At 56.3% G+C, this 454,709-nt stretch carries 437 protein-coding genes, 2 tRNA genes, 6 pseudogenes, 1 riboswitch and 1 other annotated feature (2 of these 447 running past the window's edge); of the genes and pseudogenes, 191 read left to right on the top strand and 254 right to left on the bottom strand.

What is annotated here, in order from left to right; genetic code table 11:
- The 6 genes from uca to ACZ3HG_RS02885 all read right to left on the bottom strand — a co-directional run.
- Window positions 1–2,908 carry the 5' portion of an urea carboxylase gene (gene uca / locus ACZ3HG_RS02910; RefSeq protein WP_465331764.1) on the bottom strand. The gene continues 689 nt to the left of window position 1, outside the view, so only the first 2,908 of its 3,597 coding nucleotides appear in the window; it begins with the start codon at window positions 2,906–2,908; its stop codon lies beyond the left edge, outside the window.
- Window positions 2,909–2,997: 89 nt separating this feature from the next.
- Entirely contained in the window at window positions 2,998–3,633 is a 636-nt protein-coding gene (locus ACZ3HG_RS02905) for an urea amidolyase associated protein UAAP2 (protein ID WP_191932339.1), read from the bottom strand.
- Between the two features lie 10 nt (window positions 3,634–3,643).
- Window positions 3,644–4,348: an urea amidolyase associated protein UAAP1 gene (locus ACZ3HG_RS02900; RefSeq protein WP_191932338.1), complete on the bottom strand. Its 705-nt coding sequence runs from the start codon at window positions 4,346–4,348 to the stop codon at window positions 3,644–3,646.
- Window positions 4,332–5,150 carry an ABC transporter ATP-binding protein gene (locus ACZ3HG_RS02895; protein WP_465331761.1) on the bottom strand — a complete coding sequence of 273 codons (819 nt, stop codon included), beginning with the start codon at window positions 5,148–5,150 and terminating at the stop codon, window positions 4,332–4,334. Before ACZ3HG_RS02895 ends, ACZ3HG_RS02900 begins: the two co-directional genes overlap by 17 nt.
- Window positions 5,147–5,962, bottom strand: a complete 816-nt coding sequence (locus ACZ3HG_RS02890; protein WP_191932336.1) for an ABC transporter permease — start codon at window positions 5,960–5,962, stop codon at window positions 5,147–5,149. The genes ACZ3HG_RS02895 and ACZ3HG_RS02890 overlap by 4 nt, the downstream gene beginning before the upstream one ends.
- A gap of 23 nt (window positions 5,963–5,985) precedes the next feature.
- Window positions 5,986–7,044: a putative urea ABC transporter substrate-binding protein gene (locus ACZ3HG_RS02885; RefSeq protein ID WP_191935905.1), complete on the bottom strand. Its 1,059-nt coding sequence runs from the start codon at window positions 7,042–7,044 to the stop codon at window positions 5,986–5,988.
- Between the two features lie 55 nt (window positions 7,045–7,099).
- A riboswitch (guanidine-I (ykkC/yxkD leader) is annotated at window positions 7,100–7,198 on the bottom strand.
- 203 nt (window positions 7,199–7,401) lie between these two features.
- Here ACZ3HG_RS02885 and ACZ3HG_RS02880 point away from each other — a divergent pair.
- Window positions 7,402–8,676 carry an MFS transporter gene (locus tag ACZ3HG_RS02880; protein ID WP_465331758.1) on the top strand — a complete coding sequence of 425 codons (1,275 nt, stop codon included), beginning with the start codon at window positions 7,402–7,404 and terminating at the stop codon, window positions 8,674–8,676.
- A gap of 44 nt (window positions 8,677–8,720) precedes the next feature.
- On the opposite strand, the gene ACZ3HG_RS02875 is transcribed toward ACZ3HG_RS02880, so the two are convergent.
- The 4 genes from ACZ3HG_RS02875 to ACZ3HG_RS02860 all read right to left on the bottom strand — a co-directional run bounded on the left by ACZ3HG_RS02875 (window position 8,721) and on the right by ACZ3HG_RS02860 (window position 11,866).
- Window positions 8,721–9,068, bottom strand: coding sequence for a hypothetical protein (locus ACZ3HG_RS02875; protein WP_191932333.1), 348 nt, complete (start codon window positions 9,066–9,068; stop codon window positions 8,721–8,723).
- A gap of 100 nt (window positions 9,069–9,168) precedes the next feature.
- Complete coding sequence (locus ACZ3HG_RS02870; protein WP_465331756.1) at window positions 9,169–9,798, bottom strand: Rossmann-fold NAD(P)-binding domain-containing protein; 630 nt, start codon at window positions 9,796–9,798, stop codon at window positions 9,169–9,171.
- A 1-nt stretch (window position 9,799) separates the two neighbouring features.
- Entirely contained in the window at window positions 9,800–10,462 is a 663-nt protein-coding gene (locus tag ACZ3HG_RS02865) for an SDR family oxidoreductase (protein ID WP_191932331.1), read from the bottom strand.
- 216 nt (window positions 10,463–10,678) lie between these two features.
- On the bottom strand, window positions 10,679–11,866 hold the full coding sequence (locus ACZ3HG_RS02860; RefSeq protein WP_465331754.1) for an aminotransferase-like domain-containing protein: 1,188 nt from the start codon (window positions 11,864–11,866) through the stop codon (window positions 10,679–10,681).
- A gap of 380 nt (window positions 11,867–12,246) precedes the next feature.
- Between ACZ3HG_RS02860 and ACZ3HG_RS02855 the strand changes: the two genes are divergently transcribed.
- Window positions 12,247–12,456 (top strand): YdgH/BhsA/McbA-like domain containing protein, encoded by a 210-nt coding sequence (locus ACZ3HG_RS02855; protein WP_062743301.1) that lies wholly within the window; start codon window positions 12,247–12,249, stop codon window positions 12,454–12,456.
- Between the two features lie 579 nt (window positions 12,457–13,035).
- Here the strand turns inward: ACZ3HG_RS02855 and ACZ3HG_RS02850 are convergent.
- The 5 genes from ACZ3HG_RS02850 to ACZ3HG_RS02830 are packed head-to-tail and all read right to left on the bottom strand — an operon-like array spanning window position 13,036 to window position 18,850.
- Window positions 13,036–13,824, bottom strand: coding sequence for an ABC transporter ATP-binding protein (locus ACZ3HG_RS02850; protein WP_191932329.1), 789 nt, complete (start codon window positions 13,822–13,824; stop codon window positions 13,036–13,038).
- 12 nt (window positions 13,825–13,836) lie between these two features.
- Window positions 13,837–14,868, bottom strand: coding sequence for a FecCD family ABC transporter permease (locus ACZ3HG_RS02845; protein WP_191932328.1), 1,032 nt, complete (start codon window positions 14,866–14,868; stop codon window positions 13,837–13,839).
- Window positions 14,861–15,850: a FecCD family ABC transporter permease gene (locus tag ACZ3HG_RS02840; protein WP_465331751.1), complete on the bottom strand. Its 990-nt coding sequence runs from the start codon at window positions 15,848–15,850 to the stop codon at window positions 14,861–14,863. Before ACZ3HG_RS02840 ends, ACZ3HG_RS02845 begins: the two co-directional genes overlap by 8 nt.
- Window positions 15,847–16,764: an ABC transporter substrate-binding protein gene (locus ACZ3HG_RS02835; protein ID WP_191935911.1), complete on the bottom strand. Its 918-nt coding sequence runs from the start codon at window positions 16,762–16,764 to the stop codon at window positions 15,847–15,849. Before ACZ3HG_RS02835 ends, ACZ3HG_RS02840 begins: the two co-directional genes overlap by 4 nt.
- Complete coding sequence (locus ACZ3HG_RS02830; protein WP_191935912.1) at window positions 16,754–18,850, bottom strand: TonB-dependent receptor; 2,097 nt, start codon at window positions 18,848–18,850, stop codon at window positions 16,754–16,756. The genes ACZ3HG_RS02835 and ACZ3HG_RS02830 overlap by 11 nt, the downstream gene beginning before the upstream one ends.
- A gap of 452 nt (window positions 18,851–19,302) precedes the next feature.
- Here ACZ3HG_RS02830 and ACZ3HG_RS02825 point away from each other — a divergent pair, with 452 nt between their 5' ends.
- Together ACZ3HG_RS02825 and ACZ3HG_RS02820 are read left to right on the top strand one after the other, a co-directional pair.
- Entirely contained in the window at window positions 19,303–19,698 is a 396-nt protein-coding gene (locus tag ACZ3HG_RS02825; RefSeq protein WP_465332560.1) for a (R)-mandelonitrile lyase, read from the top strand.
- A 131-nt stretch (window positions 19,699–19,829) separates the two neighbouring features.
- Complete coding sequence (locus ACZ3HG_RS02820; RefSeq protein WP_465331748.1) at window positions 19,830–20,729, top strand: LysR family transcriptional regulator; 900 nt, start codon at window positions 19,830–19,832, stop codon at window positions 20,727–20,729.
- Window positions 20,730–20,748: 19 nt separating this feature from the next.
- Here the strand turns inward: ACZ3HG_RS02820 and yghX are convergent, their stop codons facing one another.
- The 3 genes from yghX to ACZ3HG_RS02805 all read right to left on the bottom strand — a co-directional run bounded on the left by yghX (window position 20,749) and on the right by ACZ3HG_RS02805 (window position 22,779).
- Window positions 20,749–21,636, bottom strand: a complete 888-nt coding sequence (yghX, locus tag ACZ3HG_RS02815; RefSeq protein ID WP_191935914.1) for a YghX family hydrolase — start codon at window positions 21,634–21,636, stop codon at window positions 20,749–20,751.
- Window positions 21,637–21,727: 91 nt separating this feature from the next.
- Entirely contained in the window at window positions 21,728–22,603 is an 876-nt protein-coding gene (locus ACZ3HG_RS02810) for an ABC transporter substrate-binding protein (protein ID WP_465331746.1), read from the bottom strand.
- Entirely contained in the window at window positions 22,600–22,779 is a 180-nt protein-coding gene (locus tag ACZ3HG_RS02805) for a hypothetical protein (protein WP_187509186.1), read from the bottom strand. The genes ACZ3HG_RS02810 and ACZ3HG_RS02805 overlap by 4 nt, the downstream gene beginning before the upstream one ends.
- 145 nt (window positions 22,780–22,924) lie before the next feature.
- Between ACZ3HG_RS02805 and ACZ3HG_RS02800 the strand changes: the two genes are divergently transcribed.
- Window positions 22,925–23,221, top strand: a complete 297-nt coding sequence (locus tag ACZ3HG_RS02800) for an Rdx family protein (protein WP_062743311.1) — start codon at window positions 22,925–22,927, stop codon at window positions 23,219–23,221.
- A gap of 60 nt (window positions 23,222–23,281) precedes the next feature.
- Here ACZ3HG_RS02800 and ACZ3HG_RS02795 read toward each other — a convergent pair whose 3' ends face one another.
- From ACZ3HG_RS02795 to ACZ3HG_RS02785, 3 genes are all read right to left on the bottom strand, one after another.
- Window positions 23,282–25,672 carry a TonB-dependent receptor domain-containing protein gene (locus ACZ3HG_RS02795; protein ID WP_465331743.1) on the bottom strand — a complete coding sequence of 797 codons (2,391 nt, stop codon included), beginning with the start codon at window positions 25,670–25,672 and terminating at the stop codon, window positions 23,282–23,284.
- A gap of 253 nt (window positions 25,673–25,925) precedes the next feature.
- Entirely contained in the window at window positions 25,926–26,405 is a 480-nt protein-coding gene (locus ACZ3HG_RS02790; RefSeq protein WP_191932319.1) for a GNAT family N-acetyltransferase, read from the bottom strand.
- A 74-nt stretch (window positions 26,406–26,479) separates the two neighbouring features.
- Window positions 26,480–27,820 (bottom strand): LLM class flavin-dependent oxidoreductase, encoded by a 1,341-nt coding sequence (locus ACZ3HG_RS02785; protein ID WP_465331741.1) that lies wholly within the window; start codon window positions 27,818–27,820, stop codon window positions 26,480–26,482.
- 234 nt (window positions 27,821–28,054) lie between these two features.
- On the opposite strand from ACZ3HG_RS02785, the gene ACZ3HG_RS02780 reads away from it, so the two are divergent.
- Window positions 28,055–28,972 carry a bestrophin family protein gene (locus tag ACZ3HG_RS02780; protein ID WP_191932317.1) on the top strand — a complete coding sequence of 306 codons (918 nt, stop codon included), beginning with the start codon at window positions 28,055–28,057 and terminating at the stop codon, window positions 28,970–28,972.
- A gap of 139 nt (window positions 28,973–29,111) precedes the next feature.
- Window positions 29,112–30,143, top strand: a complete 1,032-nt coding sequence (locus ACZ3HG_RS02775) for a Gfo/Idh/MocA family protein (RefSeq protein WP_191932316.1) — start codon at window positions 29,112–29,114, stop codon at window positions 30,141–30,143.
- An 80-nt stretch (window positions 30,144–30,223) separates the two neighbouring features.
- Here ACZ3HG_RS02775 and ACZ3HG_RS02770 read toward each other — a convergent pair whose 3' ends face one another.
- The gene (locus tag ACZ3HG_RS02770) at window positions 30,224–31,228 is read right to left on the bottom strand and encodes a Gfo/Idh/MocA family oxidoreductase (RefSeq protein WP_465331738.1); all 1,005 of its coding nucleotides are present in this window, start codon (window positions 31,226–31,228) and stop codon (window positions 30,224–30,226) included.
- Between the two features lie 111 nt (window positions 31,229–31,339).
- Between ACZ3HG_RS02770 and ACZ3HG_RS02765 the strand changes: the two genes are divergently transcribed.
- Complete coding sequence (locus ACZ3HG_RS02765) at window positions 31,340–32,371, top strand: LacI family DNA-binding transcriptional regulator (protein WP_465331736.1); 1,032 nt, start codon at window positions 31,340–31,342, stop codon at window positions 32,369–32,371.
- Window positions 32,372–32,388: 17 nt separating this feature from the next.
- Here ACZ3HG_RS02765 and ACZ3HG_RS02760 read toward each other — a convergent pair whose 3' ends face one another.
- The gene (locus tag ACZ3HG_RS02760; RefSeq protein WP_191935920.1) at window positions 32,389–32,763 is read right to left on the bottom strand and encodes a hypothetical protein; all 375 of its coding nucleotides are present in this window, start codon (window positions 32,761–32,763) and stop codon (window positions 32,389–32,391) included.
- Window positions 32,764–33,047: 284 nt separating this feature from the next.
- Between ACZ3HG_RS02760 and ACZ3HG_RS02755 the strand changes: the two genes are divergently transcribed.
- Window positions 33,048–34,202, top strand: coding sequence for an MFS transporter (locus ACZ3HG_RS02755; RefSeq protein ID WP_465331733.1), 1,155 nt, complete (start codon window positions 33,048–33,050; stop codon window positions 34,200–34,202).
- On the opposite strand, the gene ACZ3HG_RS02750 is transcribed toward ACZ3HG_RS02755, so the two are convergent.
- Entirely contained in the window at window positions 34,199–35,113 is a 915-nt protein-coding gene (locus ACZ3HG_RS02750; protein ID WP_191932311.1) for a LysR family transcriptional regulator, read from the bottom strand. The two genes, ACZ3HG_RS02755 and ACZ3HG_RS02750, sit on opposite strands and share 4 nt — an antisense overlap.
- Before the next feature lie 101 nt (window positions 35,114–35,214).
- On the opposite strand from ACZ3HG_RS02750, the gene ACZ3HG_RS02745 reads away from it, so the two are divergent.
- A complete protein-coding gene (locus tag ACZ3HG_RS02745; protein ID WP_191932310.1) occupies window positions 35,215–35,721 on the top strand; it encodes a phenolic acid decarboxylase in 507 nt (168 codons plus the stop codon).
- 58 nt (window positions 35,722–35,779) lie between these two features.
- On the opposite strand, the gene ACZ3HG_RS02740 is transcribed toward ACZ3HG_RS02745, so the two are convergent.
- The 4 genes from ACZ3HG_RS02740 to ACZ3HG_RS02725 all read right to left on the bottom strand — a co-directional run bounded on the left by ACZ3HG_RS02740 (window position 35,780) and on the right by ACZ3HG_RS02725 (window position 39,568).
- Window positions 35,780–36,337, bottom strand: coding sequence for a hypothetical protein (locus ACZ3HG_RS02740; protein WP_191932309.1), 558 nt, complete (start codon window positions 36,335–36,337; stop codon window positions 35,780–35,782).
- A gap of 87 nt (window positions 36,338–36,424) precedes the next feature.
- Entirely contained in the window at window positions 36,425–36,769 is a 345-nt protein-coding gene (locus ACZ3HG_RS02735) for a hypothetical protein (protein WP_191932308.1), read from the bottom strand.
- Window positions 36,770–36,887: 118 nt separating this feature from the next.
- Window positions 36,888–38,087: an enoyl-ACP reductase FabV gene (gene fabV / locus ACZ3HG_RS02730; RefSeq protein WP_191932307.1), complete on the bottom strand. Its 1,200-nt coding sequence runs from the start codon at window positions 38,085–38,087 to the stop codon at window positions 36,888–36,890.
- Window positions 38,088–38,239: 152 nt separating this feature from the next.
- Window positions 38,240–39,568, bottom strand: coding sequence for a D-serine ammonia-lyase (locus tag ACZ3HG_RS02725; protein WP_191933086.1), 1,329 nt, complete (start codon window positions 39,566–39,568; stop codon window positions 38,240–38,242).
- A 405-nt stretch (window positions 39,569–39,973) separates the two neighbouring features.
- Here ACZ3HG_RS02725 and ACZ3HG_RS02720 point away from each other — a divergent pair, with 405 nt between their 5' ends.
- Window positions 39,974–41,248, top strand: coding sequence for a Glu/Leu/Phe/Val family dehydrogenase (locus tag ACZ3HG_RS02720; RefSeq protein WP_191932306.1), 1,275 nt, complete (start codon window positions 39,974–39,976; stop codon window positions 41,246–41,248).
- 444 nt (window positions 41,249–41,692) lie between these two features.
- Here the strand turns inward: ACZ3HG_RS02720 and ACZ3HG_RS02715 are convergent, their stop codons facing one another.
- From ACZ3HG_RS02715 to ACZ3HG_RS02705, 3 genes are all read right to left on the bottom strand, one after another.
- A complete protein-coding gene (locus tag ACZ3HG_RS02715; protein ID WP_465331729.1) occupies window positions 41,693–42,118 on the bottom strand; it encodes a hypothetical protein in 426 nt (141 codons plus the stop codon).
- 47 nt (window positions 42,119–42,165) lie between these two features.
- Complete coding sequence (locus tag ACZ3HG_RS02710; RefSeq protein WP_062743327.1) at window positions 42,166–42,612, bottom strand: DUF441 domain-containing protein; 447 nt, start codon at window positions 42,610–42,612, stop codon at window positions 42,166–42,168.
- Between the two features lie 125 nt (window positions 42,613–42,737).
- Window positions 42,738–43,370, bottom strand: a complete 633-nt coding sequence (locus ACZ3HG_RS02705) for a hypothetical protein (protein ID WP_191932304.1) — start codon at window positions 43,368–43,370, stop codon at window positions 42,738–42,740.
- A gap of 254 nt (window positions 43,371–43,624) precedes the next feature.
- Here ACZ3HG_RS02705 and hpxO point away from each other — a divergent pair, with 254 nt between their 5' ends.
- Window positions 43,625–44,782, top strand: a complete 1,158-nt coding sequence (gene hpxO / locus ACZ3HG_RS02700; protein WP_191932303.1) for an FAD-dependent urate hydroxylase HpxO — start codon at window positions 43,625–43,627, stop codon at window positions 44,780–44,782.
- Window positions 44,783–44,807: 25 nt separating this feature from the next.
- Here the strand turns inward: hpxO and ACZ3HG_RS02695 are convergent, their stop codons facing one another.
- From ACZ3HG_RS02695 to ssuD, 9 genes are all read right to left on the bottom strand, one after another.
- Complete coding sequence (locus ACZ3HG_RS02695; RefSeq protein ID WP_465331726.1) at window positions 44,808–46,013, bottom strand: acyl-CoA dehydrogenase family protein; 1,206 nt, start codon at window positions 46,011–46,013, stop codon at window positions 44,808–44,810.
- Window positions 46,006–47,469 (bottom strand): MFS transporter, encoded by a 1,464-nt coding sequence (locus ACZ3HG_RS02690; protein ID WP_465331724.1) that lies wholly within the window; start codon window positions 47,467–47,469, stop codon window positions 46,006–46,008. The genes ACZ3HG_RS02695 and ACZ3HG_RS02690 overlap by 8 nt, the downstream gene beginning before the upstream one ends.
- A gap of 278 nt (window positions 47,470–47,747) precedes the next feature.
- Complete coding sequence (locus ACZ3HG_RS02685; RefSeq protein WP_465331722.1) at window positions 47,748–48,623, bottom strand: MetQ/NlpA family ABC transporter substrate-binding protein; 876 nt, start codon at window positions 48,621–48,623, stop codon at window positions 47,748–47,750.
- On the bottom strand, window positions 48,620–49,324 hold the full coding sequence (locus ACZ3HG_RS02680; RefSeq protein ID WP_191932299.1) for a methionine ABC transporter permease: 705 nt from the start codon (window positions 49,322–49,324) through the stop codon (window positions 48,620–48,622). The genes ACZ3HG_RS02685 and ACZ3HG_RS02680 overlap by 4 nt, the downstream gene beginning before the upstream one ends.
- Window positions 49,321–50,334: a methionine ABC transporter ATP-binding protein gene (locus ACZ3HG_RS02675; RefSeq protein WP_465331720.1), complete on the bottom strand. Its 1,014-nt coding sequence runs from the start codon at window positions 50,332–50,334 to the stop codon at window positions 49,321–49,323. Before ACZ3HG_RS02675 ends, ACZ3HG_RS02680 begins: the two co-directional genes overlap by 4 nt.
- Entirely contained in the window at window positions 50,331–51,737 is a 1,407-nt protein-coding gene (locus tag ACZ3HG_RS02670) for an LLM class flavin-dependent oxidoreductase (RefSeq protein WP_191932297.1), read from the bottom strand. Before ACZ3HG_RS02670 ends, ACZ3HG_RS02675 begins: the two co-directional genes overlap by 4 nt.
- Window positions 51,738–51,822: 85 nt before the next feature.
- Window positions 51,823–53,214: an FAD/NAD(P)-binding protein gene (locus ACZ3HG_RS02665; RefSeq protein ID WP_465331718.1), complete on the bottom strand. Its 1,392-nt coding sequence runs from the start codon at window positions 53,212–53,214 to the stop codon at window positions 51,823–51,825.
- A complete protein-coding gene (sfnG, locus tag ACZ3HG_RS02660) occupies window positions 53,207–54,298 on the bottom strand; it encodes a dimethylsulfone monooxygenase SfnG (protein WP_465331716.1) in 1,092 nt (363 codons plus the stop codon). The genes ACZ3HG_RS02665 and sfnG overlap by 8 nt, the downstream gene beginning before the upstream one ends.
- A gap of 10 nt (window positions 54,299–54,308) precedes the next feature.
- Window positions 54,309–55,481: an FMNH2-dependent alkanesulfonate monooxygenase gene (gene ssuD, locus ACZ3HG_RS02655; protein WP_465331714.1), complete on the bottom strand. Its 1,173-nt coding sequence runs from the start codon at window positions 55,479–55,481 to the stop codon at window positions 54,309–54,311.
- A 278-nt stretch (window positions 55,482–55,759) separates the two neighbouring features.
- Here ssuD and ACZ3HG_RS02650 point away from each other — a divergent pair, with 278 nt between their 5' ends.
- Both ACZ3HG_RS02650 and ACZ3HG_RS02645 read left to right on the top strand, forming a co-directional pair.
- Complete coding sequence (locus tag ACZ3HG_RS02650; protein WP_465331712.1) at window positions 55,760–57,661, top strand: aliphatic sulfonate ABC transporter substrate-binding protein; 1,902 nt, start codon at window positions 55,760–55,762, stop codon at window positions 57,659–57,661.
- A gap of 457 nt (window positions 57,662–58,118) precedes the next feature.
- On the top strand, window positions 58,119–59,159 hold the full coding sequence (locus ACZ3HG_RS02645) for an acyltransferase family protein (RefSeq protein WP_465331710.1): 1,041 nt from the start codon (window positions 58,119–58,121) through the stop codon (window positions 59,157–59,159).
- A 43-nt stretch (window positions 59,160–59,202) separates the two neighbouring features.
- Here the strand turns inward: ACZ3HG_RS02645 and ACZ3HG_RS02640 are convergent, their stop codons facing one another.
- Both ACZ3HG_RS02640 and ACZ3HG_RS02635 read right to left on the bottom strand, forming a co-directional pair.
- Window positions 59,203–60,474, bottom strand: a complete 1,272-nt coding sequence (locus ACZ3HG_RS02640) for an MFS transporter (protein WP_465331709.1) — start codon at window positions 60,472–60,474, stop codon at window positions 59,203–59,205.
- On the bottom strand, window positions 60,471–61,895 hold the full coding sequence (locus ACZ3HG_RS02635; RefSeq protein WP_465331707.1) for a M20 family metallopeptidase: 1,425 nt from the start codon (window positions 61,893–61,895) through the stop codon (window positions 60,471–60,473). The genes ACZ3HG_RS02640 and ACZ3HG_RS02635 overlap by 4 nt, the downstream gene beginning before the upstream one ends.
- Window positions 61,896–62,056: 161 nt before the next feature.
- Between ACZ3HG_RS02635 and ACZ3HG_RS02630 the strand changes: the two genes are divergently transcribed.
- On the top strand, window positions 62,057–62,980 hold the full coding sequence (locus ACZ3HG_RS02630) for a LysR family transcriptional regulator (RefSeq protein WP_465331705.1): 924 nt from the start codon (window positions 62,057–62,059) through the stop codon (window positions 62,978–62,980).
- Window positions 62,981–63,035: 55 nt separating this feature from the next.
- Here the strand turns inward: ACZ3HG_RS02630 and ACZ3HG_RS02625 are convergent, their stop codons facing one another.
- On the bottom strand, window positions 63,036–64,628 hold the full coding sequence (locus ACZ3HG_RS02625) for an ABC transporter substrate-binding protein (protein WP_191935934.1): 1,593 nt from the start codon (window positions 64,626–64,628) through the stop codon (window positions 63,036–63,038).
- A 127-nt stretch (window positions 64,629–64,755) separates the two neighbouring features.
- On the opposite strand from ACZ3HG_RS02625, the gene pepT (ACZ3HG_RS02620) reads away from it, so the two are divergent.
- Window positions 64,756–65,988 (top strand): peptidase T, encoded by a 1,233-nt coding sequence (gene pepT / locus ACZ3HG_RS02620; protein WP_465331704.1) that lies wholly within the window; start codon window positions 64,756–64,758, stop codon window positions 65,986–65,988.
- 389 nt (window positions 65,989–66,377) lie between these two features.
- Here the strand turns inward: pepT (ACZ3HG_RS02620) and ACZ3HG_RS02615 are convergent, their stop codons facing one another.
- The 4 genes from ACZ3HG_RS02615 to ACZ3HG_RS02600 all read right to left on the bottom strand — a co-directional run bounded on the left by ACZ3HG_RS02615 (window position 66,378) and on the right by ACZ3HG_RS02600 (window position 69,551).
- Window positions 66,378–66,746: a VOC family protein gene (locus ACZ3HG_RS02615; RefSeq protein WP_191932286.1), complete on the bottom strand. Its 369-nt coding sequence runs from the start codon at window positions 66,744–66,746 to the stop codon at window positions 66,378–66,380.
- Between the two features lie 62 nt (window positions 66,747–66,808).
- Window positions 66,809–67,510 carry a helix-turn-helix transcriptional regulator gene (locus tag ACZ3HG_RS02610; protein WP_191932285.1) on the bottom strand — a complete coding sequence of 234 codons (702 nt, stop codon included), beginning with the start codon at window positions 67,508–67,510 and terminating at the stop codon, window positions 66,809–66,811.
- Window positions 67,511–67,580: 70 nt separating this feature from the next.
- On the bottom strand, window positions 67,581–68,357 hold the full coding sequence (locus ACZ3HG_RS02605) for a transporter substrate-binding domain-containing protein (protein ID WP_191932284.1): 777 nt from the start codon (window positions 68,355–68,357) through the stop codon (window positions 67,581–67,583).
- A 24-nt stretch (window positions 68,358–68,381) separates the two neighbouring features.
- A complete protein-coding gene (locus tag ACZ3HG_RS02600) occupies window positions 68,382–69,551 on the bottom strand; it encodes a pyridoxal phosphate-dependent aminotransferase (RefSeq protein WP_191932283.1) in 1,170 nt (389 codons plus the stop codon).
- A 114-nt stretch (window positions 69,552–69,665) separates the two neighbouring features.
- On the opposite strand from ACZ3HG_RS02600, the gene ACZ3HG_RS02595 reads away from it, so the two are divergent.
- Window positions 69,666–70,514, top strand: a complete 849-nt coding sequence (locus ACZ3HG_RS02595; protein WP_191935937.1) for a LysR family transcriptional regulator — start codon at window positions 69,666–69,668, stop codon at window positions 70,512–70,514.
- Here ACZ3HG_RS02595 and ACZ3HG_RS02590 read toward each other — a convergent pair.
- Together ACZ3HG_RS02590 and ACZ3HG_RS02585 are read right to left on the bottom strand one after the other, a co-directional pair.
- Window positions 70,511–72,157: a methyl-accepting chemotaxis protein gene (locus ACZ3HG_RS02590; RefSeq protein ID WP_191932281.1), complete on the bottom strand. Its 1,647-nt coding sequence runs from the start codon at window positions 72,155–72,157 to the stop codon at window positions 70,511–70,513. The two genes, ACZ3HG_RS02595 and ACZ3HG_RS02590, sit on opposite strands and share 4 nt — an antisense overlap.
- A 237-nt stretch (window positions 72,158–72,394) precedes the next feature.
- Entirely contained in the window at window positions 72,395–73,924 is a 1,530-nt protein-coding gene (locus ACZ3HG_RS02585; protein WP_465331701.1) for a carboxylesterase/lipase family protein, read from the bottom strand.
- A gap of 165 nt (window positions 73,925–74,089) precedes the next feature.
- Here ACZ3HG_RS02585 and ACZ3HG_RS02580 point away from each other — a divergent pair, with 165 nt between their 5' ends.
- Window positions 74,090–74,524, top strand: a complete 435-nt coding sequence (locus tag ACZ3HG_RS02580) for a DoxX family protein (RefSeq protein ID WP_191932279.1) — start codon at window positions 74,090–74,092, stop codon at window positions 74,522–74,524.
- Window positions 74,525–74,621: 97 nt separating this feature from the next.
- On the opposite strand, the gene ACZ3HG_RS02575 is transcribed toward ACZ3HG_RS02580, so the two are convergent.
- A complete protein-coding gene (locus ACZ3HG_RS02575) occupies window positions 74,622–75,947 on the bottom strand; it encodes an MFS transporter (protein WP_191932278.1) in 1,326 nt (441 codons plus the stop codon).
- A gap of 347 nt (window positions 75,948–76,294) precedes the next feature.
- On the opposite strand from ACZ3HG_RS02575, the gene ACZ3HG_RS02570 reads away from it, so the two are divergent.
- Window positions 76,295–77,218 carry a LysR substrate-binding domain-containing protein gene (locus tag ACZ3HG_RS02570; RefSeq protein ID WP_191932277.1) on the top strand — a complete coding sequence of 308 codons (924 nt, stop codon included), beginning with the start codon at window positions 76,295–76,297 and terminating at the stop codon, window positions 77,216–77,218.
- A gap of 3 nt (window positions 77,219–77,221) precedes the next feature.
- On the opposite strand, the gene smrA is transcribed toward ACZ3HG_RS02570, so the two are convergent.
- Complete coding sequence (gene smrA, locus ACZ3HG_RS02565; protein ID WP_191933085.1) at window positions 77,222–77,782, bottom strand: DNA endonuclease SmrA; 561 nt, start codon at window positions 77,780–77,782, stop codon at window positions 77,222–77,224.
- A gap of 346 nt (window positions 77,783–78,128) precedes the next feature.
- Here smrA and ACZ3HG_RS02560 point away from each other — a divergent pair, with 346 nt between their 5' ends.
- The gene (locus ACZ3HG_RS02560; protein WP_062743357.1) at window positions 78,129–78,884 is read left to right on the top strand and encodes an FNR family transcription factor; all 756 of its coding nucleotides are present in this window, start codon (window positions 78,129–78,131) and stop codon (window positions 78,882–78,884) included.
- A 116-nt stretch (window positions 78,885–79,000) separates the two neighbouring features.
- Window positions 79,001–79,951, top strand: coding sequence for a universal stress protein UspE (uspE, locus tag ACZ3HG_RS02555; protein WP_465331698.1), 951 nt, complete (start codon window positions 79,001–79,003; stop codon window positions 79,949–79,951).
- 58 nt (window positions 79,952–80,009) lie between these two features.
- Here the strand turns inward: uspE and ACZ3HG_RS02550 are convergent, their stop codons facing one another.
- A complete protein-coding gene (locus tag ACZ3HG_RS02550; RefSeq protein ID WP_465331696.1) occupies window positions 80,010–81,413 on the bottom strand; it encodes a PTS fructose transporter subunit IIC in 1,404 nt (467 codons plus the stop codon).
- Between the two features lie 200 nt (window positions 81,414–81,613).
- On the opposite strand from ACZ3HG_RS02550, the gene ACZ3HG_RS02545 reads away from it, so the two are divergent.
- Window positions 81,614–82,180, top strand: a complete 567-nt coding sequence (locus ACZ3HG_RS02545) for a DUF2946 domain-containing protein (protein ID WP_465331694.1) — start codon at window positions 81,614–81,616, stop codon at window positions 82,178–82,180.
- Window positions 82,181–82,432: 252 nt separating this feature from the next.
- Window positions 82,433–82,702 carry a DUF2534 family protein gene (locus ACZ3HG_RS02540; protein ID WP_191932274.1) on the top strand — a complete coding sequence of 90 codons (270 nt, stop codon included), beginning with the start codon at window positions 82,433–82,435 and terminating at the stop codon, window positions 82,700–82,702.
- 77 nt (window positions 82,703–82,779) lie between these two features.
- On the opposite strand, the gene pntB is transcribed toward ACZ3HG_RS02540, so the two are convergent.
- On the bottom strand, window positions 82,780–84,168 hold the full coding sequence (gene pntB / locus ACZ3HG_RS02535) for a Re/Si-specific NAD(P)(+) transhydrogenase subunit beta (protein ID WP_062743362.1): 1,389 nt from the start codon (window positions 84,166–84,168) through the stop codon (window positions 82,780–82,782).
- Between the two features lie 10 nt (window positions 84,169–84,178).
- Window positions 84,179–85,708, bottom strand: coding sequence for a Re/Si-specific NAD(P)(+) transhydrogenase subunit alpha (pntA, locus tag ACZ3HG_RS02530; RefSeq protein WP_191932273.1), 1,530 nt, complete (start codon window positions 85,706–85,708; stop codon window positions 84,179–84,181).
- A gap of 516 nt (window positions 85,709–86,224) precedes the next feature.
- On the opposite strand from pntA, the gene ydgH reads away from it, so the two are divergent.
- Together ydgH and ACZ3HG_RS02520 are read left to right on the top strand one after the other, a co-directional pair.
- Entirely contained in the window at window positions 86,225–87,175 is a 951-nt protein-coding gene (gene ydgH, locus ACZ3HG_RS02525; RefSeq protein ID WP_191932272.1) for a DUF1471 family protein YdgH, read from the top strand.
- A 209-nt stretch (window positions 87,176–87,384) separates the two neighbouring features.
- Window positions 87,385–88,776, top strand: coding sequence for an amino acid permease (locus ACZ3HG_RS02520; protein ID WP_191932271.1), 1,392 nt, complete (start codon window positions 87,385–87,387; stop codon window positions 88,774–88,776).
- A 3-nt stretch (window positions 88,777–88,779) separates the two neighbouring features.
- Here the strand turns inward: ACZ3HG_RS02520 and ACZ3HG_RS02515 are convergent, their stop codons facing one another.
- Window positions 88,780–89,211 carry a hypothetical protein gene (locus ACZ3HG_RS02515; protein WP_191932270.1) on the bottom strand — a complete coding sequence of 144 codons (432 nt, stop codon included), beginning with the start codon at window positions 89,209–89,211 and terminating at the stop codon, window positions 88,780–88,782.
- Between the two features lie 177 nt (window positions 89,212–89,388).
- Here ACZ3HG_RS02515 and rstA point away from each other — a divergent pair, with 177 nt between their 5' ends.
- From rstA to ACZ3HG_RS02485, 6 genes are all read left to right on the top strand, one after another.
- The gene (rstA, locus tag ACZ3HG_RS02510) at window positions 89,389–90,117 is read left to right on the top strand and encodes a two-component system response regulator RstA (RefSeq protein WP_187509203.1); all 729 of its coding nucleotides are present in this window, start codon (window positions 89,389–89,391) and stop codon (window positions 90,115–90,117) included.
- Window positions 90,114–91,403, top strand: coding sequence for a two-component system sensor histidine kinase RstB (rstB, locus tag ACZ3HG_RS02505; RefSeq protein WP_465331690.1), 1,290 nt, complete (start codon window positions 90,114–90,116; stop codon window positions 91,401–91,403). The genes rstA and rstB overlap by 4 nt, the downstream gene beginning before the upstream one ends.
- 19 nt (window positions 91,404–91,422) lie before the next feature.
- Window positions 91,423–92,907 (top strand): carboxypeptidase M32, encoded by a 1,485-nt coding sequence (locus ACZ3HG_RS02500; RefSeq protein WP_465331688.1) that lies wholly within the window; start codon window positions 91,423–91,425, stop codon window positions 92,905–92,907.
- Window positions 92,908–93,092: 185 nt separating this feature from the next.
- On the top strand, window positions 93,093–93,617 hold the full coding sequence (gene asr / locus ACZ3HG_RS02495) for an acid resistance repetitive basic protein Asr (protein WP_191932267.1): 525 nt from the start codon (window positions 93,093–93,095) through the stop codon (window positions 93,615–93,617).
- Between the two features lie 87 nt (window positions 93,618–93,704).
- Complete coding sequence (ydgU, locus tag ACZ3HG_RS02490) at window positions 93,705–93,788, top strand: small membrane protein YdgU (protein WP_465332557.1); 84 nt, start codon at window positions 93,705–93,707, stop codon at window positions 93,786–93,788.
- 119 nt (window positions 93,789–93,907) lie between these two features.
- Entirely contained in the window at window positions 93,908–94,714 is an 807-nt protein-coding gene (locus ACZ3HG_RS02485) for a trypsin-like serine peptidase (protein ID WP_191932266.1), read from the top strand.
- Between the two features lie 139 nt (window positions 94,715–94,853).
- On the opposite strand, the gene hrpA is transcribed toward ACZ3HG_RS02485, so the two are convergent.
- Window positions 94,854–98,753 (bottom strand): ATP-dependent RNA helicase HrpA, encoded by a 3,900-nt coding sequence (hrpA, locus tag ACZ3HG_RS02480; RefSeq protein WP_191932265.1) that lies wholly within the window; start codon window positions 98,751–98,753, stop codon window positions 94,854–94,856.
- A gap of 236 nt (window positions 98,754–98,989) precedes the next feature.
- On the opposite strand from hrpA, the gene ACZ3HG_RS02475 reads away from it, so the two are divergent.
- On the top strand, window positions 98,990–99,595 hold the full coding sequence (locus ACZ3HG_RS02475; protein ID WP_062743373.1) for an FMN-dependent NADH-azoreductase: 606 nt from the start codon (window positions 98,990–98,992) through the stop codon (window positions 99,593–99,595).
- Window positions 99,596–99,660: 65 nt separating this feature from the next.
- Here ACZ3HG_RS02475 and ACZ3HG_RS02470 read toward each other — a convergent pair whose 3' ends face one another.
- The 3 genes from ACZ3HG_RS02470 to ACZ3HG_RS02460 are packed head-to-tail and all read right to left on the bottom strand — an operon-like array spanning window position 99,661 to window position 102,803.
- Window positions 99,661–99,984 (bottom strand): YdbL family probable chaperone protein, encoded by a 324-nt coding sequence (locus ACZ3HG_RS02470; RefSeq protein ID WP_191932264.1) that lies wholly within the window; start codon window positions 99,982–99,984, stop codon window positions 99,661–99,663.
- A gap of 13 nt (window positions 99,985–99,997) precedes the next feature.
- Window positions 99,998–100,189 carry a YnbE family lipoprotein gene (locus ACZ3HG_RS02465; protein WP_191932263.1) on the bottom strand — a complete coding sequence of 64 codons (192 nt, stop codon included), beginning with the start codon at window positions 100,187–100,189 and terminating at the stop codon, window positions 99,998–100,000.
- Window positions 100,173–102,803 carry a YdbH family protein gene (locus tag ACZ3HG_RS02460; RefSeq protein ID WP_465332555.1) on the bottom strand — a complete coding sequence of 877 codons (2,631 nt, stop codon included), beginning with the start codon at window positions 102,801–102,803 and terminating at the stop codon, window positions 100,173–100,175. Before ACZ3HG_RS02460 ends, ACZ3HG_RS02465 begins: the two co-directional genes overlap by 17 nt.
- Window positions 102,804–102,994: 191 nt before the next feature.
- Between ACZ3HG_RS02460 and ACZ3HG_RS02455 the strand changes: the two genes are divergently transcribed.
- Complete coding sequence (locus tag ACZ3HG_RS02455) at window positions 102,995–103,990, top strand: 2-hydroxyacid dehydrogenase (RefSeq protein ID WP_191932262.1); 996 nt, start codon at window positions 102,995–102,997, stop codon at window positions 103,988–103,990.
- Between the two features lie 114 nt (window positions 103,991–104,104).
- Here the strand turns inward: ACZ3HG_RS02455 and ACZ3HG_RS02450 are convergent, their stop codons facing one another.
- Complete coding sequence (locus tag ACZ3HG_RS02450) at window positions 104,105–104,377, bottom strand: putative hemolysin (RefSeq protein WP_191932261.1); 273 nt, start codon at window positions 104,375–104,377, stop codon at window positions 104,105–104,107.
- A 181-nt stretch (window positions 104,378–104,558) separates the two neighbouring features.
- On the opposite strand from ACZ3HG_RS02450, the gene ACZ3HG_RS02445 reads away from it, so the two are divergent.
- Window positions 104,559–105,215 carry an MgtC/SapB family protein gene (locus tag ACZ3HG_RS02445; RefSeq protein ID WP_191932260.1) on the top strand — a complete coding sequence of 219 codons (657 nt, stop codon included), beginning with the start codon at window positions 104,559–104,561 and terminating at the stop codon, window positions 105,213–105,215.
- 117 nt (window positions 105,216–105,332) lie between these two features.
- A complete protein-coding gene (locus ACZ3HG_RS02440) occupies window positions 105,333–105,620 on the top strand; it encodes a putative quinol monooxygenase (protein WP_191932259.1) in 288 nt (95 codons plus the stop codon).
- A 67-nt stretch (window positions 105,621–105,687) separates the two neighbouring features.
- Here the strand turns inward: ACZ3HG_RS02440 and dbpA are convergent, their stop codons facing one another.
- From dbpA to zntB, 5 genes are all read right to left on the bottom strand, one after another.
- Window positions 105,688–107,067, bottom strand: a complete 1,380-nt coding sequence (gene dbpA / locus ACZ3HG_RS02435; RefSeq protein ID WP_191932258.1) for an ATP-dependent RNA helicase DbpA — start codon at window positions 107,065–107,067, stop codon at window positions 105,688–105,690.
- 559 nt (window positions 107,068–107,626) lie between these two features.
- Window positions 107,627–107,764 (bottom strand): hypothetical protein, encoded by a 138-nt coding sequence (locus ACZ3HG_RS02430; RefSeq protein WP_191932257.1) that lies wholly within the window; start codon window positions 107,762–107,764, stop codon window positions 107,627–107,629.
- A gap of 89 nt (window positions 107,765–107,853) precedes the next feature.
- On the bottom strand, window positions 107,854–108,747 hold the full coding sequence (ttcA, locus tag ACZ3HG_RS02425) for a tRNA 2-thiocytidine(32) synthetase TtcA (RefSeq protein WP_191932256.1): 894 nt from the start codon (window positions 108,745–108,747) through the stop codon (window positions 107,854–107,856).
- A gap of 181 nt (window positions 108,748–108,928) precedes the next feature.
- Complete coding sequence (ynaL, locus tag ACZ3HG_RS02420; protein WP_191933142.1) at window positions 108,929–109,078, bottom strand: proline-rich small protein YnaL; 150 nt, start codon at window positions 109,076–109,078, stop codon at window positions 108,929–108,931.
- A 282-nt stretch (window positions 109,079–109,360) separates the two neighbouring features.
- Complete coding sequence (gene zntB, locus ACZ3HG_RS02415) at window positions 109,361–110,344, bottom strand: zinc transporter ZntB (RefSeq protein WP_191932255.1); 984 nt, start codon at window positions 110,342–110,344, stop codon at window positions 109,361–109,363.
- 341 nt (window positions 110,345–110,685) lie between these two features.
- Between zntB and bglF the strand changes: the two genes are divergently transcribed.
- Entirely contained in the window at window positions 110,686–112,569 is a 1,884-nt protein-coding gene (gene bglF / locus ACZ3HG_RS02410; RefSeq protein WP_465331681.1) for a PTS beta-glucoside transporter subunit IIABC, read from the top strand.
- 20 nt (window positions 112,570–112,589) lie between these two features.
- Window positions 112,590–113,984, top strand: a complete 1,395-nt coding sequence (locus tag ACZ3HG_RS02405) for a glycoside hydrolase family 1 protein (RefSeq protein ID WP_191932253.1) — start codon at window positions 112,590–112,592, stop codon at window positions 113,982–113,984.
- Window positions 113,985–114,034: 50 nt separating this feature from the next.
- Here the strand turns inward: ACZ3HG_RS02405 and bioD are convergent, their stop codons facing one another.
- The 3 genes from bioD to ACZ3HG_RS02390 form a co-directional block, all read right to left on the bottom strand.
- A complete protein-coding gene (bioD, locus tag ACZ3HG_RS02400) occupies window positions 114,035–114,700 on the bottom strand; it encodes a dethiobiotin synthase (RefSeq protein ID WP_191932252.1) in 666 nt (221 codons plus the stop codon).
- A gap of 122 nt (window positions 114,701–114,822) precedes the next feature.
- A complete protein-coding gene (mlc, locus tag ACZ3HG_RS02395) occupies window positions 114,823–116,040 on the bottom strand; it encodes a sugar metabolism global transcriptional regulator Mlc (RefSeq protein WP_465331679.1) in 1,218 nt (405 codons plus the stop codon).
- A gap of 223 nt (window positions 116,041–116,263) precedes the next feature.
- Entirely contained in the window at window positions 116,264–117,163 is a 900-nt protein-coding gene (locus ACZ3HG_RS02390) for a LysR family transcriptional regulator (RefSeq protein WP_191932250.1), read from the bottom strand.
- 103 nt (window positions 117,164–117,266) lie between these two features.
- On the opposite strand from ACZ3HG_RS02390, the gene ACZ3HG_RS02385 reads away from it, so the two are divergent.
- Window positions 117,267–118,535: an MFS transporter gene (locus tag ACZ3HG_RS02385; protein ID WP_191932249.1), complete on the top strand. Its 1,269-nt coding sequence runs from the start codon at window positions 117,267–117,269 to the stop codon at window positions 118,533–118,535.
- A gap of 6 nt (window positions 118,536–118,541) precedes the next feature.
- Here ACZ3HG_RS02385 and ACZ3HG_RS02380 read toward each other — a convergent pair whose 3' ends face one another.
- Window positions 118,542–119,408 (bottom strand): LysR family transcriptional regulator, encoded by an 867-nt coding sequence (locus ACZ3HG_RS02380; RefSeq protein ID WP_465331676.1) that lies wholly within the window; start codon window positions 119,406–119,408, stop codon window positions 118,542–118,544.
- 109 nt (window positions 119,409–119,517) lie between these two features.
- Here ACZ3HG_RS02380 and ACZ3HG_RS02375 point away from each other — a divergent pair, with 109 nt between their 5' ends.
- Together ACZ3HG_RS02375 and tus are read left to right on the top strand one after the other, a co-directional pair.
- Window positions 119,518–120,492 (top strand): quinone oxidoreductase family protein, encoded by a 975-nt coding sequence (locus tag ACZ3HG_RS02375; RefSeq protein WP_191932247.1) that lies wholly within the window; start codon window positions 119,518–119,520, stop codon window positions 120,490–120,492.
- A gap of 172 nt (window positions 120,493–120,664) precedes the next feature.
- A complete protein-coding gene (gene tus, locus ACZ3HG_RS02370) occupies window positions 120,665–121,594 on the top strand; it encodes a DNA replication terminus site-binding protein (protein WP_191932246.1) in 930 nt (309 codons plus the stop codon).
- 64 nt (window positions 121,595–121,658) lie between these two features.
- Here tus and fumC read toward each other — a convergent pair whose 3' ends face one another.
- Window positions 121,659–123,056, bottom strand: coding sequence for a class II fumarate hydratase (gene fumC, locus ACZ3HG_RS02365; RefSeq protein WP_465331673.1), 1,398 nt, complete (start codon window positions 123,054–123,056; stop codon window positions 121,659–121,661).
- 195 nt (window positions 123,057–123,251) lie between these two features.
- Between fumC and manA the strand changes: the two genes are divergently transcribed.
- Both manA and ACZ3HG_RS02355 read left to right on the top strand, forming a co-directional pair.
- On the top strand, window positions 123,252–124,436 hold the full coding sequence (gene manA / locus ACZ3HG_RS02360; RefSeq protein ID WP_191932244.1) for a mannose-6-phosphate isomerase: 1,185 nt from the start codon (window positions 123,252–123,254) through the stop codon (window positions 124,434–124,436).
- 136 nt (window positions 124,437–124,572) lie between these two features.
- Window positions 124,573–126,081: a YdgA family protein gene (locus ACZ3HG_RS02355; protein WP_465331671.1), complete on the top strand. Its 1,509-nt coding sequence runs from the start codon at window positions 124,573–124,575 to the stop codon at window positions 126,079–126,081.
- A gap of 40 nt (window positions 126,082–126,121) precedes the next feature.
- Here ACZ3HG_RS02355 and ACZ3HG_RS02350 read toward each other — a convergent pair whose 3' ends face one another.
- Both ACZ3HG_RS02350 and malI read right to left on the bottom strand, forming a co-directional pair.
- Window positions 126,122–127,468, bottom strand: coding sequence for a hypothetical protein (locus ACZ3HG_RS02350; protein WP_465331669.1), 1,347 nt, complete (start codon window positions 127,466–127,468; stop codon window positions 126,122–126,124).
- 129 nt (window positions 127,469–127,597) lie between these two features.
- Window positions 127,598–128,617, bottom strand: coding sequence for a Mal regulon transcriptional regulator MalI (gene malI, locus ACZ3HG_RS02345; RefSeq protein ID WP_274604271.1), 1,020 nt, complete (start codon window positions 128,615–128,617; stop codon window positions 127,598–127,600).
- Window positions 128,618–128,809: 192 nt separating this feature from the next.
- Between malI and malX the strand changes: the two genes are divergently transcribed.
- The 3 genes from malX to add all read left to right on the top strand — a co-directional run bounded on the left by malX (window position 128,810) and on the right by add (window position 132,725).
- On the top strand, window positions 128,810–130,396 hold the full coding sequence (malX, locus tag ACZ3HG_RS02340) for a maltose/glucose-specific PTS transporter subunit IIBC (RefSeq protein ID WP_191932240.1): 1,587 nt from the start codon (window positions 128,810–128,812) through the stop codon (window positions 130,394–130,396).
- Window positions 130,397–130,435: 39 nt separating this feature from the next.
- Complete coding sequence (locus ACZ3HG_RS02335) at window positions 130,436–131,617, top strand: MalY/PatB family protein (RefSeq protein WP_465331666.1); 1,182 nt, start codon at window positions 130,436–130,438, stop codon at window positions 131,615–131,617.
- 109 nt (window positions 131,618–131,726) lie between these two features.
- Window positions 131,727–132,725 (top strand): adenosine deaminase, encoded by a 999-nt coding sequence (add, locus tag ACZ3HG_RS02330; RefSeq protein ID WP_118664198.1) that lies wholly within the window; start codon window positions 131,727–131,729, stop codon window positions 132,723–132,725.
- Between the two features lie 155 nt (window positions 132,726–132,880).
- On the opposite strand, the gene ACZ3HG_RS02325 is transcribed toward add, so the two are convergent.
- The 5 genes from ACZ3HG_RS02325 to ACZ3HG_RS02305 all read right to left on the bottom strand — a co-directional run bounded on the left by ACZ3HG_RS02325 (window position 132,881) and on the right by ACZ3HG_RS02305 (window position 138,550).
- Window positions 132,881–133,921, bottom strand: a complete 1,041-nt coding sequence (locus ACZ3HG_RS02325; RefSeq protein ID WP_191932238.1) for an oxidoreductase — start codon at window positions 133,919–133,921, stop codon at window positions 132,881–132,883.
- A gap of 75 nt (window positions 133,922–133,996) precedes the next feature.
- A complete protein-coding gene (gene araC / locus ACZ3HG_RS02320; RefSeq protein WP_062743401.1) occupies window positions 133,997–134,914 on the bottom strand; it encodes an arabinose operon transcriptional regulator AraC in 918 nt (305 codons plus the stop codon).
- A gap of 11 nt (window positions 134,915–134,925) precedes the next feature.
- Window positions 134,926–135,906: an L-arabinose ABC transporter permease AraH gene (gene araH, locus ACZ3HG_RS02315; protein WP_062743402.1), complete on the bottom strand. Its 981-nt coding sequence runs from the start codon at window positions 135,904–135,906 to the stop codon at window positions 134,926–134,928.
- A gap of 17 nt (window positions 135,907–135,923) precedes the next feature.
- Window positions 135,924–137,447, bottom strand: coding sequence for an L-arabinose ABC transporter ATP-binding protein AraG (gene araG / locus ACZ3HG_RS02310; RefSeq protein ID WP_062743403.1), 1,524 nt, complete (start codon window positions 137,445–137,447; stop codon window positions 135,924–135,926).
- A gap of 119 nt (window positions 137,448–137,566) precedes the next feature.
- Window positions 137,567–138,550, bottom strand: a complete 984-nt coding sequence (locus tag ACZ3HG_RS02305; protein WP_062743404.1) for an arabinose ABC transporter substrate-binding protein — start codon at window positions 138,548–138,550, stop codon at window positions 137,567–137,569.
- Window positions 138,551–138,922: 372 nt separating this feature from the next.
- Between ACZ3HG_RS02305 and ACZ3HG_RS02300 the strand changes: the two genes are divergently transcribed.
- Together ACZ3HG_RS02300 and araA are read left to right on the top strand one after the other, a co-directional pair.
- A complete protein-coding gene (locus ACZ3HG_RS02300) occupies window positions 138,923–140,608 on the top strand; it encodes a ribulokinase (protein ID WP_465331662.1) in 1,686 nt (561 codons plus the stop codon).
- A gap of 11 nt (window positions 140,609–140,619) precedes the next feature.
- Window positions 140,620–142,125 carry an L-arabinose isomerase gene (gene araA / locus ACZ3HG_RS02295; RefSeq protein WP_191935953.1) on the top strand — a complete coding sequence of 502 codons (1,506 nt, stop codon included), beginning with the start codon at window positions 140,620–140,622 and terminating at the stop codon, window positions 142,123–142,125.
- A 35-nt stretch (window positions 142,126–142,160) separates the two neighbouring features.
- On the opposite strand, the gene ACZ3HG_RS02290 is transcribed toward araA, so the two are convergent.
- The 6 genes from ACZ3HG_RS02290 to ytfQ all read right to left on the bottom strand — a co-directional run bounded on the left by ACZ3HG_RS02290 (window position 142,161) and on the right by ytfQ (window position 149,607).
- A complete protein-coding gene (locus tag ACZ3HG_RS02290; protein WP_191935954.1) occupies window positions 142,161–144,533 on the bottom strand; it encodes a phosphoketolase in 2,373 nt (790 codons plus the stop codon).
- Between the two features lie 80 nt (window positions 144,534–144,613).
- Window positions 144,614–144,952 (bottom strand): hypothetical protein, encoded by a 339-nt coding sequence (locus ACZ3HG_RS02285; RefSeq protein WP_191932234.1) that lies wholly within the window; start codon window positions 144,950–144,952, stop codon window positions 144,614–144,616.
- A 135-nt stretch (window positions 144,953–145,087) separates the two neighbouring features.
- Complete coding sequence (yjfF, locus tag ACZ3HG_RS02280) at window positions 145,088–146,071, bottom strand: galactofuranose ABC transporter, permease protein YjfF (protein ID WP_191932233.1); 984 nt, start codon at window positions 146,069–146,071, stop codon at window positions 145,088–145,090.
- The gene (gene ytfT, locus ACZ3HG_RS02275; RefSeq protein ID WP_191932232.1) at window positions 146,064–147,083 is read right to left on the bottom strand and encodes a galactofuranose ABC transporter, ATP-binding protein YtfT; all 1,020 of its coding nucleotides are present in this window, start codon (window positions 147,081–147,083) and stop codon (window positions 146,064–146,066) included. The genes yjfF and ytfT overlap by 8 nt, the downstream gene beginning before the upstream one ends.
- The gene (gene ytfR, locus ACZ3HG_RS02270) at window positions 147,076–148,599 is read right to left on the bottom strand and encodes a galactofuranose ABC transporter, ATP-binding protein YtfR (RefSeq protein ID WP_465331658.1); all 1,524 of its coding nucleotides are present in this window, start codon (window positions 148,597–148,599) and stop codon (window positions 147,076–147,078) included. The genes ytfT and ytfR overlap by 8 nt, the downstream gene beginning before the upstream one ends.
- Window positions 148,600–148,650: 51 nt before the next feature.
- Window positions 148,651–149,607 carry a galactofuranose ABC transporter, galactofuranose-binding protein YtfQ gene (gene ytfQ / locus ACZ3HG_RS02265; protein WP_062743412.1) on the bottom strand — a complete coding sequence of 319 codons (957 nt, stop codon included), beginning with the start codon at window positions 149,605–149,607 and terminating at the stop codon, window positions 148,651–148,653.
- Window positions 149,608–150,183: 576 nt separating this feature from the next.
- Between ytfQ and ydgT the strand changes: the two genes are divergently transcribed.
- The 10 genes from ydgT to ACZ3HG_RS02215 all read left to right on the top strand — a co-directional run bounded on the left by ydgT (window position 150,184) and on the right by ACZ3HG_RS02215 (window position 158,173).
- Window positions 150,184–150,399: a transcription modulator YdgT gene (ydgT, locus tag ACZ3HG_RS02260; RefSeq protein WP_191933081.1), complete on the top strand. Its 216-nt coding sequence runs from the start codon at window positions 150,184–150,186 to the stop codon at window positions 150,397–150,399.
- Window positions 150,400–150,517: 118 nt separating this feature from the next.
- Window positions 150,518–150,958: a DUF2569 family protein gene (locus tag ACZ3HG_RS02255; protein ID WP_191932230.1), complete on the top strand. Its 441-nt coding sequence runs from the start codon at window positions 150,518–150,520 to the stop codon at window positions 150,956–150,958.
- A gap of 125 nt (window positions 150,959–151,083) precedes the next feature.
- On the top strand, window positions 151,084–151,665 hold the full coding sequence (gene rsxA, locus ACZ3HG_RS02250; protein WP_062743415.1) for an electron transport complex subunit RsxA: 582 nt from the start codon (window positions 151,084–151,086) through the stop codon (window positions 151,663–151,665).
- A complete protein-coding gene (gene rsxB / locus ACZ3HG_RS02245) occupies window positions 151,665–152,240 on the top strand; it encodes an electron transport complex subunit RsxB (RefSeq protein ID WP_191932229.1) in 576 nt (191 codons plus the stop codon). Before rsxA ends, rsxB begins: the two co-directional genes overlap by 1 nt.
- The gene (gene rsxC, locus ACZ3HG_RS02240) at window positions 152,233–154,422 is read left to right on the top strand and encodes an electron transport complex subunit RsxC (protein WP_465331655.1); all 2,190 of its coding nucleotides are present in this window, start codon (window positions 152,233–152,235) and stop codon (window positions 154,420–154,422) included. The genes rsxB and rsxC overlap by 8 nt, the downstream gene beginning before the upstream one ends.
- The gene (rsxD, locus tag ACZ3HG_RS02235; RefSeq protein ID WP_191932227.1) at window positions 154,423–155,484 is read left to right on the top strand and encodes an electron transport complex subunit RsxD; all 1,062 of its coding nucleotides are present in this window, start codon (window positions 154,423–154,425) and stop codon (window positions 155,482–155,484) included.
- Window positions 155,484–156,116 carry an electron transport complex subunit RsxG gene (gene rsxG, locus ACZ3HG_RS02230; RefSeq protein WP_465331652.1) on the top strand — a complete coding sequence of 211 codons (633 nt, stop codon included), beginning with the start codon at window positions 155,484–155,486 and terminating at the stop codon, window positions 156,114–156,116. Before rsxD ends, rsxG begins: the two co-directional genes overlap by 1 nt.
- Window positions 156,109–156,810, top strand: coding sequence for an electron transport complex subunit E (locus ACZ3HG_RS02225; RefSeq protein WP_191932225.1), 702 nt, complete (start codon window positions 156,109–156,111; stop codon window positions 156,808–156,810). Before rsxG ends, ACZ3HG_RS02225 begins: the two co-directional genes overlap by 8 nt.
- Window positions 156,807–157,442, top strand: coding sequence for an endonuclease III (gene nth / locus ACZ3HG_RS02220; protein ID WP_191932224.1), 636 nt, complete (start codon window positions 156,807–156,809; stop codon window positions 157,440–157,442). Before ACZ3HG_RS02225 ends, nth begins: the two co-directional genes overlap by 4 nt.
- Before the next feature lie 95 nt (window positions 157,443–157,537).
- A complete protein-coding gene (locus ACZ3HG_RS02215; RefSeq protein WP_191932223.1) occupies window positions 157,538–158,173 on the top strand; it encodes a carbonic anhydrase in 636 nt (211 codons plus the stop codon).
- A 94-nt stretch (window positions 158,174–158,267) separates the two neighbouring features.
- Here the strand turns inward: ACZ3HG_RS02215 and betA are convergent, their stop codons facing one another.
- The 3 genes from betA to betI are packed head-to-tail and all read right to left on the bottom strand — an operon-like array spanning window position 158,268 to window position 162,038.
- Complete coding sequence (gene betA, locus ACZ3HG_RS02210; RefSeq protein ID WP_191932222.1) at window positions 158,268–159,914, bottom strand: choline dehydrogenase; 1,647 nt, start codon at window positions 159,912–159,914, stop codon at window positions 158,268–158,270.
- Window positions 159,915–159,960: 46 nt separating this feature from the next.
- On the bottom strand, window positions 159,961–161,418 hold the full coding sequence (gene betB, locus ACZ3HG_RS02205; RefSeq protein ID WP_191933080.1) for a betaine-aldehyde dehydrogenase: 1,458 nt from the start codon (window positions 161,416–161,418) through the stop codon (window positions 159,961–159,963).
- Complete coding sequence (gene betI / locus ACZ3HG_RS02200) at window positions 161,415–162,038, bottom strand: transcriptional regulator BetI (RefSeq protein ID WP_191932221.1); 624 nt, start codon at window positions 162,036–162,038, stop codon at window positions 161,415–161,417. Before betI ends, betB begins: the two co-directional genes overlap by 4 nt.
- A 556-nt stretch (window positions 162,039–162,594) precedes the next feature.
- On the opposite strand from betI, the gene dtpA reads away from it, so the two are divergent.
- A complete protein-coding gene (dtpA, locus tag ACZ3HG_RS02195; RefSeq protein ID WP_191932220.1) occupies window positions 162,595–164,088 on the top strand; it encodes a dipeptide/tripeptide permease DtpA in 1,494 nt (497 codons plus the stop codon).
- A 52-nt stretch (window positions 164,089–164,140) separates the two neighbouring features.
- Here the strand turns inward: dtpA and ACZ3HG_RS02190 are convergent, their stop codons facing one another.
- Together ACZ3HG_RS02190 and ACZ3HG_RS02185 are read right to left on the bottom strand one after the other, a co-directional pair.
- The gene (locus ACZ3HG_RS02190) at window positions 164,141–165,028 is read right to left on the bottom strand and encodes a pyridoxamine 5'-phosphate oxidase family protein (protein WP_191935959.1); all 888 of its coding nucleotides are present in this window, start codon (window positions 165,026–165,028) and stop codon (window positions 164,141–164,143) included.
- 1 nt (window position 165,029) lies between these two features.
- On the bottom strand, window positions 165,030–165,647 hold the full coding sequence (locus ACZ3HG_RS02185; protein ID WP_191932218.1) for a glutathione S-transferase: 618 nt from the start codon (window positions 165,645–165,647) through the stop codon (window positions 165,030–165,032).
- 93 nt (window positions 165,648–165,740) lie between these two features.
- Between ACZ3HG_RS02185 and ACZ3HG_RS02180 the strand changes: the two genes are divergently transcribed.
- Together ACZ3HG_RS02180 and gstA are read left to right on the top strand one after the other, a co-directional pair.
- On the top strand, window positions 165,741–166,658 hold the full coding sequence (locus ACZ3HG_RS02180) for a LysR family transcriptional regulator (protein WP_465331647.1): 918 nt from the start codon (window positions 165,741–165,743) through the stop codon (window positions 166,656–166,658).
- A 97-nt stretch (window positions 166,659–166,755) separates the two neighbouring features.
- Window positions 166,756–167,361, top strand: a complete 606-nt coding sequence (gstA, locus tag ACZ3HG_RS02175; protein ID WP_191932216.1) for a glutathione transferase GstA — start codon at window positions 166,756–166,758, stop codon at window positions 167,359–167,361.
- Between the two features lie 41 nt (window positions 167,362–167,402).
- On the opposite strand, the gene pdxY is transcribed toward gstA, so the two are convergent.
- From pdxY to anmK, 5 genes are all read right to left on the bottom strand, one after another.
- Complete coding sequence (pdxY, locus tag ACZ3HG_RS02170) at window positions 167,403–168,266, bottom strand: pyridoxal kinase PdxY (protein WP_191932215.1); 864 nt, start codon at window positions 168,264–168,266, stop codon at window positions 167,403–167,405.
- Window positions 168,267–168,345: 79 nt separating this feature from the next.
- Window positions 168,346–169,620 carry a tyrosine--tRNA ligase gene (tyrS, locus tag ACZ3HG_RS02165; RefSeq protein ID WP_465331644.1) on the bottom strand — a complete coding sequence of 425 codons (1,275 nt, stop codon included), beginning with the start codon at window positions 169,618–169,620 and terminating at the stop codon, window positions 168,346–168,348.
- A 133-nt stretch (window positions 169,621–169,753) separates the two neighbouring features.
- Window positions 169,754–170,410 (bottom strand): pyridoxamine 5'-phosphate oxidase, encoded by a 657-nt coding sequence (gene pdxH / locus ACZ3HG_RS02160; protein ID WP_191932213.1) that lies wholly within the window; start codon window positions 170,408–170,410, stop codon window positions 169,754–169,756.
- 64 nt (window positions 170,411–170,474) lie between these two features.
- Window positions 170,475–170,795 (bottom strand): MliC family protein, encoded by a 321-nt coding sequence (locus tag ACZ3HG_RS02155; protein ID WP_191932212.1) that lies wholly within the window; start codon window positions 170,793–170,795, stop codon window positions 170,475–170,477.
- Between the two features lie 63 nt (window positions 170,796–170,858).
- Window positions 170,859–171,977 (bottom strand): anhydro-N-acetylmuramic acid kinase, encoded by a 1,119-nt coding sequence (gene anmK, locus ACZ3HG_RS02150; protein WP_191932211.1) that lies wholly within the window; start codon window positions 171,975–171,977, stop codon window positions 170,859–170,861.
- A gap of 275 nt (window positions 171,978–172,252) precedes the next feature.
- On the opposite strand from anmK, the gene slyB reads away from it, so the two are divergent.
- Window positions 172,253–172,720, top strand: a complete 468-nt coding sequence (gene slyB, locus ACZ3HG_RS02145) for an outer membrane lipoprotein SlyB (protein ID WP_191933079.1) — start codon at window positions 172,253–172,255, stop codon at window positions 172,718–172,720.
- A gap of 46 nt (window positions 172,721–172,766) precedes the next feature.
- On the opposite strand, the gene slyA is transcribed toward slyB, so the two are convergent.
- Window positions 172,767–173,204 carry a transcriptional regulator SlyA gene (slyA, locus tag ACZ3HG_RS02140; protein WP_465331641.1) on the bottom strand — a complete coding sequence of 146 codons (438 nt, stop codon included), beginning with the start codon at window positions 173,202–173,204 and terminating at the stop codon, window positions 172,767–172,769.
- A 149-nt stretch (window positions 173,205–173,353) separates the two neighbouring features.
- Here slyA and ACZ3HG_RS02135 point away from each other — a divergent pair, with 149 nt between their 5' ends.
- From ACZ3HG_RS02135 to ACZ3HG_RS02125, 3 genes are read left to right on the top strand one after another with little or no spacing between them, the layout of a single operon-like run.
- Window positions 173,354–173,590, top strand: a complete 237-nt coding sequence (locus tag ACZ3HG_RS02135) for a DUF1656 domain-containing protein (protein ID WP_191932210.1) — start codon at window positions 173,354–173,356, stop codon at window positions 173,588–173,590.
- 4 nt (window positions 173,591–173,594) lie between these two features.
- A complete protein-coding gene (locus ACZ3HG_RS02130; RefSeq protein WP_465331639.1) occupies window positions 173,595–174,452 on the top strand; it encodes an efflux RND transporter periplasmic adaptor subunit in 858 nt (285 codons plus the stop codon).
- Window positions 174,453–174,459: 7 nt separating this feature from the next.
- Window positions 174,460–176,457 carry an FUSC family protein gene (locus ACZ3HG_RS02125; protein WP_465331637.1) on the top strand — a complete coding sequence of 666 codons (1,998 nt, stop codon included), beginning with the start codon at window positions 174,460–174,462 and terminating at the stop codon, window positions 176,455–176,457.
- 67 nt (window positions 176,458–176,524) lie between these two features.
- On the opposite strand, the gene ACZ3HG_RS02120 is transcribed toward ACZ3HG_RS02125, so the two are convergent.
- From ACZ3HG_RS02120 to ACZ3HG_RS02110, 3 genes are all read right to left on the bottom strand, one after another.
- The gene (locus ACZ3HG_RS02120) at window positions 176,525–177,421 is read right to left on the bottom strand and encodes an aldo/keto reductase (protein WP_191932207.1); all 897 of its coding nucleotides are present in this window, start codon (window positions 177,419–177,421) and stop codon (window positions 176,525–176,527) included.
- Between the two features lie 83 nt (window positions 177,422–177,504).
- Window positions 177,505–177,747 carry a DUF1289 domain-containing protein gene (locus ACZ3HG_RS02115; RefSeq protein ID WP_191932206.1) on the bottom strand — a complete coding sequence of 81 codons (243 nt, stop codon included), beginning with the start codon at window positions 177,745–177,747 and terminating at the stop codon, window positions 177,505–177,507.
- Window positions 177,748–177,786: 39 nt separating this feature from the next.
- Window positions 177,787–178,701 carry a LysR substrate-binding domain-containing protein gene (locus tag ACZ3HG_RS02110; RefSeq protein WP_465331634.1) on the bottom strand — a complete coding sequence of 305 codons (915 nt, stop codon included), beginning with the start codon at window positions 178,699–178,701 and terminating at the stop codon, window positions 177,787–177,789.
- A gap of 102 nt (window positions 178,702–178,803) precedes the next feature.
- Here ACZ3HG_RS02110 and ACZ3HG_RS02105 point away from each other — a divergent pair, with 102 nt between their 5' ends.
- The 6 genes from ACZ3HG_RS02105 (at window position 178,804) to rnt (ending at window position 184,226) form a co-directional block, all read left to right on the top strand.
- Window positions 178,804–179,448 carry an NAD(P)-dependent oxidoreductase gene (locus ACZ3HG_RS02105; protein WP_191935961.1) on the top strand — a complete coding sequence of 215 codons (645 nt, stop codon included), beginning with the start codon at window positions 178,804–178,806 and terminating at the stop codon, window positions 179,446–179,448.
- A 108-nt stretch (window positions 179,449–179,556) separates the two neighbouring features.
- A complete protein-coding gene (gene eptA, locus ACZ3HG_RS02100; protein WP_465331631.1) occupies window positions 179,557–181,194 on the top strand; it encodes a phosphoethanolamine transferase EptA in 1,638 nt (545 codons plus the stop codon).
- A gap of 38 nt (window positions 181,195–181,232) precedes the next feature.
- A complete protein-coding gene (locus ACZ3HG_RS02095) occupies window positions 181,233–181,823 on the top strand; it encodes a TetR/AcrR family transcriptional regulator (RefSeq protein WP_191932202.1) in 591 nt (196 codons plus the stop codon).
- Between the two features lie 44 nt (window positions 181,824–181,867).
- Window positions 181,868–182,968: an N-ethylmaleimide reductase gene (gene nemA, locus ACZ3HG_RS02090; protein WP_465331629.1), complete on the top strand. Its 1,101-nt coding sequence runs from the start codon at window positions 181,868–181,870 to the stop codon at window positions 182,966–182,968.
- A gap of 86 nt (window positions 182,969–183,054) precedes the next feature.
- A complete protein-coding gene (gloA, locus tag ACZ3HG_RS02085; RefSeq protein WP_191935963.1) occupies window positions 183,055–183,462 on the top strand; it encodes a lactoylglutathione lyase in 408 nt (135 codons plus the stop codon).
- A 101-nt stretch (window positions 183,463–183,563) separates the two neighbouring features.
- Window positions 183,564–184,226, top strand: a complete 663-nt coding sequence (gene rnt, locus ACZ3HG_RS02080; protein WP_191935964.1) for a ribonuclease T — start codon at window positions 183,564–183,566, stop codon at window positions 184,224–184,226.
- 69 nt (window positions 184,227–184,295) lie between these two features.
- Here rnt and ACZ3HG_RS02075 read toward each other — a convergent pair whose 3' ends face one another.
- Window positions 184,296–184,634 (bottom strand): Grx4 family monothiol glutaredoxin, encoded by a 339-nt coding sequence (locus tag ACZ3HG_RS02075; RefSeq protein ID WP_191932199.1) that lies wholly within the window; start codon window positions 184,632–184,634, stop codon window positions 184,296–184,298.
- 385 nt (window positions 184,635–185,019) lie between these two features.
- Here ACZ3HG_RS02075 and ACZ3HG_RS02070 point away from each other — a divergent pair, with 385 nt between their 5' ends.
- Window positions 185,020–185,892: a C40 family peptidase gene (locus ACZ3HG_RS02070; RefSeq protein ID WP_191932198.1), complete on the top strand. Its 873-nt coding sequence runs from the start codon at window positions 185,020–185,022 to the stop codon at window positions 185,890–185,892.
- A 55-nt stretch (window positions 185,893–185,947) separates the two neighbouring features.
- Here the strand turns inward: ACZ3HG_RS02070 and cydH are convergent, their stop codons facing one another.
- Window positions 185,948–186,037, bottom strand: coding sequence for a cytochrome bd-I oxidase subunit CydH (cydH, locus tag ACZ3HG_RS02065; protein ID WP_118664219.1), 90 nt, complete (start codon window positions 186,035–186,037; stop codon window positions 185,948–185,950).
- Between the two features lie 294 nt (window positions 186,038–186,331).
- On the opposite strand from cydH, the gene purR reads away from it, so the two are divergent.
- Window positions 186,332–187,357, top strand: a complete 1,026-nt coding sequence (gene purR / locus ACZ3HG_RS02060) for an HTH-type transcriptional repressor PurR (RefSeq protein WP_191932197.1) — start codon at window positions 186,332–186,334, stop codon at window positions 187,355–187,357.
- Window positions 187,358–187,367: 10 nt separating this feature from the next.
- On the opposite strand, the gene punR is transcribed toward purR, so the two are convergent.
- Window positions 187,368–188,285 (bottom strand): DNA-binding transcriptional activator PunR, encoded by a 918-nt coding sequence (gene punR / locus ACZ3HG_RS02055; RefSeq protein WP_191932196.1) that lies wholly within the window; start codon window positions 188,283–188,285, stop codon window positions 187,368–187,370.
- A 113-nt stretch (window positions 188,286–188,398) separates the two neighbouring features.
- On the opposite strand from punR, the gene punC reads away from it, so the two are divergent.
- Both punC and cfa read left to right on the top strand, forming a co-directional pair.
- Complete coding sequence (gene punC, locus ACZ3HG_RS02050; protein WP_465331624.1) at window positions 188,399–189,592, top strand: purine nucleoside transporter PunC; 1,194 nt, start codon at window positions 188,399–188,401, stop codon at window positions 189,590–189,592.
- Between the two features lie 329 nt (window positions 189,593–189,921).
- On the top strand, window positions 189,922–191,070 hold the full coding sequence (cfa, locus tag ACZ3HG_RS02045) for a cyclopropane fatty acyl phospholipid synthase (RefSeq protein ID WP_465331622.1): 1,149 nt from the start codon (window positions 189,922–189,924) through the stop codon (window positions 191,068–191,070).
- Window positions 191,071–191,116: 46 nt separating this feature from the next.
- Here cfa and ACZ3HG_RS02040 read toward each other — a convergent pair whose 3' ends face one another.
- Window positions 191,117–191,782, bottom strand: coding sequence for a riboflavin synthase subunit alpha (locus tag ACZ3HG_RS02040; RefSeq protein ID WP_465331620.1), 666 nt, complete (start codon window positions 191,780–191,782; stop codon window positions 191,117–191,119).
- A 282-nt stretch (window positions 191,783–192,064) separates the two neighbouring features.
- Between ACZ3HG_RS02040 and ACZ3HG_RS02035 the strand changes: the two genes are divergently transcribed.
- From ACZ3HG_RS02035 to ACZ3HG_RS02015, 5 genes are all read left to right on the top strand, one after another.
- Entirely contained in the window at window positions 192,065–193,438 is a 1,374-nt protein-coding gene (locus ACZ3HG_RS02035) for an MATE family efflux transporter (protein WP_191932193.1), read from the top strand.
- Between the two features lie 147 nt (window positions 193,439–193,585).
- Window positions 193,586–193,662, top strand: a tRNA-Val gene (locus ACZ3HG_RS02030).
- Window positions 193,663–193,712: 50 nt separating this feature from the next.
- Window positions 193,713–193,789 (top strand) — tRNA-Val (locus tag ACZ3HG_RS02025).
- Window positions 193,790–194,180: 391 nt separating this feature from the next.
- Window positions 194,181–195,593 carry a pyruvate kinase PykF gene (gene pykF / locus ACZ3HG_RS02020; RefSeq protein ID WP_191932192.1) on the top strand — a complete coding sequence of 471 codons (1,413 nt, stop codon included), beginning with the start codon at window positions 194,181–194,183 and terminating at the stop codon, window positions 195,591–195,593.
- Between the two features lie 305 nt (window positions 195,594–195,898).
- Entirely contained in the window at window positions 195,899–196,135 is a 237-nt protein-coding gene (locus tag ACZ3HG_RS02015) for a major outer membrane lipoprotein (protein WP_034895178.1), read from the top strand.
- 126 nt (window positions 196,136–196,261) lie between these two features.
- Here ACZ3HG_RS02015 and ACZ3HG_RS02010 read toward each other — a convergent pair whose 3' ends face one another.
- The 7 genes from ACZ3HG_RS02010 to sufA form a co-directional block, all read right to left on the bottom strand.
- Window positions 196,262–197,266, bottom strand: a complete 1,005-nt coding sequence (locus ACZ3HG_RS02010) for a L,D-transpeptidase family protein (protein ID WP_465331617.1) — start codon at window positions 197,264–197,266, stop codon at window positions 196,262–196,264.
- 72 nt (window positions 197,267–197,338) lie between these two features.
- Window positions 197,339–197,761 (bottom strand): cysteine desulfuration protein SufE, encoded by a 423-nt coding sequence (gene sufE, locus ACZ3HG_RS02005; protein WP_191932190.1) that lies wholly within the window; start codon window positions 197,759–197,761, stop codon window positions 197,339–197,341.
- Between the two features lie 104 nt (window positions 197,762–197,865).
- Window positions 197,866–199,086 carry a cysteine desulfurase SufS gene (sufS, locus tag ACZ3HG_RS02000; RefSeq protein WP_191935967.1) on the bottom strand — a complete coding sequence of 407 codons (1,221 nt, stop codon included), beginning with the start codon at window positions 199,084–199,086 and terminating at the stop codon, window positions 197,866–197,868.
- A complete protein-coding gene (sufD, locus tag ACZ3HG_RS01995) occupies window positions 199,083–200,363 on the bottom strand; it encodes a Fe-S cluster assembly protein SufD (RefSeq protein WP_465331614.1) in 1,281 nt (426 codons plus the stop codon). Before sufD ends, sufS begins: the two co-directional genes overlap by 4 nt.
- Complete coding sequence (sufC, locus tag ACZ3HG_RS01990) at window positions 200,338–201,084, bottom strand: Fe-S cluster assembly ATPase SufC (RefSeq protein ID WP_465331612.1); 747 nt, start codon at window positions 201,082–201,084, stop codon at window positions 200,338–200,340. The genes sufD and sufC overlap by 26 nt, the downstream gene beginning before the upstream one ends.
- Before the next feature lie 50 nt (window positions 201,085–201,134).
- Window positions 201,135–202,628, bottom strand: a complete 1,494-nt coding sequence (gene sufB / locus ACZ3HG_RS01985) for a Fe-S cluster assembly protein SufB (RefSeq protein WP_062743478.1) — start codon at window positions 202,626–202,628, stop codon at window positions 201,135–201,137.
- Between the two features lie 5 nt (window positions 202,629–202,633).
- The gene (sufA, locus tag ACZ3HG_RS01980; RefSeq protein ID WP_062743479.1) at window positions 202,634–203,008 is read right to left on the bottom strand and encodes a Fe-S cluster assembly scaffold SufA; all 375 of its coding nucleotides are present in this window, start codon (window positions 203,006–203,008) and stop codon (window positions 202,634–202,636) included.
- A 390-nt stretch (window positions 203,009–203,398) separates the two neighbouring features.
- Between sufA and ACZ3HG_RS01975 the strand changes: the two genes are divergently transcribed.
- Window positions 203,399–203,803 carry a hypothetical protein gene (locus tag ACZ3HG_RS01975; protein WP_191932186.1) on the top strand — a complete coding sequence of 135 codons (405 nt, stop codon included), beginning with the start codon at window positions 203,399–203,401 and terminating at the stop codon, window positions 203,801–203,803.
- A gap of 63 nt (window positions 203,804–203,866) precedes the next feature.
- On the opposite strand, the gene ACZ3HG_RS01970 is transcribed toward ACZ3HG_RS01975, so the two are convergent.
- Both ACZ3HG_RS01970 and ydiJ read right to left on the bottom strand, forming a co-directional pair.
- Window positions 203,867–204,280: a hotdog fold thioesterase gene (locus ACZ3HG_RS01970; protein ID WP_191932185.1), complete on the bottom strand. Its 414-nt coding sequence runs from the start codon at window positions 204,278–204,280 to the stop codon at window positions 203,867–203,869.
- On the bottom strand, window positions 204,280–207,336 hold the full coding sequence (gene ydiJ / locus ACZ3HG_RS01965; RefSeq protein WP_191935969.1) for a D-2-hydroxyglutarate dehydrogenase YdiJ: 3,057 nt from the start codon (window positions 207,334–207,336) through the stop codon (window positions 204,280–204,282). The genes ACZ3HG_RS01970 and ydiJ overlap by 1 nt, the downstream gene beginning before the upstream one ends.
- A gap of 242 nt (window positions 207,337–207,578) precedes the next feature.
- On the opposite strand from ydiJ, the gene ydiK reads away from it, so the two are divergent.
- Window positions 207,579–208,703 carry an AI-2E family transporter YdiK gene (ydiK, locus tag ACZ3HG_RS01960; protein ID WP_191932183.1) on the top strand — a complete coding sequence of 375 codons (1,125 nt, stop codon included), beginning with the start codon at window positions 207,579–207,581 and terminating at the stop codon, window positions 208,701–208,703.
- 442 nt (window positions 208,704–209,145) lie between these two features.
- On the opposite strand, the gene ppsA is transcribed toward ydiK, so the two are convergent.
- Window positions 209,146–211,524: a phosphoenolpyruvate synthase gene (gene ppsA, locus ACZ3HG_RS01955; RefSeq protein ID WP_191935970.1), complete on the bottom strand. Its 2,379-nt coding sequence runs from the start codon at window positions 211,522–211,524 to the stop codon at window positions 209,146–209,148.
- Between the two features lie 477 nt (window positions 211,525–212,001).
- Between ppsA and ppsR the strand changes: the two genes are divergently transcribed.
- The 6 genes from ppsR to ACZ3HG_RS01925 all read left to right on the top strand — a co-directional run bounded on the left by ppsR (window position 212,002) and on the right by ACZ3HG_RS01925 (window position 217,816).
- Window positions 212,002–212,835, top strand: a complete 834-nt coding sequence (gene ppsR / locus ACZ3HG_RS01950) for a posphoenolpyruvate synthetase regulatory kinase/phosphorylase PpsR (protein ID WP_191932181.1) — start codon at window positions 212,002–212,004, stop codon at window positions 212,833–212,835.
- Window positions 212,836–212,982: 147 nt separating this feature from the next.
- Complete coding sequence (locus ACZ3HG_RS01945; protein WP_191932180.1) at window positions 212,983–214,029, top strand: 3-deoxy-7-phosphoheptulonate synthase; 1,047 nt, start codon at window positions 212,983–212,985, stop codon at window positions 214,027–214,029.
- Window positions 214,030–214,199: 170 nt separating this feature from the next.
- Complete coding sequence (locus ACZ3HG_RS01940) at window positions 214,200–215,231, top strand: hemin-degrading factor (RefSeq protein ID WP_465331606.1); 1,032 nt, start codon at window positions 214,200–214,202, stop codon at window positions 215,229–215,231.
- A complete protein-coding gene (locus ACZ3HG_RS01935) occupies window positions 215,228–216,049 on the top strand; it encodes a heme/hemin ABC transporter substrate-binding protein (RefSeq protein WP_191935972.1) in 822 nt (273 codons plus the stop codon). The genes ACZ3HG_RS01940 and ACZ3HG_RS01935 overlap by 4 nt, the downstream gene beginning before the upstream one ends.
- The gene (locus ACZ3HG_RS01930) at window positions 216,049–217,050 is read left to right on the top strand and encodes a FecCD family ABC transporter permease (RefSeq protein ID WP_465332552.1); all 1,002 of its coding nucleotides are present in this window, start codon (window positions 216,049–216,051) and stop codon (window positions 217,048–217,050) included. Before ACZ3HG_RS01935 ends, ACZ3HG_RS01930 begins: the two co-directional genes overlap by 1 nt.
- Window positions 217,040–217,816: a heme ABC transporter ATP-binding protein gene (locus tag ACZ3HG_RS01925; RefSeq protein WP_191932177.1), complete on the top strand. Its 777-nt coding sequence runs from the start codon at window positions 217,040–217,042 to the stop codon at window positions 217,814–217,816. The genes ACZ3HG_RS01930 and ACZ3HG_RS01925 overlap by 11 nt, the downstream gene beginning before the upstream one ends.
- Here the strand turns inward: ACZ3HG_RS01925 and ACZ3HG_RS01920 are convergent.
- From ACZ3HG_RS01920 to ACZ3HG_RS01850, 15 genes are all read right to left on the bottom strand, one after another.
- Window positions 217,813–219,252, bottom strand: coding sequence for a protein adenylyltransferase SelO (locus ACZ3HG_RS01920; protein WP_191932176.1), 1,440 nt, complete (start codon window positions 219,250–219,252; stop codon window positions 217,813–217,815). The genes ACZ3HG_RS01925 and ACZ3HG_RS01920 overlap by 4 nt on opposite strands.
- A gap of 90 nt (window positions 219,253–219,342) precedes the next feature.
- On the bottom strand, window positions 219,343–220,086 hold the full coding sequence (locus tag ACZ3HG_RS01915; protein WP_465331603.1) for an EAL domain-containing protein: 744 nt from the start codon (window positions 220,084–220,086) through the stop codon (window positions 219,343–219,345).
- A gap of 356 nt (window positions 220,087–220,442) precedes the next feature.
- Window positions 220,443–220,901 (bottom strand): NlpC/P60 family protein, encoded by a 459-nt coding sequence (locus ACZ3HG_RS01910; protein ID WP_191932174.1) that lies wholly within the window; start codon window positions 220,899–220,901, stop codon window positions 220,443–220,445.
- A gap of 72 nt (window positions 220,902–220,973) precedes the next feature.
- Window positions 220,974–221,705 (bottom strand): vitamin B12 ABC transporter ATP-binding protein BtuD, encoded by a 732-nt coding sequence (gene btuD, locus ACZ3HG_RS01905; RefSeq protein WP_191932173.1) that lies wholly within the window; start codon window positions 221,703–221,705, stop codon window positions 220,974–220,976.
- Window positions 221,706–221,708: 3 nt separating this feature from the next.
- Complete coding sequence (locus tag ACZ3HG_RS01900) at window positions 221,709–222,251, bottom strand: glutathione peroxidase (protein ID WP_191935974.1); 543 nt, start codon at window positions 222,249–222,251, stop codon at window positions 221,709–221,711.
- A 45-nt stretch (window positions 222,252–222,296) separates the two neighbouring features.
- Entirely contained in the window at window positions 222,297–223,280 is a 984-nt protein-coding gene (btuC, locus tag ACZ3HG_RS01895) for a vitamin B12 ABC transporter permease BtuC (protein WP_342354638.1), read from the bottom strand.
- A 133-nt stretch (window positions 223,281–223,413) separates the two neighbouring features.
- Window positions 223,414–223,713: an integration host factor subunit alpha gene (gene ihfA / locus ACZ3HG_RS01890; protein ID WP_017802142.1), complete on the bottom strand. Its 300-nt coding sequence runs from the start codon at window positions 223,711–223,713 to the stop codon at window positions 223,414–223,416.
- A 4-nt stretch (window positions 223,714–223,717) separates the two neighbouring features.
- The gene (pheT, locus tag ACZ3HG_RS01885) at window positions 223,718–226,105 is read right to left on the bottom strand and encodes a phenylalanine--tRNA ligase subunit beta (RefSeq protein ID WP_465331599.1); all 2,388 of its coding nucleotides are present in this window, start codon (window positions 226,103–226,105) and stop codon (window positions 223,718–223,720) included.
- 15 nt (window positions 226,106–226,120) lie between these two features.
- Window positions 226,121–227,104, bottom strand: coding sequence for a phenylalanine--tRNA ligase subunit alpha (gene pheS, locus ACZ3HG_RS01880; protein ID WP_191932169.1), 984 nt, complete (start codon window positions 227,102–227,104; stop codon window positions 226,121–226,123).
- 84 nt (window positions 227,105–227,188) lie between these two features.
- Window positions 227,189–227,312: a sequence feature (Phe leader region), on the bottom strand.
- Window positions 227,264–227,308: a pheST operon leader peptide PheM gene (gene pheM, locus ACZ3HG_RS01875; RefSeq protein WP_133845469.1), complete on the bottom strand. Its 45-nt coding sequence runs from the start codon at window positions 227,306–227,308 to the stop codon at window positions 227,264–227,266. (Overlaps the previous feature by 45 nt.)
- Window positions 227,313–227,422: 110 nt before the next feature.
- On the bottom strand, window positions 227,423–227,779 hold the full coding sequence (gene rplT, locus ACZ3HG_RS01870; RefSeq protein WP_062743499.1) for a 50S ribosomal protein L20: 357 nt from the start codon (window positions 227,777–227,779) through the stop codon (window positions 227,423–227,425).
- A gap of 41 nt (window positions 227,780–227,820) precedes the next feature.
- On the bottom strand, window positions 227,821–228,018 hold the full coding sequence (gene rpmI / locus ACZ3HG_RS01865) for a 50S ribosomal protein L35 (protein ID WP_005968897.1): 198 nt from the start codon (window positions 228,016–228,018) through the stop codon (window positions 227,821–227,823).
- A 92-nt stretch (window positions 228,019–228,110) separates the two neighbouring features.
- Window positions 228,111–228,662, bottom strand: coding sequence for a translation initiation factor IF-3 (infC, locus tag ACZ3HG_RS01860; protein WP_072277407.1), 552 nt, complete (start codon window positions 228,660–228,662; stop codon window positions 228,111–228,113).
- Window positions 228,663–228,665: 3 nt separating this feature from the next.
- Window positions 228,666–230,594, bottom strand: a complete 1,929-nt coding sequence (thrS, locus tag ACZ3HG_RS01855; RefSeq protein ID WP_191932168.1) for a threonine--tRNA ligase — start codon at window positions 230,592–230,594, stop codon at window positions 228,666–228,668.
- Between the two features lie 721 nt (window positions 230,595–231,315).
- Window positions 231,316–232,071 carry a DUF481 domain-containing protein gene (locus ACZ3HG_RS01850; RefSeq protein ID WP_191932166.1) on the bottom strand — a complete coding sequence of 252 codons (756 nt, stop codon included), beginning with the start codon at window positions 232,069–232,071 and terminating at the stop codon, window positions 231,316–231,318.
- Between the two features lie 442 nt (window positions 232,072–232,513).
- Between ACZ3HG_RS01850 and ghoS the strand changes: the two genes are divergently transcribed.
- Both ghoS and ACZ3HG_RS01840 read left to right on the top strand, forming a co-directional pair.
- The gene (gene ghoS / locus ACZ3HG_RS01845; RefSeq protein WP_191932165.1) at window positions 232,514–232,804 is read left to right on the top strand and encodes a type V toxin-antitoxin system endoribonuclease antitoxin GhoS; all 291 of its coding nucleotides are present in this window, start codon (window positions 232,514–232,516) and stop codon (window positions 232,802–232,804) included.
- Window positions 232,805–232,902: 98 nt separating this feature from the next.
- The gene (locus tag ACZ3HG_RS01840; RefSeq protein ID WP_465331591.1) at window positions 232,903–233,796 is read left to right on the top strand and encodes a fructosamine kinase family protein; all 894 of its coding nucleotides are present in this window, start codon (window positions 232,903–232,905) and stop codon (window positions 233,794–233,796) included.
- A 35-nt stretch (window positions 233,797–233,831) separates the two neighbouring features.
- Here the strand turns inward: ACZ3HG_RS01840 and ACZ3HG_RS01835 are convergent, their stop codons facing one another.
- The gene (locus ACZ3HG_RS01835; RefSeq protein WP_191932163.1) at window positions 233,832–234,371 is read right to left on the bottom strand and encodes a YniB family protein; all 540 of its coding nucleotides are present in this window, start codon (window positions 234,369–234,371) and stop codon (window positions 233,832–233,834) included.
- 170 nt (window positions 234,372–234,541) lie between these two features.
- On the opposite strand from ACZ3HG_RS01835, the gene hxpB reads away from it, so the two are divergent.
- Window positions 234,542–235,213, top strand: coding sequence for a hexitol phosphatase HxpB (hxpB, locus tag ACZ3HG_RS01830; RefSeq protein ID WP_191932162.1), 672 nt, complete (start codon window positions 234,542–234,544; stop codon window positions 235,211–235,213).
- Window positions 235,214–235,249: 36 nt separating this feature from the next.
- On the opposite strand, the gene ACZ3HG_RS01825 is transcribed toward hxpB, so the two are convergent.
- Window positions 235,250–236,143, bottom strand: a complete 894-nt coding sequence (locus ACZ3HG_RS01825; RefSeq protein ID WP_191932161.1) for a LysR family transcriptional regulator — start codon at window positions 236,141–236,143, stop codon at window positions 235,250–235,252.
- A 114-nt stretch (window positions 236,144–236,257) separates the two neighbouring features.
- Here ACZ3HG_RS01825 and ACZ3HG_RS01820 point away from each other — a divergent pair, with 114 nt between their 5' ends.
- The 5 genes and pseudogenes from ACZ3HG_RS01820 to katE all read left to right on the top strand — a co-directional run.
- Window positions 236,258–237,472, top strand: a complete 1,215-nt coding sequence (locus tag ACZ3HG_RS01820; protein ID WP_199771257.1) for an MFS transporter — start codon at window positions 236,258–236,260, stop codon at window positions 237,470–237,472.
- 209 nt (window positions 237,473–237,681) lie between these two features.
- Complete coding sequence (gene kduD / locus ACZ3HG_RS01815) at window positions 237,682–238,443, top strand: 2-dehydro-3-deoxy-D-gluconate 5-dehydrogenase KduD (protein ID WP_465331587.1); 762 nt, start codon at window positions 237,682–237,684, stop codon at window positions 238,441–238,443.
- A 151-nt stretch (window positions 238,444–238,594) separates the two neighbouring features.
- Window positions 238,595–239,176, top strand: coding sequence for a metal-dependent hydrolase (locus ACZ3HG_RS01810; RefSeq protein ID WP_191932159.1), 582 nt, complete (start codon window positions 238,595–238,597; stop codon window positions 239,174–239,176).
- Between the two features lie 173 nt (window positions 239,177–239,349).
- Window positions 239,350–240,747: an L-cystine transporter gene (locus ACZ3HG_RS01805; protein WP_062743511.1), complete on the top strand. Its 1,398-nt coding sequence runs from the start codon at window positions 239,350–239,352 to the stop codon at window positions 240,745–240,747.
- A 197-nt stretch (window positions 240,748–240,944) separates the two neighbouring features.
- Window positions 240,945–243,020 (top strand): annotated as a pseudogene (katE, locus tag ACZ3HG_RS01800) (catalase HPII); the annotation flags it as partial.
- Window positions 243,021–243,138: 118 nt separating this feature from the next.
- On the opposite strand, the gene osmE reads toward katE, so the two are convergent.
- Complete coding sequence (osmE, locus tag ACZ3HG_RS01795) at window positions 243,139–243,474, bottom strand: osmotically-inducible lipoprotein OsmE (protein WP_191932157.1); 336 nt, start codon at window positions 243,472–243,474, stop codon at window positions 243,139–243,141.
- Window positions 243,475–243,670: 196 nt separating this feature from the next.
- Between osmE and ACZ3HG_RS01790 the strand changes: the two genes are divergently transcribed.
- The 4 genes from ACZ3HG_RS01790 to cho all read left to right on the top strand — a co-directional run bounded on the left by ACZ3HG_RS01790 (window position 243,671) and on the right by cho (window position 247,353).
- The gene (locus tag ACZ3HG_RS01790; protein ID WP_191932156.1) at window positions 243,671–244,255 is read left to right on the top strand and encodes a TetR/AcrR family transcriptional regulator; all 585 of its coding nucleotides are present in this window, start codon (window positions 243,671–243,673) and stop codon (window positions 244,253–244,255) included.
- Window positions 244,252–245,442 carry a multidrug effflux MFS transporter gene (locus ACZ3HG_RS01785; RefSeq protein WP_191932155.1) on the top strand — a complete coding sequence of 397 codons (1,191 nt, stop codon included), beginning with the start codon at window positions 244,252–244,254 and terminating at the stop codon, window positions 245,440–245,442. The genes ACZ3HG_RS01790 and ACZ3HG_RS01785 overlap by 4 nt, the downstream gene beginning before the upstream one ends.
- Before the next feature lie 123 nt (window positions 245,443–245,565).
- Window positions 245,566–246,393: an ammonia-dependent NAD(+) synthetase gene (nadE, locus tag ACZ3HG_RS01780; RefSeq protein WP_191932154.1), complete on the top strand. Its 828-nt coding sequence runs from the start codon at window positions 245,566–245,568 to the stop codon at window positions 246,391–246,393.
- 84 nt (window positions 246,394–246,477) lie between these two features.
- Window positions 246,478–247,353: an excinuclease Cho gene (gene cho, locus ACZ3HG_RS01775; RefSeq protein ID WP_191935979.1), complete on the top strand. Its 876-nt coding sequence runs from the start codon at window positions 246,478–246,480 to the stop codon at window positions 247,351–247,353.
- Between the two features lie 76 nt (window positions 247,354–247,429).
- On the opposite strand, the gene spy is transcribed toward cho, so the two are convergent.
- The 18 genes from spy to ACZ3HG_RS01685 all read right to left on the bottom strand — a co-directional run bounded on the left by spy (window position 247,430) and on the right by ACZ3HG_RS01685 (window position 267,690).
- Window positions 247,430–247,918: an ATP-independent periplasmic protein-refolding chaperone Spy gene (gene spy / locus ACZ3HG_RS01770; protein ID WP_465331582.1), complete on the bottom strand. Its 489-nt coding sequence runs from the start codon at window positions 247,916–247,918 to the stop codon at window positions 247,430–247,432.
- Window positions 247,919–248,241: 323 nt separating this feature from the next.
- Window positions 248,242–249,243, bottom strand: coding sequence for a succinylglutamate desuccinylase (astE, locus tag ACZ3HG_RS01765; protein ID WP_191932151.1), 1,002 nt, complete (start codon window positions 249,241–249,243; stop codon window positions 248,242–248,244).
- A 72-nt stretch (window positions 249,244–249,315) separates the two neighbouring features.
- The gene (gene astB / locus ACZ3HG_RS01760; RefSeq protein WP_191935981.1) at window positions 249,316–250,644 is read right to left on the bottom strand and encodes an N-succinylarginine dihydrolase; all 1,329 of its coding nucleotides are present in this window, start codon (window positions 250,642–250,644) and stop codon (window positions 249,316–249,318) included.
- Window positions 250,641–252,110: a succinylglutamate-semialdehyde dehydrogenase gene (gene astD, locus ACZ3HG_RS01755; RefSeq protein ID WP_191932149.1), complete on the bottom strand. Its 1,470-nt coding sequence runs from the start codon at window positions 252,108–252,110 to the stop codon at window positions 250,641–250,643. Before astD ends, astB begins: the two co-directional genes overlap by 4 nt.
- Window positions 252,107–253,141 (bottom strand): arginine N-succinyltransferase, encoded by a 1,035-nt coding sequence (astA, locus tag ACZ3HG_RS01750; RefSeq protein WP_191932148.1) that lies wholly within the window; start codon window positions 253,139–253,141, stop codon window positions 252,107–252,109. The genes astD and astA overlap by 4 nt, the downstream gene beginning before the upstream one ends.
- Window positions 253,138–254,358, bottom strand: coding sequence for an aspartate aminotransferase family protein (locus ACZ3HG_RS01745; RefSeq protein WP_191932147.1), 1,221 nt, complete (start codon window positions 254,356–254,358; stop codon window positions 253,138–253,140). Before ACZ3HG_RS01745 ends, astA begins: the two co-directional genes overlap by 4 nt.
- Window positions 254,359–254,785: 427 nt before the next feature.
- Window positions 254,786–255,691, bottom strand: a complete 906-nt coding sequence (locus ACZ3HG_RS01740; RefSeq protein WP_191932146.1) for a bestrophin family protein — start codon at window positions 255,689–255,691, stop codon at window positions 254,786–254,788.
- Window positions 255,692–255,837: 146 nt separating this feature from the next.
- Window positions 255,838–257,280: a YchO/YchP family invasin gene (locus ACZ3HG_RS01735; RefSeq protein ID WP_191935983.1), complete on the bottom strand. Its 1,443-nt coding sequence runs from the start codon at window positions 257,278–257,280 to the stop codon at window positions 255,838–255,840.
- A gap of 131 nt (window positions 257,281–257,411) precedes the next feature.
- Complete coding sequence (gene lpxO / locus ACZ3HG_RS01730; protein ID WP_465331579.1) at window positions 257,412–258,314, bottom strand: lipid A hydroxylase LpxO; 903 nt, start codon at window positions 258,312–258,314, stop codon at window positions 257,412–257,414.
- Between the two features lie 183 nt (window positions 258,315–258,497).
- Window positions 258,498–259,295, bottom strand: a complete 798-nt coding sequence (locus ACZ3HG_RS01725; RefSeq protein WP_191932143.1) for an SDR family oxidoreductase — start codon at window positions 259,293–259,295, stop codon at window positions 258,498–258,500.
- Window positions 259,285–260,823 (bottom strand): FGGY family carbohydrate kinase, encoded by a 1,539-nt coding sequence (locus tag ACZ3HG_RS01720; RefSeq protein ID WP_465331576.1) that lies wholly within the window; start codon window positions 260,821–260,823, stop codon window positions 259,285–259,287. Before ACZ3HG_RS01720 ends, ACZ3HG_RS01725 begins: the two co-directional genes overlap by 11 nt.
- Window positions 260,816–261,883: an ABC transporter permease gene (locus tag ACZ3HG_RS01715; RefSeq protein WP_191935985.1), complete on the bottom strand. Its 1,068-nt coding sequence runs from the start codon at window positions 261,881–261,883 to the stop codon at window positions 260,816–260,818. The genes ACZ3HG_RS01720 and ACZ3HG_RS01715 overlap by 8 nt, the downstream gene beginning before the upstream one ends.
- 20 nt (window positions 261,884–261,903) lie before the next feature.
- Complete coding sequence (locus tag ACZ3HG_RS01710) at window positions 261,904–263,454, bottom strand: sugar ABC transporter ATP-binding protein (protein WP_191932140.1); 1,551 nt, start codon at window positions 263,452–263,454, stop codon at window positions 261,904–261,906.
- Between the two features lie 10 nt (window positions 263,455–263,464).
- Window positions 263,465–264,076, bottom strand: a complete 612-nt coding sequence (locus ACZ3HG_RS01705; RefSeq protein ID WP_191932139.1) for a DUF2291 family protein — start codon at window positions 264,074–264,076, stop codon at window positions 263,465–263,467.
- Window positions 264,077–264,132: 56 nt separating this feature from the next.
- On the bottom strand, window positions 264,133–265,068 hold the full coding sequence (locus tag ACZ3HG_RS01700) for a D-ribose ABC transporter substrate-binding protein (RefSeq protein ID WP_191932138.1): 936 nt from the start codon (window positions 265,066–265,068) through the stop codon (window positions 264,133–264,135).
- A 90-nt stretch (window positions 265,069–265,158) separates the two neighbouring features.
- Entirely contained in the window at window positions 265,159–265,956 is a 798-nt protein-coding gene (locus tag ACZ3HG_RS01695) for a GolD/DthD family dehydrogenase (RefSeq protein ID WP_465331573.1), read from the bottom strand.
- Between the two features lie 13 nt (window positions 265,957–265,969).
- On the bottom strand, window positions 265,970–266,884 hold the full coding sequence (locus ACZ3HG_RS01690; RefSeq protein WP_191932136.1) for a transketolase family protein: 915 nt from the start codon (window positions 266,882–266,884) through the stop codon (window positions 265,970–265,972).
- A 2-nt stretch (window positions 266,885–266,886) separates the two neighbouring features.
- Window positions 266,887–267,690, bottom strand: a complete 804-nt coding sequence (locus ACZ3HG_RS01685) for a transketolase (protein WP_191933075.1) — start codon at window positions 267,688–267,690, stop codon at window positions 266,887–266,889.
- 378 nt (window positions 267,691–268,068) lie between these two features.
- Here ACZ3HG_RS01685 and ACZ3HG_RS01680 point away from each other — a divergent pair, with 378 nt between their 5' ends.
- On the top strand, window positions 268,069–268,860 hold the full coding sequence (locus ACZ3HG_RS01680; RefSeq protein ID WP_191932135.1) for a DeoR/GlpR family DNA-binding transcription regulator: 792 nt from the start codon (window positions 268,069–268,071) through the stop codon (window positions 268,858–268,860).
- Here the strand turns inward: ACZ3HG_RS01680 and cobA are convergent.
- The 3 genes and pseudogenes from cobA to ACZ3HG_RS01665 all read right to left on the bottom strand — a co-directional run bounded on the left by cobA (window position 268,803) and on the right by ACZ3HG_RS01665 (window position 274,087).
- Window positions 268,803–269,645 carry a uroporphyrinogen-III C-methyltransferase gene (gene cobA, locus ACZ3HG_RS01675; RefSeq protein ID WP_465331570.1) on the bottom strand — a complete coding sequence of 281 codons (843 nt, stop codon included), beginning with the start codon at window positions 269,643–269,645 and terminating at the stop codon, window positions 268,803–268,805. The genes ACZ3HG_RS01680 and cobA overlap by 58 nt on opposite strands.
- Window positions 269,646–269,654: 9 nt before the next feature.
- Window positions 269,655–272,459, bottom strand: a pseudogene (nirB, locus tag ACZ3HG_RS01670) (nitrite reductase large subunit NirB); the annotation flags it as partial.
- A 335-nt stretch (window positions 272,460–272,794) separates the two neighbouring features.
- Window positions 272,795–274,087, bottom strand: coding sequence for a nitrate regulatory protein (locus ACZ3HG_RS01665; RefSeq protein ID WP_191932132.1), 1,293 nt, complete (start codon window positions 274,085–274,087; stop codon window positions 272,795–272,797).
- A 472-nt stretch (window positions 274,088–274,559) separates the two neighbouring features.
- On the opposite strand from ACZ3HG_RS01665, the gene ACZ3HG_RS01660 reads away from it, so the two are divergent.
- From ACZ3HG_RS01660 to ACZ3HG_RS01625, 8 genes are all read left to right on the top strand, one after another.
- Window positions 274,560–275,072 carry an SH3 domain-containing protein gene (locus ACZ3HG_RS01660; RefSeq protein ID WP_191933074.1) on the top strand — a complete coding sequence of 171 codons (513 nt, stop codon included), beginning with the start codon at window positions 274,560–274,562 and terminating at the stop codon, window positions 275,070–275,072.
- Between the two features lie 112 nt (window positions 275,073–275,184).
- The gene (gene icmH / locus ACZ3HG_RS01655; protein ID WP_191932131.1) at window positions 275,185–276,405 is read left to right on the top strand and encodes a type IVB secretion system protein IcmH/DotU; all 1,221 of its coding nucleotides are present in this window, start codon (window positions 275,185–275,187) and stop codon (window positions 276,403–276,405) included.
- On the top strand, window positions 276,405–278,513 hold the full coding sequence (gene tssM, locus ACZ3HG_RS01650; RefSeq protein ID WP_191933073.1) for a type VI secretion system membrane subunit TssM: 2,109 nt from the start codon (window positions 276,405–276,407) through the stop codon (window positions 278,511–278,513). Before icmH ends, tssM begins: the two co-directional genes overlap by 1 nt.
- A gap of 13 nt (window positions 278,514–278,526) precedes the next feature.
- A complete protein-coding gene (gene tagF / locus ACZ3HG_RS01645; RefSeq protein WP_465331566.1) occupies window positions 278,527–279,225 on the top strand; it encodes a type VI secretion system-associated protein TagF in 699 nt (232 codons plus the stop codon).
- A gap of 38 nt (window positions 279,226–279,263) precedes the next feature.
- Window positions 279,264–280,433 carry a type VI secretion system-associated FHA domain protein TagH gene (tagH, locus tag ACZ3HG_RS01640; protein WP_191932129.1) on the top strand — a complete coding sequence of 390 codons (1,170 nt, stop codon included), beginning with the start codon at window positions 279,264–279,266 and terminating at the stop codon, window positions 280,431–280,433.
- The gene (locus ACZ3HG_RS01635) at window positions 280,430–281,206 is read left to right on the top strand and encodes a PP2C family protein-serine/threonine phosphatase (RefSeq protein WP_191932128.1); all 777 of its coding nucleotides are present in this window, start codon (window positions 280,430–280,432) and stop codon (window positions 281,204–281,206) included. Before tagH ends, ACZ3HG_RS01635 begins: the two co-directional genes overlap by 4 nt.
- Before the next feature lie 14 nt (window positions 281,207–281,220).
- Entirely contained in the window at window positions 281,221–282,171 is a 951-nt protein-coding gene (locus ACZ3HG_RS01630) for a hypothetical protein (RefSeq protein ID WP_191932127.1), read from the top strand.
- Between the two features lie 34 nt (window positions 282,172–282,205).
- A complete protein-coding gene (locus tag ACZ3HG_RS01625) occupies window positions 282,206–283,627 on the top strand; it encodes a serine/threonine protein kinase (protein ID WP_191932126.1) in 1,422 nt (473 codons plus the stop codon).
- A 54-nt stretch (window positions 283,628–283,681) separates the two neighbouring features.
- Here ACZ3HG_RS01625 and ACZ3HG_RS01620 read toward each other — a convergent pair whose 3' ends face one another.
- A complete protein-coding gene (locus tag ACZ3HG_RS01620; protein WP_191932125.1) occupies window positions 283,682–284,359 on the bottom strand; it encodes a gamma-glutamylcyclotransferase in 678 nt (225 codons plus the stop codon).
- 291 nt (window positions 284,360–284,650) lie between these two features.
- Here ACZ3HG_RS01620 and ACZ3HG_RS01615 point away from each other — a divergent pair, with 291 nt between their 5' ends.
- From ACZ3HG_RS01615 to ACZ3HG_RS01595, 5 genes are all read left to right on the top strand, one after another.
- Window positions 284,651–285,571: an aminoimidazole riboside kinase gene (locus ACZ3HG_RS01615; protein ID WP_191932124.1), complete on the top strand. Its 921-nt coding sequence runs from the start codon at window positions 284,651–284,653 to the stop codon at window positions 285,569–285,571.
- Between the two features lie 144 nt (window positions 285,572–285,715).
- Window positions 285,716–287,260, top strand: a complete 1,545-nt coding sequence (locus ACZ3HG_RS01610) for a carbohydrate porin (protein ID WP_465331562.1) — start codon at window positions 285,716–285,718, stop codon at window positions 287,258–287,260.
- A 32-nt stretch (window positions 287,261–287,292) separates the two neighbouring features.
- Window positions 287,293–288,666: a sucrose-specific PTS transporter subunit IIBC gene (locus tag ACZ3HG_RS01605; protein ID WP_191933072.1), complete on the top strand. Its 1,374-nt coding sequence runs from the start codon at window positions 287,293–287,295 to the stop codon at window positions 288,664–288,666.
- On the top strand, window positions 288,663–290,072 hold the full coding sequence (locus ACZ3HG_RS01600; protein ID WP_191935991.1) for a sucrose-6-phosphate hydrolase: 1,410 nt from the start codon (window positions 288,663–288,665) through the stop codon (window positions 290,070–290,072). The genes ACZ3HG_RS01605 and ACZ3HG_RS01600 overlap by 4 nt, the downstream gene beginning before the upstream one ends.
- 28 nt (window positions 290,073–290,100) lie before the next feature.
- On the top strand, window positions 290,101–291,120 hold the full coding sequence (locus ACZ3HG_RS01595) for a LacI family DNA-binding transcriptional regulator (RefSeq protein WP_191935992.1): 1,020 nt from the start codon (window positions 290,101–290,103) through the stop codon (window positions 291,118–291,120).
- Window positions 291,121–291,154: 34 nt separating this feature from the next.
- Here the strand turns inward: ACZ3HG_RS01595 and chaB are convergent, their stop codons facing one another.
- Entirely contained in the window at window positions 291,155–291,382 is a 228-nt protein-coding gene (gene chaB / locus ACZ3HG_RS01590; RefSeq protein WP_465331560.1) for a putative cation transport regulator ChaB, read from the bottom strand.
- Window positions 291,383–291,775: 393 nt separating this feature from the next.
- On the opposite strand from chaB, the gene chaA reads away from it, so the two are divergent.
- Window positions 291,776–292,867: a sodium-potassium/proton antiporter ChaA gene (chaA, locus tag ACZ3HG_RS01585; protein WP_465331558.1), complete on the top strand. Its 1,092-nt coding sequence runs from the start codon at window positions 291,776–291,778 to the stop codon at window positions 292,865–292,867.
- Between the two features lie 66 nt (window positions 292,868–292,933).
- On the opposite strand, the gene ACZ3HG_RS01580 is transcribed toward chaA, so the two are convergent.
- The 7 genes from ACZ3HG_RS01580 to hemA all read right to left on the bottom strand — a co-directional run bounded on the left by ACZ3HG_RS01580 (window position 292,934) and on the right by hemA (window position 298,779).
- The gene (locus tag ACZ3HG_RS01580; RefSeq protein ID WP_191932118.1) at window positions 292,934–293,353 is read right to left on the bottom strand and encodes an META domain-containing protein; all 420 of its coding nucleotides are present in this window, start codon (window positions 293,351–293,353) and stop codon (window positions 292,934–292,936) included.
- Between the two features lie 116 nt (window positions 293,354–293,469).
- Window positions 293,470–294,324 (bottom strand): 3-deoxy-8-phosphooctulonate synthase, encoded by an 855-nt coding sequence (gene kdsA / locus ACZ3HG_RS01575; RefSeq protein ID WP_191932117.1) that lies wholly within the window; start codon window positions 294,322–294,324, stop codon window positions 293,470–293,472.
- Window positions 294,325–294,352: 28 nt separating this feature from the next.
- Window positions 294,353–295,162 (bottom strand): invasion regulator SirB1, encoded by an 810-nt coding sequence (sirB1, locus tag ACZ3HG_RS01570; RefSeq protein ID WP_191932116.1) that lies wholly within the window; start codon window positions 295,160–295,162, stop codon window positions 294,353–294,355.
- Window positions 295,159–295,557: a SirB2 family protein gene (locus ACZ3HG_RS01565; protein WP_191935993.1), complete on the bottom strand. Its 399-nt coding sequence runs from the start codon at window positions 295,555–295,557 to the stop codon at window positions 295,159–295,161. Before ACZ3HG_RS01565 ends, sirB1 begins: the two co-directional genes overlap by 4 nt.
- An 8-nt stretch (window positions 295,558–295,565) precedes the next feature.
- Window positions 295,566–296,402 carry a peptide chain release factor N(5)-glutamine methyltransferase gene (gene prmC, locus ACZ3HG_RS01560; RefSeq protein WP_465331554.1) on the bottom strand — a complete coding sequence of 279 codons (837 nt, stop codon included), beginning with the start codon at window positions 296,400–296,402 and terminating at the stop codon, window positions 295,566–295,568.
- Complete coding sequence (gene prfA, locus ACZ3HG_RS01555) at window positions 296,402–297,484, bottom strand: peptide chain release factor 1 (RefSeq protein WP_191932113.1); 1,083 nt, start codon at window positions 297,482–297,484, stop codon at window positions 296,402–296,404. Before prfA ends, prmC begins: the two co-directional genes overlap by 1 nt.
- A 38-nt stretch (window positions 297,485–297,522) precedes the next feature.
- The gene (gene hemA, locus ACZ3HG_RS01550) at window positions 297,523–298,779 is read right to left on the bottom strand and encodes a glutamyl-tRNA reductase (RefSeq protein ID WP_465331552.1); all 1,257 of its coding nucleotides are present in this window, start codon (window positions 298,777–298,779) and stop codon (window positions 297,523–297,525) included.
- A 225-nt stretch (window positions 298,780–299,004) separates the two neighbouring features.
- Here hemA and lolB point away from each other — a divergent pair, with 225 nt between their 5' ends.
- The 3 genes from lolB to prs all read left to right on the top strand — a co-directional run bounded on the left by lolB (window position 299,005) and on the right by prs (window position 301,577).
- On the top strand, window positions 299,005–299,631 hold the full coding sequence (gene lolB / locus ACZ3HG_RS01545; RefSeq protein ID WP_191933071.1) for a lipoprotein insertase outer membrane protein LolB: 627 nt from the start codon (window positions 299,005–299,007) through the stop codon (window positions 299,629–299,631).
- Window positions 299,628–300,491 (top strand): 4-(cytidine 5'-diphospho)-2-C-methyl-D-erythritol kinase, encoded by an 864-nt coding sequence (gene ispE, locus ACZ3HG_RS01540; RefSeq protein ID WP_465331551.1) that lies wholly within the window; start codon window positions 299,628–299,630, stop codon window positions 300,489–300,491. Before lolB ends, ispE begins: the two co-directional genes overlap by 4 nt.
- A gap of 138 nt (window positions 300,492–300,629) precedes the next feature.
- A complete protein-coding gene (prs, locus tag ACZ3HG_RS01535) occupies window positions 300,630–301,577 on the top strand; it encodes a ribose-phosphate diphosphokinase (RefSeq protein ID WP_085939527.1) in 948 nt (315 codons plus the stop codon).
- Between the two features lie 78 nt (window positions 301,578–301,655).
- On the opposite strand, the gene ACZ3HG_RS01530 is transcribed toward prs, so the two are convergent.
- Window positions 301,656–302,546 carry a LysR substrate-binding domain-containing protein gene (locus ACZ3HG_RS01530; RefSeq protein WP_191933070.1) on the bottom strand — a complete coding sequence of 297 codons (891 nt, stop codon included), beginning with the start codon at window positions 302,544–302,546 and terminating at the stop codon, window positions 301,656–301,658.
- A gap of 110 nt (window positions 302,547–302,656) precedes the next feature.
- Between ACZ3HG_RS01530 and ACZ3HG_RS01525 the strand changes: the two genes are divergently transcribed.
- Window positions 302,657–304,123, top strand: a complete 1,467-nt coding sequence (locus ACZ3HG_RS01525; protein ID WP_465331548.1) for an MFS transporter — start codon at window positions 302,657–302,659, stop codon at window positions 304,121–304,123.
- An 89-nt stretch (window positions 304,124–304,212) separates the two neighbouring features.
- On the top strand, window positions 304,213–305,385 hold the full coding sequence (locus ACZ3HG_RS01520) for a GGDEF domain-containing protein (RefSeq protein ID WP_465331546.1): 1,173 nt from the start codon (window positions 304,213–304,215) through the stop codon (window positions 305,383–305,385).
- A gap of 44 nt (window positions 305,386–305,429) precedes the next feature.
- Here ACZ3HG_RS01520 and ychH read toward each other — a convergent pair whose 3' ends face one another.
- Window positions 305,430–305,714 (bottom strand): stress-induced protein YchH, encoded by a 285-nt coding sequence (gene ychH / locus ACZ3HG_RS01515; RefSeq protein WP_191932108.1) that lies wholly within the window; start codon window positions 305,712–305,714, stop codon window positions 305,430–305,432.
- Between the two features lie 272 nt (window positions 305,715–305,986).
- On the opposite strand from ychH, the gene pth reads away from it, so the two are divergent.
- Window positions 305,987–306,580: an aminoacyl-tRNA hydrolase gene (gene pth / locus ACZ3HG_RS01510; RefSeq protein ID WP_191935996.1), complete on the top strand. Its 594-nt coding sequence runs from the start codon at window positions 305,987–305,989 to the stop codon at window positions 306,578–306,580.
- A gap of 38 nt (window positions 306,581–306,618) precedes the next feature.
- Here the strand turns inward: pth and ACZ3HG_RS01505 are convergent, their stop codons facing one another.
- Both ACZ3HG_RS01505 and ACZ3HG_RS01500 read right to left on the bottom strand, forming a co-directional pair.
- Window positions 306,619–307,290 carry an EAL domain-containing protein gene (locus tag ACZ3HG_RS01505; protein ID WP_191932106.1) on the bottom strand — a complete coding sequence of 224 codons (672 nt, stop codon included), beginning with the start codon at window positions 307,288–307,290 and terminating at the stop codon, window positions 306,619–306,621.
- Between the two features lie 137 nt (window positions 307,291–307,427).
- Window positions 307,428–308,909, bottom strand: coding sequence for a SulP family inorganic anion transporter (locus ACZ3HG_RS01500; RefSeq protein WP_191932105.1), 1,482 nt, complete (start codon window positions 308,907–308,909; stop codon window positions 307,428–307,430).
- Window positions 308,910–309,263: 354 nt separating this feature from the next.
- Between ACZ3HG_RS01500 and ychF the strand changes: the two genes are divergently transcribed.
- The 3 genes from ychF to ACZ3HG_RS01485 all read left to right on the top strand — a co-directional run bounded on the left by ychF (window position 309,264) and on the right by ACZ3HG_RS01485 (window position 313,385).
- Window positions 309,264–310,355, top strand: a complete 1,092-nt coding sequence (gene ychF, locus ACZ3HG_RS01495) for a redox-regulated ATPase YchF (RefSeq protein ID WP_062743563.1) — start codon at window positions 309,264–309,266, stop codon at window positions 310,353–310,355.
- A 1,864-nt stretch (window positions 310,356–312,219) separates the two neighbouring features.
- Window positions 312,220–312,531, top strand: a complete 312-nt coding sequence (locus ACZ3HG_RS01490) for a hypothetical protein (protein WP_465331542.1) — start codon at window positions 312,220–312,222, stop codon at window positions 312,529–312,531.
- A 227-nt stretch (window positions 312,532–312,758) separates the two neighbouring features.
- Window positions 312,759–313,385, top strand: coding sequence for a hypothetical protein (locus tag ACZ3HG_RS01485; RefSeq protein ID WP_465331540.1), 627 nt, complete (start codon window positions 312,759–312,761; stop codon window positions 313,383–313,385).
- A gap of 49 nt (window positions 313,386–313,434) precedes the next feature.
- Here the strand turns inward: ACZ3HG_RS01485 and ACZ3HG_RS01480 are convergent, their stop codons facing one another.
- Together ACZ3HG_RS01480 and ACZ3HG_RS01475 are read right to left on the bottom strand one after the other, a co-directional pair.
- Window positions 313,435–315,744 carry an FdhF/YdeP family oxidoreductase gene (locus ACZ3HG_RS01480; RefSeq protein WP_465331538.1) on the bottom strand — a complete coding sequence of 770 codons (2,310 nt, stop codon included), beginning with the start codon at window positions 315,742–315,744 and terminating at the stop codon, window positions 313,435–313,437.
- Window positions 315,745–316,057: 313 nt separating this feature from the next.
- The gene (locus ACZ3HG_RS01475) at window positions 316,058–316,678 is read right to left on the bottom strand and encodes a TetR/AcrR family transcriptional regulator (RefSeq protein WP_465331536.1); all 621 of its coding nucleotides are present in this window, start codon (window positions 316,676–316,678) and stop codon (window positions 316,058–316,060) included.
- Window positions 316,679–316,929: 251 nt separating this feature from the next.
- Here ACZ3HG_RS01475 and ACZ3HG_RS01470 point away from each other — a divergent pair, with 251 nt between their 5' ends.
- Complete coding sequence (locus ACZ3HG_RS01470; protein WP_465332549.1) at window positions 316,930–318,057, top strand: MFS transporter; 1,128 nt, start codon at window positions 316,930–316,932, stop codon at window positions 318,055–318,057.
- A 222-nt stretch (window positions 318,058–318,279) separates the two neighbouring features.
- Here ACZ3HG_RS01470 and ACZ3HG_RS01465 read toward each other — a convergent pair whose 3' ends face one another.
- The 4 genes and pseudogenes from ACZ3HG_RS01465 to ACZ3HG_RS01450 form a co-directional block, all read right to left on the bottom strand.
- Window positions 318,280–319,626, bottom strand: a complete 1,347-nt coding sequence (locus ACZ3HG_RS01465) for a VasL domain-containing protein (RefSeq protein ID WP_465331534.1) — start codon at window positions 319,624–319,626, stop codon at window positions 318,280–318,282.
- Between the two features lie 39 nt (window positions 319,627–319,665).
- Window positions 319,666–320,121 carry a type VI secretion system baseplate subunit TssE gene (tssE, locus tag ACZ3HG_RS01460; protein WP_191934849.1) on the bottom strand — a complete coding sequence of 152 codons (456 nt, stop codon included), beginning with the start codon at window positions 320,119–320,121 and terminating at the stop codon, window positions 319,666–319,668.
- Between the two features lie 100 nt (window positions 320,122–320,221).
- Window positions 320,222–320,389, bottom strand: a pseudogene (locus ACZ3HG_RS01455) (type VI secretion system baseplate subunit TssF); the annotation flags it as partial.
- Window positions 320,390–320,587: 198 nt separating this feature from the next.
- Window positions 320,588–321,286, bottom strand: a complete 699-nt coding sequence (locus ACZ3HG_RS01450) for a DUF3592 domain-containing protein (RefSeq protein WP_465331532.1) — start codon at window positions 321,284–321,286, stop codon at window positions 320,588–320,590.
- A gap of 1,026 nt (window positions 321,287–322,312) precedes the next feature.
- On the opposite strand from ACZ3HG_RS01450, the gene ACZ3HG_RS01445 reads away from it, so the two are divergent.
- The gene (locus tag ACZ3HG_RS01445) at window positions 322,313–323,377 is read left to right on the top strand and encodes a mechanosensitive ion channel family protein (protein WP_191934851.1); all 1,065 of its coding nucleotides are present in this window, start codon (window positions 322,313–322,315) and stop codon (window positions 323,375–323,377) included.
- Between the two features lie 287 nt (window positions 323,378–323,664).
- Here ACZ3HG_RS01445 and ACZ3HG_RS01440 read toward each other — a convergent pair whose 3' ends face one another.
- From ACZ3HG_RS01440 to ACZ3HG_RS01425, 4 genes are all read right to left on the bottom strand, one after another.
- On the bottom strand, window positions 323,665–323,871 hold the full coding sequence (locus ACZ3HG_RS01440; RefSeq protein ID WP_465331530.1) for a hypothetical protein: 207 nt from the start codon (window positions 323,869–323,871) through the stop codon (window positions 323,665–323,667).
- Window positions 323,872–323,979: 108 nt separating this feature from the next.
- Window positions 323,980–324,474: a MarR family winged helix-turn-helix transcriptional regulator gene (locus ACZ3HG_RS01435; RefSeq protein ID WP_191934947.1), complete on the bottom strand. Its 495-nt coding sequence runs from the start codon at window positions 324,472–324,474 to the stop codon at window positions 323,980–323,982.
- A 259-nt stretch (window positions 324,475–324,733) separates the two neighbouring features.
- Window positions 324,734–324,961, bottom strand: a complete 228-nt coding sequence (locus tag ACZ3HG_RS01430) for a hypothetical protein (protein ID WP_244633728.1) — start codon at window positions 324,959–324,961, stop codon at window positions 324,734–324,736.
- Between the two features lie 83 nt (window positions 324,962–325,044).
- Window positions 325,045–326,589, bottom strand: coding sequence for a methyl-accepting chemotaxis protein (locus tag ACZ3HG_RS01425; RefSeq protein ID WP_465331528.1), 1,545 nt, complete (start codon window positions 326,587–326,589; stop codon window positions 325,045–325,047).
- Window positions 326,590–326,973: 384 nt separating this feature from the next.
- On the opposite strand from ACZ3HG_RS01425, the gene ACZ3HG_RS01420 reads away from it, so the two are divergent.
- Window positions 326,974–327,522, top strand: coding sequence for a GNAT family N-acetyltransferase (locus ACZ3HG_RS01420; protein WP_465331526.1), 549 nt, complete (start codon window positions 326,974–326,976; stop codon window positions 327,520–327,522).
- Window positions 327,523–327,540: 18 nt separating this feature from the next.
- On the opposite strand, the gene ACZ3HG_RS01415 is transcribed toward ACZ3HG_RS01420, so the two are convergent.
- Window positions 327,541–328,665 carry an N-acetyltransferase gene (locus ACZ3HG_RS01415; protein WP_191934855.1) on the bottom strand — a complete coding sequence of 375 codons (1,125 nt, stop codon included), beginning with the start codon at window positions 328,663–328,665 and terminating at the stop codon, window positions 327,541–327,543.
- A gap of 637 nt (window positions 328,666–329,302) precedes the next feature.
- On the opposite strand from ACZ3HG_RS01415, the gene ACZ3HG_RS01410 reads away from it, so the two are divergent.
- Genes ACZ3HG_RS01410 through spt form a run of 4 tightly spaced genes read left to right on the top strand, consistent with a single transcriptional unit; the run spans window position 329,303 to window position 333,409 of the window.
- Complete coding sequence (locus tag ACZ3HG_RS01410) at window positions 329,303–331,051, top strand: fatty acyl-AMP ligase (RefSeq protein WP_465332547.1); 1,749 nt, start codon at window positions 329,303–329,305, stop codon at window positions 331,049–331,051.
- The gene (locus ACZ3HG_RS01405) at window positions 331,048–331,959 is read left to right on the top strand and encodes an NAD-dependent epimerase/dehydratase family protein (protein ID WP_191934857.1); all 912 of its coding nucleotides are present in this window, start codon (window positions 331,048–331,050) and stop codon (window positions 331,957–331,959) included. Before ACZ3HG_RS01410 ends, ACZ3HG_RS01405 begins: the two co-directional genes overlap by 4 nt.
- Before the next feature lie 30 nt (window positions 331,960–331,989).
- A complete protein-coding gene (locus ACZ3HG_RS01400) occupies window positions 331,990–332,250 on the top strand; it encodes an acyl carrier protein (protein WP_191937249.1) in 261 nt (86 codons plus the stop codon).
- Complete coding sequence (gene spt / locus ACZ3HG_RS01395; protein ID WP_191934859.1) at window positions 332,237–333,409, top strand: serine palmitoyltransferase; 1,173 nt, start codon at window positions 332,237–332,239, stop codon at window positions 333,407–333,409. The genes ACZ3HG_RS01400 and spt overlap by 14 nt, the downstream gene beginning before the upstream one ends.
- A 61-nt stretch (window positions 333,410–333,470) precedes the next feature.
- On the opposite strand, the gene lptG is transcribed toward spt, so the two are convergent.
- The 7 genes from lptG to ACZ3HG_RS01360 form a co-directional block, all read right to left on the bottom strand.
- Window positions 333,471–334,550: an LPS export ABC transporter permease LptG gene (gene lptG / locus ACZ3HG_RS01390; RefSeq protein WP_465331523.1), complete on the bottom strand. Its 1,080-nt coding sequence runs from the start codon at window positions 334,548–334,550 to the stop codon at window positions 333,471–333,473.
- The gene (lptF, locus tag ACZ3HG_RS01385) at window positions 334,547–335,617 is read right to left on the bottom strand and encodes an LPS export ABC transporter permease LptF (RefSeq protein ID WP_465331521.1); all 1,071 of its coding nucleotides are present in this window, start codon (window positions 335,615–335,617) and stop codon (window positions 334,547–334,549) included. The genes lptG and lptF overlap by 4 nt, the downstream gene beginning before the upstream one ends.
- A gap of 20 nt (window positions 335,618–335,637) precedes the next feature.
- Window positions 335,638–336,201 carry a YtfJ family protein gene (locus tag ACZ3HG_RS01380; protein WP_191934948.1) on the bottom strand — a complete coding sequence of 188 codons (564 nt, stop codon included), beginning with the start codon at window positions 336,199–336,201 and terminating at the stop codon, window positions 335,638–335,640.
- A gap of 22 nt (window positions 336,202–336,223) precedes the next feature.
- Window positions 336,224–337,072, bottom strand: a complete 849-nt coding sequence (locus ACZ3HG_RS01375) for a hypothetical protein (protein ID WP_465331519.1) — start codon at window positions 337,070–337,072, stop codon at window positions 336,224–336,226.
- Window positions 337,047–338,405 (bottom strand): lipopolysaccharide biosynthesis protein, encoded by a 1,359-nt coding sequence (locus ACZ3HG_RS01370; protein WP_465331517.1) that lies wholly within the window; start codon window positions 338,403–338,405, stop codon window positions 337,047–337,049. Before ACZ3HG_RS01370 ends, ACZ3HG_RS01375 begins: the two co-directional genes overlap by 26 nt.
- Before the next feature lie 187 nt (window positions 338,406–338,592).
- Window positions 338,593–339,339 (bottom strand): nucleoside/nucleotide kinase family protein, encoded by a 747-nt coding sequence (locus tag ACZ3HG_RS01365; protein ID WP_191937246.1) that lies wholly within the window; start codon window positions 339,337–339,339, stop codon window positions 338,593–338,595.
- Window positions 339,339–340,064: a nucleoside/nucleotide kinase family protein gene (locus tag ACZ3HG_RS01360; RefSeq protein WP_465332545.1), complete on the bottom strand. Its 726-nt coding sequence runs from the start codon at window positions 340,062–340,064 to the stop codon at window positions 339,339–339,341. Before ACZ3HG_RS01360 ends, ACZ3HG_RS01365 begins: the two co-directional genes overlap by 1 nt.
- A gap of 200 nt (window positions 340,065–340,264) precedes the next feature.
- Here ACZ3HG_RS01360 and ACZ3HG_RS01355 point away from each other — a divergent pair, with 200 nt between their 5' ends.
- From ACZ3HG_RS01355 to ACZ3HG_RS01335, 5 genes are all read left to right on the top strand, one after another.
- On the top strand, window positions 340,265–340,990 hold the full coding sequence (locus ACZ3HG_RS01355; RefSeq protein WP_191934865.1) for a dTMP kinase: 726 nt from the start codon (window positions 340,265–340,267) through the stop codon (window positions 340,988–340,990).
- 294 nt (window positions 340,991–341,284) lie between these two features.
- Window positions 341,285–341,605, top strand: a complete 321-nt coding sequence (locus ACZ3HG_RS01350; protein WP_191934866.1) for a hypothetical protein — start codon at window positions 341,285–341,287, stop codon at window positions 341,603–341,605.
- Between the two features lie 299 nt (window positions 341,606–341,904).
- Window positions 341,905–342,150: a regulatory protein YcgZ gene (gene ycgZ / locus ACZ3HG_RS01345; RefSeq protein WP_191934867.1), complete on the top strand. Its 246-nt coding sequence runs from the start codon at window positions 341,905–341,907 to the stop codon at window positions 342,148–342,150.
- Window positions 342,151–342,320: 170 nt separating this feature from the next.
- Complete coding sequence (locus tag ACZ3HG_RS01340) at window positions 342,321–342,620, top strand: hypothetical protein (RefSeq protein ID WP_191934868.1); 300 nt, start codon at window positions 342,321–342,323, stop codon at window positions 342,618–342,620.
- A gap of 233 nt (window positions 342,621–342,853) precedes the next feature.
- Window positions 342,854–343,102, top strand: coding sequence for a biofilm/acid-resistance regulator YmgB/AriR (locus ACZ3HG_RS01335; RefSeq protein ID WP_191934869.1), 249 nt, complete (start codon window positions 342,854–342,856; stop codon window positions 343,100–343,102).
- 195 nt (window positions 343,103–343,297) lie between these two features.
- On the opposite strand, the gene ACZ3HG_RS01330 is transcribed toward ACZ3HG_RS01335, so the two are convergent.
- Window positions 343,298–343,501, bottom strand: coding sequence for a hypothetical protein (locus tag ACZ3HG_RS01330; RefSeq protein ID WP_191934870.1), 204 nt, complete (start codon window positions 343,499–343,501; stop codon window positions 343,298–343,300).
- 385 nt (window positions 343,502–343,886) lie between these two features.
- Between ACZ3HG_RS01330 and ACZ3HG_RS01325 the strand changes: the two genes are divergently transcribed.
- The 4 genes from ACZ3HG_RS01325 to dcuR all read left to right on the top strand — a co-directional run bounded on the left by ACZ3HG_RS01325 (window position 343,887) and on the right by dcuR (window position 346,892).
- Window positions 343,887–344,120 carry a YgdI/YgdR family lipoprotein gene (locus ACZ3HG_RS01325; protein ID WP_191934871.1) on the top strand — a complete coding sequence of 78 codons (234 nt, stop codon included), beginning with the start codon at window positions 343,887–343,889 and terminating at the stop codon, window positions 344,118–344,120.
- Window positions 344,121–344,135: 15 nt separating this feature from the next.
- Window positions 344,136–344,366: a YgdI/YgdR family lipoprotein gene (locus tag ACZ3HG_RS01320; RefSeq protein WP_191934872.1), complete on the top strand. Its 231-nt coding sequence runs from the start codon at window positions 344,136–344,138 to the stop codon at window positions 344,364–344,366.
- 169 nt (window positions 344,367–344,535) lie between these two features.
- Window positions 344,536–346,176, top strand: a complete 1,641-nt coding sequence (locus ACZ3HG_RS01315; RefSeq protein ID WP_465331512.1) for a sensor histidine kinase — start codon at window positions 344,536–344,538, stop codon at window positions 346,174–346,176.
- Window positions 346,173–346,892: a two-component system response regulator DcuR gene (dcuR, locus tag ACZ3HG_RS01310; protein WP_191934874.1), complete on the top strand. Its 720-nt coding sequence runs from the start codon at window positions 346,173–346,175 to the stop codon at window positions 346,890–346,892. The genes ACZ3HG_RS01315 and dcuR overlap by 4 nt, the downstream gene beginning before the upstream one ends.
- Here the strand turns inward: dcuR and ACZ3HG_RS01305 are convergent.
- Both ACZ3HG_RS01305 and ACZ3HG_RS01300 read right to left on the bottom strand, forming a co-directional pair.
- A complete protein-coding gene (locus ACZ3HG_RS01305; RefSeq protein ID WP_191934950.1) occupies window positions 346,873–347,841 on the bottom strand; it encodes an FAD:protein FMN transferase in 969 nt (322 codons plus the stop codon). The genes dcuR and ACZ3HG_RS01305 overlap by 20 nt on opposite strands.
- 117 nt (window positions 347,842–347,958) lie before the next feature.
- Window positions 347,959–350,736, bottom strand: coding sequence for a flavocytochrome c (locus tag ACZ3HG_RS01300; RefSeq protein WP_465331510.1), 2,778 nt, complete (start codon window positions 350,734–350,736; stop codon window positions 347,959–347,961).
- A 593-nt stretch (window positions 350,737–351,329) separates the two neighbouring features.
- Here ACZ3HG_RS01300 and ACZ3HG_RS01295 point away from each other — a divergent pair.
- The 3 genes from ACZ3HG_RS01295 to ACZ3HG_RS01285 all read left to right on the top strand — a co-directional run bounded on the left by ACZ3HG_RS01295 (window position 351,330) and on the right by ACZ3HG_RS01285 (window position 356,455).
- A complete protein-coding gene (locus tag ACZ3HG_RS01295; RefSeq protein WP_191934876.1) occupies window positions 351,330–352,841 on the top strand; it encodes a DASS family sodium-coupled anion symporter in 1,512 nt (503 codons plus the stop codon).
- Window positions 352,842–353,023: 182 nt separating this feature from the next.
- Complete coding sequence (gene fumA, locus ACZ3HG_RS01290) at window positions 353,024–354,670, top strand: class I fumarate hydratase FumA (protein WP_191934877.1); 1,647 nt, start codon at window positions 353,024–353,026, stop codon at window positions 354,668–354,670.
- A 207-nt stretch (window positions 354,671–354,877) separates the two neighbouring features.
- A complete protein-coding gene (locus tag ACZ3HG_RS01285) occupies window positions 354,878–356,455 on the top strand; it encodes a methyl-accepting chemotaxis protein (protein ID WP_191937243.1) in 1,578 nt (525 codons plus the stop codon).
- Window positions 356,456–356,509: 54 nt separating this feature from the next.
- Here ACZ3HG_RS01285 and ACZ3HG_RS01280 read toward each other — a convergent pair whose 3' ends face one another.
- On the bottom strand, window positions 356,510–356,974 hold the full coding sequence (locus ACZ3HG_RS01280; protein WP_465331507.1) for a DUF805 domain-containing protein: 465 nt from the start codon (window positions 356,972–356,974) through the stop codon (window positions 356,510–356,512).
- A 166-nt stretch (window positions 356,975–357,140) separates the two neighbouring features.
- Between ACZ3HG_RS01280 and ACZ3HG_RS01275 the strand changes: the two genes are divergently transcribed.
- The 4 genes from ACZ3HG_RS01275 to treA all read left to right on the top strand — a co-directional run bounded on the left by ACZ3HG_RS01275 (window position 357,141) and on the right by treA (window position 362,907).
- A complete protein-coding gene (locus ACZ3HG_RS01275; protein WP_465331505.1) occupies window positions 357,141–359,294 on the top strand; it encodes a PA5441 family protein in 2,154 nt (717 codons plus the stop codon).
- Window positions 359,264–359,989 carry a DUF3142 domain-containing protein gene (locus tag ACZ3HG_RS01270; RefSeq protein ID WP_191934880.1) on the top strand — a complete coding sequence of 242 codons (726 nt, stop codon included), beginning with the start codon at window positions 359,264–359,266 and terminating at the stop codon, window positions 359,987–359,989. The genes ACZ3HG_RS01275 and ACZ3HG_RS01270 overlap by 31 nt, the downstream gene beginning before the upstream one ends.
- Before the next feature lie 110 nt (window positions 359,990–360,099).
- On the top strand, window positions 360,100–361,029 hold the full coding sequence (gene argC, locus ACZ3HG_RS01265) for an N-acetyl-gamma-glutamyl-phosphate reductase (protein ID WP_465331503.1): 930 nt from the start codon (window positions 360,100–360,102) through the stop codon (window positions 361,027–361,029).
- A gap of 195 nt (window positions 361,030–361,224) precedes the next feature.
- Window positions 361,225–362,907 (top strand): alpha,alpha-trehalase TreA, encoded by a 1,683-nt coding sequence (gene treA / locus ACZ3HG_RS01260; protein WP_465331501.1) that lies wholly within the window; start codon window positions 361,225–361,227, stop codon window positions 362,905–362,907.
- 58 nt (window positions 362,908–362,965) lie between these two features.
- On the opposite strand, the gene ACZ3HG_RS01255 is transcribed toward treA, so the two are convergent.
- Window positions 362,966–363,214 (bottom strand): GlsB/YeaQ/YmgE family stress response membrane protein, encoded by a 249-nt coding sequence (locus ACZ3HG_RS01255; protein WP_049851133.1) that lies wholly within the window; start codon window positions 363,212–363,214, stop codon window positions 362,966–362,968.
- Window positions 363,215–363,414: 200 nt separating this feature from the next.
- Between ACZ3HG_RS01255 and ACZ3HG_RS01250 the strand changes: the two genes are divergently transcribed.
- Window positions 363,415–364,152 (top strand): flagellar regulator YcgR PilZN domain-containing protein, encoded by a 738-nt coding sequence (locus tag ACZ3HG_RS01250; RefSeq protein WP_191934883.1) that lies wholly within the window; start codon window positions 363,415–363,417, stop codon window positions 364,150–364,152.
- A 3-nt stretch (window positions 364,153–364,155) separates the two neighbouring features.
- Here ACZ3HG_RS01250 and emtA read toward each other — a convergent pair whose 3' ends face one another.
- Window positions 364,156–364,791: a membrane-bound lytic murein transglycosylase EmtA gene (gene emtA, locus ACZ3HG_RS01245; protein WP_191934884.1), complete on the bottom strand. Its 636-nt coding sequence runs from the start codon at window positions 364,789–364,791 to the stop codon at window positions 364,156–364,158.
- A gap of 196 nt (window positions 364,792–364,987) precedes the next feature.
- Here emtA and ldcA point away from each other — a divergent pair, with 196 nt between their 5' ends.
- Both ldcA and ACZ3HG_RS01235 read left to right on the top strand, forming a co-directional pair.
- Window positions 364,988–365,911, top strand: coding sequence for a muramoyltetrapeptide carboxypeptidase (gene ldcA / locus ACZ3HG_RS01240; protein WP_191934885.1), 924 nt, complete (start codon window positions 364,988–364,990; stop codon window positions 365,909–365,911).
- Between the two features lie 20 nt (window positions 365,912–365,931).
- Window positions 365,932–366,606 carry an MBL fold metallo-hydrolase gene (locus ACZ3HG_RS01235; protein ID WP_465331498.1) on the top strand — a complete coding sequence of 225 codons (675 nt, stop codon included), beginning with the start codon at window positions 365,932–365,934 and terminating at the stop codon, window positions 366,604–366,606.
- Here the strand turns inward: ACZ3HG_RS01235 and ACZ3HG_RS01230 are convergent, their stop codons facing one another.
- Together ACZ3HG_RS01230 and ACZ3HG_RS01225 are read right to left on the bottom strand one after the other, a co-directional pair.
- A complete protein-coding gene (locus tag ACZ3HG_RS01230; protein ID WP_191937240.1) occupies window positions 366,607–367,344 on the bottom strand; it encodes a class I SAM-dependent methyltransferase in 738 nt (245 codons plus the stop codon).
- Window positions 367,345–367,445: 101 nt separating this feature from the next.
- Entirely contained in the window at window positions 367,446–367,670 is a 225-nt protein-coding gene (locus ACZ3HG_RS01225) for a YgdI/YgdR family lipoprotein (protein ID WP_244633729.1), read from the bottom strand.
- Between the two features lie 154 nt (window positions 367,671–367,824).
- Between ACZ3HG_RS01225 and ACZ3HG_RS01220 the strand changes: the two genes are divergently transcribed.
- Entirely contained in the window at window positions 367,825–368,070 is a 246-nt protein-coding gene (locus ACZ3HG_RS01220; protein WP_191934888.1) for a DinI-like family protein, read from the top strand.
- 265 nt (window positions 368,071–368,335) lie between these two features.
- Entirely contained in the window at window positions 368,336–368,572 is a 237-nt protein-coding gene (locus ACZ3HG_RS01215; protein ID WP_191934889.1) for a hypothetical protein, read from the top strand.
- A gap of 24 nt (window positions 368,573–368,596) precedes the next feature.
- On the opposite strand, the gene ACZ3HG_RS01210 is transcribed toward ACZ3HG_RS01215, so the two are convergent.
- A complete protein-coding gene (locus ACZ3HG_RS01210; RefSeq protein WP_465331494.1) occupies window positions 368,597–368,797 on the bottom strand; it encodes a hypothetical protein in 201 nt (66 codons plus the stop codon).
- 450 nt (window positions 368,798–369,247) lie between these two features.
- On the opposite strand from ACZ3HG_RS01210, the gene ACZ3HG_RS01205 reads away from it, so the two are divergent.
- The gene (locus tag ACZ3HG_RS01205) at window positions 369,248–369,937 is read left to right on the top strand and encodes an XRE family transcriptional regulator (protein WP_465331492.1); all 690 of its coding nucleotides are present in this window, start codon (window positions 369,248–369,250) and stop codon (window positions 369,935–369,937) included.
- Window positions 369,938–369,977: 40 nt separating this feature from the next.
- On the opposite strand, the gene ACZ3HG_RS01200 is transcribed toward ACZ3HG_RS01205, so the two are convergent.
- Together ACZ3HG_RS01200 and ACZ3HG_RS01195 are read right to left on the bottom strand one after the other, a co-directional pair.
- A complete protein-coding gene (locus ACZ3HG_RS01200) occupies window positions 369,978–370,265 on the bottom strand; it encodes a phage holin family protein (protein ID WP_191934892.1) in 288 nt (95 codons plus the stop codon).
- Window positions 370,252–370,632: a putative holin gene (locus tag ACZ3HG_RS01195; RefSeq protein WP_191937238.1), complete on the bottom strand. Its 381-nt coding sequence runs from the start codon at window positions 370,630–370,632 to the stop codon at window positions 370,252–370,254. The genes ACZ3HG_RS01200 and ACZ3HG_RS01195 overlap by 14 nt, the downstream gene beginning before the upstream one ends.
- A gap of 242 nt (window positions 370,633–370,874) precedes the next feature.
- Between ACZ3HG_RS01195 and ACZ3HG_RS01190 the strand changes: the two genes are divergently transcribed.
- A complete protein-coding gene (locus tag ACZ3HG_RS01190) occupies window positions 370,875–371,012 on the top strand; it encodes a hypothetical protein (RefSeq protein ID WP_191934894.1) in 138 nt (45 codons plus the stop codon).
- Between the two features lie 22 nt (window positions 371,013–371,034).
- On the opposite strand, the gene ACZ3HG_RS01185 is transcribed toward ACZ3HG_RS01190, so the two are convergent.
- Window positions 371,035–371,940 carry a LysR family transcriptional regulator gene (locus ACZ3HG_RS01185; RefSeq protein ID WP_465331489.1) on the bottom strand — a complete coding sequence of 302 codons (906 nt, stop codon included), beginning with the start codon at window positions 371,938–371,940 and terminating at the stop codon, window positions 371,035–371,037.
- A gap of 241 nt (window positions 371,941–372,181) precedes the next feature.
- On the opposite strand from ACZ3HG_RS01185, the gene ACZ3HG_RS01180 reads away from it, so the two are divergent.
- Window positions 372,182–373,195, top strand: coding sequence for a zinc-dependent alcohol dehydrogenase family protein (locus ACZ3HG_RS01180; RefSeq protein ID WP_191934896.1), 1,014 nt, complete (start codon window positions 372,182–372,184; stop codon window positions 373,193–373,195).
- Between the two features lie 16 nt (window positions 373,196–373,211).
- Here the strand turns inward: ACZ3HG_RS01180 and umuC are convergent, their stop codons facing one another.
- The 4 genes from umuC to ACZ3HG_RS01160 form a co-directional block, all read right to left on the bottom strand.
- On the bottom strand, window positions 373,212–374,474 hold the full coding sequence (umuC, locus tag ACZ3HG_RS01175) for a translesion error-prone DNA polymerase V subunit UmuC (protein WP_191934897.1): 1,263 nt from the start codon (window positions 374,472–374,474) through the stop codon (window positions 373,212–373,214).
- Window positions 374,474–374,896, bottom strand: coding sequence for a translesion error-prone DNA polymerase V autoproteolytic subunit (umuD, locus tag ACZ3HG_RS01170; protein ID WP_191934898.1), 423 nt, complete (start codon window positions 374,894–374,896; stop codon window positions 374,474–374,476). The genes umuC and umuD overlap by 1 nt, the downstream gene beginning before the upstream one ends.
- Before the next feature lie 269 nt (window positions 374,897–375,165).
- On the bottom strand, window positions 375,166–375,564 hold the full coding sequence (gene fos, locus ACZ3HG_RS01165; protein WP_191934899.1) for a fosfomycin resistance glutathione transferase: 399 nt from the start codon (window positions 375,562–375,564) through the stop codon (window positions 375,166–375,168).
- A 282-nt stretch (window positions 375,565–375,846) separates the two neighbouring features.
- Window positions 375,847–376,230 carry a nuclear transport factor 2 family protein gene (locus ACZ3HG_RS01160; protein WP_465332543.1) on the bottom strand — a complete coding sequence of 128 codons (384 nt, stop codon included), beginning with the start codon at window positions 376,228–376,230 and terminating at the stop codon, window positions 375,847–375,849.
- 272 nt (window positions 376,231–376,502) lie between these two features.
- Here ACZ3HG_RS01160 and ACZ3HG_RS01155 point away from each other — a divergent pair, with 272 nt between their 5' ends.
- The 4 genes from ACZ3HG_RS01155 to ACZ3HG_RS01140 all read left to right on the top strand — a co-directional run bounded on the left by ACZ3HG_RS01155 (window position 376,503) and on the right by ACZ3HG_RS01140 (window position 379,309).
- Window positions 376,503–377,162, top strand: coding sequence for a TetR/AcrR family transcriptional regulator (locus tag ACZ3HG_RS01155; protein WP_465331486.1), 660 nt, complete (start codon window positions 376,503–376,505; stop codon window positions 377,160–377,162).
- A gap of 32 nt (window positions 377,163–377,194) precedes the next feature.
- Complete coding sequence (locus ACZ3HG_RS01150; RefSeq protein WP_244633730.1) at window positions 377,195–377,779, top strand: TetR/AcrR family transcriptional regulator; 585 nt, start codon at window positions 377,195–377,197, stop codon at window positions 377,777–377,779.
- A 53-nt stretch (window positions 377,780–377,832) separates the two neighbouring features.
- The gene (locus ACZ3HG_RS01145) at window positions 377,833–378,936 is read left to right on the top strand and encodes an alkene reductase (RefSeq protein ID WP_465331484.1); all 1,104 of its coding nucleotides are present in this window, start codon (window positions 377,833–377,835) and stop codon (window positions 378,934–378,936) included.
- 127 nt (window positions 378,937–379,063) lie between these two features.
- On the top strand, window positions 379,064–379,309 hold the full coding sequence (locus ACZ3HG_RS01140; protein ID WP_191934902.1) for a hypothetical protein: 246 nt from the start codon (window positions 379,064–379,066) through the stop codon (window positions 379,307–379,309).
- Here the strand turns inward: ACZ3HG_RS01140 and ACZ3HG_RS01135 are convergent.
- Entirely contained in the window at window positions 379,282–380,115 is an 834-nt protein-coding gene (locus ACZ3HG_RS01135; RefSeq protein WP_465331482.1) for a hypothetical protein, read from the bottom strand. The genes ACZ3HG_RS01140 and ACZ3HG_RS01135 overlap by 28 nt on opposite strands.
- Before the next feature lie 109 nt (window positions 380,116–380,224).
- Window positions 380,225–380,635, bottom strand: a complete 411-nt coding sequence (locus tag ACZ3HG_RS01130; protein ID WP_191934955.1) for an ASCH domain-containing protein — start codon at window positions 380,633–380,635, stop codon at window positions 380,225–380,227.
- 226 nt (window positions 380,636–380,861) lie between these two features.
- On the opposite strand from ACZ3HG_RS01130, the gene ACZ3HG_RS01125 reads away from it, so the two are divergent.
- The 5 genes and pseudogenes from ACZ3HG_RS01125 to ACZ3HG_RS01105 all read left to right on the top strand — a co-directional run bounded on the left by ACZ3HG_RS01125 (window position 380,862) and on the right by ACZ3HG_RS01105 (window position 383,508).
- Window positions 380,862–381,380: a GNAT family N-acetyltransferase gene (locus ACZ3HG_RS01125; protein WP_191934904.1), complete on the top strand. Its 519-nt coding sequence runs from the start codon at window positions 380,862–380,864 to the stop codon at window positions 381,378–381,380.
- Window positions 381,381–381,509: 129 nt separating this feature from the next.
- Window positions 381,510–382,046, top strand: a complete 537-nt coding sequence (locus ACZ3HG_RS01120; RefSeq protein ID WP_191934905.1) for a GNAT family N-acetyltransferase — start codon at window positions 381,510–381,512, stop codon at window positions 382,044–382,046.
- Between the two features lie 135 nt (window positions 382,047–382,181).
- Window positions 382,182–382,388: pseudogene (locus ACZ3HG_RS01115) on the top strand (site-specific integrase); the annotation flags it as partial.
- Between the two features lie 124 nt (window positions 382,389–382,512).
- A complete protein-coding gene (locus ACZ3HG_RS01110; protein ID WP_191934906.1) occupies window positions 382,513–382,890 on the top strand; it encodes a RidA family protein in 378 nt (125 codons plus the stop codon).
- Between the two features lie 234 nt (window positions 382,891–383,124).
- Complete coding sequence (locus ACZ3HG_RS01105) at window positions 383,125–383,508, top strand: SecDF P1 head subdomain-containing protein (RefSeq protein WP_465331479.1); 384 nt, start codon at window positions 383,125–383,127, stop codon at window positions 383,506–383,508.
- 131 nt (window positions 383,509–383,639) lie between these two features.
- Here the strand turns inward: ACZ3HG_RS01105 and ACZ3HG_RS01100 are convergent.
- Window positions 383,640–383,888 (bottom strand): annotated as a pseudogene (locus ACZ3HG_RS01100) (TetR/AcrR family transcriptional regulator); the annotation flags it as partial.
- Between ACZ3HG_RS01100 and ACZ3HG_RS01095 the strand changes: the two are divergent.
- Both ACZ3HG_RS01095 and ACZ3HG_RS01090 read left to right on the top strand, forming a co-directional pair.
- Window positions 383,881–385,020 (top strand): annotated as a pseudogene (locus tag ACZ3HG_RS01095) (MFS transporter); the annotation flags it as partial. The pseudogenes ACZ3HG_RS01100 and ACZ3HG_RS01095 sit on opposite strands and share 8 nt — an antisense overlap.
- Window positions 385,021–385,207: 187 nt before the next feature.
- Window positions 385,208–385,759, top strand: coding sequence for a chorismate mutase (locus tag ACZ3HG_RS01090; RefSeq protein WP_191934909.1), 552 nt, complete (start codon window positions 385,208–385,210; stop codon window positions 385,757–385,759).
- A gap of 58 nt (window positions 385,760–385,817) precedes the next feature.
- Here the strand turns inward: ACZ3HG_RS01090 and ACZ3HG_RS01085 are convergent, their stop codons facing one another.
- Window positions 385,818–386,342 carry a carboxymuconolactone decarboxylase family protein gene (locus ACZ3HG_RS01085; protein WP_191934957.1) on the bottom strand — a complete coding sequence of 175 codons (525 nt, stop codon included), beginning with the start codon at window positions 386,340–386,342 and terminating at the stop codon, window positions 385,818–385,820.
- A 16-nt stretch (window positions 386,343–386,358) separates the two neighbouring features.
- The gene (locus ACZ3HG_RS01080; RefSeq protein WP_465331476.1) at window positions 386,359–387,129 is read right to left on the bottom strand and encodes a cyclase family protein; all 771 of its coding nucleotides are present in this window, start codon (window positions 387,127–387,129) and stop codon (window positions 386,359–386,361) included.
- Window positions 387,130–387,372: 243 nt separating this feature from the next.
- Between ACZ3HG_RS01080 and ACZ3HG_RS01075 the strand changes: the two genes are divergently transcribed.
- Window positions 387,373–388,032, top strand: coding sequence for an AraC family transcriptional regulator (locus ACZ3HG_RS01075; RefSeq protein ID WP_244636320.1), 660 nt, complete (start codon window positions 387,373–387,375; stop codon window positions 388,030–388,032).
- Window positions 388,033–388,052: 20 nt separating this feature from the next.
- Here the strand turns inward: ACZ3HG_RS01075 and ACZ3HG_RS01070 are convergent, their stop codons facing one another.
- Window positions 388,053–389,255: a diguanylate phosphodiesterase gene (locus ACZ3HG_RS01070; RefSeq protein ID WP_465331473.1), complete on the bottom strand. Its 1,203-nt coding sequence runs from the start codon at window positions 389,253–389,255 to the stop codon at window positions 388,053–388,055.
- A gap of 266 nt (window positions 389,256–389,521) precedes the next feature.
- Between ACZ3HG_RS01070 and ACZ3HG_RS01065 the strand changes: the two genes are divergently transcribed.
- The 5 genes from ACZ3HG_RS01065 (at window position 389,522) to ACZ3HG_RS01045 (ending at window position 392,681) form a co-directional block, all read left to right on the top strand.
- Window positions 389,522–389,950, top strand: a complete 429-nt coding sequence (locus ACZ3HG_RS01065; RefSeq protein ID WP_465331471.1) for a type II toxin-antitoxin system HicB family antitoxin — start codon at window positions 389,522–389,524, stop codon at window positions 389,948–389,950.
- 369 nt (window positions 389,951–390,319) lie between these two features.
- Window positions 390,320–391,057: an MtnX-like HAD-IB family phosphatase gene (locus tag ACZ3HG_RS01060; RefSeq protein ID WP_191934912.1), complete on the top strand. Its 738-nt coding sequence runs from the start codon at window positions 390,320–390,322 to the stop codon at window positions 391,055–391,057.
- Window positions 391,050–391,922: an alpha/beta hydrolase gene (locus ACZ3HG_RS01055; RefSeq protein ID WP_465331469.1), complete on the top strand. Its 873-nt coding sequence runs from the start codon at window positions 391,050–391,052 to the stop codon at window positions 391,920–391,922. Before ACZ3HG_RS01060 ends, ACZ3HG_RS01055 begins: the two co-directional genes overlap by 8 nt.
- A gap of 13 nt (window positions 391,923–391,935) precedes the next feature.
- Window positions 391,936–392,292 carry a DMT family transporter gene (locus ACZ3HG_RS01050; protein WP_465331467.1) on the top strand — a complete coding sequence of 119 codons (357 nt, stop codon included), beginning with the start codon at window positions 391,936–391,938 and terminating at the stop codon, window positions 392,290–392,292.
- Complete coding sequence (locus ACZ3HG_RS01045) at window positions 392,289–392,681, top strand: DMT family transporter (protein ID WP_199771349.1); 393 nt, start codon at window positions 392,289–392,291, stop codon at window positions 392,679–392,681. Before ACZ3HG_RS01050 ends, ACZ3HG_RS01045 begins: the two co-directional genes overlap by 4 nt.
- 63 nt (window positions 392,682–392,744) lie before the next feature.
- Here ACZ3HG_RS01045 and ACZ3HG_RS01040 read toward each other — a convergent pair whose 3' ends face one another.
- Both ACZ3HG_RS01040 and ACZ3HG_RS01035 read right to left on the bottom strand, forming a co-directional pair.
- On the bottom strand, window positions 392,745–394,124 hold the full coding sequence (locus tag ACZ3HG_RS01040; RefSeq protein WP_465331465.1) for an aspartate aminotransferase family protein: 1,380 nt from the start codon (window positions 394,122–394,124) through the stop codon (window positions 392,745–392,747).
- A 136-nt stretch (window positions 394,125–394,260) separates the two neighbouring features.
- On the bottom strand, window positions 394,261–394,485 hold the full coding sequence (locus tag ACZ3HG_RS01035) for a hypothetical protein (RefSeq protein ID WP_191934916.1): 225 nt from the start codon (window positions 394,483–394,485) through the stop codon (window positions 394,261–394,263).
- A 365-nt stretch (window positions 394,486–394,850) separates the two neighbouring features.
- On the opposite strand from ACZ3HG_RS01035, the gene ACZ3HG_RS01030 reads away from it, so the two are divergent.
- Window positions 394,851–395,306 carry a DUF5680 domain-containing protein gene (locus tag ACZ3HG_RS01030; protein WP_244633733.1) on the top strand — a complete coding sequence of 152 codons (456 nt, stop codon included), beginning with the start codon at window positions 394,851–394,853 and terminating at the stop codon, window positions 395,304–395,306.
- A 140-nt stretch (window positions 395,307–395,446) separates the two neighbouring features.
- Entirely contained in the window at window positions 395,447–396,454 is a 1,008-nt protein-coding gene (locus ACZ3HG_RS01025) for a YiiG family protein (RefSeq protein ID WP_465331463.1), read from the top strand.
- 67 nt (window positions 396,455–396,521) lie between these two features.
- Here the strand turns inward: ACZ3HG_RS01025 and ACZ3HG_RS01020 are convergent, their stop codons facing one another.
- Window positions 396,522–396,758: a YgdI/YgdR family lipoprotein gene (locus ACZ3HG_RS01020; RefSeq protein ID WP_191934917.1), complete on the bottom strand. Its 237-nt coding sequence runs from the start codon at window positions 396,756–396,758 to the stop codon at window positions 396,522–396,524.
- Window positions 396,759–397,370: 612 nt separating this feature from the next.
- Between ACZ3HG_RS01020 and ACZ3HG_RS01015 the strand changes: the two genes are divergently transcribed.
- Window positions 397,371–397,754 carry a YgiW/YdeI family stress tolerance OB fold protein gene (locus ACZ3HG_RS01015; protein ID WP_465331461.1) on the top strand — a complete coding sequence of 128 codons (384 nt, stop codon included), beginning with the start codon at window positions 397,371–397,373 and terminating at the stop codon, window positions 397,752–397,754.
- Between the two features lie 390 nt (window positions 397,755–398,144).
- Here ACZ3HG_RS01015 and icd read toward each other — a convergent pair whose 3' ends face one another.
- Window positions 398,145–399,395, bottom strand: coding sequence for an NADP-dependent isocitrate dehydrogenase (icd, locus tag ACZ3HG_RS01010; RefSeq protein WP_118664296.1), 1,251 nt, complete (start codon window positions 399,393–399,395; stop codon window positions 398,145–398,147).
- A 103-nt stretch (window positions 399,396–399,498) separates the two neighbouring features.
- Here icd and rluE point away from each other — a divergent pair, with 103 nt between their 5' ends.
- The 8 genes from rluE (at window position 399,499) to ACZ3HG_RS00970 (ending at window position 407,456) form a co-directional block, all read left to right on the top strand.
- Window positions 399,499–400,155 carry a 23S rRNA pseudouridine(2457) synthase RluE gene (rluE, locus tag ACZ3HG_RS01005; RefSeq protein WP_191934919.1) on the top strand — a complete coding sequence of 219 codons (657 nt, stop codon included), beginning with the start codon at window positions 399,499–399,501 and terminating at the stop codon, window positions 400,153–400,155.
- A 47-nt stretch (window positions 400,156–400,202) separates the two neighbouring features.
- Complete coding sequence (locus ACZ3HG_RS01000; protein WP_191934920.1) at window positions 400,203–400,676, top strand: NUDIX domain-containing protein; 474 nt, start codon at window positions 400,203–400,205, stop codon at window positions 400,674–400,676.
- Between the two features lie 60 nt (window positions 400,677–400,736).
- A complete protein-coding gene (mnmA, locus tag ACZ3HG_RS00995; protein ID WP_191934921.1) occupies window positions 400,737–401,855 on the top strand; it encodes a tRNA 2-thiouridine(34) synthase MnmA in 1,119 nt (372 codons plus the stop codon).
- Between the two features lie 24 nt (window positions 401,856–401,879).
- Window positions 401,880–402,524, top strand: a complete 645-nt coding sequence (gene hflD / locus ACZ3HG_RS00990) for a high frequency lysogenization protein HflD (RefSeq protein ID WP_191934922.1) — start codon at window positions 401,880–401,882, stop codon at window positions 402,522–402,524.
- A 29-nt stretch (window positions 402,525–402,553) separates the two neighbouring features.
- On the top strand, window positions 402,554–403,924 hold the full coding sequence (gene purB / locus ACZ3HG_RS00985) for an adenylosuccinate lyase (RefSeq protein WP_191934923.1): 1,371 nt from the start codon (window positions 402,554–402,556) through the stop codon (window positions 403,922–403,924).
- A 182-nt stretch (window positions 403,925–404,106) separates the two neighbouring features.
- Window positions 404,107–404,775, top strand: coding sequence for a two-component system response regulator PhoP (phoP, locus tag ACZ3HG_RS00980; protein ID WP_062743672.1), 669 nt, complete (start codon window positions 404,107–404,109; stop codon window positions 404,773–404,775).
- A gap of 2 nt (window positions 404,776–404,777) precedes the next feature.
- Window positions 404,778–406,238: a two-component system sensor histidine kinase PhoQ gene (gene phoQ / locus ACZ3HG_RS00975; protein WP_191934924.1), complete on the top strand. Its 1,461-nt coding sequence runs from the start codon at window positions 404,778–404,780 to the stop codon at window positions 406,236–406,238.
- Between the two features lie 90 nt (window positions 406,239–406,328).
- Window positions 406,329–407,456 carry a ribosomal protein uL16 3-hydroxylase gene (locus ACZ3HG_RS00970; RefSeq protein ID WP_191934925.1) on the top strand — a complete coding sequence of 376 codons (1,128 nt, stop codon included), beginning with the start codon at window positions 406,329–406,331 and terminating at the stop codon, window positions 407,454–407,456.
- Between the two features lie 73 nt (window positions 407,457–407,529).
- Here the strand turns inward: ACZ3HG_RS00970 and pepT (ACZ3HG_RS00965) are convergent, their stop codons facing one another.
- Window positions 407,530–408,762 (bottom strand): peptidase T, encoded by a 1,233-nt coding sequence (gene pepT / locus ACZ3HG_RS00965; RefSeq protein WP_465331457.1) that lies wholly within the window; start codon window positions 408,760–408,762, stop codon window positions 407,530–407,532.
- 89 nt (window positions 408,763–408,851) lie between these two features.
- Complete coding sequence (locus ACZ3HG_RS00960; protein ID WP_465331455.1) at window positions 408,852–409,406, bottom strand: helix-turn-helix domain-containing protein; 555 nt, start codon at window positions 409,404–409,406, stop codon at window positions 408,852–408,854.
- Between the two features lie 105 nt (window positions 409,407–409,511).
- Between ACZ3HG_RS00960 and ACZ3HG_RS00955 the strand changes: the two genes are divergently transcribed.
- Entirely contained in the window at window positions 409,512–410,684 is a 1,173-nt protein-coding gene (locus ACZ3HG_RS00955; protein ID WP_191934928.1) for a benzoate/H(+) symporter BenE family transporter, read from the top strand.
- Here the strand turns inward: ACZ3HG_RS00955 and cobB are convergent.
- From cobB to lolC, 4 genes are all read right to left on the bottom strand, one after another.
- The gene (cobB, locus tag ACZ3HG_RS00950) at window positions 410,634–411,542 is read right to left on the bottom strand and encodes a Sir2 family NAD+-dependent deacetylase (RefSeq protein ID WP_191934963.1); all 909 of its coding nucleotides are present in this window, start codon (window positions 411,540–411,542) and stop codon (window positions 410,634–410,636) included. The two genes, ACZ3HG_RS00955 and cobB, sit on opposite strands and share 51 nt — an antisense overlap.
- A gap of 171 nt (window positions 411,543–411,713) precedes the next feature.
- A complete protein-coding gene (gene lolE / locus ACZ3HG_RS00945) occupies window positions 411,714–412,958 on the bottom strand; it encodes a lipoprotein-releasing ABC transporter permease subunit LolE (RefSeq protein WP_465331453.1) in 1,245 nt (414 codons plus the stop codon).
- Window positions 412,958–413,662, bottom strand: coding sequence for a lipoprotein-releasing ABC transporter ATP-binding protein LolD (gene lolD, locus ACZ3HG_RS00940; protein ID WP_191934930.1), 705 nt, complete (start codon window positions 413,660–413,662; stop codon window positions 412,958–412,960). The genes lolE and lolD overlap by 1 nt, the downstream gene beginning before the upstream one ends.
- On the bottom strand, window positions 413,655–414,854 hold the full coding sequence (lolC, locus tag ACZ3HG_RS00935; protein ID WP_191934931.1) for a lipoprotein-releasing ABC transporter permease subunit LolC: 1,200 nt from the start codon (window positions 414,852–414,854) through the stop codon (window positions 413,655–413,657). The genes lolD and lolC overlap by 8 nt, the downstream gene beginning before the upstream one ends.
- A 626-nt stretch (window positions 414,855–415,480) precedes the next feature.
- Here lolC and ACZ3HG_RS00930 point away from each other — a divergent pair.
- A complete protein-coding gene (locus tag ACZ3HG_RS00930) occupies window positions 415,481–416,875 on the top strand; it encodes a GGDEF domain-containing protein (protein ID WP_191934932.1) in 1,395 nt (464 codons plus the stop codon).
- A gap of 61 nt (window positions 416,876–416,936) precedes the next feature.
- Here the strand turns inward: ACZ3HG_RS00930 and ACZ3HG_RS00925 are convergent, their stop codons facing one another.
- The 6 genes from ACZ3HG_RS00925 to ACZ3HG_RS00900 form a co-directional block, all read right to left on the bottom strand.
- The gene (locus tag ACZ3HG_RS00925) at window positions 416,937–417,200 is read right to left on the bottom strand and encodes a hypothetical protein (RefSeq protein WP_191934933.1); all 264 of its coding nucleotides are present in this window, start codon (window positions 417,198–417,200) and stop codon (window positions 416,937–416,939) included.
- Window positions 417,201–417,333: 133 nt separating this feature from the next.
- Window positions 417,334–419,082, bottom strand: a complete 1,749-nt coding sequence (locus ACZ3HG_RS00920) for an amylovoran biosynthesis protein AmsF (protein WP_191937226.1) — start codon at window positions 419,080–419,082, stop codon at window positions 417,334–417,336.
- A gap of 270 nt (window positions 419,083–419,352) precedes the next feature.
- The gene (locus ACZ3HG_RS00915; RefSeq protein WP_191937225.1) at window positions 419,353–419,649 is read right to left on the bottom strand and encodes a hypothetical protein; all 297 of its coding nucleotides are present in this window, start codon (window positions 419,647–419,649) and stop codon (window positions 419,353–419,355) included.
- Window positions 419,646–419,969, bottom strand: coding sequence for a DUF7940 domain-containing protein (locus ACZ3HG_RS00910; protein ID WP_244633741.1), 324 nt, complete (start codon window positions 419,967–419,969; stop codon window positions 419,646–419,648). The genes ACZ3HG_RS00915 and ACZ3HG_RS00910 overlap by 4 nt, the downstream gene beginning before the upstream one ends.
- Window positions 419,970–419,989: 20 nt before the next feature.
- Window positions 419,990–420,457 (bottom strand): glycoside hydrolase family protein, encoded by a 468-nt coding sequence (locus ACZ3HG_RS00905; protein ID WP_191934936.1) that lies wholly within the window; start codon window positions 420,455–420,457, stop codon window positions 419,990–419,992.
- 210 nt (window positions 420,458–420,667) lie between these two features.
- Complete coding sequence (locus ACZ3HG_RS00900) at window positions 420,668–421,039, bottom strand: antiterminator Q family protein (RefSeq protein ID WP_191934937.1); 372 nt, start codon at window positions 421,037–421,039, stop codon at window positions 420,668–420,670.
- A gap of 483 nt (window positions 421,040–421,522) precedes the next feature.
- Between ACZ3HG_RS00900 and ACZ3HG_RS00895 the strand changes: the two genes are divergently transcribed.
- Both ACZ3HG_RS00895 and ACZ3HG_RS00890 read left to right on the top strand, forming a co-directional pair.
- Window positions 421,523–422,125: a helix-turn-helix domain-containing protein gene (locus tag ACZ3HG_RS00895; RefSeq protein ID WP_244633735.1), complete on the top strand. Its 603-nt coding sequence runs from the start codon at window positions 421,523–421,525 to the stop codon at window positions 422,123–422,125.
- Window positions 422,126–422,515: 390 nt separating this feature from the next.
- A complete protein-coding gene (locus tag ACZ3HG_RS00890) occupies window positions 422,516–422,797 on the top strand; it encodes a hypothetical protein (RefSeq protein WP_191934938.1) in 282 nt (93 codons plus the stop codon).
- A 37-nt stretch (window positions 422,798–422,834) separates the two neighbouring features.
- Here ACZ3HG_RS00890 and ACZ3HG_RS00885 read toward each other — a convergent pair whose 3' ends face one another.
- The 15 genes from ACZ3HG_RS00885 to ACZ3HG_RS00815 all read right to left on the bottom strand — a co-directional run bounded on the left by ACZ3HG_RS00885 (window position 422,835) and on the right by ACZ3HG_RS00815 (window position 438,417).
- On the bottom strand, window positions 422,835–423,014 hold the full coding sequence (locus ACZ3HG_RS00885; protein ID WP_191934939.1) for a hypothetical protein: 180 nt from the start codon (window positions 423,012–423,014) through the stop codon (window positions 422,835–422,837).
- Between the two features lie 250 nt (window positions 423,015–423,264).
- Window positions 423,265–424,221 carry a chemotaxis protein gene (locus tag ACZ3HG_RS00880; RefSeq protein ID WP_191934940.1) on the bottom strand — a complete coding sequence of 319 codons (957 nt, stop codon included), beginning with the start codon at window positions 424,219–424,221 and terminating at the stop codon, window positions 423,265–423,267.
- 475 nt (window positions 424,222–424,696) lie between these two features.
- On the bottom strand, window positions 424,697–425,020 hold the full coding sequence (locus ACZ3HG_RS00875) for a hypothetical protein (protein WP_465331447.1): 324 nt from the start codon (window positions 425,018–425,020) through the stop codon (window positions 424,697–424,699).
- 1 nt (window position 425,021) lies between these two features.
- Window positions 425,022–425,261, bottom strand: coding sequence for a DNA polymerase V (locus tag ACZ3HG_RS00870; protein ID WP_465331445.1), 240 nt, complete (start codon window positions 425,259–425,261; stop codon window positions 425,022–425,024).
- A gap of 164 nt (window positions 425,262–425,425) precedes the next feature.
- Window positions 425,426–426,517 carry an acyltransferase family protein gene (locus ACZ3HG_RS00865; RefSeq protein WP_465331443.1) on the bottom strand — a complete coding sequence of 364 codons (1,092 nt, stop codon included), beginning with the start codon at window positions 426,515–426,517 and terminating at the stop codon, window positions 425,426–425,428.
- A gap of 62 nt (window positions 426,518–426,579) precedes the next feature.
- On the bottom strand, window positions 426,580–428,784 hold the full coding sequence (locus ACZ3HG_RS00860) for a tail fiber/spike domain-containing protein (RefSeq protein WP_465331441.1): 2,205 nt from the start codon (window positions 428,782–428,784) through the stop codon (window positions 426,580–426,582).
- Window positions 428,785–428,840: 56 nt separating this feature from the next.
- Window positions 428,841–431,303, bottom strand: a complete 2,463-nt coding sequence (locus ACZ3HG_RS00855; RefSeq protein ID WP_465331439.1) for a host specificity factor TipJ family phage tail protein — start codon at window positions 431,301–431,303, stop codon at window positions 428,841–428,843.
- Complete coding sequence (locus ACZ3HG_RS00850; RefSeq protein ID WP_465332540.1) at window positions 431,290–431,655, bottom strand: NlpC/P60 family protein; 366 nt, start codon at window positions 431,653–431,655, stop codon at window positions 431,290–431,292. The genes ACZ3HG_RS00855 and ACZ3HG_RS00850 overlap by 14 nt, the downstream gene beginning before the upstream one ends.
- A 13-nt stretch (window positions 431,656–431,668) precedes the next feature.
- Window positions 431,669–432,139, bottom strand: coding sequence for a hypothetical protein (locus ACZ3HG_RS00845; protein ID WP_465331437.1), 471 nt, complete (start codon window positions 432,137–432,139; stop codon window positions 431,669–431,671).
- A complete protein-coding gene (locus ACZ3HG_RS00840) occupies window positions 432,139–432,636 on the bottom strand; it encodes a hypothetical protein (RefSeq protein WP_465331435.1) in 498 nt (165 codons plus the stop codon). The genes ACZ3HG_RS00845 and ACZ3HG_RS00840 overlap by 1 nt, the downstream gene beginning before the upstream one ends.
- The gene (locus ACZ3HG_RS00835; RefSeq protein ID WP_465331433.1) at window positions 432,636–435,797 is read right to left on the bottom strand and encodes a tape measure protein; all 3,162 of its coding nucleotides are present in this window, start codon (window positions 435,795–435,797) and stop codon (window positions 432,636–432,638) included. Before ACZ3HG_RS00835 ends, ACZ3HG_RS00840 begins: the two co-directional genes overlap by 1 nt.
- A 59-nt stretch (window positions 435,798–435,856) precedes the next feature.
- Window positions 435,857–436,312, bottom strand: coding sequence for a hypothetical protein (locus ACZ3HG_RS00830; RefSeq protein ID WP_465331431.1), 456 nt, complete (start codon window positions 436,310–436,312; stop codon window positions 435,857–435,859).
- A gap of 385 nt (window positions 436,313–436,697) precedes the next feature.
- Entirely contained in the window at window positions 436,698–437,435 is a 738-nt protein-coding gene (locus ACZ3HG_RS00825) for a Rha family transcriptional regulator (RefSeq protein ID WP_465331429.1), read from the bottom strand.
- Window positions 437,436–437,528: 93 nt separating this feature from the next.
- Window positions 437,529–438,251 (bottom strand): BRO family protein, encoded by a 723-nt coding sequence (locus tag ACZ3HG_RS00820; RefSeq protein WP_465331427.1) that lies wholly within the window; start codon window positions 438,249–438,251, stop codon window positions 437,529–437,531.
- Entirely contained in the window at window positions 438,244–438,417 is a 174-nt protein-coding gene (locus ACZ3HG_RS00815; protein WP_465331425.1) for an Arc family DNA-binding protein, read from the bottom strand. The genes ACZ3HG_RS00820 and ACZ3HG_RS00815 overlap by 8 nt, the downstream gene beginning before the upstream one ends.
- A gap of 89 nt (window positions 438,418–438,506) precedes the next feature.
- Here ACZ3HG_RS00815 and ACZ3HG_RS00810 point away from each other — a divergent pair, with 89 nt between their 5' ends.
- On the top strand, window positions 438,507–439,250 hold the full coding sequence (locus ACZ3HG_RS00810; RefSeq protein ID WP_465331423.1) for a helix-turn-helix domain-containing protein: 744 nt from the start codon (window positions 438,507–438,509) through the stop codon (window positions 439,248–439,250).
- Between the two features lie 215 nt (window positions 439,251–439,465).
- Here the strand turns inward: ACZ3HG_RS00810 and ACZ3HG_RS00805 are convergent, their stop codons facing one another.
- The gene (locus tag ACZ3HG_RS00805; protein WP_465331421.1) at window positions 439,466–439,678 is read right to left on the bottom strand and encodes a hypothetical protein; all 213 of its coding nucleotides are present in this window, start codon (window positions 439,676–439,678) and stop codon (window positions 439,466–439,468) included.
- Between the two features lie 262 nt (window positions 439,679–439,940).
- On the opposite strand from ACZ3HG_RS00805, the gene ACZ3HG_RS00800 reads away from it, so the two are divergent.
- Window positions 439,941–440,483: a hypothetical protein gene (locus ACZ3HG_RS00800; RefSeq protein ID WP_465331419.1), complete on the top strand. Its 543-nt coding sequence runs from the start codon at window positions 439,941–439,943 to the stop codon at window positions 440,481–440,483.
- Window positions 440,484–440,824: 341 nt separating this feature from the next.
- Here ACZ3HG_RS00800 and ACZ3HG_RS00795 read toward each other — a convergent pair whose 3' ends face one another.
- From ACZ3HG_RS00795 to ACZ3HG_RS00750, 10 genes are all read right to left on the bottom strand, one after another.
- Window positions 440,825–441,496 (bottom strand): DUF6246 family protein, encoded by a 672-nt coding sequence (locus ACZ3HG_RS00795; RefSeq protein WP_465331417.1) that lies wholly within the window; start codon window positions 441,494–441,496, stop codon window positions 440,825–440,827.
- A 59-nt stretch (window positions 441,497–441,555) separates the two neighbouring features.
- A complete protein-coding gene (locus tag ACZ3HG_RS00790) occupies window positions 441,556–442,299 on the bottom strand; it encodes an Ig-like domain-containing protein (protein ID WP_465331415.1) in 744 nt (247 codons plus the stop codon).
- Between the two features lie 18 nt (window positions 442,300–442,317).
- The gene (locus tag ACZ3HG_RS00785) at window positions 442,318–442,710 is read right to left on the bottom strand and encodes a phage tail termination protein (protein ID WP_465331413.1); all 393 of its coding nucleotides are present in this window, start codon (window positions 442,708–442,710) and stop codon (window positions 442,318–442,320) included.
- Complete coding sequence (locus ACZ3HG_RS00780; protein ID WP_465331411.1) at window positions 442,707–443,075, bottom strand: HK97 gp10 family phage protein; 369 nt, start codon at window positions 443,073–443,075, stop codon at window positions 442,707–442,709. Before ACZ3HG_RS00780 ends, ACZ3HG_RS00785 begins: the two co-directional genes overlap by 4 nt.
- A 1-nt stretch (window position 443,076) precedes the next feature.
- The gene (locus tag ACZ3HG_RS00775) at window positions 443,077–443,424 is read right to left on the bottom strand and encodes a hypothetical protein (RefSeq protein ID WP_465331409.1); all 348 of its coding nucleotides are present in this window, start codon (window positions 443,422–443,424) and stop codon (window positions 443,077–443,079) included.
- A gap of 168 nt (window positions 443,425–443,592) precedes the next feature.
- Window positions 443,593–443,970 (bottom strand): DUF7370 family protein, encoded by a 378-nt coding sequence (locus tag ACZ3HG_RS00770; protein WP_465331407.1) that lies wholly within the window; start codon window positions 443,968–443,970, stop codon window positions 443,593–443,595.
- Window positions 443,971–443,972: 2 nt separating this feature from the next.
- Window positions 443,973–444,374: a hypothetical protein gene (locus tag ACZ3HG_RS00765; protein WP_465331405.1), complete on the bottom strand. Its 402-nt coding sequence runs from the start codon at window positions 444,372–444,374 to the stop codon at window positions 443,973–443,975.
- A gap of 9 nt (window positions 444,375–444,383) precedes the next feature.
- Window positions 444,384–445,460, bottom strand: a complete 1,077-nt coding sequence (locus ACZ3HG_RS00760) for a major capsid protein (RefSeq protein WP_465331403.1) — start codon at window positions 445,458–445,460, stop codon at window positions 444,384–444,386.
- A gap of 11 nt (window positions 445,461–445,471) precedes the next feature.
- Window positions 445,472–445,912 carry a hypothetical protein gene (locus tag ACZ3HG_RS00755; protein WP_465331401.1) on the bottom strand — a complete coding sequence of 147 codons (441 nt, stop codon included), beginning with the start codon at window positions 445,910–445,912 and terminating at the stop codon, window positions 445,472–445,474.
- Between the two features lie 3 nt (window positions 445,913–445,915).
- Window positions 445,916–447,112, bottom strand: coding sequence for a DUF2213 domain-containing protein (locus ACZ3HG_RS00750; protein WP_465331399.1), 1,197 nt, complete (start codon window positions 447,110–447,112; stop codon window positions 445,916–445,918).
- Between the two features lie 73 nt (window positions 447,113–447,185).
- Here ACZ3HG_RS00750 and ACZ3HG_RS00745 point away from each other — a divergent pair, with 73 nt between their 5' ends.
- Window positions 447,186–447,386, top strand: a complete 201-nt coding sequence (locus tag ACZ3HG_RS00745) for a hypothetical protein (RefSeq protein ID WP_118663640.1) — start codon at window positions 447,186–447,188, stop codon at window positions 447,384–447,386.
- Window position 447,387: 1 nt separating this feature from the next.
- Here ACZ3HG_RS00745 and ACZ3HG_RS00740 read toward each other — a convergent pair whose 3' ends face one another.
- The 4 genes from ACZ3HG_RS00740 to ACZ3HG_RS00725 are packed head-to-tail and all read right to left on the bottom strand — an operon-like array spanning window position 447,388 to window position 451,875.
- Window positions 447,388–448,365, bottom strand: a complete 978-nt coding sequence (locus ACZ3HG_RS00740; RefSeq protein WP_465331397.1) for a phage minor head protein — start codon at window positions 448,363–448,365, stop codon at window positions 447,388–447,390.
- Window positions 448,313–449,764, bottom strand: a complete 1,452-nt coding sequence (locus ACZ3HG_RS00735; protein ID WP_465331395.1) for a DUF1073 domain-containing protein — start codon at window positions 449,762–449,764, stop codon at window positions 448,313–448,315. Before ACZ3HG_RS00735 ends, ACZ3HG_RS00740 begins: the two co-directional genes overlap by 53 nt.
- A 9-nt stretch (window positions 449,765–449,773) precedes the next feature.
- Entirely contained in the window at window positions 449,774–451,321 is a 1,548-nt protein-coding gene (locus ACZ3HG_RS00730) for a terminase (protein WP_465331393.1), read from the bottom strand.
- Window positions 451,318–451,875 carry a terminase small subunit gene (locus ACZ3HG_RS00725; RefSeq protein ID WP_465331391.1) on the bottom strand — a complete coding sequence of 186 codons (558 nt, stop codon included), beginning with the start codon at window positions 451,873–451,875 and terminating at the stop codon, window positions 451,318–451,320. The genes ACZ3HG_RS00730 and ACZ3HG_RS00725 overlap by 4 nt, the downstream gene beginning before the upstream one ends.
- 26 nt (window positions 451,876–451,901) lie before the next feature.
- Between ACZ3HG_RS00725 and ACZ3HG_RS00720 the strand changes: the two genes are divergently transcribed.
- Together ACZ3HG_RS00720 and ACZ3HG_RS00715 are read left to right on the top strand one after the other, a co-directional pair.
- On the top strand, window positions 451,902–452,117 hold the full coding sequence (locus ACZ3HG_RS00720; RefSeq protein ID WP_465331389.1) for a YodC family protein: 216 nt from the start codon (window positions 451,902–451,904) through the stop codon (window positions 452,115–452,117).
- Window positions 452,118–452,134: 17 nt separating this feature from the next.
- Complete coding sequence (locus ACZ3HG_RS00715; protein WP_465332538.1) at window positions 452,135–452,401, top strand: DUF6953 family protein; 267 nt, start codon at window positions 452,135–452,137, stop codon at window positions 452,399–452,401.
- A gap of 39 nt (window positions 452,402–452,440) precedes the next feature.
- Here the strand turns inward: ACZ3HG_RS00715 and ACZ3HG_RS00710 are convergent, their stop codons facing one another.
- The 5 genes from ACZ3HG_RS00710 to ACZ3HG_RS00690 form a co-directional block, all read right to left on the bottom strand.
- Complete coding sequence (locus ACZ3HG_RS00710) at window positions 452,441–452,908, bottom strand: hypothetical protein (protein ID WP_465331387.1); 468 nt, start codon at window positions 452,906–452,908, stop codon at window positions 452,441–452,443.
- Between the two features lie 204 nt (window positions 452,909–453,112).
- Window positions 453,113–453,484 (bottom strand): hypothetical protein, encoded by a 372-nt coding sequence (locus ACZ3HG_RS00705; protein ID WP_465331385.1) that lies wholly within the window; start codon window positions 453,482–453,484, stop codon window positions 453,113–453,115.
- Window positions 453,481–453,960: a lysozyme gene (locus ACZ3HG_RS00700; RefSeq protein ID WP_465332536.1), complete on the bottom strand. Its 480-nt coding sequence runs from the start codon at window positions 453,958–453,960 to the stop codon at window positions 453,481–453,483. Before ACZ3HG_RS00700 ends, ACZ3HG_RS00705 begins: the two co-directional genes overlap by 4 nt.
- Before the next feature lie 8 nt (window positions 453,961–453,968).
- Complete coding sequence (locus tag ACZ3HG_RS00695) at window positions 453,969–454,205, bottom strand: phage holin (protein ID WP_118663633.1); 237 nt, start codon at window positions 454,203–454,205, stop codon at window positions 453,969–453,971.
- 324 nt (window positions 454,206–454,529) lie between these two features.
- Window positions 454,530–454,709: the 3' end of an antiterminator Q family protein gene (locus ACZ3HG_RS00690; protein WP_465331383.1), read on the bottom strand. The gene runs 336 nt beyond the window's last position; the window shows 180 of its 516 coding nt (coding positions 337–516); its start codon lies beyond the right edge, outside the window; its stop codon occupies window positions 454,530–454,532.

Raw genomic sequence — 454,709 nt, 5'->3', positions numbered from 1 at the left:
CCAGCCGGTGGCGCGGGTCAAGGGGAGTTGCCACCGGCGCGCCAAGATAGACATCCCCCAGCCCCATCACCAGATAGCTGGCGGCAAATACCGTGTCGAAGACCGCGTCGATATCCGGCAGATCGTTAATGCGGCGGATAAACTCCAGGTTACTCGGGCACCATGGTGCATCCCGGCGCACCGTGGTCATATATTTATCAATTGCCTGCTGGCAGGCGGGATCGTCCCACGACAGCGGCAGCCAGACGACCCGCGACGGTACGCGCAGATCCTGCAGTCCGGTTACCTTCTGCCACAGCCCGTCGATAATGCCGAGCAGTTCCTCCTGCAGCAGACGATCGGGTTGATAGTGGATTTGCAGTGACCGGATACCCGGCGTCAGGTCAATGACAGCCGGATGATTCAGGGCTTCCAGCGCCTGCATCAGCGCGTGGCCGCGAAAGCGCAGCACCAGATCCAGCTCCGGCGCGCCGATTTCCAGCAGCAGGTGGGTATCGCCGGACAGGCGTGCCACCAGGCGAGCGTCCTTTTCCCCCCGATCCAGCACCACCGGCGAGGTCAGCGCCGCCGGCTGCCACGCGGGCTCTGACGGAATAAGATCGGCCAGCTCCGCCTGACGCCCTGCGTAAAGCTGCCGGGCAGTGGCGATATCGACCGGTACAAAGCGCAGCCGGTCGCCAGCCTTAAGCTGGCCAATCTGCCACAAGTCGGCTTCGATCACCGTCACCGGGCAGACAAACCCGCCGAGGCTCGGGCCGTCCGGGCCGAGGATCACCGGCATGTCGCCGGTAAAGTCCACCGCGCCCACCGCATAGGGGTTGTCATGAATATTGGACGGATGCAGCCCGGCCTCGCCGCCGCTGTCGCGCACCCACTCCGGTTTCGGGCCGATCAGGCGCACCCCGGTGCGGCTCGAGTTAAAGTGAACCTCCCAGTCGGTCGCAAAAAAGGTATTAATATAATCTGCGGTGAAATACTCCGGTGACGCATGGGGGCCATAGATCACCCGCAGTAGCCGGCATGCCGGCAAATGTGGCACCAGCGCCGGTGGCAGGGTAACACCAGCACCAGGGTCAGTCAGGGTAGAGAGGTGCAGTACGTCCCCGGTGCGCAGTGCCCGCCCCGCATGGCCGCCAAACTGGCCCAGGGTAAAGGTGCTTTTACTGCCGAGGTAGTCCGGTACCACAATTCCACCGCGCAGGCAGAGATAGCTGCGCACCCCGGCGTCTTCCATACTGCCCAGCGTTAAGGTCGCGCCCGCCGGAATGGCGAACGTGCAGTTCATCGGCAGGGTTTCCCCCTCAAGCATCAGCGTCACCGGCGCGCCGCAAACCACCGCCACGCTGGCAGTATTGAAGCGCAGCGTCGGGCCTGTCAGCGTGATCTCCAGCGCGGCGGCGTCGGGAGGGTTATTCAGCAGGCGGTTGCCAAAGCGCAGCGCCCGGTCATCCATCGGGCCGGACGGCGGCACGCCCACGGCCCAGTAGCCGAGACGACCGGGATAATCCTGTACCGTTGTCTGCGTCCCGGCACTCAGCACCTCGACCGTGGTGGCCTGGTAGCTTAGCCCGTCAAGGAAACGCGTCCAGGGTTCGCCGCGGACAAAAGGCGCTGAGTGGAGGATCTGCCGCAGATACTGACGATTGACCTCCACCCCGTACAGCCGCGTTTCACTGAGTGCGTCATCCAGCGCGGCCATCGCCAGCTCACGGGTAGCGCAGCAGGTGATGATTTTCGCCAGCAGGGGGTCGAAGAACGGCGGGATTTCGCAGCCGGACTCCACCCAGGTATCGATGCGCAGCCGTCTGCCGTCGGCGGGCGGAAAACTGACGTCGGTCAGCAGCCCCGGTGAAGGCTGGAACTGGCGACCGGGATCTTCGGCATAGACCCGGGCCTGAATGGCATGACCTTTAGGTGACAACGTCACTTTCAGCGCCGCCAGCGGCGGCAGTTCCCCGGCGGCCAGAGCAATCATCCAGCGTACCAGATCCACCCCCCACACCTGTTCCGTGACGCCGTGCTCCACCTGCAGGCGGGTATTTACTTCCAGGAACCAGAACTGCTCTGCGGCCGCGTCGTAAACGAACTCTACCGTTCCCGCGCTGCGGTAGCGGACGGCTTTGCCCAGCGTGATGGCGGCGGCACAGAGGGCCTCCGCCATGCCGTCGGGCAGGTTCGGGGCGGGGGTTTCTTCCATCACCTTCTGATTGCGCCGCTGCACCGAGCAGTCGCGTACGCCCAGGGCAATCACCTCGCCCTGCCCGTCGCCAAAAATCTGCACTTCCAGATGGCGGGCGCGCGCGATATATTTTTCAATAAATACCCCGGCATCGCTGAAGTTGTTCTGGCCCAGACGTTTTACCGCGTCAAAGGCCTGCAGCAGGCTGTCATCATCATGGCAGACGCGCATGCCGATGCCGCCGCCGCCGGCGGTACTTTTCAGCATCACCGGATAGCCCACCACGCGGGCCGCTGCCAGCGCAGCATCCACATCATCCAACAGGCCCGTCCCTTCCAGCAGCGGCACCTGCTGCTGTTTCGCCAGCGCCCGGGCGGTGTGCTTCAGGCCAAACAGGCGCAGCTGTTCGGCCGTCGGGCCGATAAAGGCAATGCCCGCCGCTTCACAGGCGTCGGCAAACGCGGCGTTTTCCGAAAGAAAACCGTACCCCGGATGGATGGCCTCTGCGCCACTCTCCCGCGCGGCAGTGATAATCTTCTCCACGTCCAGATAGGTCTGCGCCGCAGGGCCTTCTCCCAGACTGATGGCGCTGGCGGCCTCGCGGATGTGCAGGCTGCTGGCATCCGATTCGGAAAATACGGCAATCCCCGTCACGTCCATCTCTCGCAGGGTACGTAAAATACGGCACGCAATCGCGCCACGGTTAGCAATCAGCAGTTTTTTGAACATCAGGAAGACTCACACCAGGGCGGGCCGTCCCGCCAGAATCATGGCCGCCTGAGGTCGTCCTCAGGGGATAAAAGCGTTTGATCAGCCGATCAGTTCCACACCAGCACTTCGGCAGCAGTCGGGTTCCAGCCGTTGCAGGGGTTATTGAGCTGAGGACAGTTGGAGATCAGCACAATGACATCGCATTCGGCGCGCAGCTCGACATACTTACCGGCGGCGGAAATGCCATCTTCGAAAGTCAGCCCCCCCTCCGGCGTTACCGGTACGTTCATAAAGAAGTTGATATTGGCGGTAATATCCCGCTTATTCAGCCGCCCGTCGTGCAGGCAGGCGCAGAGAAAATTGTCGCGGCAGCTGTGCATATGCCGGGTTCCGGCGTGGTAACGCACGGTGTTGCTCTCCTGAGAACAGGCACCGCCAAGCGTGTCGTGACGGCCACAGGTATCGGCAACAAGGGTCAGCAGCGGGTTGCCCAGATTGGAATAGAGCACGCTGCCGGTGGTCAGGTAGGCATTGTTCTGGCGGCGCAGGGTACGCTGGGCGTCATAGCGCTCCCGCGGGCTGGCCGCGCGGTAGAACAGCGTATCCACCGCCTGGTTGCCCTCCAGATCGTGCAGCCGGACGGTCTGGCCTTTTTTCACCTCAAACAGAAAGGGTTCCCCGGCCGGGATGGTGTGGCGATATACCGCCTCAGCGGGCTGTTTTTCACTGGCAGTTAATGTCATCGGGGGCTCCTTAAAGGGCAAAGCGCGTCATGTTGTCGAAGGCGCGCTGGTTTTCCGGGCGGGACGTTTTGCACCCTGCGGTCACCGCATCGCTGGCATCGTGCAGGCTTATCTGCACCGGACGCGGGCGGTATGCCGGGTTCGGATCCATCGGGTGCGGCAGCGCGGTCAGCACCACCAGCACGTCCATCGGGGCATACAGTTCTACCGTGCTGCCCGGCGCGGAGTGACGGTCGTGGAAGGTGAATGCGCCCTGCGCATCAACGGTGACCTTGCTGAACAGATTAAGCACCATGTGCAGATCCTCCAGACCGAGGTTCCATTTGCCCATTTCAACCAGCAGGTTATCCAGCCCGTTGCGGTGGAAATCGTTGCGCCGCTCCTGATAGCGACCCTGACCGTATTTTTCTGCCGTTTCACTGGCGTTCAGCACGCCGCCGAAGCTGTCATGCCAGCCGCAGGTGTCGGTGACGATCGCCGTCAGCACGCGGCCCATATCAGAATAGAGACAGTGCCCGGCCGTCAGTCTGGCGGTGTGCTGCCCTTTCAGCGTGTCCGGCAGATTCAGCCGTTCGCTTTTCTCATGGGCGTTAAACAGCATCAGGCTGACGTTGGCCCCACCTTCGGTGTCAGTCAGGCGCAGAAGCTGGCCTTTTTTTATCACCAGCGAGGTGTGACCGCCGCCGGGTAACGTTTCTTCACAGGGATGGGTCATGGGATATCTCCTGATTCAGGGAAAGTGTCGCCAGTGCCGGGTGCGGGATCACCGTACCGGGCGACTGACGCTGCCGCAGTCGGGTTTCGTTCAGCGGCAGATCGTAAGTAATGCGGGCCCCCCAGGCGTTCGGCTCGTGCGGGTCAATACGCACTTTGTCGAACACCAGCAGCCGGGTACCGAGGTTGAACCCCTCTGACAGGTCGTGGGTCACCATAAACACCGTCAGCTGAGTTTCCTGCCACAGCGACAGCAGCAGACTGTGCATATCTTTGCGGATGCCGGGGTCGAGTGCGCCGAAGGGTTCGTCCAGCAGCAGGATGCGCGGGCGCATAATAAATGCCTGCGCAATCGCCAGCCGCTGCTGCATCCCGCCGGACAGCTGGGCAGGATATTTCTCCAGAGCATGACCTAACCCCACGCGCACCAGCATCTCCGCCGCCTGCTCGCGCGCCGCTTTTTTGCGCCGGCCAAAAAGACGTCCGATCAGCGGTGCCTGCGACAGTTCCAGACCGATGGCGACGTTATCCAGCACGTTCAGATGCGGAAACACCGAGTAGCGCTGGAAGACCACGCCCCGGCTGGGGTCCGGTTCGGCCTTCAGCGGCTGCCCCTCCAGCAGGAGGCGGCCACGGCTGGGTTTTTCCTGCCCCAGCAGCAGGCGCAGAAAGGTGGATTTACCGCAGCCGGAGGCACCGACGAGGGTGCAGAACTCCCCTTCACTGATGCTCAGGTTGAGGTTTTCCAGCACCACGTGGTTGCCGTACTCCTGCCACAGCTGTCTGACTTCGATAAAACTCATGATTTTTCTCCCTGAGCCCAGGGGAAGCACAGCCGGTTAAGGCGACGCAGCCCGAGATCCATCAGCCAGGCCAGCAGCGTGATCCAGATGACGTACGGCAGGATCACGTCCATCGCCATATAGCGGCGCACCAGAAAGATGCGGTACCCCAGTCCGGCGGTGGCGGAGATCGCTTCGGCGGAGATCAGAAACAGCCAGGCGGAGCCCAGCAGCAGGCGCAGCGAGGTCAGCAGCCGGGTAAGTAACTGCGGTAACACCACCCGCAGTACCACCGTCCAGCTGCTGGCACCGAGGGTCTGAGCCTTGATCAGGATCTCTGGCGGGATCTCCCGCGCCCGCTGCTCCAGGTCACGTGCCAGCATCGGCGTGATGCCAATGACGATCAGCATGATTTTCGACAGCTCATCCAGCCCGAAGACGATAAACAGCACCGGGAGAATGGCCAGCGGCGGCACCATGGAAACCACCGTCATAAACGACGACAGCGGCGATCGCCACAGCGGAAAAACCCCGGAGGCAATGCCGAAGGCCAGCCCCAGAACGGAAGCGATCCCCAGCCCGATCAGCAGACGCCCCAGGCTGACGGCGGTATCCATCCACAGCAGATAGTCGCCGCTGCGTTTATCCGGCGTGAACGCCATACGCTGTACCGCATCAATCATCTGCCCCAGCCCGGGCAGCAGCTTGTCGTGTGGATTGGCGTCCAGCCGCACTGCCGAGCCGATAAAATAAGCCGCGATGACCAGCACGAACGGCAGCAGGACCAGCATCACGTGCATGCCCCGGTCAGGGTGTCGGTTAATTTGCCGCATGGTGCAGGCTCCTCAGGGGTGAATTACAGGGTGCCGGCCGCCGCCATTTTCAGGTAGCTGTCGTCAAAGCGCAGTTTGATGTTGCCGCTGTCACCCTGCGTGACGTTGCCGGGGAAGCTCATGCCGATAAAGTCAGCGCTCTGTGCGCCGTCACCGAGCAGGCCCTTTTCAAAAGAGAAGTCCGCCACGCGCTGCATGGTTTTCGCCAGCGCCGTGCCACTGACAAACGCAAGATTATCGGCCGGGGTGTAAAACAGGTGGGTGGTTTTTAACTGCGCCTGGTAGCCGCTGAGGTCAGTGCCGGAGGCAGAAGCCATGGCACTGAGCGCGGCGTGATCGCCCGCTTTCATCTGCGCCATCATTTCATACCACGCGCCGGTCAGGGCTTTACCGAGGGCCGGGTTATCTTTCAGCACCGCGCTGTTGACCACCATCATGTCGATCAGCTCGCCGGGCACCTGGGAAGACTCAAAGACCTCGGTGGTATCGGGGGTGTTTTTGATCACCGACAGCTGCGGATTCCAGGCCACGGCGGCCTGCACGCTGTTGGTGGCAAAGGCAGAGACAATATCGGCGTCCGAGGTGTTTACCACGGTGACATCTTTTTCCTGCAACCCGGCTTTTTCCAGCCCGCGCACCAGCAGATAGTGGGACACCGACAGCGCCGGCAGGTAGACTTTCATCCCTTTCAGATCCTTCAGGGTTTTACCTTTGCCCTTCAGTACCACGCCGTCGTTGCCTTCGGAATAGCTGCCGAGGATCAGCGCGGTAGAGTCCACGCCCCCGGCCGCCGGAATGGTCAGCGCATCCATATTGGTCATGGTACAGCCGTCAAACTGGCCAGCGGTGTACTGGTTAATGGATTCGATATAGTCGTTGAGCTGGGTGACGTGAATTTTAATGCCGTATCTGGCCGCCCATTTGTCGATGATACCGGCGCTGGCAATCTGGCCCCAGGGCATCCATCCGGCATAAATGGTCCAGCAGACGTTAAATTCTTTTTTTGCGGCGGCCTGGGAAGGCACGCTGACCAGCGCTGTCACGCTGAGAAGGCAAATGCTGAGGATGCGGGCAAGTTTCATTGTAACCTCGGTGTTGGCGGAAAAAACGGGGCAGCGCGACACCAGAGGTGTTGCTGTCTCCCGGGCTTTTATCCCGCCGTGTAACCCCAACCGAGGTCGCCAGCTCTCGGACCAGTCATCCACCGTGTGGACCGGAACCCTAGCCTGCTATTGTGATCAGTTATCGGTGTAACGCTGCTGCTGTTAGTAACAGAGCAAAAGTTGTGCCAGAACGCTTTTAGCAGTAAAACAGTGAGTTATCGTTAACGCTTTGCGTAAAACGATCGCCGATGGGGCATCATTTTCTGGCAGAGTGCATCAGAAGTGTGCAGTGTGGAAATAAACGCCCGTCTCATCTTACCTGCAGGCCGGAGAACCATGACACAGTCTCACTCGTTACGAAAAAAAGCGCTGATTGCCGGTGCCGTCGGCAACTTTATTGAGTGGTATGAATTCGCGGTTTACGGTTTTCTTGCCACGATCATTGCCCGCAACTTTTTTACCCTGCAGGGTGAATCAGCACTGACGGGCATTATCCTGACCTGGGCCGCCTTCGCCATTGCCTTTTTCTTCCGCCCGCTCGGCGCAATGGTGTTTGGCCGCATCGGTGACAGAATAGGCCGCAAGCCCACGCTGGTGGCGGTGCTGATCCTGATGACGCTGACCACCGCTGCGATTGGTCTGGTGCCGGTTTATGCCTCTATCGGTCTGGCCGCCCCGCTGATCCTCACCCTGCTGCGCATTCTTCAGGGGCTGTTTGCCGGCGGGGAGTACGGCGGTGCAGTTTCCCTGATGACCGAGTTCGCCCCGAAAGGCAAACGCGGCCTGTATGGCGCCTGGCAGTCGCTGACCGTGGCCTTTGGCCTGCTGGCCGGGGCGGCAATGGTCGCGGTGCTGACGGCGACCCTGAGCGACGAGGCGCTGCACAGCTGGGGCTGGCGGATACCTTTTCTGACGGCGCTGCCGCTGGGTCTGGTTGCCCTGTGGCTGCGTATGCAGCTGGAAGAAACCCCGACCTTTAATCAGGCAAAAACACAGCCTGATGCGCCGCGCGGCGGGCTGGTGTTCCGGGTGATCCTGCTGGGCATTGGCCGGGTGATGGTCTGGTCGGCGGCGGGGTATACCTATCTGGTGGTGATGCCGACCTACTTACAGTCGGTGCTGCACACCGGGCTGAACCAGGCGCTGGTGATTGCCGTGCTTTCGAATGTGGGTTTTGCCCTCACCATCCTGCCTGCGGGGATGCTCAGCGACCGCCTCGGCCGCCGTAACGTGATGGTGTTTGCCAGCGTGATGCTGCTGATCTTTGCCTGGCCGCTGCTGAAAGTGCTGCAGATGCCCGACATCAGTTTGCTGGTGAAGTGCCTGGTGGTGATGTTTGCAGGGGGACTGGTGGGCCTGCTGGCTGGACCGGGGCCCGCCATGCTGTCTGAGATGTTCCCCACCCACGTTCGCTATACCGGGCTGGGGCTGGCCTATTCCCTTTCTAACGCCCTGTTCTCTGGCTGCGCAGGGTTAATTATCAGCGGACTGATCAAACAGACCGGTAATAATGATATTCCGGCGTTTTACGTGATGGCGACCGCCGTTGTCAGCATCGCCGCCTTGATGACGCTGCGGGCTGACGACCACCGCCGGGCGCTGGATGAGTGATGGCATCCGTTCGTTCAGGCAGGCTCTGGCGAACGGCAACATCATCATACCTTTAACCGCCACCGGAGTGCCGTTAATAACAAAGCGCTGCCAAGGGTGCAGGCGGCCATGCCGAGCACCCGCAGCGGATGATAGGGAAACCACAAGAAAAAGAGGGCACTGAGAACAGATACACCGACCACACAGCCCCAGCGCCAGGGCACAAAAGCCATGATCAATAATGCCGGGCAGGCAAGGTAATAAAAATAAAAAGAGACAAACATTAATCCCACGCTGCGGTGGGAAACGATCTGATAATGGCTCGCATACCACGTATGTAATGTCTGATAGCCCGCCACCATTAGCACCGCACAGGCAATAAACAGCCCCACCCTGACCGCATGACGTTTCATGACGTAATCCATTTTTCATTCACTGCCGTCAACGCCAGCCGCCGACAGACACCGTGCCGGATTATGCCGGACTTTACCCGGCAAGATCACGCCTGTTTTTTTAACTCAGCGCCGCCGCCGGGACAATATGCTGCCCCGGCGGAGCGTTCAGCGCAGAGGCCAGCAGCGCCCGGGCAATATTTTCCGCCGGGTTAAGCCGCAGGCTTTTGGGCAGGACAGGTCCCGCCACGCTCAGTATCCGCATCATCAGCGATTCCACCGGACGTGGGGCCTGACGCTCACCGCCAATCAGGCCCGGCCGGACCAGCGTCAGCGAGTCAAACCCCAACCGGGCCAGATCGCGCTCCAGTTCCCCCTTAACCCGGTTGTATAAAAAGCGCGAGTCCACATTCGCGCCAGCCGCTGAGTTCAGCACGCAGGTCGCGGTGCCCTGCGCTCTGACCCGCCGGGCGAAGGCCAGCGGATAGTGGTAGTCGACGCGTGTAAACGCTTCACGGCTTTTAGCCTGCTTCATGGTGGTGCCGAGCGTACAAATCATCGCATCAACCTGCCACCAGTCCGCCGCCTCGGGTAAATGGTCGAAATCCACGGTCGGGGCCAGCAGCCTGGGGTGCGCCGGCAGCGTACGCCGCACCGGGGCCACCACCGAGGTGACCCGGGCATCCGCCAGCGCCAGCCGCAACAGGTGCCCGCCCACCAGTCCACTGGCCCCAACCAGCAGCAGTTTCATCTCAGGCTCTCCCGGCGAACTGGTCAATCGCCTGCGCCACCGGGGTGCTGCCATCGGTCAGTTCGATGATTTTGTGCGTCACCTGCGGCTGTCCGACCAGGGTTGCCAGGGCGGCAGCAACGTTATCACGGGAAATGTTGCCATAGGGGATGGCCAGTCCGGCGGTGACGTTGCCGTTTCCGGCATCGTCCACCAGCGTGCCGGGACGCAGGATCACCCAGTCCAGATCGCTGGCAGCCAGATGCACATCGGCCTGCTTCTTCACCGCCATATAGTTTTCAAAGGTGTCCGACCCGGCTTTACCCCGCCCGGCTTCCGGGAAGGCAGACACCAGCAGAAAACGTGCAACACCTGCCTGGGTGGCCGCGGCGACCGCCAGTTCCAGCCCTTTGCCATCGATGGCATTCGTGGTTTCCATACCGCCTTTGCCGCCTGCGCCGGCGGTGAAGACCACACAGTCACAGCCGCGCATCAGCCCGGCAAAGTCAGGCACGCTCAGGGCCGTCAGGTCTCCCTGAACGGTATCCGCGCCCAGACTTTTCAGTTGCTCACCCTGTTCGCTATGACGATGAAGCCCCACCGGCTGATGGCCCTGCTCTGCCAGCTGACTCACCAGACGGCGGCCAATCTGGCCCGCTGCACCAATAATAAATACCTTACTCATCACGATCTCCGGAAAATGAACCTGTCTTACATCTTAGCTTATTCACTGTGACCCGCCTCGCAGTTGGGTGAACGCGCGTACCGTTCAGCTTTCCCCAACGGGGATCGACTGAAAGGGATACACCCTGCGAAAATGGCACGGTAAGAAGGAACTTCTGGAGCAGATCACAAATAATGCAGCGCCGGAACCCGTCCGGCGCTGCTCAGGCAGGTCAGATCAGAGGTGTTTCTTCAGCAGATCGGCCAGCGCCGTCATGCCCTTGATGATTTTTTCATCACTGTGGGTGGAGTAGCTGAAGCGGGCAAAATTATCGCGCTGCACCGTCGGGAAGAAGGTGGCACCCGGCACCCAGACCACTTTCGCCTCTGGCACCGCATGCTCCAGCATAAATTTCGCCGTATCAAAGCCTTCCGGGAACTCCATCCAGGTAAACAGGCCACCGTCAGGATCGGTCCAGCTGATCCCCTGCGGGAATTCGCTTCTGACCACCGACAGCATGGTTTCTTTCTTACGCAGATACTGCGCCTTGATGGTCTGGATATGATCGTCAATATTGTGCCTTTCCAGATACATCGAGACTGCGGCCATGTTCAGGGTGCTGCACTGTGTATCTGCCGCCAGCTTCAGCAGGCCCAGCTTCTCGGTGATCTCAGCAGAGGCCACAGACCAGCCGAGACGCAGGCCCGGGGCGAGGATTTTGGAGAAGCTACCGAAGTAAATCACTCGTCCTTGCGTATCCATGCTTTTCAGCGTGGGGACTTTATCCCCCTGATAGCGGACTTCGCGGTATGGCGAGTCTTCCAGAATAATAAAGTCATACTGGTTGGCCAGCTGGATCAGATGCTGTCGACGCGCCAGCGACAGCGTTATTCCGGTCGGGTTATGGAAGTCCGGGACGGTATACAGCAGCTTAATGCGCTGCCCCTCTTTCAGCTTCTGCTCCAGTACGTCGGTCATCAGCCCCTGCTCGTCCATCGGGATCGCCAGATAGCCCGGCTGGCAGGTATTAAAGGCGATCAACGCGCCGAGAAAGGTCGGGGCTTCAGTAGCGATCAGGTCACCGGGGTTAATCAGCAGCCTGGCTGCCAGGTCCAGCCCCTGCTGGCTGCCCTGCAGGATCAGCACCTGATCTTCTTCACAGATGATCCCATCAGCGGCCATACGTTGTGCTATCTGCTGGCGCAGCTTTGGCATCCCGGTGGAGTGGGTATATTGCAGCGAGACTTCGCCAGGACCTGAAAGCAGCTCGCCAAAAATAGCCTGAAGTTCCCGCGCCGGAAACAGGCTGGAGTCCGGATAACCGCCGCCGAAGGAAATAATCGTGGGATCTGCACCGAACTGCAGCAATTGCCTGATGGCAGAAGGCTTTACACCCTCCATTCTGTCCGCGTAACGCGTGGTCATGTTCCGTATTCTCTTTAAGGGTATTGGGCTGGAATAACGTTATGAGAAACGGGTATAAGCTGTCAATTAATTAACTTTTTATTTCAGTTTGATGGCGTTTTTTAACGTCGTTTCTCTTAGAAATAACCGCAGGTTCTCCCTCTTCTGCCTCGACCTCCATGGGGCCACCAGTCGCAGGAAGCGATTTATTTCGCCTGACGAGGCCAGAGAAGTCGCGGACATCAAGGCAATTTTTGTGATGCTCGTCACACCTCTCTTGTTCAGATATTTTGAATATTACTGGCAATTTATTCCGCTATCAGTTGATTATTAGCAGGCGTAGTATTTATCACATCAAGGCAAAACGCCTTATCTTATAAAAATACCCTGAGGAATACATTATGAAAACCATCAAAACTTTCGTCGCTGTTGCCGCCCTGTCTCTGATCTCCTTCGGCAGCTTTGCCCAGAGCGTTACCGCCACCGCCTCTACCCTGTCCGCAGCAGAAGCGCAGATTGCCGCGCAGGCCCAGCAGGCGGGCAGCAGCTACAAAATCACCGAAGCCAACTTTAATAACGGCGTGCACATGACCGCTGAACTGATTAAATAAGTGGCCTTCTGATTTAATAAAAAGCCCCGAAAGGGGCTTTTTTATTGACGTTAAAAAGACAGTGTCACTACGCCGACGCCACCCTTTTTTGCACTACCTTCCGCACCACCGCCTCCTGCATCGCATTGCAAGGCGGGTGGTTGAAAGCGCCCGGTAACTCCCTCCCGGCCCGTGCGGGTGGCGGTGGCAAAGTCGGTCTCTTTCAGCAGCTGCAAACGGTCGCCAGACACCAGATCGCAGAAAAACTGCAGCCGGTCAGTTCGATCCCGTTCTTCCCGTGTCGATATCAATCCGCTCAGAAGAGGCGCAGCATGAGGCCATACTTTAGCATGGTCGCCAGACGGGCCTTTCTGCACCAGAATAAACAGGAACGATTGAAATGACGGCGGAGAATGATGATGCGAATACCGATCCTTTTACTGCTTACCTCCCTTTTACCCCAGACACACGCGGCGGCGGACAGCGGCTGCCCGCAACGGTGTTACGTTGAAAACAGCCGCTGCGACCGGGACAGCGGCAGCGGCTGCAGCAGCACCCTGCAGCGCTGCCTGCAGACGTGCGGCCGCTAGCGACAGCTACTCAGACGTGATCCCGGCTTAACGGGATCACCAGCGGCGTGCCGTAGAACGGATCGTCAATAATACGACAGTTGAGGTCAAAAACGGTTTTTACCAGCGCCTCGCTGAGGATCGCCTGCGGTGCGCCTTCGGCCACCACGCCCCGCTGGTGGACGGCGATCAGATGGTCGGCGTAGCGGCAAGCAAGGTTCAGATCGTGCAGCACCATAACGATGGTTTTATTCTGCTGCCGGTTAAGGTCACGCAGAAGATCCAGCACCTCAATCTGATGGGCCAGATCGAGAAAGGTCGTGGGCTCATCCAGCAGCAGAATGCCGGTGTTCTGCGCCAGCGTCATGGCAATCCAGACCCGCTGCCGCTGCCCGCCAGAAAGCGCTTCAACCGGGCGATCCGCCAGTTCGATGGTGCCCGTACGCTGCAGGGCGGCGTCCACTTCCGCCTCATCCTGTGCTGACCACTGCTGCAGCCAGTTCTGCCACGGGTAACGCCCCAGGCTCACCAGCTGGCGCACGTTAATCCCTTCCGGGGCCACCGGACTCTGCGGCAGGATCGCCAGTTCCTGTGCCACGTTGACTGTGGATTTCTGCTGGATGTCTCCCCCGTTGACCCATACCGAGCCGCTGTGAGGTTTAAGCAGGCGGGCAAACGCGCGCAGCAGCGTGCTTTTGCCGCTGCCGTTACTGCCGATCAGAACCGTCACTTTGCCCTTTGGCAGCGAAATGTCCAGATCGTCAATAATGGTCTGATTCTGGTAACTCAGGGTCAGACTGCGGGCGGCGATGGCCGTCATAACTCAGCTTCCTTAGTGACGCTGTGCGATCAGCAGATATAAAAAGAACGGCGTACCAAGCACGGCGACAAAAATGCCCGCGGGCAGATCGGCCGGCAGAAAAAGTACCCGGCCGATCAGGTCAGCCAGCATCAGCACCATGGCACCCACCAGGGCACTCATCAGCGCCTGTCCGGTAAAACCGGGGGAAACCAGCCGTTTGCCAATGTGTGGGGCAATCAGCCCGACAAACGCCATCGCCCCGCCCCAGGCAATGGCTACGCCAGCCAGTGCCACGCTTACCAGCAGCAGCCCGCCGCGCTGCCACTCTACGCGTACGCCAATCCCCCCCGCCAGGCCCGGATCCAGCTGCTGCACGATCGCCTGTCGCGCCAGCCAGACCAGCAGCGGCAGGATCGCCAGCAGCCACTGTGCCAGCGCTGTTGCCTGCGACCAGGTGGCACCGTAGACGCTGCCCGTCAGCCAGAGATACGCCGACAGCGTGGTGGTCAGCGGGCTGAAGACCAGCACCAGCGTAGTCACCGCCCCCAGCAGCGCCGAAATGCCCACGCCGATCAGCACCAGCCGCAGCGGTGAAGCACCCTGCTTCCAGGCCAGCAGCCAGACGCAGCCGGTTGCCAGCCCGGCCCCGGCCATGACCGCCAGCGGCAGCAGACCGTCGCCCCATGTCAGGCTGAAAAAAGCCAGATAGAGCACGGCGGCCGTTCCGGCACCGCTGGTGATGCCCAGCAGGTCGGGCGAGGCCAGCGGATTACGGATGATACTTTGCAGGATCAGTCCCGACACTGCCAGCGCGCCGCCCACCAGTCCCGCCAGCACGATGCGCGGCAGGCGCAGCTGCTGAATAATAAACGTCATACCGCCCGGATCGTCGCTGACCAGCAGTCGCAGGACGGTTAACGGTGACATTGTCACTTTACCCTGGGTCAGCGACAGCAGCATGACCAGCAGCAGTGCGACCGTCGCCAGCAGCACCCGCCCTGCGGTACTCAGGTTGATCTGCCGGGAGAAGCCGCCGCGCCGGAAGGTGATCATCTTATCCATAACGTCCTCCGCACCGTGCCAGCCAGATAAAGAACGGCGCGCCGAACAGCGCGGTCATCACCCCGACCGGCACCTCCTGCGGCAGGATCACCACCCGCGCCAGCATGTCGGCCAGCAGCAGCAGCAGCGCCCCGCCCACCGCACAGCCCGGCAGCAGCCAGCGGTGGTCGATGGAAAGGGTTCTGCGCACCATATGTGGTACCACCAGACCAATAAAGCCAATGCTACCGGCCAGCGCCACGGCGCAACCGGCCAGCACCACAATCAACCCTGCCAGCAGCAGCCGGATGCGTCCGGCGTGCTGTCCCAGCGCGGTGGCGATGTCGTCTCCCGCGTTCATCACATTCAGCTGTCCGGCAAACAGCAGTGCCATACCCAGCCCCAGCGCACTGAGCGTCAGAACGGGCCAGACTGCCGACAGTTCGCGTTCGGTCAGCGATCCGGCCAGCCAGAACAGCACCGTATCCAGGCCCTGCTGATCGATAACCAGCAGGGCCTGGCTGAAGGCAGTAAACAGTGCGGTGATCGACGCCCCCGCCAGCACAATGCGCAGCGGATTTAAGCTGCCGCGCCCCGCCGTGCCGATGGTCCACACCAGCGTGCCTGCCAGCGCCGCGCCGGCAAAGGCGCACCACAGTAAGCCGTTCAGGGAGGCAACGGAGAACAGCGAGCTGCAGAGAATAATCAAAAAAGTCGCGCCGGCATTGATGCCAAACAGGCCGGGCGAGGCAAGAGGATTACGCGTCAGCGCCTGCATCAGCGCCCCGGCTACCGCCAGGCTGGCCCCCACGGACAGCGCCATCAGGGTACGCGGCAGGCGGGAGGTGGTAACGAGGATATGCTGCAGGTTCATGGCATCATGGCGGACCAGCGCACCCCAGACCTGCGGCAGAGAGATCCAGCTGGCCCCGGTCATCAGACTGAGCACCACCGCGCAGGCCAGAAGCAGCGTCAGCAGGCCGAGCTTCAGCGCGGGGCTCATGCTGCCGTCTCCGTCAGTAACAGACGTTCAATGTCGTCCAGTACCGCACTGGCGGCGATAATTCCGCCCGACAGTACCCAGGTCACACTGTCCACCTGCCACACCCGGTGATGCTGCGGTGCCTGCATTTGCCGCCACAGCGGATGCCTGACCAGACTTTGGTAGTTTTCCCGCACCACGGCTTTTTCCGCGTGCAGCATCACGAAGAACAGGTCTGCGTTGACCACCGGCAGGCTCTCGCGTCCGCTCAGTTTGATCGACACGCCTGTTCCCTGCCGGGCGGCCTCATTCCAGGTGAAACCCAGCTCGCTGAGGATCGTACCGGGAAAACTCTGCGGCAGATAGCTGCGCAGGTGGTCAGCACGGATATCGAGCACCGAAACGGTCAGCGGCCAGCGAGCAGCAAAATGCTGTGCCAGCAGGCCGCGCAGCCGGGTGACACGCTGCGTGAAGCGGGTCAGCAGATCCCGTGCCCCCTGCTGACGATTGACCGCCGCGCCCACGGCGCGGACGGTCTCTCTGAATTCAAAGACGTTATCCAGCATGACCAGCGGCGCGATCTGTTTCAGCAGCGGTGCCAGCGCCTGATGGCGAAATCGGGAGGCGATAATGACGTCCGGCCGCAGCAGGACGATGTCTTCCAGGCTGGGCTGGGTTTCAAGCCCGACGTGCGGCACGTTCTGAAGCGCCGCACGCAGATAGCGGTAAGTGGGTTTTTCACTCCATGAATCCACGACCGCACAGGGGATCACCCCAAGGGCCACCGCAGCGTCTGTGGCCCCCTGGAACAGCGTGATCACCCTGAGCGGTGCTGGGGTGGCGCGGGCCGGAGCCAGAAAACAGGCGGCCACAACCCCCGCCCCCAGCCGCAGCAGATAGCGTCGTTCAGGACAGGGTAAGACCTCAGAAATCAACGTTGTAACCCAGCGTCACCGTGCGTCCACGACCGGAGAAGTAGCGGTCAGGCTCCACCAGCGCGCTCTGCGAATAATAGGTCACATACTGTTTATCAAACAGGTTGGAGACCGCCAGGTTAATCCGTCCGCGCGGCAGCTTGTAGCCCACGGCAGCATCAATCAGCGCGTAGCCGGTAAAGTCTTTATCTTCCTCATCAAACTCGCGGCTCAGCGCCCAGTTGGCCTGAATAAACGAGGTCCACTGGGGTGACCAGTTGGCAGACCAGCTGGCGATAATGCGGTCGGGAGAGACGTTAAGGCCGTCGAGTTTCGCATCCAGGCTGCCGTTATCATCGCTGTCATAGCGGCCGCGCATGTGGGAATAGCTCAGTTTCAGACGGTGATCGTCGTTCACTGCATAGCCCAGCGTGCCTTCAAACCCGTCTATTTTCGTTTTCTCACGGCGCGTGACATACATATCCCCGACGCGGTCAACGCGGCTGCCAAGTTTCGACTTTGACTCGTAGTAGCTGAGTTCAAAGTCAAACGGCTGCTGATCCACGCGGAAGCCGTATTCGGTATTCTCCGTCACAATCGGCTGCAGATTCAGGAAGGTGCCGGCGCTCATGCCCGGCTGATTGATACCGCGCAGCACGCGGCCCACGTCCGGCATGGCAAAGCCCTGCGAATAGTTGGCAAACAGGCTCAGCGGCGCTACCGGCGTCCAGACGGCACCGACGTTGTACAGCGTTTTATCAAAGTCCGGCTTGCCCCCTTCCACCGTGACGCTGTTAGCGCTGGCAATGGTCTGGTAACTGTCGATATCCAGGCGGGCATACTCATAGCGCACGCCGCCCGACAGTTTGAGCGATTCGACAGGCGTCACTTCCAGCTGTAAGAACGGTGACAGGTCGGTGTACTTGATTTCCGGGACATAGGTACGCCCGGTTCCCCACAGATCCTGCTTTGACTGGTCAAACAGCGTATCGAAGCCCAGCGTTACCTTCAGATAGTCGTCCCAGATATCCGCTTTGGTCAACGCCATCTTGGTACCGTACTTGGTGGTGACCGCACGCGACTGATCGTACAGCGTACCGACAGGCGCAATGCTGGGATCCTGGAATGAACCGGACAGCGCAGAACCGAACAGGGCTTCATAATGCTGATAATACGCCAGCGCCGTCAGCTGCATGCCGGCCAGGTTGTAGTTGTCATAGGTCACTGCGGTGTTCCACACGCTGTTATGCGGCGCATCGCCTTCCGGGGTACCCTTGATCGAGGTGGTGGGAATGCCGCGATCGCGATCCCCGGTGACGCTCAGGTAGTCATTCTTGCCCTTAAGCTGGTAATAGCTGGCACTGAGCTGGATACGCTGATCGTCGTCCAGCCAGTAGCCCACCTTCCCCAGCAGGTCATAGGCGCGTGAATCCATCAGGTCACCCTGGGTGTTATCTACACCGACCGGACGGTTGTTGCCGTCAAGGTACAGGCCCTGATCCTCATAGCTCGCCGAGAACAGGTAGTCGAGATACTCTTCGCGGCCATTCACGCTGTAGGTGGACTTATAGCTCATGGTATCGCCCTTCAGCTGCGAGGTGGGCGATGAGGTTTCGATGCCAAAATGCTGATTCAGCGCCCCCGGCTCCGGTCGTTTGGTGATCAGGTTGATCACCCCGCCCGCCGCGCCAATGCCGTTGCTGGCGTTTGCGCCGTGGATCACCTCAATGCGTTCAATCATTGAGGCATCAATGGTGTGCATTTCCCGCCCGGTGGGACGCAGCGGGTTCGACTGCGGAATGCCGTCAATCATCACCAGCGGCGTGCGGCCGCGCAGGGTTTCACCGCTGCCGCTCATTTTCTGCCGGCTGGGCGAGAAAGAAGGCAACAGGTTGCTGAGGATCTGCGAGGTGTCAGAAGTGATCTGTCTCTGCTGCTCAATCTGCTGCTTTGTAATGATGGTGACGACCTGCGGTGAATCTTTCTTTTCGCTGGCGGTACGGCTGGCGCTGACCACCATATCCGCACCGTCGCCCGCCGTCTCTTCTGCATACAAAGGCCCTGCCAGCAGCAGTGGCATCAGCGAATAAAGCGCCCTGACTTTCATCTCACGATCCTTTTACCTGGGGAAAACCCGCCCTTCGGGCAGGCTAAATGCGCCTGACGGCACCAGTGAAAATGCGAATGGGATTATTATCATTATCATTTACGGTAACAACCGGAATAATTAGACATTTTTCCTTACGCCTTGCTTACACTGTGAAAGAGAACCGATTCCACTCTACATAACCCACTGAATTAAAATAACAAAAATAGATTAAGCACGCATTTCTCACTGTCCGGTTCTTGCCGTTCTTTTGCTTTAAAATGTGATCATCATCACACGTTACCGTCTCAAAATTAGCGTAACTGAGCCTAAACGCGCCGGTAATACAGGCTTAATCCTGACAAAAGCGGCGATTAATGAGTTCAGCTCATGACGTCTATATGCCCGGCGTACTCAATTCGCCTGCGGGAATGGCCTAAGATGAAAGCTCACAACACGAGGAAAAAGTCATGATTGAGATTATTAAAAGCGGCAGTCAGCCTGCTGTCGCAGGCCCGGCCGACTATTTCACCGGCACGGTCAGCATCGATACCCCGTTTAACGCCAGCGCACCGGCCCGTACAGGCGGTGCAACCGTGACCTTTTCAGCCGGTGCGCGTACCGCCTGGCACACCCACCCGCTTGGGCAGACGCTGATTGTCACAGCAGGTCAGGGCTGGGTGCAGGAATGGGGCAAAGAAGCCCAGGCGATTGCCTGCGGAGATATTGTCTGGATCCGTCCCGACGTTAAGCACTGGCACGGTGCCGGGGCGGATGCCGCGATGACCCATATTGCCATTGCCGAAGCGCAGGAGGGCAACGTGGTGGACTGGCTGGAACACGTCAGCGAGGCGCAATATCCGGGTTAATGCGGCTTTTGCCGCAAAGACGGAGCCCCTGCCGCCGGAATGTTTAGCGTCATGACTTATGAATTTTTCGCATCAGTCAAGGGGAAGGATTACACTGCCGGTACCAAGCGAACGGCGTGCCGGAGTAAAACGTGTTAAAAGAAAACGTTAACGATCTCATCTCTCTGATGGTGGTCGCTCAGGAGCGCAGCTTTACCAAAGCTGCAGCCCGACTGGGCGTATCGCAGTCGGCCCTCCGCCATTCGATCCGCGCGCTGGAGGAGCGTCTGCAGCTTCGTTTACTGACGCGTACCACGCGCAGCGTGGCTCCGACCGAAGCGGGTGAAAAGTTAATTAATGCTATCGCTCCCCGCATGAATGAGATTGAATCCGAACTGATTGCCTTGACGGAAATGCGCTCCGTCCCGGCCGGCAACCTTCGCCTCACGGCCGGTGAACACGCGGTCACCACCACGCTGTGGCCCGCCCTTCAGCCCTTTTTAGCGCACTATCCCGAGGTGAATGTCGAGATCGCCGTGGACAATACGCTGACTGATATTGTCAGCGGCCGCTTCGATGCCGGGGTCCGCCTGGGTGAACAGGTGGCGAAAGACATGATTGCGGTGCGCATCGGTCCCGCCTGGCGTATGGCGATCGTCGGGTCACCGGCGTATTTTTCCCGCCACGGCCGCCCGCAAACGCCACAGGAACTGCAACATCATCGCTGTATTAACCGGCGTCTGCCGACCATGGGCGACCTGTATGCCTGGGAGTTTAAGCAGGGTCAGCGGCAGATCCGCGTGCGGGTAGAAGGCCAGCTGGTCGTTGACAGCCTTGAACCCCGCATTGCTGCGGCAATCGCCGGCCTGGGCCTGGCCTGCGTACCGGAGGACAGCGTAGAGACAGCATTGGCCAGCGGCAGCCTGGAGCAGGTACTGGTCGACTGGATCGAGCCGTTTACCGGGTATTATTTATATTATCCCAGCCGTAAGCAGCATACGGCGGCTTTTTCCCGCCTGATCGAGGCTCTGCGTTATCCACGTCAGGAATAAGCCCTTCCCGCTGCTGACCTCAGACAAGATAGCGGTTAAACCAGGCAATCGTCCTCTCCCACGCCAGGTCAGCAGCGGCTTTGTCGTATCGCGGCGTCGAATCATTGTGGAAGCCGTGATCCACCCCTTTATACACGTAGCCTTCATACACGTTATGATTCGCCTTCAGCGCGGCCTCATACGCAGGCCACCCTTCATTAATGCGCGTATCCCGCTCTGCATAGTGCAGCAGCAGCGGAGCCTTAATTTTCGGCACATCTTCGACTTTCGGCTGACGACCATAGAACGGCACGGCGGCCGCTAATTCAGGCCAGGCCACCGCTGCCGCATTCGCCACCCCGCCGCCATAGCAGAAGCCGGTGATACCCACTTTGCCGCTGGCCGCCGGGAACTGCATCATAAATTCGATCGCCGCAAAAAAGTCATTCATCAGCTTTTCCGGGTCAATCTGCTGCTGCAGCTCGCGCCCTTTTTCATCGTTGCCCGGGTAGCCGCCGACAGAGCTTAATCCGTCAGGGGCCAGGGCGATAAACCCGGCTTTTGCCACCCGCCGGGCCACGTCTTCGATATAGGGATTCAGGCCGCGATTTTCATGCACCACCACCACCGCCGGCACCCGCCCGCTGACCTTCGCCGGGCGCACCAGGTACCCTTTTACGCTGCCGTGGCCCTGGGGTGACGGATAGTGAATATACTCCGCACGGATATCAGGATCGGTAAATTCAACCTGCTGCGCCAGGGCATAATTCGGCGTCAGCAGGGTCCCCAGCGCTGCCGCCGACAGGCCACCGACGACAAATTTTGCGGCGAGATCGAGAAACTCACGCTTGCTGATTTTTCCATGGACGTAGTAATCAAAATAGTTGAGCAGTTCAGGCGGGAAGTCTTTTGCCGTCATACGTGTCATGCGTCAGGCTCCGTTCGGGGCGGGTCAGAGGGTGCCGTCCTGTGCAGGTACGGCGCGGATCCAGGGTCGACCTGTCACAGTCGTACCCTGTTTAAAGGTAGGCCCGGCACGGCTCGGCCGCAATGCTAATCGTCAGCGGCTGCGGAATAAACCGGGCGGCGAGCAGGTCGTCCGCCTGCCGCTGCTGCTCGGACAGCAGCGCTGGCGTCACGCGGTGGATGCCCCAGGCCTGGTTGCGGATGGCCGCCAGCCAGCGGTCCACGCCCGGTGAACCCGGTAAATGGTGATGAATAATCCCGGCAGCCTGCTGGCGATTCCCGGCTATCCAGCGGTCATTGTCCGCCAGCACCGTCAGCAGCACCTCCGCCTGCGGCCGCGACTGACGCAGCCAGCGCTCACGACACCAGACCAGCGCCCGGCTTCGTACCGCCTCACCTGACTGCGCAAGACAGCGTATTTTTTTTGCCTCCTGCGCGGCGGTAAGCCAGGGATCGATCGCGGCCCACAGATCGACGCGCCCTTCGCGCAGCGCGCGGGCGGCATCGCTGCCGTTAAGATCGACCAGGGTGATATCGTCCAGCGTCAGCCCGTGCTGTAACAGCAGCCCGGCCAGAAACGGTTCAGTCACGGTTCCGCGCATCCCGGCAATACGCGCCCCCTGTAGCGCCCGCGTATTCCGGTGTGCGCTGTCTTTCATGGCCAGCAGCGCGCAGGGTGCCGCCCGGTCAGGCGATGCTGCCAGATAAGCGACATCCAGGCCGCCGCTGCGGGCCAGAACGGGCAGCGTTGAGCCGGTGCCGATCACATCCAGTGCCTGCTCTGCCAGCAGGACAGCGCCGTCACCGGCGTGATCATAATCTGTCCATACCACGCCGCCGTGCGCGGCCAGCGCGGTTTCCAGCACCCCGCGATGGCGCAAAATAAACAGGGAGAGAAGATGGGGGTGACTGCCAATACGTAAGGTCATCCGCGCTTGCCCTCCTCACGCTGCGCCTGCGTGAGGTCAGCACCGCCGTGCCTGCGGTAAAACCCGTCGATATCCATTAAGCCTTCCTTCTTTTGCCAGAGGTCAATGACAGCAATAACAAAGCTGCCCTGACAGAACAAAGAAGAAATCGGAGAATGTTCAGCGTGAAATCGCATTTAGCGCTCTGGCAATGCCCCCGCCCACCCGTCGCGGGGGTTTATTTTTTACGCGGGCGCTGAGTGTAGCGGTCCCATTAAGGTACACTTGGGCCTGTTTTTCGCTGCGGAAAGTAACGTTTATTGCCTGAGGAGGTGACCTGCTGTGAGTCAATTACCTGTTGTAACCATACACTACTGTTCCCAGTGCAACTGGATGCTGCGCGCCAGTTGGATGGCGCAGGAACTGCTGCATACGTTCAGTACCGACCTCGGCGCGGTCACGCTGATCCCGGGTACCGGTGGGGTATACGAAATCACCGTGAACCAGCAGGTGATCTGGAACCGTAAAACCGATAACGGCTTCCCGGATGCTGCTGAAATCAAGCGCCGCCTGCGCGCCGTCTGTTTCCCGGAGCGTGACCTCGGGCACATTGACCAGCACGCGAAGCCCGCGGAATAAAGGATGAAACGGGATGACCGCAGTCGGTCATCCCGTGCCGGAGGCTGGCGGCTATCCCCCTCAGAAGTCGACGTTCACCCCCAGCTGGAAGTTACGCCCCGGCATCACCGCCAGCGCCCGATCGTTAGCATCGCGGGCGGTGACGTCCGTCAGATCGCGGCTGCTGAGGTAATCCCGGTACTGGCGATCGGTCAGGTTATACACGCCGCCACTCAGCTTAACGTTTTTCGCCACCCTGACCCACGCCGTCATATCCAGCATGCCGTAACCCGGCACGCGGGTATATTCTGTGGTGCTGTCGGCCAGCGCAGTGCCGCTGTTCTGATAGCTGTTGCGGCTGGTGCTCTGTGCCTGCTTGCCTTTCACAAAGGTGGCGGTCAGTGCCGTACCGAAGCGCTGTGCCGGATCATCCCACGCGACGCCCACGACGGCTTTCATTGGGGCTACGCTGTCGAGGTCAACATATCTGTCACCGTCATAGCGGGACTTTGCCTGACCTTTGCTGTAGCCCAGTGCAAAGGTGGTGCTCAGGCCGTTTACCTCTTCAAACCAGGTACCATAGTTAATTTTGGTGCTGACTTCCCCACCCCAGATATAGGCTTTATCGCGGTTTTCCGCCTGATAGATGGTGGCAATATTCGCCGGGACATTGACGAACTTGTCCGGTGCGCCCGCGCGGGTGTAGCGGGTGGAGGCAATAAAGTTTTTATAGGTGTTGTAGAACATGGCCCCGTGCAGCGTGACGCCTTCGGTGGCCTGGCCTTTTATGCCCCACTCAACGTTATTGCTGGTTTCAGTATCCAGATCGGTATTGCCTAACAGGGCATACTGACGGTTACCTAAATAGCTGGAACCCAGGTTCCACGAGCCGTAGAGCTGGCTGGCGTTCGGGAACTGCGCACCGCGCCTGTACTGCACGTACGTCATCAGCTGCGGGGTAAGGTCGTAGTTGAAACTGATGGACGGTAACAGCTGAGTGTCGCTGTTGGTTTTCCCGTACAGCTTCTCTGCGTCTTCCGGCGTCAGTACGTCAGTACCGGCGGCCATATTCCCCAGGTTCTGCGGTTTGGTTTCCTGATGCGCAACGCGCACGCCCGGCACCACTGAGAACGCATGACCGTCGAGGTCAAACAGAATACTGTCCTGGACAAAGGCACCCAGCACCAGGGTGCGGCTGTCGCCCTCGGGCTTTGTGGTCATGCCCGTACCGCTCTGTGCCGGTGACTGGCTGAACGGACGTTCCGTTTCCGAGAGGCGTCCGTTGATCCCGGCCAGCAGATCGTGACGGCCCAGATTTTTTGTCAGCTGCGCCTCATAGCCCCAGGTGTTGACGTTGTAGTCAGAGTAAACGCGCTGCATCGCGCCGCCGGTCGCTAACGGCATCAGCGTGTTGTCGTGCGCTTCCGTATGCTGGTAGTAGATCTTATTGCTCAGACTGTCGATCCACGCGTTGGCAGGCGTCCACTCATCTTTCAGACTTAAGCCCCAGCGCCGGGTATTGCTCTGCTGGCTGGCAGTGCCGTCAATAGCCGTGCCGCTATTGTTCCAGCTGTCGTAATGGGTGTGATTCACCTTGCTGTAGAAGTCGACCGTACCGGTGAGTTTATGCTCGTCGTTCGGCTGCCAGATGCCCGAGGTTAACAGCGCATCGGAGTGCCAGTTGGCCGGGTAAGCGTCAAACTCATCGCTGTTATTACGCGTCTGCTGGCCATCACGGCGGCTGTACACCACCAGGCCACGCAGCGTGTCATCTCCGGCAGCGGCGGTGATGCCGTTATGCCAGCTGCGGCTGGAGGAGTCGTAATCGCTCTGGAAGCCGAATGCCGTGTGCTTATTCGGGGTGAGATAATCATCGGCAGATTTGGGCAGGAAGGAGACGGTGCCGCCCAGCGCGGTATTGGCGCGCTGTGTGGCCGTGGCACCGGATTCGATCTCAACGCGGCCGTACAGGTACGGGTCAATGTAGTCACGCCCGATACCGAAGGTGTTGACCCCGGCACGGCTGGCATAGCTGCGTCCGGTGGCCTCAGGCTGAGGGATCCCGTCGACGTCGAGGGCGACGCGGTTGCCTTCCAGCCCGCGGATGTTATAGCCGGTGTAACCGCCGCGATCGAAGCCGCTTTTCCCGGTGGAAGAACCGCCACTGCTGCCTACCGCGCCGATCAGCGGCTGGTAGCGCATGATGGAGCCAAAATCATTGCCTCCACGCTGCTGTATCTCTGCGGCACTGAGGGTCACCGAACTGCCGGCCACATTTTTTACCACGGGCGACAGCACGGTCATCACCGCGTCGTCGTCAGGCGTTGTGGCTGCATTCTGCTGCCGGGCTTTAGCGGTCACCGCGTTACGGTCGCTATCGGCAGCTGCACTGCCGGAGAGGGTCACGCTGAGCAGGGTCCCTGCCACAAGTGAGGTGTGCAGTAATCCCTGAGGGGATGAAAACTTAATCATGCGAAATACCTGCGATGTTTTTATTGGTATTCGCTCAACAACGGCTTCAGAAATATCAACGAACAAGGCCCTGCAGGCAGGGCAAAAAGCGTTATAATTTGCGACATCATATACAAATGATAATCATTATCAATCATAATGTGACAGAAATAGTCAATTCATTGCAACATGATACTCAGCGGTCTCTGATGCTGAAATAAAACAGGCACCCCATCCGGGGTGCCTGTTGGTGAAGCGCTCATGCTGTGAGGGGTCAGGACGCGGCGAAGTCCGTCAGTACCTGGCCTTCCATGCGGTAGCGTACCCACTCATCCTGGGGCGCAGCACCGATGCTTTTGTAAAAGTCGATGGCCGGCTGGTTCCAGTCCAGCACGCTCCACTCCAGACGGCCGCAGCCGCGCGCCACCGCCTGCTGCGCAATATGGCGCAGCAGGGTTTTTCCGGCTTGCTGGCCGCGAAAACGCGGACTGACGTACAGGTCTTCCAGGTAAATACCGTTTTTTCCCAGCCAGGTCGAGTAGCTGGTAAAAAACACGGCATATCCGGCCGGTTCGCCGTCCACTTCACACATCAGCGCCTCGGTGGGTGATCCGGGCGCGAAGAGTGAATTTTCAATATCCTGCTGGCTGGCCACCACTTCGTGCAGCGCTTTTTCATAGTCGGCCAGCTCGGCGATCATCGCGAGGATCAGTTTTGCGTCCTGACGCTCTGCGCGACGGATAACAGTAGTCATGCTTATTCCCTGAGTGTGACGGTTGATGACCGTCAGCATAACCGCTTCATCCTGCTGACTAAAGTGAAAATGCCCTAGCCTGCCTGGCGCAAATGTTCACGTGCCAGACTGTAACGGTTAGGCCGCGCCGGGATAGCCAGCCGATCGCGCAGGGTGATGTGGGTATCATCGTTGTGCCAGTAGCCGCGGGCTTCAAGGACAGGCAGCACGTGGCGCACCACATCGTCCAGCGCTTCATTCAGTACCGGCCCGCAGAGAATAAACCCGCTGGCACCGCCCTGCTCCACCCAGCGAATAAAGGTCTCTGCCACCTGTGCCGGCGTGCCAAAGAACTCCCCCTTCGGCAGCGTGGTGCGGAAGGCCACTTCGCGCAGCGTCAGCTGCTCTTCTGCCGCCAGGCGCTTAATCTGATCGGTGGTGGAACGGAAACTGTTTTCTCCCAGCGTACCCAGTTCCGGGAACGGGCCGTCCGGATCGTACTGGCTGAAGTCATGATGGTCAAAGAAGCGGCCGAGATAGTTCAGCGCCTGCTCCAGCGACAGCAGTGACAGAAGATAGCGGTATTTTTCTTCCGCTTCTGCCGCCGTTGCGCCAACGATCGGATTGATCCCGGGGAAGATCCCTACCGGGGTGCGGCCCTGCTGCTGCACCTGCCGGTTAAGCTCAGTGGCATAGGTCCGGGCCTCTTCCAGCGTGCGCGCATTGGTGAATACCGCATCCGCCGAGGCGGCGGCCAGCCGGATACCCGACGCCGAGGCACCGGCCTGGAAGATAACCGGCTGGCCCTGCGCAGACCGCTGGATATTCAGCGGCCCTTCCACTGAAAAATGCGTGCCCTGGTGATTCAGCTTGTGCAGCTTGCTGGCATCGAAGAACTCGCCGCTCTGCCGATCGCGAATGAAGGCCCCCTCTTCCCAGGAGTCCCACAGACCCTGTACGACCTCAATATATTCGCGGGCGATCTCATAGCGCTCACCGTGCTCCGGGTGATCTTTACCAAAGTTACGCGCCGAACCGGCCAGCGGCGAGGTCACCACATTCCAGCCCGCCCGGCCGTTGCTTAACAGATCGAGCGACGCCAGCTGGCGCGCCACAGTGAACGGATCGCTGTAGGAGGTCGAAATGGTCCCCGCCAGGCCAATACGTCGGGTCACTGCCGCCAGCGACGACAGCAGAGCGACAGGTTCGAAGCGGTTGAGGAAGTGCGGCAGAGATTTTTCATTGATATGCAGGCCGTCGGCGACAAAGAGAAAGTCCAGCCCCGCCTCTTCTGCCTGATGGGCTAACTGGTGATACCAGCTGACGTTAACGCTGGCATCGGCAGGCACGCTGCGGTGACGCCAGGCGTTCATAAAGCCACCTGCGCCCTGTAGCATCAGGCCGAGCTTGATCCGCTGTGGGGTTTTCTGGCTCATGGTTCTCTCCCTGTGATGGTGAATATGCCCCCAGATTTCCATAAAACCGCTGCGGAATTAAATACCAATATCCGCTTTGCAATGCCGCATTTAGACTATCCAGCGCGCGTTTCCGCCGGCCGGAGAGAGTATGGCAGCAGGTTTACGTTTTCCTCGCCCGTGCGGCCCGGTATGATGTGGCGCTTTGGTTAACCCGATGTTATTTGCCCGCTACTACTCTGGAAGTCCTGCGTTATGATCGTACGTCCCCATCAGCACTGGTTCCCGCGCCTGTTCTCCTGGCACGGGGCGGTATTATCGAAAATTCTGTTCCGCCTCAGCCTTAACCTGCTGATGGCCGTCTTCGCCGTGATCTGTTATCAGTGGTATGAAACTCTCGGCGTTCGCCTGACCACCGCCCCATTCAGCCTGCTGGGGGTGGCGATTGCCATCTTCCTCGGCTTTCGTAACAGCGCCAGCTATGCCCGTTTTGTTGAAGCGCGCACGCTGTGGGGCGGTCTGCTGATCGCCCAGCGTTCCCTGCTGCGCCAGGCCCGTGGCGCACTGCGCCGTGACCCCGCCGCCGTGCGTGAGCTTGGCGGCCTGCTGATGGCGTTTAGCTGGAGCCTGAAGCACCAGCTGCGCGGCACCGACGCCCGCGAGGATATCTGCCGTCTGGCCCCGAAAAGCGTACAGGAAGAGGTACTGGCCAGTCCGTTTCGCGCCAACCGTTTGCTGCTGTGTATGGGGAGCTGGCTGGCAGACCGCCGTGACGAAGGTGCAATTCCTGACCTGCTGTATAACGGCATGGACGGCAATCTTAACGATCTGGCGCATATTCTGGGGGGCTGCGAGCGTATCAGCACCACGCCGATCCCCTTTGCCTACAGTCTGATTGTTCACCGCACGGTTTATCTGTTCTGCACCCTGCTGCCGTTCGCTCTGGTGGCCGATCTGCACTACATGACGCCGCTGGTGTCGGTGTTTATCTCTTACACCTTCCTGTCGCTGGAGTCGCTGGCGGAAGAGCTGGAAGATCCGTTTGGCATCGCCCCGAACGATCTGCCGCTGGACGCCATCTGTAACACCATTGAACGCATTCTCAGCGAGATGAACGACCTGACCCCACTGCCGCCGGCACACCAGCCTGACGCGAAATTTAATCTGACCTGATGGCTGACGGGCGAACCGCCACCGCAGGCTCGCCCGTCTGCCTGCCGATTGATGGGAACCCATCATCAAAGCCGTTCCGCCTGTTCCTGCTGCTGACTATAGTGAAATCATCACCCTACCCCTTATGTCAGGAGCGTTCATGTTTCCTTCGCAGTTACCCCAACCCCGTACCCTTGATGCCAAAACCGTGCCTGTCCTGCGCTGGGGGATTATCGGCCCGGGATGGATCGCCGAACGGTTTGCCAGAGCCCTGAAAACAGGCACCGCACAGCAGCTGGTGGCGGTCGCCTCTCGCTCACAGGAACGTGCCGACGCTTTCGCTCGTGAGATGGCGATCCCGCAGGCTTTTGGCAGTGCCGCAGAGCTGCTGGCCCAGCCGGATATTGATGCGGTATATATCGCCACGCCACACAACCATCACTACCCGGACGGACTGCAGGCGTTGAACGCGGGTAAACACGTACTGATTGAAAAACCGCTGGCGCTCAACGCCGCTGAAGGCCGGGCGCTGGCGGCACTGGCACAGCAGAAAGGCCTGCTGTGTATGGAAGCGATGTGGTGTGACTTCCTGCCAAAATATGACGTCATCAGTCAGCTGCTGGAAGACGGTGCGCTCGGCGATCTGCATACCCTGCTGGCCGACCACGGGGAATATTTCACCCCCGATCACCGTATTTTTAACGCCGATCTCGCCGGTGGCCCGATGCTCGATCTGGGCAGCTATCTGATTGGCTTCAGCGTCAAGGTGGCCGGTGCGCCTGCCAGCATTTATGCCACCGGGCAGCCGGTGCCTGGCGGGGTGAACGGACAGGCCTCGATGCTGCTGACGCACCACAACGGAATGCACTCGGTGCTGAATACCACGCTGTTCAGCAATACGCCGGGCGGTGCGGTGATTGCCGGGCGCGATGCCTCGCTGAATATTGCCGGGTCGTTCTATGCCCCCGGCCCGTTTACGCTGACCGCCAGCCAGGGAGGGAAAGTGCTGCACTTCGACGAGCCGCGTAACCGTTACGATCAACTGTTCCATGAGGCGGTGCATTTTGCCTGGTGCGTCGGTCAGGGGAAAACTGAATCGCCGGTGCGTCCGCTGTCGGCGTCGCTGGCCACGTTAAGCGCGATGGATGAAGTACGTCGTCAGATTGGTCAGGTGTTTAACGAGGAAAAATAACCTTTCCCCCCGGCCCGACGGCTGTACCACGACAAACGGCAGTACACTTTCAGGGGGCCTGTACGGGCCCCCTGCTGATGTTATATCGTCTGCACCTGACAGAAACTGCCTGTTTCCAGCGACCTCACCGCGGCTTCAGCTATCGCCTGCGCCTGCAGCCCGTCCTGCAGGCCGGGAACCGATACCGCCTCGCCGTTCAGTGAGCGCACAAAGGCATCCAGATGCAGATAATAGGTCTCTTTCACCCGGCTAAACCAGTCAGCGTACAGGGCCGGACGGGTGATCCCTTCGGTGGTATAGAGCGTGGCTCCCTGCGGGCTTTGTGCGCCGGATTCCGCCATGCCTTTTGACCCCAGCAGGGTGATACGCTCCTCATAGCCATACCCGGTACGGCGGGTGTTATCCAGCTGTGCCAGCGCCCCGCTGGTCATCTTCATCATCAGCACTGACGTGTCCACATCGCCAAATGCGCTGATCTCAGGCATCGCCAGCGCCGAACCCAGTGCGCCGATGATGTCGACCTCGTCCCCGGTCAGCCAGCGCAGCAGATCGAAGAAATGGATGGCCTGGTCACGCATCTGCCCCCCGGAGGTTTGCAGGTAACTCAGCGGCGGCAGCGCAGAGGCGCGACAGACCATCTGGATCAGCTCGGCTTTACCCAGCAGGCCCTGCTGCAGATGCTGCTTTAATTGATTGTGGCTGGGGTCAAATCGCCGGTTAAACCCGACGGTGACCGGCACCGGATAGCGGGAGACGTCATCCACCACCCGCCGCGCTTTATCCAGCGACAGGTCAATCGGTTTTTCACAGTATACCGCCTTGCCTGCGGCGGCAGCGGCGGTCAGGAACGCCGCATGGGAGGGCGTAGAGGTGGCAATCAGCACGCTGTCGATGGCATCACTATTGATGGCATCCAGCACGGTACTCACCCGTGCGCCGTAACGCGCGGCAACCTCACCGGCGCGGGCGCTGTCCTGGTCAGCCACCATCACCAGCTCAACATCCGGGTGGTCGGCCAGATTTTTTGCATGAACCTGACCGATAAATCCTGTGCCCAGCAGGGCAAACTTACGTTTCTGTGCCATGGTTGCGACGCCTGTTTTGGTTAAATGTTAACGTTTCGTTGCCAGGATAACGTTAACGAATATACTTGCTGAAACGACATTTTGATGGGAAGCCATCATACGGAGTGAAGGGTGAAGAAGATCACGCTGGAAGCGGTGGCAAAGCAGGCAGGCGTGGGCATTGCCACGGTTGATCGGGTTATTAATGAACGGGGTGGCGTGTCACCGGCCACCACGCGGCGGGTGCTGCAGGCAGCAAAAGAGGCGGGGCTGAAGCGAGAACTGCCCGACGCGCATCGTCAGCCCTGGCAGATTGAACTGCTGCTCAGTAGCAGCGACGCCTTTTTCTTCAGCCAGCTTTCTCAGGATTTCAGCCAGCTTGCCGGCCAGCTGGGCTATGGTCATGTCACCCTGCACCGCACGCTGATCGCAGAAGCCGAGCCGGAAAAGCTGGCAGCACATATCGTGCGGGCAGCAGCCAGCCGCGACGGGATTATCGTTTTTGCCCATGAACACCCGGCGATCTTTGCCGCGCTGGAACACTGCCGGGAACAGCAGGTACCGGTGATCACCCTGGTGACCGATCTCCCCGGCGCGGCGCGGTTGTGCCATGTCGGGATCAACCAGCTTCAGGCGGGGCGAACGGCGGGGTTACTGATGGGCAACATGCTAAACGCCCCCGGGGACATCATCATTATCAGCGGACGCTTCGACTACCTGGCGCATCGACAGCGGGTGGAGGGATTCAGTGCGGTGATTGCCGACAGGTTTCCCCATCTGCGGGTGCATAAAGTGCTGGCTGCCCGGGACGACCGCCAGCAGGTCAGCCGCCTGTTGGAAGAACAGCTTTATCATCGCCAGGAGATTCAGGGTATTTACAACACCGGACTGGGAAATCGTGAAATTGCAGAGGTGCTCGCCCGGCACCGGCTGTTGAACCGGTCCCGCTTTATTACGCACGAGCTTTACCCCACCACGCGCACACTGCTGGCGGATCATGCCGTGGTGCTGACGCTGGATCAGAATACGCGTGAACACGCCCGCCGGACGATGGCGCTGATGTTAAACCGGCTGGAGCGGGAGATCGTCCCCACGGAATATCAGGACGGGAAAGTCGGGCTAATGCTCTATACGCGGGAAAATATGTCCCCGGGGCCGGAATAACCGGCCCGGAGATCGCATCAGACTTCTTTAATGATCAGCTGCATCAGCGTACTGCGGATATCTTCACAGACCCGGCGCACGTTGTATTCATATTTCGGGGTGGCGACATCAGCAATATCGCTGCCGATTTTGTCACGTATTTCCAGGTATTTTGCCAGCTGGCCAGTGACCCGGTCGAAGCGCTGATTATACTGCTGATAAACACTGACGTTATACGCCTGCATCACCTGCAATTCATTACGACACTGAGCGACCCGGGAGTCGAAGCTGGATAACGTCTGCGGCTGAGAGACAGGCGGTGGCGGTGGATTACCCGCCGGAGCCGATCGATGAGGCAGGGTACAACCCGTCGCCAGCAGTGCGACTAACAAAACCGGAGCAAATTTATTCATCTTCTCACCAGGTCAGTATCCTGCTGTTGCAGGATTATTTACGATTTTTCCTAATGATAGCAAAAAATGTCGCCAGCTATCCACAGTACTTGCCGGGCAGGGTTAAATTTTATTATTTCCTCCTACGCGACACATTTACAGCATGCCTGAGATAACTGAGGTCAACCCCCGCCCAATATTTTTATGAATGCCACAAAGTTACCCTTTCCGCTGCTGACATTGCCCTATTATCCGCTTTTCATCCCGCCATTGAACAATAAATCGGCTATTTCAGGAGCAAAACTATGCCAGCGAAATCAGTGTCCGCCCCCCTTTCACCGCCTGCCGTTCACTTCCCGCCCGGCTTATTTGCTGCGGTGGTCATACTGGCCGCCGTTTCGCCCGGTGTATTAATGATGGCACCGGCAGTCGCCACGCAGTTACACAGCCAGTGGCAGCTTTCGACACTACAGATCGGCCACCTGTTTTCCTGCGAACTCGGCGGAATGAGTGCAGCTACGCTGCCGGCCTGGTGGTGGAGCGGGAAAGTAAACTGGCGGAAAATAGCGGCGCTGGCCGGTGCGGTGTTTATTCTGGGTAATCTGTTCTCGGCGCTGACCCACCGCGTCGACCTGCTGATGGTCTGCCGGTTTATTGCCTCGCTGGCTGGTGGCACGCTGATGATCCTGAGCATCACCTGCGCCGCCGCCGCGGCCAACACCGGGCGCATCTATGCTTACTGGGTGCTGGGCCAGTTGCTGCTGGGCACCGTCGGCCTGCTTGCCCTGCCGCCGCTGTTCGCTCATTTCGGCCTTGCCGTGGTCTATCTGCTGCTGGCATTCCTGATGTTGTGCAGCCTGCCGCTGCTGCGCTACCTGCCTGCGGGGTTTCAGCCTGCGGCGGCCAGCGCCAGTGCGCAGAGACCGGCCCCGAAGCGGCGCAAACTGTGCGCGATCCTTGCCGTCCTGCTGTTTTACGTCAGCCTGAGTGCCGTCTGGACGTTTATCGGTGAGATTGCTGTACGCGCCAGCCTGTCCGCGCAGCAGAGCGGTGACATTCTGGCCGTGGCGACAGTGGCGGGTATTATTGGCGCAGTGGGCGCGGCAGTGACGGCCGCACGTTTCCGCCCCGGCACGTTGCTGTGGACAGGCTATGTCCTGCTGGTGCTGGCGATTATGCTACTGGTCCATCATCCGCTGGCGATCCGCTTTGTGCTGGCTGCCATCATCTTTAAATTTACCTGGACCTTTTTGGCCCCCTTCACCATGGCGCACGTCGCCGCGCTGGACAACGACGGAAAGCTGATGAATAACATCAATCTGGTGATTGGCGGAGGCATGGCGCTGGGGCCGTCGCTGGGGGCCACCCTGCTGACCTCTTACGGTGGGATGAACGGCCTGCTGGCAGGGGCGCTGGCGAGCGCCGTGGTCTCCGGACTGCTGCTGTTTGACTTCAGCTAAGAAGAAACTCCGCCCTCCTCTGCCGCAGTTTGCGCCGGGCGCAGGGCACGAAACAGGGTCTGCAGCGTGACGATCTCGCCTTCCTCAGCCTGAACGCGTGGGTCAACCAACATACACAGCGAGCTGGTGCGCCGCTGGCCGCTGCTCAGGGGCAGCCGCTGCAGCTCCCCGCTTTCCAGCCATGGGGCAATCTGTGACGCCGGTAGCCAGGCGTATCCCACCTGGTGCAGAACCGCCTCAACGGCGGCTTCGATACTGGTAAACGTCCAGTTCTCTGAGGCAGCCGGCTGGCCATCCTGCTGACGCTGACGGTCGCGAATTTCCACCCGAGGAAAGCTGGCCAGCGTGCTGTGGCTCAGGGGGGACGCCAGCGCCAGCAGCGGGTGGTCGCGCTGGGCTACAGCGATAAAATCAATATCCAGCAAGCTTTCGGCCGGGCACTGCCCGCAGCTTTCACGCGTCAGGATCAGAATATCCGCCTGCCGCTGCTGCAACTGCTGTGCGCTTTCCCCGCGCAACACCTCCGTCAGGTGTACCTGGGTGGCCGGGTGGCGCTGCTGAAACTGACGCAGCACGCCAAACAACAGTCCCCGGGGAAAGATGCTGTCGACCACCAGATCAATTCGCGCCCGGCTCCCCGCTTTCAGCGAAGCAGCGCGGTTCTCCAGCTGGTGAAACGCATCCAGTAATGGCCGGGCCTGTGCCAGCAGGATCTGACCTTCCGGGGTCAGCACGGCCCGCCGCCCCTGCGGCGTCAGCAGCGCAATGCCCAGCCGCTCCTGCATCAGTCCCAGCTGATAGCTGATCGCCGACTGGCTGCGATTGACCCGTTCGGCGGCGCGCGCAAAGCTGCCGCAGGCGATCACTTCCTGTAATAGCTCCCACTGTTCAATGCTGGTTTTGCTTAACATGGACTTCTCATCGAAAATTTAGATCATTTTGTCACAAAATTAGCGTTATTCATCGAAAAAATCCAGAGTTACAGTAGGGGCTGACATTATTAAGGAGAAACATGATGACCCGTTTTAATCAGCATGACCTGAGTCAGTTCGTGGGCAAACATCTGGTGTATACCTACGACAATGGCTGGGATTACGAGATCTATGTGAAAAATGCCAACACGGTAGACTACCGTATCCACAGCGGGATGGTAGGAAATCGCTGGGTGAAAGATCAGCAGGCCTTTATCGTCCGCATTGCTGCCGAAGTCTATAAAATTTCATGGCATGAACCCACCGGGACCAGCGTGAGCCTGGTGGTGAATCTGAGCGATAACATTTTCCACGGCACCATCTTCTTCCCGCGCTGGGTGATGAATAATCCGCAGCAGACCGTCTGCTTCCAGAATGATCATATTGCACAGATGGAGGCCTATCGCGATGCAGGTCCAGTCTGGCCGGTTGAAGTGATTGATGAGTTTGCGACGCTGACGCTAATCCGCGACTGCGGAGAGAACAATGAAGAGGTGATTAACTGTGCAGCCAGTGAATTACCAGCAGATTTCCCGGCGGGATTATAGCAGAAGGGGCGGCCCCGTCAGGGCCGCCCCTTGTCACCGTTATTGACAGTATCGGGGCTTATTTAGCGAGGATATTGTTCACGGCGGCAGCGTGGCCGGTTTTGTCTTTGGCGTTCGAGATCACCTGAATCACGGTGAACTTGTTATCTGCCGCAGAAAGCAGCGTGGCCTGCTGCACGTTATTGCCATCCATCTTATCGGTGGCTTCGATGTGATAGACTTCCAGACCTTTGACATTTTCTGTCTTTTCGCTGAGAACTTTATAGTCCGGCGAAGCCTGTTTCTGTTTGTCTTTGATGGATTTCATGCCATTAATGAAATCGGCATCCGTTGCACCGCGACCGGCGACCGGGATGTCATCTTCACCGATCAGCATGACGCGTTTTTCCGCCTTGTTGACGTACATTTTGCCCGGGCCACCGCCGGGAACAGGCTGTACTTCATACCCTTGCAGGTTGAAAGCAAGATGGTCGCCCAGCAGCGAGACTTTTTGCGATGCTGCCGCGCCTGCTGTCGTCGTTTTCGCTTCTGCCGCTACGGCAATATTTGCAGCACTGCTTAATGCAACAGCCATACACAGGGAACCAGCCAGAGTCATTGATTTAGTGAATTTCATTTATTCGACCTTCCATCTTCAAATTAAGTTTTATTGTATTAATATTACCGGCGTGAGAACTATCAGATTACTCTCGAAAGAGTCAGTCTATTTACCATACATTTCCCACATGCACAGCCCGACTCCCGTTAAGAATAAAATTAACGGCCAGTAACGCACAGGAACAAAAAAGAATTGATGCGTTATCTCTGCCTGATACATCGGACGGCTGTCCGTCATCCGGGCAATCAGCAGTATAAATGCTTCTTTTCTCAGGGCTAAAACCAGAGCCAGCGACAGGGTAGCGGACAGGATCAGGGTTACCCCCACCGTCCATAAGTGCGCCGAATAATAACCGACCGGCCAGAAAACATCGAATAGCCATTGACAGATGACGTAGGCGATGGAAATAAACACGGCAATAAAAAAACCAACGCCGCTCCAAATCATCATAAATTTGCCTTAAATGCCGAACTATCCTGAAGGTGAAAAATAAGTTTATTCTATTTTCTCTGGATTGCCATAAAAAAAAGGGCAGCCTGAGGCTGCCCTTTTATTCTCTGTGACAGAATTACATCTGTACCAGGTTTTTAATTTTCACATCGGGATTCACATCCGCGGCATAATCCACGCCGTCCAGACCAAAGCCGAACAGATGCATAAACTCGGCCTTGTAACCGGCAAAGTCAGACACATCGTTCAGCGTTTCGTCGGTTACGGTCTGCCACAGGCGGGCGACTTCGTCCTGCACTTCTGGCTGCAGCTCTTTGTAATCAGCGCGCAGACGTCCGGTGTCATCCAGAATCGGCGAGGCGTTATAAAGACTGTCTTTAAACAGGCCGTAGACCTGCTCAATACAGCCCTCATGGGTGCCTTTCTCTTTCATCACCTTGAACAGCAGTGACAGGTACAGCGGCATCACCGGGATAGCAGAGCTGGCCTGAGTCACTACTGCTTTCAGCACGGAAACGCGCGCGTCGCCGTTGCCGTGAGCGGCCAGGGTATCGCGGATGGTCAGAACACGCTTATCCAAATCCTTCTTCGCTTCACCGATAGAGCCGTTCCAGTAGATATCATGGGTGATTTTTTCGCCCAGATAGGTGAAGGCGGTTGTTTTAGCACCTTCAGCCAGCACGCCAGCTTCCAGCAGCGCATCAATCCACATCTGCCAGTCTTCGCCGCCCATCACCGCCACGGTGCCGTCGATCTCTTCCTGGCTCGCGGGCTCAAGCGCAACGTCAGTCAGGGTTTCTTTGTCGGTGTTCAGACCGCGGGTCGTCAGCGGCTTACCGATGGGCTTCAGGGTGGAGTTAAAGACTTCACCGGTTTTTGGATGCGTACGGCGCGGGGCCGCCAGGCTGTAAACGACCAGGTCAATCTGACCCAGATCTTCTTTAATCAGTTCAATGGTTTTCTGCTTTACGGCATCAGAATAGGCGTCACCATTGATGCTTTTCGCATACAGGCCTTTTTCTGTAGCGAATTCTTCAAAGGCCGCAGAGTTGTACCAGCCTGCGGTCGCTGGCTTGGTTTCTTCACCCGGACGCTCGAAGAACACGCCCAGCGTGTCAGCGCCACAGCCAAACGCAGCAGAGATGCGTGCCGCCAGGCCGTAACCTGTAGAGGCACCAATCACCAGCACTTTCTTCGGGCCGGAGGCGATCGCGCCCTGAGCGGTGACATACTCGATCTGTTTTGCTACGTTCGCTTTACAGCCCTCGGGATGGGCAGTAACACAGATGAAGCCACGGATACGTGGTTTAATAATCATATTGACCTCAGTATATGAAACGCTAATGACCCGTCTTGCTGCGAGTCGTCATTTTTCATGAAATAAGGGCGCTAGAATACCGTTTCTCTCGGTTCAGGCAAAGCCCGGAAACGCGCTTATCACACCACAGCGGCGTTATCGCGGGCATTTGCTCAGAGATTAAGCGCCTTTTCAGCCTGCATCAGATACTCTGCCCTCTCCTTTTCCGGCACCATACCGCCGCCCGTGGCCCACACCAGATGGGTTGCCCCGGCGAAGGCATCTATCCCCTGCTCCGCCAGCTGCTGTGGATGGGCGCTGAGACGCCAGGGTCCGCTCATCCCGGCCAGGGCAGAAGGTTCCAGCGCCAGCGACTCATGCTGCTGCATCAGCCCCAGCAGCGCATACATCTCCTGGTCACTGACCGTATAAAAGGCGCTGATCAATCGCTCCATCGCACGGCCAACAAAACCCGAAGCACGCCCTACCGCCAGTCCATCAGCAGCGGTCAGATTATCAATGCCCAGGTCCTGCACGGCGATGCGGTCATGCAGTCCGGTGTGAACCCCCAGCAGCATGCAGGGAGAGTGCGTCGGTTCGGCAAAAATGCAGTGTACGTGATCACCAAACGCCAGCTTGAGGCCGAAAGCCACCCCGCCGGGGCCGCCGCCCACGCCGCAGGGCAGATAGACAAACAGCGGACGATCGGCGTCCACCGCGATCTTCTGCGCGTCGAACTGCTGCTTCAGACGTTCCCCGGCCACCGCATAGCCCAAAAACAGGTTGTGCGAATTCTCATCATCTATAAAGAAACAGTGTGGGTCGGCGGCGGCCTGGCGACGTCCTTCCGCCACCGCGACACCGTAATCCTGCTGATACTCCACCACCCTGACGCCACGCTCGCGCAGCATCTGTTTTTTCCACGCTCTGGCGTCGGCCGACATGTGTACCGTGACGTCAAACCCCAGGCTGGCGCTGATAATGCCGATAGAGAGCCCAAGATTACCGGTGGAGCCGACGGCGATGCGCTGCTGGCTGAAAAGCTGGCGACACGCCGGTCCGGACAGGCGCAGGTAATCGTCAGCGGTGGTCAACAACCCGGCGTCGATGGCCAGTTTTTCGGCATGAGCCAGCACCTCATAGATGCCTCCCCGGGCTTTGATTGATCCCGAAACGGGCAGATGACTGTCTTTTTTCAGCCACAGCCTGCCCCCCAGCGTCTGCCCGTAGCGCGCATCCAGGACGGGTTGCAGCTGCGGTAACGCACAGAGTTCAGACTCAATAATGCCCTGCCACGGCCGGGTTTCGGGAAAGGTTTCCATCAGCCAGGGGGCAAAACGCTGCAGGCGCGCACTGGCTTCTGCCACCTGCTCACGGGTCAATCCTACGTAAGGGTAGGCTTCGTTGAGTGTCGTGGACTTGGGATTAAACCAGGTAACCGGTTGTAAGGAACAAAGCTCATTAAGTAGAGGAAAATCCTGCCTGAGGCGTTCAACATCCATTAACATGGTGACTTCTCCTGTCACGGTACAGTGAGCGGACTGATGTTGGCTGCGAGTGGATAAATACCCGCTAAAAGCCAAAGTTTGATCTCATTCAAATTTTTGAAAAATATAAGAAAATTTCTGATATGCATTTTATCTGCATAATTACCGTCTGCCAACTGTTGCCATAGCAGGTCGCTGCAGGGGCAGCTGCTAACTATGCAATCAGGCAGTGAGAATCCCTGCCCACACCGTCATTTCACAATATTTTAAAAACTTTGAAACCTTTTTTTGATGTTAAATTATCCGCGACTCAGTGAGATGTACTGAGTCATCCACGGTATTACAGTATTTATAACTAAGCGCCACCCGCCCGCGATGTCATACGCCACACGGACAGGCGCTAAACAAAAAAGGTTTGTTATGGAAAAGCTCTCTTACGTTTCTGAAGGCAGCAAAACGGCCTGGTCAACTTACTTACAACAGATCGATCGTGTCGCACCCTATCTGGGTGACCTGTCGCGCTGGGTGGATACCCTGCGTCATCCTAAACGTGCCCTGATTGTCGACATCCCCCTGCAGATGGACGATGGCAGCATTCGCCACTTTGAAGGTTTCCGCGTTCAGCACAACCTGTCACGTGGACCAGGCAAAGGCGGCGTGCGTTACCATCCTAACGTCGATCTTAATGAAGTGATGGCCCTGTCTGCCTGGATGACCATCAAATGTGCGGCTGTCAACCTGCCCTACGGGGGAGCGAAAGGCGGTATCCGTGTCGATCCATTCAGCCTGTCAGAAGGGGAGCTTGAGCGTCTGACGCGTCGCTACACCAGTGAAATCGGCCTGATTATCGGCCCGCAAAAAGATATTCCCGCACCGGACGTCGGTACCAATTCTAAAGTGATGGCGTGGATGATGGACACCTACTCCATGAACCAGGGCACCACGATCACCGGTGTGGTCACTGGTAAACCGATCCATCTGGGCGGATCGCTGGGCCGTGAAAAAGCCACCGGACGCGGCGTGTTTATTACCGGTCGCGAAGTGGCTCGCCGCAGCGGCATCGAGATTGAAGGTGCCAAAGTCGCCGTTCAGGGCTTCGGTAACGTCGGCAGTGAAGCTGCCCGCCTGTTTAACGATGCCGGCGCGCGCGTGGTGGTGATCCAGGACCATACCGCCACCCTGTATAATCCGGCCGGTATCGACCTGGTCGCGCTGAGTGAATGGCAACTGGCCAACAAAAAGATTGCCGGCTTCAGCGGTGCAGAAGTGATCGACGATGAGGCTTTCTGGGACGTGGAGATGGATATTCTGATCCCGGCGGCGCTGGAAGGTCAGATCACCCGCCAGCGTGCGGAAAAACTGCACTGTCGCCTGGTGCTGGAAGGGGCGAACGGCCCAACCTTCCCGGAAGCCGACGATGTGCTGGCCTCACGCGGCATCACCGTGGTGCCGGACGTGGTCTGTAACGCCGGCGGCGTTACCGTCAGTTACTTTGAGTGGGTTCAGGATATGGCCAGCTTCTTCTGGAGCGAGAGCGAAATCAACGAGCGCATGGATAAGATCATGACGGAAGCGATGGTACACGTATGGGAAAAATCGCGGGAGAAATCCTGCAGCCTGCGTACCGCCGCCTACATTGTGGCTTGTGAACGCATTCTGATGGCGCGTAAAGATCGCGGTATCTATCCTGGCTGATGCGTGAGCGGGGTGGAGATGTCTGCCCCGCTACCTGCGGTTATCCTCCACCCTTTCAGCGCCTGATAGCATCTATCAAAACTATCACCTCCATCCTTCCCTCCGGCATAAGTTTGATCCGCTTCAAAGAATTTATGTTTCATTAACTTTATAAATGGAATTTAAATTCCCTTTCCCTTACTGTCGTCCGCACTGTTAGCGACAAAAGCGCCTTTCTGTGCGAATCAGCCGAACATAAAAGATAATTTATTATCATTCTTTATGATAGAAAATGAGTGAATCTCATTAAAACGATATGTGCTCCGCTCAGACATCACAGTGCCAACTGACGAACTGACCGGAGAGGTAAAAGGTAGCCCACGCTTGCGTCGCAACGCAGGCGGGATACATTGAAGTAGGGTTGGCAGGATGACTGGCAGGCAACGAACGTTGCCTGCCCTTTTTTCAGGCTTTGGTGATGCCCGCTTCGGCTTCGGCCTGCTGGTAACGCTGCTTAAAGGCGTCGTTCTCCTCCACCAGGCGCAGCGCAGCTTCGATCAGCTCATTCTGCACCAGGGTGGTGGCACCCTCGCTGGTTTTCCAGTGAATGTACATCACGCACAGCGCGGCAACCTGCAGTTTATCCCCTTCGTCATTGCTGCCATCAAAGCCATATTCCGCCAGCGACCAGTGGTAAACCGGCACGACAAACGGCATATCGCCGCTTTCATCCAGCTCCGGCAACGTGGTGAACAGTGCCACCATCTCCGGTGTCGCCTCGTAGTTCTGGCGACCGATGGCATCCATCTGCCGGCCGTGGGCGCGGGTTTTATTCGCCTGCTTCTGCTTAATTTTGGCGCGTTTGTTACGTTTATCCTGTTTAGTGCTCACATGTTTTCCGGTCTGTAAGAATGATGGCGGCAGGATAGCATATCCGGTCAGGATTTCCCGATCATCAGCGACACCAGGCCGGCGGCAATGAGGGGCCCGACGGGCACCCCGCGGAATAATGAAACGCCAATAATCGTCCCAATCAGCAGGCCGCCGACCACGGTGGGTTGACTGCTCATCAGCGTCACGCCGCGCCCGCCAACCCAGGAAACGAAAATGCCTACCGCAATGGCCAGCAGCGACTTCCAGTTTAGAAAGGAGTGCATCAGGGTGGTGGCGGGTAGCGTGCCGCTGGCGATGGGGGCCATCACCCCGATGGTCAGGATAATGATCCCCACCGTCACTCCCTGTTTTTCAATCCAGGGAAAGGTCTGTTGCAGCGGCGTCATGCGGATGGCGACCAGCACCAGCAGCGCGATGGTGACCGTCATGTTATGGCTGAAGTAGCTCAGAGCAGCGAGGAACAGCAGTATGGCGAGGGACAGATCGAACATTTTCATCTTCCTGATAAACAGTGACATAGCATCTTGTGCTAACAGCATAAGCATTTTCCGTAACGACTCTACTATTTTTTCCCTCTTTCTGCGCAATCCCGCCCGCCCGCGGTTCAACGGCGAAATTACTGCACCGCCTCCAGGGCGGCCTGCAGGCTGACCTGCGGACCGCTCAGTACCGCCAGCGTGCTGTTGACACGTTTTTCCGCCCCGCTCATCGACGCCTGCGCCAGCACGATGCAGCCAAGGGCACACTCTGGCCGCTGCTGAATATAGTCGGCGATCTGCTGATGATAGCCGTCAATATCCCCCTGGTTAAACCAGGCCCAGGCGCGGGGTACCAGCTCGACGTAAAGCCGGTTGCCGGGAATAAAGGCGCTGAACAGCTCGGTGGTGGAGGCCAGCGTCGACTGGGCCGTACACAGCACCAGAATGGTACCGTGATAGCGCGAGGCCACTTTCGCCAGCGTCGCATCCACCCGCAGCACCGGCTTGCTGAATTCCGCGTCCCACACCGCCACACCCAGCGTGGTGCAGGTGACGATCACCACATCGGCCTGCTGACACAGCTCTGCAATCGCCTGGCGCGTGGCAGCGATAACCTCCGGCGTGACGCCCTGCTCACCCTGCGTGCGGGCAAACAGATCGGCCTCAACGCGGTGTAACAGCTGTACGTCATCATAATCCAGCGCGTTCAGCGCCTGTTCGAACACCTCAATATTACTCCGCGCCGCGTGCAGGCAGGCAATCGTGGTCATATCCATATCTCTTAAGGGGGCAGAAGGTTACTTTGGCAAAAATCACAGAAATTACCAGCGCAACCTTCAAAGACTGAACAAAAGTTGCAACGGTTACGCACGATACCGGTGCAGTGCATCATTACGACGCGGCATCCTGCTGCAACCTTCGTTTCAGACTGCCCGCAGCCCCCGCCTGCAACGCCGTGGGCGTCGATATCACCGCCTGGTATGGAAATTGCTTCATGATCGCTAAAGAGGCCAAGGAGAATCAGATGAAAGCAATCATTATTGGTGCCGGTATCGGTGGAATGTGCGCCGCTATCGCACTGAAGCGCTGTGGGATCGACAGCGAGGTGTATGAAGCGGTCAAAGAGATCAAACCGGTCGGTGCAGCGATATCCATCTGGCCTAATGGCGTCAAATGCCTGAATTATCTGGGAATGAAAGAGGCACTGCGCGCGATTGGCGGGCCGATGCACGCGATGGCCTATAAGGATGCCTTTAGCGCAGAGACCCTGACGCAGTTCAGTCTGGATCCGCTGGTGCTGGCTGCGGGTGAGCGCCCTTACCCGGTGGCCCGCGCTGAACTGCAGGGCATGCTGCTGGATACATGGGGACGTGAGCAGGTGCAGTTTGGTAAACGCGTGAGCCACGTTGAGCAATATGCTGATGGCGTGACGGCTTTTTTTGACGACGGCAGTCAGGCTGAGGGCGATTTGCTAATCGCCTGTGACGGCACCCATTCGGTGATCCGCCAGTCGGTACTGGGCTACGCCGCTGAACGGCGCTATGCCGGTTATGTTAACTGGAACGGGCTGGTGGAGATCGATGAGTCCCTGGCACCCGGCAATCAGTGGACGACCTTTGTCGGAGAAGGCAAGCGCGTGTCGCTGATGCCCATTGCCGGCAACCGGTTTTACTTCTTCTTTGACGTACCGCTGCCGAAAGGCTTGCCGGAGGATCGTCGTACCCTGCGCGACGACCTGACCCGTTACTTTTCCGGCTGGGCCGCGCCGGTGCAGCAGCTGATCGCCCGGCTTAACCCGGACACCACCAACCGCGTCGAGATCCACGATATCGACCCTTTCTCCCGGCTGGTGAAGGGCCGCATCGCGCTGCTGGGCGATGCGGCCCACAGTACCACCCCGGATATCGGCCAGGGCGGCTGTGCGGCGATGGAAGATGCGGTGGTGCTGGCAATGACCTTACAGAGCCACTCGCTGGGCATTGAAGACGCCCTGCTGCGCTACCAGCACAGACGCGCTGACCGGGTCAAAGACCTGGTGCTGAAAGCGCGTAAACGCTGCGATATCACCCATGCCAAAGATCCTGCCGTGACTGCCGAATGGTATGCCGGGCTGAAGCAGGAGTCCGGGGAGCGGATCCTGAGCGGGATGAGTGAAACCATCCAGGGTGGCCCGCTGGCGTAGCTGCGGTGGCGCACGGCCGGGGGCCTTACTCCCCGTTGCCAATCTGCCAGATAAACGTCGGATCCGTGCCGTTAACCTCCCAGTCTCCGACGTTGCGCGTTTTATAAATCACCGGGTTATGGGATGCCACGGTGCGCGCGTTGCGCCAGTGCCGATCCAGCGCCTTACTGGTACGGGTGTCCGACGCGCCCAGTGCGTTAAACAGCTCACTGGCCGCCCGTGGGATCAGCTCGCTGGCAATCACCTGCGCCTGCGCTGACGCCAGTTCAGCCCGCACGTTGGCCTGGCGGATCAGCGCCTCATCAGCACTGTCATGCACCTCGTAAGCATACTGCAGCGCGTGGGTGGCCTGCTGTACGCTGGCTTCCACCGCATACGCCCAGCTGGAGATCTGCCCGACCACCTGCAAGACCTGTACGTCGTTTTTCACCTGGGTGGCATTGCCGTGGCTGTAGATCCGCCTGCGGCTGGCGACGCCTGCGGCCGCATCACGCTTCACCGCCCGGCCAATCCCGGCCAGGGTGGCCAGTAAAACATGCTGATAAAACGCAGTCTGATAACGAAAACGTTCGCTGAAGTCATACACGTGGGCCTGCTCCACCTGCGCCTGGCGGAAACGGGTTGTTCCGCTGCCGGTCAGCCGCTGGCCGAAGCCGTCCCAGTCATCCTCTCGTTCCACTTCCTGCTGATGGGTGCTGACCAGCGCGATCACGTCACGGCCATTGTCTTCCCGCTGCGCGTAAACGTCGATCCAGTCCGCATACAGGGTGCCGGTGCTGTAAAACTTCTCACCGGACAGCTGCCAGCCGCTGTCCGTCGGTGAGACGCGCGTCACCACCTTGCCCAGCCTGAGGTTGCCGATCTCCGTCCAGCCACTGCCCACCAGCTCTCCGTCGGCAAAGCGGCGAAACCAGCGTTGCCGCCCTTCGCTGTCCGGCTGATTCAGCCGGTCTTCGACAAAGGCGAAATGGGCCCGCAGCGCCTGCGGCAGATTAGAATCGGCTTCGGCCAGTTCCGTCAGCAGCTGGAAAAGCTGCGGCAGCGTGACGCCAAAGCCCCCCTGCGACTGGGGGATGCGCAGCGTGCCAAACCCGGCCTCCTTCAGCCAGCGGACAGGCTCCAGCGGCAGAGTACGGTTCACTTCACGCGCCACCGCCCCGGCGGCAATGCGGTCAAATACCGGGCGGAAACGGGCAGCAAGGATTGGGTAATCAGGGGGCAGTTCAGACATGGGCATCTCCATTTTCAGCGGGGTCATCGATGTCCTGCCGGGTCGGCTCGAAGCGGACCGCCAGCAGGAAAATAATCGGAATAATCGCGGCCAGCGAGACAATCCAGAACATATTGGTACCAAAGGTGGCCTGCAAAATCGGCAGAATAAACAAAGCCAGCGCACTGCCAACGCCGGACAGCGAGCGGCCAAAGCCGACGCCGGTAGCACGAATATGGGTCGGGTAAGAGAGAGCCGGATAGATCATCATCTGTGCCCCCGGGCCAAAGCCCTCGGCAAACAGCCACAGGCCGAGCATCAGGATGGCGAACACCACCCCGGCGGCGGCCGTCGGGTGCCCCACCAGCGCCAGCGAAATCAGGGCAATAAACTGCAGGCCAAAACCGGCAATGGCCACGTGACGCGACGGATACTTCCACGCCAGCCGCATCCCCAGCAGGCCACCGGTAAAGGCAAACAGCGCATTCAGCCCCAGCGACGCCGACAGGGTTTCAAATACGCCGGCACCGAGGAACCGGGCGAGGATCGACGGCAGGAAAAAAGCAATCGCGGTGTATTCAAACGAGATACAGATATTCATTACGGCAGTGACCAGCGTGCGTTCGCGGTACGGTTTCTGGAACAGCACGCGAAAACTGACTTTGGGGGCCGCAGGTTTTACCGGTGCCTGCGCGTCCGGTTCTGCAGCGTGGGCGGTGATGCCGTAGGCGTCGCGCAGAATGCGGGCGGCCCCCTTCAGGTCTCCCTGATTTGCGGCCCACAGCGGGGATTCATTCATAAATTTGCTGCGTACCGCAATGATCAGCAGTGCAGGGACCGCGCCAAACAGCAGCGAGGCGCGCCACAGCCAGTCAGCGTGTTCTGCAGGCAGCAGAAAATAGAGCGCAAAAATAATAAAGAAACAGGCGGATGACGCGGCGTACCACATCGGACACCAGGCCGCCAGTCGCGCGGCTTTGTTGCCCTTACCGCTGAATTTTGAGAATTCAGCCAGGTAGGCCATAGCGACCGGCAGATCGATGCCGACGCCAATCCCCATCAGAAACCGTGCCCCGATCAATACCCAGACATTGGGTGCCAGCCCGGCGGCGATAGCGGAGACCACGAAGAACAGCATATCGGCCATAAATACCGAGTAGCGACCGTATTTATCGGTCAGCCAGCCGCCCAGCAGGTTGCCGGCGATAGTGCCGATCATGATCGATGAAGTGACCAGCCCGGTAATGGCTGGCGTCAGACCGAACTCTTTCACCACATCGTCAATACCGTATGACAGCGTGGTCAGATCGTAGGCGTCGAGAAATACGCCGCCCAGCGCCAGAAAAACAATCCAACGCGCATAACTGTTTTTACGCGTGCTGGAATTAATCAACCTGGCGACATCACTGACGGATCGAACCGGTGTTGAATCGGATGGCGGTAATGCCATGCCATCGTCAATATTTAATGTACTCATATTATCCCCATCTCATATTATTTTAATGACTGACAACACAACGGTTATAAAGAGAATGGTGTATCATAACAAACAAGGAAAAATGATTTGATTGTGCAATAACGTCATAAGCCTTTAGCGATGAATATAACCACCCTCATAATAAAATAACGCAAATACCCCCTGCCACCGACAGAGGGGAGGAATATGAACAGCTCGACACTGAAATAAATAAGCCGGCTAAAACCTGCATCACCAGGTGAACGCAACCTATTGAATTATAATAAATTAAAGTATTTTCATTTTAATGACACGGGAACCAGCACCCCCTGTACTAGCGGATCGCGCGTTTCTTTCAACCACTGCTGAACACGTGGGTCGGCAAATGCCTTTTTTAATTTGATAATATTTTCATCATTTAAATAAGGTGTGCCAATCACCAACTGCGAGGCAAACGTCTTCGGCGCAGGCGGGAATAATATGCCTTTACTGCGGGAAACTTTCCCGGCATCAAACTGAGCCACATAACCAATAGCGGCATCCACCGAATTTAAGGCGCGCGGCATGGTTAACAGATCGAGTTCTTTAAAAGCGAAGTGATGCGGATTCTCTTTTATATCTTTCAGTTTTGCCGTTCGCGGCTCGACCGCCGGATTAAGACCAATCAGTCCGATGCGCTGCAACAGCCACAGCGCCTGGGCCTGGTTAGCGCCGTCGTTCGGCACGACAATGACCGCCCCGTCGGGTAAATCGGCAACTGACGCGTAGCGATCCGAGTAAATGCCAAATGCCCACTGGAACAGCGGCAGGGTTGGGGTCAGAGCGAATTTATTGGCCTCCACCACCTGCTTCAGCCACCACTGATGCTGATAAACCGTGGCGGCGTACTGTCCTTCAGCCACTGCCCGGTCGGCCTGCACCGGATCCTGTAGTCCGACCGCTTCCAGCCTGATGCCATAATCCGGGGCGATATGCTGGCCCACATAGTCAATCAGGCGCTGTTCTCCCGCCATCGCCGGTTCATAGTGAACTTTTAGCGTGGTGCCAAAAGTTACGCTGTGTCGCTGCTGGAAGGTGAAATACCCGACTCCCGCGCCGATCAGCACAATAGCCAGTATCCCTGCCGGCCAGCGCCAGGCTTTCTTCTTTTTCAGTTCAAAATTCGGCTGCGTCATGATGCGTCTTTCCCCTGCCCGTGTTGAAGTGCGGCAACCACGCGGTCGCCAGTAAACTGAATGAGCTGAATAGTGCCGATCAGCACCAGGATGGTGGCGATCATGATGTGGTTGTCGAAACGCTGGTAGCCATAGACCACCGCCAGATAGCCGATACCACCCGCGCCAATCGTGCCGGCAATCGCGGAATATTCGATCATCGAGATCACATTGAGGGTAATGGCGGCGACAATCGCGGGCAGCGCTTCACTCAGCTGCGCGCCCGCGATCACCTGCCAGCGTGAGCCGCCGGAAACCAGTCCGACCGCTGTGACGTCAGCGGGCAGCTCGCGCAGCGCATTTTCCACCAGCCGGGCAAAGAAGGGCGTACCGGCAACAATCATCGGGATCACGGCCGCCGGAATACCGATAGTGGTACCGGTTAGCCAGAAGGTGAACGGAATGATCGCGGCCATCAGTACCAGGAATGGCAGAGAACGGCCGATATTCACCAGCCAGCTCAGGCTGCGGTTCAGCCCCGGCTGCGGGAACAGCCCGCCACGAGAGGTATTGAACAACACCACGCCCAGCGTTCCGCCCAGGCTGATGACAAACAGCATCACGATGCCGACCATCAGCCAGGTTTCGCCGTAGGCAGGCAGCATCAGCAGATGGATCTCGTTCCAGGGAGTGTCCTGGCTGATGACATCAACGGCTTTCATCCGGCCTCCTGTAAGCGGGGACGCTCTGCAATAATCTGTGCCCGGATGCCCATGACGGCCAGCGCGTCGATCAGCATCTGCGGGTTCAGCGGGCGCTGGTTAAAGCGCACCGCGATCTGCATCCGGCCCGCCAGCTGCCCTGACACCTCTTCCAGGTGTGCCGCCAGCAGATCCACCTGCACGTCATAGTGAACGCTCAGCTGACTGATCCAGTCGGTGGCCAGCGGGGGCGCACAGGTCAGACCCAGCAGCAGGTCGCCGCGCCCCTGAAGCGGGCGCAGTGGGAACAGCTGGGCAGAAAGCGAAGAGTCTGGGGTACTGAGCAACTGGTGCAGCGCCCCGTGCTGCACCAGCCGGCCGTCGCGGATTTCCGCCACGGCATCGGCGGCGCTGCGCACCACATCCATTTCATGGGTGATCAACACGATCGCCAGGCCAAACTGCTGCCGTAACTGTTTCAGCAGTTGCAGGATCGCCCCGGTCGCCTGAGGATCCAGCCCTGACGTCGCTTCATCGGCCAGCAGCACGGCAGGCTTCAGCGCCAGGGCGCGCGCAATGCCAACGCGCTGACGCTGGCCACCCGAGAGCTGTGCCGGGTAATGATGTGCTTTATCCGACAGCCCGACGCTGTCCAGCAGCTCGCCGACATGCCGCTGGATCTGCCCCGGCACCACGCCCAGCCACTCCAGCGGCAGGGCCACGTTCTGCCAGGCGGTTTTACGCTGCAGCAGCGCGGATGACTGAAATACCGTCCCGATAGCGCGCCTTTCCCGCCGCAGTGCAGCACCAGAGAGGCGCGACAGATCCTCACCGTTGACGCGGATGCTGCCGGCATCCGGTCGCTCCAGCAGGCTGATACATCTGGCCAGCGTCGACTTCCCGGCACCGCTCGGCCCCACCACCGCCGTGATGGATGCGGCGGGCACCGTCAGCGAAATCCCCTTCAGCACCTCCGTTCTGCGGCCGTCGGCTCCCTGATAGTGTTTATGCAGCCCGTCAATCTCTATCATGGCGTCACCCCGTCTTTCGCGGTCGTGAGTGATTCGGTACGACGATAAGTCGCTCCGGGGTGCGGCACTTCCAGCCGCGGGCCACGGCCGAACAGCTTTTCGCGCAGGGTTCCCGGCTGGTACTCTTTTTTGTACACGCCGCGCTTTTGCAACTCCGGGATCAGATGCGTCACCACGTCGCTGAAGGTTTCATGCGTCACCGCGTAGGCCAGGTTAAAACCGTCAACGTCGGTCTCATCAACCCAGCTTTGCAGCTCATCGGCCACGGTCTGCGCGCTGCCCACCAGCAGCGGACCAAACCCACCGATCCCCACCCAGTCAGCCAGCGCCTGTACCGTCCACTGGCGGTCGGGGTCGGCCGTGGAGAAAGTCTCAACCGCCGACTGAATGGCGTTGGTGTGCAGATGCTTCAGAACCTGATCGGGCTGGTACTGACCAAAGTCAATGCCGGTCCAGCCGGAGATCAGCGCCAGCGCGCCCTCATAGCTGACGTAACTTTTGTACTCCTGCCATTTGGCCTGCGCCGCTTTATCCGTCTCATCAACAATCACCGTCTGCAGGTTAAAGATCAGGATGCTGCGCGGGTCACGCCCGGCCGCTGCAGCACGCTGGCGAATATCCGCCACGGTTTTTTTCAGCAGTACCTTTGACGGCGCGGCGACAAATACGCATTCAGCATGTCCGGCGGCAAACTGTTTACCCCGGCTGGAGGCCCCGGCCTGATACAGCACCGGCGTACGCTGCGGCGAGGGTTCGCACAGGTGAATGCCCGGCACCTGGAAAAACGTGCCCTGATGGTTCACCGGGTGGATCTTCGTCGGGTCGCTGAAGATGCGGCGCTCGCGGTCGCGCAGGATCGCCCCGTCCTCCCAGCTGCCCTCCAGCAGTTTGTACACCACCTGCAGGTATTCGTCGGCGTAGTCGTAGCGGGCGTCGTGATCGGTCTGCGACTGATGGCCGATATTGCGTGCGCCGCTTTCCAGATAGGAGGTGACAATATTCCAGCCAATGCGCCCGCGAGTCAGATGATCGAGCGTCGACAGGCGGCGGGCAAAGGGATAGGGGTGCTCAAACGACAGTGAGGCGGTCAGACCGAATCCGAGGTGCTCGGTGACCATCGCCATCGGCGTGATCAACGCCAGGGGGTCATTCACCGGGACCTGGGTGGCATTGCGGATCGCGGCGGCGTTATCGCCATTCAGCACGTCATAGACGCCCAGCACGTCGGCAATAAACAGGCCGTCGAACCTGCCGCGCTCCAGCAGCCGGGCCAGATCGGTCCAGTAGCTGAGGTCTTTATACTCCCAGGAGCGATCGCGCGGATGCGCCCACAGGCCCGGCGACTGGTGGCCGACGCAGTTCATATCAAAAGCATTGAGGCGAATTTCTCGTTGTGAAGACATAGTACGCTCCGAATTTTACACGGCCGGATCCAGCCCGCCCGCTGCAGGAAATGTTTTATCAGGGGATTAACGTGGCGTTATGGCATCAGGCGGGACATCGCTCCGCCTCTGCCCCCAGCAGCTGCCGGGCGACGTTTTCGGCATGCTCGGCCACCTGCGGCAGCCCCATCAGTTCGCCAAAATAAGCGCGGGCGGCAGGGCCGGCGACATACAGATGAGGATTGGCCTGGCCATCGGCCCGCAATGTTTGCGACCGGGCATTAATCTGAATGCCCAGCCCCAGCGGATCGGCCCGCACCACGCCTGCGGAGGCCAGCTGATGCAGCAGCGCATCGCTGTGCAGCAGCCCGCCGTGTGCCGGGCCAGTAGTGATGATCAGGCGGTCAACCGTCAGGCGTTGTGCCTCCCCCGCGCGCGGCTGCAGGCGCAGTACGATTTCACCCCCGGCCGCCGCGACGGACGTCAGGCGTGCGGCCAGCACGCGCAGCTGACCGCACTGCTGCTGCTGGGCCAGCACGGCGCTGACCTGCGGCGCGATGCGGTAACGATGGACGTCCCACCACGGGCGCAGGTGGCGCAGAAAACGCTGCTGTTCCTTCAGCGGCAGCGCCTGCCAGATGCGCTGAGCGTTCAGACGGATATCATCCAGCACCCGCTGCCACGGCAGGCCCTGGCCTGCGGCATCCGCGACCTCGCGGCGAATGCGGCGCAGCCACGCCAGCACAGTGACCGGGTCGTTGTGAGTATATTCCAGTGGCCGGGGGTCAAAGGGGCCACTAAGATTGGGGCGTGGCAGCAGACCACGGCGGGAGAACGCCACCACCGGCCCCCGGTGCCCGTGACGGTGTAACGTTGCCACCACGTCTGACATACTCAGCCCGCTGCCCATGATCGCCACCCGTTCACCGGGGCCGATCCCGGCAAGGGCATCCTGCCGCCACGGGTCAGCAATCAGGCCCGCATGGCCTTCCAGCGCCAGGGCCACTGCCCGTGGCACGGCCGGGGGCGGATGACTGATCGCCAGTACCACCGCGTCCGCATGCAGTCGTTTCCCCAGGGCCGTGTGCACCACCCCGTGCTCCAGTGCCACGGCACGGTCGCAGAGATGGTGCAGCCGCACCGGCGAGTGCAGCTGCTCACGGGCGAAGCGTTCTGCGACATACGCACCGAACTGCCCGCGCTGGGGATAGACGCTGCCATCGTGCCAGCGCGCTTCCGGGTCAGACTGACAGGCCGGAGAAGCACGGAACCAGCGGTCAAAATCACCCTTTTCTGCCGCCGACAGCTGCATACGGTCAGCAGGCACGTTGATGCGGTGCGACGGGTCCCGGGTACCGTAAGCCACGCCGCGCGCCAGCTGAGAACGCGGTTCTATCACCGTCACCGTCAGCCCGGCGTGACCGAGCCTGGCCAGATGGATGGCCACTGCGGTGCCGGTAAAGCCGCCGCCGACGATAACGATATGACGTTCAGCCATGGCTCTGCTCCCGCTGCTGCTGCTGCTCCAGCTCGCGCACCAGGGGGATCACCTCGCGGCCAAAGAATTCAACCTCTTCCTGAAAATGCAGAAAGCCCAGCAGCATCAGGCTGACGCCAGACGCTTTCAGCGCGACAATGCGCCGGGCAATCTGTAACGGCGTACCGATAAGATTGGTTTTAAACCCGTCGTTATACTGCACCAGATCCTCCAGCGTCGATTTCGCCCAGTTACCTTCCCCTTCCGGCGAGGCACTGCCAGCATTTTTGACTTCGTCCCGGAACCCTTTTACCGCATCCGGGTTGGCCTGGTCGAGGATCTGTTGCAGTACCTGCTGCGCTTCCTGCTCGCTGTCGCGGGCAATCACAAAGCCGTTAACGCCCACTTTCACCTGATGCCGGTTCTCTGCCGCTTTCTGCCGGATGTCTTCCACCTGCAGGCGAATGCCCTCCGGCGTATTGCCGTTGGTGAAGTACCAGTCGGACACGCGCGCCGCCATATCCCGCGCCGCGCGGGAGCTGCCGCCCTGGAAGATTTCGGGCTGTGGATCCAGCGGCTTGGGTTTCAGGGAATAGTCGCGGTAGCGATAGAAATCCCCGGCGAAGTTAAACACGTCCTCCTGCCAGATGCCGCGCAGGCAGCGGATAAACTCTTCTGAGCGCCGGTAGCGCTCATCATGATCCAGCCACGGTTCGCCAATCGCTTTGAACTCGCCGCGAAACCAGCCGCTGACAATATTGACGGCGATGCGCGCCCCGGACAGGTGGCTGATGGTGGCAATCTGTTTGGCGGCCAGCGTCGGATTCCACGGCCCCGGCAGCAGCGCCGCAATCACCTTCAGTTTTTCCGTTGCCCCCAGCAGCGCCTGTGAAAAACTGACCGACTCATGCTGGTTATCCGCCCCGTAGCCTGCGGTAAAGCGGATCTGCGTCAGGGCATAGTCGAACCCGGCTTTTTCAGCTATCTGCGCCAGCTTACGATTGTATTCAACGTCCCAGCTGGTGCGCTGAGGGATATGGCTGATCACCAGGCCGCCAGAAACGTTCGGCACCCAGTAGGCAAATTGTATCGGATGTTGGCTCATCGTCTCTTCCTCAGCGGTTACTTGCAGGGTTAACCGGACGGCGATCGCCGCCGATGGTTTCACCAAACGGCCCGGTATTGATCGTGCGCTGACGTGGGTCGCGGTTCGACGCCAGCGGCAGCAGCGGCATCACCAGCTCGGCAAAGCGGTGTGCCTCTTCCAGATGCGGATAACCCGACAAAATAAAGTTATCAATCCCCAGCGCCTGGTATTCACGGATGCGGTCCGCGACCTGCTGCGGGCTGCCCACCAGCGCCGTACCGGCTCCGCCACGCACCAGGCCTACCCCGGCCCACAGGTTGGGCCCAATGCGCAGACTGTCGCGGGAACCGCTGTGCAGCGCGCTCATTCGCGCCTGCCCGGTTGAGTCCATACGGGCAAAAATGGTCTGTGCCGCCGCAATCGTCTCCTCATCGAGGTGGGCAATCAGACGGTCGGCCGCCGCCCACGCCTCCTCTTCTGTTTCGCGCACGATCACATGTAGCCGGATGCCGTAACTGAGCTGACGGCCGCGTTGTTCGGCACGCTGGCGCACCACCGCCAGTTTTTCCGCTACCTGTTCCACCGGCTCCCCCCAGGTGAGGTAGGTATCAATCTGATCTGCTGCCACATCGATGGCCTCATCGGATGAACCGCCAAAATAGAGCGGCGGCCCGTCTGGCTGCACCGGAGGGAAGAGGATCTCGGCCCCCTCGACGCGGATATGCTCACCGTGGAAGTCGACTTTTTCCCCTTTCAGCAGCCGGGTATAGACCTCCAGAAACTCCCGGGTTACCTGATAGCGGTCGGCATGACTGAGGAAAATGCCATCCCCTTTATTTTCCACCGGGTCCCCCCCTGTCACCACGTTGATCAGCAGCCGCCCTTCGGAAAGGCGATCGAGAGTGGCAGCCATGCGGGCGGCCAGGCTGGGCGGCTGCAGGCCAGGACGAACGGCAACCAGATAGCGCAGCCGTTTGGTGATCGGTGCCAGCGCGGCGGCGACCAGCCAGGCATCTTCACAGCTTTTACCGGTGGGGATCAGCACGCCGTAATAGCCGAGGTTGTCGGCGGCCAGCGCCACCTGCTGCAGATAGGGTAGATCGACCGGGCGACCGCCTTCAGTGGTGCCGAGATAGCGTCCGTCCCCGTGGGTCGGAAGAAACCAGAATACGTTGATATTGTCCTGTGCTGACTCGCTCATTATCCGCTTCCTATATAACTATATCTGAATTTAGTCGTTAGAAACTTTCGCTTTGGTTATAAAGACACTAGCAGGAAGCGTGCCAATCATTTTTCTGATTAAAATCACTACAAATCAATAGCTTGAATTTACTCCCCGCCGACCGTCGCTGCTGCATAAGCAGCAGGTACTGACCGGATACTGTTGGATTTGCAGCAAACAGGGCGTTCACCCCCTCGCCACGGGTGCGTTGCCAGGATACGCTTTTCGTCCCTTATACTCCGTGCAGGAAGGACATCATGACGCATCCCGGCCCGTTACTGATTGACCCGGCTTCTCTGGCTTTTCAGAGCGTACTGGATCGGCTGGCACCGACCGATGCCACCGTGCTGATCGTCGGTGAAACCGGCACGGGTAAGGAAGTTGTCGCCCGTTATCTGCATCACCACAGCCTGCGTCGCGGGCAGCCGTTCGTTGCCGTCAACTGCGGCGCGCTGACCGAAAGCCTGGCGGAGTCGGAACTGTTCGGACATGAAAAAGGGGCATTTACCGGCGCGGCCGAGCGCCATCAGGGCTGGTTTGAGGCCGCAGAAGGCGGCACCCTGCTGCTTGATGAGATCGGCGAGCTCAGTCTGCCGTTACAGGTAAAGCTGCTGCGCGTTTTACAGGAACGTGAAGTCACCCGCGTGGGTTCCCGCCGCCCGGTGAAGGTCAATGTACGGGTCATTGCCGCCACGCACGTTGACCTGGCCCATGCGATCCATGAACGCCGCTTTCGCGAAGATCTCTTCTACCGCCTTAACGTGGCCGCCGTCACCCTGCCGCCGCTGCGCCAGCGGCGTGAAGACATTCCCGTGCTGGCTGACCACTTCCTGACGCTCTATGCCCGCCGCCTGGGCCGGCCGCAGCTGCGGCTCAGTGAAGAAAGCCTTGCCACGCTGATGGAGTATGCCTGGCCGGGCAACATCCGCGAGCTGGAAAACACGCTGCATAATGCCGTCCTGCTGAGCAGGGAGTCGCTGATCTCGCCGCATCAGCTCAGGCTCAACCCCGCTATTGCTGAACGGCAGCCTGCGGGAGAGCGGGCGCTGGATACGTTTATCCTGCAGCAGTTGCAGAGCGACGAGGGGCCGTTGTATCAGCGGATGGTCGACGCGCTGGTGCGTAACGCCTTCGCGCTGTGCGGTGATAATCAGCTGCAGACGGCGGCCCTGCTGGGGATCAGCAGGAACACACTGCGCACGCATCTTGGCCATCTGGGGCTGATCAAAGCCCGGCGCAGCCTGGCCACACCGGGGCGGCGCGAACCCACCCGCGATGCCGTGCAGGATCGTGAACTGCGCATCGGCTACCAGAAGTTTGGCAACCTGGGCGTTCTGAAAGCGCGGCAGAGCCTTGAAACCCTCTTCGCCCATCGCGGCGTCAGCGTACTGTGGAGTGAGTTTCCGGCCGGGCCGCAGCTGCTCCATGCGCTGGATAATGGTGAAATCGACTTCGGTACGACCGGCGAAGTGCCGCCGGTATTCGCCCAGGCGGGAAACAGTGCGCTGCGGTATGTGGCCTGGGAGCCTGCTGCCCCGCAGAGCGTAGCCCTGCTGGTGGCGCAGGACAGCCCGGTACAGACGCTGGCTGACTTACGCGGAAAGCGTATCGCTGTAAACAAAGGATCAAACGTCCACTATCTGCTGGTGCAGATGCTGGACGAGGCCGGGATGACGCTGAATGACGTGCGTGTGCTGTATGCTCCGCCCAAATATCCCCTGACGCCCAGCGATTACCATGCGGTCGATGCCTGGATGATGTGGGATCCGCTGCTCAGCGATGCCGAGCAGGATGGTCAGCTGCGGGTCATTGCTGACGGCCGGGGACGGGTCAGTAACCATCAGTTTTATCTCGCGCACCGCGACTTTGCCGCTAACTCTGCCGATCTGCTGCATCCCCTACTGGCCGCACTGGCCGATACCGGAAATTATATTGATGCAAACCGCGCGGAAGCCGCCGCGCTGCTGGCTGCCGAACTGGGGCTGTCGCCGCAGGCGCTCTCACATGCGCTTCTCCGCCGCAGTCATCAGACCCGGCGCATGGATCTGACCGTGATCCGCGCCCAGCAGACCATTGCTGACCGTTTCTTCGCGCTGGGCTTGCTGCCCAGAGCCATCAACGTCAGGGAGGCCGTCTGGCATGAACCCGGCGTGACATAACCGGGGAGCATTTTAGGCTGATCTGCTGAGACAAAATGACCACTTCTGCGTGTGCCCGGCGGGAACAGGGCCATCCGACCGCAGCGAGTTGTTAAAAATCAGAAAGATAACGTAAAGGCGGGATCACTCTTAACATCAAATAAACTGATGAATCCGCAGCAGCAAGAGAACACGATTATCCATAACACAGCGGTTAATTCCTAAATAACTGTTGCGCCTCTGTTTACATTTGGAATTACCTTTACGCTGGAGTAAAGTTCATTCGTCGTTACATCCCGGGCAGTCTTGCACCGTGATATGTTCGCGCATTAAAACACCATGGGATCTTTCCCTATAGCAGACTTATAAATTGGCTGTGAACGGCCTCTCTTTGCTTTTATTTTATTCTGGCTATTTTAATTTTACATCCTTGCTATTAATTGATTCCTGGACACATAAAAATCCACGGAGGTTGGCGGTGAAAAACTCTATCCTGTCGATTACCTATCTGCGGGCAGTTGCCTGTATGCTGGTTGTCGTCTGTCATGCGGAAAGTTTTGCAGGAAAATTAAGTACGGGCTTTTTTTCCGGCTTATTTGGCTATGGGGGGGCTATTGGAAAACTGGGCGTCTATCTGTTCTTTATGATCAGTGGCTACCTGATGGCCTGCGTACACTGGGAGGACTTCGGCCAGGGTAAGATGGGGCTGTTTGTCAAAAAACGGCTGGTACGGATCTTACCGATGTATTACTTATTTACGCTGGCCACTATTATGGCCTGGGTCGTTAATCCGGGTTGGTTCCCGGCAACGGTATTAACCCCGCTGGATGATATTCTGTCGCTGTTATTTATACCGTCAGTATATATAAAAGAGCTGGGCACGCTGACCCCGGTATTATCCGTAGGCTGGACATTGTGTTATGAAATGCTGTTCTACCTGATCTTTGCTATTGGCATGATGTTCCGCCGCCGCAGTGGGATGACCTTTATTTTCCTCACTATTTTCGTCTTAATAGCGCTGGGCGCATCCGGTCATTCGCAACAGCCTTATTTCCAGTTTTATACCGACAATATCATGCTCTACTTCCTCAGCGGCATTGCCTGCTTTATGCTGCAAAAACGTCTGCGTCAGCGCTATGCCCACAGCGCCCTGTCGCTGACGCTGATTGTCGCGCTGCTGGCGGTTTCCACGCTGTGGTTACAGGGCTTCCTGCAGTTACTGGTTCTGACGCTCGCTTTCTTTATGCTGACCGGCCTGGAGTTTGCCTCACAGCGACAGACAAGCCTGACGCGGCTGATGACCGGCATTGGCCTGGCATCGTATTCCATCTATCTCTGCCACCGCCTGTTTATGGGGGCGCTGGAGAAGGTGTTGCACGTCCTGCTGCCTTCGGCCAGTACCGCCACGCAGTATCTGGCGATGCTGGTGTTAACGGCAGCGTCGGCGGTGGTCGGCTATCTGATTTACTGGCTGATTGAAAAACGCGCCACCCTGGCCTTGCGCTTTAAGGCCAGCTAGCACGGAAACCCCTGTGGCCGGATAATCCGGCCACAGGGGTTGCTTATCGCCCTACCCGTCGCTGACTGTTAAACAACGCCACCGCACTGAACACCGCCAGCAGCATCAGATAGTAGCTGGGGGCCAGGCTGGAGCCGGTCATGCTGATCAGCAGCGTACAGATCAGCGGCGCGAAACCGCCAAAAATCGTCACCGCCACGTTATAGCTGATCGCCATGCCGCTGGCCCGCGTACTCATCGGGAACAGATCGGCCATCATCGACGGCACGGTTGAGAAGTAAACCGACTTCAACAGCGCCATCCAGCCCACCAGCAGGATCAGCGTGGTCGGTGTGGTGTTATTGGCCACCATTCTGAAGGCCGGATAGATGGTCAGCGCCAGCAGGATAAGCGATCCCCACATCAGCGGCACACGCCCCACTTTTTCCGCCCACAGCCCCATCAGCGGCGTGACCACCGTCAAAATGATCCCGGCCACCAGCGTCGCGGTAAAGGCGGCTGAACCCGGGAGATGCAGGGTTTTCGTCGCATAGGTGGGCACATAGTTCAGCATGTAGTTCACGCCCGTCGAGATCACCATCAACCCCATCGCCAGCAGCAGCAGCGTTTTCTGCCGACCCATCAAATCCTTCAGCGGCGCGTGGGATTTCGGCTGGGCGACGAAGCTGGCAGGCTCATGGACATGGCGGCGAATATATAAGCCAACCGGGCCAATCAGCAGGCCAAAGGCAAAGGGAATGCGCCATCCCCAGTCCTGGATCTGCGCTTCCGTCAGCCACGCGGTCAGGCCGAGGCCAAACGCCGAGGCCATCAGCGTGCTGGCCCCCTGGGTAGCAAACTGCCAGCTGGCGATAAATGCCCGGCGCTGCGGAAAATGTTCCACCAGGAAGGCCGTCGAGCTGCCGAACTCTCCCCCGGCTGAGAACCCCTGGATCAGGCGTGCCAGCAGGATTAATACCGGTGCCAGCAGGCCGATGCTGGCGTAGGACGGCATCACGGTAATCATCAGTCCACCCAGCATCATCAGGGTGATCGACATCAGCAGCGCTTTTTTGCGCCCCACCCGGTCCGCATAGGCTCCGAGCACCACGGCACCCAGCGGACGGATCAGGAAGGAGACGCCAAAACTGCCGAAGGTCAGCAGCAGCGACACCGACGTGTCCTGCGTTGGGAAAAACGCATGGGCAATATAGCTGGCGAAAAAGCCGTAAACGGCAATATCAAACCACTCCAGCGCATTACCAATGCAGGTAGCAAACAGGGTTTTATACAGGTTCGGGGTTACCGCCTGCTGTGGCTGAATAATCTGGCTCACTGGCCTTCCCCCTGTGCGCGGTGCGCACGGTGACGGGCGAGCAGCGTAGTACCCTGCTCGCCTAAATCCCAAAACAGTCGGGTCATGATCTGTAATCCTTCCCGGGCGATGGACTTGAGCATATGTTCGTCAACCGCGTGCTGCCCGCAGGCCGGATAGGAGTGCGGGATCCACAGCGTTGGCAGGCCGAGGGTGTGAGCAAAAACATCATTCGGCAGCGAGCCGCCCAGGTTCGGCAGCAGCGCCGGTTTTTTCCCGCTGGTACTGGCGATGACCGCCAGCGCCCAGTCAACCAGCGGATCGCGCGGGTCCAGCCGCGTGGCTGGCGAACCGCGCAGTACCTCGACTGCGACCTGCGGGAAACCGTGAGCATCGAGGTGTTTACGCAGGTGCGTGGCAATATTTTCCCAGTCGGTCCCCACCACAAACCGCAGCTGGCATACCGCCGTGGCACTGCCGGGAATGGCGTTCATCGGTCGGGCTGGATTGCCGGTCAGCATGGAGAGCACCTCCAGCGTGTTCCAGCCGTAAAGGCGCTCGGTCGGCGTCAGCCCTGCTTCGCCCCAGTCAGGATCAATCTGCGGGCCATTTTCATCACCCACTTCGATATCGCTCAGGATGGATTTCACTGCCGCACTGATGGCGGGCGGCTTCAGCGCGTCCACCTGCAACTGCCCCTGCTGGCTGACCAGGCAGGCCAGCGCATTCGCCAGCTGAGTACCGGGGTTGGTCAGCAGTCCCCCCCAGTTGCCGGAGTGATAATCCCGGTCGCGGGCGTGGATGCTGAGGCGGAAGTTGACCGCCCCGCGTGAGCCGAGGAACAGCGTCGGGCGCACCGCGTTGAGGCGGGGGCCGTCAGAGGCAATAAAAATATCGGCCTTTAACCGCTCGCCGTGGTGCTGACACAGTTCCGCCAGGCCGGGCGAGCTGATCTCTTCGCCCATTTCAAACAGGAACTTGCAGTTAAAGCCCAGACGTCCGCCGCGTGCGGCCACCACCTGCTCCAGCGCAGCGATATTGACCGAATGCTGGCCTTTGTTGTCCGCGCTGCCCCGGGCGTACCAGCGGTCGCCCTCTTCGACCAGGGTCCACGGGGTCAGACCGCTGCGCCAGTTTTCATCGTCGCCAAACACCACGTCACCGTGGCCGTAGCACAGTACCGTCGGCAGCGCGGGGTCTTCAATACGGGTGGCCAGCAGAAACGGACGGCGCGGGGCCTGGACATTCTCAATCTGTTCGGTGGAAAAGCCCAGCGCCTGCATCGCCGGAACCATCTCCTCATCCAGATAGGCCTGGATCACCTGATCGCGATCCTCCCGCTGGCTCTCACTGCGCATCGCCACCCGGCGTGCCAGCACCCGTTTGAATTCGCCACTGTCGAAGTACGCCGTGGCCTGCGCTACCGCCTGTTCACCTGTCATTGTGTCTGTCCATTTTTATGATGTGTGTTTTTTGTCTTTGCCACTCCGTTTTAAGCTAGAATCCTGCCTTGCCACAATTATCAAATAATCAAACTGGCCTTGCCGTAAAAGCAACGCTCCGCTGCACGATAAGTGAACATGCACCCCCAGGAGGCAGACCGATGCACAGCAGTGAGATCCGCTATTTTCTTGCCGTCGCCAACAGCGGCTCGCTCAGTGCCGCCAGCCAGCAGCTGTTTGTGGCGGTTTCCGCCATCAGCCGGCAGATCCAGCGGCTGGAAGCGCGGGTCGGCGCGCCGCTGTTTGAGCGGCACGCGCGCGGGATGGTGCTGAATGATGCCGGGCAGATTTTCGAAAACCACGTGCGCAAGAGCATGATGGATATGGAGCATGCCATTGCGGAGATCAAAGGACTGAAGGCCATCCGGCGCACCGCACTGCGCGTCGCCTGTACCGACGGCATGGCATTCAGCCTGCTGCCGGTGCTGTTCACGCAGTTTCGTCTGCTGCACCCGGGCGTCAGCTTTCATCTGACGGTCGCCAGCGCGCTGGAGGTGGCGGAGATCATGCGCCGGGGCGAATGTGATGTGGCCTTTCAGTTCAGCCTGTACCCGGAGCGCGGGGTGGAAGTGGTCGCCGCCTGGCCCGCGCCGGTACTGCTGGTGATGCAGCAGGACCATCCGCTGGCAGAGCAGCAGGTGCAGCTCAGTGACCTGAACGCTTATCCGCTGGCGCTGCCGGATGCCGGGACCACGGTACGGCAGCTGTTCGACCTCTCCTGCCGCATGACCGGCACCTTTGTTGAACCGGCGCTGACCTGCAATAACTTCAGCACGCTGTATACCTTCCTGCTGCAGACCCCGGCGGCGATCACCATTTGCAGCCAGTTTACGGTGATGTACCAGGCGGTGGAGCATGGCCTGGTACTGAAGTCAGTGGGTGCCGACCAGCTCAGTCAGCGCTCGTTACAGGTACAGACCGCTATTGGCCGCAAGCCGGGCCCGGCGCTGTCGCTTTTTCTGGAATTTGTCCGGCAGGAATTAAAGCAAAAGGATGACAGCATCAGGGCGGTCTTCGCGTTTTGACAGGGCACGCGGCGGGCGGGAAAAGGTCGCCCCCGACGGGGGCAACCTGGGTTTTTTATTTCATCTCCACCTGATAGAAGATGTGTTTGCCAAACGGATCCACTTCGTATCCGGTTACCTCTTTACGCACCGGTTCGAAAATGGTCGAGTGCGCTATCATCACCGCCGGGGCCTGGTCATGCATGATCTGCTGCGCTTCGCGATACATCACGACGCGCTTGTCATGATCCTGCTCGGCGCGGGCGGCGGTGATCAGCTTATCAAACGGCGCATAGCACCACTTAGACGAGTTAGAACCGCCGTTAGCAGAGGTGCAGCTAAACAGCGGGCCGAAGAAGTTATCCGGGTCCCCTGTCGCCGTTGTCCAGCCCATCAGCGCGGCCTGGTGCTCGCCGTTTTTCACCCTTGAGAGATATTCGCCCCATTCGAAGCTGACGATGTTGGCTTTAATGCCCACCTTCGCCCAGTCCGCCTGGATCATCTCTGCCATACGACGCGCGTTCGGATTATAAGGACGCTGTACCGGCATCGCCCACAGATCGATGGTGGTACCCGGGGCGATGCCCGCCTCTTTCAGCAGTGCTTTGGCCTGTTCCGGGGCGTAATCATAGTCTTTCAGATCCTGATCCGCGCTCCACACGCCCGGCGGTAGCAGGTTTTTGGCCGCCGTACCGGTGCCCTGGAATACCGCTTCAATAATCGCGGGCTTGTTAATGGCCATGCTCAGCGCCTGGCGCACTTTGACGTTGTTAAGCGGGGCTTTCTGGGTGTTAAACGCCAGGAAACCGGTATTCAGCCCGGCCTTATGCATCATGGTGATATTGGGGTTGGCCTCAAGGCGCTTGAGATCGGCAGGATTCGGGAACGGCATCACCTGACATTCGTTCTTTTCCAGCTTGGCCGCACGCACCGAGGCATCCGGCGTGATGGTGAAGATCAGACGGTCGAGCTTCGCTTTCCCCTGCCAGTATCCCGGGAAGGCGCGGAACAGAATGCGGGAATCTTTTTGATACTGGGCCAGTTCAAACGGCCCGGTGCCAATCGGTTCCCGGTCGACTTTTTCCGGCGTGCCGGCTTTCAGCATGGCATCGGCATATTCTGCCGAGAGGATCGAGGCAAAATACCAGCCCAGGTCGGCAAGGAACGGCGCTTCAGCATGAGCCAGGGTAAAGCGCACGGTGTGATCGTCGATTTTATCGATGCCTTTCAGCAGGGTACCAAACTCCAGGCTTTCAAAGTTGGTGTAGCTGCCGTTCGAGACCTTGTGATATGGGTTGGCCGGATCTTTCTGGCGCATAAACGAGAAGATCACATCGTCAGCGTTAAAATCTCGCGTCGGCGTGTAGTTTTTATTACTGTGGAACTTCACGCCCTTGCGCAGGTGGAAGGTGTAGACGGTGCCATCGGGGCTGATCTCCCAGCTTTCCGCCAGTGACGGGATCAGTGTGGTGGTACCGGGCGTAAAGTCGACCAGGCGGTTATAAACCGGTACCGCGCTGGCGTCGACGCTGGTGCCGGAGGTGTACAGCTGCGGGTTAAAGTTTTCTGGCGATCCCTCAGAGCAGAACACCAGCGTCTTCGCTGAAACCGCTGACGCGACGGTCAGCGCCAGAGCCGCCAGTACCGTGCGTAATACCGCTTTCTTCATCTCCATCCTCGCTTTTTATTTGACATTATCAGGGGGTGGTGCGTAAACCTGTAAATAACCCATTCATGAATAACATGATTTCGCACATTACCGAAATCATGCCGTCCGAGACAAATAAGGAAAGCTTATGACAGATTCACTGGCACGCCAGCTTACTCAACGTTTTTATCGCTATCTGGCCGTTACCAGCCAGAGTGATGCGGCGGCCACCGTCCTGCCCAGCACCCCGGAACAGCATGAGATGGCCAGGCTGCTGGCTGACGAACTGCGCCAGCTCGGCCTGCAGAAAGTGGTTATCGATGAGTTTGCTACGGTAACGGCGGTGAAACCCGGCAATCGCCCCGGTGCCCCATGTATCGGTTTTATCACCCATATTGATACCGTGGATGTCGGCCTCTCGCCGCATATTCACCCGCAGACCCTGCGCTTCGAGGGCGAAGATCTGTGCCTGAATGCAGAACAGGACATCTGGCTGCGCCAGGCGCAACACCCGGAGATCGCCGCTTATCATGGGCAGGACATTATTTTCAGCGATGGTACCAGCGTGCTGGGTGCCGACAATAAAGCCGCCGTGACGGTGGTGATGACGCTGATGGAAAATCTGAGCGATGCGCAGCCGCACGGCGATATTGTGGTGGCGTTTGTGCCGGATGAAGAGATCGGCCTGCGCGGCGCGAAAGCACTGGATCTGAAGACGCGCTTTGATGTGGACTTTGCTTATACCATCGACTGCTGCGAACTGGGCGAAGTGGTGTATGAGAACTTCAATGCCGCCGCCGCTGAGATCATCCTGACGGGCGTTACCGCCCACCCGATGTCAGGCAAAGGCGTGCTGGTGAACCCGCTGCTGATGGCCTGGGACTTTATCGGCCACTTTGATCGCCAGCAGACGCCGGAACATACTGCCGGACGTGAAGGTTACACCTGGTTTAATGATATGCAGGCCAACGCCAGCGAAACGCGCCTGAAGGCCTCGATTCGTGATTTCGATCTCGCAAGCTTTGAGCAACGTAAACAGCAGATGCATCAGGTGGCGGAAATCATTCGCCAGGCGTATCCAACAGGCAAGGTGGAGGTCAGTATTTCGGATACCTACAGCAATATCAGCAACGCGATTGGCGCCGATAAACGCCCGATTGACCTGATTTTTGCCGCGATGAAACAGCTGGATATTGAACCGAAGGTGATCCCGATGCGCGGCGGCACGGATGGTGCAGCGCTGTCTGCAAAAGGGTTATTAACGCCGAACTTCTTTACTGGCGCGCATAATTTCCACTCAAAGTTTGAGTTCCTGCCGATCCCGTCCTTTGTGAAGTCTTACCAGCTGGCTGAGAAAATCTGCCTGCTGGCAGCGGAGTAATTTCTAGTGGGCTTACCGGGAAATACGACCTTCCGTGGGGCTGAAGGATCCCCTTTTTTTGTGGCTGACAGTTTGGCTTCAGGTCTGAGGCCAGTTTGAGCACGCCGGATCGGCAAAGTCCGCATCCCTGCGGGCCTCGGCACGCGACGTCCTGTCGCGTGACGTCCGGCTTACCTCAAACTGGCCCCATCCCCGCAGCACGGTTGCACGCTGTCGGTTTTAAAACCGGCAACCCGATGTGCCGTCAACAACCGGTGCGTCGGTGAACGAAGCTGACGAAGGGATTCGCTGCAAGTGTGCGATGTGCCTGACGCAAGCCCTCGACCGCTCAGCCCACTTCGGGTGAAAGCGAAACACCCTTGACGTTGACCTGCACCCGCGAGTACGCCTCACTCCTCATAAACATACACACGCAGACGATGCCCGTCCGGGTCGCAGGCGGTAAAGGTATATCCGAAATCCAGCGTTGCTGGTGGGTCGAGGATCTCAACGCCCCACGCCTGCCATTGGCTGAAGAGACTATCCACCTCTTGACGACTTTCGGCAGTAAACACAATCTCCGACTGGCTGGCGCCGGCACTGATCGGTGGCGTCACTCCTGATGTAACCCACAACCCGAGACGACCGCCGGAAGGCAGGATAAACATGGCAAAGGTGGGTGAAAATTCGACGGCATCGACGTTCAGTATCCGCTGGTAAAAAGCGGCGCTGTTAGCCGGGCTGGCAACATACAGAATGGTGAAATCAAGTGCTTTCATTTGGGGTTTCCCGTTTAGTGGCTGGACGGGAACAGACTATGCGATGCGACTGACAGTTTTTGTCAGTAGCCAAATCCCTGAGCAGAAATATTATGGCGTTCCCGCCACTCTTTCAGCAGCTGTGTGCGGGCGCGTGGATACCGCTGCGCGGTGACCTGTAGGTGGGTGAAACGATCAAGGCGAAAATGGCGGTAATCATCGCGTGTTTCGCACCAGGCTACGAGCACCTGAACAGAGTCAAAAAAACCAATCGCAATGGGCCAGACTCTGCGCCGGGAGCTAACGTCTTTCAGATCAAGGTAGTCGATTTCTATGATGTTCTGCCGGCTGATAGCCTGACGTAATGCGCCAACGTCGATACTGATAGCCAACTCCGCCTTCGCCGGGCCAACCATCAGCGGGGATAGTTCCAACTGCGAACGCAGTTCGGGTGGCAAAACGGCGGCAATCTTGCTTAATGCGGAGTGCGCCGCCGCCGCGAGTTCATTATCGGTCCGGCGCGCAACCCAACGGGAACCGAGTACCAGCGCCGCAATTTCCGCGGTGTTAAACATTAACGGCGGCAGGGTAAACCCGGGTCTTAAAACATAGCCCAATCCAGGTTCACCCACGATATCCGCCCCTTGTTGCTGCAAAGTGGCAATATCACGGTAAAGCGTTCGCGTACTGACACGCAATTCGCTGGCAAGTTGTTCAGCCGTAATGGGGAAACGGTGGTTACGCAAAAGTTGCAGCAGATCGAGCAGACGTTGAGCACGTGACATAGTGGTTATCGGCGATTCGGGGAAGATGTCAGGGACGGCCAGCAGGGCTGGCCGCCGGAGTGGCGAAACGTTATTTCACCGCCACATCAATACCAGGGAAGAACTTCGCGGCCAGTTTGGTGACGGTACCATCGTTTTGTATCTTAACGATAGCGGCATCCAGCGCTGCTTTCAATTTGGCATCGTCTTTACGCAGACCAAAACCAATGCCGACACCCAGTACCACCGGATCTTCCACGGCCTTACCGGCAAAGCTAAATGCTTTACCCTGCGGTTTTTCCAGGAAGCCAGACTGACCAGCAGCCGACATCACCAGGGTTCCGTCCAGGCGTCCCGCGACCATGTCGTTGTAAACCTGATTCTGATCCTGATACGGCGTCACCGTCACACCCTGCGGCTCCCAGTGTTTTTTCGCATAGGTCTCCTGCACGGAACCCTGCAAGACCCCGATGCTCTTGCCCTTCAGGCTCTCCACGGTAGGCAGCAGCCCCGACCCTTTTTTGGCAATCAGCATGTTGGGGATACGGTAAATAGGATTGGTGAAACCGATGCTTTTCATGCGGGCATCAGTGATGTTCATCGCCGAGTTGATGGCATCGAATTTCTTCGCGGCCAGCGCCGGGATCAGGGCATCAAAACTGCTTTCCACCCAGCTGCATTTGAAATTGCCCACCTGGCAAATCGCTTTGCCCAGTTCGATATCAAACCCTTCCAGCTCGCCTGAGGCGTTGCGGCTTTCAAAGGGCGGATACTGTGACTCCAGACCGTAGCGCAGCGTATCCTGCGCCAGCGCTGACACCGATGTCAGTAACCCGACTGCCACAAACAACGCATTCAGTTTTTTCATTCATTTACCCTCAAGGTGATGCTGTTAGCGAGGCTTGACCTGACAGAGTGCGCGTGCGCCTGCCTGCAAGGTGGCTTCGTCTTTTGCGAAAGAGAGACGGATCAATTTATTGTCTGTCCCATCGGTATAGAACGCTGACAGCGGAATAGTCGCCACGCCGTGATCAACGATCAGCCGTTTTACCATTTCACTGTCAGCCTCGTCACTGAAATCTGCGTAGCTGGCCAGCATAAAGAACGATCCCGCCGACGGCAGCAGCGTAAACGGTGAGTCTTGCAGCAGTCGGGCCATCTGGTCACGCTTACGCTGATAAAACTCGCCCAGCCCCAGGTAGTTAGCCGGTTGCTGCAGATAGTCGGCAAAGGCCACCTGCATAGGTGTATCGGCAGAGAACATCATAAACTGATGCACCTTCACCACCTCTTCCATCAGCTCTGACGGGGCCAGCAGGTAACCCACGCGCCAGCCGGTGACGTGAAAAGTTTTCCCAAAGGACGAGACAATGACACTGCGCTGCGCCAGCTCCGGATGGGTGGCCATGCCGTGATGCTGACGGCCGTCAAACAGGATATGTTCGTACACCTCATCCGACAATACGACGATATCGGTATGGCGCGTCAGCGCCGCCAGGCGGTTCAAATCCTCCGCCCCCAGCACCTGGGCGCTGGGGTTATGCGGCGTATTGATGATGATCATGCGGGTCTTCGGCGTAATAGCGGCCGCCACCTCATCCCAGTTAATGGCAAATTCCGGTACCTGCAATTTCAGGCCGACCGGGGTTGCGCCCTGCAAGCGCACGATCGGCGCGTAGCTGTCGAACGCGGGTTCAAAGAAGATCACTTCATCACCCGGGTGCACCAGCCCGGCGATAGCCGAATAGAGCCCTTCGCTGGCGCTGGCGGTGATCAGTACTTCGCTGGCGGCATCATATTTTTGCCCGTAAAGCGTGTCCACTTTGCTCGCCAGAATCTCTCTCAGCGCAGCCAGCCCGGTCATCGGAGCATACTGGTTATGACCCTGCTGCATGGCGCGGGTCACCCCGTCCACCAGCAGCGGATCGCATGGAAAGTTCGGTGCGCCCTGTGAGAGGTTAATGGCGTTGTGCCGCGCGGAAAGCTGGCCTATCACCGAAAAAATCGTGGTGCCAACATCCGGTAATTTAGAGCGCTGCTGTACCGCAGAAGGGATGGTCATAGAGACTCCGGTCGGGGGAGAGTAATGCTGCCAGTTCTACGTGGCGGCACTTGAGGCGACAAGCGAATTGTTGTCATAATAGCCATGACTTTTCCTCATTGCTCAGAGAACCCGATGCCCCAGCGCACGCTGCCGTTAAATGCTATCCATGCTTTTATCGTGACCGCCCGTCACCTTAATCTGACGCACGCCGCCGGCGAGCTGTGCATCACCCAGGGAGCGGTAAGCCGTAAAATCGCCGCGCTGGAGGCCTGGCTGGGGTTCTCGCTGTTTGACCGCCACGCGCGCGGCCTGCACCTGACGCCGCAGGGGGCAAGCCTGCTGCCCGCGCTGCAGAATGGGTACCAGCAGATGCACGATGCCGCACAGCAGGCCAGCAGGCAGCACACGACGATCCGACTGAAAGCACCCACCTGTGCCATGCGCTGGCTGGTACCCAAACTGGTGGCGCTGGAAAAAGCGCGCCCTGAGCTGCACGTGTCGCTGACCACCACGGTGGATCACCACAGTCAGTTAGCGCATTTTGATGCGGCCATCCTCTACGGCAGCAGCCCGCGCAACAGCATACTGCTGTTCGAAGAAGCGCTGACCCCGGTGATGGCACTGTCGCTGCAGCCCGAGAAGCCGACGATCGACACGCTGGCAGAGATGACGTTTTTGCATCCCACCGCCGACGGCCGCGACTGGCAGCTGTGGTTACAGGCGCAGCAGCGCACGCTGGTGATGAAGCGTAATCAGCATTTTTCCACGATGGATCTGGCAATTAGCGCGGCCATTCAGGGGTTTGGGGTGACGGTGGCCGATGTGACACTGATAGCCGAGGATATCGCCATGCGGCGCCTGGTCGCGCCCTTTGCGGGCAGTGTAAAAACGGGCGCGGTCTATAGCCTGATCCGTCGCCCGCCTTCAGTATCGCCACCGCTGCTGGATGAGCTGGTGGCGTGGTTAAGTCAGCAGCCTTAGAAAGAGACCCACTCGTCGGCCGCGCCGGCCTTCTTCCCACCCGGTGTTTTCAGCGGGCTTTTCAGCGCCGCCGGACGGGCAGCCGTATGTCCTGCAGGCGCACTGATGGCGGAAAGGCGGAATTTGGCCACCGACAGCGTCAGCTCTTCCGTCTGGCGTTCCAGCGCACTGGCCGCCGCCGAAACCTGTTCAACCAGCGAGGCGTTCTGCTGGGTGACGCTGTCCATTTCGGAAATCGCCGTTCCGACCTGGGAAATCCCCTTGCTCTGCTCTTCCGAGGCGGAGGCAATCTGCTTCATGATTTCCGTGACTTCAGCCACCGACTTTAAAATATCGTCCATGGTGCTGCCCGCTTCACCGACCAGCTTCGACCCCGTATCCACGCGGGAAACGGAGTCGGCAATCAGCGTTTCAATCTCTTTTGCCGCCCCGGCGCTGCGCTGCGCCAGGTTACGGACCTCGCTGGCGACCACGGCAAACCCCCGCCCCTGCTCCCCCGCACGCGCGGCTTCTACCGCCGCATTCAGCGCCAGAATATTGGTCTGGAAAGCGATGCTGTTAATCACCGTGGTGATTTCTGCAATTTTCTTCGAGCTTCCGGCAATGCCCTGCATGGTGCTGACCACTTCCCCGACCAGCTTGCCACCCTTACTGGCGGTCAGGGAGGCATTATCCGCCAGTGAACTGGCCTGACGGGCGTTATCCGCGTTGAATTTCACCGTGGCGGTCAGCTGCTCCATGCTGGCTGCCGTCTGCTCGAGGGCCGATGCCTGCTCTTCCGTACGCGAGGAGAGATCGTTATTCCCCGAAGAAATTTCTGCGGCACCGCGATGGATATTTTCAGTCCCGCTGCGGATCGAACTGACCGCATCGCGCAGGCTGTCCTGCATCGCCTGCAGCAGTGGTACCAGCTTCCCGACGCAGTTGCGGCCAAACTCGTTGACCGGCTGGGTCAGGTCACCATCGGCAATCACGCGGAAGTGTTCCCGTATGGTAGCCAGCGGACGCACCAGCATCACCACCAGGTAGCGGTCGGTAAACAGCAGGATCAGCAGTCCGGCAATCACCGCCATCACCAGTACGGCTTTGGTGGTGTGGGTCAGATGATCGACCGTAATGCGCGTGGCATCGAGTTTATCGGCGGCAGCGGTATTAAATTTCTCCACGCTGGCGCCAAAATCGCGGCTGAGCGCTGGCGTCACGCTGGCTGCGTGGCGACGATAGTCCTCCGGCGAACCCTGCTGTGCCAGACGGACCTGGGGTGTAACCCCCTCATCCAGCAGTTTCTGCCAGCTGGCAATCGCACTGGCGGCATACTGCGCATCCAGCGGGCCCGGTGACTGTTGTTTGAAATCGGCCAGCAGCGTGGTCATGTTATCCAGCGCTTTCTGTACCGAAGCCATGTCCTCCGGTTTTTTGGAATCTATGGCGCGGGAAAGGCGGGTGATAACGCGAAAATACTGGTCGTTACCTTTACTCAAGGTGCTCATCTGACCGACCAGATGGCGATCGACGGCATTGCCCTCACTCAACTGGTTCAGTGAATAAACGCTGTACAAACCCACAGCGCCCCAAAGCAGGCAGAAAATGCCCAAAATCCACAATAATACTGCGCGGATCGTATAATTTTTTAAGAATTTCATAGTGACTCCGTGACCTGGTGATACCGATTAAAATGTTGTTATCTGAGGGCAATCACCCTTAGTTATCGGCACCACGGCAGAGGAAACTCAAAAAAATAACACGACTTTTATTACAGCGTTTTTGTCCTTAGTATTGCTGGGGCGAATCATAACGTATTGCTATGACGTATATTTATAGCAGTTTAGGACAGCCTGAATACAGCAGAAAATATTAAGTATCAGGCTGGTAATGTGGCTCTATTCATGGCGCAGATGGACAAATGCCTTCATCAGCAGACGAAACACCTGCATTCTGCGTCGCATAAAGCGTTTTTCAATCGTGATCCCGGCCTGGCCGTTCTGACCGAAACGCAGGGTCATATCCTGCCGGGGACGCCAGGCAGGCCAGTCCGTTTCGCCGCTAATCTGTGGTGAAAACACCGTCGCTTCCCGGGCAAAGCGCAGCCAGTATTCGCTGACACGCCGGGAAAACGCCTGGTCTGCCGCAGTGAACGGGCGCTCGCCGTCGGTGGGTTCCATCTGCGCCAGGGTATTGAGGACATAAGGTATTTCATTGCCATGCCAGGTGCCATGCTGGTACAGGTCGCGGGCATGCTCTGAAACATAATCAAAGTAGTAGCGCCAGGCTGGGGTCCCCGTCCGGTGGTGGGCCAGCGCCGCAACATAGCCCAGGGTGGTAAAGGTCATGTCGCGGGCCACCTGTCGTCCGAGCTCCGCATCATCCCACACGTCGCGGTACAGCAGCTTGATCAGCCGCAGCGCCAGCGGGCGCTTCGCTCGCATATCGGCGATGACTTTTGCGGCATCCACGCCAAAAAAGGCCAGCACGCTCGCTTCATCGCTGTTGCTGCCGATCATCAGCGGTAGCCGCTGCTGCACGCCGGAAGCGAAGACGCTGAGCATAGGCTGCGGCAGAACGCAGTCACCGTGGATGGCCACCGGCCCCAGTGTCAGCGAGCGTGCCAGCGGCCAGAAAGCATCCGCAGGCAGGGCGCGAAGCTGCTCCGCGCTGGCATCCTGCAGATCGAAATGACGGGCCAGCGCCTCGCCTTTTTGCAGGGCTTCTGCCCGGGAGACGTCCGGGACGCTGTAGGCGCTCTGTGCGATGCCCTTGTGGAACAGCCCTTTTGCCATCGGCGAAGCAAACAGGGACAGTACGCTGCGTGCGCCGCTGGATTCGCCCATCAGTGTGACATTTTTTGGATTACCGCCAAAGGCCCGAATATTGCGCTGTATCCACTGCAGGGCGGCGATCTGATCCAACAGCGCAAAGTTATTCACCACCTCGCCATCCGCGTACTCGCGATCCAGTGCAGGGTGCGCAAAGAACCCCAGATGCCCCAGACGGTAGTTAAGCGTTACGACCACTGCGCCGCGCGCCGCCAGCGGTGCCCCCAGGTAGGGTGTTAACCCGCCGGACCCGACGGTATAGCCTCCGCCGTGGATCCATACCATGACCGGCAGCGGCGTAGCCGGTTCAGCGTCCGGCGTCCAGACGTTCAGATACAGGCAATCCTCGCTGAAGCCGCCGGGGTCTCCCCCGCCTACCGCCAGACAATATTCCAGGCTCTGCCAGCTGGCGGGCCCCCACGTCATGGCCTCTTTTTCTCCCTCCCAGGGGGTGACCGGTTTTGGGGCTTTCCAGCGCTGTTCGCCCAACGGTGGAGCGGCATAAGGGATCCCCTTAAAGACGAAGACGTTCTCCTCCCTCTTCCCGCGCAGGCAGCCTTCTGCCGTCATAATCCGTAATGTTTGTTCGTTTTTCATGGGGGCTTCCGTGTGATATCCGCGGTAATTATTTGCAGACTAAGAGAGAAAGTCCATCATGGCGTGTGATTTGCAGATTATGCTGATACAAGCACCGCCTGCACGGGTGCGATGATCGCCAGCCGCTGGCGGCAGCCTTCCGCTTTGAACTGCAAGGATCACATTATGTTTACCGCAATAAATAATGGTTTTTCCCGCCTCTGCGATCGCCCGGACCTGGGCCGGCTGCTACTGCGCGTGTCTCTCGGTGTCCTGCTGCTGTTTCATGGCGTGTTCAAGGTTGAGCATGGCGTTGGCTGGATCGCCCGCCTGCTGCATGCCCACGGTGTGCCCGGCTTTGTAGCCTATGGCGCTTACATTGGGGAAGTGCTGGCCCCTGCGATGATCATCATCGGGCTGATGACCCGCCCGGCGGCGTTTATCATTGCGGTGAACCTGGTGGTGGCGACGCTGCTGGTGAAAACCGGCGCGGTGTGGGATCGCACCGGGGTCGGTGCCTGGGCACTGGAAGGGGAAGCACTCTACTTCTTTGGCGCGCTGGCCGTGATGTTCCTCGGCGCTGGCCGCTTTACGCTGGTCAGTAACAGTAGTCTGCAATAGGACGGGTTGACCGGAAAAAAGGTCAGCCACTGACTCTGAAGGGGGCGACTTTTTTCGGTCGCCCCTGACGGACAGGATGATCTGCGCTGATGACTCTTCAGCTTACCCGCTGGTAGCCGTAACGGTATTTAGCTACCAGCATCAGCGTGGTCAGCACGGCCGGGATGGCCAGGAAGGAGAAAACATCGGTGATATTCCAGCCAAGCGACAGCATTTGCGCCCCGGCAAATGCGCTGAGGATTGCACCAATGCGGCCCACGCCGTGCATCCAGCTGGAGCCGGTAGCCCGCGCATGGGTCGGATAGTAGCTGGCCGACAGCGCATTCATCCCGGTATTCGCCCCGTTAAGACAAAAACCACTGCAGAACGCCACGCCACCCAGCACCCAGACCTCCGCAGGGGCATAGCCGATACAGACCGTGGCTATCGCGCCGGTGAAATAGATCGCCGCCAGCGCCAGGTTGGCATTAAAACGGTCCATCATCCAGCCCGCAAACAGCGAACCCACCGTGCCGCCCGCCTGATACATAGCGGTGACCAGCGCGGCCTGCGTCACCGTCATGCCCACGTCTTTAACCAGCGACGGCAGCCACGAGCCAATCAGGTAAACCAGGAACAGCCCCATAAAATAGCTTCCCCACAGCATCAGGCTGCCAAACAGGTAACGCGGCGACACCACAATCCTGACGGCCCCTTCACTGCTCACGGCCTCACTACGGGTGAATACGCTGGTTTCATCCACCCGTCCCGGGTGCATTTTTTCCACGATCTGGCGGATTCGGGCAGCCGGGGCGTTACGGGCAATCATAAAGCGCACGGACTCGGGTAAACCGCGCAGCAGCAGCGGTACCAGCATCAGCGGCAACACGCCGCCCATGATCAGCACCGCGTGCCAGCCATAGTTCGGGATCAGCCATGAGGCGGCAAAGCCGCCGGTAGCCGCACCAAAGGTAAAGCCGCAGAACACGACGGTGATCAGAAATGCACGACGGCGTTCAGGGGAGTATTCCGCCACCAGCGTGCCAACGTTCGGCATCGCCGCCCCCAGGCCCAGCCCGGTGAGAAAGCGGAAAAGCATCATCTGGTCAATATTCTGCGAGAACGCTGTGGCCAGCGTCCACAAGCCAAAGAAAAAGACGCTGTTAATAATAATCACCCGGCGGCCAAAGCGGTCGGCCAGCGGCCCGGCGACCATGGCACCGAGCGCCAGGCCAATCAGTGCTGCGCTGATCACCGCACCGAGCTGATGATTGCTTACCCCCCAGGCGCTTTTCAGCGCTGGGGCAATAAAGCCCATCAGGGCGATATCCATACCATCCATGGCGACAACGGCAAAACTCAGGGCGATGATGCGTTTCTGATAACGGCTCAATGTGCCCTGATTAATCAACGTACGGATATCGATCGCTGCGGTACTGTCCACTTCGCGCTCCATCACAGGCAATAGCAACCCCTGGCGGATAACGATTAGCGCAAAGGTTGGTAGAAAAAGTGTCGGCTATCATAGCGGATTGTTATGGAATACTCCTGGGAAAATATGTCCGTATTGTGCAAAGAGGCCAGCCCCGCCAGCGTCACCTCACTAACCGGTTGTCACTCCCTGTTGGCAGAAGATCAATAACGGCCGCGCATAGTGTTCCACCGTTATCCGCACCAGAGGTAATAGATACGGCGTCAAAAGGGTGAAATGTTAATCAAATTTTGCAATAAGGTTAACAAATTGACGACTGAGAACTTGCCAGCCTGTCCGGGCCATTATTATTCTGCGGTATGGACAAAAAATATCAGTTTAATCAGCGTATTCGCCTGCGCCATCTCCATACCTTCGTTGCCGTTGCGCAACAGGGGACGCTGGGTCGCGCCGCCGAAACCCTGTCACTCAGCCAGCCCGCGCTGTCCAAAACCCTCAACGAGCTGGAAGAGCTGGCCGGCGTACGGCTGTTCGAACGCGGTCGTCTGGGCGCACAGCTCACCACGATGGGGGAGCAGTTCCTCACCCATGCAGTGCGGATTCTGGATGCGTTAAACCATGCCGGACAGTCGTTTACGCTGCCGCAGGAAAAATCGCCGGAAGTGATGCGGCTTGGGGTTCTCACCACCGTGGCGCTGGGCATGCTGCCGTCCATCCTCGACCGTTTTCATCAGCAGCAGCCGCAGGCCATTGTTCAGGTTGCGACCTTACATAACAATGTGCTGATTGCAGCGATTAAAGCCGGTGAGTTTGACGTCGGCATAGGCCGGATGGCCGATCCCGAACTGATGGCCGGCCTGACCTATGAACTGCTGTTTCTGGAGTCACTGCGTCTGGTAGTGCGGCCGGATCATCCGCTTTTAAGTGACAATGTCACGCTATCAAAAGCCCTCTCCTGGCCAGTAGTGATTTCCCCCGAAGGCACTGCGCCGCGCCGCATCGCCGAGGCGATGCTGAAAGAACAGGGCTGTACGCTGCCGGGCACGCTGGTGGAAACCTCTTCCACTTCCCTCGCCCGTCAGCTGGCGCTGCGTTACAACTATGTCTGGTTTGTGCCGTCAGGAGCAATCAAAGAGGACTTACTGCATCATTCGCTTGCCGCACTGCCGATCGCCTCGCACGGGCCGGGCGAAGCCATAGGCATTATGACCCGCTCTGGCGACCCACTGACCCTGAGTGCGGAGATACTGCTGGCCACCATCCGCAAATCACACGCCGGATAACCCTTAGCGGCTGCGTTTGGCATGGCGCTCACGATTTTCCTGGCGGGCCTGCTCGTTTTTACGCAGGCCCACATAACACGCCCCGCTACCGCCGTCCTTCGGCGTGGCGCAGCAAAAAGCCTGCACCTCCTCAAACTGCGGCAGCCAGCGCATCAGATAGCTGCGTATCACGTTGGCATGTGCGCGGTCGTCACGCCCTTTGCCATGAACGATCAGCAGATTCCTCAGCCCGTCCCGGGTTGCCTGCTGCATAAAAAGGTACAACGCCTGGCGGCACTGTTCGACAGAGTGGCGAAGTAGATTCAGGGTCGCCTCCGGGGGGTATTTCCCCTGAGAAAGCTTGTCCAGCACCCCCTGCTGGATCCCCTCTGCCCTGAATTCCAGCGGCACCGTCAACGGCACGATATCCAGCAGGCCGCTGGTCAGTGGGTTATCCCACTGCACATCAGCCGACACCGGCGTCTTCGACGTTGCGGGTTTCAGCCATAGCGTACTGGCACAGTCTTTCAGCGGCCTGACGTCTTCCATCGCTTGTTGAAACAGCGCCTGCTCATCAAGTTTGATAGCCATCATTTACCTCCTGATTACCGCGCCCCCGGGCGCAAAACGGGTTAGGTCGCAGGAATGAGTTTAGCAAAAAAGTCTCACCGATCACCCGATTACATCCCGTGACGCTATCAATAAGCCGGATTTATCGGTTTGAATAACTCAAAAGTGAAAACCGGCGTATTTCAGCCTAAATTCCTACGAATCATCCGATTGCGTGGTTAATTTTCACACAACCTTTACACCAATTTAATTAATTAATAACGTCCACATATTTATTGTGCCTAAAACTGCTCAGATGAGTTCCCTTGTGTGCGCGAAAAATGGTAAATTGATGTCAGTCAATTATCATCGAGCGTACATTATGATTCCGGAAAAGCGAATTATCACTAGACGCATACAATCAGGTGGCTGCGCCATTCACTGCCAGGATTGCAGCATCAGCCAGCTTTGTATTCCCTTCACGCTTAACGAGCATGAGCTGGACCAGCTTGATAACATCATCGAGCGTAAAAAGCCGATTCAAAAAGGGCAGACTCTGTTTAAAGCAGGTGACGAATTGCGATCTCTTTATGCGATTCGCTCCGGGACCATTAAAAGCTACACCATCACCGAACAGGGTGACGAGCAGATCACCGGCTTCCATCTGGCGGGCGACCTGGTGGGCTTTGATGCTATCAGCGGCAGTCAGCACCCCAGCTTTGCTCAGGCGCTGGAAACCGCCATGGTCTGCGAAATCCCGTTCGAAACGCTGGATGACCTGTCAGGCAAGATGCCCAGCCTGCGCCAGCAGATGATGCGTCTGATGAGCGGCGAGATCAAAGGCGACCAGGAAATGATCCTGCTGCTGTCGAAGAAAAATGCGGAAGAACGTCTGGCTGCCTTTATCTACGGCCTGTCACGTCGTTTTGGCCAGCGCGGCTTCTCTCAGCGAGAGTTTCGTCTGACCATGACCCGCGGAGACATCGGTAATTACCTGGGATTAACCGTTGAAACCATCAGCCGCCTGCTGGGCCGCTTCCAGAAAAGTGGCATGCTGGCAGTGAAAGGCAAATACATCACCATCGAAAATCATGAAATCCTCTCAGAGCTTGCGGGCCAGAGCCACACCGCCGCCTGATGTCTGCCGGGTCAATATTTCTTATTTTATTGATCCGGCAACGACTTTTTCCTTTCTTCCTGTAGAGCGATTGGGCTATCTTTAAACTGACACGCTCAGTGTAAGGAGAAACCGTTATGGCTCAGTATCAAAACATTCTGGTAGCAATCGATCCGCAACAGGACGACCAGCCCGCTCTTCGCCGCGCGGTCTATCTCAATCAACGTCTTGGCGGCAAGATCACCTGTTTCCTACCCATTTACGACTTCTCCTACGAGATGACCACGCTGTTATCGCCCGATGAGCGAGTGACCATGCGTAAAGGCGTCATCAGTCAACGTACCGAGTGGATCCGCGAACAGGCGCAGGCCTATCTCGCCGCCGGTGTGCAGATTGATGTTAAAGTGATCTGGCACAATCGCCCTTTCGAGGCGATCATCCAGGAGGTGCTGACCAACCAACATGATCTGGTGATTAAGATGGCACACCAGCACGACCGTCTGCAGGCGGTGGTGTTTACCCCGACCGACTGGCACCTGCTGCGTAAGTGTCCGTGTCCGGTATGGATGGTTAAAGATCAGGCCTGGCCGGAAGGCGGCAAGGCCGTGGTGGCGGTTAACCTCGCCAGCGAAGAGCCGCATCACGACCCGTTAAACAGCAAGCTGGTGAAAGAGACCCTGGCGCTGGCCGAGCGGGTCAATCATACGGAAGTCCATCTGGTCGGCGCGTACCCCGTGACGCCGATCAACATTGCTATTGAGCTGCCTGACTTTGATCCCAGCGTGTATAACGACGCTATACGTGGGCAGCATCTGGTCGCCATGAAAGCGCTGCGTCAGTCGTTCTCCATCGACGAAAAATTTACCCACGTTGAAAAAGGGCTGCCTGAAGAGGTCATCCCTGAACTGGCCGGCCATCTTGACGCCGGGGTGGTGGTGCTGGGTACCATTGGCCGTACAGGACTGTCGGCAGCATTTTTGGGCAATACGGCCGAACAGGTTATCGACCACCTGCGCTGCGACCTGCTGGCCATCAAGCCTGACGGGTTTGTCTCACCCGTTGAGCTTGACGACGACGAAGAGTATTAATTCCTCATACTGATGGGGCAAACCTGGCACACCGGTTTGCCCCCGCCCCCCTTCCCCTTTAAGCAGCAGCCGCTTCTGTTACCTCCTTTTTCAGGAACCACAGGATCAGGGCGGTCAGCAGTGACCCCGCCGTAATCGCCAGCAGATAGGCCGCCAGGTGAGTAACCACATTCGGAATAAACATCACAAAAATCCCGCCATGCGGCGCGCGTGAGGCGCAGCCCAGTGCCATCGACAGCGCGCCGGCCAGTCCAGAACCCGCGACGATGGCCGGGATCACCCGCAGCGGATCCGACACGGCGTAGGGAATGGCCCCTTCGGTGATAAATGACAGCCCAAGGATCCACGTCACCTTACCGGTTTCACGCTCGCTGCGGCTGAATTTTCCCCGGAAAAGGACGGTGGCGAGTGCAATCCCCAGCGGGGGGACCATCCCGGCCGCCATGCAGGCAGCTATCGGGCCGTAGATGCCGCTGGACATCAGCCCGATGGCAAACATGCAGACGGTTTTATTCAGCGGGCCCCCCATATCAAAGGCGACCATCATGCCAAACAGCAGGCCGAGCACGGCGGAGTTGGTCTGCCCCAGAGCATTGAGGAAGGCGGTCAGCCAGCCGAGCAGCAGCTTGATCGGCTCACCGATCAGCCAGACCATCAGCACCCCGGTGATCAGGACGCTAAACAACGGCACAATCAGGATAGGTTTCAGACCGGCGACAGCCTGCGGCAGGCGAATATGGCGAACGATTAACAGCGTCACATAGCCCGCCAGAAACCCGGCCAGCAGCGCGCCGAGAAAACCCGAACCGGTATGGATGGCCATCATTCCGCCCACCGCCCCGGAGACCATGCCCATTTTGCCGCTGATCGACTGGCTGATCCCAAGAGATAAAACCGGCAGCATCAGCGCAAAGGCCGATCCCCCGCCGATATCAGATAACATTTTTGCGACAGGGCTGAAATGCGCATCCCCCGGGGTGGCGGCAGTAATGCCGAAGGAGAAGCTGAGGGCGATCAGGATCCCCCCTGCGACGACAAACGGGATCATCAGATTGACCCCGGTGATCAGATGCACATAGAGCGTGGCGTACCAGCGAGTGCCACGCGCTATTGGTTCCTCCTCCCCGGCCGGTAAGGGAGCTTCCTGCCGGTGTGGGGCCAGCTCGCCGGCGGCAATGGCGGTCAGCAGGCCTTCGGCGTCTCTTGCCGCACGGGCAACCGGGACTTCAACTATGTTCTTGTGCTGAAAACGCGTCATATCGACTTTTTTATCAGCGGCGATGAGAACAATATCTGCGGCAGCAATATCATCCGGGCTGAGAATGTATTTGCTCTCAATGGCACCCTGCGTTTCAACCCGCAGGGACAGACCCAGTTTTCTGGCGGCTTTTTTCAAATTACTTTCGGCCAGATAAGTATGGGCCACCCCGGTAGGACAGGCGGTGATGGCAATAATATTCATGGGTATTCTCCGGTAACAATAAAATAACTCACGGTTCCGGCCGGAGTCTTATCTAACCAGAGGCGACGTGGGAAAACACTACCAAACCCTGTCCCGCAATCGGGACAAACCCTGTACTGCGACGCGGCAGCGGCTGATTATTCTCTGCGTGAACGTAAGGCAAAAAAACGTGGCGAAAACAGGCGCTGAACGGACCATTAGTGACATTGATCGTTAACATTCGCGGTAAAAATCGCTACACTCTGGCCACCTTTTTGATTCTGCTATGGGTTGCCTGTTTGGTCTCGTTGTATCGCCTGTCGCAGCGCCGGATACCTGCCCTGATCGCTATGATAGCGGTCCTGTTGCTGTTTATAGCCCCGGATGTCTCTAAAACGCTGGAACATCAGCGGATGTCTGCGCCTGTAGGGTCCGTGAGCCCTCCGCTGATGGCGATACATGATATGCCCATGGGCGTCATGTCCCATGACGGGATGACCACCCTGCACGCTCACCCGTCCTCTGCGAAAGAGGGTCTGCCTGACGGGATCCACTCGTCTTCCACAATGCCTGTGGACGGGGGAATGATGGATGACTTCGCCTGCGGCTACTGCCAGCTGCTGGTGCATTTACCCTTACTGCTGTACCTGTTTATTCCGTTAATCTGGCTGCTGTTTCGCCTGGCATCGCAAACGCCAGCGACGCGATACACGCCCTGGTTTGCTTCCGCTTTTTTCCCCGGCCTTTCACAGCCGCGAGCCCCCCCTGACTGCCGGTCGGCGTTATAACGGCATTAAGGTTCTGTCTGTTTATCTCTTCCTGCAGTCGGGAATAAGCCGATAATAACGCCGCGTTTAACATCCTCAGCAGTACCCGCCGCCGTTGCGCACTGGGGGATCATTTCCCCTCTTCAGCCAGCCAGCGGGCAGCGCTACACTACCCACCTGCAGACGGCCGGACGCCGGGTTACCCCTTACGGCGGGTGCGGATGGGCAAAGAGAGAACGTTATTTTTCAGGAAATCGTACAGGAGTACACATCATGTCATTATTCCCTCCAGGCAAGAAACGCCGGAATTTCTTTATCGCCCAGGCCTGTCTGTGGATCTGCGTGGCGATTGTGATGACCAAAGCCATCATTGGTGGGGCCATCGAAGAGTACAACATGCCCTTCTCGACCTGGCCGGTCGAACTGTATGTCTCTGAATTCTTCATGATCATGATCTACAGCTCTGTCTTCACCCTGCTACTGTCCATTCCCCTGTGGTACTGGTTTATTGGTGAGCAGGATCCTGAAAACAAGAAAGGCTGATCACCTTCGGTGATCAGCCTCGTCGTGGGCGACCTTCTCATCGGGTCGCCCTCTACCCTGCAACCCGATCAGCGCATTTACAACGCCTTCAGAATCGCTTCCACCGTCGCCTTCGCATCACCGAACAGCATCTGCGTATTCTCTTTAAAGAACAGCGGATTCTGTACGCCAGCGTAACCGGTGTTCATTGAACGCTTAAACACCACCACATTCTGCGCTTTCCACACTTCCAGCACCGGCATACCGGCGATAGGACTGCGGGGATCTTCCTGCGCCGCCGGGTTAACGGTGTCATTCGCGCCGATGACCAGCACCGTATCGGTATCGCTGAAATCATCGTTGATCTCATCCATTTCCAGCACGATGTCATACGGCACTTTGGCTTCCGCCAGCAGCACGTTCATATGCCCGGGCAGACGCCCGGCCACCGGGTGAATACCGAAACGCACCTTAATGCCGCGCTCACGCAGTCTGGCGGTAATTTCAGCCACCGGATACTGCGCCTGCGCCACCGCCATACCATAGCCCGGCGTGATAATTACCGAGGTGGAGTTCTTCAGCAGTTCTGCGGTGCCTGCGGCGTCGATTTCGCGATAGTCGCCCATCTCTTCACTTTCGCCGGTTGAGCTGCTGTCCGTTCCGAAACCACCGGCAATGACGCTGAAGAACGAACGGTTCATCGCTTTACACATGATGTAGGAGAGAATGGCACCACTGGAGCCGACCAGTGCCCCGGTGACAATCAGCAGGTCATTACTGAGCATAAAGCCCGCTGCCGCTGCCGCCCAGCCGGAGTAAGAGTTCAGCATCGACACCACCACCGGCATATCTGCCCCCCCGATGGACGCCACCAGATGCCAGCCAAAGGCCAGCGCGATCAGCGTCATCACGATAAGGGCAAACGTCTGCGTCCCCACACTGTCAGTGCGCACAAAGATAATCAGCAAGGCGAAGGAGACCACCAGGGCCAGCAGGTTCAACCTGTGGCGGTGCGGCAGCGCCAGCGGTTTTGATGAAATCTTGCCGCACAGCTTGCCAAACGCCACGATAGAACCGGTAAAAGTCACCGCCCCGATAAAGATACCGATAAAGATTTCGGTCAGGTGAATATTTTCCATCACCGGCAACAGGCCCGGACCGTGGTCAAGATAGCTGTTAAAGCCGACCAGCACCGCCGCCAGCCCGACAAAGCTGTGCAGCATTGCCACCAGCTCCGGCATTTCGGTCATTTCTACCTTCTTCGCCAGGCGAATGCCGATAGCACCGCCAATCACCATTGCCAGCAGGATCCAGGCGACGTTGCCGGTCTCCGGGCCGAAGATGGTGACGACCAGCGCCAGCGCCATTCCGCTGATACCGAAAATATTCCCCTGCTTCGAGGTTTCATGTTTAGACAACCCGGCAAGGCTGCAAATAAACAGGATCGCAGCAATGATATAGGCTGCAGTCACTAATCCGCCAGACATGGACTACCTCTCAGTTTTTACGGAACATTTTCAGCATACGCTGGGTGACGGTAAAGCCGCCGAAGATATTGATGCTGGCAATCAGCACCGCCACAAAGGACAGGAAGCTGACCCAGCCGCCATGGCCAATCTGCAACACCGCGCCGACCACAATAATGCCGGAGATGGCATTAGTGACCGACATCAGCGGCGTATGCAGCGCATGACTGACGTTCCACACTACGTAGTAACCGACCACGCAGGAGAGCGCAAACACGGTAAAGTGCGACAGGAACTCAGGGGGAGCGACATTGGCCAGCCAGCCAAACAGCACAATGGCCAGCACGATCAGACCATATTTACGCAGCGGCGAAGCAGGTTTCTCCGCCGGTTTTTCCAGCGGCGCGGCCGCTTTGGCCGCTTTTGGCGCAGCCGATACCTGAATAGGCGGCGCAGGCCAGGTGATTTCGCCATCGCGGATCACCGTCACGCCACGAATCACCACATCATCAAAGTCGATGGTGATCTCCCCGTTTTTTTCTTTACACAGCAGCTTCATCAGGTTGACCAGATTGGTGCCATAAAGCTGTGAAGACTGGGTTGGCAGACGGCTGGGCAGATCGGTATAACCAATGATTTTAACGCCGTTCGGGCTGGTCGTAATGGTGTCGGCAACGGTCAGCTCACAGTTACCCCCGTTTTGTGCCGCCAGATCGACGATCACACTGCCCGGTTTCATGGATGCCACCATCTCCGCCGTGATCAGCGTGGGGGCGGGTTTACCCGGGATCAGCGCGGTGGTCACAATAATATCGACCTCCTCTGCCTGGGCGGCAAACAGTGCCATCTCAGCCTTGATAAAGGCCTCTGACATCACTTTGGCATAACCGTCACCGCTGCCTGCTTCTTCCTCAAAGTCCAGCTCAAGGAATTCAGCGCCCATACTTTGTACCTGCTCTTTAACCTCAGGGCGGGTGTCGAAGGCGCGCACGATAGCCCCCAGGCTGCGTCCGGCACCGATGGCGGCCAGACCGGCCACGCCCGCACCGATCACCATCACTTTCGCCGGAGGCACTTTACCGGCGGCGGTGATCTGCCCGGTAAAGAAACGGCCAAACTCATGCGCCGCTTCAACAATGGCACGATACCCGGCGATGTTCGCCATAGAACTCAGCGCATCCAAAGACTGGGCACGCGAGATACGCGGCACCGCGTCCATTGACATGACGGTGACGTTACGCGCCGCCAGCTTCGTCAGCAGTTCCGGGTTCTGTGCTGGCCAGATAAAGCTGACCAGCGTGCTGCCGGCACGCGTCAGCGCAATTTCTTCCTCGGTCGGCGCGTTGACCTTCAGGACGATGTCGGACTGCCAGACCGTCACCGGGTCGGTGATGGTGGCTCCGGCAGCCTCAAATGCTGCATCTTCAAAACTGGCCAGCTTACCTGCGCCGCTTTCAACAGCCACGCTGAAGCCCAGGGCAATGAGCTGCTCCACCGTTTTCGGTGTGGCAGCCGCACGGGCTTCGTTAGGTAACCGCTCTTTGGTGATACCAATAAGCATAATCTTCCCTTTCTTCAGAGAGTACGAGGGGTGTTCTCCTGTTTCCGGCCTTTATGGCCGAAACACAGCCTGTTTCAAACTGCCTATAACCTACTGAATATACGTGATTCGATCCAGCCGCAGAGGGGGTGTTCGATGACTAACCTATAAAAATTCAGTTCTTACCCCTGCAAGCGATATATTGAGCCTGAATCACGGGGTTTCGAGCGCATAACGTGCTGCGATAAAATTTAACAATCAGAGATTTTTCTTAGTAAAAAACATTGATTAACAAAGCGTTAACGTTATAAGTACTAGCATTTACCACCTTAAGTGGTAAATAAAAGAAAAACGACACGATTCAGCCAGCTTTCTTCTTTATTCTGAAAACAGGAATGGTGCTGGCGCGCATTCCACACAAAATGGCTGAGACAGCGAACATTATTACATGTAATAATCATCCGCTAATCTGTTACACATCAAGAGTCCAGCACGTTTTCGTACTCATTTTTTGCGTAAGGCGAAGGATTAATTTTTATGAAGCTGAAGAACACCATTCTGGCATCAGCCCTGTTATCACTCACGGCATTATCCGCCCATGCGGCACAGGAACTGACGCCGGAGAAAGCCGCTGCGCTGAAACCGTTTGATCGGATCACCATTAACGGACGTTTTAACGCTCTCTACGAGGCCAGCGACGCCGTATCGAAACGTGCTGACGCATTGGGAGCCGCCTCCTACTATATTCAGGGTATCAATGATACTAACGGCAACGGCGGCAACTGGAATGTGACCGCTGACCTGTATCACGCCGATGCGCCTGCCGCGCCAAAAAATAAAGATCGCATCATTAACGGCGTGCGTGAGCTGACCAAAGCCGAAGCCTTCAGCCTTGAGCCTTACGATACCGTCAGCACCAGCGGCTTCTTCCGCAGCCAGCCTGATGTTAATGACGCCATCACCCGGGCAGCGAAAGAGAAAGGGGCGGCATCCTTCTTTATCGTTCGTCAGATTGATACCAACAGCGGTGGCAATCAGATGATCACCGCTTATATCTATAAGTCTGATGCACCGAAACGTCAGGTTCAGTCTCCTAACCTGATCCCGGCCGACTCTGAAGCCGGTAAAGCAGCGCTGGCAGCAGGCGGTGCGGCCGCGAAGAACGTCGAAATTCCAGGCGTCGCGTCCAGCGAGTCACCGAGCAAAAACGTAGGGCGCTTCTATGAAACGCAGAGTTCCACCGGGAAACGTTACACGGTAACGACGCGTGAAGGAAAAAGCGTACAGGAAGTCAATGCCATTACGGCCGCTCAGATGCAGCCGTATGACAGCGTGACCTTCACCGGCCACTTCAGCACGCCGACCGAGGTCTCTGAAGAAGTGGGCCGCCGGGCGATCGCCAAAGGTGCCAAGTACTACCATGTGACCCGCCAGTGGTCCAGCCAGAACGGCGGTAACCTGACCGTTACGGCCGATCTCTTCAAGTAAGTTCTTTCTGCAGGGCAGCCAGCGGCTGCCCTGTCATGCTGAATAATTCCCGCCTGTATTTGCATAGTAAGTCATTGCATCCTGCCGCCGCTGTCCGTAAAATCTCCCGCCACTTTCAGGCGTTTCGTTGCCTTTTCTGGTCTGGCATCCTGAGTTAAATCCAACATGGTCGTTACAACTGGTTTTTTATTCTGTAACCGGAGTTTTTTTTGGACAAAAAGTTAGGTCTTACCGCGCTGACAGCGCTGGTACTCAGCTCAATGCTTGGCGCGGGCGTATTCAGCCTGCCGCAAAATATGGCGGCGGTCGCCAGCCCGGCCGCCCTGCTGATTGGCTGGGCGATCACCGGTGTCGGGATTGTGCTGCTGGCGCTGGCCATGCTGCTACTCAGCCGCTTAAAGCCCGAACTGGATGGCGGAATTTTTACCTATGCCCGGGCCGGTTTCGGTGAACTGACTGGCTTCTGCTCAGCCTGGGGTTACTGGCTGTGTGCGGTGATCGCCAACGTCTCCTATCTGGTCATTGTCTTTTCCGCGATGAGTTTTTTCACCGATTCGCCGGGCCATGTAATTTTTGGCGACGGAAATACCTGGCAGGCCATTCTTGCGGCCTCGGTGCTGCTGTGGCTGGTTCACGGACTGGTTCTGCGCGGCGTTCAGACGGCGGCCAGTATTAATCTGATCGCAACGCTGGGCAAACTCCTGCCGCTGGGGCTGTTTATCCTGCTGGCGATTGCTGCTTTCCACTACGACCGCTTCTCCTTTGACTTCACCGGTCTGGCGCTGGGGAAACCCGTCTGGCAGCAGGTCAAAGACACCATGCTGATCACCCTGTGGGTGTTTATCGGGATTGAGGGGGCCGTCGTGGTCTCATCGCGAGCCAGAAACCGCCATGACGTTGGCCGCGCCACGCTGCTGGCGGTCAGCGCAGCGCTGGTGATTTACCTGCTGGTCACCCTGCTGTCACTCGGTATTGTTCCGCGAGCCGAACTCGCCGGAATGCGCAACCCCTCGATGGCCGGCCTGATGACGTCGCTGATCGGCCCCTGGGGCAATCTGGTGATCGTCGGCGGGCTGATCCTCTCTGTCTGCGGTGCCTATCTCAGCTGGACGATTATGGCCGCTGAAGTGCCGCTGGTGGCCGCCCTGCATGGTGCCTTCCCCCGCACCCTCAGCCGCCAGAATACCCGCGGAGCGCCTGCTGCCTCGCTGTGGCTGACCAACGGCTGCGTGCAGGTGTGTCTGATCCTGATCTGGCTGACGGGGGCTGATTACAATACCCTGCTGACGATCGCCTCTGAGATGATCCTGGTGCCGTACCTGCTGGTGGGGGCCTATCTGTTTAAAGTGGCGCGTCATTTACACAAGCCTGGCGCAATGATGATTGCGGTGGGGGCCAGCATTTACGGACTGTGGCTGCTGTATGCCTCCGGGCCCCTGCATCTGCTGCTGTCGGTCGTGCTTTATGCGCCGGGAATGGTACTGTTCCTGTTTGCCCGTCGCGGAGGACGCGGCGAAACGGCACTGCTTAAAGGGGAGAAAATGATGATGGTCATGCTGGTGGTGGCCACCCTGCCCGCCGTGTGGATGCTGACCCGCTGAGGGTCAGTATGCCGTCAGGGGGATCATCACGCTCAGTCGTTCGTCCTGCTGCTCAAGATCCACTGGCCGGGCGTACTCCTGACGAATCGCAGTCAGCTGGTTTTCTGACAGCGGATAAGGCAGCTGGATATCAAACGCATCAATCTGCTGCTGGTGCGCCAGCGTAATCAGCCGGGCGATATTAATCTCATCGCTGACCTGCGTTGAGATGATTTGCAGCGCCAGGTCTTTCAACGGGGCTTCCGAGGTCTGGGGTTCGCTGGCAGGCTTGCGGGTGATCATGCCAAAAAACGGGATCACGCCATAAATCGCGTCGACGAAGCTCCAGCGTTTCTTACAGGAAGCGGACAGGAATTCGGTATAGTTGAGGCAGATGCGATCACTGTACTGAGCTGAAGCCAGCTTCTCTTCTGACACTCTCTTCTCCTTATCCATTTCGACTCAAGAACTGCCCTGACAGGGGTCTGCAGGGTACGCCATCGCAGGCGGGGAATATAATGACATATTCGGCCAGGATTGTACTACATTCCCCCTACTATTTAACGCGGATTAATGGTCGTTGCGCTCAGGAAAGGATAAGCTGTCGTTCTCTTTAGCCAGAAAATCGGCCCTATGAACAAAATTGTATTTGTCGAAGACGATCAGGATGTCGGTGAACTGATTGCGGCCTATCTTGGGCGGCATGACATTGATGTTATTGTTGAAAACCGGGGCGATCGCGCAGAAGAAACCATCGCTGCAGCCAACCCTGACCTGGTGATGCTGGACATCATGTTGCCGGGGAAAGACGGGATGACGCTGTGCCGGGATTTACGCACGCGTCACAGCTGGACGGGGCCCATTGTCCTGCTTACCTCACTCGATAGCGACATGAACCACATTCTGTCGCTGGAGATGGGGGCAAACGACTATATTCTGAAGACCACCCCGCCGGCGGTGCTGCTGGCCCGTCTGCGTTTACACCTGCGCCAGGCGGGGGTCAGCGGCCAGAATGAAGAGATCGCACCGGGGATTGCGGGGCAGAAAGCTCTGCGCTTCGGCACCCTGAGTATCGATCCGATTAACCGTCAGGTGACGCTGTCAGAAGAGATCGTTGCCCTGTCGACGGCAGATTTCGACCTGCTGTGGGAGCTGGCCACCCACGCCGGCTCGATCCTTAACCGCGACGCACTGCTGAAAACCCTGCGCGGCGTTACCTACGACGGGATGGACCGCAGCATTGACGTGGCCATCTCCCGTCTGCGTAAAAAGCTGCTCGACAGCGCCACGGAGCCTTACCGAATCAAAACCATTCGTAATAAAGGCTATCTGTTTGCACCACACGCCTGGGATGCGCAATGAAGAAACTGTTTATTCAGTTTTACCTGCTGCTGTTCGTCTGTTTTCTGGTGATGGCGATGCTGGTCGGGCTGGTTTATAAGTTCACTGCCGAACGTGCCGGCAGGCAGTCGATGGACGATCTCATGAAAAGCTCACTGTATCTGATGCGCAGTGAGCTGCGAGAGATCCCGCCGCGTGACTGGAATAAAACTATCGATAATCTCGACCTCAACCTCTCTTTCAAACTGCATATAGAGCCGATGAGTAAATATCAGCTCGACCAGCGTACGCTGCATCGCCTGCGCTCGGGCGAGATCGTGGCGCTGGATGATGAATATACCTTCCTGCAGCATATTCCGCGCAGCCACTATGTTCTGGCAGTGGGACCGATCCCCTATCTGTTCTATCTGCATGAAATGCGCATTCTCGACATTGCCCTGCTGGCGTTTATTGGTATTTCGCTGGCCCTGCCGGTGTTTATCTGGATGCGTCCGCACTGGCAGGACATGCTAAAGCTGGAAAACGCCGCACAGCGTTTCGGTCAGGGGCATCTGGATGAGCGCATTCATTTTGACAGTGCCTCCAGCCTGTTACGCCTGGGCGTGGCGTTTAATCAGATGGCCGATAATATCAACACCCTGGTCGCCAGTAAGAAACAGCTTATCGACGGGATAGCCCATGAGCTGCGCACTCCGCTGGTACGCCTGCGCTATCGCCTGGAGATGAGTGATAATCTTACCGGAGCAGAGTCTGCTGCGCTGAACCGGGATATCGGGCAGCTGGAATCACTGATTGAAGAACTGCTGACCTACGCCCGTCTTGACCGGCCGCAGGTCAATCTGAACTTACAAACGCTGGATCTCGCCCGCTGGTTAGACGAACGGCTGGAGGACATCCGCTCCGTTCACCCGGAGTTTGATATTGCCCTGGAGACACCGCAGCGCGAAAATATTGGCGTGGCCGACACCCGCCTGATGGAGCGCGTGCTGGATAATCTGGTCAACAACGCCCTGCGCTATGCCAGCCAGCGCCTGCGGGCCAGCCTGTGGTTTGATGGCGAGATGGCATATCTGCAGGTGGAAGATGACGGCCCGGGTATTCCTCAGGATGAACGTCAGCGGGTGTTTGAGCCGTTTGTTCGCCTTGACCCCAGCCGCGATCGTGCCACTGGCGGCTGCGGGCTGGGCCTGGCGATAGTCCACTCCATAGCCCAGGCTTTTGGCGGCTATGTCACCATTGACAGCAGCCCGCTTGGGGGGGCCAGCGTGCGTTTCTGCTGGCCGGTTACCCCGGATCACCACTCTTAATCTGTTAATAAGGAATTCTATGTCTTCTGCCTATGCCCATCTGACACGTACCTTCCAGCGCCTCTCCCGCTTTGGCCATCTTTCTGCTATTGCCGGATGGGACATGATGACCATGATGCCCGCCGGGGGGAGTCAGGCGCGCGGTGAAGCGCTGGCCGAACTGAGCGTATTGCGCCATGAGATCCTGACGGCAAAAGACGTTGGTCTCTGGTTGCAGCAGGCACAGCAGGAGGATCTGGACGATGTGGCACAGGCAAACCTGTTTGAGATGCAGCGTGCCTGGCAGCAGGCCTCTTTGCTGCCCGCCTCGCTGGTTGAAGCTAAATCCATTGCCGGGTCTCGCTGTGAACATGCCTGGCGCACACAGCGTCCGGCCAATGACTGGACGGGGTTTGCCGCCAACCTGAAAGACGTGGTCAAACTCAGCCGGGAAGAGGCGGAGATCCGCGCCCAGGCCAGTGGCCAATCCCGCTATGATGCCCTGCTTGACGTCTTCGAACCCGGTATGACCAGTGAAAAACTGGATAAAACCTTTGGCGATCTGAAGCAGTGGCTGCCTGACCTGCTGCAAAGGATCGTGGACCAGCAGGCGGGCGAAAAAGTTGACCGCCCCGTCGGTCCCTTCCCACAGGCTTCGCAGCAGGCGCTGGGGCTGGCGATTATGCAGCAGCTGGGCTTTGACTTTACTGCCGGTCGTCTGGATATCAGCGCCCATCCCTTCTGCGGTGGCGTGCCGCAGGATGTGCGTATTACTACCCGCTACAATGAAGACGAGTTCATCAGTGCCATGATGGGGGTGATCCATGAAACCGGGCATGCCCGCTATGAGCAGAACTTACCGAAGCAGTGGGCTGACCAGCCCGTGTCGCTGGCACGCTCAACGGCCATCCATGAGTCACAAAGCCTGTTCTTTGAAAAGCAGCTGGGCCGCAGCCCGGCGTTCCTCAGTCTGATCCGTCCGCAGGTACAGCAGTTGCTTGGCGACAGCCCGGCGCTGAAGGAAGCGAACTTTATTGCTCTGAATCAGCGGGTTAAACCCGGGCTAATCCGCGTTGATGCCGATGAGGTCAGCTATCCGGCGCATATCATTCTGCGCTATGAAATCGAAAGCGCCCTGATCGCCGGTGAGATTGAGGTGGATGACATTCCCGCGCTATGGGATGAGAAAATGCTGGCCCTGCTGGGTCTGGACACCCGGGGCAATTACCGCGACGGCTGCATGCAGGACATTCACTGGACTGACGGTGCGTTCGGCTACTTCCCGACGTATACGCTGGGGGCAATGTATGCGGCACAGCTGTTCCAGGCGCTGAAGCGGGCTCTTCCTCAGGTGGACGAGCAGATCCGCCAGGGGGATTTGCAGCCAGTATTCCACTGGTTACAGCAGAATATCTGGCAGCATGGTAGCCGTTTCAGCACCCGCCAGCTGATCGAAAACGCCACGGGCGAAGATCTGAATCCGCACTATTTCCGCCAGCATCTGGAAAGCCGCTACCTGAAATAACCGCGTCATTAACCCGCCCCCTGTGCGTCCCGCGCAGGGGGAAATCCCCACGATCTCCCCGCTTGTACAATCGGTTACACGCCGATACCAATCACTCACGGAAAGCCCGCATTGATTCCCTTATAGTCTTTTCACCGGCCCCAGAGTGGGCTGACACCTGAACTAAACACCTTGAGGGTTTTGCAATGAAAAAATTATTTGCTCTGGTTGTCGCTGCTACAATGGGTCTGTCTTCTGTTGCCTTCGCTGCTGAAACTACAGCTGCACCTGCAACCAGCGCTGCACCTTCTGTCGCCACCACCACGACAGCGGCTCCGGCACCAGCGAAAGCGTCTGTTAAACACGTTAAGCATGTGAAAAAACACAAGAAAGCGGTAGCCCAGAAAGCGCAGGCTGCTAAAAAACACCATAAAGCAAAAAAAGCAGCGGATCAGAAAGCTCAGGCCGCGAAAAAGCATCACAAAGCCGCTAAAAAACCTGTCGCTCAGAAAGCCCAGGCCGCGAAAAAGCACCACAAAGCAGCAACCAAGCCGGTAGCACAGAAAGCTCAGGCCGCTAAAAAACACCACAAAGCAGCAACCAAACCTGTTGCTCAGAAAGCCCAGGCTGCCAAAAAACACCACAAAGCCGCTAAAAAACCTGTTGCCCAGAAAGCCCAGGCTGCTAAAAAACACCACAAAGCAGTAAAGAAAACCGCGCCTAAAGCGTAAGACTGACGGACGGGGTGCCCGCCACCCCACGCACATGAATTAACTTAAACACCCGGTCTTACCGGGTGTTTCTTTAAGGAGTTTCGGATGATGGTGCGTCGCTATTTATTCGAAATCATTCTGACTGTTATGATCATCTGTGGCCTGATTGCCGCCAGCTTTTACTTATAATGATGGTTACTGTAGTGTGCTGATATTTCATATTAATCTCCCTTTTCCAGCACTATCCGTCTATAGTTACTTCTCTAAGATAAATACTTATATCCACGCTTTTTCAGCCTGAGAAAAATATGCGTCTGACCGCTGTGTTATTGATGGGTTGCCTGGCTTTTTCGTTTTACACACACGCTGATGAAGAGGAACGGAGCGCCGCCGACACGAAAACGCTGTTCTTCGGTCAGGACGATCGCCAGCCGGTCCGTGATACCGGCTCTGCCCCCTGGGAAGCGATTGGTCAACTGGAAACGGCAAGCGGTAACCTGTGCAGCGCTACGCTGATCGCCCCTCACCTGGCCCTGACGGCAGGACACTGCCTGCTGGCCCCGCCGGGTAAACCGGACAAGGCCGTGGCGCTGCGGTTTATCTCCAGTGAAAACAATGGCTGGCGCTACGAAATCCACGATATCGAAGCGCGCGTTGACCCGGCGTTGGGGAAAAAACTCAAAGCTGACGGTGACGGCTGGATCGTACCGGCCCAGGCCGCCCCTTATGATTTTGGTCTTATTGTCCTGCGTAATCCGCCATCGGGTATTACCCCTATTCCGCTGTTTGCCGGGTCACGCAAAGATCTGACCGCGGCGTTAAAAACCGCCGGACGACGCGTAACCCAGGCAGGTTACCCGGAAGATCATCTTGATACGCTTTACTCTCATAGCGACTGCCTGATCACCGGCTGGGCGCAGAAAACCGTCCTGTCACATCAGTGCGACACCTTGCCCGGCGACAGTGGTTCTCCGCTGTTATTAAAGGTTGATGGCGAGTGGCAGTTGATTGCAGTACAAAGCTCGGCTCCGGCGGCAAAAGACCGCTATCTGGCTGACAACCGCGCCATCGCGGTGACCGCTTTCCGCGACAGTCTGGAAGCGCTGGCACAGTAAAAGAAGACGCAGGCGATTGCGGCCTCACTGGTGGCAAAATATCGCCCGGACAATCCCCTGCTGCTGACCAGGCCAGATAATGATGACACGATATACATCAGGTTAAGGTTGCCTCCCCGTTTGTCCGGGCAGGCAAAATTTACTGTGTCACCTGTTCCATCGCCTGCAGGATACGTTTTTCTGAGATTGGATAAGGCGTCCCCAGCTGCTGTGCGAAGAAGCTGACGCGCAGCTCTTCAATCATCCAGCGAATGTCCTGCACCTCTTCATCGTCCTTACGCTCTGGCGGCAGCTTGTTAAACCACTGCGTCCAGGCCTGCTGCACGGACTCCACCTTCAGCATCCGCGCCCGGTCGCTGTGCGGATCGACCGCCAGCTTCTCCATCCGGCGTTCAATTGCCTGCAGATAACGCAGCGTGTCACCCAGCCGTTTCCAGCCATTACCAGTGACAAAGCCCCGATAGACCAGGCCGCTCATCTGCGCTTTGATATCCGACAGCGCCAGCGCCATGGTCATATCCACGCGCCCTTTCAGACGCTTGTTAATCGCAAACACCGACGTCAGGATCTGCTCGACCTTTTTGGCAATCTCCACCACCGTATCGTTAAGTTCCGCACGGACCTTATCGTGCAACTGCGTGTAACCCTGCTCCTGCCAGGAAGGACCACCGGCTTCAGCGATCAGTTTATCGACACCGCAGGCAATACAGTCGTCAATCAAATCCAGCACTTTGCCGTAGGGGTTAAAATAGAGCCCCAGCTTGGCTTTGTTGGGTAACTTTTCGTGCAGGTATTTAATCGGCGAAGGGATGTTCAGCAGCAGCAGGCGTCGCTGCCCGCGCCACATCGCTTTTTGCTGTTCATGCTGGGTGTCGAACAGGCGAATGGCCACGCTGTCCTTCTCATCCACCAGGGCGGGCCAGGCTTTCACGCTGTAATGACCGCGCTTCTGCTCAAAGTGATCCGGCAGGTCGCCAAAACTCCAGATGTGCAGCCCACTCTGCTCCAGCCCGTCGTCTGCCACCTTTGACAGCGTTTCCTGCACCTTGCCTTTAAGCTGCAGTTTTAACGCGGAGAGATCTTTGCCCTCCGCCAGCCTGCGGTTATTTTCATCCACAATACGGAAGGTCATTTTAAGATGATCGGGCACCTGTTCCCACTGCCAGGCTTCGCGATCCAGCGTCACGCCTGACATGCGACGGAACTCACGCTCCAGGGCGTCCAGCAGCGGCAGGGCCAGCGGCGTGACGCGGCCGAGAAACGCATCCGCATAGTTGGGTGCCGGCACGAAGTTACGGCGTAACGGCTTCGGCAACGATTTGATCAGTGCAATCACCAGGTCACGGCGTACACCCGGGATCTGCCATTCAAAACCTTTTTCTTCCACCTGGTTGAGCAGCGGCAGTGGCACATATACCGTGACCCCGTCGGCGTCCGCCCCCGGTTCAAACTGGTAGCTAAGACGCAGCTTCAGGTTCCCCTGATGCCAGAAATTAGGATAATCAAGTTTGCTAACGTTCTCCGCGCCCTGCTTTATCAGCATCTCACGGGCAAAATTCAGGCGCTCAGGCTCTTCACGACTGACGGTTTTCCACCAGTTATCAAAATGCCGGGCCGAGATCACCTCCGCGCCGATGCGTCGGTCGTAAAAGGCAAACAGCGTCTCATCATCGACCAGAATATCGCGACGGCGGGACTTGTGTTCCAGCTCCTCGACCTCTTCCCGCAGCTTCAGGTTGGCTTTAAAGAAAGCGTGACGCGTCTGCCAGTCGCCCTCAACCAGCGCATGGCGAATAAACAGCTCACGCGACAGCATCGGATCGATCGGACCGTAGTTCACCTTACGCGCCGCCACAATGGGCAGGCCGTAAAGCGTCACTTTTTCACTGGCCATCACCGCGCCCTGCGCTTTTTCCCAGTGGGGTTCACTGTAGCTGCGCTTGAGTAAGTGCTGCGCGACCGGTTCGATCCATTCCGGTTCAATTCGGGCGGCAATGCGTCCCCACAGGCGGCTGGTTTCCACCAGTTCAGCGACCATCGTCCACTTCGGGGGCTTTTTGAACAGGCCCGACCCCGGGAAAATGGCAAAGCGGGCGTTACGTGCGCCAGTAAACTCCTGCTTGTCGGCATCTTTCTGTCCGATATGCGACAGTAAGCCGGTCAGCAGCGCCGTGTGGATCTCCCGTATTTCAGCCGGTTCGCTGTTCACCGGCAGGCCCAGCTCCCGCACCACCTGGCGCAGCTGGGTGTAAATATCCTGCCATTCGCGCACCCGCAGGTAGTTCAGGTAGTCTGTTTTGCATAAGCGGCGGAAGTGGCTGGATGACAGGGCTTTTTGCTGCTCCTGCACATAATTCCACAGGTTCACAAAGGCAATAAAATCCGAGTCTTTATCCGCAAAGCGCTGATGCTTCTCGTCGGAGGCCTGTTTTTTCTCTGCGGGACGTTCGCGCGGATCCTGAATGGAAAGCGCGGCGGTAATAATCATCACCTCGCGCACACAGCCATATTTCTGCGCTTCCAGCACCATTTTCGCCAGGCGGGGGTCAACCGGCAGTTGCGCCAGCGACCGTCCTGATGGCGTCAGCTCATAGTGCTGATTTTCACGCAGGGTGATGGCCCCGAGCTCTTCCAGCAGGCGTACGCCATCCTGAATATTACGCGGGTCGGGGGCTTCCACAAACGGGAAGGCGGCAATATCACCCAGCCCCAGGGCGGTCATCTGTAAGATCACCGATGCCAGGTTAGTTCGCAGAATTTCCGGGTCGGTAAACGCCGGCCGGTTGAGGAAGTCATTCTCGTCATACAGACGAATACAGATGCCCTCTGACACACGGCCGCAGCGGCCTTTACGCTGGTTAGCGGAAGCCTGAGAAATTGGCTCAATCGGCAGCCGCTGTACCTTCGTCCGGAAGCTGTAGCGACTGATACGTGCGGTACCCGGGTCAATCACGTATTTAATGCCCGGCACGGTGAGCGAGGTTTCCGCCACGTTGGTTGCCAGCACGATGCGCCGCCCGACGTGAGACTGAAACACGCGGTTCTGCTCGGCGTTGGACAGGCGGGCGTACAGCGGCAGCACTTCCGTATGCGGCAGATCGCGCTTCATCAGCGCATCGGCCGTATCGCGGATTTCGCGCTCCCCGCTCATAAAGATCAGAATATCGCCACGGCTTTCCTGGCCCAGTTCGTCCACCGCATCGAAAATAGCCTGCAGCTGATCGCGATCGGTATCTTCCACGTCTTCGACCACTGGCCGGTAGCGCACTTCGACCGGATAAGTCCGCCCGGACACTTCAATGACCGGAGCATCATGGAAATGGCGTGAAAAACGCTGCGGATCGATGGTCGCGGAGGTGATGATCACCTTCAGGTCGGGGCGCTTTGGCAGCAGCTCACGCAGGTATCCCAGCAGAAAGTCGATGTTCAGGCTACGCTCATGCGCTTCGTCGATAATGATGGTGTCATACTGCATCAGCAGGCGATCCTGCTGGATTTCCGCCAGCAGGATACCGTCCGTCATCAGTTTAACCTGGGTGGTATCCCCCACCTGATCGTTAAAGCGCACCTTATAGCCGACGCAGCCGCCTAAGGAAGTTTCCAGTTCGGCCGCAATTCGGTCGGCGACGGTGCGCGCCGCCAGGCGTCGGGGCTGCGTATGGCCAATCAACCCACGGATACCCCGCCCCAGCTCCATGCAGATCTTAGGCAGCTGTGTGGTTTTACCTGACCCGGTTTCCCCGGCCACAATCACCACCTGGTGATCGCGTATCGCCTCTGCGATGTCCTGCTTCTTCTGGCTGACAGGCAGATTTTCCGGATAACGGATAGTCGGCGTGGCGGCCCGGCGGGCACTGATGCGCTGCTCTGCCGCCGCGATATCGCCTTCCAGCGTTTCGATCAGCGCCTGGAGGGATGCGGGATTTTTTATTTTTTTCGCCCCGTGCAGGCGACGCTGCAGACGCTGGCGGTCGCGCAGCATCAGCGTGTCCAGCCGGGTAAAGAGCGGCGTCAGGGCAGAATGTGGCATGTCAGACATGGTAGTAAAACTCGCTTTGTCGCCGTTAATACGGGCAACATGGATTAAACAGGGGGTCAGAATTTTGCGTAGTGTAGCACAGACAGCGACTTAGCGTTTTATCCGCCCCCTTCGTCTTATTCAATATTTTCGAACATTGATATCGAAAACTCGCACTTACACTGTCCGGCATTTATCCGTAGAGTGTCAGGCATTGAGCGGAACGTTATCCGCATGACACAACAGGAAAAAACGCCATGAGCAAAGTATTAGTACTGAAATCAAGTATTCTTGCCGGTTATTCACAGTCTGGTCAGCTGGCCGACCACCTGGTTTCCGAATGGAAAGCCGCTCATCCGGGCGATGATGTCACCGAACGCGACCTGGCCGCCAATCCGATCCCGGTTCTGGACGGCGAGCTGGTCGGCGCACTGCGTCCTTCCGATGCGGCCCTGACTCCCCGTCAGCAGGAAGCGCTGGACCTGTCCAACGAACTGATTGCCGAACTGCAGGCGCACGATACCATCGTGATCACCGCCCCGATGTACAACTTCAACATCCCAACGCAGCTGAAGAACTACTTTGACCTCGTTGCCCGTGCTGGCGTGACTTTCCGCTACACCGAGCAGGGCCCGGAAGGCCTGATTAAAGGGAAAAAAGTGGTGGTTCTGTCAAGCCGTGGCGGCATTCACAAAGATACACCAAGCGATCTGCTGACCCCTTACCTGACGCTTTTCCTCGGCTTCCTGGGGATGAGTGATGTTCAGTTTGTGTTTGCTGAAGGGATTGGTTATGGCCCGGAAGTGGCTGCCAAAGCGGCCAGCGATGCGAAAGAAGTGATTTCTCAGATTGTCACTGCCTGATAGCGTTCGACCAGGTTGAGCTTACCCTCCTCAACCTGCGCGGTGGCACTGTGTCAGTGCCACCGCTACTTCTGTAACCACTGACCGTTAATTCCGCGAACATACTCCCCACTTTTCGCCCGCTCTATCAGCTTTTTACCCGCAATACCGGCCACTTCACGCGTGGTGAGATTATTCTGCTGCGCCAGACGTTGATACTGATGCTCTCGCCCTTGGTTAATTTGCTTCACCAGCGTCAGGGTTTCCGCATCCTGTTGTACGGCGGCAATATAGCCATTTAGCGTTTCCCCTACCCGCCCCTGCTCACGCGCCTGATCGAGCGTCAGGGCCATCGCCGCTGGCGACATCAGCAGACAACTCAGCAGTACGCCGCAGTAAAATCGTTTCATGTTGGCACTCTCCTCAGAACAGCCCGCTCTGGTTTTTTAACAAGGCTTCCACGTCCTTATCCACCTTGATATGAATTTCATGCTCAATTTTGACATTCATATTGATGGTGATCGGTTCTTTCGGCGCGGCCAACTCAATGCGGGGGATGCACCCGCAGAGCAGGATCGTACCGCTGGCGATCCACAGGTTAGTCAGGGCTTTCATCACTGGTTTCCTTTTGCGACGGCAGGGTGGCGTTCTGTTCCACCCAGGATTGCAGGTTATCGCCAAAGCGCAGGCTCCGCCAGAGCTGGAACAGGTTTTCCTGCTGCGTATAATTGAGCGATACCCGCTGATTTCTGTTACTGAAACGGCTGGTGCCATCCACTTTAGCGGCCATGTTCATCACGCCAAGGTTATCAAGATCCAGGGTCGCCCAGCTGCGCGATATTTCCATGTAACGCAGCCAGTCAATCGCCATCCCGGCGGCCATGTTATTGCTGCTGATCGTATCAGCCATGTCTTTATCCATGCGTACGGTCAGCGGCCCGCTATTGGCCACCCAACCGTCCTTAATCAGCCAGTGGGCGTTGTTCAGCCACAGCGGCAGCGCACCGTTAATATGTCCGGACATCGCCACCTGTTTGATTTTCATGGCGGTGACAAGCTCCGATAAGCTGAGGTGGCTGACCTTTATCGTCGCGGCCTGCGTCTGCGGCATCTGCAGGCTGGCAAGGCTGAGTTTTCCCCCTAACAGATCGAGACTGACGTCGCTCAAGGTAAGCGGATAACGCGCACTCCAGGGATACCAGCCCTGCAGGTCTGCCGCGATATTCTGCATGGCAAACTGGTTTTTGATCTCCCGGATACGCAGCGATACCGGGCCACGGGCACCAAAATACCAGCGGTGATCTTCAAGACGGAAAGGTAATGAGAAATCGACACCGTCAAATTCATTGTCAGGCAACAGTGCGCTACCGTCACTGACCAGCCAGTGACCGCCCGCCTGCAGGCCCTGATCGCTGGCCGCAGAGAAAGCCACCTGCGCTTTCAGCGTCCCTCCCTGAATAGCCAGCTTGAGGTCAGGGCTGATCAGCGGCTGAAATACCGTCAACGGCTGCTCCGGCCACCACATCTGGCCGCGCAAGCGGTCGCCATCCCAGCGGCCGCCTACCTGAACCGGGCCGATTCTTTGTGCCTGCAGGCTCCCGCGGAACAGGAACCACGCGGGATCGCGCCCCTTCACCACCAGCTTCAGCGTCGAGGGAGGCAGGTAACCTCCACCGCCAAAGCGGGTATCTTTCGCTTTCAGGTTAAGCTGCCCGTTAAAGGAGGGCGCACCCGGATCTCGCTGCCAGCGGATCGGCGTGTCCAGCGACAGCCTGGGGGCAGACATGGTGACGCTACCGTAAGCCAGCCGATCGAAGCCGGTGGACAGTGACGAGAGTTCGATTAACCGGTCCTGCCAGCGCCCGTGGCCTTTGACATCCCACCTGGCCGCCAGTGGCATCAGATAGCCATCACCCCAGTAACGCCACAACCACTGGCCTTTGTCCGGCCAGAACGCCGTGGCACGTCCGTCCAGATGCAGGCGAAAACGTCCCGTTTCTGCATCATGAGCGCTGAGAATAGCCTGCAGGCGGCCCTCGATCCCGGCCGAGGAGATCGAGACGCCCGCCAGTGGCCAGCGTGCCTCATCCACCTCCAGCGTGGACAGCAGCCGCCCTTTCATACGCAGTAGCGCACCCGGCCGCATCAGCACCTGCGGGTCGAGCAGCGGCCCATGAAGATCCCCGGGCAGCCCGGCAAAAAATTGCAGTCGGTCCAGCTTGCTCTCCCCAGTCAGGCGAAACGGCAGCTGGCTGTTGACCCAGTCCAGACGACCGGGGCCAAGGGTAAGCACCACGTTGCCTTTACCGCCACGTCCCTGAGTCAGCATGTTGACGCGCCCCGCCACTTTTGTTGCCGCCAGCCCCTGCGTCCAGCCATCGGCAGTGAAGGCGAAACCGCCGGAGAGCGGCTGTCCGGCCCAGGGCCAGTTCCATCGCCCCTCGCGGACCGAAATGCTTTCCTGGTTAATAAACCAGGGCAGGGTCAGCAGCGGCTCAGGCTGTTTGCTGGCCGTCACCACCAGCGATCCCTGCTGCTGCTGCCAGCTTAACGTCAGATGCAACGGGTCCGGCACGGCGGCCAGCGCCAGATCGCCCTCCAGCGACCCGTTTTCCGGCACGCCATCGGGGATCGCGGGCAGGGTCAGCGTTCCGCTCAGTCTGACGGGCTCAGGGACACCCGGAGCCTGCAGGGTCAGGGTGTTCAGCGCCAGCTGCTGGCCGTTAAGTTCGGCATCCAGCGACAGATTTTTGCCCTGATAATGCAGGTGCTGCCGGCGGGGATCCAGTTCCAGCTGGAGCTGACCGGCCCAGGTCTGCCACGGGTCAATGCTTAACTGCCCGACGGTAACACTGGCGGCAGGTAACAACTGCTGCCACTGCGCCAGCGTACGCGGTGCGCTGTCATCGTCTGCGGCCGCCAGCGCGCTGGCACAGACCGAGCGGATGGTCGCCGTATCAACGGCAAGCTGCCAGCGACCCTGGTGATAACCGAGCGCCACACCCTGCACATCGGCCAGTTCACAGTCGCCGGCGTAGTAATGGATACCCGGCAGGTGCAGCGCACCCTGGTGCCAGCGGGGATTACCGTCAAGGGAGATGGTGGTATTGACAGGCAGCCAGATGCCCGCCAGGCGGGGAAGCCACTGGCTGACGGTCAGATAAGTACCGGTCAGCAGCAGGGCTGCGACGATCAGTACCGCAAGCGTAATTTTCCAGCCCCGGTTCATGGCTGCCATATCCTTTTCACTCCGTGATTATCCTGTGAATGATGGCATGGAAAGCCAGCAGGGTGAAGTTTTTCGCCATTAATCAAGTGATTCGCTGTTTTTTACATCAGCTAACTGCACCGGCCCCTGCCGTAATGCCGATAACTTGTTACACTGCTGTATTACTTACGCACGGCTAAAGGAAAACGGCGATGAAACTTGCGGTATATAGCACTAAGCAGTATGACCGGAAATACCTCACACAGGTCAATGAAGACTACGGGTTTGAACTGGCGTTTTTCGACTTCCTGCTGAGCGAACATACGGCGAAAAACGCCGTGGGCTGCGATGGCGTCTGTATTTTCGTTAACGATGACGGCAGCCGTGCCGTGCTGGAAGAGCTGGCTGAGCTGGGCATCAAGTTTATCGCCCTGCGCTGCGCCGGGTTCAATAACGTCGATCTTGATGCCGCGCGTGAACTGGGTATCCAGGTGGTCAGGGTACCGGCATACTCACCTGAGGCGGTGGCTGAACATACGGTGGGGATGATGATGACCCTGAACCGGCGTATTCACCGTGCCTATCAGCGCACCCGCGATGCGAACTTTTCCCTCGAAGGCCTGATTGGTTTCAATATGCACGGCCGCACCGCCGGGGTCATCGGCACCGGGAAAATCGGCATTGCTACAATGCGTATTCTGAAAGGTTTTGGCATGAAGCTGCTGGCCTTTGATCCCTACCCCAGCCCACAGGCGCTGGAGCTGGGCGCAGAGTACGTTGATATCAAAACCCTGTTCAGCCAGTCCGATGTTATCACCCTGCACTGTCCGCTGACCGACGAGAACCATCACCTGCTGAACAGCGCGGCGTTTGCCCAGATGAAAGATGGCGTAATGGTGATCAACACCAGCCGGGGTGCCCTGATTGATTCCCAGGCGGCAATAGACGCGCTGAAGCAGCAGAAAATTGGCTCCCTGGGGATGGACGTCTACGAAAATGAGCGTGATTTATTCTTTGAGGATAAGTCTAACGATGTGATCCAGGATGATATTTTCCGCCGCCTGTCTGCCTGCCATAACGTGCTGTTTACCGGGCATCAGGCCTTTCTGACGGCAGAAGCCCTGACCAGTATTTCGCAGACTACCCTGGAAAACCTGCGTCTGCTGGAAAAAGGCGAACCCTGCGATAACGTGCTGAATGCCGGTTAATCTCCGGTGCCTGTAAATAAAGACGGAACACTCAGCTGAGCATCGCGTGCCGACCGGTAAAAACGGTCGGCTCCCGCAGCGGTACCTGGGCCCTGACTGACTACGTTAACTCACTCAGCGCGCGCAGCTGCCGTTCATCAGCGCAGTTTCACCGCAACGACGTCCGTTCGCCATCTGACACATTCCCACTGAACTGCCGTCCAGCTGGCGGGACAGCGCCAGCGTACCGCCAGCGTTTGAGCAGGCGCTCTCTGCCAGGTCAGCCATCACCACCCGGGACGGCACGTGGGCCGCTGTCGCCTGCTGAGGCGGTTCATTATCACTGTCGCTGCTACAGGCTGAGAGTAATAAAGCGGCTGCCGCCAGCAAAAATGTCGCTGCTTTCATCTGGTAAACTCCGGGTAACGTGCGCTGAAATGCGAAGGCCAGCATATGCTACGTTCCCTGTCAGGTCGATAGTTGTCACGTATTTTTACAAAATGATCTTCAACTAAATATCAATAGCCTGCCGTCTTATTTTATAACTAGCTGTTTGAGTTAAGTGAATGGCGCGGTGAGGGGCCGTTTTATGATTGTCGATTTGTTATTACGCATTGCGCTGGCGGGGGCGCTGGGTGGCCTGATCGGGCTTGAGCGCCAGCTGCGGGCTAAAGAGGCCGGGCTGCGAACCCACATTCTGGTCGGCATTGGCAGCGCGATGTTTATGATTGTCTCAAAGTATGGCTTCGACGACATTCTGGCCCGCGATCACGTGGGTCTGGATCCCAGCCGAATCGCGGCTCAGGTGGTCAGCGGTATGGGGTTTCTCGGGGCCGGGACGATTATCATTCAGAAACAGGTAGTTAAAGGACTGACGACCGCTGCCGGGCTGTGGGTCACCGCCGCCATCGGCCTGGTCATTGGCAGCGGCATGTATGAGATTGGCATTTACGGCACGCTGCTGGCGCTGCTGGTGCTGGAAACGTTTCGTCGCATCAGCTACTGGCTGATTGGCCGCCACCATACGCTGATTTTTCACCTGAAGGCGAAGAGCGTGCCGCTGGTCCTGATGGCATTACAGCACCAGCAGGTGCGGACAGGCCAGGTTTCGGTGGTCAACCGGGATGCCGAAAGTGGATTGTGTGAAATGATGGTAGATGTGACACTGTCACGAAAGCGTGAACCGCATCAGCTCTATGATGTGCTGCTGGAAATCAAAGGCGTGCAGTCAGTAGAAATGCACTGAAGCCTGAAAAGATCATGTCAGTCAGGCAGAATCGTGCCAGGCTGGAGGCACTACGTTTTGGTACGGACTGACGTCACGTCATCTGCACCGTTTTTAACTTTGTTACAGGAGAGAAAAATGTCTGATAAACCGATTATGGTGGTGGCCACCTTTGCTGCGGCAACCGGTAAAGGCAATGAGCTGTATGACGTGCTGAACCGCTGCGTGGCCCCGAGCCGCCTTGATGAAGGCAACGTGCATTATGATTTATACCGCAGCGTGGAAAACAGTGACCTGTTCCTGTTCCACGAAACCTGGAAAAGCGCTGCTGCCATTGAGCTGCACGAATCGCAGCCTCATTTTCAGGCCCTGCTGGCAGGTGTAAAAGATCTGCTGGCCGCACCGCCCGTGATCACGAAAATGTAAACAGTCATGATGTGGGTCGATCGTGACAAACGATCGACCCTTTACCGCCCTCTTTCCCTTCAGCGGTTTATTTCAGTAAACGCGCCCGGCACGATTTCCCTTTGATCTTCACATCTTTCAGCTGCCCCATCACCTGGCGCGCCTGTGACTGACGGATGGCAACATATGCCTGCGTCGGACCAATATCAATCTTGCCGACCTGATCGCCGGTCAGCCCACCGTCGCCGGTCAGGGCACCGAGAATGTCTCCCGGTCGGATTTTCGCTTTACGGCCGCCGTCCAGGCTCACCGTGACCATCTCTGCCGGCAGCGCTTTCGCCGCCACAGACTTCAGCTCTGATACGTTGCGCCAGGCCAGCTTCTGTTGCAGATAATCTTCCAGCGCATGGGCGCGCACCATCTCATCCTGGGCGACAAAACTAACCGCGCATCCTTCCTGACCGGCGCGGGCAGTACGGCCAATACGGTGGACGTGCACTTCCGGGTCAAAAGAGAGCTGATAGTTAACCACCATCGCCAGTGACTTGATATCCAGCCCGCGTGCGGCCACATCGGTAGCGACCAGTACGCGGCAGCTGCCGTTAGCAAAGCGGATCAGAACCTGATCGCGATCGCGCTGCTCAAGGTCGCCGTGCAGCGCCAGCGCACTGATGTTCGCAGACTCCAGCGCATACGCGATGTCATCACATTCCCGTTTGGTGTTGCAGAACACGACGCAGGAGGTGGGCTGACGGTCACTCAGCAGGCCAATCAGCGCGGTCAGTTTTTCCCGCGGGCCGGCCTCGTAGAAGGTTTGTTCAATAGACGGTAAATCGGAGACATCGCCCGTTTCCACAGTCAGCGGATCGCGCTGAATACTCTGGCTGATCTGGGCAATACCCTGCGGCCAGGTAGCGGAAAACAGCAGCGTCTGGCGGGCCTGCGGACAGTGGCGGATAATGCTGTCGATATCGTCGCGGAAGCCCATTTCCAGCATGCGGTCGGCTTCATCCAGCACCAGCATATTGATGCCATCCAGCTTCAGGGTTTCACGCTTCAGATGGTCAAGAATACGCCCGGGTGTGCCGACAACAATCTGCGGAGCATGCACCAGCGAATCACGCTGTGCGCCGACTGGCTGGCCACCGCACAGTGTGAGAATTTTAATGTTCGCGGTAAAACGCGCCAGACGGCGCAGCTCTTTAGCCACCTGGTCGGCCAGTTCGCGGGTCGGGCACAGCACCAGCGCCTGAGTGACGTACTGGCTGGCATCTACGCGATGCATCACGCCCAGACCAAAGGCGGCAGTTTTACCGCTGCCGGTTTTCGCCTGTGCGCGCACATCCCGCCCCGCAAGAATAGCAGGCAGCGATTCAGCCTGTACCGGCGTCATGTCGAGGTAGCCCAGTTCAGTAAGATTTTCGATCTGGCTGGCGGGAAGTTGGGTCAGGGTAGAAAAAGCAGTCACGGAAGAACTCTCTGATAAAACGGACAGGATTAATGGCGCTGATTGTAGCAGATAAGCGCAAGGGACGGGGAGAAAAGCGCTGGCGATAACGTCGCGCAGCGCTGTGTATTATGTAGTCCGACTAAGATAAAACCAACGCGATTAACAGCCAGAAAATCAGACAGGCTGCCACCATCGCAATCCAGGTATTTCTCCGGTTCCATTTCATGTGTATTCCTTCTCCTTCGTTTCGTTCTTAGCCGTTATATCAATCTGCTCACGGCGTAAGACGAAAGTCTCGGCGGCAATTATAGTAAAGCCTGGCCCTGAATGTCGCCTGTTTATTCGCATTCCGGGCGTAAGTTAAGGCTCAGGGAGTTTTCCTGACGGGCAGGCGCTCTGAGAAGAAAAAATTAGCACTGACGCTTACGGTGTTAACGGCATCCGGGCAGAAAACTTGAGGGGTTTAATATATTTCGTCATTGGATTGTGCTGGGGCGGGAAAAAATAAGAGGAATGAAGCGTCAACAGCGGGACCCCGCCCTGTCAGCAACGGTGACAGGACGGGCCACTGACGGGATCAGCGATCGTTGAACGGATCTTTTTTATCGTCGTCGCTGTCATCCCGCGTGCGCGGAATTTCACCATGCTCGTTGGGATTATCCCTGGCCGGGTGCGGATCTTTTTCCGGTTTGGTCTTTGATTTATCCTGTGACATTACGCCCTCCTCTCGTTGAGATGATTAAGCGTAGTTGATGGCGCGCCGCCCTTCAATTAACGCAGGTCAATGAATGCCTGCGCCAGCCATTACAGGTTAGCAACATCTATATAGAGCGATTTATCTATATTGGTCGACGAGACGGTGGCTTCAGTAAAGGCATACTCTGCTCTGTCACCACTGCGATCCAGCGGCAGGGCCTCGAAATCGAACAGTTCCCTGTCGGCTAACTGGCTTGGGCTGATGTTCTGGATCGACTTAAAGACGCTGTCGACCCGACCCGGCGTTTTTTTATCCCACTCGGTCAGCATGGCTTTGATCGCCTGCCGCTGAAGGTTCTCCTGCGAGCCGCACAGATTGCAGGGAATGATCGGGAAGTCTTTATGTTCCGACCAGGCAATCAAATCTTTTTCCCGGCAGTAGCTCAGCGGACGGATCACGACGTTTCGTCCATCGTCAGAACGCAGCTTCGGGGGCATCGCCTTCATTTTTGCACCGTGGAACATATTGAGGAACAGCGTCTCAACGATGTCATCCATATGGTGGCCAAGGGCGATTTTGGTGGCACCAATTTTCTCGGCAAAGGAGTACAGCGTGCCGCGACGCAGGCGTGAACATAAACCACAGGTGGTTTTTCCTTCCGGTATCTTTTCCTTCACCACGGAATAGGTGTCTTTATCCACAATATAATAAGGGATATCAAGACTGTCGAGATAGGCGGGTAAAATATGTTCCGGGAAGCCAGGTTGTTTCTGATCCAGATTAACCGCAATGACTTCGAATTTGATGGGGGCTACTTTTTGCAGCGCCAGCAAAATATCCAGCATAGCAAACGAGTCTTTGCCGCCGCTCATGCAGGCCATCACAACGTCATTCTCTTCAATCATGTTGTAATCAGTGATGGCAAGGCCAACATTTCTTCTGAGGCGCTTCTGGAGTTTATTCATCTCCAGGGTTTCTTTTCGTACATCGACTTGATTCATAAATACTTCTCTGGATCCTGATGGCTTTAGAACGACGTGATTCTGATTACAGTCTGGAGGGCCATTATACGGAAGTTTCCCAGCCCGGGAAACATCAGAAATACAGAGGGTTCTCGCTGTCCGGCGCAGGCGGGTGGATGTCTCTGCCCGCCCTTAAGCCAGCCCGGGCCGGGTCACGACGTTACTGGTAAGGTGGTGGGTCAATAATCGGATGGGGATCGGCCGGTGGCGGATCGGGTAAGGGCTGAGGTATCGGCGTCGGGCCCGGCACGGGAACGGGGTCGCTTAGTGGTTCTGACAGGCGAATCGACGTTATCTGGTTAGTTAACATGTCTTCCTCCTCATACAGTGTAGGAATAGTAAGCGTAGGACATCTGACGGCGCTGGCAAACGCGCAAAAAAAAGCCGGCGGTTAGGCCGGCCTTGTACGAATCAAATGTGCTATGCATTAATTCAAAAAAAGGAAGTAAGACAATATGGAGCGCAACGCCCATCGCTTGACGTTGCATTCACCTGCGAGAAAGAGTTTGCCCTGATCGACACCAGAATTTATTGACGTCGATCAGCTTTCGTCACGTTATTGCCCCATCCCTGCCTCACATATTCTTATTTATCACAACCATTTACGTTTCCGTAACCACCAGGCAACGCCAATAACCAGCAGCATCAGCAGCATGCAGAACGTGGGGAAACCGTAGCGCCACTCACCGCCGGGGATCCCCCCCAGATTGACGCCAAACAGCCCGGTAAGAAAAGTCGTCGGCAGGAAAACCATCGCCAGCAGTGACATGGTATAGGTTCTGCGGTTCATGGCCTCGGCCATCACCGTGGTGATTTCATCGGCCAGTACGCCGGTGCGCGCCACGCTGGCATCCAGATCGTCCAGCCCTCGCCCTAAACGGTCAGCAATATCCTGCATCCGGCGGCGATCGTCGTCGCTCATCCACGGCAGGCGTTCGCTGGCAATACGGGAAAACACGTCACGCTGTGGGGCCATATAACGACGCATAATAATCAGCTGCTTGCGGATCATCGCCAGCTCACCGCGCGGCGGCACCTGCTGATCCACCACCGCGTCTTCCAGCTCGATAATTTTATCGTGCAGTTCCTCGATAAACTCACTGGTGTGGTCGGTCAGCGCATCACAGACGTCCACCAGCCAGCTGCCACCGTCTACCGGGCCGATGCCGTTCTTCAGGTCGGTCAGCACTTCATCAATGGCAAACACTTTGCGCTGCCGGGTGGAAACGATCAGCTTTTCATTAATAAATACGCGGATCACCACCAGCTGCTCCGGCCGCGATTCGCTATTAAGATTAATGCTGCGCAACGTAATCATTGTGCCGTCGCTCAGGCGGTTAACGCGCGGGCGCATGCTGTCTCCGCCCAGCGCGTCGCGCACCGTGTCCGGCAGCAGCGGGGTAGATGCCAGCCAGTCCGCACTTTCACGATGGGTATAATTCAGGTGCAGCCAGCACGGCCTGTCACAGGTCAGCACATCGCTGTCGTCAATCGGGATTAACCCGCCCTTTCCATCCAGCTGACACGAAATGATCGCATCTGAGACCTGTAATGATTTACCCGCAATGACTTCCACGTTTGTATCACCCTTAACCTAATCAATGCGATACAGTCTAGCCTGAAGGACGCCAGTTGCAAAATGTGCTATCGCCGTCTGCCGCAGGATTGCCGCCGGCAGCCCGGCCGTTAAAAGTCGATCCCCGTCACGAAAAACAGTTATTCCTGCCCGCCCCCCTTGCTAACCCACGGCGACTAAGGAAATATCGCTGCAACATACACAGGATTGCTACTGATTTTCAGGCAAAACCTAAACTGCTTTGATGCGCCATGCCGGCGACGTTGAAGCAGTTTAGGTTTTTTTTTGGCCTGAATTCACTAACGGGCCACAGACAACGATGTCGGAACCAGGAGCATACGATGAAGTACCAGCTTTTATCAGAAGAGATCCTGCAGGGAGTGGGCGGTAAAGAGAACGTCAGTTCGGTGGTGCATTGCGCCACCCGCCTGCGCTTTAAACTGAAAGACAGCCGAAAAGCCAATACGGCTGCGCTCAAGGCCAATGCCGGTGTGATTATGGTGGTAGAAAGCGGCGGTCAGTATCAGGTGGTGATTGGCAACCATGTCAGCGAGGTGTATCAGGCGCTGCTGTCGACGGCGGGCCTGAGCGAGGGCGATGACGACCAGCAAGACACGCAGGACAAGGGGTCGCTGTTTGCCCGCTTTATTGACATCGTTTCCGCAATTTTCACCCCGTTTGTCGGCGTGATGGCCGCGTCCGGTATTCTTAAGGGCCTGCTGGCGCTGGCGCTGGCCTGTGGCTTAACGTCAGAAACCACCGGGACCTATATCACTCTCTCTGCGGCCGGGGATGCGGTGTTCTACTTCCTGCCTGTTCTGCTCGGCTATACCGCCGGGAAGAAATTTGGCGGCAATGCGTTCACCACCATGATTATCGGTGCCGCGCTGGTACACCCGATGATGATGTCCGCGTTTACCGCCTCTCAGGCGGGCAGTCCTCCGCTGCACTTTTTCGGTATCCCGATGATCCTGATTAACTACAGCTCTTCCGTGATCCCGATTATCTTCGCTGCCTGGTTCTCCTGCCTGATCGAGCGCGTGGTACACAGCCGCCTGCCGGGGTCGGTGCGTAACTTCACCACACCGCTGATCTGTCTGGCCATTGTCGTTCCGGTCACTTTTATGCTGATAGGCCCGGTCGCCACCTGGGTAAGCCAGATGCTCGCAGCGGGTTATCTGCATGCCTACAGCTTCAGCCCGACCTTCGCCGGGGCCTTTATGGGGGCTTTCTGGCAGGTCTGTGTGATCTTCGGCCTGCACTGGGGGCTGGTGCCGATCATGCTCAATAACCTTGCTATTCACGGCGCAGACACCCTCCTCCCGCTGCTGATGCCCGCAGTTCTGGGCCAGGCCGGGGCGACACTTGGCGTGCTGCTGCGTACCCGGGATGTGAAGCTGAAAGGGATTGCGGCTTCGGCCTTTAGCGCCAGCCTGTTCGGTATTACCGAACCTGCCGTGTACGGCGTCACCCTGCCGAACCGTCGTCCGTTTATCTTTGGCTGCATCGGTGGTGCCATGGGGGCTGCTGTACTCGGCTTCTTCCACACCACCAGCTATTCATTTGGCCTGCCCTCGGTGTTTACCTTCAGCCAGGTGGTGCCAAAAACTGGTTTTGATGCCAGCGTTGTCGCCGCCATCGTCGGCGCGCTGATCGCCTTTATTTTCGCGGCCCTCGCCACCGCGCTGTTTGGGCTGCCGGCGGTGAAAGAGGCAGAGGCTGTGACGACGGACCTTCCGGCTGCCGCTGTCAGTCCCGATCTGCTGCATAAGCAGACGCTATCCAGTCCGATGAGCGGTGCTGTCGTGGCGCTGGAGCAGGTGCCGGATGAAACGTTTGCCAGCGGCCTGTTGGGAAAAGGCATGGGGATCCAGCCGACGGAAGGCCGTGTGCTTTCCCCGGTAAACGGTACTGTGGCGTCCCTGTTCCGCACCCGCCATGCCATTGGACTGGAAGCGGACAACGGCGCTGAAGTCCTGATCCATGTCGGCATCGACACCGTCAAACTCGATGGCCTGCACTTTACGGCTCACGTCAGCCAGGGCGACACCGTGCGCGTCGGTGATCTGCTGCTGGAATTCGATATCCCGGCGATCCGGGCGGCGGGGTATGACCTCACCACACCGGTACTGATCAGTAACAGTGAAGACTACATTGATGTGCTGGCCGCCAGCCCACGGCAGGAAGTGGCCGCCGGTGAGCCGCTGCTGACGCTGATTAAATAATCATTTATAAGGAGAGCACAATGACACAACGTTTCCCACAACATTTTCTCTGGGGTGGCGCCGTTGCCGCAAACCAGGTCGAAGGCGCATGGCAGACCGATGGCAAAGGGATTTCCACCTCTGATTTACAGCCTCAGGGTATCTTTGGTCAGCGCGTGGTGCGTCAGGAGGGAGATTTTGGCATTAAGGACGTGGCGATTGACTTTTATCACCGCTACCCGGAGGACATCAGGCTGTTCGCAGAAATGGGCTTTACCGTGCTGCGGACTTCCATTGCCTGGACGCGGATCTTCCCGGAAGGGGATGAAAGCCAGCCAAATGAGGCCGGGCTGGCCTTCTATGACCGCCTGTTTGACGAGATGGCGAAATACAATATCGCGCCGCTGGTCACCCTTTCCCATTATGAAATGCCGTACGGACTGATTAAGAAGTACGGCGGCTGGGGAGATCGTAAAACTATCGACTGCTTTGTCCACTATGCCGAAACGGTGTTCGCCCGCTACAAAGAGAAAGTGAAGCACTGGCTGACCTTCAATGAAATCAACATGTCGCTCCACGCGCCGTTTACCGGCGTAGGTCTGCCGGAAGACAGCGATAAACAGGCCGTCTATCAGGCTATCCATCATCAGCTGGTGGGCAGTGCGCGCGCGGTAAAGGCCTGTCACCGGATCATACCGGATGCAAAAATCGGCAATATGCTGCTGGGGGCGATGCTCTATCCGCTCAGTCCACTTCCGGCCGATCTGCTGGAGACGCAAAAGCAGAACCGTGACTGGCTGTTCTTTGGCGATGTCCAGACGCGTGGCTACTACCCAGCCTATATGACGCGCTACTTTAAAGAAAACGGCATCCGGCTGGCGATCACGGAGCAGGATAAACAGGATTTGCGCGAGCCGATCGACTTTATCTCGTTCAGCTACTATATGACCGGCTGCGTGACCACCAATGAAGAGCAGAACCACAAAGCACGCGCCAATATTCTGAATATGGTGCCGAATCCGCATCTGGAAAGCTCCGAGTGGGGCTGGCAGATCGACCCGGAAGGGTTGCGTTTTCTGATGAACGAGCTGTATGACCGCTACCAGAAACCACTGTTTATCGTGGAGAATGGCCTGGGGGCGCGCGACACCGTTGAAGCTGACGGCAGCATCAATGATGATTACCGCATTGCCTACCTGAACGATCATCTGGTGCAGGTCCGGGAAGCCATTGAAGACGGTGTTGAGGTGCTGGGTTACACCTGCTGGGGCCCGATTGACCTGGTGAGCGCTTCAAAAGCCGAGTTCTCCAAGCGCTACGGTTTTATCTATGTTGACCGGGATGACCAGGGGAACGGCACCCTCGCCCGCAGCCGTAAGAAGAGTTTCTTCTGGTATCAGAACGTGATCAAAACGCACGGGGGATCACTGAAGTAATCCCACCGGGGCCCACCCCAGCCGTTTGGCAGGGGCGGGCTCCGTCGACGTTATAAATCCAGCGCGGTCAGATCAAGATAGTGGGCCAGATCACGCGTTTCTGCCCGGGGCAGATAGGGCAACTCCCCCAGCAGAGGAGCCGGAATTTTATCCCGCAGCACATCAATAATTTCTGCATAGTGCGCCAGGCCGGGGTTAATCCGGTTAGCCACCCAGCCTAAAAGCGGCAGACCGTCGTTGATTACCGCCTGCGCCGTGAGCAGCGCATGGCTGATGCAGCCCAGTTTAATGCCGACCACCAGCACCACGGGCAGCTGTTCCTGAACCGCCCAGTCAGACAGCGGACGCAGATCGTTCATCAGACTGCGCCAGCCGCCGGTCCCCTCCACCACAATATAGTCAGCCTGATCGTTCAGGGCATGCAGCCCGTGGCTTAAGGTTGCGTAACTGATCGGGGTTGCGCTGGTACTGATCTCATCGTCGAGCAGGGTGATGGGATTAATCGCCTGATACGGCAACTGTACGGATGAAGAACCCTGAAGAACCAGGGCATCCTTATTGCGTGGTCCTTCTTCCGTTTGCTGGCTGCTTTTAGCAACCGGTTTGTAGCCTACGGCGCGTTTATTGTTTGTCGCCAGCTTTTGTAACAACGCGCGCGATACCACCGTTTTTCCTACTTCAGTATCGGTTCCAGTGACAAATAAACGTTTCAACATGGGATGACTCCGACAGGCACAGCCTGGCCTCATTAATAATTTTCATACTCGGTAAATGAGCGAAAATTGTAGGGGAGTGCCGCCGGTCGGAGATTGCGTTAGCGCAATGTTTAGTGAATTTATCAGCCTTGTAGCAGTTTGATTAACAATGACCCGTTATAGAGCGCATCTTTGACCAGCGCTGCCCCCGGCATCGTGCCCAGATTAATAAAGGCGGTGGGTTCCACGCTGACAGCTTTACTGTAGCTGGGTAAGGCCTGTTGACGAATACAGGTCACTATTGCCGGGTAAAGGATGCTCTGCGCCCGGTTAAGCGGCGATCCGATGAGAATTTTCTGCGGATGGAACAGGTTGACCATCACCGCCACAATGCGCCCCACGCTGTTACCCACGCCGGAAATGATGTCACAGGCAAGCTGATCCCCGGCCAGCGCGGCATCACAGAGGGCATCAATGGTTAACGACTGATTATGCAGCGTGGAACTCATGGAGGCCTGCATCCGCTGCGCGGCCAGCTCCAGCATGCTGTCCGTGCTGGCTACTGTTTCCAGGCAACCGTGATTGCCGCAGTAGCAGCGTTTGCCCCACGGATCGACCTGGGTATGGCCGATCTCCACCAGCGTGCTGCTGCCGCCGTGCAGCAAGCGCCCCCCGGTGATCACCCCCGCGCCCACATTATGGTCAATCACCACCTGGAGGACATCGCGGGCATCCCGCGAGGCCCCAAACAGCGACTCGGCCATCGTCCAGGCGCAGATATCATGCTGAATATAGACCGGCAGACCGGTGTGGCTGGCCAGCGACGGGCCAAGCGGCATATCGTCCACGTCATAATAGGGCATCCGGTGCACAATCCCGGTCTGGCTGTTCATAATGCCCGGCAACGTGATAGCAATGGCGGTCAGGCGTTCCAGCTTGTGCTGGTGATGGATAAAGAACTGGTCGATCTGCTGGATGATGCGGGCCAGCAGCGGCAGTGCGTCTTGCGCCGGCAGAGCAAACTGCTGCTCCACCACCATTTTACTGCTGAGGTCACGCAGGGCGAGTGTGATATCGCCAGCGCCGATGCGCACGGAAAGGAAATGCCAGGCCTGGGTGTCCAGCAGCAGTCCGACGGCCGGGCGGCCACGGCTTCCGGGCTCCTGAAACTCTGTCTCCTGCACCAGGTGGGCTTCCAGCATCTCCCGCACGATTTTGGTGATACTGGCCGGAGCCAGCTGCGCTTTTTTTGACAGCTCAATACGCGAGATAGGGCCAAACCGATCAATCAGTCTGTACACCGCTCCGGCATTAGTCTGTTTAATCTGGTCAATATGGCCAGGCTGACTGTCCGCAATCACACCCTACTCCCGCTTATTACCGTCAAAACAGCGTTTGTCGCTTTTCTGAACCAACCGACAGTCGTCAGAAACTGACGATGATGGCCGACCGATCGGCTCTTATTTTCGCGCTTCAAAATAAAGCATCCGGCTCATGGTGAAACACTTATCAGATGGCGTCAAATATTTGATTCGATATGTGATTTGCCGCACATAAACCACCTTCACCTGCTCATGTTTTCCGCTATTTATGCTGCGGTAACGGCAGCAGGAGTTTCATCATGGAGGCGACCACCGCTGGCATCTCCCGCTGCCGGGACCACACCAGCCACACTTCCGATTGCGCATCTTGCTCGGTCAGGGGTATCCACACCACGTCACTCAGCCGCACGCGGCGAAACGAAGCGGGAAGAATAGAGACGCCGAGTCCGGTAGACACCAGGCCAATAATGGTCATCGCTTCGCCCACTTCCTGAGCAATGTCGGGCTGGATTTGGTAACGCCCCAGCAGGTCGAGAATTTCGCCATACAGCGCGGTCCCCACCTGCGGGTCAAAAAAGACAAACGGTTCCTGCGCCAGCTCGCTCAGTGCAATACGCGGCCTGCCGGCCAGACGGTGGGCGCGGTGAACCAGCGCGAACATCGGCTCGCGCAGCAGCAGCTGATGATCGAGGCTTTCCGGCAGCAGCGTGTTGCGCATAACGCCCAGGTCAAGGCGTCCTTCGCTGAGCGGGGCCAACTGCTGGCGGGTGTTGATCTCCTGCATCTGGATATGCACCGCAGGGAAGCGCTGGCGAAAGGTGAATAACGCATCGGAGACCACGGTAATAAAGGGGGCCGAGGAGGTGAAACCAATACGCAGCTCCCCTTCATCTCCGCGATGCAGCCGGGAGGCTTTATCGGCGGCCTGTTCGACCTGCTGCAGGATCTGACGGGCATCCTGCAGAAACTGCTTCCCGGCGGCCGTCAGCTGCACGCTGCGGTTGGTTCGGGCCAGCAGGCGAGCGCCAGTTTCCTTTTCCAGAATCTGGATTTGCTGACTGAGCGGAGGCTGCGAAATATTCAGCCGCTGGGCAGCCCGGCCGAAATGCAGTTCTTCCGCCACGGCGACAAAATAGCGCAGATGGCGCAGCTCTATATTCATAGGTTTAACATATCATTCGAGATTATTAATATATTAGACATCATAATCTCAGTTTCTTACCCTTTACAACGTCATCCCCCCATGAACTTGCTAAGGAACCGTTGTGAACCGCTCATCGCCTGCCGTCAGACCGCCCGCTTCTGCTGACCGGGCCACTCCCGCCCTCTCCGGCCAGCCAGCCGCGGATAAGAATATTTTGATAAAACGCGGAACCCCTCAGTTTATGCGCGTCACGCTGGCGCTGTTCTCCGCCGGTCTGGCGACCTTCGCCCTGCTTTACTGTGTACAGCCGATCCTTCCCGTGCTGTCGCAGGAGTTTGGCGTCTCCCCGGCGGCCAGCAGTATTTCCCTGTCGGTTTCTACGGGGATGCTGGCACTGGGCCTGCTGATCACCGGCCCGTTATCCGATGCGGTCGGACGTAAGTCGGTGATGGTCACCGCCCTGATGCTGGCGGCGATTTTCACCCTGCTTTCTGCCACCATGACCAGCTGGCACGGCATACTGATGATACGCGCGCTGATCGGACTCTCCCTAAGCGGCGTGGCCGCTGTGGGCATGACCTATCTGAGCGAAGAAATCCACCCAAGCGTGGTGGCGTTTTCCATGGGCCTGTACATCAGCGGGAACTCCATTGGCGGCATGAGCGGTCGATTACTCAGCGGGGTGATCACCGATTTTACCAGCTGGCGGGTGGCTGTGATGGCGATCGGCTGCTGCGCGCTGGCCTCCGCACTGATGTTCTGGAAAATCCTGCCGCCCTCCCGCCATTTTCGCGCGGCCTCGCTCAGGCCCCGCAGCCTGCTGATCAACTTTCGCCTGCACTGGCGTGACAGCGGATTACCGCTGCTGTTTGCCGAAGGTTTCCTGCTGATGGGAGCTTTTGTCACGCTGTTTAACTATATTGGCTACCGGCTGCTTTCACCGCCCTATTCAATGAACCAGGCGGTCGTCGGGCTGCTGTCGGTGGTCTACCTGACCGGGTCATGGAGCTCACCCAAGGCCGGCGCAATGACGGCAAAATATGGCCGCGCTGCGGTCCTGCTGTTTTCAACCGCGCTGATGCTCACCGGACTGCTGGTGACGCTGGCGACGAGTCTCTGGCTGATCCTGCCGGGCATGATGCTGTTTACCGCTGGATTTTTCGCGGCGCATGCCGTGGCCAGCGGCTGGATCGGCGCGCGCGCACGGCGCGCCAAAGGACAGGCCTCTTCATTGTATCTGTTCAGCTATTATCTGGGTTCCAGCGTGGCAGGAACGCTTGGCGGCGTATTCTGGCATCACTTTGGCTGGCACGGCATTACCGCCTTTATCTCCGCCCTGCTGATACTGGCGCTGCTGGCGGGCGCCCGCCTGCGGGGTAAAAAACTCTGATACGGTTCACCGTCGCCGGTCGGGAGGACAGGCGCTCCCGACAATCTCCGCTAAAAAATCCGTCACCCGGATCGCCGCCGGTAAGCGCTTCAGTTCCGGGTAAGCCGCCAGCCAGATATCCCTGACCGGAGGCGGGGTTGCGACCGGCAGGGAAACCAGCGCAGTATCCGCCTCGCCCATAAAGCAGGGCAGCACTACGGCTCCCAGCCCGGTGCGGGCAGCCTGCTGCTGCGCCATCAGATCGCTGGCACGGAACACCACGGCGCGTCCCGCCAGCAGAGTGTTCAGCCATTGTTGCTGAGTGACATAATCGAGCCGATCTTCATAGGCGATAAACGTCCAGCGGTCCGGTGAGAGGGCGCTGAACGCGGGCGACGCATACAGTCCAAAGCGCATCGTGCCGATGCGCCTGATGAGCAGGTCAGGGTCGTCCGGGCGGGTCAGACGCACGGCAATGTCGGCTTCGCCCTTATCCAGCAGTGCGTGCCCGGACATGCCGGACAGCGAGAGCGTTACTCCCGGATGCTGATGCGAAAAGCGGCCCATTGCCGGGGCGATCAGCCGTGCGGCGACGGCGGGTGACGCGCTGACCCTGACCACCGTGTTTGTCGTAGCCGCCAGAGACTGGGCCTGCAGCTTAATGCGGTCGGCAATCCTGCCCATGTCTCCGGCAACCGCCGCGATCATCTCGCCGTGTGTGGTCAGGGTGGTACGCCGCGGCAGCCTTTCCGTCAGCCGCAGGCCGAGGGCGCTTTCCAGTGAAGCAATGCGCCGGCTCACTGTGGCGTGATCGACCTTCAGCGCTTTGGCCGCTGCCGCCATCGAGCCATGACGCACCAGGGCGAGAAAATACGCCAAATCCTGCCAGTCCATCCCCTACCTCATATGCAAAAATTCACGTATATGGGAATTTTATACGCGTATTTTCCCGTTGCAGACAGTTATAAACTTCCCCTACTACTTAAACCCTGAGGAGAAGAAGATGCCCATCGCGATCAGCATCAGTCAGCCGGGAGGCCCGGAGGTGTTAAAACCGATTGAGGTGTATCCGGGAGAACCGGGCCCGGATGAAGTCCAGATCCGCCACGCCGTTATTGGCGTTAATTTTGTCGATATTTATTACCGCTCCGGCCTTTATCCCCTGCCGTCCTCTCCTGCGATACCCGGTTTTGAGGGGGCTGGCGTGGTCGTTGCCCGCGGGTGTCACGTTGAGGGGTTTTCCCCCGGCGATCGCGTTGCCTATACCGGTAACCCTTTGGGTGCATACTGCGAGTGCAGAAACATTCCTGCCGCGCGGCTGATAAAGATCCCCGAGGGAATAGATATGCGTACCGCCGGAAGTTCAATGCTGCGTGGCCTGACGGCGCATATGTTGCTGCATAAAGTCTGGCACGTACAGCCGGGCGAGTGGCTTCTGGTTCATGCCGCTGCCGGGGGGCTGGGTCAGTTGGTCACACGCTGGGCAACCCTTAAAGGCGCACGGGTCATCGGTACCACCAGTACGCCTGCCAGAGCCGCGCACGTATCAGCCGCCGGGGCGGTCAGTGTGCTGCTGCATACGGACCCCGACTGGGTCAGTCAGGTGGCTGAAATCACCGGGGGCTCCGGCGTACACTTTGCTGTAGACGGTATCGGCGGGAGTATGCTCTCCGCGACGCTCGGCGTCGTGCGCCCGTTCGGTATGGTGGCCAGTATGGGCCAGCCGGCGGGCCCCATCCCTCCGGTACCGGTTGAGGATTTAGGCTTCAGCCGCTCCATCGCCCTGATGCGCCCGAGCTCGATAGCCTACGCTGACGATGCCGTGCTGTACCAACGGGGAGCGGCAGACCTGATGGCCGCCCTGCAAAACGGACTGATCAACCCTGTCGGCGCTGAGTTTCCCCTGATGGAAGCAGGACGGGCCCATGCCAGTCTTGAAGCCGGCCACACGACGGGCAGCGTGATCCTGACGGTCTGACAGCCGCACAGTCTTAGCAGGTAGTGTCCGGGGGACGCCCTGCTGTTTCCCGGCAACCTGACGAGTGCAGTACCGCCCTTTTTCGCTGCGGACGCAAAAAACGCGTTTGCTGATGTTCATCTCCGGTTTCTCCTGCTATAGTCATTAGTATGTTGTAACTAATGGAGGTCTGATGACACGTTACGATGCCGTTGATCAACTTCATCACTGTGTCAGTCAGCTGGAGCAGGAACTGGCGGTGCTGCAGCAGCAGATCCTAGCCCTGCGTCTGCTGGCCGCCCGGGTGTTTGAACTGCCGGGGGTGGAGAAAGGAAAAGAGCACGATCCGCTGACCCAGGTGGCCGTGACACAGCTGACCGGTACAAAGGCGCTTGAACGCACCCTGACCCATTACGGCCGTCTTTTTATGCAACATCAGTCGGAGAAACTGAGTACTAAAGCCGCTGTACGCCTGCCTGGTGCCGTCTGCCTTGAGGCCGATGGCGCGCAGGCTGCCCTGCTGCACCAGCAGGTGGCGACGATTAATCAGCTAAAACAGCGGCTGGAACAGATCATCACGGTAGAGTCTGGCCTGCCCGCCGAGGAGCGTTTTGAGTTTGTCCACCGCCATCTGCGCGGGCTGATCACGCTGAATGCCTACCGCTCACTGACTCTGCTGGATGCGCCGGACTCCGTGCGCTTTGGCTGGGCCAACAAACATATCATCAAGAATGTCAGCCGCGACGAGATGCTGGCAACGCTGCAAAAAAGCCTGAAGGCCGGCCGGGCCGTTGCCCCGTGGACGCGCGAACAGTGGGCAGAACGCATCGCTGATGAAATAGACGCGGTGAAATCGCTGCCCGCCGGGGCGGCGCTGAAGATCAAACGTCCGGTGAAGGTTCAGCCGATTGCGCGGGTGTGGAACAGCCAGGACAGGAAACAGACCCAGCTGGCCTGCCCTTCTCCCCTGCTGGTGCTGTGCCCGGACGCCAATAGCGTGCCGGCGCTGGGGGAACTGTTAAATTACGATGCCGCCAGGGTGACGCACCGCTACAAACCCGATGCCCAGCCGTTATTTTTGCTGATCCCGCGCCTGCATCTGTATACCGATCGGCTGGTTTAACATAAAAAAAAGCGGGACGACCGATAAGCCGGTCGTCCCGCCTGGCCAGAGAGGGTATCCGGCGTTACACCTTCATGCTGCCGACCATCACTTCCGGACGCACCCAGGCATCAAACTCTTCTTCCGTCAGATAACCGAGCTTCAGCGCCGATGCTTTCAGCGTCAGCCCTTCTTTATGCGCTTTCTTGGCTATTTCTGCCGCTTTATCGTAGCCGATATGGGTGTTCAGCGCCGTTACCAGCATCAGGGACTCGTTCAGCAGCTGGCTGATGCGGTCACGATTTGGCTCAATGCCGATGGCACAGTGGTGGTTAAAGCTGTCCATCCCGTCGGCCAGCAGACGCACCGACTGCAGGAAGTTATGGATCACCATCGGGCGGTAGACGTTGAGCTCGAAGTTACCGGATGCCCCACCGATGTTCACCGCCACATCGTTACCCATCACCTGGCAGCAAAGCATGGTCATGGCTTCACACTGGGTCGGGTTGACTTTACCCGGCATGATCGAGCTGCCCGGCTCGTTTTCCGGAATGGCGATCTCGCCGATGCCGCAGCGCGGGCCGGAAGACAGCCAGCGTACGTCGTTGGCGATTTTCATCAACGAGGCTGCCAGGCCTTTCAGCGCCCCGTGGGCGTGTACCAGCGCATCGCAGGTCGCCAGGGCTTCAAATTTGTTTGGCGCGGTGACAAACGGCTGTTTCGTCAGTTCAGCCAGCTCTTTTGCCACGCGGACGGCATATTCCGGGTGCGTATTCAGTCCGGTACCCACAGCGGTGCCGCCCAGCGCCAGTTCAGCGACGTGGGGAATGCTCTGCTCGATGTGCTTAAGATTGTGGTTAAGCATCGCTACCCAGCCGGAGATCTCCTGGCCCAGGGTTAGCGGCGTGGCATCCTGCAGGTGGGTACGGCCAATTTTCACGATGTCTTTAAACGCCTCTGCCTTTTCATTCAGCGTTTGATGCAGTTTTTTCAGTTCGGGGATCAGGTGTTCCTGTACCGCAACCACTGCCGCCACATGCATGGCCGTCGGGAAGACGTCATTCGAACTCTGGCTTTTATTGACGTCATCGTTAGGATGCACCAGGCGCGACATACCGCGTTCGCCACCGAGGATCTCGCTGGCGCGGTTGGCCAGCACCTCGTTCATGTTCATATTGGTTTGCGTACCGGAACCGGTCTGCCAGATGGCCAGCGGAAACTCGCCAGGATGCCTGTCGGCCAGCACTTCATCGGCGGCCTGAATAATGGCTCCACTGCGATCGTCAGGTAGCAGCCCGAGGTCGTTGTTCACTTTGGCCGCTGCACGCTTGGTCAGCGCCAGGGCATACACCAGCTCAACCGGCATTTTTTCTGTGGAGATACGGAAGTGTTCCAGCGAACGCTGCGTTTGCGCCCCCCAGAGTTTGTCGGCAGGGACATCAATCGGTCCCATTGAATCTTTTTCAACGCGGTTGGCAGCCATTCCTGTCTCCTTTGGCACAACGTATAATAGGGTCGCGCTTTAGCCCGACACGGCGGTCAAAAGCGCGGCAATAGTCTGACACAGAGAGGGATACGATTATGCGACTCATTCGCGTTTATTGCATCCCGATTGTTCTTCCAGTGTAGTTTTCTGTTTTAATACTGCCAGTAACCGCTGAATGGCCAGGGAGAAAGAATGCAAAAGTTAATCAATTCGGTGCAACAGTACGCCTGGGGCAGTAAAACAGCCCTGACGTCGCTGTACGGCATCGCGAATCCGACCCAGCAGCCGATGGCTGAATTATGGATGGGAGCGCATCCGAAGAGCTCGTCGCAGGTGATGGTGGATGGCCAGCCGCGTGCGCTGCGCGATCTGATTGATGCTGACAAAGCCGGTCTGTTAGGCGAAAGCGTGGCCCGTCGCTTTGGCGAGCTGCCCTTTTTATTCAAAGTCCTGTGCGCCGATCAGCCGCTGTCGATCCAGGTACATCCCAGTAAAGCCGCCGCTGAAGCAGGCTATGCGCGTGAAAATGCTGCCGGCATTCCGCTGGATGCCGCGACGCGAAACTATAAAGATGCCAATCATAAACCCGAACTGGTCTATGCCCTGACGCCGTTTAAAGCGATTAATGGTTTTCGCCCTCTGTCAGACATTGTCTCACTGCTGCAGCCGTTAGCCGGTGCGCATCCGGCGATTGCCCATTTTCTGAATCATCCCGACACCGCCTCTCTTTCCGCGCTGTTTGCTGCCCTGCTCTCGCTGAAGGGGGAAGAGAAGTCGCTGGCGCTGGATATTTTGCAGGCCACCGTCGCCAGCCAGCACGGCGAGCCCTGGCAGACGATTGCCGACATCGCCGGGGTCTATCCCGATGACTGCGGTCTGTTTGCGCCCCTGCTGCTGAATGTCATCACTCTGCAGCCTGCCGAGGCGATGTTTCTGTTCGCCGAAACCCCACACGCGTACCTGCATGGTGTGGCGCTCGAGGTGATGGCGAACTCCGATAATGTACTGCGCGCCGGGTTGACGCCGAAATACATTGACGTGCCGGAGCTGCTGGCCAACCTGCGATTTGACTCCCGCGCCGCCGGTACGCTACTGACCACGCCGCAGCAGGAGGGTGCCACGCAGCACTTCCCCATCCCGGTGGAGGATTTTTCTTTTTCCATTCACGCGCTCGACACCCCGCCGCTCACCGTCAGCCAGCAGAGCGCCGCGATTATCTTCTGTATCGATGGGCAGGCGACATTGAACTGCGGCGGGCAGTCGCTGTCACTACAAGCGGGTGAGTCAGCCTTTATTAGCGCCCGTGAGTCGCCGCTCACGCTGAGCGGAAACGGTCGCGTGGCCCGGGTATTTAACGAACTACCGAATTGCGGCTGACGCCGCTGGCCATAATTGCTAATATTATCCACGAATTATTAAAAACGCCGTCAGGCGTTTTTTATCGCCAAAAGGCAACCTGCAGGACCTGAACAGGTTTCCGGTGTTTGTGAACAGTAAAAGGATGCTATTACAGATGAAAAAAACAAAGATTGCTGTGGGTGTGGTTATTGCTCTTGGCGTAGTCTGGACTGCCAGTGCCTGGATGACGGGCAAGCAGTTAGAAAAAAACATGGATCAGGTCGTTCAACAGGCTAATGCACAGATTCAGAAAAGCGCACCGGAAAGCCGTCTGAAATTAAGTTATCAGGACTTCGAGCGTGGCATCTTCAGCAGCCATGCGCGTTTTGTCCTGCAGTCAAGCTCACAAACTGAAGATAACTCCCTGCTGAAACCGGGACAGAGCATCATCTTCAGTGAAAATATTGACCACGGCCCTTTCCCCCTGGCTCAGTTGAAAAAATTCAATCTGACCCCGAGCATGGCCTCTGTTCACACCGAGCTGGAAAACACCGAGGCGGTGAAGAAGCTGTTTGAGATCGCCAAAGGGAAATCCATTATTCAGGCTGAAACCCGCATTGGTTACGGCGGCAGCACTGATTCCGCTATCACCCTGCTGCCAGCGGATTACAGCAAACCCGAATCCGGTGAGCGTTTTGCCTTCGATGGTGGCACCCTGAACATCAGCGCGGATGGGGAAGGCAATAAAGTCGACTTCAGCAGTGACATCAACAGCCTGGTGATGTCCTCCCGCAATGAGCTGGATATGCCGGTTCTGGTCACGCTTAACGGCCTGAAGGTCGATGCCAACACCCACCTGAGCCCGGAAGGTGTGCGCATTGGCGATCAGACGATTAATCTGACAAAGCTGACTGCAGCGGTTGACGGTAAAGAAGCGATGGTGGCCGAAGGGCTGAAAGGGAAATCAAACTTTGATTCCACTAACAACCGCGTTTCTGGTCTGATTGACTACACCCTTGACGGACTTAAGCTGCAGGGACAGAGCTTTGGTCAGGGCAAGCTGGCGATTAAGCTGGACGGGTTTGATGGTAAGGCACTGAAAACTTTCTCTGAAACCTATAACCGTCAGGTGCAGGCACTGACCAGCGACCCGGCGCTGCAGGAAAACCCAGAGCTGTATCAGCAGCGCGTCTCCGAACTGCTGACGCAAAACGTGGCACTGCTGCTGAAGGGATCGCCTTCCGTCAGCATCGCGCCGTTTAGCTGGAAAAATGACAAAGGTGAAAGTAGCTTCAACCTGAATGCCCAGTTCAAAGATCCGGCCGCCACCACGGCTCCTGCGCAAAATTTGGGTCAGCAGGTGGACAGCGTGCTGAAATCGCTGGATACCACGCTGGCCATCTCCATGCCGATGGCCACTGAAATGATGACTCACGTCGCCATGTCAGAAGGTTACAAGCAGGAAGATGCTGCGAAGCTGGCCGATCAGCAGGTGAAAGGTCTGGCTGCAATGGGACAGATGTTTAAACTGACCACGCAGAAGGATAACAACATCACTACCAGCCTGCAGTACAGCACCGGACAGGTCACCATGAACGGTGAAAAAATGCCGCTGGAACAGTTCCTCTCCCGCTATATGCTGGGTGGCGGTATTGGTATTTCACCGGAAGGTATGCCGCAGTAAACCGCGTTAATGAACGGGCCGCCTCTGCGGCCCGTTTCTTTTACAGTGCCTGGGGGTCAGATTCTAACAGCACCTCGGTACCAAAATCTGGCAGCGAATGCTGGCGCAGATAATCCGCAAAGGATACCCGCGAGTTCTCTTTTTCCCATGCTGCCTGTAGCTTACCGAGCAAATCGGTTGATTTCGCCGTCTGTTGCGGCGTGGTCGTATCCGACGCCAGCCAGCCTTTCACATACTTTTGCTCACGGGTTGAGGTTGTTGCTGACTGATCCAGCATGGCCGACACCAGAGCGCCCTGACGATACTGCACATCAGTGGTGCTTTCCGCGTTGTCATCAACCTGGGTAAAGAGGTAATTCTGCGCGTTTCTGTCCGTCGTCAGATTGAGCGACAATCCGGCCGTTAACGGTTTATGGTAGCTGGCCGTGAGATGCGACTGTTGTTTCTGCGTGAAATGACGATTCTGATCGCTGGTCCCCGTAATCGTCGTGGCCTGAGACACGCTGTAAGAGAACGTATCAACTTCGTTCAGACGCATCGGGTTAGGGGTGGCCGGCGCTTGCGTCACGGAAGCCTTAAAGTCTGCCAGGCCGGTCAGCATGTTTTTATCTGAACGCGTCAGTGAGATAAAGAGGGTCTGCTGACTGTTTTTTGAGGGAGAGGCACTGTCGCTGTAATGCGTATTCAGCGCAGTAAACGCATCCCTGAACATCGTCATCAACGTACTGTTACCCGCTCCCCGGCTTTCCGCACGGTCAAACTGCGTCAGATACTGACTGAGCGCGCGTTGCTGCTGGCTCTCGCTGCCGTGAAGGGCTCTTTTGCTCATGTCCACGCTGATATCAACAGTGCCCAGGCTGCCGGTCGATTTTACCGAACGGGTCTGGCTGTCTGCGTGGAAATCCAGCGTCAGCTTATTCTCACCCGCGACGGTTGCATGCAGGTCCACTGATGTCAGTACCGAAGTATTAAATTTCGTCAGCGCACTGAGATCCAGCCGTGGCGGCTGAGCCGTCAGTCCATCCAGCGCTTTCTGGAAACTGTCAGACAGTTTTTCCAGCGCCGCCCGTTCAGCTTCGTTGAGAGTTCCCTCCTTCACGGCGATCTGCATGCCGGTGCCATTGCTACCGGGCGTCAGTTCGACCCGCGCACCGCTGGCCGTTTTGACACTCAGGGTACCCTGACTTTCACTGGAAGCGGGGGCAACAAACAGGCGTGGTGGTGAATAGACCGGTGAGGCGTTCCTGGTCTGCCCCAGCGTGACCTCAGTAGACGATGAAGCGATCGCCTGCGCGGGTTCTGCCTCAGATACGGACCTGGTGAGCGTCGTCGCATTGAGCAACGAAGTGCTTAGAGACAGGTTTCCAACCGATGAAATAACAGTCATTGTGCAATCCCTTGGTTTACGCCAGCGCGTCACAGTTGATGTGGTAGTTCTGTGACTATTTTCGGTAAAACATCAGAAAACTTTAATGATTAATGCTTCAGACAGGGAAGGAACAGGAGGTGACAAACGCTACGCCATTAACTGCGGAGATAAAATGATGTGCTGGGGCGCATCATCCGGGTGCGCTATTTTTTGCAAAAGTCGCGCCGCCGCACTTCGGCCAATATCCCGCGCGGTACTGCTAACGAAGGTCAGAGCCGGGTCATCCAGCGCGGCATCGGCGACATCGCTGAACCCCACCAGTGCCATCTGCCGGTCATAATAGCTCCCCACGGCGTCTTTGCTGATAGTGCGCCCGCTGCGCTGTACGCCTAAATAGCAGCCGAGTGTCACGGCGGCGTTATGGCACAGGATGGCGGTTATGCCCGGATACTGCAGCAGTAACTGCTCCGCCTGCGCCGGGATCTCCCGGGGATGTGCGCATCCTTCAATGATCCACTCACTGCGAAAAGGCAGCCCGAACTGCAACAGCGTGGCGCAGTATCCGCCAATGCGTTCTGCGCGGGTTAATGACGCGCCAGATCCGCCCAGCAGCGCAATGCAGCGATGGCCGCGGGCGATCAGGTATTCCGTCGCCATTTTTGCCGCAGCATGATTATCCGGCCGCACCGAATCAGTCTGTTCCAGACTGCTGGCGCGCGATGCGCAGAGGACGGCGATATTCTTCTCCTGCGCTTTGCGGATCAGAGGGCCGGTGTCGCCGCCACCGCCACCCAGAACGATGCCTTCCACGCCCTGTTCCACCAGCGAATCAAAACAGCGCTCAAGATGCTGGCCCTGTGCACCGCTTTGCGTCAGAAACAGCACTTTTCCCTGCTGCTCCAGCGTCTCACTCAGCCCGGCGGTCATTTCAGCGTAAAACGGGTGACAGATATCGCGCACGATCAGGCCCACGACGCCGCTTCCACCGCCGCGCAGCATGCTGGCAGAACGATTACGCACAAACCCCAGCGCTTCAGCCGCGCGGTTAACGCGCGCGGTCGTAACGGCAGAGATCCGCCCCTTACCGGACAGCGCCAGCGAAACCGTCGTCACCGACACACCGGCTTCGGCGGCTACATCATGGATGGTGATTTTCTTCTGAGACATCATTTTCTCATGGAATGGTTCAGCCGTGTGCGAACAGCAGGAACGCTAAAGGTAAAACGTGACAGGCCGATTGTCGCAGAGAAAAGGTCCCCTCGCCAGAACCCTGTGATCTGTCACTCGTTTTTAAAAGGTAAAACGTTTTATCTTATTTTACCTCAGCAACCGCTGAGCACGAATTCGCCAGGAGAGCGTATGTCAGCCACACGTCAGAAAATTACGGTTTGGGAATTTTTTCAGAGCCTGGGGAAAACCTTTATGCTCCCCGTTGCCCTGCTGTCCTTTTGCGGCATCATGCTGGGTATCGGGAGTTCATTAAGCAGCCAGGATGTTATCACGCTGATCCCGTTCCTTGGCGAGCCGGTACTGCAGCTGGTGTTCACCTGGATGAGTAAAATCGGCTCATTCGCCTTCAGCTATCTGCCCGTGATGTTTGCTGTTGCTATCCCCCTGGGCATGGCGCGTAACAACAAAGGGGTGGCGGCGTTCTCCGGCTTTGTCGGTTTCGCCGTGATGAACCTGGCGGTTAACTTCTGGCTGACGGCCAAAGGCATTCTGCCCACCACCGATGCGGCTGTCCTCAAGGCCAATAACATTCAGAATATTATTGGCATCCAGTCCATCGATACGGGCATTCTCGGCGCGGTGATCGCCGGGATCGTGGTGTTTTATCTGCACGAACGCTTCCACGATATTCGTCTGCCGGATGCCCTCGCCTTCTTTGGCGGCACGCGATTTGTGCCGATTATCACCACGCTGGTGATGGGCCTCGCCGGACTGGCGATCCCGCTTATCTGGCCGTGGTTTGCCAAAGCCATTGCCGGCCTCGGCTGGGTGATCAATAGCGCGGGGGATTTTGGCCCGATGATCTTCGGCACCGGTGAACGCCTGCTGCTGCCCTTCGGCTTGCAGCATATTCTGGTCGCGATCATCCGCTTTACCGATGCGGGCGGCACGCTGGACGTTTGCGGTCACAGCGTCAGTGGTGCCCTCACCATCTTCCAGGCGCAGCTTTCCTGCCCAACCCCGGGCGGCTTTGCTGAGAGCGCCACGCGCTTCCTGTCACAGGGGAAAATGCCGGCCTTTCTCGGAGGGTTACCCGGGGCCGCGCTGGCCATGTATCACTGTGCCCGCCCGGAAAATCGGCACAAAATTAAGGGGCTGCTGATTTCCGGCGTGGTCGCCTGCGTGGTCGGCGGAACCACCGAACCGATTGAATTTCTGTTCCTGTTTGTGGCACCGGTCCTCTATCTGATCCACGCCCTGTTAACCGGTCTGGGCTTTACGCTGATGGCGGTATTAGGCGTCACAATAGGCAATACTGATGGCAATATTATCGACTTCGTGGTGTTTGGTGTTCTGCACGGGCTGCAAACCAAATGGTACTGGGTTCCCGTGGTCGCGGCTGTCTGGTTTGCCGGCTATTACCTGATCTTCCGCCTGGCCATTACCCGCTTCAATATCAAAACGCCGGGACGTGAAATTGACACCGTTAACGACAGCAGCCCGGCACGTGAGGTCAGTGGTAAGTCGGGGTATAACACCCCTGCCATTCTGGCGGCACTCGGCGGGATCGACAACATTACGTCACTGGATAACTGCCTGACGCGCCTGCGGTTATCGGTGAAGGATATGAGCCTGGTTGACGATGCTGCGCTGAAGGCCCATCGGGTGATCGGTGTCGTCCACCTCAGCCAGCACAACCTGCAGGTGGTGATTGGGCCACAGGTTCAGTCGGTGAAAGATGAAATCGCCACGCTGATGCCCGCCGCTTCCGCGTAAACCGGGAACTGTGCTGCGGCACAGATTGAGGAGCACACAATGTTTGATTTTGATCGGGTCATCGATCGCCATGGCAGCTGGTCCACCCAGTGGGATTTCGTTGCTGACCGCTTTGGCCATGACGATCTGCTGCCCTTCACCATTTCTGATATGGATATTCCCACCGCCCCGGCAGTGATAGCGGCGCTGCAGCAGTGCGTCGCACACGGGATTTTCGGCTACAGCCGCTGGCAGCACAGTGATTTTCTTGATGCCGTCAGCGGCTGGTATCAGCAGCGTTTTGCAGAAAAGGTCGATCCCCGGCAGATCGTTTACGGTCCGTCGGTGATCTATATGGTGGCACAGATGATCCGCCACTGGTCACAGCCCGGTGACGGGGTGGTGATCCAAACCCCGGCCTATGATGCCTTTTATAAGGTGATTGAGGGTAATCAGCGCCGGGTGATGGCGCTGCCGCTCAGCCTCTCACAGGGCCTGTGGCAGTGTGATATGGCCGCACTGGAAGCCTTACTCGCCGATCCGCAGTGCAAGATCCTGCTGCTGTGCAGCCCGCACAATCCGACCGGTAAAGTCTGGCTCCACAGCGAGCTGGAACAGATGGCGCAACTCTGCGCACGCCACCAGGTGCGGGTGATCAGCGATGAGATCCACATGGATATGGTGATGGACGGGGCGCGCCATATTCCGTGGAGCCGCGTGGGCCAGGGACGCTGGGCGCTGTTTACCTCGGCATCAAAAAGTTTCAACATTCCGGGCCTGACCGGGGCCTATGGCTTTATTAGCGATGAGGCGGATCGGGCCGCGTGGTTTCAGGCACTGAAAAACGCCGATGGTCTCTCCTCCCCGGCGCTGCTGGCCGTGGCGGCGCATATTGCCGCCTACCGGCATGGCGCAGAATGGCTGGACGCGCTGCGTACCTATCTGCGGGATAATCTCCACCATGTAGCCCGTCGTCTGAATGCGGCCTTCCCCACGCTGAACTGGCAGCCGCCGCAGGCCACTTACCTGGCGTGGATCGATCTGAACCCGCTGCATATTGATGAGCAGCGACTGCAGGAGGTGCTGACGGAGCAGCAGAAGGTCGCCATAATGCCGGGATCGACCTACGGGCCACAGAGCCGGGGCTGGCTTCGCTTTAACGTCGGCTGTCCCCGCAGCAAGGTCGATGAGGGCCTGAACCGGCTGATTGCGGCACTGCAGTGCTGTTCAGCGTGCGATTAAGCAGCAGTTAACATCGGCAAACAGCGCTTGTTGCGCAATTTAGTGGCATTGTTGCGCAATAAGTTTTTATAATGCTCCGCACTTTATTAAAAAAACAGAGAGTGCCGACATGATCGATTCCCAGCTTCCCCTCACCGACATTCATCGCCATCTTGACGGCAATATCCGTGCGCAGACCATCCTTGATTTAGGCCGTGAGTTTAACCTCGCGCTGCCCGCCACTACGCTGGATACGCTGCGCCCGCACGTGCAGGTGATTGACGCCGAGCCGGACCTGGTCAGCTTCCTCAATAAGCTGGACTGGGGGGTCAAAGTGTTGGGTTCCCTTGATGCCTGCCGCCGCGTTGCGCAGGAAAACGTTGAAGACGCCGCCCGCGCCGGAATTCACTATACCGAGCTGCGCTTTTCGCCGGGCTATATGGCCATGACCCACAACCTGCCGATTGCGGGCGTAGTGGAAGCGGTGATTGACGGCATTAAAGCCGGCTGTAGCAATCACAATATCGACGTGCGTCTGATCGGTATCATGAGCCGCACCTTCGGCGAAGAGGCCTGTCTGGACGAGCTGAACGGCCTGCTGGCGCACCGCGACAGCATCACGGCTCTGGACCTGGCGGGTGATGAACTCGGCTTCCCAGGCAGCCAGTTCCTCAGCCACTTTACCCGCGCCCGCGATGCCGGACTGCGCATTACGGTTCACGCCGGGGAGGCCGCTGGCGCTGAGAGCATCTGGCAGGCCATCCGCGAACTGGGTGCGGAGCGTATCGGCCACGGGGTGAAAGCGGTGGAAGATCCGGCGCTGATGGACTTTATGGCGAAGCACGGCATTGGCGTCGAGTCCTGTCTGACCTCGAATATTCAGACCAGCACCGTGGCCTCACTGGCACGTCACCCGCTGAAAACCTTCCTGGATCACGGTATTCTTGCCACCATCAACACGGACGATCCGGCGGTTCAGGGGATTGAGATTGGTCATGAATACGCCGTTGCCGCCCCAGCTGCCGGGCTGAGCCTGGCGCAGATGCGGGTGGCGCAGGAGAACGGCCTGAAGATAGCCTTCCTCAGTGATGCTGAGCGCGCCGCCGTTCGGGCACGCGTCGCCGCCTGATATCCACCAGGGCGGGTGATGTCCCGCCTCAGGTGGTAAGAACATCGGTCAAACCCGGCCGAGCGGAAAAAGGCCGCCCCGCGTTGACAGGAGTCCACGGACGACGCAGAGGCTGACCTCTATTTGTGGTCAGCCCGTTAGCGACCGTGAACGGCTTATTTCAGCGACATCGTCTGGCGTTTTTCAGCCGACTGCAGACCCAACTCGATCAACTCCATCACCTGAATCGCCTCTTCTGCTTTCACCGGGTTTTCCCCGACGCCGTTCACCGCATCGCGGATCGCCGCGTAGTAAGCCGGATAGTTGCCAGGAATGGTCAGCAGCGTTTTTTCCACCAACCCCTCCCCGTCGGCCAGCGTCAGGACGCCGTCGCGCATATCATAGCCCCAGTCCTCCTGCGGCGGCCGCGCCCCGGACTTCAGGCGGTCTTCCTGCGGATCCAGACCGTATTTCACAAAGCTGCCGCGCGTGCCGTGTATCTGATAGCGCGCCGACTCTGCGGCCACCAGCATACTGCCGTGCAGCACCACGCGCCGCTGCGGGTAGATCAGGGTGGCGTGGAAATAGTCGGTGGTCACAGCACCGGGACGCAAATCGGCCGTATCCAGGGTGATCGCCACAGGGGAGCCAAACAGCTGCAAGGCCTGGTCAATGACGTGCGGCCCCAGATCGTACCAGATGCCGCTGCCCGGCCCCTGCTGCTCACGCCAGCGCTGCTGGACCTGCGGACGGAAACGGTCGAAGTGCGATTCAAAATAACGCACCTCACCCAGCGTCCCTTCCGCCAGCAATGCTTTCACCGTGAGGAAGTCGCTGTCCCAGCGGCGATTGTGGAACACCGACAGCAGCAGACCTTTGGCTTTCGCCAGCGCATCCAGTTCGCGCGCCTGTGACAGTGTCACGGTAAACGGCTTGTCTACCACCACGTGCTTACCGGCCATCAGGGCAGCCCGGGCTAACGGAAAGTGGGTGTCATTAGGGGTTGGGATAACAATCAGCTGAAGCGTGGGGTCGTCAAATAACGCCTGGGGATCGGACACGACCTGCACCGACGGCCAGTCTGCATGGACCTTGCCCGCATCGCTGCTGGAAATGGCCGACAGCGCCATTTCAGATGTCCCGGCAATTAATGGCGCATGGAAGGTTTTGCTGGCAAAGCCGTAGCCGACCAGGCCAACACGAATTTTATCACTCATTTTAATCCCTCTCGTGGTTACCCGTTGATTTAAGACGATCAACGGGGCAACCACAAGGAGGATTTGCCCGAAAAGCTATTCGTTGGCGCGGCGCGGCAGGTGCCAGGTCTCCTGCGCCACCAGCGCGTCGTGCGCGTCAAGGCTGCGGCGGCGGAAGTCGCTGGGGCTGACCCCGGCACGCTTGCGGAAAACCCGGGAGAAGTAAAGCTGATCGTCATAGCCCACTTCGCGGCCGATGCTGGCAATCGGCTCCTGGGTGGTCTGCAGCAGCAGCTTGGCGCGGATCACGCGCTGATCTTCCCGCCAGCGCAGCAGGTTGACGCCCATCTGTTCGCGAAAGAGATGCGCCAGCCGCGACGGCGACAGGCAGACGTGTCTGGCCACCTCTTCAATTTTCACCTCTGCCGCCAGGTTGTTGGTGACGTACTGGCAGGCCTCAACCACGCGGGCGTCGCGCACCTGCTGCTGGCTGCGCGGATCTTCCTGCACCGCCCGCAGCAGCAGACGCTCCAGCAGATTCATCGCCAGTTCCTCGGCAAACGGACGTCCGGAGTTGTGCGTGTGTTCGATATTGGCAAACAAGCGGTCAAACTCCCCACGCAGCGACTCCGGCAGGCGCAGACGCCCCACGCCCTGAGCCTCATCCTGCCACTCCAGCCAGTCGCTCCAGTAGGCGCGGGGGCGGAAATAGACCCAGCGGTGATACCAGCAGTCACTGTCCGGCAAACGGCCATAGTAATGCGGCGTTTTCGGCTGAAACAGCAGCAGATCGCCAGGCTCACAGTCAAACGCCGCCTCACCGTCAAACACCCGCCCGCGGCCTTTAATGGTCAGGTTAAGAATGTAGCCTTTCATACCGTGCGGGCGGTCGATAAAGAAATCGAGCGGCCCTGCTGCATTAATCGGCGTCAGCCCGGCCACCAGCCAGGCGCTGAATGGATACCCGGGAAGTAACGGATTGGACTGCGCCACCGGCGCCAGACGATGATACATAACGCCTCCTGTCAGACCGCTTTCGCTTTTTGTTTGTAACGGTCAAAAATAACCGCTGCTAACAATATCAGACCGCGTACTACGTACTGTGAGAAAGGCGATATATTCAATAAATTCATCGCATTTTCCACGGTGCCAAGGATCAGTACCCCGGCGATAACATACGAAATTTTACCAATGCCGCCCTTCAGGGAAACGCCCCCCAGCACGCAGGCTGAGATCACGATCAGCTCGTAGCCCAGGGAGGTCATCGGCTGCCCGCTGGTCATGCGTGAGGCCAGAATAATCCCCGCCGCGGCGGAAACCAGCCCGGAGAGAATAAAGATAATAATGCGCGTACGCACCACCGGCACCCCGGCCAGACGTGCCGCCTCTTCATTACCGCCAATCGCCAGCGTGTTGCGGCCAAAGGTGGTTTTATTCAGCAGGAAGGCAAACAGCGCCAGGGTGATGATTGTCAGCCACACGGGAGCCGGCACGCCCAGCCAGCTGGCATAGCCGAGCGCAAAGAAACGCTCATCTTCAATCCCCACCGCTTTACCGTCAGAGAAAATATAGGCCAGACCGCGCACGATCTGCATGGTCGCCAGCGTGGTGATCAGCGCATTGATCTTCAGTTTTGCGATGACAAAACCGTTGACGAAGCCGCAGGCAACCCCCAGCACCAGGCCAGCGGCGATACCAATCCACAGGCTCTCCGTCATATTGATCACCACGGCACACACCACCCCGGCGCAGGCAATGACCGAGGCCACCGACAGGTCAAAGTCCCCGGAGGCCAGGCAGAACAACATGCCGCAGGCCACCATGCCGGACATCGACATCGCCAGTCCCAGGCCTTTCATATTGATCAGAGAGCCGAAGTTCGGCACGAACACCGTACAGGCAATAAACAGGGCGGCAAACACCACCAGCATCCCGAAGTTGTCCCAGATACGGCCCAGACTGAAGCGGGACGGTGCCGCGGGTGTAACGGATGAGGTCGTTGACATAGGTTTCTCCTGCATATTCAGGCCACGTGTGTGGCGGGTTTGGCGGTTTTCGGCATCGCCAGACTCAGCGTCAGGGCTTCCGTGGCGTCGTTGTGATCCAGCTCTCCGGCTATTTCACCCTCGCGCATCACCAGAATGCGGTCGGCCAGCCCCATGACTTCGGGCAGGTCGCTGGAGGCAAACAGCACCGCAATCCCCTGCTCTGCCAGGGCGTAGATCAGCTGATAAATTTCGTTTTTCGCCCCGACGTCAATACCGCGCGTCGGTTCGTCCAGCAGGATCACCTTCATCTCTTCTGACAGCCAGCGTCCGAGGATCGCTTTCTGCTGGTTACCACCGGAGAGGTTCATGATCAGCTGGTCCGCTGAGGGGGTTTTAATGTTCAGGGAGCGGATATGCACGCCGGCGTTGCTGGCTTCCCAGCCGTTGTTAATCAGGCAGCCCGCTTTCAGATTATTTCGCCTGGCGCTGATGTTGATGTTGTCACGTACGGAGTGTACCGGAATGATGCCGTCTGCCTTACGATCTTCAGGGCAGAGCATGATGCCGGCGCGAATGGCTTCTATCGGCTCTTTAATACTGATTTTTTTTCCGTCCAGCCACAGCTCACCGCCGATCAGGCGCGTGGCACCAAACAGCCCTTTCATCAGCTCACTGCGTCCGGCACCGACCAGGCCAAACAGCCCGACGATTTCTCCGGCACGCACGCTGAATGACACCGGGCTGCGGACACCTTTGGCGTGTACGTTGTTGAGCTGCAGCCGGATCTCACCCTGTTCGCGCGGGCGGTAACCGTAGATATCACCGATTTCACGCCCGACCATGGCCTGAACCAGCTCGTCGTTGCCGGTGGTCGCCATATCGGTAAAGGTGCGCACGTAGCGACCATCTTTAAATACGGTAATCGCATCGCTGAGGGCAAAGATCTCTTCCATGCGGTGGGAGACATACAGCACCACGCGCCCCTCAGCGCGCAGCTGGCGAATGACGCGGAACAGCTGGTCAATTTCACGCGCCGACAGTGAACTGGTCGGTTCATCAAAGGCGATTACCTGAGCATTACGGGTCAGCGCCTTAGCGATCTCCACCATTTGCCACTGGCCGAGGGAAAGGTATTTCAGGGGCATGTCCGGGTCAATATCCATCCCCAGCGCTTTCAGCTGGCGGCTGGCCTCCGCGCGCAGGCGGGAACGATTGACCAGTCCCGCGCGCTGCGGCAGCTGACCTAAAAAGATATTTTCTGCCACCGACATTTCCGGCACCAGATGCAGTTCCTGATAAATAATCGCCACCCCGGCGTTAAGCGCATCGGTGGTGTGCTGGAAGTTAACCGGCTGGCCCTGCAGGCGAATTTCGCCGCCGCTGGCCTGATAGCTTCCGCTAAGAATTTTTAACAGCGTCGATTTACCCGCGCCATTTTCCCCCATCAGGGCATGAACCTGGCCGGCATAGCAGTCGAAGCTGATGTCCTGAAGTGCCTTCACGCCAGGAAAGGTTTTGCTGATGCCGTGAAAGCTCAGATACGGCGTTTGTGAGGTCATGGTGTCTCCTGCGACATAGGCAACCACTGCGGGCGGACCGGAAAAAGGTCCGCCCCGATAAATGTCCTGGCATCGCCTTTCGGGCGGACCGGAAAAAAGGCCCGCCCCTGCGCCAGGCCTTACATCAGGCCTTTTTTCGCCAGTTCGGCTTTGAAGTTGTCGCGGGTGATCAGCACCACATCGGTCACTTCGGTGAATTTGGCGGGCTCAACATCTTTCGTCACCCAGTCATGCAGCATCTGAATGCTACGGTAGCCGTGGACATCCGGGCTGGGCAGCAGAGAACCGTAGAAGCCGGTTGCCTGGCCCTTCGACAGTTCGCTGACCGCATCGACGCCGTTGATACCGATGCCGATTACGTTCGGTGCTTTAAAGCCCTGACCTTCGGTGGCCCGCACGCCGCCCAGCACGGTGTTATCGTTCATGCCCACAATCAGCCAGTTTTTCACTTCCGGGTGCTGCACTAACAGTGAGTTACCGGCATCGAAGGCACCGGGGATATCGTTTGATTTGGTAGGAACCTGATAGATCTGTTTTTCAGGGAATCCGGCCGCTTTCAGTGCGTCAATTGAACCACCGGTACGACGGCGGGCGGTGTCCAGCTCATTGGCGGTGATCGCCATCACGGCGGTGGTTTTCACATCCCAGCCGCGTTTCTGCATCTCTTTGTACAGCTCCTGGCCCTGACGCTCGCCGATTTTGGTCGCCGCCATCATCACCAGCGGCACAGTGTCCATCGGTTTGCCTTTCGCAGTGACGAACTGGTCATCGACCGCGATCACTTTCAGGCCATAGCTGCGGGCTTTCGCCACAATCGCCGAGCCGAGTTTGGGGTCTGGCGTACAGATAACAAACCCTTTCGCCCCGCTGGCGGCCAGGCTGTCGATAGCGTTCAGGGTTTTTTCACCATCCGGCACCGCGATTTTGATCACTTCAAAGCCAAGATCTTTACCGGCCTTGTCGGCAAACTTCCATTCCGTCTGGAACCAGGGTTCTTCCGGCTGTTTCACGAGGAAACCGAGTTTCATGGTTTCCGCCATAGCGGATTGTGACATAACGGCAGCAAGGCCAATCGCGGCCAGCGCTTTAGTGAATTTGTGCATGAGGCTCTCCGGCTCAGTGCCCGCCTGTGGCGGGATTGTGTAAACGGTAACAATCGGTTGTTGAAAAAATTAAAAGCATTTAAACAAGACCTTACCTGAGCACTGACGTCATAACAGTGGCGGTAGTGCGCTAGTTTTACCTGCAAGCGCGTGAAAATTTGTAGAGCGCTATCACACCCTGAAATTACAGTTGTTTTGTCCATCTTTTCAGCCGATTTAACCGATACGCAACATTTGAACCCCATCACACTCCTGCCCCTGATGGCAGAAAAGTGCATATATGCAGCCAGCCGCACCTAACTACTCTGCCGCCATGTTTCCAGGATAGAGGAACATTACTTAAGCCTGTTCTGAACATAACGGAGAGCAACTATGCACAAGGGTGCGATTACCCTCGGTCTGGATTTCGGCAGCGATTCGGTGCGTGCGCTGGCCGTAGAGTGCGCCAGCGGCCGCGAACTGTATAAGCAGGTGGTGGCCTATCCGCGCTGGAAAGCCGGGCACTTCTGCGATGCAGCACATAACCAGTTTCGCCACCATCCTCAGGACTATATTGACGCGCTGGAGCAGGCAATACGTGACGTTGTCACTCAACTTACCCCTGAACAGCGGCTGAATGTGGTGGGCATCGGCGTGGATTCGACAGGATCCACCCCTGCCCCTGTCGACCGTGAAGGGCGGGTACTTGCCCTGCGCCCGGAATTTGCCGAAAACCCCAACGCGATGTTCGTGCTGTGGAAGGATCACACTGCCATTGAGGAGGCTGAAGCTATTACCCGCCTGTGTCACAGCGGCGATTTTCAGGACTATTCACGCTTTATCGGCGGTATTTACTCCTCTGAATGGTTCTGGGCCAAAATTCTGCATATCAGCCGCCAGGATGCGGCGGTACGCGAGGCAGCGGTCTCCTGGGTGGAACTGTGTGACTGGGTGCCGGCGCTGTTAAGCGGCACCACGGCCCCTGCCGACATGAAGCGCGGCCGCTGTGCGGCCGGCCATAAGTCGCTCTGGCATCCGGTCTGGCAGGGGTTACCTGAAGCCCGGTTCCTCAATGCTCTCGACCCGCTACTGACCGCCGATCTCGATTACCCGATGTTTACCGATACCTGGACGGCCGACGTGCCGGTCGGCAAGCTCAGCGCCGAATGGGCAGCGCGTCTTGGTCTTCCGGGCAGCGTGACGCTTTCCGGCGGCGCATTTGACTGCCATATGGGGGCGGTGGGTGCCGGAGCGCAGCCCTATACGCTGGTGAAAGTGATCGGGACGTCGACCTGCGACATTCTGATTGCTGATGCCGATCGCGTAGCCGATCGTGCGATTAAAGGGATCTGTGGTCAGGTGGACGGTAGCGTGGTGCCTGGGATGATTGGCCTGGAGGCCGGGCAGTCGGCGTTTGGCGACATGTATGCCTGGTTTGGCCGTCTGTTGAGCTGGCCGCTGGTGCAGGCGGCACAGCAGCAGCCAGCGCTGAAAGCCGAACTTGAGGCCATACAACAGGGCATGCTGGAACAGTTAACCGCCGCCTGGGCCGCCGATCCGCAGCTCGACCATCTGCCGGTGGTCCTTGACTGGTTTAACGGCCGCCGTACGCCCTTTGCCAACCAGCGGCTGAAAGGGGTGATCACCGACCTCAATCTTGGCACCGATGCCCCGACGCTGTTCGGTGGCTTTATTGCCGCTACCGCGTTTGGCGCACGCGCCATTATGGAGTGCTTTGAACAGCAGGATATCCCGGTACAGCAGATCCTCGCCCTCGGCGGGATTGCCCGCAAGTCGCCGACCATTATGCAGGTGTGCTGCGACGTGATGAACCGTCCGCTGGACATTGTTGCCTCCGACGAATGCTGTGCGCTGGGGGCCGCCATCTTTGCCGCTGTGGCCGCAGGCGTCTATGCCGATATCCCGTCGGCACAGGCGCAGATGGCCAGCCCGCTGGATCAGACCCTGCAGCCGGACCCGGTTCGCGTCGCCCGCTTCCAGCAGCTTTATCAGCGTTATCTTCAATGGTGTGAGCTGGCGGAACCGCAGTTTGCCCCACAACCTTCATCAGTCAGTTAAGGAATCGCTTTATGACACAGTTAAACGCCCGCAGCGTATGGTTTGTGATTGGTACCCAGCACCTGTACGGTGCGGAAACGCTGCGCCAGGTCGAGCAGCATGGACAGCAGGTGGTGGAAGGCCTGAACCGGGCGGGTAAACTGCCCTTCTCTTTACAGCTTAAACCGCTGGTTAAAACACCGGATGAGGCACTGTCGCTGTGCCGCGAGGCGAATCACGATCAGAGCTGCCTGGGCATTATCACCTGGCTGCACACCTTCTCCCCGGCAAAAATGTGGATTGGCGGCCTGTCGATTCTGAATAAGCCGCTGCTGCAGTTCCATACCCAGTTCAATGCGGAGATCCCGTGGGACAGCATGGATATGGACTTTATGAACCTGAACCAGACTGCACACGGCGGCCGTGAGTTTGGCTTTATTGGCGCGCGGATGCGTCTGCCGCACCAGGTGGTGACCGGCCACTGGCAGGATGAACGCTCACAGCAGCGCATCGGACAGTGGATGCGCGGTGCCGCCGCCCTGCAGGCCAGCCAGCAGCTGAAAGTGGCCCGTTTCGGTGACAACATGCGCGAAGTGGCAGTGACGGAAGGCGATAAAGTCGCGGCACAGATCCAGTTTGGTTACGCCGTGAACGGCTGGGGCGTGGGCGATCTGGTAGAGGTGATCAACCAGGTCAGCGACGGCGATGTCAGCGCACTGATTGATGAATACGAAAGCAGCTATGAATTTAGCGCGGCAGCGGCCGTGAACGGTGACAAACGGCAGAACGTGCTGGATGCTGCCCGGATTGAACTGGGGATCAAGCAGTTCCTGGAAAGCGAAGGCTGCCGGGCATTCACCACCAATTTCCAGACGCTGCACGGTATGACGCAGCTGCCGGGGCTGGCGGTACAGCGCCTGATGCAGCAAGGGTACGGTTTTGCCGGTGAGGGTGACTGGAAAACGGCGGCACTGCTGCACATCTTTAAACAGATGGCGGGAGATGTCCCGGGAGGCACCTCGTTTATGGAGGATTACACCTACCACTTCGCACCGGGGAACGACCTGGTGCTGGGCTCACATATGCTGGAGGTCTGCCCGACCATCGCGCGTGAAGCCAAACCGCTGCTCGACGTGCAGGCGCTGGGCATCGGCGGCAAGGCCGATCCGGCTCGTCTGATCTTCTCCGCCCCGGCCGGACGTGCGGTTAATGCCAGCGTGATTGATATGGGTGACCGTTTCCGCCTGCTGGTTAACGTGGTGGACGCGATCGAACAGCCGCAGGCACTGCCGAAACTGCCGGTGGCCCGCGCCCTGTGGCGGGCGCAGCCGTCGCTGGCGACAGCGTCTGAAGCGTGGATTCTGGGCGGCGGTGCGCATCACACCGTCTTCAGCCAGGCGCTGACCGTCGACGATATGCGGCTTTACGCCGAGCTGACCGGGATTGAAGCGCTGGTGATCGATGAAGAAACCACGCTGCACGGTTTCCGCGATGCGCTGCGCTGGAATGAAGCATACTACCGTCTGAATCAACGCTAACCGCTAACGCCCCCTGACGGGGGCGTTTTCTCATCTTACTCTGCGTTACCCTGCCCCCAACGCCACTGGCTGACTTCCGGCATGTCTTCTCCGTGTTCACGCACATAATCATGGTGATACGCCAGACGCGCCTGCAATGTTTCAACAACGTGACCCTGAGTGGCGGCCAGATGCGGAACATGTGTGATAGCCGCTTGCGCCAGATGGTAGCGGTCCAGCTTATTGAGCACGGTCATATCAAACGGTGTGGTGGTGGTGCCCTCCTCACTGAACCCCTGTACGTGAAAATTCTGATGATTCCGGCGCTGATACGTCAGCCGGTGGATCAGGCTAGGGTAACCGTGAAAGGCAAAGATGACCGGCTTATCCGCCGTGAACAACGCTTCAAACGCCTGTTCCGTTTTACCGTGCGGGTGCTGCTCCTGCGTTTGCAGCGCCATCAAATCCACCACGTTGACGACGCGGACCTTCAGCTCAGGGACCCGTTCACGCAACAGTTGTACGGCTGCCAGCGTTTCAATGGTGGGAACATCTCCGGCGCAGGCCATCACCACATCAGGGCTGACATCGTTGTCAGTATTGCCCGCCCAGGACCATATCCCCATACCGGCTTCGCAATGCTTCGCCGCGCTGTCGCGGTCCAGCCACTGCGGCGAGGGCTGCTTGCCCGCGACAATAACGTTGATGCGATCCCAGGTTTTCAGACAGTGATCGCCCACCCACAGCAGGGTATTGGCATCCGGTGGTAAGTAGACGCGGACGATGTCGGCTTTCTTATTCACCACGTGATCGATAAAGCCCGGGTCCTGATGACTGTAGCCATTATGATCCTGACGCCATACGTGTGATGAGAGCAGATAATTCAGCGAGGCGATCGGTGCCCGCCAGGGGAGCTTGCGTGACACCTTCAGCCATTTTGCATGCTGGTTAAACATCGAATCGATAATGTGAATAAAGGCTTCGTAACAGTTGAACAGTCCGTGCCGGCCGCTCAGCAGATATCCTTCCAGCCACCCCTGGCAAAGATGCTCACTGAGCACTTCCAGTACCCGACCATCCGGGGCCAGCTGCTCGTCATACGGTTCGCGTTCCCCCATCCAGCGGCGTGCGGTGACATCAAAAACCGGACTCAGCCGGTTAGAGGCCGTTTCATCCGGCCCAAAAATCAGGAAATTATTGGGGTTTTTCTGCACAACCTCACGCAGATAATGACCCAACTGCGCCGTCGCCTGCCCCTGTACGGCACCGGGCGTCGTTACGTCCAGTGAGAATGCACCAATATCAGGCGTGATTAAGGGCTGCCTGAGCCTGCCGCCGTTAGCCCAGGGGCTGGCCCCCATGCGCCAGTCACCCTGCGGTGCCAGCGCCTGCAGTTCCGGGCGTAAACGTCCGCTGGCATCAAACAGTTTTTCCGGCTGATAACTTTTCAGCCACTGTTCAAGGATACGACGATGTTCATCATTCTCACGACAGCCTGAGACCGGCACCTGGTGGGCCCGCCAGAAGTCTTCCACTTTCTTACCGTCGACACTTTTGGGCCCGGTCCATCCCTTCGGACTGCGTAACAAAATCATTGGCCAGCGTGGCACACCGGCCGGCGGTTTTTCCTGACGGTACTGCCGCTGGATCGCCGCAATCTCGTCAAAGACTTCATCCAGTACCATCGCCATTTGCGCGTGCATCAGCGCCGGATCATTGCCTGTCACCACGCGCGGTGCATAGCCCAGCGCCCGGTAGAGTTGTACCAGTTCTTCATCACTGGTGCGGCCGGACAGGGTGGGATTGGCGATCTTATAGCCGTTCACGTGCAGTATCGGCAGTACCGCCCCGTCACGCTGTGGATTAAGGAACTTCAGGCTTTGCCAGCTGGCAGAGAGCGGCCCGGTTTCCGCCTCTCCATCACCAATAATGCACGGAACAATCAGCTCGGGATGGTCGAATGCGGCACCGAAGGCGTGTGCCAGCGAGTAGCCCAGCTCTCCGCCTTCGTTAATCGAACCCGGGGTTTCGGCCGCCGCATGGCTGGGTATCCCTCCCGGGAAGGAAAACTGCTTAAACAGCCGTTTCATGCCGGCGATGTCCTGGCTCACGTCAGGATAAATTTCGCTGTAGCTGCCTTCCAGCCAGGTATTGGCCACCATGCCCGGCCCACCGTGTCCCGGCCCGCAGACATAGAGTAAGTTAAGCCTGCGCTGGCGAATGATGCGGTTGAGATGGACATAGATAAAATTCAGGCCGGGTGTCGTCCCCCAGTGGCCCAGCAGTCTTGGCTTGATATGCTCCGGCTTCAGCGGTTCGCGCAGAAGTGGGTTATCCATTAAATAGATCTGACCTACAGAAAGGTAATTGGCTGCCCGCCAGTAGCGATCGATTAATATACATTCGCTGTCAGTGAGAGAGTCTGCCACGCGATAGTCTCCTCTTGATTCGCTTATTCCTGTGTCGTTATTCCTGAGTTATCTGTCATGGGGCGGGTTCGCCGGGGAGATTACTCCCCCTTTTTCAACTGCTCACCTAATGCTTTTTCGCAGCCCGCCTGCGTGTTAGCCTGGCGACGCTGTTCCGGCGAGAGCGCCAGCCAGCCGTCAACAACCTTCCCGGCCACCTCGCGGTCAAAATCAGTTTTATTCAGCGAGGAAGAAGAGTGACTGCGCATGTGCATATCGTTGAGCTGCTGCAGGTAGGCGTCACGGGAAGCGTCCGGTTGGGCAGACGCGGTGGTACACAGCAGGCTGACATAGCGGGCCTCCTCAGAGGGGGTACCTGTCTCAGCCGCGAAGGCTGTGCCCGCTAGCAGCAATGTGGATAAAAGCAGAATGTTTTTCATAACGGCTCCTTACCTAAAAGAGTAAGGATAGAAGAGATAAACCGCTTTTGCAGGCCGCCCGACCCGGGCAACGGCTGCGCGGCCGCCGGGGGAACGGAGCGAGCCGGCCCCAGGGCCGGCTCGCTCCGTCTGACGTCAGACCAGCCGCTTCACCGGCGCATTTTGCTGGCGATCCCACATCAGCGTTAGCAGGCGCTGCAGGGCAATAAACGCAAACAGCAGCACGCCAATGGCAATTTTGGTCCACCAGGAACTCAGGGTGCCGTCAAAGTTAATCCACGTCTGGATCAGCCCCTGGATCAGCACGCCGAACAGCGTCCCCAGTACGGTGCCGACCCCGCCAGACAGCAGCGTCCCGCCGATCACCACCGAGGCGATGGCATCCAGCTCCACGCCCATTCCCGCCAGCGCATAGCCTGCAGAGGTATAGATGGAGAACACGATGCCGGCCAGCGTGGCCAGTCCGGAAGAAAGCATATAGATCCGCACCGTGGTGCTGCGGGTGGAGATGCCCATCAGCCGGGCGGACGTCGCATTCCCGCCGATGGCGTACACCTGATTACCAAAGCGGCTGCGGTGCGCCAGTAAGATGCCCAGCGCCACGACCACCAGCATAATCACGGCCAGCAGGCTCAGCCGCCCGCCACCGGGAATTTTCCACGCCATCGATGACAGCGTGGCATACAGCGGGTGGTCTATGGGTAACGAGCTTTCCGCCACCAGATAGCTGCAGCCGCGCAGGAAGAACATACCGGCCAGGGTAATAATAAACGCCGGGATCTTCAGCGCATCGATCAGCCAGCCCATAAAGGCTCCGAACGCCGTGCCCAGGGACAGCACCAGGGCAAATGCCAGCCAGGGGTCAACGTGGAAATCACCAATCAGACGGGCAAGAAAGACCCCGGTAAAGGCAATGACCGCCCCCACCGACAGATCGATACCGCCGGAGAGGATCACAAAGGTCATTCCGACGGCGATAATGCCCAGAAAGGCGTTATCGGTGAGAATATTGGCAATCACCCGCGTGGAAGCAAAACCGGGATACTGGCTCAGGCAGAAGAGATAACCCGCGACAAATACCAGCAGGGTGATCATTAACGGCAGATGGCGTTTAATCACGGCGATGCCCTCGTTTAAACAGTTGAATAAAGCGCGGAGACTGCAGCAGCAGCACCAGCATCACCACCACCGCCTTCACCACCTGATTCAGTTCGGGTGGGAAGCCGGAGAGTAAAATCCCGGTATTCATCGCCTGGATGATCAGCGCGCCGATCAGCGACAGCATCAGGCTAAAACGCCCACCCATCAGCGATGCCCCGCCAATCACCACCGCCAGGATGGCATCCAGCTCCAGCCACAACCCGGCATTGTTGGCATCGGCACCGCGTATATCCGCAGCGACAATCAGCCCGGCCACCGCCGCGCACAGTCCACTCAACACGTACGTACTCATCACCACCAGCCAGCCGTTGACGCCCGCGTTGCGCGCCGCCCGCAGGTTAATCCCCACCGCTTCAATAAACATGCCCAGTGCGGTTTTACGCGTTAACAGCCAGACCAGCAGTGCCAGCCCGAGGGTGATCCATACCGGTACCGGAAGCAGAAGCAGCGTCCCGCTGCCCAGGCGTGCCAGCGCGTCGCTGTCGAAGGTAACAATCTGTCCCTGGGTGATCAGCTGCGCAATACCGCGCCCCGCCACCATCAGGATCAGCGTGGCCACAAACGGCTGGATCTTCAGCAACGCGACCAGCACGCCATTCCACAGTCCGCAGAGAATGCCGCTGCCCAGCGTCACCAGGATGATCACCGGCAGGCTGTGTCCGGCAACGGTCAGGGTGGCGGCAGTGGCCCCGGCAATAGCCATGACGGCCCCGACCGAAAGATCGATGCCCCCGGTGGCGATCACCAGCGTCATGCCAATCGCCAGAATTGCCACCGGAGCCGCGCGGTTAAGAATATCAATCGGGCTGCCGAACAGACGTCCGTCCTGCAGGTGGATAGCAAAGAAGTTGTTCGCTACCAGACTGTCAATCAGCAGCACCAGCAGCAGTGCGCCAATCTGCGGCAGCCCGGGCGGCAGTTTTCGTTTTAACATCGGTGATTTCCCCGCCATCAGATGCGATTCAGGCATGTTGTTCCCCTCCCGCCGCTATCGCATTCACGATCGCCGCAACGGAGAGCTGCTCCAGTGGAATTTCGGCAACCTGCTGACGGTCGCGCAGGATCACCACGCGGTCCGCATAGCCGACCAGCTCCTCCAGCTCGGAGGAGATCACCAGCAGCGCCAGGCCATCGGCGCACAGGGTTTCAATCAGGCGGATAATCTCCGCGTGGGCGCCGACGTCGATACCGCGCGTCGGCTCATCCAGGATCAAAAACTGGGGTTTGGTCACCAGCCAGCGCGACAACAGCACCTTTTGCTGGTTACCACCGGACAGCAGTTCCACCGGCTGTTCCGCATCCGGGGTACGGATGCCGAGGCTCTTGATAAAGCGCTCCGCCACCTGCTGCTGCTCTCGCTTTGGGATCGGTCGCAGCCAGCCGCGCTGGGCCTGCAGCGCCAGAATGATATTTTCCCGTACGGAAGCCGCCCCGATAATACCGTCCGTTTTGCGATCTTCCGGACAGAAGCCCATGCCCAGCCGCGAGGCCTGGGCGGGTGAGCGAATGGTCTGAGGTTTTCCCCTGATGAAGGCGCGACCGCTGTCGGCTCGTTTGATGCCGAACAGCAGCTCTGCGGTCTCCGTGCGCCCGGAACCCAGCAGGCCCGCCAGCCCGACGGCCTCGCCAGGACGCACGCTGAGGCTAAAGGGTTCAATCGTCCCTTTCTTACCGTAATCTTTGAATTCCACCGCAGGCTGATCGCTTTTCAGCGTGCTGCCCGCGCGTTGCAGTGCAGTTTCCAGCAGTTCACGCCCCAGCATCAGCTTGATCAGTTCGATTTGTGGCAGGCTGTGGGTGTCGCGCGTGGCGATAAACTGGCCGTTGCGCAGTACGGTAATGCGGTCCGTCACGCGGTAAACCTGGTCAAGGAAGTGGGTGACAAACACCAGCCCCATCCCTTTTGCCTTCAGCTGTTCCATCAGCGTGAACAACATGGTCACCTCGCTGGCATCCAGGCTGGCGGTCGGTTCATCAAGGATCAGGACTTTTGCCGACAGGTCCACCGCCCGGCAGATGGCAATAATTTGCTGCATCGCTACCGAGTACTGCCCCAGCGGTCGGGTGACGTCCAGTTCAAAGCCGTAATCGGCCATCAGCTTTACTGCCCGCCTGTTCAGGGTTTTACGATCGATCAGGCCAAAGCGCTTAGGCTCACGGCCAATAAACAGATTATCGGCAACGGACATATTCGGCAGCAGGTTCACCTCCTGATACACCGTGCCAATACCCAGCTGCTGCGCCTCGGCGGTATTACGGGGATTAATGCTCTGCCCGCCAAGCATTAGGGTACCGCCATCGCGCTGATAAACGCCGGTCAGCACCTTGATCAGCGTGGATTTCCCCGCCCCGTTCTCCCCCAGTAAGGCCATTATTTCGCCGGTACGCAGGTCAAACGAGACATTGTCCAGCGCCCGGACGCCGGGAAAAGATTTGCTGACGTTGCTGATGGCCAGCAACGCAGGCGTAGAGGTTTCGATGGTCATACGCGTGCCTCAGACAAATAGGTAACCGCCCCGGGCGGGGCGGCGAGGGGATCAGTAGCCCATTCCTTTTTTGGTGTCTAACTGCGCCTGCGCATCGGCTGGCAGGAACAGTCGGGTTTCCGTTTTGATAATTTTTGGCGGCATGGTGCCGTCTTTTTTCAGTTTTTCCAGCGCATCAAACGCCGGGCCAGCCATATTCGGCGTCAGCTCAACGTTGGCATTGGCTTCGCCGGCCAGCATCGCTTTATAAATATCCGGTACGCCATCAATGGATCCGGTTAAAATATCTTTACCCGGTTTAAGTCCGGCTTCTTTTATCGCCTGAATAGCCCCGATCGCCATATCATCGTTATGTGCGTAAACCATACAAATATTCTTGCCGTTGTTTTCCGCCTTAATAAAACTTTCCATCACTTCTTTACCCTTGCTGCGGGTAAAGTCACCAGACTGCGAACGAATAACTTTAATATTTGGCGTATTGGCAATGGCTTCAGCAAAGCCTTTTTTACGGTCGATGGCCACGCTGGCCCCTACGGTTCCCTGCAGTTCCACCACGTTACAGGGCTTACCGGCCTGATGTTTCACCAGCCAGTCACCGATCAACTTGCCTTCATAGACGTTATCCGCCGTTACCACGGCCTGATAGAGGGATTTATCTTTGACCACGATGGCGCGGTCCAGCAGGAAGACCGGGATTTTGGCGTCTTTGGCTTCAGAGAGCACCGGTTCCCAACCTGTCTGCACGACAGGCGCGATAAATATCGCGTCTACCCCCTGCGCGATAAAGGAGCGCACTGCCTTGATTTGATTCTCTTGTTTTTGCTGGCCGTCCGCGATCTTCAGCGTAATGCCCCGTTTTTGAGCTTCACTTTTTGCCACGCTGGTTTCTGCTGCGCGCCAGCCTGATTCCGAGCCAACCTGTGAGAATCCGACGGTCATTGATTCGGCCAGCGCAGGTGCAGACAGGCTGGCTCCGATAAGGGTGGATAAGAGTAAACGCTTCCACATGATCATTTTTCCTCTGATGGGATTTTATCGTATAGGGTTAAGAGCCACATAAGCCTGGCCTATTCGCAGGAAAACATTTACGACAATGCTCACAAAATTCAATAATTCAAAGAGGTTACGCCACCATCAGGCGCGGTGAGTACGATTGGTGATATGGAAAAAACGCGTATTTGCAGTAAAAATCAGGTTAAATAAGTGTAATAAACATAAGCGTTTGCGGCAGAAGCATTTGGAAGCGATTACAACACTGCGTGAAGTTCTGTCGCCCGGGCGCTATCGGCGGCGCACCTGAGCAAACTGCAAAATTGTGATCTCTTCCACAGTTTTATTCTCTGTCGTTTCAGCATGGCGTTGGCTTATTCTCTTTATCAGATTCATCCTGGGAGGGTGAAAGGGCGAAAGCCATCTAAATCCCCCACTGGCCCTGCTGCCGACCGCAGGGGACGATAACGGATCGTCTGATGCACTAAGCTATGCTGAATTTTCTGATTTTTATATTGCCCGATGAAAACAAAGTGGAATCTTTTGCCCTGCATCATATACTGCCAGCTCTTGATTCCTACCTGGATGGCTGCAATGACCGTTCAAGATTACTTATTGAAATTTCGCAAAGTTAATTCTCTGGAAAGCCTGGAAAAACTTTTTGACCATCTGAATTATTCTCTCACCGATGACGCAGACATTATTCAGATGTACCGCGCGGCCGATCATCGTCGTGCCGAACTCGCCTCGGGCGGCCGCCTGTTTGATTTGGGTCGTGTGCCCAAAACCGTCTGGCATTTTGTGGTCTGATATGCCGCGTTCATCGCCCTGATGACCTGAACCACGATAATCCGTATAATCCTCCCCCTCATGCGTGTGGCCCTGTGCGATGCGCCTTTGCCCTTTCCGGCTGATAAAAGGATAATTTGTGCCTGTTGATTCTAAACCGCGTATCGGCGGCTGGCTGCTGGTCCCGCTGGCCTGGCTGATTATCGCCTTAATGGCCTCAGCACTGGTGATGACGATGTATATCGGCGCACTGACCGGGCCAGCAATACGAAATGTATCCTGGCACTCTCCGCAGCCCGCACTGCTGCAGTGGGCGGCGTCGCTGCTTACGTCCGCTGTCATGCTGGTGTATACGGCGTGGATCACCTGGCTTTTCTGCCAGCGGTCACGGCGGGTGCCGCGCCACTATCTGATCTGGCTGTTGCTGAATGTCGTCCTGGCGCTGAAGGCTTTTGTCTTCTCTCCGGTGGCTGATAACCTGGCAATGCGTAATTTACTGTTCGCCCTGCTGGCCGCCAGCGTTCTGGTACCCTATTTCAAGCGTTCTCAGCGGGTTAAAAACACCTTTGTCGCGCCCTGATGTTGAAAAAAACGTCAAAAATTTAATCGTGAGTGCGCTATTAAAAAACCGCTAAGACTGTGCGGTTGTGGTCAGGGCTGCAATGCCGGATAATAGACCGCTTTCACTATTTTTCAGGCGTATCAATGACCGAATACCTGCTTCTTTTTATTGGCACCGTGCTGGTGAATAACTTCGTGTTAGTGAAGTTTCTCGGCCTGTGTCCCTTTATGGGCGTTTCCAAAAAACTGGAAACGGCAATTGGCATGGGACTCGCCACGACGTTTGTCATTACGCTCGCCTCGATCTGTGCGTGGCTGGTTAACCATCTGATCCTGCTGCCGCTGGATCTGGTTTACCTGCGCACCATGGCCTATATTCTGGTGATTGCCGTCGTCGTGCAGTTCACCGAGATGGTCGTGCGTAAAACCAGTCCCGACCTCTATCGCCTGCTGGGCATCTTTTTGCCGCTGATCACCACTAACTGTGCGGTGCTTGGCGTGCCGCTGTTAAGCGTCAACCTTAACCATACGTTCCTGCAGGCCGCGCTTTACGGCTTCAGTGCTTCACTCGGCTTCTCGCTGGTGATGGTGCTGTTTGCCGGTATTCGTGAACGTCTGGTGCTGGCCGATGTTCCCGCGCCGTTTAAAGGGTCGTCGATTGCGCTGGTGACCGCCGGCCTGATGGCGCTGGCCTTTATGGGCTTTACCGGACTGGTCAAGTTCTGATGAGTGCTATCTGGATTGCCGTTGCCGTTTTAAGTGTGCTCAGCCTGATTTTTGGTGGGCTGTTGGGCTATGCCTCCCGCCGGTTTAAGGTAGAAGAAGATCCGATCGTTGAGCAGATTGACGCTATCCTGCCGCAGAGCCAGTGTGGGCAGTGCGGCTATCCCGGCTGCCGCCCGTATGCGGATGCCGTCGGCAATAACGGCGAGATGATCAATAAATGTGCCCCCGGTGGCGAACAGACCATGCTCAAGCTGGCGGCGCTACTTAACGTTGATCCGCAGCCGCTGGGCGACGAACTGCCGGGTGAACCCGAGCGTAAGGTCGCCTGGATTGACGAAGCCAACTGTATTGGCTGCACCAAATGTATTCAGGCCTGCCCGGTGGATGCTATCGTCGGCGCCACGCGTGCGATGCACACGGTACTCAGCGATGTCTGTACCGGCTGCGATCTGTGCGTTGCCCCCTGCCCGACCGACTGCATTGAGATGCGCCCGGTTGCCCCCACTACTGCCAACTGGAAATGGGACCTGAACACCATTCCGGTCCGGGTCATTCCTGTAGATAGCCATGTTTAACCTGCTTAATTTCTTAAAAAAAGACCGCCTCTGGGATTTTAAAGGGGGGATCCACCCGCCTGAAATGAAAACCCAGTCAAACGGTACGCCGCTGCGTGAACTGCCGCTGCCAGCCCAGTTTATTCTGCCCCTGAAGCAGCATATCGGCCCGGAAGGCGAACTGGCCGTGCGTCCGGGAGATCGCGTTCTCCGTGGTCAGCCGCTGACCTTTGGCAGTGGCCGGATGCTGCCGATCCACGCGCCCAGCTCCGGCACGGTGACAAAAATTGCGCCACATATGACAGCCCATCCCTCGGCCCTGGCCGAGATGTGCCTGTTTATTACGCCGGACGGTGACGATCGCTGGGTTGAGAAGCACCCCCTGCAGGATTATCGCCGCGTTGAGCGAAGTGAACTGGTGGAGAAAGTCCATCAGGCTGGCGTCGCAGGCCTGGGCGGGGCCGGTTTCCCCACCGCCAGCAAGCTGAAAGGTGGCCTGCACGGCGTGAATACGCTGATTATTAACGCAGCAGAGTGCGAACCTTACATCACAGCCGATGACCGCTTAATGCAGGACTGCGCACGGGAAGTGCTGGAGGGCAGCCGCATTCTGGCGTTTATCCTGCAGGCAGACCAGGTACTCATCGGCATTGAGGACAATAAGCCGCAGGCGATTGCCGCGCTGAAACAGGCGCTGGGCAGCGATACTGACCTGCAGATCCGCGTGATCCCCACCAAATACCCGTCGGGCGGGGCCAAACAGCTGACCAAAATTCTCACCGGTAAGGAAGTGCCGCACGGCGGTCGTTCAACCGATATCGGCGTGCTGATGCAGAACGTCGGCACGGCATTTGCCGTTAAGCGTGCCGTAATTGATGGCGAAGCGCTGACCGAACGCGTTGTCACCCTCACCGGGGGGGCCGTGGCCCGGCCCGGAAACGTCTGGGCGCGCCTGGGCACGCCGATCAGCCATCTGCTGCAGCAGGCTGAATTTACCCCCGGTGCGGAACAAATGGTGGTGATGGGCGGCCCGCTGATGGGCTTTACCCTGCCGACGCTGGATGTGCCGGTGGTGAAAATCACCAACTGCATTCTGGCCCCCGCCGCCAGTGAGATGGGACAGGACGAGCCGGAACAGAGCTGCATCCGCTGCAGTGCCTGTGCGGATGTCTGTCCGGCCGCCCTGCTTCCCCAGCAGCTTTACTGGTACAGCCGGGGCGGCGATCACGACAAGGCGCGTGAACACAATATTGCCGACTGCATTGAGTGCGGTGCCTGCGCCTATGTCTGCCCGAGTAATATTCCCCTGGTGCAGTACTACCGTCGTGAGAAAGCCGAAATCCAGGCTATCGATCTTGAAGCGGAACGCACCGCACTGGCTAAAGCGCGCTTTGAAGCGCGCCAGCTGCGCCTTGAGCGCGAGAAAGCAGCACGCGAAGCGAAACATCAACAGGCAAAACGCAGCGTCGCGTCAAGCGACGCTGATGCGATTGCTGCGGCACGTGAAAGAGTAAAAGCGAAGCAGGTGGATCCGTCAGCCGCAGAAACCACCGATCGCGCCCTCAGACAGGCGGAGCGTGAAGCCCGCCAGGCAGAAGCGCGCGTGCATCAGGCCGAGCAGCAGGCGGTGAATGAACCTGTTACCCGACAGACCACCGACCCGCGTCAGGCGGCGGTGGAAGCTGCCATCGCCCGCGCCAAAGCGAAGAAAGCCGCGCAGGCCAGCGCCAGCGCACCGGACGAAACCAACGCGACGCCTGCCGAACCGCCGGTCGACGCCCGCAAGGCGGCGGTGGAGGCTGCCATCGCCCGCGCTAAAGCGAAGAAAGCCGCGCAGGCCAGCGCCAGCGCACCGGACGAAACCAACGTGACGCCTGCCGAACCGCCGGTCGACGCCCGCAAGGCGGCGGTGGAGGCTGCCATTGCCCGCGCCAAAGCGAAGAAAGCCGCTCAGGCCAGCGCCAGCGCACCGGACGAAACCAACGTGACGCCTGCTGAACCGCCGGTCGACGCCCGCAAGGCGGCGGTGGAGGCTGCCATCGCCCGCGCCAAAGCGAAAAAGGCCGCGCAGCGGCAGGAAACCGACGATCATAACGACGAAGCGCCAGCCGCTTCCGACGACGCACGTAAAGCAGCGGTGGCCGCGGCCATTGCGCGCGTTAAAGCGCGTAAATCGCAGCAGCCTTCAGCTCAAGAGGATTAAATGGCTTTTCGCATTGCAAGTTCACCTTACACGCACAACCGCCGCAGCACCGGCACCATTATGCTGCTGGTGCTGATTGCCGCCGTGCCCGGCATGGCAGCGCAGTGGTACTATTTTGGCTGGGGTAATCTGATCCAGGTGCTGATTGCCGCCGTGGCGGCCGTGGGCGCGGAGGCTGCTATTCTGCGGCTGCGTAAGCTACCGCTGGCGGAGACACTTAAGGACAACTCCGCGCTGCTCACCGCCCTGCTGCTCGGCATCAGCATCCCCTCACTTGCCCCGTGGTGGTTAGTGGTGATCGGGACGCTGTTTGCGGTGATTATTTCAAAACACCTCTACGGTGGCCTGGGGCAAAACCCGTTCAACCCGGCGATGGTGGGGTATGTTGTCCTGCTGATCTCCTTCCCGGTGCAGATGACCAGCTGGCTGCCGCCAGACAGTTTGCAGGGCATCACGCCCGGCTTCGGCGATACCCTGAGCATGATTTTCCATTTCCATACGCTGGATGGCCACACCATGCAGCAGCTGCAGGTAGGCATTGACGGCATCAGCCAGGCAACGCCGCTGGATAACTTCAAAACCGGCCTGCGTGCCGGGCACAGCGCGGAGCAGCTGCTGGCACAGCCGATCTACGGCGGCGTGCTGGCCGGGCTGGGCTGGCAGTGGGTGAACGTGGGTTTTCTGCTGGGTGGAGCCTTCCTGCTAATAACCCGCAGTATTCGCTGGCATATCCCGGTCAGCATGCTTGTTTCCCTGGCATTCTGCGCCACGCTGGGCTGGCTTTTCTCGCCGCAGAGTTTAGTGTCGCCGGTGATCCATTTACTCTCCGGGGCAACTATGTTGGGTGCATTCTTCATCGCCACCGATCCGGTAACCGCCTCCACGACCAATAAAGGACGCCTGCTTTACGGTGGACTGATTGGCCTGCTGGTCTGGCTGATCCGCAGCTTTGGCGGCTACCCGGATGGCGTGGCGTTTGCCGTGCTGCTGGCTAACATCTGCGTACCCCTGATTGACTACTACACGCAGCCGCGCGTCTACGGCCACCGGAAGGAAAAATAATGCTGGATGCCATTCGTAAAAACGGCGTCACACTGGCCGTTTTCGCCGCCATCACCACCGGTCTGACGGCAGTGGTTAATACCGTGACCAAACCGACCATTGCTCACCAGACCGCGCTTCAGCAAAAAGTCCTGCTGGACCAGGTGGTGCCGCCGGAGCTGTACGATAACGCCATTCAGCAGGAGTGCTACCTGGTCAGCAACCCCGCGCTGGGTAACGGCAGTCCTCATCGCCTCTACCTGGCACGTAAAGGGGATAAGCCGGTGGCCGTGGCGATGGAAACGACGGCCCCTGACGGCTATTCGGGGAATATTCAGATGATCGTGGGGGCCAGCTTTACCGGTACGGTATACGGCACCCGCGTGGTGGAACATCACGAAACCCCCGGCCTGGGCGATAAAATTGATCTGCGCGTTTCTGACTGGATCAACAGCTTCAACGGTAAGCGGGTCGCCGGCCCTGACGACAGACAGTTTGCGGTGAAGAAAGACGGCGGCGAATTTGATCAGTTTACCGGGGCCACCATTACCCCGCGTGCGGTGGTGAATGCGGTGAAGCGCACAACGCTGTATATTGAAACCTTACCGGGGCAGCTGTCCTCGCTGCCAACCTGTGGAGATGACAATGAGTGAAGCAAAAACCCTGCTGGTCGGCGGGCTGTGGAAGAATAACTCCGCGCTGGTGCAGCTGTTGGGGCTCTGCCCGCTGCTGGCGGTGACATCAACCGCCACTAATGCCCTGGGCCTGGGGCTGGCCACCACGCTGGTACTGACCTGTACTAACAGCGCTATCTCACTGTCGCGCCGCTGGGTGCCGTCTGAAATCCGCATTCCTATTTATGTGATGATCATTGCCGCAGTGGTGAGCTGCGTGCAGATGCTGATCAATGCCTATGCCTACGGCCTGTACCAGTCACTCGGCATTTTTATTCCGCTCATTGTGACCAACTGTATCGTGGTCGGCCGTGCTGAAGCGGTGGCATCGAAAAACAGCTTACCGCTTTCGGCGCTGGACGGCATGGCCATCGGTCTGGGTGCCACCAGCGTGATGGTGGTACTGGGGGCGATTCGCGAAATTATTGGTAACGGCACGGTGTTTAACGGTGCCGATCTGCTGCTGGGTCCCTGGGCCAAAGCCATGCGTATTGAGGTGGTTCACTTTGACTCGCCGATGCTGCTGGCGATGCTGCCGCCCGGTGCCTTTATCGGGCTTGGGATGCTGCTGGCGGCCAAGTATCTGATTGATAATAAAATGAAACAACGTGCCGCGCTCAAAGCAGAAAGAGAGGCGCAGGCGCTACCGGACGGGAAAACAGGTGTATTGTGAATAAGGATAAACGTCAGGAGATTTTGATCCGCCTGCGGGACAATAACCCGCACCCCACGACGGAGCTGATGTTCACCTCGCCGTTCGAGCTGTTAATTTCCGTGCTGCTCTCCGCGCAGGCCACAGACGTCAGCGTCAATAAGGCGACGGCAAAGCTCTATCCCGTGGCCAATACGCCAGCGGCGCTGCTGGCGCTGGGTGTTGATGGGGTGAAAGCGTATATCAAGACAATCGGTCTGTTTAACAGCAAGGCGGAGAACGTGATTAAGACCTGCCGGATTCTGCTGGAACAGCACGGTGGTGAAGTGCCGGAAAGCCGTGAGGCGCTGGAAGCCCTGCCCGGCGTGGGGCGGAAAACCGCTAACGTGGTGCTGAACACCGCCTTTGGCTGGCCGACTATTGCCGTGGACACGCATATTTTTCGCGTCTGCAACCGTACCCGTTTTGCCCCAGGTAAGAACGTGGAACAGGTAGAGGAAAAACTGCTTAAAGTGGTGCCAAAAGAGTTTAAAGTTGACTGCCACCACTGGTTTATTCTGCACGGCCGCTACACCTGTATTGCACGTAAACCGCGCTGTGGCTCCTGCCTGATTGAAGATTTATGCGAATATGATGCTAAAGTAGATGAGTAGGCGCTAAGACACACCTGCACAAGCCCCTAAAAAAAATACTTTTATCCTCTTTATGACGGCACGTCGCGGTCATTATTCAGAATAGAGAGTTTGCTATGCAACATATCATTGAAGGTTTTCTTAACTTCCAGAAAGACATTTTCCCACACCAGAAAGAGTTATTCCGCAGCCTTGCGTCAAGTCAGAATCCTAAAGCGTTGTTTATCTCCTGCTCCGACAGCCGTCTGGTGCCAGAGCTGGTAACCCAGCAGGATCCGGGACAGCTCTTCGTGATCCGTAATGCCGGTAACATTGTTCCCTCCTTTGGCCCTGAGCCTGGCGGCGTTTCCGCCACCATCGAATACGCCGTAGTGGCACTGGGTGTGACGGATATTGTGATCTGTGGTCACTCTAACTGTGGCGCAATGAAGGCGATTGCCACCTGTCAGTGTCTTGACCCGATGCCCGCCGTCGCTCACTGGCTGCACTATGCGGACGCAGCAAAAGCCGTGGTCGATAAAAAGACTTACAGCAGCGAAGAGGAAAAAGTGAATGCGATGGTGCAGGAGAATGTCATTGCGCAGTTGAACAACATCAAAACCCACCCTTCCGTTGCGGTAGGCCTGCGCAACAATGCGCTGCGGCTGCATGGCTGGGTGTACGACATTGAAAGCGGGGCTATCCGGGCGCTGGATAAAGACACTAAAGAGTTTGTGCTGCTGTCAGAAAATCCAAACGTCTGCTTCGAATAGTTCTGCGATTACGGGGCGACCGAATAGGGTGGTCGCCACGACGTAACAGGAAATGGCAAAGGCTGACCTGACGTTCCGGTCAGCCCGCATGTCATTAACGACTTAACTGATAATACTCTGCTTCTGACAGCGGCAGCGGGGCTTTGCCACGGATCGCGTCAGAAATTTTCTCGGCAATCATCACCGTCGGGGCATTCAGGTTACCGGTGGTGATCTGCGGCATAATGGAGGCATCCACCACGCGCAGATTGTGCATTCCGTGGACGCGCCCTTCTGCATCGACAACGGCCATCTCATCCGTCCCCATGGCACAGCTGCCGCACGGGTGATAGGCGGTTTCCGCATGTTCGCGGATAAACGCATCAATCTCTTCATCGCTCTGCACGTTAATACCCGGCTGTAGCTCCTCACCGCAGTACTCTGCCAGCGCAGGCTGACGCATGATTTCACGCGTCAGACGCACCGCATTACGGAACTCGACCCAGTCACGCTCTTCAGACATATAGTTGAAGAAGATCGACGGTGCGGCGTACGGGTGTTTAGAGGTCAGCTTGATGCGCCCCCGGCTCATGGAGCGCATCGGCCCCACGTGTGCCTGGAAACCGTGCTGTTTAACCGGGCTGCTGCCGTTGTAGTTGATCGCCACCGGCAGGAAGTGATACTGCAAATCCGGCCAGTCGGGCTGGTCATCGCTGCGGATAAATCCACCGGCTTCGAACTGGTTGCTGGCACCGACGCCGGTTCCGTTGAACAGCCACTCGGCACCAATAGCCGGCTGGTTCCACCACTGCAGGGCTGGATACAGGCTGACCGGCTTCTTACAGCCGTACTGCATATACACTTCCAGGTGATCCTGCAGGTTACGGCCTACGCCCGGCAGCGCGTGAACAACATCAATATCCAGCTCGCGCAGCCACTCTTCCGGGCCTACGCCGGAACGCTGCAGGATCTGCGGCGAGTTAATGGCTCCGGCACACAGTAGCACTTCGCGACGTGCCTGAGCTTCTTCCTGCCGCCCATTGCACAGCCAGGTGACCCCGGTCGCTGTTTTACCCTCAAACAGAATACGGTCGGTCTGCGCGTGGGTGACAATAGTCAGGTTCTGACGCTGCTTTGCCACATCCAGATAGCCGCGTGCGGTGCTGGAGCGCCGGCCTTTCGCCGTCACCGTGCGATCCATCGGGCCAAAACCGTCCTGACGGTAGCCATTCAGGTCGTCGGTTTCGTGGTGTCCGGCCTGTTTCGCCGCATCAATAAAGGCACGATACAGCGGGTTATTGCCCGCTTTCGGCGTGGTCACGCTGAGATAACCTTCCCCGCCGTGCCAGTCGTTTTCGCCAATGTCCCGTTTTTCCGCGCGACGGAAATACGGCAGGCAGTTCAGGTAGGACCAGTTTTCCAGACCCGGCTTGCTCGCCCAGTTATCATAATCCATCGCATTGCCGCGAATGTAGCACATGCCGTTGATCAGCGAAGAACCGCCCAGCCCTTTCCCCCGACCGCACTCCATGCGACGGTTGTCCATATGCGGCTCTGGATCGGTTTCAAATGCCCAGTTGTAACGTTTACCCTGGAGTGGATACGCCAAAGCGGCTGGCATTTGGGTACGGAAGTCCCAGCGGTGGTCTTTACCGCCTGCTTCCAGTAACAGTACCGATACGTCAGCATCCTCAGTCAGTCGGGTTGCCAGCACGTTGCCTGCGGAGCCCGCCCCAATAATAATATAGTCAAATGTCTGCATTAAACCTCCGGAAAAACTGCCGCGACGCGGACGCCGCGGCGAAAAATCAGAATGCGGATGGATAGTCGCCCATCTCGATCAGAACAGATTTCGTTCTGGTGTAGTGATGCAGTGTTTCCAGGCCGTTTTCACGCCCGACGCCGGACTGCTTATACCCGCCCACCGGCATCGGTGCCGGCGATTCGCCCCAGCTGTTGACCCAGCAGATACCGGCTTCGAGCTGATGGATCACCCGATGTGCGCGGTTCAGTGACGTCGTGAACACGCCAGCGGCCAGGCCATACTCGGTGTCGTTGGCGCGGCGGATCACTTCGTCTTCATCGTCAAAGACCAGGATGCTCATCACCGGACCAAAAATCTCTTCCTGCACGATACGCATGTCGTCAGTGCAGTCAGTGAATACCGTTGGCTCAACGTAGCAGCCTTTGGCCAGTGGGCCTTCGGTGATGCGTGAACCGCCTGCCAGCAGGCGCGCGCCTTCCTGTTTACCGATCTCCAGGTAAGAGACAACTTTCTGGCAGTGCTCTTCGCTGACCAGTGGGCCAAAGTTCACAGCCGGGTCGGTCGGGTCGCCACAGTGAATGCCGGCCATTTTTTCCTGCAGGCGCTGTTCAAAGGCGGCCAGCAGCGAACGCTGAACAAAGACGCGCGTACCGTTGGTACAGACCTGGCCGCTGCTGTAGAAGTTCGCCATCATCGCACCATCGACTGCCCGTTCCAGATCGGCATCGTCAAACACCACCAGCGGGGACTTTCCGCCCAGCTCCATGGTCACAGACTTCAGGTTCGCCAGGGCCGCATCGGCCATCACGCGCTTACCCGTATTCACTTCGCCAGTAAAGGAGACTTTAGCAATGCCGCCATGCTGGCTCAGGCCCTGACCGACAGCACCCGCACCCTGAACCACGTTAAACACGCCGTCCGGCAGGCCGGCCTCCGTAAAGATTTTAGCCAGCTCCAGCACGCTCAGCGGCGTCACCTCGCTCGGCTTAAAGATCATCGCGTTACCCGTCGCCAGCGCCGGAGCGCTTTTCCACATCGCAATTTGGATCGGATAGTTCCAGGCACCGATGCCCGCGCAGACGCCCAGTGGTTCGCGGCGGGTATAGACCAGTGCGGTATCACGCAGTGGAATCGACTCCCCTTCTACGGCGACGGCCAGACCGGCGTAATACTCCAGAACATCGGCCCCGGTGACGATATCAACCGCAGAGGTTTCACTGATCGGTTTACCCGTGTCCGCCGTTTCCAGCTCTGCCAGCGCCTGATTGCGCTCACGCAGCAGGGCAACCGCTTTCAGCAGTACGCGGCTGCGCTCAACCGGCGTATAGCTGCGCCAGATGCGCTGTCCGGCCTGGGCAGAGGCGACGGCATCATCAATATCCTGCTGGCTGGCAGCGGTGATTTCAGCCAGCACCTCGCCATTGGCAGGATTGATGGTGGTGAACAGTTCGCCATTACCCGGCACTTCGCGTCCGTTGATGTATAAACCGTGGCGTTTCATATCGGCCATGTCTCCTCCTTACAGGGGGTGGGTGCGCTGTTCAGCCACAGCGCAAGATTTTGATAACAAAGCGTGCGGGCCTGATCCAGGCCCTGCTCCATCGGCTGCGGGGCCAGCGTCATACGCAGCCACACGCCGTCGATCACTGCCGCAAGGCTTGCGCCGGCGGCCCGGGCCTGATGCTCAGGCAGAACACGACGGAAATGTACCGTCAGATTGGAATAAAGGCGGCGGTCATTCATCCGCTGCAGGCGGTGCAGATTAGGCTGATGCAGGCTGTTAGCCCAGAATACCAGCCAGGTCTTCAGCACCGGTGCGGCTATCTGCGTGACATCAAAATTCGCATCGATGATAGCCCGGATCTGTGCGGCCGGGTCAGGCGTCGCTTTATGCCGGTGATGCTCTAATGCTACATAGAGATCGGACATAATCTGTCGCATACAGGCGTCAAGCAGGCCGTGTTTGTCACCAAAATAGTGACTGACAATTCCGGTAGAAACGCCGGCCTCTTTCGCTATCACTGCCAGACTGGCCTCTGCCAGACCAACCCGGTCAATCACGGTCAGCGTTGCGTTAATCAGCTGCGCCTGACGAATCGCCTTCATTCCTATTTTTGGCATCGCTTCATTGGTTTTAGCTATTGAATGAGACCTATTGTAGTGTTTTTATATTGAACGTTCAATCAATAAAAAATAAAGACGCTAAAACCGTTTGTTTACAACGAGAATTATCAACCTTTATGTGATTTTAATCACATAAAGCGCTTTTATCTGCATTCACTGCGCCTGAAGCCCGGTAAAAACCTGATAAATCACTACATTTCCTAGAATAGGCAGCTCATACAACTAACAAATTAACAAAAACCAGAATTTACAGTCGCATTGCAACAGGTCAGGATGATCATCCTCATTCCGTGCAATTTCGCCACAATGTTAAATATATTTATCTTCATAATGATGAATAAATAGCATCCATCACTACAACTTCAGCAAAACCCTGCTGTTAAGGCTGTTATTGCCGCTGACAGCGATATTGAAAAAATGCTTGCCTCAGCGCCGACAATCAGCGAAATTATTCGGCGTTTTTCCCTTTCTTATAACTATAAGGTGAGCGCACGTCCCGCGTTACGCCGACTTATTTCCTGTCTCGAAACAGGTCCTGAATTCAGAGGTACTAGTGTCAACTGCAAACAAAAAACCAGAGGCCGCAAGCCTCAACGCGTTTAAGCAACCCCGGTCGTTTTATCTGATCTTCTCCATTGAGTTATGGGAGCGTTTCGGTTATTACGGTCTGCAGGGGATCATGGCCGTCTACCTGGTGAAAATGCTGGGAATGTCAGAAGCGCAGTCGATCACGCTGTTCGCCTCTTTCAGCGCACTGGTCTATGGCCTGGTGGCCGTTGGTGGCTGGCTCGGTGATAAGGTGCTGGGTACTAAGCGCGTGATCGTGCTGGGTACTCTGGTGCTGGCGCTGGGTTATGCCCTGGTGGCCTGGTCAGGTCATGATGTCAGTCTGGTCTACATCGGTATGGCTACCATTGCGGTGGGTAACGGCCTGTTCAAGGCAAACCCTTCCTCGCTGCTGTCGACCTGTTACGATAAAGATGACCCGCGCCTCGACGGTGCGTTCACCATGTATTACATGGCGATCAACATCGGTTCCTTCTTCTCAATGCTGGCCACCCCGTGGCTGGCGGCAGAATTTGGCTGGAGCACCGCTTTTGCCCTGTCATTCGTCGGGATGCTGATCACCCTGGTGAACTTTATGTTCTTCCGCAAATGGGTCAAAAACCACGGTTCTAAAGCAGACTTTGCCCCGCTGAATATTGGCAAACTGCTGGCAACGCTGGCCGGGATTGTGGTGATGATTACCCTGGCCACCTGGCTGCTGCACAATCAGGATATTGCGCGTCTGGTGCTGGCGGTGATCGCCATCGGTATCGTGCTGGTATTCGCCAAAGAGACCTTTGCCCTGCAGGGCCACGCGCGCCGCAAGATGATTGTGGCCTTTGTGCTGATGGTGCAGGCGATTGTGTTCTTCGTGCTTTATATGCAGATGCCCACCTCCCTGAACTTCTTCGCTATCCGTAACGTTGAACACAGTATTCTGGGCATTACCTTCCAGCCCGAGCAGTTCCAGGCGCTGAACCCGTTCTGGATCATGATTTTCAGCCCGCTGCTGGCCGCGCTGTACAACAAGATGGGCGACCGCCTGCCGATGCCACATAAGTTTGCGCTGGGCATGCTGCTGTGTTCTGGCGCGTTCCTCGTGCTGCCGCTGGGCGCGTCACTGGCGAATCAGCTGGGTATCGTGTCGGTCAGCTGGCTGATCCTCAGCTACGCGCTGCAGAGCGTCGGTGAGCTGATGATTTCCGGTCTGGGCCTGGCCATGGTGGCCCAGCTGGTTCCCCAGCGCCTGATGGGCTTTATTATGGGCTCATGGTTCCTCACCACGGCAGGTGCTGCGATGGTGGCCGGTAAGGTGGCGAATCTGATGGCCGTCCCGGAAAATATTACCGATCCGCTGCAGTCCCTGCACGTTTATGGTGATGTGTTCCTGAAAATTGGTATTGTCACCGGCGTGATCGCCGTCCTGATGATGCTGACGGCACCGCTGCTGAACCGGATGACGCAGGGCGAAACCGCTGCGCCGGAGAAAGCCAGCGTCTGACCGCTGAAGGCAGGATGAAGAAAAGGGCGACAGTGATGTCGCCCTTTTTTTATTATGCGGAGACAGAACGCGCGCTGTCGGCATATTCTACGGCGCTCCCGGCGGCGGGAAGCAGCTGCCGCAGCCGCAGGATGCGCTGTGGTTCCACGGTCCAGTAACGCTCGGCCCGCCCTTTTCCGGCGGGCTGCCAGACGATTTCAGCCTGCCCCTGGATATGCAGTGCTGCCCCCTGATGAAAGTCCATAATCAGCAGCGCACAGCGAGGCTCAAGCAGCAGATTTCCCAGGGTATTCATGTAGCGATTTCCCGCATAATCCGGGATATACAGCTTTCCGTCCCTGAGTGCAATAAAGCCCGGCATTCCTCCCCGGTGGGAGAGATCTGCCCCACCCGCCTCCTGCTGGCGGGGCGCATAGCTGGCCACAAAGAAGGTGTCGGCAGCAGCGATCAGGTAGCGGGCATCCGCATCCAGAACCGTGAGCGGCTCCACCTGCACCTCACGGCGGCGCGCCTCTGACGGCAGTAAACGCCGCTGAATATACTGCGGGCAGTTGCCAAAGCTCTCCTGCACACGCAGCACCACCCGATCGTCAGTGATGGCATCCACCACTCCGTTGATCCGGTTACGGCGGCGGCTGGCCAGGTCGATGCCCAACCCGCCTACCGCCATGCCCGGCCGGAGTGCTGGCAGCCAGGGTAGCGCATCTGTAGCCTCACGCCGCAGGCAGAGGTCATGTGCATTCGGGGTGACTAACAGCCCTGGCCCGCCGTGGATCAGGCCGGCTACCGGATAGCCACTGTCATCCAGCACGCCAAGATAAAACGTCTCCAGCCCCTGGAAAAACAGGCGGTGCTGCACCGGCATCTGTGGATAAACCGCGGCGTTTACCCCCGTATAGCCCGCCTGCTGCTGCGCCAGCCTTTCCCCCGGATGAAACATGTTATCCCTCCGCAGGCAGCGGCAGCGGCGGCAGCGCGACAAACCCCGGCAGGGCTTCAACCTGCCGCAGCCAGGCACGGACTGCCGGCCAGGCCTGCAGGCTTATGCCTCCCTCCGGCGCACAGGCAACGTAAGCGTAGCAGGCCACGTCGGCAAGCGTTGCCCGCTGCCCCACCAGCCACTGACGATCGCTGAGGTGTGATGCCAGCTGGGGTAAAAATTTCATCGCCACATCGTGAGCGCTGGCATAGTTTTCTGCCGCGTTGAACTGCCTGATCAGGCGCGCAGACGCCACGCCATAGCGGATTTCCCCTGCCGCTTTAGCCAGCCACTGATGAACCTGAACCTCTTCCGTCAGATCCTGCGGCAGCCAGCCGCTGTCCGGCGCATAGCGCTTCACCAGCCAGATCAGAATGGCATTGCTGTCGCCAATCACCGTGCCGTTATCCACCAGTACCGGCACCTGACCGAGCGGATTCAGCGCCAGAAAATCAGGACTTTTTCTCAGGGTGGCATCGGCCTCGACCCAGTCGGCATCCAGCCCCAGCAGGCTGAGTAGCAGCCGCACCCGGTGGACGTGCCCGGACAGCCCGGTACCATACAACGTTAATGAAGACATTTTTACCTCCTGTTTTTTAGCCAGCTTACTCTTGCTGAAAACGAGGTAAACTGGCAAAAATAGCAATTCATAATTTCAATTACTGGAATAATCATGGACAGGCTGGATGAGATGGCGGTTTTTGTGGCGATTGTGCAACAGGGGAGCCTCGCCGCCGCCGCACGAGCGCTGCGGCGTTCTCCCCCCGCCATTACCCGCGCGCTGACGGCGCTGGAAAGTCGCCTCGGAGTGGTGCTGGTCGAACGCACTACCCGTCGGCTTTCGCCTACTCCCGCCGGACTGGCACTGTTTGAGCGTGCAAAGAGCCTGCTGGAGGATTACCAGCAGGCCATGCTGACGACCACGCGCAATACGCTCAGCGGTAAAGTGCGCCTGACCGCGCCGGTGCAGTTTGGCCGCTTGCATATCGCCCCGCTGGTGTTGACGTTTCTCGAGCGGTTCCCGGATATTGAGATTGAGCTGCTCCTCAGCGATAGCTATCAGGATCTGATTGAGCAGGGGCTGGATATGGCGGTGCGCATCGGCCTGCTGCGTGATTCATCGCTGGTGGCCTCTGAGGTCGGCCAGGTTTACCGCACGCTGGTCGCCAGCCCGGCCTACCTCAAGCGGCACGGTTACCCGCAGAGCCCCGCCATGCTCACACAGCATCATCTTATTGCCGGCAGTACCCCCAGCGTACAGAGAGAGTGGCGCTTTGGTTCAGATGTGCAGCAGGAAAGGGTGCGCTTTACGCCAAGACTGAGCGTGAACGAAGTGGAAACACAGCTGATTGCCGCCCGCGCCGGTCAGGGCATCACGCGACTGCTCTCCTATCAGGTCTGTGATGACCTGCAGCGGGGAACACTGTGCGAAGTGCTGACAGATTATCGCCCACCTCCGGTCCCGATCCAGCTGGTCGCGCAGAACGTGAAATATATGCCGGCAAAAGTACGGGCATTCTGGGATCTCGCCCGCGCCACCCTGCCTCAGCTGGACGGCCTGCGGGGGCAGAGTTTGCGCCCGGTTAAATAACCGGCAAAAAACCTGTTCCGACTGGCGCAGTCGCGCTGACTTTTCCAGCCCGGGGCAGTAAGCTAAAGACACTGTCAGTCCATGTAAGGAGCGAGCAATGAAGCTGTTCTGTAAACCGGGTGCCTGTTCACTGTCACCCCATATTGTCCTGCGCGAATGCGGTTTTGATTTCACCCTGGTGACCGTTGATACCCAATCGAAGAAGACAGAACAGGGTGAAGACTACCTGCTGATTAACCCTAAGGGACAGGTGCCTGCACTGCTGCTGGATGATGGCTCGGTGCTGACCGAAGGGGTGGCGATTGTGCAGTACCTCGCCGATCTGAAGCCAGACCGCCAGCTTCTGGCCCCTTCCGGTAGCCTGACCCGTTACCATACCCTGGAGTGGCTCAACTTTATCGCGACGGAGTTGCACAAAGGGTTCAGCCCGCTGTTTCGTCCCACGACCCCGGAGGAATACAAGACGCTGGCCAGGGCACAGCTTGAGCAGAAGTTCCACTACGTGAATACCGAATTAAAAGAGAAGCAGTGGCTGATGGGGCTGCGCTTTACCGTCGCGGATGCCTATCTCTTTACGGTGACGCGCTGGGCACACAGCCTGAAGCTGAACCTGAGTGAATTCGAAGCGTTACATGCCTGGTTTGAACGGGTCGCTGCGCGTCCGGCGGTGACGGCAGCGCTGAGTGCGGAAGGACTCAACTGAGGGGCACGGGCAGGCCTGAAGCACACCTGCCCGTGATGATGTTAACTGACCACTTCTGCGGTGAAATGCTGTTGCGGTTCAGCAATGGCCTGCTGTGCCGCCACCAGCTGCAATTCATATTCACCCATCTGATGGGTTTTAAGCATCACTTCATACACAGCGGCAGTGACGTGTTCCAGCGCCTGCTGCAGCGACAGCCCGTGCAACAGATCGACCAGCAGCAGACCGCTGGTCAGGTCGCCCACGCCCACCGGCTGGCGCACGCCAAAGTCGATCAGCGGGCGCGCAATATGCCAGGCCTCGTCCGCCGTCACCAACAGCATCTCAAAGCGATCGCTGCGATAGCCCGCACGGGCAAGGTGTTTGATCAGCACCACTTTCGGCCCTTTGGCAATCAGTTCGCGCGCGGCGGCCACCGCCTGCGCCACGTCGCCCACCTGCCGACCGCTAAGCATTTCCAGCTCCAGCAGGTTTGGCGCAATGATGTCACTGGCCGGTAAGGATGCGTGGGTATGAAACTCTGCCACGCCGGGCGCCACGATACAGCCCTTTTCAGGGTGACCCATTACCGGGTCGCAGAAATACCAGGCATCCGGGTTAGCGGCTTTAACCATCCGCACGATCTCAAGGATCGCCTCCCCCTGCTCGGCCGACCCCAGATATCCGCTTAAAACCGCATCACAGGTTTTCAGGCGGTCAATATCCCCAATGCCCCGGGCGATCTCTGTCAGGTGGCTGGCCGGCATCACCGCACCGGCCCACTGACCGTACTGCGTATGGTTAGAAAACTGAACGGTATTCAGCGGCCAGACGTTTGCGCCCAGACGGCGCATTGGGAACTCTGCCGCACTGTTTCCGGCATGGCCAAACACCGTATGGGACTGGATGGAGAGAATGTTTTTCATCGTGCTGAGCGACCTTCCTTGCCATGAAAAAAGCCGGCGTTAACCGGCTCCGTGACGGGGCTTACCTCGCCCGATTTTTTTATTTCCAGCTGATTAAGCTGTAGTTCTTTTTACCACGGCGCAGCAGCGTATATTTGCCATACAGGCGATCGCCGTCGCTGAACGCATATTCTGCATCAGTTTGCAGGCTACCGTTAATGCTGACCGATTTGGCGTCGATCAGCTTACGTGCCTGGCCGCGGGAAGGTGCCAGCTCAGAATCGACCAGCGCCTGCTGCAGATCCTGACCGCTTTCCAGCTCAACGCCCGGCATCCCGTCCTGCGCCAGCTGGGCCAGATCCTGTTCGGTCAGTTCGCTCAGCGCCCCCGAGAACAGGCTCTGAGTGATGCGCTGTGCCGCCACCAGACCGTCGTCGCCGTGAACCAGTCGCGTGACCATTTCGGCCAGGACATACTGCGCGCGCGGCGCTTTTCCACTGTTTTTGTCTTCCTCTTCCAGCGCATTGATCTCGTCCAGGCTCAGGAAGGTGAAAAACTTGAGGAAGCGGTAAACATCCGCATCAGCGGTATTGATCCAGAACTGATAGAACTTGTAAGGGCTGGTTTTTTTCGCGTCCAGCCAGACTGCGCCGCCTTCGGTTTTACCAAACTTAGTGCCGTCAGATTTGGTGATCAGCGGAACGGTCAGGCCAAATACCTGGTTCTGATGCATACGGCGCGTCAGGTCAATACCGGAGGTAATGTTACCCCACTGGTCGGAACCGCCAATCTGCAGAACGACGTCGTGACGCTCATTCAGGCAGGCGAAGTCATACCCCTGCAGCAGATTGTAAGAAAACTCAGTAAAGGAGATCCCCTGATCGTCACGATTCAGGCGCTGCTTGACCGCTTCCTTATTAATCATCTGGTTAACCGAGAAATGCTTGCCAATATCACGCAGGAAGGTCAGGACGTTCATGCTGCCAAACCAGTCGTAGTTATTGGCCGCTATGGCACTGTTGCTGCCACAGTCGAAATCGAGGAATGGGGCCACCTGGTGACGAATTTTTTCAACCCATTCATTCACGGTATCGCTGGTGTTCAGCTTGCGTTCGGCCGCTTTAAAGCTCGGGTCACCGATGAGTCCCGTCGCGCCACCGACTAAAGCCACTGGCTTGTGTCCGGCATCCTGAAAACGTTTCAGGCAGAGTAACGGCACCAGATGCCCCAAGTGCAAGCTGTCGGCAGTCGGATCGAAGCCACAATAGAGAGCGATTGGGCCCTGCGCCAGCCGTTCTGCTAACGCCTCTTCATCCGTTACCTGGGCGACAAGGCCCCGCTCTTGCAATTGTTTGATCAGGTTACTGCTGGCCATCTAAGACTCCATGTGAAAAGTCTGCACCTATGCTGGTACACAGCTTTCCGCTGAAACGCGGAGAAAAAATAAGGGGTATAGAATAAAGGGCCGGACCGCTCCGATCCAGCCATTCACGGCATTATTTCCTGAATCAGGGTGCCAGACGATCAATTTCCCATGCGTCACCTTCACGCTGGTAGAAAAAACGATCGTGCAGGCGGTGCGCGCCACCCTGCCAGAACTCCATGGCGTCCACTTTCACCCGGAATCCCCCCCAGAAACTCGGCAGCGGAATTTCACCCTGCTGGAACTTCTGCTTAAGCTCAAGGAATTTGCCTTCAAGAATGCCGCGTGCCGAGATGCGGCTGGACTGTTTCGATACCCAGGCCCCCAGCTGACTGTCACGCGGACGGCTGTGGAAGTATTTCAGTACCTCCAGCGTAGAGAGGCGCTCAACGCTGCCCAGCACCATGACCTGGCGCTCCAGCATATGCCACGGGAACAACAGGCTGATACGGGGATTGGCCTCCAGCTGCCGGGCTTTACGGCTGCCAAGATTGGTGTAAAACACCAGGCCCTGCGAGTCGAAATGCTTCAACAGCACAATACGTTGATAGGGCTGCCCCTGTTCATCCACCGTTGCCACGCTCATAGCGGTCGGGTCAGGTAACTGTGCCTCAACCGCCTGGTTGAGCCAGTGTTCAAATAATGTCAGGGGGTCAGCGGGAAGATCCTTACGGCGCAGGCCGCCCCGGGTATATTCACGCCGCAGGTGGGCAATTTGTTGCAGGTGGTCGCTGTCTGTCATCGCTCTGGCTTCTGATGGGTGGGGATAAGGCATTGTGCGCCGTACCCCACAATTGTTCAATGGGTTAACTCGCTGGCTGCCGGAGCTGACAGTCGTTGATGATGACCTTGTCATTGCGTTCAATAAAGGCGCTGTCACCTTTCGACCAGAATACATAATGGCCATCCCCATAACGCGCGCCGGACGCCGCTGGAAGCTGCTTCAGCACCAGCGGCTGCCCGTCGAGGATCAGGTTCACTTCACTTTTACTGTTATCCAACTTAACCGTTAATGGCAGCGTGCCACAGGTGTAGTGCAGTGTACTGACCTGCTCTTCGGGTGCCGTCTGAAAATGGCTGCATCCTGTCAATGCCACCATCATTCCTGCGATATACCACTTTTTCATTGTTCATTCCTTGTGAGTTACCTGAAGTCTGACAAGGGTAAAACGTCATTTCAGGGGATGCAATCAGCGCACCGGACGATTTGCCGGGAATATTGCCCCGATCACGCTGGCCTCACGCGCACCCGTCACCGAGGGGAGATTGCCCGGTAAACCACTCAACGTGCACCAGGCGAGCCAGGCAAACGCCAGCGCTTCCATATCGTCTCCGCTGATACCGGCCTTGTCGGTGCTCATCACTTCTGTTCCGGCCAGCAGTGCGGCCAGACGAGCCATCAGTTGAGGATTATGCGCACCTCCGCCGCACACCATGAGGCGATCGCAGCCGCCGCTGAGGTGTACCTGTTGCGCAATGGTGGTGGCCGTCAACTCTACCAGCGTGGCCTGAACATCCTGCGCCGGCAGGCCAGGCCAGGCGGACAGCTGTTGTTCCAGCCAGCTGAGATTGAAATATTCACGTCCGGTGCTTTTGGGCGCACTCAGTGCAAAGTAGGGATCGCTCAGCATCTGCTGAAGCAGTGGCATGATCACACTCCCCCCCGCACCCCATGCGCCGTCCTTATCATAGGGTTTGCCCTGCTGACGCCAGACCCAGGCATCCAGCAACATATTGCCTGGCCCGGTGTCAAAACCCCGCAGGGTCTGTCCGGGTAACAGCAGCGACAGGTTAGCAATTCCGCCAATATTGAGGACCATGCGGCGTTCTGTCGGATGCATCAGGACCGCGTGATGGAAAGCAGGCACCAGCGGTGCGCCCTGGCCCCCCAGCGCCATATCACGCCGACGAAAATCGCCCACCACGGTGATACCTGTGGCCGCCGCAATCTGATTATTATCCCCGATTTGCAGCGTATTCGGCGCATCCCCCTGCGGTTCATGCCAGACGGTCTGACCGTGGCAGCCAATTGCGATGATATCTTCCCCTGTCAGGCCCTGCTGTTTCAGCAGCGCCTGCACCGCGTCAGCAAACAGCCGCCCGAGTCGCGTGTCGAGCTGCCCCAGCGCTGACAGCGTCAGTGACTGCCCCTGGCAGATCGCCAGAATCTGCTGGCGAAGCGCCTGAGGAATGGGGTGACTGTAGCTGGCCTGCTGCGCCACCATCTGCTGATCGATCACGGCCAGCACCACATCAATGCCGTCGAGACTGGTGCCGGACATTACGCCAATAAATCGCCCTGATTTCATGCCTGTGCCTTATCCCCGCGGAGGGGTATCAATGTCATTGCGCCAGCCTGGCAAAATTACTCAGGCAATTCTATGATTTAGTAATCTTTTATTCACCCGTTAAACGAACCGGCACTTTTTGTTTGTGATTGAATCGACGTTTAAGTGGCATGCGCTATCTTTCTGCGGTGCTTTTTCAAACTAATAGTGAGTAACGCAGGGCTTGTGCCTTATAATAGCGTTATCGACCGCTGCCCAATGAGCAGCAGCACCTGCTACACATAGGAGTTTTAATGATGATTAAGCGTTTATTAGTCGTGGCACTTGCCGGGATAACGCTGGCTGGTTGTGTGAATGACAATACGCTGTCCGGTGATGTTTACAGCGCGTCCGAAGCCAAGCAGATCCAGACTGTGACCTACGGTACGCTGGTGTCTGTTCGTCCTGTGCAGATTCAGGGCGGCGATGACAGCAACGTCATCGGGGCGATTGGCGGTGCGGTGCTGGGGGGCTTCCTGGGTAACACCGTCGGCGGCGGCGCCGGACGCAGTCTGGCCACGGCAGCGGGTGCCGTTGCTGGTGGCGTAGCCGGTCAGGGTGTTCAGGGCTCTCTGAATAAGAGCCAGGGCGTGGAGCTGGAAATTCGTAAGGACGATGGTAATACCATCATGGTGGTACAGAAACAGGCTTCCAGCCGTTACGCTGTTGGCCAGCGCGTTGCCATGGCATCAAACGGCAGCCAGATCACCGTTTCCCCGCGTTAAGACGTCAAACCTCATGTAAAAAAACCGGCCTCTGTTGCCGGTTTTTTTATTCATCTCTGCCATGCAGCTCCAGAATATTTTTTTCCAAGCGGGCGATAAGGGTCACCATCTTGTCGATCTCAGGCTGCGAAATGCCAGCGAGGATATCGTCACGCGTCGCATCAATTACATGCTCGACCTGATTAATAATTGGCTCTGCCTGGGCGGTAAGGCCAATGCGCTTCGCGCGGCGGTCGTTAGCACAGGTGCTGCGGGTAATCAGTCCCTTCTCTTCCAGCTGATCGAGCGTACGCACCAGGGAAGGTTGTTCAATGCCAATCGCCTTGGCCAGCTGGATTTGTGACTGCTCCGGGGGTAGCTGGTGAATGTTATGCAGCGTCACCCAGTGGGTCTGCGTCAGTTCCAGCGGTTTTAATCTCTGATCAATTAATGCGCGCCAGATCCGCACAAGCCTTGCCAGGTCCGTTCCCAAAGGCGTATCCAATTTCCACTCCTTATAATTAGCTTGCTAGCTATCAAGCATGATTTTAGACTATTCTGCGAGTTTACAGGACAAAATACAAATCCATCCTCTGCGATGGCCGTATTCAGCTTGCCCTCGCCTGCCAGGCGTTGACCATAAGGATTGAGTGTGTGATAACGTCGATATTGCCTGCTACCAGCCCCATCACCGAACTGGTTTTTGGGGATTCCCTTTTTTTTCCACCGCTGTTCAAATCCGTTCTGCTTGGTTTTTTTTTCTGGCTGTTAATCCACCCGCTGCTGCGTGACTGGATGTACTCAGGTGAGATCTGGCACCCCACTCTATTAGACCTCTCCGTGTTCATTCTTTGTATCGCCGCCTCGCTGGGGCTGCTCACCATCGGGTAACGTCATGAAACTGAGCTCATTAAAGTACTTTTCTACGCTGATTTTTTTCACTGCCGCTCTCCTCGCAGGCTGGTGGCTGTGGAATTTCTATATGCAGTCCCCATGGACGCGGGACGGTAAAGTCCGCGCCGAGCTGGTTAATATCACGCCCCAGGTCTCCGGCCGTATCACCCGGTTGCTGGTGGAAGACAACCAGTTCGTGACCAAAGGCACCCATCTCTTCACCCTGGACGGTGAGCCGTACCGCATAGCTATCCTCAATGCAGAAGCTCAGCTGGCGAAGGCGCATTCAGACCTGATCAAGGCGCAGCATGAAGCACAACGCCGCCAGAATCTGCCGCGTAATGTCATTTCAGCCGAGGATCTGGATGTTGCCCTGCTGACGGTGAAGACGATGGAAGCCACGGAGAAAGCGGCGAAGGCCGCGCTGGATCGCGCACGCTGGGATCTCTCGCAGACCGATGTCTACGCCCCGACCGACGGCTGGATAAACAATCTGGAAACCCGCACAGGTAACTACGCCACGACCGGATCGCCCCTGTTTGCACTGGTCGACAGCCACTCCTTTTACGTCATGGGCTATTTTGAAGAGACGAAGTTGCGCCACATCCAGACGGGTGCGCGTGCCGATATCAAACTCTACAGCACTGACCAGCAGCTGTCCGGCACGGTACAGAGCATCGGCCGTGCCATTTACGATCAGAGCGTGGAGTCCGACAGCGGTCTGGTGCCGGATATCAAACCTAACGTTCCCTGGGTAAGGCTGGCACAGCGTGTGCCGGTGCGTATTCGTCTGGACCAGATTCCGGCAAATCTGACCCTGGTGGCCGGAACAACCTGCACGATTTCGGTTCGCCAGTGAGGGTCCGATGAATCTGAGCTGGCTGGAATGGCAGAACCTGCCGTGGATAAAAGCCACCGGCGCACAGTGGCGCTATGCCCTGCGGAATGCTATCGCCATGTGCCTGGCGCTGAGTATTGCCTACGGCCTGCAGCTGGATGAACCCTACTGGGCGATGACCTCTGCGGCTGTAGTCAGTTTTCCCACGGTCGGGGGGGTGATCAGTAAAAGTCTGGGACGCATCGTCGGCAGTATGCTCGGGGCCACTGCCGCCCTGATTATCGCCGGGCATACGCTGGACGAACCCTGGTTGTTTGTGGTCTCCATTGCCGCCTGGCTGGCCATGTGCACCTGGGTATCAAATCACTATCAGAACAACGTGGCTTATGCCTTCTCGCTGGCTGGCTATACCGCGGCGATTATTGCCTTCACCAGCGTCAACCAGGTGGAGATTGACAGTATCTGGACCATTGCGCAGGCGCGTGTCTGTGAAGTGATATCCGGCATCCTCTGTGGTGCTCTGATGATGATGATCCTGCCAAGCACCTCCGATGGCGATACGTTAATTCATTCCCTGAAGGAGATGAATACCAAACTCCTTCATCACGCTATGTTGCTGGTCAACCGCGAGGATACCGCGACCATTCGACACGCGCACGAAAATGTCATTGGTGAGATCCTCACCATGAACCTGCTGCGTATTCAGGCCTTCTGGAGCCATTATCGCTTTCGCCGTCAGAACAACGTGCTGAACTATATTCTACATCAGCAGCTGCGCCTGACCAGCGTGATCTCCAGCCTGCGCCGTATGTTACTCAACTGGGATAATCCGCCCGACCGCCTGTTCAGCATGACGCAGGAGCTGCTTGCGGCCATCGAACGCGGCGAGACGGATAAGTATTATCTGGCACGCATCCTTTATCGGGCAGCACCTGATGACAGGGCCGACTACCGGCATCGTGCCTTTTGGGAGCGTCTGCGCTATTTTTGCTGGCTTTATCTGAATATTGCCCGCTGGATACGGCAGTTTGAACGGGCAGATAATCAAACCTTTCTGGTGCCGCCCCCTGTTCCGGCGCTGGCGCGTCAGTCAGACGGTGCTGAATCTGGCTGGAACGCCCTGAGAACCTTTAGCGTGATCTTTGTCGGTTCTGCCTTCTGGGTCAGCACCCAGTGGGACGCCGGTGACTCGGCACTGACGCTGGCGGCGATCAGCTGCGTGCTCTACTCCTCCTCCCCCTCACCGGTCAGCAGCATCTCACTGCTGCTCAAGACGCTGGGGCTGCTGTCCCTGTTCAGCTTTGTGATGAAGTTTGCTTTTATGGTCCAGGTCACAGTGCTGTGGCAATTTCTTATTGTGCTCTTCCCCCTGATCATCACCCTGCAGCTCTTTAAATTACAGCAAAAGAAGCGTGCCGCCCTGTGGGGCCAGCTGATTGTCTTTATGGGGTCATTTTTGTCCGTCACCAATCCACCCACCTACGATTATCAGGGCTTTATCAATGATAATCTTGCCAAGGTCTGTGGGGTAATGTTTGTGTGGCTGGCCTTTATTATTTTACGTCCCAGCTCGGATAAACGTCGCAGCCGACGCCACATTATTGCCCTGCGCCGCGAGTTTATCGATCAGTTAGGCAGGCACCCACGCCACAGTCAGAATGCGTTTGAATCGATGGTTTATCATCGTATTAACCAGCTAAAAAACAGCCGTGACGAAAAGGCCCAGCTGTGGTTGATGCGCTGGGGTGTGGTGTTGCTTAACTGTTCACATATTGCCTGGACACTGCGTAACTGGAAAACGCCCTCGCCAGCGCTTGCCGACATGCGCGATGCGGTATTGCGCGATCTGCAAAGCATCATTAGCGATCGCGGCATTCATCATGTTTCCCTGAACGATACGCTGAAAACCCTGCAACAGCGTATTGACGTACTCAGTGAGGGAGGAAAGGAACAGGAAACCGAACTGGCCGGCATTATCTGGCGGCTGTTCTGTTCCCTGTCGCAGTTAAAAGTCGCCTCGGCTTAACGCCGCAATTACCCTCGCCACGGGCATTTCTGGCCGCCTGGCGAGGACATTTCAGCGGATTGACCTGCTATGGCACATCAAAACCGAGGGCGGCTTTGCGAATACGGAACCACTGCTGACGCGTAAGCGAGAGAGTCACCGCCCTGGCTGCCGCCCTGACCCGCTCGATTTTACCACTGCCAATAATGGGCAGCGGCTTAGAGGGCAGCTGCATTATCCAGGCATAGATCAGCTGTTCAATATTCTCAGCGCCGGTCTCCTGCTGGATCAACATCAGTTCATCACGCAAAGGCTGATATTCCGGGGCCGTCATCATTACGCCCCCCGCCAGACATGACCACGCCATCGGTCTTACTCGCATCTGCTGACACTGATCCAGCGTTCCGTCCAGTAACAATGGCTGATGTACAGGGGAAATCTCCACCTGATTAGTGACCAGCGTGAAAGGAAGACGCGACTGCAGTAGCGAAAACTGGGCGGGCGTAAAGTTAGACACGCCAAAATGTTTCACTTTGCCGCTCTGATGAAGCTGCAGAAAAGCGCTGGCGACTTCATCGGCATCCATTAAGGGATCGGGCCGGTGGATCAGAAGCAGGTCAAGATAGTCGGTGTGGAAATGGCGCAGAGAATTTTCAGCACTGTTGATGATGTGCGCGGCCTCGGTGATGTAATGGCCCAGCGCGTGGCGGGGATCGGCGGTGGTGGCAATACCGCACTTTGTCACCAGCTCAAGGCGCTGGCGCAGAGAGGGTTGCAGACGCAGGGCGTGACCAAACGCTTCTTCACACTGGTAGCCACCGTAAATATCCGCATGATCCACCGTACTGATGCCACACGCCAGGTGCTGCTCAATAAACTCAACCAGCTGCTGCGGGGTCATTCCCCACTCCATCAGCCGCCAGTACCCCATAACCAGCGGCGAGAAAAAAGGTCCCTGAGGGGCAATCTGTTCGCGTTGTAGCATCGTATAACTCCCGTTGGCAAAATCGCTGACGGCATAATACGCTATCTGCCCCCGGCAATAACAGGACAGGGAGACACTGCGGTTTAAAACAGTGTCGGCTGCAAGGGATCGTCAGAGGCATCAGCATTTTGCCCACGCTGCTGGCGCTGTATGCGCTGACGGCACAAACGCAGCACCTCACGCTTCTGTGCATCGCTATAGCTCATCCAGTTGAAACGTTCCTCACGGCTACGCAAACAGCCCCGGCAGTAGCCGCGCTCGTTAACCTGACAGATCCCCCGACAGGGACTGGGTACCGGGAAAAACTCTAATTGTTCAGCCACCACGACTCCAGGTTTATTCGCCCTGTGTTTATTGAAGACCCCTCACTCCATGTCTGCAAGCCTGACCTGGTGATTTTGACGAAAATAGTCACGTAAAGCCCGCAGCGCCTGCTGGCTTTTCTCAGGCAGCACGCGTTCCAGAGTAAGTGCCGTCAGTTTAAGCGGGCTGGCGCGCCACTCGGGCAATAAGACCATCAGCTGCCCGCTGCGCAGCTCTTCACCGATCTCCTGTAAGGGCTGCAGGGAGAGCCCCATACCGGCGACGGTAAACGCACGCATAACGTTCATGCTGTCGCTGACCACTTGTCCTTCTGCCAGACGCAGGGTCAGGTCCCCTTCACGCGGATGATGAAAATCAATATGCCGGTGGGTACTGTGCCCGTGTATCCAGCGGTGGGCAGAGAGCGCCTGCGGCGTTTCCGGCACGCCGTAGCGACTCAGATAAGCAGGTGCGGCACAGATCACCATCGGCCACTCTGCCAGTGGATGCGCAATCATGGCGGTGTCGCTTAACTGACGGCTGAAGCGCAGCGCAATATCAATCCGGTGTTCAATCATGTTCAGGACATTATCGGTGGCGATAATCCGCAGCTTCAGCCCCGGGTTCTGCTGTAACAGCGGGGATAATGCGCTGCACAGCGGTTGCCCACCAATACCGACTGTCGCACTGATCCGCAGCTCCCCGCTGAGGGTGTCGCGCATTTCAGCCAGACGCCGCTCCGCCTCCAGCGCGTGGCTGAGCATCGCTTCACAGCCTGGATAAAATGCCGCCCCGGCTTCGGACAGCGTCAGCTTACGGGTGGAACGATGGATTAACGGGACGCCAACCGCCTGTTCAAGCGCCCGCAGATGCTGGCTAACCGCCGAAGGCGACATTCCCAGTCGTCGGGCTGCGGCGGCCATAGAGCCTTCACTGACCACGGTCGCGAACACGGCCATGCGATTGAGTTTGTCCATTATTCGTAAGCCTTACTTCATTATAAAAGCGAAAATATGCCACTTATCAACGTAACTGTTAAGCAGTAAAGTTCAATCCACACCTTACAGAGGAATGAACGCATGAAAATCACTATCATTGGTGCAACCGGTTTTGTCGGTCCTGACGTAGTAAAAGAAGCGCTGGCACGCGGCCACGAGGTGACGGCCATTTCCCGTTCGGGTAAAAATCTGCCCGCCGACGCCCGACTGAGCGTGGCAAAAGGCGACGTACATGACAGTGCCTGGCTGGCAGGTATACTCAAAGGCCAGGATGCGGTGATCAGCGCCTATAATCCGGGCTGGGAAGAGAGCGATTTGTTCGAAAAATTCACCCGCGGCAGTCAGAAAATCCTTGAAGCGGTTAAAAACAGCGGAGTTAAGCGACTGTTAGTGGTGGGCGGCGCAGGCAGTCTGGAAGTGGCACCCGGCGTAGAACTGGTTGATACCGAAGCTTTCCCTGCCAATATCAAACCGGGGGCGCTGGGCGCTCGTGCGCTGCGTAATCAGCTTCAGGCGGAAGAGCAGGCGCTGGACTGGACCTATCTTTCTCCGGCGGCGCTGCTGCAGCCCGGCCCCCGCACCGCACAGTTCCGTCTGGGCACCACCTCGCTGCTGATGGACGGTGATAAGCCGGGCTCGATTAGCGTCGCTGACCTGGCGGTCGCCATCCTGGATGAAATTGAACAGCCTCAGCATATCCGACAGCAGTTTACTGCGGCCTACTAAGTCCTCTGGCCCGTCGCTGGCGGGCCTTTCCCCTGTTGACGGGCAGTTAAGGTTTATTTAAGGTTTCCCGGCTACTCTTAAATAAGATTATTCTGACGCCGGACACCCATGAAAGCCCTGAAAAAGTTACGTTGTAACGAAATAACCTTTAATATTTATGCTGCTCTCTTTTTTACGCTAATCCTTAACGGCCTTTTTATTGCACGGGCATGGCAAATCATCCCCTATCAGGGTCTGCACGATTATCTGTATGCTGCCACCCTTCCTGTCGTGCTGTTCTGCGCCTTTTTACTGATTTTTAATGTCATTGCGCTTCCCTGGATACGCAAGCCTTTACTGCTGATCCTGATCGTCGCCAGCGCCGCCGCTAACTACTTTATGTACAGCTTCGGCACGGTGATCGATACCAATATGATTCAGAACGTGTTTGAAACCGACCTGCAGGAAGCGACCGCCCTGTTCAGCATGAAATATCTGCTGTGGATGCTGTTGCTGGGCGTACTGCCTGCGGCACTTATTGTCCTGACGCGGATTGAAAATAATCGCCCCTGGTGGATGTCGATCGTCTGGCGACTGGTGACGTCACTGGCAGCCATCTTCATTGTGCTGCTGATCGCTGCGCTGTTCTACAAGGACTATGCTTCGATGATCCGCAACAATAAGGGGCTGGTTAAGATGGTCACCCCACCTAACGTGGTCAGCAGTATCGGACACTACGCGGACAATCGCTGGTTTGCCGGTAGTCAGGCGCTGGTAAAAATTGGCCTGGATGCGCACAAAGGTCCGGTGTTAGCCGGCGAGAAAAAGAAAACGCTGGTGATTTTTGTCCTGGGTGAGACGGCCCGGGCAGAAAACTTTTCGCTGGGGGGCTACGCCCGCGAGACAAATCCGAAGCTGAAGCGCGACAATGTCATTTATTACCGTAACGCCACCTCCTGCGGCACAGAAACAGCGATCTCTGTTCCCTGCATGTTTTCCAATATGACGCGTCAACAATATAACGCTAATCTGGCACACCATCAGGAAGGGCTACTGGATGTGATGGCCCACGCGGGCGTCAATGTGCTGTGGCGGGAAAATGACGGGGGTTGTAAAGGGGCCTGCGACCGCGTGCCTCATACGGACATGACCCAATGGCGGGTAAGTGAATTATGCAAAACCGATTACTGCCTTGATGATGTCCTGCTGCACCGCCTGAACAATTATATTGGCAGCGTAAAAGATGACACGGTCATTGTTCTGCATCAGATGGGCAGCCATGGCCCGGCCTATTACCTGCGTTATCCGGCGGAAAGTCGACAGTTTACTCCGACCTGTGACAACAATCAGATTCAGGACTGCGATCCTCAGGCGCTGGTTAATACCTACGACAACTCCATTCTCTATACGGATTCCATGCTGGATAGCACGATAACTCTGCTGAAATCCTGGAGTGATAAATACAATGTCGCGATGATTTATCTGTCTGACCACGGTGAATCACTGGGTGAGCACGGTATGTATCTTCATGGTACCCCTTACCTCTTCGCCCCGAGTCAGCAGACACATATTCCGTTATTACTTTGGATGTCAGCGGATTACGCGACGGCGTTTGACATCGATCAGCAGTGCCTGCAGAAACAGGCGCAGACGGATGATGTCTCTCAGGACAATATTTTTCATACCCTGTTGGGGATGATGAATGTGCAAACCCGGGAGTATCAACCCGCGCTGGATATGATCCGATCGTGTCGTCAAAACCATTAAGGGTTGAAACCGACCGTTCGGTCTAGTACTCTGCTGCGATGAATAAAACGACCCGCTTTGACACACGTGAACATCTGCTTGATACCGGTGAACGGCTCTGCCTTCAGTCCGGGTTTAACGGCATGGGCCTGATCGCCCTGCTGAAAGAAGCTGAGGTGCCAAAGGGGTCGTTCTACCACTATTTCCCGTCCAAAGAAGTGTTTGGCGTGGCGATGCTGGAACGCTACTTCGCACGCTATCACCTGCGCCTGCAGGCGTATCTTGACGACCATCAGGATAACGCCCGCCAGCGCGTGCTGGACTATTATTCCCAGTCGCTTTCTCACTGCCAGGAGAGCCACTTTGCTGGCTGTCTTTCGGTCAAGTTATCGGCTGAAGTCTGCGACCTGTCTGAAGCCATGCGCAGTGCATTACATGCCGGTTCTGCCGCGCTGATTGCCACACTGACAGGTGCTCTCGATAAGGCACAGCAGCAGGGTACCCTGTCACGCCATATCGAATGCGCTGCCTGTGCGCAGACGCTCTATATGTTGTGGCTGGGTGCCAGTCTGCAAAGTAAAATTTGCCGTGACCATGCGCCGTTGCGCCATGCCTGGCAGGAAATGACACGAATTCTTCGTGAAGATTAAAAAAAAACACCTTAACTAGTCGACCGGTCTACCAGGAGTAAGTTATGAAACTGAACACGCTGTTTACCCCGCTGAAAACCGGTGCCATCACCGTGCCTAACCGCATCTTTATGGCACCACTGACGCGTTTGCGCAGCATTGAACCCGGCGATATCCCCACTCCGCTGATGGGCGAATATTACCGCCAGCGCGCGACTGCCGGGCTGATTATCACTGAAGCCACCCAGATCAGCTTCCAGGCGAAAGGGTATGCCGGAGCACCCGGTCTTCACTCTGCCGAACAGATCGGTGCCTGGAAAGCCATCAACGAGGGCATCCATCAGGAAGGCGGACACAGTGCTGTACAGCTGTGGCACACCGGCCGTATTTCCCACAACAGCGTCCAGCCTGACGGCAAAGCCCCGGTTTCCGCGTCGGCAATCAACGCGGAAACCCGCACCTCCCTGCGCGATGCAGAAGGCAAAGCAATTCGTGAAGCCACCTCAACGCCACGCGCGCTGAGCACAGAAGAAGTGACGGGTATCGTTAATGACTTCCGCCAGGCCGTTATCAACGCCCGCGAAGCCGATTTTGACCTGGTAGAGCTTCATTCGGCTCACGGCTACCTGATCCATCAGTTCCTTTCTCCGGCATCTAACCAGCGTGATGACCAGTACGGTGGCAGCATCGAAAACCGCACCCGCTTTGCGCTGGAAGTCGTTGATGCTGCCATTGCCGGCTGGAGCGCGGATCGTATTGGTATCCGTATCTCTCCGCTGGGGCCGTTTAACGGTCTGGATAATGGTGAAGATCAGGAAGAAGCGGCACTGTACTTTATTGCTGAACTGGCAAAACGTCAGCTGGCTTATCTGCACATTTCAGAACCAGACTGGGCCGGTGGAAAACCTTACACCCACGAATTCCGTCAGGCGATCCGCGCTGTGTACCCGAGCGTGATTGTCGGTGCAGGGGGCTACACGGCTGAAAAAGCGGAAGATCTGATTGAGCAGGGGCTGATTGATGCGGTGGCATTTGGTCGTAGCTATATTGCTAACCCGGATTTAGTCGCCCGGCTGAAAACTGACGCGCCGCTGAACGAACCGAAGCCGGAAAGCTTTTACGGCGGCAGTGCGGAAGGCTATACCGACTATCCGTTCCTCGGTTAATCACGCCAAAAGTTCGCAGCGGCAGGCATTGCCGCTATACTGCATTTTTCCGTCATCGTCTGATGACGCCGATAGAAGAGGATGTTATGCGTTTACTTCACACCATGCTGCGCGTTGGCGATCTGCAACGTTCCGTTGATTTTTATACCAAAGTGCTGGGCATGCGCCTGCTTCGCACCAGTGAAAATACCGAGTATAAATACACCCTCGCCTTTGTCGGCTACACCGACGAGAGCGAAGGGGCGGTGATTGAGCTGACCTATAACTGGGGCGTGGACAGCTACGACCTGGGCGATGCGTACGGACATATCGCGCTGGGCGTGGATGATGTCGCCGCCACCTGCGATCGTATCCGCAACGACGGCGGTAACGTCACGCGTGAAGCCGGCCCGGTCAAAGGCGGCACCACAGTGATTGCGTTTGTTGAAGATCCCGATGGCTACAAAATTGAGCTTATCGAAAACAAACACGCCGGTAACGGTATCGGACAGTAATTATTTCGGGTGCCTTTTGGGCACCCGACCTCCCTCCCTGCTGCATCCCCCGACAAAATTTGCCATAATGCGCGCTGCCTTTTTTCCCCTGTGAGAAGCTGATGTCTGAATCGAATGAACTGAATACCCTTAGCAGCCGTTTTCGCGGTTTTTATCCAGTCGTTATTGATGTTGAAACCGCCGGTTTCGATGCCAGAACTAACGCCTTACTGGAAATCGCAGCGGTCACGCTAAAGATGGATGACAACGGCTGGCTGGAAAAGGATGAGACCCTCCATTTCCACGTCGAGCCTTTTGTCGGTTCAGTTCTGCAACCTGAGGCGCTGGCATTTAACGGTATTGACCCCGAAAACCCGCTTCGTGGCGCGGTCAGTGAATACGACGCGCTGCACGCCATTTTCAAACTGGTGCGTAAAGGCATTAAAGAGAGCGGCTGTAGCCGGGCGATCATGGTGGCGCATAACGCCACCTTCGACTTGAACTTTGTCAATGCCGCCGCCGAACGCGCCAGCATGAAGCGTAACCCCTTCCATCCCTTCGTCACTTTTGACACGGCGGCCCTGAGCGGGCTGGTACTGGGGCAAACGGTTCTGGCAAAAGCGTGCACCGCAGCGGGAATGCCGTTTGATAATGCCCAGGCGCACTCTGCCCTGTACGACACCCTGCAGACCGCTGACCTGTTCTGTGAGCTGGTGAACCGCTGGAAACGGCTTGGCGGCTGGCCGCTGCCAGCCGATCCGGCACATAACGACAGCGAAGCGTAACGCCATCACGTCGTAAAAAAAACCGGGCCTGAAAAGGCCCGGTTTTTTTATGCCGGCACGCTGCCTGGCTTACTCAGCAGCATCAGACGGATATTTTTGCGCCGTCTCTTTAATAAGCTGCTGCAGTTCGCCGCGCTGGTACATTTCAATAATAATGTCGCAGCCACCGACCAGCTCACCGTCCACCCACAGCTGTGGGAAGGTTGGCCAGTTAGCATATTTTGGCATCTCTGCGCGAATGTCAGGGTTCTGCAGAATATCAACGTACGCGAAACGCTCACCGCAGGCAGACAGTGCCTGAACGGCCTGAGCAGAGAAACCGCAGCTTGGCAGTTTCGGAGAACCTTTCATGTATAACAGAATAGGGTTTTCAGCGATCTGGCGTTGAATTTTTTCAACAGTACTCATAAATGTCTTCCTCAATACAATACTTCATGTGTAGGCTAGGCGCAGCCTGCTTATTGTAGCGACTCTGTCCGGGTGATGAAAATGACATTTTTACATGGCGAAAGGGTAAAAATGTGACCTGAGAACAAAACAGGGAAACAAAATAACATTTTCTTATCATCGCTGCTGCACAAGTTAGCGCCCGTTTTGCGTTTACTGCTGAGATAAACAACTGATACCGTTCAATTTTGCGCCATTTACTTGATCTGTATTATTGAAACAAAAAAGACCTTACCCTTTGTTAAGAAGTTAGATTAGAATTGCCCTAACCTTCTGCCTTCGCGCAGAAATGCCTTTTCTGACTCCGTTGCGACCTTTTGCAGCGCACAAACTGTTAATGGGAACGATGCGTTTACTCATCACGCTCTGCATACTGGCTTTCACCCAGTTGTTCTTCAATATGGCGCACGCATCGCCACATACCCCTATTAATGCGAATCAGCAAAAAGCCGATCGCACTACCGCACGTGAAGATGAGCGTCGCAAACGCCGCCCGGTCAAGACCGCCTCCACGAAAAAAGTGAAAGAACCGGTCAGTAAAAAAGCAAAAGAACCCGCCAGGAAGACCGCCGCTAAAACAGCACGTCTGGTGCCGGCAAAAAAACTCAAAGAAAAAGCCAGGAGTAAAGTGGCGGCAAAACCGTTGCGCACGGCTAAAGTAACGAAAAAGTCCTTAAGCAAAAAAATCGCCGCCAACAAAAAAGCCGACAAGAAGCACTATGGTCGCGATCGCGCCGGGCGCAAAGTTGCGCAACGCGATGACGCGCAGCTTTCAGGCCCGCTGAAACTGAGTAAAGCCCACCGCGCCCGCTATCAAAAAGCGCGCGAGACAGCGATGACAAAATTGATGGGGCAACTCGGCAAACCCTATCAGTGGGGCGGTACCTCACCTAAAACCGGCTTCGACTGCAGCGGTCTGGTGTGGTACGCCTACAAAGATCTGGTGAAGTTCAAAATCCCCCGTACGGCAAATGAAATGTATCACCTGCGCGATGCCGCCTCGGTCAAACGCGATCAGCTGGAAAAAGGGGACCTGGTCTTCTTCCGCATTAACGGTCGCGGCACGGCCGACCACGTAGGGGTTTATCTGGGTGGGGGCAAATTTATTCAGTCTCCGCGCACCGGTAAAGATATCCAGGTCAGTGCACTGAGTGAAGATTACTGGCAGGAGCATTACATCGGCGCACGCCGGGTGATGACACCGAAGACAATTCGTTAACTGTGCCGTCAGCGTGATGGGTATACGGGAGGGGTCACCTCCTCCCGGGCCGGACTTAGTGCATGACTGCGGTAAAACTAAACGCAATAATCATCAGCAGTGAACCCACCACCGCCAGCGCTGTCATTTTCATATCGGTGTTCATATTTTCTCCTTAATAACCCTGCAATGTGTAAGCCAACAGATTTTCCCATACTTACCCGTAAAAATCTCGTTTTCTGCGCCCAGCCTTGTTAGAATTATTCCTTTCCGTTGCGCAACACGCCCGGAAACGTTTTAAGTCAGCGCTGCATGTCACTCTACGGATGATTTTACCCCTCCCCGAATCTTTGAGACAGCACCCCAGATCGTTCTCGTCGGGCAGCAATAGCGGCGCGCAGGCAAACGTTTAACCAAATTGTTATCAGTACGTTACGATAACACCAGGAGTAGGATTTTAATGGCAACAATTAAGGATGTGGCAAAGCGTGCCGGTGTGTCCACCACCACCGTGTCCCATGTCATCAACAAAACGCGCTTTGTAGCCGAAGAGACGCGCGAAGCGGTATGGGCGGCAATTAAAGCTTTGCATTACTCCCCCAGCGCCGTTGCCCGCAGTCTTAAGGTGAACCACACCAAAACCATCGGGCTGCTGGCCACATCCAGTGAAGCCCCCTACTTTGCCGAAATCATTGAAGCGATTGAAAACCGCTGCTTTGCTAAAGGCTATACGCTGATCCTCGGCAATGCGCATAACGATCTGCAAAAGCAGCAGGCGTATCTGTCGATGATGGCGCAGAAGCGTGTCGATGGCCTGCTGGTCATGTGTTCAGAATATCCTGACCCCCTGATAGCCATGCTGGAAGAGAACCGTAATATTCCAATGGTGGTGATGGACTGGGGCGAGTCACGCGGAGACTTTACCGATACCGTGCTCGATAACGCTTTTGAAGGCGGCTATCTGGCGGGGCGTTATCTGATCGAGCGCGGCCATCGTGATATCGGGGCGATCCCGGGACAGCTGGAACGCAATACCGGCGGCGGTCGCCATGCGGGCTTCCTGAAAGCACTGGCTGAAGCCGGGATTACCCTGCGCGATGAATGGCTGGTACAGGGCGACTTTGAACCGGAATCTGGCTACCGCGCCATGCAGCAAATACTGTCACAGAAGCAGCGTCCGACGGCGATCTTCTGTGGGGGAGATATTATGGCGATGGGTGCGATTTGCGCAGCGGACGAGATGGGGTTGCGCGTACCGCAGGATATTTCGGTGATCGGTTATGATAACGTGCGCAACGCCCGTTACTTCACCCCGGCGCTGACCACCGTACACCAGCCAAAAGAGCGTCTGGGGGAAACAGCCTTTGATATGCTGCTTGACCGCATCACCAGCAAACGTGAAGAGCAGCAGACGATTGAAGTGCATCCTTCACTGATCGAACGCCGCTCCGTTGCCGACGGCCCCTTCCGCGACTATCGCCGTTAATATCCGCGCATCAGATCCCGGGCTGTTCACTCAGCCATTCTGCATTCAGCGTTTCGGTATTGCCCAGATAGGCCAGCAACCAGTTCAGCGCCGGTGAGGCGCTGTGCTCAGACCAGCTGAGGTAGCAGGGACTGTCAGGAAACGGCGAGGCCAGCGTCAGCTCACCCAGCACCTGCTGTTGCAGCCAGGGCTGGGCAAAGTGCCCCGGTACCATCCCGACGCACAGCCCGGCACGCAGGCAGTCGAATGCGCTTTCCCAGTCCGGTACCACCAGCCGCCGCTGATTGTCCAGCGTCCAGGTTGTGCGCTTCGGCAGCGCCCGCGACGTATCCTCCAGCACCAGCGAGGGCCATTCGCGGATCAGCGCTTCACTCAGCGCGCCTTCGTAACGGTGCAGCGGATGTTGGGACTGGACTACGCAGCGCCAGTTCAGACTGCCCATGTCGCGAAAGGCAAAACGCCCCCTCACAGGAATGGCCTGGGTTGCGCCTATTGCCACGTCCACGCGACCGTCAGCCAGCGCATCCCAGACGCCGTTAAACACCTCCGGCATGATGTGCAGCTCCATGTCCGGGAAATGACGATAAAAATCCACCACCAGCTGACGCGTGCGCGCCGGCCGTACAATCCTGTCCACCGCAATGTTAATCTGCCCGCGCCAGCCGTTTGCCACCTGCTGGCAGCGGGTTCGCGTGGCAAGCATTTTTTTGATAACAGCCCGCCCCTCTTCACTGAATACGCGACCCGCCTCGGTCAACACCACGTCGCGATGGCGGCGTTCAAACAGGCTCACAGCCAGCCACTCCTCAAGCTGGCGAACGGTGTAGCTGACCGCAGATGGTACGCGATGAAGCTCTGCCGCTGCGGCGGTAAAGCTGCCCGTTCTGGCGACAGCGTCAACCACTTCGAGAGAATATTCAGACCACATAACTTGCCTTCAAATTATTTCACTGCAATAGACGAATAATAGCGTTTCACAGCGCACTCGGCACGGGATTACACTGCGCACGTGAAAAAATTGTCTGATAAGAGTTAAAAACCATGCGTTCCAAAGGATTTATGTTTTACCTGGCCATACTGAGTATGCTGGGTTTTCTTGCCACCGATATGTACCTCCCCGCTTTTGGCGTAATGCAGCAGGATCTGGGCACCCAAGCCGGTGCCATCAGCGCCAGCCTGAGTATTTTCCTTGCCGGTTTTGCCTGTGCGCAACTGGTCTGGGGCCCGCTCTCTGACCGCATCGGCCGTAAGCCCGTGCTGGTGATGGGTCTCAGCCTGTTCGCCATTGGCTGCGCCGCCATGCTGTGGGTGGAGTCGGCACCCTGGCTGCTGGCGATGCGCTTTGTGCAGGCCGTCGGCGTATGTGCAGCGGCCGTCAGCTGGCAGGCGCTGGTCGTTGATCGCTACAGCGGTGCGCAGGCCAATCGCATATTTGCCACGATTATGCCGCTGGTGGCGCTGTCTCCCGCGCTGGCACCCTTGCTGGGAGCCTGGCTGTTACAGCACTTTTCCTGGCGCGCTATCTTCGTCGCACTGCTGGTGATAAGCGTGATGCTGCTGATCCCAACGCTGCGCCTGCCATCGCCTTCCCGCGTTGTCAAAGACACGGTGAAAACGCCCGCGCCTGGCTTCTTTACCTTGCTGAAATCGCCCCTCTACAGTGGCAATGTGGCAATTTATGCCGCCTGCTCCGCTAGCTTCTTTGCCTGGCTCACCGGATCGCCGTTTATTCTGGGCAAGTTAGGCCTCTCGCCCGGTGATATCGGCCTGAGCTATGTCCCCCAGACGGTGGCGTTTTTGATTGGGGGGTTCAGCTGCCGCGCCCTGCTTAATCGCTTTGCCGGACGTCAGCTACTGCCCTGGCTGCTGGCATTTTACAGCCTGAGCATTGCGGCTATTTATCTGGTGGCGTTGCAGCCTGAACCGTCGCTGTTTGCCCTGCTGCTGCCTTTCTGCGGCATGGCGATGGCGAATGGTGCTATTTATCCTATCGTGGTGTCCAGTGCCCTGCTGCCTTTTCCTCATGCGACAGGCAAAGCGGCGGCACTGCAAAACATGCTCCAGCTTGGCCTCTGCTTCCTGGCCAGCATGGTCGTGTCGACGTGGATCGAGTCCGCACTGTATACCACCACGCTGGTGATGGCAGGCACGATCTTCCTCGCCATTGCCGGTTACCTTGCGCAGCGCAGCGCAGAGCAAAAACAGGCCTGGCAGACAGCGGAAGAATCCCGCTAAATGCTCAGATAATACTTAGTTAGCACCCTAACAATAATGCGTTGAATATTCTCAGGCCTCAGCCTATAATTTATCGCGCATTATAAAATAACAAATACACAACACTTTTGAAGTTGGCGATGACCTCCGGTCATCGCTGCTGTTGCATACTGACAGGGTTGTCGAAGTGTTCTTCCGCGTGACATTTTTGCGACCTCTGCTAATTTCATATCAAGCCTCTTTTAACGTCGGATATCAGACTGTGGCATGCGCCACAAGTGCTCTCACAAACCTGCAGGAAAGACGATTCTTTTTCTCAGGTTTCAATCACACAGGGTGATGGGGAAGCTATGAGTTCATCGTGCATAGAAGAAGTGAACCTGGAAGATAATCAGTGGTATCGCATCGTCCAGGAGATGTTGAGCAAAGCAGATATTGAAATTAACGGAACCCGTAGCTGGGATATCCGCATCGCTACCCCCGACTTTTTTAAGCGTGTGCTGCAGGAAGGTTCGCTGGGGTTAGGTGAAAGCTATATGGATTGCTGGTGGGAGTGTGACCGGCTGGATATTTTCTTCCAGCGCGTGCTGTCCGCGAAGCTCGATCAACAACTCCCCCACCATTTTCGCGACACGCTTCGCGTCGCTGCTGCCCGCCTGACAAATCTGCAATCCCGCAGGCGCGCGTGGATTGTCGGTAAAGAGCATTACGATTTGGGTAACGACCTGTTTACCCGGATGCTCGACCCCTATATGCAATACTCCTGCGGTTACTGGAAGCAGGCCAGCACGCTGGAAGAAGCCCAGGAAGCGAAGCTGCAGATGATCTGCGAAAAGCTTCAGCTGGCCCCGGGCATGTCGCTGCTGGATATCGGCTGCGGCTGGGGGGGGCTGGCCGAATATGCTGCGCGTCACTTTAACGTCAGCGTGGTCGGCGTGACCATTTCAGCCGAACAGCAGAAGCTGGCTCAGGCGCGCTGCGAAGGTCTGGACGTCACCATCCAACTGCAGGACTATCGCGATCTTAACCAACAGTTTGATCGTATTGTCTCCGTCGGGATGTTTGAGCACGTCGGCCCCAAGAATTATGCTACCTATTTCGACGTCGTAAACCGTAATTTGAAACCTGAGGGTATTTTCCTGCTGCACACCATTGGTGCCAATAAGACCGACAATAATGTTGACCCGTGGATTGATAAATATATTTTCCCCAATGGCTGTCTGCCATCAGTTCGTCATATTGCGGATGCGAGTGAGCCGTTTTTTGTTATGGAAGACTGGCACAATATTGGCGCGGATTATGATCTGACCCTGATGCAGTGGTATCAGCGTTTTCTTGACGCATGGCCAGCGCTGTCGGATAAATATGGCGACCGCTTTAAACGGATGTTTACTTACTATCTGAATGCCTGTGCCGGTGCCTTTCGCGCCAGGGATATTCAGCTCTGGCAGGTGGTCTTTACCCACGGTATACAGGGTGGGTTACGGGTCGCACGCTAGACCGGCGTGTGCAAACAGGGCGACGATATGTCGCCCTGATACTTTGCTAATCCTGGTGAATTTCATCCCGCAGTTCGCTGGCTGCGGCCGCCAGTAACGAGGCCTCACGCTGTGCCAGCACCCGCTCAACGGTTTCGACTATCGCCTGGGTGTGCGGATCAATTTCAATATTGACGCGATGACCCAACCGCTTGCTGCCTAACGTGGTGCGCATCAGTGTTTCCGGGATCAGATGCACACAGAATTTTGTCCGCGTCACTTCCCCCACCGTCAGGCTGATGCCATCAATACCGACAAAACCCTTGTGCAGAATATATTTCATCTGGCTGGCATCCAGCGGCTTAAACCAGATCTCCCGGTTATTTTCTGAGGTCAGTATTTTACTGATTTCAGCGGTCGTCATCACATGCCCGGACATCAGATGCCCTCCGATTTCATCGCTGAATTTCGCTGCACGCTCAACGTTCACCGTATCGCCGACCTGCAAATCGCCCAGATTGGTAATGCGCAGCGTTTCTTTTACCAGATCGAAACTGACGCGGTCGCCCTCTACCTCGGTCACCGTCAGGCAGCAGCCGTTGTGCGAAACAGACGCGCCCAGTTCCAGCCCGGGCAATAATGCTTCTGGCATTTTAATTACATGGGTACGAAAATTAGGTTTCTCGTCAATTGCCAGCACCTCTGCGGTGCCCTGCACAATACCGGTAAACATAGCTGTTGCCTCAATCAATGTGTTTTTCTGCCCTTAGTTTGCCCTGGCAACGTGGCAAAGCCAAATAAAGCACCGCATAATTGCGTGACACAAAGAGCTATTCTTTTGTCAGAACATTGGCTATTTCCTCTGCTATCACTAAACTGGGGCGCCTGCTCTGCTGATATCATCGCTGAAAGCCGTTTTTCTTAAGCAGTGTCATGAATAAAACCATTACCGTCCTGCCGTTACGCTGTCACTCGCCTGCGTGAACAGGGACGGAGAAAATTAAAAGGTGTATGTGTGCAGAAGTACCTCTCAGAGGCGCGTCAGTTATTAGCCCTGGCTATTCCGGTGATCCTTGCGCAGGTTGCGCAAACTTCCATGGGCTTTGTCGATACAGTAATGGCCGGTGCCGTTAGCGCCACGGATATGGCCGCCGTTGCCGTGGGTACCTCCATCTGGTTACCCTCGATTCTCTTTGGTCACGGTTTGATCCTCGCCCTGACACCGGTAGTCGCCCAGCTCAACGGATCAGGCCGTCGGGAACGTATTGCCCACCAGGTCCGCCAGGCCTACTGGCTGGCGGCGATGGTTTCCGTACTGATTATGGTGGTGCTGTATAACGCAGGCTACCTGATTGGTGCCATGCATAATGTTGACCCGGTGTTGTCTGAAAAAGCTATCGGCTATCTTCACGCTCTGCTGTGGGGCGCGCCGGGGTACCTGTTTTTCCAGGTGGCTCGTAACCAGTGTGAAGGCTTGTCCAAAACCAAGCCCGGGATGGTCATGGGATTCCTTGGCCTGCTGGTCAACATTCCGGTCAACTACATCTTTATTTACGGTCATTTCGGCATGCCCGCACTCGGTGGCGTCGGCTGCGGCGTGGCGACAGCGTCGGTCTACTGGGTCATGTTCATTGCCATGAAGGCATGGGTTAACCGTGCCAAATCGATGCGCGATATCCACCTGCCGACCCGTTACAGTCCACCGGACTGGAAAGCCCTGCGTCGCCTTGCCGGACTGGGTCTGCCGGTTGCGCTGGCGCTTTTCTTTGAAGTAACGCTGTTTGCCGTAGTCGCCCTGCTGGTGTCCCCGATGGGGATTGTCAAAGTGGCCGGTCATCAGATCGCCCTGAACTTCAGTTCCCTGATGTTTGTCCTGCCGCTGTCTCTCGGCGTGGCCACGACCATCCGCGTCGGTTTCCGTCTGGGTCAGGGGTCGGTTGAAGGTGCCAGGGTGGCAGCATGGACCGCGCAGGCAGTGGGTATTGGCATGGCCTGCCTGACCGCCCTGTTCACCATCACCTTCCGCAAGGAGATCGCGCTGCTGTATACGGATAATCCGGAGGTCATCACTCTGGCCGCTCAGCTGATGTTCCTGGCGGCGATTTATCAGTTCTCGGACTCGATTCAGGTGATCGGCAGCGGTATCTTGCGCGGTTACAAGGACACGCGCGCGATCTTCTTTATCACCTTCGTCGCCTACTGGGTGCTTGGCTTGCCCAGTGGCTATGTGCTGGCGATGACCGACTGGGTGGTTCCGGCCATGGGGCCAGCCGGATTCTGGACCGGTTTCATTATCGGCCTGACGTCTTCAGCGGTGATGATGATCTGGCGGATGCGCCGTCTGCAACGGCAGCCCGCTGAGGTGATTATGGCCCGCGCAGCACGTTAATTTTTCGGCACATTTCGCTTTCAGGTGATTAAAATTGCTGCGCTTCGCACAGATGCGCAGCAATCAGACGGAAAAATCATTTTTCCCCTTGCCAGTCGCCTACTGTGCCGTTAATATTCGTCCCCGCTGTCACCCAGACAGCACAGTGCGTCTGTAGCTCAGTTGGTTAGAGCACCACCTTGACATGGTGGGGGTCGATGGTTCGAGTCCATTCAGACGCACCACACTTTCGCTGACGCAGCCAACAGGCTGATGGCAGAAAAGATGAAGAAATGCGTTCTTAGCTCAGTTGGTTAGAGCACCACCTTGACATGGTGGGGGTCGGAGGTTCGAGTCCTCTAGAACGCACCACTCTCTCTCCCTGATTTACCTTCCCCCGACAACCTTTAAGATTAACCTTACGTCCGGTCAGTTTGCGCAACGAACTTGATGCGTATCACTCCTGCGTGCTATTTCACGCTTTTTAATTGGTTTTCGAACACTTAGCGACTATAATACGGGACGTTGTTTCACTTGAATGGTTTCAGCGTATGGTTGCCCCTCAATTTAAAACGAGTACCTGTTGCGCAACACATTATTGCGCCTGCGCCGAAACCGCGTCTTCACTTACCCTGCACGCTTTCATTCTGTCACCTATCCTTACCCTGTATCGCCATTCTCATAACACAAATTTTCTCCTCCGGTGGATCCACCGCCGGGATACATCTTTAATCATCCATCACAACTTAATAGATAAATCGTCATGAAAAAGACTAAAATCGTTTGTACTATCGGTCCAAAAACCGAATCTGAAGAGATGCTGACCAACCTGCTTGATGCCGGCATGAATGTGATGCGTCTGAACTTTTCCCACGGGAATTATGAAGAACACGGCCAGCGCATTACCAATCTGCGCTCAGTGATGAGCAAAAGCGGCCACCAGGCGGCGATCCTGCTTGATACTAAAGGCCCTGAAATCCGCACCATGAAACTGGAAGGCGGCAACGATGCCTCCCTGAAAGCGGGCCAGACCTTTACCTTCACCACTGACCAGACCATCATCGGCAATGCTGATACGGTGGCGGTGACCTATGCAGGCTTTGCTGCTGACCTGAAAATCGGTAATACCGTTCTGGTTGACGATGGTCTGATCGGCATGGAAGTGATCGAAGTGACCGAAAGCACCGTGGTATGTAAGGTGCTGAACAACGGCGACCTGGGTGAGAACAAAGGCGTTAACCTGCCGGGAGTATCCATCCAGCTGCCTGCCCTGGCTGAGAAGGACAAACTGGATCTGATCTTCGGCTGTGAACAGGGTGTCGATTTTGTCGCTGCTTCGTTCATCCGTAAGCGTTCAGACGTGCTTGAAATTCGTGAGCACCTGAAAGCGCACGGCGGCGAGCATATCCAGATCATCTCTAAAATCGAAAACCAGGAAGGTCTGAACAACTTCGACGAAATCCTTGATGCCTCAGACGGTATCATGGTCGCTCGTGGTGACCTCGGCGTTGAAATCCCGGTTGAAGAAGTGATCTTCGCGCAGAAGATGATGATCAAAAAATGTAACCGTGCACGCAAAGTGGTTATCACCGCTACCCAGATGCTCGACTCCATGATCAAAAACCCGCGCCCTACCCGTGCAGAAGCTGGTGACGTTGCTAACGCCATCCTCGACGGAACCGATGCAGTGATGCTCTCGGGTGAAAGTGCCAAAGGGAAATATCCTCTGGAGTCCGTCACCATCATGGCGACCATCTGTGAGCGTACTGACCGCGTGATGAAAAGCCGTATCGACTCCCAGCATGACAACCGTAAAATGCGCATCACTGAAGCCGTCTGTCGTGGTGCGGTAGAAACGGCTGAAAAACTGGAATCGCCGCTGATCGTTGTCGCCACCGAAGGGGGCAAATCAGCCAAGTCTATTCGTAAGTATTTCCCGAATGCGACCATTCTTGCGCTGACCACCAACGAACAGACGGCTCGTCAGTTACTGCTCAGTAAAGGTATCATTACCTCTGTGGTAAGTGAGATCGCATCCACTGACGATTTCTATCGTCTGGGTAAAGAAGCAGCGGAAGCGAGCGGATTCGCGATGAAGGGCGATGTGGTGGTCATGGTTTCTGGTGCGCTGGTACCAAGCGGCACCACTAATACGGCGTCAGTCCACGTTCTGTAATGAAAGATTACGCCTTGTAGTGAAAAAGCGTCCTGAGTGGCGCTTTTTTTACAACTTGCGCAAAGGGGTTTCACAAAGCGTCCAATCGAAATTAACGATTTAATCACCCTAAAAGTGACTGACCTGCTGATTAAAATCGCCTGTTTTCGCTTCGTTTTTTGTAAAATAGTGGAAATGAGATGCTTCTTTGAGCGAACGATCAAATTTAAGCACGTTCTCATCAAAAAATTATTCTCATTAGAAAATACTTTGTGTAATACTTGTAACGCTACATGGAGATTAACTTAATCTAGAGGGTATTAATAATGAATCGTACTAAACTGGTACTGGGCGCGGTAATCCTGGCTTCAACTATGCTGGCTGGTTGCTCAAGCAACGCTAAAATCGATCAGCTGTCTACCGACGTGCAGACTCTGAACGCTAAAGTTGACCAGCTGAGCAACGACGTGAACGCAATCCGTTCTGACGTTCAGGCTGCTAAAGATGACGCAGCACGCGCTAACCAGCGTCTGGACAACCAGGCTCACTCTTACCGTAAGTAAGAGTTCTGGTTTTAAAAATGGCGCACATTGTGCGCCATTTTTTTTGCCTGTTACAGCTCTTGGGGGCGAACCCCCTTCCTGAACGCTCCATAACCCCCTATCAGCGATGCCGAAGCCATTAGCAGGTTACGACGCAGGTTTCTCTTTCACCGCCTCTGAAGGCTGCTGAAGCACGCTGGCGGGCACTTCCCCACCCTGCCCCACCTTTTCTCCTTCGTTAACCAGAACCGGCATCCCCGAGCGCCGTTTAATGGCGGCTTTGATCACCGCACGGTCGCTGTCATCACTGTTGATAAACTTTTTCGCCGCAGCGGTCAGGGCAATCGGCAGGGTCTGTGGATCATCCTTCTCGCTGTGGGATAGCGGCTGGTGCACTTCCAGATAGCGTTTGCCGTCCGGTTCGACCGCATACTTGATCGGCTGATTAATGATTTGCACGCGGGTTCCTTTGGGCACGCTGTTGAACAACGCTTCAATATCATCCGGACGCAGGCGGATACAGCCTGAACTGACGCGCATGCCGATACCGAAATCGGCGTTGGTGCCGTGGATCAGATAATGCTGCTGACCATAGGCCAGACGCAGCGCATACAGTCCCATCGGGTTATCTGGCCCCGCAGGCACCGTACCCGGCAGAGATTTACCTTCTGCTGCGTAACGCTTGCGGATATTCGGCGTGGGCGTCCAGGTCGGATTGGGAATTTTCTGACTGATGCTGGTGACCATCGCCGGGGTGTTCGCGCCGAGCTGGCCGATGCCGATAGGATAAACGATCACCTTGTTCTCGCCTTTCGGATAGTAATAGAGCCGCAGCTCTGCCACGTTAACCACAATCCCTTCGCGCTTAGTATCAGGTAGCAGCATCTGGGTCGGAATGGTCAGCTGCGTGCCCGCTTTGGGCAGCCAGGGGTCAGTACCGGGGTTAGCTTCGAGCAGACCCAGCAGGCCCACCTGATACTTTACCGCTACGGCCTCCAGCGGATTGCCATCATTAGGGACGACCCAGGTGGTGTTTTCACCAATCAGGCGGCTGTTATCGGGGGGAAGTGGATACTCGGTTGCACTGGCAGCCTGCATTCCGGCAAGAAAAGTAAGAACAGAAATCCCGGCTATGCGGTAAAAAAGTTTCATGCACATTTCTCGGTTTAAGTGAATAACACCCCACCTTAGCGCAGCGGGGTACTTACCGGGAAGTGTAGCAACTCACGCCTGGATGAGAATCAGCGCTTTCTTACGTATAGCACGGATCATCGCTTCCAGACCCTGCGAACGCGAGGGGGTCAGCTGTTGCGTCAGAGAGAGATCGGCAAACCAGGGACGCACGTCGAAATCAACAATCTCCTGCGGCGTCATGTTTTGGTACAGCGCAAAGACGATGGCAATCAATCCTTTCACCAGCGCGGCATCGCTGTCGCCCTGCAGGGTGATCCGGCCCTTATCGTCCGTGCCGACAACAATCCATACCTGGCTTTGACAGCCTGGAATGATGTTTTCCGGCTGCTGTAACGCGCCGGCGGCATCGTCCAGGCGCGCGCCCAGTTCAATAATGTACAGATACTTCTCTTCCTGATTAGCGCAACGATTAAAGTTACGCACCAGTTTGTCTTTATCTGGCAGAGTTGCCATTGCTTCCTCACTATCAATCTGTTTCTGAGACGACATTGCCTGAAATGTGACAAGGGCGAGGCAAGCCTCGCCCTCAGGGCTGTATGACAGCAACGCGGTCAACGTCAGCCCAGCAAACGGTGAATACGGGTCAGACCGGCCGCCAGGCGATCGACCTCTTCTTCGCTATTATACAGAACAAACGAGGCGCGACACATGGCCGGAACCTGGTAACGCTGCATCAGCGGCATCGCGCAGTGGTGACCGGTACGAATGGCGATGCCATACTGGTCAAGGAAGCTGCCCACATCAAACGCATGGTGCTTACCCAGGTTAAATGCAATCACGCCTGCGCGCTGCTGCGGCCCGTAAATGATCATATCCGGTACGGCGGCCAGCTTGTCCAGTGCATAGCGCATCAGCTGCTGCTCACGCTCTGCGATAACCTCCAGACCGAGATCGCTGACCCACTTAATGGCTGCGCCCAGGCCGACAATGGCTCCGGTGTTGGGTGAACCAGCCTCAAAGCGCCACGGTGCCGCCGCATAGGTCGTCCCCCGGGTCAGGCTGACGGTAGAGATCATCGCACCGCCGCCTTCCCACGGAGGCATGTTATCCAGTAACGCCTTGCGGCCGTACAGGATGCCAATACCGGTGGGCCCGTAAAGTTTGTGCCCGGAGAAAACATAGAAATCGCAGTCCAGATCCTGCACATCGACGGCGTGGTGCATCACCGCCTGAGCGCCATCAATCAGCGTGACAACCCCAGCGGCTTTCGCCTGAGCCACCAGCGCCTTAACCGGGTTTTCCGTACCCAGCACGTTGGAAACGTGGGTGACGGCTAGCAGGCGGGTCCGGCTATCGATCAGCGCAGGCAACTGGGTAAGATCCAGCTCACCGTCGTCGGTCAGCGGAATAAAACGCACCTCTGCCCCGGTACGCTCTGCCACCATCTGCCAGGGGACGATATTGGCGTGATGCTCCATCTCCGTAATGATGATGTTGTCACCCGGCTGCAGCTGACTGCCACCCCAGCTGTTGGCGACCAGGTTAATCGCCTCAGTGGTGCCTTTGACGAAGACAATCTCTTCAGCGGAAGCGGCATTAAGGAAATGGGCAGCCTGAACGCGCACATTTTCCATTTCCGTGGTGGCTTCCGCACTCAGCGTGTGGATACCCCGGTGGACGGCCGCGTAGCCTTGCTCATAGAAACGACTTTCTGCGTCAATGACCGCCTGTGGCTTCTGCGCGCTGGCCGCACTGTCGAGGTAAGCCAGCGGTTGCCCGTTGACCTCACGCGCCAGCAGCGGAAATTCCGCCCGAACGCGGGCCAGGTCAAATGTCATTGCAGGCCTCCTGGAAAACGCTGTGCGATACGCTGCATCACGGCTTCTTTCAACGTTTCATCGGTAATGGCTTCGGTTAACTCTGCAGCAAACGCATAAATAATCATTCGCTGCGCGGCCGCTTCGTCAATACCGCGTGAGCGCAGATAGAACATCTGCTCTTCGTCGATACGACCGATAGTGGCACCGTGACCGCACTTCACGTCATCCGCATAGATTTCCAGCTGCGGTTTCGTATCCACTTCCGCCAGACGTCCCAGCAACAGGTTGTTGTTGCTCATCTGACCGTCGGTCTTCAGGGCGTACTTCGCCACTTTAATATGACCGTTGAATACCGCACGGGCCCGATCGCGGACAATGGTTTTATGCCGTTGACGGCTCTGGCAGTAGCCTTTGTTGTGCTCAAGATAAGTCCGGCTGTCGCAGACCTCTTTATCCAGCGGAAGCATCAGGCTGTTGATGACCAGATCGCTGCCCTCGCCTTCCAGTACGCTGCTGGTGTTATGGCGGGTCAGACCCGCACCCAGCAGGAAGCTGTGGCTCTGCACACGCACATCACGGCCCAGCGTCAGGTCATTATGGGAGAAGTGGTAGCTGCTCTGATCTTCAAAACAGAGATTGTAATGCGTCAGCGCGGCGTTATTACCCACGTCCGCCGTGAAGCGCGCACCGGTAAAGTGCGTGGCGCCATTCAGGGTGAGGTAGTGCTCAATCACCGTGGCTTCCGACGCTTCATCCAGCTGTAAATGATGGCGATAGTGAGAGGTGTTCATCTCGCCGGTCGCACTGCCGCTGCTGATATGCAGCAGGTACAGCGGACGTGCGGCGGCTTTGCCACGCGGAAGCTGAATAGTGGTCACTTCCTCAGCCAGACTTTCTGTCAGGTGCAGGAATACCTCGGGCTGGATAGGCGCACTCAGTTCGCGACGTTCGGCAGCCTGCGTAACCTGGATGCTGAACAGATCGTGATCGGTATCGCTCAGTGACGGCGCAAAACGGCCGTCAACAAAGACCAGGCGCACAGCGTCGATGGCCAGCGCCAGACTGTCTACGGCAGCCCTGTCGAGCACCGCAGGCTGCGGCAGGACAAACTGCTGTCCCAGCAGGGTATCCAGCGGGGTGTACTTCCAGTTTTCCTGCTTGCGCGTCGGCAGACCTAAGCGCAGCAGCTGCTGCCAGTGCTGTTGGGCCTGCAGGGAGCGACTGTCACCCCGTGTTTCAAACAGGTGATGCCACTGCTGCAGCGCATTATCACTCTTGTTCGGTAAGCCAGCCATAGCCTTGCTCCTCTAACTGTTTAACCAGTGAGAAATCACCTGATTTCACAATTTTGCCCTGATACAGCACGTGGACGAAGTCCGGCTTAATGTAGTCAAGAATACGCTGGTAGTGCGTGACGATGATGAATGAACGTTTACCGTCGCGCAGGTTGTTCACGCCGTTGGCCACAATTTTCAGGGCATCAATGTCCAGACCTGAGTCGGTCTCATCAAGGATGCACAGATCCGGCTCCAGGGCGGCCATCTGCAGAATATCATTACGCTTTTTCTCGCCGCCGGAGAAGCCGACGTTGACGGATCGGGTCAGCAGATCTTCAGGCATTTTCAGCATCTGGATTTTATCTTCGATAAAATCCTGGAAATCAAAGCGGTCCAGCGCTTCCTGCTCACGGTATTTACGTACCGCATTCACAGAGGTTTGCAGGAAGAACTGATTACTGACGCCGGGGATTTCAACCGGATACTGGAAAGCCATAAAGATGCCTTCGCCGGCGCGATCTTCCGGGGACAACTCAAGCAGGTCTTTACCTTTAAACTCAACGGTACCGCCGGTCACTTCATAATCTTCACGCCCTGCCAGAGTGGCAGAAAGGGTACTTTTCCCTGAACCGTTAGGTCCCATGATGGCGTGTACTTCTCCGGGTTTAATCTCCAGATTCAATCCACGCAGGATAGCTTTGTCTTCAACGCTTACCTGTAAATCTTTGATGCTTAACATAATGTTTCCTTCGCAGTGCATTCCGGCACCATGTCAATTCTTTGCGCGGGTTAGCCCACGCTGTGTTCAAGGCTGATGGCCAGCAGTTTCTGCGCTTCCACTGCGAATTCCAGCGGCAGTTCTGAGAAGACATCCTTGCAGAAACCATTAACAATCATCGAAATGGCATCGTCTTCACTGATCCCGCGTTGCAGGCAGTAGAACAGCTGATCTTCACCAATGCGCGACGTGGTCGCTTCATGCTCCAGCTGCGCGGTATTGTTACGCACTTCCACATACGGGAAGGTATGCGCCCCACATTCAGCGCCAATCAGCATGGAGTCACACTGGGTAAAGTTACGCGCGTTGGTCGCGGTTGGCATGATTTTGACCAGGCCACGATAGGTGTTCTGGCTGGTGCCGGCAGAAATCCCTTTCGAGATGATGGTCGATTTGGTGTTTTTACCAATGTGGATCATCTTGGTGCCGGTATCGGCCTGCTGGCGACCGCTGGTCAGCGCCACGGAAAAGAACTCGCCGATAGAGTTGTCACCGCGCAGGATCACGCTGGGGTATTTCCAGGTGATCGCTGAACCCGTTTCAGACTGGGTCCAGGACATCTTGCTGTTCTCGCCTTCGCACAAGGCACGTTTGGTGACGAAGTTGAGGATACCGCCTTCTGAATCACCGCCGGAGAACCAGTTCTGCACCGTAGAGTATTTCACTTCGGCGTCTTTATGGATGATCACTTCCACCACTGCCGCATGCAGCTGGTAGGTGTCACGCACGGGCGCGGAACAGCCTTCGATGTAGCTGACGTAGCTTCCTTCATCGGCAATCAGAATGGTGCGCTCGAACTGACCGGTCTTCGCCGCATTGATGCGGAAGTAGGTCGACAGTTCCATCGGGCAGCGTACGCCTTTCGGGATGTAAACGAAGGTACCATCCGACGCGACGGCGGAGTTCAGCGCGGCAAAGAAGTTGTCATTTGCCGGGACAACCGTGCCCAGATACTGTTGCACCAGTTCAGGATGTTCGTGAATAGCCTCGCCGAAGGAGCAGAAGATAATGCCCTCTTTCGCCAGCTTATCGCGGTAAGTGGTAGACACCGACACCGAGTCAAAAATGGCATCAACGGCCACTTCCTGGCCTTCACGTACCGGCACACCCAGCTGTTTAAACGCGTCTTCCACTTCCTGGGTCAGATAGTTGGGGGCGTCGGTGCCGGAAGCCTGAGTAGCTCCCGGTTCAGAGGCACAGCTGTCATCACAATTGCCGCAGGATGGGGCGGAATAGTAGCTGTAATCCTGATAATCGAGCTTTTTATAGTTCGCCTTCAGCCAGTGTGGTTCTTCCATTTCAAGCCACGCTGCGAACGCTTTCAGACGGAAATCGAGCATCCACTGAGGTTCGTTACGTTTGGCCGAAATGGCACGCACCACATCTTCATTGATGCCGTGCTCGAATTCTTCAGTTTGCAGTTGGGTAAAGAAGCCCTCTTTATAATTCTGAGGGCTGCCTTCCCAAACCTGTACATCATCAGATGTGTCAGTATTACTAGGCATAAGGTTCACTCAACGCCAAAGCTCTCACCACAGCCGCAGGCGTGTTGAGCTTTAGGGTTATTAAATTTGAAAATCTGATTCAGGCCTTCGCGCACGAAATCAACTTCCGTGCCGTCGATGTAGGGCATCGCCTGGAGGGGCACGATTAATACCGCGCCGTTATGGCTGAACACCAAATCATCCGCCGCTGATTCTTTCGCCATATCCATGGTGTAACCAAAGCCGGCACAGCCGGAGGTCTTCACGCCAAGCTTCAGGCCCTTAATCTCAGGGTCACCTGCGGCCAGGCTGATGATTTGTTTTGCTGCGCTGTCAGTGAGCGTCAGCCCTTTCCAGATAAAGTCTTCTGGAGAAAAAGTGGCAGGATTTGCTGATTGCATAATTTACCTCACGATACGATAGCCCTTCGGGCTAGTGTCCCTATGTTAGTGATAACCTGAACCACTTCAACCTCTTGTTTTGCAGGGATAAAGGCTTCAGGTCCAATTTAGAGACGCTTTTCTAAGTTTAGACCCTGTAAAACAGATTGCGCGTTGGCGAAAAGCAGCCTGGCGTGGAAAGATAAGCGTTTGAAAACAAGATGTTTATATTTTGTTATCTTCAACAAACTCTTCATCTGTTTAATTCTAGCTGTTCCTCACACCGCATTTATCGGTATCACCAATTTTTCTGAGAGGTGGCATATATCGATAAAAATTCCCTCTCAGTGATTGAATATTAACGCAGTTATAATATGATAATGATTATCATTAGCACGAGTGGAACCCGTCATGAATCTGTCGATGAGTGCGTGGCTGCAACATAAAATTGATGAATATAAGTTTTCCGTCCGTGACATCACCGTCGATTTCTACATGGCGCAGGCCAAATTAAACCGGCCTGAATGTTCAATTGAACAGCTGCGTCAGTTCAATGACACCTGCCTGGATATGGCCGAACTCTGCCAGCTAAACGGCGACGATCAGAGTTATCTGCACGCTCTGGGTAAACTTCATCAACGTCTGATTGTTGAGTTAAGCAACACCTCCCGCGAACGGCTGTACCGGATGCAGGCCTGGCAACTGGCGCGCCACTCCCTCAGCCGCCTGTGTCATCAGCTGGCAATGAACGGCGAATGGGATAAAGCGACCGTGTTGCAAAGTGAATTCGTGAAGCACGCGTCGTGGATTATGTGATCCTGAGGGGATTATACCGCGTGCCAGGGATACGAAAAACCCCGTAAAAAACGGGGTTATAGCTCAAATGACCGCAGTAGTGAGACGGGACGTACAGCACAGGCGGTTTTTATCGTCGAAAATTTCGATTTGCCACACCTGGTGCCGTCGGCCGACATGCACCGCCCGACAGACCCCACGCACCTCCCCTTCTCGCGTGGCACGCAGATGGTTGGCATTAATTTCCAGCCCGACCACCTGCTGTTCACCTTCGGTACAGAGATAGCCCGCCATCGAGCCCAGCGTTTCGGCCAGTACCACCGATGCGCCGCCGTGCAGCAGGCCAAACGGCTGCCTGGTGCGCGTATCTACCGGCATCACCGCCTCGATCCGGTCATCCGCCAGGACGGTAAAACGAATGCCAATATGCTCGACCAGGGTCTCTTTACTCCCCTGATTAAGTTGTTCAAGCGTTGCAGGACGTTGCCAGATAGACATCAGACGATCTCCAGTAGTGCCTGCAGAGGGTGGCGTATTCCGTTACCTTCAACGCGTTTCACCTGACTGCGGCAGGAATAGCCCGTCGACAGACAGCGCTGACGGGGCAGATTTTTCATGGCCTGCTGCCAGGACAGGGCGTAAATTCCCAGCGAATTCTCCAGGTTTTTGGCTTCATGGCCGTAGGTCCCTGCCATACCGCAGCACCCCACGCTGACGTTTTCAAGCGTTGCACCAAAGCAGGCAAAGATGGTTTCCCACTGTTTGACCGACCCGGGCAGCGCGGTGACTTCCGTGCAGTGGCCAAACAGATACCAGGCCTGCCCCTCCGACTGTGGCGGCGCACTACGCCCGGCAAGGGCATGTTGCAGCCATTCATGTACCAGCTGGACGTGGAAGTCGCCTCGTTGATCGCCCAGCACCTGCTGGTATTCATCGCGATAGCAGAGCACCAGTGCCGGATCGACGCCAACCAGCGGTATATTCAGTCTGGCCACGCGGTTGAGGAATTCTGACGTCTTTTGCGCTGTGCGCGTAAACTGCTGCAGAAAGCCCTTAATATGCTGGGCTTTTCCGTTCGGAGAGAACGGCAGTACCACCGCCGTGTAGCCCAGCTTTTCAATCAGCCGGACAAAGTCTGCTATCAGGCGGGCTTCGTAGTAGCTGGTAAACGGATCCTGGACCACCAGCACATACTGCGCACGCTGTTCTTCGCTCATCTGTTCAAGATCCTCCAGCGTAGTGCCCAGCGCACGGTGACCGGCCAGCTGCTGTTTCAGCGTCGGTGACGACAGCAATGGCAGATCGACCATACCGATATGACGCTGGCTGAGCGACTTCACCCACGGCTGCCGCAGGAAGAAGTTAACGGTTTTCGGCGCTTTCGCCATCAGCGGGGCATAACTTTCTACTGTCGCCACCAGATAGTCACTGGCAGGACGCAGATAACGAGTGTGGTACAACTGCAGGAAGCGTGAGCGGAAGCCAGGAACGTCGATTTTAATCGGGCACTGCGTCGAACAGGCCTTGCAGGCCAGACAGCCCGACATCGCCTCTTTAACCTCATGGGAAAAATCATACTGACCGCGCTTCGCCTGCCAGCTGTTGCGGGTCCGCTGGATCAGGCCGCGCAGGCTGATCCCTTTCGCCGGTAGCTGCTGCTCCAGCACCTGCGGATCGACGCCCTGCTCTGCCAGCAGGCGCAGCCATTCGCGCGTGAGCGTGGCCCGACCTTTTGGCGAATGCATCCGGTTACTGGTGATTTTCATTGACGGACACATCGGGCTTTTCGCATCAAAGTTGAAGCACAAACCGTTGCCGTTGCACTCCATCGCCCCCCGCCAGTCGGTGCGTACGTTTATCGGGATCTGCCGATCCCAGGTTCCACGCTTCACCGCATCGACTTTCAGCATCGGGTCGTCCACCCCCAGCGGAGCGCAGATCTTGCCGGGATTAAGCCGGTTAGCCGGGTCAAAGGCGGCCTTGATGCGGCGCAGCTCGTCGTAAAGCGTTTCACCAAAGAACGACGGGCTGTATTCTGCACGAAAGCCCTTACCGTGCTCCCCCCACAGCAGACCGCCGTAGCGCGCCGTCAGCGCCACCACCTCGTCGGAGATCTGCTTCATCAGCCTCTCCTGCTGCGGGTCGCACATATCCAGCGCCGGGCGTACGTGCAGCACCCCTGCGTCGACGTGGCCGAACATGCCGTAACTCAGGTTATGCCCGTCGAGCAGCGCACGGAATTCCACAATATAGTCAGCGAGGTTCTGCGGCGGTACGCAGGTGTCTTCAACAAACGGGATCGGCTTGGCACGCCCTTTCGCATTCCCCAGCAGGCCTACCGCCTTTTTGCGCATCCCATAGATACGTTCAATTCCGGCGACGTCGTTACACAGCTGGTAGCCGATGATTCCCCCCTCCTGCTGCGCCATCAGTGCGTCGAGACGCTGGCACAGTGCATCCACCTGACTGTCGATCAGCGGCTTATCATTACCGGCAAATTCAACCATGTTCAGGCCGAGCATCTCTTTATACGGGACGTCGGTGATCAGTTCGTTCACGGAGTGCCAGACGATATCTTCACGCGCCAGGTTAAGCACCTTTGAGTCGACGGTCTCGACCGACAGGGCGTTGGCTGCCACCATAAAGGGAGCATTGCGCAGCGCAGAGTCAAAGGAGTCATACTTGATATTCACCAGCCGCCGCACTTTTGGGATCGGGGTGATATCCAGCGTGGCCTCAGCGATAAACGCCAGCGTCCCTTCGGCCCCGCACAAAATGCGCGTCAGATCGACCTGTTGCAGGTCATCACTCAGGACATGGCGCAGATCGTAGCCGGTGAGGAAGCGGTTAAGTTTGGGGAACTTTTCGATAATCAGGTCGCGCTGCAGTCGGCAGCGGTCGAGCACCACGCGATAGATCTGGCCCTCAGCACCTGGCTGACCGGCGCGTCTTTCGGCTTCACTGACCGGTATCGCGCAGGTGTCCAGCACCTCGCCGCCCAGCAGAACCGCTTTCAGCCCCAGCACATGGTCAGAGGTCTTACCGTAAACCAGCGAGCCCTGACCGGAAGCATCAGTGCTGATCATGCCCCCCAGGGTGGCACGGTTGCTGGTGGACAGTTCCGGTGAGAAAAAATAGCCGAATGGCTTGAGGTAAGCATTCAGCTGGTCTTTGATGACGCCCGCTTCAACCCGTACCCAGCCCTCTTCAACATTTATCTCCAGAATACGCTTCATATGGCGCGACAGATCCACGACAATGCCCTGATTCAGAGACTGGCCGTTGGTGCCAGTGCCGCCGCCGCGCGGTGCAAACACCAGCGAGCTGAAGCGGGTTTCTGCGGCCAGGCGCGCAATCAGCGCCACGTCGGTGGTGGACCGGGGAAAAATGACCGCATCCGGCAGCAGCTGATAGATGCTGTTGTCGGTGGACATCATCAGGCGGTCAGCATAGCTTGTCGCCGTATCGCCGGTAAAACCGTTCTGTTTTAAGGCATCCAAAAAACTGAGCACCAGCGGAACGAGACCCGGCGCCTGGGAAATCTGTGGGATCATTATCGGGTGACCAAAAAGTTAGGTGAATCGTTTGCGTTGCTTACACTGCGCAGTTATCCGTTTTATCACATTTTTTTATGACCTGCCGTTATTTCAAAAAACGAAGCAAAAGAATAACCTGTTGTCTCTGTCGTCAAATCGTTTCATCCATCATGATTAAAACGCCAGGGTCAGCATAACCGATGCGCCTGCGCTGATTTTAAGCGTTAAATCGTATTTTTACCTGAGGTCATTGTTAACCGATGAAGAACCCGCAAACTGGTTGGGATCTACCGCAAATCGTGTTTTTACTGCTGTTTATCAGCCTGACGATCGTGGCATGTTTCTGGGTCGTCCAGCCCTTTATTCTGGGATTTGCCTGGGCCAGCATGGTGGTGATCGCCACATGGCCGCTGATGATTAAAATTCAGGGCTGGCTCTGGGGCCGTCGTGGGCTGGCGGTGCTGGTCATGACGCTGCTGCTGATTCTGGTGTTTATTATTCCTGTCGCCCTACTGGTCAACAGCCTGATAGAGAACAGTGCCCCACTTTTTGCCTGGCTCAGTTCCGGCCACGTGCAGATGCCGGAGTTACACTGGCTGAGAAGCACTCCACTGGTGGGCAGAAAACTCTATTCGGCTTACCACAACCTGGTGGCCGGAGGGGGCTCGGCGCTGATTGCACAGATACAGCCTTATATAGGCCGCACGACCGGATTCTTCTTTGCCCAGGCCGGTCATTTTGGCCGTTTTATGATGCATATTGGCCTGATGTTGCTGTTCAGCGTACTGCTGTACTGGCGCGGTGAGCAGGTCGGCCACGGCATTCGCCACTTCGCTTTTCGCCTGGCCTCGCGCCGGGGAGATGCCGCCGTACTGCTGGCAGGGCAGGCCATTCGCGCCGTGGCGCTGGGCGTGGTAGTTACGGCGTTAGTTCAGGGGGTTCTGGGCGGTATTGGACTCGCAATCTCCGGTATTCCTTATGCAGCCATCCTGACGGTACTGATGATTCTTTCCTGTCTGGTACAGCTAGGCCCCTTGCTTGTGCTGGTACCGGCCATCATCTGGCTGTACTGGAGCGGCGATACCACCTGGGGTACCGTGCTGCTGGTATGGAGCTGCGTGGTCGGCACGCTGGATAATGTGCTACGCCCGATGCTGATTCGCATGGGTGCAGACCTGCCGCTGATCCTGATCCTCTCTGGCGTTATCGGGGGGCTGATTGCGTTTGGTATGATCGGCCTGTTTATCGGTCCGGTGGTGCTGGCGGTCTCTTACCGTCTGGTTTCTGTCTGGGTACATGAAGCCCCGCCACCGGATGAAGACGCCCTGGCGGTGGTGGAAGAACTGGCGGAAATCGAGGCCGAGTCGCACCAGCCAAAAGCATAGTTTCGTCTTGTTTGCAGCCAGAATGCTGGCTGCAAACATTAATATCTGGAATATTTTCTACCGCTAAATTCTGCTTTTCATTAACGGAATTTATCACTAAACCCCGCTTTTTATCCTTTTCAGGCCAGACTCAACACCGTTGCTGATATTTTATTCACCTTATTGCGTTAAAAATCGCCGGTCAGGCAGCAAAGTATTATGACTTTTAAACTAATGAGATGATTCTTAAAGACGTCAGAAACGCGGTTGCATAGTATGGATACCAAGTTTGAAACCGCCTCAACGGTTTCTGAACAAAGCATTTCCCCTGAGTAAAGAATTGCTGTGTGTAGTCTTTGCCCATCCCCTGTGATGGGCTTTTTTTTGTCTGAAATTTGACATAAAAAAAGACGCCCTGCGAGGGCGTCTGTGAAAAAAGGGTCAATTTACTGACAGAAACGGGTTATTGCTTCAGTTCAGCCAGACTCAGCCAGGTTTGTACAACGGTATCCGGGTTCAGTGACAGACTGTCTATCCCCTCTTCCATCAGCCATGCGGCAAAATCCTCGTGATCGGACGGACCCTGCCCGCAAATCCCCACATATTTTCCCTGCTTCTTCGCGGCGCGGATGGCCATCGACAGCAGCGCTTTAACCGCATCATTACGCTCGTCAAACAGCTCAGACACCACACCGGAGTCGCGGTCAAGGCCAAGGGTCAGCTGGGTCATGTCATTGGAGCCGATAGAGAAGCCATCAAAATACTGCAGGAAGTCCTCTGCCAGCAGAGCATTGGAGGGAATTTCACACATCATGATGATTTTCAGCCCGTTTTCCCCGCGCTTCAGCCCCTGACGCTCCAGTTCCTCAACAACGGCCTTCGCCTGGGCCACGGTGCGCACAAACGGCACCATGATCTCCACGTTGGTCAGCCCCATCTCATTACGTACCCGCTTCACTGCCGCGCACTCCAGGGCGAAACAGTCGCGGAAGCTGTCGGCCACGTAGCGCCCGGCACCGCGGAAGCCCAGCATCGGGTTTTCCTCCTCAGGTTCGTAGCGTTCGCCGCCCACCAGATTGGCATATTCGTTTGTTTTGAAGTCGGACAGGCGCACTATCACGCGCTTGGGTGCAAAAGCCGCCCCCAGGGTGGCGATCCCTTCCGTCAGACGACCGATGTAAAACTCCACCGGGTCATCAAAGCCTTTCATCAGCGCACGGATCTGCTGCTGCAGTTCCGGCGTCTGCTGATCGAACTCCAGTAACGCTTTCGGGTGCACCCCAATCATGCGGTTAATAATGAATTCAAGGCGCGCCAGCCCCACACCTTCATTAGGCAGGCAGGCGAAATCAAACGCACGGTCGGGATTACCGACATTCATCATGATCTTCAGCGGCAGCGACGGCATTTCATCCACCTGCGAGCTTTTGACCTCAAAGTCGAGCAACGTGTCGTAAACGTAGCCGGTGTCGCCCTCGGCGCAGGAGACCGTCACCTGATGTCCATCTTTCAGAAGATCGGTGGCGTTACCGCAGCCCACCACCGCCGGGATCCCCAATTCGCGCGCGATAATCGCAGCGTGGCAGGTGCGTCCACCACGGTTGGTGACAATCGCCGAGGCCTTCTTCATGATCGGTTCCCAGTCCGGATCGGTCATGTCGGTCACCAGCACGTCACCTTTTTCGATGCGGTTCATTTCACTGATGTCGTGGATCACCTTTACCTCGCCGGCACCGATGCGGTGGCCAATGGCGCGGCCTTCCACCACGACCTGACCTTTGCCCTGTAGCGTGTAACGCTCCATGACTGAACCGTTCGAGCGAACCGTTTCCGGGCGCGCCTGGACGATAAACAGTTTTCCGGTGTGGCCGTCTTTGGCCCACTCGATGTCCATCGGGCGCTGATAATGTTTTTCAATCTGCACGGCCTGGGCTGCCAGCGCTTCTACTTCGCTGTCAGTCAGGGAGAATCTGTCGCGGTCGGCTTCAGGCACATCTTCAATTCTGACCTGTTCGCCATGCTCCCGCGAGTCGGCATACACCATACGGATCTTTTTCGATCCCATATTGCGCCGCACGATGGCCGGACGGCCTGCAGCCAGCGTTGGCTTATGCACGTAAAATTCATCGGGATTCACCGCCCCCTGCACCACCATTTCGCCTAATCCCAGCGCAGAAGTGATAAAGACCACCTGGTCAAACCCGGACTCGGTATCAATGGTGAACATCACGCCGGAGGACGCGAGGTCAGAACGCACCATCCGCTGTACGCCAGCGGAGAGCGCCACGCCACGATGGTCATAACCCTGATGTACGCGATAAGAGATGGCACGGTCATTAAACAGCGACGCATACACATGCTTCACCGCCACCAGCACGGCATCATAGCCCTGTACGTTCAGGAAAGTTTCCTGTTGCCCGGCGAAGGAGGCATCCGGCATATCTTCAGCCGTGGCAGAGGAACGCACGGCGAACGAGGCCTCAGCATCATCAGCAGAGAGCTGGTTGTAGGCCTCATGAATGGCTTTTTCCAGCGCGGGAGTAAAGGGCGTTTCAACGATCCACTGACGGATCTGCTTACCTGCCTTCGCCAGCTCATCAACATCATCAATATTGGTCTTATCCAGCAGATCGTAGATACGCTGATTGACGCCGCTTTGATCGAGAAACAGGTTAAACGCTTCTGAGGTTGTCGCAAAACCGTTAGGCACGGAGACGCCCAGAGACGACAAGTTAGTAATCATTTCACCCAGAGAGGCATTTTTCCCTCCCACCCGATCCACATCGTTCATGCCAAGCTGGTCATACCAGAGCACAAGCGGCAATTCGCCTTTATTGGACATTGAAGCAATCCTTGTAAGATTTAATTTAAGAATATTAGGGACACAGCATTGCTTTCTGAGACTGGCACAAATGGACAGGATTGATAAAGTGTTGAATCGTTCAAGCAGACGATAATTTTATTTTTTAAGAATACTCCGCGTTAAAATCCGCGTTGCGCAACAGGGTGAATAATAAATTAATGCTAATATTCAACGACATATAACCAATGGAATAGCAGAAGGAAAATAGCACTTGCGCAACGAAAAAAGGATTCCCTGAACGCATATTTTTAACGCTAAGGGCGGTAAAAATGAATAGTAAAAAGAAACATCATTTCAATTTATACTCTCTTCTACGATTCGTCTTATTTTATAAAAATAAAAAGTTCATATCACTATATAATGAATTTTTTATTTTGTTTTGCAGGTGGAATCACCATTTGCTTTATCGATGCAAATTAATTTAGTCTGCCATTACCCCCCGTATGCGGAGACAAAATGGACGTGAACGCCGAACGCAGTGTTTTTTATATTTCAGACGGTACGGCCATTACGGCCGAGGTACTGGGCCATGCCGTCCTGTCCCAGTTCCCTGTTGCCACCCAGAGTGTCACCCTGCCGTTTGTGGAAACGGTGCAGCGGGCTCAGGCGGTCAAAGCGCAGATCAATGCGCTGTATCAGCAGAGTGGCGTTCGCCCGCTGGTATTTATTTCGATTGTTACGCCAGAAATCCGCGACATTATTTTACAGAGCGATGGTTTCTGTCAGGATATTGTCCAGTCCCTGGTGGCCCCGCTCCAGCAGGAGTTGGGGGTCGAACCGGACCCGATAGCCAATCGCACCCACGGCCTGACGGCCGGTAACCTGGGCAAATACGATGCCCGCATCGCGGCCATTGACTACACCCTGGCGCATGACGACGGGATCTCATTGCGCGGGCTGGAAGCGGCTCAGGTGATCCTGTTGGGGGTATCACGCTGTGGCAAAACGCCCACCAGCCTCTACCTGGCGATGCAGTTCGGCATCCGCGCCGCCAACTATCCGTTTATCGCTGACGATATGGATAACCTGAAGCTGCCTCCGGCGCTGAAGCCCTTCCAGAATAAGCTGTTCGGCCTGACGATTGACCCGGAGCGGCTTGCCGCTATCCGTCAGGAGCGCGCGGAAAACACCCGCTATGCCTCAATGCGCCAGTGCCGTCTGGAGGTGGGTGAAGTGGAAGCCCTGTTCCGCACCCATCAGATCCGCTACCTCAACAGCACCAATTATTCCGTAGAAGAGATCGCCACCAAAATCCTCGATATCATGGGTCTTACCCGACGGATGTACTGATTTTTCCGGCTCCTCCCGGGATCTCAGGAGCCGGAAATGCTATTCCCCTGCTGTTTTGCGGTTGAAATCATCGCGGTTTGGTTTATGGTGAACGCCATTACTTCCCGGTATTCCTGCCGCTGTGAAGACAACATTTTAGAGACGCCCATGAACAAAACAGATGAACTGCGGACCGCGCGCATCGACAGCCTGGTGACGCCTGCTGAACTGCAGGACCGCCTGCCGATCACTCCGTCCATCGTCCAGAATGTCACCACCTCACGTCAAAAAATTGCCCGCATCCTTAACGGTGAAGATCCGCGCCTGCTGGTGGTCGTCGGCCCCTGCTCGCTGCACGATCCTGCCGCCGCGCTGGAGTATGCGGAGCGGCTGAATACCCTGCGGGATAAATATAGTCAGCGCCTGGAAATCGTCATGCGCACCTATTTCGAAAAACCACGCACGGTAGTGGGCTGGAAAGGGCTGATTTCCGATCCTGACCTGGACGGCAGCTTCAGGCTCAACCACGGGCTGGCCGTGGCGAGGAAGCTGCTGCTGGATATCAATGCGCTGGGGATGCCGACCGCCACTGAATTTCTGGATATGGTGATCGGGCAATTTATTGCCGACCTGATCAGCTGGGGGGCCATTGGTGCCCGCACTACGGAGAGCCAGATCCATCGCGAAATGGCGTCTGCCCTCTCCTGTCCGGTAGGTTTCAAAAACGGTACTGACGGCAATACGCGTATAGCGGTGGATGCTATCCGGGCCGCACGCGTCAGCCACATGTTTCTGTCGCCCGATAAACGCGGACAGATGACCATCTATCAGACCAGCGGCAATCCTTCCGGGCATATCATTATGCGCGGCGGCAAAACACCGAATTACCATGCTGAGGATATTGCGGATGCCGTGGCCCACCTGCGCGAGTTCAACCTGCCGGAGCAGCTGGTGGTCGACTTCAGCCACGGTAACTGCCTCAAACAGCACCGCCTGCAAAAAGCGGTGGCGGACAGTATCTCGCAGCAGATCCGTCAGGGTTCAAGGGCCATTGCCGGCGTGATGATTGAAAGCTTCCTGCAGGAGGGCACGCAGAAGGTCATACCTGATACCCCGCTGGTTTATGGCCAGTCGATTACTGACCCCTGCCTGGGCTGGGATGACACGGCCAGCGTCCTGCAGCAGCTGGCGGACGCCGTCGACAGCCGCTTCTGACCTCAGAGCCGGCCCCTTCCGGGTCGGCTTTTTCCGCTCTCTGCCCCGCTTTGCGTAAACTGTTACTTCCGCGTTAATTTTACTTGCACCCCGCCGCCTTTCATTGATAATGATTATCATTATGATAATGAATCCCCTTTCCCTTTAGCGGCTTCCGTGAGGACACAGCAATGACAGCACACTACCCGCACTATTGTGAATTAAAACAACAGCACCCGGAAAAATACGCCCGCGACCTGGCGGCGATAATCGGGATCAGTGAGGCTGAACTGACGGTGGCCCGCATCGGCCATCAGGCTCAGGCGCTGCGTCCGGCGATGCGTGAGCTGCTGCACGCGCTGGAAGCCGTGGGAGAAACTAAATGTATCACCCGCAACGATTATGCCGTGCATGAGCAACTCGGCGTGTTCAGCAATATTCACCTTAACGACCATGCCGGTATCGTACTGAATCCACGCGCGCTGGATCTGCGGGTGTTCGTCAATCAGTGGGCCAGCGTTTTTCATCTGCAGGAGATGACCACTCACGGCGAGCGTCAGAGCATTCAGTTTTTTGATCTGCACGGTGACGCCGTGCTGAAAGTGTATGCCACCGGGAATACCGACATGGCCGCCTGGCAGCAGCTGATTACCGGTTACCAGACAGAAGCGCCAGCCTCATTCAGCGTGACTGCCGCTGTCCCGGCCTCCTTTGCCGGTGAGACTGATGCCGCGTGCATCGAGTCCGAATGGCGGGCAATGACCGACGTACATCAGTTCTTCCGCCTGCTGAAAAAACATGCCGTCTCACGTCAGCAGGCCTTCCGTGCAGTTAGCGATGACCTGGCGCAGCAGGTCAGCAATCAGTCGCTGGCCTCGCTGCTCGAACTGGTGCGACAGGATGGCAATGAAATCATGATTTTTGTCGGCAACCGCGCCTGCGTTCAGATATTCACCGGCCCGGTGGAAAAAGTCCTGCCGATGCGTAACTGGCTGAACGTCTTCAATCCGGCCTTCACCCTGCATCTTCAGGAAGAGCAGATTGCTGAAAGTTGGATCACCCGCAAGCCGACCGCCGATGGGATGGTTACCAGCCTGGAGCTGTTTGCGGCCGACGGTACGCAGATTGCCCAGATCTACGGTCAGCGCAGCGAAGGCCAGCCGGAGCAGACGCGCTGGCGTGAGCAGCTAGCCTCGCTCAGTGCGGAAGGAGCCAGCGTATGAAAGCCCGCTTTATCGCCCTGCTCATCCTGCCGCTGGCGTGGACGACCGCCGCCGCAGAACGAATCGTCAGTATCGGTGGGGATGTTACGCAGATCATCTACGCCCTGGATGCCCAGCAGGCGCTGATAGCACGCGACAGTACCAGCCTGCATCCGGCCGTGGTCAAAAAACTGCCTGACGTGGGCTACATGCGTCAGCTGAATGCAGAAGGGATCCTGGCGTTGAAGCCCACCCTGGTAATCGCCAGCGAACTGGCTAAACCTGCGCTGGCGCTGCAGCAGGTCGCGCAAAATGGCGTCAACGTGGTTGATGTCACCGGAAGAGCCGATATTGCCGCCATCAGTGAAAAGATTGCAACGGTCGCCGCCACCCTGCACCGGGAAGAGGCCGGGAAAGCGTTACAGGACCGGATCAAAAAGCAGCTGGCCAGCATTCCGGCTAATCCCCTGCCGGTAAAAGTGCTGTTTATCCTCGCTCATCAGGGCATGGGCACCATGGCCGCGGGCAGCGACACCTCTGCAGATGCGGCGATCCGGGCCGCCGGCCTGCAAAATGCGATGGCCGGCATCCGCCGCTATCAGCCGCTGTCGCAGGAGGGGGTGATCGCCAGTGCCCCGCAGCTGATTGTGGCAACGCGAGACGGTATCAAAACGCTGGGCGGTGAAGCGAACCTGTGGAAACTGCCGGGTATCGCACTGACGCCGGCAGGTAAGGATCAGCAGCTGCTGGTGGTGGATGACATGGCGCTGCTGGGCTTTGGTATTGACACCCCGGGAGCGATCCTGAAACTGCGTCAGGCGGCGGAAGCCCTGCCGTGATGCCGGTCAAAATGCTACGCTGGCTCGGCGTGCTTTTTCTGCTGCTGATCGTGTTTGCCATCAGCGCGGCGAACACCGGCGCGATGTCGCTGACGCTTCCCGTACTGTGGCGATCCGGTCCCGACAGCAGCCTGTGGCAAATCTGGTTTACCATCCGCCTGCCCCGGGTGCTGCTGGCGGTGATAGTTGGCGGGGCGCTGGCGCTGTCCGGCTGCGTGATGCAGGGACTGTTCCGCAATCCGCTGGCCGACCCCGGTCTGCTTGGGATCAGCAGCGGTGCAGCGCTGGCCGTGGCGATCTCAATCGTACTTTCTCTGTCATTACCCGGCGTGCTGATGCTCTACCTCCCTTTACTGGCCGCCTTCCTTGGCAGCCTGGCGGTGACGCTGGTGATCTTCCTGCTGAGCCGGCAGGGACTGACCGGTCTCAGCCGCCTGCTGCTGGTGGGTATTGCTATTAACGCCCTGTGCGGCGCGGCCGTGGGGGTACTCTCCTGGCTGAGTACCGACCAGCAGCTGCGCCAGCTGTCACTGTGGGGCATGGGCAGTCTGAGTCAGGCGCAGTGGCCAACGGTGCTGGTCTGTGCCTCGGTGGTACTGCCCTGTATGGTGCTGGTTCAGCGGCTGGCCACCCGCCTGAACCTGCTCCAGCTGGGCGAAGAAGAGGCGCATTATCTGGGTGTGGACGTACCGCGTACGCAGCGCTACCTGCTGGTACTGAGCGCCTTCCTGGTGGCCTCTGCCGTTGCCGTCAGCGGCGTGATCGGCTTTATTGGCCTGGTCGTACCGCATCTGATGCGCTTCTGGCTGGGCAGCGACCACCGCTGGCTGCTGCCTTCGTCACTGATGAGCGGGGCGATCCTGCTGCTGCTGGCCGATACGCTGGCGCGTACCCTCGTCGCCCCGGCGGAAATGCCGGTGGGTCTGCTGACCAGCCTGATCGGTGGCCCCTGGTTCCTGTGGCTGATCCTGCGCCGCCGCGGAGGTCTTAATGGTGAATGAACTGAGTGCCAGCGGGTTGAGTTACCGGCGTGACCAGCGCTGGCTGATCGACGATGTTTCACTTACCCTGAAACCGGGCGAACTGGTCTCACTGATCGGCCCGAACGGGGCGGGAAAGTCTACCCTGCTGCGCCTGCTGACCGGGTTTATCACCCCTCAGCGCGGTGAGTGCCGGCTACACGGTGAGCCACTGGCGCAGTGGTCGGCAGCCCGTCTCTCTCAGCAGCGCGCGGTCATGCGCCAGCAAAGTAGCATGGCATTTCCGCTTAGCGTATTTGATGTGGTCGCGATGGGCCGGGCCCCCTGGCCGGGCCCGGTGCGGCCGGTGGTGGACGCAGTAATGGCGCTCACTGGCTGTGACCGACTGGCGCGCCGCGACTATCTGCAGCTGTCCGGTGGTGAACAGCAGCGGGTGCAGCTTGCCCGGGCGCTGGCCCAGCTGTGGCGGCAGAACGGCCCTTCCGGCTGGCTGTTTCTGGATGAACCCACGTCAGCGCTGGATCTTTACCATCAGCAGCACCTGTTACGTTTGCTGTCTCAGCTGACGCAGCAGTATCCCCTCAGCGTCTGCTGTGTTCTGCACGATCTGAACCTGGCTTCGCTGTGGTCCGACCGGGTAATGCTGCTGGCAGAGGGGCGACTGGTGGCCGAGGGGCGCCCGCAGGCGGTGCTGAATGAAGCCACGCTGACGCGCTGGTATCATGCTGACGTAATAGTGCATCCCCACCTGACTGAAGGCGTCCCTCAGATCGCGCTGCGCCGCTAGCTGGAGCAGCTCACTTCCAGTTTTTTACCCCACTCAGGCGGGCGACGTGTCAGATCGCTAAACTCTGGCGCGTCGTCAAACGGCCGCAGCAGCGCCTGATGCAGCCGGGTCAGCACGCTGATATCGTCCTGCTCTGCCTGTTCTATCGCCTGCTGCGCGAGGTAGTTGCGCAGGACCAGCGCCGGGTTGGCTCGCTTCATTGCCTGCTGGCGCTCGTCGTCGCTGCGCTCCTCCTGTAACAGCCGCTGACGGTATACGTTGTACCAGTCGTCGAACGCCTCCCGGTCTATAAACTCATCACGCAGAGGCGAACGCGACGCCTGTTGTTCCGTCTGGCTCAGCTGCCGGAAGGTGCGGGTATAATCACTCCCCTCTTTCGTCATCAGCGACAGCAGGCCGGTCAGGATATGATTATCGTCTTTACCGGCCGTCAGCAGACCCAGCTTCGCCCGCATCTTTTCCCCCCAGCAGCGCATCAGCTCTGTTTCATACCCAGAGAGCGCCTGTTTTAACTGTTCAGTGCTCATCAGCCCCGACAGCGCGTGCGCCAGACGGTTAAGGTTCCACAGACCGATCATCGGCTGGTTTTCAAAGCTGTAACGCCCCTGGTGATCGGAGTGATTGCAGATAAAGCCCGGCTGATAATCGTCGAGAAAACCATAGGGACCATAGTCCAGGGTCAGACCGAGAATCGACATGTTATCGGTGTTCATTACCCCGTGCGCAAATCCCACGCTCTGCCAGCTGGCGATCAGCCGTGCAGTGCGCTTCACCACGTCGCTGAACCACAGCAGGTACTTATCCGACTCCTGCTGCCACTGTGGCCAGTGATGGTGGATCACGTAGTCGGCCAGCTGGGTTACGGCATCCTGCTGGCCAAGGTAATAAAAGTGTTCAAAGTGGCCAAAACGCACGTGACTCTCTGCCACGCGCAGCAGCATGGCACCCGGCTCTGCCGTTTCGCGGTAGACGGGTTCATCACTGGTCACCACCGTCAGCGCGCGCGAAGTGGCAATGCCCAACGCCTGCATCGCTTCTGAGGCGAGGAATTCACGTAGCGTGGATCGCAGCACTGCACGGCCATCCCCCATTCGTGAATAAGGTGTCAACCCGGCCCCTTTCAAATGCCAGTCAACCTTGCGGCCGTCAGAGAGCTGCTGTTCGCCCAGCAGCAGGCCACGCCCGTCACCGAGCTGACCGGCCCAGACGCCAAACTGATGCCCGCTGTAAACCTGTGCCAGAGGCTGCATACCAGCCATAAGGTTCTCACCGCTCCACAGACCCACGTTCTCCGCACTGAACAGGCTGTCATCCAGCTCCAGCTCCTGCGCCAGCGGCGCGCTGTGATACAGCAGGCGAGGGTTTTTTAACGGCGTTGGCTGTACCGCAGTGTAAAACCCGTTCATCTCCCGGTACCAGGTGTTATTAAATTGCATGGCGCCTCCGTCAGTGCCAGTGGGAACATCCCCGCAGGCACAGACAGTGTAGTGCGCCACGAGGTTGCCAAACACAGAGAGTTTACAGGGTTATTGCAGCACCCGCTCCCGCAGAGGGACGGGAGATTGGGTCAGAAGCATCAACTCGTCTTCGCAGACGGAGGGGAACAGCGCGCTTTGAATACCGTCGAAGGGATAGTCGCGCACTTTCTGCAGGCTGGGTAAATCATCCGCACCCTGAATAACAATTTCCTGGCAGTGGGGTTTGACATGGTCAAGGATAGCGCTGATAAACGGATGAAAAGATAACCGCTTAATATTGTGCTGAATAAAACCCCTGTCCAGCTTAATACGATAAAACAGATCGTCAAAAACGGCTTTTGACGTCGTCTTTCCGGCTCCATAGTTATTCAGACTTAAGTTAAATTTCTCACTCAGCGCCAGCAATATACTATTATCTCTGCCGGCATTTAAACCGGGAAAGCTTTCGCTGATTTCCAGCTCAATGCAATCCAGCTGGCGCATTTTTTTCAGAATAAACTCACTTTCGAGGATCGTCCGGGCCAGTGGCATATCAATATTTATAGCCACTTTAATTTCATGGTTACTAAAAAAATCGGAGTGTTTGTCAAGAAGATTAATTTGCTGCTGCAACAACAGGATACGCTGGCGGTCATTTAATAATGCCGTCATGATCTCCTGGGGCATAGCCAGATGGCTGCCTGCATGAGTAAAGTGAGTTAACATTTCAACAGACGTCAATCGCCCGCCAGGACTGTATACCGGGCAAAATGCTGTGTAAGTTGTACAATCCGCTTCCAGAAAGATGTTCATCTTATTCGCCATTATTAAGCGGCACTCACCGCATCCTATATCAACCATATAGGACAAGCAACAGCGTAAAGAGACTGTCACGTTGCGGAAATTCAATTGCAGTGTGCTTTTGCTTGTAATCCAGATCGTTAAGCTAACACAAAACTGACATAAACGATGCTTCTTGATATCACTAACCTGACATCATGAATTAATGACGGGTTTCTTTTTACGTTACATTTACTAAAAAGTGGTCAGATGTCACCTGAAATGGGTACTGAGAGGAATTATGCGAAAAGATGTATTTTAAATTCCTTTCGCATATTCAATCCAGGCTGCTGCCTATTAACGCCGGTGGAGAAAGTTATTGTTGGTGGTTAAATACGCCGGGCCTGCCAGAAAACTTTTCGCCAGTAGACATTATCCAGGGACGATCGTGTAACCCCCTGACTGGTAGAAGCATGGATAAACTGGTTATCCGTATCGTAAATGCCGACGTGCAGGCCATTTTCCCCGCTGCCCGTTTTGAAAAAAACCAGATCCCCGGGTAACAGCTGGGATTTGTCGATCTTGGTGCCAATGTCGGTCTGGGCTGTCGTCGTGCGGGGTAACTGCATATTAAAACGATCGCGGAAGGTGAGATAAACAAAACCGGAGCAGTCGACGCCACCGCGACTCATACCGCCATAGCGATAGGGAGCCCCCCGCCACTGGCCAAGCTGGTCGTTCAGCTGGGCAATCACCGTGATGGAGTCTGAGAGCCGCCCGTCCGGCGCAGGCGCGCGACTGCTACAACCCGCCAGAAGAATGACTATAAGCACCAGCCAGAAACGCATAACGACTCCCTCAGTAAAAAACAATTGGTAACTGTACGATAATAGCAACTGTCCGCGCCCGGGGCGATCCGCTCACCGCCAGGTTGTCAGCATAGCCTGCCCTGCGGCTTCCACCCGGCGAAATGGGACCTGATACAGCGCGCTAAGGTGCTCAGGTGTCAGCACCTCCTGCGGGCTGCCCTGCAGAGCAGGCTGCCCCTGACGCAGCAGCCAGATGCTGTCGGCAGAGTGCAGGGAGTGATTCAGGTCGTGGCTGCTCATAATGATGCTGACGCCGCCCGCTGTCAGAGACGGCAGAAGACGGTCAAAAGCCGCCTGCTGGGCAATATCCAGCCCGGTCATCGGCTCATCAAGCAGCAGTAGCTTGCCTTCCGGTTGGCTGATCTGCAATAACACCGCCGTCAGGCGCACGCGCTGCCACTCGCCACCGGAAAGCTGCGTGACCGACCGGGAGAGTTTATTGTCAATCTGCAGCGCGGCGGCCAGTGACAGCAGCGTGGCCTCGTGCCCCGGCCGGGCGTGCATCTTTAAATAATGCCAGACCGGCATCTGCCCCGGGGGTGGCTGCTGCTGCGAAAGATAGGCTCGCTGGCGGGCCAGTGCCTGCCCTGACCAGTCACCCAGCGACCGGCCGGCAAGCCGCACCTGCCCCGCCCCGTTCAGCAGACCGGCGATCCGCGCCAGTAGCGAGCTTTTCCCTGCGCCGTTCGGCCCCACCAGATGAATTTTCTGTCCGCAAGCCACCTGCGCACTGAAGGGAAACAGGCGCTCCGCCAGCGCAACGCCCGTGAGTTCCAGCAGCATGAATTATGCCAGCGCCTGATGAATGCTCGCCAGCAACTGGGGATCCTGCGGCGTGGTATCCGGCGAGTAACGCGCTAACACCGTACCGTCACGACCAACGAGAAACTTTTCAAAGTTCCACAAAATATCTCCGGTCTGCCTGGGCGCACGTCCTTTACTGATCATTCGCTCAAGGAAACCGCTGCCTTCCGGTGCTACGGCTTCTGGCCGGGCAGCCACCAGCTGCGCATAGAGCGGATGCCGCTGCGGGCCGTTCACCTCAGTCTTGCTGAACATCGGGAAGGTAATGCCGTACGTGGTGCTGCAGAAGGCCTTAATCTCAGCGTCTGTCCCTGGCTCCTGCTCAAGAAAAGCATTGCACGGGAAACCCAGCACCGTCAGCCCCTGACCATGCAGCGCGTTGTGCAGTTTTTCCAGCTCTTCATACTGCGGCGTGAGGCCACATTTTGAAGCGACGTTAACCACCAGCAAAACATCGCCCTGCCACTGTGCGAGAGTTGTTTTTTCGCCGTCCAGCGTCACCAGTTCTGTATCAAAAATGCTCATTGTGTCTTCCTGTTTTAACGTTAGAAGATAACAGCCGTCTGGCTGTCAGCGGTGGCTCAATAATAGCCAGATAAACACCGGCGCGCCCAGCGTCGCCGTTACCACTCCCACCGGCAGTTCAGCAGCGGTCAGCGCCACCCGGGAAATAATATCAGCAGCCAGCAGCACCCCGGCACCGGCCAGCGCGGCGGCTGGCAACAGAATACGATGGTCGGTCAGCCCATTGAGCCGCAGAATATGCGGGATCACCAGGCCGATAAAGCCGATTGCCCCGGCGAGCGCCACGCTGACGCCGACCAGCCAGCCGGTCGCCAGCACCAGCAGAGTTCGCCAAAGCACCAGCGGCAGACCGAGCTGTTGTGCAGAAACTTCCCCCAGCGCCAGAAGATTAAGGGCATGAGACTGGCAGGACAGCCAGATCAGCGCCGGGATCAGCGCCAGCATCAGCCAGCCGTAGCGCCAGTCGACCCCGCTAAACCCGCCCATCATCCAGTACATCAGCTGCCGCAGATCCAGACTGCTGCTGAAGTAGACCGCCCAGGTCATCACTGCACTGCAGATAATGCCCAGTGCCACGCCCGCCAACAGCAGGCGGCTGCTGGAGAGGTGCCTGCGGGCGAAACGCAGCAGAACCGCCGTCACCAGCAGCGCCCCGATAATGGCGCTGAGGCTCATCAGCCACGGCTGGCTGCTGCCGGCAAAAATACACAGCACCAGGCCCACGCCCGCTCCGCCGGACACCCCCAGCAGGCCAGGCTCCGCCAGCGGATTACTGAACAGCGCCTGCAGGGCAGCACCGGTCACGGCAAGCGAGGCCCCGACCAGCAACACGGCCAGCGTGCGGGGAAAACGAAGTTGCCAGACAAACAGCCGGGCATCGGGGGTTAACCATTCGCCAGGCGATATCCAGCGGTCGCCTGAACAGAGGCTCAGCGACAGCAGCAGCAGGCACAATATCCCTAATCCACTCAGCCAGCGGCGTGAGCGACGGCGGGCGGCAGCGATCTCCAGCGAAAGCAGTGTCATAATTGACGTTTTTTAAAGAAAACAGAGAGTTAATTGTAGAGGTTAATCGGCAAAAAGGAAGAGGCAGTGACAGCACAGCGCGGTCACAGGCGGAAAGGAAAAAGGCCGCTTGCGCGGCCTTTTTGAATGGCTGAAATCAGTCTTCTTTCGGTGAAGCGTTCTCAACCCGGCTTTTCAGTTTCTGGCCTGGTCGAAACGTCACAACCCGGCGAGCCGTGATGGGAATATCTTCACCCGTTTTAGGGTTACGTCCCGGACGTTGATTCTTGTCGCGAAGGTCGAAGTTGCCAAATCCTGACAGTTTAACCTGCTCACCGTTTTCTAAAGCACGACGCACTTCTTCAAAAAACAGTTCAACCAGCTCTTTGGCATCCCGTTTGCTAAGACCAAGCTTCTCAAACAGGTATTCAGACATTTCAGCTTTTGTAAGCGCCATAGGTTCAATCCCTCAAGGATGCTTGGAATCGCTCTTTCAGTGCCTCTACGCATTTCGCAACGGTAGCGGCAATCTCCTCTTCTTCGAGTGTCCGGCTGGTATCTTGCAATATCAGGCTGATAGCGAGGCTCTTAAAACCATCATTTACGCCCTTACCACGGTACACGTCAAACAAGTTTACGCCAACTACCTGATTTACGCCAACTTTCTTACACTCGGTGATAATATCTGCTGCTGGCACGTTTTCGGCAACTACTACGGCGATATCACGACGGTTTGCCGGGAAGCGTGAAATGCCACCGGCATCAGGCAGGACGCGGTCTGCAACCTTGTCCCACAGCAGTTCAAACACCACGGTGCGGCCGTTAAGATCCAGTTTACGCTCAAGTTCCGGATGGACCACGCCCATAAATCCGATATGTTCACCGCGTAAATAAATCGCCGCGCTCTGCCCTGGATGGAGTGCAGGATGGGACTCTGCGACAAACTGAATGTCATCGAGCTTACCGGTTAACTCCAGCAGTGACTCTAAATCACCTTTCAAATCATAGAAGTCTACCGGACTGCGCGCCAGATCCCAGTGCTCTTCATGACGATGGCCGCTGATCACGCCCGCCAGCATAACGTCCTGACGGATCCCGAGGTTTGCCTGTGTATCAGGCACAAAGCGCAAACCGCTTTCGAACAGGCGTACGCGCGACTGCTGGCGGTTCTGGTTGTACACCACCGCGCCCAGCAGGCCGCTCCACAGCGACAGACGCATTGCGGACATCTCAACGGAGATCGGGCTGGGTAAGACCAGATTTTCTTCTCCCGGGTGCAGCAGGGCCTGAATTTTCGGGTCAACGAAGCTGTAAGTGATGGCTTCCTGATACCCTTTGTCGACCAGCAACGCTTTAACGCGCTTCAGAGACAGGCTGGCTTCACGATGCTTCGTCATCACCAGACCGGCCTGAACCGGCACATTGGGAATGTTATCGTAACCGTAGACGCGGGCCACTTCTTCCACCAGGTCTTCTTCAATAGCGATATCAAAACGCCACGACGGTGCGACCGCCTGCCATTCGCCCTGACCTTCCGTCACGTCACAGCCCAGACGACGCAGAATGTCGCTCACCTCAGCATCCGCAATAACGTGGCCGATCAGACGGTCCAGCTTTTCACGACGCAGGGTGATAGTGGCACGTACAGGCAGCATCGCCTCATCGGTAACATCAATCACCGGACCGGCTTCGCCGCCGCAGATATCCAGCAGTAGACGTGTCGCCCGCTCCATCGCCTTGTGCTGCAATGCCGGGTCAACGCCACGCTCGTAGCGGTGTGACGCATCGGTATGCAGACCATGACGGCGGGCACGGCCGGTAATCGACAGCGGGCTGAAAAAAGCACATTCGAACAGCACGTTCTGAGTCTCTTCGTTGACGCCGGAGTGCTCACCGCCGAAGATACCGCCCATGGCCAGCGCTTTTTTCTGATCGGCAATGACCAGCGTATCGCTGTTCAGCCTGGCTTCGTTCCCGTCCAGCAGCGTAAGGGTTTCGCCCTCTTCTGCCATACGCACCACGATGCCCCCTTCCAGACGGTCGAGGTCAAAGGCATGCATCGGCTGGCCCAGCTCCAGTAGAACATAGTTGGTGACATCAACAACCGGATCAATTGAGCGGATCCCGCAACGACGCAGTTTCTCTTTCATCCACAGCGGCGTAGCCGCTTTGACATTAATACCTTTGACCACGCGTCCCAGATAACGTGGGCAGGCGTCGCTGGCGTCGACACTGATCGGGAAACTGTCCGGCACGGTTGGGGTAACAGGGGTGATTTCTGGTGCGGTCAGCGGCAACTTGTTCAGCACGGCAACGTCACGGGCCACGCCGATAATACCCAGACAGTCGGCGCGGTTTGGCGTCACGCTAATCTCAATGGTGCTGTCATCCAGCTTGAGATAGTCTCGGATATCACTACCGATGGCGGCTTCCAGCGGCAGTTCAATAATGCCGTTGTGGTCGTCGGAAATACCCAGTTCCGAGAATGAACAGAGCATCCCCTCCGATGGCTCACCGCGCAGTTTTGCCGCTTTGATTTTGAAGTCGCCTGGCAACACCGCACCCACAGTGGCGACAGCCACTTTCAGCCCCTGACGGCAGTTCGGTGCCCCGCAGACGATATCCAGCAGGCGATCGCCACCGACGTTGATTTTGGTCACGCGCAGTTTATCGGCATTCGGATGCTGGCCGCACTCCACCACTTCACCGACGACGACGCCGTGAAAAGCACCGGCCACCGCCTGCACACCGTCCACTTCCAGACCGGCCATGGTGATTTGATTGGACAGGGCTGCACTGTCAATGGCCGGGTTGACCCATTCACGTAACCAGAGTTCACTGAATTTCATTGGTTTTACCCGCCCTTATTTAAACTGTTTGAGGAAACGTAAATCATTTTCGAAGAAGGCACGCAGGTCGGTCACGCCGTAACGCAGCATGGTCAGGCGCTCCATTCCCATGCCAAAGGCGAAGCCGGAGTAGACTTCCGGGTCAATGCCGACGTTGCGCAGCACGTTCGGGTGCACCATGCCGCAGCCGAGCACTTCCAGCCATTTACCGTTTTTACCCATCACATCCACTTCTGCAGAAGGTTCGGTGAACGGGAAGTAGGACGGACGGAAACGCACCTGCAAGTCCTCCTCAAAGAAGTTGTTGAGGAAGTCGTGCAGCGTGCCCTTCAGATTGGTAAAGCTGATGTTTTTATCGACGATCAGCCCTTCCATCTGGTGGAACATGGGGGTGTGCGTCTGATCGTAGTCATTACGATACACGCGGCCTGGCGCAATAATGCGGATCGGCGGCTGTTGCTCTTTCATCGTGCGGATCTGCACGCCAGAGGTCTGGGTACGCAGCAGGCGGGTGGCATCAAACCAGAAGGTATCGTGATCGGCGCGGGCCGGGTGATGGCCGGGGATATTCAGGGCATCAAAGTTATGATAGTCATCTTCGATTTCCGGGCCGGTTTCTACAGAGAAACCGAGCTCACCGAAGAAGGTTTCGATACGGTCGATTGTGCGGGTCACCGGGTGCAGACCGCCATTTTCGATACGACGGCCCGGCAGTGAAACATCAATCGTTTCCTGAGCCAGGCGCGCGTTCATCACCGCAGACTCCAGCGCATGCTTCTGCGCGTTCAGCGCTTCCTGCACCTGCTGTTTGGCCTCATTGATCACCGCACCCGCTGCCGGACGCTCTTCCGCAGGCAGTTCACGCAAGGAGGTCATCTGGAGCGTAAGATGCCCTTTTTTACCCAGGTATTCGACGCGAACGTTATCTAACGCGGCGACATCCTGAGCATCATTGATGGCGGCTTTCGCGCTCGCCACCAGGTCTGCGAGATGTGACATGCTTTCCTCTTCTTCCAGCCACACAGGCTGGTCTGTTTTTTTCAGGACGAATAGCCGCCCGGTCGTTATTTTGAAAGTGCTGAAACGAAAAAAGCCTCCACGAGGGAGGCTTTCAGCGCGATTTTTCGTTTCTTTTCTTTGCGCTAAAGCCCCCGATAATCAGGCGCTAAAGTAAAAAAAGAAACGGAAAATAGCAGTGTTCATGATTAGCTGACCTTAATGCAGTTTCGGTGCGCTCTATTGAAAGGCCGTAGGGTAAAAATGTCAATCTTTTCAGGTAATAAAAAAGAGGGAGACCAGCTCCCTCTTCAATCTGGCTTACGCCAGAGCTGATTTCGCTTTTTCTACCAGAGCAGCAAATACTGCTTTGTCGAATACGGCGATGTCAGCCAGAATCTTACGGTCGATTTCGATCGACGCCTTTTTAAGGCCATTGATGAAACGGCTGTAAGACATACCGTTAGTGCGGGCTGCAGCGTTGATACGCGCAATCCACAGCTGACGGAACTGGCGCTTCCGCTGACGACGGTCACGGTAAGCATACTGACCAGCTTTGATAACAGCCTGGAAAGCAACACGGTATACACGTGAACGTGCACCGTAGTAGCCTTTAGCTTGTTTTAAGATTTTCTTGTGACGTGCGCGAGCAACTACACCACGTTTTACACGAGCCATTTAGCTCTCCTATGTATATTCTGAATGAATTAAAAAATTACTTATGCGTACGGCAGGCAGGCAATAACCAGACCCAGATCGCCTTTAGACACCATACCTTTAGGACGCAGGTGGCGTTTACGCTTAGTAGATTTTTTAGTCAGAATATGACGCAGGTTAGCGTGTTTACGCTTGAAGCCGCCACCGGCGGTCTTCTTGAAGCGCTTGGCCGCGCCACGTACAGTTTTAATCTTTGGCATTTAAAAAATATCCACTTCGCATTGTTAATAAAATGAACCAGACAGGCGCATCTCACCGCGCGCCGAAACGCGCGGCAAGAAGACTTTAGGGCCTACTGTTTCTTCTTGGGAGCGAGCACCATAATCATCTGACGGCCTTCAATCCTTGTAGGGAATGATTCGACCACTGCCAGATCAATATCTTCACACAGGTCTTTACGGACGCGGTTAAGCACTTCCATACCGATCTGCTGGTGCGCCATTTCACGACCACGAAAACGCAGTGTGATCTTGGCTTTATCGCCATCTTCCAGAAAGCGAATCAGGTTGCGTAGTTTTACCTGATAGTCGCCATCATCGGTACCAGGACGGAACTTAATTTCCTTAACCTGGATGATCTTTTGCTTCTTCTTCTGTTCTTTAGAAGATTTGCTTTTTTCGTAAAGGAACTTGCCGTAATCCATTATACGACAAACGGGCGGCTCGGCGTTGGGGCTGATCTCTACCAGATCAACGCCCGCTTCTTCAGCTTTTTCCAAAGCTTCATTCAGACTGACAATACCAATCTGTTCGCCATCGACGCCAGTCAGACGAACCTCAGTAGCGCGAATTTCTCTATTTATGCGATTAGGACGCGCCGGTTGAACTCGTTTTCCGCCTTTAATACTTTATTCCTCCAATTGATGAAGATTGCGACTGCGGATTTCACCCTGCAGTTTCGCGATCACTTCGTTTACATCCATGCTGCCCAGGTCTTTACCGCGGCGGGTGCGAACGGCCACTTTGCCAGCTTCCACCTCTTTATCACCACAGACCAACATATACGGGACACGACGTAAAGTATGTTCACGGATTTTAAAGCCAATCTTCTCGTTTCTCAAGTCCGCTTTTGCACGAATGCCCGCATTTTGCAGTTTTCGGGTCAATTCTGCAACATATTCGGACTGACCATCGGTGATATTCATCACCACAACTTGTACTGGCGCTAACCAGGTCGGGAAGAAACCGGCATATTCTTCGGTTAAAATCCCGATAAAGCGCTCCATGGACCCCAGGATTGCACGGTGAATCATCACTGGCACCTGGCGTTCATTACTTTCGCCCACATAGGAGGCACTCAGACGGCTCGGCAGTGAGAAGTCGAGCTGAACGGTACCACACTGCCATGCACGATCGAGGCAGTCATGCAGCGTAAATTCAATTTTAGGGCCGTAGAACGCGCCCTCACCCGGCTGATAATCAAACGGGATATTGTTTTCTTTCAGTGCAGCGGCCAGGTCAGCCTCTGAACGGTCCCACAGGTCATCACTACCGATACGTTTTTCAGGACGGGTAGAAAGTTTCACCACGATTTTTTCAAAGCCAAAGGTGCTGTACATATCGTACACCATCTTAATACAGCCATTGACCTCATCGCGGACCTGGTCTTCTGTACAGAAGATGTGGGCATCATCCTGGGTAAAACCACGCACGCGCATCAGACCGTGTAAGGCACCTGACGGCTCATTACGGTGGCAGCTACCAAACTCTGCCATACGTAACGGCAGGTCGCGGTAAGATTTTAGACCCTGATTGAAAATTTGCACGTGGCCGGGACAGTTCATTGGCTTAATGCAGTATTCACGGTTTTCAGAAGAGGTGGTAAACATCGCCTCTTTGTAGTTTTCCCAGTGCCCGGTTTTTTCCCACAGCACGCGGTCCATCATAAACGGACCTTTCACTTCCTGGTACTCATACTCTTTCAGCTTGGTGCGAACAAACACTTCCAACTCACGGAAGATAGTCCAGCCATCGTTATGCCAGAAGACCATGCCCGGCGCTTCTTCCTGCATATGATAGAGGTCAAGCTGCTTACCGATTTTACGGTGGTCGCGCTTCGCCGCCTCTTCCAGACGCTGCAGGTAGGCAGCCAGCTGTTTTTTATCGCCCCAGGCCGTACCGTAAATACGCTGCAACATTTTATTGTTGCTGTCGCCACGCCAGTAAGCGCCAGAAATTTTCTGCAGCTTGAAGTGGTGGCAAAAGCGCATGTTAGGCACGTGCGGGCCACGGCACATGTCCACGTATTCTTCATGATGGTACAGGCCAGGACGGTCATCATGGCTGATATTTTCATCAAGGATGGTGGTTTTGTAGGTCTCACCCCGCGCAGCAAAGGCGTCACGCGCTTCCTGCCAGCTGACTTTCTTCTTGATAACGTCGTAATTCGTCTCAGCTAACTGGTGCATACGCTTTTCCAGCAGCTCAATGTCTTCCTGGGTCAGTGTGCGGTCAAGATCGACGTCGTAGTAAAAACCGTTATCGATAACAGGACCGATAGCCATTTTGGTATCTGGCCACAGTTGCTTGATCGCATGCCCTAACAGGTGGGCGCAGGAGTGACGAATAATTTCCAGACCCGCTTCGTCTTTAGCGGTGATGATTGCTACGCTGGCGTCTTCGGTGATCGGATCAACCGCATCCACCAGTTCGCCATTGACACGGCCGGCAATACAGGCTTTCGCCAGACCAGGACCGATGTCCAGAGCAATATCCATCACGCTAACGGCGTGGTCGAACGAACGCTGACTTCCATCAGGAAGAGTAATAACAGGCATGAAACGTCCTTAATTGCAGTGGTAACCCACACGTAAGATTACATGCAAATTTAAATTTTTCTTTATACAACAAGCACTTTGCACTTGAAACCGACTCACATTTGCCAGTTTGGTGCACTGCCTGGTACACATTATCGAAAGTGTTTGTTTTACCAGTCACTTACGAAGGAGAACCATCTTACACGCCATGAGTCGAAATTGCACGGATAGCAGGGTTATACCACGTGCTGCGGGAGGACCAGGGAGCTCACCTTCCCCCTTGCCGCTCGGGCTGAAGAACGCTTGCCGTGTGGCAAAAAAAACCGCCCGCAGGCGGTTATAGTGAGTCAGGCTTATCCCCGGACTCGGGAGCAGAAGCGGGATCGTCCTTGCTTTTTTTCTGCGGCGGGTGTTCAGGCTTTCCATCGCCAGGGTGGGGTACATAGTCCGGGTGATCACCCTCTACGGGACGGTCTGACATAAATCCTCCTGTATGACTGACATTCAAAACAGAGTCTAGTCCGCCCCGGCGCCTTAAGCCTAACGGAGCCCGAAGGGTTTTATCACCCTGTTAGGGGCCCGGGATCGGTTCGCGCTTCGCGTGCAAACGGCACGGGATGTCAGGGGTCAGGGGTCAGGGGTCAGGGGTAAGGGGTCAGGGGTCAGGGGTCAGGGGTCAGGGGGGAACGGTCGCTGAGGAGGCAAAAGAACACGAGCCGCAGGGTGCGGCCCGTGCAAAAGATTACATCGCGTAGGAGAGCGTGATCGTCGTTTTGGTATCGGTATGATCCGGTGCCGATTCCGGTGGATTCTGGTTCCACGTCACGTTGTAAGCCATCTTCAGCGCAAAGTGATCGTTGATAGCCACCTGCAGGCCCGTTTCGGAGTTGACGGTGGTATCGTCGCTACCCAGTACGGAAACACCCTGAACGAATTTGGTGGTGTCGGTTAACTGCCACTGATAGCTCAGGGCGCCGTAGGCCAGCGCCTGCGTTTCATGACCGCCTTCATGGTAGTCGTCATAGCGCACGCCAGGACCGGCTTCCACACGCAGCGAGTGCACCGGGCCATTCAGCAGCTGGCGACCGTAACCGGCAGCGAGAATAGAACGGCCGTCATAACCGTTAAAGCGGTCACTCAGCCAGCTTGCCTGACCGAACAGATAATCAGCGGTGTTGATGTTGTAACGTGTACGGCCACCGACCTGATAGGTCTCTGATGAGCGCTCATCATTTGAAGAGGCGTTGCTGGCGTTACCCCACAGGCTGTAGGCGAAGCTGGGCGTATACCAGGTCAGGTTGGTATTGGCGGTCGCTGACGAACTGGTGGTGTTGCCCGACTGCGCCATATAACCGGCGGCGGCGTTACCTTCAAAATCTTTTTTCGCCGTGGAAGGGTCATCCATAACCGTGAAGACGTTATTATCCGCCAGGGCTTGATGACAGAATGCTCCCCCGGAGAGCAACAGAACTACAGACAGCTTATTAAGCGCTTTCATTTAAATGTGACCCGTACGACAGTTTTTAAAAGAGTGAGTCTGAAGCGTTTTGAAGGACGATCAACGCATTTTACGGTTATAATCGTAACAATTTGTTAATTCGCTCTTTTTCCAAAGCATCATGACAAAAAGAGACCGCTAATAAGAAGATTCCCATTAACGCGGCGCATTATAGAGGGTATTTGGTAAGAAAACACCTGCCTGAAAATAACAATTAACGTTAACCCCCACCGTTTTGTGGCCAAAAAACGTCAGCAATGTGACCAAATGTAAATTTCACCCGCCCCTCCCTCTCGCCTTTCCCACGCTGACGCAGCGACGCGCACAAATGCGTTAATCGGGCTTTTCGTACTGCGATATTCTGATTTCACTGCTTCCCGGGCAGGGATGAGCTACGCTAAAAAAATGTTTTTTAACGCTGTTTTTAATCAAGAGGTGAAGGATGAGCAATCATGGGATTGGCCAGTATGTGGTGACGTTTCATTATAATGAGAAAGGGTTATCCGACCTGCTGGAGCTGAGTAGCGCCCTGGTCAACGGTGGGTTTTCCACCACGCTGAAGGACGATAACGGTCAGCCGCATGAGCTGGGCACGAACAGCTTCGGCATGATTACCACGCTGTCAGAAGAAGAGATCCGCCAGCAGGCGGCAGGGATTGGCGAGCTGATCCTGGGCGAAGCGCCCGAGGTTGAGGTGCAGTCCTGGGAAAGTTTTCGCAAAAATAGTGGCTAAGTTTTTGTAAAGACGAAGGCTTAACGTGCGCAAACGCAAATATTGGTTATTCTTTAAGCGCTACCATAGTGAAATCACAGCGAAAAGAGGAGTGTCCTATGTGGTCAGCCATCAGTCGTCTGTTGAGTGAACAGTGGGGACCTGCAGAGATCACCGGGCGAACCGAGCTGCCCGGTGGCGATGTACACCCTGCCTGGTATTTGCGCTACGGAGAGCACGAGGTCTTCGTCAAATGCAATCAGCGTGACATGCTGGACCTGTTTACCTGGGAAGCAGACCAGCTACAGCTGCTGGCACGCAGCCAGACCGTGCGCGTGCCGGCCGTCTATGGCGTGGGCAGTGATCGTGAAAGCAGCTTTTTGTTGCTGGAGTATATTCCGCTCAGGCCGCTGGATGCCCACGGTGCCTTTCTACTGGGGCAACAGCTGGCGCACCTGCATCAGTGGAGTGAGCAGCCGCAGTTCGGGCTCGACTTCGACAACAATATCACCACCTCCCTGCAGCCGAACAGCTGGCTTAAGCGCTGGTCAGTCTTCTTTTCAGAGCAGCGAATAGGCTGGCAGCTGCAGCTGGCTGCGGAAAAAGGGATTCAGTATGGCGACATCGAGCTGATTGTGCACTGTACACAGAAGAAGCTGGAGTCACATCATCCTGAACCCTCTCTGCTGCACGGCGACCTCTGGCCAGCCAACTGTGCCGGAAGCGACAGCGGCCCGTGGATATTCGATCCCGCCTGTTACTGGGGTGACCGCGAGTGCGATCTGGCTATGCTCTCCTGGCATCCGGACATTCCGGTGCAGGTTTACGACGGCTATCAGTCGGTCTGGCCGCTGCCCGGTGATTTTCTGCAGCGGCAGCCGGTCTATCAGCTTTATTACCTGCTGAACCGGGCAAACGTTTTTGGCGGGCACTGGCTGGGTGAGGCCCAGCGGGCGGTGGGGGTATTGCTGGATGATGATGCGCTGGGGAAACGCCACGCGCGCCCGGCTTAGCGCCGGGTCACACGCGGCATAGCGAGGCCGGGAGCCTAGTAAATAAACCCGGCCAGCTTAAGCACAAAATACCCGGCGACAACGATCAGCACCGGCAGGATGTACAGCGGGAAAATCTGCAGGAAAATAGTGTGCCGCGGCACCACGATCTTCGCTTCCAGCTGCTCACGGCTGTGCCCTTCTGTTCCGCGCGCTTTCTCCAGGATCATCTGGTCTTCAATACTTTCACGCAGAAAACGCGTCTGACGCCACATCCGTGCGCCGGAAGCCTGCAGAGCAAGCCCAACGAAAATCAGCGCATAGATCGCCCAGAAAAGGAGATTGGTGCTGTGATTAAAGTCCGGAACGGGCGAATGCGTCCAGAAACCGGAGAGAAAACCGGTATTGAAGCGCACCATGTCAATCATTACATGGGCAAAATCCTGCATCACCGCATTGATGCCTTCACGCTGTTCACGGCTCTTTTCCATAAAGCCAAGCAGTGAAATCAGCGTTGATACCAGCGCGGGAATAAATATAACCCAGCCCAGGATACGTTTTATAATCGCAACCCTGCCAGCCTGTTGATACGTCATGCGTTCTCCTGTCCTTCCGATGTCTGCCTGTCAGTTTACCTGCAGTGACGTAAAAGTGCCTGCAAAATACAGACTTAATCACCGCTTTGCACACGCTGGCCCGTCGGATGATAACTTTTCCCCCGCCGCTTCGTGGTAAACTGCCACAAACTGTCAAATGGAGCCGTAGCATGACTTATCACCGCCCCGTACTTGCCGCCATTTTTGATATGGACGGCCTGCTGATCGATTCAGAGCCGTTATGGCAACAAGCCGAGCTGGATATCTTCACTACCCTTGACATCGACCTGAGCCGCCGCGGTGAAATGCCGGATACGCTGGGACTGCGCATCGACCAGGTGGTACGCATGTGGTATGAAACCCTGCCGTGGAATGGGCCTTCCCAGGCGGAAGTCACCCAGCGGATCATCAACCGGTCATTAAGCCTGGTAGAAGAGACCCGGCCGCTGCTGCCTGGCGTTAAGCAAGCGCTTGAGCTCTGCCGGTCAGAAGGGCTGAAAATTGGCCTCGCCTCTGCCTCTCCGCTGTTTATGCTGGAAAGCGTGCTAGAGATGTTCAGCCTGCGCGACTACTTTGAGGTACTGGCCTCAGCGGAATCCCTGCCTTACAGTAAACCGCACCCGCAGGTTTATCTGGATGCCGCTGCCCGCCTGGGTGTGGATCCACTGAACTGCGTCACGCTGGAAGACTCTTTCAACGGCATGATCGCGACGAAAGCAGGACGGATGCGATCCATTGTGGTCCCAGACGCCATCCATGCCGCCGATCTGCGCTGGTCACTGGCGGATGTCAAACTCAGCAGCCTTGAGGAACTGACCGCACAGCACCTGCACGGTCGCTGAATACATACCGGGCGCTGCACGAAGCCGCCCGGCGCTTTACCCCGGCCTCACCTGTCCGCGATATTTTACCGCAGCCACAAAGGCGGCAAAGGCCGGAGAGATGTTTCTTCTGTTGGGGTAGTAGAGGTGGAAGCCCTGAAAATACGGGCTCCAGTCAGCCAGCACCTCGGTCAGTCGCCCGTCCTCAATATGAGGCCGGGCCATAAAATCAGGAACATACGCCAGCCCCACCCCATCCAGCGCCGCGTTGAGGACAGGGAGAGTACTGTTGGACATCAGCTGTCCTTCTACCCTGACATTCATCTTCTGCCCCGCTTTCTCAAATTCCCACGCGTAGATGCTGCCTCCCACGCTATGGCGGATGTTAATGCAGTGATGAGCGGTCAGATCCCGGGGATGCGTGGGGATCGGGTGCTGTTTAAAATAGCCGGGTGACCCGACTACCGACAGACGCCAGTCGGGCCCAAGGCGAACGGCGATCATATCCTGACTGATCGACTCCCCGAGACGTATCCCGGCATCAAAACGTTCACTGACAATATTGGTGAAGCCGTAATCAATACAGATTTCGACATTGACGTCAGGATACTGGCGGAAGAAGGCCGGTAATACCGGGCGCAGCAGCTGTTCAGCGGCGTCATCTGAACAGGTCAGCCGGAGGCTTCCCGCCGGTTTTTCCCGCAGCTCCCCCATGCGTTCAATTTCAGCATTAATCTGCTCGAACAGCGGGCCGACTGACTGCATGAGTCGTTCACCGGCGTCGGTGGGGGCAACGTGACGCGTTGTCCGCGCAAGCAGCCTTACTCCCAGCCTCTCTTCCAGTTTTTTCACGGTATGGCTGAGTGCAGAAGGGCTGACGCCCAGCCTGAGGGAGGCTTTAGTGAAGCTTTGTTCGCGGGCGACAGCCAGAAAAGCCAGGATATCATTCATACGGCGCTCGTTAGATTAATGAATATTATTCAAAAGTTCATCAAAATTACCCCACCTTATCAGCGTACTCAAAGCGTTTTATTCTCTGGCACGGTTATGGAAGGGAACAGCGTTATGAATACCATTGTGAAGAAAGCAAAGAACCGCGCCGATCAGCGCACCCCGTCAGCATGGGGAGCCGTATTTTCTATGGCCCTTGGCGTTGTGGTACTCATCGCCTCTGAATTTATGCCGGTCAGCCTGCTAACGCCGATTGCGCAGGATCTTGGCATCAGCCAGGGCAGTGCCGGACAGGCCATCTCGGTATCGGGCATGTTTGCCGTTATGACCAGCCTGCTGAATACGCCACTCACCGGCCACTGGGACCGTAAAAAAGTGCTGATGAGCTTCACCTTTCTGCTGATCGTCTCCGGCCTGGTCGTCACGCTGGCAGCAGACGGCATCACCTTTATGGCGGGCCGTGCGCTGCTGGGGATGGCTATCGGTGGCTTCTGGTCGATGTCGACCGCCACGGTGATGCGCCTGCTTCCCACCCATGCGCTGGCAAAGGGGCTGGCATTAATCAACGGCGGCAATGCGCTGGCGGCGACGGTCGCCGCCCCGCTGGGCAGCTTTCTCGGGCAGTATACTGGCTGGCGCGGAGCCTTCTTTATCGTGGTGCCGCTGGCCGTGGTGGCGTTTGTCTGGCAATGGCGCAGCCTTCCGCTGATGCCAGTAGATCGCCGCCGCCACGGCGTCGCTAATCCTTTTGCCCTGCTGCGTCAGCCTCAGGTTGCGCTGGGCATGGCGGGGATCCTGTTTCTGTTTATGGGACAGTTTGCCCTCTTTACCTACCTGCGCCCGTTACTGGAGGAGGTCACGCGGGTATCGGTCACCCAACTTTCACTGATTTTATTCGCGCTGGGGGGATTTGGCCTTGTCGGTACGTGGCTGATAGGGCGCTTGCTTCAGCACAGGCTTTACGCATGGCTGGTAGCCATTCCGCTTGCCATGGCACTGATCGCCATACTGCTGATTGTGATGGCCGATGCGGTGATCCCCGTCAGTCTGCTACTGGCTTTCTGGGGTCTGATCGCCACACCGGCCCCGGTCGCCTGGGGTGTCTGGCTCAGTAAGGCGCTGTCGGAGAATGCCGAAACCGGCGGTGGGCTGATGGTGGCCACTATCCAGCTGGCCATCACCGCCGGCGCCGGACTGGGCGGCATCCTGTTTGATGCCTCTGGCTGGTGGAGCCCTGCGGCACTGGGGGCGGGTTTACTGGTTACGTCGGCCGGTTTCGCCCTCGCGGCCCAAAAAAACGGCAACGCCGTGCGATCGTCCCGGCGCTGATCCCTGCGCCAGGTGCTGGTGAAACGGTGCCTGGCGCAGCGCAGCTCTCGCCTTTTATCCATTTCTAACGATTAACATTAAAAATAATAAAACATCGTTTCATTTTTGTTGTAATCAATCCACCATGTGCCTATGCTTCCTGTACCGGCCCGCGCGCCCCGTTCTGCTGTTTTCACTGCGCGTGCCCACTGACCTATAAGGAAGCCAGGATGATCCTGAATACATTTAATCTTGAAGGCAAAGTGGCCATGATCACCGGCTGCAACACCGGTCTTGGCCAGGGAATGGCGCTGGGTCTGGCTCAGGCGGGATGCGATATTATTGGCGTCAATCGCTCAGCCGCCAGTGTAACCGCAGAAAAAGTCGCCGCGACCGGACGTCGTTTTATCAGTATTACGGCGGATCTGTCCGACAACCGGTGTATCGACAGCGTGATGACGCAGGCGCTGGCCGCCTGTCCCCGGCTGGATATTCTGGTCAATAATGCCGGGATTATTCGCCGGGCAGACGCACTGGACTTCACGGAAGCTGACTGGGATGAGGTGATGAACCTCAACAGCAAGACGCTATTTTTCCTGTCACAGGCGGTTGCCCGCCGTTTTATCCGGCAGGGGCACGGCGGTAAGATCATCAATATCGCCTCGATGCTGTCGTATCAGGGCGGCATCCGTGTGCCTTCATATACTGCGTCAAAAAGCGCCGTACTGGGGCTGACCCGCCTGATGGCCAACGAATGGGCTGCGCACGGGATCAACGTCAATGCCATCGCTCCGGGCTATATGGCCACCAACAACACCGAACAGCTGCGCGATGATGAAGAACGCAATCAGCAGATCCTGCAGCGTATTCCCGCCGGCCGCTGGGGCCAGAGCAGCGATATGATGGGGCCGGTGGTGTTTCTCGCCTCGCCGGCCTCTGACTATGTCAACGGTTTCACCCTGGCCGTCGACGGCGGCTGGCTGGCTCGCTGAACCTGAACGGTACGAGAGGGCGCGACCGCCCTCTTGTTCAACTTACGATCCATCACACTTTATTTATCTTTCGTTACAGCGTCACATATTTATTCTACTGTATATATTCCCTATACTGGATACATTGACAGTTATGTAGCCAGGTATTCTCATGACGGCCGAGGGCCATCTTATCTTTGCCATTGCCAGCGCTATTTTCGCCAAGCGTGCTGAACTGACGCCGGTGCTGGCCAGCGCTGACTGGTGGCATATCATTCCGGCCACGCTGCTCACCTGCCTGCTGCCGGATATCGACCACCCGAAATCCTTTCTGGGGCAGCGCCTTGCATGGCTGTCGCACCCCATCGCGCGGGCGTTTGGCCACCGGGGCTTTACCCACAGCCTGCTGGCGGTGGTCGGTGGCGTGGCTCTGCTGCAGTTGAAACTGCCGTCGGGCTGGCTGATCCCGGCCGATGCCTTCCAGGGGATGGTGCTGGGTTACCTCAGCCACATCGTTGCCGATATGCTGACGCCCGCTGGCGTGCCGCTGCTGTGGCCGTGCCGCTGGCGCTTCCGCCTGCCCCTGCTCCGAAGCCAGAAAGGCAATCAGCTCGAACGCGCCCTGTGCCTCGCCCTGGTGGGCTATGCCATCTGGTTCCCCCCCGGCGCGCTGCCTTTTGGTGCATCAGACTGGACCAGCCAGGTAGTCAGCTCTGCACAAAATCACATCGAGCGCTTTATAAAGCAGCAATAAGCTGAAAAAACGGACAAATATGTGCAAAAAATTATAAATCATTCCGTTTGGATATAAGGCCGCACCACCACTAACTGATACCATTCCGTCACTGGTTTACTTACTGCGCGCCAGAAATTAACTGCCGCAGGCATGACTACACCGTAGTCCGTTTTTTTTTGGAGATATTGGGAATGAATTTTCCACTGATTATTAACCTGGTGGTGTTTGTTGCACTGCTGCTGCTGGTGGCCAAAGCCAGCCGCACGGGCTGGAGTCTGTCGAAAAAAGTGCTGGTTGGCCTGGTGGTCGGGGTCCTTTTCGGCCTGGCGCTGCATATCATCTATGGTGAAAACAGCCCGGTGATTAAAGAATCGGTCAGCTGGTTTAACCTCGTGGGTAACGGTTATGTCCAGCTGTTACAGATGATCGTGATGCCGCTGGTCTTTGCCTCTATTCTCAGCGCCGTAGCGCGCCTGCACAATGCCTCTTCGCTGGGCAAAATCAGCCTGCTGACCATTGGCGTACTGCTGTTTACCACTGCCATTGCGGCGGCGGTCGGGGTGTTCGTGACCTGGCTGTTCGGTCTCAATGCCAGCGGTCTGGTGCAGGGTGCGCAGGAAACCGCGCGCCTGGCTGCCATTCAGAGTAACTATGTCGGCAAGGTTGCTGACCTCAGCGCGCCGCAGCTGCTGCTGTCGTTTGTGCCGAAAAACCCGTTTGCCGATCTAACCGGGGCCAGTCCGACCTCTATTATCAGCGTGGTGATCTTTGCGGCGTTCCTCGGTGTCGCCGCCCTGCAGCTGCTGAAAGATGACGTTGAGAAAGGTCAGCGCGTACTGAAAGCCATCGATACCCTGCAGGCCTGGGTGATGAAACTGGTTCGCCTGATTATGAAGCTGACCCCTTACGGCGTACTGGCACTGATGACCAAAGTCGTTGCCACTTCTAACCTCAGTGACATTATCAAGCTGGGGAGCTTTGTGCTGGCCTCCTACCTGGGTCTGGCCATTATGTTTGCCGTCCACGCTCTGCTGCTGTCGGTCAACGGCGTCAACCCGCTGCGCTTCTTCCGCAAGGTGTGGCCGGTGATCACCTTTGCCTTTACCAGCCGCTCCAGCGCCGCTACCATCCCGCTGAGCGTGGAAGCACAGACCCGTCGTCTGGGTATTCCTGAGTCGATTGCCAGCTTTGCCGCCTCCTTTGGGGCAACCATCGGTCAGAATGGCTGTGCCGGCCTGTACCCGACGATGCTGGCGGTGATGGTCGCCCCCACCGTGGGCATCAATCCGTTTGATCCGATGTGGATTGCGACGCTGATCGGTATTGTCACCCTCAGCTCTGCCGGTGTGGCTGGCGTCGGCGGCGGTGCCACTTTCGCTGCGCTGATTGTGCTGCCAGCGATGGGTCTGCCGGTTACTCTGGTGGCGCTGCTGATCTCCATCGAACCGCTGATTGATATGGGCCGAACCGCGCTCAACGTTAACGGTTCCATGACGGCCGGTACGCTCACCAGCCAGTGGCTGAAGCAAACCGACCGGCAGATCATGAACACCGATGCGGATAACGAAGCCGAACTGGCCCACCGTTAATCCGTTGCTGACGGGCCGTCCCCCTGGCGGCCCGTCTCTTTTTCCCACCCTGATTCGCCATATCCCTTCATTTCTCAGGCGTATACTGCTCACTGTTCTATAGTTACTGGTGTCTTAATGCGGTCACCGGAGCAAACAGCATGTCAAAAAATACGCAACACCCCGACCAGCCACAGCCTTCCTGCCCTGTGAATAGCAAAGTAGAGGCCCTTGAACCCTTCCGTAAGGGCGGTAAAAACCAGCCGCTGACCACCAATCAGGGGACGCGAATTGCAGACGATCAGAACTCGCTGCGCGCAGGTACCCGTGGCCCGACCCTGCTGGAAGACTTCATCATGCGTGAAAAAATCACGCACTTTGACCATGAGCGTATCCCGGAGCGCATCGTGCATGCCCGCGGTTCGGCGGCGCACGGTTACTTCCAGCCCTATCGTGATATGAGTCAAGTCACCAAAGCGGGTTTTCTGGCCTCACCTGATACCATTACCCCGGTTTTTGTACGTTTTTCTACGGTTCAGGGCGGCGCCGGGTCAGCAGATACCGTGCGGGACATCCGCGGTTTCGCCACCAAATTTTACACAGATGAAGGCGTGTTCGATTTAGTCGGCAATAACACGCCGGTGTTCTTTATTCAGGATGCCCATAAATTTCCGGACTTCGTCCACGCGGTCAAACCCGAGCCCCACAATGAAATGCCTCAGGGCGGAAGCGCCCATGACACCTTCTGGGATTACGTCTCCCTGCAGCCGGAAACGCTGCACAACGTTATCTGGGCCATGTCCGATCGCGGCATTCCGCGCAGCTATCGCACCATGGAAGGCTTTGGCATCCATACGTTCCGGTTTATCAATGCCGAAGGGCGGGCCACTTTTGTGCGTTTTCACTGGAAGCCAGTGGCAGGCAAAGCCTCCCTGCTGTGGGACGAAGCGCAGAAGCTGAGCGGGCGCGATGCCGATTTCCACCGTCGTGACCTGTGGGAATCAATCGAGGCCGGTGACTTCCCTGAATACGAGCTCGGTGTACAGCTCATTGAGGAAAGCGACGAATTTGCCTTCGACTTCGATCTGCTTGACGCCACGAAACTGATCCCCGAAGAACTGGTGCCGGTGGAACTGATTGGCAAAATGGTCCTCAACCGTAACCCGGATAATTTCTTCGCAGAAACAGAACAGGTCGCCTTCCATCCCGGCCATATCGTACCGGGTCTGGACTTCACCAACGATCCTCTGCTTCAGGGGAGACTGTTCTCCTATACCGATACGCAGATCAGCCGCCTTGGCGGTCCTAACTTCCATGAAATCCCGATTAACCGTCCCGTGTGCCCCTACCATAACTTTCAGCGCCAGGGGATGCACCGCATGGATATCGATACCAACCCGGCCAACTACGAGCCAAACTCAATCAATGATAACTGGCCGAGGGAAACGCCCCCTGCTGCCCGCCACGGCGGCTTTGAGAGCTATCAGGAGCGGATTGAAGGACATAAAGTCCGTGAGCGTAGCCCCTCGTTTGACGAGCACTATTCGCAGCCGCGCCTCTTCTGGCTGAGTCAGACCCAGGTAGAACAGCAGCATATTATTGATGCCTTCTCCTTTGAATTGAGCAAGGTCGGCCGCAGCTACATCCGGGACCGGGTGGTCGATCAGCTGACGCATATCGATATTTCCCTCGCGCACAGCGTGGCAGAAAACCTGGGGATTGCGCTGACCGAAGAGCAGATGCAGACAGCACCGCCGAAAGATGTCAACGGACTGAAGAAGGATGCCAGCCTCAGCCTGTATGCGGTCCCCAGCGGTAATATTAAAGGGCGTCAGGTGGCGCTGCTGACAAGCGACGGCGTTGATGCCGCCGATACGCTGGCCATTCTGCAGGCGCTGAAAACCCAGGGCGTACATGCGAAGCTGCTGGCACCCCACATGGGCCAGGTCCGTGCCAGCGACGGCTCACAGCTGCCGGTTGATGCCACCTTTACCGCGCTGCCCTCACTGGCCTTTGATGCGGTCATTGTCCCGGAAGGGAATATTGATGCCCTGCTGCTACGCGGCGACGCTTGTTACTTCCTGCTGGAAGCCTATAAGCATTTGAAGGTCATTGGTCTGAGCGGCGGGGCACGCCGTTTTGCCGCGCAGTTTGGTCTGGCTGATGACGAACAGGAGGAAGGGGTGATTATTGATACGAAAGCGGAAGGCGTTCTGATGAGCGAATTCCTGGCGGCCATGGCCGCACACCGTATCTGGTCGCGCAGTCAGAAGGCGTTAAGCGTACCGGCATAATCCGTCCGGTTACGGGTCCGTTCTCGCCGGCAAACGCCGGTGGGAACGGAAAACAGCCGAAAAGCAGACATAAAAAAACGGCCACCGAAGTGGCCGTTTATTGTCAGACAGGGATCGTTTACTGATTAACCTGCGGGTCGGTATCGTAATCTTTACAGCTCTGGAAGCCGTAATTCATCACGCGGCCGGTGTCAGCGTAGCTGACAAAGTAGGTCTGCTGCTTGCCGTCGCGCTCACCAATGACATACGTCTGGCAAGTACCACGGGCGTGTACCATGGTGATTTCAGTAGAAGGAGGTCCGGCAATGTCACGAACCTGCTGGCGCGTCATTCCTTTTTTCACATCCTGGACAACAGGCTTAGTCGCATAGCTCTCAGCGCGATCGTAAGCCGTACAACCTGATAACACAGCCAGTGCCACTGCAGCACCAATTAGTCCCGTAACTTTACGCATTTATTATTCCTCGTGTCATTTCCGTGTAAGCATAAGCCTGGAATACAAATGCAGATTTATCAACTTTTTGGCGTCAATTTATTATCACTTTATGCGTGTCACGCTTATAATCCGGCAGTGAGAATGACCCTTCGCATGTCAACCCGGTTTTGTGCATTTGCCCTGACCGAATGTCCAAGCGAACAGCGGAGCGACAATGAGCCTACAGACAGAAGCCCGCGATGCCCGTCATCGCCTGCGTCAGGACGAAATTATCACCGCCGCCCGTCGCTGTTTTCGCCAGCACGGCTTCCACGCCGCCAGCATGGCGCAGCTTGCCAGCGAGGCACAGCTGAGCGTCGGCCAGATCTATCGCTATTTCGCCAGTAAAGACGCAATCATTCAGGAAATCGTCAGGCGGATTATTGATACCCGGCTGCAGGAGATGCTCAGTACCAGCAGTAATGTCCACCTGCCCGAGCTGCTGGCCTGGCGCGAGGTGAACAACGAAGAGGATGAGGCGCTGATGATGGAAGTAGCGGCAGAAGCGACCCGCAGCCCCCGCGTGGCAAAAATGATGATCGAAGCGGATGAGCGTATGTTCAGCCATGCCTGCGAGAAAGTCGCCCGCCTTTACCCGGGTTTTAGTGAAGAGCGTATCCGCGCCAGCGTAGAGATCCTCGCCGTCATGGTCGAGGGTACCGCCTGCCGGCGCATTACGCCGCAAAAAGCCTCACCAGAACGTCTGCATGTCCTGTATCAACACATTAACGACCTTCTTTTTAAATCAGAGGATTCATGACACCTGTTCACTCCCGACGTCTTGGCTATGCCATTACGCTCGGACTGCTGGCGGCCCTCGGCCCGCTGTGCATCGATCTGTATCTGCCCGCCCTGCCGGAGCTGGCACGCGACCTGAATACGCCGACCGCCACCGCACAGCTTAGTCTGACGGCCGGGCTGTTGGGACTGGGGCTGGGTCAGCTGTTTTTTGGCCCCCTGAGCGACAAGTACGGGCGTATCCGCCCGCTGTTGCTGTCGCTGGTGCTGCTGCTAATCGCCTCCATCGGCTGTGCACTGGCTCAGGATATTCACCAGCTGCTGCTGGCCCGCCTGTTTGAAGGGCTGTCCGGCGCGGGGGGCGCTGTGCTGTCACGCGCTATTGCCCGTGATATGTACAGCGGGCATGAACTGACCCGCTTCTTCGCCCTGCTCATGCTGGTGAACGGGCTGGCACCGATTGCGGCCCCGGTGATGGGCGGCGCACTGATGGCGTTCCTTGACTGGCGCGGCCTGTTTATGGTCATTGCCCTGATCGCCCTGATGTTGTTTATTCTGGCGCGCGTCAAACTGCACGAAACACTGCCGGTAGCGCGACGCAGCCAGGGCAGTATTTTCTCCGCCTGGGCCGCGCTGGGGCAGGTCATTACGCATCGTCCGTTTATGGGCTTCTGTCTGACCCAGGGCTTTATGATGTCAGGGATGTTTGCCTATATCGGCGCTTCCCCCTTTGTGCTCCAGCAGATCTATCAGCTCTCTCCGCAGGCCTTCAGCTTCTGCTTTGCCGCCAACGGCGTCGGTCTGATTATCGCTTCCCAGGTCAGTGCGCGTCTCTGCCCGCTCTGGGGTGAGTATCGCGTACTCAAAGGCGGGCTGACGCTGGCGTTTATTTCATCGGCCAGCCTGCTGCTGGCCGGGTTAACCGCTGCGGCGCTGCCGCTGGTGCTGGTTGCCCTGTTCTTTACCGTCGCCAGCAACGGCGTCATTTCGGTGACCGCCTCCTCACTGGCGATGCAGAGCCAGGGCCATCGCGCGGGCAGCGCGTCAGCCGTGATTGGCGTCACCATGTTTACGCTGGGCGGCATCAGTGTGCCAGTGACCGGCATCGGTGGCACCTCGGTGCTGACCATGACCGCCACCATTTTTGGCTGCTATATGCTGGCCATCCTGATGTTTACCGGACTGGCGCAAAAGCCCAAAAAAGAGTAAGCCCTTAACGCGTGGCGCGGATAATAACGGATTGAATGTTGTTGTTTCACGCCAGGCGCGTTAGCTTTAAGAGATATACATCGCGTGTCGCCGTTCGCCGGCGCTGAATCTGAGGAGAGGTCAATGGCATTGCAACAGGAAATTATCGCGGCGCTGGGCGTCAAACCCACAATTGATGCCCGTGAAGAAGTTCGTACCAGCGTCGAGTTTCTGAAGTCGTATCTGAAAACCTATCCGTTTCTGAAATCACTGGTGCTGGGGATCAGCGGCGGTCAGGACTCCACTCTGGCCGGCAAGCTGTGTCAAACCGCTATCAACGAACTCCGTGCAGAAACAGGCGATCAAGGCTATCAGTTTATTGCCGTACGTCTGCCGCACGGTGTCCAGGCAGATGAACAGGATTGCCAGGATGCGATTGCGTTTATTCAGCCGGATCGCGTATTGACGGTGAATATCAAAGCGGCCGTACAGGCCAGCGAGCAGGCGCTGCGTGACGCCGGTATCGCTCTTTCTGATTTCATCCGCGGCAATGAAAAAGCGCGTGAGCGTATGAAGGTCCAGTACAGTATTGCCGGTATGACCTCAGGCGTGGTGGTTGGCACCGATCATGCGGCCGAGGCCGTGACCGGTTTCTTCACCAAGTATGGCGATGGCGGTACGGACATCAATCCCCTTTTCCGCCTCAATAAAGGCCAGGGCAAACAGCTGCTGAAGGCGCTGGGCTGCCCTGAGCATCTGTATCTCAAGCACCCCACGGCCGATCTGGAAGACGACCGTCCCGGCCTGCAGGATGAAGTGGCTCTGGGGGTGACGTATGAGATGATTGACCGCTATCTGCAGGGCGAAACTATCGATTCTGCAGCGGCTGCCACCATTGAGAACTGGTATCTGAAAACCGAGCATAAGCGACGTCCTCCGATCACTGTTTTTGACGATTTCTGGAAAAAATAACCTGCCGGGGCGAACTGAATTCCCGGTTCGCCCCGCAAAATTCCTCTGCTATACTGTATATCTGACCAGTTAGTGGAGTTGTGAGTGACAAGAAAAGCTGCCAGCCATCGCCTCGAATTCGAGGCTGAAGCCATCTATCAGTATCCCGAACAGCTGCGTCCGTGGATCGCTGACCTGCCCAACCTGCCCGGCGTTTATATTTTTCACGGTGAGAGCGAGACCCTGCCGCTGTATATTGGCAAAAGCGTCAATATTCGCACCCGTGTGATGTCACATCTGCGGACCCCGGCAGAAGCGCGAATGCTCTATCAGGCCCGCCGCATCAGTTTTATCCCGACCGCCGGAGAGATGGGAGCCCTGCTGCTGGAAGCACAAATGATCAAGCTGCAGCAGCCGCTGTTTAATAAGCGACTGCGTAAGAACCGCCAGCTCTGTTCCCTGCTGCTGCGGCACGACCGCCCGGAAGTGGTGTACGCCAAAGAGGTCGATTTTTCGCATACGCCGGACCTCTTCGGCCTGTATGCCCACCGCCGGGCGGCGCTGGCGACGCTGCAGAAAATTGCCGATGAGCAGCAGCTCTGCTTTGGCCTGCTGGGTCTGGAGCCGTTAAGCAAGGGGCGGCCGTGTTTTCGCTTCAGCCTGCGCCGCTGCGCCGGTGCCTGCTGCGGCAAAGAACCGCCTGAGGCGCATCAGCAGCGCCTGCTGGCAGCGCTGGAGGCCGTGCGGCTACAGTGCTGGCCCTGGCCGGGGGCTATTGCGGTGGTGGAACAGGGCGTGATGCACAAGCAGATCCATGTGATCAATAACTGGCTCTATCTGGGCTCCGTCAGCGAACTCGAAGACGCCGCTGCACTGTGCAGTACTCCGCCGGGCTTCGACAGTGACGGTTACAAAATCCTCTGCCGGCCGCTGCTGTCGGGTAAGCTACCGGTGATCCCCCTGCCCGTTTCTGAGGCATAAAAAAGACCGCCGACGCTGACCACCGCCGTTCTGGCAAGGTGGGCAACGTCGGCGGTCTCTGTTTAATCAGTGACTTTTAGTCTTCTGCAGGAGGCATTTTACCTTCATGCTGAGGCTTTTCTGTCAGACGTTTCTCAAAATTCTGATTAAACTGTTTTTTCTGCTCTGGCGTCAGGACGTTATACAGCTTGTTCTGCGTTTCCAGCATCGACAGCGCGCGCGCTTTGCCGTTTGCTGACATTTCAGTCGCCTGCGCCTCGGCCTTACTGCGGTCGAAGCTGTCAGCCGCAATAATGCTGTGCACCGCACGGCGCTCTTCCAGAGAAGGACGCTTCATCTCTTTGTGCGAGGCTTTCATGATGGTGCGCATCTGCTCTTTCTGCGCATCGGTCAGATTCAGCCCTTTGAACATTTCGTGCATCCCACCGTGACGCGGTGGCTTATGCATCAGAGGTTTGTCTGCGCCCGCTGGCGGCGGCGTTAAGGTATCCGCTGCGGCATGAACGATACCCGCAGTGCCAAGAGCCAGTGTAGCGGCAACAACAAAAGAGGTTAATTTACGCATAATATTGTCCTTATAGTTCAGTCTGTGGCAATTCAGTTGTCGTGATGTCGAAAGCAAGTTTACGACGCTGAATGTCAATTACCCAGAGCCTGGGTAAAGCCCTGAAAGCATAAAAGACAGATTGACGCCAATCATGGAGAGAATGCGAAGGATTGCGTGAGGAATTGCAAAAAAATATGAATTTACAGGGGTTTGTGCAGAAACTGTGGAGAAGTGTAATACGCGTGTCCGCATAGCGAAAGGAAAAAGTGAGGGTTTATGGCGGAAAAAAGAGCAAGGGACAATGCGGCCGTCAAACGGCCGCAGCGTCAGCACCGACGCGGTTACGGCGTCGACCCCAGCGCTTCATTATGCGCGGTGTCTTCCACCAGCATCAGACCGGCACGCAGGCCGCTGGCGACGTCAGGATTCGGGAACAGAACAAACTCCTGCGCCTGCTGCACGTAATAGCGTTTGTCGCCATCTTCAGCCAGCAGGGCCCCCTGCGGAAAGGCGGTAAAGTTCAGGGTGTCGCCGCTCATGTGCAACACAAACCGGTCGGTATGCCGGGTGATCTGCTGTGAAACGCGATAGCGGCGCGGCGCGGCGGCCACTTCAGGCAGCGTCCCCCCGCTGATCAGCGCGTCCAGCGCCTGCACGGCCGCACTGAACTGACTGAGGTCGTTTTCCCCGAACGGCAGCGCCTTACCCAGCTCCAGCGTGCAGCTGGCCGCCTGGAAATGCTGGCTGCTGTAATGGGTAAATGTCCCGCCCGGGGAGCGGTGAAATACCAGCGCTTCCAGCCCGGCCGCCGCCAGCCAGTCCATAAAGGTTTCCGGCCACGGCGTATCACGCTGCGGCATGACGCCAAAGCGGGTATGGTACGAGCCTCGAATGGCCGTGTGCATATCGATATGCCAACGCACCTCTTCGTACTCTCCCGCCTGCCAGAAGTTTTCCATTGCCTGCTCAAGACGCCAGGCGCGGCGAGCTTCCGGGCAGTCTTCATACTGCTGCCAGCGACCACCGAACATCCGGTTCATGTCCCCGTGCAGATAACGTTTATTCTGCCGCAGTGCCGCCGGGTTGCCGTAGATCACCAGCAGACGGGTTAACAGCGGCCGCTCGCCGCGCAGCAGCGAGTCCACCATCTGCTCGAGGATCTCGACGGGGGCGGTCTCATTGCCGTGTACGCCCGCCGAAACCACCAGCGCCATGGATACGGTCTCAGGCGGGGTAATTTCAAGAATGCCCACGTCAATCCAGCGCCAGCTCAGATGCTCATTGCGTCCTTCTGGCTGGGCAGGGATCTGCCCGTTGAGGGTTAAGGTGAGGAAATCCTGCATTGCTACTCCTTACATCAATCGCCGTTCAGCCCTGACAGGCCGGAGAAAACCTCCGGCCCTGCGATCATCGCGTTACTGCTGAAAACGGTAAACATTGCCTAAGTTTAGCAGCTTAGTGAGCTCATCGAGAGCTTCACGTCCTTCCCGCAGCAAATGAGGGTCCGCGAGGTCGGCCTGCGACAGGCGATCGCGGTAGTGCCGCTCCACCCAGCCGTTAAGGGTGGCAAACAGCGTATCATTCATCATCACGGCCGGATTAACGGCCGCCTGCTGTGCGGCGTTCAGCACTACGCGCAGGCGCAGACAGGCCGGGCCGCCGCCGTTACACATGCTTTCGCGCAGGTCGAAGACCTTCAGTTCATCGATGGGGCCGCCGCTGGCCGCCAGCTCACTCAGATAAGACCACACGCCCGGGTGACGGCGCGCTTCATCGGGCAGAACCAGCAGCATTTTGCCGTCGGGCTTGCTTAACAGCTGGCTGTTAAACAGATAGGTCGCCACTGCATCGGCGACGCTGACGCGGTCGTCAGGGACCTCGATGGGCGTGAAGCCCGGCACCTTCTCCGCCAGCCCGGCCAGCAGCGCCGGCTGGTGTAAAAAAGCCTGCTGATGACAGAACAGGACCTGCTGATTGCTGACCGCAATGACATCGTTGTGAAAAACGCCCTGGTCAATCACCGCAGGATTTTGCTGGGCGAAAACGGTGCGCGCGGCGTCGAGCTGATGCAGACGGCTGACGGCTTCGCTGGCTTCACGGGTCTGACGTGCCGGGTAGCGAGACGGTGCCACGCTGCCGTCCATCTCGCTGCGGCCATAAACAAACAGCTGTACCCCCGCGTCACCGTAGTGCTGGCCGAAACGGTTATGGTTAGCCGCCCCTTCATCACCAAACATGGCCACCTGCGGCAGTGCATCATGCACGCTGAAGTGCTGAGGATCGCGGAATATCGCCCGCAGCAGTGCCCCGGTGGTCGGCGCCTCCATCGCGCGGTGAAATTTATTATTCAGGTTGGCAACGGTCAGGTGCACCCGGCTGTCGGCGCTGTCGGCAGAGGGCGACACCGTGGCGGCATTGGCCACCCACATGGCAGAGGCGGAACTTACGGCAGAGAGCAGCGCCGGATTCTGTTTCGCCGCCTGCGCCAGCACCTGCTCGTCGCTACCGCTGAAGCCGATCTGCCGCAGCGCATCAATGTTAGGACGCTCGTGCGGTGGGATCACTCCCTGCAGAAACCCCCTGTCCGCCAGGGCTTTCATTTTCATCAGCCCCTGAAGCGCCGCCAGCTTTGGATTAGACACCTGGTGCTGATAGCGTGTTGAAGCCTCATTACCAAAGGAGAGCCCCGCGTAATGGTGGGTCAGCCCGGGCAGACCGTCAAAATTCACTTCAAGGGCTTTCATGGCGTCTCTCCCTGCGCGCTAAAATCCAGACCCGGGGAGAGCGTGGCGGGCAGCGACAGGTCAGCCGACTCCAGCGACGCCATCGGCCAGGCGCAATAATCGGCGGCATACCAGGCGCTGGCGCGGTGGTTGCCTGAAGCGCCCACCCCGCCAAACGGTGCGGTACTGGCCGCCCCGGTCAGCGGTTTATTCCAGTTGACGATACCAGCACGCGCCTCAATCAGCAGGCGTTCAAATTTCTCACGCTGCGGTGAAATCAGCCCGCAGGCCAGCCCGTAACGGGTGTCATTAGCGATGCGGATCGCACTGTCAAAATCGTCATAGCGTATCACCGTCAGCAGCGGGCCAAAGACCTCTTCATCGGGCAGATTCTGCAGGCCAGTCACGTCAATAATACCCGGCGTCAGGATGGCACTGCTGCGCTGCGGCCACTGCATGGGCAGCAGTACCTGGCCACCAGCATCCACGCGTGCCTGCCATTCACTGAAGATTTTTTCAGCCGCCTGCAGGGAGATGACGCTGCCCATAAACGGCTGCGGTTCAGCATCCCAGCGTCCGGTACGGATGCGGGCGGCCACCTCCACCAGCCGCCGAAGAAAAGCATCCCCCGCCGCACCGCGCCGCACCAGCATTCGCCGGGCGCAGGTGCAGCGCTGTCCGGCGCTGATAAAGGCAGACTGGATAGCAATATGCACGGCCCCTTCAATATCATCGGGATCTTCCACGATCAGCGGGTTGTTACCACCCATTTCCAGAGCCAGCATTTTTTCCGGCTGACCGGCAAGCTGACGGTGTAACTGATAGCCGGTGGCCGCGCTGCCGGTAAACAGCACGCCGTCAACCTGCGGCTCTTGCGCCAGCGCCTGTCCGGTGTCCCGTCCGCCCTGCACCAGGTTGAGCACGCCATCCGGCAGTCCGGCACGCTGCCACAGCCGCACGGTCAGTTCGGCGGTCATCGGCGTCAGCTCGCTGGGTTTGAACACCACGCAGTTTCCGGCCAGCAGTGCAGGAACAATATGCCCGTTCGGCAGGTGTCCCGGGAAATTATAGGGGCCAAACACCGCCATCACCCCGTGCGGGCGGTGGCGCAGGGAGCTGTCGCCACTGCTCTGCTCCCCGGTACGGGCGTGCCAGGCGCGGACGGAGATCGCCACTTTGTTGATCATCGCCTGCACTTCAGTCTGGGTTTCCCAGCGGGGTTTACCCGTTTCGCGCGCGATGGCTTCGCTCAGTGCCACTTTGTTTTTTTCCAGCAGACCGGCGAAGGCTTCGGCAACGGCCTGACGCTCAGAGAACGGACGGCGGGCCCAGGCGGGAAACGCGGCACGCGCCGCTTCGCAGGCGGCGGTCACCTGGGCTGCGGTGGCGGTGTTACCCTGCCATAACGGCTCTCCGTCAACCGGACTGGTTTTACTCAGGATCTCACCGCCACCGGCCAGCCACTGACCATTAATACAGTGCGTCATGCTTTCTTCTCCTCGCGACAAAGTGTCACTACCCGCAGGTTGTCCCCCGGCTGGCAGCCTAAAATTTCGGCCTGGGCCGCCGTGACCGCGACGGTGTCGCGCTGTGGATCGGCAGGCAGCAGCATCACCCGGAAGTGATGATAGTTTTCATTAGAAACCAGGCACAGCGGCAACGTATCATCCTGACGCTCGCTCAGGGAGACGGCCATCAGACGGCTTTTCCGTATCGCCCGCACCCGGTCAATATCACACTCAAGGGTCGGGCCGCCGTCGAAAATATCGACGTAATTCTGGAAGTGAAAACCTTCTGCTTCCAGCACGGCCCGCGCCGGGGCGGTGTGCGGATGTACCTGGCCTATTACCGCCTTCGCCTCTTCCGACAGATAATCGATATACAGCGGATGCTTCGGCATCAGCTCGGCGATAAACGCCTTTTGCCCGGTGCCGCACAGGTAGTCAGCATCGGAAAATGACATGGAGAAAAAGCGACTTCCGACGCTGTCCCAGAAGGGTGAGCTCCCCTGCTCATCAATCACACCGCGCATTTCAGCGACCACTTTCTGCATAAAGTGCTGGCGAAAACCGGCCATAAACAGAAAGCGCGACTTGGACAGCAGATAGCCGTTTTTACCGTTGCGGTAGTCGGGATCGAGGAACAGCGTACAGAGCTCACTGCTGCCGGTGTGGTCATTACTGAGCGACAGCGTGGGCAGCATGTTGTAGACGTTCAGCTCTTTGGAGGCATGAACCTGGGTGCCTACGCGAAAGTTGTACCACGGGTCCTGCAGACCCACGGCCACTTCAATCGCACAGATGCCCACCGCTTTTTTGCTTTCACTGTCTGCCAGCACAAAAACGTATCCCTGTTCCGCATCCGGCAGTTTGCCCTGCCAGGTTAACAGCGAACGATCGATACGTGCTGACAGCGTGTCGCTGTCGGCAGGCAGCGAGGTCAGGCCCCCGCCGGTTTTCCCGGCGAGGTGCAGTAACTGCGCGAGATCGTCTCGTTCAACGGGACGAATAAACATCATACGCGGGCTCCTTCAGTGACGGCGCGGCAGGCGCGTTCGAAGCGAGCCAGCCCCTCTTCTACTTCCTGGCGGGTGATAATCAGGGAAGGCGCGAAGCGCACGACACTGGCTCCGGCGATCAGCACCATCAGGCCCTCGGCGGCGGCCGCCTGGTTGATCAGTTTGGCTTTTCCCTGGTAATCCTGATTCAGTACGCAGCCGATCAACAGCCCCAGACCGCGAATTTCGCTGAACAGCTGCAGACGCTGGTTGATCGCCGTTAAACCGTCAACAAACCACTGATGGCGTTCAGCGACCCCGGCCAGCACTTCCGGGCGATTTATTAATTCCATCACTTTACCGCCGACCGCACCGGCCAGCGGATTGCCGCCGTAGGTGGTGCCGTGGCTGCCCACATTCAGATGGGCGGCCAGGGTCTCGGTGGTCAGCATCGCCCCGATAGGGAAGCCGCCGCCCAGCGCTTTCGCCGTGGTCAGCACGTCCGGCGTCACGCCGTAGTGCATGTACGCATACAGCGAACCGGTGCGGCCGACGCCGCTCTGCACTTCGTCAAAAATCAGCAGCGCACCGTGACTGTCACACAGCTCGCGCAGGCCGCGCAGAAAGCCGGGTTCCGCCGGCACCACACCGCCTTCCCCCTGAATAGGTTCGACAATCACCGCGCAGGTCTGGTCGTTAATCAGCGCGGCGGCTGAGGTCAGATCGTTATAGACCGCATGCTCGATTCCCTGCGGTAAGGGGGCAAAATCTTTCGAATACGCTGGCTGCCCCCCGGCGGATACGGTAAACAGCGTGCGGCCGTGAAAGGCATTTTTGAACGCCACAATACCGTTTTTCTGCGGTTGCCCGTTATCCATCGCCACCTTACGCGCCAGTTTCAGCGCGGCTTCGTTAGCTTCTGCCCCGGAGTTACAGAAAAATGCCCGGTCGGCAAAGGTGGCATCGATCAGCTGTTTCGCCAGGCGCAGGATCGGTTCATTGGTATAACCATTGCCGGTGTGCCACAGCAGGGCAGCCTGCTGCTGTAAGGCGCGTTGCAGCTCGGGATGCGCATGCCCGAGCGCATTGACCGCAATACCCCCGGCAAAGTCGATGTACGACTTCCCTTCCTGATCCCACAGTGTCGAACCCTCTGCCTTTACCGGAACAAAGCTGGCCGGGGCATAGGTGGGAACAATCCATTGATCAAAATTTTCACGGGTAACTGACGGTTGCATGGCGGCCTCGTTATTCACATTACCCTGCGCAGGCAGGGTGAATTAAAAGTTTAATTAATGTTAATGAAATGATTCATTGCAGCTCTACTGTAGATTGCACACCGCGTGCCAGCCAGAGAAAAAAATGCATAAACCGGGACCAAACACCGTATATCAATAAGTTACGCAAGATCGCTATTCATCGTTAATGCATAGAAAGTGAATAACAATCTGATCAACGGGGGTTTACAGCATAATAAAAAGCAGAATTATGCAGTGGCGAAATAAAATATCGAATGTGTGATCGAAGCCGGAATTTGGTTTTAAAAAGAGGCAGTTAACGCCCTGAAAAAGGTCAGGCGCACCAGGGTGGCGCACCTGAACCGGGCATGTGGCGGTAATAAGGGAAGCGTAAGGGGGGACTGATAACCGGGCAGCAGCCCGTCCGTCAGGTCAGCCGGTAGCGACTGTCCGGGCGCGGAGTGTCTGGCAGATCCTCGTCCAGATTCATTTCACGCAGGTTGATCTCAATGTTGGTACACATGGCATCCAGCGGCAGGTGGTTAGTCGCCAGGCCGAACGGCATCTCCAGCTCTTCCGCCAGCGTATCCAGCGACAGGAAGGTATAGGCAATAAACACTGAGACCAGCGGCGTCATATAGTGCAAATCGGGCACCAGGGCAAAAGGCAGCAGCGTACAGAACAGATAAACGGTTCTGTGCAACAGCAGCCCGTAAGCGAACGGTACCGGCATGCTGGCCAGCCTTTCACACCCGCCCAGCACCTGAGAGAGCTGATTGATATTGCTGTCCATATGCATATACAGGATGTCGGAAAGATTCCCGCGACGACGCTGCTCGGCCAGCCACTGGGAGAGCTGCAGCTCAATAAAGTTGGTTGGCGAACGCCGTTTCAACACCTCCTCCGCCTCCTCCCCCAGATAGCGGCGGAGATCCTCGCGCGCGTCGCTGTGGCGCAGCTGGTGTTTCAGGCTATAGGAAAAGGCCAGCAACAGAGAGGTGACGCGCGGCGCATCGGCGGGTGAAATGGCCAGCGCAAGGCGCTGCAGCGTGCGGCAGGCGATAAGCAGGTTGCCCCAGAACATACGGGCTTCGATAAAACGACCGAAGCAGACGCTGTTACGGAACCCGAGGAACACCGCGATGGAGACCCCCAGCAGGCTGAACGGCGCCAGGGTCAGCTTAATACCCAGCGTTTCGTACCAGTCGAGACAAAAAATGGCGATCAGGGACATCAGTAAATTCAGCGACAGGCGGAACCAGATGCCCGGCAATACCGAACCGTGCCAGGCGAACAGGCGGATAAACCAGTGACTCTCAGGGCGGATGATCATGATGTGCAGTTGAATGGGATTTTCCGCAGATTGTGCAGAAAATCCCCGCGCCTGAGAAGCGGTATTTTGTGACTTTGATCACCTTTATTTCAGGGCGGCATATTGACAAAAACCCCCGATTCAGCGGTCAGCACAATCCGCTGAATTCAGGGTGCCATCAGGTCGAAACTCCCGACGTCAGCGGGCTGTAGCGTGACCGGTGGGGCCAGCTTCAGGGTGATCCAGTTAGATGTCACCCGCTGCTGCCGACTGTCTTCCAGCGTAACTGACAGATGATACTCATTGCTGGCCCCTTCACTACTGTCCCAGGCCGGGACAATAATGCTCCAGCCCTGAACACTGGCCTTCTCGGTCGGCGGTGTCAGGCTCAGGGCCTGGGTATCGCCCTGCCAGCTGACCGCCCTGATCGGGTTGCTGTTGCGCACCTGTAGCTTCAGCGCCAGGGTTTCACCCGGCTGTACCTGCCACGGAGGGGTGGCGAGGAACACTGACAGCGTTTTCCGCTGCCGGAACTCCATTACCGGTGAATTATTACGATTCACTTCATCATAGCGGCTGCCGCTGAGGGACTTCGCCGCCGCGACATTGCTGGCCGAAAGCTGCTGCCTGAGGGAGACGCCGATGCGGTAATTCATTTTTAAAGCAAACTGATCCTGTGACTCGCCGCTGTCCCCCTCTTTATGGCTGGCGGAGAGGGTAAACAGGGGCACCGGCGTATAGTTCACCCCCAGCGACACGGCCGTGGGGTTAGACATCGCATTCCCGCTGTTAAACAGGTCGACCCGCTTGCCCAGATACTGCTCATAGCTCAGGCTAACCCCGAGCTGGCGGTAAAACGGTAAATACCCCTGGGTGGTGATGTCATACCCCCGCGCCATGCGCATCTGCGAAGTGCTGTTGCGGTTTTGCCAGCCCGTCAGAGGATGGTAGTAGTTGGCAGAAAAACGCAGGTACTCGCCCCAGGCTTCCGCACCCAGCGAGCCACGCTGCTGATGAGATTCGAACAGGTCGTCGACAAACGCGTTGTAACCCACCCGCCAGCTTCCGGCGATCCAGCGCTGCCCGACGCCAGCATTGCCTACCGTGCCATAGTCGGTCTGCTGGACGCCAAGCTGGCTAAAGGTCAGATACTGATAGTTGTCCTGCCACGGCGTGAACAGCTGGGCTGAGGTGCCGTTAAAACTGCCTTCGTCATCGACCGCCAGCGACACGCTGGCCCGGCCATAGGGGGAGAGCAACTGCTCCCCCTCGCTGGCGGCACGCTGGGTGGCGGCATCACGAAACTGATTAAATGCCCACTGCCCGGCCTCTTCGCGCAGCGATCGGTCACTGTCGTTGTTCATGCTCGCTTCACCGATGCTTTTCGCCGCCTGGGCAATTTTTGCCGCCAGCCCGCTATCGGTATCAGTGATCCCCATTCCCGGCAGCTGTTGCTGCATCTGACGGAATCGGGTGGGGTCATCAAACGGCGCATCCGGGACACGCGTCGCCTGATCGAAGGCCAGCGCAGGGGCAAGCGGCAAGCCACAGAGGGCCAGGGAAAACAGCAGGAATGACGAAGGGAAAAACCCGTGGCGAAATCTGTTCATAACCTCAAAAGCAATTTTATTATCTGTGTAAGTGTGAGTTGCTTCACAAAATCATACCGATAACCTTAGCACAGAAAAAGCCGGTGAGGCGAAAAGCCGGCCGCCTGCCTGAGCGCAGCCAGCCCGGACGTTTACAGTGAACGCCAGATAGCGACGGCAATACCGCCAAACAGCAGCCATTTAATCGCGTAATAGCAGGGTTTATTCCACGCCTTCAGGCGTTTCCCCACCTTGCGCACCGCATAGAGGTATTTAAAGATGCGGTTGATGCCGCCGGTGCGGTCGCTGTCACCGTTGGGTGCCGCTGCTGCCCCTACCAGATGACGGCCAACGCAGTGATTAACCGCCTGGGTCCAGCGCCAGAGCATGGGCCGTTCGATGTCGCAAAACAGGATCAGCCGGGGCTGCCCGCTGGTGTTTTCCGCATAGTGAATGTAGGTTTCATCAAAAACCACCTCTTCGCCGTCGCGCCAGCTGTAGCGCACGCCATCGACCTCAATAAAACAGCGGTCATCATTCGGCGTGATCAGCCCCAGGTGGTAACGTAGCGACCCGGCATAGGGGTCACGATGGCGCGGCAGGCGGCTGCCGTCCGGCAGCGAGGCGAACATGGCGGCTTTCACCGAAGGCAGACGGCGCAACAGTGCCGTGGTGTGGGGGCAAAGCGCGGCCGCTGAGGGGTGCGCCTCGTCATACCATTTCAGATAAAAGCGCGTCCAGCCGGTTTTAAAGAAAGAGTTAAATCCCGCGTCGTTATAGCGATCTGACGCTTTGATCTCTTGCAGCGCGAGCAGGGCCTGCCCCTCCTCGCGAATCGTCAGCCAGTTTTCGCGCAGCGTCTTCAGCTCGGGAAATACCTCCGGGGGGAGAAAAGGCGTGGTGGGAAGGCGGGAAAATAGATACATAAAGACATTAAGAGGGGCGACAAAGGTCGAGTGATCGGCCAGCTGCCGCCAGAATCCGTAGCGGACCTTCCCTCTTAAGTGCACGTACAGTACGGTCAAAATCCAGATAACTAACACGAAATATTTCATTTTGCTCTGCCCGTCAGTTGACCGGGATCGTCCTGCTGATCCCGTCGTGAATTGTCAGCCTGCGTTGTGCGGATGAAACGAACCTTCCACCGGAAAATGCACAACAGGAGCGAGTATAATGACTTTTCAGCCGGGCAAAATGGCAGTGGCACGGAAAGGCCGGGGATCGGCTGGCAGACCGCATCAGGACATAATCAGCCCGCCGTCAACGTTGATCGTCTGCCCGGTAATATAGCGCGCATCGTCGGAGGCGAGAAACGCCACCAGCCCGGCGACATCCTCCGGCTGGCCGGCCCGTTTCAGCGGGATCCCCTGCACCCACTCGGCCATCAATTCCCCTTTGCCATATTTTTTCTCCGCGCTGCTGAGGATCTCTCCCCAGACGCGATCGTTGTAGTCCCACATTTCGCTTTCAATAATCCCGGGACAGAAGGCGTTAACCGTAATGTTCCAGGGGGCCAGCTCCTGTGACAGGCTCTGGGTAATGCCGATCACCCCCATCTTGCTGGCGGCATAGTGCGGGGTATAGATAAACCCCTGCCTTCCCTGCCCTGATGAGGTGTTGATCAGGCTACCGGACTGCTGCCTGACCATATATTTTGCCGCTTCACGGCAGCACAGCCAGACGCCGGTGGTATTCACCGCCAGAATTTTATCAAAGTCGGCTTTCGGCATTTTGTCGAAGGTATCAATGGTGATCACCCCGGCATTCTGGATCGACACATCGATGCTGCCAAACCGCGCCGCCGCCTCACGGTACAGCGCCTGTACCTGAGCTTCATCGGTGACATCGACCTGTAAGGCAAGGATCTCACTGCCCCACGTTGCCTTTATCCGATCTGCAGTGGCCAGTACACGTTCGGCATTGGACACCATGACCAGGTTCGCGCCGTCGCGGGCAAAACGTTCGGCGATACCGGCCCCGATACCGCGACAGGCTCCTGTAATGACCACGGTCTTACCACTAAAATCACGATTCATCTGCTGCTCCTTTAGATAGAATGGGGGTGACAGGCTGCCAGAGAGTGCGTTGCACTGCCGCCTGCCAGCCCAGCCAGCTCTGCTGGCAGAGGTCATGGCGCTGCGGGTCCGGCAGCCACAGATCGTGCTCGGGCATCAGCGCCAGCAGCTGCCCGTCGTTCAACTGACCCAGGGTGCGACGGGCAAGCAGCCCGGCCCCTATCGCCGACAGCTCCGGGGTGCTGCTGCGCGCCACCGGGCAGCCCAGCAGGTCCGCCTGGAACTGCATCAGCCAGGGGTTTTGCGTTGGTCCGCCGTCTACCATCAGCGTTTCCAGCCGGAAGTCTGGATGCTGGCGCATGGCCTCAATCACGTCGGCAATCTGGTAGGCGATGGCCTCCAGCGCGGCGCGGATCAGGTGCGCAGGGGTCACGCCCCGGCTCAGGCCACAGATCACACCGCGCGCCTGGTCGTCCCACCAGGGGGCACCGGTACCGGTCAGCGCCGGAACAAAACAGACACCCAAAGTAGAATCAACACTGGCGGGAAGTTCGTGCAGCGCCCGGCTGAGAACCTGCCCCTTACCGTCAGTCAGCCCGGTAGCCTGTGCCATCCACGCTACGCCATCCCCGGTATGGGGAATATTGCCTTCCAGGCCATATACCCGCCGTTCGCCGTCATGCCAGGCCACCGTGGTTGCCAGCGAGGTGATGCTGGTGTCCGGCGTATCCAGCGGGGCCATCACCGATGACCCCGTTCCGTAGGTGGCTTTGACTCCGCCCGGCGCGCCCAGTCCATGGCCGTAAAGCGCGGCGTGAGAATCGCCGACCATCGCCATCACCGGCAGGCCATCCGCAATCTCCGTCAGACCACGGGTGACGCCAAACAGGCTGCCGGAAGGGCAAATCTCAGGCAGGGCCGCGCGTGGAATGCCAAACAGGGCCAGCATCGACGCATCCCAGTCACCGCTGCGCAGGTTCAGAAGCTGAGTGCGTGCGGCATTGGAGACATCGCAGCGGAACTGCTGACCGCCGGTGAGGTTCCACAGCAGCCATGCGTCAATGGTCCCCAGACAGAGCTCACCCCTGGCCGCCCGCTGATGACCGTCCGGGGTATTGTCCAGCAGCCAGCGCATTTTCGAGGCAGAGAACAGCGGTGCCACCGGCAGTCCGGTAACGGAACGGATAAGTTCTTCCTGATGGTCACGCTTGAGCTGTTCGCAGAAGGCCCCCGAGCGGGAGCACTGCCAGGTAATCGCCGGGCCCACAGGACGCCCACTCTGACGATCCCAGCCGACGGCGGTCTCGCGCTGATTGCTGATCGCCAGCGCCGCCACGCGCTGTTCCCCGACGGTGTTAAGCACTTCCCGCAGCACCGTCAGCGACGTATTCAGCAGGATAAGCCCATCCTGTTCAACCCAGCCCGGCTGCGGCGTGGCGACGGTCAGCGGCCGCGAGGCTTTTGCCACCACCTGACCGCACGCGTCCAGCGCCACCGCTTTCACATTGCTGGTCCCTTCATCCAGGGCAACAATCATGTCTCTAGCCATGGCTGACCTCAGAGAGCGGCGCGGCCGCCTGCTTTTTTTCATGGCGACGCATCAGCACCACTTTGCTTTGCAGTTTTTGCTGGAACTGGTCGATGACCACGGCGGTGACAATCACCAGGCCCTTAATCACCATTTGCCAGAAGTCGCTGACGCCCATCATCACCATGCCATCAGCTAGGAAGACGATGACGAATGCGCCGATAATCGAGCCGGAGACGCGGCCACGTCCACCCGCCAGCGCCGTCCCGCCGAGTACCGTGGCTCCGATGGCGTCCATCTCAAACATATTACCGGTCATCGGATGCGCCGTTTGCAGCTGCGACGCCACCACCAGTCCGACCAGAGCAGCACAGAGCCCTGAGAAAGCGTAAACAAACACTTTCACTTTGATAACCGGCACCCCGGCCAGGCGGGCCGCAGGCTCATTCCCGCCGGCCGCATAAATGTAGCGGCCGAGGGGCGTTTTACGGGTGATATACAGCCCGGTCAGCAGGAAGCCCACCATCAGCCAGATCGGAAAGTAGATCCCGAGGAAGCTGCCGGAGCCAAGCAGGGAAAAGCCGGTATTGCCTAACTGCGGCACACCGACCAGGTTGGCGTAGGTGCTGCCGTCGTTAAACAGCAGCGCGGCACCGCGAGCGATATACATCATCCCGAGGGTACAGATGAACGGCGCGACGCCCAGACGGGTGATCACCGCGCCGTTGATAAAGCCGAGCAGGATGCCAAACACCGCCACCGCGAGGATCACTTCCGGTACGTTGAGAAACAGCACCTGCCCGCCCCAGATCGGTACGCCGCTGGTGAGCAGCGCACCCGCCACCATGCCGCAGATCCCGGCGACCGCCCCCACCGACAGGTCAATGCCGCCGGTGAGGATCACCAGCGTCATGCCTATCGCCAGCAGGCCGGTGATCGCCACGTGCTGGGTCATGATCAGCAGGTTAGACAGAGTGAGAAAGTTCGGCACCATCACGCTGAAAAAGCCCACCACAATCAGCAAAGCAATAAAAGTTCGGGCCTTCAGCAGGTACATATAGAGCAGATATTTTTGATTCATTTTTTCTTCCTCAGGCCCGCTTATTCATGCGGTGTTGACGCAGTGATTAACGTTTCGCGCGTGACATCAGCACGCAGGAGATCGGCTGTAATTCGCCCGTCGGCCATCACCAGAATACGGTCGGCCAGCGCCATCACCTCATCCAGCTCTGACGATGAGAACATCACGGCCAACCCTTCCTGCGCCATTTTGCCGATCAGCTGATACACGTCGGTTTTTGCCCCCACGTCGATACCGCGCGTCGGTTCATCCAGCAGCACCACTTCAGGTCCGGTCATCAGCGCCTTACCCAGCACCACTTTTTGTTGATTGCCGCCGCTCAGGGAGGTGATTGGCAGGTCGGTATCGCTGACTTTGATCGCCAGACGCTGCACCATATCGTTGACCTTTTCACTCTCCTGCTGCGGGCGCAGCAGGCCCAGCGCGCGCCGGAATCCACGCAGGCTGAGGTCGCTTAACGTCATGTTGGTTTTCACCGACATCATGCCGATCATCCCCTCGCCTTTACGATCTTCAGGCACCAGTGCAATGCCTTTTTTCAGCCGGTACTGGAAGTCCCGTTTGTCGAGACATTCGCCGTTCAGCGAAACCGTGCCGTGCTCGCAGCCCATCAGGCCGATCAGGCCTTTGAACAGCTCGGTACGCCCGGCCCCGAGCAGACCATAGATACCCACCACCTCGCCCTTGCGCAGGCTGAAGCCGACGTCATTCAGCTTGTAGCCGCCGTCCTGGCGCAGCGCGGTCAGTCCGCTGACCTCCAGCACGACCGCCCCCTGGCGGGCCGGGGCATAGTCAAACTGTTTTTTCTTGTCACCGACCATCTGCGCGATGATCCACGGCACGCTGGCATCACGCACTTCACGCTCGCTGATAAACCTCCCGTCGCGAAAAATAGTGATGTGGTCGCCAATCTCCATCAGCTCTTCCAGACGGTGCGAAATGTAGATAATGGTGACGCCACGCCGTTTCAGGGCCGCAATCACGCTGAACAGTACTTTCACTTCCGACTGGCTGAGTGCCGAGGTCGGTTCGTCCATAATCAGAACCCGGGTATCTTTTGACAGCGCACGCGCAATTTCCACCAGCTGCTGGTGACCAATGCCCAGTTCCCCGAGCGGCGCGTAAGGATCGACATCCAGCTCCAGCCGTTCCAGCAGGGCTTTCGCCAGCTGGTACTGATATTTCTCATTAATCCGGCCGCGCTGGAAAAACTCATTACCGATAAAGATGTTGTCCATCACGTTCATATTCGGGAACAGGTTCAGCTCCTGAAAAATGATGCTGATGCCGTGCTTTTCTGCCTGCTGTGTGGAGTGCAGCGAGACGGCTTCCCCCTCAAGGAAAATCTGCCCGGAAGACGGTACTTCCACCCCGGCCAGCATTTTCATCATGGTGGATTTACCGGCCCCGTTCTCCCCGATCAGCACGTTGACCTTGTTGCGATAGACGCGGTAGTTCACCTGGTCGAGTGCGGTGACACCGGGATAGAGGCGCGACACATTGCGTGTTTCAATCACCACCTCTGACGGCGCGTCGCGCTCCGGCAGCAGATCGATTTGATATTCAGCCATCATGCCCCCTCTATTTGCGTACCACGTGGGCCGGCGTGATGTCCGGCGGCGTCTGCGGAACGTCCCAGCTGCTGAAGACCCCGTCAACCTCGACGTTATCGCCCACTTTCGGCTGAAACTTTTGCACCTCCGCCGAGGCCAGGTTGTTGATGGCACGCCCGTAGTCGCCAAAAAGCACCTGATCGTTGAAGTCCTGATAGCTCACGCCTTGATAGGCGTCCCGCAGCGCGGTACCGCGGATAATCGGGCCGATCTGCACCACCACCTCCTGACCGCTGACGTCTTTCACCGTCATTTTTCCGCTGCGCGAGGTGGTGTTCACCGCCGTGACCGCCCCCTGAATTTTCACGCTGAACACGCACGGGTTTTCATCCTGACTGCGGTATCCTGAAGCCTTGCAGGCGGCATCAAAATCTTTTGCCGCGGCCAGCGATGTCATCATCTCGCCCAGCGGTTTTGCCGTGCTCACTATCTGCGGCACAATCTTTTGCTGCCAGGTAGCAGTGACGTTTGCCATCGCCGGATTGGGGGGATTTTTTAAATCGGCCAGCTCCTGCTGCGACACAATACGGCAGCCGCCAAGGGCTAAAGTGGCCATTGCCAGCCAGACTCGCCTGGACATAATGCTCTCCTTTGCGCCCCCACAGGGGCGCAGCAACATCGTGTAAAAACGTTAACTCAGGATTTGAAATTAAAGTCCTGCACTTTGTCTGCATTGCCCTGGTTGATCAGGATGCCGCGGAACATGACGCGCTGTTTTTCTGGCTTGATGCCTTTCTGCAGGAAGTTGTCGATATCCGTCACGCCCTGGGCGGCGATGGCCTGCGCCTGTAACATCACAGTGGCTTTCAGCGTCCCGGCTTTGACCGCATCGCGTTCGTCGTTGCTGCCGTCAATGCCGACCACGATCACGTCGTCACGTCCGGCAGCCTTCAGCGCGGCAATCGCCCCCAGCGCGACCGGACCGTTACCGCAGATCACCCCTTTCACATCCGGGTGTGCCTGCAGAATGCTGTCCATAATGCGTTTACCGTCGATCAGGGTACCTTTAGCATCCTGTCGGGCGATGCTTTTCATCTCCGGGTACTGATCCAGTACCTGGTGGAAGGATTTGGAGCGGGTAACGCAGTTATTGTCGGCGAGATTACAGGTCAGTTCGGCATAGCTCCCCTTCTCGCCCATCTTTTCGACGAAGACGTTGGCGACATCGGAACCTGCCTGGAAGTTGTTATGAGTGATCTGCTCCAGGGCGACGTCATCCACCGGTATTTCACGGTTAATCAGCACCACAGGAATACCCGCCTCTTTGGCTTTTTTAATGGCGGCGACGCTGGCGGTAGAGTCGGCGTTGTCGAGGATAATGCCCTGCACTTTTTTGCCGATGGCGGCATCAATCAGTTCGCTCTGCTTTTTCACATCTTCACCGTGGGACAGCACGGTGGTTTTATAGCCCAGCGCCTGAGCCTTCACATTGGCGCCTTTCGCTTCAGAGGCGTAATACGGGTTATCGAGGGAATTCACCAGGATCATAATGGTGCCTTTCTCCGCCGCAAACGCGGCATGAGAGAAGGAGCAGGCGGTCGCAACGGCTAACAGCGTTAAACGCATTTTCATATTGATGTTCTCGCAATTTGTTATGTTGTTATGTGTAGGTACAGCGTTGATTCTCAGTTTCTCTGGTCTGGGCGAAGTACTTCTTAAGTCTTACCAAATAGTGAAACCACCATCGATCATCAGATCGGCTCCGGTGATCATGTCGCTGCCGTTGCCAGCAAAAAACAGAACAGCGGCAGCAATTTCGTCCGTGTAGGCAAAGCGTCCCATCGGGATCAGCTGCTTCATCGCCTCCCCTTTTTCACCACGCCAGGCTTTCTCGCCCATCGGCGTCAGCACCACGGTCGGCGACAGGGTGTTAACGTTAATGTTGTGCGGCGCAAACTCTTTCGCCATCACTTTGGTCATCCCCAACAGCCCGGCTTTCGCTGAGGTATAGGCCACATGGTTATCAATGGCGATGGAGGCCGCCTGCGAGGCGATATTGATGATCTTTCCGCCTTTACCCGCTTTCACCATGCGTTTTGCCACCGCCTGCGAACAGAGGAATGGCCCGGTCAGATTGACAGCCACCTGCTTCTGCCACTCGGCAAATTCCGTTTCCAGTACAGGCTGCAACATCACGTAGCCCGCGCAGTTCACCAGAATGTCGATCTGTCCGTAGTGTGCTTCAACCTGTGCAATTGCCTGCTCGACAGAGTCCGGGTCGGTCACATCACACTGAACAAACTGAACGCAATCGGCGGCAAATTGCCCGGCTACCTCTGCCACTTTGCTCTGTTCAAACGCCGGGTACAGCAGCGCCAGCTTTGCGCCTTTCTCCAGCAGCATCTGGTTGCTGGCCATGGCGATCCCCCCCAGCCCGCCGGTAACGACGGCGACCTTACCGCTCAAATCGCCGTTAATGTCTACGCCGTAGCGCAGATTGACGTCATATTCGTGACTCATTTCCAGACTCTCCTTAAGCGGCAACAAGATTTTCTAACGTGGCACGCAGGCCTTCAGCATCGATGCGGAACTGGCGACGCAGGGCAGCACGACTGCTGCTGTGGGTAAATTCATACGGCGGGATACCCAGCGGAATAAAGCGCTGGCGCAAGCTGTGCTGATGCAGCAGCTCGCCGATAATGCTGCTCAGACCGCCACTCAACACATGTTCTTCCATGGTGATCACCTGACGGTGTGCGGTAATCAGCTTGATGACCGCCGCTTCGTCCAGCGGCCACAGAGAGGGCAGTGAGACGATGGTGATGCTGTCATCTTTAGCGGCCAGCGCTTCATGAGCCAGCGTCCCCAGGCAGAACACCACGGTGTCTTTACCCTGCTGTAACACCTCTGGTTTACCCGGCACAAACTGGTAATCGGCATCATGCAGCAGCGGCACTTTGTCGCTGTCCATACGGATATAAACCGGGCCTTTGTGGCTGATGGCATGGCGGGCGATGGCGCTGGCCTGGATCGCATCTGCTGGCGCGAAAATCTGCAGATTACCCATCGAGCGGGCGATAGCGATATCATTAGTACAGTGGTGGGTTGCCCCCAGTGGGCCGTAAGCAAAACCGGCATTCAGGCCGAGCATCTTCACGTTGGTTTCTGAGTAGCAGACATCATTTTTCAGCTGCTCATTCGATCGGGCAAACAGGAATGGGGCCGCATTAGCGGTAAAGACGGTGCGGCCGCTCAGTGCCACTCCCGCCGCCATTCCCACCATGTTCTGTTCGGCAATGCCGACGTTGATCACCCGGTCCGGGAAGGCTTTTTCAAACGGGGCAATTTTTGACGTAGAGGTGGAGTCGGCCACCATCACGCTGAGGTCTGCTCCCTCATTCTGGGCTTGCACCAGCGTAGCAATCACGGCGTCGCGTAAGTCTTGCATGATTAATCCTCCAGCTCGGCCAGCCCAAGGGCCAGCTGTTCATCGTCAGGGACGGCGTGATGCCAGGCCGGGACATTGGCCATAAAGGAGATACCGTGCCCTTTTTCGGTATTGGCTAAAATAACGCGGGGTTTGCCGATGCCCGGCTGGTTCACGGCCGCCGCTATCGCTGCGGGATCGTGGCCGTTGCACTCCAGCACTTCAAAACCAAAGGCCAGCCATTTATCGGCCAGCGGCTCCAGCGGCATGATGTCCTCGGTTTTACCGGCCAGTTGCAGGCGGTTGCGATCAACAATCGCCACCAGATTTTCCAGCCTGAATTTGCTGGCTGACATGGCGGCTTCCCAGTTCGACCCCTCTGCCAGCTCGCCGTCGCCCAGCAGCACAAAGGCCCGACGATGGGCGCGGCCAGAGAGTTTGTTTCCCAGGGCCAGGCCGACACCAATCGACAGCCCGTGACCTAATCCTCCGGAGTTGATTTCCACCAGTTCAGGCAGCTTCTGGTGGATGGGGTGCCCCGCCAGTAGCGTATCGTCGCCCATAAACTGGTCGAGGATGGCCGGGTCAATGAGCCCCATCGCCGCTGCGCTGCAGTAAAGCCCGCCGGCCCCGTGGCCTTTTGACAGGATGAAGCGATCCTGATCCGGACGCGGACGGCTGCGATCCATCACTGCCATAAACAGGGTGCAGATGATATCCACCTCCGAGAGGTCGGCACCGGTGTGACCTTTACCTGCCCGATGATTCATTTGCAGTACGTAGCGCCGGGCCTGGCGTGCCGTCTGTTTGATTGCCTGAAAGTCCATCATTACCTCTTCATCTGTGACGCCGCGGGCGGGATAGCGTACTGATATGACAGTCTGCTGCGGCAATTTCGTTTTCGAATAAAAATATACGCTATCGTTTATTATCATATTGTGGGGTGGATCATATTTCAAACAAAAGCATAAAAAAGAAACAACACCTTATAAATCAATAAAATAACCACTGAAGGTGACAATGCCTATTGGTTCTGGAATGTTAAAAGCCAGTTAAATCAACAAAATGAGCAATACAGACTTTCATTCGAAAATGAAAGGTCCATTTCGCTGTTCTCGCAATTGCTCCGGTCGGGGGTTACTATTTAGCGCAGCAGCCCGGCTGGTGGCCCTGCGACCCGCTTTCAGGTAAAGGGAGTGACTGACATGAAAAACAAAAATGAACAGCTGGCTGATATGCAGCAGCGGCGGGAAAAAATCCTGGAGATGATCCGTGAGGATGGCACCGTCACGGTGAAAAGACTGAAAGAGACGTTCGGCCTGACAGAGGCGACGCTGCGCACAGACCTGCGGATGTTACAGAAAGAGGGGCACGTGCAGCGCTATCACGGCGGCGCAACGCTGATGACAGGCAAGCAAAATACCGGCGCGCTGCTGCTGGAACGGCAGACCCATCTGGAGGCGAAAGATGCCATTGGCCGGCTGGCTGCCCGGCATATCGAAAACGGCGATACGGTGATTTTCGATTCCGGCACCACTACCACCGCTATCGCCAATCATATGGCACACATCCGGCGGCTGTCGGTGGTCACTAATGCGGTCAATATCGCCCTGAAGCTGGGCGGGGAGCCGGGGATCAATATTCTGCTCACCGGCGGAACCTTTAAGTTTCCGACGCTCTCCACCTCGGGTGAAAAAGCGGCCAGCTTTTTTGAAAACGTGCTGGCAGAAAAGCTGTTTCTGGCGACGGCCTGTATCTCCCCCCGCCTGGGCCTCAGCTTCCCCAGTGAAACCGATATCAAAGTGAAAAGTGCGATGATCCATTCAGCCAGCACCGTTTATGTGGTGGCCGATTCCAGCAAAATCGACAAAGTCTCGATGTTTGCGCTGCCGTGCGAGTGGAGCAAAATCCACTATCTGATCACCGACAGCGGCATCAGTCAGGCGTCAATTGCGGCCTTTGAAGCGCTGGGGATCACCGTGCTGGTGGCTGCCTGAACGGCATCCGGGTGATAAAGACTCACGACGTCGCCCACAATTAACAGACTCGGCGACTTCGGCCGGTGTAAGGCCACGGTCTGCGCCAGCCGGTCGAGGCGGGTGATCAGGGTGCGCTGGTCTGCCCGCGTTCCCCGCTCGACAATCGCCACCGGGGTACCGGCATCACGCCCGGACAGGATCAGCTGTTCGCTTAAGGCTTCACACCAGGTCAGCCCCATATAAAACACCAGTGTCTGACGTGCGTCGCGCAGGCTCTCCCAGTCCAGTCGCGGCTTACCGTCGCGCCCGTGACCGGTAATAAAGCGCACCGACTGGGCCAGATCGCGGTGAGTCAGCGGGATGCCGCTGGCGGCAGCACAGCCGGTGGCAGCGGTAATACCGGGCACAATATGGCAGGTTACCCCGGCTTTTTGCAGCCACAGCATCTCCTCACCGCCCCGGCCGAAGATAAAGGGATCGCCCCCTTTCAGCCGGACAACCTGCCGCCCGGCACAGGCCAGATCTTCCAGCAGCTGGTTAATCTGCGACTGTTTCATCCCGTGGAAGCCCGGCGTTTTTCCGACGTCGATGCTCAGCGCACCCGCCGGGATCAGCGCAAGGATCTCCGGGCTGACCAGGCGGTCAAAGATGACGACCTCTGCCTGTTCAATCAGGCGCAGCGCGCGAACCGTCAGCAGATCAACGGCCCCCGGCCCGGCCCCTACCAGCCATACGGCCCCCTGCTGGCCGGGAACCGCCTTCCCGGCCAGCAGTTTATCAAGAGAAGGAATTTTCGCAGTCATCGGTTACCCTCAAGCGGTGATCGTTTTTGCGGCCTGCACCAGCGGCGTGCTGGCGACCCAGACCTGTCCCTGTTCCACTTTCACCGGCCAGCAGCGCTGTGAGAGGGCCGGATTATCCAGGCTCTGCCCGTCACGCAGGCGGAAACGCTGTTTGTACAACGGCGAGATCACCAGCGCATCACCGCCGCTGTCCCCGAGCAGACCGCGCGACAGCACGTTAGCCCCGGTTCCCGGCTCAAGATCGTCCAGCGCGTAAACCTGATCGTCGAGACGGAACAGCGCAATCGGCTGTGAGCCCAGCCGTGCGCCAATCCCTGCCTGCGGTGGAATGTCCTCGATCTGGCAGACGGCATTCCACAGTGAGGTGGGTTGCACCTCGTTAACCGAGCGGCGGAACAGCGCCACGCGATCGGGGCTGGCCAGCGTGGTCTGCCATTCACACTGGTAGCTGTCGACCACGCGCTGCATGTCCGCTTCCAGCTCGGCGGCCACGCCGAGGACGTCATCAATCACCACCTGACGCAGATACGTCAGACCCCCTTCGAGGTTATCCATCCACACGCTGGTGCGCTGCAGGCGGTCAGCGGTACGGATGTAAAACATCAGCAGGCGGTCGACGTAGCACAACAGGGTTTCATCATCCAGATCGCTGGCAAACAGATCGGCATGACGCGGTTTCATTCCCCCGTTGCCACAGACATAGAGGTTCCAGCCTTTGTCGGTGGCAATCACCCCAATGTCTTTACTCTGGGCTTCGGAACACTCACGCGTGCAGCCGGACACCGCCATTTTGATTTTGTGCGGCGAGCGCAGGCCCTTGTAGCGGTTCTCCAGGCGGGCGGCAAACCCCGTAGAATCCTGAACACCGTAGCGGCACCAGGTGGAGCCCACGCAGGACTTCACGGTGCGCAGCGATTTGCCATAGGCGTGGCCGGTTTCAAACCCGGCGGCCAGCAGCTTCTGCCAGATTTCGGGCAACTGCTCCAGCTGGGCACCAAACAGGTCGATACGCTGTCCCCCGGTCACTTTGCAGTACAGGCCATATTCTCGGGCGATCTCACCAATAGCGATCAGCCCTTCCGCGCTGACCTCACCGGCGGGCATCCTTGGTACTACCGAGTAGGTACCGTCCTTTTGAATATTGGCAAAATAGCGATCGTTGGTGTCCTGCAGCGGCAGCAGGGCCGGCGTCAGCAGATACTCGTTCCAGCAGGAGGCCAGCATCGACCCCACCAGCGGTTTGCAAATCTCACAGCCGCTGCCGTGTCCGTGTTTCGCCAGCAGCTGTTCGAAGCTTTTGATCTGGCCGACGCGGATCAGCGAATAAAGCTCCTGGCGCGACCACGGGAAGTGCTCACAGATGTCTTTCTTCACCTCCACGCCCAGGTCTGCCAGCTGGAACTCCATCACCTGTTTGACCAGCGCGGCACATCCTCCGCAGCCGGTTGCAGCTTTGGTGCTGGCCTTCAGCGAGGCCATATCACTGCAACCGGCTTTGACTGCGGCGCAGATATCCCCTTTGGTCACGTTATGGCAGGAGCAGACCTGCGCACTGTCCGGCAGTGCCGCCACGCCCAGGGCTTTCGTCGGCGCGCCGGCGCTTTGCGGCAGGATCAGAGTTTCCGGTGCATCCGGCAGGGCCATGCCGTTGAGCATCAACTGCAGCAGAAGGCTGTATTCACTGCTGTCCCCGACCAGCACGCCACCGAGCAGCGTTTTACCGTCGGCGGAAACCACAATCTTTTTATAAATTTCATGGGGTTCACTGGTCCAGTAATAGCTCTGGCTGCCCGGGGTCGCCCCGTGGGCATCGCCCATGGAGGCCACTTCCACCCCCAGCAGTTTGAGTTTGGTACTCATGTCTGCACCGCTAAAGGCGGCCGCTTCCCCGGCCAGGTTCGCGGCCAGCACACGTGCCATCTGGTAACCCGGGGCGACCAGGCCATACAGATTGTCCTGCCAGGCGGCACATTCACCGATGGCGCTGACGGCGGGATCGGAGGTACGGCAGCCGTCATCAATCACCACGCCCCCGCGCCGGCCCAGCGTCAGCCCGGCTGAGGCCGCCAGGTGGTCGCGCGGGCGGATACCCGCCGAAAACAGCACCAGATCCGTTTCCAGCTCGCTGCCATCGGCAAAATTGAGCCGCAGCGTACCGTCTTGCTGCACGTCAATACTCTGGCTTGCCTTGCCGGTCAGTACCTTCACCCCGAGCGCTTCGATCTTACGGCGCAGCATCCCGGCACCGCCCTCATCCAGCTGTACCGCCATCAGGCGGGGAGAGAGTTCCACCACCGCCGTTTCCAGCCCCAGCGTCTTCAGCGCATTGGCCGCTTCCAGGCCCAGCAGTCCGCCGCCGATCACCACCCCGCGTTTTGCCATAGCAGCCTTTGCCGCCAGCGCATCCAGGTCGTCGAGGGTGCGATACACAAAGCAGGATGCGTGCTCACTCCCCGGGATGGGGGGCACAAACGGGCTGGAGCCGGTGGCCAGCACCAGCCGATCGTAACCCTGTACGCGCCCGTCGGCTTCACGCACCTGCTGCTGCTGCCGATCGATAGCCACGATCTGACGACCGGTTCGCAGCTGTATGCCGTTCTGTTGCATAAACCCTGGCGGCACCAGCGACAGTTCGGCGTGCCCCTTACCGGCAAAGTATTCCGACAAGTGGACGCGGTCATAGGCGACATAGCGCTCCTCACCGTACACCACTATCTGGAACTGCTGATGCAGCCCTCTGCTGACCATCTGCTCCAGGAAGTGCTGGCCGACCATGCCATGCCCGATCACCACCAGCGTGGGTTTACCGGCGGCTTCTGCCGTCTTGCCGGTGGTGGGTACTCTGCTCTGTGCATTGCTCATCATTGTCACTCCCTGAAAAACTCCAAAAAAAAAGCGCCCACCCCCATGCGTAATGCATGTGGCTGGACGCCGTTATCCAACGAGGGGTTACACCGCCATTGGCGAAACCGCTCCGTTTTATGTTGTCTTGCCTGTGGCAAGTGCTGCGCCAGAACGCGCTACGCTAAAGCGTCTCTGTTCTGGCGGTCTTGTACTCCCTCAGGACGGGCTGACCCGCTGTCAGCCGCAGATTCCACTGACTGGCACGCCGTGGTGAAGTCGCGGTGGCACCTTCGGTGCGCAGACGACTACTTTTTCGCAGGTTCAAACGCGGAAGCCACCGCGACCAATGCGCTGGCAATCTCCACCATGCGCTTATTCTGGTTCATCGCCATTTTACGTAATGCCTGCCAGGCCTGTTCTTCACTGTAGTCGTGATGGCGCATCAGCAGCACCTTGGCGCGATCGATCTGCTTACGCTCCTCAATGCTGGCGCGCAGGGCAGCCAGCTCATCATCCTGGTCCTGAAGGCGTTTTGACTGCTGCTGGATCATCGCCAGCAGTGAACGTCCCAGCCGAGGGGTAAGCGCGTCGGCCTCCAGCGGCTCTGCCGGAGACGGGGGCGGCCAGGGCTCTCCGGCGATAAACACGCTCCACGCCGGTTCATTCGCTCTGTTCTGCATCTGCTGCTGCAGCAGATCGTCCGTCAGGCATTGCCCCTGCGACTCGGCCAGGGCAATGCTCTGCCGGCAGCGCTGCATCAGGGCCCGGGCCAGCCTGTCCTCAACGGTTTTCATACCGTCAATCCGCCGCGTCAGGCACTGATGCCAGCGCAGCGCCATTGCTGCGTCCGGCTCATCCGTACGTGACGCGGTGCAGGCAATGCGCCTCAGCCGCTCGATATCACTCTCTTCCTGCGCCACCTGCTGCCAGCGTTGCAGGCTGTCAGCGTCCGCAAAACCGGCGAAGTGGCTAAAATTGCGCTCCTGGCTGTCGATCAGCGCGACTAGCTGCTGGATCAGGGCCGGGGTGAGGCCGCCCGAGGCAAACCCCGCAGACCCCGCTGCCCGCTCCTGCCCGGCCAGCTCTTTGCCCTGCATAAAGCTAAACATAGCAATCAGCGCGCGGGAAACGCCAGGGTCCGAAGCGGTATCCACCATTTCAAACACCAGGTTCAGCAGTTGGCGAATAATGTGATTGAACTGCGCCATCGCCTCGTCATGAGACAGGGTGCGCTGCTGCACCTGCTCATGCAGGGCTTCCCGTTCACCCAGCGCCTGCAGCGCTGTGGCAATCCGGCTGTAAAGTCGGCTGGAGACCAGACCGTCGCTCTCGTCTTCCGGCAGCGCAGGAAGCAGGGCAATCACCTCACTCTGGCTGCGGCTGACACGCTGCCCGCACTGTGACAGTTCGTCACCGAACACCTGTCCTGAAGTGCAGAGCCACAGATTGCTGGCTCCCCGTTCTCGCTGGATCTCATGGATCAGCTGGCTGACTTCTGTGGTCAGCCTGCCGCTTTGTAAAAGAGAGCGCAGGCTGGCGATTTCCCGCTGGCGCGAAGCCAGCAGATACGCCAGCGGAGAAGGCTCCCCCCCACTCATCGGTCACACCCTGCTGTTTTTCTCATTGGCCTGACACCTCACCCTTTTTTCGTGCACCGCGCGGAAACCGCCTGGCACTTGCCTGAAAACGGGCGTAACGATAACCGCCCTGAACCGGCGGCAATCAATCAGTTATGCTGCTTCATTCGCGCGTGTCAGCATCAGGTATTGCGTGGTTTTCAGGCGGACAGCATAACGCAGGACGGAATACCGGTTATTGACGCTAATCAAATTGCCGTTTTGTCACCTTTCAGGCAAACTCTGTCACGCCCGCCGTCCGCACTATCATGTTCATCCGGCGTCCGCAATGGTTTCCATTCCCAAAAGCGTCAGGTAAACTGGCGTAAGAATTATCTTGATGTAAACCTGTGAATTTTCCTCCCGGAACGTACAGGCCACACCGCGTGCAATCACGCGTTCCTGGAGTCGCTCAGAGTCGCCCTGTCGCATCTGAAAAGAACCCGATTATTTGATGATATTCACGAGGACCATTGTGAAAACTAGCATCGCGTTTACCCTGCTGGCCGCGCTCACGTTATCGGGATGCAAAGCCCCCCCTCCTGCGGTCACTGACGACACGGTTGTCGCCAGCGTCGTGGATGGTGTGACGCTAACGCATCGTCATGCGGTAAAAGCGCCCACGTCTTTCACGCCGGTGAATGAGAACTACCGTGCGCTTTATAACGCCTCCGTAATGACCAGCCCGGACTATGGCGGCAAAGTGGTGCGCTATCTGGAAAACGGCAAGCCTTTTCTGGTGCTGGGTGAAGTGGAGAACCGCTGGTTTGCCATCGCTGACGTCGATCAGCAGCAGCTCGTCGGTTACGTGCCGCTGAAAGCCGGGGTGAAAAGTGACCTGTACGACGCCACGCTGCGCAGCGATCGTCCACGCCCGCGTAAAAACAGCAAAAAAGTATGCGTTGATGTTGGCGGCAAGAGTAAAGCCTGCCGCAACAATAATACGGCGACCTGGATTCTGGAGTAACGCGCCTGATAAGGCTCTTCGCTGCCAGGGATGGCAGCCAACGCGTTTCGTCCTCGTCCGGTAAAGTTTCCTATTTTGCCTCCTGGCATACAGCCGAGAATAACACATCCTCATGACGTCGGAATTTCCTGTTGACCCCGCCACACCGGTCAACCAAGACAATGCCTTGCTGGTCGCCGCCTCGCCGTTGCTTAACGCAATTGTCCAGATCCGCCTGGCGGCTACCCATGACGACCCGGCCGGTTTACGCCTGCAGCTAATCGATGAAATGCGACAGTTTGAGGCACGCTGCAAACAGGCCGGTATGCCTTTTGAAATGATTATTGGTGCCCGCTACTGCCTGTGCGCCGTGCTGGATGAAGCGGCGGCGCAAACGCCGTGGGGCAGTCGCGGTGTCTGGTCGGGCAATGGCCTGTTGGTCACCTTTCACAATGAAAGCTGGGGCGGTGAAAAAGTCTTTCAGCTGCTGTCGCGCATTTCACAAAATCCCGGCCAGCACCTCTGGCTGCTGGAAGTAATCCATTTCTGCCTGCTGCTGGGCTATGAAGGCCGCTACCGCAGTATGGACAACGGCCGGCTGCAGCGCGACGGCGTACGCTCCCGACTGGCGCAGCTAATCCGCGAGGTTCGCGGCGAACAGCAGCAACAGCGCCCGCAAACCGCCGTTGCCGCCGGGCAGAGCTCGCTCTGGCGTCCGCCAGTTCCCCTGTGGGTCTGCGTCACTCTGGCGACGTTTATCGGCTGCATGATATTTTCCACCCTGAACTGGCGGCTGGGCAACGCGGCCGAACCGCTGCTGCGTCAGATCTGGCAAACTCCGCTGCCGAAGGTGGTGGCCGGCCAGCGCAGCACGGCCCCGCAGGCGCTGCTCGATCTGCGCCAGCGCCTGAGCGACCTGATTACGGAGCGCAAACTCGATGTGGCCGACAGCAGCAACGGCAGTAAAGTGATCCTGCCTGCTGACCGGTTGTTCGACCCGGCCACAACGGTGCTCTCTCCTGAGGGACGCGCGCTGATCGCCCGCGTGGCGACCGCGATGGAGTCGGCAAAAGGCACCATCCTGGTCAGCGTTTTCACCGACGATGAGCGGGTGCTTTCCCGCCGTTTCCCGTCCAACTATGAATACGCTGCCGCCCAGGCCCGCGCCGTCAGCACCATGATGGCCCAGTTGATGTCCCAGCCGGGGATCAGCGTTCGCGCCCAGGGACGCGGTGACAGTGGCGCGCTGTTACCGAACGACAGTATGGAGAATCGTGCGCAGAACCGCCGTGTCGAAATCACCCTGTTCGCTGCCCCGGAATCAGACGACAGCCACTCTACGGGGAAAAAATGATGTTTAAGACCTTCTTTTCACTGCTTTCCAGCCGCCTGCTGTGGGGTCTGACCGGCGTCACTGCCCTTTCGGCGCTGATCTGGATGGTGGGCCCGCTGCTGTCACTGACCCCTCTGCAGGCGCTCGACAGCCCACTGAACCGTCAGTTGTTAATCGGCCTGACCTACTTTTTATGGATACTTTTTCAGCTTATCCCTCAGCTCTACCGCGCCTGGTTTAACAGCAAGCTGCTGACGCGCCTGCAGATCAGCAATATCGATCATGCGGAACTGCAGGCGACGGGAGAGATGCTGGATAACCGCTTCAGTGAGGCGGCGCTGCTGTTAAAGAAAACCCAGTTCGGCAAGCGCCGGGGATGGTTACAGCGCTTCAGCGCCCAGTATCTCTATCAGCTACCCTGGTATCTGATCGTCGGCGCACCCGGTGCAGGCAAAACGACGGCGCTGGTGAACTCCGGCCTGGATTTTCCGCTCAGTGATGCGCTGGGTAAAAGTGCATTACGCGGCATCGGCGGCACCCGCCACTGCGACTGGTGGTTTACCGGTCAGGCGGTGCTGCTGGACACCGCCGGGCGCTATACCCTACAGGAGAGCCAGCGCGCACGGGATGCCAGCGAGTGGCAAACCTTCATCACTCTGTTGAAACGCTACCGTCCGCGTCAGCCGATCAACGGCGTGATCATGACCCTCAGCGTCGCCGATCTGCTCAGTGACTCGGCGGAAGTTCGCCATGCGCAGGCCAGCGCGCTGCGTCAGCGCATGGCGGAACTCCACCAGCAGACCGGCATCGCCTTCCCGGTGTATATCATGGTGACCAAAACCGACCTGCTGAAAGGCTTTATGTCCTACTTCGCCCGGCTGGATAAGCCGCAGCGCGAAGAGGTCTGGGGCTTTACCTTCCCGTGGGAGCCAGGACGGCAGAGCGACCGTCGTCTGCATACGCAATTTGAACAGCGTTTCCAGCAGCTCTCCTCACGGCTGATGGCGGAACTCAGTGGCAAAATGGCACAGGAGAATGATCTCACCCTGCGCGCCGAATGTTTCCAGTTCCCGCAGGAGTTCAGCGCATTACGTCCCCTGCTGGCCGAATACCTTGATACTGTTTTTTCGCCGGACACCAGCGAAACCCCGTGGGCCGTGCGCGGGATGTTTTTCACCAGCGGTACGCAGGAAGGCCTGCCCTTTGACCGGGTGATGGGCGAACTGTCACGTAAGCTGCAGTTGCCACAGCCCCAGGGGCAGTCGATCGCCAGCTGGGACAGCGTAAACCGCAGCGCGCCCATTCCAGCCAATAAAGGGCAAAGCTTCTTTATTCACGGCCTGCTCTGCGATGTGGTGTTTAAAGAGAGCCGTCTGGCGGGCAGTGACCGCTCCTGGGAAGATCGCAACCGCCTGCTGCACCGTACCGGTTACGTGGCGCTCGCGGTCGCTCTGCTTGCCACCACGGGCCTGTGGCTGACCAGCTACACGAAAAATCAGCACTACCTGCAGGAGGTTGCTGCGCGCTTACCCGCCGTGACGCAGCAGGCAAAACAACTCGCCGGGGATAACCGCGGGGATATCCTGGATCTGCTACCCTTCTTAAACAGCCTGGTAGCGCTGCCGCAAAGCCGCAGTTTTGCGCTGGAAGCCCCCCCGCTTTCGCTGCGTGGCGGACTGTACCGTGGCGACCAGATTAGCGATGCCAGCTGGGGACTGTATCAGGGCGCACTGAGAGCCCTGCTGCTGCCCCGGGTGGCGCAGACGATCACCCATACGCTGCGTAACGATGATGGTAAAGATGCGGAGTTCAGTCGGAACGCCCTGCGCGCCTATCAGATGCTGTACCAGCCGCGCAGCTATGACGGTGAGTTTCTGCGCGGCTGGGTAATGCAGAACCTGCAGCGCAGCCTGCCGGCCAGCGTGACAACGCGCCAGCTGCAGCAGCTTGACTGGCATTTGAGCCAGCTGCTGGATCGTCAGATCCTCAGTTCCCCCTACGTGCGTGACAATGCGCTGATGGTGAAAAGGGTGGCGTTAAATCTGGATAATGCCGGACGACCGGCAAATGCCGCTGGATCTGCCGCGATGAGTGAACCGGATCCGGTGCCTCTCAGCCCGGTTCACTGATAAGGTCATCATAATGGCAGAAAAGAATGACCTGGGATGGTATGGCAAGCTGCCAACAGCAGGCGATTTCCTGCAGCGCCGGATCCCGGAAGCGCTGATTGACAGCTGGTCTAACTGGTTTCAGCTCGGACTGGCGCACTGGCATAACCATCACGACGGCACCACCGATCCGTTCAGCCGTGCTCCGGTCTGGAATTTTGCCCTGCCTGCCACGCTGGGCGTCCAGCGGGTGCAGATCGGCTGCCTGATGCCGTCCCGTGACCGGGTCGGTCGTGCCTGGCCGCTGCTGGCGCTGCAAAGCGTGCCGGTCAGCGCCTGGCACCCGGCCCAGCTGTCAGTTTCCGGGGACTGGTTTCAGGAGCTGGGGGGCACCTTGAACCAGGCCGTGCAGCAGCTGCACTCCGTGGACTGGCTGGAGCAGGCGCTGCACGGCATGCCGCCGCTGTCGCTGCCCGACACCGGACGCTCCGATATCATGGATGTGATTGGCTATCAGGATCTGCCCTGCACGCTGGGCTGGCGGGAAGTGGCGCAGCGCTTCGATCCGCTGCAGTACACCAGCTACTGGTGGACTAATCAGAGTGACGGCTATCCGCTGACCAGTCACAAACACAGCGGCAATCTGACCGCACAGCTTTTTTCACAGCTCTTTCATCCGGCAGCCGGGCTGAAGCCGGGCCGTCACGGACTCTATCCTCCGATGTTCGAATAGAGTGATTAGGCCGAAGGGCCTCATTGCAGGAAAAACGCATGAGATTGACCATTTTGCAGAACCAGGGCGATGATCCCATCGTCTGTGATTTTGTGCCCCCTGGTGGCACCATTGGCCGCAGCGTTGATAATGATCTGGTCCTGCCGGATCCTGACCGGGCAATCTCACGCCTGCAGGCGCTGGTGCACGTTGCCGCCAGCGGTGAATGCCGCCTGACGAATCAGGGCAGCGTGATTGCGGTGATCCACAACGGCAGCGCCCTGCAGCGCGGCAGTCAGGTGACGCTCGGACACGGCGATACGCTGGCCATCGGCCCTTATCAGATTGACGTCAGCGACCCGCAGCGCGTCAGTGAGCACCCCCAGGAGCATATCGACCCCCTGTCGCTGTTTGCTGACGACAACGACAGCACGGACGACCCGCTGGGAATGCAGCAGCGCGCGGAAGAGTCGGCTGTACCGCGTCAGGACGACGGGTGTGCCGAGGCCGCCGGGCGGCGATCGGCACGGCAGACCTCCGCCCGCCTGGGCATCGACCCGCTTGGCCAGGAGATCCCGGCCAGCGGCCAGGACCCGTCCAGCGGCAGCAACCGTGAACAGCGTCTGATGGCGGCCCTGCTGGAAGGCATGGGGCTGGATGCGACGCTGGACAAAACGCCGTTGACCGAAGATCAGATGCGCATGACCGGGCGGATGCTTAGTTTGTTCTCGCAGGGCACCGTTGCGCTGCTCTCCTCCCGTTCGATCCTGAAACGCGGGGTCAAGGCAGAGATGACCATGATCCTCAACGAGGCCAACAACCCGTTTAAGATCCTCCCCTCCGGTAAAACGGTGCTGATGCAGATTTACCAGAGCCAGATGCCAGGGTTTATGCCACCAGAACAGGCGGTGCGCGATGCCCTGGTGGATCTGCAGGCGCATCAGTTAGGGATGATTGCCGGTATTCGCGCCATCATTGCAGCGATGCTGCAATCATTTAACCCGCAGCGTCTGGAAGAGCATGCCCGCCGCGATGGCATGATGCCGCGCATGACCCTGAGCAGCGGCAAAAAAGCGGCACTGTGGGACTATTTCCTGCGCCACTATCAGAGCACCTCGGGTGAAATCGAGGATGATTTCCACACGCTGTTTGGCGAAGCGTTCCTCCACGCCTACGACATGGAAGTGAATCAATATAAAGATTCGCAAACCCGCCCGGAAGACCTATGAATATAACTTACTCTGCTACCACACAGACTGGTGCCCGCGACAGCAATCAGGACACCACCGGCGCACTGCTGGGACAGCATGCCGCCTGCTTTATGGTGTGCGACGGCGTGGCCGGACGGGCGGGCGGTGAACTGGCCGCCACCATTGCCCGTGATACCCTGCTGGCCCAGCTTGATGTCGATGCCCCACTCCGGCCCGAGCGCACAGCGGCCCTGATTGAAACGACCGAGCAGGCTATTCTCAGCGCGCAGAGGAATAATCCGAATTTTCGCCAGATGAGTACCACCCTTGCGGCGCTGTTTATCGACCGGGATACTCTGCATGGCTGGTGGGTACACGCCGGGGACAGCCGGGTTTATCTTTTCCGCCGGGGGGTAGTACACAGCGTGACCCGTGACCACAGCCTGGTCCAGCAGTTGCAGGACGCAGGTTATGAAAACACGGGAATTAACAGCAACTTACTTTATAATGCACTGGGTGCCGATGTGGCCCATCCGCACGGATTCAGCGAGGTGCTGGCGCTGGAAGATGGCGATGCCTTTCTGATTTGCACCGACGGGTTCTGGAGTCATCTTGCCCCCGCCGAGATGGAACAGGCGTTACGTATGGTCAATTGCCCTGAGGAGTGGCTGGCACTAATGCAAAAAGCCATCGACCGCAGCGCAAAAACAGATAATCTGAGCGCCGTGGCGGTATGGATTGGTTCTCCCCAGGAGACCACATTACTCTTTTCCATGGCGGACTCTGCTCGTTTTCTTCCGCCGCGCGATTAACACCAAGGAATGTTATGAAATTTTGGTTGCCAGCTACGTTGACTCTGTTGTTCGCCACCACGGCCCAGGCGGCAGACTATCGGGCGGTCTATTCCCCCAGCCTGGAGCTGGAAGTGTTTATCGATAATGTCTCCAGCAATGCGCCCGCTGCCTGGTGCCAGGAGACGCTGAACCTGCGTATTGTTTCCGGCAAAAGTACCGAGTCAGATATTCTGACCCGCTTCTTACCGCGCGTCGGCAACCTGCTGCAGAATCAGTGTGGAAAGCTGCTGGAGCTGCCGTGGCAGATGACCAACGCGCGGGGCACCGTGCTGGCTACCGGTACGGCAGCGAAGGAGCAGAGCTGGCGGCCGATTGTCACCGCGGATGCCACCGCCACTGCCACCGCCAGCAACGCTGCACCACTCGATCTGTCGCAGCCGGCGAATGCCGAACCTCTGCAGCATTTTGACCTGCCCGATGGCTGCCATTTCCGTACCTGGTGGGACGATAATGGCAGATCGCTGTTTATTCCCGTGGATAAAGCCATGAGCTGCTCAACGGAGGGCTGGCTGGAAGGCCCCGGTACGCTTACCCTGGCCCACGGCGAGAAAAACCAGTCGCTGGCGGTCAGTTTCTATCAGGGCTACCCGCTGGCTCATCTGCACCCGGCCCCGGAACAGCTTGATGTGGTATCGGTTAACAATCAGCGTCTGGTGCTGGCGCGGGACGATGCGCCGAACAGCTGGCTGGTACTGCCTTTCAACAACAGCCTGCACGTCTGGTCGTTTGACGGTACGCTGCTGATAAAAATGGACAAAGCTCAGGCCAGTAACGGTGCGGCGTTAAAAACGGCAGTCGATGCCGCGCGCAAAACCTGGTCAGGCATTATCGATGCAGGTGTAAAGATGAATGTGCTGCTGGTGGATGACCTGCACGCCGATCTGGCCGACCCGGCGATTGGCGCCTGGCGTACCGTTAACTAACCCCCGCTCATCAGGGCGCCACGAGAGTTTCACTATGTCAGCAAACGAACAACAAAAAAATGTACCCAACGCTCTCCCCGCTGGCTACCGTTTTAACGAGTTTGAAATCAAAGAAGTGATTGGCGGGGGCGGGTTTGGCATTGTCTACCGCGCCTGGGATCACCTGCTTGAACGCACCATTGCGATCAAAGAATATCTGCCGGTCTCGCTGGCCAGTCGGAATGAAGACCTGACCATTACGCTGCGCGGCGAGCGCTATCAGCGCCTGTTTAACGCCGGGCTGAACAGTTTTATTCAGGAAGCACGCCTCCTGGCACGCTTTAATCACCCTGGCCTGTTGCACGTCCTGCGCTTCTGGGAGGAGAACGGCACGGCCTACATGGGCACACTGTTCTACAGCGGCATGACGCTGAAAGCGTGGCAGCAGACCAGCCCGGAGACCATCAACGAAGCGTGGATCCGCCAGCTGTTACCGCCGTTATTCGGGGCGATCAACACCATTCACCGCGCCGGTTATCTGCACCGTGATATTTCGCTGGATAACATCCAGATCCAGGACAACCAGCTGCCGGTGCTGCTCGATTTTGGCTCGGCGCGTAAGGAGATTGGCAATCTCTCCGATGAAATGGAGATCATGCTCAAACCCGGCTATGCGCCCATCGAGCAGTACAGCGAGGAGGGGGACAGCGATCAGGGCCCGTGGACCGATATTTACGCGCTGGGCGCGGTGCTGCATACGCTGATCACCGGTAATCCCCCGCCGGTCAGTGTGGTGCGCTGTATTGAAGATCGCTATCAGCCTCTGAGTTCACTGCGGCCAGAGGGGTATTCCCTGCCGTTACTGCATGCCATTGACCAGGCACTGCAGATGGAGCCCCGGCAGCGACCGCAGTCGGTGGATGAACTGGCGGCGCTGATCGACCTGCCGGTCAGTGAGATGGAGGCGCTGGTGGCCACCGTGCTGGTGCCCCAGGAGGAACCGCTGCAGCTGCCTGACCCGGAACCGGTGGTTCTGGCCGTCAACCCGGCCGCGGGTGCCGCCGAACCCGTGATGCCGCCGCGCGTGGCAAAGCGTCTGTCACGACCGCTGCTGTTACTCAGCGGGCTGGCGGTGATCGCGGTTGCGGCGCTGGTATGGGGGCTGAATCATGACGACAGCGTGCTGCCGGAGCACTCTGCTGCTGCCAGCAACAGTACGCCCGCCGCGACACCCTCCCCGGCCGCTATCCCGGCCAGCGCGCCAGCGATGGCAACGGTGTATCTGAAGTTGAGCAGCGATGAGGCGTTACTGCTGAATGGCAGCGTGATGGAAGTCATGCCAAACACCAGCGGTTACGCCTCACTTAATCTGGCTGCGGGTGATTACCATCTGGAAGTGCGAAGTGCCAGCGGCGTGCGCAGCCAGCAGTTGAAAATCGATCGGGCGGGAACCTGGCTGATTAACCCGGGGCGCTGAGTCTTTATGCCTGTGCATCAGGGAGACCGGTGGTGCGGTCGCCCTGGTGGCACCCTAACCCACCAGCCCGTTATGGCACGCCTGGAGCTCGCGCACCCGCTGAACCAGATCAGTCAGGCAGTCGTCATACATGCCGCGCTGCTTCAGCTCCGTTTCCAGCGAAAACAGATACTGCGCATTGGTGCCTAACGGCCCTTTTGCCTGGGCGATCAGCGGCGCGATGGTTTTCGGGCAGGAGTCTGACTCATACAGGGCGTGGCGCGGATCCATCACAAACACCAGCGCGGTTACAGTCCGGCCATCGTCCAGCGCCAGATCACACCAGGTGGGCAGGTAGCAGCCGGTGATCATCTCACGCTTCCACAGTAGCTCCAGCTCTTCATGCAGCCTGGCTTCCGGCAGACAGAAGGCCAGTCCGGTAGTCTGCCCGCCCTCTTTCAGCGCCAGCATGCGCCCGGGCTGACTGGCCGTACCGCGACCGGCCGTCAGCCGCAGGCAGAAGGCGCGATGCCAGCCCTTCAGCGTGCCGGCGGCCACTTCATCCGCTTCGAATACCGGGTTCCACATCAGTGACCCGTAACCAAAAATCCATACCGGACTGTTATCCGGACGGCAGGCCATGGCCGCTGCCAGCGAGGCGGCACGCTGTTCGCAGGTCCACAACAGCGTTTCTTCAATATCACCAAAGGCCGTTTTGCAGTCCGCCTTTAATAAAAAATCTCGTGTTAACATTGCCCCCTCCCACTCCACTGCTTAACGTCCACGCTGTCCTGACTGAGTCCTTTAACGATCTGATTTTCGCAAAAAATTGAGTGCGATGAATGACCTTATGCATTTCCGCGTGCGCAATCAAGTTTGAAGGCGATCACAAAAGAAAAAAAGTTTCACTTAAGTTTGTCGGCAGCAGGCGCGAAATCTTTACCCTCTGAGCGCCTCCTCCGCCACAAACTGATAAAAAGAACTTTGATTTTTTTGCTAAACCAGTTTAGCTTTTCGGCAGATAATCACTTAAGGATAATGATGATGAGCAATAAAATCTGGGTACTGGGCGATGCGGTAGTAGACCTGCTGCCTGAGGGAGAGACACACCTGTTGAAGTGTCCCGGCGGTGCCCCGGCCAATGTCGCTGTCGGTATTGCCCGCCTGGGCGGCAACAGCGGCTTTATCGGCTGCGTCGGCGACGACCCGTTTGGACGCTTCCTGCAGCAGACGCTGCGCGATGAGAACGTCGATATTGAGCGGATGTATCGCGCACCGGGCCAGCGTACATCAACCGTGCTGGTCAGCCTGGATGCGCAGGGCGAACGCCAGTTTACCTTTATGGTGCGCCCCTCAGCTGACCTGTTTCTCACCGCTGACCGCCTCCCGGCGTTTCGTGCCGGTGAAGGCCTGCACCTGTGTTCCATTGCCCTGAGCGCTGATCCCTCCCGCAGTACGGCCATGGAGGCGATGCGGGCAATTAAAGCGGCAGGAGGCTGGGTGAGCTTCGACCCTAACCTGCGTGAGGATCTGTGGGCAGATGCGACGGAGATGGACGCAGTGCTGGCCAGGGCCTTTGCGCTGGCAGACATTATCAAGCTGTCAGAGGATGAACTCGCTGAACTGACCGGCAATGACGGGCTCTCCGACGGCATCGCGGCATTTACCGCGGCTTATCAGCCATCTCTGCTGCTGGTGACCTGCGGCAGCGAGGGCGTCAGCCTGTGGCAGAACGCTACGGTACAGCACTTCCCCGCTCCGTCAGTGGAGGTGGTCGACACTACGGGAGCGGGCGATGCGTTCGTTGCCGGACTGCTGGCAGCGCTGGCGACGGAAATCGATCCGCTGACTCCCGTCCGCCTTGACCAGGCCATCCAGCAGGCGCAGCGCAGCGGTGCCGCCGCGACCACCGCCAAAGGTGCCATGACCGCCCTGCCGCACGCCGCCGACCTCGCCCGATTCTGATCCCTTCCCCGCACAAATTGCCAACCCGGTCACACTTCCTAAACCGGGTTAGCAAATCTGATTGAACAGCACATTCCTGTTAGCTTACTCTCTGCGTCGAACCGGTTTAGCAAAAACAAAACAATCACACTGGGAACCGTGCAAATGATCACACCTCGTAGACTGGCTGTTGCCATCAGCCTTGCCTTAGCCACCCCGGCAGTCAGTTTCGCCGCCCCGACGCTCACCAGCCTCGAAGCGCGACTGATGGCGATGGAGCAACGCCTGCAAAAAGCAGAAGATCGCGCGGCCACGGCAGAAAACCGTGCCGACGCGGCAGAGCAGAAAATTGTCAGGCTGGAAGCCCGCTCACAGCAGCAGCAAAAGCAACCGCAGCAGGCTACGGCCCCCGTTGCCGCGTCCGCCAGCGTCGCGCCACCCACTGCCGCACCGGTGGCCACCAGCAGGATCGCAGATGGCTTTGAGTTCCACGGCTATGCGCGCTCCGGCCTGATCATGAACGACTCGGCCGCCGGGACGCAAAGCGGCCCCTTCCTGACGCCCGCCGGTGAAACCGGGGGAGCCGTGGGTCGTCTTGGTAATGAAAACAACACCTATGTTGAGCTGAACTTTGAGCACAAACAGCAGCTGGCGAACGGCGCAACAACCCGTTTCAAGGCGATGCTGGCCGACGGACAGCGTGACTATAACGACTGGACCGGCAGCACCACCGAGCTGAACATCCGTCAGGCCTTTGTCGAACTGGGCAATCTGCCAACATTCACCGGTGCGTTTGATAACACCACCCTGTGGGCCGGTAAGCGCTTTGACCGCGATAACTTCGACATTCACTGGCTGGACTCCGACGTGGTGTTCCTCGCCGGGACCGGCGGCGGGATCTATGACGTGCAGTTGACCGACGGCCTGAAGAGCAACTTCTCGCTGTATGGCCGTAATTTTGGTGATATTGAGGCGATTGATAACACCATTCAGAACTACATTGTCACCAGCAACAACTTTGCCGGTCCGTTCCAGCTGATGGTCAGCGGCCTGCGTGCAAAAGATAATGACGAGCGCCTGAACCCCAGCCGTGAAAATGATAATGCGGGGGATACCGGCGTTCATGCCATGCTGGCCCTGCATAACGACAGCTTCTGGGGCCTGCGCGAAGGCACGGCCAAAACCGCCCTGCTGTACGGTCGCGGGCTGGGTGCCGAAGTTAAAGGCGTGGGTTCTGACGGCAACCTGACGCAACAGGCGGAAACCTGGCGTCTGGCCAGCTATGGTGTGACGCCGCTGAATAAGACCTGGAGCTTTGCCCCCGCCGTGCTGGCCCAGACCAGCAGCGACCGTTACGCCGCAGGCGATCACTATCGCTGGGCCACCGTTAACGCGCGGCTGATCCAGGAGATCAATCAGAACTTCGCCCTCGCGTACGAAGGCAGCTATCAGTATATGGATCTCGATCCACAGGGGTACAAAGACCGCCAGGCCGTGTCCGGCAGTTTCTGGAAGCTGACCGTGGCCCCGACCTTTAAAGTGGCCGACATTGGCGACTTCTTTACCCGCCCGGAAATACGCGTCTTCGCCAGCTGGATGGACTGGAACAGCTCGCTTGACCGCTATGCCAGCGACGACTCGTTCGGCAGCAGCGGCTTCAGCGCCGGTGGCGAATGGAACTTTGGTGTCCAGATGGAAACCTGGTTCTGACAGCTTCATCACAATAATGAAAAGGTGACATGATGGATTTTGAAAAAACAGCCCGGGAACTTCTGCCGTTACTGGGTGGACGCGAAAATATCGCCAGCGCCGCGCACTGCGCCACCCGCCTGCGTCTGGTGATGGTCGATGATGAACTCGTGCAGAAAGAGGCCATTGAAGCACTGGACGGAGTGAAAGGGTGTTTCCGCAATGCCGGACAGATGCAGATCATTTTCGGCAGTGGCATCGTCAACAAGGTGCATGCGGCGTTTGTGAAAGAAGCGGGCATTAATGAGTCCAGCAAAAGTGAGGCCGCCGATATCGCCGCGCAAAAGCTGAATCCGTTTCAACGCATAGCGCGCGTACTGTCGAATATCTTCGTGCCGATTATCCCGGCGATTGTCGCTTCGGGCCTGCTGATGGGCCTGCTCGGTATGGTGAAGACTTACGGCTGGGTCGATGCCAGCAGCGCCCTGTTTATCATGCTGGATATGTGCAGCTCGGCGGCGTTTATCATTCTGCCAATCCTGATTGGCTTTACCGCCGCACGAGAATTCGGTGGTAACCCTTATCTTGGGGCTACCCTGGGCGGCATACTGACCCACCCCGCGCTGACCAACGCGTGGGGCGTCGCCAGCGGTTTCCACACCATGAACTTCTTTGGGCTGGAAATTGCGATGATCGGCTATCAGGGCACCGTTTTCCCGGTGCTGCTGGCCGTCTGGTTTATGAGCCACTGTGAAAAACGACTGCGCCGCGTGATCCCCGATGCGCTGGATATCATTCTGACCCCGTTCCTGACCGTGATCATCTCCGGCTTCATCGCCCTGCTGATTATCGGCCCGGCGGGACGGATGCTGGGTGACGGGATCTCACTGGTTCTCAGCACGCTGATTGCCCATGCGGGCTGGCTGGCGGGGCTGCTGTTCGGCGGGCTGTACTCGGTGATTGTGATCACCGGTATTCACCACAGCTTCCATGCTATTGAGGCCGGGCTGCTGGGCAACCCGTCAATTGGCGTTAACTTCCTGCTGCCGATCTGGTCAATGGCCAACGTGGCCCAGGGGGGCGCATGTCTGGCGGTATGGTTTAAAACCCGGGATATCAAGGTGCGCAGTATCGTACTGCCCTCAGCGTTTTCTGCCATGCTGGGTATTACCGAAGCGGCCATTTTTGGCGTGAACCTGCGCTACATCAAGCCCTTTATTGCCGGGCTGGTCGGCGGTGCGCTGGGCGGAGCCTGGGTGGTGACGATGCACGTCAATATGACGGCGGTTGGCCTGACTGCCCTGCCGGGGATGGCTATCGTGCAGGCCAGCTCCCTGCTCAACTATCTGATCGGCATGGTGATCGCCTTTGGTACAGCATTCGTACTGTCCCTGCTGTTGAAAATTAAATTTGAGGTGAAAGCATGAGTGAAGCCCACCTGTTAAAACAGGCGCTGCGGTCGGTAATCTCCGGCCAGCAGCGGGCCGCCGCGGATCGCCACCGCCCGGTATGGCACCTGGCCCCACCGGTCGGGCTGATGAACGATCCGAACGGCTTTATCCACTTCGACGGGCGCTATGTGCTTTGCTACCAGTGGAACCCGATGGCCTGCGCACACGGTGCCAAGTTCTGGGGCCAGTGGAGCTCAGAGGATCTGGTGAACTGGCGGCACGAGCCGATCGCGCTGGTCCCCTCGGAGCCCTGGGAGAGTCACGGCTGCTATTCCGGCAGCGCGGTGGATAACGCGGGTGTGCTGACGCTGCTCTACACCGGTAACGTTAAGTTTGCCGACGGCAGCCGCACCGCCTGGCAGTGCCTGGCCACCCGCGATGAACACGGCGAGTATCAAAAACACGGGCCGGTACTGGCACTGCCGGAGGGATACACCGGCCACGTGCGCGACCCGAAGGTGTGGCAGCACGAAGGCCAGTGGTACATGGTGCTGGGCGCACAGAATCTTGCGTCCGAGGGGAAAGTGCTGCTGTTCCGTTCCCCCGATCTGCACCAGTGGACGTCGCTGGGTGAGATCGCTGGCAGCCAGCTTAACGGACTGGGTGATTTCGGCTATATGTGGGAGTGCCCTGACCTGTTTGAACTCAGCGGCACCGCAGTGCTGGTGGTCTGCCCGCAGGGGCTGCCTGCAGAGACCTGGCGCTGGCGTAATACCTTCCAGAGCGGCTATTTTTGTGGCCGCTTTGACTATGACAGCGCGCAGTTTCAACACGGCGAGTTTCATGAGCTTGATCACGGCTTCGAATTTTATGCGCCGCAGACCTGCCTCAGTGCCGACGGCCGCCGTCTGATGATGGGCTGGATGGGGATCCCCGACGGGGATGAGTTCTTCCAGCCGACCCGCGACAACGGCTGGATGCACACCATGACCTGCCCGCGCGAACTGACGCTGCGCGGCGATCGGCTGGTTCAGCACCCCGCCCGCGAACTGCAGCAGCTGCGCTCGCGGGAGAGGAGCCTCGCGGGTCCTGCCGGGACACTGCCGCCGCTGGATATCGACAGTGCCGAGATAGAAATGACGATCAGCGGTACGTGCCAGGCGGATTTTGCCGGAGCTCTGCATCTCAGCGTTAACGCACAGGGGTTAACGTTACAACGTCACAATTTACGCAGCGGAAAACCGGAAGAGCGTTACTGGCAGGGAGAGGTAAAGACTCTGCGTGTGCTGTGCGATCGCTCAAGCGTGGAAATCTTCATCAACGACGGCGAGGCTGTGATGTCATCGCGCTATTTCCCGTCACCGCAGCCGCAGCTGCGCTTTGCCGGTACGGGGCAGATCGGGCTGCGTCACTGGAGCTTGCGGCAATGCGTGATAGAATAAGCCGATGAACCCTCAGCCCTAAGCCACTGTGACTAAAAACAAACGCATCACCATTAACGATATTGCCCGGCTGGCGGGCGTCTCTAAATCCACGGCCAGCCTGGTCCTCAATGGCCGTGGAAAAGAGCTGCGCGTGGCTGAAGCCACCCGCGAACGCGTGCTGGAGATTGCCCGCCAGCAGCACTATCAGCCAAGCATTCACGCGCGCGCCCTCAACTCCGCCCGCAGCCATACCCTCGGGCTGGTGGTGCCTGAAATGACCAACCAGGGCTTTGCCCGCTTTTCACACGAGCTGGAGATGCTGTGCCGGGATGCCGGCCTGCAGCTGCTGATTGCCTGTACGGCAGAAAACGCCAGTCAGGAAACCCTGGCGGTCAACAATCTGATCCAGCGGCAGGTAGACGGCCTGATCGTCGCCTCCAGCCAGCTGAACGATACCGAGTATCAGAAAATTAACCAGCAGCTGCCGGTGGTGCTGTTTGACCGCCATCTGGGCGAGTCCAGCCTGCCGCTGGTGATCACCGATGCCACCGGTCCTACCGCCACTCTGATGGAAGGTGTGGCGCGTCAGGGCTATGAGGAGATCTATTTCTTTGGCGGACAGCCGCGCATCTCCCCTACCCGCGACCGCCTGGCGGGCTTTCGCCTTGGGCTGGAGCGCGCCGGGGTCGCCGTTAAACCTGAGTGGATTATGCACGGTCACTACCACGCCAGCTCAGGCTATGAGATGTTCGCGGAACTGTACGCGCGGCTGGGCCGCGTGCCGCAGGCGCTATTCTGCGCCGCCTGCGGCCTGCAGGAGGGCGTACTGCGCTACCTCAGCCAGCACGACCTGCTGAACACGCCGATGCACCTGAGCAGCTTCGACGACCACTATCTGTATGATGCCCTGTCGGTGCGCATTGATACCGTCGCTCAGGATGAACGGATGCTGGCCTGGAACTGCTTTGAAATGGTCACACAGCTGATAGATGAACAGACGCCGGAGGTGACCCAGCGCTGGCTGCCTGCCCGCCTGAAATGGCGGCGGGCCGTCGCCGCAGTCTGACGGCCAGCACCAGGGCGCGCTGCACTGTGCGCCCTTACTTTTTATGCCACTTATCGTCATCCCCCTTCTGGTACTGGTGTTTCACCGCCGCCCAGGCGACCTTGTGCGCCACCTCCTCGCGTGAGTCATCACCGCGCCGGTCCTGACGCTCTTTATACTGATCCCAGGCGCTGTTAAACGCTTCCAGATAGATGTCCTGCGCGTGGGCGGGCAGGACATGTCTGACGCTGTCGGGTAACGCGCTGCGATTGTCATAAGGCATGGTTTCTCTCCTCTCAGTGTCTGATGTAAGCCTGGTACAACTGCCTTTTTTTTCAAGTACGGACTTTACACCGCAATATAGCATTCTGGTGCTATAAGGCCTTATTTCAGCCTTTATCACATTGAGTTAGCGTACTTCCCTGCTTCCATTAATTTTTTTATTCTAATAAAGTCGGATGATTTTCATTACGATAGGAACTTAAGAGGAATAAATAGCGGGTAGATGCACTTTTTTAAGTCAAACCGTAAAAGGACGTAAATTTCTTCAGTTTTGGCGAAAAAAAGGTTATACTTTCGCCACTTGTCTTTCATATTGTCAGACTATGTTTAACAGACCCGTGGCAGAATCTGCTATTTCCGGGTCCACAGGATACAAGATAAGGAGCGTTTGCCTATGAGTGCGCAAGAGAGCAGTAAAACCCGCCACACCGAGTATTCCCTCATCTTACCTGTCGCTGCATTAATCATATTATGGTTCTGGGGTAACACCGCTACCTTCTCCCTGGTCGTCGTCATTAACCTGATTGCCCTCGTTGCGATCCTCAGCAGCGCCTTCAGCGTCGTCCGTCACGCTGACGTACTGGCACACCGCCTGGGCGAACCCTACGGCTCCCTGATCCTCAGTCTTTCCGTTGTTATCCTTGAAGTCAGCCTGATTTCCGCATTGATGGCCACCGGTGACGCTGCCCCGGCGCTGATGCGCGATACGCTCTACTCGATCATTATGATTGTGACCTGCGGACTGGTGGGCGCGGCGCTGCTGCTCGGCGGACGCAAATTTGCCACACAGTATGTGAACCTGGCCGGGGTAAAACAGTACCTGATTGCCATCTTCCCGCTGGGGATTATCGTCCTGGTGTTCCCGAACGCCCTGCCCGGCGGTAATTTCACCGTAATGCAGGCGCTGCTGGTCTCGGGGATCTCCGCCGCGATGTACTGGGTTTTCCTGCTGATTCAGACCAAAACGCACCAGAGCCTGTTTGTCTATGAGCATGAGGACGAAGGGGACGACCCGCACCACGGCAAACCTTCGGCCCACTCCAGTACCTGGCACACCGTGTGGCTGCTGATTCATCTGGTTGCGGTGATTGCGGTCACCAAGATGAACGCCAATACGCTGGAGTCGCTGCTGACCGAACTGAAAGCCCCGGAACAGTTTACCGGGTTCCTGGTCGCACTACTGATCCTCTCCCCTGAAGGGCTGGGAGCCATCAAAGCGGTACTGGCTAATCAGGTACAGCGTGCGATGAACCTGTTCTTCGGCTCCGTGCTGGCGACGATTTCCCTGACGGTACCGGCCGTGACGCTGATCGCCACCCTGACCGGGCAGCAGCTGATCTTTGGTCTTGAGCCGCCGCAGATGGTGGTGATGATTGCCGCGCTGCTGCTGTGTCAGATTTCGTTCTCGACCGGGCGTACCAATGTGCTGAACGGCGCCGCGCATCTTGCGCTGTTTATTGCCTACCTGATGACAATCATGCTGTAAGTCTTCGTGGCATAAGAAAGGGGCGGGCCGGTCTTATGACCGGCCCGCCCCTTTCATACATTCTGATTACTGGGCCTGATACTCCAGAGTATGCCCGCTACCCGTCAGCGTCAGCGTCATCCCGCTCAGCCTGACCTCTGCACCCCTTGTCAGCACAGCAGATAACGTCTGCTCCCACTGGTTAAGCTGCGGATCGCTGCACATCATGCGTGTCGAGGCCAGCTGCGGCACACTCAGACGCCCCTGCTCCAGCTTACCCTGACCGAAGAAGCGATTACACATCACGCCGCTCACCTTCAGATCCTCACCAAAACCAATACCCGGCTTCATGCCCTGATGTGGCGTGACGGCCTGTCCGTCAACGGCACTCAGCGTAAACAGGCGGTTAGCTAACTGGGCGGCGTCCGGCGCGTCAGCGCGGGTCTGCGCATTGCTGCATCCGTTCAGGGCCAGGGCGCCCGCGAGTAATAAGATGATTTTTTTCATAGAAACTCCTTAAATTACTTTTCCATTGTAGGTCAAAAAAAGCGGTAGATTCAGGCGGGGTACAGCGCAGAAAAAAGGCGGGCCCGTTTGCTGGCCCGCCTGAGGATAAGGTAAAATTAGTTGCTGGTATCCAGTTCAGCAAAGCTTTTGACCAGGTCATCAATCGCTTTCATCTGCACCAGGAACGGTTCCAGTTTGTCCAGCGGCAGCGCGGAAGGACCGTCGCATTTCGCATTGGCCGGGTCCGGGTGCGCTTCAATAAACAGGCCAGCTATGCCAACGGCCATGCCGGCACGCGCCAGCTCGGAGACCTGGGCACGACGGCCGCTGGAGGCCGAACCCATCGGGTCGCGGCACTGCAGGGCATGGGTCACATCGAAGATCACCGGGCTGCCGTTAGAGACTTGCTTCATGACGTTAAAGCCCAGCATGTCGACCACCAGATTGTCATAACCGAAGTTAGCACCGCGATCGCACAGGATCACCTGGTCATTGCCACCTTCCGCAAACTTATCCACGATATTGCCCATCTGCCCGGGGCTGACGAACTGCGGCTTCTTGATATTGATCACCGCGCCGGTTTTCGCCATCGCTTCCACCAGATCGGTCTGACGCGCAAGGAAGGCCGGGAGCTGGATAACATCCACCACATCCGCCACGGCCTGCGCCTGGCTGGCTTCATGCACGTCAGTGATGATTTTCACCCCGAATGCCTGCTTGATCTCCTGGAAGATTTTCATGCCCTCTTCCAGGCCCGGGCCACGGTATGAATGAATAGAGGAGCGGTTGGCTTTATCAAACGAGGCTTTGAACACGTAAGGAATACCCAGTTTCTGAGTAACCGTGACGTAGTGTTCGCAGATACGCATAGCCAGATCGCGCGATTCCAGCACGTTCATGCCACCAAACAGGACGAACGGCAGATCGTTTGCGACCTTGATATCACCAATGCTAACCACTTTTTGTTTCATATCTTCGCCTTTATAGAGTTCACTTCAGTTAGTGAAGGGTAATCTGTTTCTGTTCTATTGAGTGAATCTGCACTTTGATCATTTCGCTGATCGGATCTTCCGGACACTGCTCAACGAAGTAAGTTAAATCGCTCAGCGCCACGTGATCGCACTCCAGCTGGGCAAAAATCAGCCCCCGATCGCGAATCTCATACGGATCTTCCGGGTCCATCTGCACCAGCACCTGGCTGACGTGCAGCGCCATCTCCATCTGCTTCTCATCCATCAGGGCCGATTTCAGCGTATCCAGCATTTTACGCAACACCATCAGCGGCTCGGCCTCCTGCAGATCGTCATCATAGAGTTCGGCAACCGGCCCGATGTTGCCCTTCAGCCACACTTCCAGCGTGTGTTCATCCAGGGTTTCACCATCGAACGGGTTAATTAACCACATGTCTTCATCTACCCATTCGGCACGCAGGATCAGCTGCGTGGGGAAGATCACCGGGAACAGGGGTAAATCAAGCTTATCGGCGATATGCAGGAAAATCACCCCCAGCGAGGCGGCTGTTCCCTGACGGCTTTTCAATACGTTATCCAGCCACAGCATATCAGACAGGCGATAAACCCCGCTGGCACCGCCAAAACCCCAGCGGCCCCAGAACAGTTCAATCAGCTGCTCAACCTGTAAATCCGCAGCCAGATCTGACGAAATTTCAGTCCGTGCTTCGGTCACCAGCGCCGATAACTGCTTTCTGACCTCTTCTGCCGGGAAATCGCTGCGAATGGCCAGCGATGCGGTAATCACCGCCTCACTCAGCGGCGCAGCGGTAAAATCAAAATCAGCGATAGACGTCATACAAACCCCAGCAGTGGCATTTTAGTTGTGGCGAGATACACGATGGCCACAATGGCGACTAAGGCCACAATGAAGGCTATCCAGCGCACTTTTTGCGCGCGTGGGCGACGCCCTAAAGCAATAAAACCCAGCACGATATAGATGATAACGCCAAACAGCTTCTCAGTCAGCCAGTTACCTTGTGGGCTGAACGGATAAAAATGGGTGATCGCCACCAGCAGCGCGCCTGACAGCAGCAGCAGCGTATCATTAAGATGGGGAATAATCCGCACCCAGCGGCGCTGCAGCAGGGAGGAGTGCGTCTGAAGCCAGTAAAAGCGCAGCACAAACATCAGCAGTGTGATCGCGACGGTGAACAGATGGAACTGTTTCAGCGGAAGATACCAGCCAGCCATAAATTTCCTTATTTACCTTGATGTTGTCCGAGTGTCACACGGTCATTGCCGCCATAATCCTGACAGGTTTCCACGGCGTGAAAATGGTGCTCACGCAGTATGTCCCGCACCTGCTCACCCTGCTGCCAGCCGTGTTCCAGCAGCAGCCAGCCGTTCTGACTCAGGTATGAGCCTGCCTGTGCAGCAATCATTTTAATATCGGCCAGGCCGTGATCGTCTGCGACCAGCGCACTGGCGGGTTCGAAACGCACGTCGCCCTGCGCCAGATGGTCATCGGCGGCATCAATGTACGGCGGATTACTGACGATGACGGCATACTGCTGGTCGGCCAGCGCAGAAAACCAGTGACTTTGCAGGAAGGTCGCGTTGGGTAGCGCCAGTTGGTGGGCGTTATGCTGTGCCAGCGCGACGGCCGCAGGAATGCGATCCACGCCGGTAATCTGACAGTCACGACGTTCGCTGGCCAGCGCCAGCGCTATCGCCCCGGTACCGGTGCCCAGGTCCAGGATCTGACAGCCCGCGACGGGCAACCGCGCCAGCGCCTGTTCCACCAGCATTTCGCTGTCCGGGCGCGGGATCAGCGTATCGGGCGACACCGTCAGCGACAGGGACCAGAACTCACGTTCTCCGGTCAGGTACGCCACTGGTTCGCCCGCTGCCCGGCGGGCAAGCAGCGCATCCAGCTGTACCTGTTGCTCTGCCGTCAGCAGCGCATCGTCAAAGGCAATCAGCCAGGCACGGGATCGACCGGTCACTTTCCCCAGCAGGATCTCAGCATCCCGCTTCGGACTGTCGCTGTCAGGTAGTTGAGCGATGGCCTGACGCCGCCATGCGCGGATCTGCACTACTCGTTCCCGGCGAGGGCGGCCAGCTGATCGGCCTGATATTCCTGCACGATTGGCTCAATCAGCGCATCCAGCTTCCCTTCCATCGCCTCGTCGAGACGGTAGATAGTCAGATTGATACGGTGATCGGTCACACGTCCCTGCGGGAAGTTATAGGTGCGGTTACGATCTGAACGATCGCCGCTGCCCAGCAGGTTGCGGCGCGTAGACGACTCCTGCTCCTGACGGCGCGCCATCTCTGCGGCTCGAATACGCGATCCCAGTACGCCGAGTGCTTTTGCTTTGTTTTTATGCTGGGAACGTTCGTCCTGACATTCCACCACAATGCCGGTCGGCAGGTGGGTAATACGGATGGCGGAATCGGTGGTGTTAACGTGCTGCCCCCCCGCTCCGGACGAACGGAAGGTATCAATTTTCAGATCGGACGGGTTAATTTCCGGCAGTTCGGCTTCCGGGACTTCCGGCAGCACGGCGACGGTGCAGGCCGAGGTGTGAATGCGTCCCTGAGACTCGGTTTCCGGGACGCGCTGCACGCGGTGACCACCGGACTCGAACTTCAGCCGGCCGTAAGCGCCTTCGCCGATCACTTTCGCAATCACTTCTTTATAGCCGCCGTGTTCACCTTCATTGGCGCTCATCACCTCCACCCGCCAGCGGCGTGATTCGGCGTAACGGCTGTACATGCGGAACAGGTCTCCGGCAAAGATCGCCGCTTCGTCACCGCCGGTTCCAGCGCGAATTTCCAGATAGCAGTTACGCTCATCGTCAGGATCTTTCGGCAGTAACAGCACCTGTAACTGCTGCTCAAGGGCTTCACTGGCCGTACGTGCTTCTTTCAGCTCTTCCTGAGCCATCTCGCGCATTTCCAGGTCATCGAGCATCATTTCAGCGGTCTCAATATCTTCCTGGGTTTGCTGCCACTGACGGAAACACTGACTGACGTCGGTTAGCTGGGCATATTCACGGGAGAGCGCACGAAAACGATCCTGATCGGCAATCACGCCGGCATCACCCAGCATGGCCTCCACTTCCTCGTGGCGCTCCTGCAAGGCTTCCAGTTTGGCAACAATAGAAGGCTTCATTCGTATTATTTTACCTTGTAAAAAAGAGGCTTGAAACGCTATTCCAGCCCGAGGCTGTCGCGTAAAATTTGCAGGCGTTCGCCATCACCATCACGGGCGGCCTGCTGAAGAGATTTGGTTGGGGCGTGGATCAGACGGTTGGTCAGCTTATGGGCCAGGTCACGCAACACCTCTTCGGCATTACCGCCCTGCTGGAGAGCGGCAATAGCGCGCGCTTCCAGTTCTGCCCGCACCTGTTCCGCCTGTGAGCGGTAATCGCGGATGGTTTCAACGGCGCTCTGCGCCCGCAGCCAGGACATAAATTCGCTGCTTTCCTGCACCACGATGGTTTCAGCCTGCACGGCGGCGGCCTGGCGCTGGGCCATGTTGCTTTCAATAATCGCCTGCAGATCGTCCACGCTGTAGAGGTAGGCGTTAGGCAGTTTGCCCACTTCCGGCTCGACGTCACGCGGTACGGCAATATCGACCAGCAGCATGGGCTGGTTGCGACGCTGCTTCAGCGCACGCTCCACCATCCCTTTGCCGATAATCGGCAGCGGGCTGGCGGTTGAACTGATAATAATGTCGGCTTCAGCCAGACGGGCGTCGATCTCCGGTAGACTGATCACTTCGGCCCCAACTTCATCTGCCAGCGCCTGGGCACGTTCCCGGGTGCGGTTAGCAATCATCAACTTCTTCACTTTGTGCTGATGCAGATGCCGGGCGGCCAGCTCGATGGTTTCCCCTGCCCCGACGAGCAGGACGTTCACCGTCGAGAGAGATTCAAAAATCTGCCGCGCCAGCGTACAGGCGGCAAAAGCCACTGACACGGCGCTGGCACCGATCTCGGTTTCGGTTCGCACGCGTTTGGCTACGGAGAAGGACTTCTGGAACATGCGCTCCAGCTCGCTGGAAAGCGAGTGGCCGCGCTGGGAATCGGCAAAGGCTTTTTTCACCTGACCGAGAATTTGCGGTTCACCCAGCACCAGCGAGTCCAGCCCGCTGGCAACGCGCATCAGATGGCTGACCGCGTCGTTATCATGGTGCCAGTAAAGGCTTTTGCGCACTTCATCAACACTCAGCTTGTGGTAATCACACAGCCAGGTCACCAGTTGCTCTTGCAGGTTTTCCTGCTCCCCGACGCTCAGATACAGCTCGGTTCGGTTACAGGTAGACAGCACAACGCCGCCCTGTACCAGCGGCTGTGCCAGCAGGCTTTCCAGCGCCTGTTCCAGCGTGTCTGGCGAGAACGTAACACGTTCACGCAGCGCCACAGGTGCCGTTTTATGATTGATGCCGAGAGCCAGTAACGTCATGGTACCAGGTTGGGGTTATCCCACAGTTGATAGGGTTTTGTGTGGCGCATTCTACAAGATGCGCGGGATCAATTAAAGTCATGGTTGGCCTATCCCTGTAACAAGATATACCTCTTGTCGATCAAATGAGACAATTTGCACATTGACGCGGCCGTTTTAGCTGGTTAGCGTGGTCGGTTGATGACGGCATGTATGCCGAACTGAGTCTGAGGAGCTGACCTGATGTTGTTAATGCCGAATCGCCGCCTGCTGCGGCTTCTTCCCCTTGCTGCCGTGGTACTGGCTGGCTGTGTCACGCCGGAATCTGCACAGAAACCCGGGCAGAGCCCGACATCACCCCAGTGGCGTGAACACCAGCAGGCCGTGGAAAAAATCACGCAGTATCAGACCCGCGGTGCCTTTGCCTACCTCTCTGACCGGCAGAAAGTTTACGCCCGTTTTAACTGGCAGCAGACTGCCCCAGACCGCTACCGCCTGCTGCTGACCAATCCGCTGGGCAGCACCGAGCTGCAGCTCGATCAGCAGGGTCAGGTGGCACAGATTGTCGATAACAAAGGCAAACGTTATGTCAGCAACGACGCGGCGAAGATGATCTCTCAGCTCACCGGCATGAGCATTCCACTGGATAACCTGCGTCAGTGGATCCTCGGCCTGCCGGGCGATGCGAAGGATTACACCCTGGATGACCAGTACCGCCTGCGTGAAGTGAACTACAGCCAGGACGGTAAACAGTGGAAAGTGACCTATCAGGGCTACGACAGCCAGCAAACGCCGCAGCTGCCGTCAAATCTTGAACTGCGCGAAGGCGACCAGCGCATCAAACTGAAGATGGACAGCTGGACCGTAAAATGATCACAACCTGGCCTGCCCCGGCAAAGCTGAACCTTTTTCTCTACATCACCGGCCGTCGCCCTGACGGCTATCACGACCTGCAGACCCTGTTTCAGTTTCTGGACTACGGCGATACGCTGACGATTGAAGCCAATGACAGTGGCGAACTACAGCTGCTGACCCCGGTCGACGGCGTGCCCGATGCGCAGAACCTGATTGTGCGGGCGGCAGAACTGCTGCGCACCCAGGCCCGGGCGCAGGGTGTGCTGCCGGTAACGGCGGGAGCCACGCTGGCCGTTGAGAAGCGCTTACCCATGGGCGGTGGCCTCGGCGGGGGTTCCTCCAATGCGGCCACGGTGCTGGTAGCGCTCAACCACCTGTGGCAAACCGGCTTCAGTTTTCAACAGCTGGCAGACTTTGGCCTGCAGCTGGGTGCGGACGTCCCGGTTTTTGTGCAGGGTTTTTCCGCCTTTGCCGAAGGCGTTGGCGAACAGCTCACCCCCGTTTCCCCGGCGGAAAAGTGGTATCTGGTGATGCACCCGGGCGTCAGCGTCGCCACCCCGCTGGTGTTTAACGATCCCGACCTGAGCAGAAATACGCCGAAACGCGAAATCAGCGCGTTATTAGCGAGCAATTTCCGCAATGATTGTGAGGCAGTAGTAAGAAATCGTTTTCGCGAGGTTGAACAGCTTGTTTCCTGGCTGCTAGAATACGCGCCGTCGCGCCTGACTGGAACGGGTGCTTGCGTGTTTGCTGAATTCGACACCGAGTACGCCGCACGCCAGGTGCTTGAGCTGGCCCCGAAAAATCTGCAGGGGTTTGTTGCGCGAGGTGTTAATATCTCGCCGCTGCACCGCAGACTTTCTGGGCAAATGAGTTGATGTGACAGTGTCACTCCTGTTCCGGACGCTGCACAGCTGCTCTATATGACACACACCCGTATGAAACCGTAAGCGGTATTCCGCCCAGTGCCGCTAACGATATTTCATTCTCTGGACGCAAAGCCTGAGGTTCCTCTCGTGCCTGATATGAAGCTTTTTGCTGGTAACGCCACCCCCGAACTAGCACAACGTATTGCCAACCGCCTTTACACCAGCCTGGGCGACGCCGCCGTCGGTCGTTTCAGCGATGGTGAAGTGAGCGTACAAATTAACGAAAATGTACGCGGTGGTGATATTTTCATCATCCAGTCCACCTGTGCCCCCACCAATGACAACCTGATGGAACTGGTTGTGATGGTTGACGCCCTGCGCCGTGCCTCTGCGGGTCGTATCACTGCCGTTATTCCTTACTTTGGCTATGCACGTCAGGACCGCCGCGTGCGCTCTGCCCGTGTGCCTATCACCGCGAAGGTCGTTGCTGACTTCCTGTCCAGCGTCGGTGTTGACCGCGTTCTGACCGTGGATCTCCACGCAGAACAGATTCAGGGCTTCTTTGATGTCCCGGTTGATAACGTATTTGGTAGCCCGATCCTGCTTGAAGATATGCTGCAGATTGGCCTGGTGAACCCGATTGTGGTTTCCCCGGACATCGGCGGCGTGGTTCGTGCCCGCGCTATCGCGAAACTGCTGAACGACACCGATATGGCCATTATCGATAAGCGCCGTCCGCGTGCCAACGTATCTCAGGTGATGCATATCATCGGTGATGTTGCCGGCCGTGACTGTGTGCTGGTTGACGATATGATCGATACCGGTGGCACCCTGTGCAAAGCAGCGGAAGCGCTGAAAGAGCGTGGCGCTAAACGCGTGTTCGCCTATGCGACTCACCCGATCTTCTCAGGTAACGCAGTTGAAAATCTGCGTAACTCAGTAATTGATGAAGTCGTGGTCTGCGATACCATCCCGCTGCCGGAAGAGATTAAAGCGCTGCCAAACGTGCGTACCCTGACCCTGTCAGGCATGCTGGCTGAAGCGATCCGTCGTATCAGTAACGAAGAATCGATTTCTGCGATGTTTGAGCACTAATCACGGCGTGACCGGGCTGGCCTCTGGCCCGTCAGGTCAGGCTGCATAAAAGGGGACAGGCTCACGCCTGTCCCCTTTTTATTGACTCAGTGCAATATGCTCTGCCAGGTAATCGATCAGCACCCGCAGCTTGGGTAAAAGATGGCGATTTCCCGGCCACAGCAGTGAAAACTGCCCTCCCGCCCGGATAGAGTCGTCCAGCACGCTGCACAGTTCGCCACGCTGCAGGGCGTCTGCAATGGCAAAATCCGGCACGTAAATCAGCCCCAGCCCGCGCCGGGCAGCAGAAATTTTCGCTTCCAGATTATTGAAAACCAGCGGCCCGGACGGCGTCTGCGGCTGCCCTTTGCCACCGTCAAACTGCCACGGCTGGATCTGACCATTGCCGGAAAAGCGATACAGCAGGCAGGTGTGCTGCGCGAGATCGGCGGGAACGCGCGGGGTGCCGCGCTGACGTAAATAGCCGGGCGACCCGACAACGCGAAAACGAAATCCGCCCATCCTGCGCGCCTTCAGCCGGGAATCAGCAAAGTCCCCGCTGCGCAGCACTGCGTCATAACCCTCGCCGATCACGTCGACCAGCCGGTCATTAAAATCAAGATCCAGCTCGATTTCGGGATACTGCCGGGTAAAGCCGGGCAGCAGCGGCAGCAGCAGGTGATAGCCTGTCGCCGGCAAGCTGAGACGCAGCCGGCCACGGGGTGCGGCCATCAGCTTCGACAGCTCCTGCTCCGCCTCTTCCAGTTCGGCCACAATGCGCTGGCTGCGCTCAAAAAACAGCTGTCCCTCCTCAGTCAGACTCAGGCTGCGCGTGCTGCGGTTAAACAGGCTGACGCCGAGACCGGCCTCCAGCCGGGCGACGCTTTTGCCAATCGCCGACGGCGACACGCCCAGCCGTTCGGCGGCTGCCACAAAGCTGCCCAGCTGCGCGGCTTTCACAAACGCATTCAGACCACTCAGACTCTCCACACTGCTCATCAGAGACTTTTTGTCCTTTATCTGCGGCCATCTGGCCTGTTTATCGACGGATACTGCCAATTTATCCTGCTTACCTGTCTGAATAAAGTGGAGTATGCAAGATGAGTTACCTGACACTGTCGTCACCACGTGGCCGCCTGAGTCTGCTGGCGGTATGCAGTGCCGCGCTGATGCTGCCCCTGAGCTTTTCGGCCGGGGTCATTGCCACCCCGGCTATGGCCCTGCAGCCGGGGGCATCGCCTCTGGCACTCAGCTGGATCACCAATGCCTTCCTGCTCAGCTTTGGCAGCCTGCTGATGGCGGCAGGCAGCCTGGCCGACCGCTACGGCCGCAAGCGGCTGTTTATCAGCGGCGTCAGCTTCTTTACGCTGCTGTCGCTGATGAGCAGCTGGGTGCCCTCGCTCGTCTGGCTGGACGTGATAAGAGCGCTGCAGGGGGCCGCCGCAGCGGCGGCACTGGCCGGCGGTGCTGCGGCGCTGGCCAGTGCGTTTGACGGCGAAGAACGGGCACGGGCCTTCAGCCTGCTGGGCACCAGCTTTGGCACGGGCCTGGCCGCCGGGCCAGTGATCGCGGGTAGCCTGATGGCGCTGGCGGGCTGGCACAGCGTCTTCCTCTGCTGCGCCCTGTTCGGCGTGCTGGCTCTCGTTACCGGCCTCCGTGCCCTGCCAGAGTCGCGGGACCCCGCTGCCGCTGCACCGGACTGGCCCGGTATTATTACCTTCAGCGCCACGCTGACGCTGTTTACCTGGGGGATGTTGCAGCTGGCTGACGACAGCCGCGAGTCGCTGGCCCCCACGTTACTGTTTGCCTCCCTGGCCGCAGGCCTGCTGTTTATCGGTATTGAACGCCGCAGCGCCCGACCCATGCTGGATCTCAGCCTGTTTCGCTATGGTCGTTTTGTCGGGATCCAGCTGCTACCGGTGGCCACCTGCTACTGTTTTGTTGTCCTGCTGGTGCTGCTGCCGCTGCGCTTTATGGGGTATTACGGCGTTGATGCACTGACCACGGGCCTGCTGATGCTGCCCCTCTCCCTGCCGATGCTGGTCATGCCGTCACTGGCCGTCATTCTGTCCCGGCGCATCCCGCCCGGCACCCTCTGCTGCGCGGGGCTGGTTATGGCCGCTGCCGGCATTGGCCTGCTCTCCCTGGTCACCCCGCACAGTTCGCTGCCGCTGACGCTGCTGGCCATGCTGCTCACCGGGATCGGCAGCGGTCTGCCCTGGGGGCTGATGGATAATCTGTCGGTCAGCGTAGTCCCGCCAGAGCGCGCCGGGATGGCGACCGGGATTTTCAGCACGGTGCGGGTGGCAGGCGAAGGCGTGGCGCTGGCCAGCGTCAGTATGCTGTTCAGCCAGCTGCTCATACATCAGCTGGCCGCGCGGGGCGGATCGCCGGAAAGCGCGCGCCTGCTGGCCAGTTACCATCTTTCCGGGCTGTCGCTTCTGCCGCTGGCCGAGCAGGCTTTTCAGCAGCTGCTGTGGGTGCTGATGGCCCTCACCCTGCTGTGTGCTGTAGCAATCTGGCGCTGCCTGTTGCCTGCACGTCCAGAGCTTTCTGGTAATGATTAATTTTTTACTGGAACGCTTCAGCGCCCCCTGTTGGTGAGTATTTTTTAGTGATATTTTGCTGTCATTGCTCACCCAGGAATAATCCTAGAATGCGTCTTGACGTCTACACGCTGTTTGTCTGCGAACTGTATGTGCTGGCTTTTCTCGGCATTATCATGGTCTTCGCCTGGCGCGGAGCGCAGTACAACCGGGTTCTGGGGTTTAACTGCCTCTCGCTGCTGTTAAGTATTGTGGCGGTCGGCCTGAGCAGCCTGCGCAGCTCCGGCATGATGTTTCTGCCCATCGTGGTGGGTAATCTGCTGATCCTTTGCGCTTACGGACTTCAGCTGAATGCGTTCCGGGCGCTGCGTGGCGCACGCTTCAGCTGGCTGTGGATCATGAGTCTGACGCTGTGGGCCGGGCTGTGCCTGCTTCCGGGCTTCTATTATTCCCTGTCGTCGCGCATCCTGTTAAGCGCCCTGCTGTGCATGCTCTTCACCTCAGCGATGATTCATGAGCTACAACGTGCGCGGTCTTTGCTGCCGGTCACCTGGTGGCCTGCGCAGCTGCTGCTGGGCATTCATCTGACATTTAACGTGACGCGGGCGCTGCTGGACGGCGGTATCCCCAGCCCGCTGCACGGCGCGATCGGCGGTTCGACCTTCTCGGTCTATGTGATTCTGGAGTCTATTCTGGTGGTGATTGGCCTGAGCTTTACAATGATGGCGATGGTCAATGAGCGTACGCAGATTGTCTATCGCCAGGCTTCGCTGCTTGACCCTCTGACCGGCGTGTGGAACCGCCGTGCCCTGTTCGAAAAAACGCGCCAGCTGGCCACCAGCGGGCGCTGCAGCCAGCAGCCGCTGGCAGTGATGCTGTTCGACCTTGATCATTTTAAAACCATCAACGACCGGTTCGGTCACTCACAGGGCGACCGGGTACTGACGGACTTCTGTCGTCAAGTGGCCGGACAGCTGCCGCCTGACAGCTATTTTGCCCGCCTGGGGGGCGAAGAGTTTGCCGCCGTGGTGATGTGTTCCGAAGAAGAGTGCGTGCAGGTGGCGGAGCGCATTCGCCAGGCGGTGGAGCACTCCTGCCCGGAGAACGTCCGATACAGCGTCAGCATTGGGGTGGCTAGCTGCAGCCCGGAACGTGAGAACATTGAAAATCTGATGACGGCAGCCGACGAGGCACTGTATCAGGCGAAGGCAGCAGGAAGGAATCAGGTGAAAACGTTTGGTGAGACTTTAAGCGGTCTGGAGGGACGTTTTCTGGCTGGATAAGAGGCTACCAGTCCCCGGTCTGATGGAGACTGGCACAGAGGGAATCAACGGTGAGGCTGATGGCCGCCGCCGTGACGACAGCGTTTGTCACCGCAGTGACGTATCCAGTAGTAACGGTCAGCAATTTTTTCCCGACCGCTGATTCTGGCCCCGACCAGCCACAGCAGCGCGCCAATAAAGATGCTAAAGATGGCACCATGAACCATAAACTGCGGCAAGTTGAGCTGCGGCATCTGATTAAGCACCGAGTAACCGACACCGCCAATCATCACCACCAGACCGAATACCATCAGGGCATTGCCCATCATATGTGAATGTCTACGTTTCATTGCGCACCTCCAGTCAGTATAGAAAGGCAACTCCGTTGCCAGATGCAGACAGTCTAGGCAAACTTTAGCGGTGCTGATGAGTGAGCGATCACATTTATCGCTAATACTTTGACAAAACTTTACGTCTAAACGGCTGTTTTTATATAGAAAACGTATTATCACGCTACTGTATTATTGTGATTTTCATCACAACAGTGGCAGATCTTTGAGTTATCGCGGCCGCTTCAGTAAACTAGCTGTTTTCACCCCGCACGCTTCAGGAAAATCCACTCGTGAGCAGCATCAAACTGATTGTTGGCCTTGCCAACCCCGGCGCTGAATACGCCGCCACACGCCATAACGCCGGTGCCTGGTATGTTGACCTGCTGGCTGAACGTCATAATCAGTCATTAAAAGAAGAGAGCAAATTTTACGGCTACACCGCGCGTTTAAACGTGGGCGGTGAGGATGTGCGCCTGCTGGTACCCACCACCTTTATGAACCTGAGCGGTAAAGCCGTCGCCGCCATGGCGACCTTTTACCGCATCGCCCCGGAAGAAATCCTCGTGGCTCATGACGAGCTGGATCTCAACCCCGGCGTGGCGAAATTTAAGCTGGGTGGCGGCCACGGCGGTCATAACGGACTGAAAGATATTATCAGCAAGCTGGGTAACAGCCAGGAGTTCCATCGTCTGCGCATTGGCATCGGCCATCCCGGCGATCGAAATAAAGTGGTGGGTTTTGTGCTGGGTAAACCCCAGGCGGCAGAACAGACGCTGATTGATAACGCGATTGATGAAGCGGCACGCTGTACCGAAGTGTGGCTAAAAGAAGATCGCCTGAAGGCGATGAATCGCCTGCACAGTTTCAAAGCCGCCCTGCCTTAGCCGGTCACCGACAGCGCCGCTGCGGGCCCGGCCCGCGATCAGTGGTGTTCACAACGGCGGTGATCCTGGCTTTCCAGGCACTCCAGCGTCAGAGAGGGGCTGAAATAGCCCTCTATCCCCCAGACCTTGCTTTTACGCAGTAAATCCAGCTGCCCGTCCCCCGCCACGCCCCCGACAATCACCCGGTTAGTGTATTCCCGGATGTGATTAATCAGCACGGTAAAGAACGGCTTATCGACGTTTTCCAGATAGAACTGGCGGTCGAGCTTCACGGCTTCAAACATGTTGGACTGCAGCGCGTTCAGATTCGCATCCCCCGCCCCCAGGTCATCCAGCCACAAAATATTGAGCTGTTCAATCAGGGTCCGCAGCAGCGGATTGTTCATTCCGTCGTGCAGGTTAGGAAAGTCTTCGGACAGCTTCAGCCGTACGAAAGGCAGCTGGCTGAGGATCTGCTGAATAAATGACGACTCCGTCACCGCCCGGGCCAGCTGAAAATCGATAGCGACGCTGCACATCAGCCCCTGTTGGCGAAAATAGTCGCCGTGCTCCTCGACAATCAGCAGCTGATTGAGCAGCCGATTCTGGGGAGACAGCGAGGTTACCGGCGGCCCGTTCGGGCTCCCCGCCTGCGGCCGATAGCTGAGGTCAATGGCGATTAATTCGCCACTGAGCGTATGGACTGGAATACAAAGGAAATCGTTTTTCATGCTGCCGGGCCAGTTAACGGGCGTCCTGCCAGTGAATAAAATCGCCGTACAGATAAACTATAGAAGTTAACTCTGCCTTCGCCGTCGTAAGACGACGATTTTTAAGTTATCGGCAGGACCGGCAGTAGCTTTATGGTTCAGGCATCGTTGCTGGCAACTTTATAATCAGGGTCGTCAAGTTCGTGGCTGCAGAACGGTCCGGCCTGCTGTAACAGGCTGATGCAATCCTCACTCAGATGGCGCAGGCGCAGGGTTTTCCCCGCTTCAAGATAGCGCAACGTCAGTTTATCAATGGCTTCGACGCCGCTGGAGTCCATCACGCGGGTACGGGCAAAATCAATTACCACGCTCTCCGGGTCCAGTTCCGGGTGGAACAGCTCCTGGAAGCTGGCGGTGGAGCCAAAGAACAGCGGCCCTTCCAGCTGATAGGTCTTCTGCCCTTCCTGCTCTGACTGCGCCAGGATGGTAATGCGGGCATGCTGCCATGCGAAGACCAGCGCCGAGATAATCACCCCGCAGATCACCGCCATCGCCAGATCGGTAAAGATGGTCACCAGCGTCACCGCCACCATGATCACCGCATCGGCTTTTGGCATACGCTTCAGGCGGCGCAGGGAGCTCCATTCAAAGGTATTAATGCACACCACAAACATGATCCCGGCCAGCGCGGCTACCGGCAGCAGTGCAATATAGTCCGACAGGCTGATCACAAACAGGATCAGCAGCAGCGCCCCGACCAGATTAGAGATGCGCCCGCGCCCGCCGGAGGTAAAGTTGATAATCGACTGACCGATCATCGCACACCCTGCGAAGCTGCCGAAGAATCCGCAAATGGTGTTGCCGATGCCCTGCGCCACACACTCCTGGTTACCTGAGCCTTTCTTGCTGCCCATTTCATCGAGTACCGCGAGGGTCAGAAGGGACTCAATCAGGCCTACCAGTGCAATCACCACGGCGTAAGGCAGCACAATTTTCAGGGTTTCCCAGGTCAGGGGGGCCGTAGGCAGATGGAACTGCGGCAGTGTCCCGGCGATATCAGCCAGGTCACCCACGCGTTTCGTATCCAGCCCCAGGCCTATGGCCAGCGCACTGACGGCAATTAGCGCGGCCAGCGACCCCGGAATGGCTTTTGTCAGCTTAGGGAACCACCAGACTATCAGCATCGCCAGAGCCACCAGCGCATACATTACCGGCCCCTGCCCCTTAATCATCGGGAACTGCGCCAGCATGATGACAATCGCCAGCCCGTTAACAAAACCGTAGATCGCTGGCTGTGGCACCAGCCGGATAAACTTACCGAGGCGCAGTACGCCGATGGACAGCTGGATCAGCCCGGCCAGGATGGTCGCCAGCAGCACGTACTCATAGCCATGCTGGGTTATCAGACTGATCAGTACCACGATGATCGACCCGGCCGCCCCGGAGATCATGCCGGGTTTACCGCCGAAGAAGGCCGTCACCAGCCCGAGGATAAAGGCGGTATGTAAACCGATGGTCGGCGACAGCCCGGCCAGCAGAGAGAAGGCGGTCGCTTCCGGGATCAGCGCGACAGACACCACGGCACCGGCCAGCACGTCGTTTTTAACGTGACTCGCCCTGAAGTTGCTCAGGTTAAACATGGTCATTCCATAATTTTTTCATGTGATCGACTTTCTGCGCCACAGAGTACGGGCACAGCTGGCTCGTCAGAGTGACGAGTGGCGGCAACAGGCGTTGCGCTGGAGGGAAGGACTTAAGGTGGCGTAAGCAGGAAGCGATGCATCTGCAGGGTTCTCCGGTTTCTGTAAAGACACGTCAGTATGGGAAAATGTGAGCACGATCTCAAGGAATAACTTCACCCCGCTTCCGGAAATCAACCGCCGCCAGGCTAAAATTACGTGTATAATGCGCGGAAACTTTTTAGACAACCGTCTGTGACACTATCAGGGCACATATTAGTGCGTTGATTATCAAGAAATTAAGGTGATTCAAACATGGGATTCAAATGCGGTATTGTGGGCCTGCCAAACGTCGGGAAATCCACCCTGTTCAATGCGTTAACCAAAGCGGGCATCGAAGCAGCTAACTTCCCGTTCTGTACCATTGAGCCGAATACTGGCGTGGTGCCCATGCCTGACTCCCGTCTCGATCAGCTGGCGGAAATTGTTAAACCGCAGCGCATTCTGCCCACCACCATGGAATTCGTCGATATCGCCGGCCTGGTGAAAGGCGCGTCTAAAGGCGAAGGCCTGGGTAACCAGTTCCTGACCAACATCCGTGAAACTGAAGCCATTGGCCACGTGGTGCGCTGCTTCGAGAACGATAATATTATTCATGTGAATAATAAAGTCGACCCGGCTGATGATATTGACACCATCAATACCGAACTGGCACTGTCCGACCTGGATACCTGTGAACGTGCCCTGCAGCGCGTGCAGAAGAAAGCCAAAGGCGGCGACAAAGATGCGAAAGCGGAACAAGTTGCCCTGGAGAAGTGTCTGCCGCACCTGGAAAAAGCCGGGATGCTGCGTGCGCTGGATCTGAGTGATGACGATAAAGCCGCTATCCGCTACCTGAGCTTCCTGACCCTGAAGCCTACCATGTATATCGCCAACGTGAACGAAGACGGTTTTGAAAATAACCCGTACCTGGACATCGTGCGCGCGATTGCCGAGAAAGAAGGCTCAGTGGTGGTGCCGGTCTGCGCGGCGGTGGAGTCTGATATTGCCGAGCTGGAAGATGGCGACCGCGAAGAGTTTATGGCGGAACTGGGCATTGAAGAACCGGGCCTGAACCGCGTGATCCGCGCCGGTTACGCCCTGCTGAACCTGCAGACTTACTTTACCGCAGGCGTGAAAGAAGTCCGTGCATGGACGATCCCGGTCGGCGCTACCGCCCCGCAGGCCGCCGGTAAAATCCACACCGACTTCGAAAAAGGCTTTATCCGTGCTCAGACCATCGCCTTTGATGACTTCATCACCTACAAGGGTGAACAGGGTGCGAAAGAAGCCGGTAAAATGCGTTCAGAAGGGAAAGACTACGTGGTCAAAGATGGCGACGTGATGAACTTCCTGTTTAACGTCTGACCCGTTCTTCTGACTGATGGGGTGAAAAAGCCCCTCATCAAGGCAGACAGTGACGATCAAACCCACGCCACGGCGTGGGTTTTTCATTTTCACACCCTTCTTCAGGCAACCGCTAAACGCGCCCCGCGTTGCTGCTGAAGCCCGCCGCACCATTTCATCTGTTCTGAGGCTGGCTTTGGCCACTCTCAGAGCAGATAACGGTCTTATCTGACCTGTCCCCGGGCGTTTGCTGATCCCTGCACACATCAAACCTGATGAACCGGGGCTCACAGGTGAGGCACGGTTTACCGGACCAGGTGGTATATCGCGTCAATCGAGATTTAAGCTAAGAGCTCCACTGCCAGACCAGGAGCCAGCACCGACCCCAGAGAGTTCCGACCTGAGGACGACAGTATTGTTACCTTTGGATAAAGAGAGACGCGTGTTGAGCGGACCCGTGGAGGTTTTTATGCTCGCGTATCCTCCCCCAAGGGAAATACGGTCGTTGGCCGATGCCAGAGAGAGGCGGCCCGTCGCAGCAGCGTTACAATTGATATTCAGATTTGCGGACGCCAGGCCCGGGGGGTCGCCAGCGGTGACCACGCCATGGTTCAGTATTACGGGTTGCGTTATGGTGCAAGATGTTGGTACTGACGAGTCGATCGGTATACATGATGACTCCCAGATGAGGCGAATAAAACTAGTATTGCCACCCGGTTGTTCGCGGATTTGTACAGTCGCGCAGACGGGTACGGCATTAAGGTAGAAATTGTAATCCCGTGGGGTTAACGTCATGGCGAAAGAGCGTAAAGTTTGGCCATTAGTGGCCCCGGACTGTCTGCCTCCTAAGAAGTGTGGTTCAGAGCGCATACCGGAGGCACTGACACCCACAACAAAGATATCGCGATACACGAAGTCGGGTCTGGCCGGGATCCGGTAGTCAAGCTGCGAAGACGGGATGTCGACCAGCACCGCAGGGTCACTGCCAGACCAGGAGATCCCCCCCCCTGAGAAGCGGGAGGGGAATTGTACAAGGTCGGCCGCACACGGGGTAACGGATATACAGATAACGGATATAACCAGGGATGCGATTAGTGCTTTCATATATCTACCAAATGGCTGAAAAAGGGCGGGCGCAGCGTAAGTCATCAGGTCAGCCTTCTTAACATCCCCTCTGCCCACAGATTCCATTGCAACGGAAGCCTCCTTTTAATACAGGAAATATATTTATTTTATTATAGAGAACGCGCTCTCTATAAGGTTAGAAACGCCTGTTTTCGGGGAGGACCCACATTATTAAATGACATATGACATTAAATATTTTATTAAATAAACCTGTCATTTCACGGAGGCAATGTTAACACCACTTACTGACAATTGAGATATACATCTAAAAACATGTTGCATATAGATTAAAATCCTGTTTTTTATTTTTTCGCGATTTACAATATCAATTCACCGTGATTTAAAAAAACCATTTCATCTCAACCGGATTAAAAACTGCCTGTTAACAGCTGTTAGACATTACCTTATTGAACTGCACCCTGTATGGGTAAAACTAACTGAAAGATGTGTCGAAAATCAGGTGTGCCTGCCAGAGCGAGGTATTATGTTCTTCGCTCAACGCCTTGCTGGCGGGGTTAACTTTATCGGTTTGTATGCGGTCGACTACATTTAATTTATCATCAATGGCCATATACGGGTCTTTTTTCTTGCCCCCATTCCCATGGCAGCATTAATTAAATGAAAATTCGAACAGTCTGCTCAGAGCATATTTTCCAAATGGGACAGCGGTGCCTTAAACTTTGAAAAACGGAGCGGGCGAGGAATCATCGCGTGATGCACAATGAGATGAAACCAGATGAACGGTGTCAGGGAGGGGATTATGGGTGCGGAGCGCGCGGTTGAGGGGGTTTATGCACGGCTGATGGGGGAAAACGCCATCCCGCTAAAAATTCGCGCCAGAAAAGGGGTAGCGGCGGCGGAAGTCAGCGAGCTGTTTTTGGCTATTGATGTCCTGATTGGTCATAACATAAGACAGGATAGGATCCCGAAGAAACTGGCACTGGCTTTTGTCGATATCTTTGTAGGGTTCAGTGTTGCCGATGATTTTTATGATCAGGATGAGCTTGAGCGATATGAGAATATCGGCATCGCGCTTCAGGATAAGGCCGGTGCGTTATTCGACGGGGCCTGAGACGGACCGGCGGGCCTCTCTTCGGCCAGGCAACCTGCCGGACCGGGGTCGGTTTCACCGCAGGAGATCCCCCTGCCTGAGTAGCCGCTGACCTTTAACGGCGCCGGGGATGGCAACCGGACAGGCTCCGATAAAGGTTATTGAAATCGGGCGGATTGTCATGCACGATTCGGTTGCAGCAGCGGGGGGTAAACAGTGCAGGTACAGGTTTGATACAGGGGTGAGTCATGAGCAGGGAACATCGGATTTATTTTGAAGAGGAGCTGCAAAACGAGCTCAAACGTATCGGGTGTCACGCGCTGGCCGTCACCGCCGTTAAGCGGGGCCTGAAATTTCGCTATGAAAAAAAGCTGGTGGCGGAGCTGTCTTTGCAGTACCTGGTCAAGGCGCACGCCTTTGTCCTGCTCGGGCATGTCTTTGGTGGCCCCCTGTTTGACAGCCTGTCCAAAATTGAAATGCCTTATAAAAGCAACCTGGGCAGTAATGCCTGCTTTTCATTTACCACTTCAGGACGGCAGGATAAAAAGTTCAGTCCCGATATTTACGGGGCGATCGCTGTGCCCCGCCCTGAACAAGCCAGTGAGGTGTCTGAGCACATCCGGCGCGTCCTTGAGGAGTACTATATCCCTTTAGTTGTCGGGTGCATCCTGCCTTCAGAACGAACGATTGAGGACGTACTGTATTCCCCGAGAGACTATGCTTATCCGGCTGCGTTTATTCACTGTGCTCTCAGTAGCAACCCCTCCTTATATCACGATGGTATAAAAGAAAAGTTGAGAACCAATAAGAAAATCATCAAAAACAAAGCTTTTGATTTTGCGCTTTTAGGTATTGATCCCCCTCAGCGGTGTTAATGCCGCTTACGCGGCATGAAGAGGGACACCTGCCCGCGTCAGGCTCGGTTCAGGCAGACGCGGGGGCCAGTGGGGTGGTGATGTCACGTGACCGCAGCGTGATGCGTACCGGAGCCGATTTGTAAGACGGCGTGCCGCTTTCCCTGTCGATGTAATCAAGAGGGATCAGAACGTTCGCTTCGGGGTAATAGGCCCCGATCGATCCCCTGGCGATGGCATAGCGGATCACCGTCATGCCTTCCAGCCGCATGCTGTAGCCCTTCACTGCTGACTCCAGGTCTACCACATCGCCGTGTTCCAGCCCCAGACGCTCAAGATCATCGTCGCACATAAACAGCACATCACGGCGGCCAAACACCCCGCGATAGCGATCGTCCAGGGCATAGATGGTCGTATTGTACTGGTCGTGGCTGCGCAGCGTGATGAGACGCAGGACGTTGTCACCCGGCACGGACAGGTCCTCATGGGTGCCCTGATAAACCGAAAACATCGCTTTACCGCTCGGGGTCGGCCAGATGCGATCCCGGGGCGGCAGCGGCATCTGGAAGCCACCGGGTTCCCGTATACGGGCGTTGTAATCCTCAAAGCCGGGAATGGTTTTTTCAATCAGATCGCGGATAAGACTGTAATCGGCAATCAGCGCATCCCATGCCACTTTCGTGCCCGGCAGCGCCGCTTTAGCCATCCCGGCGACAATGGCCGGTTCCGACCGCAGCAGCGGCGAGGCTGGCTTCAGCTTGCCAGAAGACGCATGCACCATAGACATGGAGTCTTCGACGGTGACGGACTGGCGGGTGCCGTCCTGCTCATCAAGTTCGGTGCGCCCGAGACAGGGCAGCAGCAACGTTTCTTTCCCGGTCAAAAGGTGCGTGCGGTTCAGCTTGGTGCCGATGTGGACGCTGAGTTCAAGCTCACGCATCGCCGGAAAGCTCACTCCGGAATCGGGCAGCGCCACAGCAAAATTGCCGCCGAGGCAAATTAGCGCTTTCGACCGCCGATCCACGATGGCCTTCATCGCCTGCACCGCATCGTGACCGTGATGCGACGGGGGCGTAAACCCGAACACTTTCTCAAGCTTACTGAGAAAATCAGCAGACGGCTTCTCCGTGATCCCCACCGTGCGGTTACCCTGCACGTTGGAATGACCACGCAGTGGACAAACCCCGGCGCCGGGCTTGCCCATGTTGCCGCGTAACAGCAGCAGATTAACCAGCAGACGCACGTTGTCGGTGCCACGGTTGTGCTGAGTGATGCCCATACCGTAGGTCAGGATGGTGGCATTCGACTTCACGTAAGCCTGGGCCACCTGACTAAGCTGCGCCTGCGTCAGGCCCGACTCAAGCTCCACCGAATCCCAGGACGTGGCGTCGATGTCGGCCGCAAACTGCGCAAAACCGTCGGTGTGTTCGCGGATAAAGGCATGGTCCAGCGCCGTGCCGGTCGCGGCCTCAATCGCCAGTACCGCTTTGGCAATGCCCTTCAGCGCGGCCGAATCACCTCCGGCGCGAACCAGATAGTACGTGGAGGCGATATCGGTTGAGCTGTTGGTGGCCATCTCCATGACATTCTGCGGATCGGCAAAGCGCTCCAGCGCGCGTTCACGCATCGGGTTGAAGACGATGATGGGGACGCCACGGCGTGCCAGCTCGTGCAGCGTCCCCATCATGCGCGGATGATTGGTCCCCGGATTGTGTCCAAAGGAGAGGATCAACTCTGCGCTGTCGAAGTCATCCAGGGAAACCGTGCCCTTGCCGATACCAATCGACTGAGGCAGGCCAACGCTGGTGGCTTCATGGCACATGTTTGAGCAGTCCGGGAAATTGTTTGTGCCGTACTCGCGGGCAAACAGCTGAAACAGATAAGCCGCCTCATTTGACGCCCTTCCGGAGGTGTAAAACTCCACCTCGTCCGGCTGCAGCGCCGCCAGTTTTTCAGCGATAATCGTGAAGGCCTCATCCCAGCTGAGCGCGTTAAAGGTATCTGAGTCGCGGTTATAGCGCAGCGGCGTGGTCAATCTGCCGTACCCTTCCAGCTCAAAGTCTGTCCGTGCCAGCAGCGATGTCACGGTATTGTCGGCTAAAAATGCGGGCGTAACGCGTTTAGTGGTGGCTTCCCACGTCACGGCTTTAGCGCCATTTTCACAGAACTGGAAGGTGGATTGATGATCCTTATCCGGCCATGCGCAGCCGGGGCAGTCAAAACCGTCAGGCTGATTGGTGCGCATCAGCGTGGACGGCGCTTTCAGGGTATCCATCTGATTTTTTACGGCAATGGCCGTCGCTTTCAGGGCTCCCCAGCCGCCTGCCGGGCCATCGTAGGGATGCACGCCTGGCACGGTACGGTGTGTTTTTTTGCTCATGACGACTCCGGGCTCACATAAAAGGAATCAACAGCGCTGCCACGCCTGCGGGGGTGGTGGCCTGAGTAAGGCTTATTCTGATGTTGATTGTGTCAGTTAAAAGTAGCAAAAAAAAACCGATGGCCGCCTCCGGTTAGCAACTGGTTACGTTTTTCTTTCTTTTGCTTGAGGGTTAGACGCTGGAAAGCGCGGCGGGTTGTCCGGGCGTTGAAGCCGGTGATGTGGGGAAGGTCTGTGCATCCGTCGAAGGGGGCGATTCTCAGGGCTGCCGCTGCCCTGTGCCAAAACGGGCCGCTGTTCACCTCAGATTCAGTTAATTAACAGTAAGCAGCGCTGCTGCATCCCAGGCTTTCATGGCAGACGATACCGCAGCATCAAGCTCTTCGCCCGGAGTCCCGTCGCGCGCTTCTGTTGAGAGTCCGGTTTCAAAACTGTGCAGAAAGGTGGCCAGCGCCCGTGCGTCAGTGGTCGCAGCCAGTTCACCCGCCTCTTTTGCTCTCATCACACAGCGCAGAAATCCCTCTCTTGTGCGTGCGCGTCGGGCTGTCAGCAGCTGGCGGATGTGCTCATTCCCGGGCGAACAGGCGTTAACGGATAAGGCGATAAGGCAGCCGCTGGGGTGCCCCGGTTCTGTCTGCATTTTTGCTGAACGACGCAGCGCACGTTCCGCGGCCTCACGCGGGCCGAGCGTGTCGTCCCACAGGCAGTCGTTAACCTGGCCAAAGGTCGACATATAGCATTCAATAACCTCTTCAAACAGCGCCTCTTTAGAGCCAAACGCCGCGTAAAAGCTGGGTGCGGTGATGCCGTTGCCAAGGTTCGCCTTGAGCAGGGCAAGCGAGGTGGACTCGAAGCCATGCTGCCAGAAAAGGTACATTGCCTGACGAATTGCCTCGTCCCGGTCGAATGAACGTGGTCGTCCCATCTGCGCCATATTGGTTCCTGATTATGCCAGTGACACATAAATACTAATCGATACAGATATGCTTGACAACCTTCGGGCTGACCTATAGCGTCTGACATATATACCATTCAGTATATATGTCATGACAGAAACGCACTGTCTGAACTGTTTCCGCTATTTATTAGTCACCTCAATAAGGACTCACCGTGCACGCAGAGACAAACTTACGTGAAACCCCATCGCAGCAGCAGCTGCCTCTGGCCGCCTTGCTGGCATTTGCCATGACGGGCTTTATTGCCATCCTGACTGAAACCCTCCCGGCGGGCCTGCTGCCGGAAATTGGCGAGGGGCTTGGCGTGTCACAGGTGATGGCGGGCCAGCTGGTGAGTCTCTACGCACTGGGTTCACTGCTGGCGGCGATCCCGCTGACGGTGCTTACCCGTGGATGGCGGCGTAAAAAAGTCCTGTTGCTGGCTGTCGGTACCTTCCTGATTTTCAATACCATTACCACCGTTTCAACCAGCTACTGGCTGACGCTGACGGCACGGTTTATGTCCGGCGTGGCTGCCGGACTGGCATGGGGGATCCTGGCCGGTTATGCGCGCCGCCTTGTGCCTGCTGATTTACAGGGCCGTGCGCTGGCCATTGCTATGGTAGGCATACCGGTTGCCCTGTCGCTGGGAACGCCGGCGGGAGCGTGGCTGGGCGGCATGATGGGATGGAGAGTACCGTTTGGGCTGATGGCCGCACTGGCAGTGATTTTGTTTATCTGGACACTGGTTGCGGTTCCTGACCTGCCCGGGCAGCCTGCTGAGCGCCGCCTGCCCGTGTGGCAGGTCTTTCTGCTACCTGGCGTCCGTCAGATTCTGGCGGTGATCTTTCTCTGGATGACGGCTCACAATATTATTTATACGTTTATCGGACCGTTCCTGGCACTGTCGGGGCTGACCGCACTCGTCGGACTCATCCTGCTGGTCTTCGGGCTTGCGGCCCTTGTTGGCATCGGAATAACCGGAACGCTGGTTGATCGCCACTTGCGCCCTCTTGTGCTGTTCAGCCTTGCGGCGATGGCTGCGGTAGCTCTGGTGCTGGCTGTGGGTATGCGGGAGCCGTTCGTGGTATTTCTGGCGGTTATCGTGTGGGGAGGATCATTTGGCGGCGCGTCAACCCAGATGCAGACGGCAGCGGCCGATGCGGCCGACAGACATGTCGATGTCGTTCAGGCGATGGTGACCACCGCATGGAATCTGGCTATCGCCAGCGGCGGCGTTGCCGGCGGCCTGCTTCTTAATCAGGCGGGTGCGGTGTCATTTCCCTGGGCGATCCTGGCCTTGATGTCTGTCGCGTTTGTTATTGCTTATTTCGGTAAAAAACAGGCTTTCAGGCCCGGTGCAAGAAACGGGACCTGAATCGGTAAGACTCCCGCCCTTGCCGACCTGCTGCGGTCAGAACGTCTTTGCTGTTGACGCAGCCAGCCTCCGTATTAACAGGCATACCGGAGGTGGCCTGCTGAAAACCGCGCCCCGTCCGGCTCTTTTATTCCCCGCTGACAAAACGACATTCCCGCTCTCTTACCGTGAGGAGAACGGGGAACACTTTCAGACGACCGGCGGCAGCAGGGAGGCCTGATGCTAGGGCATTCCCTCCGTTGCACCCGGCGACTCAGCCGCGTGCTTTAGCAAAAAATACCGCTTCTGTAACTGATCCAGCGCCATTTCCGCCTGCCGCCGTTCTGTTTCTGACGGACGTGCCGCATACAGACGCAATCGTTCTTCAGCCGGAAGCGAACGGTTAAACGCCTGCGTGGCGTCATACATCACCGACTTCAGTTCGCTGACCGTGATATATTTTCCGCGCTGTCCGTCGAGGGCGTTGAGCCTGGCGGTCAGTTGCTGCAGCTGCGCCATCCCCTGCTGCCAGCCCGACATCGCCTCTGGCGGTAACGCCCCTGCCCCGACCTGCTGTTGCCACGCGGCAGCCATTTTTTCCGTGGTGGCATTCGGCGGGCTTAGCGCCTTTGCCTGATGCACCAGACGCTGTCCATAATCAAGCGCCCAGTCCGGCGCAAGCCCGCTGAGGCGCGTCAGCTGTTGCTGCGTACGTGGCATAAGGTTGTCCGGCGGCATAGTCTTCATCTGCAGACGGTTTAGCTGCTCTTCTGACAGCGGCGATGCCGGCGGCGACAGTGAGGCGTAAAGCTGGGTTAACAGCGCATCCGGACGGTGCAGGGTAAGCCAGGCCCACCGGGCGGCGCTGCCGACCACCAGCGTAACCACCACCCCGGCGACAAACGGTTTCCAGCGGCTTGCCTTCGCGGGCACCGCCGTTCCCCCCTCCGGGGCGGGCTGAGACTGCGCCACATACACCCATTGCGCTCCGCCCACCCGGCCCCCCCCCGTCACGGGCGGCACTGCAGCCGGTAACACTGCTGCTGAAGGAGTCACCGCAGGCGTATCGCTGTTTTCCAGCCGTACCGCGCTGGTGTGCATCAGCGTGGCCAGCGCGTCAAACTGGCTCAGATGCTTTAACTCCAGGCGCTGCAGGCTGGCGTTAAGACGGCCAAGCTGCTGCTCTGCGTGATAAAGCTGGCTGAGGTCGCTGTAGCTGAGCGGCAGCGTGCGCATCATCTGCTGCAGGCGACGGCTAAGTCCACTGAGGATCTCGACCCGGGCATGGGCCTGCCGGGGCCACAGGCTGCCCCACTGGTGGCTGATTAGCGCCTCAAGGATCGACACGCCCTCGTTCAGCCCCGCCAGCCCGCCCAGCTGAGTGCGGGCCAGCGTGTACCAGGCGGCGGTTTGCAGCTCCACGCCGTTTTGTTCAAACAGAGTAAGGCTGAGTTTTTCAACAAGATGCCAGTTCACGTCCGGTCGTGCCGGATGCGTCAGTTTGCCCAGTTCATCGCGCAGTGCGGCATAGTCCGGCAGCGTACGCGGATCGCCGCCGGTCTTCAGGTAACGTTCAGATAAAAGTGTCATAAGCGGCTTCAGATTGTCATCGGAAAAAAGCGGCGTCTGCTAAAGAGCAGCGCGCGGGTCCAGGTACTGCTGCTGTTTCATATGGCGGATGAGGACTTTGCCCTCGGGCATAAATCCGGTGCCGTAGCGCACCAGCCCGATGCCGTTCAGTTCAGCATCGATGGCATAGCTCAGCTCACCCGGCACGGTCTGTTCCAGCATCACGACACTGATGCTTTTCAGCCGTGGCTCAAAACGCAGCAGCACCGACGACAGCGTGGTCATCAGCTGATGCGCGGTGCCGGGCATCCCCTGCAGAATTTTCGTCATATCCGGCAGGCCGTAGTCGGGCAGATGCGCGAGGGAACCCGCGCGGCAGTTGAGGATGCGCTGCATATTGTCCAGCACCGAGAGGATCACCTGGTTTTCCTCGCTGACGTTATGCAGCTCCAGCCCGCCGCTGAAGTTACCGTAGAGAATTTCATACAGCGAGGGGGCGTTATGGGAATGGGGCATTACTTATCCTTAAGTGGTTGCAGCGTGATTGTCTGCTGGTTCAGCTCAATCTGGCGGGCTTTGTCCGGGCCTGGGACGTCGCGACGCAGTACCAGACCGTTGAGAAGGCAAAGCCCTCAAACAGCCTTTCGACGAACGGATCCGGAGTTCCGGCTTTATCCAGGTCCAGCATCGCCGCCCGGTCGGGGTGCGCGCGGGCAAATTCTTTTGCCGCATCACGCAGGTAGCGCATTTCAGCGTCGAAATAGCGCAGGCTTAAATCGTCCATTGGTAAACCGTCCTTGCTGATCTCATTCTGTTGACCTGGGGTCAGATTTTTAATCTCTCTTGCCGTTCGCACAGCAGCCTGATGGGCCAGCAGGCCGCTGTTGCAAAGCATGACTGGCTTTCTGCGACGCGAGGATGTCACCGGATAACATCCATCTCTGAGAGAATCATCGCCCGCGCCAGCCGCCCTGCATATTCCTTACGCTTTTTTGGGAAATGAAGAGGTATCGACGTAATATTTCTTAAAATTTCCGTGATCAATATAAACTCTTATTTTATCTTCCTTGATATACGATGACGGATCGTAATAAAAGTTATCACTATTGAACACGTATACAGTATTACTCAACGGGTCAAGCCACTGGCAAACAATTATCCACGGAGAACGGCCGTTAAACTGGATCGCCTCATTCAGTGCCACACCAACGATTTCAGCGTCAACGGGACGTCCGTTATGAACCAGTTTGGCATAACGACTGCCTCTGCCTGTCACTCTGATGCCGATAAAGCTTATAAACAAAATAACAGCGGATACACCGCCAAACACCATTGAAGGAAGGTACAGCCGGGCCTTATCGTCAACTTTAGCGGTTTCAGGACGATCGCTGAGATAGAGGATATCTATGCCATCACTAAATGCGTTGCGATAAGAATTGCTGTTGGACGAGGATTCAAATACGTTAGTTTTCCCTTTATTATCAACAAAGGTCACTTCCGTATACCACTTGCCTGATGAAGCGTTGTCGCTGCGGCTAAAGCGCAGGTCGGTCACTTTCCCCTGAGTATGGATAGCGTTTGCCTGAAACTGATAAGCGTCAAAAGCAAGGTAACCACTGACCCCCGCCAAAATAAGTCCCAGCAGCAGCATAATGCGAAAGATCAGTTTCATTTTACTCATGTTGTTCTCTTTTATTTTTTTAAAAATTCAACAATAGCACGTACAGTTGAATGAGCTGTTCTTATTTCATTTTTCATCTCACCCTTCACCCCAGCAAACTTCCTTGTGCGGAAATCTTACCCCAGAACGGTTCTGCAGAACAGTTCTGCTATCGGGGGAGTCATGGCCAGGATGAATGACAGCTGGCATTTTATACCTTATGAGACATCTCTGATAAAAGCAGGCGGGTTAATATTTTTTCGGAAATCACAGTGATATTTAAATGATATTTTTGGAAATTTAGCCAGCTGCCGGCGAAGTTGGCAAAATTTTTTCTGCGCCCCGCAGGCGTGCAGATCCAGCCGGATATTAACGCGCTTTTGGGATCTCATTCTGATAAGAGTTGCTCATTTTCTTTCCTGTAAAAATGGACACAGAAAGCAGGCGTTACGCACACTTTCCTTGTGTGTACAGGCGGGACTATATAGCAGTCTGTTTAATGTGAGCAATATGAAACGGTGCGCAATACGATCTGATTTATATAGGAATTTTCTTGAAATTTAATTTAAGTTACTGAAAGAAAGGGTTAACCTTTCTCCTCAATACGGTGAAAAAAATGCCATCCCCTTTGCTGAATTTCAGGAATAAGGACGATTTTCAGGGTGTTTAATCACGCCGGATTAACTGTTTCATTAGATGGCATTTATGAAAGAGGATGCTCATCACCCGCTCTGTGATAACGCTATCGTGTTACTCTGTTTTGCGCAGGCGCAGGCGCAGGTGGCAGCGCGAGTTACGTACGCAAAGCCTGTCGGCGAGTAAAAAATTAACTCCGTTACATTTCAACCAGTTGCAATAGAATCCCGCTGAAATCCGATCTCTTTTCGCGCTTTTTTGCTGTTAAGAAAGTCAGACCAGCAAATTTTTCATAAACTCATCTGCGTTAACCATTTGATCCGCTGACCACGAAGAAGACAGCGGTAACTGATTTTTTTACTGAACTGGCAACGCAAACGTTGGTTGTTGGCTGAAAAAAAGGGAAAAAGCATGCTAATGATATTCGGTGAGTTCTCTGGTGCGCCATCCTGGGTGCCTGCGGTATTGCTCGTCACGCTCTCATTTGCATTGGGTTTCCTGGCCCGATTTATATTACTCAGGTTCATCCGCTACTGGCAGAGTCGTGACAGAAAGTTGTTCAAATCTCTTGAAAAGCATCTGCGTGGCTCCCTGTTTCTTTTCATACCCTTACTGCTTATTAATGTAGGGATTAATTACATTGATATTCACCCGGGCTCCCTCTCGCTTATCACCACCGTGATCAACATCTTTATTATCTTATCATTCTGCTCTGTGTTAATCCGGCTGACCAATGTGGCGCAGGATATGCTGTTTATACGCTATGATATTAATCTTTCGAATAATCTTCGGGCGCGTAAAATCCGTACGCAGATCATGTACGTAAAAAAGGTTGCTATCGTACTGCTGGTTCTGTTCTGCCTTTCCCTGATTCTGCTCAGTATCCCCGGGGTACGAAAATTTGGTACCACCATCCTGGCCGGTGCCGGGGTTGCCGGGATCATCATTGGTTTTGCTCTGCAGAAGTCGTTGGTTAACCTGTTTGCCGGCATTCAGATAGCCTTTACGCAACCGATAAAAATTGATGATGCGGTAGTGGTTGAAAATGAATGGGGCTGGATTGAGGAGATAAACCTGACGTATGTTGTTGTGCGTATCTGGGACCTGCGCCGGCTGGTTCTGCCTATAACCTACTTTACAGAAAATGCCTTCCAGAACTGGACGCGCAATAACGCACAAATATTAGGTTCGGTTTTTCTTTACCTGGATTATTCCATGCCGCTGGATCCCCTGCGTAAGCATTTCGAAAAAATCCTCAGTGAAACAAAACTCTGGGATCAGCAGACTCAGGTACTCCAGGTCACCGATACCACGGACAAAACCATGACGATCAGATTATTGATGACGGCACAGAACTCCCCTACGGCCTGGGATTTACGCTGCCACGTGCGGGAAAAAATGATTGAGTTTATTCAACAAAATTATCCGCAGAGTCTGCCTCACGTCAGGGCAACACTGACCGGGCCCGGTGTGTAATGGGCGATCACAGACGTGATTCATCACTGGGGTTGGAGACTGACTAAAGACAGCGGATCGAAAAGTTATCACGCCTCATCCGGCAAGGCCCCCCCTGGCCCCGCGCTACCTGCTCCCTTTGTTAACAGCAAAGGTCAGCGATACTGGCGCTGACCGAATGGCCGGACTGGGGGTAACTGCTGTTACTGTATAGGAGGCGGGCTCAGGGCGAATCTTACGCAGCGTCACGTCAGCTCAGTCGGTGATGCCGGAAAGTTCACCCGGGACGGGAAAGGGCTAAGGAAGGCTCACGGTTTCTTAAGCCTGTCAGAAATGAGGCGTTCCGCTGCTGCACAGGTTTGCTTCATTCCATCAACAGATTCACTCTCACGCTGGTTCAGGGCCGCCACCAGAGTGTCAGAGTCTAATGGCTGACCCGACTTCAGCAGAGATGAAACGGTACGCCCTATCACCGCATGGATCCTGTCCATTTTTAACTTATCATCAGCGTTCAATCAGCATTCCTCAACCTGCTTATCTGACAGGCAATCGCAGCCTGAAGTCACTTCTGTCCTGACGGTATCGGTTCTCAACGTGCAGGATGCTGGAAGAGAGTGTGATGATCATTCCAGAGCATGGGTCAGTTTCTTGCGCAGCGCTGTAATCCGTACAGTCAGGTCAGACAACTCTTCATACGGCGTGTCCATTACCGAGACCATATCTGCAGGCACACCGGCCGCTTTAACCCTGAGCTGGTGTCCCTGCTCCGTTAGCGAAATAAGTACCCTGCGCTCATCGCCGCCCAGGTCACGTTTCCTGGCGATCAAGCCGGAGACTTCAAGTCTCTTCAGCAGCTGACTGAGCGTACCGGAATCCAGGCAAACGCGAGCGCCAATGTCAGACACCGTGACATTGTCCGTTTGCCAGAGTGCCAGCAAAACCAGATATTGCGGGTACGTCAGGCCGATAGGCTTCAGTCGCGACTGATAGAGTTTGGTCATGGCCAGTGAGGCAGAATAAAGCGCAAAACAGAGAAACTGATCGACCGTCACCGGTGCATCTGTAATGGCAGAAGCCTCATCCGCGTCATCTGTTTCATGGTTAACATCGTTACACATTGAGGATCCAAATCTGATGGCGAACGGGGTGCCTTTCTGCTGCACATCGTGGCGGGCTGACACAGCAGGATGGCCCCTGCTCTTCCCGGCCCCGGTCCGAAAAAGGCATCATGACGAGAGCCGCAGGCTTCGCCCTTGCATAAGCCTGCGAAGTATTGAATCAAGTCTAATTGATGTCAATCTAATTTATCAGAACACGTCCCTGTTTTCTGACAAATCAGTGAGGGTGAGAACGAGGGAATATGACCTCCGGGCTGAATCACTTGCTCTGCTTTGCCGCGCAGCGCAGGACGTTATTCATGACCTCGATAATACGTCCTACTGCCATCAGGTCAGCCGCCAGCAACACATCGGTGCGCACCACGACATCCATCAGTTCAGCGTCATTCATGTGATGCTGAATACCGGTGTAGAGACGCATCAGATGCACCCAGTTGTTTGCAAAGGTGTCCAGGCTCAGATACTCCCCTTCACTAAGCTGCTTCATCAGAAAATTCACGTCACTTTTGAGCGTACAGATACGTGAGAGAAGATCTTCTGACGAGGACGATGCCGGCATTTCTGCAGGCCTCATACGCGAAATGTTTCCACCATGCCGCGTAGCGTATGGGCCTGTGCGGACAGAGATTGCGATGCGGTGGATGATTCCTCAACCAGGGCCGCGTTGCTCTGTGTGACGCCATCCATCTGGCTCACCGCAACGCTGACCTGCGAGATCCCCTGCATCTGCTCACCCGAGGAGAGTGAGATGTTGTCCATCGCGTCCGCCAGTTCGCTTACCATGCCTACTATTTTCAGAATACTGTCTCCGGTGCCGGTAGCCACTGTCACGCCGTTTTCTACCTGGCTCACCGCCTGTTCAATCAGGGCTTTAATATCGCGCGCCGCGTTAGCGCTGCGCTGTGCCAGCGTTCTTACCTCACCGGCGACGACGGCAAATCCCCGCCCCTCTTCCCCTGCGCGGGCGGCTTCAACGGCAGCGTTCAGCGCCAGAATGTTGGTCTGAAAGGCAATGCTCTCAATCACGCCCGTGATGTCGCGTACCTTCGTCGCACTGAGAGATATATCGTTCATCGTCTGCGACATGCGCTGTACGTCTTTCTCACCGGTACGGGCCAGCGTCGCCGTGGTCCGGGCCGTATCCGCCGTCTGCTGCGCACCCGCCGCATTACTTTTCACCGTCGCGCTAAGCTGTTCAATGCTGGCGGCCGTTTCCTGCAGCGCCGCAGCCTGCTGCTCGGTCCGCGAGGACAGTTCGGTATTGCCCTGCGATATTTCGTCTGCCGCCATAGCAACGGACACCGAGGAATCCCTGATATCAGAGACCAGGCTACGCAGGCTGCCCTGCATGGTGGCCAGCGATGCCAGCAGGCTGCCCCTGTCGTGTCGCCGCAATGTGACCGGATAAGTGAGATCGCCGCCAGCAATAGCCGCAGCCAGTGCCTGTGCCTGAGCCGGTTCACCGCCCAGCTGGCGCATAAGTATGCGTACCGTCAGATAACAGGTCGCCGCCGCCAGCAGGACGGACAATGCAGTAATAGCCATCAAAAGAGAGGCGGTACGTGAAGAACGGGCGCTGTTTTCAGCCACCGTATCGCGGCTCAGCTGCATTTGTACGTCGGTCAGTTGATTCAGTGCTTCCAGCAGTTCTTTCTGCGCGGGGCGAGCCGTGATCAGCAGGTATGCCGTGGCGTCGTTTTTACGGTTTTCCAGCCCCATTTTGCCTGCCGTCATCAGGGTAGAAAGTGCCGCAGACTCTGCGGATAACGTCCGCCCCAATGCTGCCTTCCCGCGGGCAGAGACATGGGATGACATACTGTTTTCCAACGCTTCACGTGTCTGAATATAAGCATCACGCTGTTTAACCAGGCGCTGCCACTCCGGCTGCATCTGCTGCGGGTCCGTTATCAGAGCCAGGTTGCGTACGGCAATGGCCATATCGCGCGCACTCCCCCGCATATCCAGCACCAGCGCGAAACGCTTCATCTTCACATCAACGGTATCATTCATGCCATCACGGGCATGCCAGAGCGCGTTAATAGCAATACTGGTGCACATTATAAAAAGCAAAATAATCAGGCCAAAGCCTGCAGTCAGTCGCGTTGCAATTTTCATCAATCTTCTCAGGACAGTTAACGTAGTGACCCTGTATCGGCAGCAACAGCGTACAACATAAGGGTTGAGCAAAATTAAATTGAACACAATCTATCTTTCACAAATCACTGCCCCCCCCCGGGGGGGGGAATGCCTGACTGCCCCAGTGCGGCCCGGGGGACAGAGGCAACGAGGCAACTTCAATGCGTCAGGCTAACGCGTATGCCCGTTCACCCCGTGTGGCGGGACTTAACTCTGGCGGAGTCAGGTTGAATTGACGGTGTTGAAAAAATAACGCACCTTTACCGGAGTTCGCCCGGCTGGCGGGATGCGCGTCGCGATACCACACCAGGACTGTGCGCCTGAGCCGGCCATCATGCTTTCGTGTCAAAAGGAGGTAAACACATGCCTGTGCCCGTGCTTAAAACCGAGCGCCTGATATTAAAACCGTTAGTCGCTGAAGATGCGCCACAGATTCAGACGATCTATCCACGCTGGGAGATTGTGCGTTACATGGTGGCCTCAGTTCCCTGGCCATACCCTGAGAACGGTGCAGAGCATTACGTCAATCACGTGGCGCTGCCGGCGATGGCAAAAGGCGAGGCCTGGGTCTGGACAATCCGGCGGCGTAGCGATCCCGATAACCTGATAGGGCTTATCTGCCTGGATGATGAGAAGGATAATAACCGGGGATTCTGGCTGGTGCCGGAATGGCAGGGGCAGGGATTAATGCGGGAAGCCAGTATTAAGGTGACAGATTACTGGTTTAATACCTTAAACAGGCCCGTGCTGCGGGCACCCAAAGCGGCCGAAAACAGTCGTTCCCGGCATATTTCTGTCGGCAGTGGTATGCGCCTGATCGCAACGGAAAAAAAGGAGTATGTCTGCGGATGGCTTCCCTCAGAGCTATGGGAAATCACCCGCGATGAATGGAACGCTCAGCGCCAGCGCTGAGACGGTTGCCTGGTGCGGTTAAAGCTGCTTTTCATACAGCCGGTAACGCTTATAAGCAACAGCTCCAATACGTTCCAGCATCGTGCGCATCCCGCTGTTTGCCTCTAAAATCCACGACATTTCCAGCGCATCTATGTGACGCCGGGCAAAGGGATCACGCAGCGCTTCGATCAACAGCAGTGCCATGACTGGTCCACTGCGGCTGAACTGATACTCCTGCCGCACCCCCATTAGCGGCACCCGGGCGGTGCGCACACCGCTGACCTTCAGTCGCCACAGCAGCTTTGCCCAACCGAACGGCAGCATTCGCCCCTTTAAACCGGCAATAGCCTCATTGATATTGGGCAAGCCGACGATAAAGGCGCAGGGGTTGCCTTCCACTTCAGCAATATAAATCATATCGTCGGGTACGAGGAATTTTAACTGGTCACCCATGACGGCGAACTCCCGTTCGGTAAAGGGCACAAATCCCCAGTTATTCTGCCAGCCGGAATTAAAAATCTGTCGCATAATCTGCATTTCCTGGCTGAACTGCTTACGATTAAGGCGGCGGATAGTCACTTTCTGCCGCACTTTATCCATCAGACGGTTTAATGACGGGGAAAAATACAGATCGGTACGGCGCATCCAGTAAGCCAGCAAATCGGTACCCTGAGTATATCCCTGCTGTTCTACTGCGGCAGCATAATAGGGTTTACCGTGAGGCATCATCGCCGACGGCGGCGTATCGAATCCCTCAATCAGCAGGCCACTTTCCTGGTTAATATTCAGACTGAAGGGGCCGCTAATGTTTGTCGCGCCTCTGGCTTTCAGCCATGCTTCTGCCGTCTGGAATAATAAGCTGAACACCGATGGATCGTGAATGGCCTCTATCATGCCAAAATGGCCGGTATCTTCACCATATAACTCACGATGTAACGTATCGATTTGTGCCGTTATTCGCCCGACAACAACCTCTCCTTTTCTGGCAATCCAGGCCTGCCATTCAATATGTTCTTTCGCCGGATTTTTATCAGAAAGATGTTCCGCACGCTCCATATATAAGGGATCAATCCAGTGAGGATCGTCAGCATACAAGGTAGAAGCAAAATTTATAAATGCCTTAAACTGCTGCCTGGTATCAACTTTTTCAATGTGGATCATAACAACCTTATCAGTGGGTTATTCACGAAATAATACAATAAACCGGTCATCATTCCCGACGCAGCGGTTTATTGCTGTATATCCCAGGCAGCGTCATAAAATGAAAAAAGCGTTAAATGATAAAAAAGTTTTTTTTAGTCGTTCTGCTATCTTACCCTTGCAACCGCATAGCGTAATTTATTGTGATGAATATTGTCATCACCTTGTCATGCTTTTTACTGAATTCAATATGTTACAGAAATTATCTGAATAGGCATGGCTATTTTTACCACTAAATGCGTTTAATCACATTCGTGTAAAACTAACCATACACATTTAAAAAACTAAGCGTCATAATAATCCCACGATATTAACTGAGAAGACTTTCATGTACAGGGCTTATCCGGCCAATCGCGATATCATTATATCAACGGGTCTCTCCCCCACTCATCAGTATGCGGTCGCGCATCTGCGGATATAGCTATCCGTGTAAAGCTCGCGCGAGGCCTGCGGGAGGTTAACCATTAAAATTACAATTAAATACATACCTTAATCTAATGTCATTTTAGAAAAATTATTGCGAGTTTTTTACAAAGACCTCTATTCCCCGTAGCTATCTGTACTTTTTGGCGGTTTTTAATCTATGGCTTTATCGTATATATCTGAAACAAGTTCACACCACTCTCTTCCCATGCGCCATGCTGACTTCCCCACTCTGGTTGAGGCGTTAAACTACGCCGCCGGGGGAGATACCGGGATGAATTTTTACGACAGGCGTAATCAGCTGGCAGACGTGCTGGAGTATCGCCTGCTCAGGCAGCGGGCCATCACGGGTGCCCGGCGACTGCTGTCGCTCGGCCTGAATAAAGGCGATCGCGTGGCGCTGATGGCGGAGACCAGTGCGGGTTTTATCGAAGCTTTCTTTGCCTGTCAGTATGCGGGGTTAGTGGCAGTACCGCTGGCTATCCCGATGGGAATGGGCCAGCGTGATTCTTACATCACCAAGCTCCGGGGCTTGTTAAAAAACTGTCAGCCCGTCGCCATTATCAGCAGTGAGGAGTGGCTGCCGCTGATCCGTTCTGCCAGTGCAGATACCCCCGGTATTCATACCCTCAGCAATGATGACCTGGCGGCCCTGGCAGAGAGGGAGATCGCCCTCCCACTTCCCTGCCCGGAGGATATTGCCTATCTGCAATATACCTCGGGCAGCACGCGCTTCCCGCGCGGGGTGATCATCACTCATCGGGCGGTGATGGCGAATCTGCGGGTCATCAGCCATGACGGCATCCAGTTACGCGCGGGTGACCGCTGCGTCTCGTGGCTGCCGTTCTATCACGATATGGGGCTGGTGGGCTTTATGCTGACGCCGGTCGCCACCCAGCTTTCCGTTGATTATCTGCGTACGCAGGACTTTGCCATGCGGCCCATGCAGTGGCTCAAGTTGATCGGTAAAAACCGCTGTACCGTGTCTGTCGCCCCGCCTTTCGGTTACGACCTGTGCTTACGCCGCAGTAACGACAAAGAACTGGCCGGTATCGACCTCTCCAGCTGGCGCGTGGCGGGCGTCGGGGCTGAACCCATTCCCGCCTTGCTACTTGACCAGTTTGCCCGGCACTTCAGCAAAGTGAACTTCGACCGCCGGGCATTTATGCCCTGTTACGGGCTGGCGGAAACCACACTGGCCGTCAGTTTTTCGCCGGCGGACTGCGGGACTCAGGTGGATGAGGTCGATCGGGGTATTCTGGAATACCAGAGCAGGGCCGTCGCGCCGGGTGAAAAAAACCGGGCGATCTCGACCTTTGTTAACTGCGGCAGGGCGCTTCCGGGCCACCGTATCGAAATCCGTGATGAAGAGGGGCAGGCCCTGCCCGAGCGTGACGTCGGCCATATCTGTATCTCCGGCCCCAGCTTAATGAGCGGCTACTTCCAGGATAGCGCCTCACAACGGCTGATGCAGGAGACCGGCTGGATGGATACCGGTGACCTGGGCTATCTGCTGCAGGGCAACCTCTACGTTACGGGACGCAAAAAAGATCTGATCATCATCCGGGGACGTAATATCTGGCCCCAGGATATTGAATATGTCGCCGAGCAGGAGCCGGAAATTCATTCCGGCGATGCAATAGCCTTTGTCACCCCGCAGGATCGGGAAGAAGGGGCTCGCATTATCTTACAAATCCAGTGCAGGTTCAGTTCAGAGGCGCGCCGGGAACAGATCGTTCACTCCCTCACCGCGCATATTCAAAGTGAATTCGGCGTCGCCGTCGAGATTGAACTCCTGCCGCCGCACAGTCTTCCACGCACCTCATCAGGTAAACCCGCCCGTGCAGAAGCCAGAAAGCGTTATCTCAGCGCGCTGGGCACCGCCGTCAGCCCACGGGTCGAACTGGCAGGCCAGACGCCATGACCGGCACCGTCGCCATCACGGGAGCCACGGGCTTTATCGGCAGGCACATTGCCGACAGCCTGCTGGCGCAGGGGTTTACCCTGAGGGCTCTGACCCGCCGCCCTCAGGGCACGGTCAATAATCTGACCTGGGTTGCGGGCACGCTGGAGCAGAGCGACGCGCTGGCTGAGTTAGTGCGCGGTGCTGACTACGTGGTTCACTGCGCCGGCCAGGTGCGGGGATGGCAGGAGGCGAGTTTTATGCAGGCCAACGTCAGCGGCAGTCAGCGTCTGATGCAGGCGGCAATAGCCAGTGGCGTCTGCCAGCGCTTTTTGTTGATGTCTTCCCTGGCTGCGCGCCACCCTCACCTCTCGTGGTATGCGAAGTCGAAATATCTGGCCGAGCAACGTTTAACCAACCTGACCGCCGGGATCACTTTCGGCATTTTTCGCCCGACAGCGGTTTACGGCCCGGGAGATAAAGAGCTGAAACCGGTGTTTCGCTGGCTGCTGCGCGGGCTGCTGCCGCAGACCGGACCGGCGGACGCGCGCCTCTCTTTTCTTCACGTCAGCGACCTGGCCGCCGCCGTGGGGCAGTGGTTAACGGCGGCACAGCCCCCACCCGGCCCCTGTGAACTCTGTGACGGCGTGGAGGGCGGCTACAGCTGGCCATCATTACAGGCCACCGGTGCCAGGGTGCGTGAGGGGCCCGTGCGGCTGATCGGCATCCCTCTGCCGCTGCTGAAGGGGCTGGCGGATCTCAGCGTGCTGGCCAGCCGTATAGCGGGTCGGGAGCCGATGCTGACCCGCAGCAAAATTCATGAGCTGACCCATCAGGACTGGTCAGCCAGCAATGTACGTTTCTCTGAACATACCGGGTGGTTGCCTGCGGTGACCCTGGAGCACGCCCTGCGTGCCGGGCTCTTTTGAAACACTGACTAAAGGGAAGTTGAGGATTTTATGCTGAATCAAAACGCGGTGATGGACTATATCCTGGCCTGTTTGCGGGGCATGGTTGCCAGTGAGGTGGAGATCGAACCAGACAGCGATCTTGTTGATGAACTGGGTCTGGAGTCGATCAGGGTAATGGATCTGCTGATGATGTTAGAAGACCGGTTTGATATCCCCATCCCCATCAATATATTGCTGGATGTCAGGACCCCGGTGCAGCTCCGGGATGCGTTACTCCCCTTCCTGGAGAAGTCATATGGGCCTTTATGATCGCTTTGCCCGCCTTGATCACCACCGGGAACAGTTTGAGGCCAGCGGTCTTAACCCGTTCGGCACCTGTATTGATGAAGTCTACTCGGCAACCGAAGGCCGCATCGGGGAGAACCGGGTGGTACTGGCCGGAACCAATAACTATCTGGGCCTGACGTTTAATCCGCAGGCGATTGCGCAGGGTCAGGCGGCACTGGCAGCTCAGGGAACAGGCACCACCGGCTCACGCATGGCAAACGGCAGTTACGGTTCACATCTGGCCCTGGAACATGAGATCGCTGCCTTTTTTGACCGCCCTACCGCCATCGTCTTCCCTACCGGCTATACCGCTAATCTGGGCATCATCAGCACCCTTGCCGGGCATGATGCCGTGGTATTACTGGATGCCGACAGCCATGCCAGCCTCTACGACGCCTGTGCGCTGGGAGGGGCAACGATCATCCGTTTTCGCCATAACGACGCCGCCGATCTGGAGCGCCGCATGCTGCGCCTGGGCGAGCGCGCCCGCGAAGCGATCATTATTGTCGAGGGCATTTACAGTATGCTGGGAGACGTGGCCCCCCTGGCGGAGATCGTCGATATTAAGCGCCGTCTCGGGGGCTATCTGGTGGTGGACGAAGCCCACTCGTTCGGCGTGCTCGGTGCCCGCGGACGCGGGCTGGCCGAAGCCGTCGGCGTTGAGCAGGAGGTGGATATCATCACCGGCACCTTCAGCAAAAGCCTGGCGTCTGTCGGCGGATTTGCCGTTGGCGCCGCGGCGATGGATGTGCTGCGCTACAGCAGCCGCCCATATATCTTTACTGCCTCCTCCTCACCCTCAGTTATCGCCTCGGTGCGTTCGGCGTTACGAACGGTTGCACAACGGCCTGAGCTGCGGGAAACACTGTGGAAGAATGCCCGCCGCCTTTACAACGGGCTGGAACGCCTGGGTTACCCGCTGGGGGCGCATATCAGCCCGGTGGTACCGGTCATTATCAGCTCGAAAGAGGAAGGTCTGCGGCTGTGGCGTGCGCTGATCGCCCGCAACGTGTATGTCAACCTGGTCCTGCCGCCTGCCGCACCGGCGGAGATGACGCTGCTACGCTGCAGCATCAACGCCGCCCACAGCGAAGCGCAAATCGATAAAATTGTCCAGGCGTTTGCCGATGTAAAAGGCTGAACCCCCCGGCGGCTCCCCGCGTTACCGGCGAGCCGCTTTCTGCGTCACGCTCCCCCCTGCGTCAGTGCTGCCGGTCAAACCGGCGGACCAGCGCTACCGCCAACAGCAGGAGTAACGCCGGCGGGCCCAGGGTGGTAAGCGGTACATTGAGTGAGAGCAGCAGCCCGAGATTAACAATAATCTGGTCGCTGATGTAGGTCACCAGCCCGACAATCACACCGGTGGCTAAACGGCTGCCCATGCCAGGCGACCGCGGGTTGCTGAACGTAAACGGGATAGCCAGTAAGACCATCGCCAGGGTTAACACCGGCCGCCCCAGCTTCTGCCACAGGGCGATCCGAAATTCCGTTCCGGGCTGGTGGGTATCGTGCAGGTAGTGAATATAGCGGCGAAGCTGGCCAATCGAAAAGCTGGCAGCCGGCAGCGTCAGCTCCTTCAGGCTGATGCGTGTGAAGAGGGATCGCCACGCCAGGGACGGCCGTATCGTTACTGTCTCTTTCTGGTTCAGCCACTGCTTTTGATTCACGTCGTGCAGCATCCATATGCCGTTGCCGAGGACGGTGGCGCTCCCGGCATAAATATAGGACGCCAGCGTCAGGTCTGGCCGGTAGCAGAAGATCTCCACGCCCACGGGCTGCTGATGCTCATCCAGCCGTCTGACCGTAGCGAATTCATTATGACTCCTCGCCCAGAGCGCATTGTTGATGCTCTCACCGTCTTCATCCTGCGCCGCTGCGGCGCTCTTCAACGTAATCGCGCGCTGCTGTAACGGCGAGGCCACCCACTCATCAATCGCGCCAGCCGCAAGCGTTAACATTATGCCGGCAGCGGTTATCGCCAGTGCGATGCGCAGGACAGAAAAACCTGCCGTGCGCATGGCCGTTAATTCGAGGGTTTTCGACAGCTGCCCCAGTCCGACAATGCCGCCCAGCAGCGCGATAAAGGGAATAAGATCGACCAGGCTGCGGGGTAGCGTCATCAGGACGACCGCCACGGCCTGCGTCCAGCGATAACCGCCGGGGCTGACGTCATCCAGCTCGTTAATCAGATTAAAGGTGGTAAACAGCGGGATCAGCAATCCTGCGGCGGCGGCAAAGCCGGTGAAGACGTTACGGATGACATAGCGGCTGAAAATGTTCACCGGAAGCGTGCCGGCAGCAGCGCCAGATCGCGGGCTATAAGCAGCGCCACCCCCGCCAGCATCAGCAAAGGCACACACCACACGCCGGGAAACACCGGTAGCGCCCCATTGGCCACCAGCGTGCGGGAGAGATTCCCCCCATAAAAAATCGCCGTGAACACCAGGGTCAATGGCAACAGCGTGGTAAAGCGCCCCTGCCGGGGTTTGATGCGGCTTAGTGATACGGCTAACAGCGCCATCAGCAGGGCACTGGCCCCCCGGCTCTGCCGCCACTGCAGTTCAGCCCGGTCGGCGGGATCCTGCGAACGCGCAAGCTCGTTCACGGAGGCCGACTTACGCCGGGTGTTGTTGCTTTGGGGGATCGGGGTCAGCTGCAGATGAAGATGACGGTACAGCGTTTCACTGTCCGCGCTGCCCTGGTGATCGAGCGAATAAGAGGTTCCGGACTGCAGCAGCACCGAGGGGCTGGCAGGCGAAGGGTCGGTCACGCTGACCGTTCCGGCCCGGTATACGCTGCTTTTTATCCCGGATGAGGTGTAAATAAGCACATCCGACAGGATACGGGTGACGGGATCAATCTCTGCCGCCAGCACCATCCTGCCGCTGTCATTGACATTAAACTTACTGGCCACCAGCCGGTGCGTGTCCAGTTCGGACTGCGACCGCTGCTCCAACTGATAAATTTGCCCGTAGGCCCAGGGCCTGGCGTACATTGACAACAGCATCACCATCATACCCAGCGGCACGGCCAGCAGCATCACCGCCTTATATAACCGCAGCGGACTGCCACCGGAAGCCAGCATCGCGGTGATTTCCGCATCGCTGTAGAGCTGCCCCAGCGCGACACCGACGGCGACATAAAGCCCGACGGGAAGCAGCATCTCAAGGGCGATCACCACCTTAAAGAAGACCACATCGAACACCACCGACAGGGCTAACGTACCGTTGGCCGCATCGGTCAGATAGCGCTGTGCCGAATAGCTGGCAAAAATAAAAATCAGAAAGCCCACCAGGGTCGCCACTAAGCGGTGAGTCTGCATCAGGATGTAGCGTTCAATCAGCAACATACACCGCGCGCCTTTTGCCATTACTGCTGCTGATCGAGCAGGTGATGAACCTGCGCGAGAAGCCGGGCAACCTCATCTGGCGTCAGGGCCCCATCCTTCACCCACTGAATACGCCCCTGCTGGTCAAGCACCAGGATGGTTGAACTCGCCGCCTTCAACTGCCAGGCGCGCCGGGCGAGGCCATCGCTGTCGATAATGAACTGCGCCCAGGGGTAACGTCTTTTATTCTTTTCAACCTTTCTGCGCACAAAAAAACCGGAGCCGGGGATGGCATCATCCGTATTGACGATGGTCGTCGGCTGGAAACGATCGGATGGAAACCGGGCACGCTTAATGGCCTGGATCAGCAGTGCGTTTTTATTTTTTGCAGAGGTGCGTCCGGCAATGTACTGCACCACGCGAATTTTGCCCGCCAGCTCCGTACTCTTCCAGGGTGAATAATGAATCTGCCCGTGTTCCAGCCGCAGCTCCCCATCATCCGTAATCAGAACGGGCGGTACCCGGTGTCCGATATCGAAGTTGTGCGCCGTGGCCAGCACCGGCAGTAACAGACCCAAAACGGGCAGACATCTGCATAACCTCATCATGCTTCCTTTCTGATGGATGTTACTGACGGACGCCAAGCGGATAGCGTTCCAGAAACTGTTCCAGCCGCTGACGGATACCCGCATCCAGCGGTGCGGGGGCATTATAGTCACTGTGCCCCGCCAGGTTGCCGGACACCATTTCATCGTGCCGGTCGCCCATTAAACCGTTTATTGCCGCTAAGTAGCGCGAGATCTGCCTGGCCTGCAGATCGTCTGGGGCCAGGGCGCGCAGCGTGTCGTAGTAAGAGACCTGCTGACTGACAATTTTCCGCACGGCGTGAAACTCCCGCCCAGTGAGCCTGGGTTTGCCGAGGAATGCCTCAAGCTTGCGCATCTCCTGCTGGCAGCAGGCGATAAAGTCACGCTCTCCGGTCAGTGGAAAATGCCGCAGAGAGTGATCCACCCACCGCCAGACCGGCGCGCTGAGACAGAAACGCAGTATCCGCCCATAAAAAGTCACATGGCTTATATTTTCGTTACGGAATGCATCCTGAAAGCGCCCGAGAAAGACAGTGGTTTTGCTCAACCCCGCGCTGCACGCGTGTTGCTGCCCGTAGAGCCGCTGGGCAAAACGCAGGTGTTTGTAACGTGAGCGGATATATTTGTACTGCCTGCGCTCCTGTTCTGACAGCGTTTGCCCCTGTATGACCCGGGTGACCAGGCCCAGCAGCTCTGCCCGCGTAAAACCCTCCTGCCAGTATTGCAGGCACAGGGCGTAATTATCGCGAATGCTCTCCCCGGAACAGGAGAGGTCGATCGCCTGCGGCAGGCTGACGCTGTCATCAATACAATCGTCCTCGTCCACCGCAGTAAACAGTAAATCGACGGTTTCAGGCGGGTACTTACGCCACGCTGGTCTGGTGGTCATGGGGACGTTCTCCGTGCTGACTGAAAGGGAGTAAATGACGATGGCGGTAGGCCCGCAGCGTCGGAACAAGCAACAGCAGCACGTCCACACACTGCCCTGCTGCATAGGCAAACGCCGCGCCGGACACGCCAAAGAAGTGTGACAAACCGACCAGCAGTAACATACTGGTGACGGATGAGATGGCCTGGGCCACAAGGAAGGCGCGCTGCTTTCCTGCCATCAGCAGCAGCGACTCCTGCGGAAAGCCCATCATCGACACGACAACGGCGCAGAGCATCACCTGAATTAAGTCATAAGCTTCAAGATACTGATGCCCGAAAACGAGGGAGACTAAGGGCTGCCCCACCATCAACACCACCAGTGCGACGGCAAGTCCAATGCCTCCGGCTAACAATGCTGATTTCAGCCCCAGCAGCCAGGGCCTTTTCGTCCGCGGATCCAGCCGCATCATCTCGGGATAAAAACTTTTCTCCATCAGGCTCGCCGGTGTACCGGTGGCCGATAAAAAGGTCATCGCAATTTTGAACAGGCCGGCGGCGGCAGGTCCGGACACGATGCCGACTAACACCGTGCTGCCGGAGTTACGCGCTGCCCAGATAGAGTGGGCAATATTCGTTGCCCAGACAAAGCCCCACGCCCCGGGAAGATTTCGTGCAGCATGCAGTAATCGCGGCCGGAAAGCGTGATGGATGCCCCTGCGGCGCAGTTCGCGGGCAGCAAACCACCAGTACAGCACGCCCCCCATCAGATCAGAAACATACCAGGTCAGCATAAAACCGGCGAAGCCAAAATCCCCGGCGAAGGAGATCACGCTGCCTGCTGCCCGCAGAAAGGGCCGGACCGCCTGCTGAACCGCAATCAGATCGAACCGGTCAAGCGCACGTAAAATGCCGGTGGGCGTGGATGCCGCCATGGAAGGGATCAGCGTGCAGTAGAGGATCGCCAGCCAGAAGCTGTGCGCGTCCAGTCCTAATGCCTGTGCAAGGAAAGGCAGCAGCAGCATGCCCCCGGCAATCGCCGCTGCGCCGCTGGCCAGGTCCAGCCCCAGCGAAAAGGAGATCACCTCGCGAAACTGCAGCAGGTTATTATTCGCTAATGCCGGGGTACCGTACTGCACCACCAGCTGCCACGTCTGAAACTTCATCACATCGCTTATCGTTTTCGCATACGACTGGATCACCACCAGCACCCCAAACAGGGCGGGCGACATCCCTTTCCCGGCACAGGAAAGTGCCAGCAACCCCAGCAGAGCACTGGCCACATTGCCAGAGCCCAGATAGGCCGTATTGCGCAAAATGGTGCGAAACACACCATCAGAAAACCAGTGTTTCATGGAAACAGTCAGCCATAGCCAATATTCCAGCAAACCGGGCGAATAAAGAAAACCACTCGCCATTCAGTGCGTTTAACTGAAATATTATTCAATAAATTTTTCATCAGAGAGATAAGACGCCGACATTAAAACCCTGCCCGTAAATATTTCCCTGAAGACAATTGCGCCTCTGCCATGAATACCTTATTCAGGGAGATTGCCGTTGAGGGGCAATGGCCAGAATGGCATTCAGCGATTTTTGCAGCACATCGTTATAGGGTGCTCTGGAATCCACTTCCAGCACAGCCGCGTGATTGTAATTAATTTTATCCATAACAGAGATTTTATCCCGCAACTCTTCGTAATCGTGATCGGGCTTGCGGGAAAAAGCGGTATCAATATCAATATCAAGGCGGATCACTAACTGTGGGCGATAATACGCCATTTCCTGATAGAGCCGTTGTTCGCGCCGGGCCAGCCCTGTCATCAGCCACCCTTTCACTCGCTCAACGCCAATGCCGGGGCCGTCATAATGAAAACCGGCAATCTCTGCCTGCGGGTAGCGGTCACTGATCACCATCACCCCGCTTTTTGCCAGTCGTTCCACCTTGCGCAGGTTTGCCCTGCGCCGCAGCGAAAACCCGTACATAATCAGCGCCGCCCATAGCGCCGGTGAACGGGTCTGCATACTTTGGGTCTTTGACGACTTTGCCGCCAGACGTCGCTCAAGCCAGACGCCAATCAACGGCAGGCGCTTGATTTTATCGCCCTCCTCACCCGAAACCAGCCCCAGATAGCGGCGCTCTGTGAGGTAATGCGTTTTCAGGTTCTTCACTAAGTCGGCGGTCAGCGTCGATTTTCCGGTGCCATCGCACCCGACGACCGCGATCAGGCCCGGAATACAGGCCCCTGTGGGCTGTTCGTTTGTCTTCACGTTATCAGATGCCCCTGACATCAATTCTGATCGTCGCTGAAGGTGCGGAGAGGTGATGTCCCCAGTGAGATCTGCACCGCCTGCCTTGAGGCATCAAAGATTTTATCCGCAGGTTCACAGCCGTTTAAGTCAATGATCTTCGCCCCATTAAATCGCAGATGGGGGATCACCGCCGTCTTCTCCCGCAGCGCGGCGATCGGGTGGTCAGGCTTGCGCTGGTGCGCGGTTTCGGCATCAATATTCAGCCTGATTAACAGCAGCGGGGGATAAGACGCCATCCACTGATACAGTCTCTGCTCCCGCGCTCTCAGCGCACAGATCCACCGGTTGCCCCCTGCGGTTTTCGCCAGCTGAGGTCCGTCAAAACGAAATCCGGCCACCTCCGCCTGCGGGTAGCGGTCGGTAAAGAGTAAAGAGCCTTTTTTACAGCGGCTCAGCATCCGGCGAAACTTATAGGTGCGCCAGCAGGAGAGCAGATAGATGACCAGAGCCGTGACCCCACCCGGCGGGGATGCCGGTTTAGCATGGACCCCCCGGGCTTTCGCCCGTAAATAGCGACTGAAAGGCGCGCCAACCACAGGCAGACGACCTATCCTTTCTGCAATATGGCCTGACGACTGCCCGAGATACACGAGTGCCGCAGCTTCTCCGGCAGAAAAATAACGTACAAGTTGAGAGGCCAGCGTTGTTTTACCCGCGCCGTCGCAGCCAGCAATGGCAATAACCCTGACCGCAGGATGAGGCATAAGAGAGGAAGGTTGCTTCACAGCTAAATCCGTATTGAAAATAATGCCACGATGCTAATTCAAATTTCTCTGAGGTTATTTGCGGTTACGTGCGGTTAACTGTCGCTTTATGTATTAATGGCATTTTACAGACGTACCTCTTGAGGACATTTCAGGATGAGCGTATTTTTCCGCTCACTGTATCCAGAAAGAGTTTAAGTATGTCACCGAAAAAGATACCGCTCATTGCCGTTATTGGCTGCGATGGGTCGGGAAAGTCCACTGTCTGTGAACATTTAATTACTTATATTAATAAATATGGCCCTGCCGTCAGAGTTCATCTGGGAAAACAGGCGGGAAACGTTGAGCGGGCGGTTATTAAGCTACCGCTACTTGGACCAGCGTTGGATAATGCCATTAAACGAAATAAAGTGATTGCGGCTAAAAAACTTCCCGGCCCCATCCCTGCCCTGGTCGTAATGAGTTTTGTTCTTCGCCGCCTGTGGCGTTTCAGACATATGCTGGCCTGCCGCCGCCGTGGGCTGATTGTCTTAACCGACCGCTTTCCCCAGGTGCAAATGCCCGGGACGAACGATGGACCGGTTTTTCCTGCCCATGTCCCTGGCGGGCGTTTTGTCCTGTGGCTGGCCGAACGGGAGCGACGTGCATTTAGCTGGATGGCCAGGCAGAAGCCGGATCTGGTGATCCGCTTGAACGTCAGTCTTGACGTCGCCTGCAAACGCAAGCCCGACCATCATACCGAATCCCTGGCCAGAAAGATTGCCATGACGCCGCTGCTGACCTTTGAAGGGGCACATCTGGTGGATATCGATGCTGATCGCCCCCTCGATGAGGTGCTGAATGCCGCGATGACCGCTGTATCAACGCTGATGGTCTCACTGGGGTACCCTGCTGTAGAAGCAGAGACGTCTTACCTGCTCTCCTGATGCGCTTATCCCTGAGCACGCAGTGAAAATAACCTAGGAAACATCTTAATATTTCCAGATCTGTAGGTAATCTGTCGCAATAAAAATAAATAAATCTGAAGAAAAAAATAGGTCGAAAATATAATAAACCATTAAAAACAGCAACTTAAAATATAAAAGGCCGCTTTTAATCGTTTTAATCTATCAATCAAATTGATCTGCAACTCATGTGGCGTCAGCGTAATGAGGCAGGATGGTTTATAATTAGTCTGCACGTAAAAAGTTAATCTTTTGAAAAGCACTCTGGAGGTATTTTTGTCTATTTCTGATGAAGATGAAAAACAGCACGTTGTCATCGGTGAGGCTGCAATGAATCTTATCTTCAGCAGGGAAGAAGTCAGTCTTGGGTCTCTCATTAACCAGTTACAGAGTATGGCGCGCACGGAAGACGATGAGGATCGGCTGCTGAAGATTGATGAAGCGCGCACGTGGTTGCTTGAGTATAAAAAAGGGCGTACTACCGCCCCTGCGGGAAATCACTGGCTGGCCTCATCAGGCCATCAAAACGATCCGGTCAGCAAAGAGTCTGACATCACGATGAACGTTTACAGCGACACCGAAAAACCAAAACGCTGAAGCACCATCTGGGCGCAGCGGCCCCAGGCCGATGTCACAACATCGGCCTGACCCCTTTACTGTACGCCAGCCCTTCCCCTGCCCGCCTTAAATTTCAGAATTTTCCCTATTTTCCCCTCCATCGAGGGCGGTATGATCCTGCCTGTCTATCTCGTAACACGATGATCTTAAAGATTTAGCACTTTTTGCACAAATCTTAAGGGGTCAAAATTCACTATTCCTGTACAAATCACTCATAGATGTATAACTTTACTGCGGGAAATTTGACACAACAAACTTTACGACTGAGGGACATTCTTATGCGTCAGGACGGTTCCAACCCGAAGATTGAAAATGACATCAGCCGTTATTTTAGTGAGGCGGTAATGCCTTCTCAGCAGGAAACACTTGGCCAGATTGTGGTTGAGATCCTGCGTTCAGGCCGCAACCTTAACCGCAAATCTATCTGTTCAAAGCTGCTGACGCGCCTTGAGCTGGCATCGGGCCCTGAGCAGGAACGGCACTATCAAGAACTGATTGGCTTACTTTTTGGCCGCGGTGACTGAGTTTTTAAGCAACTTTTGCTGATTGAACACTTATAAGTGCGCATTACGTCACGACTCAGTCCGACAATCTGACCATCCTGCCCATCGGCACATGCTGTAACAGGGTATCGGGATGCAGGTTTCTGCGGGTATTTTAGCTCTGCCCGCATCACTGATTCAGAGAAGTTGGTATGTACAGAAACGAAGACGAAGAAGAATTACTCTCCGATATTATTTTAGGCGAAGCCGTTATGGTTCTGCTGAAAGCCGATGCGGCGATCAGCAGTTCAGCTCTCATCCGTCAGTTGCAAGCTATGGCCGCAGGAGAAAAAGAACTCACCCGGCAGCGCGCCTGCAGACGTGCCATTGCGGAGGTCAGGAGTTACCAGGCTCCTGAGCCGGATACGGATACCCGGGAGATCCGCGACAGGGATAACGTGACCCACCTGTTTACCAGCGAAGGTCCGGCAGACGGAACGAAAAAACACTGATGGATCTGGCTGGGTGTACTACGCTCATTCAGGGGTAAAGCGGTATCACGTTTGCCTTACAGTATCTGTTTCATCGATGGCGCCTGAAAGGCGTGCTTAAACCGCCAGCAGGCGCGTCCGGTGAAGAGCAGTTTTCACTTTAGCGTCAGCGTTTTCCGCCCTGCTTACTTCGTGGAAAACACCCTTAGCTGGCTCATAGAGCATTTTTTCCATTTTTTACAAGGTCATTATCCATGCAGCAGATGTCATCAGAATCCGAAATCCTGAGTTATTTTCAGGGTGGCGGTGAGAAGTTTTCACAAGAGGCTCAGGTTCTCGGTGCTGTGATAAAGGAACTGGCAACCGGTGGCAGACATGTCAACAATAAAGCCATTATCCTCAAGCTGATTGAGAAGCTGGAGACCACCTCGGACGTTGTGCAATTGGATGTTTATCGTCAGGTGCTGGAAGTGGTCGTTGGCATGACGCCAGACGATGCCTGACAGGATGGTCAGCCGCCGGCGAGACAAAACCGCATGATGAGGCACACCTGAGTTATCCGCAGGTGTGCCTTTCAATCTGGTGGAATATAACGAAAGTGTCAATGCGTTTGCTGAGTTGAAACAAAACTAAGATTTATCTCTCTGCTGTTGAGATGTTTTTTTCATTAGCAGAGGAGCCCACGCTTTTCCGCGCGATTAATGAAAGCTTTCCAGTAGATAACGGAAGGCCTGCTTATAAATATCCAGAAGCTGAGCATCTGCTGTTTTGCTGCTGTGAACCTGCAGCATAATGAGCACGCTCTTCTTATCCAGCGGTTGTTTTGCTGTAATCAACTCTGACACTGCCCGCCCAATAACTGCATAAATTTCTTTTGGATATTCCTGGTTATTATCGTGCACATGCACCCCTTGTCTGGCTGTATGTACTTTAATATTAACATTTCATGATGAATATTGCACATCCCCGACATCAAATCCCGCGCGAATAGCGAAGAACCCCAACAAAGCGAAGAATCAACACATTGATTTAGATCATTTTTTTATTCCACCCACTTACCCCTCCGACGCATGCGCTTAAGACCAAACAAATAAGTAAATAACATTATAAAAAAAAGGCAAGATCATTTTATTTTTTTAAGATTAATCTGCGAAAAAGTAGAAGCCTGGTTAAGAAACTGTAAATACGCAGCACCCTGAAATATATTACTGCCAATTTATAGCAGATTTGAAAATCCCAACTATAATTGGTGGGTGAGACGAAAAAGACACCAATAAGGAAATCCAAATGAAAGTCACACTGTTTAAGTCTACCTTTATCGCTGCGCTGTCACTGCTGATGCTCGCGGGCTGTGCGTCGAATCAGTCAATTCAAACTACCGATGGTAAGACTATCGTTACCGACGGTAAGCCACAGATTGATGATGAAACCGGACTGGTTTCATACAAAGATGCTCGCACGGGTCAAACAGAACAGATTAACCGTGAGCAGATTAAAAACATGAGTGAACTCGACAACTAATAAAAAGGAATCCCTATGAAAAAGATTATGGCTGTATCTCTGGCGGCACTGTTCTGCGTTACCGCCCTCTCCGGCTGCACCCGCAGCAGCTATGCTATCCATACTAATGATGGCCGTACCATCATCAGTGATGGCAAGCCGAAGGAAGATAACAAAACGGGTCTGATTGCTTACACCGATGCCAACGGCACTGAACAGCAGATCAGCAAGAGTGACGTTAAAGAGCTCAGCGAACTGCCAAAATAATGGCGTGAGCCCCTCCGGGGGCTCTTTTAGACTCCTCACCCCCCTACCTCTTAGCGCCCCCCTGTCGTGAGAAAACCAACCTCATTTTCCGCTAAAATATCCTGTTTAACCGGTTCACGCGTTATATTAGCGACAGTTTAAGCCGCTTCCCTCTCTTTCAGGAGTCTCCATGAGTGACCCGCAGCTGACGCCGCCGGTGCGAAAGCGCCCGATGAAACTCAGCACTTCCGTCAGCCTGATGGTCAGCGCCGTGATCGCTACGGTGTTGCTGATCGTGCATCTGTTCTATTTTTTCCAGATAAGCCACGTCACCCAGGAAAGCGTCAAAGATAAGGCCCTGGCGGTAGCACGCACCCTGGCCGACTCCCCTGAGATCCAGCAAGCACTGCAGTTACCCCCCACCCAGGGGATCATTCAGCCGATCGCCAGCGCCGTGCAGGAAAGCAATGACCTGCTGTTTGTGGTCATCACCAATATGGACGGTATCCGTTATTCTCATCCCGATGCCAGCCTGATCAACCAGCACTTTATCGGGGAAGATCTGCAGCCTGCTCTACGGGGTCAGGAGAATATGGCCATCAATCACGGCAAACTGGCTGAGGCGCTCCGGTTGTTTACCCCGGTTTACAACCCCCAGCAGCAACAAATTGGCGTGGTGGCGATCGGTATCTCGTTAAGCGAAGTCGCCAAACAGATTAACCAGAGCCGCTGGAACATTTTCTGGTCTGCACTGTTCGGTATTCTGGTTGGGGCAATTGGCACTTTCCTGCTGGTAAACGCCGCCAAACGCATCCTCTTCGGGCTTGAGCCCTATGAAATATCCACGCTGTTTGAGCAGCGCCAGGCGATGCTGCAATCAATGAAAGAAGGGGTGATCGCCGTGGACGATCACACGCAGGTCACGCTGATTAACCGTGCGGCGCGTCAGCTGCTGCGCGACGCCGGCATCCAGCAGGCGGTGAACGGTGATATCGGCGAGACGGTAGCAGCCTCCGGGCCGCTGATCTCGAATCTGCGCAACGTGCTGAGCAATGGCCTGCCCCGGCGGGATGAAGAGATCAACCTGAGAGGCCGCATCCTGCTGTGCAATACCATGCCCGTCCGCAGTAACGGCGTCATTATCGGTGCCATCTGCACCTTCAGGGATAAGACCGAAGTCAGTCAGCTGATGCAGCGCCTCGACGGGATGGTCAGCTATGTTGATGCCCTGCGTGAACGCTCTCACGAGTTTATGAATAAACTGCATGTGATCCTCGGCCTGCTGCACATGAAAAGTTACGGCAAAGTAGAGGATTATATTCTGAAAACCGCTAATAATTATCAGACTGAAATCGGTTCGCTGATGGGAAAAATCAAGTCGCCGGTGATTGCCGGTTTCCTGTTGAGTAAGATTAACCGTGCTTCCGACACCGGTAATCATCTGCTGATCAGCGATGACTGCATGCTGCCTGACAGCGGCAGTGAAACCCAGGTGGCCGTGCTGATCACGGTGCTGGGTAACCTGATTGAAAATGCCCTCGATGCGCTGGGACCCAGCGCTGAGGGCGAAGTCAGCGTGCTGCTACACTACCAGAATGGCTTCCTCGCCTGTGAGGTTAGCGATGACGGCCCCGGCATTGCTGCCGACCAGCTGGAGGCTATTTTTGAGAAGGGTTTCTCTTCGAAAGGCGAAGAACGCGGCGTTGGACTGTTTCTGGTAAAACAACAAACCGAGAGCCTTGGCGGGAAAATTATTGTAGAGTCCGAGCCTGGCGTTTATACGCAATTTTTTGTACAACTGCCCTGGGATGGAGAGAATAAAAACGCATGATCAATGTTTTAGTCGTCGATGATGATGCGATGGTCGCAGAACTGAACCGTTGCTATGTCGCTCAACTGCCGGGGTTTACCTGCTGTGGCGTGGCGTCCACCCTGCAACAGGCAAAAGAGTGGGTGCTGCACAGTGACGTCCCTATCGACCTGATTCTGCTGGATGTCTATATGCAGCAGGACAACGGATTGGATCTGCTGCCGGATCTGCGCGAGTCCGGACGCGCTGTCGATGTGATTGTCATCTCTTCTGCCGCCGATGCGGCGACAATCAAACAGTCCCTGCACTATGGTGTGGTGGATTATCTGATCAAACCCTTCCAGTTCTCCCGCTTCGAAGAGGCACTGACCGGATGGAAACAGAAAAAAACGCTGATGGACAACCACGCGTTTTATGAACAGGCAGACGTGGATCAGCTGCTGCACGGTAATCCGCCAGCGGCTGAAGATACCAAACGCCTGCCAAAGGGTCTGACCCCGCAGACGCTACGTACCCTGTGCCTGTGGATCGATGCGCATCCGAATGATGAATTTTCCACGGACGACCTCGCTGCTGCCGTGAATATTTCACGCGTTTCCTGCCGTAAATACCTCATCTGGCTGGCGCACAGCAATATTCTGTTTACCAGTATTCACTACGGTGCCACCGGCCGCCCGGTCTACCGCTACCGTCTGCAGCCGGAGCATACTGCCCTGCTTAAACAGTATTGCCAGTAAGGCGATAGCTGTCGTCCAGCAGCGTAAAGCGGTAAGTGCGCTGTGAGGAGCAGATCACCTGACGATCCCGGGTAACAAAAATGGCCTCGATGTCTGGCGTATTGCGCAGGACAGCGAGGCTTTTTTCTACCCCCATGCCGTACAACAGCGTCGTCCAGATGTCTCCGTCAATCGAGTCAGCAGAGACGATCGTTACACTGAGCAGTTCATTGTCCAGCGGGACGCCGGTGTGCGGGTCAAGGATATGGTGGTAGCGCCGTCCCTCAAGCTCGAAGTAGCGTTCGTAAACACCGGAGGTCACTACGGACTGATGCGATACCGCGATCACACCGATCAGCGCCTCAGGTTCAGCAAACGGCTGTTTCAGGCCGATGCTCCAGCCCTGCTCACCCGGATGCCCCAGCGTCTGGACGTTCCCCCCCAGGTTGATCAGCGCACAGTCAACGTTCTGCTGGTGCAGATAGTCGCGCACCACGTCAGCAATATAACCTTTGGCGATCGCTCCCAGGTCAATCTCCATACCTGCCTGCTGCAGAAAAACTGAGTGTTCGGCATCATCCAGTACCACCTGATGCGGGTCGGTGAGCGCCAGTAACGTCTTCAGTTCGCTTTCAGGCGGCACCGTATGCCCCTGAAAGCCTATTTTCCAGCGTTTGACCAGCGGGCCGATGGCAAAGTTAAAGCTGCTACCGGGTAGCCTGCTGACCTCACTGGCCCGCCTGATAAGCTGATAGACCGGCGGGCTGACGACCACAGGATGTCGCCCTGCCGCATGGTTAATCGCCATGACTTCAGAGTGAGCGCGGTTAACGGTGAATAGATTTTCCTGCTGCTTAATAAGACGAAACACTCGCCCGGCGAGTGCTTCATCGTGGTCAAACAGCTTAAGGAGGATGGGTGAGCCCATCAGGACGGCGGAATAGGCGTACACGCCAGTTTCAGCGGGCAGGGTCATTCTCAGGCTCCTCAATGCGGGACGACCGGGACAGCAGGTTGCGTCCCCTGTGGATGAAGGCGATGGCGGGGCTGACTTTTTTCCGGTCAGCCCGTTCATGCCTCGCGGCCGTTAGCGCCGGGCGTAAGCCGCAGCGTTACGGCCAGCCAGGGTACCGAAGATGATGATATCGGCTACGGCGTTTCCACCGATGCGGTTAGCACCGTGAATGCCACCGGCCACTTCCCCTGCCGCCCAGGCACCAGGAATCACCTGTTTCTGCGCATCCAGCACCGATGTATCGGTGTTAATGGTCACGCCGCCCATGGTGTGGTGAACGCCCGGGGCGATGCGGATGGCGTAGTACGGTCCCTTATTCAGCGGATGACGCAGGGCGGTGGTACGGCCAAAGTCTTCATCCTTCTGCTGTGCCACAAAGCCGTTGTAGCGGCCCAGCGTGGTCTGCAGCGTTTCCTGATCCATATTCAGCTTCACTGCCAGCTCATGCGGCATTGGCGCACTGATCACAAAGCCTTTGGCAATATACTCATCGGCCGCTTTGTTATTGCTGCGAACCTGATCGTCGAAGATAATCCAGGCGCTCTTCTCTGGCAGGGCAATAATCTCAGCGGACACTTTGTCGCGGGTTTCCATTTCGTTGTAGAAACGGTGGCCTGCCTGGCTGACCAGGATGGCACCGCCGCCGCGAATCGATTCGGAAATCAGGTACGAGGTGGTCTGCTCCACTGTCGGGTGAATCTGAATTTCGCCCATATCAACGGTATCCGCACCGATGTTCTGCAGCATAGCAATCCCGCTGCCGGTGGCACCTTTGTGGTTGGTGGTCACAAAGCCGTCCAGCTCAGGGCGGTATTTCACCACCATTTCGCGGTTGGCGCTGAAGCCCCCGGTGGCGACGATCACGCTTTTCGCATTGAGGATGCGGGTGTCATTATACTCATCCACCACTCTCACGCCGCTGACCGCCCCATTCTCCATCAAAATTTCAGCAACAGAGGTTTCCAGCAGCACTTCAATATTGCGCTGGTTGATGTTCTTCACCAGTCCGCTGATCAGGAAGCCGCCGACGGCTGAACGGTCTGCAGGGCGGTGTGTACGGTCAATGCTCATGCCGCCGGTGATGGTGATATCGTTGAGCTCGATACCGTTGCCCGCCAGCCACTCAATGGCCTCCGGCGCGAGGTTAACGAACTCACGCAGCAGCTCGGGATTGTTTTTAAACTTGCCGCCTTTCAGCGTCTCGTCATAGAACAGCTCTTTGCTGTCTTCAATGCCTTTCAGTTTCTGGAAGCGGGTTTCTGCGGCATTCATGCCGACGGAAGCCTTAATGGTATTCCCGCCGATGGTCGGCATCTTCTCGATGATCACCACATGCGCACCGGCATCACTCGCCTCGATCGCTGCGGCCAGACCGCCACCGCCGCTGCCGACCACGACCACGTCGTAATTTTGGGGTGCCTGCGGATTACCGCCCTCTTCGATTACGTGCTCCTTGCTGGAGGTCGTCATCGCGCGGGAAACGGCTTTTTTCAGCGCCTCACTCTGCGTGGTCGCGCCGGTTACTGCATCCACATGCGGACTGTTAGCCACCAGCATGCGGGTACGCAGGCTTTCAAAGGTAGTGGTGAAGTCAACATCAAGGCTGTCGTCAGGGATCAGCGAGATGTCGGTAATACGGTCGGTATCCAGTGTGACGTTGATTTTCAGCTTCAGCGCTTCGGCTTCCACTTTTTCCTGATACACGCCGGCTTTGTATTTGCGACCGCTGGTGCTGACATCGCGGATCATGGCGTCAACCAGTGAGAAACGCCACAGCGGTTCAGGAATATTCAGTGCTTCGCGCTGGGTGCTGTCGATAAACAGCTCCAGATGATCGTTTTTAATGATGCGGTCTGCCCAGTCCGGGTAGGCGATACAGGCTTTACCCACGGCCACCAGGTCGAAACCGTACTCCAGCGCCATCTCGGCATCAGCTTTGTTAACCACCCCGCCCACGCCAATCACCGGCACTCTGGCCAGAGTCTCTGAACGTGCTGCCAGGTATTTGGTGATCAGCGGGGTTGGATCTTCACGATCGACAATGGAGGAACGCAGCAGCTGTCCCACGGAGAAATGCACGTAATCCAGGCCGCGTGCGGCCAGCTTTTCCAGCAGGTACAGCGTGTCGTCAAAGCGGATGCCCGGCACTTCAATCTCTTCCGGGGAGAAGCGGTAGCCGATAATAAAGGAGGAATCGGCAAAGCGTTCCACCATCTTATGGGTGATCTCCAGCACTTCCAGCGGGAAGCGGGCGCGGTTGTCACGGCTGCCGCCCCATTTATCGTCGCGCTGGTTAGAGTTCGGGGAGTAGAACTGCTGGATCAGGTAGGTGTTAGCACCGTGGATCTCTACGCCATCGAAGCCGGCTTTAATCGCCCGGTTTACGGCGTCACCAAACTTGGTGATCATCACGTCTACTTCTTCTGCCGTCAGCGCCTGCGGCGTGGTCGCCCCTTCACGCGGGGCGGCGATGGCACTCGGTGCGACCGGGATGCGACCGCCAATCAGCTCCGGTTCGACCATACGGCCACCGTGGTAGATCTGCAGGATGGCCTTAGAGCCTTCGGTTTTGATAGCGTGAGCAATTTTTGCCAGGCCCGGGATCTTGTTATCGCTATCAATGGCGATGGCGCCAGGGAAGGCCGGCCCCTTCGGATCTATAAAGCAGCACTCGACAATCACCGTGCCAATGCTGCCCGCACGGTCACGGTAATATTCGACAAGCTCACTGGTGACGGTGCCGTCATAAAAGCCGGTACAGGTAGTCATCGGTGCCATCAGCAGGCGGTTTTTCAACACCGCACCGTTAGGCAATGTCAGCGGGTTGAGAATAGGGGTTAACGTATTCATAAGGTGGACTCCAAATTAAAAGTTCTGAATTCTTTCGCGGACAGCTGTTTATTATTTATATGAATGGTCCGATGTCATGGTGCTAATATAGCAATTTCTTTAGCTATATAATCGATAACTTTAATTATTTAACTTTTAAATAAACGATTGATTTTTATTATCCTAAAATGATATAAATACTTTTATTAATTGTTAACCAATGAGAACAAAAAATCAACTTATGGTTTACATTAAAATAAAAATGATTAAAATCAATGGATTGAAAAATTTACCTGGGTTTTTCTGGAAATGAAATCTACCGTATCAGGGGTAATAATGTGCTCAAATGAAAACTACTCATAATAATTCAGTCCCATTTGTTAAAAATAAAAGGGTCCTTTGATTTTTCTTGATCTAGATCAAAGTCTATATTTAAGGAAGTCGCATTATATTTATATCAAGCCCATAAATAATGACGTTCTTCACCAGGAACAGGGCAAAAAAGATTCAAGTATCAGGGTAAAAAAAACGGAAAAAATAGAAAAGAAAGTAAAAAAAACCGCTATACCTTACCGGATACTTAACGCATTCTTATTAACTTGCAGACAAAAACTATGAAACAGACATCGATAGTAAGTGATACCGCAAAGGCTCCTCCGGCCCCTGCGGCGCAAAAAAAACGCCTGCTTATGTTGTTCCTGCCCGTTCTGGTCGCGGTACTGCTGCTGCTGGTACCGGTCCCGCACGGCCTGGAACCGCATGCCTGGCACTTCTTTGCCATTTTCGTTGGGGTGATTGTCGGTTTGATCTTTGAACCACTGCCCGGTGCGGTTATCGGCCTCACCGGCGTGGTAGTGATTGCCCTGTTCAGTCAGTGGCTACTGTTCAGCCCGGCTGAGCTGGCGGATCCTAAATTCAAAACCGCCGCTCAGGCCTTTAAATGGGCGGTGAGCGGATTCGGGAACTCCACCGTCTGGCTGATCTTCGGTGCCTTTATGTTTGCGGCGGGATACGACAAAACGCAGTTTGGCCGTCGCCTGGCGCTGATTCTGGTGAAATATCTGGGTCGCCGCAGCCTGACGCTGGGTTACGCTATTACCTTCGCTGACTTGCTGCTGGCACCGTTCACCCCGTCCAACACCGCGCGCAGCGGAGGCACTATCTATCCGATTATTGCCAACCTGCCGCCCCTGTACGGTTCCAAACCCAATGACCCCAGCGCCCGTAAGATTGGTTCTTACCTGATGTGGGTGGCCATCACCGCCGCCTGTATCACCAGCTCCATGTTCCTTTCGGCGCTGGCACCGAACCTGCTGGCCCTGGCCCTGGTGAAAAGTGTCGTAGGCTTCGATATCTCCTGGGGTATGTGGTTCCTCGCCTTCCTGCCGCTGGGTCTGTTACTGCTGCTGACCATGCCGCTGCTGGCTTACTGGCTCTACCCGCCGGAAGTCAAATTTAACGATGAAGTCCCGCGCTGGGCCATCAGTGAACTGGAAAAACTGGGTAAACTGTCGCGTAACGAAATCCTGCTGCTGGTGTTCGTGGTCTCTGCCCTGCTGATGTGGATCTTCGCTACCGCATGGATTGAACCGGCGATGGCCGCACTGCTGGTAGTGGTACTGATGCTGTGGACCGGCGTCCTCAACTGGAACGACATTACCAGTAACAAACCGGCCTGGAACACCTTTGCCTGGTTTGCCACCCTGGTCGCGCTGGCGGACGGTCTGGCTCGCGTCGGCTTTATCGCCTGGCTGGGCAAAGAAGGTGGCATGCTGCTGCAGGGTTATGACCCTCAGGTTTCAGCGGTAGTGCTGATGATTGCCTTCTTCCTGTTGCACTACCTGTTCGCCAGTACCACTGCGCATACTACCGCGCTGTTACCGGCCATGCTGACTATCGCGGCATCGATTCCGGGCATTAATATGCCGGTATTCTGCCTGATGATGTGTACCTCACTGGGTGTGATGGGCATCATCACCCCTTACGGCACCGGCCCAAGCCCGATTTACTACGGTAGCGGCTACCTGCCAACCAAAGACTACTGGCGTCTGGGCACCATCTTCGGTGCTATCTTCCTCTGCGCACTGATGCTGATTGGCTATCCGTGGATGGTGATGATGTTCTGATGCGGACTTAACGGTTAATTTCGCACTCAGGCATGCAGATGTTGCAACAATGTTATACCATTCCTGACCTGCCGACCCGAGCCCGGGCCGGCAGGTCAAAAAAATAAAACAGATATCGCCATTAATGTTGCCGGGCCTCCGCGTCAGAGAAGGATGGCAGCACATCATTAAGTGAGAGCACAATGTCGAAAAAACCTTTCCATTATCAGACCCCGTTCCCTCTTGCCAAAGAGGATACTGAATACTACCTGTTGACCCGCGACCACGTTTCCGTGAGCGAATTCGAAGGACAGGAAATCCTCAAGGTCGAGCCGCAGGCGCTGACGCTGCTGGCACAGCAGGCCTTCCATGATGCCTCATTTATGCTGCGCCCTGCCCACCAGCGTCAGGTGGCGGCGATCCTCGCCGACCCCGAGGCCAGTGAAAATGATAAGTATGTCGCCCTGCAGTTCCTGAGGAACTCTGAAATCGCCGCCAAAGGGATTCTGCCGACCTGCCAGGACACCGGCACCGCGATTATCATGGGTAAAAAAGGCCAGCGGGTCTGGACCGGCGGCGGCGATGAAGCCGCCCTGGCCCAGGGCGTGTACAACACCTATACAGAAGATAACCTGCGCTATTCCCAGAATGCCCCGCTGGATATGTACAAAGAGGTCAATACCGGTACTAACCTGCCCGCGCAGATCGACCTCTACAGCGTTGACGGCGATGAGTATAAATTCCTCTGCATGGCAAAAGGCGGCGGTTCGGCCAACAAAACTTACCTGTATCAGGAAACCAAAGCGTTGCTCACCCCGGGTAAACTGAAAGATTACCTGACTGAAAAAATGCGCAGCCTCGGTACGGCCGCCTGTCCACCGTACCATATCGCCTTTGTCATCGGCGGCACCTCGGCTGACAGCACGCTGAAAACCGTCAAGCTGGCCTCCACGCACTACTATGACGAGCTGCCTACCGAAGGCAATGAACACGGTCAGGCGTTCCGCGACGTTCAGCTGGAGCAGGAGCTGCTGCTGGCAGCACAGCAGCTGGGCCTCGGTGCGCAGTTTGGTGGCAAATACTTTGCGCATGATATCCGGGTGATCCGCCTGCCGCGTCACGGCGCATCCTGTCCGCTGGCGATGGCTGTCTCCTGCTCCGCTGACCGTAATATCAAAGCGAAGATCAACCGCGACGGGATCTGGATTGAGAAACTGGAAGAGAACCCGGGTCAGTATATTCCGGTCGAACTGCGCCAGCAGGGTGAAGGTGATGTGGTGCAGGTTGATCTGAACCGTCCCATGAAGGCGATCCTCGCCCAGCTGTCGGCATACCCGGTGTCGACCCGCCTGTCGCTGAGTGGCACCATTATTGTCGGCCGCGATATTGCCCATGCCAAACTGAAAGAGCGCATTGACAGCGGTGACGGCCTGCCGCAGTACATTAAAGATCACCCGGTGTACTACGCCGGCCCGGCGAAAACACCTGAAGGGTATGCTTCCGGCTCCCTTGGCCCGACAACCGCTGGCCGTATGGACTCTTACGTTGACCAGCTGCAGGCCAACGGCGGCAGCATGATCATGCTGGCAAAAGGCAACCGCAGCCAGCAGGTTACAGATGCCTGCCACAAGCACGGCGGTTTCTACCTCGGCAGCATTGGCGGGCCGGCTGCCGTGCTGGCGCAGCAGAGCATCAAGAGTCTGGAGTGCATTGAGTACCCTGAACTGGGGATGGAAGCCATCTGGAAGATCGAAGTGGAAAACTTCCCGGCCTTTATTCTGGTCGATGATAAAGGCAACGACTTCTTCCAGCAGATCCAGCAAAACCAATGCGATAAGTGTGTAAAATAAACGCGTAATCCGGTATTCCCCTCCCGCTGCGGAGGGGATGCCATTGTCACGAAAACGTCATAATCCCCCCTTCCTCCTACAGATCAACCTGTTAGCCGCTATTCTCTCCCTTTTCCCCTCTCCTGCCGATTAAAGTCACTGCCGATTGGGTCGATACCACTGGCGTACGTGAACTTATTGATTTTTTAACCGGGAAATCCTGACGCTATGAAACTTAATCACCTCTCCATCGGACAGCGACTGAGCCTGCTGGCGGCCATTTTATTGCTGGCCACCCTGTTTACCGGTCTGCGCGGTCTGATGATCAACGCCGATGGACTGACGCAGAACCAACATATTTTGGCCACGGAAGCGACCATAGCAGAGAGCATCGATACCGCACGCAACGCGCAGGTACAGTTTAAAATTCAGGTTCAGGAGTGGAAAAATACCCTGCTGCGCGGCACTCAGGGTCAGGATAAATTCGATCAGTACCGCACGGCCTTTATCGCCCGCAGTCAGAACACCCGGCAACTGCTTACTCAACTGAGTACCATGCTGCCGCAGATCGGCCTGAGTAATGCGGAGGTGCTGAAAACGCGTACGCTGCACGATGCACTGGAAGCACACTACCTTTCCGCCCTGCAGCAGTACGATCTGCGGGACAGCGGCAGCGCACACCGTGTCGATCGCCTGGTGACGGGCATCGACCGTGAACCCACCCGGATGATCGATGAAGTGGTCAGTGCCACGCTGAAGCAGGCGACGCTGCTGCGTCAGCAGAGTGAAGCACGCAACCTGCAGCAGTATCAGCAAACCCGCCTGATGCTGCTGCTGGCAATGGGCCTGACGCTACTGGCCGGGACGCTGATCACCTGGTGGCTGATCCGCAGTATCACCCGCCCGCTGGCTCAGGCCGTTTCTGTTGCCCGCGCCGTGGCCTCCGGCGATTTGCAGACGCCTATTGTGGTCAGCGGTCGCGATGAAACCGCCGGGCTGATGCATGCCCTGCACGACATGAACGGCAACCTGACGCGCATTGTCTCCGGCGTGCGCTCCGGCACGGAGACCATTGCCTCAGCCTCCGCTGAGATCGCCACCGGCAGCCGCGAGCTGTCCACCCGTAATGAAGCCCAGGCCAGCGCTATTGTACAGACGGCGGCCTCAATGGAAGAGCTGACCTCGGTGGTGAAAAACAACGCAGAGAACTCGCGCATCGCCAGCACCATCTCCATTGAAGCCTGCGCGGTCGCCAGCCAGGGCGGTGAAGTGGTAGAACAGGTGGTACAGACCATGAGTCAAATCCACCAGTTTTCTACCGAGATCAGCAATATTGTTGGAGTGATCGACAGTATCGCCTTTCAGACCAATATTCTGGCGCTCAATGCCGCGGTCGAAGCGGCCCGCGCCGGTAGTGAGGGGCGGGGGTTTGCGGTGGTGGCGGCCGAAGTCCGGGCGCTGGCGCACCGGTCTGCCTCGGCAGCAAAAGAGATCGGTACGCTGATCGATCGCTCGGTAACGCGCATCAATGAGGGAAATTCGCAGGTGAAAGTGGCGGGTAGCGCCATGGATGAGATCGTCAACAGCGTACAGCGCGTCAGCCAGCTGGTGGAAACCATCTCAATGGCCAGCGGCGAGCAGAGCAGCGGGATTGACCAGGTGAACGTAGCGGTGGTGCAGATGGACGCGGCCACCCAGCAGAACGCCACGCTGTCTCAGGCCTCGGCGGCGGCGGCTCAGGCCATGCAGCAGCAGGCAGAGCAGTTGCTGGAGATGGTGCGGGTGTTTAAGCTTCGCGACGCGTAGCTTCCGACGGGCCTGCACGGTGCTGCCAGACCGCACTCCGGGCAGGCCTGCGTGTCAGGCCTCCGCAGGTTCCGGCGCGACGCTTTTTTTGCAGCAGAGAACGATCATGATCACCAGCGGCACCCAGCCGAGCAGCACCGACAGTACCATCTGTCCATAGATAAAGGTTTCCGGCGTGGCGAAACCGCGCAGGATCGCCGTCAGCAGCTTAAACAGGCCAGAGGTAATGAAGATGGCACCGAACCACCAGCCTGACCGGTTGATATCGTGCATGCGGCGAATACCGACGGCGATAAACGGCAGCAGAAACAGCAGGGAGAACAGCGACTGCGCCATCGAGCCATAAAACATCGCGGCACGCGAACCGGCCAGTGCCAGCAGAGACATCACCAGCATGCCCAGTAGCAGCGACAGCAGGATATTGAAGCCGAGAAATACCCAAAATTCCTTTCTGCCTGCCCGCCCCTGAAAGTTCACATACCCTTTCCAGCCGCGCAGGTAACACTGCCATACCGTCATGCCTGTTCCCCTGAACTCTTTAATTTTACGGGCATCATAGCGGGATAACGCCTGTCGCGTCATCCTGCAGCAGAAGATTAACGACGGCAAAGCCATTGAAGCGTGATCTGCTTTCGGCTTACTATTCGCGGGCTCATCAACGCTCCATTACTTACCGGAAAGGATTATGCGTAAATCAAGGATTGCCCTCACCGTCCTGGCGTCACTGACCGTCAGCGCTCAGGCGTTCGCGTCTTCGGATATTCAGAGCTGCCAGTGGGGCAGCAGCGACTGTTTTATCGTCAGCCCGCCGGTGCTGGACGTGACCAATGACACCCGTGACAATCTGTTGCGCCTGGTGAGTGAAAAGATGCCGCCCTCTCTGCTGGCACTGCCCGTGCCGCAGGACATAACCCGCAGCCGTTCATTCTATTTCGGCTACCATGACGAGGCGACACCTGCCGCCAGCAGCCCGGTGGTCGCCGGGGATCCCCTGTCAGAAACGCTGCTAACGCAGATTGCCGCGCTGGGTCTTAACGACAACATTCTTAAGGTCACGCCGATGGCGCCAGGCGAAGAGGAAAATCGTTTTGTCTCTTACACGCTGAGCACCGTTTCCCAGTTTTTCGCTGCGCTGCTGGCCGATACCACGCTGGACGCAGAACAGCGTAAGGCGCTGGCCACCGCGCGGATGTCCCTGTCCGACAGTGCCGGATACCGCCAGCAGACAGCAGCGCTGCCCGGTTCTGAAGGGTCTGCGGCTCAGGCCTTCCGTGACTATCTGCTGGCCGCCAGCTTCTTCTATCAGGGGGACTATACGGCCGCCGGACAGGCATTCACCTCACTGGAAAAATCCACACAGCCCTGGGTAGCGGAAACCGCCAGCTATATGCTGATGCGCACGGCGTTGAATCAGAGCAGTCAGAACGCCAACGGTGAATATGGCGATTTCGATGTTAAAAAAATCGACAGAGAGGCTGCAGCCAGCGCGATGACAGCGGCCCGTGCCTATCTGACGGCCTGGCCAAAAGGACAGTATGTGGCCTCGGCAGAGGGGATGATGCGCCGTATTAACTGGTATCTGGAAGACTGGGACTCGCTGGCAAAACAATATGAACACTCCCTGACGCAGGCGACACACACGGATGACGTTATCGCACTGATCGCTGAAAACGATCTGAAGCTGCAAAGCAAAGATCAAAGCGGCGATGCGATATTCACCAGCGCCACCGGCGCTCCGCTGCTGACCTTTACTCAGACGCTGCGTCTGATGCGCAGTCACGACTGCCCGTCACGCCAGCCCTGCGTCGATGCGGCTTATCTTGAGAGCATTAAGCCGATATTCGACCAGGCCGACCGGCTGCCGCTGTGGCACTATCTGACCCGGATGCAGGCATTCCGTCAGGGTGACTACCCCGCCGTGATCGCCGCGATTAAACCCGCAGACGCCCTGCCCGCGCACGATATCCTGACGTTCAGCGAACAGGTCCTGTACGGCGATGCACTGATGGCCCGCCAGCAGTGGCCGGCTGCCCGTGACCACTGGTCACATCTGTTAACCCTGAGTCAGGATGCAGAACAGCAGCAGTTCCTGCAGGGACGGCTGGCCGCCGCGCTGGTGTCTGGCGATGAAACAGCAAAAATCTTCGCCCCGGACAGTCAGGTAACGAACCTGCGATACCGTTCGCTGGTGCTGAAGACCCGTGCTACCCCCGCCCTGCTGCGCCAGCAGGCCAGCAACGGCCCCAACGATGAAGAACGCACCATCGCCCTGCACACTCTGCTGGTCAGGGATCTCACCGAAGCGCGCTACGGTGAGTGGCTGCAGGATCGGACGCTGGCCGGGCATATCACCACGCCAGTGGTGACCGGGGCGTTTGACGATGTGCAGCTCAGCGCCTTCGACTGGAGCGGGGAAAAGACCGAAAAAGGCTATGCCTGCCCGTCGCTGCAGACGGTCGTGACGCAGCTCAATGGTCAGCGCGACAACAGCCACGCGCTGAACTGCCTGAGCGAATTCTTCCGCACCACCGGTGTTGCGGTCAGTCTCGCGGCCGACAGCGGCGGCAACGGCACGCTGGACACGACGGTAACGGAAGGTAAACGGCCCGGACAGCCGGACCGCCAGCACTACTACCAGCAGGTGATTGGCAACAGCAAAACGGAACCGGAAGATAAAAGCTATGCGCTGTATCGCGCCGTGATGTGTTACGCCCCGTCGGGCTACAGCGACTGCGGCGGCGCAGAAGTCGATAAGTCCCAGCGCCAGCGCTGGTTCACGCAGCTGAAAAAACAGTATCCGGGAAGCGCGTGGGCCAAAAAGCTCAAGTATTACTGGTAAGCCTGGCGCTGGTGTTCCTGTCTGCGCTGCCGGTCAGGGCCACACAGCAGATTACCGCCCGCGATGCTCAGGCATTCTGGCTGTGGTCGGGCGTCCGGCCGGGTCCTGAGCTGCGCACTGCGCGCACCGTCTATCTGCATCAGGGGGAGGTGATCTCCCGGCAGGGTCAGGCGGTGTTTGTCCGTATGGGTCTGCCAGTCAGTCGTTTAACCTTCCCGCAGATCTGGATCACGGTGCGCATGGAAACGCTGGCGGTGCCGGACGCCATGCTGGAGCGCACGGTTCAGCTGGCGCGGCGCTGGCAGCAGGCCGGTAATCACGTGGCCGGCGTGCAGATTGACTTTGATGCAGCCACCCACCGTCTGGATCAGTACAGCCTGTTTCTGCAGCGGCTGAGAAAAGTCCTGCCGCCAGAGTTCTCTCTGGGGGTAACCGGGCTGCTCGACTGGGCGAAAACGGGCAACGTCGCTACGTTGAATGCGCTACCGGTGGATGAGCTGGTGATCCAGAGCTACCAGGGACGCCAGACAGTCAGCCGCTATGCTGACTATCTTCCGGCGCTGGACGGTCTGCGCATCCCCTTCCGCCTGGGGCTGGTACAGCACGGACAATGGAATAAGCAGGATGAGCAGCGCCTGCTGGCCTCGCCGTGGTATCGCGGCAGCGTGATCTTTTTACTCAACCCCGAAAAATGACTTTTTATGCAAATTAATCAGATAAAAAGTCATTTTTTATTGTCCTCACGGCCGCCATCACGCATACTCTGAACCTACTGTTTTTCACCCATTTAAGGCAAAGGGCTGTAATGAGTCAGAAATATCGCGTGTTTATCGACGGTCAGGCGGGCACCACCGGGTTGCAGATCCAGCAGCGGTTAGCCCGCCATCCCCGGATTGAAATGCTGCACATTGATGAGGCACAGCGCAAAGATGCCGCCGCCCGTCAGGCGCTGATGAAACAGGCTGATGTCAGTATTCTTTGCCTGCCTGATGCGGCCGCGCGTGAAGCAGTTGCCCTGGCCGATGCCGTCGGCGCGCGTGTGCTGGACGCCAGCTCCGCCCACCGTGTTGATGCGGACTGGGTCTATGGCCTGCCAGAACTGGCGGCCGGTCAGCGTGAAAAAATCCGTGCAGCCAGCCACGTCTCCAACCCGGGTTGCTATGCCACCGGGGCCATTGCGCTGCTGGCCCCGCTTACGCAGTGCGGTCTGCTGAAGGCCGACCAGCCGCTGGCGATCAATGCCGTGTCCGGCTACAGCGGCGGCGGTAAAGCGATGATCGAAAAATACCAGCAGGCCGGTACCGGCTTTGCCGCTTACGGCCTCGGCTTTGATCACAAGCATCTGAAAGAGATCCAGGCCTGGGGTGGACTGACCAGCAGGCCGATTTTCCAGCCTGCGGTGGGTGATTATGCCCAGGGGATGCTGGTCTTTATCCCGGTGAATAACAGCGACGGCGCGGCTTTCCAGCAGGCGCTGGCCCGCTTCTATGCCGGTCAGCATTTTATTCAGGTACACGCGCTGAATCACATGGATGAGGACACATCGCCGTATCTGCTGCCGGAAGCGCTGAACAATACTAATAATATGGAACTGTTCGTCTTCAGCCATGCGCAGCAGCGTCAGAGCATGCTGGTCGCCAGACTGGATAACCTGGGTAAAGGTGCGTCGGGTGCGGCGGTACAGAACCTGAACCTGATGCTCGGTCTGCCGGAAGACCTTTGCGTCAACCTGTGAAGGGACTTAACGGGGGCGCAGGCCGTCCCCGTCTCTTCAACTGATCCTGTTAACTGAACCCGCCATTGCGCTAAAATCCTTACCTGACTCACAGTTTATCCCTTCGCTTCCTGATCATTTCGTCAAAATCGACTAAAGTTTTAATCTGCTCAACTACTTACAGATCATGTACGGTCTGGACATGGAGAATGGCCAATGAGAAGAGTCGAACAACGTCAATGGAACACCCGCCTGTTTACCCCCCTGTTACTGACTGCTGCCCTGACGGCCAGCTTTTCACTGCAGGCGGAAGAGAGCCAGCGGATGCTGAGCAGCAACCCTCCGCCGCCTGATGTGCGTCTGGGGCCACTGTTCCACGCGGTGCAGGCAGCGAAGCTATATCCCGACCAGAAAACGTTTGCCGACGCCGTGCCTAAGCAGGACCCGACCGCCATTCTCAGCGACTGGCAGATGCAGAAACAGCAGCGCAATTTCAATCTGAAACGTTTTGTCGAGACAAACTTCACCCTGCCCGCTGCCGGCGAAAAATATGTTCCCCCATCCGGGCAGAGCCTGCGGGCACACATTAATGGCCTGTGGCCGGTGCTGACGCGGTCGGCCAGCCAGGCGAATCAGTGGGATTCGCTACTGCCGCTGCCAAAACCCTATGTGGTGCCGGGCGGTCGCTTCCGTGAAGTCTATTACTGGGACAGCTACTTCACCATGCTCGGTCTGGCAGAAAGCGGACACTGGGACCGCGTGCAGGACATGGTCGATAACTTCGCCTCGGAGCTGGATAAATACGGCCATATTCCTAACGGCAACCGCAGCTACTACCTCAGCCGTTCTCAGCCGCCGTTCTTCAGTATGATGGTCGACCTGCTGGCGAAGCACGACGGCGAAGCCGTTTACAGCAAATATCTGCCGCAGTTGGAGAAAGAGTACAACTACTGGATGGCCGATGCAGACAGTCCGTCGTTAGCCGCCGGTTCGGCCAGCAAGCGGATCGTTAAGCTGAAAGATGGCACCCTGCTCAACCGTTACTGGGATGCCCGCGACGTGCCACGTACCGAATCCTACATGGATGATATCGCCACCGCAGGCAAAGCGCCGGATCGCGACAAAGCCGGGCTGTACCGTGACCTGCGTGCCGGAGCGGCCTCGGGCTGGGATTTCAGCTCACGCTGGTTCGATAAGCCGGGCGATCTGGCCACCATCCACACCACGCGTATCGTACCGGTTGACCTCAATGCCCTGATGTTCCATCTGGAAAAAACCCTGGCTCATGCTTATCAGGTGGCAAAGAATGAGGACGCCAGCAAACGCCTGACCGCACGCGCCGCGCAGCGTCAGGAAGCGATTAACCGCTATTTGTGGGATGACAAACAGGGCTGGTATGCCGACTATGACTGGCAGAAAGCCGAGGTCCGTCCACAGCTGACGGCCGCTGCGCTGTTCCCGCTCTATCTCCAGGCAGCCACTGACGATCACGCTAACCGCACCGCCACGGCAGTGAAGGCACAGCTGCTGAAGGAAGGAGGGCTGGTGACCACCACGGTGAATAACGGTCAGCAGTGGGATGCACCTAACGGCTGGGCTCCCCTGCAGTGGGCCGCTGTCGAAGGGCTGAACCACTACGGCAAACAGGATCTGGCCAAAGAGATTGGTATGCGATTCCTGCAGAATGTGCAGGCCACCTACGATAAAGAGCACAAGCTGGTGGAGAAATACGTGGTCGAAGGGAAAGGTCTTGGCGGCGGTGGCGGCGGTGAATACCCGCTCCAGGATGGCTTTGGCTGGACCAACGGCGTCACGCTGAAACTGATGGATCTTTACTGTCCGAAAGAGACGACCTGTAATAACGTCGGCGATATCAGCGCCGCCAGACCGGCGAAATAACACCGGTTATACGCAACAAAAAAGGGAGGCCGGAGCCTCCCTTTTTTAACATGCGGTTTTAGCTGCGCACTTTACGGTAGATCCACAGCACCACAATGGCACCCACTACCGCGACAACGAAGCTGCCGAAGTTAAACCCGTCTACCCTGCCGAAGCCGAACAAGGTGCTGATCCAGCCACCGACAACGGCACCCACCACCCCAAGCACGACGGTGATAATGAAGCCGCCACCATCTTTACCCGGCATGATCCACTTGGCAATAATACCGGCGATAAGACCAAAGATGATCCATGAAAGAATACCCATTTCTGACTCCTTAATATCTTCTGATTTAACGCTTCACCTAATAAAACGCACTAAGTATAGGCGAGGTTTCTAAGTCTGTGATTTAAATCTAAACTTTCTTAACAACTTTAGTAAGATAATTGTAAAGGACGCGATGCAGGTGCCGATAACCGTTACAGGGCCGCTAACGCGCATGATGGGGTATTCGACTGGAGCTGGATGTGAAAGAGGACGACAAAGAGCAGTATCTGAAACGTGGGCCGCTGGCCGTGCTGGCCGTCCTGCGGGATCTTCTGGAGAACCAGACGCCGGTGATGGTCTCCCACGCGCGTGGCCAGTTTATCACCCGGCTGCTGTATGCTGACAAAGCGAACATGGTGCTCGATTTCGGCAGTAATGACTATGACAATCAGCTGGCCAGCGAGGCTGACAACCTGCACATCACCGCAGAAACCCGTGGCGCCAAAGTCGAGTTTGCTCTGCACGCGTTGGGGACGGTAGAGCATGACGGGCTGCCGGCTTTTTCTGCCGACCTGCCGGAACTGCTCTGGATGATCCAGCGCCGCGAGTTTTTCCGCGTGACCGCCCCGCTCAATCCGGTGTTTTACTGTCATATTCCCTGGCCTGACGGATCCGGTGAAGGCCGGCTGCGCCTGCAGGACTTGTCTCTGGGTGGCGTGGGCGTCCTTTCGGACAGCGCGCTGCCGGAGACGCTGAAAACCGGCGACAGCATTACTAAACTGCGCGTGGAGATGGGCGACTATGGCCGTTTTGAAGTGGATGCACAGCTGATCACCATCGGTAAACGCAGCGTGGTGGGCAGTAAAAGTGAAACGATAGTCACCCCCCGCCTGAGCTTTCGCTTCCTGTCGCTGAACGCGGCACAGGAGCGGGCGTTACAGCAGGTGATCTTTTCGCTGGAACGGCTGGCGCGCGATAAAGCCAACCGTTTCCAGTAAATATCAGATGGTGCGGTAGGCGGTGGTGACCTTCCACAGGTAGCGCGGTGCCTGAGCCGCCGGATGCTTATTCTGTACGTGCTGATAGAACGCTTCCGGGGTCATGGCATTAATCATCGCAATTGCCCGGTCACGATCGCGCGAGAAGGTGCGAAGCAGCGCTCCGGCCCCGTTGGCATAGGAAACGATGGTGGCATAGCGCAGGGTTTTCGGATCGCGAATGCCCGCCAGCTGCTGCTCCTGCAGAATACGCAGATACGCGGTACCAATGTCGATATTCTTCACCGGATCGCGCAGTTCTGACTTCGTCGGCTGGCCGCGCAGGCCCTGAGAACGATACACTTCACGCCCGGCCGTTGAGGCCTTTATCTGCATCAATCCAACGGCATTCGATCTGCTGACAACCGTTGGATTGCCGCCCGATTCCACGGCAATAATCGCTTCAACCAGCTTTTGATCCACACCGTTCCGCTGGGCGGCCTGCTCGGTCATCATGGACCAGGCGCTGGCCACCTGTGAAGGCGGTGCCTGGGTTAAGGGCGTGTCGGTCTGACGAACAATTTTTCTGTGGGGTTCGCTGGCACAGCCTGCCAGCAGTAATGCTGCGATGATCGCCGCTGTTTTCACGCTTTTTCTCACGCTTTTATTATCCTCTGAGCCTTAGCTTCATGACTATCATACGGCATGTCTGCCTTCAGGAAATTGCCGTCACTCTTAAATTGTGCGGTATGCGGATGACTTCATAACGGCTATTCGTCATCATCGACATTATAGGACCGCACTGAATTCGAAATAATTCCCTGCGTGCGCATAAAAAACCACCAAAGTGAGCGTTATGTCAACTATTCCACGTACGATTCATCTGGTTGCCCCCTCGGGTTACTGCCACAATCCTGCGGCCGCAGCACGCGGCGTCGCCCGCCTGGAGGCTGACGGCCACCGGGTGACGAACAGCGGCGTTATTGCCCGCCGTGAACAGCGTTTTGCCGGCAGTGACAGCCAGCGTCTGGCCGATATCAACGGACTGGCTACGCTGGAGACGCTCCCGGATATCGTTTTGGCCGTGCGCGGGGGATATGGTGCCTCCCGCCTGTTGCCCCTCATTGACTATTCTGCACTGCGCGATCGCCTGCTGGATGCCCCCATTGCCCTGTGTGGCCACAGCGATTTCACCGCCATTCAGCTGGCGCTGCTGGCGCAAAGTGGCGTCCTCAGCTTCAGCGCCCCGATGCTGGCAGGTAACTTCGGCGCTGAGGTTTTATCTGAATTTACCGTCCGGCACTTCTGGCACGCGCTAACTTCCCCTACATTAACGGTAAACTGGACAACAGTATCACAGCAGGTACAGGTGGCCGGCACCGTATGGGGTGGTAACCTGGCGATGATAACGTCGCTGATTGGTACACCCTGGATGCCCGATATCCACGGTGGCATTCTGGTGATCGAGGATGTGAATGAGCACCCTTTCCGCATTGAACGGATGCTGCTTCAGCTGCATCAGTGCGGCCTACTTTCCCGCCAGAGTGCCATTGTTACCGGCAGTTTTAGCGGAACCACTTCGACGGATTATGACAACGGCTACGATTTCACCAGCGTCTGGAACCTGATACGCGATTTAACCGGCCTGCCGGTGGTCACCGATCTGCAGTTTGGCCATAGTGCGGACACCGTCACCCTGCCCCTTGGTGCCCGGGGCCAACTGACAGTGGAGGGATCCGCAGCGTCACTGCAGATATCAGGACATCCCGTGCTGCGCTGATCGTGGGGAGCACAATAATAATGAAACAGTTGTATGAAGATCTCTGGGTATCCACCCCGGAGTTTCCCGCCAGTAAGGATGAACCGGAGCAGCTCATGCACGGTTTTTTATTGCAGCATTTGCGTGGAAATTTACTGATTTCACGGGTAGCCAGCGCGGAAGATCAGCAGGCCATTGCCGATCGCGGTGGTCTCATCCGCCATTATCTGACTCACTGTCATGAGGCCTGTCCTGCGACGCGGGCATTACAGCAGCGGTTTAATTCCGCGCTGTACTGCCATGCGCGGGCTTTAGGTCAGGTCAGCCATTTCGCGGAAGCCGATGCCACCTTTCATACGGCTGAAGTTCACTGCGGCAGTTTTCATGTGGTCCCCACACCCGGCCACACGCCGGGCAGCACCAGTTATCTTTATGCGTCACCCTATGGCAAAACCTACCTGTTCGTTGGTGACACTGTCACGTTATCTCGCGGCCGTTGGGTGACAGTACTGGTAGAGGAAAGTAATGAAAACGATCTGCGACAGACGCTGGAGTTTTACCGGGCGTTACGCCCGGATGTGGTGCTGATGGGAACCACCCTCGGCCACCAGGCGTGGCAGGAGGTGGATGTGCGTCAGTGGCTGGCGCTGCTGGATGAGGCAGAGAATAACGTACTGGATCTGCGCCATTCCGCGCTGCATACCAGCCTCCACTGATCAGGCGTTGGGCCGGGTGACCGCCATAATAAACAGCATCGGTCGCTCCTGTTCTTCCGCCAGCGCGGGCTGTTGTTCTACCTGCTGCGGCGTCGGGCCCCACTCGTTGAGCGAGTCGATGGTAAACCCGGCGGCGACAAGGTGATTAATCCAGGTGCCCAGCGTGCGGTGCTGCTTGATAACCCCGTCGGCAAACCAGTTGGTCACCCGCTTTCCTTCGCGCTGATAGTCACTGAGCGGCCAGCATTTCTGCTGTTCTCCGGCACTCAGCCAGCCCGGGTTGCGGGGTGCCGTGTAGATCGGATGTTCGGCAGTAAAAATGAACTGCCCGCCAGGTTTCAGGGAGGCAAACACCGTCTGCAATAGCGTTGGCAGCGCTTCCACATAATGCAGTGCGAGGGCACTCCACGCCAGATCGTAGCGCTGCGGCGGCAGGGTTAACGTTTCCAGATCCGCACGCTGCCAGTCAATCGCCGGGTCATCCCCCAGCGAGACCGCTTTTGCCAGCATTTTTTCCGAGACATCCAGCGCCAGCACCGCTTCAGCGCCCTGCTGGCAGGCATAACGGCTGAACCAGCCGTAACCACAGCCCAAATCGACCACCTGACTCTTTTTTAACGGAGGCAGGAGCGCCTGCACCGCAGGCCACTCAGGCGCGCCTTCCAGGCCCTGAGTGGAGCGATTCAGCGTGGCATAACCGGCAAAAAAGGCCGGGTCGTCATAAATATTTTGTGTCATTCACCGTTTCCTTAGCGTCATTCCTCCCGGAACAGGGGAGAATTTTAGCGTCGGGTGACCACAAAAAAAAGCGTTTCTCCCCTGAACGGTGAGCATTGTCCTCAGTTTTTGACCCGGGACATACTTTTGACCTCCTGCAGATTCACCGCCTGCGTGCGCCCGGTGGCGTCGGTATATACCAGCATCTGAGTGGCGCGATCGAGGTGAGGCTTACCTTCAACCACCACGGTACTGCCATCGCGCATGTGCAAAATATGGTCGCTACTGCAACCTGCCAGCAATCCCACCAGCATCAGTAACATACAGCCCGTCATTCTGTTGCTCATGTCGTTCTCCTTGTTAACAGGTTGACTATTTTAGCCCTGTACCCCACTCCGTTTTGCTGTTTACTGCCTTTCTTCTCCTCGCAGGGGAAATAGTGTTTGTACCCGGCGAAAGATACCTGTATTTTTATCCAGCAAAAATGCACAAGGAGCAAAAATGTTTGTTGAACTGATTTATGACAAGCGCAACGTAGCCGGTCTGGCGAATGCCGAACAGCTGATCCTTAACGAGCTGGAAAAACGCGTACAGAAAGTGTTTCCTGACGCCCTGGTTAAGGTGAAGCCTATGCAGGCCAACGGCGTGAAAAGTGACGCCAGCAAAAGTGATAAATCCACGCTGCTGCGCATCATCGAAGAGATGTTTGATGAAGCCGACGAGTGGATGGTATCCGAAGAATTTTGATGCTAATACCGTGCGGTCAGCCAAAAAAATTGATGTTAATGCGGAATGATACGGGTTTTTATTTGCATTTGTTCCGCATCGTCCTATTATTTAAATTAATCGATTTCCCTGGTGTTGGCCCGCACTCAAGCTCTTAGCGGGCTTTTTTTTGCCCCGAATACCCCTGAACGTTATATAGCCCACCGTTTTGTCTCTGTCCCTAAAGTTTTCCCGCCCGCTGCCGAAAAATTAACCACACCATAAGCAGGCAATAATCGGGACAGCAATGGCCACAATTTATATTCCGTCACTGATGGGTTTACTCAGTCATGCCGAACGGCAGAAAGGGACGAGGCTGACGCGCGAGGAAGTGGAAGCGCTGCGCGATTCTGTTCTCTGCGTGACCATCCCTGACCGCATTGCCTGCGCGCTGGACCCGTCACAAAACTTCAGTGAAACAGACCCGGCGCGCTGCTGGGAGGAGTGGTCACGCTACCGGCATCGCACTGAAACGATGCCGTGATGAAGGCGGGCGGGCAACGGGCCCCTAACGACGGGCGCTGGCCGCCAGCTCTTCGGTCAGTAAATCGTGTACTTTTGCTGCAAAGGCTGAACTGTCGCGCAGCATCTGAATGGCTTCTTCCAGCGTCTGGGGGGGCATCTGCCCCACGATACGCCAGCCGAGAGCGATATTTTTTGCTTCTTCAAGCCGTTCAAATTGATGTTCGCCAGATACCGATTCAGACACGATCTTCTCCTGATTTAACTTTTGGTCCTATTTTACGTAGCCTGATGACGACATCACAACCCCACCACTGGATTTAAATTGCTCTTTGTCTGCTTTTCAAGCGTTTATCGGTTAAAAAAGCATAACCGTTCCCCCATCCGTATTTTTCCCCGTATAAAATACAGCCAGTAATTTCCAGAAAAGCTCTCTCACATCCGGTAAATCGGGTATTTTTTCGGAAAGGCGCTGACTCGATTGAGCAGGCGGCGCTGAAGGCCAGGCCCTATCGCCGTCGTTTAACCCGGGATGATGGCCGTATGGTTGCGATCGGTCACGTTCAGTTGCACACTGTTTCTGCCGTTATTGGGCTTTACGACGCACACTTAATTGCAGTGTTGCGCCATTAATCCCCGTAACCGCGCTTTGAATGCGCCATGCGCAATTCAAAAACACATAACAGGGAGATATGTGATGAAACCAGGCGTTCGAATCCGTCAGTTACGTAAAACGCAGAAAATGACGCTCAGGGAACTGGCACAGCGTGTCGGTAGCGATGTGGGGAATCTGTCGCGCCTGGAGCGTGGCCGCCAGGGCTACAGCGATGTCATGCTGGAAAAAATCGCGGCGGCGCTGTCAGTGAGTATTTCAGGCCTCTTTTCCACGGAGATAAGCGATAACACGCCTGCGCCGCCTGGGGTTCCCCCTTCCGCCATGCAGGAGGTGTATCGGGTTGATGCCGTCGATCTACCCACCCGCACTGGCCGCTATCCTCCGGCCCGGGACGTGGTGCAGGTGGTGCATGCCGTGGAATACGTCCGCTCAGAAGCGATGATGATATTTAACAATAAGCCCGCCTCTGTCGTCAGGCTGATCAACGTGCGCGGTGACAGCATGGCTGGCACCCTCGATCCCGGCGACCTTATTTTTGTCGATACCAGCATTGATTTTTTCGAGGGGGATGGGATCTATCTGTTTAACTATCAGGATGATATTTTTGTTAAACGGCTGCAAAAAGTGAAATCACAGCTGTATGTAATCTCGGATAACCCACGCTATAAAGCGTGGACGATTTCAGCGGATGAACGGCCCGGATTGCATGTCACTGGCCGCGTCATGCTCAGTCAGTCACAGCAGTTTCGCTGTCACGCCAGGTTGAAATAACCCGCTCTGCGGCGGGTTTTATCTGCTGTCGCCCCGCCCCTCAGCGCCGCGGGCGCAGCACCTCGAAAACCTGCGCCACATTGCCTTTTGCCCGCCAGACTGCCGCACAAAATATCAGGTTGATAATGACCGCCGCCCAGTGCGTGTGGGCGTAGACGTCAAAGAGAAAGCGGAACGGTACGGAGGCATATGCCAGAATAATTAGATAGGCCAGCCACGATGCCCAGCGCTGGTGTCGGGCCCCGGCTTTATAGAAAAACATCAGCCGTAACACAATGGCCGAGCACACCACCACGTTAGTGATGACCATAGGATCACTTGTTACCATGTTGTCCTCCTCTCCAGCGGGCAAGCCAGCTTGCCGGATCCTGCTGACTGAAAAACGTCAGCGTTTTTATCGCCAGGGCGGACAGCAGCACCGCCCCCAGACCATCCAGCGGTTTATCGCTGTAGCCCAGCACCAGCGCCAGCTTTGCGCCGACCAGACCTGCACCGTAGATCCCGACAATCCACGACACCAGAAAATAGGCCGCGCGACGGATCACCTGAATATCGGCCGCCGTGGCCACATAAAAAACAGCACCGGCAAAAGCACCAAACAGGACGCCATAATCCGTTGTCCCGATAACCCCTACCAGACTGGTGCCCGTGGTGACGGCGGCTCCCAGACTCACTGCCAATAATGTTGTTACCATATTGCCCCCTCCGCTGTGTCCTCTTACCGATTCAGGCATAAAAAAACCCGGCCAGGGCCAGGTTAAAAAACGATTACCGTGATGATGCCGGCAATGCTGTTTTTATAACGTTAATCGGTTTTTTGCGTACGCGTGAGCCGGGTCTGAAAAACAGCGGCAAAAGTTGTGATCGCGATCAAAACAACTTCTCGCCCGCTGGAACAGCATACAGGGTGTACCCCTTCCCCCTTATAAGGAACCGTATGAACGCCGCGTTACTCTTTTCACTGCTGCTGATTGGTGGCCCCCTGATGGGATTTTTAGTGATTATCAGCGTTTGTCTTCCCGGCGTTCTGCTGGCGCTATGGCATCAACTGGATGCCCGTATTCATCTGCGCTGATGGTAGCACCGTCCCGTTAACATCAGATCCCCTGCTGCCTGGCAAACAACGCAGCAAACCAGTCGATAAAGACTCTGACCTTAGGCGAAAGGTAGCGCCTGTCCGGGTACACAATAGAGACTGGCTTAGTGACGGTCGCGTAAGGGGTCAGCACCTCTTTCAACCGGCCGTTAGCGATAGACGGTTCCAGAGCGGTGCGTAACGCATGAAGCATTCCTAACCCCGCCAGACCACAGGACAGCAGAACGTCAGAATTGTTAACCAGCATGCTGCTGCCAGGCCGTCGCGCAACTGTCTCACCGTCCACGTCAAAATTCCATGCCATCACCTCACGACTGTGTTCGCTGAAAAAATTAACCGCCTTGTGGTGTATCAGGTCGTCAGGCGTCAGCGGCGTTCCGTATCTATCCAGATAGGCAGGCGCGGCGCAGGTGGCCATCCGCACGCTGCCCAGACGCCGGGAGATAAAGCTGGAATCGTCCAGTTCGCCAAGGCGGATCGCACAGTCAATGCCCTCGGCGACCAGGTCGGCCCTGCGGTCGGAGGCGGTCAGCACAATCTCTATATCCGGGTAAAGGGCCTGAAAATCGGCCAGCGCAGGGACCAGAATGCCATGCGTCAGGGCAAGCGGTGCATCGATACGTAAACGCCCCCGGGACGGCTGCGTGGGAGAAAATGATGCCATGATGTCGCTGACTTCAAGCAGCAGAAACCTGGCCCGCTGATAAAACGCGTCTCCCTCTGCCGTCAGACTCAGGCTGCGCGTGGTGCGATGAAGCAGCTTAACGCCCAGGTCCTCCTCAATCTGCTGGATCGCCCGGGTGACCGCAGGCCGGTGAAGCTGCAGGGCGTCCGCAGCTTTAGTAAAGCTGCGTAATTCGACGACCTGAACAAAAACTTTCATTGAATCAAGCATGTTTGAATGCATCGTTCCTCTTCACCTTCCTGTTGAACCGCCATCGCCTGACGCTTTCCGCACATTCTACCCGGGATCGCCTGCCCGGATGGAGAGCATTGTTTCACTGACAGTAATTCTGAAGTATTCGTTCGCCTCTTTTTCCCGTCCCCTGCGGTGACTATTCTGAGCGGCATTGGGTGGTTCAGGAGTCTGACCGGGGCTGAATATTTCAGCCACCTCCCGCCACCGATGATTAAGAGGAAGCACAACAATGAAAGCATGGTTACTGAAAGATTTTGGCCTTAACAACCTCAGGCTTGAAGACGTCCCTGTTCCGACGCCGGGTCCGGGTGAACTGCTGGTGAAGGTGGGCGCAGTGTCACTAAACTTTCGTGATAAAGCCATCGTGGAGGGGTTCTACGAGCCCCACAGGGTGCCTGAATCGCTGATACCTGTTTCTGACGCCGCCGGTACGGTCGTATCAACCGGGGAAGGTGTTACCCGCTTCGGCATCGGCGATCGCGTTAACTCCCATCTCTACTCACGCTGGCTTGACGGCGAACCCGCTGCGGATGAGCCCGACTGGTGTGTGGGTATGCCGCTGCCCGGCGGCCTTGCTGAATATATGATTATTCATGAAGACAGTGCGGTGCAGGCCCCGGAGAATATGACGGATGAGCAAGCCTCAACGCTGCCGATCGCCGCACTGACCGCCTGGTATTCGCTGATGGAGGTGGGAAATCTGCAGCCGGGTCAGACCGTGCTGGTCCAGGGGACGGGCGGCGTATCGGTGTTTGCCGCGCAAATCGCCCATGCTTACGGCGCACGGGTGATCGCTACCTCCAGCAACGATGAAAATCTTGCCCGCATCAAAGCGCTGGGCGCTGATGAAGGCATCAACTATAAAACTCATCCCGACTGGGAAAAGAAAGTCCTCGAACTGACCGGCGGTAAAGGGGCGGATATCACTGTGGAGGTGGCTGGCGGTAACGGGATCAACCAGTCCGTCCAGGCGACAAAGGTTGCCGGTACGGTGGCCCAGGTCGGGTTCCTGACGGGCCAGACTGCACAGCTGGATCTGATGTCGGTGATTTTCCGTCAGACCACTCTGCGGGGCATTGCCGTGGCGCCGCGCGCCGCATTTGACCGTATGAATCCATTCCTGAATCAGCACAATATCGCCCCGGTGATTGAAAAGGTGTATCCCTTCAGCGAGGCAATTGAAGCATTTGAACATCTGTCGCGTGGCGCATTCGGTAAGATTGTGATCAAAATCGCCGGGTAACGTCAGCGGAGTATGCTCATTTTGCTACCGGCAGGTCTGCATATCGGGTCGTATAAGCGGGCGACAGCATCTCCCGCTTCATTGCCCAGGCTTTCTCTATCCCCTGCCCGGCAAACCACACTTTACCTTTACCTGACTGATTCAGCCCGTCAATCACCCCCATCAGCGCTTCGCTGTTGAGGGGAGACGGGGGCGCGTCAAACAGGTTCATCTGCGCCACCCCCTGCGAGAAAAAGTCCCCCAGCATCACCCCCGCTTTCATATAACGATGCCCCTCAACCCAAATCCGGTCGAGCGCCTCCGTTGCCACGCGAAGGATGTCCCGCGTGTCGTTCGAGGGCGTCAGCAGCGTGCCAGCGGCCTGATTACCGTAGAACACTTCCCCTTCCGCATGGGGACTGGTGCGCAGAAAAACGCTGATAAACCGACAGTACTGGCCATCTTCCCGCAGCTTTGCGGCCGCACGTTCGGCATAGGCGCACACCGCCTGCCGCATCTCGTCGTATTCCGTGATGCGTGAGCCAAACGATCGTGAACACATGATTTGCTGCCTGGCGGGCGTCAGATCTTCCAGCGTCAGACACGGCTCACCGCGCAGTTCACGCACGGTTCGCTCCAGTACCACGTTGAAATGCTTGCGAATGGTGCTGGTACTTTGCTCCGACAAATCTTTCGCCGTGAAGATGCCCAGCGTATTCAGCTTCTTGCTGATGCGCCGCCCCACGCCCCACACATCTTCGACCGCGACTAACCCCATCAGCTTCCGCTGGCGCTCAACATCCGACAGGTCCAGCACCCCGCCGGTTTTCGTCCATTTTTTGGCCGCATGGTTGGCCAGCTTGGCTAAGGTCTTGGTGGGCGCAATGCCCACCCCCACCGTCAGATGCGTATCCCGCCTCACCCTCTCCCGGATTTCCCGCCCGAACTCGTCAAGGATCCGGCAATGACGGACGCCCGTCAGATCCATAAAGGCCTCATCGATGGAGTAGATTTCGATAGCGGGTGCCATCTGCTCAAGGGTGGTCATCACCCGGTGGCTCATGTCGGCATACAGCGCATAGTTAGAGCTGAAGACGTGGATGTTATGCTGTTTTATCTGGTCTTTAAGCTTGAAATAGGGAGCGCCCATCGGGATGTTTAACTTTTTGACTTCGGCACTGCGCGCAATGATGCAGCCGTCGTTATTACTCAGTACCACCACCGCTTTGCCACGCAGATCGGGCCGGAATACGGTTTCGCAGCTGGCGTAGAACGAATTGACATCCACCAGGGCAAACATTAGCGGTGCATCGTCTTAATGACGTGTTTCACCACGCCAAAGATCTCAAACTGATCGGGGTCGGTAATGGGAATAAGGGAATAGGCGGGGTTCATGGGCCTGAGGGACAGAGAAGGAGTGGTGATCAGCTGCTTGACGGTGAACTCGCCCGATAAGGCAGCGACAATGATGTCTCCATGCACGGCATTTAGTGCGCTGTCAACGACCAGCATATCGCCATCGTTTATCCCCGCGCCGATCATTGAGTCCCCGCTGACCCGGATAAAATAGGTTGAACTTGGGTGAGCGACAAGCAGATGGTTCAGATCCAGACGCTGCTCAACATAATCCTGGGCCGGGGAAGGAAATCCACACGGCACGCGATCAATAAACAGAGGTAACGCGACAATCGCGTGAATATCGGCAGGCTTAAAAAACATCATGACTGTCTTCTCATTATTTACTGTATTTATATACAGTATTATTGATCAGCCCACGCAATCAAGTTGATTTATGGAAATTTTGGTAAAGCCGTTGGTGGAAAAGAAGTTTTAGTTGGCAGGCGTGAAATGCCATGAAGTCATCAACGGAGGGTTGCCACAAGTCCCGGGGCCTGGAACTGATGTCCGCCAGGCGGCAGGGATGGACGTTCAAGGCATTAACAAAACCCTGACTCATATGGGATATTTTTATCAGAAGGGGAACAGATAATTCAGAAGAACGTCATTCCTTCATAGGGTTGGGTAAGACAAGCATTTAAACGGCTCTTAAGATCGCCATCATGGATCTCAAGCCGGTGGCCATCGGGGTCTAAAAAGTAGACAGATTTGCCCTCACTCTTGTTAGTTTTCCATTCCTTAATACCCGATGATCTCAAGCGCTCCACGAACACATCAAATTCTTCAGTGGGAATACTGAAAGCATAGTGTGTGTAATCATCACCAATGGATACGGTATCTATCGAAAGACATAGCCAGAGTTCACCCAGCGAAAGGTAGGCACCATTATCCCATTTAGCTTTAGGGGTGAACCCAAGAGTTTCAGCATAAAAATTCAGGCTCTTTGCCACGTTACTGACTGCAAGGGTGATGTGGTTTAGTCCGGTCAGCATGTTGCACTCTCTAAGAGGATGGGCAGGTATGTAATTTATAATTTTTTAATGCCTTTGAACATAAAGTCACTAAGACGTCTGCAACAGAAGGGGGAAACCCGTCAACAGTACGCGGAACAAGGTCCGGTTTCCGCTGACCGGTCCGCAGTCCTTCCAACGCCTCTCCCTGCCGTTTGCGTAGCGGCCTGGTCATCCGCGGTCGGTGTCGCTTAGCTATTTTGACGCATCTTCATGTCCTCTTCTGTGCAGCCTGCAGGGATTGCAGGCTGCGGTGGTCAACTATCAGGGTGCAGTGTGGGTGTGATAAATCTTGCTGACCACAACCCAGCGGCCGTTGACCTTCAGCAGGTTGAAAAAGTCGGTAAAACGAAAGCCCGAAATGTCATCGGTATCGATGCGGGCGCTGGCGGCCGTCCCGACGATGTCTACACGCACAATAGCAGCCTTCGCTTCGGGAGAAGGACGGAAGGCGCTGTCGATCGTATCAAACAGCCCCTGGATCGGGCCGCCGCTGAGATTGCCGTCGCCGTCAATGCCAAAAATGGTGGCTTGTTCACTGAATGCGGGCTTCATCAGCTCACTTTTCGCCTGCTTACCCCCCTCGTTGTACTGGTTCAGCACGTTCACAATGTCGTTGTAGTCCTGCACATAAGTCGTGTCATTCATCATTTTTTGTCTCCATTTCAGTAAACCGGGCATCCGTTCAGATACCCCTCTTTCGTCTGATACTCATTGGCGTGGGGCCGAAAAAAGCAGTGAGCCTGCGAGAAAAACCGCAAACAAGACCCCCGTACCCCCACCAGCATCTGCAGATAAAATTCAGGGATGAGATAAGGCCTGCCGTATTGTTACCTGAATTTTTTAGTGACCACTATGTAATGTTATTATTGTATAGTGATCGCTATGTAAAGTGTCAAGCAATGATTGGAAACCTCGTTATGAAAACTCATGATCGGCCTGAAGCCAGGGAAAAGCCCAAAGGCCGGCCGCGCAGTTTTGACCGTGATAAGGCACTGCTGAAGGCGCTGCACCTTTTCTGGCGCAAAGGTTTTGAGCCGGCATCGGTTGCCGAGCTTTGCGCCGCAATGGAGATCAACCCGCCCAGCCTCTATTCCGCCTTCGGCAATAAGGCCAGGCTGTTTCTGGAAGCCGTGAATTACTACGAGCGGGTTTACTGGCAGGCCACCTGGGCGCGGCTTGAAGAGGCGCAGGACATCGTGGGGGCAATTGACCGCTTCTTCAGTGAAGCAGCAGACATCCTGCTTTCTCCCTCAGCACCGTGCGGCTGTATGGTGGTACTGGCGGCGATCAATGTCTCCGCCGAGTCGGATGATGTGGTCAGGGCAGTCAGCCTTCTCAGGCAGGAGGGAAAAGATCTGTTTGAACAACGGCTGGTCAGAGCAGTGCAGGAAAAGCAGCTGCCTGAGGAAACCCAGACCGCCGCGCTGGCGACTGTTCTCAACACCCTGCTGGAGGGCATGTCGATTGAGGCAAAAGACGGTGCCACACCTCAGAGTCTGAGGTTGATCGGCCAGCATGCCGTCAGGCTGCTGCAGCCGTTCAGTCCTGATCGCACAAAATGCGACAACCAAAACTAGACGACCGGTCAGTTTTTAAATAGAGTACAGGCATGATAAAAAAACACGCGACAGATATGCGCCAGCACATCATTGATGTGGCACGGGCGATTATGACGCACAAAGGCTACAGCGCCGTCGGGCTTTCCGAAATAGTCCAGGCGGCCGGTATTCCCAAGGGCTCTTTTTACTACTACTTCAGATCCAAGGAAGAGTTTGCAGAAGCGCTGCTCGAGCACTACTTCAGCCACTATCTGCAGGAGGTAGGCAACCAGCTGAACGGTACCGGAACGGCGAGAGAGCGGCTGTTGCGCTACTTCACCTTCTGGAAGACCACTCAGGGCGCAGACCTGCCGGAAAGCAAATGCCTGGTGGTCAAGCTCGGGGCGGAAGTCTGCGATCGGTACGACAGCATGCGAAACGTGCTGGCGACCGGCACGCAGGCGATCATACAAAAAATCGCGGACTGTATACGGCTGGGGCAGGAAGACGGCTCACTGCCTGCGGTGAGCAATGCCGGTGAGCTGGCTGAAGAACTTTATCAGCTGTGGCTTGGTGCCTCCCTGATGGCGAAAATCCATGATCCGGACAGTGCCTTTGGCAAAGCAATGAATGCAACAACACGGCTGCTCGGGTAGCCGTTTTTTTTTACCTAATAACTAGACGACCGGTCAACTAATTAGAGGTTTACATGACTGACAACACTATTCGTACCGATTTATTTTCACCCGTCACGATGGGCAGTCTTCAGCTGGCTAACCGCATTGTGATGGCGCCCGTTACCCGCAGCCGTTACGGTGAGGATGGCGTGCCTGACGAACTGCATGCGACCTACTATGCGCAGCGCGCCGGCGCGGGTCTGATTATTTCAGAAGCGACCAATATCTCGGCTCAGGGCCGCGGCTATGCCGCCACGCCCGGGATCTGGAATGAAGAGCAGGTCACCGGATGGAAAAAAGTGACTGACGCAGTCCACGCTCAGGGCGGAAAAATAGTGTGCCAGCTGTGGCACGTTGGCCGTTTTTCAAGCGTGGAACTGCAGCCTGACGGTGCGCGCCCGGTTGCCCCGTCTGCCATCAAAGCAGAGGGCAAGACCTACACCGTGAACGGCTTTGTTCCGGTTTCCACGCCGCGCGCGCTCGAAACAGATGAAATTCCCGGGATCATTGAGCAGTACAAACACGCGGCAGAAAACGCCCTGCACGCCGGATTTGACGGCGTTGAAGTACACTCAGCCAACAGTTACCTGCTCGATCAGTTCCTGCGCGATTCCACTAACCACCGCACCGATGCCTGGGGCGGTTCTATTGAAAACCGGGCCCGCCTGACGCTGGAAGTCACTGAAGCGATCGTCAGCATCTGGGGCAATGAACGTGTTGGCATCCGCCTGTCACCGGTGACCCCTGACGCGGGTAATACCCCGCCGGACAGCAACGTCATGGCGATGTATGGCTATCTGATCCAGCAGCTGAATCGCTTTAATCTGGCGTATCTGCACTTCGTTGAGGGGGCAACGGCCACCTCGCGCGACGTGCCTGCCGATGTAGATATGGATGCGCTGAGCGCGCAGTTCACAGGTCCGTTTATCGGCAACAACAACTATGACCTTGAGATGGCCATCAGCCGCCGGAACGCGGGGATTATTGATGCCGTCGCCTTTGGCCGCCTGTTTATTTCCAACCCGGATCTGGTGAAGCGCCTACGTTACGGTGCCGCACTGACCCTTGCGCCAAAAGAAACGTATTACGGCGGCGGGGCTCAGGGCTACACCGACTGGCCGCAAGGTAATTACTGATAATCAAAACCGGCGCGGCTCCTCCCGCCGTCTGCACCGGCATTACGGGTAACAAGCCATTTCGTCGCCTTTACCTTTGTGCGCCCGCTCCTGATCTCAGTGTCAGAATTTGATACACAGGGGATAGGTGCCCTCCTGTTCGCCTACGGTATCGCTGGCGTTGCAGGTCACTTTCACCGCAGCACGCTATACGATATTCACCCTGATAGTGATGGCGGCAGGGCTGATGTTAACGCCGTTACTGTTTATTACCGCCGGGCAATTGGTCACGGGGGGAAGTGATGTGCTCATCTTCTGGGGGCTGGCGGCAGCCACGTTAATTTTGGCCGTGGCTGCTGGCCTGAATCAGCAGCGCAACCATTCGCCGAAGTGAAGGCGCACAGCGTCCCTGTCATAGCGATCTTCCCCACGCCATGCAGCGGCCGCCGCCGACCAGTCGCTCTTGCCGTGAACCGGGCGGTCGAATGATGCGGGCCTGAGCACGTCCAGGCTGGCCAGGATATTGATGATGGTACGTCGCTCGTTCTTTGACGATTTAACGGCGGCCGCCAGTCGCTTTTCGAGCGTACCGGCATGATCGCCCGGCTGGCTTGATGCGATCGTCGAGAGGATGCGCTCAAGGATCACGATGTCCTCATCCGTCGGGTCGGGAATGTCGGCAGCGTCCAGCGCCTGCAGATCGAACCATGTGTAGATCAGTTGGCCGTGACGGACACCGCCCCACTTCAGTCGTTCGAAATTGAGGATGTTGAGGTCCTCATTCCTGTACCGTTCAGCACCAATCGTCAGCCCGGGGACGACGTCCCGGCACACGGAGCATGTATGGCTCGTGTTGCATATGGCACCGTCCGGGCTAAAACTTTGCCCGCTGACCACCGGCGTGTATTGATGTGGGCTCATTTGACGGGCGAGATGGTATGAGGCGACGCCTGACCGCCAGTCGAGTCTTTTTGTGGACAGGCTGGACAGAAAAGCGTGCGACGCTTTGGTGGGCGGCATCCGTTTCACTATTGCCAGAATTGTTTGCAGACCATCGTCGTGGGTCACGTTGACCGGATCGAACATCACTCCCCGGGCCCTGGCATAAACAAAGTCTTCGGGATCGGTCTTGTATTCAGAGAGCCAGCCGCTGCTGCCCCAATACGTTTTAAAGAGGATGTTCCTGGCTTTCTTATCCATAATGGCTTCCAAAAAGTGTATCGTCGGGCCTGCACCTGCCCACCAGAGCAAAGGGGGGCTCACCTCAGAGACAAGGGCGGGACACCTGTTTTTTTTAAGTGGGTCAGGTTCACAGAACCTCAACCACCTCGAATTCTTCGGTGATCAGCTCCATATCATCAGCAAAATAACCTTCCCGGGTAAAAAATCGCTGATGCTCTTTTCGCCAGTATTCGAGGCTTAAATCGCCCTCGCCCTCTTTTCGGGCAAACGCCCCGGTGACATCACAAAAACGCACCAGCCGCATCGAAACCAATCGGATAACGCATACCGGTACATCCTGACCATCAAGGATGATGTTATAACTCCCTATCCTCGGGGCGGGTTCTTCCTGCTGATAAGAGGCAAAAGATCCACATGAGGCTGTTTTGATCCCTTTTGTAATAAGGGTGGCGAGTTCGTCGGCCAGTTCAGGACTGTCACCCATTTGCCAGCTATTCGCGCCGGGATATTTCGCCTTTACTTCATCAATCGTATCCATTAAAAGCCTTTTATAATTTAAATCAACACGTTGAACAATATCGGACATGCCCGAATATTATCAGTAATGCTTTTATGTTAATCATAGTTTGCTTCACGATCATAGCTGATATGCGCTCTCTAAACGCAGCTTTGTGCCCGGCGTGGACGTTGTTGACATCGTGCCAGATTGATTTATGGGGAGAGGTTCACCGAAAGTAATGCCTTCAAGTAAAAAGGATGGTCAGATGAATTTAGAAACTACGCGTTTAAGGCTTGAACCCTATCATGATTCACACTACGAAGGCTTAAGGCTGATGGATAACAATTCCGGTGTGATGCGGTATATCAGCAAGGGTATTGTTAAAACCCCAGAAGAGACCTGGGAAAGTATCAGGCGTGTTCAGGCCCGATGGCAGAAATATGGGTTTTCGTGGTGGGCTATCAAAGAGAAGGCTTCCGGGGCCGTTGTTGGGGCAGCATGCCTCCAATACCTGGCAAACGTTGAGGGTGCCCCCTTAGAGATTGGCTGGCGGCTCATCCCAGAACAGAATGGTAAAGGCTATGCAACAGAAGCGGCTAAAGCGATTATTGATTTCGCGGCAGAGCAGAGAGGCGCAACGTATTTAGTGGCTGTTGCTGACCCTGAAAATGCGCCCTCTCAGCGAGTGATGCAGCGATTAGGCATGACTTACAAAGCAATAGAACAGCATTACGATGTGCCCTGCGTAGTTTATGAACTTAGCATTCAGCGCGCTCAATCGTAATGGGGATGTGTACACAACGTCCGCTATGTGCCAGAAGCGGACGTTACTCCCGTTATATGAATTTTGGAAAAAGAGCTGTGCAAGGTGGTCAATATTAGCCAAACTCTGGCGCTAAGATAAGGAGAAATAATGATGACACAGCAAGCACCTCAACTTGAAACAGAACGCCTGATTTTAAAGCAATTTACACTTGATGATTTCCCGGCGCTCAGAGAATGCTGGGCGACGCCTGAAATGGCGAAGATTAATGGCGGAGAAAATCCAACGGCTGAAATGGTATGGACCCGCTTATTACGTTATATCGGGCACTGGCAGGCGTTAGGGTATGGCTACTGGGCAGTGTTTGAAAAAAAGACAGGCCGTTATGCTGGTGCGTTTGGATTTCAGGATGCGCATCGTGATATCTCGCCTGAGTTGCAATACCCTGAAGCTGGATGGACGTTGATTCCAGAAGTTCGTGGCAACGGTTATGCGTCTGAAGCACTGACCGCAATTTTACTATGGGCCGACAGGACATTCTCCTCGCCAGTGTGCTGTATTATTGATGAAGAAAACAAACGTTCAAATTATTTAGCTGAACGCTTTGGTTTCCAGTTTCAAACTCATGTTAACTATCGTGGTAAGCAGGTACGCATGCTTGTACGCGAGCAAGCAGCCAGACCATAACCCCCCATTTCAACTTGTTCATTTGATCAGACCGCCTTTGAAAAGCCCGTCGTTTGCCAGGAATAAATTATTGATTTTAATAAATAAAATTAAATATACATCACATCAGCACTGCACATCTTGCCAACATCGCTAACCCGACAATACAATCGCATTTTTCATGGACCGGCAGCAAAGTCTGGCCCCGAAGATTCGCTGTGCAGCACACCTTCCATAAGAAGAACAAAACCTCACCTGCTTTATAAGAAAACCAAGAATCACCGGCTGCTCCAGCTTCTGTTGGGCTATAAGAAACTGGAAAGCACAGTCCGTTATCCGGGCATTGCAGTCTACGATTTTTTGGGCTGTCACAGCAGCCCTGCGCCAGAAGCGGACATGGCATACTTTACGATACGCCAATCAACGTTGAGCATTCACAGTGGAGTGGTAGAATTGTGGCGTGTTCCCTTTCAAAAAGGCCATCGGCATGAGTCATCTGGTAAGAAAAAATTACAGTGCGTTAGGTGAAGTAAAAGCGCCGTACGTCCATTCAGTAAAGCATGGCAACACGCTCTATATTTCCGGCCTGACCGCGTTTGGCACAGCGGCACAGCATGAAGGTATTGTTGAGCAGGCTGAAGAAATATTCAGCCAAATCAGGAAAATTGCCAGCACAGAAGAGATAGATTTTTCAGCACTGATCAAAGTGACTATATTCATCACCTCTTTTGAGGAGATAAACGGGCTACGCAACGTGCTGTACCGAAATTACGGTGATCACCTGCCCGCCAGCTCGCTCGTGGAAGTCAGCCGCCTCTTCTCACCTGACCTCTCGATAGAAATTGAGGCTATATTCGGCCTTTGATTGATTGCTCATCGCCGGATAATGATAACTGTTCGGATCGAACGCCATTTTATCAAACCTTCTCTAAGACATAATGTCCGCTCTTCGCTCTAAGCGGACATTACGGCAGGTGTATACCTGCTTTGTGCCAGGAACTGATGTTGCTGAAATTGCGATATGCTAATTTATGGGAAGCAGATTGGCTGCCTTTCATTAGGATTAATTAATAATTTTATAAAAAACAAGGAGATGATGATGTATATCAAAGCTGGAGCGTTGTTAATCGTAGCACTCATCCCATTGACATCGGTTGCAGCAAAAGGCGATTTTGATTTTTCGATCTCAGGGGAAAAGACGTCCTTCAACTCTGGATGTGTAGAGTCCATTGAATATGTTGAGGCAGATGAAGTGGACAATGAGAATATCATCATGAAATTCACTGATGAATGTGGGAAGAAATTATCGACCATGACCCGGCAGAACATCGGAAAGCAGATGACCATTGCCTATGACGGTAACAAACTTACCTCCGCTATTATTGCCTCGCGCCTGAGCACGAGTTTCAGAATCTCCGCAAAAGGAATACCCAGGGTGCTGTTGATGAAAATATTTAATGATTATGGAACAGTTATTCAGTGACTGGGACAGACACATCGTCTAAAAGGCACCAGGAAATTTAACGTCCACTCTGCGATCAACGCGGGTCAACACGCCTTGATGATCGCTTGTCGCCAGTCGCGGCCCCCTCCCCGTGCATGTCAGCCTGATTTTCAGCCAGTCCGTCGCAATCCGCGAAGTAGCAGGTTCAGCGCGGTAATGCCCTGTGTCAGCTTCGTATTGCTCTCATCACCGTCAGCAATCCAGAATGCCGCTTCTGCCAGACTCCCGTAAATCAGAGAGGCCAATCCCTCTGGGTCGACATCTTCCACCACACCTTGCTGAACCAGATCGTGAATCAGGCCCCGCATGGACGCCAGGCAATGACGCTGTGATTCAGGGGAAGCCCCCCCCTGGACCGCGGTTTTCGCCGTTGGTCTGGCGACGTTCTCTGTGGTGACAACAGAAATGCTCCCGGTGGGTTTGCTGACCGCCATCGCCGGTACGCTCAACATGACCACAGGAAGCGCAGGTCTGATGATCTCCCTGCCCGCCTTGCTGGCCGCTTTATTTGCGCCATTCGTCGTCATTGCATCGGGTGGAACAGATCGCCGGTGGATACTGTGTGGCCTGCTGGCGTTGCTGGTTGTGGCAAACCTTACCTCCGCGCTGGCACCTAATCTGATGGTGATGCTCGCCGCCCGCATCCTGCTCGGCTTCTGCATGGGTGGGATATGGGCCATCGCGGGGGGGCTTGCTTCGCGTCTGGTTCCGGAAAAGGCTATTGGCCTGGCAACCGCCATCATCTTCGGTGGTGTTGCTGCTGCATCGGTATTGGGCGTTCCCCTGGGGGCGTTTATTGGCGATGTTATTGGCTGGCGCTGGGCATTTGGCATCATGACCCTTTTCAGCGCACTGGTGCTGGCACTCCACCTTGCGGTGATTCCGTCATTACCCGTTACAGGTTCGGCTAACCTTAGCCAGTTCATTGCTCTGCTTGGCAACCGCAAAATACAAGCGGGCGTGTTCCTGACCTTACTACTCGTAACAAGCCATTTCGTTGCCTTTACCTTTGTGCGCCCGCTCCTGATCTCAGTGTCAGAATTTGATACGCAGGGGATAGGTGCCATCCTGTTCGCCTACGGTATCGCTGGCGTTGCAGGTAACTTTCTGGCGGGTATCACCGCAGCACGCTATACGATATTTACCCTGATAGTGATGGCGGCAGGGCTGGTATTAACGCCGTTACTGTTTATTACCGCCGGGCAATCGGTCACGGGGGGAAGTGGTGTGGTCATCTTCTGGGGGCTGGCTTACGGTGGGCTTTCGGTCGGACTGATGACCTGGATGATGAAAGCCGCCGCCCGCGCCGTGGAGATTGCCGCTGCGCTGTATGTCGGGGTATTCAATGCCGGGATTGCGCTGGGAGCCTGGATCGGAGGGCAGATCGTCGATAGATTGGCTCTGACAGATACACTCTGGCTGGCCTGTGGGCTGGCGGCGGCCGCGTTACTTCTGGCCGTGGCTGCTGGCCTGAATCGGGGAAATACGTAACCTCCCTGCCAGGGATCAAGGAGACAGCGCCTGGCCCCGGGGCTTTCTTATAAAAGTGATGCAATCCGGTTAACTTTCAGCCGATTCTGAGGATAACCAGGACAACCGGCAATGAAACTGTCACCAACCGGTACTATTCATCGTGTAAGCTGAACGCTCTGAATCCATCACCGATAAAGAGAGATCTATGCCCTACCTCCTTCTGTTAATCACATCGTTAATGATGGCCGGATCTGTTTTTGCGGCCTCCTCAACCGCCAGTGCCATGTCTTCGCTGACGTCGGCGATGAATCAGCGCATGCTGGATATGAAAGAGGTGGCCAGCTACAAAGCCACTCACCACCTGCCCGTTGAGGATCGGGGCAGGGAAGAAAAAGTTCTGTCGCTTGCTCAGAAACAGGCGGAGGCCGCCCAGCTGGATCCGGCCTCGGTGATGCCTTTTATTCAGGCGCAAATGGATGTCGCCAAAGCCATTCAGTATCGTTATTTCGCAGACTGGTTATCTCAGCCGGGCTCTGCCACCCCGTCCCGAAGCCTGGAGGAGGTCAGAACGTCGATCTCCGTTCAGGATAAACGCATACTGGAGGCGATTGCGCAGCGTCTGCTGGCCGGGGGGTTTAGCGGTGAAGATCGGGCCGAAATTGCCACGTTACTGCATGCCCCCCACCTGACCAATGCCGATAAAGCGCGGCTGACTGACGCACTTGTCTTGATTCGACGCAGCAGTAAAGCCGCCTGACAGAGAGCGGGCGTGGCCGGCAAGCGCGTCCCACGGGCCCGCGCTTGCCGTGACCTGCCTACACGGACATCCGATCCCAGGGGGTGGCCTTGTCGTCCAGATCAATCTCCAGCGTCTCAAGGAATCGCGCCGTCATCATATAATGTCCAATCAGCAGCGTCAGTTCAGCGAGCTGCGTGTCGTCATAGTATTCCGCCACGGAACGGAACGTGCTGGCGGAAACTTTCACCTGGTTAACACACTCATCGACAAAACTGAGAATGGCACTGTTTCTCTGACCGTTCACCACCCCGCGTTCAATATTATGAATCTCTTCCTCACTCCAGCCCGCTTTTAACGCTAACGGATAGTGCTGCATACGCTCGTAGGCGCTATGGCTCAGCGCGCCGACACGCATAATCACCATCTCGCGATCTTTGTCCTCCAGTTTCCCGGCAGGAAAAGACGCGCCGAGGGAAAGATATCCCCGGGCAGAGGACGTCGTTCTTAATAATCCCAGCGTCAGATTGGCCGGAAAGCGGGCGTACTGTTCCCGCTCAGCAGCGGTTAAACGTTCCATGCTGAATAAGGTAATACGTGACATCATTTTCTCCCTGACATTAGATAATAGCGATGGTCCGCGTCCAGCCTGCGGACGCTTTATACACCTTGACCGGTAAACTGATTACGGTGAAACCTCGCGCCGGCAGCCGATCGAGGTTAGCCAGTTTTTCAATCTGACAGTAAGGCCGGACGCTACCCGCAAAATGCCCCTCCCAGATCAGAGAAACATCCCGCGTCTGGCGAACGGTTTCCGCCGTATGGCAGAAAGGCGCATCCCAGCTCCATGCGTCCGTGCCCACCACGCGAACCCCGCATCCGGTCAGAAACAACGTTGCTTCTCTTCCCATCCCACAGCCTGATGACAGGAAGTCAGGCTGGCCATAGCGCCCTCCTGCGGCAGTATTCACCAGCACGATATCCCCTGCGCTCAGGACGTGTCCGATGTGGTTCAGCGCCATCCTGATATCCTGGGCGGTGACCACATAACCGTCAGGAAAGTGCCGGAAATCAAGCTTCACACCGGGACCGATGCACCACTCCAGCGGGATCTCATCAATGGTTTTAGACGCCGTGCCATCCTCCATATGCGAGTGATAATGGTAAGGGGCATCCATGTGCGTCCCGGCATGCGTACTCATGCGGACAAACTCAACCGCCCACCCTTCGTGATGCGGCAGGTCGCCGGGCTGCACTCCCGTGAACGAGGCGGCCAGCTGAACCGCACCGGCCTGGTGATCCACATAGTCAATTTCCGGCAGAAACATCGGTGGGTCAGAATGAATTCCGCTCATCAGCGGCACAGAAAGATCAATCATTTTTCCAGACACAGGTTTCTCCTCGTGGATAAATAAAACTTACCCGTACAGGATAACGCCGGGCATATTTTGATAAATGCCGTAAGCAGGACGGCCTGTTATGATTAGCGGCCATTTTATTCATCACAGCGGGAGACCAGCGTGGATACGGAGTCATTATTTTCCGGGATGCTACCGAAAACAATCTGGTTTCGCCGCAAATACTGGCCTGCGGGAACCTTATTTCCTGAAAGAAGCCTTCCGTGGGGAAAGGTGATGTATTCCGTTAGCGGGGTGGCCGAAATACAGGCTTCATCATCCGTCTATCTGTCCACCACGGAATATGCGCTGTGGCTGCCACCGCAGACAACACATCAGTCCGTGGCGAAAACAGATATACACTATATTATCGTGAATATTGCGCCGCCTTTATGTTTGTCATTACCTGAAAGGGCGACCGCACTTAAACTGAACCTGGTTACCCGCGCTATTCTTCACGACTTTTCTCTGCGGGAGATCGGGCATCCGGTTAGCCGGGCAGACCGTTCGCTGGTGAAAGTGTTTATTGAGCAGCTGGCCCTGTGCGAGGCCTTTACCTGCTATCTGCCCATGGGGTCGGGAGAGGATGGGCTGGTGGCGCTGATGACCGCCGAAATGAATCAGGATGGCAGTCCGCTTTTGTCCCTGAAGCAGTGGTCACAGAGGCTGGGCCTGAGCGAACGGGCGCTCTCCCGGCGCTTTTCTCAGGCCACGGGTATTGCCTTCAACGAGTGGAAACTGAGAAAAAAAGTCATTCTAGCCCTCCGTCTGCTGCAGGAGGGCCGAAGTGTAAAATATGTCTCTGCACAGCTGGATTACAACGACCCCTCGGCCTTTATTGCCATGTTTCGCCACAGGATGGGCGTCACACCGGCAGACTTTATCAGGCCCTGGTGAACGCAGATGATAACACCGGCTTACACCGGCTCAGGCCAGGCCACCGGGTTCAATCCGTTAAGCTCAGGCGGGGCGAAAAGATCGCCCTGAAAACTGCTGACGCCAGCCGCTTCCAGCCACATCCACTCTTCAGGTTTACTGACGCCAGAGGCGGTCACCGCGATCTCCAGCGCCTGGCAGCTGCGCAGCAGTCCCTGAATAATCGCCTGTTTCGGACCGCTGGCGTGAACATCACGCACCAGTTCAGCATCAATTTTAATTCTCTCAGGCTGCAGGCGGGCAAGCATCTGCAGGCCGCCCGCACCGGAGCCAAAATCATTGATAGCCAGACGCATTCCGGCCGAACGGAGCGCCCTGATGGCGACGGACAGCGCGGCCGTATCAGTGACCACTTCGTTCTCGGTGATCCCCACCACGATTTGTTCCGGTATCAGCCCGTGCCGTTTCGCCGCACTGAGTAAAGTATCGGTGGCTCCGGGCTCGGTCACCAGCGCCAGTGACGAGACGTTCACGCACAGGCTTTGGCTGCCAAGCCCGAGCGATTTTGCCAGACGGAATGCCGTCTCCTTTGAGGCGATATCCGCCTGGCACATGGCTTCAGCCGTCATGCCTGAAAAATAGCGTTCTGCACCGTCGCCAGCCGGAGTCCGCAGCCGGGCTTCGACATCTGTCACTCGCTGCGAGAGCGGGTCGGCCACCGGCTGGAAAGCAAACGTGTGGTCTTCCGCAGACTCAGCGGGAAGTCTTAACACTTCGCCTTCGCTGACAAACTTCCACGACCCTTCAGGTGGTAATTCGAAGTAGTTTTCCCTTTCATGCGAACAGACGAACGTCCGCAGAAAGTGCAAAGCACGGTCGTGATAATTGAGCTGATGAAGCGAGGTCCCGCGCTCGAGCACCGCCTGAAGCACGTCGCCACGGAAATTTTCCCGCAAATCGAAGAGTTCCATGCCCGTATTGCCAAAGCGTCTTGACGGCGCATAATCACGCATCAGCTCGACCACATTGTGATGGCGACCGTCCGTACAGATGCCCTCGAACAGGTGGATAACTGCCTGCTCTGGCCCTTCAAGAAGCTGGAAGAAATGTGTCCCGTTGAACAGTAAGATCCCGGTAATATCCAGTGACTGATTGACCTTATTAGCCTTGAAAACCATGGATTCAATGTCTTTATGGGGAAAATTTTCTGCAACGTGGCTACGGTAAACGAGGGTGAATAGCATGTACGCGGTTCCGTCTGAGGGTGCTGGTAACGTGTGATGTCAAAATCAGAGGTCATCATGAATACCATGACGAAAGTTATCAAGCTGCGAACGTAAGAGGCAGTTGTGGCGCTGATTTTATTATCAGAGAGAATAGTCACGTATGGTAGGAAAGCAAGGTATATTGTTTTAAACGTTCCACTTATCTGCACACAGCATCAGTATTTTTACTCACAACGCTGGCGCTAAGTTAACAGCCCTTTCGGGCGCAAACCAACAGGCATTCTATGTTCAATTATCCGGCTTCATTTTTCTGTGACGAAGAAAGCGATACCTATGAAATCCGCTTTCGGGATTTCGACACATCAGACGCAGTGGCCTTCACAGAGGAAGATATTGAGCTTGAAGCAAGCGAGGCATTAACGGCAGCCATCGGTGACATTATTGATGCACGCCTGCCCCTCCCCACCCCCTCCGCCGCCGTCGAGGGCGAGTTTATCGTTCATCTTCCCGTTCTGACCTGCCTGAAAGCGGCATTACACAACGCCATGATCCAGACCGGCACCCGCAAAGCTGACCTTGCGCGAAAGCTCAGCATGAAGGGAGCGCAGATAGACAGGCTGTTAGATGTGGAGCACGCCTCGAAGATTGAGACATTAGAACAGGCGCTCTATTTACTGGGCTGGAACGTGTCGGTCAGCGTTACCCCGATATAACCTGAGCAGCACAGAGACGGGGTTGGCCACGAAATAAATGTCGCCCCGAGATTACAGACAGCCCGTCATGGACGATTTTAACAAACACGCCTTCTATTTTCTGACGCCGCCGCAATACCGAAGCCCGCTTAATTAATCAGGCACTCCGTTCTTCACAATAAATGCCACCGCCACGAAAAACGTTTATATCAGGCAATGACGAGGCGAAAAAATGCTATTTCATCACCCGATGAATCCCCTGCCATGAAATAGCCTGCGTGGGTTTCTATTGTTGACTCTTCATTTATCACCCGCCCCTTAACATGCAGTGAGTTTTCATTTCGATGACGACGTTTGCTTACGATCCTGTGCTGATAAATAGGTGTATGTATGACGACCAGGCTTTCTCACGAGGATAATGGTGCCCTGCCCTGGACCATTTTATGTGATTTCGACGGAACGGTTAGCCCTGAAGATATTACGGACACCCTGCTGGAACGCTTCGCGCTGCCCGGCTGGGAAAAACTGGAACAGCAGTGGCTGACAGGGGAAACCGGCTCAGCGGAGTGTATGTCCGGGCAGATTGCCCTGCTGGATATGTCACGGCAGGAGCTGGATAGCTGCCTGAGCACTATCCGCATCGATCCCGCTTTTAAACATTTTGTCGCCGTAGCCCGGCGCTGTGCGGTTCCGCTGACCGTGGTGAGTGACGGGCTGGATTACGCTATTCAGCATATTCTCGACCGTCACGAACTGGGTCATTTAACGGTCATCGCTAACCATCTGGAGCAGCAGAGCGAGCGCCGCTGGCGGCTTCACCTCCCCTGGGCCGCCCCTGACTGCCGACGCGCCAGCGGCGTCTGCAAGTGTGCCGTGGCTAAAACCGTTACGGGCCGCGTCCTGATGGTGGGTGACGGGCGCTCTGATTTTTGCGTCGCGGGCCAGGCTGACCACGTGCTGGCAAAAGGGACGTTAATTGATGAGTGCCGCCGCCAGGGCATTGCCTGTACGCCGTTTCACGATTTCAGTGATGCCGTTCCCGCGCTGTCACGCTGGCTGCAGACGACTGGCAGCGACAGCGGATACCGCGCCTTTAATCCGCTGATGCCGTGGAGAACGCATGACTGAGCAACATGGCTTTCTGCTGCCCGGTACCAGCAAGACCGGCGTGCTGCTGATCCACGGCCTGACCGGCACGCCAAATGAAATGCGCGGCGTGGCGCGTGAACTGAACCAGGCAGGCCATACCGTTTGTGCCGTACAGCTGGCGGGCCACTGCGGCAGCATTGACGATCTTATCGCCACTCGCTGGCAGGACTGGTATCAGAGCGTCATTAATGCGGCTCACAAGCTGCGGCAGCAGGTGGACTGCCTGGTGGTAGGCGGGCTGTCAATGGGGGCCGTGCTGGCGCTAAAATATGCCTCTGAATTTCCGGTAAACGGCGTGCTGGCCTACAGCGCGACGTTCCGCTATGACGGCTGGAGCATCCCTGTCATTTCACGCTGGGCCGCCCCCTGCCTGTTGCCGCTCGCCGCGTTCCTCCATCTGGGCCGTCACCGCATGTTCAACGAAAAAGAACCTTACGGTGTCTGTAATGAAGTTCTGCGACGCCGCATCGCCAAAAGCATGCAGGAGGAGGACAGCGCGGTCGCCGGGCTGCCGGGAAATCCGTGGCCCTCACTGAATGAAATGATGGCCCTGTCGCGCAGCGTTCGCCGGGCGCTTCCGCAGGTTGTCGCGCCCTGTCTCGTACTTCACGCTGAAAATGACGATATCGCTCACCGCCGCAATGCGCTGTTGATCCGCGATCGGGTCAGCGGACAGGTGGATCTGACGCTGTTAAAGAACAGCTATCACATGATCACCATCGATAACGACCGCGCAGAACTGATCGCCCGCACGCTCAGATTTATTCAGCGGCAGACCGACACCCAGAACATCCGCAGGCCAGCCCCCTTATCGCTACAGACCACCGTCGGTACTCCGGCGTAATGCGCCTGATAACATGAGTCAACTGGTGCTGCTGTTATGGCTATTGAACGTGCTGGTCGATACCGGCGGCCAGCTGTGCTTTAAAGCCGCCTCGCACAACAGCGCCCGCTTTAGCGGCCTCGCCTTCTGGCGTCATATGGTCGGCCATGGCTGGATCTGGCTGGGCGCAAGCTGTTACGTGCTGCAGTTTATCCTCTGGCTGGCTTTTTTAACGCTGGTGCCGCTGTCCCTCGGCGTTATGCTGGGAGCCATCAATGTGGTGGTGATTATGGTTGCGGGCCGGATGTGGTTTAAGGAGCGCTTAAGTCCATGGCGCTTAACCGGGATACTGCTGATCGCGCTGGGCGTACTGGCCGTAGGAACAGGATGATGAAACACGTTTACCTGCTGGGTTTTTTAGCCCTGATGGTGTTTGATACGCTGGCACAGGTGGGTTTCAAGTACACGGCGATCGCCGCTTCTCCGCTGACGCTGGATGCGGCATGGCTGTACCGCCTCTTTACGCAGGTCTGGCTCTATATTGCCTTTGCGGGCTATGCGGGCGCTTTCTATACCTGGATGACACTGCTCAGAAAGGTCCCCGTCGGCCCTGCGTTTGCTGCATCACATCTTGATATTGTTTCCGTGACGCTGATATCGGTGTGGCTGTTTAACGATCGCCTCACGCTGAGCAAAACCCTCGGCGGCGTGCTGATCCTGTTGGGTATCCTGTGTCTGGCAAAAGACGCAGCGGCCCGGTCACGGCCCACTGCCAGCTGATGCAGGAGGACGTTCCCGGGCAGCAGCAGTCAATGCGCCCGGTGAGCATCGGGCGCAGGGGTTTTACAGCGCTTTTTTAGCCCGCACCAGCAGCTGATCCAGCAGTTCAATCGCCTGATGAATTTCAGCACGACTGATCTCCAGTGAAGGCGCGAAGGTGATCACATTTTTATAGTAGCCCCCCACATCCAGTACCAGGCCCGTTTTCTGGCCCTGATAATCCAGCGTACCTGACAGCCCGATATCCACCATCTTGTCCAGCAGCGCTTTGTTCGGGGTAAACCCATCTGCGGTACAGAGTTCAGCACGCAGCGCCAGACCCAGCCCGTCCACGTCACCGATTTCCGGATGACGCAGCTGCAGTGACTTCAGTCCGTCAAGGAAGCAGGCCCCGCTTTCCATAACCTGTTTCTCGTAGTCTTTTTCCGCCAGCATCTGCATCACCTCTAGTCCGACGGCGGTTCCCAGAGGATTAGAAGCAAAGGTCGAGTGCGTTGATCCTACGGGGAAGGTGACGGGATTAATCATCTCCTCACGCGCCCAGATACCGGCCAGCGGGTTCAGGCCGTTGGTTAATGCCTTACCAAACACCAGGACATCGGGCGTGATGCCAAAATGCTCGACTGACCACAGTTTACCGGTACGATAAAAGCCCATCTGGATTTCATCGACCACCAGCAGGATCCCGTGCTCGTCGAGCACCTTTTTAAGTCCTTTATAGTAGTTGCGTGGTGGGATCACATAGCCACCGGTTCCCTGCACCGGCTCGATATAAAAAGCGGAAAACTCAGACTGGCTGGCCTTAGGATCCCATACGCCGTGATACTCGTTTTCAAACAGGCGTGCAAAGTCGGCAATCAGCTTTTCGCCATACTCTTCTGCCGTCATGCCTTTCTGCCGCCGGAAGGGATATGGGAAAGGAATAAACTGGGCACGCTCACCAAAATGACCAAAACGACGTCGGTAGCGATAACTGGAGGTAATGGACGATGCGCCGAGGCTACGGCCATGGTAACCCCCTTCAAAGGCAAACATCCGGCTTTTACCGTTGCAGTAGTTGCGCACCAGTTTCAGAGAATCATCAACGGACTGTGAGCCCCCCACGTTATAGTGAACGCGTCCGGACAGACCAAACTTACGCGCCATATCCTGCGCGATGACTTTACTGAGTTCAACCTTGGTCGGATGCAGGTACTGGCTGGCAATCTGCGGCAGCACGTCAATCTGCCGTTTCAGCACATTGTCCAGCCGGGGGTTGGCATAGCCAAAATTAACCGCGGAATACCACATCTGAAGATCCAGATACGGCGTTCCCTCCGCATCAAAGAGATAGCTCCCCTTGCAGCTGTTAAATATTTTTGGCGTCGTGACATAATGCACCGTATCACCATGGGAACAGTATTTCGCTTCATCAGCTAATAGTTTTTCTTCATACGGGGTCATAAAGAGTCCTTCCTTTGGATTGACGAGGAGAGCTGATATTATCAGCAGGCTCCGATCGGATGACCGCCCTTTTATGGCTGAAATAACCTTAACGTTGATATGTTATATGAATCGTTTATTTATTCGGGTCATCATTTCAATCATTCATCAACACTATTCTGTTAATCTGCCATGCCGCTGAAATCAGCACGAATATACCTACACTGTTTATTTTTATATCTGGCATAGCCGTCTTAGCCATCGTCACGCCTCTGCCAATCAGCGCTGTCGGGTGACGCCAGCGTCCTGAACCTGTTCGCCATTCCCCGCCCTCTGCTTGCCACCAGAAAAGGGATATATTCGCCCGGCTTTTTACCGTCATATCACCCCTGATTTAAATCAAATTGATAATAAACAGGCAAATGTTACATATTGCATTGAAAAACCCGAAAAGATTTAACGCTTTTACACAACAGAACACCCTCACTTAAGGGAAATAATCAGGCCATAAGCAGAAAAATATCCATAAAATCGACTGAAATAACCCTCTACGACAGGATGCCGTGAACGATCGTTTTGTTTCAGTCAGCGACAGGAAATCCGCCGTCAGGGGATGCCAATTTAACGGTAACAAATTAAAATCCCTCTCTCACTCACAGCGAGCCTTTACCGCCAGAGCGAGAGGGGAACACCCGCCTTAGCGAGGTTTTATCGCGGCACCGTTCATTTAAAGATAAGGAAGGTTAAATGAAAAAGTTTTTGATAGAGGCAAACCGTTTTCTGTTCAGCTACCCGGAAAAACTTATCATTAAAGACTCTGCTTATAATGATATGCAGCTGATTGAGTATCACAGTAACAGTTACTCATACCGAAATTACTTTACCGAAAGGCGAAATATTTACGGCCAGATAATCATTTCTAAAAATAAAACGCCCGTATGGTGTATGCAGTTCCAGGGCGGCGTTGTCAGCGAGCACCTGGATGAAAGAACGGCCCGCCACCTTAAATATATTGCCAGAAAAAACCGCAGCCTCTCAGATGAGCGCTACCCTGTACGCGGCCCCCGGGAAACAATATTCGATGACCTGCATTATCAGAATGATATATTTGGTGACCTGACACGCTTTCAGGGGCAGGAAATTATTCAGAAAGAGGGTCAGACCTTGTTTATGATGAAGCTGTCAGGCGGCGAATTAAAATGACCGGGAAGAAAACGTTCTTGCCCGCCTGAGGGTTCCCTCAGCCGAAAGATAAAAGGTTCTTTTGTGAGTAAATCCGCTAAGCTTTAGGTGATTTTTAAGATGGTAACCTTTTGATTACGTTCACTGACTAAGGAGCGGGTGTGTTTCAGAAAGCAAGAAAGACGGTATTGCGTGGGATGTTAACGACGGCACTTTTGCTGCCATTAGCCGGCTGTGACCAGAGTGAAACCACAGAAGAAAAGCCGGTGCAACCCGCCGGGACTGCGGCCTTTAAGGAAGATGCCAACGCGCAGCTGGCGACCAAGTTAAACGCCTATGTGAGCTGCTTCAATACCGCCGATGGCGCGGCCCGTAACAGCGCGCAGCGCTATGTCAGCTGGATCCATGACCTGGATAAGGGCCCCACAGGTAAAGAACGCACCGTCAACGTGCCGGGCGATCTGACCGCTTACGAGCTGGACAGCTGCACCAAAGCCATTGGCGAGGCCTCGCGGGCCAAACCCGCCCTGCCGGCGCTGGACACCGCTGCGGTACAGTACCTGTCAGAACTCACCGCACTGGTACCACTGGTCTCGCAGGCTCATCAATATTACAGCCAGGAAGACTACAAGGACGACGGCTTCGCCAGGGGCAAGCAAATGCACCAGCCGCTGATGATGGCCTACGGGCGCTTTATCAAGTCCAGCGACGTCTACGGTGACGAAGTGGAAAAGGAAACGGTCAGGCTGACTGATGCACAGCTTATTGAGATTGAAAAAACACAGGGACGACACTCACCCTACTTCCGTCTGGCATTAGTCAGCCAGGGGAAACTGTTAGCCGCCCAGCTCAGCGCTGATGCTCCCGATGTGACCGCGGCAACGAAGGCAATCGACGCCTACGGTGCGCTGGTAGAGGAGTCAGCCAGCGCCACCGCCAGCGAGCCCGGCAAACCGGTGAGCTGGTCAGTCTTCCAGACCAGCGCCAGCACGTTCCTGAAAGACTGCAAAGACAGGATGCGGCGCGTGCGCGACAAAACACCTTACAGTCACGGCGAGCAGGGGCTGATGGAAAACAATGGCAGCAGCGCGGGCTGGACGGTCACCGGTTCACCGATGCGGGTACTGAAATCCTACAACGACCTGGTTGAAGCCAGTAATCGACTGTAATCCGGCGGGCCATCCTTCCCTCAGCGATGGCCGAAACAGGCAGCTATGCACAATGGCTGCCTTCCCCCTATTTTTCGACAATTTCCTTCACATCTTTCTGATGAATTTGATGGGTGTTACCGTCAGTATCTTTATACGAGATCAGGCCGGTATCTTTATCTTTAACGGGTTTGCCATGCGTCGTGACCATGTGCCCGTCATCCGTTGAAATAACATAATCACTTGAACAGGCGGTCATAGCCAGAACCGCTGACATAATAATACCGGCTAACGTGCATTTTTTGACTGATACGGACAGCTTCATAATTATTTCTCTTCTTTATTTGCGTTTCGACAGTATAAACAGGTGACGTATCTTGGTCCTTCAACCTTAAACAGAAACGCAATGAGCAACTCAGAAGATCCGCAACAAATGTTAAATTTGATTTATATCATTTAATCGTCAATAAGCCAGTGAAGAGGAAAACACCTTTTGGCGATTCAATTACTGCAATTTTCTGATGTCTTTTTTACTGACCACGCCCCCAATAAAAAAAATCAATATTTTCAATTTATTATAAATAAAACAATGAAATCTCAGCAGGCAACCTTACTCTGACGGGAGAGAGTGATGGGATACTTCCCCCGATTGTTCGGCGCTTAATCCAGCCCGTTCCTGGTGACAAGGCCGATTCAGAAAGGGATGACAAAAAAGCCTAAAAAATAAACAAAAATCACCTTTCAGTTCGGTGTTTTGGTTCTTATTGTTCCACAAAGCGTTTTGACATCCTTTCCCGCCGCACTTTGCTCAAAATGTTAAAAAACGGCATCCTGAACCGCAGCAACTGAATTTAAAAAAAGCATCACAGCCTTTAAGATTACGTTAAGAACTTTCCTGTAATTTACCCAGACACGAATTTTACAAGGAAATGAAATCATGAAAAAAGCAATTTTAATTACCCTATTGGCTGGCCTTTCATTCGGCGTTGCCGCACAGCAGCAAGGTTTCATTACTCCTGAAGGACAGGGCTATTCTCAGGGCGGTTTTAAAGGCCCTACACCGGGTTTATCTTCCGTTGCAGAGGCTAAAACGTTACGTGATGATGCCTGGTTGGTTCTTGAAGGTAATATCATCAGGCAGGTGGGCCATGAACTTTATGAGTTCAGTGACAGCACCGGCACCATTAATGTGGATATCGATGATAAGCGCTGGCAGGGTCAGGCCGCCTCACCGGGAAGCAAGATCCGAATTGAGGGTGAAATCGATAAAGACTGGAACAGCGTTGAGATTGATGTAAAAAATCTTCGCGTCCTGAAGTAACCTGCCACACAACGACTTACCCCGGCAGCGGTCAGGAGACGGTAAAACATTGTTTTACCCGAGGCCGCTGGTATGGATGACGCGTCATGTTGTCCTGCCCTTGATTTTCGCCTGTCGAACGGTCCTGATATTGCGCTATGACTCACGACAATCACCGGGTTCTTATACGCAAAAAAGGGTCTTAATACGCAGGATTTACTGAGCCATAAAAATCAGCAGCAGACCGATAAAGACCCTGATGACAGGAGTTAAGATGGGACGGTTGTAGCGGGATAAATTTAGTGGTTTCTTTATACAGCTTTGGGGAAGGGGATTGGGGATATTTTGGGGATGACTTTCTGTGGTGAAGAAATGAGGGCGGGAGCACCAGGCTCCCGCCGGCAAACACATTTACATGTGTTTGATCATCGCGTCGCCGAACTCTGAAGCTTTCAGCAACTTAGCGCCGTCCATCTGACGTTCAAAGTCATAGGTCACGGTTTTGGCAGCAATCGCGCCTTCCATGCCTTTAACAATCAGGTCAGCGGCTTCGAACCATTCCATATGACGCAGCATCATTTCAGCTGACAGGATGATGGAACCTGGGTTCACTTTATCCTGACCGGCATACTTAGGTGCTGTACCGTGGGTGGCTTCAAACAGGGCACATTCGTCACCGATGTTCGCACCCGGCGCAATACCGATACCGCCAACCTGCGCCGCCAGGGCGTCAGAAATGTAGTCACCGTTCAGGTTCATACAGGCGATCACGTCATACTCGGCCGGACGCAGCAGGATCTGCTGCAGGAACGCATCGGCGATCACGTCTTTAATGACGATCTCTTTGCCGGTGTTCGGGTTCTTCACCTTCATCCACGGGCCGCCATCAATCAGCTCGCCGCCGAACTCTTCTTTCGCCAGCTGGTAACCCCAGTCTTTGAAAGCGCCTTCGGTGAACTTCATGATGTTGCCTTTGTGAACCAGCGTCACAGAATCACGGTCATTGGTGATCGCATATTCGATGGCGGCACGCACCAGGCGTTGGGTGCCCGCTTCTGAGCATGGCTTAACGCCGATGCCGCACTGTTCAGGGAAGCGAATTTTCTTCACGCCCATCTCATCACGCAGGAACTTGATGACTTTATCTGCTTCCGGCGTACCCGCTTTCCATTCGATACCGGCATAGATATCTTCGGAGTTTTCACGGAAAATCACCATATCGGTGTCTTCCGGGCGTTTCACCGGGCTTGGAGTGCCGGTGTAGTAACGGACAGGACGCAGGCAGATGTACAAATCAAGCTGCTGACGCAGGGCAACGTTCAGGGAACGAATACCGCCGCCGACCGGGGTGGTCAGTGGGCCTTTGATGGCTACGCGATATTCTTTAATCAGGTCGAGGGTTTCTTCTGGCAGCCAGACATCCTGGCCGTAAAGCTCTACCGATTTCTCACCGGTGTAAATTTCCATCCAGGAAATTTTACGCTCACCGTTGTAAGCTTTCTGCACAGCGGCATCAACTACTTTGATCATCACTGGAGACACGTCAACGCCAATGCCATCACCTTCGATAAACGGGATGATCGGATTGTTAGGTACGTTGAGTTTTCCCTGATCCAGGGTGATTTTCTGACCTTCCGCCGGAACAACTACTTTGCTTTCCATTAACCTCTCCTTCGAGCGCTTTTTTTTGTTAATGACTTGTAAGATGCGCGTCAATACTACTTGAATATTGACTCCGCGCCAATCATCTCCGGATTGCGGTATAATGCGCTCATTGTTATCAAGTGCAAAGACCATGCGAAAATCTTCCCTGACGAATCATCATCCTGGGCGTTCCACCGCCCGCCGTGCGGCCAAACCGGCTGCCAGAGGCCCGCGTTGCGTGGTGCTGTTTAATAAGCCCTTCGATGTGCTGCCCCAGTTCAGCGATGAGGCAGGCCGGCGTACGCTGAAAGATTATGTGCCCCAGCCGGGAATTTACGCCGCCGGCCGGCTAGACCGCGACAGCGAAGGGCTGATGGTGCTGACCAATGACGGCGCACTGCAGGCTAAACTGACCCAGCCGGGCAAACGTACCGGGAAAATTTACTATGTGCAGGTGGAGGGTGAGCCGCAGGAAACCGACCTGCAGCCCCTGCGAACGGGCGTCGAACTGAAAGACGGACCCACCCTGCCCGCCGGGGTCGAAAAGGTGGCCGCGCCTGACTGGCTGTGGGAACGCCAGCCACCGATCCGCGAACGTAAAGCGATCCCAACCTGCTGGCTGAAAATCACCCTGTACGAAGGACGCAACCGTCAGGTGCGGCGAATGACGGCACACATTGGTTTTCCTACCCTGCGGTTGATCCGTTTTTCTATGGGTAGGTTACAGTTACAGGGTCTGGCGCCCGGCGAATGGCGCGATATCAGTCACGAAATCTGACATTCAGTGCGCGGTAACCTGCGCACATTAACCCTATGGAGCACACTATGTTCAAACCGCACGTCACCGTCGCCACGGTGGTCCAGGCAGAAGGACAGTTTCTGGTTGTAGAAGAACGCGTGCGAGGCCGCACCACATGGAATCAACCGGCGGGGCATCTGGAAGCCGATGAAACTCTGCTCCAGGCGGCGGTACGGGAACTGTCGGAAGAAACCGGCATCGATGCGGTTCCTCAGGCTTTTTTACGCCTGCATCAGTGGATCGCCCCGGATAATACGCCGTTCCTGCGCTTCCTGTTCGCGCTGGATCTGCCGGAAGCAGTGGAGACTTACCCGCAGGATCGCGATATTGACCGTTGCTGGTGGCTGCCACCGCAGGAGATTATCACCTCGAAAAAACTGCGTTCACCGCTGGTTGCGGAAAGTCTGCAGATTTATCAGACCGGGCCACGTTACCCACTGGCAATCCTCAGCGCCTTCCAGTGGCCGTTTAGCGAGAGTGCGCAGATCGTCGACGCATGATAGAATGCGTCGCAATTTTATCAGAGTCGCCTTTAACGGCTCCTTAAAGTCGGACAAGCAATGTTGAACAGTTCAAACAGCCAGAAAAAAGTGATCGTCGGGATGTCCGGCGGCGTTGACTCCTCCGTTTCAGCCTGGCTGCTTCAGCAGCAGGGTTATCAGGTTGAAGGCCTGTTTATGAAAAACTGGGAGGAGGACGATGGTGAAGAGTATTGCACCGCCGCGGAAGATTTAGCCGATGCGCAGGCCGTCTGCGACAAACTGGGTATTTATCTGCATACGGTCAACTTTGCTGCCGAATACTGGGATAATGTGTTTGAACATTTCCTGGCCGAATACAAAGCGGGCCGCACGCCCAACCCCGATATTCTCTGCAATAAAGAGATCAAATTTAAAGCCTTTCTGGAATTTGCCGCCGAAGATCTGGGGGCGGACTATATCGCCACCGGTCACTACGTGCGTCGCCAGGATGTCGACGGCAAAAGCCGCCTGCTGCGCGGGCTGGACGGTAACAAAGACCAGAGCTACTTCCTCTACACCCTCGGGCACGAACAGATTGCTCAAAGCCTGTTCCCGGTGGGTGAACTCGAAAAACCTGAAGTTCGCCGCATTGCAGAACAGCTTGAGCTGATCACCGCGAAGAAAAAAGATTCTACCGGTATCTGCTTTATCGGTGAGCGGAAGTTTACTGAATTTCTTGGCCGCTACCTGCCCGCCCAGCCGGGTCCGATAATCTCGGTGGACGGGGACCAGGTTGGCCAGCATCAGGGTCTGATGTACCACACGCTCGGCCAGCGCAAAGGGCTGGGTATCGGCGGCACCAAAGACGGTAACGAAGAACCCTGGTACGTGGTCGATAAAGACGTGGCCGGTAATATTCTGGTGGTCGCACAGGGCCATGAGCACCCCCATCTGATGTCGGTGGGCCTGATCGCCCAGCAACTGCACTGGGTGGATCGCGACACGCTGACCGCCCCGCTACGCTGCATGGTGAAAACCCGCTATCGTCAGGAAGATATTCCCTGCACCGTGACGCCGCTGGATGGGCAGCGCATTGACGTGCGTTTTGATCAGCCGGTGGCCGCCGTCACCCCTGGCCAGTCTGCGGTCTTTTATCTGGATGAAGTCTGCCTCGGCGGCGGCATCATCGAACAGCGCCTGCCGCTGGTTAACGCGTAATTCGGGCCGTATACAGGAGTAAACGTGGCGAAGAACTATTATGATATTACGCTGGCGCTGGCCGGTATCTGCCAGGCAGCCCATCTGGTGCAGCAGCTGGGACACCAGGGTCAGTGTCCCCCCGATGCGTTTAAAACATCACTGAACAGTCTGCTGGATCTCAATCCGGCCTCCACGCTGGCGGTATTCGGTAACGATGAAGCGAACCTGCAGTTCGGACTGGAAACCCTGCTGGCGGTGCTGAACAGCAACAGCCGCCAGGGCCTCGGTGCGGAACTGACACGCTATACCCTGAGCATGATGGTGCTGGAGCGTAAACTTAACGCCAGCAAAACGGCAATGAATACGCTGGCGGACCGAATCGCCCAGCTCGATCGTCAGCTGGCGCACTACGATCTGGAGTCCGATACGCTGTTAGGTGCCATGGCAGGGATCTACGTCGATGTGATCAGCCCGCTTGGCCCCCGTATCCAGGTGACCGGATCTCCGGCTATCCTGCAGAACAGCCAGGTACAGAATAAAGTTCGTGCAACACTGCTGGCCGGTATTCGCTCAGCGGTGCTGTGGCAGCAGGTCGGCGGAGGCCGTCTGCAGCTGATGTTTTCCCGTCACCGCCTGGTGAATGAGGCTAAAGCGATCCTGGCCCGCCTTAACGGGACCCCAACCTGATTTTTTTAACCGATCCTGGAGCAGCAACAATGGAATTATCCTCTCTGACCGCCGTCTCACCTGTAGACGGTCGTTATGGCGACAAAGTCAGCCCACTGCGTGGTATTTTCAGCGAATATGGCCTGCTGAAATTCCGCGTTGAGGTGGAAGTTCGCTGGTTACAAAAACTGGCCACCTGCGCTGCGATCAAGGAAGTTCCTGCATTTGATGCCGACGCAAACGCTTTCCTTGACGCGATTGTCAGCGGTTTTAGTGAAGAAGACGCCGCGCGGATCAAAACCATTGAGCGCACCACCAACCACGACGTCAAAGCCGTGGAATACTTTCTGAAAGAGAAAGTAGAACCCATGCCTGCCCTGCATGCAGTGTCTGAGTTTATTCACTTCGCCTGTACCTCAGAAGATATCAATAACCTGTCACACGCGCTGATGCTGGAAACGGCCCGCCGTGAGGTGATTGTGCCTTACTGGAGCAAAATCATTGCTGCGGTCAAAGACCTGGCAGTGCAGTACCGGGATATTCCGCTGCTGTCACGTACGCACGGCCAGCCCGCCACGCCGTCCACGCTGGGTAAAGAGATGGCGAACGTCGCCTACCGCTTTGAGCGCCAGCTACGCCAGTTAGAACGTATTGAGATCCTCGGTAAAATCAACGGTGCCGTCGGCAACTATAATGCCCACATCGCCGCGTATCCGGAAGTGGACTGGCATGCGTTCAGTGAGTCGTTTGTGACCTCGCTGGGAGTGACCTGGAACCCGTACACCACGCAAATCGAACCGCATGACTACATCGCCGAGCTGTTTGACTGCATGGCGCGCTTTAACACCATCCTGATCGACTTCGATCGCGATATCTGGGGTTACATTGCGCTGAACCACTTCAAGCAGAAAACCATTGCAGGCGAAATTGGCTCCTCGACCATGCCACATAAGGTCAACCCGATTGACTTCGAGAACTCCGAAGGCAACCTCGGCCTGGCCAATGCCATGATGCAGCACCTGGCCAGTAAACTCCCGGTATCACGCTGGCAGCGTGACCTGACCGACTCTACCGTGCTGCGTAACCTCGGCGTGGGCATTGGTTATTCGCTGATCGCCTACCAGTCGACGCTAAAAGGCATCTCCAAGCTGGAAGTGAACCGCGCCCGCCTGCTGGACGAGCTGGATCACAACTGGGAAGTGCTGGCCGAACCTATTCAGACGGTAATGCGCCGTTATGGTATCGAAAAGCCTTATGAAAAACTGAAAGAGCTGACGCGCGGCAAGCGCGTGGATGCTGAAGGCATGAAGACCTTTATTGATAGCCTGGCACTGCCGGAAGAAGAGAAAACCCGTCTGAAGCAGATGACCCCGGCCAACTATATCGGCCACGCCATCCAGATGGTTGACGATTTGAAGTAACGCCCTGCCAGCGGGCCGACTCAGTCGGCCCGTGTTAACCTGCTGTTTACCTCTTCTCCTCTATACTTATCGCCAGTTTATGCCCTGATCAACGGGAGCAACCGCTTACACAGTTGCACCCTGACGCATTCCAGGGCTATGTTGATGTCTCTGGCAGTTTGATCTTATTTAAGGATTCGGTTATGCGTGTGTTAGTTGTGGAAGATAACCCACTGCTGCGTCATCATCTGGCGGTGCAGCTGCGGGAGATGGGGCATCAGGTGGATGCTGCCGAAGACGCCAAAGAAGCTGACTATTTTCTGAATGAGCATACGCCGGATATTACGCTGGTCGATCTCGGTCTTCCTGATGAAGACGGTATGACGCTGATCCGCCGCTGGCGCGGGCAGGAAGTCCGCCAGCCGATTCTGGTGCTGACCGCGCGTGATGGCTGGCAGGCAAAGGTTGAAGCGCTGGAAGCCGGTGCCGATGATTATGTCACCAAGCCCTTTCATATAGAAGAAGTGGTGGCCCGGATGCAGGCGCTGATGCGCCGCAACAGCGGGCTGGCCTCGCAGATCATCACCCTGCACCCTTTCCAGATCGACCTGTCGCGCCGCGAGCTGACCATCAATGAACAGCAGATCAAACTGACGGCGTTTGAGTACACCATTATTGAAACATTAATCCGCAACGCCGGGAAAGTGGTCAGCAAAGACTCACTGATGCTGCAACTTTACCCCGATGCGGAGCTGCGCGAGAGCCACACCATAGATGTACTGATGGGCCGTTTACGCAAAAAAATCCTCGCCGAGTATGCGCAGGAAGTGATCACCACGGTACGCGGTCAGGGCTACCGCTTCGATATTTGAGCATGATTAACTGGCGTCGGAGAAAGCCGCTTTCGCTGCGGATACGGTTCTTACTGGCCACCGCAGCGGTGGTACTCACCATGTCGCTCTCCTACGGAATGGTGGCCGTGATCGGCTACGTGGTGAGCTTTGATAAAAATACCTACCGCGTGCTGCGCAGCGAAAGTAATCTGTTTTTCACCCTTTCCCAGTGGAAGGACGGCAAGCTGAGTATTGTCCAGCCTGAACGCATGACGCTGAACTTTCCGGCTCTGGTGTTTATCTATGACGATAACGGCAAGCTGCTGTGGCAGCAGCGGGACGTGCCGGATATTCGCAGCAAGATCCGCCGTGAGTGGTTAAGCAAGTCTGATTTTTATGAAATCGACACCAATAATCACACCAGTCGTGAAGTGCTCGGTAATGACCGCGTGGCGCAGAACAAGCTCACCGCCTATGACGATGACGGCAACGACACCTTTACCCACTCGGTGGCCGTGAACCGCTATGAGGCAACGTCCACGCTGCCTGCCCTGACTATCGTGGTGGTCGACTCTATTCCCCAGGAGCTACAGCACTCAGACGTGGTGTGGTCGTGGTTCAGCTATGTGCTGCTGGCGAACCTGCTGCTGATTATTCCACTGCTGTGGCTGGCGGCACACTGGAGCCTGCGCCCGATTGGCGCACTTGCCGCCCAGGTGCGTGAACTGGAAGCCGGAACCCGCGAAACCCTCAATCCAGCCCCGCCGCAGGAGCTGAAGGGGCTGGTACGTAACCTGAATCTGCTGCTGGATAATGAACGGCAGCGCTATACCCGCTACCGCACCACGCTGAGTGATCTGACCCACAGCCTGAAAACCCCGCTGGCTGTATTGCAGACCACCCTGCGGTCGCTGCGCGGCGGGCGTAACCTGTCTATCGAGCAGGCCGAGCCCATTATGCTGGAGCAGATCAGCCGTATCTCGCAGCAGATTGGCTACTACCTGCACCGGGCCAGCATGCAGGCCGATCATCACGCATTGAAGCGGGATGTGCATTCGGTACCGGCCCTGCTCGACGGGCTGTGCTCGGCGCTGAATAAAGTCTACCAGCGCAAGGGCGTGGTGCTGACGCTGGATATCTCACCAGAGGTGATCTTCGTCGGTGAGCAAAACGATTTTATGGAAGTGATGGGCAACGTGCTGGATAATGCCTGTAAGTACTGCCTGGAATTTGTTGAGATCAGCGTCCAGCAGACGGAAAAAACGCTGCTGCTGATCGTTGAGGACGACGGTCCCGGCATCCCGGAAAACAAGCGCGATCTGATCTTTATCCGCGGGCAGCGCGCCGATACCCTGCGTCCAGGCCAGGGCCTGGGCCTGTCGCTGGCCCGCGATATTATGGAGCAGTATGCTGGCGATATTCATGCCAGTACCAGTCAGCTGGGCGGGGCCCGCATGGCGGTAGAGTTTCAGCGCCAGGAGATCCTGCACAAACACGAGTAATCGTCATACCACGACTTTTACCGGCAGTGGTACACACCCACTGCCGTGCGCTGTTATAATCTACTCACTTTCGCGTTTCAGGAAAACATCATGGATTATCAGCTCGATCTCAACTGGCCCGACTTTATACAGCGCTACTGGCAGAAACGCCCGGTAGTGCTTAAGCGCGGTTTTAAAAACTTCGTTGACCCCATTTCTCCCGATGAACTGGCCGGTCTGGCCATGGAGAACGAAGTTGACAGTCGCCTGGTCAGCCATCAGGACGGTCAGTGGCAGGTCAGCCACGGCCCGTTTGAGAGCTTTGATCATCTTGGTGAGAATAACTGGTCACTGCTGGTTCAGGCGGTCGACCACTGGCATGAGCCCTCCGCAGCGCTGATGCACCCTTTCAGGATGATCCCTGACTGGCGCGTGGACGATCTGATGATCTCCTTCTCCGTGCCCGGCGGCGGGGTTGGCCCGCACTTTGACCAGTATGACGTCTTCATTATTCAGGGCACCGGCCGTCGTCGCTGGCGCGTGGGGGAGAAAGCAGAGCTGAAGCAGCACTGTCCGCATCCCGATCTGCTTCAGGTCGAACCTTTTGAAGCCATTATTGATGAAGAGCTGGAACCGGGTGATATTCTTTATATTCCACCGGGGTTCCCTCACGAAGGCTACTCGCTGGAAAATGCCATTAACTATTCAGTTGGCTTCCGTGCGCCGAGCGGACGTGAGCTGATCAGCGGCTTTGCCGATTACGTGCTGGCGCGCGAACTGGGCAGCCGTCGCTTCAGCGATCCGGACGTCCAGCCCCGTGAGCACAACGCAGAGATCCTGCCTGCCGAGCTGGACGGTATCCGTGCCATGATGCTGGATGTGATTAACCAGCCAGCGCATTTCAACCAGTGGTTTGGCGAGTTTATCTCGCAGTCACGTCACGAGCTGGATGTGGCACCACCTGAACCGCCGTATCAGCCGGATGAGATTTACGATGCACTGCAGCAGGGCGATCGCCTGTCGCGCCTGGGCGGCTTGCGCGTGGTGTCCATTGGTGACGCGGTGTTTATCAATGGCGAACAGGTCAGCTCTCCGCATGGTGCGGCGCTGACCGCGCTGGCGAATGATTTAACCCTCGGTCACGACCAGTTTGGCGACGCGCTGGACGATCCCTCCTTCCTCGCCCAGCTGGCGGCGCTGGTCAACAGCGGTTACTGGTACTTCGATAGCGAAGATTAATTCTGCCCGATAACGGTACGGGGCGACCGGAATGACAGGTCGCCCCTGCGGGAATACCGGCATCTTTGTTTCTTCAGGGTTTTGCCTGCTCCGCCGTTAAAACGGCAATCCGCGTGATCACCTTCACCGCCTGCTCCATATTATCCAGCGACGCAAACTCGTGCCGCCCGTGGTAGTTATATCCCCCGGTAAACAGGTTCGGACAGGGTAACCCCATAAATGACAGCTGCGCTCCATCTGTCCCTCCCCGAATAGGCTTCACCTTTGGCGTAATACCGCAGTCACGCATCGCCGCCAGCGCCAGCTCTATACTCTGCGGGCACGCTTCCACCTGCTCACGCATATTGTAATAGCTGTCTTCCACCACCACTTCCACGGAGGAAGGTGCTGCCAGGCTCTGCTCCAGCCGCGCGCCAGCCTCTATCAGAACTTGCTTACGCGACTCAAAACCGCTGCGCGTAAAATCGCGCACGATGTAGTGCAGTTCAGCACGATCCACGCTGCCTTTGATCCCGTGCAAGTGCCAGAAGCCTTCATAGCCCGAGGTTTTTTCCGGCACCTCATCTTCCGGGACTTCCCGGTGGAAACGCATCGCAGCATCCAGGGCATTAACCATCACCCCCTTCGCACTGCCGGGATGGACGTTATTCCCGGTGATTTTTACCGTCACCGAGGCGGCATTGAAGTTTTCATACTCAAATTCCCCCATCCCGCCGCCATCCACGGTATAGGCCCAGTCAGCGCCGAAGGCCGCCACATCGAAATGCTGGATACCACGCCCAATCTCCTCATCGGGGGTGAAGGCCACGCGCACCTCGCCGTGAGCCACCGTACCGGACGTGAGATGCGCCAGCGCCGTCATGATTTCCGCAATACCGGCTTTATCATCCGCGCCGAGCAGGGTTTTCCCGTCGGTGGTGATCAGCGTGTGTCCGATCAGCTCGTGCAGCACCGGAAACATCACCGGCGACAGGATCTCATCCCCCACGCCGAGGGCAATATCGCCCCCGCGATAGTTTTCAATCACCTGCGGGTTAACGTTCTTCGCCGTAAAATCCGGTGACGTATCCATATGGGAGATAAAGCCGATAACGGGCGCGGGCCAGCTGACGTTCGACGGCAGCGTGGCCATAACAATACCGCGCGCGCTGCAGCTGACGTCACTCAGCCCCATGGCGCGCAGCTCGTCACAAAGCCGCTGAGCCAGGCGTAGTTGCCCCTCGGTACTGGGGACATGACGAACGTTACCTTTAGATTGCGTATCGAAAGACACATAGTGTAAGAAGCGATCGAGTAAATTATTCATCTGTCTTCCCTTTGGATGCCAGCGCTTATTATGGATAGCGCCATCATGTTAAATATTGTTTCAGGTCAGTTTAGTACGCAGGCGCTGAATTAACGTGGCGGATAATGGATGAGATCATGAAAACGCACCGGCACGCTTCCGGAATTACGATACGCATGAGGCCGATCAGCCTGAAAACGCAGCCCTTCGCCTGCGGCCAGCGACTGCCAGACGCCCTCCACCTGCACCTCAAGTACCCCGTCAATCACCACGACATGCTCAACCACCCCTGCCTCATGGGCGGCGGACTGGCTGCTGGCACCGGCGGCAAGCTCAATCACCAGCATCTCAAAGCTGAGCGCAGGATCAAACGGAAACAGCGGTACCGCCTGCATGATCTTATCCGCCGGCGGGTAGCCACATCGTTGACGGCGCGGTGCCGCTTCGTCTGCGGCCTCTGGTGCGATAAAAACCGAGAACGGCAAATTAAAGCCCGTGGCGATTTTCCACAGCGTGGCAATGGTCGGGCTGGATTCCCCGCGCTCAATTTGTCCCAGCATCGCTTTACTGACGCCCGTGGCCTGTGCAGCCCGGGTCAGGCTCCAGCCCCGTTCGCTGCGCCGGGCTCTGAGCATGTGCGCCAGATGGTGTTGTAAACTGTCCACGTCGTTGTCTCCCTTTCGTCAGCGGAGAGTATAACCACTTGTACGTTATAACGCACAGTGATAGCTTGTGCGTTATAACGGTCAACCTTACCACGGGATCTCGCTATGCGCCCCCCTCTCACCCTGCGTCATCTGACATTTCCTGCCGTCGTGGCCGGATTTGTCGCCGTGCTGGTCGGCTATACCAGCTCTGCGGCGATCATTTTCCAGGCCGCCGGGGCGGCCGGTGCCACCGTCGCACAGACGGGCGGCTGGCTGACGATGCTGGGACTGGGGATGGGCATCACCTCTCTGGGGCTGTCCCTGTGGTATCGCACACCCGTACTGACCGCGTGGTCGACGCCGGGGGCGGCACTGCTGGTCACCAGCCTGCCGGGTACGTCACTCAATGAAGCCATCGGGGTGTTTATCTTCGCCTCGGCGCTGATCCTGATTTGTGGGGTGACGGGGTTGTTTGCGCGCCTGATGAATTACATACCACAGGCGATCTCTGCGGCGATGCTGGCCGGTATTCTGCTGCGTTTCGGCATCGATGCCTTCGCCGCCCTGCAGGTAAACTTCGCCCTGAGCGGCACCATGTGCCTGGTGTATCTGCTGTCCCGCCGCCTGCTGCCGCGCTACGCCATCGTGCTGACCCTGCTGGCCGGCCTGACGGTCGCTCTCGTGCAGGGCAATGTCCACGTCTCCCACGCACAAAGCCTGGTGATGCCGGAATTTATCCCTCCGCACTTTACCCTCTCCTCCCTGCTGGGCGTCGGTATTCCGTTTTTTGTCGTCACCATGGCGTCGCAGAATGCTCCCGGGATCGCCACGCTGAAAGCCCATGGTTATGCGTTGCCGGTATCGCCGCTGATTGCCTGGACCGGGCTGACGGCTCTGCTGCTCGCCCCTTTCGGGGGGTTCACTGTATGTATTGCCGCCATTACTGCGGCTATCTGTATGGGGCCGGAGGTCCACAGCGATCCACAGCGGCGGTACTGGGCAGCCGCAGCGGCCGGGGTGTTTTATCTGCTGGCAGGAGTGTTTGGCGGGGCGATCAGTGGGCTGTTTACCGCGCTGCCGCAGGCGCTGATCCATACCATTGCCGGTCTGGCACTGCTGGGGACCATTGCCGGGAGCTTGCAGCGGGCGTTAAGCGATGAGCAACAGCGGGATGCGGCGGTGATCGCTTTTCTGATCACCGCCTCTGGCGTCACCCTGCTTGGCATAGGGGCCGCCTTCTGGGGATTAATCGGTGGGGTTATCGCCCACCTGATCTTCTCGCTGGCCAAACGCTGACGGGGCATCATCGCCGGTCAGCGCCGGACGGGCAATATTCGCCAGCAGATCCTGCACCCAATCAGGTACTACTTCACTGGCCAGTCCGTACTGTTTTTCTTCAAACTCACTGCCGACCTGGCTTGGCTCCAGGTTCAGTTCCACGGTGTGAGCGCCCTGGATGCGGGCCTCATGGACAAAGCCCGCCGCCGGGTAGACATGTCCGGAGGTGCCAATTGCCACGAAATAGTCAGCCTGAGCCAGCGCCTGGTAGATCTCATCCATCTGGAGCGGCATTTCGCCAAACCACACCACGTGCGGGCGCAGCACTGACGGGAACTGACAGCAGTGGCAGCGGTCGTCAGGTTTAACATCCTCGGTCCAGTGCAGGATCTGCCCGCTGGCGGCACAGCGCACCTTAAGCAATTCACCGTGCATATGGATCACGTTACGGTTTCCGGCACGCTCATGCAGGTTATCAATATTCTGCGTGACCAGCAGGAAGTGGTCACCCAGCGCCGACTCCAGCTCGGCCAGCGCCCGGTGCGCCGCGTTCGGCTGAATGTCATCCTGCTGCAGCTGCCGGCGGCGCGCATTGTAAAACGCCTGCACAAGTTGCGGATCGCGAGCAAATCCTTCCGGCGTCGCCACATCTTCCACTTTGTGCTCTTCCCACAGGCCATCTGCGGCGCGGAAGGTACGAATGCCGGACTCAGCAGAGATACCCGCGCCGGTCAGGACGACCACGCGTGGCAGTGGATGGCGGGCAATTTCAATATTACGGTCGCGTTCGAAAATGCGCTGACGGAAACGCTGATGAACCTGGCGTCGGGTCTTTTTGTAGCGTGCCAGCCTGAGGCGGCGACGGGGAGTGCGCATCATCAAATACCTCTAATCCTTAATATGCAGGAGTGCAGCACTGTGCACTCCGCCAGGGAGTGTGTCCCTGATAATAACGGGTGATCGTCCCGGGTGCACTGAGAGTCTGCCGCTAAACCGGCTGGCGGGTCAAAAAAACGCTTCCCGCCAGACGCCCTCGTGCCTCCCGGCTTACTGGCCGCTCAGTACGCGTGCCGGATCGATACGGCTGGCACGTCGTGCCGGATACCAGCTGGCAAGCAGGCTGAGCAGCAGCGACGTCACCAGCACGATGCCGACATCGCGCCAGTGCAGCTCCGACGGCAGGAAATCAATAAAGTAGATGTCCCCGGAAAGGAAATGATACCCGGTCAGCGCTTCAATCGCATGAATGATCGGTGTCAGATTGAGAGCGGCCAGCACACCTACCACCACGCCGCTGACGCTGCCTACCAGCCCGGCCAGCAAACCATACCAGACAAAGATGGCACGGATCAGGCCGTCTCTTGCCCCCAGGGTGCGCAGCACGGCAATGTCGCTGCTTTTATCTTTCACTGCCATCACCAGGGTCGACACGATATTGAAACAGGCGACGCCAATCACCAGCACCATCGCCAGATACATGATGGCGCGGATCATCTGAATATCGCGGTACATATAACCGTAGGTCCCCACCCAGCTGCGGATATACACATACGCATGGGTGACTTCCCCCGCCTGACGCACCAGGCTCACCGCGTTGAACGGATCGGCCGCTTTAATGGCGATGCCGGTGACACTCTCTCCCATCCCCAGCAGCTGCTGGGCATCGGCCAGCGGCACCAGGGCCAGGCTGTGGTCAAGCATCCCGCTCAGCTTGAGGATCCCGGCTACCTGTAAGCGCACGCGCTTAGGCTGTAACAGTTTATTCCCGGCGTCGCTGTTGGGGATCATGATCGTCAGCCAGTCACCCTGCCTGACCTTCAGGCTGGTCGCAACCCCCTGCCCCAGCAGGATCTGCTGCTTACCGGCAGCAAACGTTTGCCAGGCACCACCCTGCACGTAGGAGGGCAGCGCACTGAGGCGGCTCTCCTGCTGTGGGTCAACGCCTTTCACCTGAACCGCCTGCAGCTTACTGCCGCTCTCGATCAGTCCGGTGAAATTAATGTACGGTGCCGCTGCGGCAATGCCGGGAACCTGCTCAATTTTTGGCAACAGCCCCTGCCAGCCAGTAAAGGGCTGGTTGACCGGCTCAACTTCCCCGTGCGGTACTACGGCCAGAATGCGGTTATTTAGCTCACGTTCAAAGCCGTTCATTGCGCTGAGGCCGACAATCAGTACTGCCACGCCCAGCGCAATCCCGACGGTGGAGATCACCGAGATCAGCGACACCATCCCTCCGCGCCGGCGGCCACGGCTGAAGCGAAGTCCAAGCAGAAGAGAGAGAGAACCCGCCATCAGAAGCTACCCGCCGTCTGCGCCTGGTCACTGAGCTGGCCGTCGCGCATTTCCATCTGACGCGACATCCGCCGGGCCAGGTTGAGGTCGTGGGTCACCACCAGGAAAGCCGTCCCCTGGCGCTGATTAAGCTCGTTCAGCAGATCAAAAATGGCATCGGCATTGCGGGCATCCAGATTCCCGGTAGGCTCGTCGGCCAGCACCAGACGCGGATTATTCACCAGCGCGCGGGCAATGGCCACCCGCTGGCGTTCCCCGCCGGACAGCTCTGACGGACGGTGAGCCGCTCGGTGATCCAGCCCGACCGCTTTCAGCATGGCAATGGCTTTCTCCTGCGCCTCTGCTTTAGCGGTTTTACCGATCAGCAGCGGCATCGCCACGTTTTCCAGCGCGCTGAAATCGGGCAGCAGATGATGGAACTGATAGATAAAGCCCAGCTCGCGGTTACGCAGCCCGGCTTTAGCAGCTGAAGACATGGCGTTCAGCGACTGCCCGTCAAAGACCACTTCGCCGGAGGTAGGCGTATCCAGCCCGCCCAGCAGATGCATCAGGGTACTTTTACCCGAGCCGGAGCTGCCGACTATCGCCATCATCTCACCCGGCTTAACGCTGAAGGTCACATTGCGCAGGACATCGGTCTGCACGCTGCCTTCCTGATAGCGTTTACACAGGTTGTCGCACTGCAACAGGATCTTGTTACTCATAACGTAAAGCCTCAGCGGGTTGAACGGCGGCCGCGCGCCAGGAAGGGTAAAGCGTTGACAGCAGTGCGACGACGATCGCCGACAGTGTAATCGTCGCCACCTGGGTCAGGGAAATAGCAACCGGTAAGGCGGCACCATCGAGGAATGCCCCAATCACCGGCATCAGGTTATTCAGCTGGCTGGCCAGCAGCACGCCCAGCAGCGCGCCCACCAGTGCGCCAACGACGCCTGCCGTTGCGCCCTGCACCATAAACACCGCCACAATCTGACGACGCGTCAACCCCTGGGTTTGCAGGATCGCCACTTCTCCCTGCTTCTCCATGATCAGCAGGCCCAGTGAGGTCACAATATTAAACGCGGCCACGGCCACAATCAGGCTTAACAGCAGCCCCATCATATTTTTTTCCATTTTAACAGCCTGGAACAACTCGCCTTTGCGTTCGCGCCAGTCTTTCCATACCGTGCCTGGCGGCAGGGTCTGCTGGCTGACGCTGTCGACCTGAAGGGGTTTATCCAGCCACAGACGCCAGCCAGTAATGTTGCCCGCCGGGTAGCGCATCAGGCGTGACGCATCCTGCTGATTGACCAGAATCTGATAGCCATCCACATCGCTGTTTGAGGCAAATGTGCCGATCACGGTAAAAAGACGCTGGCTGGGAATACGCCCCATCGGCGTGAACTGGCTGGCGGAAGGCACCATCAGACGCACCTGATCGCCGCGTTTGATGCCCAGCTGACCGGCCAGCTGTTCCCCAACGATGACATTATACTGCCCCGACTGCAGCTGCTGCTGACGCACGCTGACCAAGAAAGGGGTTAACGGATCGGCTTCATCAGGGTTAATCCCGAGCATGACGCCCACCCCCACGCTGCGTGCGCTCTGCATCACCACCTCACCGGTGGTCAGCGGCGTGATACGGCTGATACCTGAGAGATGCAGACTGCTGGCAGGCAGTTTCTGCGGGTTAATCGATCCGGTCTCGCTGGTGATTAATGCCTGGGGCATCAGACCCAGCGTATTTTTTTCCAGCTCGTGCTCAAGGCCGTTCATTACCGACAACACGGTCACCAGCGCCATGACGCCCAGCGTAATACCGACAGCGGAAAGCCAGGAAACAAACCGGCCAAAGCGGTCTGAACCACGCCCGCGCATATAGCGCAGGCCTATAAATAAGGCGACAGGCTGATACATGACATCCGTCTTTCTAAGGGCAGTAAACAATTGGGAGGGATAATAAAGGTTAGCACCGCGTTATGGAACCACTAAGCCACTGAGTCTGCACATTGTTTTGTCAATGACTGAAACACTTCACGCGTTTTTTTGTCTGGCCCCCGGCTTTACCCCCTGTGTACCAGGCCGTTTCCGGCCCGCACATTAGCCCGGCTACAGGCCAGAGTACACCGGCGCTGCGTTACACCAGCAGGACATCAGGGCCGCAAAAAAACCTTTTTATGATTATCGTCAATACGTTAGCATCACCAGGAATTTTCCCAAACCTGTCCGGTGTGCGATTTTTTATTCGATAACTGCTCATTTTTACGCTATACGTGGCAGCGCATAACGGTACTGCGGGTAAAAAAGATTAGTTTTTCTTAACTTACTCAGCTATGCCAGCGAACGCCAGATCGTATTCATGTATAAGGTCTTATCCCGTAACTAGGAATAATCCGAATAAATTGATTTCATCAGGGTTGTCACGTATGTTGTGTGCGTCATTTTGCACCAGTCCCCTGAAGTCGATCTGTTATCAACCTACAACCAGCCAGTCAATCTGACCGTCTCGTGAGTGACCCGTTTTCATCGCCCTGAGCTTAAAGATGCCAAACTATAAATATAACGTTAACCGGGTCATCATCTTATTCGCCCTTGCCATGCTGCTGTCCACCATCGGGCTGGAATCGCGCAATTTAGCCTCGCTGTCTCTGTTCTGGCCAAGTAATGCCATTCTTCTTGGCCTGCTGATCCGCTTTCCTTCGCTGGACAAGCCCAGTACGCTGGTGGTGCTCTTCCTGGGCATGTGGAGCGCCGATGTCCTTTACGGCACCCCGGCGATCGTTGCCACAGGCCTCGATGCCGCCAATATTCTGTTTATTGCTACGGCGCGCTGGGCGCTGCTGAATGACCACTTCACGCGTGGACACCCCCGCCGCCTGCAGGCTCTGCTGCATGTTTTTCCGGCCTCACTGCTGGGAGCGGCAGTGTGCGCGCTGGCCGGTGCGCTGGTCAGCGAACACTACTTCGAGGACAAGCTTTTTAACGCCTGGTTCTCCTGGTTCTCCGAACAGATGTCCACCTCTATCCTGCTGTTGCCGCTGGTGATCAGCCTGCCCCGCCGCGATGAGCTGACTCAGCTACTGTCTGCCCTGCGCGACAGCACGGTGCTGCCGGTGATAGCGCTGGTGCTCACTACCGTGACCGGTATCTGGGTAGGCGGCGGCGGTAGCCTGCTGTTTCCCTTGCCCGCCCTGCTGTGGTGCGCCATCAGCTATCCGCTGTTTATCACCTGCTTCCTGACGCTGGTGACCGGCATTAGCGAGATTATTCTCGTGGCGGGCAACGTGCTGAACATTCAGGGCAAGGACGATCTGTTCCGCATCGACAGCCTGTCATCAGCCCGCCTTGGGGTGGCTGCGATGCTCATCAGCCCGCTGATTGTGGCACTGAGTACGGCGTCTAACCGAAAACTGGTAGCGCGCATTACCAAGCGTGCAGACTATGATTTTCTCACAGGCGCGCTGACCCGCAGCGGCCTGTCCTCCAGGCTGGAGACGCTGGTCACTCCGCGCCACCGGCCTAAGGGCTTTTTCGGTGCCGTTTTCGTTATTGATATCGATCGGTTCAAAAACATCAACGACACCTACGGCCACGCCAGCGGCGACTATGTTCTGGAAAAAACGGTGGAGTGCATTCGTCAGTGCCTGCAGCCGTCGGCGATGGTGTGCCGGATGGGGGGAGAGGAGTTTCTGGTATTAATAGAGGGAATTTCTCAGCCGCGCGCCTTTTTGTTAGCGAACCGCCTGCGCCACAGTATCGAAGAAAATGTGATTATGCTCAACGGTAACAACCTCAGCGTAACGGTCAGCATCGGCATCAGTGCGCTGAATATTAATAACGTCAATAGTCTGGATGAGTCGATTACTCGCGCCGATGAACAGCTGTACATCGCCAAGAGCAGCGGGCGCAATCAGGTTCGGCCGGAGTTTGTTTTGTAGCAAAGGGAAGGCAGTGACCCGTTTCAGGCCGGGGCCGGCCGGAGAGGCCGACCCTGAAGCATCAGGCTTCGTTTTCGATGCGGTTCGCTTCGATTTCAAAATCCTGGATGGCGGTATCAAGCGCATCCAGCAGGCCACCTTGCTGAGTCAGTAACTGATTAATTTTCTCTGCAAAGCCCGCGTCTTTGTACTCCCCCTGATCGAACGCCAGCCACTGTGCGGACAGCGTTTCAGTGTTATTCTGAGCGTAATGGCGCATTTCTTTTAGCTGCGAAGTCACGTCACGTAAGTGTTCAGTCTGCGATTTGCTTTCGTTATCACTCATGGATATTTCCTTTCATCGTTAAAAGAAGCCTACCCCTTTTGTGACCGGGCGTGACGGCGAAAGTTCACAATCCTTTTGTTTTCCGGCGAAAACGACAAAAAAAGGCCGGGTTTCCCCGGCCTTAAGTCATTGATTAATAGTAAGCAATTTTTCTGTCCGTCCCGTTAACGTTAACAGTGATATAGCCGGCAGCGGTCGTCGTCGTGGGGGGAACCGCATCGGTGGTCGCCACCGTCAGCACCCCTTTCTCATTCGCCCCCACCCCTGCCAGACCGTTGTGCAGGCTCATCCTTGCCGCAGGCGATACCGTCCCGATCGTCGTGAGATCGGTGACCTCACCCAGGTCCGGAGTGAACAGGGAACACTCCCCGGACTCAAAGCGCGTGGGGCCGGTAGACTTCAGGTTAAACATCGTGTCGCCGCTGGCGGCCTTCAGTTTCACCCAGATCTCAGAGGTCGTGGTACCAATGCGGTTGAACTTGATATCCAGCACCGCCGGGGAGCCGTGATGGCGGATATCACCATAAATGGCCGTCGCGCAGCGCGAGATCCCCAGATAGCTGGTTCCTGACGAGACCGCGCTGACCGGGTTACCCGCCGTGCCGGTGACCGCATCGTTAGACACCTTACTCACCATTTCAATGATCCACTGCTGGTTGTCGCGTGGCATAAACACCTTGCCCAGCTTGTACCATTTGTCACTGGTAGTGGTGTTATTAATTTTATACCCACTGTACCAGCCGGCACGCAGGGTGCCGGACATCTGGGTGCCGAAGCTTTCATCCCGACGCCAGCCGGTTTCATAGCCGGAAAGCCAGCGGCCCGGGGCCGTATTAAGGCTGACCGTTGCGCCTGCCTGCAGATTAAGCTGGCGGATTTGCACCCGGGCGTTATCCATATTCAGCGGATTAGCGCAGTTTTCCAGACTTAAGGCCTCCACCAGCCACTGGCCGTTACTGAGGTCGCCGGGGTTGCGGGTATGCTCAATCCACACATTACTGATCAACCCCTGAGTGACACGCGGCATCATCAGCGTGGCATCACCGTAACCGCTCTGGAAATTAGCATTCGATAACTCAATGGCCGTGGAGTGATCCCAGACGCCCTTAACCGTATCGGACCAGCCGATATCAAATACCCGTGCATAGGTATTAATGGCATAGATTTGATCGAACTTGCTGTCCAGCGTATCCAGCAGTTTGATCGCCGTTCCTCCGTTGTTCTGCACGCGGAAGCAGGTGATCAACACGGTCTGGCCCGCGACCATGATGTTTTCAAAAAAAGGCTGCTGGTTAGTGCACATCTCGGCGGTGATCGCCCCTTTATTCGCCGTGATATCCGCCGATGCCTGGCCGTTCCAGCTGATGCCCTTGATGGTCGTGCGCCGGGCGTTGACCCTGAACACCGGGGTGGACGATTTATTCGATACAATCGTCGTTCGCGGCATCCCCCCCTGTGGATTATCATCCCCGTAGAGGTAGAAGCAGGGTATCTCGCTGGCGGACAGATCAATCGGGTTGATCAGGAACTTGCCGCCAGGGAAGCGAACGCCCAGATTCCGGCTGCTGGTATTCACCGTCTGTGCCCAGTTCAGCATCAGTTTAAAGGCTCCGCTGTCGTCGGTTATGCCGTCGCCCTTACCACCGAAGTGATAGATATTCAGCTCGTCCAGGCTGTTGACCACGCGTTTCCAGAAGAAACCCGCGCCAACCGCATACGTGCCGCCGTCATCGACCGGCAGTGCCGTGGTGATAAACCCCACGAACATGCCACCGCCGCGAAATGTGGAGTCTTTATCGTAATAACGCTTCAGCAGGGCAAAATCTCCCGCTTTAACCGGCGCGGTGGTTCGTAATTCAGCAAAAGAGTTAACTTCAATCATAATAACCTCCGGGCAGCACGCAAACGCCAGCCGCCTTATTCAGGATAAATAAAAGGGATTGAGGGAAATTGATAGAGCACGACGAACGGCCTGACACCTCCTTAATATTATTTATTCAGTACGGTTTATTTATTTTCACCTCCGCACAGCGATAACCACAGATCGTTATGAGCATTAATCTGTCTGACGGTGCGGATATCCATTAACTGTGCATCCTGTCCGTGTGTGTAAAGAGGGGAAAACAGAGTACAGGACGAATCTGTAATTAATTCACCGGCCCCGGTCGGCGTTGAATCGTGACTGCTGCAACTTACGACGAGCGTCAGCATCATTAAGGACAGCGTTAGCCGTTTGCACATTTTTTGCCTCCTCACTGTTTTCCACCTGTTTTTTAGCGACGGCGGCGGTCTGCGCCGCACTTTTCTCTGCCGCCGCGACAAGTGCCTGTTGACGGGCTTTACCCACCTGTTTACCGCCGAACCAGGCCGCGCCCAACGCTGCCAGCAGCGCCCCCACCGTCAGCAGGCCCTGCCCGCCAGCGCTCAGTAAAGAAAAAAGTGTGCTCATACCTTGCCTCCGTTCAACGCATCGCGCTGAGTGTTAAGATTTTTTTGGCGAATAAACTGTGCCATGACCGCCATCGCGACCATAAAGGCACCGATCATTCCGAGAAAATTGTGAGGAAGACAGGCTTTGACGTCCTCCGGCAGCGCTACCCAGGCATTCAGTGCTGCATCAGGAAACGACTGCACCCAGGCGGTCAGCACCGATCCCCCTGACGCCAGCCAGACCGACCAGGTTTTCACCAGCAGGCGGGCATGGTTCACCAGCGCCACCCGTCCGGACTGCGCTAACAGGCCGATCGCCAGCGATGCCGCAGCCACCAGCACAACAAACAGGGTAAATTTCACAGGACCTCCTGATAGCTTTCATAGGTTCCGCTGCGCATCACCTCAGCATGACGCCGTGCGCGCTCCGGCGTTTGTCGTGCCCACAGGCTGGCGAGCATCGACGCTGCCGCGCCGGCAAAATCCCCGTCGGCGACCCTTTGCAGGGTCTGTTTAAATGCCGTCAGGCCCTGGGTACCCAGCTGATAGGCCATGCTGCACAGCACATCAGCACGCGGCGGGTTACACTGCCGCAGTGCAGCCTGAATGGCGGGTTGCCTGAGCATCTCTTCATTCTGGCGATCCAGCACGGTCTGCATCCAGACCTCTCCGACCTTTCGTGGTACAGCGAAGAGATAATTACCGAGTGCAGCCCCGGCAGGCCCAATCTTTATTCCGCAGCCCACCGTAGGAAATCCTTCCGTATCGCGATACGGTCGTTCTTTATAACCTTCTTCAAAAAGCAGGATCTGAATAATTTGACTCATGGTTCACCTCGCTAACAGAAAATTAAATAAACGTGATGAGATATCTGACTGAATAACAACAGCCATAAATAAACACGTCAGTGAATAAAGATAATGAAAGAGGGAGAGTGAAAAACGGGTTATTAACAGTCTGGATCAGAAAATGCGTACGCAATGAACGGGCCGTAAATTATTTTTTACTTTCCCTTTAAAGTGGCGTATTCACCGTCTTCATTCCGTTATTTCGCACTCAAGCTGGCACTCCAGCGCGCTTAATACGCCGCAGACAAATCCCTCCGCTGTCTGAATTTGCTTACGCACGGTGCCATCCGCGCAGCGGCGACGGCGGGCAATCGAGCGCAGAGAAATTTGATAGAGGTAGTGGGCAACCAGAATATCGTGCTGCTCTTTATTCACCTGCCTCAGCCTGCTGATGCAGCCATCAAGGATCAGACCGTCGCGATCACCACAGGCCGGTCGCTCCGTCCCCCGGGCATGAACCAGCCCCCGGAACCCGGCCGCAACCGATGCGTAACCCAGGCGAGGCTGGCCGGTTGCCGCCCACCCTCCCCAGCGCTCAAGTAACATTCTGATATCTCGCATCTTCTGCTCCTCTGTATCGGTGCGGATAGACACTGACAGGTTGTCAGCACATTTCAGCCGTTAACACCGCTACGCCTGCCTGCCCGATGAGATCATGCAGAGCAAGGCGGCAACGGAACATCCGTCAGGAGGACGAACAGCCCCCTGACAAGTGAGCCAGCGATTAGGCTGGACGGCCTGATTGATAAAGAGCGGTGAAATAATTCAGCCAGTGCAGGCAGGCATGACTGACTGCTGCCACACTATCGTTAAATATCACGTTTACACTGGCCCTGATCCTGCCCCAGTCGATGGGAAATTCAGCACCATGCGCAACCCCCCTGTCATCGTTGACGACAGATCTCATTCCGGTTTCCGGGTCTGTGAGACACTGAAGTGATACTTATAGGTATATGCCATGCGTGAATAATAGCAAATAGTATTACACAAAATAATAGCAAAGCGTGTTTGACGAAAAATACGCGTCGCTATAAATTCTGGTATATGAAACAGAATACACTTGCCTGGCGGCTGAACACGGCCATGACCATGATGGGAATTACACAAGGTGCTCTGGCCAAAGCATCGGGCGTGTCACAGCCTACCATCTGGCGACTGACGAAAGGTGAAGCAGAGGGATCGCGCAAGCTGGTCGATATTGCCAGAGCGCTGGATATCAATGTGGAATGGCTGGCTAACGGGTCGGGCGAAATGCGCGGCACGGCGGTATCAGGCCCGGCAGATAAAATAAAAAGTGGTACTACGGTGCCGGTCTGGGATACCAGCGGAAAAACCAGTGAACAGGTGAGCGTCCCCACCGGCGTGAAGGCAAAAAAAAGCTGGCGTGCCTATATTCTTGACCGCAACAGCGGGTGCGCAGAGGCCACCGCTGGCAGCATCGTCATTATCGACTGCGATGTACCAGTTGAATCTGGAGATTTAGTCATTGCGCTGATGAATGGCCGGCTCTCCGTGTACCGTTACCTGGAAGGCCCTTCCAACGGTTTTTTAACCGTTGATGACCCCCGACTGCCTGCAGTAGAACTGTCCGGCGACGTCCTGCTTATCGGCGTCGCTATCTTCCTCATCCGCGATTTACGGCGGTAATCGCTGACGTCCTGCTCCGGCAGGATCGTCTCTTCGTAGTGACCGCCAGACACCCTGAATAACACAGATACCATCAGTTTTTCCTCGCGGTAAACCATCAGCGCCCTCTCATCATGACCCTGACAGTGTTCATCTTTCGATATAACTGAATAGATTAGTAAAGCTTTTGACATGTTCGCCATAAAACTGACAATTAATGACAATAAAATATTTAAAATCAATGATTTCAACAAAATACATCGATAGCACAGGTTATTTAACTCATAACCATTGATATTGATAATAACCCTGGCTATCGTTTTTATAAGCGTAAAACATCAGCAGCGCTTAGGGGATATTTCCTGTCACACATCGGGGATCAGATCGCTGCTTCCTGTACCGGAGGTTTTTATGGCAACGATATTCTGGAAAACGGCGGCACCCTTCGGTACCTGTCGCAGCCGCTACAAAGCACGACGGGCAGAGATTGTCGCCGCGCGACAGCGTGAGAAAAGGCTGTTGCGCAAAATTGGCACGCTGCTGGGGGAAAGAGCGGAGATTACACTGAGCCAGAAGATGCGCGGAGCGGGAGGCGCGTTACCGCAGTGTGCGCACTGTGGCTTGCCCGGCACGGGTCACCGGACGGCCTGCACGTTTTGCCTTGCGGCGATTCAGGCCATGAGCGCGGAGTAAAAAACCAGGCCGCGCGGGCGGCCCGATCGTTACTGGGTCAGGCCTGGCTGTCATCATCGCTAAGGAATGACTGAATAAACGCCCGCTGTGCTGGCGTAAGTACCCAGCCGTCCATATCCACGCTGAGAGGATGGGCCCTGTCCTGACCGGCAGGAGAAGGCCCGGCAGTCGGATCGGTCGGGGGACTCGGGGGGTGTTGCAGATTGTCTTTATCCATAAGTTCTGATGAAGGAACCACAGTGAGAAAGGTCGCCAGTCGTCTCAGGTCCCTACGGGTGCCCTACGCCTTTGATACTCTCCCTCCACGCCTTCCAGTCTCCGTTAAACAATGCCTGCTGTCATTTTAGGATTTTTCAGTCTGGTGATAAGTGAATTTTTCTGATGTATGTCTTGATAAACTGTTGCCGCTACCGTTTACACACAGGAAGGCGAGCCATCTGACGCCCTCACCTCCCTGCTTCCGACCGTCAGTACACGGCGTCTTCCAGCACCTGATGGATCACCGCTGACAGCTGGCTGATCTCAAATTTGGCCACATAACCGTTAGCCCCCACCTTACGGACGTGATCTTCGTTGGCGCTCCCTGACAGGGAAGAGTGGATCACCACCGGCAGTCCTTTCAGATTATGATCGCTTTTAATGTTGCGAGTCAGTGTAAAACCATCCATCTCTGGCATTTCAAGGTCGGTCAGCACCAGCGCAATTTTGTCATGGATGGAGAGGCCCTCCTCCTGTGCTTCGCGATAGAGTTTTTTAATTTTTTCCCACGCTTCCAGGCCCGTAGTGTGCATTTCTGCCGGGATGCCCATGGCTTTCAGCCCCTGCTCCAGCATCTGGCGCGCCACCTTCGAATCCTCCGCCACAATGGCTATCGCCCCCGGCTTCAGCTTGAAAGTTTTCACCTTGATGTCGTCTTCTTTCACTTCACGCACGGAAGGAATGACATCATGCAGGATCTGCTCAACGTCCAGCACCATTGCCATATTATTGTTATTATCCAGACAGGCGATGCTGGTGATGTTACGCGTGCTGACGCCGGACTCCGCTGCATGAACCTGACTCCAGTCCAGACGCACGATATCTTCTACCGATTCTACCGCAAACGCCTGCGTGCTGCGGGCATACTCAGTGACCAGCAGCAGGTTCAGTCCGGTGGCTGGGGTGCAGCCAGCCACCGCAGGCAGGTCGATAACCGGGATCAACTGACCGCGAATATTGGCCATCCCGAGCAGCGGTGACTTCATACCTGCCGCACGGGTGATGGTGGTCATCGGTACAATTTCACGCAGCTTAAAGACGTTAATACCGAATAACTCTGGCTTATCTTCCTGATGAGCAGACCCCAGACGGAATAACAACAGTTCGAACTTGTTCGATAATGCGAGATTCGCTCTCTCGTCTATCTCTTTTTGAAAGTTATCCATGTCTACCTCAAGGTGATGATTCATTGTTGTCAGCCGGCGCGGGTCAGCACGCGCTCAGGAACGCTGTTGAAAGTTATCGGCAGTGGCAGGGAAAAATACAGGGGGGGGTTGCAGGATTTGTGACCGGGGGAGGTAAATTTGCACGGCGTGCATATCCCATGGCGGGCAGGGCTGCGCCAGAGGAGCCCCTGTGGGATCCGCTGCTGTTAAAACGGCAGGGCCAACGATCGCCGGCCCTGTTCAGTGCTCGTTGCCAGTCTGCTAAACCTGCATATTCATGATGCACTATTAGAGAAAAAAGAATGAGTTATAGATAGCGTAGAGCGTGTACAAGCAGAGCCTTGCCGCAAGAGGATGTGATTAGCGAGTCTAGTTCACGTAACCTTGCGGCAATTTTTTGCCCCATCCATGCCCCACTCACCACTCCAGCCTGAATCGTCGTCAACCCGATCACCCAGCAAACTTTCCATGGGCATCAGATAATCGACTCGTTGCCGTCGTGTAGATGAACGACTGCAGCGACTACCGTCCCGATCACAGTTAGCTCTGCCAGCGCATCCCCTTCAATTGAATCACCTTCAGGGGTAATAACAGACACCCCCATCAGCTTTCCTATGCCACAATCTCCAAGCCACTCATAACAAATCGTTGATCCATCTCTGGGTTTTACAGCAGCATCCACGATGTATGTCATACCGTCGTGCTCAACAAGTTTCGTCACTGCCGGATGCCTGATGAAGATAGCGTTAAGGTCGAGGCGCGGCTCGATGTAGTCTTTCGCCGGAGAAGGGAATCCCATGTCAGCCGCCACCATTAGGATTAAACAGTTGGAATGTGCGACGTTCACCCTCTTCAGTGGATACGTCGCGGAACGTACTCTGGTAGTGCTCTACCCACTCGTTTGCCTGCTTAGGCGACCAGTCGTAATTGACCTGCGCCAGTGCTGCTACGAAGTCAGCTGTCTTCACCGTTCGTCGCCCATTAGGCGCTACTTTGATGCTGCTATTGAACGCTGCGGGGATGTCGTCTCTTCTGCCCATGACTGCCTCTTTACTGTTTGGATATACAGTATTATTTGATCAGGTTTCGGAAATGATCAACAAGGCGAGGCTGGGAAAATTGTCAGGATGATGATTGAGAAAGAGAAAAAACCCGCATGTGCGGGTTTAGAGTTGTATATAAGAACATCATTTCAATATATCTGTTACATCTTACTTACAAATCTCTTCCCTAATTTAATGGCCGGGACTTCAATTAGTTTGTGAAATATGTACGCCAATAAAATTGAAAGTGAAACAAAAACAAGAAAAGTTGAGACACCTGAAGAAGGTTTATATAAATGATAGAACCATTCTCTTTTAGTGATCGCAAACAAAAAAACAAGGTGTGTCAAATATAATGAGTAAGATATATCTCCGAGAAATGAAAGAACTCGATTTTTCTTAATATTTGCACACCCTTCTATAATCAATGATGTTATAACTACTACAGCTGCCAACCACCCCCACCTTTTAATACCATGTCCATTAAATTGACCTGACCACAGAAGAGAAAGGCAAATAATTAAAACAATCGTCGCAAATATTAGAAAGGTATCTTTTTTATTGGTTAATTTAAAACAATAAATCCTTTCCCATACCAAATATATGGCAACACCCATTGCAAAGTAAATCATCATAGGCGAGGAAAGGGTAGACAACAACGCGGATATAACAAAAGGATAATCTCCAAACCCAAAATTACCTGAAGGTTCAAGGGTGACATTACCTGTAGATAGCCCTTGAATAGTCACAATTAAACCAATAATTATTAATATAACGATTGCACCTCGAAACTTGTGACTAATTGACATTGAGAGAAGAAATAGTGAGTAAAATAGAATTTCGAAACTCAAAGTCCATGCGGGAGGAAGAAGGTTGTAACCAAAGAATGGGCCCACATCGTGGTAATTTGCATTAATTGGAATTATTGACTTAACTAACGATATGAATGTTGGATTTTTTAATGCAAAAAAATAATATAAAATAAGGCAGGAGATTAATAGCGGGTAAATCCTGAACACTCTACGCACTACAAATTTAGAGAGATTTTTTTCTTCTTTACTTTTTGTAGCAAAGCAAATAATAAACCCGCTTATTATGAAAAATAAATCCACACCGAACGCGCCTACCCCAAAAAGAAGATCACCAATATTAGTAATTGGGTAAACGTCGTTTAGATAGCCTTTAAAATGGTAAAATACTACGAGCAAGGCAGCTAAGCCCCGAAGATAGTGTATGCTGTCTATCCTTCCCAAAATAAACCCCAGTATAAAATTTCGTTTGCCGTAGTTTACTATGGGAAGGTTTATTTTTCAAACTAAGAGAGAATGCTTGTGACGGTTCCGCTAATTGAGAACTTCGTTGACTGTCCTCCTGACGGCTCACCTTTGCATGTTATGCTTGCTCTTGTAGCGGTGGAACCAAAGAAAACATCAACACCAGAGGATGCATTGTATTTACTATAACTATTCACCAGTGATACTGTATCCACAAGATTATTAGTCCCATCTGAACTAACCCCCCCAGCTCTCTTGAGCAGACCGGCAGTAACTGAAGTCCCCCTTCTGCAGGTTATGTTAATGTCAATTGTATAGCCATCATATCCTATCCAGCTCGGAATTTGTGTGAAACGAATGGCATCTAATGAAGATGCTGCTGCCACCTCAGCATATAAACCGGTAAACTCCATTCTTGACATGATCCTGTCATCAATTGATGTATCGTAAGCTCTATCCAGCTTAAGTGATGATACTGTATATGCACCATTCAATAAAATACTTTCCTTGGCTCTCGTTCCTTGGTTTATTTCAATATTTGGGAACATATATAAATCCAGATTGGAATTAATAGCTCCATTTCTGTCTGCCACATCGAGCTTTATAGGGAAGGCGGTATTGTTATTGGAGATTTTTATCGTCGAGGTTCTGTGGACGCTCGAGATCTGAATGGTCGGGTTTGCTTCGGCAAATGAAGAACCATGAATTTCTAGGCCTGAGATAACGCCAGTGACATATACCCTTGACTCCTCTGCATATAAACCGTGTATTTCCGTTCCCACCGCATTCTCAACACGAATAAGACCAACCTCCACGGTTCCTGTCAGGCTAGTGCCGACTACCTGCATTGACACTAAGGCGCCACTTGTATGCGCACTGACTAAGGGTTTATCCAGTGTTAGAACGTTTCCTGAAATGCCAATGATGTAAGGGGCTTCAAGGTTCGTCCCGCCCTGAATTTCAACAATGTCGTAAATACTGAATCCTGAAGCTGAAGTTACCGTGATAGTTGTTTGACCAGCAGATGCTGCAGCTGCCAGCGTGGTCCTTGCTCCACCAATAGCACATGCCACTGTAGTCGTTGCCCCTCCAATATATCCATCCAGTTTGATTGAGTTATACCGAGCACGCAGGCCGTATTGCGTAATAGTTGCCCCGTTAGTACGGGATCCTGTCAGGCCCGTCCAATGTACTACCAGTGCACATATATCAATGTTAGACCAGCGATGACCAACTGATTTATAGCTCAATTTTGCATAATGGGCTGTACACACGCTACGGGATGCGGCGGAAGCACCTCTGCCATCCACATTACCGTCAAGCATGAACCCTCCTACTTCCTGGTAGAAATGGTTTCGGTCTCTGGAGCGGTCCCTCGGGTCAATGCCTACATGGTGCAATGAGTCGCCAGTGGCAGTAGAAACCAGCATCGTGCTATCCCAGCCTGCCCCCCAGAACCGGAACGCACGCTTATCAACATCCAGAGTGAAGGCACCAATCTGATAAATGCCAGCGGGGAACGACAGGCTGCGCACAATGGCCTGGGCGCGCGCTACGCGGTTTCCTTCATCGACTGCTGCGACGTTCTGAACATCTGTCCCGCCGAATGCAAACTCGGCATAGTTCATATCTGCGCGGCAGATCAGGTTAGCAAAACCTCCATTGCCGAGGCTCACAGAGTAAGTCGTGGTGTCTTTTACTGTCGAAATCAGCCATTTTGATTCCTGCTTCACGCCGTACTGATTAGCGAAAGTCACCGCTACCATTCCGTTAATCAGTGGGATGGTATTACCCGATATGGCCTTGCCGGCGATCATATCGTTCACGCTGTTGAAGTTGATGGAGATGTTACTGTTCACCCACGCGCGGAGTGTGGCATCGCCAATCGATAGCCAGGCTCCCGTTCCAGTGCCGCCAGCTGATGCCGGAGTTGAACCTGCTGCCACAATTTTCGGCAGAGCACCGTCCCAGCGGTAATACTCTCCGTCTGTTGTGTCTTTCAAAATCTGATTCGGCAGGGTAATGGTAGAACCAGCCTGGAAGGTGCCCACCGGGATCCATCCGTATTGTGCGATAGCCTGCTGTGCCAGCCAGCGCAGGCCCTCAATGGTGTAGTGTTCACCTCCAAATCTGTCAGCATATTTAAGCGCCAGAGAGGTGACGAACTCGTCAATTTTCCCGGCATTATATTTCAGGTCGCGAGGTGATTCGGACGGTACAGCGACTTGCGTTGGTGTGGTAGCCATAATTTTTCCATAAAAAAAGCCAGCGCTATGGCTGACTTGTTGATGTGAGATATTTATCAGGAGTAAATAAGAACGCTGTATTCGGCTACTGTGAGAGATACCGTGTTATCTGTATTTGGCTTGATGCTGTTTACCGTCCATAGCTGGCTGTCCAGTTCCTCCACTGTCGCAATGAGATAGCGAGAAGGAAGCTGCACAGTGTCTCCGTTCCATATGTTGAGCTGAATGCCGGGTATTGCCGCGTTGAATCCGTACTTCGTGTCGCTGCGGGCGGTGGCCGGATAGCGCAGTGTCGGGCTACCAAGACTGTCTGTAACTAAGACATACATAGAGCCGGTGAACGCGATAGGCTCGCTGGTATCGAAGTTATTCCCCGCGCGTCCGGTGATGTACCCTTCCTGCTGGTTGCTGTCGTAGATGTCTGGCATCTGGATGACGCTACCCACTTGGATAATGCCGTCCTCAAACACTTTGGCGTTCATCTTCACCCTCGAGTAAATCAGGCGCTTTGTTTCGCGCAACGCACGCTCCCGCGCTTGGTACTCATTACGGAAACCGACTACCTCCAGCTTGTTCGGGTTCTCCGCTTCCTGCTCGACGATAGCGCCGTTCAATACGCGGTAATTGATGTACGTCTTGTTGTTTGTTGTCGGGTGAACGTAGGACATCTGCACGCCGTCATATCCGCCAGGCAACGTGGCCTCGTACGTAATTTTGTACTCATCCGTCTTCATGTTGGCTCGATTGAATACGGCCGCCGGATAATCCACTTTCTGATCCCGGGTGAAAGTCAGCACGCCGTCATCCCAGTACGCAATAACTGAGGCTGCATTGCAGATCGCCTGAACGCGGTCGCCGAGAGAGTCGTTCTCGTCGTCAAATGTGTAGTCGAAGTAACCCAGGCGATCATCCGGCAGGCTTTCAGCAATCGAGTACAGACCGTAAAGATCAATGCTGCTCTCTTGTTGCTCCCCCATAATGATCCATGTATGGGCTACAGCATCAGCAAATGAGCGAGATGGCCTCAGCCGATAGTCGACCTTTTGCGCGTCAAGGTCATAGCTGATTGTGTGCCGTGTCACGACGGCGTTGTACTTTCTTTCGCGACTGCCGAGTGCGTTATTTGTTGCCCTGACCCTTACTTTCACAAGTGTGTCATTAGCATGCACAACATTAACTCTGGGGTTTACCGCATGTATCTCTTCAACCTTCAGAATGTTGGAATCACTTGAGTTATTCGTTCTTCTGAACGATATCGCATAACGCCCATAACCTGCTGATGGAGTGATTTTATAGGTGTTGTAAAAGGTCTTAGACGTGACGTTAAAGTTGTTCGCAACGCTGTAGTGGAATGCCTGTTGAGTGCCAGGAATCTGCGAGTTATCGCTGTTTACTTTCCATATTGTGACATCAACTTCGGTTGTGCCCGACTTTGGCCCAAGTTGCGACTGGAGATGCAACCAAAGCTCCGAAGATTCTATGGGAGAAAATACGGGGCCGACAACCAGCGCCTCATTATCATTTAGCACGAATTTTGTTGTGTTAATTGTCGCAGAGGCAGGCACTCCAGCGGCACCGCCGAGCTGATTGAATGTGAATGTGTAATACCGTTTGGGGTTTACTGCCGCACCGTCATCGCTTTGTACTGCAGCTATCATCACTCCAGAAAAGGTAGCGTCTTCGGTTACATTTCCCGATGGCGTACTGTATGTAACACTGACAGTGAAAGTGACCGCGTGAGGTAATGCAAGCGCCATAAAGTAGTCAAATTCATCCTGCTTAACGATTTTAATCGCTATCTGCCCACCGGAGTACGTACAACCTACCACGGTGTTTGCTGTAGCCGTTTCTACCGGGAAATCACTGGCTTCGTTCTGCCCTGGAATATCCTGTCCGTCTACGTCATCAAACCCGTACCCCTCATAAATGACAGGGATAACCTCTCCAGGCTCATAGAACTGGTATGATGAGCCTGACATAGCACCCAGGCTTGACTCTGAATACCTGACAGACTCCCGATCATACTTGCCGATCCCTACGCACATAAATTCTGTCACGTATTTAAGATTATCAATGTACTCGAACAGAGACTCCTGAATAAGGTCGGGATAAGACCTCACCTGACCATAAATATCAGGTTTAGCCTGATATAATCGCGCTATGTTTGTTTGCCCGGTGAGGCTGTTGTTTGGTGAGTCAGCTGATTTACCACCAGTGCTGGCGACGTTTGGTTTCGGAGCAAGAAAAGCAAACACCTGCCCAACAACTTTAAAAATCGGGCTCAGGATATCGCCGACGATACCTTTTGGCTGGTCGAATATCTGTACAGTATCCAGCTCTCCCATCTTAAACGACAAATCGTCATCATCGCTCAAGTTTACGCCGTTACGGACGATAAGCAGGTCGCGATAAAGAATACCTCCATTTGCTGCAAGCCATTCGTAAAAAAGGGTGCCGTTTGGCACCCTGTAGCGTTCTTTTGGTGTTCCCGGGAAACGACTTAATTCAATCAGAGCCATATTCGAAGAATTCCACTTTTGTGAATGCCCGCTGAATGACAAGCAACGAGTCCATGCGCACGCTTCCGCTCTCGCCGCGCGAGTGTAACGCCTGTCGGTTCAGAACAAGTCCGATATGCGCAGGCTGCGAACCGCGATAACCGACAAATATACCGCCTTCGATTGGTTTATCGACGCGCCTCCAAAACACCACATCACTCTGATAGCAGGTGAAGAAATCTTTTCCGGCTTCGTAGTCCGGCGTCTGGTGCAGTTCGATTCCGTGAACGTGGCGATAATACAATACGCACAATCCCCAGCAGTCGACTTTCTCGAAAGAGCACGCCCTGTTCGCCCAGGGAACGCCGATCATTGTCCGGATAAAATCATAGGTCTTGCAAACCTGTATATTCTGCTGGGTCATAGAGCCTGCCAATATTGTTGTTCAGCGGATTTGTGACTGAAAGCGTAACGGATGCAGCATCTGCGTCGATATCGACCGTTTTAACGTACAGAGTCCACGATTTAATCGGTGCAGATACATCACCACTGTCGAATATCTGACGCGTGGCCGTAATGGCCTTCAACCGTGCCGCACCCTTCCACTGTTTCATCAGCGCTTTGATATCGGACGATAGTCTCCCCAACTTCACAGTCGCATCTATCACCGGAGTCCCGCTCTGCTGGCTCTCTTCGATTTCAAAGCGTGCTGGTGTAAAACTTTGACCGCTGAGCGTCTTAGAAAAAAACTGCTTATTCACTAATCGCACGTAGCCAAAAGAGGGATGGTAAAAGGTGATAGTGTCATAGCATCCACGAATCGGGCGTTTCTGCTTGTACTCCCTGAAGCTTGGCATTATGGAACCCTCGGCAGTGATTCCGGGTCACGTCCGTCAGGATACCCCGTCACAACGATATCCAGCCACGATCCCCACGGTGGCGGAAGTTCAACAATGATGTCGTCAAATTCGTCGTCAGCATTGTTAATGTGGTTTGCGATAACTGTGCCCGTCCATGTGACAACACTGCCATCTATGCTGGCCTGCACTGGCATCTGAGTGAAGTGAAGCTCCTGCACTTGTAGTCCGGCACCGCCGATATTTATCGGCATGCGAAACCAGTTAAGGCCACGGTTGAGATAGTTCGGGCTTCGTAACCACTGCTGGAAAGCTCTTTCTTGCGTAAGAGTGAAGATCCACGTCAGTGACCACGTGACTTTCAAGTCATCAGTCATGTTCTCGAAGATCGCCGGGCCGACCGCTGGCTGATCGGTCTGGTACCCGGTATCGATGGTCATATTTTTGCTGGCCTTCTGAGCCAGCGGTAGCCAGTCGGGATAGTCTATAATTGGCATCAGCCCTGCCCTCTTGGCGTGCGTTTGACATTGAAGTTACTGGTTATTCCACTGCTGATTGGCCCGCCATTATTAAGGTCGGCAACAATGACATCCACAGTTAAACCTCCATTTGAATCCGTGCCAGCCTGCGCATCGACTGAGGATGAAGTGTAGTTCTGGATGTTGATAACCACTCCACTGCCTCCCGATCCTCGCATATCCTTGTTACTGATAACCTTGCCGTTATCGCCAGGAATCATGTACTGCTTCCCTGTGCTAGCCTGGTAGATTTCAGGCATGCCGCCCTCGCCTACTCGGTACATACTACCCGCACTGACAGGGCCGCCGTTTTTGCGCTTACCTGCAACACCCATAGCCAGCGCACCAAGAACGGCACCGATACCGATCGCCGCTGCGCCTCCGAAAGAACCGATTGAGGCCACAATTGCCGCTGGCGTCCAGGCTGCAACTGTTGTCGCTGCGGCAGCTGTACTTGCGGCCGTAGTTGTAGCTGTACCTGCAACTGATGCCGCGGTAGTAGTGGCAATAGCGGTGGTCTGTGCTGCAGATCCCATGATTGCCGATTTGACCCACTCGACACCCATCTGGACGAATGTATTAATCAGACTATTAAGCACAGTTGAACCAAGCGATCGCATTGCATCTGAAGCGGTCATACTGCCGGTCAGGATGCCCGTGAAGGCGTTTGATGCGTTTCCCGCAAGGGCCTCAAAAGATGCAGCCACCGCCTCATTTCCAGTGCTCTGATTGCGCCACATCTGCCACATGGCAGCAGTGCGCTGCTGCTCATATTGGGTGTTGAGTGAATTGCGTAAAGCGAGGGACTGCTGCTCAGTCAGAATCTTCTGCTGCTCAAACTGCTGGATAAGCGCCAGTTTCTGAGCATTTTCATTCGCCAGTGCCTGAACCGGATCCACAGTCCCGGCTGCAGCCTGTTGCGGTGTAACTGCGTTGGAAGCATTCGCCTGGGAAATCTGCTGAGAATATTCTGCGGCGATTTCAGCGCGGCGTTTCTGGCTTTGCTCAAAACTGATATCTCCGGCAGCGAGTTGGCGCTGAACTTGTTCCAGGTCCTGCGTTCGCTGTCGTTCGGCTGCAGCGGCCGCATCATGCTCAAGCGCCGCTTTTTTATCAGCTGACTTTTGCTGGATATCAAACATCATCCCCGCCTGCTGGGATGCCTGCTGCATTTGCGTCGATGACGCGCCGGATCCTAAGTCCTGAATCGCAGCCAGCTGCGCAGCTTCGCGGTTAAGGCCTTTGTACTGCAATTCGGCCACGGCCATCTGGTCAGTCAAGTCCTGCAGTGACTTCTGCCGGCGCTTCTCTGCCTGCTCAGCCTGGCTTTCAACCTTCGCAGATTCCTTCACCGTAGTATTGCGCGCAGCTTCTGCTGCCTGCAGGTCATATTGCGCCCCTGCCAGCTCAGCGGCGGTGTTAACCTGATTCAGGTTACCACCTTTAGATGTGGCCTCCATTCGGGCCTTGGTGACTGCTCTCAGGCGCTTATCTGTTATCGCAAGCAGCGTGTTCTCATCTTCAAGATCCTTATTGAAGTCATCAGCTTTTGCGCTGCGCGGGATCTGCAGGCTGGTAGCGTTGAACTTTTCCTTTGTTCTTGTTGCAAAGTCTATTGAGCTACCAAATTTATTCATCAGCCCTGCCGCGACACCGGCTGCTTCACCATCTCTTTTAAGTAACTCAGCGCCTTGTTTTAACTGACCATTTTGCTGACTTAGAAGTAGGTTTATCGTGCTTTTGGTGCGGGAATATCTATTTTCGAGGTCCTCAAGCTTTGCTTGTTGTATAGCAAGATTCTCTTGAGCATCACGCATATTTTCGATTTGTCGTGTAGATTCTCCATAGATCCGCATTGAGCTTTTGTAGCTTTCAATAACCCCAACCAGGCCATCAACACGCGATTTCTGCTCTTCGATAACATCAGACTGCGTGCGCAATGCCTGCGAAGCTTTGGCGATCTCAGCACCAATCTGGGCAGAACTCATTTCTTTCATCTTGCTGACAAGTCCATCTAACTTATCTGCAAAATCTACTGCCTCTTGCTTGGCCTGCTGTGATTTCTGATAGAAATAGAAGATTGCTGCCGCCGCAAGAGTTGCTGCGCCAGCTGGCCCACCGATTAATGCCATCGCACCCCGCGCAATACCAGACGCCACTCCCATAGCGCCCTGTGCTGAGGCCACGCGGTATGCTGCAGCCGCATTTGAAATTTGTGCGGCGGTCGCTGCTGCCAGCGCACCAACATAACGAGAACCCATGATCGCTGTGACTGATAGAATCACTGCCGAGACAACTTCGAGGTTTTCGCTCAGTGTGACCACAGCATCATTGAAGATAGCCACGCCAGCTTTCACAGTTGCAGAGCTACCGACGAATTGAGTGATGTTATTACCGGCAACCTGGAACGCCTGCCCGATCGTCTGAGTAGTGTTTGCAAACTCTCTGCCGATGATATCGCCCTGGCCCAGCAGGCCATTAACAACGACATCAGTTGTCAGTTTTCCCTGGGCTGCCATCGCACGCATCTGACCGATGGAAACGCCCATAGAATCAGCCAGAGCAACAATCAGGCGGTTGCCCTGCTCATTCACTGAGTTAAATTCTTCGCCGCGCAGCGCACCGGATGCCAGCCCCTGCGACAGCTGAATAATGGCGTTCTCAGCTTCCTGCGCCGTTGCGCCTGATACAACAAACCCCTGATTGATGATCGTGGTGAGCTTCGCCACGTTTTCCGCACTGGTGCCGTACTCGCGGGTCGCGCGCTCCAGGCGTGCGTAGAGCGACGCGGTGGCATCGAGGCTTGAACGGGTTGACTGCGTGATGTCAAACACGCGCTGCGTAACCTCAGCAAGGCTCTCACCAGTTCTGATAGAGTTGGCTAGCTTGTTGTTTAGCGTTGTCCATGCGTCAGCATAATGAGATACCTGCTGAACAGATAGAGCTGCCGTAAGCGCAGAGGCAACCTTTGTTAGTGATGTAAATGATTTCTCTGCTCCTCCAACTGCCTTTCCTGTTTTCTCGAACTTACCTTCCATTGAGTCGAGACGGTCATTAACTTTTTGCTGTGCCTGAATGAGCTTGGCGACGTTCATTTCTACTTCATAAACGATGTTGCCGACCTGATTTTCGCTCGCCATTAATCTATCTCCGGGCATAAAAAAACCCCGCCGGAGCGAGGTTTGTTCGTTTTTTCTTTTCAGTTACAGTTTATAGGTCGACCATGGAAGATGATTGAACCATATGCACCATTGGCGTTTTGTATCCTGAGCACTTTATCGTCTCTCATAAAAGCCCAGTAGAGCTGTTTCCCGGTATAACCACCGTAGGAATTTTTGGCATTAACAAACACGCAAGAAGAATAGCCATAGATAAATTGGCTCTGGTCAACCATGACCTCTTTCCGAGGAGTGGTGAACCCTGTGAACTGAGCAGATTCTGGGTCTTTTAGTTGGTCTCTGATTGCGCCTTCAATTAAGGACTGGTAATCGGTGGGTTTGTTACCAACATCAGCGGTTTCTAAATTGATATTTTTTACCGCCTGCTCGAACTCTGCATCTCTTTTTTTTGCTTCTTGCATCTGCTGATTAGGCGCACATGCAGACAAAAAGAAGACCCCAGCCAACAGCGTGCCAATTGAAACGCGATTATTCATATCCCTATCCCCATTCATAAGTATGGCGATAATCCTAAAGCGGATCTGATGCAATGGGAAGCAAGAAAACCCGCGAGTGCGGGTTTGGTATCAACATGCGCCAATGGCGTAATTTACTTCTTTGAGAGTAGCCGCCTCAGCCGCCGCTCACATCTTATCTGAGCATTCCAGTACCGCTGCGTTGGTCGATTGACGTAATGTATTGTCGTATCATCCCGGTCAATACGTGTGACTGGCCTTGTCTCGATCCCTGCACGATAGAACATGCGCTGCGACATGAAGTGCGCCAGGCGCTTGATTGCCGTGCCACGACTGAAACAGCGGAACGTTTTACCATGGTGGGATACAACGTAGACCGGGGCGCTAACTCGCTGCAGTGCCTGCATCAGAAAATCCTTTTCAGATCGATATCATTAACGGCTCTCCATGCCTCTGCAGGCCATGACTTAACTGACCCATAGGTCTCGTCAGGCACGTCCTTCGGTGTCATTCCATTCGCAGCACACCATTTTTTCATCGGCCAGGGACTGAAGGCCCCTCCAGTAGCACGCTGTACGGCTTTAATGGTTGCGTGCTTTTTGCATTCTCCTAATTTCTCTGCCAAAGCGTTCTTCTGCCGAACAGCCACTGATGCAGTAGCCATAGCTGTAGCCTCTCGCTTCTCGCCAATCCAAGCTTTGGTTTCGATTGCCTGATCGCGCTCTGCGGAGATCTCTTCCTTTTCCGTCTCAGATTGCACCAAGGCAAGAAGCGCCTCTTTGTAGCTTCCTGGTAATACACGGCGATTTGCCTGATCTTCTAGCCTATAAATATGCTGTATAACTGCCATACGGAGTGTTGCACTGTAACCAGTAAGAAGGCACTCCACATGTGGCTTATCCAGCCTGAAAATAGAGACATAGCCACGTGAGTCGATTGTAATTTCAACACCATCAACAAGCGTAACTATCTGATTTTTCTTATGGCTCAGATTTGAGCCATCTTTTGTTATTCCGTAAAGGTCTGTCAACATCTCCCACACATCACGAATGATGTTTTTATTTTCCTTTCCGGTTAGTTTACCAATCTCACGAGTAGACATAGTGACACGGGATCTTTGGTCTGCTATCTTTAATGCAGTCATTTAAGACTCCTTCTGTGGTAAGAACGGGTTTTGACATCGATACCGCCAGCTGAACCCTGGCGGTTTTTCTTTTTGCGCCATCCCATACGCCAATCAGTGAACCTCCCTTGTACCGCGTAATTTCCTGAGCATGCCTTCAGCGTTTACTACTGACCTGTCCGTTTTATCCAGATTCGCAGATTCGCGCAGGAGTGCGTCTTTCGTGCGCTGAGTGAAGAAGCGAGTCTCATGCGCAAGGTCGTAGAAGAAGCCAGAAAACTCAGAACGCAGCTGCTTCATCGCCGGGTAAACCTCTTTGCCGGCCTGTTGCGCTTTATCCATCCACAATTGCATGTAGCAGAGATTTACCACTTCCTCGTCGCTGAATTGTTTGGCGATTGGAGAGTGCGCCACTTCTCGATCCAGAATATCCAGAACCCAGCGACGGAACTCTTTGGCCGCAGATGTGGTGGCGAACATTGCGATCAGGTGGCAACCACGCAGGGAGAAAACACGGACACTTTTTTCACGTAAGTTATTGTTTATACCGTTGGTCTTCATTTTGATGACCATTGACATCGCTTCAGTGAACTCGTCAGAATTACGTGAGTAAATGGTAGATACGCTTTTGCTTGAGGCATATCCAAGTGCCTTTGCGATGTCGGCAGAAGTCAGCCATACATCGTTGCGGTTAGTCACTGGCTGCAGCTGAATGCCCTGGAAGTTAAAATCTGTTTTAGCTACTATGTTCATGTTGGTTTTCTCGCAAGGGTTACTGACAAAAGAAGCCCCGTTAGTGTTAGCGCACTGCGGGGTTTCGCTTTTCAGGCTAAACACGAATCTCTCCTTTCCTTTCCAACTCATCTACTAACTGCAAACGGTATAAGACTTCGCTGTGAAGCGTACGGAATGACTTGTCGGCATTTTTCAGAATGCGCTCTTTCATTTCTGGCGGAATGCGCAATTGCATTGGATTGATGGCTGTAACTTCTTTCTTGTTCATGACATACTCCTTAAAACGTTCGGTAACATCATAATACTTCATTGAGATGAACTTTCAAGAAGTTTTTTGAGTTTATAAGAGTCAGGAAAATGAAGAAAGATGAAGTTAAAGGAAGTTTCTTTGAGCGCGTAGCAAATGCAAGAGCTATGAATGCATTGACACAGGCTGAACTTGCAAAGCTCGTAGGTGTTTCTCAGAGGCAAATAGCAGCATATGAATCTGCTGATTCCTTCCCTCGACCAGGGACGCTCCAAAAATTAGCTAATGCTCTGGGCACAACACCTGAGTGGCTTGCTAATGGATTGGGCGATGGTAGAATCAAATCTAGAATATCTCCGGCTTTAGTTTCAAGGCTCATACCAATACTTCCCACCTGCGAGGTTTTCAACTTTCTGTCAAGTGAGTACAATCCTCAGGGGCTGACAACGGAATTCCATCCAACTTCACACCCCGTTAGTGACATGGCGTTTGCTTTATCAAATCAAGATGAGGCAATGGCTTACTCTGACCCTGACGGTTATGGATTCCCGATAGGTTCGATTGTTGTTTTCGACCCAATGGTCGAAGCGGAACACCTTGATTATGTTTGTGTTTTGAAAGATGACCTGAAAATATTATTCCGACAATTATTCATAACTTATGATATTTATGCCTTGAGTCCGCTAGATCGTCGCTACCCACAAGAGACACTCAGGGAAGATGTAAAAGACATGTTCATCATACCCGCCGTATTCGTTGAGGCGAAGCTTCCAGCCATGTCTCGACTTAACGAATGGAAGCGAGGCGATAATACTGAGCCAGCGCCACATCCAATAAATATTCACGATGAATAAAACAAAAAGCCCACCTGATCGTGCTCTCAACCCTGTCTAAATCTTCCCGATTGAACTGTGCTCACATGAGCATGGTTGAAGGGATGTTCATATGAATACACCTTGAGGTGTTGTGATATCACAATGGCTGAAAGGTGTGGTCAATGTGACCACACCCAACAAAAAGCCCACCTGAGTGGGCTTCTTTATGTCGAATGGCCTAGGTTCAAGGCAGTTCAGAATTTAAGTGTCAGATGCTTGCCACCAATATCAGCCAAGTTTGTTGCTGTACTAGATGTGATTTTGGTGGCATCCACTGTAATGTGCGCACCTTTTTCGACAACAATACGAACAACGGCTGTAAGCGTGGCCGCCGTGTAATGAGGGCCGATATCAAGGTTCACACCTTTATTAGCAAGCTTTTTTAATGTCTCAGAAGTGAATGCCATATATGCTTCCCTACGTCATGAATGAGTTTTAAAACTATCACAAACATAAGCACTGATCATCTATCAGGATGGGCGCTTTGCACAGTGTGCAGCACCCCGCATTCAATTAAAATTAAATTCCTCTTGACACGCATTGAGTGACACTTAAAACACTCTTCATCAAGTCGAACCAAAAAGTTTGAGCCGATCGATAAATTATGATTGATTGTTAAGGCCGATCGATCGTATTCTCTTTTCATCAACCTATGTCAATGAGGTGCGCGTGGAAAAAGACTATAGCATCGGTGCTTTCAAGGCATTTTTAGAATTCATTGGTTCAGTTTCTGATGTTAATGCCGCTACTGCTCGCAATCTTAGAAGTACATCTCTGCTGCTCTTGGGCTCTTATATTGATGAGGTTATCGTTGATAACTCAACTGATGTTAGGGAGTTAGATCCTGACGACATGATTAATGATCATTTCAGAAATGCAGACTCCCCCCCATCAGCTTCAACAGTTCAGGTTTACAAGAGCCGGTATTTGAGCGCAATAGACAAGTTTTTGGATTTTACGATAGGAGATAAAGAATTGAGTGATAAAAATAGCTCTGTGACACTTCCACCATTTCGCGAGAGGAAATCTTTATCTGGAAAACAAGTTACCGTCCTTAGCAGCGACGTTCGGGGTGATATTGAAACCATCGACGTCCCAATTCCCCTTCGCCCGGGAATGATCCTTACCCTTCCAGGGATTCCAACAGACCTTACAAACGAAGAAGCCGAGCGTATCGCTTCAATTCTGAAGGTTTACGCCCGGCCTCAGTAATGCAAAGAATTCAGCTCAATGTCCAACTCCCCAGTCTGACACTGAAGCTGATAACCAGAGCCTCCCAAAGGAGTCCTCGTTATGGCAAAAACATTACTGTGCAACCATAACGGTTCTGGAAACCAGAATCAAGCGGTTGAGGCTGCCGCTTTTTGGAGCCACCAAAATGGCAACTACTATCTGCACCAAGTGCGGTAACAGCTGTGACGTGATTTTTCGCCCGTGGATCTTGGATAAAAATGGAAATAAGCGGTATCCAAAGAATTCTCGCGTCTTTCCCATCCCTGTGTGTGGGTGCGATGAAATCTAAGTAATTCCAACCCGGTCTAGTGCCGGGTTTTTTACGCCTTCGCCAAGCGCCTCGCCTTCTTCGCCAGGTAGTCATCAGCAACCGCTTCGTACTCATCACGGGTGAAGCCTTTCTGGTCTGGATATTTGGCGGCCAGCATCATCTGAAACTCGGTCATCGATAGCAGCTCTGCTTCATCCCGGCTGATGCCGAAGTGGTTACGTGCGGCGCTGATGTATTCGAATGCGTTGAACTCGGTAGTAGCCTGGCTGCTTTCGTGGCGCTGTAGCTGGCGCACCTTCGCTTTGCCGATGATGCCGTGGGTGATGAGTGATTGAGCGATGAGCACCATTTCAACAGCAGGCATCGCGCCTTTTCTCCAGACGAACGTCCACTTGCCAGACTTGCCGGGGATAATCTCTCCGGTTAGCCGTGACAGGTCACGCTCACAGCAGGCAGCCAGCACGCTCATTGCTGCCAGCATTGCAGGCTTGCCAATTTCCCTGCGGCTCACGTGGGTCAGCAGCCACGCGGGGATAGTTCCGTATGCCTCCATACCGCGCTGAAGCAGCGGTGTGACTTCATCGTTATGCAGGTCATAGAACGCCTGCACTATCTCCTGTGGCTCACCGATTCTGCTCATGGCAGCGAATGATGGCCGGAAGAAATACTCATCCTCGCCAGCAGTAATCAGGCACTCGCCAATCTCTTTGTAAGGTGTCATGGGTTAATCCGGTAACAGACATTTTCGGGGCAACCGAGTGGAAGCCCCTGAAATGGCTATTATGCGGTGATGGTCGCCGCAGTAGAGCCAGTAAACGCACCGTCAGTTGAGGTGAAGGTGATTGTCGCGGATCCTACTGCAACGCCTGTGACGAGTCCGGTAGAGCTGACCGTTGCTTTTGTCGCGTCAGATGTTGTCCAGGTACCTGACTTGTCGGTTGCATCTGCCGGCTGTACGGTTCCGGTCAACTGGCGTGTAGCGCCAACTGCGAGCGAGGTTGTCGCTGGGGTAACAGTGACACCTGTAGCAGGAACGCTGTCATCCGTATCGAGCACCAGGATAGTATCGGCTGCAGCTACCTTGAACTCCGTTGAGAAGGTGATGATGTCGTTAGTGCCACCGTCTGAGCTCAATGCGTTGATCAGCATGTATCCCTGAAAAGTGATCGGCCCGAACTCCATGCGAACCCACAGAGTGGGCTGTCGTGCTGCCTGAATCTCGGTGTTGAAATACTTAATCAGGCGACCAACACCATACTGGTCGAGCTTATCGTTACGGCGCACCTCACCTTCAAATGAGATAGTGAAGTCAGCGTTTGTAACGATGTTCTCTACATAGCCTTTGGTGTCATCGGCATCTGAAGTCACGCTGTTAGGCGAGAAGTCGAAGCCTTTACTTGTGCCTGCTGCCAGAGCTTTCCACTCTGACTCCTGCGGTACTGTATCGGCGCAACCATCAGCTACTTCGAGCACAATGGCGCGGCCAAACAACTTTGTGTTGTCCGTTGGGCAATTTGCTGCCATGGGTAATTCCTCTTTTGATTAACTTTCGCCGTAAGAACAGGCAAATTGCAGACGCCAGACCAGCCTACCCTCGGTGGTGGGGATTGGTGATGGTATGCCGCCCATGTTTGTGATTTGGCCGACGCATGGGTCGCTGATGGGGTTTTGCTGCACGTAGTCGATGATGGCCTGTACGTCGCTTTCTGACTTTGCGTAATCGCCTGCAGACTTGCCAGTAATCAGGTCAACAAGCACGTAGTGGTCGGATCCGATATCGCGGTCTACTGGAGTGCCGCCATTAGGACGGAATACCAGAAAGCGCTGCTTCAGGTCTCCTGTGTCAGTCCAGATAAGTGACTGAACTGTGTAACCGGCAGCCATTCCGGCACCGACCAGTAGATTCTTGACGCGTTGGTGCATCGGAGGGGTCACAGTGACATCTCCTTTTTAATGGTGCGGTCGATGAGTTCGCGAGTATCTTCGAAGCCTTTCGTAAGGAACTCTTTCTGCGCAGTTGAGCGCCGGAAGGTCTGCGGCACGTTAGGGTCATGGACGTAAACCGCATAATTAGCCGAGTAGCCAACCCGCCCGGTTAGTCGAGTGCCTTTGATGTCTAGTTCACGATACTGGCTGTTGATGAGAGTGGATGTGTCGATAGGCGTGTACAGCGCTGCCTGCGATGAACCGATGATTAATGCGCTTTGAATGGCCCTGACAGCTTTCTTTCCCTGAATGTCGCCAATCAGTGCGTTGAGGTTATGCTGAGCCTGTCGGATGCCGCGGACCTTTACTCCCATATCAGACCCCCGTCAGAATTGCATAATCATCAACCAGCCTCTCAAAGGTGTCCGCGTAGCGAATAGCCTGCATCACCTCATCAGCTCCCGCGGCGATCGGGTCAGGATTGCTCGAAGCACCAATCAGGATGTAATCACCGGTATCTGCCAGTGCGTACTCTGTCCATATGGTGTTCTTAACTACCATCTCACCGCCTATCGCCCCTAACCGCTTGCTCAGGCCACCCTGATAGTCGCAGGCAATCACCAGTGGTTCAGACCAGCCAAGAGGATCGCCGTACTCATTCAGCCCCAAAGGCTTCCAGATGGTCGCCTGAGCCGTATATGACCAACTGGCTAAAGATGACATGTCATTCCCTCCAGCTAACGACAGTGGGATACTCAGCCGCAATGCGTGGGCAGTTAATGCGCCACTCACCCGCAGCGTTAACGTAAGCAGTCGTCTCCTTCCCGCTATCCGTTTTCACCCATACGCGTTGGAATTTTTGGGGCAGTCGTTCTGATGCTGGTATGTCCATCAGCACCCACCCACGACGTCAAAGAAGCCCACACTGCTACCGACATCAATCGGCAACTCTGCAGTGCATCCAGACTTGTCCAGCGCTGCCAGAGTGTTGCGAATAGTCTTCACATCACCGCTGTAATCGAATGACCGGGACGCCCCTGAAGGCGCTGACTGTGATTTGATGCGCTGGCTGTATGCGGTGATTGCCATCAACGTCACGGCGTACACCTGAATCAAAACCATATCGCACTCATCGTAGCCAGCCGCCTCCAGGCACATGCTTATGTTGCCTAACTTGCACAGGTAGGCATCAATCATGAAGTCCGGGACGGAGTAACCCAGCGCAGATAACTGCTCTTTCACCTGCGCTGCCGTTATCTGCACTGCCATGGTTACTTATCCTTTTTGATTGCGGCTGCCAGCGCTGCCTCAGCTGCATCGGCCCGGGACTTTTCAGCAGAAAGCGCTTCGGCGTGCTCTGCTTTAGCCGCTTCCAGCGCTTTGGCTTGCTCTTTGTCTTTGGCTTCAGCTGCATCGGTCAGGGTTTTAATCTGATCGTTAGCAGCATCAAGCTGAGACTGAAGAGCCGAGGTATCAGTGGATACAGGCGCAGACGGTGTAGCCACTTCGAAGGTCAGCTTTTCGCCTTTCTTCTCGTTGGTTTTCTCCGCCTTACCGCTAGCGATCCACTTCTCCGCTACCGAATCATCCACTTCATAAACCTGACCGGCCTCCAGTTTCTGGAAACCGGCACCGGCAAAGAGGTTCGAAACCAGTACCTTTACGAGTGCCATGTTTTTTCCTTAGCTGGATGCGTGAATTACTGAGAAGTGACCGTTGATGTCCTGCTTAACCATCAGGCCAGCAGCACCCCATGTACGCCAAACATAATCGCTGTTGTAGAACTGGCGAGGATCGGCAACGGTGCCGAATGCCTGACCAACGATTGGAGCGATAACGCCAGCCTGAAGCGGGACAATTACGATTTCGTTCCCGGTAAGCTCTGCATCTTCTTTGATAGCTGAAATGCCCGCCAATTTGGCGATTTCTTCCAGGACCGTGCGCAGGGAGTTCACATCGAAATACTGTTCCCAGTTCGACATGATGTCAGCTGAAACATACCAGGTCTGCTGGCCATACTGGAGGTTTTGCAGCTTCATCACATCGCGCAAAGCGATAGCGCCAGCACGCATAGCCTTCACGTCGGTACTTGTCGCAAAGTTTACGGTCAGCGTTACCTGGGCAACGCGCTCGTCATGACGCAGCCCTTTCCAGGTCTTATCGTCAAACTTGATGTAGTTGCCCGCTGCATCACGGAATCCCTCCCAGATGTAATCAACGTACTGGCGCCGCACATCATCAACTGAGCCAGCCTGTGCATCAGCCAGTGAAGACAGCGCATTGCCTTTGTTGAATACCGGGTCACGCCAGTTGAACTTGAAGCCGGAGTCATGGATAGGAACCATGGTGCCGTCGAATGTGTAGCTCTTCGCATCCAGAGCCGCACCAATCTGGCCCGACATGGAAGTGTGCGCCCAGCCACGGCCGCCAGTGCGAGCGTACTCATACACAGACTCTTCCAGTCGAACTGAGCGAGACAGGGGCATCAGGTCATTCAGCAGAGTGAACTCTGTGTTCGGCTCAAACTCTTCCATAACGGTCTGGTCATAGGCTTTATACAGGCGACGAATATCATCGACAGCGTTTACTGCATCCAGTGCCGGGGCGTTGGCAGCCTCGCCGCGAACGCGTGTACGGGCGATGAAATCAGCCACAGCCTGAGCGCTGGAATTACGGGCGAATTGGAGTTCCTGGAACTGAGCGGTGTTAGCCTCAAGGTTCCGGGTCTCGGTCGCCTTCTTAACGGAAAATGCAAACATTCAGGTGCTCCTTACTTAATGACTACGCGCAGGAGATCACCTGCAGTCGCGATGGTGTATGAACGATCTTCTTCCACGTAGGCGCGGACAGATTCATCTGTGCCTACCGCCTTGACGCGACCGTTTGCGATTGAGAGCGGCTGACCTTTGGTGTAGGTGCCAGCAGCCGCAGGGACGTTAAAGAACACGCCCGGAGTCGGATGCATCGCCACTACCCAGTCGCCAGCAGCAATGGTGTCATCGACCGTTTTGCAGCGCAGGTAGTCATAGTTTGCTACGTACAGGATCGCCTGCTCATTACCGGCTACCGATGCCGTGAACTTTTTGGTGGTGTTATCGAAGAATCCCACGGTGCCTGGCTTAATATCAGCTGCGGCCGCGCCTTCTCGGTGTAACTGCGGATTAGCAAAAATGCCGCCCGCGTGGATTACGTGCTTTCCATCTTTAGCCATTATTTACTCCGGCATTTCGCTGACTGATTGATTTGAGTTGGCCTGACGGAATGAACCATTCAGGCCGATGGAGGTTTGGCATTGAGCAAAGAGCTCATTCAGAGGCTCGCCGTCCAGCGCGTTCACAGCGATATCGGTCATGCCGAATTTGGCTTTAACAGCTGCACGCTTTTCTGTTTTCTCTTTGTCAGAGTTGGCAGTGAACTGCGTGTTCAGCGCTGATACCTGCTCTGTGAGCAACTTAGCCCACGCTGGCATCTCTTCAGAGTTGGCCGCCGGCTGCTTCGCCGCTTTGTCAGCTTCCTCTTTCTCTTTCTTCGCCTTTTCTTCAGCGTCGGCTTTCGCCTTTGCGTCTTCAGCGACCATTTGGTTATACGCATCCATCAGCTCGGCTTCGGTTTTGCCTTCAACCTCTTTGCCTTTCGCTTTCAGCGCGTTGGTGATGATTTCTTTCATCGGGTTTGCTTCCTCTTTGACGGGCTTGTTGTTGGCGCTGAAAAACGCCATGAAGTTGTTCAGCATTTGCTTAAAAGCGGGGTCTTGCGTGTCTTTCGGGTCTGGCGTATCGCAATCGGAGAGATTTACGGTTTCTACCTGAACTTCATCGCCTTCGGCATTAACGAACATGCCAATCCCCTCCTCCGGCGTTCCGGCTGGCGTATCGTCGAGGAGGATGGCAACGTGGTCATAAACCTGATTGGTGGCAATCCAGGTGTAGCGCTTGCCGTTAGACTCGCCCTTTGCCTCGATGCGGTTTAGCAGCAGTCCAGTGGAGATGCCGATAGGCTCGACAGACTTTCCTGCCGCCATGTCGTCAAGGCGCTGCAGTACTTTCCGGCCTTTCTCAGACCCTTCAGCAAATCGGCGATTAATGACTGCATCCGTCAGCACCTGACCGTTTTCTTTTCTGACGTTCCGGGTGTATGCGCCAATGTGGTATTCATTCACCGCCCTGACGTTACTGGCGCTAACGTGGCGACCGTCGACCTTCGGATGACCGTAAGGCATGGGTTTATCTTCAAGGCTCTTGTAGCCCTTCGTGTTTTCTTCTGCCGGGTACAATCCGCCGTTCAGCACGATGCCGTCACGGACAGGCACGACGTTTTTCACGACGATGTGCTCTGCGCCATTAATGGTTTCAGTGGTGATGTTTGAAGCGGAGTTGATGACCGACAGCACGTTTACGCAGATGCGTGACATGCTGTTTCCTCAAGAATGATTTATGGGCTATAAATAGCTGGCTTATTTATTAATTGAACAAGGAGATGTTGATATGGCTGTATACAAAGTGACTTATAAGGTTAGCGGTGACGAAACTTATCGTGACGTAAATATTGAAAGTGCTCATCCCCTGCAGTTGCATGATGAACCGGTTATCGATGCCGCAAGAAGAGACTCAGTTAACTACCAACCTCTTTCGAAAGCAGCAGCTACCTTTGGTATTAACATTGTCACAGTGACAGAAGTCATTTAATTTAACCCCATTGCTGGCGCTCAACCGCCAGCCTTTCTACAAGCCCAGAGTTAACCACCTTGCCACTATCATCGAGAATAACTGGCACCTGGTTGCAGTAGCAGTGATAGCGGTTGCCATCGCGACTATACCAATCGCGCACCTCTTCAACGGCACGCGTCTTGCCATGCCAGAAAGCATGATTTGTTCTCGTGGTTGGTTTCAACGCAGACAGATGAAGCAAAGCTGTGTTTAGTCCCAGCCTCTCTTTAGCCCAGTCTGTTTCCTGCCACTGGGCCTCACGCAGCGCTCCAACCTGCTCGGTCTGCGCAATGTTCTTGGCCTTAGACATACAGACATCGAGACGCTTGCTGATGATTTGCGCCGTCTCTCGCGGATTTATTCCCCGGACAATAGCATCGGATATCACATTAGCCAGGTCAGCCCGGGCTGCATCGCTGATTCCCTTCCATTCGCTGTACGTCGATACATAAGCCGCTGCTATCTGGTTTTGATAGGCAGGAGTGCTCAGTAGTTGTGCCAGCGTGGTCTGCTGTGCATACACAGGAGACTGCACCGATAGATTAGTGAATGCCTGATGCGTACCGCGTTCATACTCTGCTGCGACATATTCCAGCGCCCACAGGTTCTGGCTGCCACCGTCGAGCAGGGCATCATCCAGAATGAGCTGAACGCGCTGTAACAGGTCGGCAAGTTGCGCCGCTGTCATGTCGTAGATGTAGGTGCCAGCGTTGCACTGGTAAAGCGTGGCGGGGGAATCCACGTTGTTGCAGACCAGATAGGTTTGCTCAGAGTTAGATTCCCTCACCTGGCCGGTTAACCGCTCATCGAATAACGCCTTCAGGGCGCGCTTGATATCGAGGTAGCGCGACTCAATGTCACGATACATCCGGCCAACTTGCCTGGCTGATTGGGTGGGATCGGTTTTATTGCGCGGAACTATCGGTGTCCCGATTCGGGTCGTCGCTGTCGTCGTCATCTTTCAGCGGGTCCTTATCGGTTAATTTTTTGTTTGGATCAGGCGTGGCTGGCGCTTTGCGTGGTTCAAGCTCACCAACGGCTCTGATCTCGTTTTCGTCAATGCTTGGTGTGCCATACGCCTGCTGTGTTTTCACGGCCACGTCCGCCATCTTATCCATGTTTGCTAGCTTTTCTTTCTCACTTGGGGCGAGCAAATCAGACCATGTCAGGCTTACTTCACCGGTTGAAGGTGGATCGATGATGCCGAGTGTCCAGAAACGCTCGATAACTCTGGTTATAACATCTGTCATGAAACCCCAGCGCCTCTCGTTGCATCGGTTAGCCCACGCTGTTTTGTCTTCTTCGGAAGCTAGGTTTCCCGTTTGCTTACCGAATAAAATGTTGAACGGGCATTGAATCGTAGCGCAGAACTGGTTTGCTGAAACCGTCCAGGTAGGTGTAGGGTCAGCGGCAGCAACCGAGAGCACGCTCGTCTTTCCTGATTGAGTAACGAGTGCCGAGTCTATTCCGCTGTTAAGTTTGCGCACCTTATCATTCATTGCTTCGCCAAGGCCTTCATAACCTGCCTCTTTCGCCATTTTTGCAATGGCCGACATGTCAGTCTGCGCATCGAATTCTGTGGCAAGTTGTCTGCTGGCGTTTTTCAGGAATCCTTCAGCACTACCGCCTTTTGTCTTCTCGATATCAAGCAGATCGTTAAATCCAGCCTCAAGAAGCGGGGTTCCGGATAGAGCATTGTCATCCTCAGATCCTTCGCATAGCAGAATAATGCGGTCTGGATGGACGCTTACCGCCCTCGGACTGCCTGAAGACCTTTCATCACCTACAGGCTGCTCGTTGAAATGGTACATGACAGGCTGACCGTAAGTTTCTGACCATGTGTCAGTGTCTGTATTTCCCGGTTCAATCTGCTTTTCCCAGGCTGGAATCAGCTTAACCAATGCCTTTGTGCCGAGTCGCTGAACCAGACTGATATCTACAGGCTCTTTCCAGTCACGATTGTCTTTTACCTGAATTACCAATGCTGAATAACGGCCAACCATGTTTCGCCGATCTGCATCCTTTATTTTTGCCCAATGCTTTTTCATGAGCTTGGTGACCACTTTTTCCCAATCAGTGGTCTTCGTGGCCTCTCTGCCTTCTTCGCCATCAATTATTGTCGGCTTGTCGGTCCAGCATGAGTCGAGCAGCTTGTGGACTGCTGCAAAACCTGCTGAGCCACGGCGGTACTGGCGATGGAAGTGATCGAAGGTAAGTGTTTCCGGATAACCAAACTCGTCCCACAGCTTCGTGCGTTTCGTGTTGCCATTCATGCCTGCGTACAGCATGCGCTGGCGGCCCACAGCATCAGCAAGGGCGTTAACGAGGAATTGCTCCCCGGTTGTTAAATCACTCACTGGTGCTCCTTAGAAGAAGATTGCGCCTGTTTTCTTCGGCGAATGCAGTACGCGGTATCGGGTGGCATCCCAGTCGTGGTCTTCCTGTGTGGTGTCCACGTCATCAGGTTTTTTGTCATCACGTACCAGCACAGGAACGCGGCTTATCCATCCCCGACAGTAATCGAAAACGTAGAGTGCTGGCTTTTCAGGGATACCGCTCTCTGTCTTCTTGCCCTCAATGACCGCTTCTAACATATCAGCGAAAATTGATGCGCCGTTGATTCGAGAACCGGGCTTTTTGTTGGACTCAACCCACTTAACGCCCTGCTTCTCCATCTTCTGACCGATGGACAACTCATTGTCTGCAGTGTTGTAAATGGCGCTGTCAGCTGGCCCCGGAATTACCTCTTTGCAGATGCCGGGCATAATATGCATTTGCCCCTGCTGCTTCGTTTCTTCCGGCTCTTCACACTCTTCACCCTTGAGGCGCTTATCAACCCACGCAACGCCTTTAGCGACGTTAGTGGATGACATGTTCAGGCCTTTATTGAGCTCGTCAGGCGGGCATCCGTACCACTCACCAATAAGAACCAGCGAGCCAGCAGGCGGGCAGAACTTTTGACCATCAGACAGTGTTGCCTCTGTGCCGTCAGACTGCGCCCACCATAGGTTAGAGAATGGTTTTGACTCGCCCCAGTCATGGGAACGGTCAACAGTCCATGTGTCGGGGATTGTGAACGGCTTTATGACATGCAGCGCCTCATTCCACAGATGGTCAAATCGACCTCCGCTTGTCACGTCCCATGAGCCCTCAACCCATGCTTTACGCTTGTTTGGGTCTTTGATGCTCATTAGCGTGGCGATGTACACAGGGTCGAGATATGGGTTTTCTTTGAATGATCCATGTATTGCTACGCGAGTCAGCGTTATCTCTTCTTCCTGCTGAGTCTGCGGATTAGGTACCATCTGCTTTTCGCGGATAATGGTTCCACGCGGTGCCGGGGCAATGAATCGCTTCTTCACCCAGGTGTGGCCGATGCCAAATGGATTTGTGGTGTTGAATGTCTCAAGCGGTATGTTCGGTAAAAGCGAGCCATCATCGCGAGGATAATCCTGCGGCCTGAATGAAGATCGTCGGCAAGAGAACATCGATTCGTAAAAGTCAGCGTTGGGTTGCTTTGTCAGCTCGTTAAATCCGATAAAAGGGAATTCTTGGCCATGATAGTCCCAGTAGTCGTCAGCCTCTTTACCAAAGCGGAAAAGCAATTCTTCCCCGGTAGGCCAAACCCACCTCAGTTCAGATGCTGAATTAAGAAACCTTGCGCCATCGCCAAACAGGCGATACATACGCTTTGACTGAGTGATGATGTCGGCAAGGTTTTTGTATTCGGTGTCGAAGATGATCCCACGCCAGAACGTGCCGTAACCTAAGCCTACCAGTCGACGAAAGCGAGCAAGCTGCGCTGCCGTCTTTCCTGGTCCGCGAGTACCCTCAAACAGGATTTCATCGCATGGACAGCTGAGAGCCAGAGATTGCGAACCGGGCAAAGGCTTCCAAACTACGTTGTAGCTCATTTGCCTAATACCTCGCTCTGCTGCTGCTGTGCGGCCGCCTCCCACTCTTCAGCGCTGCTGCATGAAGGTACAGGCATGATGTTGTGCGTCGCCGTGACCTTTTGGTCAATCTGCTCTTTGAATGCCTGCACGCTGATGTGCTTGCCAAGCAGCTCAAGGTTTTTCACCTTGTCCGGCCACTTAATTTTCTTGAGGAATCCCGGCACATCGCCAGGCATCTCACTAACATCCATCCCAGATAGTGTTGTGCGCCAAGTTTTCGGCCAGTCTTTAATTGGCTTCAGTTCGCCATTGGCAAGCAGGATGTCCAGCACGTCCATCTGGTCAATCTCAACCAAGCGGCGAAGCACATAAGCGGCATCAATGTTTACCTGCTCATTGCGTTGTACTTTTAGTTCGGCGATTCTAGTTTGGATGTCTGGTTTTGAGAGGTTCTCACTACCAATCTTCCGGGCGGTATTTTCGCTGTACCCCGCCCGAATGGCCGCTTGCGTGGCGTTCAAATCGATGAGGTACTCGCGACAGAACATATCTTGTTTGTCGGTGAGTGCCATATAACCCCTTTATAAGGAAATAGGAAATGAGCAAATCAACTACTAGAAAAGCATTGTTTAAGCTAGGTGAATCCGTTTATCTAAAATCCGGCGGGCCTGAAATGTCTGTCTATGAAGTTCACGAAAGGCATTCAACAGGAGAATTTGATGGAACTTACAGATGCCAGTGGTTTGCAGGCAAAAAACTTGAGAATGGCGTTTTCTCCGAAGAATCACTGACCACTACCAACCCAAAGCCATAAACCCAAGCGCTCCTAAGCTGTCTGCAAAGGATATCTCTAATTGGATGATGAAGGCACTTAGACAAGATGGATGCCTCTATCAGCAAGATGTTGTTGACCACCTGATTAAAGTGGGTAATGAGCAATTGCTTAAAGAAAATGCTGATGGGAATCTCGCATTATCGACTCCAATTATTAACCAATTCCGCAAAGACAGTGGCGATGATGTAGTTTGGGTGAAACCTGATAAATACTGGCGATATCGCGTGCCTGAAGATGAGGATGGCAGGGAAGCTAGAGGATAAACTGATGGCGATTAGTGTTTCCACTAGTCGCCATTAATCTCATAACCCAAGATCTTTATTTAACCTATCCCAAAACGTTTCGAATTCAATTTTTTGGGCTTTTGCTATGTGGCTCTGAACATATGCACGACCACGCCCAATATATAGATAGTTATTAGACGCGTTGAATAAATCATCCCAGACCTTTCGCTCATTCTCAGAGATTTGATAAACGCAATATCCAGCCCAGGATTCTGAACACCTGGCAAAAGACTTAATCGCATCATTTCGATATCTATCATTACTGCTGGTATGCTGCGAGTTGTGCAAATTACTAAAATTATCTGGAAGAATTGTTAATTCTATTCGAAATACTTCTAGAGACATTTTGTATTTTTGAAATGCCTTGTGCTTTTCTTGTGTGCGCCAGCTTCTCATCGCCACTATAGCCACAACGGCAGCTAAAGCAGTCGCCATGGCTGCTCCGCAAGTTGCCACCGCACTAACCACGTTCCAGTTAACTTCCACAGTATCCTACCCCAAAAATTACAAGATACTTATTGTACCGTAGCGATATCTGGAGCATTTAACGAAATATGAGATAAAATCTTATTATTAAGCAGATAATTTCATTGAGCTGCCCTATACCAAGCCTGCCATCGGTAAGTGTTGAGGCGAAGCGCTCTCACACACTCCGCGCTCTCAACATCCGATTGAAGATCAGCATCACTGTCACTTCCCGCCTGGGCTAGCCTGCACGGTGGGGTCATCAAATCCTGTGAGATTGTTGGCAGCGTCGATTGCTTGCTGGCGCAGGCTGACAGCATCAGGATCAAACTTGCAGACACTGCGATTCGGGTCTTGCACATATTTCACCACGCTACGGGTAATTGTTCTGTAGATGACCTTTCCTTCTGCGCTGGATGCGGCAGCCTTAGCCTCTGCAGGGGCTAACTTCTCATCTGCTGCCTGCTTTCTCTTGGCGTAGTCGGCGTTTACCTTATCGCTATGTGCCTTCCATCCGGCGTGATACCTGACCTCGCCATATGCAATAGACATTACCGTCATTGCAAACAAAGAGATGATGAGGGCTCTCCAGGTCATTTCTGCCCCCACATGCAAACTTCCCGCTCAATCTCGCGCCGGTTCATCAGGCCTTTCCATTGCTTACCGCCTGCATAAATCCACTTCCGCAGGCCATCACACGCTCCGGCGTAGTCGCCTGCATTCAGTTTACGCAACAGAGAAGAACGCTCGAATGCGCTTACCCCTACGTTGTAGCTGAATGAGATGAGAGCAGCCTTCTGGTATTCAGTAGCCGGGACTTTCACAGAGCGATCTACCGACCGGGCGAACGGTACCAAGTCTTTATTCAGTAGCGCCTGGCACTCTGCATCCGTATACGTCTTGCTTTTGATAATGTCGGAGCCAGTGTGACCGTAGCAAACCGTCCAGACACCGATGACATCCTGATAGGGTTTATTCTCTTTCCCCTCAAGAGCAGGGATGAGCACAGCAGCAATAGCCATAGCGCCGCCACCCATGGCAGCAATTATCTTGTTGCGAAGGAAGGAGGGTATCGCCATGGTTATTGATCCTGTGGTGGGCTTTGCACGTATCCGCGATTTAGAGCTGCTTCGTATGCGCGGGTCTGTCGGTTCTTGTAATAGAGATTAACCAGGAAGGTTGCGATACCAATCACTACACCACTAATGATCGCTATCTGATTCCAGTCGAGGTTATGCATCCACTGCGACACGCCACCCCCACATACAAGAGTGCCGGACACGCAGTAGCTTGCGCCTGATGCGATTTTGTCGGGCATGATTTTCACTCTTCCACCCCCATTTTAAGGGGACTTGTCCAAAATAAGAATTGTCTAAATGTTGAGCTGAACAAGTCCGGGTAAACTTCATCTTGTCGATAGAAGAAGTTCCGCCTTGCGCTATATGGGAAACGAATAATCCGCCACTGAGCGGATTTTTTTGTTTAAAGTGCGCCGCACCGACACATGTCAGATAGAGGGTTTGATTGATTCGGGGGCGCAAATGCAGAAAGGCCGCTCTATGGCGACCTTTGGAATCTATATGAAAAAACTGCCTTCGCATTCACTAAGAACACTTACGGCAGCTTACCTTTATATAGTGGCTCAATGGTTCATGTGTGTCAACCAATTATTACCAATGTTTCGCACATTCGATACACGTTTGCGCTCTTTGATAGCAGGATTCAGCTTTTGATAAATCATCCACTGAGATGCAGACAATATCGTATCTACCTCCCTGCGGCACGTGACAAGAGATGGAGACCGATACCTTTCGCCTCCTCG

It is taken from the genome of Erwinia sp. PME.40.26/001, from assembly GCF_055556675.1.
This window is presented reverse-complemented; position numbering and strand designations above follow the sequence as displayed.

Coding starts and splice junctions, on each gene's coding strand:
- ACZ3HG_RS02905 (WP_191932339.1), bottom strand. CDS start 3,633: ATGACATTAACTGCCAGTGAAAAACAGCCCGCTGAGGCGGTATATCGC.
- ACZ3HG_RS02900 (WP_191932338.1), bottom strand. CDS start 4,348: ATGACCCATCCCTGTGAAGAAACGTTACCCGGCGGCGGTCACACCTCG.
- ACZ3HG_RS02895 (WP_465331761.1), bottom strand. CDS start 5,150: ATGAGTTTTATCGAAGTCAGACAGCTGTGGCAGGAGTACGGCAACCAC.
- ACZ3HG_RS02890 (WP_191932336.1), bottom strand. CDS start 5,962: ATGCGGCAAATTAACCGACACCCTGACCGGGGCATGCACGTGATGCTG.
- ACZ3HG_RS02885 (WP_191935905.1), bottom strand. CDS start 7,044: ATGAAACTTGCCCGCATCCTCAGCATTTGCCTTCTCAGCGTGACAGCG.
- ACZ3HG_RS02880 (WP_465331758.1), top strand. CDS start 7,402: ATGACACAGTCTCACTCGTTACGAAAAAAAGCGCTGATTGCCGGTGCC.
- ACZ3HG_RS02875 (WP_191932333.1), bottom strand. CDS start 9,068: ATGAAACGTCATGCGGTCAGGGTGGGGCTGTTTATTGCCTGTGCGGTG.
- ACZ3HG_RS02870 (WP_465331756.1), bottom strand. CDS start 9,798: ATGAAACTGCTGCTGGTTGGGGCCAGTGGACTGGTGGGCGGGCACCTG.
- ACZ3HG_RS02865 (WP_191932331.1), bottom strand. CDS start 10,462: ATGAGTAAGGTATTTATTATTGGTGCAGCGGGCCAGATTGGCCGCCGT.
- ACZ3HG_RS02860 (WP_465331754.1), bottom strand. CDS start 11,866: ATGACCACGCGTTACGCGGACAGAATGGAGGGTGTAAAGCCTTCTGCC.
- ACZ3HG_RS02855 (WP_062743301.1), top strand. CDS start 12,247: ATGAAAACCATCAAAACTTTCGTCGCTGTTGCCGCCCTGTCTCTGATC.
- ACZ3HG_RS02850 (WP_191932329.1), bottom strand. CDS start 13,824: ATGACGGCCATCGCCGCCCGCAGTCTGACCCTGAGTTACCAGAATCAG.
- ACZ3HG_RS02845 (WP_191932328.1), bottom strand. CDS start 14,868: ATGGATAAGATGATCACCTTCCGGCGCGGCGGCTTCTCCCGGCAGATC.
- ACZ3HG_RS02840 (WP_465331751.1), bottom strand. CDS start 15,850: ATGAGCCCCGCGCTGAAGCTCGGCCTGCTGACGCTGCTTCTGGCCTGC.
- ACZ3HG_RS02830 (WP_191935912.1), bottom strand. CDS start 18,850: ATGAAAGTCAGGGCGCTTTATTCGCTGATGCCACTGCTGCTGGCAGGG.
- yghX (WP_191935914.1), bottom strand. CDS start 21,636: ATGACACGTATGACGGCAAAAGACTTCCCGCCTGAACTGCTCAACTAT.
- ACZ3HG_RS02810 (WP_465331746.1), bottom strand. CDS start 22,603: ATGACCTTACGTATTGGCAGTCACCCCCATCTTCTCTCCCTGTTTATT.
- ACZ3HG_RS02805 (WP_187509186.1), bottom strand. CDS start 22,779: ATGCGATTTCACGCTGAACATTCTCCGATTTCTTCTTTGTTCTGTCAG.
- ACZ3HG_RS02795 (WP_465331743.1), bottom strand. CDS start 25,672: ATGATTAAGTTTTCATCCCCTCAGGGATTACTGCACACCTCACTTGTG.
- ACZ3HG_RS02790 (WP_191932319.1), bottom strand. CDS start 26,405: ATGACTACTGTTATCCGTCGCGCAGAGCGTCAGGACGCAAAACTGATC.
- ACZ3HG_RS02785 (WP_465331741.1), bottom strand. CDS start 27,820: ATGAGCCAGAAAACCCCACAGCGGATCAAGCTCGGCCTGATGCTACAG.
- ACZ3HG_RS02780 (WP_191932317.1), top strand. CDS start 28,055: ATGATCGTACGTCCCCATCAGCACTGGTTCCCGCGCCTGTTCTCCTGG.
- ACZ3HG_RS02775 (WP_191932316.1), top strand. CDS start 29,112: ATGTTTCCTTCGCAGTTACCCCAACCCCGTACCCTTGATGCCAAAACC.
- ACZ3HG_RS02770 (WP_465331738.1), bottom strand. CDS start 31,228: ATGGCACAGAAACGTAAGTTTGCCCTGCTGGGCACAGGATTTATCGGT.
- ACZ3HG_RS02760 (WP_191935920.1), bottom strand. CDS start 32,763: ATGAATAAATTTGCTCCGGTTTTGTTAGTCGCACTGCTGGCGACGGGT.
- ACZ3HG_RS02755 (WP_465331733.1), top strand. CDS start 33,048: ATGCCAGCGAAATCAGTGTCCGCCCCCCTTTCACCGCCTGCCGTTCAC.
- ACZ3HG_RS02750 (WP_191932311.1), bottom strand. CDS start 35,113: ATGTTAAGCAAAACCAGCATTGAACAGTGGGAGCTATTACAGGAAGTG.
- ACZ3HG_RS02745 (WP_191932310.1), top strand. CDS start 35,215: ATGATGACCCGTTTTAATCAGCATGACCTGAGTCAGTTCGTGGGCAAA.
- ACZ3HG_RS02740 (WP_191932309.1), bottom strand. CDS start 36,337: ATGAAATTCACTAAATCAATGACTCTGGCTGGTTCCCTGTGTATGGCT.
- ACZ3HG_RS02735 (WP_191932308.1), bottom strand. CDS start 36,769: ATGATGATTTGGAGCGGCGTTGGTTTTTTTATTGCCGTGTTTATTTCC.
- fabV (WP_191932307.1), bottom strand. CDS start 38,087: ATGATTATTAAACCACGTATCCGTGGCTTCATCTGTGTTACTGCCCAT.
- ACZ3HG_RS02725 (WP_191933086.1), bottom strand. CDS start 39,568: ATGGATGTTGAACGCCTCAGGCAGGATTTTCCTCTACTTAATGAGCTT.
- ACZ3HG_RS02720 (WP_191932306.1), top strand. CDS start 39,974: ATGGAAAAGCTCTCTTACGTTTCTGAAGGCAGCAAAACGGCCTGGTCA.
- ACZ3HG_RS02710 (WP_062743327.1), bottom strand. CDS start 42,612: ATGTTCGATCTGTCCCTCGCCATACTGCTGTTCCTCGCTGCTCTGAGC.
- ACZ3HG_RS02705 (WP_191932304.1), bottom strand. CDS start 43,370: ATGACCACGATTGCCTGCCTGCACGCGGCGCGGAGTAATATTGAGGTG.
- hpxO (WP_191932303.1), top strand. CDS start 43,625: ATGAAAGCAATCATTATTGGTGCCGGTATCGGTGGAATGTGCGCCGCT.
- ACZ3HG_RS02695 (WP_465331726.1), bottom strand. CDS start 46,013: ATGTCTGAACTGCCCCCTGATTACCCAATCCTTGCTGCCCGTTTCCGC.
- ACZ3HG_RS02690 (WP_465331724.1), bottom strand. CDS start 47,469: ATGAGTACATTAAATATTGACGATGGCATGGCATTACCGCCATCCGAT.
- ACZ3HG_RS02685 (WP_465331722.1), bottom strand. CDS start 48,623: ATGACGCAGCCGAATTTTGAACTGAAAAAGAAGAAAGCCTGGCGCTGG.
- ACZ3HG_RS02680 (WP_191932299.1), bottom strand. CDS start 49,324: ATGAAAGCCGTTGATGTCATCAGCCAGGACACTCCCTGGAACGAGATC.
- ACZ3HG_RS02675 (WP_465331720.1), bottom strand. CDS start 50,334: ATGATAGAGATTGACGGGCTGCATAAACACTATCAGGGAGCCGACGGC.
- ACZ3HG_RS02670 (WP_191932297.1), bottom strand. CDS start 51,737: ATGTCTTCACAACGAGAAATTCGCCTCAATGCTTTTGATATGAACTGC.
- ACZ3HG_RS02665 (WP_465331718.1), bottom strand. CDS start 53,214: ATGGCTGAACGTCATATCGTTATCGTCGGCGGCGGCTTTACCGGCACC.
- sfnG (WP_465331716.1), bottom strand. CDS start 54,298: ATGAGCCAACATCCGATACAATTTGCCTACTGGGTGCCGAACGTTTCT.
- ssuD (WP_465331714.1), bottom strand. CDS start 55,481: ATGAGCGAGTCAGCACAGGACAATATCAACGTATTCTGGTTTCTTCCG.
- ACZ3HG_RS02650 (WP_465331712.1), top strand. CDS start 55,760: ATGACGCATCCCGGCCCGTTACTGATTGACCCGGCTTCTCTGGCTTTT.
- ACZ3HG_RS02635 (WP_465331707.1), bottom strand. CDS start 61,895: ATGACAGGTGAACAGGCGGTAGCGCAGGCCACGGCGTACTTCGACAGT.
- ACZ3HG_RS02630 (WP_465331705.1), top strand. CDS start 62,057: ATGCACAGCAGTGAGATCCGCTATTTTCTTGCCGTCGCCAACAGCGGC.
- ACZ3HG_RS02625 (WP_191935934.1), bottom strand. CDS start 64,628: ATGAAGAAAGCGGTATTACGCACGGTACTGGCGGCTCTGGCGCTGACC.
- pepT (WP_465331704.1), top strand. CDS start 64,756: ATGACAGATTCACTGGCACGCCAGCTTACTCAACGTTTTTATCGCTAT.
- ACZ3HG_RS02615 (WP_191932286.1), bottom strand. CDS start 66,746: ATGAAAGCACTTGATTTCACCATTCTGTATGTTGCCAGCCCGGCTAAC.
- ACZ3HG_RS02610 (WP_191932285.1), bottom strand. CDS start 67,510: ATGTCACGTGCTCAACGTCTGCTCGATCTGCTGCAACTTTTGCGTAAC.
- ACZ3HG_RS02605 (WP_191932284.1), bottom strand. CDS start 68,357: ATGAAAAAACTGAATGCGTTGTTTGTGGCAGTCGGGTTACTGACATCG.
- ACZ3HG_RS02600 (WP_191932283.1), bottom strand. CDS start 69,551: ATGACCATCCCTTCTGCGGTACAGCAGCGCTCTAAATTACCGGATGTT.
- ACZ3HG_RS02595 (WP_191935937.1), top strand. CDS start 69,666: ATGCCCCAGCGCACGCTGCCGTTAAATGCTATCCATGCTTTTATCGTG.
- ACZ3HG_RS02590 (WP_191932281.1), bottom strand. CDS start 72,157: ATGAAATTCTTAAAAAATTATACGATCCGCGCAGTATTATTGTGGATT.
- ACZ3HG_RS02585 (WP_465331701.1), bottom strand. CDS start 73,924: ATGAAAAACGAACAAACATTACGGATTATGACGGCAGAAGGCTGCCTG.
- ACZ3HG_RS02580 (WP_191932279.1), top strand. CDS start 74,090: ATGTTTACCGCAATAAATAATGGTTTTTCCCGCCTCTGCGATCGCCCG.
- ACZ3HG_RS02570 (WP_191932277.1), top strand. CDS start 76,295: ATGGACAAAAAATATCAGTTTAATCAGCGTATTCGCCTGCGCCATCTC.
- ACZ3HG_RS02560 (WP_062743357.1), top strand. CDS start 78,129: ATGATTCCGGAAAAGCGAATTATCACTAGACGCATACAATCAGGTGGC.
- uspE (WP_465331698.1), top strand. CDS start 79,001: ATGGCTCAGTATCAAAACATTCTGGTAGCAATCGATCCGCAACAGGAC.
- ACZ3HG_RS02550 (WP_465331696.1), bottom strand. CDS start 81,413: ATGAATATTATTGCCATCACCGCCTGTCCTACCGGGGTGGCCCATACT.
- ACZ3HG_RS02540 (WP_191932274.1), top strand. CDS start 82,433: ATGTCATTATTCCCTCCAGGCAAGAAACGCCGGAATTTCTTTATCGCC.
- pntB (WP_062743362.1), bottom strand. CDS start 84,168: ATGTCTGGCGGATTAGTGACTGCAGCCTATATCATTGCTGCGATCCTG.
- pntA (WP_191932273.1), bottom strand. CDS start 85,708: ATGCTTATTGGTATCACCAAAGAGCGGTTACCTAACGAAGCCCGTGCG.
- ydgH (WP_191932272.1), top strand. CDS start 86,225: ATGAAGCTGAAGAACACCATTCTGGCATCAGCCCTGTTATCACTCACG.
- ACZ3HG_RS02515 (WP_191932270.1), bottom strand. CDS start 89,211: ATGGATAAGGAGAAGAGAGTGTCAGAAGAGAAGCTGGCTTCAGCTCAG.
- rstA (WP_187509203.1), top strand. CDS start 89,389: ATGAACAAAATTGTATTTGTCGAAGACGATCAGGATGTCGGTGAACTG.
- rstB (WP_465331690.1), top strand. CDS start 90,114: ATGAAGAAACTGTTTATTCAGTTTTACCTGCTGCTGTTCGTCTGTTTT.
- ACZ3HG_RS02500 (WP_465331688.1), top strand. CDS start 91,423: ATGTCTTCTGCCTATGCCCATCTGACACGTACCTTCCAGCGCCTCTCC.
- asr (WP_191932267.1), top strand. CDS start 93,093: ATGAAAAAATTATTTGCTCTGGTTGTCGCTGCTACAATGGGTCTGTCT.
- ydgU (WP_465332557.1), top strand. CDS start 93,705: ATGATGGTGCGTCGCTATTTATTCGAAATCATTCTGACTGTTATGATC.
- ACZ3HG_RS02485 (WP_191932266.1), top strand. CDS start 93,908: ATGCGTCTGACCGCTGTGTTATTGATGGGTTGCCTGGCTTTTTCGTTT.
- hrpA (WP_191932265.1), bottom strand. CDS start 98,753: ATGTCTGACATGCCACATTCTGCCCTGACGCCGCTCTTTACCCGGCTG.
- ACZ3HG_RS02475 (WP_062743373.1), top strand. CDS start 98,990: ATGAGCAAAGTATTAGTACTGAAATCAAGTATTCTTGCCGGTTATTCA.
- ACZ3HG_RS02470 (WP_191932264.1), bottom strand. CDS start 99,984: ATGAAACGATTTTACTGCGGCGTACTGCTGAGTTGTCTGCTGATGTCG.
- ACZ3HG_RS02465 (WP_191932263.1), bottom strand. CDS start 100,189: ATGAAAGCCCTGACTAACCTGTGGATCGCCAGCGGTACGATCCTGCTC.
- ACZ3HG_RS02460 (WP_465332555.1), bottom strand. CDS start 102,803: ATGAACCGGGGCTGGAAAATTACGCTTGCGGTACTGATCGTCGCAGCC.
- ACZ3HG_RS02455 (WP_191932262.1), top strand. CDS start 102,995: ATGAAACTTGCGGTATATAGCACTAAGCAGTATGACCGGAAATACCTC.
- ACZ3HG_RS02450 (WP_191932261.1), bottom strand. CDS start 104,377: ATGAAAGCAGCGACATTTTTGCTGGCGGCAGCCGCTTTATTACTCTCA.
- ACZ3HG_RS02445 (WP_191932260.1), top strand. CDS start 104,559: ATGATTGTCGATTTGTTATTACGCATTGCGCTGGCGGGGGCGCTGGGT.
- ACZ3HG_RS02440 (WP_191932259.1), top strand. CDS start 105,333: ATGTCTGATAAACCGATTATGGTGGTGGCCACCTTTGCTGCGGCAACC.
- ACZ3HG_RS02430 (WP_191932257.1), bottom strand. CDS start 107,764: ATGTCACAGGATAAATCAAAGACCAAACCGGAAAAAGATCCGCACCCG.
- ttcA (WP_191932256.1), bottom strand. CDS start 108,747: ATGAATCAAGTCGATGTACGAAAAGAAACCCTGGAGATGAATAAACTC.
- ynaL (WP_191933142.1), bottom strand. CDS start 109,078: ATGTTAACTAACCAGATAACGTCGATTCGCCTGTCAGAACCACTAAGC.
- bglF (WP_465331681.1), top strand. CDS start 110,686: ATGAAGTACCAGCTTTTATCAGAAGAGATCCTGCAGGGAGTGGGCGGT.
- ACZ3HG_RS02405 (WP_191932253.1), top strand. CDS start 112,590: ATGACACAACGTTTCCCACAACATTTTCTCTGGGGTGGCGCCGTTGCC.
- bioD (WP_191932252.1), bottom strand. CDS start 114,700: ATGTTGAAACGTTTATTTGTCACTGGAACCGATACTGAAGTAGGAAAA.
- ACZ3HG_RS02390 (WP_191932250.1), bottom strand. CDS start 117,163: ATGAATATAGAGCTGCGCCATCTGCGCTATTTTGTCGCCGTGGCGGAA.
- ACZ3HG_RS02380 (WP_465331676.1), bottom strand. CDS start 119,408: ATGGACTGGCAGGATTTGGCGTATTTTCTCGCCCTGGTGCGTCATGGC.
- ACZ3HG_RS02375 (WP_191932247.1), top strand. CDS start 119,518: ATGCCCATCGCGATCAGCATCAGTCAGCCGGGAGGCCCGGAGGTGTTA.
- tus (WP_191932246.1), top strand. CDS start 120,665: ATGACACGTTACGATGCCGTTGATCAACTTCATCACTGTGTCAGTCAG.
- fumC (WP_465331673.1), bottom strand. CDS start 123,056: ATGGCTGCCAACCGCGTTGAAAAAGATTCAATGGGACCGATTGATGTC.
- manA (WP_191932244.1), top strand. CDS start 123,252: ATGCAAAAGTTAATCAATTCGGTGCAACAGTACGCCTGGGGCAGTAAA.
- ACZ3HG_RS02355 (WP_465331671.1), top strand. CDS start 124,573: ATGAAAAAAACAAAGATTGCTGTGGGTGTGGTTATTGCTCTTGGCGTA.
- ACZ3HG_RS02350 (WP_465331669.1), bottom strand. CDS start 127,468: ATGACTGTTATTTCATCGGTTGGAAACCTGTCTCTAAGCACTTCGTTG.
- malI (WP_274604271.1), bottom strand. CDS start 128,617: ATGTCTCAGAAGAAAATCACCATCCATGATGTAGCCGCCGAAGCCGGT.
- malX (WP_191932240.1), top strand. CDS start 128,810: ATGTCAGCCACACGTCAGAAAATTACGGTTTGGGAATTTTTTCAGAGC.
- ACZ3HG_RS02335 (WP_465331666.1), top strand. CDS start 130,436: ATGTTTGATTTTGATCGGGTCATCGATCGCCATGGCAGCTGGTCCACC.
- add (WP_118664198.1), top strand. CDS start 131,727: ATGATCGATTCCCAGCTTCCCCTCACCGACATTCATCGCCATCTTGAC.
- ACZ3HG_RS02325 (WP_191932238.1), bottom strand. CDS start 133,921: ATGAGTGATAAAATTCGTGTTGGCCTGGTCGGCTACGGCTTTGCCAGC.
- araC (WP_062743401.1), bottom strand. CDS start 134,914: ATGTATCATCGTCTGGCGCCGGTGGCGCAGTCCAATCCGTTACTTCCC.
- araH (WP_062743402.1), bottom strand. CDS start 135,906: ATGTCAACGACCTCATCCGTTACACCCGCGGCACCGTCCCGCTTCAGT.
- araG (WP_062743403.1), bottom strand. CDS start 137,447: ATGACCTCACAAACGCCGTATCTGAGCTTTCACGGCATCAGCAAAACC.
- ACZ3HG_RS02305 (WP_062743404.1), bottom strand. CDS start 138,550: ATGCACAAATTCACTAAAGCGCTGGCCGCGATTGGCCTTGCTGCCGTT.
- ACZ3HG_RS02300 (WP_465331662.1), top strand. CDS start 138,923: ATGCACAAGGGTGCGATTACCCTCGGTCTGGATTTCGGCAGCGATTCG.
- araA (WP_191935953.1), top strand. CDS start 140,620: ATGACACAGTTAAACGCCCGCAGCGTATGGTTTGTGATTGGTACCCAG.
- ACZ3HG_RS02285 (WP_191932234.1), bottom strand. CDS start 144,952: ATGAAAAACATTCTGCTTTTATCCACATTGCTGCTAGCGGGCACAGCC.
- ytfT (WP_191932232.1), bottom strand. CDS start 147,083: ATGCCTGAATCGCATCTGATGGCGGGGAAATCACCGATGTTAAAACGA.
- ytfR (WP_465331658.1), bottom strand. CDS start 148,599: ATGACCATCGAAACCTCTACGCCTGCGTTGCTGGCCATCAGCAACGTC.
- ytfQ (WP_062743412.1), bottom strand. CDS start 149,607: ATGTGGAAGCGTTTACTCTTATCCACCCTTATCGGAGCCAGCCTGTCT.
- ydgT (WP_191933081.1), top strand. CDS start 150,184: ATGACCGTTCAAGATTACTTATTGAAATTTCGCAAAGTTAATTCTCTG.
- rsxA (WP_062743415.1), top strand. CDS start 151,084: ATGACCGAATACCTGCTTCTTTTTATTGGCACCGTGCTGGTGAATAAC.
- rsxB (WP_191932229.1), top strand. CDS start 151,665: ATGAGTGCTATCTGGATTGCCGTTGCCGTTTTAAGTGTGCTCAGCCTG.
- rsxC (WP_465331655.1), top strand. CDS start 152,233: ATGTTTAACCTGCTTAATTTCTTAAAAAAAGACCGCCTCTGGGATTTT.
- rsxD (WP_191932227.1), top strand. CDS start 154,423: ATGGCTTTTCGCATTGCAAGTTCACCTTACACGCACAACCGCCGCAGC.
- rsxG (WP_465331652.1), top strand. CDS start 155,484: ATGCTGGATGCCATTCGTAAAAACGGCGTCACACTGGCCGTTTTCGCC.
- ACZ3HG_RS02225 (WP_191932225.1), top strand. CDS start 156,109: ATGAGTGAAGCAAAAACCCTGCTGGTCGGCGGGCTGTGGAAGAATAAC.
- ACZ3HG_RS02215 (WP_191932223.1), top strand. CDS start 157,538: ATGCAACATATCATTGAAGGTTTTCTTAACTTCCAGAAAGACATTTTC.
- betA (WP_191932222.1), bottom strand. CDS start 159,914: ATGCAGACATTTGACTATATTATTATTGGGGCGGGCTCCGCAGGCAAC.
- betB (WP_191933080.1), bottom strand. CDS start 161,418: ATGAAACGCCACGGTTTATACATCAACGGACGCGAAGTGCCGGGTAAT.
- betI (WP_191932221.1), bottom strand. CDS start 162,038: ATGCCAAAAATAGGAATGAAGGCGATTCGTCAGGCGCAGCTGATTAAC.
- ACZ3HG_RS02190 (WP_191935959.1), bottom strand. CDS start 165,028: ATGTTTCATCCGGGGGAAAGGCTGGCGCAGCAGCAGGCGGGCTATACG.
- ACZ3HG_RS02185 (WP_191932218.1), bottom strand. CDS start 165,647: ATGTCTTCATTAACGTTGTATGGTACCGGGCTGTCCGGGCACGTCCAC.
- ACZ3HG_RS02180 (WP_465331647.1), top strand. CDS start 165,741: ATGGACAGGCTGGATGAGATGGCGGTTTTTGTGGCGATTGTGCAACAG.
- gstA (WP_191932216.1), top strand. CDS start 166,756: ATGAAGCTGTTCTGTAAACCGGGTGCCTGTTCACTGTCACCCCATATT.
- pdxY (WP_191932215.1), bottom strand. CDS start 168,266: ATGAAAAACATTCTCTCCATCCAGTCCCATACGGTGTTTGGCCATGCC.
- tyrS (WP_465331644.1), bottom strand. CDS start 169,620: ATGGCCAGCAGTAACCTGATCAAACAATTGCAAGAGCGGGGCCTTGTC.
- pdxH (WP_191932213.1), bottom strand. CDS start 170,410: ATGACAGACAGCGACCACCTGCAACAAATTGCCCACCTGCGGCGTGAA.
- ACZ3HG_RS02155 (WP_191932212.1), bottom strand. CDS start 170,795: ATGAAAAAGTGGTATATCGCAGGAATGATGGTGGCATTGACAGGATGC.
- anmK (WP_191932211.1), bottom strand. CDS start 171,977: ATGAAATCAGGGCGATTTATTGGCGTAATGTCCGGCACCAGTCTCGAC.
- slyB (WP_191933079.1), top strand. CDS start 172,253: ATGATTAAGCGTTTATTAGTCGTGGCACTTGCCGGGATAACGCTGGCT.
- ACZ3HG_RS02130 (WP_465331639.1), top strand. CDS start 173,595: ATGAAACTGAGCTCATTAAAGTACTTTTCTACGCTGATTTTTTTCACT.
- ACZ3HG_RS02125 (WP_465331637.1), top strand. CDS start 174,460: ATGAATCTGAGCTGGCTGGAATGGCAGAACCTGCCGTGGATAAAAGCC.
- ACZ3HG_RS02120 (WP_191932207.1), bottom strand. CDS start 177,421: ATGCTACAACGCGAACAGATTGCCCCTCAGGGACCTTTTTTCTCGCCG.
- ACZ3HG_RS02110 (WP_465331634.1), bottom strand. CDS start 178,701: ATGGACAAACTCAATCGCATGGCCGTGTTCGCGACCGTGGTCAGTGAA.
- ACZ3HG_RS02105 (WP_191935961.1), top strand. CDS start 178,804: ATGAAAATCACTATCATTGGTGCAACCGGTTTTGTCGGTCCTGACGTA.
- eptA (WP_465331631.1), top strand. CDS start 179,557: ATGAAAGCCCTGAAAAAGTTACGTTGTAACGAAATAACCTTTAATATT.
- ACZ3HG_RS02095 (WP_191932202.1), top strand. CDS start 181,233: ATGAATAAAACGACCCGCTTTGACACACGTGAACATCTGCTTGATACC.
- nemA (WP_465331629.1), top strand. CDS start 181,868: ATGAAACTGAACACGCTGTTTACCCCGCTGAAAACCGGTGCCATCACC.
- gloA (WP_191935963.1), top strand. CDS start 183,055: ATGCGTTTACTTCACACCATGCTGCGCGTTGGCGATCTGCAACGTTCC.
- rnt (WP_191935964.1), top strand. CDS start 183,564: ATGTCTGAATCGAATGAACTGAATACCCTTAGCAGCCGTTTTCGCGGT.
- ACZ3HG_RS02075 (WP_191932199.1), bottom strand. CDS start 184,634: ATGAGTACTGTTGAAAAAATTCAACGCCAGATCGCTGAAAACCCTATT.
- ACZ3HG_RS02070 (WP_191932198.1), top strand. CDS start 185,020: ATGCGTTTACTCATCACGCTCTGCATACTGGCTTTCACCCAGTTGTTC.
- cydH (WP_118664219.1), bottom strand. CDS start 186,037: ATGAACACCGATATGAAAATGACAGCGCTGGCGGTGGTGGGTTCACTG.
- purR (WP_191932197.1), top strand. CDS start 186,332: ATGGCAACAATTAAGGATGTGGCAAAGCGTGCCGGTGTGTCCACCACC.
- punR (WP_191932196.1), bottom strand. CDS start 188,285: ATGTGGTCTGAATATTCTCTCGAAGTGGTTGACGCTGTCGCCAGAACG.
- punC (WP_465331624.1), top strand. CDS start 188,399: ATGCGTTCCAAAGGATTTATGTTTTACCTGGCCATACTGAGTATGCTG.
- cfa (WP_465331622.1), top strand. CDS start 189,922: ATGAGTTCATCGTGCATAGAAGAAGTGAACCTGGAAGATAATCAGTGG.
- ACZ3HG_RS02040 (WP_465331620.1), bottom strand. CDS start 191,782: ATGTTTACCGGTATTGTGCAGGGCACCGCAGAGGTGCTGGCAATTGAC.
- pykF (WP_191932192.1), top strand. CDS start 194,181: ATGAAAAAGACTAAAATCGTTTGTACTATCGGTCCAAAAACCGAATCT.
- ACZ3HG_RS02015 (WP_034895178.1), top strand. CDS start 195,899: ATGAATCGTACTAAACTGGTACTGGGCGCGGTAATCCTGGCTTCAACT.
- ACZ3HG_RS02010 (WP_465331617.1), bottom strand. CDS start 197,266: ATGAAACTTTTTTACCGCATAGCCGGGATTTCTGTTCTTACTTTTCTT.
- sufE (WP_191932190.1), bottom strand. CDS start 197,761: ATGGCAACTCTGCCAGATAAAGACAAACTGGTGCGTAACTTTAATCGT.
- sufS (WP_191935967.1), bottom strand. CDS start 199,086: ATGACATTTGACCTGGCCCGCGTTCGGGCGGAATTTCCGCTGCTGGCG.
- sufD (WP_465331614.1), bottom strand. CDS start 200,363: ATGGCTGGCTTACCGAACAAGAGTGATAATGCGCTGCAGCAGTGGCAT.
- sufC (WP_465331612.1), bottom strand. CDS start 201,084: ATGTTAAGCATCAAAGATTTACAGGTAAGCGTTGAAGACAAAGCTATC.
- sufB (WP_062743478.1), bottom strand. CDS start 202,628: ATGCCTAGTAATACTGACACATCTGATGATGTACAGGTTTGGGAAGGC.
- sufA (WP_062743479.1), bottom strand. CDS start 203,008: ATGCAATCAGCAAATCCTGCCACTTTTTCTCCAGAAGACTTTATCTGG.
- ACZ3HG_RS01975 (WP_191932186.1), top strand. CDS start 203,399: ATGAATCTGTCGATGAGTGCGTGGCTGCAACATAAAATTGATGAATAT.
- ACZ3HG_RS01970 (WP_191932185.1), bottom strand. CDS start 204,280: ATGTCTATCTGGCAACGTCCTGCAACGCTTGAACAACTTAATCAGGGG.
- ydiJ (WP_191935969.1), bottom strand. CDS start 207,336: ATGATCCCACAGATTTCCCAGGCGCCGGGTCTCGTTCCGCTGGTGCTC.
- ydiK (WP_191932183.1), top strand. CDS start 207,579: ATGAAGAACCCGCAAACTGGTTGGGATCTACCGCAAATCGTGTTTTTA.
- ppsA (WP_191935970.1), bottom strand. CDS start 211,524: ATGTCCAATAAAGGCGAATTGCCGCTTGTGCTCTGGTATGACCAGCTT.
- ppsR (WP_191932181.1), top strand. CDS start 212,002: ATGGACGTGAACGCCGAACGCAGTGTTTTTTATATTTCAGACGGTACG.
- ACZ3HG_RS01945 (WP_191932180.1), top strand. CDS start 212,983: ATGAACAAAACAGATGAACTGCGGACCGCGCGCATCGACAGCCTGGTG.
- ACZ3HG_RS01940 (WP_465331606.1), top strand. CDS start 214,200: ATGACAGCACACTACCCGCACTATTGTGAATTAAAACAACAGCACCCG.
- ACZ3HG_RS01935 (WP_191935972.1), top strand. CDS start 215,228: ATGAAAGCCCGCTTTATCGCCCTGCTCATCCTGCCGCTGGCGTGGACG.
- ACZ3HG_RS01930 (WP_465332552.1), top strand. CDS start 216,049: ATGCCGGTCAAAATGCTACGCTGGCTCGGCGTGCTTTTTCTGCTGCTG.
- ACZ3HG_RS01925 (WP_191932177.1), top strand. CDS start 217,040: ATGGTGAATGAACTGAGTGCCAGCGGGTTGAGTTACCGGCGTGACCAG.
- ACZ3HG_RS01920 (WP_191932176.1), bottom strand. CDS start 219,252: ATGCAATTTAATAACACCTGGTACCGGGAGATGAACGGGTTTTACACT.
- ACZ3HG_RS01915 (WP_465331603.1), bottom strand. CDS start 220,086: ATGAACATCTTTCTGGAAGCGGATTGTACAACTTACACAGCATTTTGC.
- ACZ3HG_RS01910 (WP_191932174.1), bottom strand. CDS start 220,901: ATGCGTTTCTGGCTGGTGCTTATAGTCATTCTTCTGGCGGGTTGTAGC.
- btuD (WP_191932173.1), bottom strand. CDS start 221,705: ATGCTGCTGGAACTCACGGGCGTTGCGCTGGCGGAGCGCCTGTTTCCC.
- ACZ3HG_RS01900 (WP_191935974.1), bottom strand. CDS start 222,251: ATGAGCATTTTTGATACAGAACTGGTGACGCTGGACGGCGAAAAAACA.
- ihfA (WP_017802142.1), bottom strand. CDS start 223,713: ATGGCGCTTACAAAAGCTGAAATGTCTGAATACCTGTTTGAGAAGCTT.
- pheT (WP_465331599.1), bottom strand. CDS start 226,105: ATGAAATTCAGTGAACTCTGGTTACGTGAATGGGTCAACCCGGCCATT.
- pheS (WP_191932169.1), bottom strand. CDS start 227,104: ATGTCACATCTCGCAGACCTGGTGGCGAGCGCGAAAGCCGCCATCAAT.
- rplT (WP_062743499.1), bottom strand. CDS start 227,779: ATGGCTCGTGTAAAACGTGGTGTAGTTGCTCGCGCACGTCACAAGAAA.
- rpmI (WP_005968897.1), bottom strand. CDS start 228,018: ATGCCAAAGATTAAAACTGTACGTGGCGCGGCCAAGCGCTTCAAGAAG.
- thrS (WP_191932168.1), bottom strand. CDS start 230,594: ATGCCTGTTATTACTCTTCCTGATGGAAGTCAGCGTTCGTTCGACCAC.
- ACZ3HG_RS01850 (WP_191932166.1), bottom strand. CDS start 232,071: ATGAAAGCGCTTAATAAGCTGTCTGTAGTTCTGTTGCTCTCCGGGGGA.
- ghoS (WP_191932165.1), top strand. CDS start 232,514: ATGAGCAATCATGGGATTGGCCAGTATGTGGTGACGTTTCATTATAAT.
- ACZ3HG_RS01840 (WP_465331591.1), top strand. CDS start 232,903: ATGTGGTCAGCCATCAGTCGTCTGTTGAGTGAACAGTGGGGACCTGCA.
- ACZ3HG_RS01835 (WP_191932163.1), bottom strand. CDS start 234,371: ATGACGTATCAACAGGCTGGCAGGGTTGCGATTATAAAACGTATCCTG.
- hxpB (WP_191932162.1), top strand. CDS start 234,542: ATGACTTATCACCGCCCCGTACTTGCCGCCATTTTTGATATGGACGGC.
- ACZ3HG_RS01825 (WP_191932161.1), bottom strand. CDS start 236,143: ATGAATGATATCCTGGCTTTTCTGGCTGTCGCCCGCGAACAAAGCTTC.
- ACZ3HG_RS01820 (WP_199771257.1), top strand. CDS start 236,258: ATGAATACCATTGTGAAGAAAGCAAAGAACCGCGCCGATCAGCGCACC.
- kduD (WP_465331587.1), top strand. CDS start 237,682: ATGATCCTGAATACATTTAATCTTGAAGGCAAAGTGGCCATGATCACC.
- ACZ3HG_RS01810 (WP_191932159.1), top strand. CDS start 238,595: ATGACGGCCGAGGGCCATCTTATCTTTGCCATTGCCAGCGCTATTTTC.
- ACZ3HG_RS01805 (WP_062743511.1), top strand. CDS start 239,350: ATGAATTTTCCACTGATTATTAACCTGGTGGTGTTTGTTGCACTGCTG.
- osmE (WP_191932157.1), bottom strand. CDS start 243,474: ATGCGTAAAGTTACGGGACTAATTGGTGCTGCAGTGGCACTGGCTGTG.
- ACZ3HG_RS01790 (WP_191932156.1), top strand. CDS start 243,671: ATGAGCCTACAGACAGAAGCCCGCGATGCCCGTCATCGCCTGCGTCAG.
- ACZ3HG_RS01785 (WP_191932155.1), top strand. CDS start 244,252: ATGACACCTGTTCACTCCCGACGTCTTGGCTATGCCATTACGCTCGGA.
- nadE (WP_191932154.1), top strand. CDS start 245,566: ATGGCATTGCAACAGGAAATTATCGCGGCGCTGGGCGTCAAACCCACA.
- spy (WP_465331582.1), bottom strand. CDS start 247,918: ATGCGTAAATTAACCTCTTTTGTTGTTGCCGCTACACTGGCTCTTGGC.
- astE (WP_191932151.1), bottom strand. CDS start 249,243: ATGCAGGATTTCCTCACCTTAACCCTCAACGGGCAGATCCCTGCCCAG.
- astB (WP_191935981.1), bottom strand. CDS start 250,644: ATGAAAGCCCTTGAAGTGAATTTTGACGGTCTGCCCGGGCTGACCCAC.
- astD (WP_191932149.1), bottom strand. CDS start 252,110: ATGACGCACTGTATTAATGGTCAGTGGCTGGCCGGTGGCGGTGAGATC.
- astA (WP_191932148.1), bottom strand. CDS start 253,141: ATGATGTTTATTCGTCCCGTTGAACGAGACGATCTCGCGCAGTTACTG.
- ACZ3HG_RS01745 (WP_191932147.1), bottom strand. CDS start 254,358: ATGCAACCGTCAGTTACCCGTGAAAATTTTGATCAATGGATTGTTCCC.
- ACZ3HG_RS01740 (WP_191932146.1), bottom strand. CDS start 255,691: ATGATCATCCGCCCTGAGAGTCACTGGTTTATCCGCCTGTTCGCCTGG.
- ACZ3HG_RS01735 (WP_191935983.1), bottom strand. CDS start 257,280: ATGAACAGATTTCGCCACGGGTTTTTCCCTTCGTCATTCCTGCTGTTT.
- lpxO (WP_465331579.1), bottom strand. CDS start 258,314: ATGAAATATTTCGTGTTAGTTATCTGGATTTTGACCGTACTGTACGTG.
- ACZ3HG_RS01725 (WP_191932143.1), bottom strand. CDS start 259,295: ATGAATCGTGATTTTAGTGGTAAGACCGTGGTCATTACAGGAGCCTGT.
- ACZ3HG_RS01720 (WP_465331576.1), bottom strand. CDS start 260,823: ATGGCTAGAGACATGATTGTTGCCCTGGATGAAGGGACCAGCAATGTG.
- ACZ3HG_RS01715 (WP_191935985.1), bottom strand. CDS start 261,883: ATGAATCAAAAATATCTGCTCTATATGTACCTGCTGAAGGCCCGAACT.
- ACZ3HG_RS01710 (WP_191932140.1), bottom strand. CDS start 263,454: ATGGCTGAATATCAAATCGATCTGCTGCCGGAGCGCGACGCGCCGTCA.
- ACZ3HG_RS01705 (WP_191932139.1), bottom strand. CDS start 264,076: ATGTCCAGGCGAGTCTGGCTGGCAATGGCCACTTTAGCCCTTGGCGGC.
- ACZ3HG_RS01700 (WP_191932138.1), bottom strand. CDS start 265,068: ATGAAAATGCGTTTAACGCTGTTAGCCGTTGCGACCGCCTGCTCCTTC.
- ACZ3HG_RS01695 (WP_465331573.1), bottom strand. CDS start 265,956: ATGAGTCACGAATATGACGTCAATCTGCGCTACGGCGTAGACATTAAC.
- ACZ3HG_RS01690 (WP_191932136.1), bottom strand. CDS start 266,884: ATGCAAGACTTACGCGACGCCGTGATTGCTACGCTGGTGCAAGCCCAG.
- ACZ3HG_RS01685 (WP_191933075.1), bottom strand. CDS start 267,690: ATGGACTTTCAGGCAATCAAACAGACGGCACGCCAGGCCCGGCGCTAC.
- ACZ3HG_RS01680 (WP_191932135.1), top strand. CDS start 268,069: ATGAAAAACAAAAATGAACAGCTGGCTGATATGCAGCAGCGGCGGGAA.
- cobA (WP_465331570.1), bottom strand. CDS start 269,645: ATGACTGCGAAAATTCCTTCTCTTGATAAACTGCTGGCCGGGAAGGCG.
- ACZ3HG_RS01665 (WP_191932132.1), bottom strand. CDS start 274,087: ATGAGTGGGGGGGAGCCTTCTCCGCTGGCGTATCTGCTGGCTTCGCGC.
- ACZ3HG_RS01660 (WP_191933074.1), top strand. CDS start 274,560: ATGATATTCACGAGGACCATTGTGAAAACTAGCATCGCGTTTACCCTG.
- icmH (WP_191932131.1), top strand. CDS start 275,185: ATGACGTCGGAATTTCCTGTTGACCCCGCCACACCGGTCAACCAAGAC.
- tssM (WP_191933073.1), top strand. CDS start 276,405: ATGTTTAAGACCTTCTTTTCACTGCTTTCCAGCCGCCTGCTGTGGGGT.
- tagF (WP_465331566.1), top strand. CDS start 278,527: ATGGCAGAAAAGAATGACCTGGGATGGTATGGCAAGCTGCCAACAGCA.
- tagH (WP_191932129.1), top strand. CDS start 279,264: ATGAGATTGACCATTTTGCAGAACCAGGGCGATGATCCCATCGTCTGT.
- ACZ3HG_RS01635 (WP_191932128.1), top strand. CDS start 280,430: ATGAATATAACTTACTCTGCTACCACACAGACTGGTGCCCGCGACAGC.
- ACZ3HG_RS01630 (WP_191932127.1), top strand. CDS start 281,221: ATGAAATTTTGGTTGCCAGCTACGTTGACTCTGTTGTTCGCCACCACG.
- ACZ3HG_RS01625 (WP_191932126.1), top strand. CDS start 282,206: ATGTCAGCAAACGAACAACAAAAAAATGTACCCAACGCTCTCCCCGCT.
- ACZ3HG_RS01620 (WP_191932125.1), bottom strand. CDS start 284,359: ATGTTAACACGAGATTTTTTATTAAAGGCGGACTGCAAAACGGCCTTT.
- ACZ3HG_RS01615 (WP_191932124.1), top strand. CDS start 284,651: ATGAGCAATAAAATCTGGGTACTGGGCGATGCGGTAGTAGACCTGCTG.
- ACZ3HG_RS01610 (WP_465331562.1), top strand. CDS start 285,716: ATGATCACACCTCGTAGACTGGCTGTTGCCATCAGCCTTGCCTTAGCC.
- ACZ3HG_RS01605 (WP_191933072.1), top strand. CDS start 287,293: ATGGATTTTGAAAAAACAGCCCGGGAACTTCTGCCGTTACTGGGTGGA.
- ACZ3HG_RS01600 (WP_191935991.1), top strand. CDS start 288,663: ATGAGTGAAGCCCACCTGTTAAAACAGGCGCTGCGGTCGGTAATCTCC.
- chaB (WP_465331560.1), bottom strand. CDS start 291,382: ATGCCTTATGACAATCGCAGCGCGTTACCCGACAGCGTCAGACATGTC.
- chaA (WP_465331558.1), top strand. CDS start 291,776: ATGAGTGCGCAAGAGAGCAGTAAAACCCGCCACACCGAGTATTCCCTC.
- ACZ3HG_RS01580 (WP_191932118.1), bottom strand. CDS start 293,353: ATGAAAAAAATCATCTTATTACTCGCGGGCGCCCTGGCCCTGAACGGA.
- kdsA (WP_191932117.1), bottom strand. CDS start 294,324: ATGAAACAAAAAGTGGTTAGCATTGGTGATATCAAGGTCGCAAACGAT.
- sirB1 (WP_191932116.1), bottom strand. CDS start 295,162: ATGACGTCTATCGCTGATTTTGATTTTACCGCTGCGCCGCTGAGTGAG.
- ACZ3HG_RS01565 (WP_191935993.1), bottom strand. CDS start 295,557: ATGGCTGGCTGGTATCTTCCGCTGAAACAGTTCCATCTGTTCACCGTC.
- prfA (WP_191932113.1), bottom strand. CDS start 297,484: ATGAAGCCTTCTATTGTTGCCAAACTGGAAGCCTTGCAGGAGCGCCAC.
- hemA (WP_465331552.1), bottom strand. CDS start 298,779: ATGACGTTACTGGCTCTCGGCATCAATCATAAAACGGCACCTGTGGCG.
- ispE (WP_465331551.1), top strand. CDS start 299,628: ATGATCACAACCTGGCCTGCCCCGGCAAAGCTGAACCTTTTTCTCTAC.
- ACZ3HG_RS01525 (WP_465331548.1), top strand. CDS start 302,657: ATGAGTTACCTGACACTGTCGTCACCACGTGGCCGCCTGAGTCTGCTG.
- ACZ3HG_RS01520 (WP_465331546.1), top strand. CDS start 304,213: ATGCGTCTTGACGTCTACACGCTGTTTGTCTGCGAACTGTATGTGCTG.
- ychH (WP_191932108.1), bottom strand. CDS start 305,714: ATGAAACGTAGACATTCACATATGATGGGCAATGCCCTGATGGTATTC.
- ACZ3HG_RS01505 (WP_191932106.1), bottom strand. CDS start 307,290: ATGAAAAACGATTTCCTTTGTATTCCAGTCCATACGCTCAGTGGCGAA.
- ACZ3HG_RS01500 (WP_191932105.1), bottom strand. CDS start 308,909: ATGTTTAACCTGAGCAACTTCAGGGCGAGTCACGTTAAAAACGACGTG.
- ychF (WP_062743563.1), top strand. CDS start 309,264: ATGGGATTCAAATGCGGTATTGTGGGCCTGCCAAACGTCGGGAAATCC.
- ACZ3HG_RS01490 (WP_465331542.1), top strand. CDS start 312,220: ATGGGTGCGGAGCGCGCGGTTGAGGGGGTTTATGCACGGCTGATGGGG.
- ACZ3HG_RS01485 (WP_465331540.1), top strand. CDS start 312,759: ATGAGCAGGGAACATCGGATTTATTTTGAAGAGGAGCTGCAAAACGAG.
- ACZ3HG_RS01480 (WP_465331538.1), bottom strand. CDS start 315,744: ATGAGCAAAAAAACACACCGTACCGTGCCAGGCGTGCATCCCTACGAT.
- ACZ3HG_RS01475 (WP_465331536.1), bottom strand. CDS start 316,678: ATGGCGCAGATGGGACGACCACGTTCATTCGACCGGGACGAGGCAATT.
- ACZ3HG_RS01470 (WP_465332549.1), top strand. CDS start 316,930: ATGACGGGCTTTATTGCCATCCTGACTGAAACCCTCCCGGCGGGCCTG.
- ACZ3HG_RS01465 (WP_465331534.1), bottom strand. CDS start 319,626: ATGACACTTTTATCTGAACGTTACCTGAAGACCGGCGGCGATCCGCGT.
- tssE (WP_191934849.1), bottom strand. CDS start 320,121: ATGCCCCATTCCCATAACGCCCCCTCGCTGTATGAAATTCTCTACGGT.
- ACZ3HG_RS01450 (WP_465331532.1), bottom strand. CDS start 321,286: ATGAGTAAAATGAAACTGATCTTTCGCATTATGCTGCTGCTGGGACTT.
- ACZ3HG_RS01445 (WP_191934851.1), top strand. CDS start 322,313: ATGCTAATGATATTCGGTGAGTTCTCTGGTGCGCCATCCTGGGTGCCT.
- ACZ3HG_RS01435 (WP_191934947.1), bottom strand. CDS start 324,474: ATGTGTAACGATGTTAACCATGAAACAGATGACGCGGATGAGGCTTCT.
- ACZ3HG_RS01430 (WP_244633728.1), bottom strand. CDS start 324,961: ATGAAGCAGCTTAGTGAAGGGGAGTATCTGAGCCTGGACACCTTTGCA.
- ACZ3HG_RS01425 (WP_465331528.1), bottom strand. CDS start 326,589: ATGAAAATTGCAACGCGACTGACTGCAGGCTTTGGCCTGATTATTTTG.
- ACZ3HG_RS01420 (WP_465331526.1), top strand. CDS start 326,974: ATGCCTGTGCCCGTGCTTAAAACCGAGCGCCTGATATTAAAACCGTTA.
- ACZ3HG_RS01415 (WP_191934855.1), bottom strand. CDS start 328,665: ATGATCCACATTGAAAAAGTTGATACCAGGCAGCAGTTTAAGGCATTT.
- ACZ3HG_RS01405 (WP_191934857.1), top strand. CDS start 331,048: ATGACCGGCACCGTCGCCATCACGGGAGCCACGGGCTTTATCGGCAGG.
- ACZ3HG_RS01400 (WP_191937249.1), top strand. CDS start 331,990: ATGCTGAATCAAAACGCGGTGATGGACTATATCCTGGCCTGTTTGCGG.
- spt (WP_191934859.1), top strand. CDS start 332,237: ATGGGCCTTTATGATCGCTTTGCCCGCCTTGATCACCACCGGGAACAG.
- lptF (WP_465331521.1), bottom strand. CDS start 335,617: ATGTTGCTGATTGAACGCTACATCCTGATGCAGACTCACCGCTTAGTG.
- ACZ3HG_RS01380 (WP_191934948.1), bottom strand. CDS start 336,201: ATGAGGTTATGCAGATGTCTGCCCGTTTTGGGTCTGTTACTGCCGGTG.
- ACZ3HG_RS01375 (WP_465331519.1), bottom strand. CDS start 337,072: ATGACCACCAGACCAGCGTGGCGTAAGTACCCGCCTGAAACCGTCGAT.
- ACZ3HG_RS01370 (WP_465331517.1), bottom strand. CDS start 338,405: ATGAAACACTGGTTTTCTGATGGTGTGTTTCGCACCATTTTGCGCAAT.
- ACZ3HG_RS01365 (WP_191937246.1), bottom strand. CDS start 339,339: ATGTCAGGGGCATCTGATAACGTGAAGACAAACGAACAGCCCACAGGG.
- ACZ3HG_RS01360 (WP_465332545.1), bottom strand. CDS start 340,064: ATGCCTCATCCTGCGGTCAGGGTTATTGCCATTGCTGGCTGCGACGGC.
- ACZ3HG_RS01355 (WP_191934865.1), top strand. CDS start 340,265: ATGTCACCGAAAAAGATACCGCTCATTGCCGTTATTGGCTGCGATGGG.
- ycgZ (WP_191934867.1), top strand. CDS start 341,905: ATGCGTCAGGACGGTTCCAACCCGAAGATTGAAAATGACATCAGCCGT.
- ACZ3HG_RS01340 (WP_191934868.1), top strand. CDS start 342,321: ATGTACAGAAACGAAGACGAAGAAGAATTACTCTCCGATATTATTTTA.
- ACZ3HG_RS01335 (WP_191934869.1), top strand. CDS start 342,854: ATGCAGCAGATGTCATCAGAATCCGAAATCCTGAGTTATTTTCAGGGT.
- ACZ3HG_RS01325 (WP_191934871.1), top strand. CDS start 343,887: ATGAAAGTCACACTGTTTAAGTCTACCTTTATCGCTGCGCTGTCACTG.
- ACZ3HG_RS01320 (WP_191934872.1), top strand. CDS start 344,136: ATGAAAAAGATTATGGCTGTATCTCTGGCGGCACTGTTCTGCGTTACC.
- ACZ3HG_RS01315 (WP_465331512.1), top strand. CDS start 344,536: ATGAGTGACCCGCAGCTGACGCCGCCGGTGCGAAAGCGCCCGATGAAA.
- dcuR (WP_191934874.1), top strand. CDS start 346,173: ATGATCAATGTTTTAGTCGTCGATGATGATGCGATGGTCGCAGAACTG.
- ACZ3HG_RS01300 (WP_465331510.1), bottom strand. CDS start 350,736: ATGAATACGTTAACCCCTATTCTCAACCCGCTGACATTGCCTAACGGT.
- ACZ3HG_RS01295 (WP_191934876.1), top strand. CDS start 351,330: ATGAAACAGACATCGATAGTAAGTGATACCGCAAAGGCTCCTCCGGCC.
- fumA (WP_191934877.1), top strand. CDS start 353,024: ATGTCGAAAAAACCTTTCCATTATCAGACCCCGTTCCCTCTTGCCAAA.
- ACZ3HG_RS01285 (WP_191937243.1), top strand. CDS start 354,878: ATGAAACTTAATCACCTCTCCATCGGACAGCGACTGAGCCTGCTGGCG.
- ACZ3HG_RS01280 (WP_465331507.1), bottom strand. CDS start 356,974: ATGACGGTATGGCAGTGTTACCTGCGCGGCTGGAAAGGGTATGTGAAC.
- ACZ3HG_RS01275 (WP_465331505.1), top strand. CDS start 357,141: ATGCGTAAATCAAGGATTGCCCTCACCGTCCTGGCGTCACTGACCGTC.
- argC (WP_465331503.1), top strand. CDS start 360,100: ATGAGTCAGAAATATCGCGTGTTTATCGACGGTCAGGCGGGCACCACC.
- treA (WP_465331501.1), top strand. CDS start 361,225: ATGAGAAGAGTCGAACAACGTCAATGGAACACCCGCCTGTTTACCCCC.
- ACZ3HG_RS01255 (WP_049851133.1), bottom strand. CDS start 363,214: ATGGGTATTCTTTCATGGATCATCTTTGGTCTTATCGCCGGTATTATT.
- ldcA (WP_191934885.1), top strand. CDS start 364,988: ATGTCAACTATTCCACGTACGATTCATCTGGTTGCCCCCTCGGGTTAC.
- ACZ3HG_RS01235 (WP_465331498.1), top strand. CDS start 365,932: ATGAAACAGTTGTATGAAGATCTCTGGGTATCCACCCCGGAGTTTCCC.
- ACZ3HG_RS01230 (WP_191937240.1), bottom strand. CDS start 367,344: ATGACACAAAATATTTATGACGACCCGGCCTTTTTTGCCGGTTATGCC.
- ACZ3HG_RS01225 (WP_244633729.1), bottom strand. CDS start 367,670: ATGAGCAACAGAATGACGGGCTGTATGTTACTGATGCTGGTGGGATTG.
- ACZ3HG_RS01220 (WP_191934888.1), top strand. CDS start 367,825: ATGTTTGTTGAACTGATTTATGACAAGCGCAACGTAGCCGGTCTGGCG.
- ACZ3HG_RS01215 (WP_191934889.1), top strand. CDS start 368,336: ATGGCCACAATTTATATTCCGTCACTGATGGGTTTACTCAGTCATGCC.
- ACZ3HG_RS01205 (WP_465331492.1), top strand. CDS start 369,248: ATGAAACCAGGCGTTCGAATCCGTCAGTTACGTAAAACGCAGAAAATG.
- ACZ3HG_RS01200 (WP_191934892.1), bottom strand. CDS start 370,265: ATGGTAACAAGTGATCCTATGGTCATCACTAACGTGGTGGTGTGCTCG.
- ACZ3HG_RS01195 (WP_191937238.1), bottom strand. CDS start 370,632: ATGGTAACAACATTATTGGCAGTGAGTCTGGGAGCCGCCGTCACCACG.
- ACZ3HG_RS01190 (WP_191934894.1), top strand. CDS start 370,875: ATGAACGCCGCGTTACTCTTTTCACTGCTGCTGATTGGTGGCCCCCTG.
- ACZ3HG_RS01185 (WP_465331489.1), bottom strand. CDS start 371,940: ATGCATTCAAACATGCTTGATTCAATGAAAGTTTTTGTTCAGGTCGTC.
- ACZ3HG_RS01180 (WP_191934896.1), top strand. CDS start 372,182: ATGAAAGCATGGTTACTGAAAGATTTTGGCCTTAACAACCTCAGGCTT.
- umuC (WP_191934897.1), bottom strand. CDS start 374,474: ATGTTTGCCCTGGTGGATGTCAATTCGTTCTACGCCAGCTGCGAAACC.
- umuD (WP_191934898.1), bottom strand. CDS start 374,896: ATGATGTTTTTTAAGCCTGCCGATATTCACGCGATTGTCGCGTTACCT.
- fos (WP_191934899.1), bottom strand. CDS start 375,564: ATGCTGACCGGACTAAACCACATCACCCTTGCAGTCAGTAACGTGGCA.
- ACZ3HG_RS01160 (WP_465332543.1), bottom strand. CDS start 376,230: ATGAATGACACGACTTATGTGCAGGACTACAACGACATTGTGAACGTG.
- ACZ3HG_RS01155 (WP_465331486.1), top strand. CDS start 376,503: ATGAAAACTCATGATCGGCCTGAAGCCAGGGAAAAGCCCAAAGGCCGG.
- ACZ3HG_RS01150 (WP_244633730.1), top strand. CDS start 377,195: ATGATAAAAAAACACGCGACAGATATGCGCCAGCACATCATTGATGTG.
- ACZ3HG_RS01145 (WP_465331484.1), top strand. CDS start 377,833: ATGACTGACAACACTATTCGTACCGATTTATTTTCACCCGTCACGATG.
- ACZ3HG_RS01135 (WP_465331482.1), bottom strand. CDS start 380,115: ATGGATAAGAAAGCCAGGAACATCCTCTTTAAAACGTATTGGGGCAGC.
- ACZ3HG_RS01130 (WP_191934955.1), bottom strand. CDS start 380,635: ATGGATACGATTGATGAAGTAAAGGCGAAATATCCCGGCGCGAATAGC.
- ACZ3HG_RS01125 (WP_191934904.1), top strand. CDS start 380,862: ATGAATTTAGAAACTACGCGTTTAAGGCTTGAACCCTATCATGATTCA.
- ACZ3HG_RS01120 (WP_191934905.1), top strand. CDS start 381,510: ATGATGACACAGCAAGCACCTCAACTTGAAACAGAACGCCTGATTTTA.
- ACZ3HG_RS01110 (WP_191934906.1), top strand. CDS start 382,513: ATGAGTCATCTGGTAAGAAAAAATTACAGTGCGTTAGGTGAAGTAAAA.
- ACZ3HG_RS01105 (WP_465331479.1), top strand. CDS start 383,125: ATGTATATCAAAGCTGGAGCGTTGTTAATCGTAGCACTCATCCCATTG.
- ACZ3HG_RS01090 (WP_191934909.1), top strand. CDS start 385,208: ATGCCCTACCTCCTTCTGTTAATCACATCGTTAATGATGGCCGGATCT.
- ACZ3HG_RS01085 (WP_191934957.1), bottom strand. CDS start 386,342: ATGTCACGTATTACCTTATTCAGCATGGAACGTTTAACCGCTGCTGAG.
- ACZ3HG_RS01075 (WP_244636320.1), top strand. CDS start 387,373: ATGTATTCCGTTAGCGGGGTGGCCGAAATACAGGCTTCATCATCCGTC.
- ACZ3HG_RS01070 (WP_465331473.1), bottom strand. CDS start 389,255: ATGCTATTCACCCTCGTTTACCGTAGCCACGTTGCAGAAAATTTTCCC.
- ACZ3HG_RS01065 (WP_465331471.1), top strand. CDS start 389,522: ATGTTCAATTATCCGGCTTCATTTTTCTGTGACGAAGAAAGCGATACC.
- ACZ3HG_RS01060 (WP_191934912.1), top strand. CDS start 390,320: ATGACGACCAGGCTTTCTCACGAGGATAATGGTGCCCTGCCCTGGACC.
- ACZ3HG_RS01055 (WP_465331469.1), top strand. CDS start 391,050: ATGACTGAGCAACATGGCTTTCTGCTGCCCGGTACCAGCAAGACCGGC.
- ACZ3HG_RS01050 (WP_465331467.1), top strand. CDS start 391,936: ATGAGTCAACTGGTGCTGCTGTTATGGCTATTGAACGTGCTGGTCGAT.
- ACZ3HG_RS01045 (WP_199771349.1), top strand. CDS start 392,289: ATGATGAAACACGTTTACCTGCTGGGTTTTTTAGCCCTGATGGTGTTT.
- ACZ3HG_RS01040 (WP_465331465.1), bottom strand. CDS start 394,124: ATGACCCCGTATGAAGAAAAACTATTAGCTGATGAAGCGAAATACTGT.
- ACZ3HG_RS01035 (WP_191934916.1), bottom strand. CDS start 394,485: ATGACGGTAAAAAGCCGGGCGAATATATCCCTTTTCTGGTGGCAAGCA.
- ACZ3HG_RS01030 (WP_244633733.1), top strand. CDS start 394,851: ATGAAAAAGTTTTTGATAGAGGCAAACCGTTTTCTGTTCAGCTACCCG.
- ACZ3HG_RS01020 (WP_191934917.1), bottom strand. CDS start 396,758: ATGAAGCTGTCCGTATCAGTCAAAAAATGCACGTTAGCCGGTATTATT.
- ACZ3HG_RS01015 (WP_465331461.1), top strand. CDS start 397,371: ATGAAAAAAGCAATTTTAATTACCCTATTGGCTGGCCTTTCATTCGGC.
- icd (WP_118664296.1), bottom strand. CDS start 399,395: ATGGAAAGCAAAGTAGTTGTTCCGGCGGAAGGTCAGAAAATCACCCTG.
- rluE (WP_191934919.1), top strand. CDS start 399,499: ATGCGCTCATTGTTATCAAGTGCAAAGACCATGCGAAAATCTTCCCTG.
- ACZ3HG_RS01000 (WP_191934920.1), top strand. CDS start 400,203: ATGTTCAAACCGCACGTCACCGTCGCCACGGTGGTCCAGGCAGAAGGA.
- mnmA (WP_191934921.1), top strand. CDS start 400,737: ATGTTGAACAGTTCAAACAGCCAGAAAAAAGTGATCGTCGGGATGTCC.
- purB (WP_191934923.1), top strand. CDS start 402,554: ATGGAATTATCCTCTCTGACCGCCGTCTCACCTGTAGACGGTCGTTAT.
- phoP (WP_062743672.1), top strand. CDS start 404,107: ATGCGTGTGTTAGTTGTGGAAGATAACCCACTGCTGCGTCATCATCTG.
- phoQ (WP_191934924.1), top strand. CDS start 404,778: ATGATTAACTGGCGTCGGAGAAAGCCGCTTTCGCTGCGGATACGGTTC.
- ACZ3HG_RS00970 (WP_191934925.1), top strand. CDS start 406,329: ATGGATTATCAGCTCGATCTCAACTGGCCCGACTTTATACAGCGCTAC.
- pepT (WP_465331457.1), bottom strand. CDS start 408,762: ATGAATAATTTACTCGATCGCTTCTTACACTATGTGTCTTTCGATACG.
- ACZ3HG_RS00955 (WP_191934928.1), top strand. CDS start 409,512: ATGCGCCCCCCTCTCACCCTGCGTCATCTGACATTTCCTGCCGTCGTG.
- cobB (WP_191934963.1), bottom strand. CDS start 411,542: ATGCGCACTCCCCGTCGCCGCCTCAGGCTGGCACGCTACAAAAAGACC.
- lolE (WP_465331453.1), bottom strand. CDS start 412,958: ATGGCGGGTTCTCTCTCTCTTCTGCTTGGACTTCGCTTCAGCCGTGGC.
- lolD (WP_191934930.1), bottom strand. CDS start 413,662: ATGAGTAACAAGATCCTGTTGCAGTGCGACAACCTGTGTAAACGCTAT.
- lolC (WP_191934931.1), bottom strand. CDS start 414,854: ATGTATCAGCCTGTCGCCTTATTTATAGGCCTGCGCTATATGCGCGGG.
- ACZ3HG_RS00930 (WP_191934932.1), top strand. CDS start 415,481: ATGCCAAACTATAAATATAACGTTAACCGGGTCATCATCTTATTCGCC.
- ACZ3HG_RS00925 (WP_191934933.1), bottom strand. CDS start 417,200: ATGAGTGATAACGAAAGCAAATCGCAGACTGAACACTTACGTGACGTG.
- ACZ3HG_RS00920 (WP_191937226.1), bottom strand. CDS start 419,082: ATGATTGAAGTTAACTCTTTTGCTGAATTACGAACCACCGCGCCGGTT.
- ACZ3HG_RS00915 (WP_191937225.1), bottom strand. CDS start 419,649: ATGAGCACACTTTTTTCTTTACTGAGCGCTGGCGGGCAGGGCCTGCTG.
- ACZ3HG_RS00905 (WP_191934936.1), bottom strand. CDS start 420,457: ATGAGTCAAATTATTCAGATCCTGCTTTTTGAAGAAGGTTATAAAGAA.
- ACZ3HG_RS00900 (WP_191934937.1), bottom strand. CDS start 421,039: ATGCGAGATATCAGAATGTTACTTGAGCGCTGGGGAGGGTGGGCGGCA.
- ACZ3HG_RS00895 (WP_244633735.1), top strand. CDS start 421,523: ATGAAACAGAATACACTTGCCTGGCGGCTGAACACGGCCATGACCATG.
- ACZ3HG_RS00890 (WP_191934938.1), top strand. CDS start 422,516: ATGGCAACGATATTCTGGAAAACGGCGGCACCCTTCGGTACCTGTCGC.
- ACZ3HG_RS00885 (WP_191934939.1), bottom strand. CDS start 423,014: ATGGATAAAGACAATCTGCAACACCCCCCGAGTCCCCCGACCGATCCG.
- ACZ3HG_RS00880 (WP_191934940.1), bottom strand. CDS start 424,221: ATGGATAACTTTCAAAAAGAGATAGACGAGAGAGCGAATCTCGCATTA.
- ACZ3HG_RS00875 (WP_465331447.1), bottom strand. CDS start 425,020: ATGGGATTCCCTTCTCCGGCGAAAGACTACATCGAGCCGCGCCTCGAC.
- ACZ3HG_RS00870 (WP_465331445.1), bottom strand. CDS start 425,261: ATGGGCAGAAGAGACGACATCCCCGCAGCGTTCAATAGCAGCATCAAA.
- ACZ3HG_RS00860 (WP_465331441.1), bottom strand. CDS start 428,784: ATGGCTACCACACCAACGCAAGTCGCTGTACCGTCCGAATCACCTCGC.
- ACZ3HG_RS00855 (WP_465331439.1), bottom strand. CDS start 431,303: ATGGCTCTGATTGAATTAAGTCGTTTCCCGGGAACACCAAAAGAACGC.
- ACZ3HG_RS00850 (WP_465332540.1), bottom strand. CDS start 431,655: ATGATCGGCGTTCCCTGGGCGAACAGGGCGTGCTCTTTCGAGAAAGTC.
- ACZ3HG_RS00845 (WP_465331437.1), bottom strand. CDS start 432,139: ATGCCAAGCTTCAGGGAGTACAAGCAGAAACGCCCGATTCGTGGATGC.
- ACZ3HG_RS00840 (WP_465331435.1), bottom strand. CDS start 432,636: ATGCCAATTATAGACTATCCCGACTGGCTACCGCTGGCTCAGAAGGCC.
- ACZ3HG_RS00835 (WP_465331433.1), bottom strand. CDS start 435,797: ATGGCGAGCGAAAATCAGGTCGGCAACATCGTTTATGAAGTAGAAATG.
- ACZ3HG_RS00830 (WP_465331431.1), bottom strand. CDS start 436,312: ATGAATAATCGCGTTTCAATTGGCACGCTGTTGGCTGGGGTCTTCTTT.
- ACZ3HG_RS00825 (WP_465331429.1), bottom strand. CDS start 437,435: ATGACTGCATTAAAGATAGCAGACCAAAGATCCCGTGTCACTATGTCT.
- ACZ3HG_RS00815 (WP_465331425.1), bottom strand. CDS start 438,417: ATGAACAAGAAAGAAGTTACAGCCATCAATCCAATGCAATTGCGCATT.
- ACZ3HG_RS00810 (WP_465331423.1), top strand. CDS start 438,507: ATGAAGAAAGATGAAGTTAAAGGAAGTTTCTTTGAGCGCGTAGCAAAT.
- ACZ3HG_RS00805 (WP_465331421.1), bottom strand. CDS start 439,678: ATGGCATTCACTTCTGAGACATTAAAAAAGCTTGCTAATAAAGGTGTG.
- ACZ3HG_RS00795 (WP_465331417.1), bottom strand. CDS start 441,496: ATGACACCTTACAAAGAGATTGGCGAGTGCCTGATTACTGCTGGCGAG.
- ACZ3HG_RS00790 (WP_465331415.1), bottom strand. CDS start 442,299: ATGGCAGCAAATTGCCCAACGGACAACACAAAGTTGTTTGGCCGCGCC.
- ACZ3HG_RS00780 (WP_465331411.1), bottom strand. CDS start 443,075: ATGGGAGTAAAGGTCCGCGGCATCCGACAGGCTCAGCATAACCTCAAC.
- ACZ3HG_RS00775 (WP_465331409.1), bottom strand. CDS start 443,424: ATGTCATCTTTAGCCAGTTGGTCATATACGGCTCAGGCGACCATCTGG.
- ACZ3HG_RS00770 (WP_465331407.1), bottom strand. CDS start 443,970: ATGGCAGTGCAGATAACGGCAGCGCAGGTGAAAGAGCAGTTATCTGCG.
- ACZ3HG_RS00765 (WP_465331405.1), bottom strand. CDS start 444,374: ATGGCACTCGTAAAGGTACTGGTTTCGAACCTCTTTGCCGGTGCCGGT.
- ACZ3HG_RS00760 (WP_465331403.1), bottom strand. CDS start 445,460: ATGTTTGCATTTTCCGTTAAGAAGGCGACCGAGACCCGGAACCTTGAG.
- ACZ3HG_RS00755 (WP_465331401.1), bottom strand. CDS start 445,912: ATGGCTAAAGATGGAAAGCACGTAATCCACGCGGGCGGCATTTTTGCT.
- ACZ3HG_RS00750 (WP_465331399.1), bottom strand. CDS start 447,112: ATGTCACGCATCTGCGTAAACGTGCTGTCGGTCATCAACTCCGCTTCA.
- ACZ3HG_RS00745 (WP_118663640.1), top strand. CDS start 447,186: ATGGCTGTATACAAAGTGACTTATAAGGTTAGCGGTGACGAAACTTAT.
- ACZ3HG_RS00740 (WP_465331397.1), bottom strand. CDS start 448,365: ATGACGACGACAGCGACGACCCGAATCGGGACACCGATAGTTCCGCGC.
- ACZ3HG_RS00730 (WP_465331393.1), bottom strand. CDS start 451,321: ATGAGCTACAACGTAGTTTGGAAGCCTTTGCCCGGTTCGCAATCTCTG.
- ACZ3HG_RS00725 (WP_465331391.1), bottom strand. CDS start 451,875: ATGGCACTCACCGACAAACAAGATATGTTCTGTCGCGAGTACCTCATC.
- ACZ3HG_RS00720 (WP_465331389.1), top strand. CDS start 451,902: ATGAGCAAATCAACTACTAGAAAAGCATTGTTTAAGCTAGGTGAATCC.
- ACZ3HG_RS00705 (WP_465331385.1), bottom strand. CDS start 453,484: ATGACCTGGAGAGCCCTCATCATCTCTTTGTTTGCAATGACGGTAATG.
- ACZ3HG_RS00695 (WP_118663633.1), bottom strand. CDS start 454,205: ATGCCCGACAAAATCGCATCAGGCGCAAGCTACTGCGTGTCCGGCACT.